The 461,373-nt window shown below is 64.0% G+C and carries 381 protein-coding genes, 2 rRNA genes, 16 pseudogenes, 3 riboswitches and 1 other annotated feature (2 of these 403 cut by a window edge); of the genes and pseudogenes, 232 read left to right on the forward strand and 167 right to left on the reverse strand.

From position 1 onward, the window contains the following. The 4 genes from LJ362_RS00745 to LJ362_RS00760 all read left to right on the forward strand — a co-directional run. A protein-coding gene (locus LJ362_RS00745) for a DctP family TRAP transporter solute-binding subunit (protein WP_264800277.1) crosses the window boundary here: on the forward strand, nt 1-565 show its 3' portion. It extends 476 nt beyond the left edge of the window; only the last 565 of its 1,041 coding nucleotides appear in the window; its start codon lies beyond the left edge, outside the window; it ends in the stop codon at nt 563-565. Nucleotide 566: 1 nt separating this feature from the next. Continuing rightward, entirely contained in the window at nt 567-1,121 is a 555-nt protein-coding gene (locus tag LJ362_RS00750; protein ID WP_264800278.1) for a TRAP transporter small permease, read from the forward strand. Further along, the gene (locus LJ362_RS00755) at nt 1,118-2,641 is read left to right on the forward strand and encodes a TRAP transporter large permease (protein ID WP_264800279.1); all 1,524 of its coding nucleotides are present in this window, start codon (nt 1,118-1,120) and stop codon (nt 2,639-2,641) included. The genes LJ362_RS00750 and LJ362_RS00755 overlap by 4 nt, the downstream gene beginning before the upstream one ends. Nucleotides 2,642-2,734: 93 nt before the next feature. Further along, the gene (locus LJ362_RS00760) at nt 2,735-3,502 is read left to right on the forward strand and encodes an SDR family NAD(P)-dependent oxidoreductase (RefSeq protein WP_264800280.1); all 768 of its coding nucleotides are present in this window, start codon (nt 2,735-2,737) and stop codon (nt 3,500-3,502) included. A gap of 121 nt (nt 3,503-3,623) precedes the next feature. On the opposite strand, the gene LJ362_RS00765 is transcribed toward LJ362_RS00760, so the two are convergent. Further along, the gene (locus LJ362_RS00765) at nt 3,624-4,580 is read right to left on the reverse strand and encodes a DNA-binding protein (protein ID WP_264800281.1); all 957 of its coding nucleotides are present in this window, start codon (nt 4,578-4,580) and stop codon (nt 3,624-3,626) included. Between the two features lie 63 nt (nt 4,581-4,643). Further along, nucleotides 4,644-5,345 carry a YoaK family protein gene (locus LJ362_RS00770; RefSeq protein WP_139467797.1) on the reverse strand — a complete coding sequence of 234 codons (702 nt, stop codon included), beginning with the start codon at nt 5,343-5,345 and terminating at the stop codon, nt 4,644-4,646. A 203-nt stretch (nt 5,346-5,548) separates the two neighbouring features. Here LJ362_RS00770 and LJ362_RS00775 point away from each other — a divergent pair, with 203 nt between their 5' ends. Together LJ362_RS00775 and LJ362_RS00780 are read left to right on the forward strand one after the other, a co-directional pair. Next, a complete protein-coding gene (locus LJ362_RS00775) occupies nt 5,549-7,354 on the forward strand; it encodes a gamma-glutamyltransferase family protein (protein ID WP_264800282.1) in 1,806 nt (601 codons plus the stop codon). Nucleotides 7,355-7,356: 2 nt separating this feature from the next. Next, on the forward strand, nt 7,357-8,037 hold the full coding sequence (locus LJ362_RS00780; RefSeq protein WP_264800283.1) for a GntR family transcriptional regulator: 681 nt from the start codon (nt 7,357-7,359) through the stop codon (nt 8,035-8,037). Between the two features lie 62 nt (nt 8,038-8,099). Here LJ362_RS00780 and LJ362_RS00785 read toward each other — a convergent pair whose 3' ends face one another. Together LJ362_RS00785 and LJ362_RS00790 are read right to left on the reverse strand one after the other, a co-directional pair. Next, entirely contained in the window at nt 8,100-8,597 is a 498-nt protein-coding gene (locus LJ362_RS00785) for an SRPBCC family protein (protein ID WP_264800284.1), read from the reverse strand. 1 nt (nt 8,598) lies between these two features. Then, on the reverse strand, nt 8,599-9,048 hold the full coding sequence (locus tag LJ362_RS00790) for an ArsR/SmtB family transcription factor (RefSeq protein WP_413774216.1): 450 nt from the start codon (nt 9,046-9,048) through the stop codon (nt 8,599-8,601). 326 nt (nt 9,049-9,374) lie between these two features. Between LJ362_RS00790 and LJ362_RS00795 the strand changes: the two genes are divergently transcribed. The 3 genes from LJ362_RS00795 (at nt 9,375) to LJ362_RS00805 (ending at nt 12,734) form a co-directional block, all read left to right on the forward strand. Then, entirely contained in the window at nt 9,375-10,835 is a 1,461-nt protein-coding gene (locus LJ362_RS00795; protein ID WP_264800285.1) for an APC family permease, read from the forward strand. After that, nucleotides 10,832-11,749, forward strand: a complete 918-nt coding sequence (locus LJ362_RS00800) for a universal stress protein (RefSeq protein ID WP_264800286.1) — start codon at nt 10,832-10,834, stop codon at nt 11,747-11,749. Before LJ362_RS00795 ends, LJ362_RS00800 begins: the two co-directional genes overlap by 4 nt. Nucleotides 11,750-11,882: 133 nt before the next feature. Continuing rightward, nucleotides 11,883-12,734, forward strand: coding sequence for a fumarylacetoacetate hydrolase family protein (locus LJ362_RS00805; RefSeq protein WP_264800287.1), 852 nt, complete (start codon nt 11,883-11,885; stop codon nt 12,732-12,734). Nucleotides 12,735-12,825: 91 nt separating this feature from the next. Here LJ362_RS00805 and LJ362_RS00810 read toward each other — a convergent pair whose 3' ends face one another. Next, nucleotides 12,826-13,305 carry a hypothetical protein gene (locus tag LJ362_RS00810; RefSeq protein WP_264800288.1) on the reverse strand — a complete coding sequence of 160 codons (480 nt, stop codon included), beginning with the start codon at nt 13,303-13,305 and terminating at the stop codon, nt 12,826-12,828. A gap of 280 nt (nt 13,306-13,585) precedes the next feature. Here LJ362_RS00810 and LJ362_RS00815 point away from each other — a divergent pair, with 280 nt between their 5' ends. The 12 genes from LJ362_RS00815 to LJ362_RS00870 all read left to right on the forward strand — a co-directional run bounded on the left by LJ362_RS00815 (nt 13,586) and on the right by LJ362_RS00870 (nt 25,769). Then, nucleotides 13,586-13,933: a hypothetical protein gene (locus LJ362_RS00815; protein WP_264800289.1), complete on the forward strand. Its 348-nt coding sequence runs from the start codon at nt 13,586-13,588 to the stop codon at nt 13,931-13,933. 1 nt (nt 13,934) lies between these two features. After that, nucleotides 13,935-15,383, forward strand: coding sequence for a sodium:solute symporter family protein (locus tag LJ362_RS00820; protein ID WP_180345551.1), 1,449 nt, complete (start codon nt 13,935-13,937; stop codon nt 15,381-15,383). A 136-nt stretch (nt 15,384-15,519) separates the two neighbouring features. Beyond that, nucleotides 15,520-16,800, forward strand: coding sequence for a CaiB/BaiF CoA transferase family protein (locus tag LJ362_RS00825; protein ID WP_264800290.1), 1,281 nt, complete (start codon nt 15,520-15,522; stop codon nt 16,798-16,800). 66 nt (nt 16,801-16,866) lie between these two features. Continuing rightward, nucleotides 16,867-17,427 (forward strand): dihydrofolate reductase family protein, encoded by a 561-nt coding sequence (locus LJ362_RS00830; RefSeq protein ID WP_264800291.1) that lies wholly within the window; start codon nt 16,867-16,869, stop codon nt 17,425-17,427. A 156-nt stretch (nt 17,428-17,583) separates the two neighbouring features. After that, on the forward strand, nt 17,584-18,531 hold the full coding sequence (locus LJ362_RS00835) for a hydroxymethylglutaryl-CoA lyase (protein WP_264800292.1): 948 nt from the start codon (nt 17,584-17,586) through the stop codon (nt 18,529-18,531). Nucleotides 18,532-18,544: 13 nt separating this feature from the next. After that, a complete protein-coding gene (locus LJ362_RS00840; RefSeq protein WP_264800293.1) occupies nt 18,545-19,759 on the forward strand; it encodes a CaiB/BaiF CoA transferase family protein in 1,215 nt (404 codons plus the stop codon). Nucleotides 19,760-19,842: 83 nt separating this feature from the next. Next, on the forward strand, nt 19,843-20,907 hold the full coding sequence (locus LJ362_RS00845; protein WP_264800294.1) for a Bug family tripartite tricarboxylate transporter substrate binding protein: 1,065 nt from the start codon (nt 19,843-19,845) through the stop codon (nt 20,905-20,907). After that, entirely contained in the window at nt 20,904-21,536 is a 633-nt protein-coding gene (locus LJ362_RS00850; protein ID WP_264800295.1) for a tripartite tricarboxylate transporter TctB family protein, read from the forward strand. Before LJ362_RS00845 ends, LJ362_RS00850 begins: the two co-directional genes overlap by 4 nt. A 10-nt stretch (nt 21,537-21,546) precedes the next feature. Next, nucleotides 21,547-23,061: a tripartite tricarboxylate transporter permease gene (locus LJ362_RS00855; RefSeq protein WP_264800296.1), complete on the forward strand. Its 1,515-nt coding sequence runs from the start codon at nt 21,547-21,549 to the stop codon at nt 23,059-23,061. A gap of 9 nt (nt 23,062-23,070) precedes the next feature. Further along, nucleotides 23,071-23,769, forward strand: coding sequence for a helix-turn-helix domain-containing protein (locus tag LJ362_RS00860; protein WP_264800297.1), 699 nt, complete (start codon nt 23,071-23,073; stop codon nt 23,767-23,769). 329 nt (nt 23,770-24,098) lie between these two features. Next, entirely contained in the window at nt 24,099-25,040 is a 942-nt protein-coding gene (locus LJ362_RS00865) for a hypothetical protein (RefSeq protein ID WP_264800298.1), read from the forward strand. 228 nt (nt 25,041-25,268) lie between these two features. Continuing rightward, nucleotides 25,269-25,769 (forward strand): NADPH-dependent FMN reductase, encoded by a 501-nt coding sequence (locus LJ362_RS00870; protein ID WP_264800299.1) that lies wholly within the window; start codon nt 25,269-25,271, stop codon nt 25,767-25,769. 183 nt (nt 25,770-25,952) lie between these two features. On the opposite strand, the gene LJ362_RS00875 is transcribed toward LJ362_RS00870, so the two are convergent. The 3 genes from LJ362_RS00875 to LJ362_RS00885 form a co-directional block, all read right to left on the reverse strand. Then, a complete protein-coding gene (locus tag LJ362_RS00875) occupies nt 25,953-26,282 on the reverse strand; it encodes a putative quinol monooxygenase (protein ID WP_264800300.1) in 330 nt (109 codons plus the stop codon). Between the two features lie 82 nt (nt 26,283-26,364). Beyond that, on the reverse strand, nt 26,365-27,150 hold the full coding sequence (locus tag LJ362_RS00880) for an SDR family oxidoreductase (RefSeq protein ID WP_264800302.1): 786 nt from the start codon (nt 27,148-27,150) through the stop codon (nt 26,365-26,367). Between the two features lie 154 nt (nt 27,151-27,304). Beyond that, nucleotides 27,305-28,132 carry an IclR family transcriptional regulator gene (locus LJ362_RS00885; protein WP_264800304.1) on the reverse strand — a complete coding sequence of 276 codons (828 nt, stop codon included), beginning with the start codon at nt 28,130-28,132 and terminating at the stop codon, nt 27,305-27,307. A gap of 112 nt (nt 28,133-28,244) precedes the next feature. Between LJ362_RS00885 and LJ362_RS00890 the strand changes: the two genes are divergently transcribed. The 15 genes from LJ362_RS00890 (at nt 28,245) to LJ362_RS00960 (ending at nt 44,109) form a co-directional block, all read left to right on the forward strand. Beyond that, the gene (locus tag LJ362_RS00890) at nt 28,245-28,820 is read left to right on the forward strand and encodes a hypothetical protein (RefSeq protein WP_264800305.1); all 576 of its coding nucleotides are present in this window, start codon (nt 28,245-28,247) and stop codon (nt 28,818-28,820) included. Then, nucleotides 28,820-30,439 (forward strand): GMC family oxidoreductase, encoded by a 1,620-nt coding sequence (locus LJ362_RS00895; RefSeq protein WP_264800306.1) that lies wholly within the window; start codon nt 28,820-28,822, stop codon nt 30,437-30,439. Before LJ362_RS00890 ends, LJ362_RS00895 begins: the two co-directional genes overlap by 1 nt. 264 nt (nt 30,440-30,703) lie before the next feature. Beyond that, entirely contained in the window at nt 30,704-31,264 is a 561-nt protein-coding gene (locus LJ362_RS00900) for a dihydrofolate reductase family protein (RefSeq protein WP_264800307.1), read from the forward strand. A 209-nt stretch (nt 31,265-31,473) separates the two neighbouring features. Further along, the gene (locus LJ362_RS00905; RefSeq protein WP_264800308.1) at nt 31,474-32,232 is read left to right on the forward strand and encodes an HpcH/HpaI aldolase family protein; all 759 of its coding nucleotides are present in this window, start codon (nt 31,474-31,476) and stop codon (nt 32,230-32,232) included. A 128-nt stretch (nt 32,233-32,360) separates the two neighbouring features. Beyond that, nucleotides 32,361-33,806 carry a dihydrolipoyl dehydrogenase family protein gene (locus tag LJ362_RS00910; protein ID WP_264800309.1) on the forward strand — a complete coding sequence of 482 codons (1,446 nt, stop codon included), beginning with the start codon at nt 32,361-32,363 and terminating at the stop codon, nt 33,804-33,806. Nucleotides 33,807-33,828: 22 nt separating this feature from the next. Next, on the forward strand, nt 33,829-34,770 hold the full coding sequence (locus tag LJ362_RS00915) for a phosphoglycerate dehydrogenase (protein ID WP_264800310.1): 942 nt from the start codon (nt 33,829-33,831) through the stop codon (nt 34,768-34,770). A 39-nt stretch (nt 34,771-34,809) separates the two neighbouring features. Next, a complete protein-coding gene (locus LJ362_RS00920; RefSeq protein ID WP_264800311.1) occupies nt 34,810-35,205 on the forward strand; it encodes an MmcQ/YjbR family DNA-binding protein in 396 nt (131 codons plus the stop codon). A 70-nt stretch (nt 35,206-35,275) separates the two neighbouring features. After that, nucleotides 35,276-36,142 carry an aldo/keto reductase gene (locus tag LJ362_RS00925; protein WP_264800312.1) on the forward strand — a complete coding sequence of 289 codons (867 nt, stop codon included), beginning with the start codon at nt 35,276-35,278 and terminating at the stop codon, nt 36,140-36,142. Between the two features lie 38 nt (nt 36,143-36,180). After that, on the forward strand, nt 36,181-36,711 hold the full coding sequence (locus tag LJ362_RS00930) for an acetyltransferase (protein ID WP_264800314.1): 531 nt from the start codon (nt 36,181-36,183) through the stop codon (nt 36,709-36,711). 43 nt (nt 36,712-36,754) lie between these two features. Beyond that, nucleotides 36,755-37,474, forward strand: a complete 720-nt coding sequence (locus LJ362_RS00935) for a hypothetical protein (RefSeq protein WP_264801882.1) — start codon at nt 36,755-36,757, stop codon at nt 37,472-37,474. Nucleotides 37,475-37,662: 188 nt separating this feature from the next. Further along, nucleotides 37,663-39,168 carry a PepSY-associated TM helix domain-containing protein gene (locus LJ362_RS00940; protein ID WP_264800315.1) on the forward strand — a complete coding sequence of 502 codons (1,506 nt, stop codon included), beginning with the start codon at nt 37,663-37,665 and terminating at the stop codon, nt 39,166-39,168. Nucleotides 39,169-39,479: 311 nt separating this feature from the next. Continuing rightward, nucleotides 39,480-41,813 carry an MMPL family transporter gene (locus LJ362_RS00945; protein ID WP_264800316.1) on the forward strand — a complete coding sequence of 778 codons (2,334 nt, stop codon included), beginning with the start codon at nt 39,480-39,482 and terminating at the stop codon, nt 41,811-41,813. 271 nt (nt 41,814-42,084) lie between these two features. Beyond that, nucleotides 42,085-42,546, forward strand: a complete 462-nt coding sequence (locus LJ362_RS00950; protein WP_264800318.1) for a MarR family winged helix-turn-helix transcriptional regulator — start codon at nt 42,085-42,087, stop codon at nt 42,544-42,546. A 73-nt stretch (nt 42,547-42,619) separates the two neighbouring features. Continuing rightward, the gene (locus LJ362_RS00955; protein ID WP_264800319.1) at nt 42,620-43,675 is read left to right on the forward strand and encodes a pirin family protein; all 1,056 of its coding nucleotides are present in this window, start codon (nt 42,620-42,622) and stop codon (nt 43,673-43,675) included. A gap of 59 nt (nt 43,676-43,734) precedes the next feature. Beyond that, nucleotides 43,735-44,109 (forward strand): GNAT family N-acetyltransferase, encoded by a 375-nt coding sequence (locus tag LJ362_RS00960; RefSeq protein WP_264800320.1) that lies wholly within the window; start codon nt 43,735-43,737, stop codon nt 44,107-44,109. Between the two features lie 70 nt (nt 44,110-44,179). On the opposite strand, the gene arr is transcribed toward LJ362_RS00960, so the two are convergent. Continuing rightward, entirely contained in the window at nt 44,180-44,593 is a 414-nt protein-coding gene (arr, locus tag LJ362_RS00965; RefSeq protein WP_264800321.1) for an NAD(+)--rifampin ADP-ribosyltransferase, read from the reverse strand. A gap of 236 nt (nt 44,594-44,829) precedes the next feature. Between arr and LJ362_RS00970 the strand changes: the two genes are divergently transcribed. The 4 genes and pseudogenes from LJ362_RS00970 to LJ362_RS00985 all read left to right on the forward strand — a co-directional run bounded on the left by LJ362_RS00970 (nt 44,830) and on the right by LJ362_RS00985 (nt 49,502). Then, nucleotides 44,830-46,137: an Nramp family divalent metal transporter gene (locus LJ362_RS00970; protein ID WP_264800322.1), complete on the forward strand. Its 1,308-nt coding sequence runs from the start codon at nt 44,830-44,832 to the stop codon at nt 46,135-46,137. 373 nt (nt 46,138-46,510) lie between these two features. Continuing rightward, a pseudogene (locus tag LJ362_RS00975) lies at nt 46,511-47,190 on the forward strand (alpha/beta hydrolase fold domain-containing protein). Nucleotides 47,191-47,200: 10 nt separating this feature from the next. Beyond that, complete coding sequence (locus tag LJ362_RS00980) at nt 47,201-48,382, forward strand: serine hydrolase domain-containing protein (RefSeq protein ID WP_264800323.1); 1,182 nt, start codon at nt 47,201-47,203, stop codon at nt 48,380-48,382. A gap of 85 nt (nt 48,383-48,467) precedes the next feature. Continuing rightward, nucleotides 48,468-49,502, forward strand: a complete 1,035-nt coding sequence (locus tag LJ362_RS00985) for a helix-turn-helix domain-containing protein (protein WP_264800324.1) — start codon at nt 48,468-48,470, stop codon at nt 49,500-49,502. A gap of 64 nt (nt 49,503-49,566) precedes the next feature. Here LJ362_RS00985 and LJ362_RS17025 read toward each other — a convergent pair. Then, a pseudogene (locus LJ362_RS17025) lies at nt 49,567-49,695 on the reverse strand (integrase core domain-containing protein); the annotation flags it as partial. A 180-nt stretch (nt 49,696-49,875) separates the two neighbouring features. Here LJ362_RS17025 and LJ362_RS00990 point away from each other — a divergent pair. After that, nucleotides 49,876-50,283, forward strand: coding sequence for a (deoxy)nucleoside triphosphate pyrophosphohydrolase (locus LJ362_RS00990; RefSeq protein WP_264800325.1), 408 nt, complete (start codon nt 49,876-49,878; stop codon nt 50,281-50,283). 2 nt (nt 50,284-50,285) lie between these two features. Continuing rightward, complete coding sequence (locus LJ362_RS00995; protein WP_264800326.1) at nt 50,286-53,285, forward strand: DUF3427 domain-containing protein; 3,000 nt, start codon at nt 50,286-50,288, stop codon at nt 53,283-53,285. Between the two features lie 30 nt (nt 53,286-53,315). On the opposite strand, the gene LJ362_RS01000 is transcribed toward LJ362_RS00995, so the two are convergent. Continuing rightward, nucleotides 53,316-54,326 (reverse strand): DUF2891 domain-containing protein, encoded by a 1,011-nt coding sequence (locus LJ362_RS01000; RefSeq protein ID WP_264800327.1) that lies wholly within the window; start codon nt 54,324-54,326, stop codon nt 53,316-53,318. 169 nt (nt 54,327-54,495) lie between these two features. Here LJ362_RS01000 and LJ362_RS01005 point away from each other — a divergent pair, with 169 nt between their 5' ends. Then, on the forward strand, nt 54,496-54,822 hold the full coding sequence (locus LJ362_RS01005) for a CHY zinc finger protein (RefSeq protein ID WP_264800328.1): 327 nt from the start codon (nt 54,496-54,498) through the stop codon (nt 54,820-54,822). A 25-nt stretch (nt 54,823-54,847) separates the two neighbouring features. On the opposite strand, the gene LJ362_RS01010 is transcribed toward LJ362_RS01005, so the two are convergent. From LJ362_RS01010 to LJ362_RS01025, 3 genes and pseudogenes are all read right to left on the reverse strand, one after another. Continuing rightward, on the reverse strand, nt 54,848-55,480 hold the full coding sequence (locus LJ362_RS01010) for a hypothetical protein (protein ID WP_264800329.1): 633 nt from the start codon (nt 55,478-55,480) through the stop codon (nt 54,848-54,850). Nucleotides 55,481-55,492: 12 nt separating this feature from the next. Further along, nucleotides 55,493-57,444, reverse strand: a pseudogene (locus LJ362_RS01020) (primary-amine oxidase). Between the two features lie 6 nt (nt 57,445-57,450). Further along, on the reverse strand, nt 57,451-59,007 hold the full coding sequence (locus LJ362_RS01025) for an APC family permease (protein WP_264800331.1): 1,557 nt from the start codon (nt 59,005-59,007) through the stop codon (nt 57,451-57,453). Nucleotides 59,008-59,144: 137 nt separating this feature from the next. Between LJ362_RS01025 and LJ362_RS01030 the strand changes: the two genes are divergently transcribed. Continuing rightward, complete coding sequence (locus LJ362_RS01030) at nt 59,145-59,762, forward strand: TetR/AcrR family transcriptional regulator (RefSeq protein ID WP_264800332.1); 618 nt, start codon at nt 59,145-59,147, stop codon at nt 59,760-59,762. Between the two features lie 90 nt (nt 59,763-59,852). Here the strand turns inward: LJ362_RS01030 and LJ362_RS01035 are convergent, their stop codons facing one another. From LJ362_RS01035 to LJ362_RS01055, 5 genes are read right to left on the reverse strand one after another with little or no spacing between them, the layout of a single operon-like run. After that, nucleotides 59,853-61,373: an aldehyde dehydrogenase family protein gene (locus LJ362_RS01035; RefSeq protein WP_264800333.1), complete on the reverse strand. Its 1,521-nt coding sequence runs from the start codon at nt 61,371-61,373 to the stop codon at nt 59,853-59,855. A 50-nt stretch (nt 61,374-61,423) separates the two neighbouring features. Then, nucleotides 61,424-62,827 carry an MFS transporter gene (locus LJ362_RS01040; protein WP_264800334.1) on the reverse strand — a complete coding sequence of 468 codons (1,404 nt, stop codon included), beginning with the start codon at nt 62,825-62,827 and terminating at the stop codon, nt 61,424-61,426. 59 nt (nt 62,828-62,886) lie between these two features. Further along, nucleotides 62,887-64,020: a M20 family metallopeptidase gene (locus LJ362_RS01045; protein WP_264800335.1), complete on the reverse strand. Its 1,134-nt coding sequence runs from the start codon at nt 64,018-64,020 to the stop codon at nt 62,887-62,889. Continuing rightward, nucleotides 64,017-64,700, reverse strand: a complete 684-nt coding sequence (locus LJ362_RS01050) for a DUF1028 domain-containing protein (protein WP_264800336.1) — start codon at nt 64,698-64,700, stop codon at nt 64,017-64,019. The genes LJ362_RS01045 and LJ362_RS01050 overlap by 4 nt, the downstream gene beginning before the upstream one ends. After that, nucleotides 64,697-65,149, reverse strand: a complete 453-nt coding sequence (locus LJ362_RS01055) for a RidA family protein (protein WP_262777508.1) — start codon at nt 65,147-65,149, stop codon at nt 64,697-64,699. The genes LJ362_RS01050 and LJ362_RS01055 overlap by 4 nt, the downstream gene beginning before the upstream one ends. Before the next feature lie 131 nt (nt 65,150-65,280). Here LJ362_RS01055 and LJ362_RS01060 point away from each other — a divergent pair, with 131 nt between their 5' ends. From LJ362_RS01060 to LJ362_RS01070, 3 genes are all read left to right on the forward strand, one after another. After that, nucleotides 65,281-66,207, forward strand: coding sequence for a LysR substrate-binding domain-containing protein (locus tag LJ362_RS01060; RefSeq protein WP_181271370.1), 927 nt, complete (start codon nt 65,281-65,283; stop codon nt 66,205-66,207). 199 nt (nt 66,208-66,406) lie between these two features. Continuing rightward, nucleotides 66,407-67,696, forward strand: coding sequence for a flavin-containing monooxygenase (locus tag LJ362_RS01065; RefSeq protein WP_264800337.1), 1,290 nt, complete (start codon nt 66,407-66,409; stop codon nt 67,694-67,696). A 155-nt stretch (nt 67,697-67,851) separates the two neighbouring features. Continuing rightward, the gene (locus LJ362_RS01070; protein ID WP_264800339.1) at nt 67,852-69,432 is read left to right on the forward strand and encodes an aspartate ammonia-lyase; all 1,581 of its coding nucleotides are present in this window, start codon (nt 67,852-67,854) and stop codon (nt 69,430-69,432) included. A 36-nt stretch (nt 69,433-69,468) separates the two neighbouring features. Here the strand turns inward: LJ362_RS01070 and LJ362_RS01075 are convergent. The 4 genes and pseudogenes from LJ362_RS01075 to istA all read right to left on the reverse strand — a co-directional run bounded on the left by LJ362_RS01075 (nt 69,469) and on the right by istA (nt 73,558). Then, nucleotides 69,469-70,862, reverse strand: a pseudogene (locus LJ362_RS01075) (MBL fold metallo-hydrolase). Nucleotides 70,863-70,908: 46 nt separating this feature from the next. Further along, nucleotides 70,909-71,094, reverse strand: coding sequence for a hypothetical protein (locus LJ362_RS01080; RefSeq protein ID WP_025777490.1), 186 nt, complete (start codon nt 71,092-71,094; stop codon nt 70,909-70,911). Nucleotides 71,095-71,261: 167 nt separating this feature from the next. Beyond that, the gene (locus LJ362_RS01085; protein WP_283255771.1) at nt 71,262-72,008 is read right to left on the reverse strand and encodes an ATP-binding protein; all 747 of its coding nucleotides are present in this window, start codon (nt 72,006-72,008) and stop codon (nt 71,262-71,264) included. Then, nucleotides 72,005-73,558: an IS21 family transposase gene (gene istA / locus LJ362_RS01090; RefSeq protein ID WP_264798992.1), complete on the reverse strand. Its 1,554-nt coding sequence runs from the start codon at nt 73,556-73,558 to the stop codon at nt 72,005-72,007. The genes LJ362_RS01085 and istA overlap by 4 nt, the downstream gene beginning before the upstream one ends. A gap of 304 nt (nt 73,559-73,862) precedes the next feature. Here istA and LJ362_RS01095 point away from each other — a divergent pair, with 304 nt between their 5' ends. Further along, the gene (locus tag LJ362_RS01095) at nt 73,863-74,120 is read left to right on the forward strand and encodes a metal-sensitive transcriptional regulator (protein ID WP_051505072.1); all 258 of its coding nucleotides are present in this window, start codon (nt 73,863-73,865) and stop codon (nt 74,118-74,120) included. Nucleotides 74,121-74,160: 40 nt separating this feature from the next. On the opposite strand, the gene LJ362_RS01100 is transcribed toward LJ362_RS01095, so the two are convergent. The 4 genes from LJ362_RS01100 to LJ362_RS01115 form a co-directional block, all read right to left on the reverse strand. Then, entirely contained in the window at nt 74,161-77,178 is a 3,018-nt protein-coding gene (locus LJ362_RS01100; protein ID WP_264800340.1) for a DEAD/DEAH box helicase, read from the reverse strand. 46 nt (nt 77,179-77,224) lie between these two features. Then, nucleotides 77,225-77,386 (reverse strand): hypothetical protein, encoded by a 162-nt coding sequence (locus LJ362_RS01105; protein WP_264800341.1) that lies wholly within the window; start codon nt 77,384-77,386, stop codon nt 77,225-77,227. Between the two features lie 48 nt (nt 77,387-77,434). Then, nucleotides 77,435-82,822, reverse strand: a complete 5,388-nt coding sequence (locus tag LJ362_RS01110) for an AAA domain-containing protein (protein WP_264800342.1) — start codon at nt 82,820-82,822, stop codon at nt 77,435-77,437. A gap of 248 nt (nt 82,823-83,070) precedes the next feature. Further along, on the reverse strand, nt 83,071-83,736 hold the full coding sequence (locus LJ362_RS01115; RefSeq protein WP_264800343.1) for a hypothetical protein: 666 nt from the start codon (nt 83,734-83,736) through the stop codon (nt 83,071-83,073). A gap of 71 nt (nt 83,737-83,807) precedes the next feature. On the opposite strand from LJ362_RS01115, the gene LJ362_RS01120 reads away from it, so the two are divergent. The 3 genes from LJ362_RS01120 to LJ362_RS01130 are packed head-to-tail and all read left to right on the forward strand — an operon-like array spanning nt 83,808 to nt 84,453. Further along, entirely contained in the window at nt 83,808-83,975 is a 168-nt protein-coding gene (locus LJ362_RS01120; protein WP_264800344.1) for a hypothetical protein, read from the forward strand. Further along, on the forward strand, nt 83,975-84,157 hold the full coding sequence (locus LJ362_RS01125) for a VOC family protein (protein ID WP_320109140.1): 183 nt from the start codon (nt 83,975-83,977) through the stop codon (nt 84,155-84,157). Before LJ362_RS01120 ends, LJ362_RS01125 begins: the two co-directional genes overlap by 1 nt. Next, on the forward strand, nt 84,154-84,453 hold the full coding sequence (locus LJ362_RS01130) for a biopolymer transporter Tol (RefSeq protein WP_264800345.1): 300 nt from the start codon (nt 84,154-84,156) through the stop codon (nt 84,451-84,453). The genes LJ362_RS01125 and LJ362_RS01130 overlap by 4 nt, the downstream gene beginning before the upstream one ends. Before the next feature lie 67 nt (nt 84,454-84,520). Here LJ362_RS01130 and LJ362_RS01135 read toward each other — a convergent pair whose 3' ends face one another. Then, entirely contained in the window at nt 84,521-84,985 is a 465-nt protein-coding gene (locus tag LJ362_RS01135; RefSeq protein WP_025777497.1) for an SRPBCC family protein, read from the reverse strand. A 254-nt stretch (nt 84,986-85,239) separates the two neighbouring features. Here LJ362_RS01135 and LJ362_RS01140 point away from each other — a divergent pair, with 254 nt between their 5' ends. The 5 genes from LJ362_RS01140 (at nt 85,240) to LJ362_RS01160 (ending at nt 89,892) form a co-directional block, all read left to right on the forward strand. Continuing rightward, nucleotides 85,240-86,967: a carbon starvation protein A gene (locus LJ362_RS01140; RefSeq protein ID WP_264800346.1), complete on the forward strand. Its 1,728-nt coding sequence runs from the start codon at nt 85,240-85,242 to the stop codon at nt 86,965-86,967. Between the two features lie 4 nt (nt 86,968-86,971). Then, a complete protein-coding gene (locus tag LJ362_RS01145) occupies nt 86,972-87,262 on the forward strand; it encodes a cory-CC-star protein (RefSeq protein WP_025777499.1) in 291 nt (96 codons plus the stop codon). Then, nucleotides 87,253-88,218 carry an ArsA family ATPase gene (locus LJ362_RS01150; RefSeq protein ID WP_264800347.1) on the forward strand — a complete coding sequence of 322 codons (966 nt, stop codon included), beginning with the start codon at nt 87,253-87,255 and terminating at the stop codon, nt 88,216-88,218. Before LJ362_RS01145 ends, LJ362_RS01150 begins: the two co-directional genes overlap by 10 nt. Before the next feature lie 142 nt (nt 88,219-88,360). Then, complete coding sequence (locus LJ362_RS01155; protein ID WP_264800348.1) at nt 88,361-89,146, forward strand: MerR family transcriptional regulator; 786 nt, start codon at nt 88,361-88,363, stop codon at nt 89,144-89,146. 125 nt (nt 89,147-89,271) lie between these two features. Continuing rightward, nucleotides 89,272-89,892: a small multidrug efflux protein gene (locus LJ362_RS01160; protein ID WP_264800349.1), complete on the forward strand. Its 621-nt coding sequence runs from the start codon at nt 89,272-89,274 to the stop codon at nt 89,890-89,892. A gap of 42 nt (nt 89,893-89,934) precedes the next feature. On the opposite strand, the gene LJ362_RS01165 is transcribed toward LJ362_RS01160, so the two are convergent. Next, the gene (locus tag LJ362_RS01165) at nt 89,935-90,195 is read right to left on the reverse strand and encodes a hypothetical protein (protein WP_264800350.1); all 261 of its coding nucleotides are present in this window, start codon (nt 90,193-90,195) and stop codon (nt 89,935-89,937) included. 151 nt (nt 90,196-90,346) lie between these two features. Between LJ362_RS01165 and LJ362_RS01170 the strand changes: the two are divergent. After that, nucleotides 90,347-90,742, forward strand: a pseudogene (locus LJ362_RS01170) (multidrug transporter); the annotation flags it as partial. Nucleotides 90,743-91,009: 267 nt separating this feature from the next. Here the strand turns inward: LJ362_RS01170 and LJ362_RS01175 are convergent. The 3 genes from LJ362_RS01175 to LJ362_RS01185 all read right to left on the reverse strand — a co-directional run bounded on the left by LJ362_RS01175 (nt 91,010) and on the right by LJ362_RS01185 (nt 93,855). Continuing rightward, nucleotides 91,010-91,459, reverse strand: a complete 450-nt coding sequence (locus LJ362_RS01175; RefSeq protein ID WP_264800351.1) for a pyridoxal phosphate-dependent aminotransferase — start codon at nt 91,457-91,459, stop codon at nt 91,010-91,012. 46 nt (nt 91,460-91,505) lie between these two features. Then, nucleotides 91,506-92,198, reverse strand: a complete 693-nt coding sequence (locus tag LJ362_RS01180) for a pyridoxal phosphate-dependent aminotransferase (RefSeq protein ID WP_264800352.1) — start codon at nt 92,196-92,198, stop codon at nt 91,506-91,508. A gap of 202 nt (nt 92,199-92,400) precedes the next feature. Next, nucleotides 92,401-93,855 (reverse strand): NAD(P)/FAD-dependent oxidoreductase, encoded by a 1,455-nt coding sequence (locus tag LJ362_RS01185; RefSeq protein WP_264800353.1) that lies wholly within the window; start codon nt 93,853-93,855, stop codon nt 92,401-92,403. 522 nt (nt 93,856-94,377) lie between these two features. Here LJ362_RS01185 and LJ362_RS01190 point away from each other — a divergent pair. Both LJ362_RS01190 and LJ362_RS01195 read left to right on the forward strand, forming a co-directional pair. Further along, on the forward strand, nt 94,378-94,935 hold the full coding sequence (locus tag LJ362_RS01190) for a hypothetical protein (protein WP_264800354.1): 558 nt from the start codon (nt 94,378-94,380) through the stop codon (nt 94,933-94,935). 169 nt (nt 94,936-95,104) lie between these two features. Continuing rightward, a complete protein-coding gene (locus tag LJ362_RS01195) occupies nt 95,105-96,304 on the forward strand; it encodes a pyridoxal phosphate-dependent aminotransferase (RefSeq protein ID WP_264800355.1) in 1,200 nt (399 codons plus the stop codon). A gap of 164 nt (nt 96,305-96,468) precedes the next feature. Here the strand turns inward: LJ362_RS01195 and LJ362_RS01200 are convergent, their stop codons facing one another. From LJ362_RS01200 to LJ362_RS01210, 3 genes are all read right to left on the reverse strand, one after another. After that, entirely contained in the window at nt 96,469-97,011 is a 543-nt protein-coding gene (locus tag LJ362_RS01200) for an acyl-CoA thioesterase (protein WP_264800356.1), read from the reverse strand. A gap of 169 nt (nt 97,012-97,180) precedes the next feature. Beyond that, nucleotides 97,181-98,101, reverse strand: a complete 921-nt coding sequence (gene lgt / locus LJ362_RS01205; protein WP_264800357.1) for a prolipoprotein diacylglyceryl transferase — start codon at nt 98,099-98,101, stop codon at nt 97,181-97,183. A 210-nt stretch (nt 98,102-98,311) separates the two neighbouring features. After that, on the reverse strand, nt 98,312-100,579 hold the full coding sequence (locus LJ362_RS01210; RefSeq protein WP_264800358.1) for an HNH endonuclease signature motif containing protein: 2,268 nt from the start codon (nt 100,577-100,579) through the stop codon (nt 98,312-98,314). 389 nt (nt 100,580-100,968) lie between these two features. Here LJ362_RS01210 and LJ362_RS01215 point away from each other — a divergent pair, with 389 nt between their 5' ends. The 6 genes from LJ362_RS01215 (at nt 100,969) to LJ362_RS01240 (ending at nt 109,191) form a co-directional block, all read left to right on the forward strand. Then, the gene (locus LJ362_RS01215) at nt 100,969-101,880 is read left to right on the forward strand and encodes a LysR family transcriptional regulator (protein ID WP_101545950.1); all 912 of its coding nucleotides are present in this window, start codon (nt 100,969-100,971) and stop codon (nt 101,878-101,880) included. A 234-nt stretch (nt 101,881-102,114) separates the two neighbouring features. Further along, on the forward strand, nt 102,115-103,419 hold the full coding sequence (locus tag LJ362_RS01220) for an MFS transporter (RefSeq protein WP_264800359.1): 1,305 nt from the start codon (nt 102,115-102,117) through the stop codon (nt 103,417-103,419). A gap of 190 nt (nt 103,420-103,609) precedes the next feature. Beyond that, nucleotides 103,610-104,917 carry a M20 family metallo-hydrolase gene (locus LJ362_RS01225; protein WP_264800360.1) on the forward strand — a complete coding sequence of 436 codons (1,308 nt, stop codon included), beginning with the start codon at nt 103,610-103,612 and terminating at the stop codon, nt 104,915-104,917. Further along, nucleotides 104,914-106,461, forward strand: coding sequence for an amidase (locus tag LJ362_RS01230; RefSeq protein WP_264800361.1), 1,548 nt, complete (start codon nt 104,914-104,916; stop codon nt 106,459-106,461). The genes LJ362_RS01225 and LJ362_RS01230 overlap by 4 nt, the downstream gene beginning before the upstream one ends. A 43-nt stretch (nt 106,462-106,504) precedes the next feature. Further along, a complete protein-coding gene (locus LJ362_RS01235) occupies nt 106,505-107,839 on the forward strand; it encodes an MFS transporter (protein ID WP_264800362.1) in 1,335 nt (444 codons plus the stop codon). Further along, nucleotides 107,836-109,191, forward strand: a complete 1,356-nt coding sequence (locus LJ362_RS01240) for an amidase (protein WP_264800363.1) — start codon at nt 107,836-107,838, stop codon at nt 109,189-109,191. The genes LJ362_RS01235 and LJ362_RS01240 overlap by 4 nt, the downstream gene beginning before the upstream one ends. Before the next feature lie 157 nt (nt 109,192-109,348). Here LJ362_RS01240 and LJ362_RS01245 read toward each other — a convergent pair whose 3' ends face one another. The 7 genes and pseudogenes from LJ362_RS01245 to LJ362_RS01275 all read right to left on the reverse strand — a co-directional run bounded on the left by LJ362_RS01245 (nt 109,349) and on the right by LJ362_RS01275 (nt 117,962). After that, entirely contained in the window at nt 109,349-110,806 is a 1,458-nt protein-coding gene (locus LJ362_RS01245) for a lipase family protein (RefSeq protein ID WP_264800364.1), read from the reverse strand. 358 nt (nt 110,807-111,164) lie between these two features. Beyond that, on the reverse strand, nt 111,165-112,595 hold the full coding sequence (locus LJ362_RS01250; protein WP_264800365.1) for a purine-cytosine permease family protein: 1,431 nt from the start codon (nt 112,593-112,595) through the stop codon (nt 111,165-111,167). A gap of 318 nt (nt 112,596-112,913) precedes the next feature. Then, the gene (locus LJ362_RS01255) at nt 112,914-114,053 is read right to left on the reverse strand and encodes an acyl-CoA dehydrogenase family protein (protein WP_264800366.1); all 1,140 of its coding nucleotides are present in this window, start codon (nt 114,051-114,053) and stop codon (nt 112,914-112,916) included. A gap of 93 nt (nt 114,054-114,146) precedes the next feature. Beyond that, complete coding sequence (locus LJ362_RS01260; protein ID WP_264800367.1) at nt 114,147-115,343, reverse strand: CaiB/BaiF CoA transferase family protein; 1,197 nt, start codon at nt 115,341-115,343, stop codon at nt 114,147-114,149. A 234-nt stretch (nt 115,344-115,577) separates the two neighbouring features. Further along, nucleotides 115,578-116,006, reverse strand: coding sequence for a hypothetical protein (locus tag LJ362_RS01265; protein WP_264800368.1), 429 nt, complete (start codon nt 116,004-116,006; stop codon nt 115,578-115,580). Nucleotides 116,007-116,032: 26 nt separating this feature from the next. Further along, nucleotides 116,033-116,800 (reverse strand): annotated as a pseudogene (locus tag LJ362_RS01270) (acetyl-CoA C-acyltransferase); the annotation flags it as partial. Nucleotides 116,801-117,068: 268 nt separating this feature from the next. Continuing rightward, nucleotides 117,069-117,962, reverse strand: coding sequence for a LysR family transcriptional regulator (locus tag LJ362_RS01275; RefSeq protein WP_264800369.1), 894 nt, complete (start codon nt 117,960-117,962; stop codon nt 117,069-117,071). Nucleotides 117,963-118,297: 335 nt separating this feature from the next. Between LJ362_RS01275 and hutU the strand changes: the two genes are divergently transcribed. Further along, complete coding sequence (gene hutU, locus LJ362_RS01280; RefSeq protein WP_264800370.1) at nt 118,298-120,019, forward strand: urocanate hydratase; 1,722 nt, start codon at nt 118,298-118,300, stop codon at nt 120,017-120,019. Nucleotides 120,020-120,269: 250 nt separating this feature from the next. Here hutU and LJ362_RS01285 read toward each other — a convergent pair whose 3' ends face one another. Continuing rightward, nucleotides 120,270-121,160: an SDR family oxidoreductase gene (locus tag LJ362_RS01285; protein ID WP_264800371.1), complete on the reverse strand. Its 891-nt coding sequence runs from the start codon at nt 121,158-121,160 to the stop codon at nt 120,270-120,272. A gap of 293 nt (nt 121,161-121,453) precedes the next feature. On the opposite strand from LJ362_RS01285, the gene hutI reads away from it, so the two are divergent. From hutI to LJ362_RS01310, 5 genes are all read left to right on the forward strand, one after another. Continuing rightward, nucleotides 121,454-122,725 carry an imidazolonepropionase gene (gene hutI, locus LJ362_RS01290; protein ID WP_264800372.1) on the forward strand — a complete coding sequence of 424 codons (1,272 nt, stop codon included), beginning with the start codon at nt 121,454-121,456 and terminating at the stop codon, nt 122,723-122,725. A gap of 35 nt (nt 122,726-122,760) precedes the next feature. Beyond that, a complete protein-coding gene (gene hutH / locus LJ362_RS01295) occupies nt 122,761-124,437 on the forward strand; it encodes a histidine ammonia-lyase (protein WP_264800373.1) in 1,677 nt (558 codons plus the stop codon). A gap of 120 nt (nt 124,438-124,557) precedes the next feature. After that, nucleotides 124,558-125,826, forward strand: a complete 1,269-nt coding sequence (locus tag LJ362_RS01300; protein WP_264800374.1) for an allantoate amidohydrolase — start codon at nt 124,558-124,560, stop codon at nt 125,824-125,826. Then, nucleotides 125,823-127,271, forward strand: coding sequence for a formimidoylglutamate deiminase (locus LJ362_RS01305; RefSeq protein WP_264800375.1), 1,449 nt, complete (start codon nt 125,823-125,825; stop codon nt 127,269-127,271). The genes LJ362_RS01300 and LJ362_RS01305 overlap by 4 nt, the downstream gene beginning before the upstream one ends. A 3-nt stretch (nt 127,272-127,274) precedes the next feature. Further along, the gene (locus LJ362_RS01310) at nt 127,275-128,081 is read left to right on the forward strand and encodes an IclR family transcriptional regulator (protein WP_264800376.1); all 807 of its coding nucleotides are present in this window, start codon (nt 127,275-127,277) and stop codon (nt 128,079-128,081) included. Between the two features lie 121 nt (nt 128,082-128,202). Here LJ362_RS01310 and LJ362_RS01315 read toward each other — a convergent pair whose 3' ends face one another. The 5 genes from LJ362_RS01315 to LJ362_RS01335 form a co-directional block, all read right to left on the reverse strand. Continuing rightward, nucleotides 128,203-129,435 (reverse strand): methyltransferase domain-containing protein, encoded by a 1,233-nt coding sequence (locus LJ362_RS01315; RefSeq protein WP_264800377.1) that lies wholly within the window; start codon nt 129,433-129,435, stop codon nt 128,203-128,205. A gap of 164 nt (nt 129,436-129,599) precedes the next feature. Beyond that, a complete protein-coding gene (locus LJ362_RS01320) occupies nt 129,600-130,112 on the reverse strand; it encodes a hypothetical protein (protein ID WP_264800378.1) in 513 nt (170 codons plus the stop codon). An 88-nt stretch (nt 130,113-130,200) separates the two neighbouring features. Next, nucleotides 130,201-131,016 carry a class I SAM-dependent methyltransferase gene (locus tag LJ362_RS01325; protein ID WP_264800379.1) on the reverse strand — a complete coding sequence of 272 codons (816 nt, stop codon included), beginning with the start codon at nt 131,014-131,016 and terminating at the stop codon, nt 130,201-130,203. A gap of 201 nt (nt 131,017-131,217) precedes the next feature. Then, nucleotides 131,218-131,577 carry a DoxX family protein gene (locus LJ362_RS01330; RefSeq protein ID WP_264800380.1) on the reverse strand — a complete coding sequence of 120 codons (360 nt, stop codon included), beginning with the start codon at nt 131,575-131,577 and terminating at the stop codon, nt 131,218-131,220. Next, nucleotides 131,574-132,227, reverse strand: coding sequence for a TetR/AcrR family transcriptional regulator (locus LJ362_RS01335; RefSeq protein ID WP_264800381.1), 654 nt, complete (start codon nt 132,225-132,227; stop codon nt 131,574-131,576). Before LJ362_RS01335 ends, LJ362_RS01330 begins: the two co-directional genes overlap by 4 nt. Before the next feature lie 85 nt (nt 132,228-132,312). Here LJ362_RS01335 and LJ362_RS01340 point away from each other — a divergent pair, with 85 nt between their 5' ends. Further along, a complete protein-coding gene (locus tag LJ362_RS01340; RefSeq protein WP_264800382.1) occupies nt 132,313-133,584 on the forward strand; it encodes an Nramp family divalent metal transporter in 1,272 nt (423 codons plus the stop codon). Here LJ362_RS01340 and LJ362_RS01345 read toward each other — a convergent pair. From LJ362_RS01345 to LJ362_RS01380, 8 genes and pseudogenes are all read right to left on the reverse strand, one after another. Then, nucleotides 133,553-134,496: pseudogene (locus LJ362_RS01345) on the reverse strand (metal ABC transporter permease). The gene LJ362_RS01340 and the pseudogene LJ362_RS01345 sit on opposite strands and share 32 nt — an antisense overlap. Then, a complete protein-coding gene (locus LJ362_RS01350; RefSeq protein ID WP_413774261.1) occupies nt 134,493-135,332 on the reverse strand; it encodes a metal ABC transporter ATP-binding protein in 840 nt (279 codons plus the stop codon). Before LJ362_RS01350 ends, LJ362_RS01345 begins: the two are co-directional and overlap by 4 nt. Before the next feature lie 20 nt (nt 135,333-135,352). After that, complete coding sequence (locus tag LJ362_RS01355; RefSeq protein ID WP_413774262.1) at nt 135,353-136,273, reverse strand: metal ABC transporter substrate-binding protein; 921 nt, start codon at nt 136,271-136,273, stop codon at nt 135,353-135,355. Nucleotides 136,274-136,519: 246 nt separating this feature from the next. Continuing rightward, nucleotides 136,520-138,052 (reverse strand): lipase maturation factor family protein, encoded by a 1,533-nt coding sequence (locus tag LJ362_RS01360; protein ID WP_264800383.1) that lies wholly within the window; start codon nt 138,050-138,052, stop codon nt 136,520-136,522. Nucleotides 138,053-138,102: 50 nt separating this feature from the next. Beyond that, nucleotides 138,103-138,996: a hypothetical protein gene (locus LJ362_RS01365; protein WP_264800384.1), complete on the reverse strand. Its 894-nt coding sequence runs from the start codon at nt 138,994-138,996 to the stop codon at nt 138,103-138,105. Between the two features lie 97 nt (nt 138,997-139,093). After that, nucleotides 139,094-140,215, reverse strand: a complete 1,122-nt coding sequence (locus tag LJ362_RS01370) for a hypothetical protein (protein ID WP_264800385.1) — start codon at nt 140,213-140,215, stop codon at nt 139,094-139,096. A gap of 207 nt (nt 140,216-140,422) precedes the next feature. Then, a complete protein-coding gene (gene betT, locus LJ362_RS01375) occupies nt 140,423-142,681 on the reverse strand; it encodes a choline BCCT transporter BetT (RefSeq protein WP_264800386.1) in 2,259 nt (752 codons plus the stop codon). 131 nt (nt 142,682-142,812) lie between these two features. After that, the gene (locus LJ362_RS01380; RefSeq protein ID WP_264800387.1) at nt 142,813-143,919 is read right to left on the reverse strand and encodes a hypothetical protein; all 1,107 of its coding nucleotides are present in this window, start codon (nt 143,917-143,919) and stop codon (nt 142,813-142,815) included. Nucleotides 143,920-144,050: 131 nt separating this feature from the next. Here LJ362_RS01380 and LJ362_RS01385 point away from each other — a divergent pair, with 131 nt between their 5' ends. Together LJ362_RS01385 and LJ362_RS01390 are read left to right on the forward strand one after the other, a co-directional pair. After that, a complete protein-coding gene (locus LJ362_RS01385) occupies nt 144,051-144,713 on the forward strand; it encodes a metal-dependent transcriptional regulator (protein WP_264800388.1) in 663 nt (220 codons plus the stop codon). Between the two features lie 161 nt (nt 144,714-144,874). Beyond that, on the forward strand, nt 144,875-147,283 hold the full coding sequence (locus LJ362_RS01390) for a PQQ-like beta-propeller repeat protein (RefSeq protein ID WP_264800389.1): 2,409 nt from the start codon (nt 144,875-144,877) through the stop codon (nt 147,281-147,283). Nucleotides 147,284-147,390: 107 nt separating this feature from the next. Here LJ362_RS01390 and LJ362_RS01395 read toward each other — a convergent pair whose 3' ends face one another. From LJ362_RS01395 to LJ362_RS01425, 7 genes and pseudogenes are all read right to left on the reverse strand, one after another. Next, nucleotides 147,391-147,885 carry a hypothetical protein gene (locus LJ362_RS01395; protein ID WP_264800390.1) on the reverse strand — a complete coding sequence of 165 codons (495 nt, stop codon included), beginning with the start codon at nt 147,883-147,885 and terminating at the stop codon, nt 147,391-147,393. Between the two features lie 32 nt (nt 147,886-147,917). Continuing rightward, a riboswitch (SAM riboswitch) is annotated at nt 147,918-148,028 on the reverse strand. Nucleotides 148,029-148,101: 73 nt separating this feature from the next. After that, on the reverse strand, nt 148,102-148,311 hold the full coding sequence (locus LJ362_RS01400; RefSeq protein WP_139469426.1) for a hypothetical protein: 210 nt from the start codon (nt 148,309-148,311) through the stop codon (nt 148,102-148,104). Between the two features lie 501 nt (nt 148,312-148,812). After that, nucleotides 148,813-149,544, reverse strand: a pseudogene (erm, locus tag LJ362_RS01405) (23S ribosomal RNA methyltransferase Erm); the annotation flags it as partial. Between the two features lie 540 nt (nt 149,545-150,084). Continuing rightward, complete coding sequence (locus LJ362_RS01410) at nt 150,085-151,587, reverse strand: inorganic phosphate transporter (RefSeq protein WP_264800391.1); 1,503 nt, start codon at nt 151,585-151,587, stop codon at nt 150,085-150,087. 427 nt (nt 151,588-152,014) lie between these two features. After that, nucleotides 152,015-152,539, reverse strand: coding sequence for a DUF308 domain-containing protein (locus LJ362_RS01415; RefSeq protein ID WP_264800392.1), 525 nt, complete (start codon nt 152,537-152,539; stop codon nt 152,015-152,017). Between the two features lie 252 nt (nt 152,540-152,791). Continuing rightward, nucleotides 152,792-153,574 (reverse strand): glutamate racemase, encoded by a 783-nt coding sequence (locus LJ362_RS01420; protein ID WP_264800393.1) that lies wholly within the window; start codon nt 153,572-153,574, stop codon nt 152,792-152,794. Next, nucleotides 153,571-154,218 carry an HAD domain-containing protein gene (locus tag LJ362_RS01425; protein WP_264800394.1) on the reverse strand — a complete coding sequence of 216 codons (648 nt, stop codon included), beginning with the start codon at nt 154,216-154,218 and terminating at the stop codon, nt 153,571-153,573. Before LJ362_RS01425 ends, LJ362_RS01420 begins: the two co-directional genes overlap by 4 nt. A gap of 134 nt (nt 154,219-154,352) precedes the next feature. Here LJ362_RS01425 and LJ362_RS01430 point away from each other — a divergent pair, with 134 nt between their 5' ends. Then, nucleotides 154,353-155,132, forward strand: coding sequence for a helix-turn-helix domain-containing protein (locus LJ362_RS01430; protein ID WP_264800395.1), 780 nt, complete (start codon nt 154,353-154,355; stop codon nt 155,130-155,132). 104 nt (nt 155,133-155,236) lie between these two features. Here LJ362_RS01430 and LJ362_RS01435 read toward each other — a convergent pair whose 3' ends face one another. Beyond that, the gene (locus LJ362_RS01435; RefSeq protein WP_264800396.1) at nt 155,237-155,644 is read right to left on the reverse strand and encodes a VOC family protein; all 408 of its coding nucleotides are present in this window, start codon (nt 155,642-155,644) and stop codon (nt 155,237-155,239) included. Nucleotides 155,645-155,722: 78 nt separating this feature from the next. Next, nucleotides 155,723-156,118 (reverse strand): acyl-CoA thioesterase, encoded by a 396-nt coding sequence (locus LJ362_RS01440; protein ID WP_264800397.1) that lies wholly within the window; start codon nt 156,116-156,118, stop codon nt 155,723-155,725. Between the two features lie 174 nt (nt 156,119-156,292). Between LJ362_RS01440 and LJ362_RS01445 the strand changes: the two genes are divergently transcribed. Beyond that, on the forward strand, nt 156,293-156,655 hold the full coding sequence (locus tag LJ362_RS01445; RefSeq protein ID WP_264800398.1) for a response regulator transcription factor: 363 nt from the start codon (nt 156,293-156,295) through the stop codon (nt 156,653-156,655). Nucleotides 156,656-156,716: 61 nt separating this feature from the next. On the opposite strand, the gene LJ362_RS01450 is transcribed toward LJ362_RS01445, so the two are convergent. The 6 genes from LJ362_RS01450 to LJ362_RS01475 form a co-directional block, all read right to left on the reverse strand. After that, nucleotides 156,717-158,573 (reverse strand): glycosyltransferase, encoded by a 1,857-nt coding sequence (locus LJ362_RS01450; protein ID WP_264800399.1) that lies wholly within the window; start codon nt 158,571-158,573, stop codon nt 156,717-156,719. 22 nt (nt 158,574-158,595) lie between these two features. Further along, nucleotides 158,596-160,362, reverse strand: coding sequence for an ATP-binding protein (locus LJ362_RS01455; protein WP_264800400.1), 1,767 nt, complete (start codon nt 160,360-160,362; stop codon nt 158,596-158,598). Nucleotides 160,363-160,475: 113 nt separating this feature from the next. Continuing rightward, nucleotides 160,476-161,480 carry an electron transfer flavoprotein subunit alpha/FixB family protein gene (locus tag LJ362_RS01460; protein WP_264800402.1) on the reverse strand — a complete coding sequence of 335 codons (1,005 nt, stop codon included), beginning with the start codon at nt 161,478-161,480 and terminating at the stop codon, nt 160,476-160,478. Next, complete coding sequence (locus LJ362_RS01465) at nt 161,477-162,289, reverse strand: electron transfer flavoprotein subunit beta/FixA family protein (RefSeq protein WP_264800403.1); 813 nt, start codon at nt 162,287-162,289, stop codon at nt 161,477-161,479. The genes LJ362_RS01460 and LJ362_RS01465 overlap by 4 nt, the downstream gene beginning before the upstream one ends. Before the next feature lies 1 nt (nt 162,290). Continuing rightward, nucleotides 162,291-164,804: a GcvT family protein gene (locus tag LJ362_RS01470; RefSeq protein WP_264800404.1), complete on the reverse strand. Its 2,514-nt coding sequence runs from the start codon at nt 164,802-164,804 to the stop codon at nt 162,291-162,293. 229 nt (nt 164,805-165,033) lie between these two features. After that, complete coding sequence (locus LJ362_RS01475; RefSeq protein WP_264800405.1) at nt 165,034-165,810, reverse strand: IclR family transcriptional regulator; 777 nt, start codon at nt 165,808-165,810, stop codon at nt 165,034-165,036. Between the two features lie 118 nt (nt 165,811-165,928). On the opposite strand from LJ362_RS01475, the gene LJ362_RS01480 reads away from it, so the two are divergent. Next, nucleotides 165,929-166,678, forward strand: coding sequence for an IclR family transcriptional regulator (locus tag LJ362_RS01480; RefSeq protein WP_264800406.1), 750 nt, complete (start codon nt 165,929-165,931; stop codon nt 166,676-166,678). 83 nt (nt 166,679-166,761) lie between these two features. Here LJ362_RS01480 and LJ362_RS01485 read toward each other — a convergent pair whose 3' ends face one another. Next, entirely contained in the window at nt 166,762-167,622 is an 861-nt protein-coding gene (locus LJ362_RS01485; RefSeq protein WP_264800407.1) for a methylenetetrahydrofolate reductase, read from the reverse strand. Between the two features lie 144 nt (nt 167,623-167,766). Here LJ362_RS01485 and LJ362_RS01490 point away from each other — a divergent pair, with 144 nt between their 5' ends. After that, nucleotides 167,767-169,071 (forward strand): glycine cleavage T C-terminal barrel domain-containing protein, encoded by a 1,305-nt coding sequence (locus tag LJ362_RS01490; protein WP_264800408.1) that lies wholly within the window; start codon nt 167,767-167,769, stop codon nt 169,069-169,071. Between the two features lie 208 nt (nt 169,072-169,279). Here LJ362_RS01490 and LJ362_RS01495 read toward each other — a convergent pair whose 3' ends face one another. Next, nucleotides 169,280-170,734, reverse strand: a complete 1,455-nt coding sequence (locus LJ362_RS01495) for an APC family permease (protein WP_264800410.1) — start codon at nt 170,732-170,734, stop codon at nt 169,280-169,282. A 170-nt stretch (nt 170,735-170,904) separates the two neighbouring features. On the opposite strand from LJ362_RS01495, the gene LJ362_RS01500 reads away from it, so the two are divergent. Both LJ362_RS01500 and LJ362_RS01505 read left to right on the forward strand, forming a co-directional pair. Continuing rightward, the gene (locus LJ362_RS01500; RefSeq protein ID WP_264800411.1) at nt 170,905-172,239 is read left to right on the forward strand and encodes a TrkH family potassium uptake protein; all 1,335 of its coding nucleotides are present in this window, start codon (nt 170,905-170,907) and stop codon (nt 172,237-172,239) included. Nucleotides 172,240-172,347: 108 nt separating this feature from the next. Next, the gene (locus LJ362_RS01505; RefSeq protein ID WP_139469405.1) at nt 172,348-173,085 is read left to right on the forward strand and encodes a potassium channel family protein; all 738 of its coding nucleotides are present in this window, start codon (nt 172,348-172,350) and stop codon (nt 173,083-173,085) included. 117 nt (nt 173,086-173,202) lie between these two features. Here LJ362_RS01505 and LJ362_RS01510 read toward each other — a convergent pair whose 3' ends face one another. Beyond that, nucleotides 173,203-173,499, reverse strand: coding sequence for an antibiotic biosynthesis monooxygenase family protein (locus LJ362_RS01510; RefSeq protein ID WP_264800412.1), 297 nt, complete (start codon nt 173,497-173,499; stop codon nt 173,203-173,205). 196 nt (nt 173,500-173,695) lie between these two features. Next, complete coding sequence (locus LJ362_RS01515; RefSeq protein WP_264800413.1) at nt 173,696-175,192, reverse strand: site-specific DNA-methyltransferase; 1,497 nt, start codon at nt 175,190-175,192, stop codon at nt 173,696-173,698. 37 nt (nt 175,193-175,229) lie between these two features. Between LJ362_RS01515 and LJ362_RS01520 the strand changes: the two genes are divergently transcribed. Then, nucleotides 175,230-176,873 carry an FAD-dependent oxidoreductase gene (locus tag LJ362_RS01520; RefSeq protein WP_264800414.1) on the forward strand — a complete coding sequence of 548 codons (1,644 nt, stop codon included), beginning with the start codon at nt 175,230-175,232 and terminating at the stop codon, nt 176,871-176,873. 35 nt (nt 176,874-176,908) lie between these two features. Further along, the gene (locus LJ362_RS01525) at nt 176,909-178,165 is read left to right on the forward strand and encodes an alpha/beta hydrolase-fold protein (protein ID WP_264800415.1); all 1,257 of its coding nucleotides are present in this window, start codon (nt 176,909-176,911) and stop codon (nt 178,163-178,165) included. A 78-nt stretch (nt 178,166-178,243) separates the two neighbouring features. Here LJ362_RS01525 and LJ362_RS01530 read toward each other — a convergent pair whose 3' ends face one another. After that, nucleotides 178,244-179,695, reverse strand: coding sequence for a helix-turn-helix transcriptional regulator (locus LJ362_RS01530; protein ID WP_264800417.1), 1,452 nt, complete (start codon nt 179,693-179,695; stop codon nt 178,244-178,246). Nucleotides 179,696-179,876: 181 nt separating this feature from the next. Between LJ362_RS01530 and aceA the strand changes: the two genes are divergently transcribed. Beyond that, nucleotides 179,877-181,187: an isocitrate lyase gene (aceA, locus tag LJ362_RS01535; RefSeq protein WP_264800418.1), complete on the forward strand. Its 1,311-nt coding sequence runs from the start codon at nt 179,877-179,879 to the stop codon at nt 181,185-181,187. 242 nt (nt 181,188-181,429) lie between these two features. Further along, nucleotides 181,430-183,037 (forward strand): malate synthase A, encoded by a 1,608-nt coding sequence (aceB, locus tag LJ362_RS01540; protein ID WP_264800419.1) that lies wholly within the window; start codon nt 181,430-181,432, stop codon nt 183,035-183,037. Between the two features lie 86 nt (nt 183,038-183,123). Here aceB and LJ362_RS01545 read toward each other — a convergent pair whose 3' ends face one another. Next, nucleotides 183,124-183,726 (reverse strand): DinB family protein, encoded by a 603-nt coding sequence (locus tag LJ362_RS01545; RefSeq protein ID WP_264800420.1) that lies wholly within the window; start codon nt 183,724-183,726, stop codon nt 183,124-183,126. A gap of 146 nt (nt 183,727-183,872) precedes the next feature. Between LJ362_RS01545 and LJ362_RS01550 the strand changes: the two genes are divergently transcribed. Next, nucleotides 183,873-184,895 (forward strand): helix-turn-helix transcriptional regulator, encoded by a 1,023-nt coding sequence (locus LJ362_RS01550; protein WP_264800421.1) that lies wholly within the window; start codon nt 183,873-183,875, stop codon nt 184,893-184,895. A gap of 135 nt (nt 184,896-185,030) precedes the next feature. Then, nucleotides 185,031-185,420, forward strand: coding sequence for a universal stress protein (locus tag LJ362_RS01555; protein WP_101546446.1), 390 nt, complete (start codon nt 185,031-185,033; stop codon nt 185,418-185,420). Between the two features lie 30 nt (nt 185,421-185,450). Here the strand turns inward: LJ362_RS01555 and LJ362_RS01560 are convergent, their stop codons facing one another. Beyond that, nucleotides 185,451-188,462: an FAD-binding and (Fe-S)-binding domain-containing protein gene (locus LJ362_RS01560; protein WP_264800422.1), complete on the reverse strand. Its 3,012-nt coding sequence runs from the start codon at nt 188,460-188,462 to the stop codon at nt 185,451-185,453. A gap of 349 nt (nt 188,463-188,811) precedes the next feature. On the opposite strand from LJ362_RS01560, the gene LJ362_RS01565 reads away from it, so the two are divergent. The 6 genes from LJ362_RS01565 (at nt 188,812) to LJ362_RS01590 (ending at nt 194,607) form a co-directional block, all read left to right on the forward strand. Then, the gene (locus tag LJ362_RS01565) at nt 188,812-188,964 is read left to right on the forward strand and encodes a hypothetical protein (RefSeq protein WP_164742748.1); all 153 of its coding nucleotides are present in this window, start codon (nt 188,812-188,814) and stop codon (nt 188,962-188,964) included. 502 nt (nt 188,965-189,466) lie between these two features. Further along, nucleotides 189,467-190,432 carry an inositol monophosphatase family protein gene (locus LJ362_RS01570; RefSeq protein ID WP_264800424.1) on the forward strand — a complete coding sequence of 322 codons (966 nt, stop codon included), beginning with the start codon at nt 189,467-189,469 and terminating at the stop codon, nt 190,430-190,432. A gap of 169 nt (nt 190,433-190,601) precedes the next feature. Then, on the forward strand, nt 190,602-191,591 hold the full coding sequence (locus LJ362_RS01575) for a siderophore ABC transporter substrate-binding protein (protein ID WP_264800425.1): 990 nt from the start codon (nt 190,602-190,604) through the stop codon (nt 191,589-191,591). Next, the gene (locus tag LJ362_RS01580) at nt 191,591-192,673 is read left to right on the forward strand and encodes an ABC transporter permease (RefSeq protein WP_264800426.1); all 1,083 of its coding nucleotides are present in this window, start codon (nt 191,591-191,593) and stop codon (nt 192,671-192,673) included. Before LJ362_RS01575 ends, LJ362_RS01580 begins: the two co-directional genes overlap by 1 nt. 6 nt (nt 192,674-192,679) lie before the next feature. Then, complete coding sequence (locus tag LJ362_RS01585) at nt 192,680-193,855, forward strand: iron chelate uptake ABC transporter family permease subunit (protein ID WP_264800427.1); 1,176 nt, start codon at nt 192,680-192,682, stop codon at nt 193,853-193,855. Beyond that, nucleotides 193,852-194,607 (forward strand): ABC transporter ATP-binding protein, encoded by a 756-nt coding sequence (locus LJ362_RS01590; protein WP_264800428.1) that lies wholly within the window; start codon nt 193,852-193,854, stop codon nt 194,605-194,607. The genes LJ362_RS01585 and LJ362_RS01590 overlap by 4 nt, the downstream gene beginning before the upstream one ends. A 121-nt stretch (nt 194,608-194,728) precedes the next feature. Here the strand turns inward: LJ362_RS01590 and LJ362_RS01595 are convergent, their stop codons facing one another. Continuing rightward, nucleotides 194,729-195,226, reverse strand: coding sequence for a hypothetical protein (locus LJ362_RS01595; protein WP_264800429.1), 498 nt, complete (start codon nt 195,224-195,226; stop codon nt 194,729-194,731). A 180-nt stretch (nt 195,227-195,406) separates the two neighbouring features. Between LJ362_RS01595 and LJ362_RS01600 the strand changes: the two genes are divergently transcribed. Beyond that, the gene (locus LJ362_RS01600) at nt 195,407-197,281 is read left to right on the forward strand and encodes an amidohydrolase (RefSeq protein WP_264800430.1); all 1,875 of its coding nucleotides are present in this window, start codon (nt 195,407-195,409) and stop codon (nt 197,279-197,281) included. 132 nt (nt 197,282-197,413) lie between these two features. Then, entirely contained in the window at nt 197,414-198,727 is a 1,314-nt protein-coding gene (locus LJ362_RS01605; protein WP_264800431.1) for an acyltransferase, read from the forward strand. A gap of 109 nt (nt 198,728-198,836) precedes the next feature. On the opposite strand, the gene fabG is transcribed toward LJ362_RS01605, so the two are convergent. The 4 genes from fabG to LJ362_RS01625 form a co-directional block, all read right to left on the reverse strand. Next, entirely contained in the window at nt 198,837-199,646 is an 810-nt protein-coding gene (gene fabG / locus LJ362_RS01610; protein WP_264800432.1) for a 3-oxoacyl-ACP reductase FabG, read from the reverse strand. A 30-nt stretch (nt 199,647-199,676) separates the two neighbouring features. Beyond that, on the reverse strand, nt 199,677-200,840 hold the full coding sequence (locus LJ362_RS01615; protein ID WP_264800433.1) for an acyl-CoA dehydrogenase family protein: 1,164 nt from the start codon (nt 200,838-200,840) through the stop codon (nt 199,677-199,679). A gap of 92 nt (nt 200,841-200,932) precedes the next feature. Beyond that, a complete protein-coding gene (locus LJ362_RS01620; RefSeq protein ID WP_264800434.1) occupies nt 200,933-202,180 on the reverse strand; it encodes a CaiB/BaiF CoA transferase family protein in 1,248 nt (415 codons plus the stop codon). A gap of 260 nt (nt 202,181-202,440) precedes the next feature. After that, nucleotides 202,441-203,739: a DUF1990 family protein gene (locus LJ362_RS01625; protein WP_264800435.1), complete on the reverse strand. Its 1,299-nt coding sequence runs from the start codon at nt 203,737-203,739 to the stop codon at nt 202,441-202,443. A gap of 166 nt (nt 203,740-203,905) precedes the next feature. Between LJ362_RS01625 and LJ362_RS01630 the strand changes: the two genes are divergently transcribed. Further along, nucleotides 203,906-204,724 carry an SDR family oxidoreductase gene (locus tag LJ362_RS01630; protein WP_264800436.1) on the forward strand — a complete coding sequence of 273 codons (819 nt, stop codon included), beginning with the start codon at nt 203,906-203,908 and terminating at the stop codon, nt 204,722-204,724. Between the two features lie 333 nt (nt 204,725-205,057). On the opposite strand, the gene LJ362_RS01635 is transcribed toward LJ362_RS01630, so the two are convergent. Beyond that, on the reverse strand, nt 205,058-205,672 hold the full coding sequence (locus LJ362_RS01635) for a TetR/AcrR family transcriptional regulator (protein ID WP_264800437.1): 615 nt from the start codon (nt 205,670-205,672) through the stop codon (nt 205,058-205,060). Between the two features lie 278 nt (nt 205,673-205,950). Here LJ362_RS01635 and LJ362_RS01640 point away from each other — a divergent pair, with 278 nt between their 5' ends. The 14 genes from LJ362_RS01640 (at nt 205,951) to thpD (ending at nt 224,313) form a co-directional block, all read left to right on the forward strand. Beyond that, on the forward strand, nt 205,951-207,696 hold the full coding sequence (locus tag LJ362_RS01640; protein WP_264800438.1) for a class I adenylate-forming enzyme family protein: 1,746 nt from the start codon (nt 205,951-205,953) through the stop codon (nt 207,694-207,696). A gap of 38 nt (nt 207,697-207,734) precedes the next feature. Continuing rightward, the gene (locus LJ362_RS01645; protein ID WP_264800439.1) at nt 207,735-208,514 is read left to right on the forward strand and encodes an SDR family oxidoreductase; all 780 of its coding nucleotides are present in this window, start codon (nt 207,735-207,737) and stop codon (nt 208,512-208,514) included. Then, a complete protein-coding gene (locus tag LJ362_RS01650) occupies nt 208,511-209,770 on the forward strand; it encodes an acyl-CoA dehydrogenase family protein (RefSeq protein WP_264800440.1) in 1,260 nt (419 codons plus the stop codon). The genes LJ362_RS01645 and LJ362_RS01650 overlap by 4 nt, the downstream gene beginning before the upstream one ends. Further along, nucleotides 209,767-210,849: a phosphotransferase family protein gene (locus LJ362_RS01655; RefSeq protein WP_264800441.1), complete on the forward strand. Its 1,083-nt coding sequence runs from the start codon at nt 209,767-209,769 to the stop codon at nt 210,847-210,849. The genes LJ362_RS01650 and LJ362_RS01655 overlap by 4 nt, the downstream gene beginning before the upstream one ends. A gap of 88 nt (nt 210,850-210,937) precedes the next feature. After that, the gene (locus tag LJ362_RS01660; RefSeq protein WP_264800442.1) at nt 210,938-212,227 is read left to right on the forward strand and encodes an MFS transporter; all 1,290 of its coding nucleotides are present in this window, start codon (nt 210,938-210,940) and stop codon (nt 212,225-212,227) included. Nucleotides 212,228-212,552: 325 nt separating this feature from the next. Further along, nucleotides 212,553-212,667: riboswitch (glycine riboswitch) on the forward strand. A 98-nt stretch (nt 212,668-212,765) separates the two neighbouring features. Further along, complete coding sequence (gcvP, locus tag LJ362_RS01665) at nt 212,766-215,699, forward strand: aminomethyl-transferring glycine dehydrogenase (protein ID WP_264800443.1); 2,934 nt, start codon at nt 212,766-212,768, stop codon at nt 215,697-215,699. Continuing rightward, the gene (locus LJ362_RS01670) at nt 215,699-216,961 is read left to right on the forward strand and encodes a glycine cleavage system aminomethyltransferase GcvT (RefSeq protein WP_264800444.1); all 1,263 of its coding nucleotides are present in this window, start codon (nt 215,699-215,701) and stop codon (nt 216,959-216,961) included. The genes gcvP and LJ362_RS01670 overlap by 1 nt, the downstream gene beginning before the upstream one ends. Nucleotides 216,962-217,073: 112 nt before the next feature. After that, the gene (gene gcvH / locus LJ362_RS01675; RefSeq protein ID WP_180954376.1) at nt 217,074-217,472 is read left to right on the forward strand and encodes a glycine cleavage system protein GcvH; all 399 of its coding nucleotides are present in this window, start codon (nt 217,074-217,076) and stop codon (nt 217,470-217,472) included. A 181-nt stretch (nt 217,473-217,653) separates the two neighbouring features. Next, nucleotides 217,654-219,123 (forward strand): L-serine ammonia-lyase, encoded by a 1,470-nt coding sequence (locus LJ362_RS01680; RefSeq protein WP_264800445.1) that lies wholly within the window; start codon nt 217,654-217,656, stop codon nt 219,121-219,123. Nucleotides 219,124-219,826: 703 nt separating this feature from the next. Further along, nucleotides 219,827-220,222, forward strand: coding sequence for a diaminobutyrate acetyltransferase (gene ectA / locus LJ362_RS01685; RefSeq protein ID WP_244195312.1), 396 nt, complete (start codon nt 219,827-219,829; stop codon nt 220,220-220,222). 161 nt (nt 220,223-220,383) lie between these two features. Beyond that, entirely contained in the window at nt 220,384-221,676 is a 1,293-nt protein-coding gene (gene ectB / locus LJ362_RS01690) for a diaminobutyrate--2-oxoglutarate transaminase (RefSeq protein ID WP_264800447.1), read from the forward strand. A gap of 170 nt (nt 221,677-221,846) precedes the next feature. Then, nucleotides 221,847-222,254: an ectoine synthase gene (locus LJ362_RS01695; protein ID WP_264800448.1), complete on the forward strand. Its 408-nt coding sequence runs from the start codon at nt 221,847-221,849 to the stop codon at nt 222,252-222,254. 249 nt (nt 222,255-222,503) lie between these two features. Then, complete coding sequence (locus tag LJ362_RS01700) at nt 222,504-223,202, forward strand: hypothetical protein (protein ID WP_264800450.1); 699 nt, start codon at nt 222,504-222,506, stop codon at nt 223,200-223,202. A 202-nt stretch (nt 223,203-223,404) separates the two neighbouring features. Continuing rightward, complete coding sequence (thpD, locus tag LJ362_RS01705) at nt 223,405-224,313, forward strand: ectoine hydroxylase (RefSeq protein ID WP_264800451.1); 909 nt, start codon at nt 223,405-223,407, stop codon at nt 224,311-224,313. 560 nt (nt 224,314-224,873) lie between these two features. On the opposite strand, the gene LJ362_RS01710 is transcribed toward thpD, so the two are convergent. Further along, nucleotides 224,874-226,367: an alanine/glycine:cation symporter family protein gene (locus LJ362_RS01710; protein ID WP_264800453.1), complete on the reverse strand. Its 1,494-nt coding sequence runs from the start codon at nt 226,365-226,367 to the stop codon at nt 224,874-224,876. 338 nt (nt 226,368-226,705) lie between these two features. Here LJ362_RS01710 and LJ362_RS01715 point away from each other — a divergent pair, with 338 nt between their 5' ends. Continuing rightward, nucleotides 226,706-227,566 (forward strand): glycerophosphodiester phosphodiesterase, encoded by an 861-nt coding sequence (locus tag LJ362_RS01715; RefSeq protein WP_264800454.1) that lies wholly within the window; start codon nt 226,706-226,708, stop codon nt 227,564-227,566. Between the two features lie 60 nt (nt 227,567-227,626). Here the strand turns inward: LJ362_RS01715 and LJ362_RS01720 are convergent, their stop codons facing one another. Beyond that, nucleotides 227,627-228,079: a pyridoxamine 5'-phosphate oxidase family protein gene (locus LJ362_RS01720; RefSeq protein ID WP_264800456.1), complete on the reverse strand. Its 453-nt coding sequence runs from the start codon at nt 228,077-228,079 to the stop codon at nt 227,627-227,629. A gap of 179 nt (nt 228,080-228,258) precedes the next feature. Then, on the reverse strand, nt 228,259-229,278 hold the full coding sequence (locus tag LJ362_RS01725; protein ID WP_264800457.1) for a hypothetical protein: 1,020 nt from the start codon (nt 229,276-229,278) through the stop codon (nt 228,259-228,261). Between the two features lie 110 nt (nt 229,279-229,388). Between LJ362_RS01725 and LJ362_RS01730 the strand changes: the two genes are divergently transcribed. Beyond that, complete coding sequence (locus tag LJ362_RS01730) at nt 229,389-231,821, forward strand: thioredoxin domain-containing protein (protein WP_264800458.1); 2,433 nt, start codon at nt 229,389-229,391, stop codon at nt 231,819-231,821. A 67-nt stretch (nt 231,822-231,888) separates the two neighbouring features. On the opposite strand, the gene LJ362_RS01735 is transcribed toward LJ362_RS01730, so the two are convergent. From LJ362_RS01735 to LJ362_RS01750, 4 genes are all read right to left on the reverse strand, one after another. Next, nucleotides 231,889-233,688, reverse strand: a complete 1,800-nt coding sequence (locus tag LJ362_RS01735; protein ID WP_264800460.1) for an ABC-ATPase domain-containing protein — start codon at nt 233,686-233,688, stop codon at nt 231,889-231,891. A 43-nt stretch (nt 233,689-233,731) separates the two neighbouring features. Next, entirely contained in the window at nt 233,732-234,511 is a 780-nt protein-coding gene (locus LJ362_RS01740; protein WP_264800461.1) for an amidohydrolase family protein, read from the reverse strand. Between the two features lie 98 nt (nt 234,512-234,609). Beyond that, a complete protein-coding gene (thiC, locus tag LJ362_RS01745) occupies nt 234,610-236,418 on the reverse strand; it encodes a phosphomethylpyrimidine synthase ThiC (protein WP_264800462.1) in 1,809 nt (602 codons plus the stop codon). After that, nucleotides 236,414-236,522: riboswitch (TPP riboswitch) on the reverse strand. It overlaps the preceding gene by 5 nt. A gap of 62 nt (nt 236,523-236,584) precedes the next feature. Then, complete coding sequence (locus tag LJ362_RS01750) at nt 236,585-237,889, reverse strand: M18 family aminopeptidase (protein WP_264800463.1); 1,305 nt, start codon at nt 237,887-237,889, stop codon at nt 236,585-236,587. 135 nt (nt 237,890-238,024) lie between these two features. On the opposite strand from LJ362_RS01750, the gene LJ362_RS01755 reads away from it, so the two are divergent. After that, nucleotides 238,025-239,677, forward strand: a complete 1,653-nt coding sequence (locus LJ362_RS01755) for a DUF1684 domain-containing protein (RefSeq protein WP_264800464.1) — start codon at nt 238,025-238,027, stop codon at nt 239,675-239,677. Nucleotides 239,678-239,780: 103 nt separating this feature from the next. On the opposite strand, the gene LJ362_RS01760 is transcribed toward LJ362_RS01755, so the two are convergent. Then, nucleotides 239,781-241,751 carry a M13 family metallopeptidase gene (locus LJ362_RS01760; RefSeq protein ID WP_264800465.1) on the reverse strand — a complete coding sequence of 657 codons (1,971 nt, stop codon included), beginning with the start codon at nt 241,749-241,751 and terminating at the stop codon, nt 239,781-239,783. 53 nt (nt 241,752-241,804) lie between these two features. Here LJ362_RS01760 and LJ362_RS01765 point away from each other — a divergent pair, with 53 nt between their 5' ends. Continuing rightward, on the forward strand, nt 241,805-242,320 hold the full coding sequence (locus LJ362_RS01765) for a low molecular weight protein-tyrosine-phosphatase (protein ID WP_264800466.1): 516 nt from the start codon (nt 241,805-241,807) through the stop codon (nt 242,318-242,320). Nucleotides 242,321-242,385: 65 nt separating this feature from the next. Next, nucleotides 242,386-243,033: a copper resistance protein CopC gene (locus LJ362_RS01770; protein ID WP_264800467.1), complete on the forward strand. Its 648-nt coding sequence runs from the start codon at nt 242,386-242,388 to the stop codon at nt 243,031-243,033. A gap of 235 nt (nt 243,034-243,268) precedes the next feature. On the opposite strand, the gene LJ362_RS01775 is transcribed toward LJ362_RS01770, so the two are convergent. Continuing rightward, nucleotides 243,269-244,450: a PQQ-dependent sugar dehydrogenase gene (locus LJ362_RS01775; RefSeq protein WP_264800468.1), complete on the reverse strand. Its 1,182-nt coding sequence runs from the start codon at nt 244,448-244,450 to the stop codon at nt 243,269-243,271. Nucleotides 244,451-244,643: 193 nt separating this feature from the next. Between LJ362_RS01775 and LJ362_RS01780 the strand changes: the two genes are divergently transcribed. Next, nucleotides 244,644-245,630 carry an LLM class flavin-dependent oxidoreductase gene (locus LJ362_RS01780; protein WP_264800469.1) on the forward strand — a complete coding sequence of 329 codons (987 nt, stop codon included), beginning with the start codon at nt 244,644-244,646 and terminating at the stop codon, nt 245,628-245,630. A 110-nt stretch (nt 245,631-245,740) separates the two neighbouring features. Further along, a complete protein-coding gene (locus tag LJ362_RS01785; RefSeq protein ID WP_264801751.1) occupies nt 245,741-246,310 on the forward strand; it encodes a GNAT family N-acetyltransferase in 570 nt (189 codons plus the stop codon). Between the two features lie 29 nt (nt 246,311-246,339). Here LJ362_RS01785 and LJ362_RS01790 read toward each other — a convergent pair whose 3' ends face one another. Further along, nucleotides 246,340-247,293: a LysR family transcriptional regulator gene (locus LJ362_RS01790; RefSeq protein WP_264800470.1), complete on the reverse strand. Its 954-nt coding sequence runs from the start codon at nt 247,291-247,293 to the stop codon at nt 246,340-246,342. A 103-nt stretch (nt 247,294-247,396) separates the two neighbouring features. Here LJ362_RS01790 and LJ362_RS01795 point away from each other — a divergent pair, with 103 nt between their 5' ends. From LJ362_RS01795 to dld, 7 genes are all read left to right on the forward strand, one after another. After that, nucleotides 247,397-249,154: an FAD-dependent oxidoreductase gene (locus LJ362_RS01795; RefSeq protein WP_264800471.1), complete on the forward strand. Its 1,758-nt coding sequence runs from the start codon at nt 247,397-247,399 to the stop codon at nt 249,152-249,154. 211 nt (nt 249,155-249,365) lie between these two features. Continuing rightward, nucleotides 249,366-250,232, forward strand: a complete 867-nt coding sequence (gene hchA, locus LJ362_RS01800) for a glyoxalase III HchA (RefSeq protein ID WP_264800472.1) — start codon at nt 249,366-249,368, stop codon at nt 250,230-250,232. A 289-nt stretch (nt 250,233-250,521) separates the two neighbouring features. After that, nucleotides 250,522-251,922 (forward strand): hemolysin family protein, encoded by a 1,401-nt coding sequence (locus tag LJ362_RS01805; protein ID WP_264800473.1) that lies wholly within the window; start codon nt 250,522-250,524, stop codon nt 251,920-251,922. A gap of 142 nt (nt 251,923-252,064) precedes the next feature. After that, on the forward strand, nt 252,065-252,940 hold the full coding sequence (locus LJ362_RS01810) for a CNNM domain-containing protein (RefSeq protein ID WP_320109142.1): 876 nt from the start codon (nt 252,065-252,067) through the stop codon (nt 252,938-252,940). Nucleotides 252,941-253,054: 114 nt separating this feature from the next. Continuing rightward, nucleotides 253,055-253,726 carry a GntR family transcriptional regulator gene (locus LJ362_RS01815; RefSeq protein ID WP_264800475.1) on the forward strand — a complete coding sequence of 224 codons (672 nt, stop codon included), beginning with the start codon at nt 253,055-253,057 and terminating at the stop codon, nt 253,724-253,726. Nucleotides 253,727-253,734: 8 nt separating this feature from the next. Continuing rightward, complete coding sequence (locus LJ362_RS01820; protein ID WP_264800476.1) at nt 253,735-255,126, forward strand: MFS transporter; 1,392 nt, start codon at nt 253,735-253,737, stop codon at nt 255,124-255,126. A 137-nt stretch (nt 255,127-255,263) separates the two neighbouring features. Continuing rightward, nucleotides 255,264-256,970 carry a D-lactate dehydrogenase gene (gene dld, locus LJ362_RS01825; RefSeq protein WP_264800477.1) on the forward strand — a complete coding sequence of 569 codons (1,707 nt, stop codon included), beginning with the start codon at nt 255,264-255,266 and terminating at the stop codon, nt 256,968-256,970. Nucleotides 256,971-257,220: 250 nt separating this feature from the next. Here dld and LJ362_RS01830 read toward each other — a convergent pair whose 3' ends face one another. From LJ362_RS01830 to LJ362_RS01840, 3 genes are all read right to left on the reverse strand, one after another. Beyond that, nucleotides 257,221-257,796, reverse strand: a complete 576-nt coding sequence (locus LJ362_RS01830; protein WP_264800478.1) for a hypothetical protein — start codon at nt 257,794-257,796, stop codon at nt 257,221-257,223. Then, nucleotides 257,793-258,005, reverse strand: coding sequence for a helix-turn-helix transcriptional regulator (locus tag LJ362_RS01835; RefSeq protein ID WP_264800479.1), 213 nt, complete (start codon nt 258,003-258,005; stop codon nt 257,793-257,795). The genes LJ362_RS01830 and LJ362_RS01835 overlap by 4 nt, the downstream gene beginning before the upstream one ends. 449 nt (nt 258,006-258,454) lie before the next feature. Then, nucleotides 258,455-259,696 (reverse strand): MFS transporter, encoded by a 1,242-nt coding sequence (locus tag LJ362_RS01840; RefSeq protein ID WP_264800480.1) that lies wholly within the window; start codon nt 259,694-259,696, stop codon nt 258,455-258,457. A gap of 323 nt (nt 259,697-260,019) precedes the next feature. Here LJ362_RS01840 and LJ362_RS01845 point away from each other — a divergent pair, with 323 nt between their 5' ends. Beyond that, the gene (locus tag LJ362_RS01845; RefSeq protein ID WP_264800481.1) at nt 260,020-261,060 is read left to right on the forward strand and encodes an LCP family protein; all 1,041 of its coding nucleotides are present in this window, start codon (nt 260,020-260,022) and stop codon (nt 261,058-261,060) included. A 377-nt stretch (nt 261,061-261,437) separates the two neighbouring features. On the opposite strand, the gene pgm is transcribed toward LJ362_RS01845, so the two are convergent. The 3 genes from pgm to LJ362_RS01860 form a co-directional block, all read right to left on the reverse strand. After that, nucleotides 261,438-263,078, reverse strand: coding sequence for a phosphoglucomutase (alpha-D-glucose-1,6-bisphosphate-dependent) (gene pgm / locus LJ362_RS01850; protein ID WP_264800482.1), 1,641 nt, complete (start codon nt 263,076-263,078; stop codon nt 261,438-261,440). 119 nt (nt 263,079-263,197) lie between these two features. Continuing rightward, a complete protein-coding gene (locus tag LJ362_RS01855) occupies nt 263,198-263,494 on the reverse strand; it encodes a hypothetical protein (protein ID WP_264800483.1) in 297 nt (98 codons plus the stop codon). 226 nt (nt 263,495-263,720) lie between these two features. Next, the gene (locus LJ362_RS01860; protein ID WP_062239468.1) at nt 263,721-264,050 is read right to left on the reverse strand and encodes a rhodanese-like domain-containing protein; all 330 of its coding nucleotides are present in this window, start codon (nt 264,048-264,050) and stop codon (nt 263,721-263,723) included. A gap of 300 nt (nt 264,051-264,350) precedes the next feature. Between LJ362_RS01860 and LJ362_RS01865 the strand changes: the two genes are divergently transcribed. The 4 genes from LJ362_RS01865 to LJ362_RS01880 all read left to right on the forward strand — a co-directional run bounded on the left by LJ362_RS01865 (nt 264,351) and on the right by LJ362_RS01880 (nt 268,474). After that, a complete protein-coding gene (locus LJ362_RS01865; protein WP_264800484.1) occupies nt 264,351-265,322 on the forward strand; it encodes a pyridoxamine 5'-phosphate oxidase family protein in 972 nt (323 codons plus the stop codon). 98 nt (nt 265,323-265,420) lie between these two features. Then, nucleotides 265,421-266,734: an FAD-dependent oxidoreductase gene (locus LJ362_RS01870; RefSeq protein ID WP_264800485.1), complete on the forward strand. Its 1,314-nt coding sequence runs from the start codon at nt 265,421-265,423 to the stop codon at nt 266,732-266,734. A gap of 77 nt (nt 266,735-266,811) precedes the next feature. After that, nucleotides 266,812-267,663 carry an ABC transporter permease gene (locus tag LJ362_RS01875; protein WP_264800486.1) on the forward strand — a complete coding sequence of 284 codons (852 nt, stop codon included), beginning with the start codon at nt 266,812-266,814 and terminating at the stop codon, nt 267,661-267,663. Next, nucleotides 267,656-268,474, forward strand: coding sequence for an ABC transporter ATP-binding protein (locus LJ362_RS01880; protein WP_264800487.1), 819 nt, complete (start codon nt 267,656-267,658; stop codon nt 268,472-268,474). Before LJ362_RS01875 ends, LJ362_RS01880 begins: the two co-directional genes overlap by 8 nt. 70 nt (nt 268,475-268,544) lie before the next feature. Here LJ362_RS01880 and LJ362_RS01885 read toward each other — a convergent pair whose 3' ends face one another. Next, on the reverse strand, nt 268,545-271,067 hold the full coding sequence (locus tag LJ362_RS01885; protein WP_264800488.1) for an excinuclease ABC subunit UvrA: 2,523 nt from the start codon (nt 271,065-271,067) through the stop codon (nt 268,545-268,547). 256 nt (nt 271,068-271,323) lie between these two features. Between LJ362_RS01885 and LJ362_RS01890 the strand changes: the two genes are divergently transcribed. After that, complete coding sequence (locus LJ362_RS01890; RefSeq protein ID WP_264800489.1) at nt 271,324-272,595, forward strand: MFS transporter; 1,272 nt, start codon at nt 271,324-271,326, stop codon at nt 272,593-272,595. Nucleotides 272,596-272,697: 102 nt separating this feature from the next. Here the strand turns inward: LJ362_RS01890 and LJ362_RS01895 are convergent, their stop codons facing one another. After that, nucleotides 272,698-273,615, reverse strand: coding sequence for a sulfite exporter TauE/SafE family protein (locus LJ362_RS01895; RefSeq protein ID WP_264800490.1), 918 nt, complete (start codon nt 273,613-273,615; stop codon nt 272,698-272,700). A gap of 399 nt (nt 273,616-274,014) precedes the next feature. Between LJ362_RS01895 and LJ362_RS01900 the strand changes: the two genes are divergently transcribed. The 9 genes from LJ362_RS01900 (at nt 274,015) to LJ362_RS01940 (ending at nt 283,712) form a co-directional block, all read left to right on the forward strand. Then, a complete protein-coding gene (locus LJ362_RS01900; protein ID WP_264800491.1) occupies nt 274,015-274,842 on the forward strand; it encodes a sirohydrochlorin chelatase in 828 nt (275 codons plus the stop codon). A gap of 176 nt (nt 274,843-275,018) precedes the next feature. Continuing rightward, the gene (locus tag LJ362_RS01905; RefSeq protein ID WP_264800492.1) at nt 275,019-276,746 is read left to right on the forward strand and encodes a nitrite/sulfite reductase; all 1,728 of its coding nucleotides are present in this window, start codon (nt 275,019-275,021) and stop codon (nt 276,744-276,746) included. Continuing rightward, nucleotides 276,743-277,549, forward strand: a complete 807-nt coding sequence (locus LJ362_RS01910; protein ID WP_264800493.1) for a phosphoadenylyl-sulfate reductase — start codon at nt 276,743-276,745, stop codon at nt 277,547-277,549. The genes LJ362_RS01905 and LJ362_RS01910 overlap by 4 nt, the downstream gene beginning before the upstream one ends. Further along, entirely contained in the window at nt 277,546-278,520 is a 975-nt protein-coding gene (cysD, locus tag LJ362_RS01915) for a sulfate adenylyltransferase subunit CysD (protein ID WP_264800494.1), read from the forward strand. Before LJ362_RS01910 ends, cysD begins: the two co-directional genes overlap by 4 nt. After that, a complete protein-coding gene (locus tag LJ362_RS01920; protein WP_264800495.1) occupies nt 278,520-279,908 on the forward strand; it encodes a sulfate adenylyltransferase subunit 1 in 1,389 nt (462 codons plus the stop codon). Before cysD ends, LJ362_RS01920 begins: the two co-directional genes overlap by 1 nt. Then, nucleotides 279,905-280,714 carry a uroporphyrinogen-III C-methyltransferase gene (gene cobA / locus LJ362_RS01925; protein ID WP_172172273.1) on the forward strand — a complete coding sequence of 270 codons (810 nt, stop codon included), beginning with the start codon at nt 279,905-279,907 and terminating at the stop codon, nt 280,712-280,714. Before LJ362_RS01920 ends, cobA begins: the two co-directional genes overlap by 4 nt. After that, complete coding sequence (gene fdxA / locus LJ362_RS01930; protein WP_172172271.1) at nt 280,711-281,037, forward strand: ferredoxin; 327 nt, start codon at nt 280,711-280,713, stop codon at nt 281,035-281,037. The genes cobA and fdxA overlap by 4 nt, the downstream gene beginning before the upstream one ends. A gap of 70 nt (nt 281,038-281,107) precedes the next feature. Then, nucleotides 281,108-282,517, forward strand: coding sequence for an FAD-dependent oxidoreductase (locus LJ362_RS01935; protein WP_264800496.1), 1,410 nt, complete (start codon nt 281,108-281,110; stop codon nt 282,515-282,517). A 442-nt stretch (nt 282,518-282,959) separates the two neighbouring features. Continuing rightward, complete coding sequence (locus LJ362_RS01940) at nt 282,960-283,712, forward strand: OBAP family protein (RefSeq protein WP_264800497.1); 753 nt, start codon at nt 282,960-282,962, stop codon at nt 283,710-283,712. Here the strand turns inward: LJ362_RS01940 and LJ362_RS01945 are convergent. Next, on the reverse strand, nt 283,702-284,097 hold the full coding sequence (locus tag LJ362_RS01945; protein WP_264800498.1) for a hypothetical protein: 396 nt from the start codon (nt 284,095-284,097) through the stop codon (nt 283,702-283,704). The genes LJ362_RS01940 and LJ362_RS01945 overlap by 11 nt on opposite strands. A gap of 164 nt (nt 284,098-284,261) precedes the next feature. On the opposite strand from LJ362_RS01945, the gene LJ362_RS01950 reads away from it, so the two are divergent. The 8 genes from LJ362_RS01950 to LJ362_RS01985 all read left to right on the forward strand — a co-directional run bounded on the left by LJ362_RS01950 (nt 284,262) and on the right by LJ362_RS01985 (nt 291,681). Further along, nucleotides 284,262-284,681, forward strand: a complete 420-nt coding sequence (locus LJ362_RS01950; RefSeq protein WP_264800499.1) for a hypothetical protein — start codon at nt 284,262-284,264, stop codon at nt 284,679-284,681. Nucleotides 284,682-284,821: 140 nt separating this feature from the next. Then, on the forward strand, nt 284,822-285,235 hold the full coding sequence (locus LJ362_RS01955) for a phage holin family protein (protein ID WP_264800500.1): 414 nt from the start codon (nt 284,822-284,824) through the stop codon (nt 285,233-285,235). Beyond that, on the forward strand, nt 285,219-285,632 hold the full coding sequence (locus tag LJ362_RS01960) for a DUF3618 domain-containing protein (RefSeq protein ID WP_264800501.1): 414 nt from the start codon (nt 285,219-285,221) through the stop codon (nt 285,630-285,632). The genes LJ362_RS01955 and LJ362_RS01960 overlap by 17 nt, the downstream gene beginning before the upstream one ends. Next, entirely contained in the window at nt 285,629-286,795 is a 1,167-nt protein-coding gene (locus LJ362_RS01965) for a YihY/virulence factor BrkB family protein (RefSeq protein ID WP_264801752.1), read from the forward strand. The genes LJ362_RS01960 and LJ362_RS01965 overlap by 4 nt, the downstream gene beginning before the upstream one ends. Before the next feature lie 30 nt (nt 286,796-286,825). Next, a complete protein-coding gene (locus tag LJ362_RS01970) occupies nt 286,826-287,128 on the forward strand; it encodes a DUF4235 domain-containing protein (RefSeq protein ID WP_264800502.1) in 303 nt (100 codons plus the stop codon). 484 nt (nt 287,129-287,612) lie between these two features. Next, nucleotides 287,613-288,623 carry a glycosyltransferase gene (locus tag LJ362_RS01975; RefSeq protein WP_413774238.1) on the forward strand — a complete coding sequence of 337 codons (1,011 nt, stop codon included), beginning with the start codon at nt 287,613-287,615 and terminating at the stop codon, nt 288,621-288,623. A gap of 725 nt (nt 288,624-289,348) precedes the next feature. After that, nucleotides 289,349-289,756: a glycosyltransferase gene (locus LJ362_RS01980; RefSeq protein ID WP_264800505.1), complete on the forward strand. Its 408-nt coding sequence runs from the start codon at nt 289,349-289,351 to the stop codon at nt 289,754-289,756. Nucleotides 289,757-289,887: 131 nt separating this feature from the next. Continuing rightward, entirely contained in the window at nt 289,888-291,681 is a 1,794-nt protein-coding gene (locus LJ362_RS01985; protein ID WP_264800506.1) for a glycosyltransferase, read from the forward strand. 391 nt (nt 291,682-292,072) lie between these two features. Here the strand turns inward: LJ362_RS01985 and LJ362_RS01990 are convergent, their stop codons facing one another. The 3 genes from LJ362_RS01990 to LJ362_RS02000 form a co-directional block, all read right to left on the reverse strand. After that, complete coding sequence (locus LJ362_RS01990; protein ID WP_320109168.1) at nt 292,073-292,675, reverse strand: hypothetical protein; 603 nt, start codon at nt 292,673-292,675, stop codon at nt 292,073-292,075. A 54-nt stretch (nt 292,676-292,729) separates the two neighbouring features. Then, the gene (locus LJ362_RS01995) at nt 292,730-294,718 is read right to left on the reverse strand and encodes an acetoacetate--CoA ligase (protein ID WP_264800507.1); all 1,989 of its coding nucleotides are present in this window, start codon (nt 294,716-294,718) and stop codon (nt 292,730-292,732) included. 158 nt (nt 294,719-294,876) lie between these two features. Next, nucleotides 294,877-297,288, reverse strand: coding sequence for a helix-turn-helix transcriptional regulator (locus LJ362_RS02000; protein ID WP_264800508.1), 2,412 nt, complete (start codon nt 297,286-297,288; stop codon nt 294,877-294,879). 273 nt (nt 297,289-297,561) lie between these two features. Here LJ362_RS02000 and LJ362_RS02005 point away from each other — a divergent pair, with 273 nt between their 5' ends. After that, complete coding sequence (locus tag LJ362_RS02005) at nt 297,562-302,115, forward strand: DUF5979 domain-containing protein (RefSeq protein ID WP_264800509.1); 4,554 nt, start codon at nt 297,562-297,564, stop codon at nt 302,113-302,115. A gap of 135 nt (nt 302,116-302,250) precedes the next feature. Here LJ362_RS02005 and galU read toward each other — a convergent pair whose 3' ends face one another. Further along, nucleotides 302,251-303,150, reverse strand: a complete 900-nt coding sequence (galU, locus tag LJ362_RS02010; RefSeq protein ID WP_264800510.1) for a UTP--glucose-1-phosphate uridylyltransferase GalU — start codon at nt 303,148-303,150, stop codon at nt 302,251-302,253. Nucleotides 303,151-303,305: 155 nt separating this feature from the next. After that, entirely contained in the window at nt 303,306-304,565 is a 1,260-nt protein-coding gene (wecC, locus tag LJ362_RS02015; RefSeq protein WP_264800511.1) for a UDP-N-acetyl-D-mannosamine dehydrogenase, read from the reverse strand. A 175-nt stretch (nt 304,566-304,740) separates the two neighbouring features. Here wecC and wecB point away from each other — a divergent pair, with 175 nt between their 5' ends. Further along, on the forward strand, nt 304,741-305,895 hold the full coding sequence (wecB, locus tag LJ362_RS02020) for a non-hydrolyzing UDP-N-acetylglucosamine 2-epimerase (protein ID WP_264800512.1): 1,155 nt from the start codon (nt 304,741-304,743) through the stop codon (nt 305,893-305,895). Between the two features lie 68 nt (nt 305,896-305,963). Here the strand turns inward: wecB and LJ362_RS02025 are convergent, their stop codons facing one another. Next, the gene (locus LJ362_RS02025; protein WP_264801755.1) at nt 305,964-307,130 is read right to left on the reverse strand and encodes a nucleotide sugar dehydrogenase; all 1,167 of its coding nucleotides are present in this window, start codon (nt 307,128-307,130) and stop codon (nt 305,964-305,966) included. Nucleotides 307,131-307,373: 243 nt separating this feature from the next. Between LJ362_RS02025 and LJ362_RS02030 the strand changes: the two genes are divergently transcribed. Beyond that, on the forward strand, nt 307,374-308,825 hold the full coding sequence (locus LJ362_RS02030) for a glycosyltransferase (RefSeq protein ID WP_264800513.1): 1,452 nt from the start codon (nt 307,374-307,376) through the stop codon (nt 308,823-308,825). A gap of 108 nt (nt 308,826-308,933) precedes the next feature. Here the strand turns inward: LJ362_RS02030 and LJ362_RS02035 are convergent. Both LJ362_RS02035 and LJ362_RS02040 read right to left on the reverse strand, forming a co-directional pair. Beyond that, nucleotides 308,934-309,810 (reverse strand): annotated as a pseudogene (locus LJ362_RS02035) (transposase); the annotation flags it as partial. Nucleotides 309,811-310,024: 214 nt separating this feature from the next. Next, complete coding sequence (locus LJ362_RS02040; RefSeq protein WP_264800514.1) at nt 310,025-311,608, reverse strand: hypothetical protein; 1,584 nt, start codon at nt 311,606-311,608, stop codon at nt 310,025-310,027. A 447-nt stretch (nt 311,609-312,055) separates the two neighbouring features. Between LJ362_RS02040 and LJ362_RS17030 the strand changes: the two are divergent. The 6 genes and pseudogenes from LJ362_RS17030 to LJ362_RS17040 all read left to right on the forward strand — a co-directional run. Then, nucleotides 312,056-312,271 (forward strand): annotated as a pseudogene (locus tag LJ362_RS17030) (transposase); the annotation flags it as partial. Between the two features lie 50 nt (nt 312,272-312,321). After that, nucleotides 312,322-312,452 (forward strand) — a sequence feature (AL1L pseudoknot). Further along, nucleotides 312,360-313,091 carry an IS3 family transposase gene (locus LJ362_RS02045; protein WP_264800515.1) on the forward strand — a complete coding sequence of 244 codons (732 nt, stop codon included), beginning with the start codon at nt 312,360-312,362 and terminating at the stop codon, nt 313,089-313,091. It overlaps the preceding feature by 93 nt. Then, nucleotides 313,076-313,282 carry an integrase core domain-containing protein gene (locus tag LJ362_RS17035; protein ID WP_413774217.1) on the forward strand — a complete coding sequence of 69 codons (207 nt, stop codon included), beginning with the start codon at nt 313,076-313,078 and terminating at the stop codon, nt 313,280-313,282. The genes LJ362_RS02045 and LJ362_RS17035 overlap by 16 nt, the downstream gene beginning before the upstream one ends. A 559-nt stretch (nt 313,283-313,841) precedes the next feature. Continuing rightward, nucleotides 313,842-316,358 carry a glycosyltransferase gene (locus LJ362_RS02050; RefSeq protein ID WP_264800516.1) on the forward strand — a complete coding sequence of 839 codons (2,517 nt, stop codon included), beginning with the start codon at nt 313,842-313,844 and terminating at the stop codon, nt 316,356-316,358. A 563-nt stretch (nt 316,359-316,921) separates the two neighbouring features. After that, nucleotides 316,922-317,116 (forward strand): annotated as a pseudogene (locus LJ362_RS02055) (ISL3 family transposase); the annotation flags it as partial. A 108-nt stretch (nt 317,117-317,224) separates the two neighbouring features. After that, nucleotides 317,225-318,809 (forward strand): annotated as a pseudogene (locus LJ362_RS17040) (IS1634 family transposase). A 223-nt stretch (nt 318,810-319,032) separates the two neighbouring features. On the opposite strand, the gene LJ362_RS02070 reads toward LJ362_RS17040, so the two are convergent. Continuing rightward, a complete protein-coding gene (locus tag LJ362_RS02070; protein ID WP_264800519.1) occupies nt 319,033-320,793 on the reverse strand; it encodes a glycosyltransferase in 1,761 nt (586 codons plus the stop codon). Nucleotides 320,794-321,261: 468 nt separating this feature from the next. Here LJ362_RS02070 and LJ362_RS02075 point away from each other — a divergent pair, with 468 nt between their 5' ends. Genes LJ362_RS02075 through LJ362_RS02105 form a run of 7 tightly spaced genes read left to right on the forward strand, consistent with a single transcriptional unit; the run spans nt 321,262 to nt 330,362 of the window. Then, nucleotides 321,262-323,178, forward strand: coding sequence for a polysaccharide biosynthesis protein (locus LJ362_RS02075; RefSeq protein WP_264800520.1), 1,917 nt, complete (start codon nt 321,262-321,264; stop codon nt 323,176-323,178). Further along, entirely contained in the window at nt 323,178-324,215 is a 1,038-nt protein-coding gene (locus tag LJ362_RS02080; RefSeq protein WP_264800521.1) for an MraY family glycosyltransferase, read from the forward strand. The genes LJ362_RS02075 and LJ362_RS02080 overlap by 1 nt, the downstream gene beginning before the upstream one ends. Next, entirely contained in the window at nt 324,212-325,573 is a 1,362-nt protein-coding gene (locus LJ362_RS02085; protein WP_264800522.1) for a glycosyltransferase family 4 protein, read from the forward strand. The genes LJ362_RS02080 and LJ362_RS02085 overlap by 4 nt, the downstream gene beginning before the upstream one ends. Continuing rightward, a complete protein-coding gene (locus tag LJ362_RS02090; RefSeq protein ID WP_264800523.1) occupies nt 325,570-327,303 on the forward strand; it encodes a glycosyltransferase family 4 protein in 1,734 nt (577 codons plus the stop codon). Before LJ362_RS02085 ends, LJ362_RS02090 begins: the two co-directional genes overlap by 4 nt. Further along, entirely contained in the window at nt 327,300-328,181 is an 882-nt protein-coding gene (locus LJ362_RS02095) for an ABC transporter permease (RefSeq protein WP_264800524.1), read from the forward strand. The genes LJ362_RS02090 and LJ362_RS02095 overlap by 4 nt, the downstream gene beginning before the upstream one ends. Then, nucleotides 328,168-329,475, forward strand: a complete 1,308-nt coding sequence (locus LJ362_RS02100) for an ABC transporter ATP-binding protein (RefSeq protein WP_264800525.1) — start codon at nt 328,168-328,170, stop codon at nt 329,473-329,475. Before LJ362_RS02095 ends, LJ362_RS02100 begins: the two co-directional genes overlap by 14 nt. Then, nucleotides 329,472-330,362, forward strand: coding sequence for a DUF6270 domain-containing protein (locus LJ362_RS02105; protein WP_264800526.1), 891 nt, complete (start codon nt 329,472-329,474; stop codon nt 330,360-330,362). Before LJ362_RS02100 ends, LJ362_RS02105 begins: the two co-directional genes overlap by 4 nt. 25 nt (nt 330,363-330,387) lie before the next feature. Here LJ362_RS02105 and LJ362_RS02110 read toward each other — a convergent pair whose 3' ends face one another. From LJ362_RS02110 to LJ362_RS17045, 6 genes are all read right to left on the reverse strand, one after another. Next, a complete protein-coding gene (locus tag LJ362_RS02110) occupies nt 330,388-331,311 on the reverse strand; it encodes an LCP family protein (RefSeq protein WP_264800527.1) in 924 nt (307 codons plus the stop codon). 113 nt (nt 331,312-331,424) lie between these two features. Further along, nucleotides 331,425-332,273 (reverse strand): hypothetical protein, encoded by an 849-nt coding sequence (locus LJ362_RS02115; RefSeq protein WP_264800528.1) that lies wholly within the window; start codon nt 332,271-332,273, stop codon nt 331,425-331,427. Between the two features lie 233 nt (nt 332,274-332,506). Further along, nucleotides 332,507-333,568 carry a YceI family protein gene (locus LJ362_RS16855; protein ID WP_320109143.1) on the reverse strand — a complete coding sequence of 354 codons (1,062 nt, stop codon included), beginning with the start codon at nt 333,566-333,568 and terminating at the stop codon, nt 332,507-332,509. A gap of 238 nt (nt 333,569-333,806) precedes the next feature. After that, complete coding sequence (locus tag LJ362_RS02125) at nt 333,807-334,565, reverse strand: BPL-N domain-containing protein (RefSeq protein ID WP_264800529.1); 759 nt, start codon at nt 334,563-334,565, stop codon at nt 333,807-333,809. Between the two features lie 64 nt (nt 334,566-334,629). Next, nucleotides 334,630-335,970: an NAD(P)/FAD-dependent oxidoreductase gene (locus LJ362_RS02130; RefSeq protein ID WP_320109144.1), complete on the reverse strand. Its 1,341-nt coding sequence runs from the start codon at nt 335,968-335,970 to the stop codon at nt 334,630-334,632. Nucleotides 335,971-336,055: 85 nt separating this feature from the next. Then, complete coding sequence (locus LJ362_RS17045) at nt 336,056-336,172, reverse strand: universal stress protein (protein ID WP_413774239.1); 117 nt, start codon at nt 336,170-336,172, stop codon at nt 336,056-336,058. Nucleotides 336,173-336,358: 186 nt separating this feature from the next. Here LJ362_RS17045 and LJ362_RS02140 point away from each other — a divergent pair, with 186 nt between their 5' ends. Both LJ362_RS02140 and LJ362_RS02145 read left to right on the forward strand, forming a co-directional pair. Continuing rightward, complete coding sequence (locus LJ362_RS02140) at nt 336,359-337,708, forward strand: NAD(P)/FAD-dependent oxidoreductase (RefSeq protein WP_264800531.1); 1,350 nt, start codon at nt 336,359-336,361, stop codon at nt 337,706-337,708. Nucleotides 337,709-337,921: 213 nt separating this feature from the next. Further along, nucleotides 337,922-338,254 (forward strand): hypothetical protein, encoded by a 333-nt coding sequence (locus LJ362_RS02145; protein ID WP_264800532.1) that lies wholly within the window; start codon nt 337,922-337,924, stop codon nt 338,252-338,254. A 98-nt stretch (nt 338,255-338,352) separates the two neighbouring features. Here LJ362_RS02145 and LJ362_RS02150 read toward each other — a convergent pair whose 3' ends face one another. From LJ362_RS02150 to LJ362_RS02170, 5 genes are all read right to left on the reverse strand, one after another. Next, nucleotides 338,353-338,844, reverse strand: coding sequence for a CinA family protein (locus LJ362_RS02150; protein ID WP_264800534.1), 492 nt, complete (start codon nt 338,842-338,844; stop codon nt 338,353-338,355). Nucleotides 338,845-338,854: 10 nt separating this feature from the next. Further along, nucleotides 338,855-339,163: a hypothetical protein gene (locus LJ362_RS02155; protein ID WP_264800535.1), complete on the reverse strand. Its 309-nt coding sequence runs from the start codon at nt 339,161-339,163 to the stop codon at nt 338,855-338,857. Nucleotides 339,164-339,247: 84 nt separating this feature from the next. Next, nucleotides 339,248-340,708, reverse strand: a complete 1,461-nt coding sequence (locus tag LJ362_RS02160) for an alpha,alpha-trehalose-phosphate synthase (UDP-forming) (protein ID WP_264800536.1) — start codon at nt 340,706-340,708, stop codon at nt 339,248-339,250. Between the two features lie 84 nt (nt 340,709-340,792). Next, complete coding sequence (locus LJ362_RS02165) at nt 340,793-340,990, reverse strand: CsbD family protein (protein ID WP_264800537.1); 198 nt, start codon at nt 340,988-340,990, stop codon at nt 340,793-340,795. A 96-nt stretch (nt 340,991-341,086) separates the two neighbouring features. Beyond that, nucleotides 341,087-341,398 carry a general stress protein gene (locus LJ362_RS02170; RefSeq protein WP_039209161.1) on the reverse strand — a complete coding sequence of 104 codons (312 nt, stop codon included), beginning with the start codon at nt 341,396-341,398 and terminating at the stop codon, nt 341,087-341,089. Between the two features lie 242 nt (nt 341,399-341,640). Between LJ362_RS02170 and LJ362_RS02175 the strand changes: the two genes are divergently transcribed. Genes LJ362_RS02175 through LJ362_RS02195 form a run of 5 tightly spaced genes read left to right on the forward strand, consistent with a single transcriptional unit; the run spans nt 341,641 to nt 346,639 of the window. Continuing rightward, nucleotides 341,641-342,303 (forward strand): TetR/AcrR family transcriptional regulator, encoded by a 663-nt coding sequence (locus LJ362_RS02175; protein ID WP_264800538.1) that lies wholly within the window; start codon nt 341,641-341,643, stop codon nt 342,301-342,303. Nucleotides 342,304-342,343: 40 nt separating this feature from the next. Beyond that, a complete protein-coding gene (locus tag LJ362_RS02180; protein WP_264800539.1) occupies nt 342,344-343,432 on the forward strand; it encodes a hypothetical protein in 1,089 nt (362 codons plus the stop codon). Between the two features lie 42 nt (nt 343,433-343,474). Continuing rightward, a complete protein-coding gene (locus LJ362_RS02185) occupies nt 343,475-344,530 on the forward strand; it encodes an acyl-CoA dehydrogenase family protein (protein ID WP_264800540.1) in 1,056 nt (351 codons plus the stop codon). Next, nucleotides 344,520-345,932: a bifunctional PIG-L family deacetylase/class I SAM-dependent methyltransferase gene (locus LJ362_RS02190; RefSeq protein WP_264800541.1), complete on the forward strand. Its 1,413-nt coding sequence runs from the start codon at nt 344,520-344,522 to the stop codon at nt 345,930-345,932. Before LJ362_RS02185 ends, LJ362_RS02190 begins: the two co-directional genes overlap by 11 nt. After that, a complete protein-coding gene (locus tag LJ362_RS02195) occupies nt 345,929-346,639 on the forward strand; it encodes a glycosyltransferase (protein WP_264800542.1) in 711 nt (236 codons plus the stop codon). Before LJ362_RS02190 ends, LJ362_RS02195 begins: the two co-directional genes overlap by 4 nt. 131 nt (nt 346,640-346,770) lie before the next feature. On the opposite strand, the gene LJ362_RS02200 is transcribed toward LJ362_RS02195, so the two are convergent. Beyond that, nucleotides 346,771-346,914 (reverse strand): GPGG-motif small membrane protein, encoded by a 144-nt coding sequence (locus tag LJ362_RS02200; protein ID WP_162835624.1) that lies wholly within the window; start codon nt 346,912-346,914, stop codon nt 346,771-346,773. Nucleotides 346,915-347,257: 343 nt separating this feature from the next. Between LJ362_RS02200 and LJ362_RS02205 the strand changes: the two genes are divergently transcribed. Continuing rightward, the gene (locus LJ362_RS02205) at nt 347,258-347,995 is read left to right on the forward strand and encodes an MBL fold metallo-hydrolase (protein ID WP_264800543.1); all 738 of its coding nucleotides are present in this window, start codon (nt 347,258-347,260) and stop codon (nt 347,993-347,995) included. A gap of 73 nt (nt 347,996-348,068) precedes the next feature. On the opposite strand, the gene LJ362_RS02210 is transcribed toward LJ362_RS02205, so the two are convergent. Continuing rightward, on the reverse strand, nt 348,069-349,259 hold the full coding sequence (locus tag LJ362_RS02210) for a YbfB/YjiJ family MFS transporter (protein ID WP_264800544.1): 1,191 nt from the start codon (nt 349,257-349,259) through the stop codon (nt 348,069-348,071). A gap of 240 nt (nt 349,260-349,499) precedes the next feature. On the opposite strand from LJ362_RS02210, the gene LJ362_RS02215 reads away from it, so the two are divergent. From LJ362_RS02215 to LJ362_RS02225, 3 genes are all read left to right on the forward strand, one after another. After that, nucleotides 349,500-351,116, forward strand: a complete 1,617-nt coding sequence (locus tag LJ362_RS02215) for a hypothetical protein (RefSeq protein WP_264800545.1) — start codon at nt 349,500-349,502, stop codon at nt 351,114-351,116. A 137-nt stretch (nt 351,117-351,253) separates the two neighbouring features. Next, entirely contained in the window at nt 351,254-351,562 is a 309-nt protein-coding gene (locus tag LJ362_RS02220; RefSeq protein WP_264800546.1) for an antitoxin Xre/MbcA/ParS toxin-binding domain-containing protein, read from the forward strand. A 13-nt stretch (nt 351,563-351,575) separates the two neighbouring features. After that, on the forward strand, nt 351,576-352,208 hold the full coding sequence (locus tag LJ362_RS02225; RefSeq protein ID WP_264800547.1) for an RES family NAD+ phosphorylase: 633 nt from the start codon (nt 351,576-351,578) through the stop codon (nt 352,206-352,208). A 35-nt stretch (nt 352,209-352,243) separates the two neighbouring features. On the opposite strand, the gene LJ362_RS02230 is transcribed toward LJ362_RS02225, so the two are convergent. From LJ362_RS02230 to LJ362_RS02245, 4 genes are read right to left on the reverse strand one after another with little or no spacing between them, the layout of a single operon-like run. Further along, nucleotides 352,244-353,026, reverse strand: a complete 783-nt coding sequence (locus LJ362_RS02230) for an enoyl-CoA hydratase-related protein (RefSeq protein ID WP_264800548.1) — start codon at nt 353,024-353,026, stop codon at nt 352,244-352,246. Continuing rightward, nucleotides 353,023-355,143, reverse strand: coding sequence for a biotin carboxylase N-terminal domain-containing protein (locus LJ362_RS02235; RefSeq protein ID WP_264800549.1), 2,121 nt, complete (start codon nt 355,141-355,143; stop codon nt 353,023-353,025). The genes LJ362_RS02230 and LJ362_RS02235 overlap by 4 nt, the downstream gene beginning before the upstream one ends. Before the next feature lie 8 nt (nt 355,144-355,151). Further along, on the reverse strand, nt 355,152-356,747 hold the full coding sequence (locus LJ362_RS02240; RefSeq protein WP_264800550.1) for an acyl-CoA carboxylase subunit beta: 1,596 nt from the start codon (nt 356,745-356,747) through the stop codon (nt 355,152-355,154). Next, nucleotides 356,747-358,585 (reverse strand): acyclic terpene utilization AtuA family protein, encoded by a 1,839-nt coding sequence (locus LJ362_RS02245; protein ID WP_264800551.1) that lies wholly within the window; start codon nt 358,583-358,585, stop codon nt 356,747-356,749. Before LJ362_RS02245 ends, LJ362_RS02240 begins: the two co-directional genes overlap by 1 nt. Nucleotides 358,586-358,769: 184 nt before the next feature. Here LJ362_RS02245 and LJ362_RS02250 point away from each other — a divergent pair, with 184 nt between their 5' ends. Together LJ362_RS02250 and LJ362_RS02255 are read left to right on the forward strand one after the other, a co-directional pair. Next, nucleotides 358,770-359,918, forward strand: a complete 1,149-nt coding sequence (locus LJ362_RS02250) for an acyl-CoA dehydrogenase family protein (protein ID WP_264800552.1) — start codon at nt 358,770-358,772, stop codon at nt 359,916-359,918. A 74-nt stretch (nt 359,919-359,992) separates the two neighbouring features. Beyond that, nucleotides 359,993-361,678, forward strand: a complete 1,686-nt coding sequence (locus LJ362_RS02255) for an AMP-binding protein (RefSeq protein WP_264800553.1) — start codon at nt 359,993-359,995, stop codon at nt 361,676-361,678. A 13-nt stretch (nt 361,679-361,691) separates the two neighbouring features. Here the strand turns inward: LJ362_RS02255 and LJ362_RS02260 are convergent, their stop codons facing one another. Then, complete coding sequence (locus LJ362_RS02260; protein ID WP_264800554.1) at nt 361,692-362,591, reverse strand: SDR family oxidoreductase; 900 nt, start codon at nt 362,589-362,591, stop codon at nt 361,692-361,694. A gap of 173 nt (nt 362,592-362,764) precedes the next feature. On the opposite strand from LJ362_RS02260, the gene LJ362_RS02265 reads away from it, so the two are divergent. From LJ362_RS02265 to LJ362_RS02275, 3 genes are read left to right on the forward strand one after another with little or no spacing between them, the layout of a single operon-like run. Further along, nucleotides 362,765-363,568, forward strand: a complete 804-nt coding sequence (locus LJ362_RS02265; protein ID WP_264800555.1) for a TIGR03084 family metal-binding protein — start codon at nt 362,765-362,767, stop codon at nt 363,566-363,568. A gap of 4 nt (nt 363,569-363,572) precedes the next feature. Further along, complete coding sequence (locus tag LJ362_RS02270) at nt 363,573-364,772, forward strand: acyl-CoA dehydrogenase family protein (protein WP_264800556.1); 1,200 nt, start codon at nt 363,573-363,575, stop codon at nt 364,770-364,772. A 35-nt stretch (nt 364,773-364,807) separates the two neighbouring features. Continuing rightward, on the forward strand, nt 364,808-365,446 hold the full coding sequence (locus tag LJ362_RS02275) for a TetR/AcrR family transcriptional regulator (protein ID WP_062860745.1): 639 nt from the start codon (nt 364,808-364,810) through the stop codon (nt 365,444-365,446). Between the two features lie 8 nt (nt 365,447-365,454). Here LJ362_RS02275 and LJ362_RS02280 read toward each other — a convergent pair whose 3' ends face one another. The 3 genes and pseudogenes from LJ362_RS02280 to LJ362_RS02290 all read right to left on the reverse strand — a co-directional run bounded on the left by LJ362_RS02280 (nt 365,455) and on the right by LJ362_RS02290 (nt 368,533). Further along, the gene (locus LJ362_RS02280; protein ID WP_264800558.1) at nt 365,455-366,030 is read right to left on the reverse strand and encodes a peroxidase-related enzyme; all 576 of its coding nucleotides are present in this window, start codon (nt 366,028-366,030) and stop codon (nt 365,455-365,457) included. Between the two features lie 701 nt (nt 366,031-366,731). After that, nucleotides 366,732-366,977: pseudogene (locus tag LJ362_RS02285) on the reverse strand (C4-dicarboxylate transporter DctA); the annotation flags it as partial. 8 nt (nt 366,978-366,985) lie between these two features. Further along, nucleotides 366,986-368,533 carry an AMP-binding protein gene (locus LJ362_RS02290; protein WP_264800559.1) on the reverse strand — a complete coding sequence of 516 codons (1,548 nt, stop codon included), beginning with the start codon at nt 368,531-368,533 and terminating at the stop codon, nt 366,986-366,988. Nucleotides 368,534-368,681: 148 nt separating this feature from the next. On the opposite strand from LJ362_RS02290, the gene LJ362_RS02295 reads away from it, so the two are divergent. Beyond that, the gene (locus LJ362_RS02295) at nt 368,682-369,488 is read left to right on the forward strand and encodes an SDR family oxidoreductase (RefSeq protein WP_264800560.1); all 807 of its coding nucleotides are present in this window, start codon (nt 368,682-368,684) and stop codon (nt 369,486-369,488) included. A gap of 23 nt (nt 369,489-369,511) precedes the next feature. On the opposite strand, the gene LJ362_RS02300 is transcribed toward LJ362_RS02295, so the two are convergent. After that, complete coding sequence (locus LJ362_RS02300; protein WP_264800561.1) at nt 369,512-369,838, reverse strand: hypothetical protein; 327 nt, start codon at nt 369,836-369,838, stop codon at nt 369,512-369,514. Between the two features lie 180 nt (nt 369,839-370,018). Here LJ362_RS02300 and LJ362_RS02305 point away from each other — a divergent pair, with 180 nt between their 5' ends. The 7 genes from LJ362_RS02305 to LJ362_RS02335 all read left to right on the forward strand — a co-directional run bounded on the left by LJ362_RS02305 (nt 370,019) and on the right by LJ362_RS02335 (nt 376,413). Beyond that, nucleotides 370,019-370,498 (forward strand): MaoC family dehydratase, encoded by a 480-nt coding sequence (locus tag LJ362_RS02305; RefSeq protein WP_264800562.1) that lies wholly within the window; start codon nt 370,019-370,021, stop codon nt 370,496-370,498. Between the two features lie 14 nt (nt 370,499-370,512). Further along, nucleotides 370,513-371,295, forward strand: coding sequence for an SDR family oxidoreductase (locus LJ362_RS02310; protein ID WP_264800563.1), 783 nt, complete (start codon nt 370,513-370,515; stop codon nt 371,293-371,295). 68 nt (nt 371,296-371,363) lie between these two features. Then, the gene (locus LJ362_RS02315) at nt 371,364-372,371 is read left to right on the forward strand and encodes an NADPH:quinone oxidoreductase family protein (protein WP_264800564.1); all 1,008 of its coding nucleotides are present in this window, start codon (nt 371,364-371,366) and stop codon (nt 372,369-372,371) included. Between the two features lie 36 nt (nt 372,372-372,407). Next, entirely contained in the window at nt 372,408-373,631 is a 1,224-nt protein-coding gene (locus LJ362_RS02320) for an acyl-CoA dehydrogenase family protein (RefSeq protein WP_101546198.1), read from the forward strand. Next, complete coding sequence (locus tag LJ362_RS02325; RefSeq protein ID WP_264800565.1) at nt 373,628-374,650, forward strand: phosphotransferase family protein; 1,023 nt, start codon at nt 373,628-373,630, stop codon at nt 374,648-374,650. Before LJ362_RS02320 ends, LJ362_RS02325 begins: the two co-directional genes overlap by 4 nt. Before the next feature lie 48 nt (nt 374,651-374,698). Further along, nucleotides 374,699-375,409, forward strand: coding sequence for a TetR/AcrR family transcriptional regulator (locus LJ362_RS02330; protein ID WP_264800566.1), 711 nt, complete (start codon nt 374,699-374,701; stop codon nt 375,407-375,409). A 53-nt stretch (nt 375,410-375,462) separates the two neighbouring features. Further along, nucleotides 375,463-376,413 carry an alpha/beta fold hydrolase gene (locus LJ362_RS02335; protein ID WP_264800567.1) on the forward strand — a complete coding sequence of 317 codons (951 nt, stop codon included), beginning with the start codon at nt 375,463-375,465 and terminating at the stop codon, nt 376,411-376,413. A 162-nt stretch (nt 376,414-376,575) separates the two neighbouring features. Here the strand turns inward: LJ362_RS02335 and LJ362_RS02340 are convergent, their stop codons facing one another. The 4 genes from LJ362_RS02340 to LJ362_RS02355 all read right to left on the reverse strand — a co-directional run bounded on the left by LJ362_RS02340 (nt 376,576) and on the right by LJ362_RS02355 (nt 380,293). Next, on the reverse strand, nt 376,576-377,973 hold the full coding sequence (locus LJ362_RS02340; RefSeq protein WP_413774240.1) for a cation:dicarboxylate symporter family transporter: 1,398 nt from the start codon (nt 377,971-377,973) through the stop codon (nt 376,576-376,578). 246 nt (nt 377,974-378,219) lie between these two features. After that, entirely contained in the window at nt 378,220-378,525 is a 306-nt protein-coding gene (locus LJ362_RS02345) for a hypothetical protein (RefSeq protein ID WP_101546193.1), read from the reverse strand. A 38-nt stretch (nt 378,526-378,563) separates the two neighbouring features. Beyond that, the gene (locus LJ362_RS02350) at nt 378,564-379,955 is read right to left on the reverse strand and encodes an alpha,alpha-trehalose-phosphate synthase (UDP-forming) (protein ID WP_264800568.1); all 1,392 of its coding nucleotides are present in this window, start codon (nt 379,953-379,955) and stop codon (nt 378,564-378,566) included. A 122-nt stretch (nt 379,956-380,077) separates the two neighbouring features. Continuing rightward, nucleotides 380,078-380,293 carry a CsbD family protein gene (locus LJ362_RS02355; protein ID WP_101546191.1) on the reverse strand — a complete coding sequence of 72 codons (216 nt, stop codon included), beginning with the start codon at nt 380,291-380,293 and terminating at the stop codon, nt 380,078-380,080. 272 nt (nt 380,294-380,565) lie between these two features. Here LJ362_RS02355 and LJ362_RS02360 point away from each other — a divergent pair, with 272 nt between their 5' ends. From LJ362_RS02360 to LJ362_RS02380, 5 genes are all read left to right on the forward strand, one after another. Continuing rightward, on the forward strand, nt 380,566-381,225 hold the full coding sequence (locus LJ362_RS02360) for a TetR/AcrR family transcriptional regulator C-terminal domain-containing protein (RefSeq protein WP_264800569.1): 660 nt from the start codon (nt 380,566-380,568) through the stop codon (nt 381,223-381,225). Between the two features lie 112 nt (nt 381,226-381,337). After that, nucleotides 381,338-381,766 carry a hypothetical protein gene (locus tag LJ362_RS02365; RefSeq protein WP_062860783.1) on the forward strand — a complete coding sequence of 143 codons (429 nt, stop codon included), beginning with the start codon at nt 381,338-381,340 and terminating at the stop codon, nt 381,764-381,766. After that, entirely contained in the window at nt 381,766-383,499 is a 1,734-nt protein-coding gene (locus LJ362_RS02370; RefSeq protein WP_264800570.1) for a sensor histidine kinase, read from the forward strand. The genes LJ362_RS02365 and LJ362_RS02370 overlap by 1 nt, the downstream gene beginning before the upstream one ends. Continuing rightward, a complete protein-coding gene (locus LJ362_RS02375) occupies nt 383,447-384,190 on the forward strand; it encodes a response regulator (RefSeq protein WP_264800571.1) in 744 nt (247 codons plus the stop codon). Before LJ362_RS02370 ends, LJ362_RS02375 begins: the two co-directional genes overlap by 53 nt. Nucleotides 384,191-384,360: 170 nt before the next feature. Beyond that, entirely contained in the window at nt 384,361-386,643 is a 2,283-nt protein-coding gene (locus LJ362_RS02380) for a helix-turn-helix transcriptional regulator (RefSeq protein WP_264800572.1), read from the forward strand. Nucleotides 386,644-386,686: 43 nt separating this feature from the next. Here LJ362_RS02380 and LJ362_RS02385 read toward each other — a convergent pair whose 3' ends face one another. After that, nucleotides 386,687-387,037 carry an ArsR/SmtB family transcription factor gene (locus LJ362_RS02385; RefSeq protein ID WP_264800573.1) on the reverse strand — a complete coding sequence of 117 codons (351 nt, stop codon included), beginning with the start codon at nt 387,035-387,037 and terminating at the stop codon, nt 386,687-386,689. Between the two features lie 120 nt (nt 387,038-387,157). Between LJ362_RS02385 and arsB the strand changes: the two genes are divergently transcribed. Genes arsB through LJ362_RS02400 form a run of 3 tightly spaced genes read left to right on the forward strand, consistent with a single transcriptional unit; the run spans nt 387,158 to nt 390,154 of the window. Further along, a complete protein-coding gene (arsB, locus tag LJ362_RS02390; RefSeq protein WP_264800574.1) occupies nt 387,158-388,255 on the forward strand; it encodes an ACR3 family arsenite efflux transporter in 1,098 nt (365 codons plus the stop codon). Beyond that, nucleotides 388,252-388,734 (forward strand): arsenate reductase ArsC, encoded by a 483-nt coding sequence (locus tag LJ362_RS02395; protein ID WP_264800575.1) that lies wholly within the window; start codon nt 388,252-388,254, stop codon nt 388,732-388,734. Before arsB ends, LJ362_RS02395 begins: the two co-directional genes overlap by 4 nt. Next, nucleotides 388,727-390,154 (forward strand): NAD(P)-binding domain-containing protein, encoded by a 1,428-nt coding sequence (locus tag LJ362_RS02400; protein WP_264800576.1) that lies wholly within the window; start codon nt 388,727-388,729, stop codon nt 390,152-390,154. Before LJ362_RS02395 ends, LJ362_RS02400 begins: the two co-directional genes overlap by 8 nt. Nucleotides 390,155-390,214: 60 nt before the next feature. Here the strand turns inward: LJ362_RS02400 and LJ362_RS02405 are convergent, their stop codons facing one another. Together LJ362_RS02405 and LJ362_RS02410 are read right to left on the reverse strand one after the other, a co-directional pair. Continuing rightward, nucleotides 390,215-390,868, reverse strand: coding sequence for a histidine phosphatase family protein (locus tag LJ362_RS02405; RefSeq protein ID WP_264800577.1), 654 nt, complete (start codon nt 390,866-390,868; stop codon nt 390,215-390,217). A gap of 63 nt (nt 390,869-390,931) precedes the next feature. Beyond that, nucleotides 390,932-391,831, reverse strand: coding sequence for a LysR substrate-binding domain-containing protein (locus tag LJ362_RS02410; protein ID WP_264800578.1), 900 nt, complete (start codon nt 391,829-391,831; stop codon nt 390,932-390,934). A 166-nt stretch (nt 391,832-391,997) separates the two neighbouring features. Between LJ362_RS02410 and LJ362_RS02415 the strand changes: the two genes are divergently transcribed. The 3 genes from LJ362_RS02415 to LJ362_RS02425 all read left to right on the forward strand — a co-directional run bounded on the left by LJ362_RS02415 (nt 391,998) and on the right by LJ362_RS02425 (nt 395,278). Continuing rightward, entirely contained in the window at nt 391,998-392,912 is a 915-nt protein-coding gene (locus LJ362_RS02415) for a CoA transferase subunit A (protein ID WP_264800579.1), read from the forward strand. Further along, complete coding sequence (locus LJ362_RS02420; protein ID WP_264800582.1) at nt 392,909-393,757, forward strand: CoA-transferase subunit beta; 849 nt, start codon at nt 392,909-392,911, stop codon at nt 393,755-393,757. The genes LJ362_RS02415 and LJ362_RS02420 overlap by 4 nt, the downstream gene beginning before the upstream one ends. Before the next feature lie 141 nt (nt 393,758-393,898). Further along, the gene (locus tag LJ362_RS02425) at nt 393,899-395,278 is read left to right on the forward strand and encodes an MFS transporter (protein WP_264800583.1); all 1,380 of its coding nucleotides are present in this window, start codon (nt 393,899-393,901) and stop codon (nt 395,276-395,278) included. Between the two features lie 279 nt (nt 395,279-395,557). Here LJ362_RS02425 and LJ362_RS02430 read toward each other — a convergent pair whose 3' ends face one another. Then, nucleotides 395,558-398,137 (reverse strand): HNH endonuclease signature motif containing protein, encoded by a 2,580-nt coding sequence (locus LJ362_RS02430; protein ID WP_264800584.1) that lies wholly within the window; start codon nt 398,135-398,137, stop codon nt 395,558-395,560. A gap of 799 nt (nt 398,138-398,936) precedes the next feature. On the opposite strand from LJ362_RS02430, the gene LJ362_RS02435 reads away from it, so the two are divergent. Continuing rightward, on the forward strand, nt 398,937-400,142 hold the full coding sequence (locus tag LJ362_RS02435; RefSeq protein ID WP_264800585.1) for an NADP-dependent malic enzyme: 1,206 nt from the start codon (nt 398,937-398,939) through the stop codon (nt 400,140-400,142). 177 nt (nt 400,143-400,319) lie between these two features. On the opposite strand, the gene LJ362_RS02440 is transcribed toward LJ362_RS02435, so the two are convergent. The 3 genes from LJ362_RS02440 to LJ362_RS02450 all read right to left on the reverse strand — a co-directional run bounded on the left by LJ362_RS02440 (nt 400,320) and on the right by LJ362_RS02450 (nt 402,882). After that, nucleotides 400,320-400,742, reverse strand: coding sequence for an organic hydroperoxide resistance protein (locus LJ362_RS02440; RefSeq protein ID WP_101546164.1), 423 nt, complete (start codon nt 400,740-400,742; stop codon nt 400,320-400,322). 71 nt (nt 400,743-400,813) lie between these two features. Then, nucleotides 400,814-401,332 carry a MarR family winged helix-turn-helix transcriptional regulator gene (locus tag LJ362_RS02445; RefSeq protein ID WP_264800586.1) on the reverse strand — a complete coding sequence of 173 codons (519 nt, stop codon included), beginning with the start codon at nt 401,330-401,332 and terminating at the stop codon, nt 400,814-400,816. Nucleotides 401,333-401,655: 323 nt separating this feature from the next. Continuing rightward, a complete protein-coding gene (locus tag LJ362_RS02450) occupies nt 401,656-402,882 on the reverse strand; it encodes an SPFH domain-containing protein (RefSeq protein WP_264800587.1) in 1,227 nt (408 codons plus the stop codon). A gap of 463 nt (nt 402,883-403,345) precedes the next feature. Between LJ362_RS02450 and nagB the strand changes: the two genes are divergently transcribed. Then, the gene (gene nagB, locus LJ362_RS02455) at nt 403,346-404,128 is read left to right on the forward strand and encodes a glucosamine-6-phosphate deaminase (protein ID WP_264800588.1); all 783 of its coding nucleotides are present in this window, start codon (nt 403,346-403,348) and stop codon (nt 404,126-404,128) included. A gap of 147 nt (nt 404,129-404,275) precedes the next feature. Here nagB and LJ362_RS02460 read toward each other — a convergent pair whose 3' ends face one another. Next, nucleotides 404,276-404,746 (reverse strand): TetR/AcrR family transcriptional regulator, encoded by a 471-nt coding sequence (locus tag LJ362_RS02460; RefSeq protein WP_413774218.1) that lies wholly within the window; start codon nt 404,744-404,746, stop codon nt 404,276-404,278. Beyond that, a pseudogene (locus tag LJ362_RS17050) lies at nt 404,747-404,827 on the reverse strand (TetR/AcrR family transcriptional regulator); the annotation flags it as partial. It lies immediately after the preceding gene. A gap of 276 nt (nt 404,828-405,103) precedes the next feature. Here LJ362_RS17050 and LJ362_RS02465 point away from each other — a divergent pair. From LJ362_RS02465 to LJ362_RS02495, 7 genes are all read left to right on the forward strand, one after another. Continuing rightward, nucleotides 405,104-405,976 carry a CoA transferase gene (locus LJ362_RS02465; RefSeq protein ID WP_264800589.1) on the forward strand — a complete coding sequence of 291 codons (873 nt, stop codon included), beginning with the start codon at nt 405,104-405,106 and terminating at the stop codon, nt 405,974-405,976. A gap of 156 nt (nt 405,977-406,132) precedes the next feature. Continuing rightward, the gene (locus LJ362_RS02470) at nt 406,133-407,287 is read left to right on the forward strand and encodes an acyl-CoA dehydrogenase family protein (protein WP_264800591.1); all 1,155 of its coding nucleotides are present in this window, start codon (nt 406,133-406,135) and stop codon (nt 407,285-407,287) included. 117 nt (nt 407,288-407,404) lie between these two features. After that, nucleotides 407,405-408,484: a glycosyltransferase family 2 protein gene (locus LJ362_RS02475; RefSeq protein WP_264800592.1), complete on the forward strand. Its 1,080-nt coding sequence runs from the start codon at nt 407,405-407,407 to the stop codon at nt 408,482-408,484. Then, nucleotides 408,481-409,398, forward strand: a complete 918-nt coding sequence (locus LJ362_RS02480) for a hypothetical protein (RefSeq protein WP_264800594.1) — start codon at nt 408,481-408,483, stop codon at nt 409,396-409,398. The genes LJ362_RS02475 and LJ362_RS02480 overlap by 4 nt, the downstream gene beginning before the upstream one ends. Before the next feature lie 22 nt (nt 409,399-409,420). Beyond that, a complete protein-coding gene (locus LJ362_RS02485) occupies nt 409,421-409,882 on the forward strand; it encodes a DUF3151 domain-containing protein (protein ID WP_264800595.1) in 462 nt (153 codons plus the stop codon). A gap of 261 nt (nt 409,883-410,143) precedes the next feature. Then, nucleotides 410,144-410,938 (forward strand): enoyl-CoA hydratase/isomerase family protein, encoded by a 795-nt coding sequence (locus LJ362_RS02490; RefSeq protein WP_264800596.1) that lies wholly within the window; start codon nt 410,144-410,146, stop codon nt 410,936-410,938. A gap of 42 nt (nt 410,939-410,980) precedes the next feature. After that, nucleotides 410,981-411,433: a MaoC/PaaZ C-terminal domain-containing protein gene (locus LJ362_RS02495; protein ID WP_264800597.1), complete on the forward strand. Its 453-nt coding sequence runs from the start codon at nt 410,981-410,983 to the stop codon at nt 411,431-411,433. Nucleotides 411,434-411,643: 210 nt separating this feature from the next. Here the strand turns inward: LJ362_RS02495 and LJ362_RS02500 are convergent, their stop codons facing one another. Further along, nucleotides 411,644-411,988 carry an ArsR/SmtB family transcription factor gene (locus LJ362_RS02500; protein WP_264800598.1) on the reverse strand — a complete coding sequence of 115 codons (345 nt, stop codon included), beginning with the start codon at nt 411,986-411,988 and terminating at the stop codon, nt 411,644-411,646. Between the two features lie 159 nt (nt 411,989-412,147). Between LJ362_RS02500 and LJ362_RS02505 the strand changes: the two genes are divergently transcribed. Beyond that, nucleotides 412,148-413,224 carry an NADH:flavin oxidoreductase/NADH oxidase gene (locus LJ362_RS02505; RefSeq protein WP_264800599.1) on the forward strand — a complete coding sequence of 359 codons (1,077 nt, stop codon included), beginning with the start codon at nt 412,148-412,150 and terminating at the stop codon, nt 413,222-413,224. 190 nt (nt 413,225-413,414) lie between these two features. On the opposite strand, the gene crcB is transcribed toward LJ362_RS02505, so the two are convergent. From crcB to LJ362_RS02530, 5 genes are all read right to left on the reverse strand, one after another. Then, on the reverse strand, nt 413,415-413,792 hold the full coding sequence (gene crcB, locus LJ362_RS02510; RefSeq protein ID WP_264800600.1) for a fluoride efflux transporter CrcB: 378 nt from the start codon (nt 413,790-413,792) through the stop codon (nt 413,415-413,417). Further along, on the reverse strand, nt 413,789-414,313 hold the full coding sequence (locus tag LJ362_RS02515; RefSeq protein WP_264800601.1) for a fluoride efflux transporter FluC: 525 nt from the start codon (nt 414,311-414,313) through the stop codon (nt 413,789-413,791). The genes crcB and LJ362_RS02515 overlap by 4 nt, the downstream gene beginning before the upstream one ends. 14 nt (nt 414,314-414,327) lie before the next feature. After that, complete coding sequence (locus LJ362_RS02520) at nt 414,328-414,936, reverse strand: universal stress protein (RefSeq protein WP_264800602.1); 609 nt, start codon at nt 414,934-414,936, stop codon at nt 414,328-414,330. A 234-nt stretch (nt 414,937-415,170) separates the two neighbouring features. Continuing rightward, nucleotides 415,171-415,500, reverse strand: a complete 330-nt coding sequence (locus tag LJ362_RS02525) for a nuclear transport factor 2 family protein (RefSeq protein ID WP_264800603.1) — start codon at nt 415,498-415,500, stop codon at nt 415,171-415,173. Nucleotides 415,501-415,570: 70 nt separating this feature from the next. Then, complete coding sequence (locus LJ362_RS02530) at nt 415,571-416,326, reverse strand: SDR family oxidoreductase (RefSeq protein ID WP_264800604.1); 756 nt, start codon at nt 416,324-416,326, stop codon at nt 415,571-415,573. 63 nt (nt 416,327-416,389) lie between these two features. Between LJ362_RS02530 and LJ362_RS02535 the strand changes: the two genes are divergently transcribed. Then, nucleotides 416,390-417,076, forward strand: a complete 687-nt coding sequence (locus tag LJ362_RS02535; protein ID WP_264800605.1) for a TetR/AcrR family transcriptional regulator — start codon at nt 416,390-416,392, stop codon at nt 417,074-417,076. A 122-nt stretch (nt 417,077-417,198) separates the two neighbouring features. Here the strand turns inward: LJ362_RS02535 and LJ362_RS16860 are convergent, their stop codons facing one another. Next, nucleotides 417,199-417,603 carry an aminotransferase class I/II-fold pyridoxal phosphate-dependent enzyme gene (locus LJ362_RS16860; RefSeq protein ID WP_413774219.1) on the reverse strand — a complete coding sequence of 135 codons (405 nt, stop codon included), beginning with the start codon at nt 417,601-417,603 and terminating at the stop codon, nt 417,199-417,201. A 113-nt stretch (nt 417,604-417,716) separates the two neighbouring features. Beyond that, nucleotides 417,717-418,283, reverse strand: a pseudogene (locus tag LJ362_RS16865) (aminotransferase class I/II-fold pyridoxal phosphate-dependent enzyme); the annotation flags it as partial. 398 nt (nt 418,284-418,681) lie between these two features. Here LJ362_RS16865 and LJ362_RS02545 point away from each other — a divergent pair. Beyond that, on the forward strand, nt 418,682-419,221 hold the full coding sequence (locus LJ362_RS02545; RefSeq protein WP_264800606.1) for a DinB family protein: 540 nt from the start codon (nt 418,682-418,684) through the stop codon (nt 419,219-419,221). A 128-nt stretch (nt 419,222-419,349) separates the two neighbouring features. Next, nucleotides 419,350-420,636, forward strand: a complete 1,287-nt coding sequence (locus tag LJ362_RS02550) for an adenylosuccinate synthase (protein ID WP_173156764.1) — start codon at nt 419,350-419,352, stop codon at nt 420,634-420,636. Nucleotides 420,637-420,723: 87 nt separating this feature from the next. On the opposite strand, the gene LJ362_RS02555 is transcribed toward LJ362_RS02550, so the two are convergent. After that, entirely contained in the window at nt 420,724-421,002 is a 279-nt protein-coding gene (locus tag LJ362_RS02555; protein ID WP_264800608.1) for a hypothetical protein, read from the reverse strand. Between the two features lie 238 nt (nt 421,003-421,240). Between LJ362_RS02555 and LJ362_RS02560 the strand changes: the two genes are divergently transcribed. After that, nucleotides 421,241-422,632, forward strand: coding sequence for a purine-cytosine permease family protein (locus tag LJ362_RS02560; protein WP_264800609.1), 1,392 nt, complete (start codon nt 421,241-421,243; stop codon nt 422,630-422,632). A gap of 72 nt (nt 422,633-422,704) precedes the next feature. Beyond that, on the forward strand, nt 422,705-423,361 hold the full coding sequence (locus LJ362_RS02565; protein WP_264800610.1) for a flavin reductase family protein: 657 nt from the start codon (nt 422,705-422,707) through the stop codon (nt 423,359-423,361). Nucleotides 423,362-423,430: 69 nt separating this feature from the next. On the opposite strand, the gene LJ362_RS02570 is transcribed toward LJ362_RS02565, so the two are convergent. Further along, nucleotides 423,431-424,090, reverse strand: a complete 660-nt coding sequence (locus LJ362_RS02570; RefSeq protein ID WP_320109145.1) for a GntR family transcriptional regulator — start codon at nt 424,088-424,090, stop codon at nt 423,431-423,433. A gap of 512 nt (nt 424,091-424,602) precedes the next feature. After that, entirely contained in the window at nt 424,603-425,763 is a 1,161-nt protein-coding gene (locus LJ362_RS02575) for a GAF domain-containing protein (RefSeq protein WP_264800612.1), read from the reverse strand. Between the two features lie 154 nt (nt 425,764-425,917). Between LJ362_RS02575 and LJ362_RS02580 the strand changes: the two genes are divergently transcribed. Beyond that, a complete protein-coding gene (locus LJ362_RS02580; protein ID WP_264800614.1) occupies nt 425,918-427,738 on the forward strand; it encodes a flavin-containing monooxygenase in 1,821 nt (606 codons plus the stop codon). 169 nt (nt 427,739-427,907) lie between these two features. Here LJ362_RS02580 and LJ362_RS02585 read toward each other — a convergent pair whose 3' ends face one another. Further along, nucleotides 427,908-428,855, reverse strand: a complete 948-nt coding sequence (locus LJ362_RS02585; protein WP_264800615.1) for an endonuclease domain-containing protein — start codon at nt 428,853-428,855, stop codon at nt 427,908-427,910. Nucleotides 428,856-429,063: 208 nt separating this feature from the next. Next, nucleotides 429,064-429,585 carry a TetR/AcrR family transcriptional regulator gene (locus LJ362_RS02590; RefSeq protein WP_264800616.1) on the reverse strand — a complete coding sequence of 174 codons (522 nt, stop codon included), beginning with the start codon at nt 429,583-429,585 and terminating at the stop codon, nt 429,064-429,066. Between the two features lie 248 nt (nt 429,586-429,833). On the opposite strand from LJ362_RS02590, the gene LJ362_RS02595 reads away from it, so the two are divergent. Continuing rightward, the gene (locus tag LJ362_RS02595; protein ID WP_264800617.1) at nt 429,834-431,372 is read left to right on the forward strand and encodes an MFS transporter; all 1,539 of its coding nucleotides are present in this window, start codon (nt 429,834-429,836) and stop codon (nt 431,370-431,372) included. Nucleotides 431,373-431,586: 214 nt separating this feature from the next. Here LJ362_RS02595 and LJ362_RS02600 read toward each other — a convergent pair whose 3' ends face one another. Genes LJ362_RS02600 through LJ362_RS02610 form a run of 3 tightly spaced genes read right to left on the reverse strand, consistent with a single transcriptional unit; the run spans nt 431,587 to nt 434,843 of the window. Beyond that, entirely contained in the window at nt 431,587-433,134 is a 1,548-nt protein-coding gene (locus tag LJ362_RS02600; RefSeq protein ID WP_264800618.1) for a tripartite tricarboxylate transporter permease, read from the reverse strand. Nucleotide 433,135: 1 nt separating this feature from the next. Beyond that, nucleotides 433,136-433,750 carry a tripartite tricarboxylate transporter TctB family protein gene (locus LJ362_RS02605; protein WP_413774220.1) on the reverse strand — a complete coding sequence of 205 codons (615 nt, stop codon included), beginning with the start codon at nt 433,748-433,750 and terminating at the stop codon, nt 433,136-433,138. A 55-nt stretch (nt 433,751-433,805) separates the two neighbouring features. Next, on the reverse strand, nt 433,806-434,843 hold the full coding sequence (locus LJ362_RS02610; protein ID WP_264800620.1) for a Bug family tripartite tricarboxylate transporter substrate binding protein: 1,038 nt from the start codon (nt 434,841-434,843) through the stop codon (nt 433,806-433,808). 190 nt (nt 434,844-435,033) lie between these two features. Between LJ362_RS02610 and LJ362_RS02615 the strand changes: the two genes are divergently transcribed. The 12 genes and pseudogenes from LJ362_RS02615 (at nt 435,034) to LJ362_RS02670 (ending at nt 447,619) form a co-directional block, all read left to right on the forward strand. Then, complete coding sequence (locus LJ362_RS02615; protein ID WP_264800622.1) at nt 435,034-437,268, forward strand: S9 family peptidase; 2,235 nt, start codon at nt 435,034-435,036, stop codon at nt 437,266-437,268. A gap of 264 nt (nt 437,269-437,532) precedes the next feature. Beyond that, nucleotides 437,533-438,510 carry an ABC transporter substrate-binding protein gene (locus LJ362_RS02620; RefSeq protein ID WP_264800623.1) on the forward strand — a complete coding sequence of 326 codons (978 nt, stop codon included), beginning with the start codon at nt 437,533-437,535 and terminating at the stop codon, nt 438,508-438,510. Nucleotides 438,511-438,655: 145 nt separating this feature from the next. Further along, a complete protein-coding gene (locus LJ362_RS02625) occupies nt 438,656-439,639 on the forward strand; it encodes an ABC transporter permease (protein ID WP_264800624.1) in 984 nt (327 codons plus the stop codon). Nucleotides 439,640-439,644: 5 nt separating this feature from the next. Continuing rightward, nucleotides 439,645-440,436, forward strand: coding sequence for an ABC transporter ATP-binding protein (locus LJ362_RS02630; RefSeq protein WP_264800625.1), 792 nt, complete (start codon nt 439,645-439,647; stop codon nt 440,434-440,436). Between the two features lie 167 nt (nt 440,437-440,603). Further along, nucleotides 440,604-440,714, forward strand: a pseudogene (locus tag LJ362_RS17055) (TetR/AcrR family transcriptional regulator); the annotation flags it as partial. 146 nt (nt 440,715-440,860) lie between these two features. Next, complete coding sequence (locus tag LJ362_RS02640; RefSeq protein WP_264800627.1) at nt 440,861-441,184, forward strand: hypothetical protein; 324 nt, start codon at nt 440,861-440,863, stop codon at nt 441,182-441,184. After that, nucleotides 441,181-441,540: a DMT family transporter gene (locus LJ362_RS02645; protein WP_264800629.1), complete on the forward strand. Its 360-nt coding sequence runs from the start codon at nt 441,181-441,183 to the stop codon at nt 441,538-441,540. The genes LJ362_RS02640 and LJ362_RS02645 overlap by 4 nt, the downstream gene beginning before the upstream one ends. Next, on the forward strand, nt 441,537-441,851 hold the full coding sequence (locus LJ362_RS02650; RefSeq protein ID WP_262777217.1) for a DMT family transporter: 315 nt from the start codon (nt 441,537-441,539) through the stop codon (nt 441,849-441,851). The genes LJ362_RS02645 and LJ362_RS02650 overlap by 4 nt, the downstream gene beginning before the upstream one ends. Nucleotides 441,852-441,942: 91 nt before the next feature. Beyond that, entirely contained in the window at nt 441,943-442,074 is a 132-nt protein-coding gene (locus LJ362_RS02655) for a hypothetical protein (RefSeq protein ID WP_264800630.1), read from the forward strand. Between the two features lie 183 nt (nt 442,075-442,257). Further along, nucleotides 442,258-444,453, forward strand: coding sequence for a BCCT family transporter (locus tag LJ362_RS02660; protein WP_413774221.1), 2,196 nt, complete (start codon nt 442,258-442,260; stop codon nt 444,451-444,453). Beyond that, nucleotides 444,450-446,054 carry a choline-sulfatase gene (gene betC / locus LJ362_RS02665; RefSeq protein ID WP_264800631.1) on the forward strand — a complete coding sequence of 535 codons (1,605 nt, stop codon included), beginning with the start codon at nt 444,450-444,452 and terminating at the stop codon, nt 446,052-446,054. Before LJ362_RS02660 ends, betC begins: the two co-directional genes overlap by 4 nt. 164 nt (nt 446,055-446,218) lie before the next feature. Further along, nucleotides 446,219-447,619 (forward strand): TIGR01777 family oxidoreductase, encoded by a 1,401-nt coding sequence (locus LJ362_RS02670; protein WP_264800632.1) that lies wholly within the window; start codon nt 446,219-446,221, stop codon nt 447,617-447,619. Nucleotides 447,620-447,648: 29 nt separating this feature from the next. Here LJ362_RS02670 and LJ362_RS02675 read toward each other — a convergent pair whose 3' ends face one another. Both LJ362_RS02675 and LJ362_RS02680 read right to left on the reverse strand, forming a co-directional pair. Further along, nucleotides 447,649-448,200, reverse strand: coding sequence for a DUF1648 domain-containing protein (locus LJ362_RS02675; protein WP_264800633.1), 552 nt, complete (start codon nt 448,198-448,200; stop codon nt 447,649-447,651). A gap of 100 nt (nt 448,201-448,300) precedes the next feature. Then, nucleotides 448,301-449,530: a cobalamin-independent methionine synthase II family protein gene (locus LJ362_RS02680; protein ID WP_264800634.1), complete on the reverse strand. Its 1,230-nt coding sequence runs from the start codon at nt 449,528-449,530 to the stop codon at nt 448,301-448,303. Between the two features lie 263 nt (nt 449,531-449,793). Between LJ362_RS02680 and LJ362_RS02685 the strand changes: the two genes are divergently transcribed. From LJ362_RS02685 to LJ362_RS02695, 3 genes are all read left to right on the forward strand, one after another. Beyond that, nucleotides 449,794-450,483, forward strand: a complete 690-nt coding sequence (locus tag LJ362_RS02685; protein ID WP_264800635.1) for a hypothetical protein — start codon at nt 449,794-449,796, stop codon at nt 450,481-450,483. A gap of 84 nt (nt 450,484-450,567) precedes the next feature. Beyond that, nucleotides 450,568-451,365 carry a hypothetical protein gene (locus tag LJ362_RS02690; RefSeq protein WP_264800636.1) on the forward strand — a complete coding sequence of 266 codons (798 nt, stop codon included), beginning with the start codon at nt 450,568-450,570 and terminating at the stop codon, nt 451,363-451,365. A gap of 48 nt (nt 451,366-451,413) precedes the next feature. Beyond that, on the forward strand, nt 451,414-451,959 hold the full coding sequence (locus LJ362_RS02695) for a hypothetical protein (protein WP_264800637.1): 546 nt from the start codon (nt 451,414-451,416) through the stop codon (nt 451,957-451,959). Between the two features lie 132 nt (nt 451,960-452,091). Here LJ362_RS02695 and purL read toward each other — a convergent pair whose 3' ends face one another. After that, nucleotides 452,092-454,476, reverse strand: coding sequence for a phosphoribosylformylglycinamidine synthase subunit PurL (gene purL / locus LJ362_RS02700; protein WP_264800638.1), 2,385 nt, complete (start codon nt 454,474-454,476; stop codon nt 452,092-452,094). A gap of 162 nt (nt 454,477-454,638) precedes the next feature. Here purL and LJ362_RS02705 point away from each other — a divergent pair, with 162 nt between their 5' ends. After that, nucleotides 454,639-455,550: a rhodanese-related sulfurtransferase gene (locus LJ362_RS02705; RefSeq protein ID WP_264800639.1), complete on the forward strand. Its 912-nt coding sequence runs from the start codon at nt 454,639-454,641 to the stop codon at nt 455,548-455,550. A 50-nt stretch (nt 455,551-455,600) separates the two neighbouring features. Here LJ362_RS02705 and LJ362_RS02710 read toward each other — a convergent pair whose 3' ends face one another. Continuing rightward, the gene (locus LJ362_RS02710) at nt 455,601-456,617 is read right to left on the reverse strand and encodes an epimerase (protein WP_264800641.1); all 1,017 of its coding nucleotides are present in this window, start codon (nt 456,615-456,617) and stop codon (nt 455,601-455,603) included. Nucleotides 456,618-457,153: 536 nt separating this feature from the next. Here LJ362_RS02710 and LJ362_RS02715 point away from each other — a divergent pair. Together LJ362_RS02715 and LJ362_RS02720 are read left to right on the forward strand one after the other, a co-directional pair. Beyond that, nucleotides 457,154-458,675: ribosomal RNA gene (locus tag LJ362_RS02715) — 16S ribosomal RNA — on the forward strand. Nucleotides 458,676-459,093: 418 nt separating this feature from the next. Continuing rightward, a 23S ribosomal RNA gene (locus LJ362_RS02720) occupies nt 459,094-461,373 on the forward strand; it runs 830 nt beyond the window's last position. The 16S and 23S rRNA genes sit together here, the layout of an rRNA operon.

The following is a 461,373-nucleotide window of genomic DNA, read 5'->3' on the forward strand; positions in this document are numbered from 1 at the left end:
CTTCGGCGAATCCGGCATGCGGCAGCTGACGAACACGCACCGGCCCATCCACACGCCCGACGACATGAAGGGCATGAAGTTCCGCATCCCCGGCTTCGGCATGTACACCGACCTCTACCGCGGACTCGGCGCGAACCCGACGACGATGCCCTTCGGTGAGGTCTTCACGGCCCTGCAGCAGGGAGCCATCGATGGTCAGGAGAACCCGATCGACGTCATCTACTCGGCGAACCTGCAGGAGGTCCAGCCGTACCTGACGCTGTGGAACTACTCGTACGATCCGCTCATCCTCGGCATCAACAAGGACCTCTTCGACTCCCTGACGCCTGAGGACCAGAAGCTCGTGACCCGCCTGGCAGGCGAGGCCAACGACTTCCAGATCAAGAAGAACCGCGACGGCGAAGAGAAGCTCATCGCCGAACTCGCCGACTCCGGCATGGAGGTCAACGAACTCAGCGACGAGGAGAAGGACGCCTTCCGCGCCAAGCTGGGGCCGATCTACAGCGAATACCGCAAGGTCTGGGGACCGGACATGTCCCAGGCGTTCATCCCGAAAGGACTGTGAGATGAGAGCCATCAGATTCTTCGAGGACTGGGTCGTCATCGCCTCATTCATGGTGATCGTCGTCGTCACCTTCGTCAACGTCCTCTCCCGCTACATCTTCAAGGCCTCATTGGCCTTCTCCGAGGAGATCACCATCAACCTCCTCGTCGTGCTCACGATGATGGGAGCCGTGGTCGGGATCCGCCTCGGCGCGCATCTCGGGTTCACCTATCTCGTGGAGAACGCAAAAGGCAGCGTGCGCCGCGTCCTCCTCATCACCGGCACCACGCTCATCGTCGTTTTCCTCGCCGTCCTCCTCATCTGGGGCGGCGAGATGACGATCGCGCAGGGACTGCGCGGCCGGGCGACACCATCGCTGGGTATCCCACAGTGGCTGTTCACCCTGTCCATTCCCTTGGCCGGGCTGCTCGGAATCATCCGCAGTCTTCAGGCCCTGCGGACGGCTCTGCATGAGGACACCTCCGCCGAGGCGGTCGTCGAGCGGCTCGCCAGCGAAGCCGCTCCGACCATCGACTCGTCCGAATTCTCCTCTGACCTCGAAGGAGGCCGGAAATGATCGCGCTTCTGCTCTTCGGCAGCTTCTTCCTCTTCCTCGGCCTCGGAATCCCCGTCGCCTTCGCCCTCGGTCTGTCCGCCGTCGTCACCCTCGTGACCACCGACGGTGTGCAGGTCCTCGACGTTGTGCCCTCGGTGATGTTCCCGTCGATGAGTTCGGGTACGCTGCTGGCGATCCCGTTCTTCATCCTCGCCGGCATCGTGATGCAGTACACGGGCATCTCGCAGCGGCTCGTCCACCTCGCGTTCCTCATCTTCGGGCGCCTGCGCCACGGTCTGGCCGCGGTGACGATCATCTCCGCGTTCTTCTTCTCCGCGATCTCCGGATCGGGTCCCGCGACCGTGGCTGCGATCGGTGCGATCCTCATCCCCGCGCTCGTGCGCAACGGCTATCAGAAGAAGCACGCGGTCTCCCTCGTCGCCGCGTCCGGTTCGATGGGCATCGTCGTGCCGCCGTCGATCGCGTTCATCATCTTCGCCGTCGTCGCCGCCGAGTTCGGCAAGATCTCGATCTCCCGTCTGTTCATCGCCGGCATTGTGCCCGGCATCATCATGGCCCTCGCGTTCTTCATCGCCGCCCTGTTCGTGCCTAGGGTGCGCGAGCTCGCCGGTCTGCCGGTGAGAACGAAACCCGGCGCCGAGGCGGCCGCAGGGTCCGCGTCGACCGGAACGTCGGCGTCGGGTTCCGCCGGTGCTGACTCCGCTGGGAACGGTGTTTCGGGTGACGGTGCGGCAGGGGGCAGGACTCAGCTGCTGACGACGAATGGGAAGGCCGCCTCGGCGAGTTCCGGATCAACTGGTGCGGGCGTCGGAACAGTCGATCCGACGGTCACGGTCAACTCCGAAGGCGGGTTCGGTGAGATCCTCACCGCGCTGGTCAAGGCCATCCCCGGACTGCTCATTCCGGTGATCATCCTCGGCGGGATCTACGGCGGAATCTTCACCCCCACCGAGGCGGGAGCCGTCGCATCCGTGTATGCGCTCATCGTCGGGGTGTTCGTCTACCGGGAGCTGACCTGGAAGGACATGCCGAAGGTGTTCCTCCAGTCCGGGGTCTCGACCGCGGTCATCATGTTCATCGTCGGTGTGGCCAGCCTCTTCTCCTACGTCATCACCGTCGAGGGCGTGGCCGACCGGATCTCGACGGCCGTGCTGGGCGTGACGGACAACAAGTACCTCATCCTCGCGGCGATCACGATCATCCTGCTCATCGTCGGCGCCTTCGTCGACGCGATCAGCGCGTTCTACCTGTTCATCCCGATCCTCGTGCCGATCCTCATCGGCGTGGGCGTGGACATGACGACGATCGGCGTGTTCATGACCGTCAACCTCGCGATCGGTCTGTTCACGCCGCCGGTCGGGCTCAACCTGTACGTGGGTGCGGGCATCGGGAAGGTGCGTTTGGAGGAAGTCGTGCGCGGGGTCGTGCCGTTCCTCGTCTGCGCGATCATCGCCCTGCTGCTCATCACCTACATACCGGCGATCTCGAACTGGCTGCCCGACCTGCTCGGGGTCGGATAGTTCGGGCTGCCTGCTGTCGGGGTCGGTGCCTACGGGCGTCGGCCTCGGCTGGCGGGTCCGGACTGCCGTTTTCACATCATCTCAAGGAGAACCATGGAACCGTATCTGCTCACGAACAAGACGGCCCTGGTCACCGGTGCCGCGCAGGGCATCGGCCTGGCCATCGCCACTGCACTTGCCAGGCGAGGTGCCTCGGTCGGCATCGTCGATCTCAAAGGTGCCGAGGAAGCTGCCGCGTCGTTGGCCTCGGAGTACCCGGACCAGCGGTTCGCCGCGTTCTCGCTCGATGTCCGCGACGCCGAGGAAGTGACTGCCGCGGTGAGGGCGTTCGTTTCGACCTTTGGGCAGCTCGATATCCTCGTCAACAATGCGGGCACGGCCGCACGCATCGGCATCGATGAGATCACCGCCGAGCAGTGGCAGCGTGACATCGAGACCAACCTCGGTGGGACGTTCAACTTCATCAAGGCCGCCGTCCACCCGCACATGTGGGAGGCCCGGAGCGGGTCGATCATCAACATCTCGTCGATCTCGGGCATCAACGGGGGAGCGGTCTCCGACGGGGAGGCCGGGGCACGGTCGGGTCCGGCATATGCGGCGAGCAAGGGCGGGATCATCGCCCTGACGAAATGGGTGGCCAAGGAGTACGGACGCCAGGGCATCCGCTGCAATTCGGTGGCGCCGGGGCCGGTCGAATCCGCGCTCACCGCCGGTCAGGATTACGACACCTCGGGGCAGGCGCTCGATCGGATGGGCCAGCCCGATGAGATCGCCGAGGCGGTCGCTTACCTCGCGACCGACGGCGCCGCGTTCACGACGGGACAGATCCTGCGCGTCGACGGCGGGGCCGTGATGTCGTGAGCGTTTGATTGTTCTGAGCTCGAGCAGGCGATCCCCGCATCATCCTCAGGATGGCGCGGGGATCGGTGTCTCTGCCGATCGGCCGGATCGGGCGGCTCTCCCGGTCGACTGGTCTGGTTGGTCAGTTGTCTCGCCCTGGTCCGTCGGTGCGGCGGACGAAGAGCTCGAAGGTCACGGCCACGGGGTTGGCCCCGGCCTTGAGGGTGCCGGCGCAGACCTCTCCGGCGACGTCGACGACTTCCCCGGAGAGGTTGGTCTGTGGAGATCTGCCCTGTGTCCCGATCACGGTGCCGCTCAGATGGGTGAACTCGACGGCCGGCCACGGGGCGGTGCCATCGGTGAACACGGCTCCGGTCGTACTGCCGAGACTCGCGAGAACCTCGGCGGAGTCGAAGCCTACGTTGCGGCAGACAGCAAGGACCGCCTCGTCGAGGATCTCACCGGGACGGATCCGGGAGATGACGGCATCGGGGGAGTCCGGAGACTCGGACGATTCTGACGTCTTCACTGTCCGGTCGGTGGGCGTCGGAGCGAAGGCCGAGAACCCGGTCTCGGGGTCGACCTCGCTGATCAGACGCGCATCGTGAAGGGTGAAGAGTCGGATCGTCAGCCCGGCCGGCCCCGCTAGAGTGCCCGGCAACAGGTGTCCGCCTTTGTTTTGGCCGTCCGCACCGGTCCATGAGGCGTGGACGTGGCAGAAAGGTGTGCCCTCACGAAAGCCGATCGTCGCAGATGCGTGGCGAAGTTCCGTGGGGTTGTCGACGCTGAATGCTTCGGTGAACGACATCGGGTGATCGGCGTCGGGACCAAAGGCGGGGTGGACATAGTCGATGCGACCGAATTGTCCGGAGACGAACTCGGCCATGATGCCGTCCACTGCGAAGTCGGTCAGGGATGCTTCGAGGGCGTTGAACAGGTCCGCGCCCTCCGGCAGTTCGAGGACGTGCTCGGTCCAGCGGGTCGGGACGGAGACGATGCGGGGGTTCTGCTGCGGACCCGCATGGACGACCGCAGTTCCAGGTGCCTTCAGCGGGAAGGTCGGCTGTTGCAGTGCTGTCGTCTCGGCTCCATTGCTCATGTCTCGATTATGGTCGGGGGCCTGGGGCGGTGTCGCCGAAGATCCAAGTGGTGGAACGTGAACTCAGGCGTTCGAGGCAACTGCGGCGGCCGCCTCGGCGCGGGTTCGTCTCTTCTTCTCACCGAGGTGGCCGATCACGGCTGCGGCGGCGATCATAACGGCGACGAGGGCGATGCCGATCCACTGGTTGAGCATGAGCGTGGCGGCACCGGCCAGCGCGCCGATGAGGATGAGAACGACGGCCAGTGCTCGGCGGATCCAGCGGACGTTGTCACCGCCGGCCAGGCTCGAATCGGCGGCGAGGCCGACGATCGTCGAGGTCACCACCACGGTGGTGACGTCGGCGATCTTCATCTTCCGTGCTGCCGCGGCCTGCGCACCCATGAGCGCGGACAGGGCCGAGGTGAAGATCGTACCGGCAAGCCCGATCTCGGGGTCGGGGACGACCGCGACGTAGACGGACAAGGCGGCACAGCCGACGGCGACGCCGGAGAAGATCGCGGTCGTCCGGTGGTGCCAGTTCTCGCCGATGTCGCCGAGGATGCGCCCGGACAGTGCCGCACCGACCATGAAGAACACGAGGGCGAGGGCGGGGCGGAGGACGGGAACGCCGTCGGCGCCGGCGAGGCCCATGCCGAGGATGACGACGTTGCCGGTCATATTGCCGGTGAAGACCTTGTCGAAGCCGAGGTAGCCGATGGCGTCGACCATACCGGTCGAGAAAGTCAACAGCAGGAGCATGGCCAGGTCGAGGCGGCGGGTCATGGTGTCCTTTCCGGGCGAGTGGAGCCGGCATCAGTGCCGGAATGTCGCCATAAGGTGTAATTGTATACAAAACTGTAATCGGGTGACAGTTGGCATGCAATCGATGGGCAACCGGAATTGTCCGGGTATCGTCGGTATCGACAGCTGGCCACGGCTTGAACGCCGAACCACGATCAGCTGACCACTGCCGAAGGACTTCGCCCATGACCATTACCCCGCCCCCAGCGTTCACCACGCGCCCCACCCTCGAAGGGCACTTCGGGATGGCGGCATCGACGCACTGGTTGGCCACTGCGACATCGCAGGCGGTGCTCGAACGCGGCGGGAACGCTTTCGATGCTGCCGTCGCCGGAGCCTTCGTCCTCCACGTCGTCGAACCCCACCTCAACGGACCCGGCGGTGACATGACCGGGATCTTCGCCACCGCCGCCGAGCCTTCCCGGCCACAGGTGATGATGGGCCAAGGGCCGGCTCCGGCTGCGGCGACGATCGAGCACTTCCGCGGCGAGGGCCTCGATATGGTTCCCGGCTCCGGGGCTCTCGCTGCCGCTGTTCCCGGAGCTGTCGATTCGTGGCTCAATCTGCTCGAACATCATGGGACGTGGGAGCTCGCCGACGTCCTCGACTTCGCCATCGACTATGCCGACAACGGGCATCCGATCCTCGCCCGAGCAGCCGGGACGATCGCGAAGGTCAGCGAACTCTTCACCGATCACTGGCCGACCTCGGTCGCACAGTGGATGCCCGAAGGCCGAGTTCCCGAAGCCGGCGAGTTGGTGTTCAACCACGCCTACGCCGATGTGCTGCGCAGACTCATCGCAGCCGGTGACGGCGCTGCGGCACGGGAAGAGCGGATCCGAGCGGCCCGACAGGAGTGGAAGTCCGGATTCGTCGCGCGGGCGATCGCCGACTTCGTCACCACCGCGCACAGACACTCGACGGGAGGCGACCATGCCGGAGTCTTGACGCTGGAGGACATTTCCGCCTTCGACGCCGGGTTCGAAGATCCCGTCACCATCGACTTCCGCGGATATCAGGTCGCGAAGATCGGTGCCTGGGGTCAAGGTCCGGTGCTGCTGCAGACTCTGAAGATCCTCGAAGGCTTCGACGATGACCGCCTCGATCCGTCGACCGAGGTCGGAGCGCACACGATCCTCGAGGCGCTCAAGCTGGCCATGGCCGACCGGGATACCTATTACGGCGATGCCGACGTCGACCTCGACTGGCTGCTCAGCGACTCCTATGCGGTTTCCCGACGCGAGCTCATCACCGAGCAGGCATCGGCGGAATTCCGTCCCGGGCTTGGCCGGGATGGGGCGGCGCCGGTCTTCACTACTCCGCTCATTCCCGAAGGAGCAGACAAAGAGGAGCTCATCAAGGCCGGTATCGGGGAGCCGACCGTGCAGAAGAACGGCACCAACCATGGCGACACCTGCCACCTCGACGTCGTCGACCGGTGGGGAAATATGATCTCGGCGACCCCGTCCGGAGGGTGGCTGCAATCCTCGCCGACCGTTCCCGGGCTCGGATTCTGCCTCGGCACTCGGCTGCAGATGATGTGGCTCGACGAGGCGGCTCCCTCGGCTCTGCGTCCGGGCAGGCGCCCGCGCACGACATTGACCCCGACGCTGATCTCCCGAGATGGGCAGCCGGTCATCGCTCTCGGCTCACCCGGCGGTGACCAGCAGGAACAGTGGCAGCTGCTGCTGATCCTGCGCATGCTCGTCGGCGGCTACCGTGCGCAGGAGGCCATCGATGCGCCTGCGCTGCAGACTACGTCTTTGGCGGGGTCGTTCTGGCCGCGCACCTGGGTCCCGGGTGGGGCGGTCGTCGAGGACCGCCTCGGCGAGGATGTCATCAACGGGCTCATCAACCGCGGTCACAACGTGACCAGAGCGGGGGAGTGGGAGCTCGGGAGGCTGTCGTGCGTGACCCGGGATCCGGCGACGGGGCGGCTGAGCGCCGGAGCGAATCCGCGTGGGGCGCAGGGTTATGCGGCGGGGAGATGACCATGGCTGATTCGCACGATGCGCAACTGGATGTCGCCGCGCAGATCCGCACCGACATCATCAAGGGCAAGCTCGAGCCCGGGGCCAAGCTGCGTGAGGTTGCGCTGGCCGAACGCTACGAGGTGTCGCGGATTCCGATCCGGGAGGCGTTGCGAACCCTCGAGGCCGATGGTCTCGTCGAGTCCCGGAAGTTCAGCGGTTCGGTTGTCGCACCCTCACCGGCCGAGGATGCCGAGGATCTGTTCGAGATCCGCATCGTGCTCGAATCGGCGACCGCGAAGCGCGCCGCCCGCCGGGCCGCTGAGCTCAGTGCCGGCGGCGACCACGATGCGAAGTGGTCGGAGATCCGCGCAGAGATCAACGAGATCCTCGAGGCCGGAGACGCAGTCATCGCTGAGGAGCGCTTTGAGGACCTCGCGATGCTGAATATGCGTTTTCACTTCGCGGTCGCCGAGCTCAGCGGGAGCCTGTCGTTCATCAGCCTGCTGCGTCAGATCTCGGGCAAGATCGAGTGGCTGTACTCGCTCAACCTCATGCGTCGAGGCCCGCAAGCGTGGCCGGAGCATCGCGAGATCATCGCCGCCATCGATGCCGGACAGGTCGATCGGGCCGCCGAGGCAATGGCCCGTCACGTGCGCCGCAGCCGCGATTCCTACTTCGCCACCATGTCCGAACGCCCCTAACTACTACCTGACGGCGGCTCAGCAACCTGGCGCCAGGTTGCTGAGCCGCCGTCAGGTAGCAATTAAGCTTCGGTGAGGAGGCGGTCGAGTTTGTTGTAGCCTTCGACGATGCCGTGCTCCATACCCGAGGCGACCATGCCGTCGCGGGATTCGAGTGAGTCGAAGATCGAGGTCGACATCAGCCGTGTCCGCCCGTCGCCGAGGTCAGTGAGCGTGAGGATCTCGAGGTTGACCGCGTCCGGGAATCCCTCAAAGGTGAAGGTCTGGACGATGCGCTCGTTCTCCCGCACCTCGTGGAACGAGCCGAAGAACGCGTACTCGCCGCGATCGTCGTTCGAAACATAGCTCCAGTTCCCGCCGGTCGTCGCATTCCATTCCCGGATCGTGTTCGTGATTGAGTCCGGTCCGCACCACTTGACGAACAGTTCGGGGTCGATATGGGCCCGGAACACCTTGTCCGGTGAGGCGGCGAAATCGCGGGTGATCGAGACAGTCTGCACCTCCTCGGGGACGTCGAGCTTGAGAGTCGAATAGTCGGCTGCGGTGTCTGCGGCGGTCATGTCATGCTCCTTTGCGTGATTTTCTGTGGGGTGATGTGTCCTCGGGCCCCTTCGCCGAGGCGGCGCTCGAGTCCGAGTCGTTCGCTACCTCGTCCGCGTTCATCGCTTCGAGGACCGCGTCGAGGCGCTGGTAACGTTCCTCTGCCTGCTGCTTGTATCTTTCGATCCATTTCGTCATCAGATCGAACACATTGTCTTCGAGGTGGACTGGTCTGCGCTGGGCGTCACGGGTGCGGGAGACCAGTCCGGAGTCCTCGAGCACCTTGAGATGTTTCGATACGGCCTGCAGGCTGACGTCATAGGGTTCGGCGAGTTCGTTCACCGTCGAGTCCGCGACGCTGAGTCTGGCCACCATGTCCCGCCTCGTCGGGTCGGCCAGAGCGGCGAAGACCTTGGACAGCTGATCGGCCACTGCGGCCTCCCGTGCATCGATATCGAAACTTCTGTTCAACCTTTCGGTTGATTGAAAGCGTAGTACTGACTCCTCGAAGCAGTCAACCCTCTGGTTGAATAAAGTCCAACTATTCTCGTCCGCCTCGCTCTAGAGCTACCCGACGGCGGCCTAGCAACCTTGCGCCAGGTATCTGAGCCGCCGTCGGGTAGTAATTGATCGGAGGGTGGCTGTGACCCGCAGGATCGGCACAAGCCGCAGAGTCGGCACGTCCCACCGCGCACCGGCCCGCGATTTCATCCCTTCGACACCGCCGGAGTCGCGAACCTCAAGTACAGTCGAAGCGACGAGGTATACCGAGCCGACAAAGATGTCAGGAGTTGATTATGCCCACACTGCGACAGCAGCTGTTCCGGATCAAACCGGTGCCACGGCAGAAGGAAGACGTCGAGACCGATCTCAAACGCACGATCGGGCTGTTCTCGCTGACGATGGTCGGCGTCGGTTCGACCATCGGCACCGGCATCTTCTTCATCCTCTCCGAGTCCGTTCCGGTGGCGGGACCCGCCGTGATCTGGTCATTCGTCATCGCCGGTGCTGTCGCCGGCCTCGCGGTCATCTGCTACGCCGAACTCGCCGGATCCGTCCCCGTCTCCGGTTCCTCCTACTCCTATGCGTACGCGACCCTCGGCGAACTGCCGGCGATGGGTGTGGCCGCGTGTCTCCTCCTCGAATACGGAGTCGCCGGTGCGGCCGTCGCGGTCGGCTGGTCGCAGTACGTCAACCAGCTGCTGTTCAACCTCTTCGGATTCCAGATCCCGCACGCCCTGGCCTATGCGCCGGAAGAGGGCGGAATCGTCAACCTTCCGGCCATCCTGCTGCTGGCGATGTGCTGCTTCCTGCTGGTGCGCGGCACCGGCGAATCCATCGTCGTCAACGCGATCATGGTCTGCCTCAAGGTCGGCGTGCTCATCTTCTTCATCTGCGTCGGCGTCACCGGTTGGAACACCGACAACTTCTCCGACTTCGCACCCTTCGGCATCTCCGGAGTCGTCGCTGGATCCGGTCTGATCTTCTTCAGCTATGTCGGCATGGATGCCGTCGCCACGGCCGGCGATGAGACGAAGAACCCGAAGAAGACGATGCCCCGAGCCCTCATCGCCGCACTCATCATCGTCACCTCCGTCTACGTCCTCGTCGCCGTCGCCGCCCTGTCCGCCCAGCCGTGGGAGGAGTTCGACGGACAGACCGCGGGTCTGTCGGCCATCCTCGAGAATATCGTCGGCTCACAATGGCCCGGCACGGTCGTGGCCGCCGGCGCGGTGATCTCGATCTTCTCCGTCACCCTGGTCTCGATCTACGGCCAGTCCCGGATCCTGTTCACGATGGCCGGCGACGGAATGATGCCCAAGCTCTTCCGCGAGGTCAATCCCCGCACCCTCACCCCGGTCAAGGGCACGATCGTCGTCTCCGCCGTCATCGCGATCCTCGCCGGCTTCATCCCGCTGAACTTCCTCGCCGAGATGACCTCGATCGGCACCCTCGTCGCCTTCGTCGTCGTGTCCCTGGCCGTGATCATCCTGCGCGTGCGCGAACCGAACCTCGAACGCGGCTTCAAGGTCCCGTTCTATCCCGTCCTGCCGGTGCTCTCGATCATCGGCTGCTTCTGGATCATCTCGAGCCTGCAGGTCATCACGATCGTCGTTTTCATCATCTGGACCGCCTTTATCCTGGGCCTGTACTTCATCTTCGGCCGCAAGTCCTCCGTCCTCGGCAAGCAGCTCGCCGAGGCGGGACCCACCAATCCCGAATCCCCCGGAACGGACTCCACAGGAGGAGCCAAATGAGCATCGTCGTCGGTCTTGCCCCAGGTCAGGACAACCGCGCAGCCGTCCAGCTGGGCATTGTCCTTGCCCGCACCTATCGGCGCCGGATCGTCGCAACCGCCGTGGACTCCGCCGCGTTCCCGATGGCGCCCGTGCACTTCGAGAGTCAGTACGAGAACAGGTTCCGCACTGTCGCCGAGGCGGCCCTCGACGAGGCGCGTGCGCTCATTCCCAGCGATATCGAGTCCGAATGCGTCCTCCACTCCGCGCGGTCGTCACGGCGCGGACTGCTCGAGATGTGCGAGAAGACCGATGCCTATCGCCTCGTCGTCGGACCGTCGTCGGAGGGGAAGTCGGGCAAGATCGCGCTCGGATCGGTGTCGAACGGTCTGCTGCACAGCGCGAGGCTGCCGGTGGCTCTGGCTCCGGCCGGATTCGAAGCGTCGGAGGGCGCGCGGCTGGAGCGGATCACGGCCGCGTATTCCGGGTCGTCCACCTCGGCGGATCTCATCCTCGGCGCTGCGATGGTCTCGGCGGAGTCGGACGTGCCGTTCCGCATCGCCTCGTTCGCCCCGCGTTCCCGAGTCGTCGCGTCCGCGAACGTCCCCTTCGATATGGAGTCGCGCGTCATCGACGAATGGACGAAGGCCGTCCAGCGCGACACGGACAAGATCCTGTGTTCGATCGAACAGCTGCACATCAAGCCTGGTGAGACGGACGTCGTTGTGGGAACCGGCGCCGATTGGGCCGCGGCGCTCGGGGCCGTCGAATGGAAGCACCCGGAAGTGATGATGCTCGGTTCCTCCGGGCTGGGTGCGCTCAAGCGCGTGTCGCTGGGCAGTCACGCGATGCGGATCCTGCAGAACTCTCCGGTGCCGATCGTCGTCGTGCCCCGCCGCGCGAAGGCCGATTACATCCGCCAGCAGACCGTGTGACGGTCGAACTCGGTGGGAGTTTCGACGCCTGCGGGTGTCCAATACTTGAACAGTTCCAAATTAGCGGAGGGAGTCTCGCTAGCCTGACGAAAGGTCACAACGACGTGGCCGAGAGTTAGTAGAGAGGAACCGCATGGAACTGCTGCGACTGGGACCGATCGGACACGAGATTCCGGCAGTCCGCCACGACGGAGCCTGCTTCGACCTCCGCCCGCTGTTCGATGACATCGACCCGGACTTCTTCGCCGCCGACGGCGTCGGACGCGTCCGAAGCGCGCTTGACGCTGGGGAACTCAAGCCGCTCGATGGTGCTGATGAGATGCGCATCGGCGCGCCGCTGACCCGACCTTCTGCCATCGTGTGCGTGGGTATGAACTATGCAGCGCACGCTCGTGAGGCCGGAGCCGAACCTCCCGAGCGACCCGTCATCTTCTTCAAGATGCCCTCGACCATCGCCGGGCCCAAAGATCCGATCGAACTGCCGCCGTATGCGACGAAAGCTGATTGGGAGGTCGAACTCGGAGTGGTCATCGGATTACGGACCTTCAGGGCCGCCTCGGCGGAGGAAGGACTCAATCACGTCGCCGGGTACGTGCTCGGCAACGATCTGTCCGAACGCCGACTGCAGATCGAGGAGTCCGGGGGCCAGTGGTCGAAAGGAAAGAATCTGCCCGGGTTCACCCCGATCGGGCCGTGGATCCGCCCCGCCGCCGAGGTGGACCCCGGCAACCTGCGCCTGCGCAGCTGGGTCAACGGCGAAGCCAGGCAGGATTCGTCGACGAGTGACCTCATCTTCTCCGTCGGCGAGATCATCTTCCAGCTCAGCCAGGCGATGGCCTTCGAACCGGGCGACGTCATCCTCACCGGCACACCGCAGGGCGTCGCGCTGTCGGGGCAGTACCCGTACCTGGTCGACGGCGACGTCGTCGAAATCGAGCTCGAGGGCCTCGGCCGACACCGACAGATCGTGACCGTCACGGAGTGAATGCACGAAGCGGCGCACCGATGACTGGTGCGCCGCTTGTGTTTGCGGATCGGCGTCTCAACGATGACGCCGGATCAGGTGAGGGCTGAGATCAGCGGTTCTCGTCGAAGCCGCCCTGCTCGCCACCGAAGCCACCCTGGCCCTGGTCCTGGCTGCCGAAGCCACCCTGCTCCTGCTGACCCGACTGACCCTGCTGGCCGCCCTGTTCGCGGTCGTTGGCTCCGCCGAAGCCGCCGGACTGCTGTCCTTCCTGGGACTGCTGGCCACGGTCGTCTCCGCCGAACCCGCCGTCGTTCTGACCGCCCTGAGCCTGCTGGCCGCGATCATCGCCGCCGGGTCCGTCCTGTTCCTGACCGCTGGGCTGGCCACCCTGCTCACGGTCATCTCCAGCGAATCCGCCGGACTGATCCTGGCCGCCGCTGAAGTCGCCCTGCTCTTGCTGGCCCGACTGGCCCTGCTGGCCACCCTGATCGCCGAAGCCACTCTGCTGTCCCTCGGGACCGCTCTGCTGCACATTGCCGAAGTCGTTCTGACCGCTGTCGTTGTTGCCTGCGAAATCGTTCGATTCCATGTCCAACTCCTCATTCGGTGACGAATCATCGCTGTCTGCGACTCGATTGCCAGTCTTCGGTACCCAGAGCCTGGCTGACAATAGAGTTCAAGGAATGTTGCACGAAGTTCACTCAAGCCGCAGCTGATGTTCAGCCAAGGCAGCTTTTCAATGCGACTTTGCTGTCAGCGGCATTTCGTCACCGTCCAGCACCGATTGTGGAGAGAAGATGGACGTGGTCGTGACCATGGTGGTCGGACCGCCGGCCGAGCAGACCGGCCGAACGAGTGCGGGAGGCACAATGAGTACACCCGATTCCGACACACGACGGGTGACGAAAGGTCGCGTCACGGTCTGGGCAGTTCTCTGTCTCATTCCGGTGATCGCCGCCTTCGTCCTCCAATGGCTGCCGATTCTCAACGGCCCACATCTGTTTCTCGGGCTGCCGACCATCTTGTGGTGGACCTGTGTGCCCGGCAGCCTCCTCGTCACCGGCATCCTCCTGATCATCGAGAAGACCCGCCCCGATCTCGAACGGCAGGGCCACCTCGACGACCTTGCCCTCGAAGAAGCCGAGAGGCTCGAATCGGCCAAAGTCGGAGACCGACCGGAAGTGCAGGCACACCGCGACAACGGTCGGGAGGGCTGAGATGAGCACTATCGAGATCGTCACCCTCGGCGGAATCGTCCTCGTCGCGATCCTCGGTTTCATCGGACGCAAGAAGCCCAATGCCGACCTCTCCGAGTGGACCGTCGGCGGCCGACGCTTCGGCGTGGCCACGACCTGGCTGCTTCAGGCCGGCGAAACCTTCACCACCTTCACCTTCCTCGGTACCGCCGGGCTCGTGGTCTCGGGAGGCGCCGCCGCCTTCTACTCGATGCCCTACGTGCCCCTCGGCTACCTGGTCCTCTACTTCATCGGCCCGAAGATCTGGCGCATGGCCAAAGCACGCGGACACCTGACACAGGCCGACTTCCTCGAACACAGCTACTCCTCGCGCACCCTCGGAGTCATCGCAGGCATCTGCGGAGTCATCTTTCTGCTGCCCTACCTGCAGCTGCAGATCACCGGACTCGGCCTCATCGTCCAACTCGTCACCGGCAACCGAACGACGGGCGTGTGGTCAATGGTCATCGCTTTCATCCTCGTCGTCGCCTTCGTCCTGTGGTCGGGTCTGCGAGGGGTGGCCACGACCGCGTACTTCAAAGACGCGCTCATGCTCGTCATGCTCTTCGTCGTATGCATCTCGATCCCCATCCATTTCACCGGCGGATTCACGAACGTCTTTGACACCGTCGCTGCCACCATGCCCGACCTCCTGAGCGTCCACGGCACAGAGGAATACGGCATCCCCTGGTACATCTCGAACATGGCGATCAGCGCCATCGGCGTGGCCTTCGTGACTCTTCCGCACATGTGGCCGCCGATCCTCGCAGCCCGCAGCTCCGCGGTGCTGCGTCAGAACTACCTGTGGCTGCCGATCTACAACACCTTCATCGTCCTGCCGCTCATCGTCGGCTACGTGGCCGTCGTCATCCTCGGTCGGAACACCGATGCCGACTCGGCTCTGCTCCACCTGTCCGGACAGATGTTCCCCGATTGGGTGATCGGAGTCCTCGCCGTCGCCGGAATCACCACGGCGATGGTGCCCTCGGCCGCGCTGCTCATCGGCATCTCGACCCTGGCTTCACGCAATGTCTTCCGGATCAGATCCGAACGGCATCAGTTCACTGCGACTCAGATCATCGTCGTCGTCGCCACTGCCCTGTCGCTGCTGCTGGCCATCGTCATGCCCGACCTGCTGGCGAACCTCCTGCTGCTGACTTTCTCCGGCCTCGACCAGCTCGCTCCGGCGATCGCCGCGGCTCTCTTCTTCCGCGGTCGTCTCAGTGTTCGCTCGATCATCGCCGGTCTCGCGGCGGGACTGATCGTCGTCATCGCCTACACGTTCTGGCTGCCGTTGCCGTGGGCGATCAGCGAAGGCATCATCGGCCTCGGCGTCAACATCCTCGTCGTTGCGGTCTGCGAAGCCGTGCGTGCCGGGGTCGGTCGGTCGAAGGCTGAGATTCCGACTGAATCCATCGGTCAACGCGCGTAGGTCACGCTGCGGAACAGCTGAGCACCGCCTCGGCGAGGTGGACCTTCCGAACTCCCGGACGGCGGATATCCGCGCCGAACGCACCGACACCTGGCACCATGGGAGAACCGAACCACGCACAACTAGGAGCATCGTCATGAGCACGCACCGACTTCCCCTTTCCGGTGTGCGAGTCCTCGAACTCGGCAATTACATCGCCGCACCCACCGCCGGGCGGATGCTCGCGGACTTCGGCGCCGAGGTGATCAAGGTCGAACGCCCCGGCACCGGCGACGAACTGCGCAACTGGCGGCTCAAAGCCGGCGACACCTCGATGCTCTACCGCACGATCAACCGCAACAAGAAGTCGGTCGTGCTCGACCTGCGCAGCGACGAGGGCCGTGAGGCCGTGCTCGAACTCGTCCGCCGCAGCGACATCCTGCTCGAGAACTTCCGCCCCGGCACCCTCGAGAAGTGGGGACTCGGCCCCGACGCGCTCGAAGAGGCCAACCCCGACCTCGTCTTCGTGCGCATCTCCGCCTTCGGCCAGACCGGACCGATGTCGTCGCGCCCCGGATTCGCCGCCGTGGCCGAAGGATACTCGGGCTTCCGCGAACTCGTCGGCGACCCCGACCGCCCACCCGTGCGCGTGGGCATCTCGATCGGCGATTCGATCGCCGGCATGCAGGCGGCGTTCGGTGCCGTGATGATGCTCTTCGACCGACAGCGGCAGAAGATCGCCGGAGCCGCCGAGGCGGTCGTCGGATCCGCGCACAGCTTCGAAGGCAAGGGTCCGCTGTCGGAGCGGACCGTCGACGTCGCGCTCAACGAGGCGATGTTCTCCGTCATGGAATCCCTCGTCCCCGACTACTCCGCATTCGGCGAGGTCCGCACCCGCACCGGCGGCCGGATGGAGGGCATCGCGCCCTCGAACGGCTACCTGTGCGCGGGAGGGAAATCCGTGGTCATCGCCGGCAACGGGGATGGAATCTTCCCGCGGCTGATGACGGCGATCGATCGTCCCGATCTCGCCGAGGATGCCGAACTGCAGACGAATGCCGGCCGTTGGCAGCGACGCGACGAACTCGACGAGGCGATCGGGGCGTGGTGCGCGCAGCGTTCGGTCGACGACGTCGTCGAGGCCCTGGAGGAAGCGGGCGTTCCGGCCGGACCCATCTACACGGCCGAGGATCTCGTCGCCGATGAGCAGCTGGCCGCTCGCGGGATGATCCAGAACCTCGACGTGTCCACCGGCGAAGAAGTCCTCGAAGACGTCGCCTTCCCCGGCATCACCCCTGTCATCGGCGGCGAATCGATCGCGATCGACCACCTCGGTCCCGATCTGGGCGAGAACACCGACGAAGTGCTGTCCTGGTTGGGACTGGCATCGGAGCAGAATGCATCTCCGGACGCGGACGACGACGGCGCCGAGGACTGAACGCCACGCCACGGCTGTCTCCGAAGACCTCTTCCGGCGGGGACCGCCCAAGTCTATCCTTATGCCATGGGCGAGCTGAGGTACTCGATCAACGTCACCGTCGACGGCTGCTGCGACCATCGCGTCGGCGTCATCAGCGACGACTTCCACCTTCACCATGCGAACAATCTCAAGCGTGCCGACGGGCTGATCTTCGGCCGCATCACCTACCAGATGATGGAAGACGCGTGGCGCCGACCCGAGGGTGACACGACCCCGGAAGCGGATCTCGACCCTTTCGTCGCGGCCATCGACCCGGCCCGCAAATTCGTCGTCTCGAGCACCCTGGACAGCGTCGACTGGAACTCCGAACTCATCCGCGGCGACCTCGCCACCGCCGTCCGCGAGCTCAAGGAACAGTCGGTGACGGGACTCGCGACAGGGGGAGTGACGCTGCCGCTGGCTCTGGCCGAACTCGGTCTCATCGATGAGTTCGAATTCGTCGTCCACCCCTGCATCGCCGGCCACGGACCCTACCTCTTCGCAGGACTGAGTGACGTCGTCGACCTGGAACTCGTCGACCGCAGCGAACTCGAAGCAGGGCATGCGATCCAGACATACCGCCCGAAGAAGCAGGCTTCCCGATAGACGGGACTGAACACAGGCAATTCTCCCCGACCTCTCATATGCCGAACAAAGCCTGTCCACTGGACTGAGCGCGTTATATAACGAGAGTGGAGTCGCGCATGGTCGCGCGACGACGAATCGTTTCCCGTTCACCGGGAGCCTGCTTGAAGGAGTCCCATGGTCCGGCCCACGTCCGTCGACATCCTCGACACCACTCTGCGCGACGGTCTGCAGATCGAAGAAGCCATCGTGCCCACCGATATCAAGGTCACCCTGGCCGAGAAGCTCATCGGCTCGGGGCTCAAACACATCGAGGTCGGCTCCTTCGTCAATCCGAAGAAGGTCCCGCAGATGGCCGACACCGACGAACTGCTGCGCCGTCTGGCACCACACGAGGCCGACGGGGTCGAGTTCTACACCCTCGTCTTCAACCTCAAGGGCGCCCAGCGGGCCGTCGACGCGGGCGCGAAGAACATCAAACTCGTGCTCTCGGCCTCCGAAGGACACTCGAAAGCGAACTCTGATGCCTCCATCGCCGAGGCCTCGGACCGCCTCATGGACGCCGCAGTCTTCGCCCGTGACCAGGGACTGCGCTTCGATATCACGACCGCCGTGAGCTTCATCTGCCCCTTCGACGGAATCACCGAGGCGGGCCACCTCGTCGAGGTCCTCCGTCCCTTTGTCGACGCCGGAGCCCACGGCGTCGGGGTGGCCGACACCATCGGCAACGCCAACCCATCGCTGGTCCGCCGCAACACCTCGGCGGTTCTCGACGCGTTCCCGGACAAACCGGTCAACCTCCACCTCCACGACACCTACAACTTCGGCATGGCCAACGTCATCGCCGCCCTCGATCTGGGGATCGCGAACTTCGACGCGGCCATGGGCGGACTCGGCGGCTGCCCCTTCGCCCCGGGGGCTGCCGGCAACATCGGCACCGACGACCTCGTCCACCTCTTCCACCGCGAAGGCGTGGCCACCGGCGTCGACGTCGAAGCGCTCACCGAGGTGCGCGAACCTCTCATCGCCGCCGTCGGACACGACCTGACTTCGAGCCTGTCGGACATCCCCGCGACCCCCGCGGTCTTCGACGACCGGTTCGCGGCCGCCTCGGCGAAGGTCTGAAATGACTTCCCATATGACCGCCGAACAGACCCAGGCAACGACTCCCGAACCGCTGCCGCTCGAAGGCATCCGCGTCATCGAGTTCTCCCACATGGTCATGGGTCCCAGCTGCGGGATGATCCTCGCCGACCTCGGCGCCGAGGTCATCAAGGTCGAACCCCGCGGGGCCGGCGACAAGACCCGCTACCTGCCCGGGTCCGGATCCGGGCTGTTCCCCGCGTTCAACCGCAACAAGCACAGCGTCCAACTCGATATCGCCGAGGCGGCCGACCGCGACCGCGTCCTCGACCTCATCGATTCCGCCGATGTCCTGCTCGAGAACTTCCGCGTCGGGAAGATGGACTCGATCGGCTTCGGATACGAAGAGCTCTCTGCCCGCAACCCCGGACTCATCTACTGCTCACTCAAGGGATTCCTCTCCGGCCCCTACGGGAACCGCGCCGCCCTCGACGAGGTCGTCCAGATGCTCGGGGGATTGGCGTATATGACCGGTCCACCCGGCCAGCCGCTGCGCGCCGGAGCCAGCGTCAACGACATCATGGGCGGAATGTTCGGCGTCATCGGCATCCAGTCGGCACTGCGCGTGCGCGAAACCACCGGCCGCGGAAAACTCATCAACTCCGCACTGTTCGAGAACAACGCCTTCCTCGTCGGCACACACATGGCACAGTCCCAGATCAGCGGCGAACCACCGCGGCCGATGCCGACCCGTCAGGCCACCTGGGCCGTCTACGACATCTTCCGCGACGCCGACGACAACCAGGTCTTCGTCGCGGCCGTCTCCGACGGGCAATGGCGCGACCTCTGCGACGAATTCGGATTGACGGGGCTCGCCGCCGACCCGGACATGCTGACCAACCAAGGCCGAGTCGACCAACGCGACCGCATCCACGCAGAACTCCAACAGGCGCTGTCCCAACTGGGCCTGGCCGAGATCGAAGAGAAATGCACCCGCCGCGGACTCCCTGTCGCTCCCGTCAACACACCCGCCGACCTCACGGCTGACCCGCACCTCGTCGCCTCCGGGGCGCTCGCCCACACCGGGCTGCCGACAGGAGCAAGCGTCGATGTGCCGCTGCTGCCGCTGACCTTCGACGGGAACCGGCTCGGGCTGCGCAGCGACGTGCCCGAACCCGGCCGTCACAACAGCCATTACCGAGACGGTCCGGCAGTGCCGACGGGCCCACCGGTCGATGGGCCCCAGCCCGACGAGAACCGCCTGGACTGACAACTCAGTCAGCGGCACCACCAGCACCATACCCACCAATACACCACCAAATATCGAGAACCGAACACACAAGGGGACAGCTCATGCGATCAACGACGATCACACGCACACGGACGGCCGCCTCGGCGAAGGAGGGGTCGACGAGCACTCGCAAGCGCGCGGCGAAGATCGGAGCCGTGCTCGCCACGGTCGCCCTCGTCGCCACCGCCTGCGGAAACAAGGCGCAGCCCCCGGGCGAGGGCGGGGACTATCCGAAGGGACCGGTCACGGTCACCGCCCCGGCCGAACCCGGATCCGGCTGGGACACCACGGCACGGGCGCTGGTCGAGGCGCTGCAGAAGGAAGACATCGTCTCCACGCCTCTGCCCGTGCAGAACAAACCCGGCGGCACCGGCTGTTCGTGGCTGACGTCGATGATGCAGCAGGAGAAGGGCAAGGACGATCAGATCGCCATCACCTCCCTGGCCAGCCAGACGATGAAGGCGCGCAACCTCTGCGAATTCGGTCCCGAAGACACGACGCTCATCGCCACCCTCTACGTCGAGGACTTCATGGTCGTGACGCCGAAGGACGGGGACTTCAAGGATCTCGACGCCCTGGTCAAGGCGCTCAAGGACGACCCGCAGAAGGTCACCGTCGCAGCCGCCGGAGACGACACCCTGCCGTTCGCCCTGTTTGCGAAGGAAGCCGGCGTCGACCCGGCCGACATCAACTTCGTCAACTACGACGGCGGCGGCGAGCAGACGACCGCCATGCTCAACGGGGACGCGAAAGTCGCCATTGCCGGCATGAGCGAATTCCGCTCCGTCATCGAAGCCGGTGACATCGAACCGCTCGTCACTTTCGCCCAGGAACCGCTGGCAGCACCCTTCGACAAGGTGCCCACCGCGAAGGACTCCGGCTACGACGTGACCCTGGGCAACTGGCGCGGAGTCTACGGACCCGCCGAGATGCCGCAGGAAGCCGTCGACTTCTGGGCCAAGGCGCTCGAAGACGTGAGCAAGTCCGACGCCTGGCAGGAGACCCTGAAGAACAACCAGTGGGCCACCGAATTCCACACCGGCGACGAAGCACAGGCCTACGTCGATGACGCTGCGAAGACAGTGGAAGAAGGCGTGAAGGAAACCGATCTGGGCAACAGCAAATGACCGCCAACCGCACCGACCTCATCACCGGCGGCGCCATCGCCGTCATCGGCGCGGTGTACTACATCGCGACGTTCTCCATCCAGGAGACCGCGAACATCGTCACCCCGCGCACCTTCCCCGCCATCGTCGGGATCGGACTCATCGTGCTCGGCCTCTTCCTGGCAGGTCAGGCCGTCCTCCGGCACCGGAAGGACACCCTCGCCGAGGCGGCTCCCGCGTCCGCAGGGTCCGCTGAGCCGGGCACGGGGTCCGTGCCCGGCTCCGGCGCGGGCGGCGGGACCGCCTCGGTGAGCGGAGACACGGACCGCAGCGCCGCCTCGGCGGGGGAATCGTCACTGGAGACGGCAGGCACGGTCGAAGCGGTCGGCGGGATCGTCCTCGAGGCCCCACCGGAGCCGCAGGTGCGCAAGGTCGTGTTCCAGTTCGCGCTCTTCTTCGTCTATCTGGCGATCCTCATCCCGGTCGGGTTCCTCCTCTCGACGGCGGCGTTCCTCATGGGGCTGACCAGCATCTACGCGCCGGAGAAGTGGATCCGTAACCTCATCTTCTCCGTGATCTTCGCGGTCGTGGTCTACGCGGCGTTCGTCTACGGACTCGCCGTGTACCTGCCCGTCGGGATCCTGGGTTAGGGGGGCGGACATGGACACTCTCATCGATCTGGGCGGCGGCTTCGCCTCGGCGCTCGAACCGGTCAGCCTCGCCTTCGCCCTCCTCGGCGTGCTGCTGGGCACCGTCGTCGGAGTGCTGCCGGGAATCGGACCGATCTCCGCGATCGCGATCCTCATCCCGGTCTCCTTCGGGATGGAGCCGGTGCACGGCCTCATCCTGCTGTGCGGAATCTACTACGGGTCGATGTACGGCGGCTCGATCACCGCCACGCTCATCAAGACCCCTGGTGAGGTCGCCAGCGCGGTGACCGCGATCGAAGGCTACGAAATGGCCCGCCGCGGTCGGGGCAAGGCGGCCCTGGCGACCGCGGCGATCGGATCATTCCTCGCCGGCACCCTGGCGATCATCGGACTGACGTTCCTCTCACCCGTCCTCGTCAAGCTCGCGAACGTCTTCGGCGCCACCGAATACTTCCTGCTCATGGCCACGGCCCTGCTGCTCGCGTCGACGATGTCGGCGGGTTCGCGGGCCAAGGCGCTCATCTCGATCTTCATCGGCCTGGCCGTCGGCCTCATCGGACTCGACTTCCAGACCGGACTGCCCCGGCAGACCTTCGGCATGGATCTGCTCTCCGACGGGATCGACTTCACGATCTTCGCGATGGCGCTCTTCGCCATCCCCGAGGCGATCCGCAATCTCGCGCTCGGACGTGGGGCCAAGGATGAGATCCAGAGCTTCGGAAACGACAAATGGATGACGAAGGAAGACTGGCAGCGGTCGGCCGGCCCGTGGGCCCGCGGTTCCGTGGTCGGCTTCATCATCGGCATCCTGCCAGGAGTCGGTCCGTCGCTGGCCTCGTTCATGTCCTACATCATGGAGAAGCGGATCTCGAAGCGGAAGGACGAATTCGGTCACGGAGCCATCGAGGGCGTGGCCGGTCCGGAAGCGGCGAACAATGCCGGTGTCGGTGGTGCGATGATTCCGCTGTTCAGCCTCGGCATCCCGGGTTCGGCGACGACGGCGCTGCTGCTCTTCGTGTTCACGATGTACGGCCTGCAGCCGGGACCGCTGATCTTCCGGGACGACACCGGTCTGATCTGGACGATCATCGCGAGTATGTACATCGGCAATATCGCGCTCATCATCCTCAACCTGCCGCTGGTCGGGGTGTTCGTGAAGCTGCTGAAGATGCCGAAGGAGATCCTCTTCTCCTCCATCCTCGTGCTCGTAGTCATCGGCGCCTATGCCATCGAATTCAGCCTGTTCGGGCTGATGATGCTCGGCATCTTCGGCGTCATCGGCTATCTCATGGAGAAGGGCGGCATCCCCTTGGCTCCGGCGATCCTGGCGCTCGTGCTCGTGCCGCTGCTCGAGGACAACTTCCGGCGCATGCTGCAGATCTCCGGCGGATCGTTCGCACCCCTGGTCACCAGGCCGGTGTCGCTGTCGATCATCATCCTCATGGTGCTCGGCATCATCGGACCGATCATCTTCCGGTGGTGGGTGTCCCGGCGAAAGCTGCTCGCCGATGTGACGGTGTCGTGAGGAGTGGGAATGAAGAGTTCTGACCAGGTGCCGGCGGAGATCGGAGTCATCGACCGCAGTGCGGCCATCCTCGAAGTCCTCCAGGACTCGCCGATGACAGCTGCGGAGGTGTGCCGCCGGCTCGGGTATTCGAAGTCGACGACCTACCGGCTGCTGACCGATCTGCGGGCGCACAAGTTCATCGTCCGGGATTCCTCGGGGCTGCTGCGGTTGGGTCCCTTCCCGGGCCGGCGCAGTATCGCCACGACGAACTCGGTGCTCGATCATCTGCGGACGATGACCGGGGAATCCGTGCAGCTGTGGGTCCGGGTGGGAGAGGATCGTGTGTGCGTTCGCAACGTCGAAGCCGATCATGAGCTGCGAGTCTCGCGCGGAGTCGGGGCGGTGCTCCCGCTCGTCGACGGCGGCTCGGCTGCCCTGGCGCTGTGCGGGCCGGGAAATCCGGCGGAGTTCTACGCAACGAAGCAGGCCCGGGTGGCCGGGACCGCCTCGGCGAGTGTGGCCTTCACCGTCGGTGCGATCGTATTCGCCCTCTGTGTGTCCTACCCACTGACCCGGGAACCGGACAACGTCGCCGGGGCCTATCGCGGCCTGCTCAGCCGGGCCGCCGTAGAGCTGCGGGCGCTGCTCGACGGCAGTGAGGAACTCGAGGTGCTGCGCGATATCGCCCGGTTGGCACTGGGCGCGCGGAAGCAGGCGGGGGAGTAGGGCTGTTCCCTCCTGCCGGAGGGTGCGAGTGCCCACTCAAGCGCTGATGCCTGTGGGTAGAGCAAGCATTTCCGGTGGAGGCCTGGGCATCGGCGGGAAAAGAATGTCGGTTTCAGCTCGGAATCTCTACATTCTTCTCCCGGGAAATCCCGGAGGGTCTGCCTGAAGGCCCGGTTCTGGCGGGAAGGGAAGGTGGCGTCACTCGCGCGTCGAAGAGCTGTGCACGGATCCGGACTCGCGTGTCGGCGTCCTGTGGAGACGTCAGCGGCGTCCACAGGGTGGAACTGGGTGCCTTGCGGTCAGGAGCGTATCCGACTCTCCTACTGGTCATGGACCTCCTCATCGAGCATCGCAGCTATCCGTCACTCTTCAGAACCGGAGAGGCCGAGGAACGGGGGATCAGCCGGCATCATCTGCGGTATGACCCGCGGTTCAGTGCCGTCACGGCGGGCATCCGCCGGGATGAGGTGAGATGTGTCGAGCATCCGACTCCGAGCTGGGCCGACGAGAAGTGGATGGAGGAGAGCCTTCGGCTCAGGGCGATGACCATGGTCGTTCCCAGGATCGTCGCAGGAGGCGCCACGGCAGCGCGACTGTTCGGTTTGCCACTGCCGCACAGACTCATCGATGAGCACCTGCACCTGGTCACTTTCGACCCGGGCAGAAAGGTGGCGCGGAAGGGGATGACCGTACGCCGCCACGCGCGTGAGGAAGCCGGGTACTGGCTTGAGCTGCCGATGCATTCGCCGGTCGGGGTCTTCCTCGATCTCAGCGCCGAGCTGACCCGTGACGAGCTCGTTGCCCTCGGTGATGCGATCGTCGGCGGGTGGCACGGGCCGCCGCTGTGCAGCCTCGAGTTCCTGAGGACGAAGAGCACACAGCGGAATTACCTGAGACAGCGAGCGCAGGTCGAATCAGCACTGTCACTGATCAGGGAAGACGTTGACTCGCCGCAGGAGACGAACCTTCGACTGTGGGCACTGAGCCGTGGACTGCCGGAACCTGTGGTCCATCCACGGGTCTACTGTCGTCTGCTCAACCGCACAGTCGAGCCGGATTTGGGCTATCCCCACGTGAAGTTGGCGCTCGAATACGAAGGTGAACACCACCTGCTGTCCAAATCACAATGGGCAAGTGACATCACCAGAGACGAGGCTCTGCGGCACGAGGGCTGGGAGGTGCTGAGGGTGACGAGCCAGATGAGCAGGGCGGAGCTTGAGCGGAAGATTCGGTATCACCTGGAGCAGAAAGCTGGCGGTGGCGGCAGGTAGCAGGTAGTTCGCCGGAGCAGGATCGGTCCGATTCTGCGGGAGCAGAATGTAGATTTTCGCGCCGTGAAACGACAATCTGTTCCCGCAGATTCGGGGAACCATGTGTGCGATCCCGAGCATCGCTGCGATGACGCCAGATGAACGACAGCGCTTTCGCAGCGGCTGACCGCTTCTAGTGTGGGTGTCTGGGCGCAATGACCCGGTGAACACTCGAGGAGAGGACCCCCTATGACCACACGCATCGCCGTCGTCGTCGGCAACCCGAGCCCCAACTCGCGCACCCGTCAGGTGGCCGAGGACCTCGCCGCCAAGATCGCCGAGGTGACCGGATCCGAGATCGATGAGACCATCGAACTCGCCGAGGTGACCGACCAGATCTTCGAGTGGAAGTCCGACCGCCTCAACACACTCACCGAGCGTCTGGCCACCGCCGACTTCGCCGTAATCGCCACCCCGACCTACAAGGCCAGCTACACCGGACTGCTCAAATCCTTCCTCGACCGGTACGACGCTGGCGGTCTGCATGGGCTTACCGCGATCCCGGTCTTCACGATCGGGTCCCCGGCGCACACGCTCGCGGTGGAGACGACCCTGCGTCCGCTGCTCGTCGAACTCGGCGCCAGTGTGCCCACGAAAGGTCTGGCGTTCCCGACCGCAGAATTCGATGACCGCGCGAGCGTGCTCGACGAATGGGTCGAGTCTCAAAAGGCATACCTGCCGCAGAGGTGAGCCTTCAGCTTGATGAACCTGCAGCGGCTCAGTGCAGGGGCCGAGCTATTGCAGGTTCACCAAGCTGGTGAGTTAGCCGGTGCCAGGAACGTGGCGCGGGCCCGCTGAACGCATCAGCGGACCCGTGCGGCTGTCTCGGCGAATGAGGTCGTCCCGATCGGGGACGGCCGCCTCGATGAGGGATCAGTCGATCTGCAACTCTCCCATGGCGTCCCAGTCATCGCCGTCGATCTGACGTGAGATGATCTTCGGAGTCGCGGTGAGCGCGCTGTGCATCGGACCGCCGTCAGCGGTCGCGGCCTGGAAATGGTCGGACTTCACATGAGCCTCGGCGGCGTCGTCATCGAAGGCCTCGACGAGGACGTACTCGTTCGGGTCATCGAGGCTGCGCGACCATTCGAACCATTTGTTGCCGGGTTCGGCCCGGGTCGCCTCGGTGAATTCGCGGGTGATCTCGGGCCACTGGTCAGCCAGTTCGGGCTTGACGGGGAACTTTACGACGATGAAGATCATGTCTTCTTCCTTCTCTCTGTGGTTGTTCTCTCGGGTAGAGTTGTGGGTGTGGCGGTGTCGGTTTCTGCTCTCAGCGACAACGTTACGAGAACTGCATTCCGCCGTCGACGAGCATGGTCTGTCCGGTGATGTAATCGGAGTCCTCGCTGGCGAGGAACGACACGAGGTTCGCGACGTCCTCGGGCACGGACACCCGGCCCATGAGGATGTCACCAGCATATTTCTTGATCGCCTCACCTTTCGCCAACCCCTCCTCGGCGGCGAGTTTCTCATCGATGAGATCCCACATCGCGGTGCCGACGATGCCGGGCCCGTAGGCGTTGACGGTGATGCCGTGCTTGGCCCACTCCATCGCGGCGCCCTGGGTCAGTCCGCGCACCGCCCATTTCGTCGCCGAATACGGTGACAGCAGCGCGAAGGGACGGAACGCGACGATCGAGGCGGCGCCGATGATCTTGCCGCCGTTGCCCTGCTCGATCATCTGCTTCGCCGCAGCCTGATACGACAGGAAGACGCCGGTGAGATTGACGTCGACGATCTTCTCGAAGTCGGCCTTCGAATAGTCGATGAGCGGCTCGACCTGAGCGATTCCGGCGTTCGCGACGAAGACGTCGAGTTTTCCTCCCGCATCGACGGCAACCTCGACGAGGCGGCTCAGTGAATCCTCGTCCGTGACGTTCACCTCGGCGCCGGTGGCCCTCCCACCTGCACTTTCGATCGTTTTGATGGTCTCCGCCACCCCATCCTGCATGCTCGGCAGGTCCGCGACGATGACATGATGGCCATCGGCACCGAGCCGCTGGGCGATGCCCTGACCGATTCCCTGTGCCGACCCCGTCACCACTGCGACGCTGTTGCTCGTGCCCATTTCTCCTCCTTGAGTTCTCAACTGTGAGCGAGCACGATCATTCTCAGCAGAGTCGGCAGCCGGAGGACACGGCTCTTCTCATGTGGCGATAAAGCTGGGGGTTCAACGTGTCCGGCTGCGGGGAATAATATGGCCTCCGTCGGGAGTCCGCGGCTCAAACGTGTCCGGCGACGGGGACGGTGACCGACCCGCCGCGCAGGTAGCTCGACGCCAGGCCCGCATGCTCGCGCAGGGTCGTTTCGACCTCCTTTGCCCGACCCGCCATCTTCGACGAGGGAGTGCTGATCGCCATCGCGCCGACCTGCATTCCCGTGCCATTGCGCACCGGTACGGCCGCGCAGGTCTGACGGGGCAGGAACTCCTCGTGCTCCCATGCGATTCCACGGGTGGCCACCTCGGCAAGGTGGGGGTCGAGGGCCTCCCGGCTGATCATCGTCTGCGGGGTGAGCACCTTCATTCCGCGCGCCTCGAGGTAGTCGGTGCGCTGGGGTTCGGGCATCGCGGCCAGGAGGATCTTGCCGAAAGCGGTGGCGTGCGCGGCCTCGTGGAAGCCGAAGCGCAGGGGCCGCAGGCGCGGATGCTTCTCACAGTCGGAGCAGTAGGTGAGGATGATGTCCGAGCCGCGGTAGATCGCGAAGTACGCGGCCGTCCCCGAAGCCCGGTGCAGCTGATCGGTGATCTGGCGAATCGGATGCGGGGCGACGAGACGCTGCTGGAACGACAGCCCGAGCTCGAAGCACTTCGGACCGAGCTCGAACTGTTTGGAGTCCTTGAGGTAGACGAGATACCCCGCCGAGGCGAGCTCGTTGAGGAGCCGGTAGACGGTCGGCAGCGGGATCTCGAGGCGGGAGGCCACGGTCTTCGCGGCAGCACTGCCCGAAGCGGCGACGGCCTCCAGGACGGAGAGGGTTCGTTGGATCACGGCACTGTTGGACACGCGGTCTCCTGACTGTGCGATCGCCTCGGCGATCGACTTTTTCATGTGGTGAGAATGAGGATAGTCCATGGTGTCGCAGGTCACATAGATTGCTCATGTCAGGACAGTGGCGGGCGTGCGTCGATGCGGCCTGCCGAGTGGAGCAAAGGAGCATCCGATGGCATTCCCTGCAAAATACCCATCGCTGAATGCGATGGAGATGACGGACGAGGCGAAGCAGACCCTCATCCGAGTGCTGCGCGTGGCATTCCCGCATGCAGACTTCCCTGATGGGCCGTATATGCGCACCGCGGAGAAGATCCTCATCGCCGCCGACGAAGAGACCTGGTTCCGGGTGGCCCTCATCCAAGGGCTGCTGTCGTTGGATCAGCTCTCCGACGGTGATTTCTGCGGACTCGATGACGACTCCGCGCTCAAGGTGCTGCGCCGGGTCGAGTCCACCGAGTTCTTCGGCTTCGTCCGCCGCACCGCCGTGCTCAACCTCTACGACGATGTCGAGGTGTGGGAGACGCTCGGCTACGAAGGACCCTCGTTCGACAAGGGCGGTTACATCAACCGCGGCTTCGACGACCTCGACTGGCTGCCCGAACCGCGGATCGTCTACCCCGACGACGAGCCGCTGCCCGAGCTCGGCGACGGGGTTATGGCGGTCCGCAGCGGCAGCGCTGCCGGTGACGAGTCGACCAATCAGCCCGCGCCGCAGAGCTCCGAGATGGGTGAGGTGAAGAAGTGATGACACAGGATCAGAATGCAGGGCAGGACCAGAACGCAGGTCGCAGCGTGACAGGTTTCAGCATCGACCCCGACGAGGAGGCCGTCGTCATCGTCGGCTCCGGCGCCGGCGGGGGAACGTTGGCGTACGAGCTCACGGCGAAGGGCATCCCCGTCGTCGTCCTCGAGGCCGGGCCGTATCTGCGCAATGAGGACTACGTCAACAACGAGTGGGAGGCCTTCAACCAGATGGCCTGGCTCGACCCCAGGACGACGACGGGATCGTGGCGGATCGCCCGCGACTTCCCGAACCTGCCGGCCTGGATCGTCAAGGCCGTGGGCGGAACGACGACCCACTGGTCGGGCGCGACCCCGCGGTTCAAGGCTCATGAGTTCAAGGCCCGCAGCGTCTACGGCCGCATCGACGGCGCCAACCTCCTCGACTGGCCGATCACGCTCGAGGAGCTGGCCCCGTACTACGACCGGGCCGAGAAGGCGATGGGCTCGACCCATGTCCACGGCCGGAAGCCGCTGCCGGCGAACAACAACTACAAGGTCTTCGCGGGAGGGGCGAAGGAGGTCGGCTACAAGTTCTACGCCACCGGCCCGTACGCCACGAACGCCGAAGAGTACGACGGCCGCCCCGCCTCCATCCAGGACGGCTTCAACTTCCAGGGCGATAAGAACAAATCCAAATGGTCGACCCTGGTCAGAGAGCTGCCGCGGGCTGCGGACACCGGGCTGCTCGATCTGCGGCCAGAGTCCCAGGCAGTGCAGATCACTCACGATGCCAATGGTCGGGCCGACGCAGTGCTCTACCTCGACAAGGATGGGAATCTCCACCGGCAGGCCGCGAAGATCGTGTGCGTGGCCGGCAACTCGATCGAGACGCCGAGGCTGCTTCTGCTCTCCGGGACACCGTCCTTCCCCGACGGGCTGGCTAACTCGTCCGGGCATGTGGGGCGGAACTACATGCGTCACCTGACCGGCACCGTGTGGGGCCACTTCGACAAACCCGTGCGGATGTACCGCGGGGAGACGATGGCCGGAGTCATCGCCGATGAGTCGATCCATGACCCCGACCGCGGATTCTCCGGCGGCTACTACATGGAGACGATCTCGCTGGGTCCGGCGTTCATGGCCTCCTTCGTCGAGCCCGGCGGCTGGGGACCGGACTTCGCGGCGCTGCTCGACCGGTATCTCAACACCGCGGGAATGTGGATCGTCGGCGAGGACATGCCGCAGGAGAGCAACCGGGTGACGCTGAATACGACGGTCAAGGACACGAACGGTCTGCCCGTGCCGAACGTCCACTACGATGATCACGCCAATGACCTGGCGATGCGCGAACACGCCTACGCCGCAGGTCAGAGAGTCTACGAGGCGGTCGGAGCGCAGACCTCCCACCACACGCCGCCCTATCCGTCGACGCACAACCTCGGCACCGCGCGAATGAGCGAACGTCCCGAAGACGGAGTCGTCGACAAATGGGGCCGGACCCACGACGTGAAGAACCTCTTCATCTCCGACGGATCGGTCTTCACCACCGGCGCCGCCGCGAACCCGACACTGACGATCGTGGCGCTCGCGATCCGGCAGGCCGAATACATCGCCGAGGCGCTGCGGACTGGGGAGGTGTGAGACCGGCTTCGGTCGTCACAGCCTGGCCGGCTTCGGCTCACACTTCAGCTTGGTGAACCTGCAACAGCTTGGTCCCTGCGCCGAGCTGCTGCAGTTTCACCAAGCTGGTAGTACTTGCGGCGGGGTAAGCGGGAACAGCAGTCGGCTCGAATCGCCGCGTGATCGGCGTCGGTTCCGTCAACGGATGGAACCGGCGCCGAACTGCTGCAAGAGCGCGTCGGACCAATAGGATGAAAGAGAGACGCATCAAGGAGGAGACTGCCTGTGGCACGTACCGTCTATTACACCGCGACCACGCTCGACGGGTTCATCGCGGACCCGAACGACTCGCTCGAATGGCTGCTGCGCCAGACCGAGGAGCCGCCGGATGACGGGTTCATCGACGGAGTCGGCGCAATCGTCATGGGCGCGACGACGTACGAATGGGTGCTGCGCAACCTCGACGGACCGTGGCCCTACGAGGTTCCCGCCTGGGTGATGACCCATCGGAAACTCTCCCTGCCCGAAGCCGAGACGGACGGGAAGACCCCCAATATCCGATTCGCCAAGGGATCGGTCTCTGACCACTATTTCGAAATGTGCACCGCCACCGGCGACCGTGACCTGTGGGTGATGGGCGGCGGCGACCTCGCCGGGCAGTTCGCCGACGAGGGACTCCTTGACGAGATCATCACCTGGACCGCGCCGGTGGTCCTCGGCAAGGGACGGCCGCTGCTGCCGCGCCGCCTCGACCTCGAACTCCTCGAAGTCGGGTCCAGCGCCCCGTTCGTTATCGCTCGCCACCGAGTCATCGGCCCCCTCCTCGAAGACAGTTCGGCAGAGTGATGCTTCTCGAGGACGGCTGAGGGCTCGCCCGCATCGTCCATTCGCCGAGGAAGGACGACGTTTCGTACGGGAGGATCCCAAGTACGGTCGGGTGGGCCGCCTCGGCGAATGGACGATGATTCATGCGTACCGGTGGACCGCCTCGGTGAGGTTCATCCGGATATCGGGCACCTCTGGTGGCCGGGCGGGTTCCGTGATTCGATGCAGTCATGACTGCTGCGATTGAGAATCATCGGGCCCGCCTGCGTGCGGGGGAGATCTACAACGGACTGTGGATGATGTCGACGAGTCCGGAGCTGGCGAAGGCCGGGTCGGCGGCCGGATTCGACTATGTCTGCCTCGACCTGCAGCACGGGCTGGTGCGGCCCACCGACGTGCTGCGACTGACCGACGCCGTGCGCGCCAGCGGGGATGCGCTCGTGACCGCGCGGGTTGCGGCGAACAGATTCACGGAGATCGGGGCGCTCGCCGACGCTGGAGTCGAGGCGATCATCGTTCCGCTCGTGTCCTCGGTCGAGGAGGCGCAGGCCGCGGTGGCCGCGCTCGACTATCCCTCGCGGGGCGGGGATCGTTCGTGGGGACCGACAGCCGAGATCATGCACGGCGCCGTGCAGGACACGCGGGATGAGCGGCCGCTGCTGTTCGTCATGATCGAGAACGAGGATGGCTTGGCCGCGGTCGAGGACATCTGCGCCGTGCCGGGAATCGACGGGGTGTACGTCGGTCCGTCCGATCTCGCGTTCGCCGTCGGTGCGCTGCCCGGGCAGCACAACGAGGCCCACGCCGAGGCGCTGGTGCGGATCCGCACGGCCGCCGATGCCGCCGGGGTGGTTCCGGGAATCCACTGCGGCGACGGTGAGGAGGCGAAGCTGCGCAAGGAACAGGGCTTCCGCTTCATCACGTCTGCCGGTGACTTGGGAGCCGCAGGCCGAGCCTTCCGAGAGGACCTGGCAAACGCCCGCTCCTAATTGCTACCTGACGGCGGCCCAGCAACCTCGCACGAGGTTGCTGGGCCGCCGTCAGGTAGCAATAGGGGTGGGGATGGTGGTGTGTGCCCGGGCGTAGAGTGACAGGCACCGACTCGAGAGGACAGAGCATGACCGCAGAGACAGTGACACAGCAGAGCACCTCGACCGAAACCACTCCCTCCTCCACATCCGCCGGCGCCGACCACACCGAACACGTCGACCTCCTCGTCATCGGCTGGGGCAAGGGCGGCAAGACGCTGGCCGGCACCATGGCCCGCGCCGGCAAGAAGGTCGCCGTCGTCGAACAGTCGGAGATGATGATCGGCGGCTCCTGCATCAACATCGCCTGCATCCCCACGAAGATCCTCGTCCACGACGCGGAGAACAAACGCGCCGATGACGACACCGACGAATACTTCGCCAAGGCCGTCAAACGCCGCGACACCCTGACCGGCGCGATGCGGAAGAAGAACCACTCGATGCTCGCCGACCTCGACTCGGTGCTGCTGGTGGGCGGCCGTGGCGAGTTCACCGGCGAACGCGAAGTCCGAGTCACCGGCGGCGCCGACACCATGACGATCACCGCCGACACCGTCATCGTCAACACCGGATCCGTCGCCAACATCCCACCCATCGACGGCGCGCAGCTCGGCGGCCGCATCCACGACTCCGAATCGCTGCAGCACGTCGACCCGTTCCCAGGTCGCCTCGTCATCGTCGGCGGCGGGTACATCGGACTCGAGTTCGGATCGATGTTCGCCCACTTCGGTTCGCAGGTCACCGTCCTCGACCGCGGGCCCCGCCCGCTCGCGAATGAAGACGACGACGTCGCCGAGGTGGTCGCCCAAGCCCTCGCCGACGACGGAGTCACCATCGTCAACGACGCCTCCGTCACTGCAGTCAATGACGGCGCTGACGCCGCGACCGTGACCTATGAGGTGGGCGGTGAGACCAAGACCATCGACGCCGAGGCGGTCCTCCTGGCCGTCGGACGCAAACCCGCGACCGCGGACCTCGGCCTCGAGAAGGCCGGCATCGACACCGACGACCGCGGGTTCATCGTCACCGATGAGCACCTGCGAAGCTCCGCCGAGGGCGTGTACGCGTTCGGCGACGTCAACGGCGGACCGATGTTCACCTACATCTCCCTCGATGACAACCGGATCCTCGCAGACCAACTCCTCGGCGAGGGCAAACGGTCGACGAAGGACCGCGGATCCGTGCCGCACACGATGTTCCTCACCCCGCCCGTCGCCCGCGTCGGCCTGACCGAGAAGGCCGCTCGCGACGAAGGCTATGAGATCAAGGTCGGAGCGAAGCTGCAGGCCGATATCGCCGCGGCACCGCGGGCGAAGATCGAAGGCGACCCGCGCGGAATCGTCAAGTTCGTCGTCGACGCGAAGACGGACCTCATTCTCGGCGCGGCGCTCGTCCATGTGCACTCGCAGGAGGTCATCAACACCGTGGCGCTCGCGATGCGCCACGACGTCACCGCGACCGAGCTGCGTGACACGATCTACACGCACCCCTCGGCCACCGAGGCGCTCAACGAGGTGCTCGGCGCACTCAAGTGAGGGCCGCGATAGGCTCACCATCATGAGCCGTCGCATCGTCATCACCACCGATTACCTGGAGCCCGGCGACAGCGTCGACCGGCTGCTCCGGGAGAACGGGCTCGATCCCGTCTACTCCCCGGCGGCCGGTCCCCGCACCGAGGATGAACGGCGCAACCTCTTCAACGGCGCGATCGGCGCCATCGTTGCGAGCGAACCGATCACCCGTGACATGCTCGCCGAGGCAGCCGACCTCCGGATCCTCGCCCGCAGCGGAGTCGGATACGACTCCGTCGACACCACCGCGGCCCAGGAGTTCGGCATTCGCGTGGCAAACACCCCCGGCGTCAACCATCACGCCGTCGCCGAACTCGCGCTCGCTCTCATGCTCAACTGCGCCAAGCACTTCAGTGACGTCATCAGCGGCGTCAACGCAGGTCAGTGGCCGCGCACCGCAGGCACGGAACTGCGCGGCAAGACGCTCGGCGTGATCGGCTACGGTCCCAGCGGAAAAGCGATCGCGCAGATCGGCGCGGCCCTGGGGATGCGCGTCATCGTGGGCACTTCCCACCCCGACACCGAGGCGGGCCCGAGCATCGAATTCGCCGACGTCGACACCGTCGTCACGGCCGCCGACTATCTCACCCTCCACGCCCGAGCGACCGGCACCCCGATCATCGGGGCCGAGCGATTCGCGGCGATGAAGGACACAGCGTTCCTCGTCAACACCGCTCGCGGGTCACTCATCGACGAGGCAGCCCTCATCAATGCTCTCGACCAAAGTCAGATCGCCGGAGCGGCCCTCGACGTGCTCGAGACCGAACCGATGACGAAGGACAACCCGCTGCGGAACTTCGACAACGTCTGGATCACCTCCCACTTGGCCGGGCAGACGGTCGAAGCCCGAGAACGCGCCGGGCAGGCCGCGGCCCAAGCCGTCATCGATGTAATCGACGGAAAGGAACCCGTCGGACTCATCGTCTGAAGAGTCCTATCCTCACCTGCCAACGCGTACCGTTGACTCATGGCGCATCCGCAGATGTTCGATGACGACGACCCGATGCTCGAGCGGGTCCGCGCGATCGCGCTCAGCCTGCCCGAAGCGGCCGAGAAGATCTCGCACGGCAGACCGGCCTTCTTCACGAAGAAGATCTTCGCCCACTACGGCGGCACCGAGAAGCTCGTGTCCGGGGAGATGGTGCAGCACCCGCAGGCACTGCTCGTCCTGCTCGACCACATGGACGCCGAGGTGGTGCTCGAACGTTCGGATTGCTTCGTCCCGATGTACCTGGGCCCCTCCGGCTGGGTCGGACTCGGACTCGACGATCTCGACGACGAGGAGCTGCGCGAACTGACCATCGATTCCTATCGGAACACCGCCTCGGCGAGGTTGATCTCAGCGCTCGACACTCAGGAATGAGCCTCAACCCCGCTCAACCCCACGGCGAGGCCCTGGCCAGCGCCGCCTCGGTGGTCATAGGCTTGAACCCATGACGACCCCAGCGAACACCCCCGCACAGAACTCACCGATCCCCACACTCGACCTCAACGACGGACGTGCGATCCCGCAGCTCGGGCTCGGCATCTACGCGATGAAGGGCGAAGAGGGGGTCGACGCCATCGTGGGTGCCGTCGACAATGTCGGCTACCGCCTGCTCGACACCGCGGTGAATTACGAGAACGAACACGAGGTCGGCCGGGCCATCGCCGACTGTTCCGTCGCTCGCGAGGACCTGTTCGTCACGAGCAAGATCCCCGGCCGCCACCACGGCTTCGACGAGGCCATCGCCAGCACCGAGGAATCGCTGGCCCGCCTCGGCCTCGACTACCTCGACCTCCACCTGATCCACTGGCCCAATCCCAGCGTCGGCAAGTACGTCGACACCTGGGAAGGACTCATCGAACTGCGCAGACGCGGGCTCGTGAAGTCCATCGGCGTCTCGAACTTCACCGAGAAGATGCTCACCGAGCTCATCGAGAAGACCGGCGTCACCCCGGCCGTCAACCAGGTCGAACTCCACCCGTATTTCCCGCAGACCGAACTCGTGGCTTTCCACCGCTCCATCGGTGTGCAGACCGAGAGCTGGTCCCCGCTCTACCGTGACCAGGGACTGTTCGATGAAGCCCCCATCGCCGAGGCGGCCGCCGCCCATGGCGTGAGCCCGGCCCAGGTCGTCCTGCGCTGGCATATCGAGATCGGCAGCATCCCGATCCCGAAATCGGCGAACCCCGAACGCCAGCGTCTCAACGCCGATGTCTTCGACTTCGAACTCACCCCCGCCGAGGTGGCTGCGATCTCCGCGCTCGAGCGCGGTCGGATGAAAGACCGGGATCCGCTCACCCACGAGGAGATGTGAGGCCGCACGGCAACTGTTGACGCCGATCGCGAGGAGACATGGAATTCCGACGGACGACCAGTGCCGACTTTCCGCTGCTCGCACGGTGGCTCGGCTTGCCCCATGTCGCCCGATTCTGGAACCACGAGACCACGCCGGAGGCGATCGAACGGGACTTCGGCGGAAGCATCGACGGCACGGAACCGTCATTCGACTTCATCGTCGAGGACGCCGGGGTACCGGTCGGGTTCATCCAGCGCAGCGTCATTTGGGACTACGCGGACGAGCATCGGGAACTCATCACTCTGGCCGCCGCCCCGCAGGATGCTTTGACGATCGACTACTTCATCGGCGAGATTGCGGCGACAGGCAAGGGCATCGGCGCACGGATGATCCGCGAGTTCACCGAACTCTGCTTCGCTGACTGCCCGACTGCCTCAACGATCATTGTGCCCGTGATCGCTGGAAACCCGGCATCGTGGAAGGCTCTCGAGGCTGCCGGATATCAGCGGGTTGCCGAGGGCCACATCCCGCCCGACAACCCGATCGACGACGGGTGGCACGTAGTCTATCGCCGGGATCGGCATTGAATGCTCGGGTGGGGCCCACCTGTGTGAGAATGTCACCGTGGAGATGGAAGCCAGGCACCGGCGCGCTCTGCGCGGCACCCTCGCCGCAGCATTCGCGACCTTTGTCGCACTGACGTCGCACATCCTCGGCGGGGGATCCTTCCCGACCGCGATGGGTGTCATCGTGCCTCTGGCGCTGTCGATCCTCGTCTGTGTCCTCCTGTCCGCGCGCCAACTGTCGCTGCCTCGGTTGACGTTCTCAGTCGGAATCAGCCAGACGCTCTTCCACCTCCTGTTCTCCCTCTTCACTCCGCACGGTTCCGCTTCGCCGAACGCGATGGCACGCTCCGACAACGGACTCGCCGCGCTCCTCGGCTCGCACTCTCATCACTCGCCGACGCATGGAGCGCACGACGCGTCGATCCACTCGGTGCCCGGCGGCGCGGTCCAGATGACTCATGATTCCGCGGTCATGCCTGCCATGGACGGTTCTGTGGGCGCAGCGGCCCAGATGCATTCGCACTCGTCACCGGGGATGCTGCTGGCCCACTGCGTTGCCGGGATCGTGACGATCGCGATGATCTATTGGGCCGAGCGACTGCCGGTCATGCTCGGCGAGTTCGCCCGTTTGACCATTCGGGCGGTCGTCCCGCGCCTCGTCGTCCTGCGGGCGCAGATCGAGAAGCCGCGGTCGCTGATCGGCTTCGAGCCCGAACTGCCGCGCAGCCTCGGTGTGTGCCGATCCCCGGTGCTGCGGCGAGGTCCACCGCAGCCTGCTTTCTGACACTCAACACATCCGCGCATCGGCCTCCGTGAGCCGGTGCGATCACTGCTGACCGCATTTGGTCGTCGACCGCGACTGCGTGTCGTGCGCGAACGCTGCCGACCGCAACTGCCCGTCGACCGCATCTGCTTGTCGAAGGCATCAGGCCGACCGGATCCTGCTCAGCGCACCTGAGAGAAAGCATCATCATGACCACACCTTCATCAACCGTGCCCGAAAGCTCGGGCCCGGAACCGACTCACCACCGTGACCACCCCGTCCACTCCGACCGGCCCTTTCCGTGGTTCGGCCCGCTCCTGCGCCGTCTCCACTTCTACGCGGGCATCCTCATCGGTCCGTTCATCCTCATCGCCGCGCTCACCGGGGCGGCCTACGCGATCAGTCCGACGCTCGAGAAGGTGGTCTATGCCGACCAGCTCAGCGTCCCCGCCACCGACGACCCGCTGCCACTGGCCGCCCAGATCGACGCCGCGAATTCCGTCATTGCAGGCAGCGATTCGACGCTGTCTGCCGTGCGGCCGGCTCCCGAGCCGGGCGATACCACGCGAGTGATGTATTCCGATCCCAGCCTCGGCGAGAGCGAATCCCGGGCGATCTTCGTCGATCCCGCCACCGCCGAGGTGGTCGGTGACCTCACCGTCTACGGAACCTCGGGTGCCCTGCCGCTGCGGACGTGGATCGATCAGATGCACCGGAGCCTCCACCTCGGCGATGTCGGGCGGATCTACAGCGAACTCGCCGCCTCATGGTTGGGAATCGTCGCCGCCGCGGGTCTCGTGCTCTGGATCCTCCGCGCTCGCAAAACGAAGAAGCCCGCCGCGATGATGCGACCGAACCGGAAGCACAAGGGGCTGAGACGCACGTTCTCCTGGCACGCTTCGGTCGGTGTCTGGGCGGCGATCGGCATGCTCTTCCTCTCGGCCACCGGGATCACGTGGTCGCAGTTCGGCGGGGAGAACGTGACGAAGCTGCGTGCGGCGCTGAGCTGGGAGACCCCGGCGGTGTCGACGGAACTTGGCAGCGCGGCCGCCGCGCATGCTGACGGCGGGTCCGGGCACGCTGGTCACGAAGGCCACGCCGGGCACGAGGGCCACTCGGGAACCGGCGCCTCGGCAGGGTCCGATTTCGATCCGGCCGATTTCGACATGATGCTGTCGATGGCGCGCGGAGTCGGCATCGACTCCGAGTCCGTCGAGATCCTGCCGCCCGAGGACGACGGATCTGCGTGGGTGGTGCAGGAGATCCAGCGCAGCTGGCCCACCCAGGTCGATGCGGTCGCCTTCGACCCCGAGACGATGGAGGCCACTGACCGTGTCGACTTCTCCGACTACGAGGCAGCGGCGAAGCTCGCCCGCTGGGGCATCGACCTGCATATGGGCACACTGTTCGGTTTGGCCAACCAGATTGTGCTCTTCGCCCTGGCCATCGGCATCGCAGCGATGGTCGTCTGGGGCTATGTCATGTGGTGGCGGAGGCGGCCGAAGCGGAATCCGGCGAAGAGGTTCGGGCGCGCACCCGCACGCGGTGTGCTGAATGGGGCTCCATGGTGGGGAGTGGCTGCGATCGTCGTTGTCGCAATCGCGATCGGTGTGTTCCTGCCGCTGGTGGGCATCAGCCTTATCGGGTTCGTGGTTATCGATGTGCTGCTCGGGCTGAGGGCGCGCCGTCGTGAGCGGCGGTCCATGACGATCTAATGCTCACCGCACCCATTCAGTACCGGGCTGGCGCCGACACACATCACATCAGGTGCACGTCGCAACCACCTTAGGCGCGGGCTGACATCACCTTTTGGACAGGTCATCAGGTTTCGAACCGATGATCTGTCCAAAAGGTGATGAGCCCGGATGCAACGGTCGCCAGTCGCGAAGCCGAGCGGCCCGAACCTGCCGGCGCGCATCCTCGCCAGTGCACATTACGTGTTTTTCGAAGCTCTTCACTCGATGGGAACTCCTGCTCTTACTGTCGAACGCGAGGTGGTAAACGTCAAAAGGCGTAGCCTGGGACCATGCCCCGTCACCTCCTGACCTCGACGCCGCCGAATCCCGACCCTCGCCGAGGGGGTCCCGCCGGTGACGACGTAGACGGCGCCGACACAGCTGCCGCGCCCAAACAGCACCCTAAGGGTCCCGTCCGCGGCCGTGGGGCACTGCTCGCCCTCTTCGCCGTCCTCCTCGTCGCCTGGGTCGGCATCTCCGGAGTCGGAGGCCCGTACTTCGGCAAGATCTCCGAGGTCGCCACCAACGACCGCTCATCGTTCCTCCCCGAATCCGCGGAATCCACGCGCGCTCAGGACCAGATCGAGAAGTTCAGCGACCTCGACTATGTTCCCGCTATCGTCGTGCTCGAGAACAGCGACGGAGTCACCGACGACGACCGGTCCCGACTCGATGAGCTGACGAAGACCCTCGAAGACGACGATCTGCTGGCCGCAGACCCCTCACCGGCCATCCCGTCAGACGACGGCGAGGCACTCCAACTCATCCTCCCGGTCTCCTCGACGACCACCTCCGATGACGTCGAATCCATCAGAGACGCGGTCGGGAAGGTCTTCCCGACCGCGGTCGCCGCCGATATGACCCCGGATCAGGCCGCCGAGGCCCCGACCACCGTGGCAGACGTCCACGTCACCGGTCCGGCGGGATTCTCCGCCGACCTCTCCGAAGCCTTCGCCGGCATCGACGGCATCCTCCTGCTCGTCGCACTCATCGCCGTCTTCGTCATCCTCATCATCGTCTACCGCTCTCCGCTGCTGCCGGTCATCGTCCTCTTCACCTCGGTCGCCGCGCTTTCCGCGTCGATCTTCGTCATCTGGCATCTCGCCGACGCCGGGATCCTGCTCATCAACGGCCAGGTCCAGGGCATCCTCTTCATCCTCGTCGTCGGCGCCACCACGGACTATTCCCTCCTCGTCGTGGCCCGGTTCCGCGATGCCCTGCAGGCCGAGCCGGATCGTGTTCGGGCCGGGCTCGCTGCGCTCAAGGGAGTGCTCGAACCGATCGCGGCCTCCGGAGGCACCGTCATCGCCGGCCTCCTGGTCCTCCTGCTCACCGACCTTGCGTCGACGCGCGCCCTCGGCCCGGTCGCCGCGATCGGCATCGTCGTGGCGATGTTCGCAGCACTGACCTTCCTGCCCGCCGCGCTCATCATCATCGGTCGTGCCGTGTTCTGGCCGTTCCGGCCCCAGGTGACGACCGCCGAGGTGGGGCTCCGTAAGAAGGGAATGTGGGCCCGGATCGCGGGTGGGATCGCCGCCCGACCGCGCCTGATCTGGATCGGACTCGTCATCCTGCTGGCTCTGCCGCTCATCGCGGTGCCGCAGTTCAAGGCCTCCGGGGTCGCGCAGAGCGAGTTCGTGCTCGGCGAATCCGAGGCTCGTGACGGCCAGGACGTCCTGGCCGAGCATTTCCCAGGTGGGTCCGGAACTCCGACCCAGGTCGTGCTCGACGCGAACGAACTGAGTACTGCCGCCGAGGCGGTCGGCCGCCTCGGCGGGGTCGGTTCGATGACCGTGGCCGCTGAGGATTCCCCGAGCGGAACCATCGGGATCGACGAGGACGGAAAGCTCCAGCCCCCGCAGGGTGGCCCGGCCAGCGTAGCACCGGATGCTGCCGGCGGCTCGGCGGCGATCGATCCCACCGAGGTCGACGGTCAGGTCCTCCTCGAAGTCACCCTCTCCGATGCGGCGGACTCCCTGGCTGCCGAGACGACGGTGACGGAGATCCGCGAGGCCGTCCACGACGTCGACCCCGATGCGCTGGTGGGCGGGCAGACCGCGGTCGACCTCGACACGAACAACACCGCCGAGGCGGACCGGACCCTGGCGATCCCGATCATCCTGGTTGTCATCACGGTCATCCTCATCCTGCTGTTGCGGTCCCTGTTCGCGCCGCTGCTGCTCGTGGTCCTGACCGTGCTGTCCTTCGGCACCGCGCTGGGAGTCTCGGCGCTCGTGTTCAACCACCTCATCGGATTCCCGGGTGCCGATCCCTCGGTGCCGCTCTACGCCTTCGTCTTCCTCGTCGCGCTCGGCATCGACTACAACATCTTCCTCATGTCCAGGGTGCGCGAGGAGTCGCTCAAGGTGGGCACAAGGGCAGGCGTGCTCAAGGGGCTCGTGGCGACGGGTGGGGTGATCACCTCGGCGGGCGTGGTGCTTGCGGCGACCTTCGCGGCACTCGGGGTCATCCCGATCATGTTCCTCGTCCAGCTCGCCTTCATCGTCACTTTCGGCGTGCTGCTCGACGCCATCCTCGTGCGCTCGCTCGTCGTCCCGGCGCTCGTCCACGACATCGGACGCGGAGTGTGGTGGCCGTGGCGGAAGCGGATCCCGCAAGACTGAGCCGGGCGGGGATCGGGCGAGCCGCCTCGGCGAGGTCGAACCGATGGTGAAGGGCCGGCGGCGGCAACACGATACCCCCGGAGTGAGACCGGAGTCCGGGCGACTCTGCTCAATCTCTCCAGCCGGGGGTACGTTGGGGATGTGGCGGGTACTGACGCCGAGGGGTGGTCGACGGGCCCCGAACCTGGGGCCAGTTATATCATTGAACTACTATTCTGTTGACTATGCAACAAAAGTGTGGCATGACACATCGACGAGCGGGGGCGGACCGATGGACAAGACGACTCCGGTGAGCAGCATGATCAGGCAGAACGGCCCAATCAAGATCGCGGCCTGGCGTCTGATGATGGAGAAGTATCAGGACTTCTATACGAGGTTCGTACACGAGTTCCGGACGCGGCACGGGCTGACCGTGAACGAGTTCGACGTGCTCATCAACGCCCGACCCGAGCCCCAGGTGCGCCATCGAGACCTGCTGCGCAGCCTCGTGATCAGCCGCAGCGCGCTCAGTCGACTGCTCGGCAAGCTCGAGGATCGTGGCTTGGTCACGCAAGAGCCCGACCCGGAGGATCAGCGCGGGGTGCTCGTCGCCCTGACCGAGGAGGGACTGCGGCTCTGCGACGAGGCGGCCGCGACGAATGCGGAGATCATCCTCGACGGTTTCGCCGGGCTCACGGATGCCGAGGCCGACGAGATCTTCGAGCTCGTCTCGAAGATCTGCCCGGTCGAGTAGGGGAGCGGGTGAGCGGCATTCTCGCGGAACTGTCCCCCTCCCCGCCGGCCGCGAAGAGGGCTACGATGTGGCCATGAGCAACGTCGAGACCCGCCCCGATCAAGTGGTCTGCAAGGCCGGGGGACTGCCCGGGCCGGCCTGTGACCAGCAGGGACGTTCCCCGGTTGAGATCATCACCTCCCGTGAGGTGCCGCTCGGCGGTCCACGGGCGATGATCGTGCGCCGCACCCTGCCGCAGCGGCAGCGCTCCCTCATCGGCCCCTGGTGCTTCGTCGACCACTACGGACCCGCCGATGTCTCGGTCACCGGCGGCATGGACGTCGCCCCGCACCCGCACACCGGACTGCAGACCGTGAGCTGGCTGTTCGAAGGCGCCATCCAGCACATCGACTCCGGCGGCAGCGCGGGCCTCGTCCTGCCCGGCGAGGTCAACCTCATGACCGCCGGCGCCGGCATCTGCCACTCCGAGGTCTCGACCGAGGAAACCACGACCCTCCACGGCGTCCAGCTGCGGCTGGCCCTGCCCGAGGCCACCCGCCACCAGCCCGAACGCGAATTCGAGCACTTCGAACCCGTCCCTGTCTCCTTCGCCGGCGGAGAGATGCTCGTCTTCCTCGGAAAACTCTGGGGAACGGAGTCTCCGGTGCAGACTCATTCGCCGCTGCTCGGCGCCGAAATCCGCCTCGACCCCGGTGCGAGCATCGACCTGCCCGTGAATCCGGGATTCGAGCACGGCGTCCTCGTCGACTCCGGCGATATCGCCCTGGAGAACGTCGACCTGCCCGTCGCGGCGGTCGGCTACACGGGCACCGGTGTTGAAGAGCTGCGCATCGCCAACCGCAGCGACGAACCCGCCCGACTCATCCTCCTCGGCGGCGAACCGTTCCCAGAAGAGATCGTCATGTGGTGGAACTTCGTCGGCCGCACCCATGAGGAGATCGCGGCCTACCGTGAGGAATGGCAGGCTGAAGGTGACCGCTTCGGCGTCGTCGACGGCTACGTCGGCAAGGGCGGGCCCGGCCGCAATGCCGACGGCATGGGAAGGCTTCCCGCGCCGAGGCTGCCCGACGTCACGATCAGACCGCGGAAGAATCCGCCGCCCCAGGTTCGAGGTGGACCCGCGGAATAGAGCGGTGCCGAATTCCGCTTCACCCAGTACCAGCAGAGCACGACGAAAGGGTTATAGCCATGGTGAAGACATTCGAGGACAAGACCGGCGCCGAGGTGACCGTCTCGATCAACGAGGCCACCCGGTCCTATGACATCGCCGTCGCCGACGGCACCGTCGCCGGCCACGCGTATTTCCTGCCAGGTCCCGAGGCAGAGACCGAACGCATCTTCCATCACACCGTCGTCGATGAACAGTTCGGCGGTCGTGGGTTATCGAAGATCCTCGTCGCCGAAGCGCTCGAGGACTCACGCGAACGCGGAATCACGGTGGTGCCCGTGTGCCCGCTCTTCGTCAAGAAGCTCCAGGAGGCCGGCGACGACTACACGGCACAGGGCGGGAAGTTTCGTAACGCCACTGGCGCCGACATGGACATCGTTGAGCGGCACAGTTGAGTTCGGGCACGCGTTCACTCGACCACGGGTGGGACGGTGTCGTCGTGACCGGTCAGCTGCCTCGGCGAAATCAGTTGATGATCTCTTTGTCGTCGTCTGCACGGATGGCGTCGAGGCGCTCGCGCCACATCTGCAGGTCCTGCTCGCTCAGGCGCTTCCAGTCGGTGACCTCGCGGACGATGCGCAGGGGTTCGCTGCTGCGGAAGGACCGTGTGGGGTTGCCGGGGAACTTCTTGTCCGTGACGTTCGGGTCGTCGACGAAGTCGCCGAGGGGTTCGACCTCGTAGACGTGCGGAGATCCGGAGTTGAGGGCGGCCACCTCGGCGGCGAGCCCTGCCCCGTCGACGAGCGAGGTGAAGTAGATATGGTTCATCGTCACTTCGGGCCGGTAGTTCGAGGCGAAGCCTGCGGTCAGCAGGTCTCCCGGTGAGAGTTCGGCACGGGTGCCGTGGAAGAAGGGTCCTTCATCGAGTGCTGCAGCCATGGCGTCGAATATACGCTCGCAGACTGCGAATCGGCCTGAGGATCGGCGACTAGAATGGGCCGTGAGCGGGTGGTGAACAGCCCTGCGGCATGGGTTGAACCTGCGGCGCTTCCCGGTTGTTGAGACTTCCGTTCCGGAATGTGACGACCTCGGCCATACTCTCCTGAGCGAACGATGCCCCGTGCGAACGTCTCCGGTGGCGTCGACGAACCCACGTGAAGGAGCCCACCCCGCCAATGTCCGCCGAAACGACATCGCAGACGAAGAACGCCGCCTCGGCGCCGACATCATGGACCGGACGCCTCCGCCTCATCGGTCCGGGCATCGTGCTCGCCCTGGCCAGCGTCGGGGCGTCGGACATGATCACGACGATGAACTCCGGAGCGGAATACGGGCTCGCGCTCATCTGGGTGTTCACGGTTGGCATCGCCCTCAAGTTCGTCCTCTCCGAGGCGGTCGCGCGGCTGCAGATGAGTGGCGACCGGTCACTGATCTCCCACCTCACCGGCTTCGGCGGGCGGACCTTCCCGGTGCTCTTCCTCATCGCCGAACTGCTCGTCGGGCTCTTCTTCGGCGCCGGCGTCGTTGCGGTGACGACGAACATCCTCCAGGCGATCTTCCCGGTGCTTCCGTTCTGGCCGACGGCCGTCGTCGTGCTGCTCTCGGCCTCGGTGCTGGTGGGCATCGGCCGCTACGGTCTCGTCGAAAAGGCGATGATGGGCTTCGGGATCATCATGTTCTTCGGCATCATCGCGCTCGCAATCTCCGTCTTCCAAGGTGACGGCGCCCAACAGGTCGCCGCCGAGACCGTGGTCCCGACGTTCCCGAACACGTCCATCATCACGGTCATGTCGCTCATCGGCGGCGTCGGCGGGGCGACCGGCATCCTCGCGTACTCGTTCTGGATCCGGGAGAAGTCCTGGCGGAGTCCGGACTGGAAACCCGTCGTCCGCCTCGACCTCGTCATCAGCTACGGCCTCGTCTTCGTCTTCGCCGTGGCGATGAGTGCGGTCGGGGCCTTCATCCTCTACGGCCAGGGCTTCACGATCGCGGACAACGACTCACTGTTCGCGATCGCCGACAGTCTAGTCAGCCGCATCGGTGACGTCGGACGAATGGTCTTCCTCATCAGCTTCCTCGCCGTGGTGTACACGAGCGTGCTCGGCGGATTCTCCGGCATCGCCTACGTCACCGCCGACTGCCTGCGAGTGCTCAGGCGTTACCCGCACCAGGACGAGGCCCGCTTCGACATGTCGGCGAAGTCGGTCGAGTTCCGCGGCGCGCTCGTCTACCTGTCGGTGGCGACGCTGGTGATCATGGGACTCGGCAAGCCCGTCACCCTCGTCCTCGTCTACGCTGCGATCAGCGCGTTCATCCTGCCGGTGCTCGCGCTCGCCCTGCTCGTCATCCTCAACCGCGAATCCGTGCCGACCGGTCTGCGCAACACGAAATGGTCGAACGTGCTGCTGGGCATCTGCCTGGCCCTGTTCGGATTCCTCGCGGCCCTGCAGGTGCGGGAGTCGGTGATGGGGTTCATCGGGTGAAGTGAGGCGCACCCGACAACTGTCGGGTGACTGCGCGAAAAGCACGATGGTCTGGCGGTAGTACCACGGTGCCGGGATCGGCATACTTGGTGACATGACACAACGACGGTCACGATTCGACGCGGAGCTCGCCGCGAGTCTGTCCGTCATCGGCGGGGTCTTTCCGCCGACCATCACTCCTTCGCTCATCGACTTCATGCGAGTCTCGTACGCCTCGGAGCCGCTGGCGGAGACTCTCAGCGGCCGGCGGGTCGAACATTCCGAATATCAGGTGCCGGGCCACCTCGGCGAGGCCATCACCGTCTCCGTCTTCAGACGATCCGGGGACACCGGACGACGACCGACGATCGTCTACGCCCACTCCGGCGGGCTGATGTTCGGCGATCGCTTCAGCGCGCTCGGCCTCAACCTCGACTGGGTCGAGAAGATCGGTGCGATCCTCATCTGCCCCGAATACCGCCTGGCGCCCGAGTTCCAAGACCCCTATGCGCGTGAGGACATGTACGCCGCGCTCCTGTGGACGGCAGAGAACGCCGACGACCTCGGCGTCGACCGCGCCCGACTCATCGTCGCCGGAGCCAGCTCCGGTGGGGGACTGGCCGCCGGAATGGCGCTGGCGGCCCGCGACCGGCACGGACCGAAGCTCAAGGGCCAACTGCTCATCTACCCGATGCTCGACGACCGAGGCATCACACCGTCAACCCATCAGTTCGACGGCATCGGCGTCTGGGATCGGGTGAGCAACGAAACCGGATGGCAGGCGATTCTCGGCGATGACTACCGCACCGAGGCGGTCTCGCCCTATATCGCACCATCGCGTGCCAACGACCTCACCGATCTGCGCCCGCGTACATCGACGTGGGCTCGGCCGAGATCTTCCGGGACGAAGCCGTCGCCTACGCCTCGGCCCTCTGGAACGACGGCAGCGAAGCGGAGCTGCACGTGTGGCCCGGAGGCTTCCACGCCTTCGACATCTTCGCCGCCCATACACACCTTGCGCAAGGAATGATCAGCACCCGAATGGCCTGGATCGAGAAGCTCCTGGCCGACTGAAAGGAACATCATGTCTGAGAACACAGCTGTCAACGACGCAGTTGTCCGCGTGGCCACGAAGACCGTCGACAGCGGCGGCGTCCCAGGCGTCGTCGCCGGAGTGACCACCGACAAGGAGACCATCAGTCTCACTGCTGCAGGAGTCCGCTCCCTCGACGATTCGCAGCCGATGACCACGGACTCCGTGTTCATGATCTTCTCCACGACGAAGGCCCTGACCGGCACCGTGGCACTGCAGCTGGTGGAGTCGGGAGAGCTCGACCTCGACGCCCCGGCGAAGGACTATGCCCCAGGACTGGCCGACGTGCAGGTCATCGACGGTTTCGACGACGGCGGAGAACCGATCCTCCGGGCACCCGCCAGCGAACCGACCACGAAACAGCTTCTGCTGCACACCGCCGGCTTCGGCTACGACTTCTTCAACGAGAAGTACGAACGACTCGCCCGCGAACACGGCCAGCCGAGCATCGTCACCGCCACCAGGAAGGCGTTGGAGACTCCGCTGCTGTTCGATCCCGGCACCCAGTGGGAGTACGGGTCGAACATGGATTGGGTCGGCCAGGTCATCGAAGGCATCACCGGAAAGACTCTGGGTGAGGCGATGCGTACCCGAGTCCTCGAACCGCTGGGCATGGACGACAGCACCTTCCGTCCGACCGCGTCGATGCAGGAGCGGCAGGCCACGATGCACCAGCGCACCGACGGCGAACTCGCGGCGACCGACTTCATGCTGCCCGAACCGGAGGTGGAGATGGGCGGCCACGGACTCTTCTCGACCGTCGATGACTACCTGAAGTTCATCAGGATGTGGCTCAACGACGGAGCAGCCGACGACGGAACAGTCGTCCTCCGCCCCGAAACGGTGGACCTGGCCACGCAGAACCACCTCGGCGATCTTCGGGTGAAACTGCTGCCCGGAGTCATCCCGAGCTTGTCCAACGATGCGGAGTTCTTCCCCGGCATGCCGAAGACCTGGGGATACACGTTCATGATCAACGAGGAGGACGCCCCGACCGGTCGCCCGGCCGGCGCCGCAGCATGGGCGGGTCTTGCCAACCTCTACTACTGGTTCGACCGACAGAACAAGATCGGCGGGTACTGGGCCACACAGATCTTCCCCTTCGCCGACCCCGAATCCGTCGGTGGGTATCTCGAGATGGAGACGGCAGTCTACGATGCTCTGAAAGGCTGATTCGCGACTGAGGCGAATCGCGACCGTCGGGCGACAGTCGTGGACTGCCAATCGTCGACCGACGGACGAACGAGGAGGTGGTGACGTGCAGGAGCTGCTCGGCAGGATTGCGAAGCTCGATCCCGAGGCGAGCCTGGGTCTGCGCGTCATCGCCTGCTTCGACGAACTCATGGCCGGCGAGGTCAATTCCCATGCCCTCGCCTCCGCGGCCGCGGCTCTGGCCGGTTGCCCGGCCGGCTTTCGCAGTGGGGACGGGAGCAGACAGCTGAGGGTCGATTCAGGCGGAGTCTCGATTCCGGGGGATCGACCCGCCGAGGTGGCCGCCCTGTCCCTGCCGAACGATTCCGAGGTCTGGCTCGAGCGGGAGGACGTTGTCTTGCCCAACGATGAACTCATCCTTGAGAGATTCGGCCTGGCCATCGGCGTGAGATTCGGTCTCGAACGGCAGCAGCTGGAGACCCCGCGGGACGTGGCGCTCGCCCTCGATCCTGCAGCGACGCCCGAAGACCGGAGTGCTGCCGCGGTTCGCCTCGGGTTGACGCCTGGTTCGGGATATCGAGTCCTCGCGGCCCCGCTGTTCGCCGTCTTCGAGAAACGACCCGCCGGCCCCACCGATGTCATCACCAGCGAACATGGCACGCTGCAGGTGGTCATCGTGACCGACGACACCGAGGGTATCGCCGTGACACCGGCCGGACTGGGGCCGTCCGGGTCGATCGGAGAATTGCCGCGGTCACTGCGGGCAGCCGTGGTGGCACTGCGGCTCAGCCGCCCGCCCGAGGAAGGGCTCGTGCGGGCTGAAAACTTCGGTGGGCTCGTCGAACTGCTCGCCGAATCATCTGACACAACCGATCCGGACGCTGCGCTGATCGACGAGATCATGGACTCGCCGTGGGCGGAGTCCACGGTGCGCGTGCTCCTCGAAGCACCGACGATCAGACAGGCGGCCCGCGACCTCGGTCTGCACCACAGCACGGTGCAGAGCCGGGCCGAGCAGATCGAACGCTGCCTCGGCTACGATCCGCTGTCGGGCTACAACCGCACCAGGTTGGGCATCAGCGTGCTCCGGTGGCGGCTTCGCAATTCCCGAGCGCTTGAACTTCCGGGGCCAGTGGGGTGAGGTGCGTCAAGTCCCGGGTTTGATGGAGAGTTTTCTACTTGGAATTCATCAACTGACACACGAGCTAGCCAACCTGTGGCAGCGTGTTGAAATACTCTGGTCGGAACGCGGTTGGAGTCGCCTCACCGAGTGCTCCGTGAGGCCGGTACGTGTTGAACCACTGCACCCACTTCGCCGTGCCGATCTCGATATCGTCAGTATTTTTTACGGATCCTAGTTCCGGATCAGCTCAACTTTATAGAGAGAGTTCAGCGCTCAGCGAGGGCGTTATCGTATGAGTCGCCCTTCGATTCGACAGACGCGACGGTGCACCTAGAAACACTTAGCGAGTCGGTAGGGTGGGAGCCATCTAGGGAGAAGGAAGCAGGGAACCATGAAGAAAGAAATCAACGTCGTGGGTGCCATCATAGTCGACGGTTCAAATGTCTTGGCAGCGCAAAGAAGCGCAACGATGTCTCTGCCCGGCATGTGGGAGTTTCCCGGTGGCAAGATCGAAGCCGGTGAAACTCCTCGCGCGGCTCTCGTCCGGGAGCTCCAAGAAGAGCTATTATGCACGGCTGAGATTGGAGATGAAGTCGCTTCGACTCGGCACGAGTACGATTTTGGCTTCGTCACCCTGACTACCTTCTACTCAAAGCTAGTCGAAGGCGAACCGAAACTAACTGAACATTCCGAAATTCGATGGATCAAAGCAACCGACCTCGATTCGGTGGAGTGGGCGCCAGCTGATATACCTGCAGTTGAGAAGGTGGTGCAAGATTTCTCAATGACCGAGGAGTAGGCGTGGCAACAGTTCCAGAGCATGTTCAGCGAGACACAGCGTTCGGATTTCTTGATCGTTCGTCACCCGCGGAACGCCTCTTCAACCCGATGTTGGTTTCAAATGTTGAAGCCAACACGATGCACAAAGCCATCCTTGAAGAACTGAGACGCTCGAAGAGCTTCACCTTTTCAGTTGCATTTGTCAGTTCAGATGCAATCGCTTCATTGAAGCAACCACTGATTGAGTTCCCGGGCCGGGGCCGAATCATCACTTCGACTTACTTAGGTTTCAATTCACCTGAGTCATTTAGGGAACTGAAGAATCTCCACGACCTTGGCATCGAAGTGTACGTGTTTGAAGATGACACAAGAGGTTTCCATCCCAAAGGCTTCATCTTTGAACAAGCAGCTACGACCACAGCGATCGTGGGTAGCTCCAATCTGACTTCTCGGGCGCTCAAGCGAAACCACGAGTGGAACCTGAGGTTCTCAGCACTTCCTGACGGCGATATTGTTCAGCAGCTTGCTGCTGCAATTGATATCCAGCTTGAGTCCGCCACGCTGCTAAGCGATGACTGGATCAATGCATACGAAGAGTTGTACGTCCCGCCTTCGGCACGTAGCGAAATTCCGGGGTCGAACCTTCAGCTGCCAGGGACTCGTACTCAGATTGTCGCCAACGCGATGCAGGCAGAGGCTCTCCTAGAAATTCAAAAAGTACGCGACTCGGGTGAAGATAAAGCTCTAGTCGTGTCGGCGACTGGCACAGGTAAGACCATTCTCGCGGCGCTAGACGTGAAGGCCGCGAATCCGGAACGAGTGCTCTTCGTCGTGCACCGAGAACAAATTCTCGATCGCGCGATTGAGGAATTCACCAAGGTGCTCGATCTTGAGGAACACGAGGTTGGGAAGTTCGTCGGGTCGCGTAGAGAACTTGATCGACGGTTCGTATTCGCAACCGTGCAGTCACTGGGATCGGCTGAAAAGCTGAACCAAATCGCACGCGACCACTTCGACTACATCCTCATCGATGAGGTTCATAGGGCTGGTGCGAGGTTGCACCAGAACATCATTCAGTACTTCACCCCGGACTTCATGCTTGGAATCACCGCTACTCCCGAGCGGTCAGACGATTTCAATGTCTATAGCCTGTTCGACTACAACGTGCCCTATGAGATTCGACTACAGAAGGCGCTCGAGGAGGACATGCTCGCCCCGTTCCACTATTACGGCGTCACCGACTTCGAGAAGGACGGCGAAGTTATCGGTGACACAAGCCAGCTGCGGAACCTCGTTGCCCCAGAGAGAGTAGCTCACCTGATTCAGGTAATTGAGCGTTATGGGCACGTAGGCGACCCGGTCAGAGGCCTCATGTTCTGCAGCCGAAAAGATGAAGCTCGAGAGCTATCGACGCTTCTCAACCAGAACGACGTACATGGCAAACGGCTTCGAACGCGAGCTCTAACTGGTGAAGACTCGGTAGAAACTCGTGAACGTGTCGTCGCCCAGCTTGAAAACGGAGAGCTCGACTACATCATCTCCGTCGATGTGTTTAACGAAGGCATTGATATCCGGACAGTCAACCAAGTGGTTATGCTTCGGCAAACTCAGTCGAGCATCATCTTTACTCAGCAGCTCGGCCGCGGACTGCGCAAGGCAGCTGGCAAGAGCCATCTCATCGTTATCGACTTCATCGGTAACTACACGAACAACTTCCTCGTGCCGATTGCGCTCTTCGGAGACAGCAGCCTGAACAAGGACTCTCTCCGGAAGAGGATGATTGAAGCGCAAGATGTCGGTGCGGTTTCTGGACTTTCAAGCATCAACTTTGATGCGGTCGCAAAGGAGCGAATCTTCAAGTCGATCGAGTCCACACGCCTGGATAGCCTGAAGAACCTCAAGCAGTCCTTTAGAGACCTGCATACCCGACTCGGTAGGCCGCCGATGCTGATGGACTATGCGCGCTTTGATGTTGTTGATCCAGTAGTAATCGCCAGTGCACGTGGCAACTATTGGAAACTGCTCAACGCATTCAAAGTTGTCGACGAGCAGCCCACAGACAGAGAAAGTCAGATCCTGTCGATGGTCAGTCAGGAGTTTCTGAACGGCAAACGGCCCCATGAACTTCTGGTGCTCGAGCAACTAGTGAGTGCAAGAACTCCTGTGACTGTGAGTGACCTTCGCTCGCTTTTTGATCAAAAGGGAGCGACTTCAGACCAGGCCACAATTGACTCCATTGAAAGAATTTTCAACTTTGAATTCTTCACTGAGGGTGATCAGAAAAAATACGGGACTCCGATCGTCGATTGGACAGACGGCAGGATCACTCCAACCTCAGAATTTCTGGACCTGCTTGAACACTCGCCCAGCTTCTTAGCCCATTTGAATGATGCAATTGAGACAGGACTCTTCTTATCCCGTCACAGGTACCGCTGGGATGAACGTCTAGAGGCAGGGAAGAAGTACTCGCGCAAAGACGTTTGCAGACTGCTCAATTGGCAAAGCGATCAAAAAGGGACGATGTACGGGTACAAAGTCGACGTCTACTCCAATTCGTGTCCAATCTTCGTGACTTATCACAAAGATGACGACGTGTCCGCGAGCACTTCGTACGAAGACTCTTTTGTCAGCGAGAACACGCTCCGCTGGTTCACACGCAGCAAGAGGACATTGCAGAGCAAGGAAGTCCGGTCGATTGTGAACAATGAGATCCCGCTGTATCTCTTTGCTAAGAAGGACGACGCTGAAGGCACGGACTTTTACTACTTGGGCCAGGCCACGTCCTCGGACCCAATGCAAACAAAGATGCCTGGGGAGAACGGGAAGAACTTGGACGTTGTCACGATGGACCTCAACCTGGAGTACCCCATTGATGCAGCGCTCTATGACTATTTGACGACAGGCCCGGCGATCGAAGAGGCAAAGAGCCGCAGCTCCAAAGCTCCGTCAATTGATCTAAGCCATGAAGAGACACCAATTCGGCTCGAATACAACGACGATCAGAAAGACAAGCTGTTCTAGCGATGAAGTTGCCGGGGCAGCTGGATTTCACTAGTGCTGATGGCCGACTCGCTGAATCAATGCTTCCCAAGCAAACGTCGCGAGCCAATGAGAGGACACGTACTCGTCTGAGACAGACGCTTCGAGTCCGGGTGCCATTAGCGAATCGACTTGGGTGAGTATGCCCTTGGCCTGCGCGATGAGTTCGTCATGGCCCGACTTCTCGGCGATCGCTTCTAGCTTTGGAGCCAGTCGCATCACTGACGCCGCGACCGAGAGGCCCAAACCGTAGAGGTGGCTCTGCTGGCCGTCGGTTGGGTCCAGGACCTTGACCGGTGTGAGCGCTGGTGACTCCGGCGAGAGTTCGGATAGAAACTCAGGTAGCCACGTCGCCAATTCGTCCTCGGTGAGCACTTCAGCCATGAGATCTGCCTCGCATAGGCCGGGGGAGAGGAAGTCGTGACCGCTGCGCTCCTGGCGTAAGTTCCAGGCGACATCCTCGGCGAAGAATCGACGAGCCGCATCCGCGATGGCATCGACGACGTCGTGCCGCTCTGCTGCCCGGGCCCCGAGGAGGACGCGGCGCAGCCCGAAGGCCGTATTCGAGTGCACTCCATGCCGAACCGGCGCGGCCACCTTCGGCAGCCATGCAACCACCAAGTCGAAAACCGTCTCGGCGAGCACTTGCGTGTGAGTACCAAGCGCGCGCAACTCCGGAACTTCGCTGGCATTCAGCACCCGATTGAGCTCGACCGCCCAGGCCCAGCCATACGGCCGCTCCCACGACGGATTCGCACGGAGGAAAGCCGCCTCGGTGAGCATATGTTCCTCGCTCAGGTGTGAGGACAGAACGTCGAGCGCACGTTTGCGCCAACCGGCACTCTGCGCCACCTCGGTCTCCAGCAAAGACGCCAGGAGATAGTGCATGTGCACGCTGGAATGCCAGTCATAGGAGTTCGCGAACGCGGGATTCTTCTCTGCTGCGGGCACGATGTCCGCAACACTTCGCGCCAGATGATGGGAGGCGTACGGATATTCGCGGGTGATGTTGCTCAGCGCCACCTCGGCGAAGGGGTGGACGTAATCTTCAATCTGCGGCATGGATCCTCATCGGCTCGGGGTCTTCCACTCTACTGGGATGATCACCAGACCAGGTGCCGAACCACTGCGGCTAAGCTTGAACGGACCAAGACCAGCCCTGGTCGTGATGTGCAGGAAGGACAGGCGAGCAATGACGCCATCTCCCGAAGTCTTCGGCCCGACGGTCGACGATCACACCAGGTGCGTCCACTACGCCACCGAACTCGACATCATCGCCATCCGTTTCGCCTGCTGCGACCGCTACTATCCCTGCCACCTGTGCCATTCCGAGACTGCGGATCACCCCGCTCAGCAATGGCTACGCGAGAAGTTCGACCAGCCCGCGATCCTGTGCGGGATCTGCTGGACCGAACTGACGATCACTGCCTATAAAGCAGCCGATGAATGCCCGGAATGCGCGGCGCAGTTCAATCCACGCTGCGCGGCGCATTCGGATCTCTATTTTGCCGGTCAGTGAAGAACCCTGGCGGTGACGATTCCGATTAGTGAAGGAACTGCATCACCACGATCATCGCGGCCATTCCCCAGCAGTCGAGTGAGATGAGCGGGCGTCCGCGGGCGATGTCGTGGACGGCGCAGATCACCAGGCACACCGCCAGGACGACGACGCCCACTGTGAGGAACGTGCTGATGAGCGACATGTCACCGGCATGATGACTATGGCCGCCGGCGTGCGTCGAACCGCTCATGTGCGCCCCATGGTTGAGGACCTGCCACGCCATCACCGGATAGGTGATGGCGGAGAGGACCGCGGCTGTCGGGCCTGAGTGGGAATCCGCCCGTGACGCGCAGCGGTCAGGCGCGGTCGCCGATTCCGCGCAGTCGTTGACCGCGACCTTCGCCAGCCCGCCAGGGCCACTCGCGACGAGGGCGGAGGACCGCCTCGGCGAGGGAGCCCTTGTCGATGATCGCAGGAATACGGCCAGGCCGAGCCCGACGATGAGCAGCGTCCCCGACAAGGCGACTGCCGGGACGAGGGCGGTATAGGCCAAGTCGACCATGGCAAGAACCATCACGGCTGCGGCGACGATGGCCGGTCGTCCCTTCGACGCAAGAGCGCCGGTCAGGCACAGGACCCCCGAGGTGACCATGAGGAAGGACGCGAGGCTGCTCATCGGCTGCGCCTGTCAGTCGCACTCGCAGGAGTGACCGGTCTCCGTGCCGCAGTGACTCGACTTCGGGCGTGGCACGTCGAGCGCGGGATTCCGGTCGAAGAAGCCATAGGGCTTCATTGTGAACCCGAGCTTGTCGACGGGCATGATCGGCCAATCCTCGGGACGCGGGAAGTGCGTCATCGCGAATGACGCCCACACGACGATGTCGTCACCGTCGACCGGTCGCTGCTGCTCGACCCACTGCGTGATGGTGCCCTGACCGGGGTTCTGGTTCGGTACGTGCCCGAGGGGAACCGTTCGTCGGCGTCGAAGTGCGTCAGCCACATGTGCTTCGACCCGAAGCCGGCGCGCTTCGAGATCGACGAATCCTCGGCCGCCATCATCGTCGGCTCATCGGGCACACGCAGCTCATAGCCGACGGGGAAACCGTGCCGGTTGGGCTTGTCCGGATTGACGATGTGCCAGACCCGTCCAGCCTCACCATCGGCGGTCCTGCCACCCTCGGCGGTGAGCCGAGTGAGCTTCCTGGTGAAGGCATTGCCGTAGGGATTGTCCTCACCGAAGGGAACGCGCACTGCTTCCTGCTCATCGACGGCGTTGGCGATGCCGTCGACCTGCATGTCGAGCCGGGCGCAGAACATGTGCTGGTGGAAGGGCATGCCCAGTCCCTCGTCGCCGAGAGGCGAGGACCAGCGCTGCCGCTGAGCCTCGTCACCGTACGCGGCTGTGTAGACGATGCCGGTGGCTTTGCACTCGAGCTCAAGCGTGCCGTCGAGGTAGAGATACCAGTAGAAGCCGTAATCGTAGTTGCCGACGGTGATGAAGAAGGAGATGACGAGGCGGCGATTGCGGCGCACGTCGACGGCGCCGGTGAACTCGTCTGTGTGCTTGAACAGGATCCCGACATCCTCTTCGTGGATGCAGATGGCATTCGTGATCGTGTGCGCATGCCCCCGATCGTCGGCGAGCACGGCGTCCGAGTAGTGGATCTCGCCGAGGCAGTCGCACCCGAGCTCGAGCGAATTCGTGTTCTTGCCCATCGAATACTCGCCGGCGTCGAAGTAGTTCTGCCAGAAGCGCACCGGGCTGGGATCGCCGTAGGGCACGACCATCTCCGCCACTGAGGCGCGGTAGACGATGGGGCGGCGCTCGCCTTCGTCATCGAAGCTGATCTGGTGGAGGACCAGCCCTTCGACCGGATCGAAGCCGAGTCGGACCTGCCACTTCTCCCAATCGAGGACATCCCCGTTGAGGGTGAAGCTCGCTCCCTCGGGCTGGGTGATCTCGATCGGCTTCTGCGTCGTCCGCGGTTCGGGCAGCCAGGAGTCGAGGTGGTAGTCGAAGCGCTCCTGGGGCACGGGCACGATGTCGGTGTCGACGACTTCGACAACCTCACCGGTGTTGAGGTCGAGATAGGCGACGAGCCCCTCAAGCGGATGTGCCCACGCATTGTCCTGCGGGTCCGACTGGATGAAGGAGGAACCGCGCACGAGGCGGCGGCCCGCTTCGCCTGGAATGTCGAAGCATCCGGCAGAGAGCGCGCAGATGCGCACGGTTTCGACGTCGGTGATGCCTCGCGCCGCGACGGCTGCCCGCCAGGTCATGTCGTTGCGGATCATCTGCTCGGCTTCTTCGTATTCGGTCATGGTGATCGGGGCTTGGCCTTCGGTCGCGACATCGAGCACTCGAGCGAAGAGCACCCTGCGCGCGGTCAGGGACACGAGGAGTTCCGTCTGCTCCCCGGTGCCGCGGTCGATGATGAGCGAGCGCACGCGACGGTCGATGTCGGTCGCGCCGGAGATCACGTCGCGCTTATCCGGTTCGACGAGGCTGACAAGGGCGAAGAGCGTCTGTTCGCTCACGTGGCCCGCGTCGACGATGATGGCCCGGTTGAGTTCGATCTCCTCGCCGGTCAGGCGATCGAGCGGATGTGTTGCAGTGGCAGTCGTTGTCGGTGCAGTCATGAGTCTTCACATGCCTTTCTGTGTATCGAGTTTGCTGTCGAGAGCGGGGTCGAGGTCGTCGAGCAGATCCTGAGGATCGGCCGGGGTGGGACGGAAGACGCGGACCCGGTGTCCACGGACGTATCCGATGAGAGCCAGCGCACCGAGAGCACCGAGGGTGCCGAGAGTGAGAGCCGTGAACGGTCCCTGATCGACGCCCCATTCGTCGAGGAAGTTGTATTCATGCCCGAAGAGCCGATCGAGCGTGCCGGGGAAGATCGCGACCCAGGACCCGAGCAGGATCCAGAGGAAGGCGATGCCGCCGAGGATGGTGAACCCCACATTGCCGACCGGCACCCGGAAGGGGCGTTCGATGCCGGGATGCTTCCAGCGCAGCTTGATGGCCGCGGGGATGATGAGCAGGTAGCTGAGCAGGAACGTCGAGATGGAGATCGAGAGAACGACGCCGAACAGTGCACCGGCATCACCGTTGAGCTGCATAGCCGCGATGAGGAAGATCGTGGCGACGGTGCCCGAGAGCAGATTGACGTTGACCGGGGTGCCCAGTGTGCGGGAGATCTTGCCGAAGAAGCCTCCGAAGAATGCGCCGTCGGCCGCAGTCAGTGCCTGCATCCGATCGCTCATGATCATCCAGGCCGCGCCTTGTGAGGCGAGGATGATGACGAACATCAGCGCCGCGAGCACGACCATGATGTCAGCAGCGGGCCCATAGACGGTGAACACCGTCTGCACGGCGTCGAGGAGTCCGCCGATGCCCGTGATCGTCTCGGTCGGCAACACGAGCAGCATGGCGAGGACCGGCAGGAGATAGCAGAGCGCGGAGATGACTCCAGAACGTGCGATCGCGACAGGGATGTCCTTCTTCGGATTCTTCATTTCGTCCGACGCGCTGTTCGACGCCTCGAACCCGAGGTAAGAGAAGAGCAGCAGCGGCACAAGCCCGAGGAAACCGCCGAGGCTCGGGCTGAAGTCCGAGAGGTGAAGCGGCTGAACTCCGTGCTGGGCAGCGTAGATGACCGTGGTGAAGAGGAAGAACGCGATGAAGATGACCTTGAGCACGCCGCCGAGCGTGGGCAGCCACTTCGCCTTCGCCAACGACAGAATTGCCGCGATCACCGTGATCCAGATGAAGACGATCTTGAAGATCCAGTCGCCGATCGACCCGGCCTCGAGCGGGCTGATGAACTGGTTCCAGGTGCCGGTGGCGAGGAACGCCATCGAACCGCCGACCCACACCGGCTGAGTGACCCAGCTCAGTATCGAGGCGATCGCACCTGCGGGCCGACCGAAGGCCTGGCGGACCCAGATATAGGCTCCACCCTCACCGACGAAGGTGCTGCCGGTCTCGGCGAAGACGAGCGCGTAGGGCACGAGGAAGAATATCGCGAGGACGAGTGTCCATGTGAAGGTCTCTGCACCGAAACCTGCGGTCTCGGCGAGGACTTCAATGCTCAATACTGCCGACATGACGATGAGCACGATGTCGAATCGGCCGAGCGTCTTCTTCAGATGCTGCTTCTGTTCGTCCGCGTATGCGGTCGTGCGTTCAAGGGAAGACACCATCCACCTCCTTGTGAGTGGGCGTCCGATAGAGTTCTTTGAGTTACACCGTAAAGAATTGCACGGGTGGTCGCCGATTGACAGAGGTACGGCCATACCGATCCGCGTTTGCCTGCATCACTTCAGGAGATAATGGGGCCATGGCACGACCGAAGAATCAGGCGGGACGCCGTGCACAGCTGGTGCAGGCGGCGAAGCAGGCGATCGCGCAGCGCGGACTCAACGGGCTGCGAACCATCGACGTGGCCGCGCACTCAGAGCTAGGTGCCGGGTCGGTGGCTTACTACTATCCCGACCTCGGAGACCTCGTGCGTGAGGTACACGAAGACGCGGTGTCACGGTTCTACTGGAACCGGCGCGAGCAGGGGATCGCAGGTGAGACTCCGGAGGCCAAGCTGGCCAGGATCATCCGCAGCGGCATCCCGCACTCCCGCGACGACGTCGACTTCCAAGCGCTCAATGAGCTGCATACACACGCGCACAGGGATACTTTCCATGCCGGTCTCATGGCCGAGCTCTACCGACTCGAGGTCTCGCTCTATGCCGCGGTCCTCAACGAGGGCGTCGATTCCGGAGCTTTCACGATGACGCTGCCCGTGGAGACGGCGGCGAGCAACCTTGTGGCTCTCGAAGACGCTTACGGGCTGCACTTCATGGGCGGAACACCGCTCGACGCGGACGACATCTTTCGGCTCATCGTCGCCAATGCCGAAGTGCTGACAGGGTGCAGACTGGTGGAGACGACAACGGCGCAGTGAACCGGTACTGCCCCGCGCTGGGGCAGATGCCGATTCACCGCGCCGAGAATGAACCTCAGTGCCGGTGTGCCGCGCAGCAGCGAGGATGCATCACCCCCACTGCAGCCAGGTCGTCTTGAAGTCCGAGTAGTTCTCCAGGGCGTGGACGGAGAGGTCACGGCCGAAGCCGGACTGCTTGAACCCGCCGAAGGGCGTGGTGAAGCCCAGGGCGTCGACGGTGTTGACCGAGACAGTGCCGGCGACCAGGCGCGCGGAGACTCGATGAGCCCGGGCCATGCTTCCCGTCCACAGGGCCGCGGCCAGACCGTAGGGCGTTTCATTGGCTTTCGCGATCGCCTCCTCCTCGGTGTCGAAGGGGGTGACGAGGGCGACCGGTCCGAAGATCTCGTGGCTGTGCAGACGATGATTGGCCGGCAGGTCGGTGACGATCGTCGGATCGATGAAGGTAGGGCGGCCGTTGATCGCCGGGCGGTTGCCGCCCTGGACGATGGTGCCGTCCCTGCGGGCCTGCTCGATGCAGTCCCACACCTCATCGGCGTGCTTCTCGGACACGAGGCAGCCGATCGCGCTCTCGGGATCGAGCGGATCCCCGGGCTGGAAGTCCTCTGCCGCGTCTTCGAGCAGATGCACGAACTCCTCATAGACGGAGCGTTCGACGAAGATCCGCGAGGTGGCCGAGCAGACCTCTCCCTGGTTGTAGAAGATGCCGAACGCCGCCTTCCGAGCCGCGGCAGCGAGGTCATCGGTGTCGGCGAAGATGATATTGGCGCTCTTGCCTCCGGCTTCGAGCGCCAGGCGCTTCAAGTTCGACTCCCCGGCGTAGACCTGCAGGGCCTTGGCCACTCCGGTGGACCCGGTGAAGCCGAGCATGTCGACATCCATGTGACGGCCCAATGCCTCACCGATGACCGAGCCTCGACCGGGTACGACGTTGAGGATGCCCGCGGGCAGCCCCGCCTCGGCGGCGATCTCGGCGAGCAGCAGGATCGAATGCGAGGCTTCGACCGGAGGCTTGACGACGAGGGCATTTCCGGCGGCCAGTGCGGGGGCGATCTTCCAGGTCGCGATCTCGAGCGGGTAGTTCCACGGCACGATGACCCCGACGACGCCGAGGGGTTCGCGGGTGACGAGCGCCGTGGACCCGGCCGGGGTCACCGGGATCTCGTCGCTGAGCTTTTCGATGGCCTCACCGTAGAAGCGGAAGAGGGCGGCGGCACCCGGGGCGTCGATCGTCGAGGACTCACCGATCGGCTTGCCCATGTCGAGGGTGTCGAGGAGCGCGAATTCGTCTGAGCGTGCTTCGATGAGCTCGGCCAGGCGCAGCAGCACCTCACGCCGATGGGTCGCCGAGGCGCGCGACCAGTCGCCGGCATCGAAAGCGGTGCGAGCGCTCGCCACCGCCGTGTCGACGTCGGAGACGTCGCCGAGGTGGAGCTGCGAGATCACCTCACCGGTGGCCGGGTTTGTCTTCGCATGGGTCTGGCCCGAGCGGGCGTCGACACGTCGTCCGTCGATGACGGGACGTCCGTCGATGGTCAGTGCCGCCGCGGCGGCGCGCCACTCGGCCACAGTGGTCGGCCGGGTCGTGGTGTCGGTCAGAGTCGCGGTCATGGAAGGTCTCCTTCGAATGTGATGCGGAAGCGAGTGGGCAGTGACAGCGGTCAGCGGTCGCTGGAGGGCTCGACAGGCGAGGGGTTGGGGCGCTCAACCGGGGCGGCCGCCTCGGGAGCCGAGGGTGCCGATGATTCCTCGAGGTCATCGGAGCGCAGCAGGTCGATGCCGCGTGTCTCCGGCAGGGAGGCGACGGTGACGATGCCGATGACGCCGACGACGGCGAGGAACCAGCCGGGGCTGAGCGTGCTGCCGGTGGAATCGATGAGCCAGGTGAGGATGTACGGCGCAGTGCCGGCGAAGAGTGCGGCAGTGAGGGCATAGGCGATGGACAGTCCGGTCTGCCTCGTGCGGGTCGGGAAGAGCTCGACGACGGTGGCGGCGTGGGTGCCGAGGATGATCGCAAGGATGAACGCCAGGCCGAAGGTCGAGACGAACGACGCCCACGGATAGTCGGCGCCCATGAGGACGAACAGCGGAACCGAGAGCACAGTGAGCGCGATCGCCGCGGTCATGAGCACAGGCTTGCGTCCGAACCTGTCCGAGGCGTGGCCCGCCAGGGGGACGATGACGAGCCCGAGCGCTGAAGCGAGGGTCGACAGCAGTGCGGCCCGACCGGGTTCGATGCCGACGGCCGTCTCCTGATACGTGAGCAGGTAGACGAGGACGACATAGAAGGTGACGTTCATGAACGTCTCCATGCCACAGGTCTGCAGGAACTGCTTGGGATTGCGTTTGAATACCTCACGCAGCGGCGCCTCGGCGACGGTCTCCATCTTCTGCAGTGCCGCGAAATCCGGGGTGTCCTCGATCTTCCGGCGGATGTAGAGGCCGATGAAGCCCAAAGGCACCGTGATGAGGAATGGGATTCTCCAGCCCCACGCACTCACCTGATCGGGCGTCAGTGCCTGGTTGAGGAGGAAGACGACGAAGGAGGCCAAGAGGAACCCGGCCAGCGAACCCACCTCGAGCCAGCTGCAGCCGAAGCCGCGGCGCTTCGGGGGAGAGAACTCACCGAGGAACGCTGCGGCGCTGCCGAACTCGCCGCCGGCGGCCAGCCCCTGCACGATGCGAGTGACGATGAGGAGGATCGGGGCGAGCACTCCGATGGTTCCGTAGGTCGGAAGCACTCCGAGCGCGAGCGTCGACAGGGCCATGGCGAGGATGACCAGCGACAGGGTGTGCTTGCGTCCGAGCTTGTCGCCGAGGCGGCCGAAGATGACCGCGCCGATCGGCCGGACGAGGAAGGAGACGGCGAAGACCGCGAAGGTGGCGAGCAAACCTGCGGTGCTGTCCTCCTCGGGGAAGAAGATCGCTGCGATCGTCGTGGCCATATAGGCATAGACGGCCCAGTCGAACCAGTGGACGAGGACGCCGATGGAGCCGGCGACCACGCTCTTGCGCAGACCTTTCTGATAGGCCAGCCCCTCGGCGGCCTGAGTGTCACCTGACATGTCCGAATCCTCCTTTGGAATCGTGGTTGCCAGCGCTGTGCTGGCGGTGCGGCCGTCCGTCAGCCGCGCTGGGCGCTCACATCCGCGGCGGTCCAGGCCAACGCGATTGCGCCGTCGATGAGTGTGCTCTCGGCCTTCTCGCCGACGCATGACTCGGCGAACGCCGCCTGATGGTTGCTCGCCTCGCCGCCGACCCCGATGTAGGGGTGGATGGCGTCGACGATCTGGGAGACGTTGCCCATATCCGTCGACGCGCGGTTCATCGTCGCTGCGACGGGGTCGACGTCGAAGTTCCGGCCGAGTGCGAGCGCATTGGCCCGGTAGGCTTCGAGCGCGACCTCATCGGTGCACATCTCCGAGTAGCGGCGGCTCTCCGGTGTGATAGTCAGTTCGGCCCCGGTGGCCAGGGCCCCGGCCTCGAAGCAGTTGATGACCTTCTGCTCGAGGGCGAGCAGCTCCTCCGTCGTCTCGGCACGCACGTACCAGCGGCCCTCGGTCTTGGACGGGATGGCGTTCGGCGCCTCACCGCCGTTCGTCATCACCCCGTGGACCCGTACGGTCTTCGGCAGCTGCTGGCGGAGCAGACCGAGGGCCACCTGGGCGATGAGGAACGCGTCGTTGGCATTGATGCCGCGTTCCGGGTATGCGGCGGCATGGGCGGCTCGCCCGGTGTATTCGACATGCCAGTGCGTGACTGCGAAGGGCTCGGCCTCGGCGACATCGACGGGAGCGGGATGGGCCATGAGCGCGAAGTCGAGTTCGGTGAAGGCACCGCGGTCGAGCAGTTCGATCTTGCCGCCTCCGCCCTCTTCGGCCGGTGTGCCGATGACCTCGACGGTGATGCCGAGGTCCCCGGCCGCCTCGGCGAGGCCGATCGCCCCACCGACGCTCATGGCGGCGATGAGGTTGTGGCCGCAGGCGTGACCGAGGCCGGGCAGGGCGTCGTACTCGGCGAGGAAGCCGATGGTGAACTCGCCCGTCCCGAACGTGGCGCGAAACGCGGTTTCGAGTCCGAGGTAGGGGCGTTCGACGGTGAAGCCGTGCTCGGCCAAGACCTCGGCAACGGCGGCCGAGGAGCGGAACTCCTGCCAAGCGAGCTCGGGATCGTCGTGGAGGGAGTTCGACAATTCGATGAGCTTCGGTGCCGTCTCGGCGACCCGGGCGGCGAGACGGTCCTTGAGTGCGCTGGTCATCGATCGTCACCGGGCACGCCGTAGGACGGAGAGGCGGCCGGATCGAGGCCGCGCGTGATGTAGTCGTCCCGCTGGGGCATCCAGATCTCGAGGAGGCGGCCGAGCTGCCCGATCGGATCCTCGTCGGCCCAATCGACGCGCAGATCGGTGACCCTCCAGCCGGAGCCGTTGACCACGGACAGGCCGGCGGAGTGGACGGGCCCGGCTTCGCCGCCGGCGGTCATCGCTGCCTCGAAGGCTGCGAAGAGGCGTTCTTCGAGACGACCGGTCGCAGACAGCGCGGTCTCGACGAAAGCGTCGAGGACTGTCAGGTCGGCGAGCATATTTCCTCCGGCCACGGCGTTGTTCTCGGTGCGGGCACCGAAGATGCCGAGCGCCTGCGCACCCGAGTGTGCGGCGGTTTTCCCGGCGGCGTCGATGACGAGCAGCTGCCGAAAGTCGATCGCGGTGGGATCGGCGGCGGCGACGACGGCGTCGAGCGCCGACTGCGCATTCTTGCCCGAAGCCATCTCAGAGATGATCGCCGGACCGAGCCGCGGGTCGGTGATGTTCTGGGAGTTCACCCCGCCGATCCCGTCGGCCAGGCTGATGCAGCGTGCGGCAACGGCCGGCGAGGATGAGGAGATCGCGGAGCCGAATTCCCCGGTTTCGGGATCGTGGAGGAGGAGCGAGAAGGTCACTGGGCCACCTCGGTCCGTCCCGCCTCGGCGGTGTTGCTGATGACGGCGGTGGCGTCGATCTCGACGAGCCACTCGGGGCGCGCCAGGGCCTGGACGACGATGCCGGTCGAGACGGGGAAGACGCCCTTGAGCCACTTGCCCATGGTCCGGTAGACGTCCTCGCGGTAACGGGGATCGATGATGTAGACGGTGACCTTGACGATGTCGGCGAGGCTGCTGCCGGCTTCTTCGAGGAGCATCGCGATGTTCGCCATCGCCTTCTCCGCCTGAGCGGTGACATCGCCGATGCCCACGGACTCCCGGGTCTCGAGGTCCTGGCCGATCTGTCCGCGCAGGTAGACGACGCCGCCGGCGACGACGGCCTGGCAGAGATCGTTGTCGAGATTCTGTTCCGGATAGGTGTCCTTGGTGTTGAACATTCTCAGTCGTGTGTGCGTCGGCTCTGCCATGGCGGCGTCTCCTCGTCGAGTGAAGCGGTCGTTGTCTGCCACCCATTCTCGAGACATTCCATTCATCTGTGAAATAGTTATAATTTAGTCAGAGCATCTACAAAACAGATTCTTCATCGCAGGGAGCCGCAATGGTGCAGAGATTCGCGATCACGCTCACCCAGCTGTCCTACTTCGCCGAATGCGCGAAGACGCTCAATATGACCGAGGCCAGCCAGGAGCTGCACATCGCCCAGTCGGCTGTGTCGACGGCGATCAACCAGCTGGAGAAGGCCCTCGGGGCTCCGCTGTTCGTCCGTCAGCACTCGAAGGGCCTCGTGCTGACCTCGGCCGGCGAGAGCCTGCTCCACGAGACCCGGGAGATCTTCGGGCGGATCACCGACGCCGTCGACTCGATCCAGGCCGGCCAGCGTGAGGTGCGCGGAACCATCGTCATCGCCTGCTTCCAGACGATCGCACCTTTTCTGCTTCCGCAGCTGCTCCAGCGATTGGGCGAACGTCATCCCGACCTGACCGTCGAGGTCGTCGAGGGGGACCACGAGGAGAGCATCGACGCCCTGCGCAGCGGTCGGGTCGAACTCGCGCTCAACTACGACCTCACCGAATCCGACGGCATCCGCGCCGAGATCGTCGGCGAGGCTAGGCCGCACGTCATCGTCGGAACCGATCACCGTCTCGCCCGTCGGAAGAAGGTCTCGCTGAGCGAGCTCGCCGAGGATGACTTCGTCGTCCTCGACCTGCCCGACAGCCGCGAGTACTTCCTCAACATGCTGCGCCTGGCCGGCATCACCCCGCATGTGCGCTACCGCAGCTCGAGCTACGAGACCGTGCGCTCGATGGTCGCCATGGGCCTCGGGTTCTCCATCCTCAATCAGCGGCCGCGTATTCGGCAGACCTACACGGGGGAGCGGACGACGATTCTCGAGATCTCCGATCCCGTCCCCACCCTGCACGTGGCCGTGTCCACCCTGGCTCGATCCGGGCAGACGGCGAAGGCCGCTGCCGTGGCCGACGTCGTCCGCGAGATCCTCGCCGAGGTGGCCCCCGAGTCAGGCTGAGAGCGTTTCCGTTAGATACCCCTAAGTGATCGACAAATGGGTACTGCATCTATTCATAAGATGCAGTGGACCGTGAAGAACTATTGGCATTGCCGCTTCCACCTGCGGTTTGCTGGAAGGCGTCAGGGCAACATCGAAGTTGTGCCCGCCAGCAACGAAGCACATGCCGCCGCAGCGCGGCACCGACGGAAGGGTGTCCATGTCGAACACAGCCGCAGAAACCACCGAGGTCGTCGTCATCGGCGGCGGCCAGGCCGGAATCGCGATGAGTGAGCATCTCAGCGAGCGGGGAGTGGCCCATGTCGTCCTCGAGAAGGATCGGGTCGCCGAAGCCTGGCGCTCCCGCCGATGGGACTCCCTCGTCGCCAACGGGCCCGCCTGGCACGATCGCTTCCCCACACAGGAATTCGAAGAGACCGATCCTGATGGATTCGCCACGAAGGCAGAGGTTGCCGATTACTTTCAGAAACTTGTCGATCGCAAAGACCTGCCAGTGCGAACCGGTGTGACAGTCACCTCGGTCGATGAGAACAGCGGCAGCCGAGGCTACCGGGTGACCACCGACTCAGGTGTCATCGATGCCGACTACGTGGTGTCGGCAACCGGTCCGTTCCAGACCCCGCGAATTCCCGGACTCATTCCGGAAGACGCAGGGTTCACCCAGATGCATTCGAGCTCGTACAAGAACCCTGACCAGCTCGAAGACGGCGGAGTCCTCGTGGTCGGAGCAGGGTCTTCGGGCGTTCAGATCGCCGCAGAGATTCAGAACTCGGGCCGTCCGGTTCATCTCGCCGTCGGTCCCCATGATCGTCCTCCCCGGTCCTACCGTGGCCGCGATTTCTGCTGGTGGCTGGGCGTGCTTGGACTGTGGGATCTCGTGACGCCGCCTGCCGGAGCGGAACACGTCACTATTGCTGTCAGTGGTGCCGGAGGCGGACATACCGTCGACTTCCGGGACCTGGCCGATTCCGGAATCACGCTCCTCGGGCGAGCCAACGGTTACTCGGATGGGAAGCTTGTTCTGGGGACGGATCTGCAGAAGAACATCGCCAATGGTGACGAGAACTATCTCTCGCTGCTCAACGCGGCCGACGAATACATCGAACGCAATGGCCTCGACCTGCCGCCTGAACCCGAGGCTCATGTGCTCGGAGCAGACCCGGAATGTGTCACGAATCCGATCCTGGAACTCGATCTTGCTGAGGCAGGCATTCGCACGGTGATCTGGGCGACCGGGTTCGGAGTCGACTATTCGTGGCTCAACGTTGAGGACGTGCTGGACGAGTCCGGTTACCCGGTTCATGCACGCGGAGTCTCGCCCGTCCCCGGAGTGTATTTCCTCGGTCTGCCGTGGCTGTCGCGGCGTGGATCGAGCTTCATCTGGGGAGTTTGGCACGATGCGAAATACATTGCCGACCAGATCGACATTCAGCGTATGTATCGCGACTACGCCCCTGCGCAGGCCAGGGTTGCAGCAATCGCAGTCTGATTGAGCCAGTAACTGACGGGCGGCGGACGTTTCGGCTCAAAAGATGGGCGAAATGATCTGTAGTCGATTGATCAGCCCCCGTATTTCCGCCGCCCGTCCGTTGCCTCCGAATCCGCCTTCGGTTGGCTCGGAAAGTATGAGATTGTGAAACCACTATGACTGAGTCGAACGCCTCCGCAGATCCCAACACCGCCTCTCTTCCCCTCAACTCGTCGACGTCGACGAGCCCGATTCCCACGAGCCAGAACCAGCCCACCCGCACCGAGACCGACTCCATCGGCAGCCTCGAGATCCCCGACACCGCCTACTGGGGAGTGCACACGGCCCGGGCGAACGAGAACTTCCCCATCGCCCGCCGCCCCATCTCCGTCTACCCCGACTTCGTCCGCGCCTTCGCCTGCGTCAAACAGGCCGCAGCCCGGGCCAACGCCGAGATCGGGGCGCTCGACGACCAGCGCGCGAACCTTATCGACGCCGCCTGCGAAGAGATCAAGTCCGGCAAACTCCACGACCAGTTCGCCGTCGGCGTCGTCCAGGGCGGAGCCGGCACCTCGACGAACATGAACGCCAACGAGGTCATCACCAACCGGGCGCTCGAGATCGCCGGCCGGTCGAAGGGCGACTACGCGTTCATCCACCCCAACGACCACACGAACCACAGCCAGTCGACGAACGACACCTACCCGACCGCGATCAAGATCGCGCTGGCGTTCTCACTGCAGAATCTCCTCGGCGAACTCACGCTCCTCGCCGATGCCTTCGCCGCGAAGGGCCGCGAGTTCGCCCATATCGTCAAGGTCGGGCGCACCCAGCTGCAGGACGCCGTGCCGATGACGCTCGGCCAGGAATTCAACGCCTTCGCCACCACCCTGCGCGAGGACGTGCAGCGCCTCGAGGAAGCCGTCGCCCTCCTCGGCGAGGTGAACATGGGTGCCACCGCGATCGGCACCTCGATCAACGCCCCGGCCGGGTACAAGGAAACGGTCATCAAACACCTGCGGCAGATCACCGGGCTCGACCTGAAAACGGCCGGAGACCTCGTCGAATCCACCTCCGACACCGGTGTCTTCATCACTTTCTCCGGTGCGCTCAAGCGCAGCGCGCTGAAGATGTCGAAGATCGCCAACGACCTGCGGCTGCTGTCGTCGGGGCCGCAGGCGGGCATCGGTGAGATCAACCTGCCCGCCCGTCAGGCCGGATCGTCGATCATGCCCGGCAAGGTCAATCCCGTCATCCCCGAGGCGGTGTCCCAGGTCGCGTACTCCGTGGCCGGTGCCGACGTCACCGTGTCCATGGCCGTCGAAGGCGGACAGCTGCAGCTCAACGCCTTCGAACCGATCATCGCCCACTCGCTGTTCCAGTCGATCACGTGGCTCGAACGAGCGGCCCAGACCTTCCGCATCAACTGCGTCAACGGCATCACCGCCAACGAGGCGCATATCGAAGACACCGTCGACCGCTCGGTCACCGTCATCACCGCGCTCGCCCCGGTCATCGGCTACGTCGCCGCAGCAAAACTGGCGAAGGAAGCATTGGCGAAGAACGAACCCATCGCCGATCTCGTCGTCGAGCACGGGCTGCTCGAGCGGAATGAGCTCGGCGAGATCCTCCACCCCGAACGGCTGACCGGCATGCCCGCCGACGATTCCGTGGACAACACTGCCACCAGCACCGAGGCGGTTCCCCGGGATGAGGTGACCACCGAGCTTCCGATCATCCCCGACCCGAAGGGGTAAGCGGCTCGCGCAGGGCCGGCAGCTCCCTGTTCCGGATCAGGACTCGAGCGACCGCCAGGCATCGTAGGAGCCGGCGAGCTCGGCGACCCGGTATCCGGCGCGGCGCAGGGCGCTGGCGGTGATGCTGCTGCGGGTGCCGCTCTGGCAGTAGGTGACGATCCGGCCGTCGCTGGGTAGGCGGTCGAGTTCCCACAGGGCGCGGCCGCCGCTGAGCTGGGTTGCACCGGGGATGTGGCCGCCGGCGTGCTCGTTCTTCGAACGGACATCGACGAGGCGGATGTCGGCTGCGTCTGCCAGGTTCGCCGGGTCGACCAGGTCGACCGGTTGCAGATCCATCCCGGCAAGCGAGGTCACGTAGCCGGTGACCGTGTCGATGCCGACCCTGATGAGATGATCCCGGAACTCCGCCGCCTGCTCGGCATCATCGGCGAGGACGACAATCGGCGTCGACTCCGCGGCCGGGTCGAAGACCCAGGCGCCGAAGCTCGCGGCCTTTCCGGGCCCCGGGATGTGCAGAGCCCGGCCGGGGTGCCGGCATGGACATCCGCGGTCGGACGGGTGTCGATGAAAACTGCCGAGCCGTCCTCGATCCTCTCCTGCACGCGACCGGCGTCGAATTCCTCGAGCTCGGCGAGCTCGCCGAGGAGAGACGGGCCCTCCCGGTTCTCGGTCTTCATCCTGGCGAAGTAGGCGTGGGCGTCGGGCTGCCCGGACAGCAGTTCGTCGACGAAGCCCTGCTCATCGCCGCTCTCGAGGAACGGCGACCACCAGGCGAAGGCGCGCTCGTAGCCGACGGTGGTCGTCGGAACGGCCCCCAGGGCTTTGCCGCAGGCGCTTCCGGCGCCGTGTGCGGGCAGGATCTGCACGTAGTCGGGGAGGGTGAGCAGGCGGTCGCGGAGGCTGGCGAAGAGGTCGCGGGCACCGGCGAAGCGGGTGTCGGAGCCGCCGGCCGCCTCGTCGAGGAGGTCCGGGCGTCCGGTGTCCCCGACGAAGACGAAGTCGCCGGTGAGCATGAACCCCGGCGCGTCGGCCTGGGCACCGTCGGTGACGAGGAACGACAGGTGCTCGGGAGTGTGGCCGGGGGTGTGCGAGGCGCGCAGGGTGATCTTGCCGAGGGCGATCTCCTCACCGTCGTGCAGGCGCACCGCGTCGTCGAAGCCCGCCCCGTAGGACCAGTCGGGTCCGCCTTCGTCGGAGACGTACATCGTCGCGCCGGTGGCGGCGGCGAGTTCGCGGGTGCCGGAGAGGTAGTCGGCGTGGATGTGGGTCTCGGTGACGGCAGTGATCGTCAGTCCGTGGTGGTCGGCGAGTTCGCGGTAGACCGCGATGTCCCGGCGGGGATCGACGACGATCGCCTCTGCACTGGCCTGGCAGGCGATGACGTAGCTGGCGTGGGCGAGGTCGGCGTCGAAGATGCGTTCGAGGAGCATGGGAGTCTTCTTTCCGTGGTCGAGGGGTGTTTGGTCTGCCGTGTGGTCAGCGGCCGAAGAGGCGGGAGAAGAAGCCGGGCTTGGCCGCTCGGGCCGCATCCTCTTCGGCCTGGGTGTGCTTGCCGTTGCACCACTGGCCGGCCGGGACCGTGCTCTTCACCGACTGGATGTGCTGCCCGCATCCTGCCCACGTGGTCTTTCCGCATACTCGGCACGTCGCTGCTCGACACATAGCTGTCTCCTTCTTCGGCCATCGCTGGCCTGTTCATCATTGGCTTCATATACTGAGTATTTGAAGCTTTGGGGACCAGTCGATCGTGCGTTTGGGAGCCACCGATATTGCCGGTGGGGGCCAGCAGCCGGGACTATCGGGTCCACCAGCCACCCACCGACGGTTTCTCACGAATTCAGAGCAGCATGTTCACGCATGTTATGACTGCCAGTCTCGACCCAGATCGTGTTGTGCACGATTCGGTCCATGATCGCATCCGCGTGGACTCCAGACCCCAGTCGTTGATGCCAGTCCTTCTTCGCATACTGGGTACAGAACACCGTCGATGCCGTGTCGTAGCGGCGCTCGAGCAGTTCCAGCAGCATACTGCGCATAGCCTCATCGGGAGGATCGAGTAACCATTCGTCGATGACGAGGACGGTGAACGCGGCGTATTTCTTCAATAACTTCGTCGTGCCCAGCGGTTTGTCCTTTGCTAGTGCCCAGGCCTCTTCCAGATCAGGCATGCGAATGTAGTGAGCTCGGATCCGGTGCTGACAGGCTCGTTTTGCTAGAGCACATCCCAGATAGGACTTTCCCGAACCGGTGAATCCTTGGAACACGACGTTCTGGCCGCGGTCGATGAAGCCGCAGGTTCCTAGCTGCGCGATCACGTTCTGATCCAGTCCTCTCTCATCGACGCGGGACAGTTGCCGCAGGTCCGCTGCCGGGTATCGTAGTCCGGCCCGGCGGATGAGTCCTTCAACTTTGGCATGGTTGAACCTCGAGTGGGCTTCGTCGACGATCAACTGCAGGCGTTCATCGAAGCTCATTCCCATAGTCAGGTCCTCGTCCTGGGACTCGAGTGCCTCCAGCAAAGGTGTCGCACCCATCTCGCGCAGCTTGCGCTTGGTTTCTGTATCGATCGCCGTCACTGTCGGCCTCCTGCATAGTAGGAGGCTCCACGAACGTAACCGCCGTGCTCGACAGGCTGAGCCTCGTCGGCTCTGGTGTGGTCTTGCCCTGTGACCAGGATCGGGTTCACATGCGCATAGCGTGGGGACCTCACCGGACCGGCCAAAGCGATCCGGCAGGCCGCCTCGACCCTTTCAGCAGAGTAACGGCGGGCCAGCCTCAACACCGCCAGGGCCGGGTTGAGTCCTTGCTCGTCGATGGGAACAGACTCGAAAATGCGATCGATGACAACCAGTGCCGATGGACCGATCCGCTCGGCCCACTGGCGGGCTCGCGGTTTGTCCCACAGCTGGTACTTCTCGCCGACCGGCAGGTCGGCCTCATTCGTCCGATACTCATTCGCTGCCGTTACCGGTAGCAGCAGGTGCGTCGTGATCCTCTCATGGCCGGAATAGACCTCAAGACTGCGATCGGTGATTCGCAGATCAACCTTGGCGCCGATATGGGCAAACGGCACTGAATAATAGTTCCGCGCCCAACTGACATGCCCATTCCTGGCCACCCGGCGCCCGTAGACCCACCGGCTGATCTCGTAGGCAACCTGCGGCAATCGCCTCAGCAGTGGCTGCTCATCGGTGGTGAAGACGCTGAGTCTGGAACCTGGCCGCTTCTGGAAGGGCTCGGCGTTATAGGCTGCGACTCGCTCCTCGATCGCCGATGCCAGTTCCGGCAGCGAAGCAAACCGTCGGTCCCGAAGTCCCGCGATCACCCACGTGGCCACATGCCCGACAGTGTTCTCCACACTCGCCTTGTCTTTCGGTGCTCTGATCCGGCCCGGAAGCACTGCCGCCGAATAGTGGGCAGCCATTTCCCGATAAGCATCGTTGAGCACGACCTCACCATCGCGGGGATGAGCGATCACTCCGGTTTTGAGGTTGTCCGGCACGATCCTCGGCGTCGATCCGTCGAAAGCGGTGAACATTGCCACATGCGCCCGCAACCAGGAATCCTGGCTCATATCCAGACTCGGATACACGAACGCGTACCGGCTGAATGGCAGACACGCGACGAACAGATACACGGTCACAGGCTGACTCGCCCCCGACGGATACAGTCGCATCGTCGGCCCCGACCAATCGACTTCGATCGTCTGCGCGGCCTTGTGACCGACTCGGGAAGCGGCGCCAGTGACCAGCACATGACGTTGATAGGTGCGGCAGAACCGGTCGTAGCTCATCGCCGCATCACCAGCAGCAGCGCATGCATCGACATACTCGCCATGGAGGAGCTTCAGCGTCACCCCGACCCGAGCCATCTCCTTATGGATTCGTTCCCAGTCGGGTTGGGCGAACACACTGTGATGGTCGCCGCGGCCCGGGAACAACAGACTGTACACCTCACCATCGGGGCAGTCTTTGACATCATCCCAACTCAGGCCGGCAGCATTCGCGGCATCGAGGACTTGGGTGACAGACTTACGGGACATCGCCTGAGACGATGCAATAGCTCTTCCCGAGAGCCCCTCGGCCCGAAGCTGTAGAACCAGCTTCGCTCTGATCTTGCGTACCATGAATATTCTCCTTCTGCCGCGTGCCCTATACACGCGGCGGAAGGAGCTTATACGTCAGTGGCCCCCATGCACGCCATAGCTGGCCCCGAACCACACGATTATCTGATCAGGCGTCCGGCCCCCGAACCCACGATTGACGGCCCCCAATAAAGCGGATATTCAATATACCCTCGGGGGTATGCATTCAATATACCCTTAGGGGTATAGTTGATGTCAACATCGAGAATGTGAAAGGACGACGATGAGCGAACGCGACACAGCTCTGACCGAGCCGACAGGGGCAGAGGGAGACCCGGGGGAGCGGATGCTGGCCGACCCCGCTGCGCAGAAGAAGATCCTCAACCGACTGCGCCGGGCACAGGGGCAGCTCGGTGCGGTGATCACCGCGGTCGAGGACGGAAGTCACTGCCGCGACGTCATCCATCAACTCTCAGCGGTGTCGAAGGCCCTCGACCGGGCCGGTTTCCTCATCATCTCGACGGCGCTGCGGGAATGCCTCGAGGACGACGAGGACGATGTGCGCACCGACGAGCTCGAGAAGCTCTTCCTCTCAATGGCCTGATGAGGACGGAGGGGTGTGACGGGGCATGTGCCTACGGCCCCTACCCCTCGAGCAGCCCCTTGATGTCCGCGGCGGTCACGGTCTGGCTGAACGCCTGGCCGTCCGGGCCGCGGCCCTGATACGTGCCGGAGTCGGACATGAGCTCGTCGAAGAGTTCGGCCTTGCGCTTCTGCAGAGCGAGCACCTTCTCCTCGATCGTGCCCTCGGCAACATAGCGGTAGACCATGACGTTCTTCGTCTGCCCGATCCGGTGCGCCCGGTCGATCGCCTGATTCTCCGAGGCGGGATTCCACCATGGATCCATGAGGAAGACGTAGTCCGCCTCGGTGAGGTTGAGCCCGAACCCACCGGCCTTGAGGCTGATGAGGAACACCGGGGCCTCACCGGATCGGAACGCGTCGACCACCGCCCCGCGATTGCGCGTCGACCCGTCGAGGACGACATAGGGAATCCCGCGAGCGTCGAGGTCCGCGGCGACATTGGCCAGGAACGACGTGAACTGGCTGAACACGATCGACCGGTGGCCCTCGGCGATGACATCGTCGAGCCGCTCCAGGAGCGCGGCCAACTTCGACGACGGCACCTCAGTATGTTCGGCATCGACGATCGACGGGTCGAGCGCGAGCATCCGCAGCAGCGTCAGCGACCGGAAGACGATGAACCGCTGCTTGTCGTATTCGCTGTCGATGAAGCCGAGGATCTTCTTCCGCTCCTTCTGCAGAATCCGATCGTAGAGTCTGCGGTGCGCGGCATTGAGCTCGACCGAGATGACCTGTTCCTGCTTCTCCGGCAGGTCTGCGGCGACGAGATCCTTCGTCCGCCGCATCATGAACGGTCGGATCCGCCGCTGCAGACGCTGCATCCGTCCCGGATTCTCACCCGACTCGATCGGACGCACGTACTCTTCCTCGAACCGGTGAGGACTCGGGAACAGTCCGGGCGCCGTGATCGAAAACAGCGACCACACGTCCTTGAGCGAGTTCTCCAGAGGAGTGCCCGTCAGCGCCAAGCGGAACGGTGCCCGCACCTCCTTCGCCGCCAGGTGGGTCTGTGCGGTGGAGTTCTTCACGAACTGCGCCTCGTCGAGGATGAGCCCCGCCCACTCCATCCGCGAGATCGGGGTCTCCTCCAACCTCAAGATCGCATACGACATGACGATGACATCTGCACCGTCGACCACCTCGGCGAGGTCGACCCCACGCGCCCGCGTCGACTCGGCGATGACACGAACGTCGAGGTCAGGGGTGAAGGAGGCTGCCTCCTTCACCCAATTCGGGACCACTGAGGTGGGAGCGATGACGAGGAAGGGTGTGTCCGCTTTCGCGTGCTTGATGAGCGCGAGCGTCTGCAGGGTTTTGCCCAAGCCCATGTCGTCGCCGAGGATCCCGCCGAGCCGGCACGAGTACAGCAGCGCCAACCACCGGAAGCCCTGCACCTGATATGGGCGCAGGGTCGCGCCGTTCAGGTCGGGCACTTCGGTGGCGGGCAGGTGCTCGAGGTCGGCCAGGGCGCGCACCGAGTCTCTCCAGGTCACGGCCGGTTCGGACTCGTCGGCGAGGTCCTCGAAATCCGACCACAGACCCACATGCATCCGGGAGATCTTCGGCGCTCCGGGCTCCCATTCGGGGATGAGGTCCGCCTCGGCGAGGAGGGCTTTGAGCTTGTCGAAGATCGGCTTGTTCAGCGACAGGAACGAATCGTCGGAGAGTTTGATCTTCTTCGTCCCCGCCGCCAGCGCCTTGTACAGCTTGACGAAGGGGACCGGGTGGCCGTCGATGCTGATCTGGAAGCCGAGGTCGAACCAGTCGTTCTTCTCCGACTCGACCGAGGTGATCTTCACGTTCGGTTCCCCGCCGAGCTCCCGGTACGGCTGCTTCTTCCCGCGCGTGATGACCTTGACGTGCTCGATCTCTTCGAGTCCGGGCAGGACGTTGACGACGAAATCCGCGGTGTCGGCGTCGTCGAGTTCGACGTCTCTGATGGTCGGCAGGGCGGAGCCGGTTTCGTGGGTGTCGGCGAGGAGTTTGTCGACCTCGGTGACGACGGCATCTTCGAAGTCGAGTTCGCGTTGCTCCGCGTATTCCCTCGCCGAGGCGGCGCTGAGCCTCAATCGATCGATGACGGGGAAGGTGCGGCGGGGGCCCTGGTATTCCCAGTACCAGCTTAAGGAGAGTTTGTCGCCGGCGCCGAAGGCGGCGAAGACGACGAGGCGGGGCCGGCCGTACTGCGGGAAGGCGACGGTGGCGTCGCTGCTGATGACCTCGGCGCTGGAGCGCAGCTGCGGGTAGTACTCCTCGAAGAACTCTTCGGCCTCGGCCGCGGGGATCGTGATCGGCCCGGGGGACTGGAGCACGGGCAGCGCGGATTCCTTCGTCGGGGTCTCCGCGGGGGCGAGGGTGACGGTGAAACCGCTGGTGACGTCGATGCCGAAGAAGCCGTGCGTCCAGATCGGTTTGATCAGCCCGGGGGCGTATTCGCGTTCGTCGATGGTCGCCCGTGTCTGCACGTTCAGGCGGTTCCGGCTGCGGCGGATGTCGATCGCGGCTTTCGCGTTGTGCCCGATGCGGACGGTCATATCCGGATTGATGCCGACGAATTCGATGCCGAGCTTCTTCCCCTGCGTGAAGTGATCCCACAGCAGGGGAGTGCGGAAATCGACGAGGTGGTACGGCGCCCCATCGGGTGTGAAGTCGGTCTTCCCGCGGGTGCGCAGTCCCGCGAGTTGGGTGAACCATTCCTGGTGGGCCGGGTCGATGTCGAACTGGCGGGCCATGCGGTCGATGGTGCGCCAGGACAGGGACTTCTTCACCCAGTTGCCGGACTCGCTGAGCATGAGCGGGCGGATCGCGAGGCTCGGGTTCGCACCCGGGGTGACGTCATCTTTGTCGAGGACGACGGAGTGCTGGGCTTCGAACCATGTGCGGGGGATGACCTGGACGAGCTCGAATCCCAGGGCCACGGGCGTGTGCGAGTGCGGAGCCGCCGCGGCGAGTGGGGCGAAGGCATCACGCCAATCGGCGGGGAGGGCGGAACCGGCTGCGGGCTGGGACTCGGGCACCCAGCCATCTTCTCATTGGACGGTGACGTGGGTGGAAAATCAGCAGCTAGCTGTCATTTTCAAACGACAGGTCATCAATCTTGCCGCGGATCTGGTCCACATCGTATTCGATGCTCCACGCCTTGCTATCGAGGCCGGAAAGATTCGAGTTCACTTCCTGTAGCTCGAGGAGAATCTCTTTGAGTAGAAACTCAATATCGTCAGTCATCTTGATTCCTCCTATTCAATTGTTCGAAGGGGTCGGCTTTAGCGGGGATCAACTCAGAAGCTCACTCTGCAGCTGCAGGATCGGAGCCAGAGTTTCTCGAACGGTCTGCGTGAGAGATTTTCGTCCATAGATCCACAATGTGTATCGCATGATGTCATCGTCGCTGGTGGCTCCATAATGTGACTGAGCAAGCTCCATTGCGGCAGCAAGCTCAGTCGGAGGAACTTCATCGAGATTCCTGGGACCGAGACTGCGCAACTTAATTTCTGGCTGACTGCTGATGCGGTAAGTTCTTGGCTTGACCCCCGCTTGGTTCAATGGATTCTCGGCAAGCAACCGATTGGATCTAATCGCTTGGGTGAGAGCCACGTTTAATTGTTTGGCGATCGCACGGCCGACTCTTTGACCGCCCGATGACAATACGTACGCCCGTTGTAGGCGAGAACCGGTAACAGGGCCTTCAATTTCGACGATATTCAACAGCCCATCGATGATCTCATCACTCGTTGCTGAACTTATTGGTCGGTTGGAACCTGAGTACTCAACGTATGGCTCAAGTAGATCGAGATCAGATTCGAGTTGTACCTCAGCTGGGGCAGATTGAAGGTCCAATTCCATCTCCGCGACAGCGCGATTCTCTCGAACGATGAGCTCAGAATTTGGTGCAGCAGGTGGTGGAGGCGGAATCGCTACGTGCGCACCTTCTGTGCCTCCACGACTTTCATCTTCTGAGAAAAGTCCCAATTGCTCGGAAGTCACTGATGGATAGGGCCCAGCCGCGACGAGGTTGTCGCTATCAAAATCTGATAACGCGCGCTTTTGAGGGAGCTGAGGATGTTCTTCGGCAGGCGATTGGGCGATCCTGAGGTCTGCTTCTTGCCCTTCTTGACTCGCCTCTTTGCTGAGACTCTGCTCTGGTCGTGCGAATGAATGAGTCAATCCCTGATCGCCCTCAACTGCTTCTGATTCGGCGCTCTCCGTCTGCTCGAAGATATCGAAAGGGCGAATTTCAAGGTCGGCAAGGAGCTCCCACAAAGGTGAAAGGGCTGCCGCCCGGTCTGCGTAGAACAAGGACTCGCGGACCCTGAAGAAGTTCCATCCGCAGCGTTCGAGATCCCTCTGCCGCGCCAGGTCGCGAGCATAGGCTTCCGGCCCATGCCACCGGTCGCCGTCGCATTCGACAGCAAGGCGCCCATTAGCACCTACGACGACCAAATCGATCCGATAACCCTGGGCCTCGTACTGCGGGACAACTGTAAAACCGCGATCGGCAATACGGTTGTAAACTCGTTGCTCGAACAGTGAGTCAAACCCTTCGATTCTGTGATCGTCGGGCACGAGAGGAGTTTGTTCTCCTTCAAGTTCTCGACCGCGCTTCTGGACTCCATATGCATATTCCAGGAGCTGATAGCGAAGATCTTGTTCGTTATTCAAGTCGTTGATTGTCAAAGTATGGAAGAGCCATACCTGATCCTTCGCGCGACTAACTGCAACGTTGTAGCGCTGCACATTCATTTCCTTCGTCAGCGGTGCAAGACGTCTGCCTGGTTCGACTGACGAGACCATGCTGAGGAATATGACATCTCGTTCTGCACCCTGGAAGTCCGGTGGGGAACCGACTTGGAGCTGGCGTTCCTCCCAGTCAGCGGAAGAGATTTCGTCGAGCAATAGTCCTTCGATGTAATTCGATTGGGCCGTACCTACAAGCGCGATGACACCGAACGTGCGGCCGTCGTATTGAGGGTCTTGCAGACAACTTTTGATCGTGTCGACGAGTTCCCGGGCCTCAGCTCGGTTGATCTTGCTGCCGCTAGCACCTTCTTCGAACCCGTGAGGTGTCCGCGTCACGACAAAAGGCTCAATTCGATCTGCACCAAACTGCCGGACGGGGACAAGGCGGATGCCATTGGGTTCATAGGCAATTCTATTTGAGAACTGAATGATCTCAGGTACGCAGCGACGATGTTCGGTCAGAGTTAATTGCCCGCCATATCTCATGAGAGCTTCATCGAATAGCGATCGCGCGGGATCCTGCCAGGACGCCTTGTACCTGTCATCGTGCAGATACTGGTCAGCGAGATCACGAAGCGCTTGTTGATCAACTCCTACTGCCGCCGGTGAAACTTGTTTGTCGTCTCCAATCACGACAATTTTTGGCGCCAGATACTGCAGGAACGAGGCTTCTAGCCCTGCTTGAGAAGCTTCGTCGATCAGTACAACGTCGAACATGTTCTCGCTGATTCGAAGCTGTTCAATGACGCGGTAGATAGGCATGATCCAGACCGGAACTGACGGCCGGCAACGGTCGAGAGCTTCTCGGATCTCAGCCCGTTGCTGTGCCGCGTATTTGCCCGTACCTTTGCCGAGTTTTCGAACGAGCTGCGAGTACTGGGTCAAATCGGCCCTAGCGCTTGGGCTCAGGCGTTCCTTGCTGACCGCCTGGTTCCACGCCCGCATTGCAGCCACCGCTTCAGCGATACTTTGTATCCGCTGCTCAATTTGAGCAATTTGTGCCTGCAGCTTATTGACGTCGAGACTGTCTTGGTTACGTAACCAATGGCCGGTTCGTGCCCAGGCGTTCGCCGAGTGCAGATTGGAAATCCGTCCCAACCAAATGGGGTTCATCCTGTCATTAAGAATGGCTTCTACAAGAGTGCGATGAGTGGCAGCCAGCTTGGCCTGAAGCTCGTTTGCGCGAATCGAATCACGGTGGATTTCGGAATGTCTTTTACCTTCGAGGTAGGCCGCGGAATAGCGGTCGTGCGACTGAGCCTCTACCGCCTCAAGTAACTTCGGAATCCATTGGACGGAATCTTTCCATTTGGCTACCTCTTCAATGGTGTCTTTTAGATCATTGAGAGGCCTCTGTGCGTTCTGAAGTTCCTCAAATGCTGTGGCGCCCTCGGCCACCAGTTGGTAAGCCTGAGCCTGGCCCAGGTCAGACCAGTTAATGGGCGGAACGGCTATCTCTCGCAGAAAGGCATCAACGCTGTTCAAGTGTTCTCGGAGGTACAGAACCTGACTCAGCATCTGAACCTGAGTTCTGTGCCAGGCGACTCGTTCGACGAGTGTGTCTTCTGGTGGGATATTGGTGCCAGTAGGCCAGCTCCTATCCAAGCGTTCCAGTGCCAGCAATGCCTCTTGGTATGCGATGAATTTGTCGATGAGCTGCAAAGTAGCGGGAGCTCGCCCGTTTATTCGGACGCTTTCCAGGAAGGGGCGCGCCTTTTTAACGATTCCGGGTGAGAAGACGCCAATCTTGACAGAACCGTCAATCTGGGTCTTTATTTCGCTGCCGTTAGCAACGTATTCGCGCAGTGCATGGGCGAACTGCAGATGGGTGTCTGGATCGCCGGAAACTTCAGCTCTGAAGTCTGCGCCGAGCACTCCAATACGTTCTTCTACGAAGCGAACTCGATTCTCAACGTCGGCTTTCCTGCTTGCCCATACATCGACTATTCCTGCCCGCATATCCTGAACTGCGGCGGATATCCAGGTCGCCTGAAGTTGGGAAGTCCGGTGATGAACTTCCGCGATCTTGCTGAGTCGATTTCGAAGATTATCTCGATCGGACATGGTGCAGGCTAGAAGTGGCTCCCAAGAAGCGTAAGTCCTTGTCTGCGCGTAGTGTTGAAAGCGTGCCTCGGCCTGTTGGATCGAACCGATGATTTCAAAAAATTGTTCTGGACTGGGAAGGGCAGCGATATCCAAAGATCGGAGGTGTCGGATCTGCGAGAATTCGGCAATATTTTGATCCTGGACGCAGTGTAGCCATTCTTTGGCTTCAGCGTCAGAGATTGTCAGCTGGCCAGCAGGTTCGGAACCATCAAGATACTCGGCGATCCATTCGAATTGATTCGCGTCTCTGGCGTGAGCTTGAGATATCTCCGCAAGAGTCCCCGAGTACCCGGAGACAGTATGTGGAGTGGTTTCGCTTTCTCTGGACTCTGTCAAAGTCCCATTTAGCGCCTGTCGTTGTTGACGGAGATCATCAACCTCGACTAGATACTTCTGTATCTTCACGTTGGCGCTAGTCGGATCATGCTCAGTCGAATTGCGTGAAATAGTGTCCACGGCGGTCCGAAGCTGAGCCATGTCGGATCGACTTGAGCCGACTACTGAAACGGCAAGAGGGCGAATTTCCCCTGGAAGTTTCTGCCCGACTTCGTGAAGGGCACGATCTGTATGAGCGGTAACGAGGATACGTTTTCCTTGGGCAAGAAGGTGTGACAAGAGCGCCGCAGCTGTGTGGGTCTTTCCAGTGCCGGGAGGGCCTTGCACCAAAGTCTGGGCGTTTTGATCGACTCGCTCAAGGATTTGCCTTTGCACTTTGTTGAGAGGCAATGGTGAGAACACCTCGTCGTCAACGTGGAGCAACGCTCCATCGCTTGGGTCTGAATGCGACTCAGGAGTCTCACCCGGATCGAGCAGAGGTTTCAGACCGGAGGGGACGGCACTATCGCTTTCAATGTCGAGCGCGATTTTTTCAAATGCCTGGGCCAGGCCGGTTTTCTGTCGCTTCCTGAGGATGAGCGCTGGTGACCAAGACAAGGCGGGATAGGGGCCCAGTGTGGTGGGTTCCAGCTGATCCAGGTATTTTCCTTCCGGATCAAGCGCGAAGATGGTTCTGGTTCCGAGCTCATCGAATGATTCTCTATTCAACGGATGAGCCGAAAAGCTGTGCGCGCGTTCTTCAGTCAGGGCTGGCAGATCTCTAGTCGGAAAGGCTGAAGGTTCCAGCATGTCGAGCTCGGCAGTCAGGCCAATGGCGTCACTGTCAGAAGAGAGACTTATCGAACCGTCTCTTGAGTCGATCTCGACTGAGACCTTGACTGAAAACATGTGCCGTCGCACTGGCTCATGGGGCTCTTTGTTCCATGCCAAGAGTCCTAGTGCCAAGACAAGTTCAAACTCCTCCGCGTTTTGAGAGGAAGTGACATGCGCACGGTGCATAGCCTTGTACGCTTTTCGTACCGGTGCGTTAGCTCGCTCTTGTTCTGCCCAGGCGTCCCAGCGAGAGATCCATTGGACGTACTCGTCTGCAACGTCATGGCGCTCGTCTAGTGACACCATCTTGTTGACGATTCTGTCTGCGTCTTCGTCGTAGACGGTGCCATCGACTATTTTAGTGCGCAAGGTGGGGCGTTTTTCAGGTGCAAGGCCCTCTCCGTCTACCCAATCCTTGATTAAGTTGGGAACTTCCGGGGGGTCAGCTTTTTCCAGCCGGTCTATTGTCAGAACCGGTTCTCCCAGGTCTGAGGCATCCTGTACCCACTGGACCGCCGAATGAGCTGGTAGCTCGTTTAACCAATAGACCATGCCATCGCGTTTATATTTTTCCACATCGCGAATGGGACGCTCTTTGAGCCGCTGCGCTTTTGCAAGAAAGTTGAACAGTCGTACCGCTTTGTCGACAAGCGGGTCTACATCATTCACTGTTCAAACCTCCGGTTCTGGCCGCCACGACACCGACTTGGTTGTCCTTATGGTTCTGCGATATGAGCTGGCCATTGCTCTACTGTATTTGTCTTAACTCTAGCGACGATTTTGCTAGTTGCGTCGAGTCAAAAGGCCACGGGCGTGTGTGAGTGCGGAGCCGCCGCGGCGAGTGGGGCGAAGGCATCACGCCAATCGGCGGGGAGGGCGGTGGGGGTCGGTCGATTTTCGGGCACGGAGACATCCTCTCACCGCTCACCGTCGTCAGTCGTCGTTCGGTCGTCCTCGTCTCGGGCATCTTCGTCTGGGGCGCCCGCGCGTGAGCTGCGGTCGAAGAGGACGATGAAGGTCGCGATCGCGAGCACGAGTCCGGAGGCGACGACGGCGATCGGTCCGAAGCGGAAGGGCAGCACCTCGTGGAGGAGGCCGCGCACCGTCGACGTCGGATCCGCCAGCGTCGCAGCGGTGAAGATCGCGACGAGGACGGAGACGCCGAGAGCCGCGAGGCGATTCCACCGGCCGTCGACGTGGTGGGACAGGAGCCGTCCGGCCTTGATGATCCGCCCGGTGCGCAGGATCCGCAGGGCACCGATGAGGCGGATGAGGCGGAAGAGCTGCACGGGCCCGAGGGCGAAGAGCACGCCGAGGATGATGAGGACGGTGAGGACGATGAGCCACAGGTGACGGCGCAGCCACGCGACACGGTCCTCGGAGACGGTGAAGAGGATGAGCGTCTCGCCCACGAGCACGAGCCCGGAGAGGAGATTGACGATGCGGCCGGCGGCGCTCCACGGCTCCGAGAGGAAGGAGAGGAACACGGCGGGAATCGACACGAGTGCGGCGATGAGCACCGGTATGGCCAAACGGCTGCGCCAGCGGTCTTCGCGGGACGCAGGCGTCGGCTGATCAGTCATGGCAGTCCCAGGATACGGCCCTCGGTCGGAGTCAGGGGCGTGGAGTAGCCTGTGCCCTATGGATGAGAACAATGAGGTCGACACCGCTGTCGAGGTGGCTGCATCGACCGCACACAGCATCTGGGCCGACGTCACTTGGACCTACCACGGAGGTGCCCCCCGACGAGCGGAACATGTACCAGCTCGTGCGGACCGACGAGGGCTGGAAGATCGCCGTGCTCACCCCGCTGGAGTACTGATGAACCCTGCGAGACGGGAGAGGGGGACACCGGTGTCGGACCGGGATGCCCTCGAGTGCCAGCGTGAGCGGGCGGCGGACTTGGGTGCCCGGCTGTTGCTCGACCGCACCGACGATGACGACGAGCCGCTGTACGTCTTCGCCGATCCCTCCGCCCACCCGTTCTGCGTCTTCCTCGGATGAGCGTGGACGACTACACCGATGACGAGAAGTGGCTGATCGTCACAGGGCGGAGGTGGCGACGAACCGATCCGGGCCTGGAACCGCGCGTGGTCGAGGAGCTCAAGAGCCATCTCGGTGCGGCACGAAACGCTGTCGGGAAAGCGAAGAAGGCGGGTGTGGAGGACGATCTGGCCGAAGCCCGGCGGCGGGTGAACGCCGCGAAGATCGGGCTCGGCGAACGTGGCGACTACTGGTGGGAGATGGCGATAGAGGATCGGCGTGCGCGCGCGGAAGCGGCCCTGAGCGAACTGCGGTGAGTTCGCTCAGGGCCGCCGGAAGCGAGCGGGCGCTCCGCAGGGTTGTCCAGCGGATGCCCGGCAGCGTTCAGTCCTGCGAGACCGCTGCGGCGAGATTGCCGAGTGAGGACTCAAGGTCCTGTTCGCTGACGACGGGGAAGCTGATCTTCTTGAGCAGCTCCTTGTCGGTCACCGCACTCCAGTCGTAGGTGACAGAGACCTCGGTCGAGTGCCGACCCAGCGGCGTGAGTTCCCAGACCCACTCCCAGCCCGGAGGTTCTTCGCCTGCCGGCGCGGTCTTCCAGGCCAGCAGCTTGTTCTCCTCATAGCCGATGACGTGGTTGTCGGTCTTGTAGTCGCCGCCCATCTGATCCCACTGCATGTTCATGGTGAACTTCTGACCGGTCCTGGTGATGCGATCGCTCGTGTCATCGGAGACAACCATGCCCGAACCGTCGAGCTGCGCGTGACGCTCCGGATTGTTGAGGACGTCGAAGATGTCCTCGGGTGCCGCATCGATCGTTCTCGAAGCGCTGATTTTCGTATCGGTCATTGACTTCGCCTTTCGTTGACGGTCATCAGATCTCAGGGCGCCGGCACAGGAAGCCGGTGCCCGGTCGCCACGCTATACCGTCTCCGGTGCGGCGGCTAGAGGGGTCGGCCGTGGCGGATGCGCAGCCGGCAGGTCTCAATCCGGTGACGCCGAGGCGGTATTGACGGAGAGCTTCGAGCGCGCTGATAAAATGCTGGGAAGAACTGCAGTGACGATGCGCAGAAGCATCGTTCGACTCCGAAGGGAGGGTCCTCATGGGCTCCCTGTTGATTATGATCATCGGGCTGGCGATGCTCATCGCCGGCTACCTCCTCTACTCGAAGTTCCTCGGACGCAAGATCTTCAAGCTCGACGACTCCTTCACCACTCCGTCGCACGAACTCCACGACGGGGTCGACTACGTGCCCACGAACAAGTACATCCTGTGGGGCCACCACTTCACCTCGGTGGCCGGAGCCGCGCCCATCGTCGGCCCGGCGATCGCCGTCATCTGGGGCTGGCTGCCGGCCCTGCTGTGGGTGACACTGGGCACCGTCTTCTTCGCAGGCATGCACGACTTCGGGACGCTCTGGGCCTCCGAACGCAATAAGGGGCGGTCGATCGGAGCCCTGTCGGCGCGCTATATCGGCAAGCGCGGGGCGAACCTCTTCCTCATCGTCATCTTCCTGCTGCTGCTCATGGTCATCGCGGCCTTCGCCGTGGTCATCAAGGACCTGCTCATCAGCACCCCGTCTGCCGTGATCCCGGCCTGGGGCGCGATCGGCGTGGCGCTCATCGTCGGTGTCTGCGTCTACCGTCTGCGGGTGCCGCTCATCCCCGTCACCATCGTCGGCGTCATCCTGCTCTACGGCCTCATCGTGCTCGGCAACTATGTTCCGGTCGCCTTGCCCGATGACTTCCTCGGCGTGGGACCGGCGACCTTCTGGATCGTCCTGCTCTTCGCCTACGGGGCGATCGCCTCGCTGCTTCCGGTGTGGGTCCTGCTGCAGCCGCGCGACTACATCAACGGCGTGCAGCTGTTCATCGGACTCATCCTCCTCTTCGGGTCCGTGCTCACGGCGACTCTGTTCTCGGCGACGAAGCCCGAGATCGTCGCCCCCGCCATCAACACCGCCGTGCCGGAGGGCACCCCGAGCATGGTGCCGCTGCTGTTCGTCACGATCGCCTGCGGTGCGATCTCCGGGTTCCACGGCATGGTCGCCTCGGGGACGAGTTCGAAGCAGCTGGACAAGGAGACCGACGCCCGTTTCGTCGGCTACTTCGGGGCTGTCGGCGAAGGGCTGCTCGCCCTCGGCACCGTGCTGGCCATCATCGGCGGCATCAAGTCCACCGCAGCGTGGCACGAGATCTACTCGGCCTTCGGCGAAGGCGGAGTCGGTGCCTTCGTCCAGGGCGGCGGCGCCCTCATGGAGCACGGCCTCGGTCTGCCGGCATCGCTGTCGGCGACGGTGCTCGCGACCATGGCGGTGCTCTTCGCCGCGACGACGATGGACACAGGCATGCGTCTGCTGCGCTTCGTCATCCAAGAGGTCGGCGATGCCGTGAAGATCAAGATCACGAACGTCCCGGCCACGCTCCTCGTCGTCGTCATCGGCCTCGGCCTCACCTTCTCCCAGGGGCTCGGCGGAGAAGGCGGACTGCGGATCTGGCCGCTGTTCGGCACGACGAACCAGCTCATGGCATCCCTGTCGCTGTCGATCATCGCCGTCATCCTCATCCGCAAGCGGCGCAACCCGGCACCGGCCCTCGTGCCGCTCGTGTTCGTGTTCGTCATGTCGTTCTGGGCGGCCATCGAGCAGCTCGTCAGCTTCACCACGCCGGGAAATCAGGACTGGCTGCTCTTCGCCATCGACGTCGTCATCATCATCGCCAGCATCTGGGTGGCGATCGAAGCGATCCAGGCGATGCGGCGAGCATGGGCGGAACCGCCCGAGGACCCGGACGCCGACGAGAAGCTCGTCGCGACCCGAGAAAACGTCTGAGCCGATGTCCCAGTCGCATTCCGGGAGCTCGGGTGGTCTCGGGCAGTGGTGGTCGTCGTTCCGGGACGGACTCGTCGAGTTCTACGTCGGCCCTTACCGGCAGACCCTCAAGCGCGAACAGCAGGCCGAGGACGACTTCTTCACCGTCGTCGTCCTCGGCGAGGCGCTCGGGGTACCCGACCCGGCGGCCTACTACACGGCCGAGCTCATGCCCGCCCTGTGGGAGAACTTCCATGCCTGGCATCGCCGCATGGGGCTGCCCCGTTCGCCCCTGGACCACATCGCATGCTGCTAGACATCGCGCGCGACCACCGGTGCCTGTTCGTCGGCGGCAAGGGCGGGACGGGGAAGACGACCGTCTCCTCGGGCCTGGCCATGGCCCGGGCCGACGACGGCGGACGCGTCCTGCTCGTGTCCACGGATCCGGCGCACAACCTCGGCGACATCTGGGGACAGGAGCTCGCGGACGAACCTCGGCGGGTCCATACGGGTGAGCGCGGATTCGTCGATGCCCTCGAGGTCGACCCCGAAGCGACGATCGACGCACACTTCGCCTCAGTCGAACGGATGATGACGCGGATGCTGCCCGAGAGCACTCACCGCGCGGCTCGGGTGCATCTGGCCTCGGCCAGGTCGGCTCCCGGCAGCCACGAGTCGGCGGTGCTCGAGCGGATCGCGACGATCCTCGCCGAGGCGGCCGACTACGACCTCGTCGTCGTCGACACGGCGCCGACCGGCCACACCCTGCACTTGCTGGCGCTGCCGGAGCGTCTGACAGATTGGGCGGAGACGCTGCTGTCCAACCGCGACCGGTCCGAGCGTTTCGCCGCCGCGGCCCGCCACCTGGTCAGCCCAAAGGAGGAGACGCCGACGCCGGATGCCGAACTCCGGCAGAGGCTGCAGGCTCGTCGCGATCGCTTCGCCGCGCTGAGGCGGTCCATCTCCGACTCACGGCAGACCGGGTTCCTCATCGTCACCATCGCCGAACAGCTGCCCGTCGCCGAGACGCTCGGTCTCGTCACCGACCTCGGCGGAATCGGCATCGAACTGTCCGGGATCGTCGTCAATCGACGCTCGCCGGCCGACGCCGGAGAGTTCCTCGCGGACAGACGACAACGGGAGGACGAACACGTGTCACGGCTGAGGTCCGCGGTGCCGACGGTTCCGCTGGCACAGCTGCCGCTGACCGCGACCGAACCGACCGGGGTCGGGGGGATCACCGGTCTCGCGGCTCTGCTCGCCGAGCGCTGAGCCCGGCGGGATCTGGACGCGGCGGTGGCCGTTCGCCCGTGTACCGAACGTGGCCGTTCCGATCCGGCTCCACCTGTGCGCCCGTTCCAATTAGACTGGTGCGCATCCGCGATCGACACGGCACCGGCGGAAGGACCTGACCGTGGGATGGAGCACGAGCGAATTGGCGCGGCTGACCGGCACCACGGTCAACACGATTCGGCATTATCACAAGCTCGGGCTGCTCACCGAGCCCGAACGGATGAGCAACGGATACAAACAGTACGGGGCTTCCCACCTGCTGCGACTCCATCAGATCCGGCGGATGCGCGAACTCGGGATCCCGTTGGCTGATATCGGTGCGGTCGAAGACGATCACGAACAGCAGCAGCTCGCCCTCAAACAGCTCGAGTCCGACCTCGGTGAGCAGATCGCGGCCCTGGAAAAGGCACGCACCGAGGTGTTCCAGCTCCTCGAACACGGAGCGCCGATCGATACTGCTTCAGGCTTCATCGACATCGCCGCCCGGATGTCGAGTGCCGATCGCGGACTGATGAACATCTATTCGACCCTGTACGAGGAATCGGCTCTCGCGGAGATGCGGTCCATCATGTCCGAGACCACACCGTATGACCAGGAGGTCGACGAACTCGCCGAGGACGCCGACGACGCCACCCGTGCGCGCTTGGCCGAGCAGATCGCTCCGAGCATGAAGCAGCATCTCGAAGCGAAACCCTGGCTCCTCGCGCCGACCGATCGGATGACCGGGGACGTGAAGATGGGGCAGGCCGCGATCATCGGCTCCATCAGCGAGCTCTACAACGACGCGCAGATCGACGTCATCCAGCGTGCCTTCATCTCCGTCTTCCCGACTCTCGAGATTCCCGATGCCGATCGTGAGCGGTTCATCGCCTTCATCAAGGACGTTGCCGCGGCGGAAGAGAGCTGAGGATTCGCTGGGTTCGCCGATGAGGGCTTGACCCTGTTCTGAGAACACAGTCTGTACTGAACGTATCAACCATCAGATCCGGTCCTTCCGGGCCGGGATCTGCCGATCACGTTCAGGAGGACACCATGAATCCCATCATCGAATTCGTCCAAGGTCTCGCCGCTCAGGTTCCCGACCTGCTTCAGCCGTTCATCATCGCCGCCGCCGGGGCGATCCCCTTCATCGAGGGTGAGATCTCCTCGATCATCGGCGTCTGGGCCGGGATGAACCCCGTGCTCGCCGGAGTCGCCGGAGCCATCGGCAACTTCATCTGCGTCACCGTCATCGTGGTCCTCGGCGCCCGCGCCCGCCGCGCCGTCGTGAATCGTCAGAGCGAAAAGCGTGAGCTCGCGGCCGTAGGGGCAGGCGGACATGCCGACCCGAGCACGGATGGAACACTCCCCGACGGACTGGAGCTGTCCGATGTCACTGCCGGTGACACGGCGACGGAGGGCCACCTCGGTGAAAGTGGGAAGCCCGAGTCCAAGGGCCGGGTCAAGTTCAAGAAGTTCCTCACTCGGTTCGGCGTCCCCGGTGCGAGCCTGCTCGGACCGCTGACGATTCCCACTCAGATCACCTCGACGATCCTCGTCGGCGCTGGTGTGAAGACCTCGTGGATCCTTCTGTGGCAGGGCATCGCGATCATCGCCTGGACGACCCTGACCACGCTCATCGCCACGGGATCGCTCGCGCTGCTGGCAGGCTGAGCAAATCCTCGACCGACGTACTGGAACAGCAGCCGACCTAGCTCAGACAATCCAGGTGACTACGCCCATGTATTTCTGACTTGGTCGAACCGTGACGCATTCCGCCTTGACGACCCGATATCCGAAGAGACGGTGGACAGAAGCCGCCGTGCGCACATATTTCTCGCACTGTGTCAGAGTCGGGTGATATGTGTGGCTGGCTTTCATCACACCGGCGTGAGCGGCGGTGCCGCCGAATACGCTCGCCGTAGCCAGAATCAGGGAGGCAGTTCCAATTCCAAGAACTCGTTTCATCTGCATCATCTTCTCCGCATCTCAGGGGCATCATTTTCTGTACGCGGCCACCATCTCTGGCCACGGGACCGACACTATTTGCAGTTGCGTGAGTCGGAGACGATTGCGTGTACCGAGGTTGAAACCGGATGTGCCCCATCTGAAACGTACAATGGAGTGAATGTCTGATACCGGGAGAACCCACACCTCGTCGCTGGCCGTGCTCGGTGCGCTGCTGTTCATCACCGCCCGCAGCCTCGATTCCACCGGAGCGCCGGGGATCCCCGCGAGTGCCGACCCGGCCAAGCTCAGCCCCACCGACCGAGAGACTCTCGCCGAGGTGGAGTCCGCGCTGACCGTCCAACTCGAGAACTCAGGGACGTCCGTGACGTCCACTCTCGCCGAGGTGGCTGCGGCGGTTGCGTACGTCCGTGGCCGGGCGGAGGTCCCAAGTCTGACCGCCAGCCGGTACGACAAACTGCGCAAGACGGTGCTCGACGGCCTCGGAGCGACCTCGGCGCAGGGGGCGACGATCTGGCCGCCGACCAGTCAGACCGCGGTGCAGAGGTTCGGGTCCTGGAACGAAGCGCTCAAGGCGGCGGGTCTGGCGACGAACAAGATCGGCCGAGCCAAGGGGCAGCTGCGCTTCGACGCGGATGCCTACGACAAGGCGATTGCCGAATTCCTCGCCGACTGCGAATCACGCGGGACCGCCGCGACCTACAAGGCTTACACCGAATACGCCGCCGAGCACAAGGGCGAGGTTCCCTCGCCGCGGCCGTCCGGAAGTTCTACGGAAGCTGGAATTCAGCGCTCGCCGCGGTGGAATGAGGTTGTTGCAGGCTCATCGAGCTGCGGCGAACGCCTCCAACCGGTCGCACGCCGTGTTGATGGTCTCGTCCGACACCGCGAAAGTCAGACGCAGGTAGCCTTCGCCGGCCGGGCCGAAGGCCGAACCGGGGATCGTCGCGAGATTGTGCTTCTCGAGCAGCTGAGTCGCCAACTCCCACGAGTCCAAACCCCACTCGGAGACATTCACCCAGGCATAGAACGTCGCCGCAGGGCGCAGCAGACTCAAGCCCTCGATGACGTTGATGCGTTCGACCATGAGCTCACGCCGCCTGGCATACGAGGCGACCATCTCCTCGACAGCGGTCTGCGGCCCCTCAATCGCGGCGACGGCGGCCTCCTGGACGAACCCGGGCAAACTCGAGGTCAGGCCCTCCTGCAACAGTGCCATCGGCGCGATGAAATCTTGCGAACCGATGACGAAACCGCACCTCCAGCCGGTCATGGCATAGGTCTTCGAGAAGCTGCCGATGGCCAGGAACCGATCGAACTCAGCCCCCCGCCTCGGCGGTGGATGGTTTCACCTCGGCGATGGAGGTGTATTCCGCCTCGAAGACCATCTCGTCATAGACCTCATCGGAGATGACGGTGAACCCATGCTCATCGGCCAGCGCAGCGATCTGCTCGAGGTCGGCCCGATCCATGACCGAACCCAAAGGGTTCGACGGACTGTTGATGATCACGGCGGCGGTCCTGGCTGTGATCACTGAGCGGACATCCTCGGCGCGGAGTTTGAAATCGTTGTCCTCGGTGACGGGAACGGACACCGCAACCCCGCCGAGGCGGTGCACCTGCCCCAGATAGTTCGGGAAGCTGGGGTCGGGGATGATGACCTCGTCACCGGGGGAGACGGTGACATCGAGGGCGAAGGTGAGTGCTTCCATCGCGCCGAAGGAGACCATGACGTTCGCGGGCTCGATGCTGCGATTCCACCGAGTCGAGTACTTCCGCGCGATTGCGGCCCGCAGCTCGGGGATGCCGGCGTTCGCGACGTAGCGGGTGTTGTCGTGCTCGATCGCGCGGATGCCCGCGGCCTTGATGTGCTCCGGGGTGGTGAAGTCCGGCTCGCCGACGGTCAGCTTCACGGCGTCGGGGAAGTCGAGCGCGAGATTGAACATCTTGCGGATGCTCGACGCCGGGTAGGAAGCGGCCATGGGGGAGATGCGAGGGTGCGTGTCCGTCATGCTGTCAGTGTCCTCCTGTCGTTCGGGTGCGGGATGAGCCGGTCACGAGACGAGACCGGGGCGGCCGTGCGTTCACCATGCGCTGCTCCACCTTGCTTCGATATCCAGCTTGGTGAAACTGCGCCGGCTTGGTCCCTGCACCGAGCTGATGCAGTTTCACCGAGCTGGTGGAGCTGGTAGGACTGGTGGAGCCCCGCCCTGTCTACTCGTGCAGGCCAGCCAGCCGAGAACCGAATCCGGCGAGCAAGCTTGTCTTCTTCGCCCCGGTCGCTGACTCCCACGCATCGGCGAGGCCGAAGATCTTGTACATCGACCGGATGCCCAACCACCGAATCGGTTCGGGCTCCCACTGTCCGGAGAAGTGGTCGTTCCACGGCAGCGCTGTAAGCGGACTCGATGTCCCGGCGGCCCGATCGAGCAGGGTCTTCGCCGCCAGATGAGTCGCCGTCACCCCGTGCCCGGCATAGCCGCGGGCCACTCCGATGCGCTGTGTCGGGTCGAAGAAGATGCCGGCGCACCAGTCTCTGGTCACCCCGAGCGCACCGCGCCAGGCATGCGCAACCTCGAACTCGAGGTCCGGGAAGAGCGAGGACAGGCGCCCGGCCAACAGGTCGACCACCTCGGCGGGGACCTCACCGTCACCGGGCAGACCCGACCGGAAAGCATAGGGTGCCCCACGGCCGCCGAGCGCGATCCGGCCATCGGCCGTGCGCTGGGCGTAGATGAACGTGTGCGCCGTATCGCCGAGGCATTCGCGCCCCTCCCAGCCGATCGACGCCCACGCGTCGTCCGGCAGCGGCTCGGTCGCGATCATCGACGAGAACACCGGGATGACCTGCCGTCCCTGCAGGCCCGGCAGGTCGCCGCCGACCGTGTCCGAATAACCCTCGAGACACACGAAGATCGTGTCCGCGCGCACCGGCCCGCGGTCCGTGGCGACCGAATTCTTTCGGATATGCCTCGCCGAGGTGGCCTCACAGATGGTCACGCCCTGTTCCCTGAGCACGTGGCCGAGTCCCCGGGTGAGCAGTGCAGGATCGATGGCGGCGGTACCGGGGAAGTAGAGGCTGCCGAGCGCCCCGTCGACGTTGATGCGGGCACGAGTCGCCTCGGCGTCGAGGAACTGCATATCCTCGGGCCCGTATCCGAACTGCTCATTGCCGGCCTCAAGATCGCGCAGCCGGGACAAGCCGGCCTCCGATTGAGCGATGTCGATATGACCGCCGCGGACTTGGTGGGCATCGATGCCCTCGGTCTCGCAGACGTCGAGGACCTCGTTGATGGAGTCGAAGAGTGCGGACTGGAATGCGCTGACGCTGGCCACGCCGTCGAGCCCTGCCGAGCCGACCGGCCCGGTGGGATCGTCCTTCCGGGCACGGTCGACCGCCTCGGCGAACTTGGTGCGATTGCCCGGCAGCAGGGTAGAGAGCCATCCGCCGTTGCGGCCGGAGGCGCCGTAGCCGATGTGGCGGGCCTCGATAATGGTGATCGCCCAATCGGGGTGGGCCTGCCTGGCGTAATAAGCCGACCACAGGCCGGTCAGTCCGCCGCCGACGATGACGAGATCTTGTTTCTCTCGTGGCAGCGGTGCGGGGTCGACGTCGTCGGCGGGGGAGGCCGCCAGCCAGTGTGAGGCTTCACCATTGAAGTAGGACACGGATCATCTCCTGAACTCGAGGCGGACCATGTGGTCGCCTACGAAAACAGTTCTATCTCACGCTCAAGGTGAAGTAAATAGTTGCGACGGTTTGTATTGAGTGCTGAACTAATCGCGACAGCCTACTGATTTCCTCGTCACGGCCGTACATGAGCGGACTGACTGACTGCACTGTTCGCATGAGCGCAATGGAGCCGATCAATACCCGCGAATTTCCACTCAGCCAAGAACCGATCGAGGACTGGCAGGCCATTCCGGCCACCTCGGCGGGAGGGCCTGACACGGTTGGGTCGGTGGGACAGGATGGGCCGGCGCCTCGGTGAGGGGCGCCAACATGGGCAGCTCGGTGGGGCAGGAAGAGGCGGCCGCCTCGGCGGTGGAGGCGAGTGTGACGACGGGACTCGCCGAACTCGGCACCATCGGCGGCGCTCAGAGCCGAGGGAGTCGGGAAAACGTCATAGGTCCGGATCCTCTTTGTTGAGTAGTGTCGAAGTCAGCCCGCACGGATGAAAGGGAACGACGATGATCGACGTGGCCCACCCGCGCGACCTTGTCATGATCGGCGCGATCTTCGGCCTCGCCGCGTTCATCTGGTCGGGTTGGGCACAGGAAGCGCCACCCAGAGCACTGGTCTGGCGACTCGTGCTCGCCGGACTCGGAGTCGCGGGCCTCGCACTCGCAGTGCCGAGCATTCTCGCCGCCATCGGCAACTGGTCGGAACCCAGCGCTTTCACCACCGGGACGTCCGCGTTCACGCTCTACCTCATCGTGTTCTGGGCGGAGGTCATCATCGGGGCGGTGGCGAGCTTCTTCCTCATCCGTACCGGCCAGACCGAGAACGTCGCCCCGCTCATCCTCGCGATCGTCGGTATCCACTTCTTCGCGCTCGCCGCCGTCTTCGGCCAGCCCGTCCTTCACGTGGCGGGGCTGCTGCTGACCATTGTCGCGGTGGTCGCGTTCATCCTGCCGCGCGAGACCGCGGCGCCGAGTTTCTGGTGCGGCATCCTCGGCGCTCCGGTGTTCCTCGGCATCGGCCTGTGGTGCCTGCTCGCTGGGCGGAGCGCGCTCGCCGTCGGATGAAACTCGGACATCGCTGACAATCCCTGGTCAGGTGCTCTATCGTGAGTGAACCGGTGCGCACCGTGGTCCGGGGACGGTTTCGTCCTGCGTTGCGCAGCACGCATGGATACCTCAGCACCGATACCTCAGCACTGCCCCGAAGAGATGGACCCCGAAGAAGGAGTCGACGATGAAGACCGCTCGCCGTTTGGACAACCTCGGCACCGAGACCGCTTTCCGCGTGGCCCAGGCCGCCGCCGATTGGAAGGCGAAGGGCAACGAGGTCTTCCCGTTCCACCTCGGCGATCTCAATTTCCCGCTCGCTCCTCACATCGTCGAGGCGATGGAGCAGGCGATCCGCGACGGCAAGACCGGCTACTGCCCTGGGCCGGGGATTCCCGAACTGCGGGAGGCGCTCGCCGATGACATCGGCTCGCGGCGCGGAATGACGATCGACCCCGCCGAGGTGGTCGTGACCACCGGTGGCAAGCCCGTGATCACGAAATTCCTCCAAGCCGTGATGAACCCAGGTGAAGGCGTGCTCTACCCGAATCCGGGCTTCCCGATCTACGAATCCCAGATCGAATATCTGGGCGGTACGGCCCTGCCCTACCGATATGTTCCGACCTCCGACGGCTTTGCCATCGACCTCGACCACCTGCGGGCATCGATCGATGAGAACACGACGGCCATCATCTACAACGACCTGCAGAACCCGATCTCGGCAGAGTCCACCCCGGGCGAGCGTGAGGCCATCGCCGCGATTGCGCAGGAATTCGACCTGTGGGTGCTCTCAGACGAGGCGTACTTCGAGATGCGCTATCGCGGGAAGTCCCAGTCGATCGCCGCGCTGCCGGGCATGCGGGAGCGCACCGTCATCCTCTACACCTTCTCGAAGAAGTACGCGATGACAGGGTCGCGGCTCGGCTGCGCGGTGGCGCCGAAGGAGGTCGCCGAGGCGATCTCGCTGATGAACACCAACGACGAATCGTGCACGAACCAGTACGTGCAGTGGGCAGGGATCGCTGCCCTGCGCGGACCGCAGGGGCCGGTGGGGCAGATGTTGGAGGTGCTGCGCAAACGGCGCGATGCCACCTGTCGACTCATCAATGAGATCCCCGGCATGAGTGTGGCGACACCGGGCTCGACGTTCTACGTCTTCCCCGATGTCACCGAGGCGATGGAGTCGAAGGGGATCGCGACTCTGGCGGACTTCTCCACCGAGGCGCTGCATGCCACGGGTGTCTCGTTCTGCACCCGCGAGCACTTCGGCTCACCGCAGCCCGGGGAGGACCGGTCCTATATCCGACTGGCCTATTCGGGTATTGATGAAACCGCGATCACTCGCGGCCTGGGCCGTCTTAAGGAGTGGATCGAAGCGGGGCGGTAGTCCGTTTTGCGGGGTTGGTCGCAGTGGTGTCGAGCTGCGGCGCCGTGCCGACCGCGGCGCCGTCGCGACCACGGCTCTGCCCGGGCCGCGGCGCCGTGCCGAGCGCAACTCAACGCGGACCACGGTGCAGTGCCGATTACAGCTCGGTCCAGACGACAGCTCTGTTATGTCCAGCTGCTCCAGGCGGGCCGGCGGGTGCTCGGCAGCGCGTTGTCACGGCGCCAATCGTGGATCCAGTCGGGCAGTTCGGGTTCGTTCTCCGGCATCCCGAAGGCCTCGATGAGGGCGTCCCTGGTGAGCGGCCGGTCATCGGAGATCAGGCGAGTGGCGACATAGGCTCGGGCGAAGATCTCGCCGTCGACGACCATGCGCTGTTCGAAGAACACGGTGCGCTCGTCGATTCCGCAGACCTTGGTCTCGAGGTTGTAGCGCTGCCAGAGTTTCAGCGATTTGCGGAAGCTGATGGTCTCGGCGCTGACGACGCCGGTCCATCCGCGCTCACGCATCGCCTGCCATGCTCCGCTGCGCACCATCATGTCGAGTCGTCCCAGGTCCATGATCGAGAGGTACTTGCCATTGTTGAGATGCATGAATATGTCGATCTCGCCCAGGTGGACGCGCATGGGGAGGGAGTAGGTGTCCCAGATGTCGCGCGCGGATCGTCGGTGGGACCTCAGCAGGTGCAGGATCATGCGGAAGAAGTGCATGCAATCCATGTTACTTGACAGTAGTTTGTTGGGTGAGCATAACCCTGCCAAGTGAATGGGACTCTGAATGACAAACGTGGAGACTGGCAAACGTGGACCCGAAGGCGGATGCGGTCCCGGAAGGGCGCGCATCCACGGATCGGGGGAGCCGCCTCGGTGAGGGTGTGTGTCAGTCTTTCGCGGGTTCGGGTTCGCGTCCGGGGATGAACGGTGATTCTTCGGGCTCGGGGTGGCGCTTCCACTGGATGAGCATGATCGCCACGCCGAGAGCGACGGCGCCGATCGCGCCCCACACGTTGGTGCGCAGGCCGAGGATGACGAAGCTCGGATCGAGGCGGATGGACTCCCAGACGATGCGGCCGGCGCCGTACCACATGAGGTAGACGGCGAAGAGGCGCCCCCACTGGAAGAAGACCTTGCGGCCGAGGTAGAGCAGGACGAGAGCGCCGAGGCTGTTCCAGATGACCTCGTAGAGGAACGTTGGATGGAAGAGGGTGCCAGGGGGAGTGCCCAGCGGGATTGCTGGGTTGCCGGGATCGATCTCGAGGCCCCAGGGCAGGGTGGTGGGCAGGCCGAAGAGCTCCTGGTTGAACCAGTTGCCGAATCGTCCGCAGGCCTGAGCGAGGATGAGACCCGGTGCCAGGGCGTCGAGCAGAGTGGTGAGTTTGAGGCCGAGGCGGCGGCACATGATCCATGCACCCAGCGTGCCGCCGATGAGGGAACCGAAGATCGCGATGCCGCCCTCCCAGATCGCCCAAACCGAGCCGGGTTCGAACGGGTTCCACGGGTTGCGGCCGGGGCCGAAGTAGTCGGTGTAGTGCGTGATGACGTGGTAGATGCGGGCGAAGACGATGGCCATCGGCACGGCCAGCGTTGCGATGTCGAGTACCTGCCAGTCCTCGACGCCGCGCTTGGTCAGTCGACGGTTCGTCAGCACGATGGCGATGATGATGCCGACGAGGATGCACAGCGCATAGAAGTGGATCGTCAGCGGTCCGAGTTGGAAGCTCGAGATGGATGGGCTGGGGATTGCCGCCGAGATGTCGTGCGGAATCGCGGACGCGCTGGAGGTGACTGGGCCGAGGTGCATGGGGCCAGTCTATTTGCACCCGTCTGAGAATCCCTTATGCAGCGGCTGGTCTGTGACCGGCGAGGACCGTTTTCGGACCGAACGCTGTACCGCCTGCGCTCTGACCAGCGCGTAAGCACGAGTCCGGTGGGGTGAAGGCAGCCGCGCCAAGGCCACTCGCGCTCACTTCAGAATGGAGGCACAGCGGCGCCATTGAATGGCCATGCGCCGCTACGTTCCGAAGAGGCCGTCGATGATGTCGTCTGTGATGAATCGTGAGTGTAGGATCGGGACGCGAGCAGGGTCGGTGCTTTCGGGCGGTCGCCATGCCGGCCGTCCGTCGCCGAGCATGAAGACTTCCCAGTCGGAGCGGTCCATCAAGTGGTGGTGGAAGGAGCACAGCAGGCACATGTTGTTGATGTCGGTCTTGCCGCCCAGGGCGTGCGGCACAACATGGTTCACGTCGCACCACCCCGCCGGTGCGTCGCAACCGGGGAACACGCATCCGCGATCCCTGGCGGTGACGATTGCGGTCTGCTTCTTGTTTGCGAAGCGCTGTTCCGTGCAGACTTCCACCGTGCGAGCCTTTTCGTCCATCAGGTGGAAGAAGACGGTGCCTTCGAGGCCGCGCCGAGCGACGTCGCCCATCGGGAAGCGGTCGCCGGAGCCTGTGGTGGCTTCGCCGATGCCGTTGGCAATGTCGGACGCTTTTGCTGTGACGACCAGGGCGTAAGGCGAACCTTTGGCGGCTTCCTTCATGCTGATGCGCGAAATGAGAGTGGCGAAACGTTCGTAGATCCAGGCCTTCGCACTGGGCTGCTCGCTCATGAGATCGACGGCCGAACCATTGGCGCGGACCCCGTGACCGGCAGGAACGGCACGGTTGGCAGCGGGATCCGCGGATTCGGCTTTGTTGTCTCCGGTGGCCTCGATGACAGCCCATGGAGGTGCATCGAAACGATCTCCGGTAAGGACGGCATCGAGAGGTTCGAACCGTTGCTCGTCGAAGGTCTGGCCGAGGCCGCCACTAGCGGGAGTCTGGTCTGGCCCGGCGTTTGGGGCGAGTGAGGGAGCGTCTTCGCGCTCGCCTTCGTCCGCCTCGGAGTCGGTGGGTTCTGCGATTGTCGATGTGGTGCCTTTCGCGGATTGGATCCGCGAGGTCAGCAGTCCGTGCAGTTCGGATCCCGCCACAGGATCGAGCACACCCTCCAGTCTCCAGTCTCCATTGCGCTTGGGCCGGGCAGTGATGAAGTAGGCGGAACGATCGCTGGGGTCGAGCGGCTCGGCACCATCGGGGTCGATGAGAGCGAGCATCCGACGGAAGATGTCGCGGAGCTCGCTCACAGTCACCGATTTCGCGTACTTCACGAGGTCGGTCTCCACACGGGACTTCGTCTCGTGGTCCACCCACGCGGGCAGTGCCTTGAGGCAGTCTTCGATGACGGTGAGGTGCTCCGCGGGTAGGGTGCCGAGGTGGAGCTGCTCGGCGACGAGCGGGTGTTCGGGCTCAAGGGGTTGTCCGTCGAGTGCGACTCGTCCGCCGAGATTCTCTGCGAGCCTTGCCCGGCGGTTCGCTTCTCGCCCTGAGAGGTTGAGGCGTTCCTGGATGAGCGCCTTGGTCGACTTGGCACCACTGTCCTTAGGCGTGCCGACGCGTTCGTAGACGGCCAGTGCCAGGGTGGACAGAGATTCACTGAGTCGACGCAGCGCCTCGGCCCCATCGATGACCTGCAGGGCCTCGTTCGGTCCCATCGGCCGGTCGAATGCACGAAGACCTCCGACCAGTCCGGTCAGGGAGGCGATCGAGTCGGTGATTTCGGGAGCGCTCGCAAGCAGGTCGTTCCAGGCGGCGTCGGTGAGGATCGGGTGCAGCGAGGTTGGTCGTTGAGGATCAGTTCCAGCCTCAGGCTCAGCGGCGACAGAGGCGCTTGTGTTGGCCGGGCTGGCAGGATCAGCGGAGGCGGGCTGCGTGGTTGAGCTGATCTGCTCGGTTGTTTCGAACAATGAGGTCGGGTCTGCATGTGCGGTCGAGTCAGTCTTGGCGTTCGGATCGAGCCCTGTGGATTTCGCCGGATCGACGGTATCTCTCGAATTATCTCTGCTGGAGGTCGTGACGGTTTTGCTTGGTTGTCCTGCATCGAGAGCCGACGTGTCTTCGTCCATTTGTTCGTCGTCGGCTATCGGCGCATTGTCAATGGCTGCGTCATCGTCGGTCGAAACTGGGTCAAGGGCCTCGAACACCTCGGCGAAGTGGTGGCCGCTGAGGTCGAGCCCGGCCGCCTTTAGCTGTTCGGCCAGTGTTGCGGGGTCCGATGTTTCTTCGGGTTGTGCTTGCGCGGTGTCCTCGGGTGCGTGGGCATTCTGAGAAGAGGTGCCCACGAGGTCTGCCGGTGTGATGTTCGTCGGCGGTCTTCTGCTCGCCCCACCGCGCGAGTCAGCGGCGGCGCGGCGGTCGCGCTTTCCTGACTTGCGTCGCTTGCGGTCGGGGGTGAAGGTCATCGCTGTTGAGTTCCGTTCGTCATTGAAGGTCTCTTAGCTCAATTATAGGCAGTCAGAGAATAGAAGACAATAGAATCTTCGAAAAAGATTCGACTGGAAATCACATGCTGAATTTGAAGGACGCTTTTGAGTGGTTTATTGGGAGTTCGATCAGTTTCAGGGCACTTTACTCGTCGGCATGGACTCGGGATCGGTGACGACTGAAGTGTCGGGAGAATTCTCGGAACTGGATCCGACCCGGTAGAAGTGGATGGTCTGTGCGATGCCTGCCGTCTGGGAAGGGTTGCAGCCTGCCGTCTGGGAACGGTCGGTCGGTAGTGCTCGAACAGAACCGCCTCGGCGCGGTTGGATCTGCACGCGGATGGCTGCGAGTGAGATGATGGTGAGCTATGGCCCTTGATTTCACCCTGGTGCAGCTGCGCTATTTCCAGGAGGTCGCCAGGCGGGAGAACATGACCGAGGCGGCGAAGCAGCTCAACGTCACCCAGTCGGCGATCTCGACGGCGATGGCGCAGCTTGAGCGGACCATCGGCCTCGACCTTTTCATCCGACAGCGCAATCGTTCGGTGGTGCTCTCGCCTGCCGGGAAGCGATTCCTCTCAGAGGTCACACCTTTCCTCGAAGCCTCCGACAACCTCGGCGAGACTGCGTTGGGCCTCTCACGTCGTCTCAGTGGAGACCTCACGGTCGGAGTCTTCTCGCCGATCGCGCCCACCCGCCTGCCGCTCATCCACAGCGAATTCGAGAAGCGCTACCCGGATGTTCGGATCAACTACCTCGAGGCGAACCTTCAGGAGCTGCAAGCCGCTGTCATCGCCGGCGACTGCGATCTCGCACTGACTTACACGCTGGGAATGACCGATCGCTTCGATCGCTTCCTCATCGACGTCGTGAAGCCGCACGTCCTCGTCTCACTCGATCACCACCTCGGCGGGGGTGGGAAACGGCCGCGACCAATCCACCTGCGAGAGCTCGCAGATGAAAACTACATCCAACTGGATCTGCCGTTCAGCACTCAATACTACGACGAGCTCTTCCGGATCGCCGGCGTCGAGCCGATCGTGCGGCACACCTTTGCTGGCTACGAAACCGTGCGGTCGTTCGTGGCGATGGGGCACGGGTACTCGCTGCTGAGCCAGAGCGTGTCCTCGGGGACGTACATCGGATCGAAGACGGTGGACGTTCCGCTGCTCGACGACTTCCCGAGCATCGACCTTGCCATCGTCTGGCCGAAAGAGCTGAGGCTGAGCAAGCGTGCGCGAGCCTTCTGCGAGCTGACCTTGGAGATCCTCGGGACCTAGGCGGCTGAAGCGGACAGAAGGACCCGAACCGCGGGCCGAGGACTGCGCTGGTGCTGGGGAAGGCGGTCGGTGGGGAAGCGGTCCGCCGCCGAGGTCAGGGGCTTACGCGGAGAGGTGCCACCTCGGCCTCTCATCGATTTTCCTCATGACCAGTTTCAAAAGTATCTGTTGGACTAATGTGTTGTGGATCGCAAAGATGGTGGAAATCATCCCCGCGCCCTAAGGAGATCCCGGATGTCCATCACAGCCCCGACCGAGCAGCGAACCACGTCGACGAAGATGCAGCGGAAGGTGCTCCTGGGCGGCAGCATCGGCCAGTTCGTCGAGTTCTACGACTTCACGTTGTACGGTCTATCGGCGGTGATCCTGTCCGAGTACTTCTTTCCCGACGGCGACCGGATCACAGGTCTGCTCGTCATCTTCGCGACTTTCGGAGTCGCCTTCGTCATGCGGCCCCTCGGCGGCTTGTTCTTCGGTGCTCTCGGTGACAAGGTCGGCCGCCGCAAGACTCTGACCATCACGATCTTCCTGGTCGGTGTGTGCACGGCACTCATCGGAATCCTGCCTGGCTACGCTCAGATCGGCTGGCTCGCCCCGACCCTGCTCATCCTCGCCCGCCTCGGGCAGGGATTCTCGGCCGGCGGCGAATCCGTGGGCGGACCGTCCTTCGTCTACGAACACGCTCCCGTGGCCAAACGCGGACTGTGGATCAACATCACCTTGGCTGCGACCGCACTCCCGTCGGTCTTCGCCGGAGGCCTCATTCTGCTGCTGTCGACCGTGATGAGCGACGCGTCCTTCGACTCTTGGGGCTGGCGTGTTCCGTTCCTTCTCGCCCTGCCGCTCTCAGCCGTCGGGCTGTGGATCCGAGCGAAGACCGACGAATCTGAGCTGTTCAAGAAGACCGCCGCCGAACGCCCCAAGGAATTCAGCCCGATTCGTGACTCGTTCCGCGAGAACTGGGTCGGCATGCTCCAGGTCTTCTTCGTCCTCGGCGTCACCGCGCTCGGCTTCTACATGCTCTCGGCGTACTTCGTCACCTACATCCAGACCACCGGCGACCTCAGCCGGGAGCAGTCCCTACTGACGAACGCGATCGCCATGGCCAGCTACACGATCTTCCTGCCCATTGCCGGCCACCTCGGTGATCGATTCGGTCGCCGTCCCATGCTCATCGCGGGATCGATTCTGCTCGCAGTCACCTCGGTGCCGGCATTCGGGCTCGTGACCAGTGGGCACATGGGGCTGGCATTCCTCGGGCAGACGATCTTCGTCCTCGCGCTGTGCTGCTACGGCGGCGGCTGCTACACCTTCTTCTGTGAACGCTTCTCGACGAAGACGCGCTTCACCTCGGCCGCCATCAGCTACAACATCTCCTACGCAGCACTCGGCGGCACTGCGCCGTTCGTCGGCACCTGGCTCGTCGACATCACTGGCGTCAACACCGCGCCCGGCTACTACATGGCGACTGTCGCGGCCGTGTGCCTCGTGCTCATCTTCGTCACCCGACTGCCCGAGACCCGCGGACGGCTGGGGTGAGCACGGGTGAGCCTGCATCGACATCGAGTTTCGTCCACTTTCACATCACATTCTGTACAGATCATCGGGATGAAAAGCGATGAACTGAACGAAAAGCGATGTGCGGGCCCGCCCGTGCCCTCAACCGCCCTCAACCGCGCCCCAGACCTTTGCAAACCACATCCCACCCTCATGAGAGAAGCGATCAGCAATGAACCAACAGGCACGCCCAACCTCCGACGCGGCCTTCCTCACCGATTTCCACTTCGTCGCCACCATCGGCGCGACCGTCAACAACGGCGTCGACCGGCAGGCGCTGACGCAGGAGGACAAGCAGACGCGTGACTGGATGCGCGGCTGGGCGACGGACAAGGGCTTCGACGTGCGTGTGGATGCGATCGGCAACATGTTCGCGTGCCTCGAGTTCGTTCCCGATGCCCCGTACGTCCTCATCGGCTCGCACCTCGATTCGCAGCCGCTCGGTGGTCGCTTCGACGGCGCCTACGGAGTCATCGCCGCGCTCTTCGCAGCCCTGCGGGTCAAAGAGGAACTCGCCGAATCCGGCCTGAAACCGAGCTACAACCTCGCCGTCGTCAACTGGTTCAACGAGGAAGGTGGCCGTTTCGCCCCATCGATCATGGGCAGTTCCGTCTACGCCGGACTCTTCGACCTCGACGAGATGCTCGCCGTCGCCGACCTCGAAGGCACGACCGTCGCCGAAGCGCTGGCCGCCATCGGCTATGCAGGCACCGACACACCGCCCGAGGCGATCACCTACGCCGAGATCCACATCGAGCAGGGCCGCATCCTCGAACGCGAAGCTACGGACATCGGCGTTGTCGAATCCAGCTGGTATACGCAGAAGCTCGACATCGACGTCCTCGGCGAACAGTCCCACACCGGTGCGACCGCCATGGCCGATCGCCACGATGCGCTGGTCGCCGCGGCCAAAGTCGTCCTCGCCGTCGCCGAGGTGGTCGACGAATTCGAAGAGGAAGCCCTCGTGTCCTCGGTCGGCCAGCACATCGTCGAACCGAATTCGCCGATCGTCGTTCCCCGCCGCGTCCACATGGTCGCCGACCTCCGCTCCTCCGATCCGGCCATCGTTCAGGCTGCCCGCGACTCGCTGAGGACGCAGATCGCCGAGATCGCCCGCGCCCACGACATCACCATCAACGTCGAGGATTTCGACATCCGCGACAAGCGCCACTTCCCGACCGAGGGCGTCGAACTCGCCGAGAAAGCCATTGCCAACGAAGGTCTGAGCATCCGCCGGCTGGAGACGATGGCCGGTCACGATTCCGTGGCGATGAATCACCGCGTGCCCGCCGTGATGATGTTCGTGCCCAGCGTCGACGGCGTCTCCCACTGCGAACGCGAATTCACCACCGACGACGACATGCTCCGCGGCGTCCGCGTCCTCACCTCGGTGGCCGGCGAGCTCGTCCGCGGTGAGCTCGCCGATGTCCGTGACGGTGCCGTCTGGGTCGGTTCCTCCGTCGCCGAGGTGCGCGCATGAGCCCTGCCACCCCGCACCCCAGCACAACGACCGCCACCACCGAACCCTGGACCCTGTCCGCCAGCGAGGCGCTCGCCGCCTTCCGGTCCAAGGACCTGTCCCCGGTCGATTACCTCAAGTCGTTCATCGGCCGCATCACGACCGAAGATGAGCGCATCAACGCGGTCACGGAGGTCGTCGAGGAGGCGGTCACCTCGGCGCGGGAGGCCGAGGATTTCTACGCGAACGCCACCGACGATGCCGTCGCCGAGGCGGCCGCCGCCCGCCCGCTGCTCGGACTTCCCGTGATCGCCAAGGAGAAGCACGCGCTCGCCGGCCGCGGCCTCACCCAAGGGCTGCTCCACGAACGCGACACCGTCGCCGACCATGACGCCGCGATCATCGCCCGCATCCGCGCCGCCGGCGGATTCGTCCACGCCCGGGTGACCTCTCCGGAGTTCAGCTGCGCGACGATCACGCACTCCCCGATGTGGGGCGTGACCCGCAACCCGTGGAACCCCGACCTCTCGCCGGGCGGATCCTCCGGCGGATCCGGTGCTGCGCTGGCCGCCGGTTTCGCACCCTTGGCCACGGCCTCGGACATCGCCGGATCCACGAGGCTGCCCGCCGCCTTCACCGGCACCGTCGGGTACAAGGCGCCCTACGGGCGGATCCCCGGAGCTCAGCCTCTGGCCGCGGACTGGTACCGCGGGGACGGGCCGATGGCCCGCACCGTCGCCGATGCCGCCCTGCTCGCGAAGGTCATGGTCGGCGTCGATCCGAGCGATCACGCGACCACCACCTCGCCCGGATTCCTCGACGATTTCAACCCCGCCGAGGCGACCGACCGACTCCGCGGACGCAGGGTTGCGCTGTGCGTGAGGTTGGGGGACTTCCCCGTCGGGAAGGACATCGAGGCGAATACCCGCACGGTCGCCTCGGCGCTGGAATCGGCCGGAGCACACGTCGAGGAGATCGAACTGCCGTGGACGGCCGAGCGAATCTTCGAGACCGCGTTCACCCACTTCGGGCACCTGTTGGCACCCGCCATGCGGAAGGCCACACGCGGCCACCAGGACACCTTGGCCCAGTACACGGTACGGTTTATGGCCGACGCCGAGACGGTCGCCGCTCGCCGTTCCTTCTTCGCGGGACTCGAAATGGAATCCCAAATTCAGGCCGAGCTGGCGTCGGCGATGGACGGTTTCGATGTGCTCTTGGCGCCCACCTCGGCGGTGGCGGGATTGGAGGCCGACGCCAGCTACCTCGATGGGATCACGATCGGCGTCGACGGCGTCGGACGTGAAGATGCCAGGTCAGGTGGTGAGAGCGGGAATGACGGCGGGGACGGCGTGCGCCTCGACCACTATTGGCAGGCGCACATGACGATGCCGTTCAACATCTGCAACCGGGTGCCGATAGTCAACGTTCCCTCCGGAATGGCCGACTGCGGCATCCCCACCGGCGTCCAGGTCATCGCTCGCCCGTACGATGACACCCGCGCCTTCGACATCGCCGCGGCGATCGAAGCGATGCGTCCGTGGTCCGGTCTCGCGCCACAGTGAGAACCCGACTTCGGAACCCCTGAAACAGCAAGAAGGACCCACAATGACGTCTGATCCACAATCGGTTCGCCCCGACGACCCCGTCGGAACCACCACACATTCAGCCGATCCGAGCAGCACCAACCCGGGCAAGGTCGCCTTCGCGAGCTTCATCGGGACAACCGTCGAATGGTACGACTACTTCCTCTTCGGCACCGCTGCAGTGCTCGTGCTCAACGAGCAGTTCTTCCCCTCTCTCGACCCCGTCGCTGGCCAGCTGGCCTCACTGTCGACCTTCGCAGTCGCCTTCGTCGCTCGCCCTCTGGGCGGCGTGATCTTCGGCCACTTCGGCGACCGGCTCAGCCGCAAATCGATGCTCGTGCTGTCCCTGCTCATGATGGGTATAGCAACCTTCCTCATCGGCCTTCTGCCCGGCTATGACACGATCGGCGTGGCTGCTCCAGTCCTCCTCGTGCTGCTGCGCGTGGTCCAAGGCTTCGGCGTCGGCGGTGAATGGGGCGGGGCTGTGCTGATGGCGGTCGAACACGCTCCACCGCACAAGAAAGCGTTCTACGGTGCGTGGCCACAGGCCGGAGTGCCTGCCGGCTCCGTGCTCTCGAGCCTCGTGTTCTTCCTCGTCCAGCTCATGCCCGACGAGAAGTTCATGTCGTGGGGCTGGCGGATCCCCTTCCTCATCTCCGCCGTCCTTGTCCTCATCGGACTGTTCATCCGCCTGCGCCTGACTGAATCCCCGGAACTCAATGAGGTCAAGGAAGAGAAGAAGGTCGCGAGCCTGCCCTTCTTCGAACTGTTCAAGACCTCGAAGAAGTCCCTGCTCATCGGCATCTTCTGCCTCGTCGGCTCGAACACCCTGTTCTATATCGCCAGCGTCTACCTCCTCTCCTATGCTCCAGAGGCGACTGCACTGACTCGCGGTGAGGTGCTGCTGGCCATCGCGATCGGTGCCTCCTTCGACGTCATTGCCATCCCGCTCGTGGCGATCTTCGCCGACCGTCATGGGAAACGCACGATGATGCTCGTCGGCAGCCTAGTCACGGCTGTCGCTGCGCTGCCGATCTTCTGGGCGATGAACACCGGAACCTTCCTCGGCGCAGTGTTGGCGATGATCATCGCCTTCCCGATTGCACATTCGATCGTCTACGCGACCTCCTCGGGCTTCATCTCCGGGCTCTTCGACCCTGAAGTCCGCTACACCGGTGCTTCGATCTCCTATCAGGTGGGCGGTCTGATCTCTTCCGCCCCAGCTCCGATGATTTCCGTTCTCCTCTTCACGACATTCGACTCGTGGGTGCCCGTCGCGCTCTATCTCGCTGCGGCTAACCTGTTGGCAGGGATCTTCGTCCTCTTCGATACGAGGAACAAGGCGCTGAGCCAGTGAGCAGGAGCAGACACACGATGGACGGGCAATCGCAGCCGACGACGGGACAGGCGCATCGGATGGACGAGCACACCCTTGCCGAGGTGGCGCGTGCCGGAACGCAGTTCAACGCGGTCACAGCGATGACCGATGAGCGCGCGAATGCCCTTACCGCCGAGTCGATGAAGCGCGCGGATTCCGGGCAGCCGCCTCGGCGACTGGAGGGGATTCCCTTCGCCATCAAGGACGTCATCGACGTCGCCGGATACCCGACGACGATGGGATCGAAAGCGTCCCTCGCCGAGGCGGCAGCCACCTCGGCGCCGACCGTGACCGTGCTGGAAGAGGCCGGGGCGATCCCGGTGGCGAAGACGAACTGCCAGGAGTACTCCTATGGAATCCTCGGCGACGAATCCGCCTTCGGCCGCGTGATCAACCCCGTCGATCCCGCACTGTGCACCGCCGGATCGAGCTCCGGATCGGCCGCGCTCGTCGCCGCCAACGCGGTGCCTTTGGCCTTGGGCACGGACACGGCCGGGTCCGTGCGCGTGCCCGCGGCCTGCCAGGGTGTGTTCGGGTTCAAACCGACCTTCGGCGTCGTGCCCGTCGACGGAGTCTTCCCGCTGTCGCCTGCCTTCGACACCGTCGGCCTGTTCGCCTCGGACCTCGGCGTGCTGACCACGGCCTTCGATGTGATCGCGGGCGACGAGTCCGGCGAGGTACCTGACCTGAATGCGGCGATCGGCCTCATCGGCAGCGGCGAACGGACGATCGATGTCAGCCTCTTCGGCGACGACGATAGCCGGGCGAGAGACCTGCTCATGACGGTCCCGGAGCTCACGATCACCTCGGCGAATGGCCCGACCCTGGGCGAACTCCTCGACGACCTTGCGCCGATCTACGACTTCATCCGTCTCTATGAGGCTTACGAAGTCCACAAGGACCTCTTCGCCGAGCACGCCGCGGACTACCAACCGGGCGTGGCCAAGAAGATCGAGGCCGGCCGGGACCTCAGCGAGGCCGAATACCGGAAGCAGTTGGACGCGCTCGCCGAACTGCGGGAGCGGTCGCTGTCGGTCTTCGGCGCCGCCGATTTCCTGCTCACTCCAGCCCTCGACGGGCCGGTGGTCCGCTGGGATGAAATCGACTCCGGATCGGCGGCGAAGTTCATGCGCTATTCGATGCCGTTCAACGTGCTCGGCTGGCCGGCGTTGACGATCCCGCTGCCCGGGGCCGGCGTCGGAAACGGAGCTGGCGTCGGAAACGGAAACGGCGTTGAAACTGGAGCCAGCTCAGGACCGCGGGCGGTGCAGCTGGTCGGTCGCCCGGGTGGTGACCGCGACCTGCTCGCCTTCGCCTCGCGGCTGGGGTGAACGCAATTCAGATACCGCCGAGGCGGCCCTCCCATTTCGGGAGGGCCGCCTCGTGTGCATGGGCTTCCCAACGGTGCGGGCCGCCGCGGCGAGGATGGGCCACGTCGTTCGGATGCGTGATCCGATCAGGGAGGGCTGTCTCGGTGAGGGTGGGAGGTCACAGCCTCCAGCAGCTGTCGAGCGGAGCCTTGCCCGCGAAGGTGCGACTGGTGAAGGTCTCGATGCGGGGCAGGGCTGCGACGTAGCCGCCTAAGTGAGTGGGCCCGAGATTGTCTTCGAAGGCCACCTTGTGACCGGCTCGGCACCAGGTCGACGCGAGCTCCTTGCCCTGATCGAACGAGATGACGTCGTCGAGGCGGCTGTGGTTGACCAGCAGCGGAATATCAGGCACTTCGGCCTTACCCAACCGCTGCCGGTCAACGATGTCCGTGAAGTGCTCGTCGATGACCTCAGGGAACGACTCGCCGTTCTTCGTCAGCGACTTCCCATCCGTGAAGGCAGTCGAGAGCAGGGCTTGGACGGTGCACTTGTCCGCTGTTTCGGCGACCACCTTCTGCCCCTTCTCGTTGAGGAATTCTGACAGATCGATGTCAGCCTGATCGGCGAACCCGACGACGCCGTAGAGTGCGAATGCCGTATAGACGCTCGAGAGACCGGAGACGGTCTTGTACAGGTCGGTCGGCACGGCACCGGCCGAGGTGGAGACGACGTTGAGCTCGGGAGCCCATTCCTTCTGTAGCTCCAGAGCTGCCGTCGTGGCGTGGCCGCCCTGTGAGTATCCGCGCAGCTGGAGCTGGGTGTCCGCGTCGATCTCGCTGCCGTCGAGCTGCTGAACGGCGCGTGCCGCGTCGAGGACGGAGCGCCCCTCTTCGACACGGTTGACGTAGTGGTGGGTGCCTTCGGTGCCGAGGCCCATGTAGTCGACGACGACAACCGGATGCTTTGCGGCGAGGGCCGATGCGACGGAGATGCCTTCGTATTCGGTGCCCATGCCCATCTGGCGGCTCGGAGCGCACTTGTCGGCGATGCCCTGGGTGCCCGGCGCGATGACGACGGCATCCTCAGCGTGGCCGCTCGCGCCGTTCGGGGTGAGCAGAGTGGCGGTCGCGGCTCGGGCCTGTCCCTTCTCATCGGTGGTCTTGTACATGAAGACCGTCGACTTCGCGTCATGCTTGATGAGCTTCACCGGATCGAGGTAGAACTCGGATTCGGCCTGCTTGACCACTGCGCCGTCCTCGCTCGGCAGTGAGTCCGGGGTCTGATAGAAGTTCCCGGGGACCCCCGATGCCGGAAGCTCCTCCTGCGCGGCGGCGTATTCGACATCGGCCGTGGTGATCTCATCGGACTCTTCGACGGCCTTCTGCGCCTGTTCGACGCTGACGCCTTCGGGGACGGAGCCGCGGTCGAGTGTGCTCGGACCCTCTGCCGCACGGTCGTCGAGGAACTGTTCGGCTTCGGCATCGGTCTGCGGAACGAGTTCGGTGGCCTTGGCCGGCGCGGTGGTCGTGCACAAAGTGAGTGCGAGGCCGACGACAGCTGCGGCGCTCAGGGCCTGCAGGCGACGACGGGAACCGTGTGAGGAGGTGGTCGGCAGTGCTGTGGTTGGCGTGCTCATAGGCGTGGTCCTGTTCTGCCATGTCTCTCGGCATTGAGAAGGTGCGGGACAGTGGTGTCGGTGCAGACCGCAGCGGTGTACACCGTGACGGTGAGAACAGTGTCACGACGGGGTGCAGTCGGCCAGAGTGTTCACCGTTGGACGCCCTGATTCTGACGGGCACCACACACATTACTTGATAGTAGAACTGAGTGGTAGTTAAGTGGCAGATTGGGTCTGTTGCCTGGTGGAGAGACACGACAACGGCCGCCGGTCGGCAGCGAAGCACGCTGCCGGCCGACGGCCGTTGACTAAACGAAGCCACCTCGCACAGGTCAGCTGCCAGGGAAGGGCGGTGCCGCCTCGGTGAGGGTGGGGCTCACTTGCGCTCGAGTTCCTCGAGGCTGGGGTAGATCGTCTCCTTCGGGGCGACTCCGTGGTTGCGGATGAGCACGAAGTAGAGGACGAAGGTGACGACGATGCCGACGAGCCACGAGATGTCCGCGCCGCCGAGCTTCGCGACCAGCGGGCCGGTGTAGAACGACTGCGCGAGGAACGGGATCTGGATGATCACGCCGACGCCGTAGGCGACGAGTGCCCGCCAATTCCATGCGCCGTAGCGGCCGGCCCGGTCGTAGAAGGCGGGGATGTCGAAGCGGTCCTTCGAGATCAGGTAGTAGTCGGTGAGGTTGATGACGCTCCATGGGGTGAAGACCATGAGCAGGGCGAGGACGAAGTTCTTGAAGTTCGCGAGGAAGTCCGCCGAGGCCAGCAGGGCCACGAGCACGGTGAGGGTGACGATGCCGATGACGAAGACCGCGCGCGTCCAGCGGCGGATGGTCGCCTTGTTGCCGAAGGAGGTGAGGATCGTCAGCGTGCACATGAACGCTCCGTAGGCGTTGAGCGTGTTGACGGTGAGCTTGCCCAGCAGGATGACGACGAAGATGAGGAGCGCGAAGACGCCGCCGCCGACGATGTCCCCGACATAGGCGACCTGGTTCTCGACGAATTCGTTGCCGGACTCCGTCATGGCGGCGGCTCCGATGAGTGCGCCGAGGGTCATCGACCACTGCGATCCGATGACCGATCCGCCGAAGGTGAACCAGAAGGTCTTCGATGACGGGGTCGATCGCGGTAGATACCGCGAATAGTCGGCGACGTAGGGGCCGTAGGTCAGCTGCCAGCCCACGGACAGGGCGATCGCGGAGAGGAAGGCGGGGAAGGCGAACGACGATCCCGAGATCAGTCCGGGAACGTCGACCTGCGTGATCACGCAGTAGGTGATGAAGAGGAATCCGAGCAGACCCGTCACCGAGGAGATCCGACCGAGCACATGGATGTACTTGTATCCCAGCAGGGCCACCAGGGCGGTGAGCGCGCCGAAGATGACGATGCCGATCCACGGAGTCTGCACGCCGATGATCAGATTGACTGCCTGGCCGGACAGGACCGCGCCGGTCGAGGCGAAGCCGATGTACATGAGCACGACGAGAACGAGCGGGATGATCGCACCGATGATGCCGAACTGAGCCCGCGAGGAGATCATCTGTGGCAGTCCCAGCTGCGGACCCTGCGCCGAGTGCAGCGCCATGACGATTCCGCCGATGATGTTGCCGATGAGCAGGCCGATGATCGCCCAGAGTGCGTCAGCGCCGAAGACGACGGCCAAGGCCCCGTCGACGATCGCGGTGATCTGAGTGTTGGCGCCGAACCACAGGGTGAACTGGGAACGTGGCGTTCCGTGACGCTCGGCGTCAGGCACCATCTCGATGGATCGCTTCTCGATCCCCGAATTGGTCGTACTCGCCATGTTTCTCTCCTTTGAACTGATGGATCTGGTTCAGTGTGGCACCGCCGGTTCGCATCCCACGAGATCCGAGTCACAGGTTTCGTCCGAGATATCGGAAAATCTCGCCGAGGCGGCCCTCGCCTCCCGTGGGATCGACGAGTTCCGGACGATGCGTGCGGGTTTTCGCCTCCAAGTTCCGCACAGATCGACCGGAACTTGGACGACGTGCACTCAAGCGACGTGCACTCAGGCGACGTGCCGATCGTAGACCTGGACAAGTTTCGGTGCTGTTTCGCGCTCGGCCTCTCGGACACCGGCGCCTGTGTTCCGTGCCGGCAGCTACTTCGCCAGGGAGCGGGCGATGATCGTGCGTTGGATCTCCGAGGAGCCTTCGTAGATGCGGTAGATCCGGGCATCGCGCACGTAGCGTTCCAGCGGGAAGTCCCGGGTGAAGCCGTAACCGCCGTGGATCTGCAGGGCTTCATCGGCGATGAAGGCGGCCGCCTCGGAGGCGGCGAGTTTCGCTGTGGCCGAGGAGCGGGTGAAATCGACCCCTGAATCGCGCTGTTCGGCGGCGTCCATCGTCAGCAGCCACGCTGATCGGTACTTCGTGTACATGTCCGCGAGCTTGAACGCGATGCCCTGCAAGCGGCCAAGCGGTTTCCCGCTGATCTTGCGCTCGCCCGCCCAATCCACGGCGGCGTCGAGGGCGGCCTTGCCGATTCCCAGGCTCATCGCCGCGACCTCGATGCGACCACGGTCGAGCACGCGCATTGCCGTCGTGAAGCCTTCGCCTGCGTTCCCGATGAGGGCGTCCTCGGGAACGACGGTGTCGATGACGAACTCGTAGACCGGACTTCCCCGCAGACCCATCGTCTTCTCCGGGGGATTGAAGTCCAACCCCGCCGAGGCGTCCGCGGTGTCGACGATGAATGCGCTGATTCCCTTGTGGCCGGCATCGACGTCGGTCTTCGCGTAGACGACGATGAAGTCCGCGAAGCCGGCGTTGGTGATGAAGCACTTCGTGCCCTTGAGATGCCAACCACCGTCGACCCGTGTGGCCTTCGTCGACATCTCCGCCGGGTTCGAACCGGCACCCGGCTCGGTGAGCCCGAAAGCGCCGATGACCTCGCCGGCAGCGGCACGTGGCAGCCACGCTTCGCGTTGGGCATCGGTGCCGCCGAGGAGGATCGAGTCGGTGGCGAGGAACTGCGCGGTGACGATCGACGCGGTCGATGCGCACGCCTCGGTGATGGCGGCGACCATCTGGCTCATCGCCACCGAACCGACGCCGGGCCCGCCGAATTCATCGGGCAGGTTGAGCCCCATGACCCCCACCTCGGCGAGGGTCTTCAAGGTTTCGTCGGAGACGCGTTCGTTCGCGTCGGCGGAGGCCGCCTGCGGGGCGAGGACGTCCTTGCTGATCTGGGCGACGGCGTCGACGAGTTCCTGTTCGTCGGCGGAGATTTCGAAGGCCATGAGTGCTCCTTGGAGGTAAGGTGATCGTGAGGTGAAGAGGATGTGCGTGGAGGGAGGCGTCCGCGGGAGGAGCCGAATCCTTCGGCCCGCGGCTCAGTTCGCCGACTCGGTCGGTTCGGCCGAGTCCGTCGAATCCGTTGGGTCCGATGGCTTCGTCCGCCCCGCCTCGGCGAAGTCTGCATTGTGCTCGCCGAGGCGGGGCGCCGGAAGCGCGGACGCCGGGCGGGTGCCGTCGACGAGGAGCGGGTGGCCGAGGAAGGCGTGTCCGGACCGGGGATCGGTGGCAGTGAGATCGCGATCGGAGCCGATGGGGCCGGTGACCGCCTCGGCGAAATCGAGGACGGGGGAGTTCGGGATTCCGGCGGCATCGAAGATCTCGCACAGCTCGGTCACGATGCGCCCGGTGGTGAATTCTTCGATCTCGATGCGCAGCGCGTCGTCGTTGTCCGACCGATGCGCGTCGGTGGCGAAGCGCGGATCGGTGGCCAGCTCCGGCTTGCCGAGGGTGGCGGCCAGGGTGGCGAAGAGTCGGTCGTTGGCCACGGCGATGACGAGGAGTCCGTCGGCGGCGCGATAGGTGTCGAACGGTGCCGAAACGGGGTGGCGGTTGCCGACCCGGGTGGGGGCGGATCCGGCGGAGTGGAGGGAAGCGTTCGTCGGCTGCATGGCGAGCATGACGTCGAGCATCGGAATGTCGATATGGGCGCCTTCGCCGGTCGTCTGGCGGTGGAAGAGCGCCGAGGAGATGCCGAAGGCGGCGAAGACTCCGGCGGAGACGTCGGCGATGGATTCGCCGACTCGGGTGGGGGACCCGTCGGGGAAGCCGGTCGAGGCCATGAGCCCGCTCAGGGCTTGAATGACGGTGTCGTAGGCGGGGCGTTTTGCTTGGGCGCCGTGCTGTCCGAAGCCGGAGATCGACGCGTAGACGATATCGGGCTTGACGGCCTTGAGGTCCTCATAGGACAGGCCGAGCTTCGCGGCGACTCCGGGGCGGAAGTTCTCGACGACGACATCGCAGCTCGTGATGAGATCGAGCAGGCGAGCGTGGTCTTCCGGGTCCTTGAGATCGGCCTCGATCGAGCGCTTTCCGCGGTTGAGTCCGGTGAAGTAAGTCGACCCGGATTCAGTGAAGGGTCCGAGATGTCGGGAATCGTCCCCGTGGCCGGGCATCTCGATCTTGATGACCTCGGCGCCCTGGTCGGCGAGCATCGCCGTGGCGTAGGGACCGGCGAGGACTCGGGAGAAATCGGCGACCCGAACCCCGGTCAGCAGCTGCTTCGTTGCGTTCATGATCCTCATCTTCGGCGCTGACCTGGGCTAAGACAACGGGGTCTCCGCGGATTTCGTCCGAGGTGTCGGACGGACGGGTACGCAGTCTGGGCTGGGCTGGAGTCGCGACGGTCTCGGTCGCCGGAGTCGAGGAGAGTTCCGGCCGTTCCGTGCGGGAAATGGGTGTTTGTTCCCGCACGGAACGTCCGGAACTCAGTTCTGCCTTGAAAAGATCAGGCTCAGGAGGGGTGAGTCTCAGGCGACGCGTTCGAAGACTGCGGCCATTCCCTGACCGCCGCCGATGCACATGGTCTCGACTCCGTAGCGCGATTCGCGGCGATCCATCTCCCGCAGCAAGGTGGCGAGGATGCGCCCACCGGTCGCGCCGACCGGGTGGCCCAGTGAGATGCCCGAGCCGTTGACGTTGAGACGCTCGGCGAAGTCGGATTCGGACAGTTTCCATTCGGTCGTGCAGGCGAGCACCTGCGCCGCGAATGCCTCGTTGAGTTCGATGAGGTCGATATCGCCGAGTTCGAGACCTGCGCGCTGCAGTGCCTTCGCGGTCGCGGGGACCGGACCGATGCCCATCGTCTTCGGCGGCACTCCGGCCACCGCCCAGCTGCGCATGCGGGCGAAGACCCGCAGCCCGAGCTCGGCGCCTTGGCCGCGGTGGTGACGATGCACAGAGCGGCGCCGTCGTTCTGGCCCGAGGCGTTGCCCGCGGTCACCGTGGCCTCATCGTCGGACTTCCCGAGCATCGGCTTGAGCTTCGCGAGCTTCTCGACCGTCGATCCGGAGCGGATGTGCTCGTCGGTCGTGATGACCTGTTCGGGGGTCTTCCTGGTGGCCGGCAGCGTGATCGGCACGATCTCCTCGGCGAACTTCCCCTCTTCCGTCGCAGAGGCGGCCCGACGATGCGATTCCACGGCGTAGGCGTCCTGGTCCTCCCGCGAGATCTTGTACTCCCGACGCAGGTTCTCCGCGGTTTCGATCATTCCGCCGGGCACCGGATAATCCTTGCCGCCGGCGGTGAGGCGGCCGCGGACGAGACCGTCCTTGAGTTCGATGTTGCCGCCCTTGACGCCCCACCGGATCTCCTCGTTGAAGAACGGTGCGCGGCTCATCGACTCGACACCGCCGGCAACGACGAGGTCGGCGAAGCCAGCTGAGATCATCGCGTGAGCGTCGGCGATCGCCTGCAGGCCGGAGCCGCAGCGACGGTCGACCTGTCGGCCGGGAACGGTGATCGGCAGTCCCGCATTGAGGGCGACGACGCGGCCGATCGCCGGAGTCTCCATGTGCGGATAGCAGTTGCCGAGGACGACATCCTCAATGGCCTCGCCCGGCAGGTTGGTCTTCTCCAGCAGAGCTGTGAGGACCTGTCGGCCGAGCTCCTCATGCGGAACGTTCTTGAACTGTCCGCCGAATCCGCCCACGGGGGAGCGGAGAGGTTCGCAGATGACGATGTCTTCGGACACAGAGTCTCCCTTTGGGTTGTGATCGAGCCGTCCTGCCGCGGCGGTGAGGCATCGATCCCTTCGGCATCACTGCCGATGCTGATATCAATACATTCTGATTTATGAACATATCCGAATAGATCTCGAGAGACAAGAGGTCGTCTCAATGAATGGGTATCCGGACACGCATCAGATGGTCGGCGGACGCGTGCGCGGCGAACGATGGTGGGCTCGGTCGCGTGGGCGACGGACGTGGAGGTTTTCCGAACGGCGGTGAAGCCGGCCGAGCTCAGCGGACTGTCGGCAGGACCGCCTCGGCGACATCGAGGACCGTGCTCAGGGCTGCGTCCTGTTGGTCGAGGCGGTATGCGAGGTGAAGCTGGGTAGCTTCGTTCGGGAGGTCGAGCGGCACCGCGGTGATCCGCGAGTCGTAGCCGGCGGCGACGGAGTCGAACGTGATCGTCACACCCATTCCGGCGGCCACGAGCGCAGAGATCGACTGCGAATCGGGGGCCTCCTGGACCGTGCGCGGGCTGAACCCGGCATCGAGGCATAGGCGCATGGCGGTCTCGCGCAGGTTCGAATTCGGGCGCGCGGGCAGAAGGACGAAAGGCTCGTCGGCGAGCTCTGCGACGTCGATCTTCTTCCGATTCGCCAGGTGATGTGAACTCGGCAGGGCGACACATGGGCGCTCGATCGCCACTGGGCGACCCGCGATGAGCGGAGGCCGCCGGCGCCAACGGACAAGGGCGAGATCGAGCGTGCCGTCCATGATCCGCTCGAGACCCTCGTCGGCATAGACGGTCGACTCGAGGTGGAAGGTGATTCCCGGACTGCGTTCGTGTGAGGCGGCCACGAGGGTGGCTGCCAAGTCGCGGGAAGACGGGTGCGAATACCCGAAGCGAACCCGGCCGACCTCGCCGCTGGAGGAGCGGTGGACGGATTCGATCGCGGCCTGCTGGGTCGCGAGCATGTGTTTGGCCGGTTCGAGCAGGGCCTCGCCTGCGGAGGAGAGGCTGACCGAGCGGGTTGTGCGCTGGAACAGTGAGGCGCCGAGTTCGGTCTCGAGGGAGCGGATGGTGCGGCTCAGCGGAGGCTGGGCCATGCCGAGGCGTTCGGCAGCGCGGCCGAAGTGGAGTTCCTCGGCGACGGCGACGAAGGCGCGGATCTGCTGCAGCTCCAACGTTTCTCCATTCGGTTCGCTCTGGTCGGTTCTCGGTGTGGGTGGATCATTATCATTGCACGATTCGGCAATAATGCCAGGTGTGTTTACCGAAGCGCGGGCTGCTCTTCGTGGGGTGGATTGGATCTGTTCCCGGGCTGCGAGTTTCTGCCGTCAATTTCAGTCCGTCCGAAATGTCGGACGGAACTTGATGCGGGCCACTTCCGCATTCTGCTCCAGTCGTCAGAATGGATGGTGTAGTCAGAGCCGACAGCGCAGGGGAGCCCACACCTCGGCGCGACCGCGAAGCGGCAGCCAAGCATCCGCCTCGTCGGACACAGCGACAAGGAGAACCCATGACCACCAAGCCGTCATTCACCCAGCACGACCCGTCCCGCGTCATCCGCGCCGATCGCGGGACCGAGATCACCGCGAAGTCGTGGCAGACCGAAGCCCCCAAGCGCATGCTCATGAACAACCTCGACCCCGAGGTTGCCGAGCGTCCCGAAGACCTCGTCGTCTACGGCGGCACCGGTCGCGCCGCCCGCTCATGGGAAGCATATGACGCAATCGTGCGCACCCTCGACGACCTCGAGGACGACGAGACCCTGCTCATCCAGTCGGGCAAGCCCGTCGGTGTCATGCGCACCCACGAATGGGCCCCGCGCGTGCTCATTGCCAACTCTAATCTCGTCGGAGACTGGGCCAACTGGGAGCACTTCCGCGAGCTCGAAGCCGAAGGCCTCATGATGTACGGTCAGATGACCGCCGGGTCCTGGATCTACATCGCCACCCAGGGCATCCTCCAGGGCACCTACGAGACCTTCGGCGCCATCGCCCGCAAGCGCTTCGACGGCACCCTCGCCGGAACCCTGACCATCACCGCCGGCTGCGGCGGAATGGGCGGAGCCCAGCCGCTGTCGGTGACCCTCAACGGCGGCGCCTGCCTCATCATCGACGTCGACAAGACCCGCCTCGATCGCCGCAAGGGCAAGCGCTACCTCGACGAGGTCGAAACCGACCTCGACACCGCACTGGCCAAGGTCATCGAAGCGAAGAAGAACAAGCAGGCCCTGTCCGTCGGACTCGTCGGCAACGCCGCCGAGATCCTCCCGCTCATCCTCGACCGCCCTGAGGCAGCCGAAGTCGACATCGTCACCGACCAGACCTCGGCCCACGACCCGCTGTCCTACCTGCCGGTGGGCGTGAGCGTCGACGACTGGCACGAAGAGGCCGAGCAGGATGCTGAGAAGTTCACCATCCGCGCCGAAGAATCCATGGCCAAGCACGTGAAGGCCATGGTCGAATTCCAGGACCGCGGCGCCGAGGTCTTCGACTACGGCAACTCGATTCGCGACGAAGCCCGCAAGGCCGGCTACGACCGTGCCTTCGAATTCCCCGGCTTCGTCCCCGCCTACATCCGCCCCCTCTTCTGCGAAGGCCTCGGGCCCTTCCGGTGGGTGGCTCTGTCCGGCGACCCGAAGGACATCGAGGTCACCGACCAGGCCCTCAAGGAACTCTTCCCTGAGAACGAGCACCTCCACACCTGGCTCGACGCCGCTAACGAATACGTCGAGTTCGAAGGACTGCCGGCACGCATCTGCTGGCTCGGCTACAAGGAACGCCACCAGGCCGGCCTGCTGTTCAACCAGCTCGTCGCCGAAGGCAAGATCTCGGCCCCGATCGTCATCGGCCGTGACCACCTCGACTCCGGTTCCGTCGCCAGCCCCTATCGCGAAACCGAATCGATGCTCGACGGCACGGACGCCGTGGCCGACTGGCCGCTGCTCAACGCTCTTGTGAACACCTCCTCGGGCGCGACTTGGGTATCGATCCACCACGGCGGCGGAGTCGGCATCGGCCGTTCCATCCATGCCGGGCAGGTCTCCGTAGCCGACGGCACAGAGCTGGCCGCTCAGAAACTGGCACGCTTGCTCACGAACGACCCGGGCATGGGCGTCATCCGCCACGTCGACGCCGGTTACGAGCGCGCCTCCGAGGTGGCCGAGGAGCGCGGTCAGCGCGTGCCGATGATCCCCGAGCTCGACAAGCGCGACGAGGAATCCGCCGCACAGTAAGCAGTCTGCGGCGCAGCTGCGTACACGGGCGCGGTCGCGGCTGAAGCGGGCACTTTGGTACACGCTGTTCTGAATTGCTCACGTTCCTCGGTGGGCATTTCAGAACAGGGTGTACCAAAAGAGCAAACTGCCGTGTGGCTGCTGAATAGCTCGAAAAAAGTCGAGCAGCACAGTTTTGAAACAGTGCTGCTCGACTTTTTGTGTGCCGCGGGGAATTGTCGACCGCGAGTAATCGGCTGCGCCGCGAACCCTACTCGTCGAGGAAGAGGTCGAGCTCGAGGTCGTTGGGCCCGTGACCGACGGAACCGGACTTCGACGCATCATGGGCGTAAGCCGAGAGGTCCGTGACACCTTGAGCCGCCAACACCTCGTCGTCGATGAAGAAATTGCCGGTGACCTCGCGGGGGCCGCTGGTAAGGATCACCCATGCCGCCCCGGCCATGATCTCGGGCTTGCGGCTGCGCGCCATGAGCTGTTCGCCGCCGAGGAGGTTGTTCACAGCGGCCGTCGCGATCGTCGTCCGTGGCCACAGGCTGTTCGCCGCGACTCCGGCCTCGCGCTGCTCCTCGGCCAGCCCGAGCGTGACCAGCGACATCCCGTACTTCGCCATCGTGTAACCCAGGTGCCTGCCCGCCCATGCCGGATTGAGATTGAGCGGCGGGGAGAGCGTGAGCACATGCGCGGCGTCCGAGGCTCGGAGGTGCGGCAGAGCCGTTTTGGCCAGAAGGTAGGAGCCACGTGCGTTGATCGAGTTCATGAGATCGAACTTCTTCATCGGCAGGTCCTCGACTGGGGAGAGGTCGATGGCGCTGGCATTGTTGACGACGATGTCGATGCCCCCGAAGGTCTCAACGGTCTTCGCGACCGCTTCGGCGACGGATTCGTCGCTGCGGACGTCACCGATGATCGGCAGGGCCTTGCCGCCGGCCGCCTCGATCTGCTCGGCCGCGGTGTAGACCGTGCCCTCGAGCTTCGGGTGCGGTTCCGCGGTCTTCGCCAGCAGCGCGACGTTCGCCCCGTCCTGGGCTGCGCGCAGAGCGATCGCCAGTCCGATTCCACGGCTGCCGCCGCTCATGATGATCGTCCGTCCGGCCAGCGATCGGGTGGAATCTCCCTCGCCGAGGTGGCTGTCAGTGGTCATCGTTCGTCTCCTTCATCCGTAGTCCGATGATCGTATCCGTGTGTTCGGTGCTCGGGTCCGTGTGTCCGCGATCCGTTGATCAGGATGGATATGAGCCAGGCTAGCCTTCGGGCGACGACTTTGCCCAGGTGTCAGGTGCTTCCGGTGCCCGACAGCGAGGGTGACCGTTCCGACAGGACGGCATGAATTCTTGTCCGAAATATCGGACGAATATCTTTCTTGGCCGTTCACTGCCGTTCGTCGACAGTCCATACTGGGACTGAACCACACTCGATCGGAAAGGGCCGACCGTCATGCAGCTATTCACCGGGATCAGCGAACTCGTCGTCAATGATCTCGACCGTCTCGGCGAACTCGACGTGATCGCTGACGCCGCTCTGCTCGTCGACGCCGGTCGGGTGATCTGGTCGGGACCGTCCGCACAGGCGGACACCGCGCTCGCTGCACACGAGGACCAGACCGGCACCACCGGCCTCAGCGACGATGACATCGCCAACGGGGAAGTCACCTCGGCGAATGACCTCGGCGGGCTCGAGACGATCGACCTCGGTGGGAAAGCCGTCATCCCCGGCTTCGTCGACAGCCACAATCACCTCATCTTCGCCGGTGACCGGTCCGAGGAGTTCGCGGCTCGGATGGCCGGTCAGAAGTACTCGGCCGGGGGGATCGCCACCACCGTGGCAGCCACCCGCGCCGCCACCGAGACCGAACTCGAGGCCAACCTCGTCCACCTGATGGGGCAGGCGCAGCGGCAGGGCACGACGACGTTCGAGGTCAAGACTGGGTACGGGCTGACCGTCCCCGACGAGATCCTCGCGCTCGACATCATCAACCGGCACACCGAGGAATCGACGCTCATCGCCGCCCACGTCGTCCCGCCGGAATTCAAGGACGATCCGGAACGCTATGTCGACCTCGTCATCGACGAGATCATCCCCGCAGCCGAGGGCAAGGCGAAGTGGATCGACGTGTTCTGCGAAACCGGTGCCTTCACCGAGGACCAGACCCGGCGGATCATCGAAGCCGGCAAAGCCGTCGGCATGAAACCGCGGCTGCACGCCAACCAGCTCACTGAGGGCGGGGCGCTCAAGCTCGGCGCGGAACTCGGCTGTGTGTCTGTCGACCACGCGACCTTCGCCTCCGTTGAGGACCTGGCTGTCCTCGCCGAGGCGGGCACCGTCGTCACCCTGCTGCCGAGCATCGAATTCTCCACCCGCCAGCCCTACCCCGACGCCCGCCGCTACGTCGACGCGGGGGTGTCACTGGCGATCGCCAGCGACTGCAATCCCGGCTCCGGGTTCTCCAACAGCATGCCCTTCGTCATCGCCATCGGCGTTCGCGACATGCACTTCACCGTCGAACAGGCAGTGTGGGCGGCGACCGCGGGAGGGGCGAATGCTCTGCAGCGCACCGATGTCGGCCACCTCGGGGTGGGTGCTCGAGCCGATCTGGCCATCCTCGACGCCCCCAGCTACCGCCACCTGGCCTACCGGCCCGGTGTGCAGCTGGTCGAGAGGGTCTATTCCGGCGGTGAGCTCATCGTCGACAACCGACCCCGAGACTGAACTTCATCCACGACGAACACAAGGAAAGGCTCTTCATGACCACATTCATCGATCTCGACCCCGATACGCTGACCTTCGCCGAGGTGGTCGACGTCGCCCGTCGCGGAGCGTTGGTCTCGCTGTCCGAAGCTACCCTGGCCCGGGTGAACAAATATCGCGAGGCCATCGACGCCCTCGCTCAGGCGGAGAAGCCCGTCTACGGAGTCTCGACCGGATTCGGTGCGCTCGCCCAGCGCCACATCCCCGCCGCACTGCGCACCCAGCTGCAGAAATCCCTCATCCGCTCCCACGCCGCCGGCGTCGGCGAACCCGTCGAACGCGAGGTCGTGCGCGCCCTCATGCTGCTGCGCGCCCGGACACTTGCCACCGGTCGGGCCGGCGTCCGCGCCGAAGTCCTCCAGACCTACGTCGACCTGCTCAACGCCGGAATCACCCCGGTCGTCCACGAATACGGATCACTCGGCTGCTCCGGTGACCTCGCACCACTGTCGGCATGCGCACTCGTCGTCATGGGCGAAGGCGTGGCCGAGGGACCCGACGGAGTGGCGGGGCCTGCCGATGAGATCCTCGCGAAGGCCGGAATCACCCCGGTCACCCTGGCCGAGAAGGAAGGCCTCGCGCTCGTCAACGGCACCGACGGCATGCTGGGCATGCTCATCATGGCCCTGACCGACCTGGAGAACCTGCTCACCGCCGTCGACGTGTCCGCGGCCATGAGCATCGAAGGACTCTTCGGCACCGACGCCGTCTTCGCCCCCGAACTCCACTACGCGCTGCGCCCGCACGACGGTCAGGCCGCCTCGGCCGCGAACATGCTCGCCTCGCTCAAGGACTCGGGCATCACCGCCAGCCACCGCGACTCCACCCACCTCGTCCAGGACGCGTACTCGATGCGCTGCGCCCCGCAGGTCAACGGCGCCGCGCGTGACGCCGTCGCCTTCGCCGCCCAGGTCGCCGAACGCGAGCTGCGCGCCGCCATCGACAACCCGGTCGTGCTCACCAACGGAATGGTGTCCTCGAACGGCAACTTCCACGGAGCGCCCTTGGCCCATGCCCTGGACTTCCTCGCCATCGTCGCCGCCGACGTCGCCTCGATGTCCGAGCGTCGCACCGACCGGATGATGGATGTCGCCCGCAATCAGAACCTCACCCCGTTCCTCGCCGATGACGCCGGTGTCGACTCCGGCCTGATGATCGCCCACTACACGCAGGCGGCCATGGTCTCCGAGGCCAAGCGCGGCGCGACCCCGGCTTCGGTCGACTCGATCCCGTCTTCGGCGATGCAGGAAGACCACGTGTCCATGGGGTGGTCGGCCGCACGCAAGCTGCGCAAGGTCGTCGACAACCTCGCTTCCGTCGTCGGCATCGAACTCTATGCCGCCTCCCGAGCCTGCGATATGCGCGACGCCGCACCGGCACCGGTGACCGGAGCCGTGATCGCGGCGATCCGTGAGACCGTGCCGGGGCCCGGACCCGACCGGTTCCTCTCGCCCGAACTCGCCGAGACCATCGCGAAGGTCAAGGACGGCTCGCTCGTCGCCGCCGCCGAGTCGGTCGCACCGCTGACCCACACCGTCACCGCTGCTGCCGGAACCTGGCAACCGGAAGACGGCGGACCGGCCGTCAACGATCCCGAGTTCACTGCGCTGGGCAACCTCGAAGCCGCCGCCGAGGCGTCGGGCACCTCAGCAGCCACCACCCACCAGGACTGACGCCGGGCCGGGGCCGGTCGCTGACCGGACCAGACCGCCGGGCCTCTGATGCCAGGGTCGGCCGACCACGGCACCGACACATCACCGGACCCGACCGATTTCGAACGGAGTGAACTGACAATGAGCGATGTCGTCTCGCTGCTGAGCCAGATCGAGGACACCGGCCGCGACACCCGCGGGCCGGGCTACCAGCGGCCCGGATTCTCGGACACCGAACGGGAACTGCGTGAGTGGTTTCTCGCCGAGGCGGCCCGCCGCGGTCTCGATACCGAGATCGACGCCAACGGAATCACGTGGGCCTGGGCCACCCCGCCTGGTGACAATGCCGTGGTCACCGGTTCCCACCTCGACTCGGTGCCCGGCGGCGGCGAGTTTGACGGTCCTCTCGGTGTCGCCTCGGCGCTGGCGGCCTTCGATGTGCTCAAGGCCTCCGGCGCACTCGAACAGTCCACCCGGCCCTTCGGGCTGGCTGTGTTCCCCGAGGAAGAAGGTTCACGCTTCGGCGTCGCCTGCCTCGGTTCGCGGCTGCTCACCGGTGCCATCGACGCCGACCGCGCACTCGGTCTCAAGGACGCCGCCGGTGACTCCTTCGCCGACGTCGCCCGTGGCTATGGCCTCGATCCGGATCGGATCGGGCGTGACCAGTCTCGACTGGCCGGAATCGGTTCCTTCATCGAACTCCATGTCGAACAGGGCATCGGTCTGATCAACACCGATCAGGCCGTCGCCATCGGCTCCTCGATCATCGGCCACGGGCGCTGGCACTTCGCCTTCTCCGGCCAGGGCAACCACGCCGGTACGACGCCGATGAGCCATCGCGCCGACCCGGTGGTCGCAGCTTCCCGCGTGATCGGGGATATCCCGACCCTAGCGGCCGCCACTGACGCGACTGCCGTGGCGACCGTGGGGCGCACTCTCATCCACCCGGGCGGGACGAACGTCATTGCCTCGTCGATGAGCTTCTGGCTCGACATCCGTCATCCCGACGATGCCGTCGTCGAACAAGTGCTTGAGGCGATCAGCCGACGTGCGAAGGACCTCGGCGCCGAGTCCGGTGTCGAGGTGACCATCTCGCAGGAGTCCTACTCGCCGACGACCCACTTCACCGCCGATCTCAATTCGCGCCTGACCTCCGTGCTGCCGGACGCTCCGCTGCTGCCCTCGGGGGCCGGACACGATGCCGGAATCCTCGCACCCCATGTGCCGTCGGCGATGCTCTACGTCCGCAATCCGACCGGCGTCTCTCACGCTCCCGAAGAGGCCTGCGAGGTCGACGACCAGAGGGCCGGGGTTGATGCGCTCGCCAAGGTGCTCGCCCGCGAACTCGGTATCGAAAACGCGTTCGCCGAGGCCAGCGCCGGAGGCCCGGCGACGGGGGGTGCACGATGAGCACCCGTTACTGGTGCGAATCCGCCTGGGTCGACGGAGCCGTCGCCCGCGGAGTCCTGCTGAGCGCCGACGACACCGGAACGCTCACCGCCGTCGAGACCGGGATCGACACCGCACCGTCCGACGCCGAAGCGGTGTCCGGGTTCATCCTGCCCGGCGGAGTCAACGCGCACTCGCATGCCTTCCACCGGATGCTGCGCGGCCGCACCCATGGCGACGGCGGCACCTTCTGGACCTGGCGCGAAGTCATGTACTCCGTCGCCGCGAAACTCGACCCCCAGTCCTACGAGACCGTGGCCCGCGCCGTTTTCGCCGAGATGCTCGCCGGCGGCTACACCTCGGTGGGGGAGTTCCACTACGTCCACCACGTTCAGGACGGAACGCCCTACGGCGCTGAACGTCCCGGTGGGGACGCGGCGGATCCGGTCTCCGACGCGGACGAACACACCGAGCGTCCCGGCGGGGACGCGAACGACGATGCCGGACACCGCGCCCACGCGATGGAACGGGCGCTGGCACGGGCGGCCGCCTCGGTGGGGATCCGCATTCGACTGCTCGACACCTGCTACCTCACCGGCGCCATCGATACCGAGCTCTCGGCTGAACAGGCCCGGTTCGGTGACGGCACGATCGACGGGTACATGGACCGGCACGCCGGATTGGTCGACTCCTTTGCCGACGAATTCCCCGTCAACGCCCCCGGTGAGAGCTTCGTGCACGTGGGTGCGGCGATCCATTCGATCCGCGCGGTCCCGGCCGCAAACCTGCCTCGCTTCACCGAACTGTCCGGCCCCGTGCACGTGCACCTGTCCGAGCAGCCGGCCGAGAACGACGCTTCACAATCGGCCTACGGGGCTAGCCCCACCGAGGTGCTCGCCCGCTCGGGCGTCGTCGACGACAGGCTCTCGGCCGTCCATGCCACGCACCTGAGCGAGAAGGACATCGCGCTCCTCGGCGGATCCCGGTCGACGATCGTCATGTGCCCGTGCACCGAGGCGGACCTCGCTGACGGCATCGGACCGGCCCGGGAACTCGCCGACGCCGGAGCTGTGATCTCGCTCGGCTCCGACCAGCACGTCGTCCTCGACGCCCTGCGCGAGACCCAAGGGCTCGAGGCGGGGGAGCGGCTGCGGTCGGGTCAGCGCGGACGATTCTCCCCGGCCGAACTCATCACGGCACTCACCGAAGGCGGGGCACGCAGCCTCGACCTGCCCGTCGGCGCGCTCGAGGTCGGGAAGGCATGCGATTTCGTCGCCCTGCGCACCGACAGCATGCGCACCATGGGATCACGGGACGAACAGATCATCCTCACGGCCACCTCGGCGGACGTGTCCTTGACCGTCAGCGGCGGTCGAGTGCGCGTGCGCGACGGCGTGCACGCCGAACTCGGGGACATCTCCGAGCTCTACGCGCAGGCGTTCGCGGCGCTGGAGATGGAAGGCTGAGTCGTGGCTGAGGTTCCGGCACTGCGGCGGGCGATCGCGATCCTGCGGCATATGGCCTCGTCGAATCGGTCGATTACGGCCGGCGCCCTGGTCCGGTCGCTCGAGATTCCGCGGTCGAGTGCGTATGGCATCCTCGCCGTGTTGGAGGAGCTCGGGCTCGTGGCGCGCACCGAATCCGGGTATGTGCTCGGAGCCGGTGTGCACGAGCTCGGGGCGTCCTACCTGCGGACGAACCCCTTGCAGCGGTTGGCGCACCCGATCGTGCGACAGCTGGCCGAAGATACAGCCGCCACGGCACAGCTCGCGATCATCCGCGGTTGGGAGACCGAGTACGTGCTCAAGGAGCAGTCGCTGAAGTCGGTTGCCGTCATCACCGCCACCGGGGTGCGCATGCCCAGCTACCTCACCGCGACGGGGCGGGCGATCCTCGCGCAGCTGCCGAAGTCCGAGGTGCTCGCGATGTTGCAGTCCGAGACCGGATTCGTCACCCGCACCGGTAAGGGCCCGACCTCGGTCAAGGCCCTCAACGCCGTGCTCGCCCAGGAGAGGCGAGTCGGCTGGGCGATCGAACATGGAGAGGTGACGCCGGGCATCTCGACGATCGCGGCACCGGTGTTCGATGTGCTGGGACGCCCGATCGCCGCCGTCGGACTGTCAGTGTCCGACAGTGTGAAGGCCACGGGAACGAGGGCGGATAAGGGCACGGGGAAGGACCTGGATCAGGGGCCTGGGGTGGACTCCGATCCATTGGCGTCGCTGGTTGAGAAGGTCATCGCCACCGCCGCCGAGGTGACCGCGAAGCTGCGGTGAGGCGCATCCTGTTCGCCGGCAACGAGCGGGCCAATGCCATCGCCGCGGCGACGCTTGCCGAGGTGCGCATGGCCGAGGGTATGGCACGGCGTGAGCTTCCAACGCTGTGAGTCCCCCGTTCTCACTGCCGGCGCAGCAGGGCCGCGACCTCGAGATGCTTCGTGTGCGGGAACATGTCGAAGATCCGCGCCCGCTCGACGGTATAGCTCGGCATCCGGGCGCGGTCCTTGGCCAGGGAGACGGGATTGCAGCTCGAATACACGATGTGCTCGACACCCGAATCCTCGAGCACAGACGACAGCTTGGCCCCGATCCCGCGCCGAGGGGGGTTGACGACCACGCAGTCCGGCCGTTCATCCGTGGCTAGGTGTTCCTCCGCGGACGAGGCGGAAACGTCGACCAGGGGCGAGGAACCAGCACCACCCAGGTGCTCCTCGGCGAACTCTGTGGCATCGCCGGCGAGGAATCGTGCGTCGATGCCGAGCTCGCTGGCACTGATCTTCGCGGATTCGATCGCCTGCTCGCTGATCTCGACACCGGTGACGTGGCGGGAGCCGTCTGCACAGTAGAGCGCGAATCCACCGACGCCGCAGTAGAGATCCCACAGGTTCTTGGCCTCCACTGAGTCCACCCATTCGGCGACCTGGTTGTACAGTCCGATGGCGACAGCGGTATTGGTCTGGAAGAAACTCTGCGGCCGCAGATGCAGATCGACCCGATCAAGATTCATCCGCAGCGATTCCCCGCGGAGCATTTCCTCGCGGCTGCCTTCGAGCACGGCCTTGTGCTCGGGCAGCAGATTCACCGACACCACGGACGCGGCGGGAATGAGCTCGAAGAGCGGCCCTTTCCGCGACCGCAGCACATCGAGACCGTGCTGAGTGCGGACGACGAACCGGATCATCAGCTCACCCGACGGCGCCGCCGTGACATGGACGAACTTCAGCTCCCCACGGCGAGCAGAGACATCGTAGGGCTCGAGCCCAGTGCCATCGAGGAAGTCCGCAAGCACCGGAATCACCGCACGGATCGCCGGGGCCTGAATTCCACAATCACGCAGATCGACCCCGTGGAACTCCTGATCGAGGATGCCCAAGGTGACGTGCCTGGCCGACCCGCCGACGGCGAGCTTCGCCCGATTTCTGAAATCCCGTGCCCCGCCGGCGAAGGTCGGCAGCCAAATCCGGGGCGCTGCCTCGGCGAGGGTCTCCCGGCACCAGGACTCCTTGTCCGTGATCTGCTGCCCATAAGGCGTCTCGATGAGCGCGCAGGAACGGCATTCCCCGCGCTCGAAATACCCGCAGTTCAGGCGCCCATGATCCGCCGAGGCGGGGGTCAGCGGCAAGGTCGTCATCCCCTCATTCTATTCCGCGATCGGCTCCGGAATATCGTTGACCCGGATCGTCTGGCACCGTAGAGGAATTCGGACAGATCGCCGAAAAACGGGGTGAGCGTCGAGAAACGCACGCGCACACCCGTGCGTCGCCGCTCAGCCCGTTTTTCGGCGGAGCCGGGAGATCAGGCGGCGATGAAGGCGAGGGCGACGAATGTGCCGAATGAGACGAACGGGGCGATCGCTGCAATCGCGATGGCGATGATGCCGGGTGTTCGGCCCCGCCCGGTGACCGCGGCCGTGATGCCGAGGATGATGCCTGTGAGACCTAAGCAGGTGCACAGGCCCTGGACTCCGACGAGAACGGTCGCCAGGGTCTGATGCCAATCCGTTGTGTCCGTGAAGTAGTAGCCGGACGCGGCCTCGGACGGCCCGACGGTCACGCCCAGGATCACCGAGGCGGCCAGGCTCAGGGCCATGGCGACGATCGAGAGCGCCACGGCCACCTTGCCCAGCGCCGGCGACTTCACCGAGGCGGCGCCATCCATTCGAGGGTTGACGCCGTTGTGCGCATCAGCCAGATCGTCGGGCCGCGGCGAGGCATAGACGGGATGGACGGGAGGGGCGGGGACTCGGGGCTGCTGTGCCGCGAGCTCATCGTCGGTGGGCTGGGGGTACGAGAAGTCCGTCGAAGTCATGCTTCGACGCTATCGACGCAGAAAGGCGGCGCCCCACCCTGCTATCCCAAGAGTGGGGTCGGGAAAACCACCCTGCAGGCAGCGCGAGTCAGGGCTTGTGGGCGACGATGAGGAATCTCTTCTGGGTGACGGTGATCGGCTCACTCGATTCGGCCAGGCGTCTGAGGACATCGAGGTTGGACCTGACGGCGAACCCGGGAACGTCCCACGGAATATAGGCGAGGTACTCGATGACCGCCTCGACGTCGGTGAAGCGCATCGTGCCCTGCCATTTGCGAGCCGCCTCGATCGACAGACCCTGACTCTCGGCGTCGCTGACGCACGGCTCGAGCTGCTGGTGCAGATCGCCTACCCCGCCGCCGAAGAGGTCGCGGAACTCCTGTGCCTCGGTGCCGTCGACCTGCTGGGTGACGAACACTCCGCCCGGGGAGAGGACACGGGCCACTTCGGCGAGGTCATAGCTTTCGTGTCGATTCATCACGAGGTCGAACTCACCGTCGCCCCACGGCATCTCCGGGTGATGATCACTGTCGTACCGGGTGACCTCGACGCCATAGTCCTGCAGCGTCGAGGCGGCCAGGGGGACGTTGGGTTCCCAGCCCTCGGTCGCGGAGATCGTCGGCGACGGTTCGCCGGGAGGCCTGGCCTCGTCGAGCCGAGCGATGAGTTCGCTGAGGCGCTCGCCGCCTCCCGTGCCCATGTCGAGGCATCTGCTCGACTCGGCCATCGCATCGAGGCAGATCTTATCGAAGTCCCACGGCGGATCATCGGCGACGAGGCGGCCGGCCAGTGGGGAGAAATCCCACCCGGTCATCGCCGCCGTCTCATGGATCCAGGCCCATCGCTCGTGGCGTTCATGGGGAGTCTCGTCGCGCGTGCGACTGCTGTCGGCATATTCGGGCATGTCCACACTCCTCTGCCGGGAGGCTCGGCACCATCGCCGAGCAGTTCAGCAATTCTGCCGGACGGCTCAGCGCCGAAGGAGGCGCCGGTGCCGTACTTCGACTCTAGGCCAAAACGGGATCGAGGTGCGGGATGTGGGAGAAGAATTCTCCGGACCGAGACCTGAGCGGGTCCGCCAGGGCGCCGCCGGGGAGGTGGGTGCCTACACGAGGAAGCAGAACACGAGCACCGCGATGCAGACGACGAGCATTCCCAGACAATTGAGCCAGAAATCCCGACTGACATACCTCGCTCGCAGGTGAGCGGCCGCGGCGCAGAGGAAGTAGACGACGAGGCCCGCCGCGGCTGCTGCGCCGAGCCCGGGAATCCAGATCCCCGTCACCAGTCCGGCCGCGGCGAGGAACTTCACGACGGCGAGTACCCACCACCACTCCCGCGGGAAGCCGACCCCGTCGAGACAGGCGGCGATCGCCCGCGGGGGACGGAAGGTGAGCAGGCCGTCGCCGAAGACGATGACCGCGAGGACGATGACCGGCCAGACCGGTTCGGGCAGGAGCGTCACAGCGAGCTCCTGACTCTCGTATGGAAGACGATGCTCGCGAGCATCGCCTCGACGGCGTCGTCGAGACCCATCGTCGTCGCCGCCCACCGGAAGAGGATGCCCAGGTAGGAATCGTAGAGAGCCGCGGCACTGGCCCGTGCGTGGTCCTCATTGATCCCGATCGAGACCAGTGACTCGCTCAGGCGGCTCTGCAGGTCCACTGCGAGAGCGTTGAACACCTCCGGCTCGCCCTTGACTCGCATCATCACCGCCGCATAGTCGCGGGACAGATCCTCGTGTTCGGCGAAGAATTCGAGGAAGGGCAGGAAGAGTTCGAGCAGATGACGCTGCACCGCCGAGGATGGTCGGGGCGGGCCCGTTGTTGCGCCGGCGTTCGGTTCCCGACGCGACAGGCTCGTGCGTCGCGCCGGTGGCCTGTACGTCCCGTTCTGCAGCTGCCCGATCCACTGATCGAAGCACCGGACGAGGATGACGTCCTTATCACCGACCGACATCACTCTGCCCACCGACACCTCGGCAGTTTTCGCGACTGCCCGAATGGTCGTGGCCTTGAAACCATGTTCGAGGAACAGCTCGGCGGCGGCACCGATGATCCGATCCTCGGTCTGCCGGCGCTTGCCGGACCTCAGCTGAACGTGTTCACTGACCATGCGCGAACCCTAAGCCCTTCCGTGTTCACTTTCCAGACCAAGTGTCGTGTTGCCCTCGGCGGGAAAGTTTATGTACCTTAACTTTATGAACGTCGATCCCTCTGCATCGGTGGGCACCCGCGAATGGGGGCGGAAGAAGCACGGCCGGAAGAAGATCTCCACCGCAGTGCTCCTCGGCCCGGCCTTCGTCGCCGCCATCGCGTATGTCGATCCGGGCAACGTCGCGGCCAATCTCACCGCCGGTGCGGAATACGGATACCTGCTCGTCTGGGTTCTCGTGGCCGCGAACCTCATCGCCGTTCTCGTCCAATATCTGTCCTCGAAGCTCGGACTCGTCTCCGGGCAGTCGCTGCCGAGTCTGCTCGGTGATCGCCTCCGCAATAGAAGCCGCCTCGCATATTGGGGGCAGGCCGAGATCGTCGCCATCGCCACCGACCTCGCCGAAGTCATCGGTGGGGCGATCGCGCTGAAGATCCTCTTCGACTTGCCGCTCCTCCTCGGCGGAGTCATCGTCGGGGTGGTGTCGCTGTTCCTGCTGTCGATCCAATCCACCCGCGGTCAGCGTCCCTTCGAGTTCGTCATCATCGGCTTCCTGGTCATCATCGCCATCGGCTTTCTAGCAGGCCTGTTCGTCGGGGACGTGAACTGGGGACAAGCCGCAGGTGGAATCGTGCCGCGGCTCGAGGGCACGAACTCCGTGGTACTGGCCGCGAGCATGCTCGGAGCCACCGTCATGCCCCATGCGATCTACCTCCACTCGGCGCTCTCGGTCGACCGTCACCGCGACAATGCGACCACCTCGACCGGGCAGCTGCTGCGCGCCAGCCGCTGGGACGTCGTGCTCTCCCTCGTCATCGCCGGGTCCGTGAATATCGCCATGCTGCTGCTGGCCGCCGCGGCGCTGCGCGGCCAGACCGGCACCGACACCATCGAAGGTGCCCACGCGGTCGTCACGGCCAACCTCGGCGAGGTCGTCGGCCTCTTCTTCGGCATCGGACTGCTGGCCTCGGGGCTGGCCTCCAGCGCCGTCGGCTCCTATGCGGGTGCATCGATCATGCAGGGTCTGCTGCGCGTGCACATCCCGATCGTGTGGCAGCGCGCGTTCACGATGATCCCCGCACTCATCGTCCTCGCCCTCGGCGTCGACCCGACCTGGGCGCTCGTGCTCAGCCAGGTCGTGCTCAGCCTCGGCATCCCATTTGCGATGATTCCCCTGGTCAAGCTCACGAGCAGCCGCCGGGTGATGGGCGAATTCGCGAACTCCCGGTGGATCACCCTCATCGCCGCGGCCGCCTCGGCGCTCATCATCGTCCTCAACGTCATCCTCATCGTTCTGCTCGCGCTCGGCGTGGACTGACCGTCGCCGAGCCGGGGCGCCTGGCTTCGGTCGACACCCGGCGGATCCGAGTATTCCCGCGCCGTCGGCGCATCGCTGCCAGGCGGCGACCGATGAGCCCGTGTCGAGGAGCGAAGAGGTAGACGAGGCCGAAGACAGTGCCTTGCGAAAGCACCACCATCCCGCCGGATGCGGTGTCGAGGTAGTAGCTCGAATAGAGACCGATCACTGCGCACAGAATCGAGATCACCGGGGCGATGAGCAGCATCCGCTGGAACCTGTCCGTGAGCAGGTATGCGGTCGCTCCGGGCACAATGAGCATTGCCACGACGAGCACGACCCCGACCGCCTGCAGTGCGACCACGGAGGTCAGGGCGAGCAGCCCGAGCAGCGCGGCGCCGAGGAGGCGCGGATTGATCCCCAGCGCATGCGCATGAGTCGGGTCGAAGGCGTAGAGCGTGAAATCGCGGTTCTTGGCGGCGAGCACAAGCAGGGTGATCACCCCGAGAAGGGCCACCTGGACCAGTTCGGAACTCGAGACTCCGAGGAGGTTGCCGAAGATGATGTGGTTGAGGTCGACGTGCGAAGGGGTGACAGAGATGAGGACGAGGCCCAGGGCGAAGAGCGAGGTGAAGACGATGCCGATCGCCGCGTCCTCCTTGATCCGGCTGGTATCGCGGACGGCTCCGATGAGCCCGACTGCGAGGAATCCGAAGACCACCGCACCGAGGGCGAACGCGCGCCGACGACATAGGCGAGAACGACTCCGGGCAGTACTGCATGCGAGACGGCATCGCCCATGAGTGACCAGCCGATGAGCACCAGCCAGCAGGAGAGAACGGCGCAAACGACCGAAGCGATGAGGGTCGTCGCCAAGGCGCGGAGCATGAAGTCGAAGCCGAAGGGCTCGAGCAGGAAGTCGATGAGCGTCATGCCGTCTCTCCTTCGATGCGGTCGGCTCGGTCGGAGTTGGGACTCTCACCGTCCCGGGGTGTCTCGCTCGCACCGGACGGGTCGAGGCCGAACGCCAGAGCGAGATTCTCCGGGCGGAGCACCTCGGCAGGAGAGGCGTGGAGAAGGACGCGGCGCATCAGGAGGATCGCCTCGTCGGCGAGTGCGGGCAGCGCATTGAGGTCGTGAGTGGACACGAGCACCGTCGCCCCCGCCTCGGCGAGTTCCTTCAGCAGGCCGGTGATCGTCGCCTCGCTGCGTTTGTCGACGCCGGCGAAAGGCTCATCGAGGAGCAGGATCGTCGCCCCCTGCGCGAGTCCGCGGGCGACGAAGGCCCGTTTCTTCTGCCCGCCCGAGAGCTGACCGATTTGCCGGTCGGCGAACTCGGTGAGTTCGACGCGATCCAGAGCGTTCTCGACGGACTCGCGGTCGGCTCGCCGGCTCAACCGGAGTGGGCCCATGCGGCCATACCGACCCGTCATCACCACATCGCGGACCGAGAGTGGGAAGTCCCAGTCGACGTCCTCGCTCTGAGGGACGTAGCCGAGTGCTCCGGCCCTGCGGGCCTGCCGTGTCGGGCCGCCGTCGATGCTCACCTGCCCGGAGTCGGGGTCGACGATGCCCATGATCGTTTTGAACAGGGTCGACTTGCCCGAGCCGTTCATCCCGATCAGCCCGCAGATGCGTCCCCGCTCGAGCGTCAGGGAGGCGCGATCGAGAGCGAGCGTGTCCCCGTAGTGGACGGTCACCTCGTCGACGGTGATCGCCGGTGGTGCATCGCCGGCCGGCCCGACCGTGGAGCACTTCTGTTCGGTCACGGAGGCGGCAGCTGCACCGCTCACGATTCGCTCCCGGTCAGTGCGCCGGCGATGACGTGCGCGTCGTGGCGGATGAGGTCGAGGTAAGTGGGCACGGGGCCGTCGGCCTCGGACAGCGAATCTACGTAGAGTGTGCCGCCGAATTCGGCCTCGGTGGCTTCGACGACCCGATCCATCGGCGCCTGGGAGACCGTGGATTCGCAGAAGACTGCGGGCACATCGTTGTTCTCGACGAAGTCGATCGCCGAGGTGATCTGGCCCGGTGTCGCCTGGGATTCGGCATTGACCGGCCAGATGTACTTCTCCCCCAGCCCGGCATCGCGGGCGAGGTAGGAGAACGCCCCTTCGCAGGTGACCAGTGCCCGCTGGGACTTCGGCAGCGTGGAGAGATCATCGACGAGGTCGTCCTGCACCGTCTGCAGCTGTTCGCTGTAGTCCTTCGCGTTGGCCGTGAAGTCCTCGGCATGGTCCGGGTCGAGGTCGGCGAAGGCGCGGGCGATGTTCTCGGCGTAGATCTGGACGTTGAGCGGGCTCATCCAGGCGTGCGGGTTGGGTTTTCCGGCGTAGGCGTCCTCGGTGATCGAGAGCTCGTCGATCCCCTCGCTGACGACGGCGTGAGGGACGTCGACCTCGTCGACGAACTGGGAGAACCACTGTTCGAGGTTGAGCCCGTTGTCGAGCACGAGATCGGCCTTCGCGGCTTTGCGGATGTCGCCGGGGGTGGGTTCGTAGCCGTGGATCTCGGCCCCGGCCCTCGTGATCGACTCGACCTCGAGGTGCTCGCCCGCGACATTGTCCGCAATGTCGGCGAGCACCGTGAAGGTCGTAAGCACGACCGGTTTGTCGCCGGCGTCCTCGGCTGTGGCGGTGCCGCAGGCGACCAGTCCGAGGGGCAGGGCCGCTGCCAGGGCAGCAGTGAGTGCGCGACGAGAGCGAGGGATCGGGTGCCCGGTGGTGTTTCCGGGTGCGGATGGGGCGTCGGTGGTCGTGGTGGAATTGCTGTGCTCGGACACGAGGGGCTCCTTGTTGTCGGGGGTCCCGAATAAAAGTTAAGGTACGTTAACTTTATGCCCTGAGCTGAGGAAAGCCAAGTCAATGGGTCCCGCCGAGGGGGCCCTTCAGTCGGAGTGGGATACCGAGCAGGCGAAGGCGTGGCATTGGGCTCGCCTGCGTGTTCGCATGGTCGGTCAACCCTGCCGCAGGTCGATCGGACGAATGAGGATGCGCGGGTCCGAGCGCACCCACCACGGCTTCGGTTCGCTTGCGGCCTTCGCCGCTGCGCGCTCGGCTCGGGTGGCGTAGCGGTAGGTGAAGACACGGACTCGGATGAGCTCGGGTGCGGCACCGTCGAAGGGGTCGGGGCCCATGAGGCGGCGGATCTGCGGATCCCCGGAGCCGATCGCGTGCAGCAGCTCGGTGAACCACGTCTGCCGATAGTCGCCGAGCGCGGCGAACCACATGAGCCAATCCAGCCTGAGGTGATAGGGCGCGACGACCGGCCCGCGACGAAGAAGGTCTCCCGGTTTGCCCTTGAACTCGTACTCCCGCCAGCGCTCGCCGTCCCACCCTTCGACGACGATCTCGTTGCGGGTCTCGGTCATCGACCCGAAAGCGCCGTAGGCATTGCCGAGCCCGAGCCGATTGAAGCTCGCGTTCATCAGCTGATTCGGTGAGAAGAAATTGCGCAGCGCTGGCACGTTCAACCAGGCCTGCCAAACGACGAATACGAGGACGATGATCAGCCACCAGACCGGCAGTGCTTCGACCGGGTGGGCGACGGCTGCGGGGTTGTCCACCTCGGTGCCGGTGGGATCAGCGAATTTCGAGGTGACTGAATTCCACCCCCAACCGGGGAACGGGCCGCCGACGATCCAGCGGAAGAACGTGTCGCTGATGCCGGAGCAGGCGAGCAGGATCGTCGCCCAGTTCAGCCACGCATAGTTGCCGCTGATGACGAGCGCGAGTTGGGTGATGATGATGGCGACAGCCGCGAAAGAGGCGATCGGCTGGGGCAGGAACAGTAGCCACGGGGCAGCGAGCTGGACGATATGGCTGCCCAAGGTCTCAGCCTTGTGCCACCAACCGGGCATGAGGTGTGCCCGCCGGGAGAGCGGGTTCGGCATCGGCTGGGTCTGATGGTGATAGTCCATCGCGGTGAGGTCCCGCCAAGAGCTGTCCCCGCGCATCTTGATCATTCCGGCACCGAACTCGATGCGGATGACGAACCAGCGCAGCAGCAGGATCATCGGCCACGTCGGAGCCACCTCGTGAGAGCCGAGGAAACCGATGAGGAACCCGGCTTCGAGGAGCAGCGATTCCCAACCGAAGCCGTAGAAGCGCTGCCCGATCGAGACGATCGAGAAGTACAGCGCCCACATCGCTGAGAACACCGGAATCGGCACCCACGCGGGGCCGGCTTGGGGAAGACCGATGATCGCCGAGGCGGCCAGGACCATTCCGACTACGCAGACGAGGCGCAGCCTTCGGTCCGAATAGGAAAACCGCTTCCAGCGGAAGATCGTCGGCGCCTGAAGGGCCGAGGTCAGAGCGATGAAGCGCGGAGCAGGGGTGAGTCCCCGTTCGCCGAGGAGAGCCGGGAACTGGTTGAACGCGGAGGCGAAGGCGATGAGGAAGAGCAGCGCGATACCGCGTTGGATGATCTCGCGGGAGATCGTGTAGTCGCCGGCGGTGAGCAGAGCGACCACCTGGCTGAGGTCCATGGCTTAAGTATCCTCCTCCTGCGGAGGACGTCCGGTCGTGGCCAGAGAGGTCAGTGCCTCGGCGAACTTGTCTGCCTCACTCGGGTCCCCGCCGACGAGTTCCATGTCCGGGCGGTCCCGGAAATGCACCGAGGTGGTGTGCCCGGTCGGGCGGAACTTGGTGCTGGCGCCGCGCAGCTGTCTGGGATGAGCCTGGTCGAGGATGCGGACCTGTCCGGCCGGGTGGGACTGGTTCCGATGCTGGTGGGTGCGGCCAGGAGGAGTCGCTGGTTCGTGGCGGCGAGGATCTGTCCGGCAGGGTTCTCCCTGTCGGCGAAGTGGAGCATGAGGTTCTCACCTGGGGCGAGCGTCGCCAGCAGCGACTGCAGCCGAGATTCGTGGGCGGCATCGATCCGGTTGGTGACGCGTGCACGGGTGACGGCGAACAGGCGAGCCGGGACGAGTGCCGCCGTGGTGATGATGAGGCAGACGGCGGTCACAGCCAGGGCCGCCAGGGGCGATATGGTGAGGATGTTCGAGGCGACGACGCCGATGGTGATGGCGAGAATCGCGATGAGCACAGAGACGATGAGGAAGACCGCCCAGAGCGTGCGGTGGAAGGCGTCGGCGATCGCTCCGAGGGCGAGGCTGAAGTTGACCGTGGCCCACAGTCCGAAGAGCAGGGCAAAGGCCGGCAGAGGCGATGCGGTGAGATCGCCCCAGACGGTTCCGGGAATGCCGGAGTCCTTAGCGAAGGCGTGCCAGACGAATGCGGCGATGGCCGAGAAGAAGAACAGGACCAGGATCCCGATGCTCGGCGCCTGGTCCGGGTTGATGCCTCTGAGCACATGCTTGCGGAGCGGATTGATACCGGCATTGGCAAGGAAGAACGGAATCGAGGCGAAGACGGCGAACCCGATCCCGAGCACGAGTGTGGTGCTGGTGGAGCGTCTGTCCCTATTCATACCTCCATCCTCGCAGGAACTCTGCGAACCCGGGGAGTGACGATGTTCCGGATCCGTTGCCTCGGAGTCACGGGAGAATGTGGAGTGGCGCGTCGGATCAGTGAGGAAGGCGCCCCGTCCGCGCGAGGATGGTGACCGCTTCCGCGAAGCGACCGGATGCCTCCGCGGTTCCACCCATGACGCTCATTGGCTGCCGACCGTTGAACAGGACCGTGGTGACCACTAGGTCGGTATGAAGTTCCGATGCGCCCCCATTCAACTGACCGGGTTCGGCCTGTTCGAGGACGAACGTGCGCCCCGGCGCGAGGACCGAGGCACGAAAGATCCGCCGGTCAGTCAGCACCAGCATCTGCGGGTCGGCGGTGCCGCCGTTTGCACGGGCATTCGGCGCCTCGCCGAGGTAGCTGGTGAGGACCCGCTCTCCCGGCTGCAGGGCGTCCTCGGGCGGTTGACGGGTTCGACCGAATCCCCGTCGGCTTCCAGCAGGCTGCCGTTCGCCGGAGTCGTAACGGTCGACTCGCCTGATCGCCCACCATCTGAGCAGGATGAGAAGGGCCGTCGAAAGGATCAGACAGATCAACCCGAGCAGAAACGCGATGACTGTTGGAAGTGCGGCGAGTCCGAAGAAGCCGAAGAGACCGGCCGTCAGACATCCCAGACCGAGCCCGCAGGTGAGAATCGTGAGAGAGACCCGGCGATGATCTTGGTAGAAGGCTTCGGCCAGAGACGACCAGGCGAAGGACATGTTCGCCGTCGCGCAGCAGAGGAACACGATGGACAGGGCGGACAGCGGGTTGCCGATGAGGTCTCCCCACACAGTTCCGGGCATGCCCGGGTCCGCGGCATACGTATGCCCGATGAACAGTGCCACCAAAGAGCAGACCGACCAGATCGGACCGACTAGGAGGACTCGCGGAAGCGGAGCGTGGACGAACCGGGTGATCGACTTCGGTTGCCGCGGAGTGTGCGGGTCCGCCTCGGCGCGGTCGGGATGATCGTCTCCGCTGGCGATGGCCATCGCCGCGATTGCGACCGCATTCAGGGCAAGGAGAAGTCCGAGAATTATGGACGGTGCCAAATACGGGTCGCCGCCGAAGTCGTCGGGGCTGTGCTTCGATGCGACTCCTGCATTTGTCGACGTGAAGGCGATGAGTGCGATGCCGGCAATGAGCAGACCGAAGACGACGATCTTGCCGATGGTCGGATTCTTCAACTCCATGATTCGATTGTGTCACCGACGAGGTCGGCACCGATGGTGTGACGGTAGTGGTCCTGACACATTCGAGCGGTCCCCGGTCAGATTCCCCGTCCCGACGCAGAAGGAGCGGTGACCGTATCGGTCACCGCTCCTTCGGTCGCTGTGCTCACCCCGTCACCGAGGCGGCTGTGCACGGGTGGGCACGGCCGCCTCGGCGAGGGGTTTCGCTCAGTGCTTCGGCTCTTCGAGCTCTTCGACGTCGTCGGGGTCCTTGGGCACCGCCGGAATCGAATCCGTGGTCGGCGGTGTGGGAGGGGTGACGACCGACTGGTAGGAGTGCTCGTGCGAATAGGCGAGGAACGACAGGTGGTTCTCGTACCGGTCGAGCACGTCATCGATGATCTGCTGCGAGCTCAGCCCCATGAGGTCGTAGCCTTCCGAACCGGTCTGCGTGAAGACCTCGATGCGCAGGTACTTGTCGTCGCCGCGCGGGGCATTGCGGGCACCGAACGACGGCACATTCGCTTCGACGGCCGCGGCCTCATAGTGGAAGTCGCGCTGCTCGCCCATGTCGACATTGATCGTATTCGTCGTGATGCCGGTGTCTTCGTCGAGGGCCTGGATGTGCTCGACGGTGTAGCCGAGTTCGCGGAACTCCTTGGCCACGGCGTCCAGGGACGGTCCGACCACCTCGGCGACGAAGCGTTCGACGGATTTCTTCGTCGGGTAGGACCGCAGGGTCGCCAGTCGCTGACGCCAGGTCTTCTCCGGAGCGCGCCCGCCGTGGGCGGCCGTGGTGCGGCGACGACGGATCCGGCCCTCGCGTTCGGCGCGCTCCATGCGCAGAACCTTCGAGAACGAGGCCATGACGAGATAGGCGATGATCGTCACCGGCAGGGCGAAGATCAACGTCGCGTACTCCATCGTGGTCACGCCGCCGGCGACGAGCATGGCGATCGTGAGCACCGCCGTGACCAAGGCCCAGAAGATGCGCAGCCACTTGGCTCCGTCCTCTTCCGGATTGGGAATCGAGGAGGAGAAGTTCGACATCACCATGGCGCCGGAGTTCGCGCTCGTGAGGTAGAAGAGCAGGCCGGACAGAGTGGCCAGGCCGATGAGGAACGTCGCTCCCGGGAACATCTCAAGCAGGTCGTACCAGCCCTGTTCCGGGGAGGCGATGGCTGTCTGCGCGAACTCGTCGTTGCCGTTGAACACCTCGGACAGGGCCGAGTTGCCGAAGATCGTGACGATGATGAAGTCACAGATGACGGGTGCGGTGATTGCGGCGATGACGAACTCACGCAGGGTGCGACCGCGGGAGATGCGGGCGAGGAAGAGTCCGACGAAAGGACCCCAGGCGAGCCAGAAGGCCCAGAAGAACAGGGTCCAGCCGCCCATCCATTCGGAGCCGCCGTCGACATAGGCGAACGTCGACAGCGTGCGTTCGGGCAGGGTGAAGATGAAGCGGCCGATGTTCTCGACCATGGCGTTGAGCAGGAAGGCGGTCTTGCCGGTGACGAGGATGTAGAGCATCATCGCCGCACACGACCAGAGGTTGAGCTCGGAGACGAGGCGGATGCCCTTGTCCACGCCCGAGGTGCAGGCGGCGACAGTCATGACCACGGCCACGATGACCAGCGCGATCTGCAGGGCCAGGCCCTGTTCGAGGCCGAAGAGAGTGGCGAATCCGACGTTGAGCAGGACGACGCCGATGCCCATCGAGGTGGCCACGCCGAAGACGGTGCCGACGAGGGCGAAGATGTCGATGACGTCACCGGTGGTTCCGCGCACACGCTTGCCCAGCAGCGGATAGAGGACCGCGCGGATCGACAGCGGCATGCCCCAGCGGTAGGCGAAGTACCCCATCGCCATGCCCAGCAGCGAGTACATCGACCAGCCGGCGATGCCGTAGTGGAACATCGTCCACACGACGGCGTCCTGAGCGGCTGCCGCCGATTCGGGGGAGGCGTTGACCGGGTGGAGGTACTGGGTGATCGGTCCGGTCACCGAGTAGAAGAGCATGTCGATGCCGACGCCTGCGGCGAAGAGCATCGCGACCCAAGTGAAGAGGTTGTACTGCGGGCGGGAGTGGTCCGGGCCGAGCCTGACGCTGCCCTCCTTGGACAGTGCCACCCAGAGGACGAAGCCGATGACGACGGTGACGGTGACGACATAGAACCAGCCGAGATTCTCCGCGATCCAGTCCACGACGGTCTTCATCGTCGACTGAGCCGAGTCGGGCATCATCATCGCCCACACGGAGAACGCGAGAATGATGAGGGAGGCGACGATGAAGACTCGCCAGTTGACCCGGGAGCCCCGTTCGTCGGAGAGCTCCTCCGGGCCCTTGCTCATCTCCGTGCTGTCGATCGGAGCGCGCTTCTCGGGGTCGACGTCCCTGCTGATTCTCGTTGCCCGGTCGGTACCGCCGAATCGTTCGCGTTCGACGACTGGGCGCTTCAACTTCTCTTCGTTCGGATCCTGCACGCATCGACCTCCGGTAGACAAAAAGGGACAGGGCCCGAAAATGGGCCCGATCCATTCTACGGGTGGAGGTTTCTCACAAATTCAGCACCCCCTCTTTTCAGGAAGTTGACTAAGCGGCAGGGCCGGTCGCGTCAGGCTCGGGAGTGGGCGGCCACCCCGTTGAGAGTGTCGACGAAACGCTGCGCCTCGGCGGGAGTGGTCTCCTCCAATCGCATCGACGATCCGACGTGCAGCTCCACGGTCACGGTTGCGCGTCCGCGGAATTCCTCTGCGCGGACTGCTGCGACCTGCCACGGCGTCGCCTGGGAGAGCTGGGCGACGGCACCGTCGGCATCGGTGCGCACTCGCATGATCCGCAGGTCGGTGAGGATGAGGAAGTCGGTGTCGAAGGGAGGCAGGCTGGACAGGCGAGCGAATTCGATCTCGCCGGGCGGGAACAGTCCAGTCAGGGCGGTCGCGTGGATAGGCAGGGCAGCGGTCCGTCGAGGTCCACCTCGCCGAGGCGACTGACCGCTTCGGTCAGAAGTGGGTCGCGGTGTGGTTCCCCCCGAAGACTGATGGCACGGTGCGGGTGCATCGTGTCTGTGGGAGTCCGCCCGCCGGCGAGAGGCGAAGAGCAGGAGAGCCGTCAGCGCACAGCCGAGCACGGATAGGAGCGCCGCCGGCCCGGTGGGAGTTGTTTCGAGGAGGGTGCCGAGGCCGAGCATGCCTGCAACGGCTGCGACAAAGAGTGCGAGGAGCCCAAGGGAGGCGAGAGTGCTCCGATGGTCCGCCGCGGTGGGGACGGTGATGGCGAATCCGAGGGCGGCCGCTGCACTGACGACCGCTGCGATGGTGAGAACGGCGAGTGCTGACGCGTCGAGAGCGGCCCATACAGTTCCGACAGATCCGAGTTGGCTGCTCGCCGCGGCGCAGATGACAGCGGTCACGGCTGCGAGCAGGCCGATGAGTACCGTGCCGGGAAAGATCACAGTGAAGCGCTGAGTGCGCAGACCGCTCGTGAACGGCAGGATCGGAGCAGCGCACGCCAGCCCGGCCAGCATGCCGATGAGGTAGGTCGGAGCCTCAGCGGGTAGGACATCGTCGTCGCTGCGCAGCCCGATCCCGTGGCTGGTCAGGGTGAACACAGTCACGGCGAGAGCGCAGATGATGAGTCCGCCGCCGAACGCACGACCGAGTCCGCGGACGAGGCCCGACGGCTGAGCAGCCGTGCCGTAAGGGAGGGAATGGGAGGTCATGAATGTGATTCTGGCAGGGCCGCCTCGGCGAGGGGAGGGGGCGCAGGTAATCGTTTGGGAACATCTTTGCCAGACCGCTCACTTCGGATGAAGTGCCGAGTGGGACGATGCGTCCATGGGATACTGGGGTCATGCGCGCAGGTGAAGTCTCCGAGGTCAGTCAGGACTACCTCAAAGCCATCTGGTCGGCCCAGGAATGGGGCGGTGACCCGATGACGGCCACCGAACTCGCGAACCGATTCGGCACGACGAAAGCCAATGTCACCGAGGTCCTCAAGCGTCTCGACGAGCTCGGCCTCATCACTCGAGTTCCATATAAGCCGCCGGTGCTCACCGAGCGGGGAAAGGCGATCGCATTGTCGATGGTGCGTCGGCACCGGCTGCTCGAGACGTTCCTCGTGAAGTCGCTCGGCTACGGCTGGGACGAGGTCCACGACGAGGCTGAGATCCTCGAGCATGCGGCCTCGGATCGGCTCATCGACCGCATCGATGCGTTCCTCGGCCACCCGACGTCCGACCCGCATGGCGATCCGATCCCGGGTGCCGACGGTGCCGTCGATTCCCATATTCCGACCCTTCTCGCCGAGGCGGCCGCCGGTCACTACGAGGTGCTGAGGGTCTCCGACGCCGATCCGCGGATCTTGGGCAAGCTTGCCGAGGCGGGTGTGCTTCCCGGTGTCGCGCTCGACGTCGTCGACCGCACCGATGAAGAGGTGACCGTGGACATCGGAGGGAAGCGGGAGACGATCGCTTCCGCGCTCGCCGCGGCCGTGTATCTGCGCGCGGCTTCCTAGGCGAGTTGACCGAGTCGGATTTCGGCCAGGGCTGCCAAATCGGGCCCCGCGGAAGAGGTCAATGGGTCCGTCTGTACATCGCGGGCAAAGCATTCTCGTGTTGATGAAGTATTGCGGCAAAGCAGGATCCCCCAATTGTTTCCATTGATAACATCTGTTGTATGGGAAAGAGTTTCGGTCCCGGGAAAGACCCCGACCTCGACATCGTTCGCTCCGCAGATGCCTCCGCCTCTGAACTCCAGAGGATCGCGGCGACCCGACCGGACCTGCTCGCTGACATCGCTGCCCATCCGAACGCCTATCCGGATCTGCTCGACTGGCTTGCCGCCAATCCGGATCCGGCCGTCCAGGAAGCGCTCGCGCGACGAGGCTGGACCTCGGGCTGGCGGCAGAACCCAGTGCATCACCCTGCCTACCACCATGGATCGGCTGGGCCCACGGGCGCCTCTCCCTCGCCGCAGGGCTCGACCTCACCGCAGAAGGGGAGCCACGACAATCGGAAATGGCTGCTGGGAATCGGTGCGGGACTCGTCCTCGTCCTCGCGGTGACCGGCGGATTCTTCGGCGCGCGATTCCTTTCCGGCTCCGACTTCGATCGGGCGCCTAGTCAGAAGGCAGCCGTCGATCTCGCCGATGTCGGCCGCAATGCGCAGCTGGCCCAGTTGCAGGCAGACGATGACGCAGATGATGACCAGCAGCTCGTCCGTGTCGTCGGCCCTCGACAGTCGGTGATCATGGCTCTCCACGAGGCGACTCTGCAGCCGGCGTGGATGGCACCGGTTCCGCACGCCGACGTGAAGGCGCCAGAAGCCGATGATGCCATCGACGACGGAGAACGGGCCGACGACGATTCTGCCGACGACGGCGCGAAGAGCTCCGACCCGAAGCTTGAGGGCACTCCCGTGGACTGCCAGTGGTCGGCAGACTCTGTGACCTGCGGGGACCGCTCGATCCGGCTGAAAGACGGAGAAGTCACTTTCAGCCCCGGCGACGGCGCGAATGGTTCGAAGTCAGACGGATCCTCAGCCGACTCGGAAGACGGCGACACGGATGTCGCCGAGGTGAAGGACCCGGCCACGGAGGCCGTGCCGATCACCGTCAACAACGACGGAAGCCTCAAGACACCGTCTGGTGGCACATATTCCGACGTCAGCGTCGATGCCGAGGCGACCGTGCGGATGGTCGGTGCCGGCGACGACGGACCTTGGGTGGTCTCGGACGGTCAGGCAGTCATCGCAGTCGATGCCGACTCGGTGCTGTGGAAATCCGAACTGAATGAGAAGGCGGCGACAGCATCCGGCCTCGGCGAGCCTCGCCTGCGACCGAACTGGACGATCGAGGACGATGTGCTCGTCATCGCCGACAATGCCGGTGTGCACGGTCTCGCCGTTGACTCGGGTCAGGAGCTGTGGCGAGTCGATGTTGAACTCGACAGCTTCACTGTCTCCGGTGGCCATCTGCTGGTCATGTCCGACGGCGTTCTCGAGGTCTTCGACTTCACCGATTCCAGCGACGTCGACACCGTCAAGGCCGACCCAGGCTACAACGGCGGCTCCGATGGCGGCGCAGTTGCACAGTTCCCGGGTGCGGACGCGTTCAAGAACGCGAAGCTGTCGACGCCGCCGGGTTGCGTGGAATTCGGTCTCGCCTACGACGACTACTATCTTGGTGACGGCCCGCTGGATCCGAAGCCCGAGCACGAGGTGGAGTTCTCCGACGGTGAGGCCAGCGGCGATGATGGACACTATTCCGGCATCACCATGGAAGGGTTCACGACGTCTCGTATGGGTGACAAGGCCCTGACCGCCGTCGAGTTCAGCTGCAACGGCGGCGGCACGTATATCTACCCGTCGATCGGGATCTACGATGAGGATCTCAACCTGCTCGACTCCGTCGAACTCTGGGATGACGTCGAGGATCGCGGCAACGCGGCCGATATCTCCGGATATGTGCCCAAACCGTACTTCAACTCGGTCAGCCCGATGGGGCAGTATCTGGGGATCGACGTCGGCGGCATCGGCGTCTTCGGTGACGAGGGATGCACAGCATGCGGAAAGTCCGCGAGTGCCGATATCCTCTACCGCTGGGACGGGAAGTCCTTCGCCCATCAGGACACCGTCTACCACATGCCCTCCGGTGACGTCCGTACCCCGGAGTTGGAGGAGGTGCAGAAATTCGCCGAGGCGGTCGCCGCCGGGGACGACACAGAGGCGGAACGTTCGGCGACTCCCGAAATGATGTCATCGCTCGATGACATCCTCGGTGACGGTCAGACGTCGAACCCGCCGACGGTCCGATCCGAGCATTTCCCCAAAGGCGTGAAGGTCGATACCTGCGAGCTCATTCAGCCGTATGACGATGCCGACTACGGTGGTGGAGAGTACTTCTTCGCGAACGGCAAGTCGATGTCGTACCTGTCTTCTCAGGACGAGATCCGGCCAGGCGACACTGTCTGCGGGGTGACGACGCCGCAGACCGGAGGCGGCGATCAGTATTACTTCTATCTGCTTCTCAGGGGGACCCCGGATGGCAGCGTCAAGGTCTACGAAGCGGGCCGGCAATTCGGCTGAAGGCTTGGACACGATAGGCATTCGGCAGGAAAAGAGCATTGCCGGGGTGGTTCGACTGATCCGACCGGTTCGGGTAGTTGGTTTCGGTGAGGTCAGAGAGCCCTTGCTCAGCTGTTGCTTCGCGGCCGTGGGAACTTCGGTTCGGCGCGCAGAAGTGTCAGGGTCGTCGCCGTTCGGGTGTCGAATCCGTCGGTGAGGAAGAGCTTCGGCCAGTCGCTCCACAGTTCCGATTCATATGGGGTGCCGGGCAGGTAGTTCTTGAATGTTGCCTGCCGGTGTCCCGGGTGGGATCGGAAAGCCGTCTTCGGAATGGTGCGCAGGCTTTCGAAGAGTGTCTGGTAGAGAACCGGATTGAAGCCATCGAGGCGTGCGGATTCGGCGGTGCGCACCCAATCGGGTCCGGCGATCGGGATGCCGCGGGAGATCGCCGAACTCATCTGAGCTTTGATGGCGGCACGTTGCGGGTCTGGGGAGTGGTGGAGGAGGACCTTCGACCAGCGCAGGGCCTCCTCGGGTTCGAAGCCCGGCCACTGTTCGGAAGCCCTGCGGCGTTTGGCGGAGTCGTTGTGGAAGTCGGCGGAGTCGTTGAAGTCTGCGGACATGGCAAACCGTCCTTCTCGGGCGCAGAGGCCCGGATCGAAGCTTGCCCGAGCGGTCGGCGCGGGCCCGTTCTTCCCCTGGGGCACCCGGTCGATGACGGGTTGCCGTGTGGCCGGCCAGGTACCGATGGCCACAGCTCGCGAACGTGATTTCAGTGTAGACGGAGGGTCTGACACGAGCTTTGCGCTGGTGATCTCCGTGGCCGGCCGAGGAAGGATCTAGACGAGTCCTTCTTCATCGGCGTCGGCGGCCGATGACCAGAATCGGGGATCGTGGTCCTCGACGGTTTCCCCGCAGTCGACACAGGTGCGGAATTCGATGGTTCCGTCGGAGTTGAGTCGACCCGGTGTCAGGCTGCTGCTCTCTTCGCAGCCAGGACACCACCCATTGATGAAGCGTCTGATGTGAGTGCCGTGTTCCTTGTCCATTCCGGCTGACCTCTCGACCGAATGCGCACTGCGTGGACCTGCTGTTTTCAGTCTACGAGCGCCGACAGTCGGCGAAGATGAACTTCCGGAGAAGACGGAGGAGCCGCGCCGGTGCCCGGGCCCGTCGGCGCATCGGCCTGGAGGCGCACGGGTCGGACAGCGCCCCGGTCCGACGGGGAAACGTCGGACCGGGGCACTGGAGACTCACCTGCGCGGCAGGTTCCACCTCGGCTGGGGCTGCTGCGGTTTCTGGTGCTGATTCATGAAACCGCGTTCGGCCTGCAGATGACCCTTGTCATGGCTCTTCGCCTTCGGGTCGGTGCCCGGGATGGAAGCCTGCAGCTTCTCGGCCGCCGGTTTGGCGCCGACGATGGGCATCTCCCCGGTGATCAACGGTGTCTGCGGGGCCGCCTCGGTGATGGGTTTCTTGTTTCCTTTGTTGTGTCGCATGGTCTTTCCCTTCTTCGCATTCGTCTGATCTGTTTCGGCGGACAGTTCGGTGAACAGTCCGGCCCACTGGTCGGGGGTGAGGTCTTTGGGCAAGGTGTCTCCTCTGATGTCGTTGCGGTCCATGGTCGATTGCAGAGTGCGATGATCGGTGATGCTCATCTTCGAGAGGATTCCTTTCATTCCTCGCCCGCGACCGGTGAAGACCGAACGGACGAACTGTTGATAATCGGATCGAGCATTGTCTGGAAGCGATCCGGTGGGACAGCGATCGATGGTGAGGATGCCGCCATCGACGCTGGGCTTCGGGGTGAACGCGTCGGCGGGAACGCGAGTGACGAGGCGGAAGTCGAACTATGGGGTCCACTGTGCGGTCATCATGGTCGATCCGCCGATTCCTGCGCGTTTGCGGGCCACTTCCCATTGCGTGAGCAGGATCGCCCGCTGCCAGCGCCCGGAATGCAGCAGTTTGCGGAGGATGGGAGTGGTGAGGTGGAACGGCAGATTGCCGACGATGACCGGCCGGTCGAGCCGAGTGGTCAGGATGTCGGCGTGCCGGACCTCAGCCCGCGGGTACGTGTCTTCAAGGTGATCCAACCTCGTTTCGTCGAGTTCGACGAGTGTGAGTTCCCGCCCGAGCCGGTAGAGCTCGGCGGTGACTGCTCCGTCACCGGGACCGATCTCCATGATCGGTCCGGAGGTGGAACGAGCCAGGCTCGCAATCGTGTCGATGGTGGTGGGCGAACGCAGAAAGTTCTGGCCGAGTTCATGCCGCCCGCCGTGAATAGACCTTGGGGCCGAGCGCGAATGGGACTGTCTGCGTGTCGAATGGTGTCGTGGTGTGTGGGATCGCAATGGGATGTGCTCCAAGAATCAGATGGAGGCACCCGAGGCAGCGCAATGATGGTGAGTCAGATCGATCCGCGATGACCTGGTCGATCAGTGATGATCGCAGTGGTCAGGGGATCGGGAAGGGATCAGCCGATTGCTGCATCGCCCGGATGCCGAGGGCTCTCCGGGAGGACAACGCGCTTGCAGAGGTGATCGGGGTGACCGTCCTCGGTCAGCCGATCGGAGAAGAATTCGTCAGGCGCGCTGTCAGGCGCTGCGGTGACGAATAAAGAAGCAAGGCGCAGTCATTGCGCCGCTGTTCAATGTTCCCATGCGGAACAAGATAGCACAGGGAGCTTTGCCGGCACCAGGGTTCGGACGAAAAACGCCCCGCCGACTTCGCGCGGAAGCCGGCGGGGCGGAGGGGCGGATCCGTTCAACACGATGACGCGCACGCGGTCCGGGGAACGCTCGTGGAGCGTTCGTGTCAGTGGGTCAGCCCATCATGGTGCGCAGGGTGATGACGCCGATCGAACCGATGGCCGCGGCGGCCGGAAGAGTGATGATCCATGCCAGCGCGATCGGCTTCATGAGCTTCCAGTTCGCCGAACGGTTGACCAGACCGACGCCGATGATCGCACCGATGAGGATATGCGTCGACGACACAGGCAGACCACTCACCGAGGCGGCCATGACGATTCCCGCGGCAGCGAGCTCCGCGGCGAATCCGGAAGCCGGGTGGATCTCGGTGAGTTTCGTGCCGACGGTGGCGATGACCTTGCGGCCGATGAACCAGAGACCGACGATGAGTGCGATGCCGCAGGTGAGCATGGCCGCAAACGGCACAGTCGTCTCGCCGCTGATGCTGTCGGTGCGGAGCACATCGAGGACGGCGGCGAAGGGGCCGACGGCGTTGGCGATGTCGTTCGACCCGTGGCTGAAGGCGAATGCGGAGGCGGTGAACACCTGCATCCAGGAGAACAGGATGTAGGTGGCACGGGGAACCGTCTGCTTGCGCAGGGTCTTGGCGAAGACGAACACGGCCAGCCACACGGCCGCGCCGATCATCGCCATGATGAGCAGGCCGCCGACCGTGGTCACGCTCATGTCGAGGTTCTTCAGGCCCTTGAACAGCAGCATCGCAGTGATGATGACCGCGCCGGCGGCAGCGATGAGGGGAACCCACCGCTGCAGAGCCGAATGGGTGCCGATCGATCCTTCGCCGGTGGGGGCATCCTCGGTGGCGGTGTCGATCTGTGCGTCGACGGATCCCTCGGCTGCGGAGACCGGGGCGAGCATATGCGGCTTGAGCGTGTGCGACAGTGACGTGCCGAGCACGTACTTCTTGATCAGCCCGTAGATGACGAACGCTGCGAGCCCACCGAGGGCGGGGGACAGCACCCAGGAGATCGCGATCTGACCGACCTCGGACCACTGCACCATGGCGAGTCCGCCGGTGCCGGTGACGAAGCCGATCGTCAGAGACGCGCCGATGATGCCGCCAATGATCGAGTGCGTCGTCGACACCGGCCAGCCCATCCGAGTCGCCACGAGCAGCCACACCGCGGCGCCGAGGAGGGCCGCCATCATGATGAAGGCGAAGTCCATCGGATTGATCGCCACCCCGCTGAGGTCGACGATGCCGCTCTTGACCGTGTCGGTGACATTCCCGCCGGCCAGCAGGGCGCCGCTGACCTCGAAAATCGCGGCCACGAGCAGTGCCTGCTTCATCGTCAGCGTGCCGGCGCCGACGGAGGTGCCGAAGGCGTTGGCGACATCGTTGCCGCCGATGTTGAACGCCATGAAGGCGCCGAAGATGACCGTGGTGACGAGCACCATGCGAGGAGCGTCCCGGCCCACGAAGTCGAAGGACCACAGGGTGAAGGCGATGAGAGTGATCGCCAGCAGCCCACCGAAGGCCAGATGCCAGAGGCGGTCGTTGCTGCGGCCGACGGCAGGCGGCGCAGTGTGGCGCTCCGGGGCCAGAACCTGGGTCATTCGTTCTCCTAGCGGGATTCAGTCGATGAGGCAGTGTCTGTCTGCCTCCATGATTCGCAGGTCGAATGACCGCCAGGTTACGGCGAAAGTGAATGGACGGTGAACACGGCGTCCGAGACTCACGAAATGCTCATGCACAGTCGGTAGGTTTTGCCGTGTGTTCACGTGATGTTCCAGGTCAGGTGCTATATCGGCGGGCCCTGCCGGAAGGTGGCACAGGGGTGTGCTGGGGACCAGGATTCGCTGTGTGACAATGACCACTGCAGCCCGAAACGTGGGCAAGACCGAGCCCGGATCCGCATCTGCGCGGAACCGGGCTCTGTCGAAAGGGGAGAAGCTCGCCGAGGCGGTCGGAATCAGTCGATGATCTCCCCGCGGATGACATCGCCGCCGTCGTCGTCGGGACGATTGCGGTGCGGGTCGGTTCTCATCTGTCGGTCGACCTGCGCAGGCGACGACCGAGGGCGATGAGGGCGATGCCGACGAGGATGATGAAGCCGGCGAGGGTGTAGATCAGCGCGGTCACTCCGGCGCCCGGGGCGAAGAGGAAGAAGCCGCCGAGGATGATGCCGAGGATGCCGATGACGGTGAGCGCCCACCAGGACCTGACACCCATCCGACGGATGAAGAAGGACATGGTGAGGGCAAGGAAGCTGAAGAAGATGATCGCGAACCCGGTCAGGACGGTGACCATGGACGCGAACAGCATCGGGGTGAGGAAGATGAGCACGCCGAGGAGGATAAGCAGAACCGCACGTGTGACCATGCTGCCGGTGCGGCCTCCTCGCGGTGCGAAGACGAGGGAGGAGACGGCGATGACGGCGAGCCAGCAGGCGAAGATCCGCACGACCACCTCGGCGGAGGTGCCTGGCCAGACCATCATCAGCGCACCCATCACGAGGGCGATGACGCCGTTGACGATGACTGTTCTTCCAGTGCGCTTGAGGTCCATGCACCCAGCCTAGTCCTTAGGGTTGGACAGACGCTGAAGACGTCAGGCGTGCCCGAGGTGCTCCTCCAGTTCGGTCGTGCCGGATCGGTCGGTCGACTCCGAGGTGGTCCGCTCTCCGAGTGCGACAAGTGCGGCGAGGATACTGAGCGCCAACATGTCGAATCGCCTTCTTTGACGATTGACTGTCTGGTCCATGCTACGCCAGTGCGGCGCGGAAAGACCGGACTCGGAGGGAACGCGGAGGAGACGGAGTCAGGCCTCTCGGGCGAGCAGTCGTTTGCCGGCCGGGTAGGCATCCAAGGCCTGGGGGAGGCTGACGCGTCGGCCGGACGCGTAGGTTGCGAGCACGCGTCCGGTGCCGGGCTGATCCTCGCCGACTCCGGCGGGTTCGAGGCCGATGCGGCGCAGCGTCTGTTTGGCCACCGGCATGGGGGAGTCGAAGACGGTGAGGGCTCCGGCTCGGGCGGCCATGATGCGGTCGGCGACGAGTCCGTAGTGGGTGCAGCCTAGCACCACGGTCTCCATTCCCGGTCCCATCCGGGTGAAGGCATCCTCGATGGCGGTGTCGATCTTGTTGAGATCGGCGGCGTTGATGGCCTCGGCCAGTCCGGGACAGGCGATCTTGGCCACGTGCAGGTCCGCGGCGAAGGAGTCGATGAGGTTCTGCTGATACTCACTGCCCGTGGTCGCCGGTGTCGCCCAGATCGCGAAGTCCTGGCCGGTGCCGGCGGCCATCTTCACCGCAGGCACGGTGCCGATGACGGGGATGGCCGGTTCGTAGCGGGCGCGGACGGCCTCGAGGGCCTGCACCGAGGCGGTGTTGCAGGCGATGACGATGGCGTCGGGTTCCCATTCGGCGAGCACTCCGGCCGAATGCAGGGCCCGCTGTTCGAGGGTCTCGGTGCTCAGGCTGCCGTACGGGGTGAAGTCCGGGTCCATGGCGAGGACGAGGTCAGCGTCGGGGGCGAGGTTGAACAGCGCGTCGGCGGTGCCGAGGAGTCCGAGTCCGGAATCGAGCAGGCCGATGCGCGTCATGAAGTCCCCTTCGGGTCGGATGTCGTCGATGCCTTGGTCTTTGGGCCGCCGGGCTTGGTGTCGATGGTCCTTGGAGCGTCGGTCTTGGGGTAGGCGAACTCCCGGATCTCCTTGAGATGGGCTTTCGTCAGGCCGTGGGCGAAGTCCGGGGCGATGAGCTTGAGGCGGTTGGGTGAGTAGTGCTTGAGGAAGTAATCGCGGGTGGCCGGCCAGGCCAGGTCATCGTCGATCCAGATCGCACGCCCGTGCTCGTGGGTGGCCAGCCAGTCCTCCATGGCACGGGCCTTCCACCACTGCTGCGGATCGTGAGCGAAGCGGTTGTGCGTCTCATCGGGCATTTCGATGACGTCGAAGGAGTTGCGCAGACCGAATTTCGGTTCGAGCTCGGACTTGCATCGCTGCGACCAGGTCGACAGCCAGACGACGTCGACCTCATGGGTCTCAACGATGCGGTCGAAGAATTCGACGACGGACGGCCGGTAGTGGAGTTCGTAGTGCCACGCGTGCAGCTTCTTTCGCCCCTCGGCCATGCCGCGCAGCTTGGGCACCGGGTAGGAGTTGAGGACGCCATCGACATCGAGGAAGACAGTGACATGGCGAGCCTGCCTGCGCGCCGATACCGGCGCCGAGGATGCTGCAGCCATCATTCCTTCCCATGAGCTCAGTCGTGCGGCCCTCTGTTGGGGACATTCGCGCGCTATTCTGGGGGCAGATCGCGCCGCCCGCACCAGATGAACACAGACGAGTTTACCGCCGAGAGCGTCAGGAGGCCGAGTCCGTGTATCGCGAAACCCGGATCCCGCGCCTGCGGGCGAGCCTGTGGGTCTCCGTTCCCGACAAGGCCGATTCCCTCGCCGAGGCGGCTTCCTCCGTCGAGGCGGCAGATCCTGATCGTGGGAACACTGCCGCCGGTCTGGCTTCCGGGCCGACTGTCGCACCTGCCGCGGCTCCATCGCTCATCGTTCCCGACGGGTGCATGGATCTCATCGTCATCGATTCGCAGATACTCATCGCCGGCGCCGATTCCACGGCACGGATGTTCCACGGTTCGGCTGCACCGACGGTGGGCCTGCGATTCGACTCCGGCGTGCTTGCGCAGCTGTTGACCATCTCGGCTGGGGAGCTGGCCGATCGGGTGACGCCCCTCGACGCTGTCATCGGCGGCCGGCATTCAGAGGTTCGCGCTGTCGGAGAGGGCGGTGCCGCCTCGGTGACGGGAGCTGCCCGGGTGCTGCTCGACACGGCCGGCGGTCTGACGGACCGAGCCATGCTGGATCCGCGTCCGATGGCCTTGGCGCGGGCCTTGGATGTGCGCTCGAATTCGCCGGCCCAGACCGTCACCGAGGCGGCCGCGGAGTTCACGTATTCACCGCGGCAGCTGCGCCGACTGAGCGCGGAATGGTTCGGCTACGGACCCAAGCACCTGGCGAAGATCCTGCGCTGGCAGGCCGCACGAGACCTCATCGATGCGGGGTGGTCGCGGACAGCGGCAGCGGCCGAGGTCGGGTATGCCGACGCCGCTCACCTGCGGCGGGACGAGCGCTCGCTCATCGGGTGAGGGTGCGCTCTAGGCGTTCGTCCCACCAGCCCGCCCACCCATTTACTACCCGACGGCGGCCCAGCAACCTCGCGCCAGGTTGCTGGGCCGCCGTCGGGTAGCAATTAGGAGGGGAGGGTGGCGAAGAGGTCGATCGTGTTGCCGTCGGGGTCGGAGACCACGGCGTAGCGCTGACCCCAGAACGCGTCCCAGGGTTCGTGGACGACTCCGGCCACGGGGTCACCTCCCGCATCGCCGGACCCGGTGAGCTGAGCGAATGTCGCATCGACCGCCTCGACGGTGGAGCAGTCGAAGGCCAAGGACATCTTGTTCCCACCCGTCGGGCGGGTCCATTCGGGATCCATGCCGAGAATGACCGCCTCGGTGTCGAGGAGGATCCGCAGGGACCCGGAGACGAATTCGGTGTGCGGGGCGTCCGGGCCGCCGTCGGCGAGTTCGAGGCCGAGCGCGGAGTAGAAGGTGATGGCGGCGGGCATATCTGAGGTGATGATGGAGATCGCGTCGAGTTTCATGACTTCAGGCTATGCGGGCGGTTAGGGTTGCGGCTTGAACGAATCGGCCATGCTCGCAGCTCGGGCCTCGGGAGGTTCTCAGTCCTGCAGGTAGGGTTCGAAGACTGCGCGCAGCTCGGGCGTCAGAGGGGCGGGCTTCTGCGAGTCCCGGTCGATGTGGACGAGCACGCAGTCGTGGTCGAAGACCTGACGTCCGTCCTGGTCGCCGCGGGTGTTGACCGTGAACGAGGAGTTGCCGAGCTTCTTCACTGTCACGGTCATCTTCAGCTCCGGGCCGTACATGACGGGCACGAGGTAGTCGATGGTCTGGCGGGCCACGAGCAGTCCGCCGCCGGTGATGTGTCCGGCCCGGATCTCGTGCATCCAGCGCACGCGGCATTCTTCGATGAGGGTGATCATCCGTGCGTTGTTGACGTGGCCGAGCAGGTCCTGATCCGACCAGCGCACTTCGGGTGAGAGTTCGAAAGTGGCCATGGCTGCCTCCAGGAGCGGTTTGGGGATGTTGACTTAACGAGCGTTCTACAGTTAACCAGGTGCTCGGTGGCAACGGAAATCTCGCGTCTGCCGTTGCCGGGAAGACTAAGCTATGGAGCGAACGCAGGAGTCCAGGTGCGGCAGTCTGAGCCGGCCGTGAGGGAATGGTTCGGTATGGAAACGAAGAATGCACTGGTCATCGAAGACGATGACGATATCCGCCGACTGCTCGAGGTCGTTCTGGAGCAGAGCGGATACGCCGTCGAATCTGCAGCGACGGGCAAGCTCGGACTCGAATGCTTCGACGAAGTCGAGCGCACACTCATCACCGTCGATCTCGGTCTGCCCGATATCGACGGTCTTGAACTCCTGCGGCAGATCCGACCCCGAACCGTGGCGACGATCGCGGTGATCAGCGCCCGGGCGACGCAACGTGACAGCGAGGCCAGCCTCGAAGCCGGAGCCGACGCGTTCCTCACCAAGCCGTTCAAACCACGCGAGATCCGCGAGTTCCTGCAGGCGATGGACGAGGAGTGAGCCGACCGCGCTGATCGCTCGGTTCAGTGGCTGACTGCCGGTGGGCGGCCCAGACCAGACCTCAGTGCTGGCCGCGGGTCGGCAGGTCGAGGAAACGGGAGCGGATCTCGACGAGCGTGTCGTCGCCGACGCGGGCCAGGCGCGGCAACGCAGCACGTGCGGCATCGAACTCGCGGGCTTCGACCAGCGTCGTGAAGTCTTCGGACGCCACCTGCAGTCGACGTGCTCCGACCATCGTCGACGACACCCGGATGCTGGCGATCGCGTCGCTGGTGGCCAGCACATCCTCGGCGGCCACGGCCCGCTGCAGATTCGCCAGACGGCGCGGCCAGATGAGGGCGAACCGAGACACGATCTCCTCGGCGTATTCGTCTCTGCCTTCGAGCTCCTCGGCGAGTTCGGTGAGGCTGTTCTGGTCGAGCAGCGGAACGACCTGCAGCGCTGCCGGGGTGAAGGTCGAGGTGACGAGCACGTCGTCGGCGTTGCGCTTCGTCTTCGCCCACGAATTCCGACCGGTGACCATGCGGGCAATCGCGCGGGGATAGTAGAAGTAAGTGAAGTAGACGTAGACGAGGTACCCCAATCCCAGCAACACCGAGGTGGCCCGACCGATGGGTTCGGGACCCCACCGTCGGTAGAGCGGGCCCCACAGGGCATAGGGGAGAACGACGAACACCAGCCCGGTGAGGACGATGATCCAGGTCGCGGCATCGGTGACGAATCCGAAGAATCCCTGAACGACGGCGACAGCGGTGACGATCGGGATGAGCAGGAGGTTGAGCATCATCAGCCATGGTTGGCTCATGAAGTAGTGGATCTCGACGAACCCGGGAAACCTCAGGACGCGGCTCCTGCGCAGAGCAGGCAGATTCGATGCGCACTCCATGATTCCCTGCCCCCACCGCGTGCGTTGCGTGAGCAGCCTGCGGAAATAGGGCAGCGCCTCCTGGGACACATGGGCCTGCGGGAAATAGCCGTTGCGGAAGCCGCGGGTGAGGATATTGAGCCCGAGTTCGTAGTCCTCGCTGAGCTTGTTTCCCCACGGTTCTCCGTGGTCTTCGGTGAGTGCGTCGAGGACGGTGAGGCGAGTGAACTGTCCGTTGCCGCCCATGCCGACGGTGCCCGTGGTCACCCGCAGCTGCTGCATCGCCGAGTTCGAGGTGCGGAACTCGATGTCCTGCATCCGGATGAGGAACCGGCCGAGGAGGTTGAGAAACCAGTTGCGTCCGGGACGCGGCCGCTTGTCACCGCGATTCTTCATCCACACCTCGAGCTGTGCCGCGCCGAGAGTGTCGTCACCGAAGCCCGCCGGGCCCGAGAGCACGGCCAGTGCGTTGTCGGAGAGGAACCCGTCGGCGTCGAGGACCCCGATGACCGCGCGAGCACGTTCGGCGAGATCTGCGCCGACGAATTCTGATACCGAGCGATAGGCCGCATTGAGCGCCTTGCCCTTTCCGGTCCGAGCCTCGGGCAGGACCCGGGAGATGAGGTGGGTGCGGTCGTCGACGTCCATGATGTCGGTGACGATGGCGGCGGTGGCGTCCTCGCTGGCGTCGTCGATGACCCAGATGTGAGCATCGGGGAATGAGGTCCTCGCGGCCGAGACCGTCTCGGCGATGACGGATTCTTCATCGCGGCAGGGGATGAGGAAATGCCAGGTGAAGTCGGTGGGGTCGCCGCTCTCGACGGCTTTCTGCCGGACGTAGGAGATGATCAGCAGGCTGACATAGGCCAACGAGAGCGACGCAGTGATCGTGATGGTGATGAGCGCGACGTCGAACCACCAGTACTCACCGAGGCGCCCGAAGGATCCGGAGAAGCAGAAGATGTAGGCCGCGAGAACTCCGTAGACGAGGGAGAGCAGCACTGCGATCGGGCCGATCTGTCTCGTCGAGGACTGGCCGTCGTCTCTGGTCACGGTCGGGCTCCTTCGTTTCGGTTCACGGTCGAGTTCCTTTATCTCGGGAGGGGATGCGGACGCTGAAGGTGCTGCCGGCGCCCTCAGTCGAGGACACCGTGATCGTTCCCCCGTGTGCGTCGACGATGCCTTTGACCAGGGAGAGTCCCAATCCGACGCCCCGCTGGCTGGAGGCCCGGGCGGCGTCGCCGCGGAAGAACGCAGTGAAGAGCTGATCGACCTCGCGGGCAGGTATTCCTGCTCCGTCGTCGACAACGTCGAATCCGATGCCGAGCGCATCAGCGCGGGTTCGGACGGTGACGCGATGTCCGGGGCCGGAGTATTTGATGCCGTTGACCACGAGGTTCGTCAGCACCTGCGTGATGCGCTTCGAATCGGCCGAAATCGTCGGGGAACCCGAGGACTCGACGGCGAGTTCGACTTCCTGGTCGGCGGCCGTCGAGCGAAGCTGTTCGACGACGTCGTCGATGAGCGGGGCGAGTTCGAACTCGGTGATGTTCAGTTCGAAGCTGTTCGACGGTGTCTGCTGGGCGCTGAGAATGTCCTCGACCATGGCGAGCAGCTGATCGGAGTTCCGTTGTACGACAGCCAGATATGAGGAGATCGCTGAGGCGGCTGCGCGGGAGTCGTTCTCGAGTTCGTCGAGAGCGAGCTCCGTATACCCCATGATCGAGGTCAGCGGCGTCCGCAGTTCGTGCGAGACCGAGGCGAGGATGCGCTCGCGCGCTCGGATGAGTTGTTGAGTGGCTGTCACGTCCTGGGTGGTCACGATCATGTGCGGGGCGATGCTCGGGTGCCCCTGCCAACTCACCGAGGAGATCGACAGCGCTAGCTGATCACCGTCTTGCGGGCCGACCCAGATGAGTTCATCGGCGAACCGCTCTCCGCGGCGGGCACGGGCCACCGGCGACTCCCTCGGGTCGATCCGGGTGTGCCCATCGGCGCCGAACATGTCCCCGTCGGCGATGGCGGAATCGTCGATGACGGTGCCCGTGGCAGTGGGACTGCCGATGGTGGTGTCTGCGTCCCCGGAACCATTCGATGTGAACCGAGCGCCGGCCAAGCGCTTGACCGTCGTGTCGAGGTGGGAGGCGAATGCCGGGTTCTTGAACGCGGTGTCCCCATTCTCGTCGAAGACGACCACTCCGACGTCGACGCTGGCTCCGGTGCCACGCAGAAGCGCGCTCGTCCTCTGCAGATCGCTGGTCAGACTCTGCTGCCTCTCGAGGGCCGCAGTCAGGCGCGCGTTCACCGAACTCAGACGCGTCTCGAGTCCGATGGTCAGCCCGGAGACGAGCACCACGGCCACCGGGAGGATGAGCGCCAGTACGATGCGGGCGGCGTCGACCGGGGCGTCTCCGCCGAACAGGCTCACCGGGGTGAGTGTGACGAGCACGGCCACGAGGGCGATGACGGCACCGCGGGTGCGGAAGCTCGTGACCAGCCAGACGACGGGGGTGAAGGCGAGGATCGACAGCCCCGCCCCGTCGGGATAGGTGCCCAACCTACACAGGCCCAGGGCGAGGAAGTCGAGGAGTGGGATCGCGAGATTCGGCACCCAGGACCGTGAGAACTTCTCCGAGTAGACGGCCCCGAGCGTGGCGATGATGAGCAGGACGGAACCCGATACGAGCCACTCGTGACCAACTGCTGAATCCGGTCGCAGGACGCTGAGCAGGGCTGCGCTCGCCCCGAGCAGGATCGCAAACGAAACCTGGTGGACGATCGTGAAGGGTTTGGTATCGCCGGCTATGAAGCCGAGGTAGGCGATGCGGGTAAGCCGGTTCACCGCCGATCCGCCGACCGTGTCGAACTCAAGTGGACAGAGCGCACGACAGCCGCCTTTCGCCGCTTCCTGGAGACCCCGATCTGCGGAGGTCTTTGAGGAAACTATAACTGCGCTCAGCCCCTGCGGCGGACGATCTCCTCGTTGACGGCGCCGACCACTTCGTGGAGGTCGCCGATGATTGCGTAGTCGGCTCGCTGGACCATCGTCGATTCTTCATCGGTGTTGATGGCCACGAGCGTCTTCGCCCCCTCGATTCCGGCCATGTGCTGGATGGCACCGGAGATCCCGCAGGCGATGTAGACGTCGGGAGAGATGCGGCTGCCGGTCTGGCCGACCTGTTCGGTGTGTGGGCGCCAACCCAAGCCCGTGACCACACGAGAGACGCCCAGGGCCCCGCCGAGGTGGTCGACGAGCTCGAGGACTTCGGCGAATCCGTCCTCCGAACCGACCCCGCGACCGGCCCCGACCACGGCCCTGGCCGAGGTCAGTCCGGACGCATCGTCGGCGGCTTCGACCTCGGTGCGCTGGACACGGGTGGCCAGGTCCGCCTCGGCGACGGTGAGGTCATAGGCGATGATCTCCGGGGTGATCGGGGTCGTCTCTTCGGGAGTGCACGCGTGGCCGGCGATCGTGAGCACCTGCAGATCCCCGTCGAGGCGGAGGCGTTCGAAGGCAGTGCCGCCGTGGACCTGACGCAGCAGCCCCTCCTCGTCGGCGGCGATGACGTTGGCAGCCATGCGGGCGCCGGTGCGAACAGCGGCATGGGCCATGAGCTCCATGCCGCGCGGGGTGCCCGAGGCCAGCAGCGTGCCGGATTCCGGAGTGACGTCGACGATCGCCTGCGCCCAGGCCGCCGCCGAATACTCCGCGAGATCCGGATGCTCGAGATGGTGGATGACACCGACCCCGAGGCGCCCCAACGCGTCAACGGCGGCATCACTGAGCGGGCCGATCACCACCCCCTCCGTGCTACCTGACGGCGGCCCAGATACCTCGCGCGAGGTTGCTGCGCCGCCGTCAGGTAGCAATTGGGGGTTTTTGCGGGCGAAGGTGATGGCTTCGGCGGAGGTGAGCGTGACCTCGCCTGCCGGGTCTGTTTCGACGAAGACGATTGTCATGGCCGGATCACTCCGATCTCCTCGAGCACATCGACCAGGGCGGGAGCAGCTTCCGGTCCCTCGCCGAGGATGGTCACCGAACTCGCCTTCACCTCAGGCAGTTCGAGCCGGATGCGGGGGCTGCCCGTGCCCGGGTCGGGAGCATCGTATTCGACGACCTGGGCCTTCTTCGCCTTCATCCGCCCGGTGATCGAGGGGTAGCGCGGATCGACCCCGCCCTCGTGGACAGCGATGACTGCGGGCAGATCGAGGGAGAAGATCTCCGTGCCCGCCGGTCCGATCCCCCGCGCCTCGATCCGCCCGGAGCCGCGCTCGCCGCCGGACCCGCCACCCCCATCCGCCCCGCCGACGCTGATCGTCTGGATATTCGTGAGCACCGGGTGCTCGAGGTCGTAGGCCAAGCGGATCCCGACCTGGAAATCGCCGGTGTCGGCGGCATCGTCACCGGTGAGGACGAGATCGAAGGTCTGCCCCGCCGCGGCGCGATCACGGATGACATCACCGATGACCTGCGCAATATCCTCGGGTGCGAACGCGGACGGGCCGGCCGCCTCGACGAGGATGCCGTCGTCCGCTCCCACGGCCACGGCCGCGCGCAGCTGTTCGACCGCCTCGGCGGGACCGAGAGTGAGCACGGTGACCGTCCCACCGGCCTGGGCCGCAGTCTGGATCGCGAGCTCGACGGCGCACTCCTCGTGGGAGGACATGGTGTGGCCGAGCCCGGATTCGTCGATCCCGGTGCCGGCGGCATCAAGGGTGACGGAGCCGGCGATATCGGGGACGCGTTTGATGCAGACGAGGATGTTCATCTCATCTCCTGATGCACTCATTGTCTGGGTCGAACAGCGGCGTCGAATCGATCGATGCCACCGTCACCGGATAGAACTCCTCCATGTATACGACCTGCAGACGGTTGCCCAGCACCGCCTCGGCGGGTGGGAGGAACGCCATGAGCACGTGTTTGCCCAGGCTGGGGGCCGATCCCGCCGAGGTGACATAAGAGTGGCGACCGTGCCCGTCGATCAGCGCATCGCCGTCCGCGGACACGATGGGCTCCCCGCCGAGCATGTACCGTTTCTCCCCGCTGGCACTCGTGTGATCGTCGACGGTGAGCGAGCACAGCACCGTCTTCGGCTCCTCCTCGCGGTGGCGCAGATGCGCGGCCCTGCCGACGAAGTCCTGGGACTTCACCTTCGGTCGGGCCATCCCGACCTCGACGACGCTGCGTTCGGAATCGAGCTCGGTGCCGAATGCGCGGTAGCCCTTCTCGATCCGGCCGGTCGTGCCGTAGACGCCGAGCCCGACGGGGAGCAGACCGTGCTCGTGGCCTGCGTCCATGAGCGCGTCCCAGAGCTTCAGCCCCGATTCCATCGTTACGTAGAGCTCCCAACCGAGGTCGCCGACATAGGAGATGCGGGAGGCGAGCACCTCGAGCGAACCGATCTCAATCGTCCGGGCAGTGCCGAACTTGAACCCCTCATGGGAGACATCAGCACTGGTGAGACCGCCGAGGATGTCGCGGGCTCGCGGTCCCCACAAACCGATCGTCGTCCACGAACTCGTGAGATCGGCGATCTGCGCCCCCGTATCCGGCAGTCGGTCGGCGAACCATTTCAGATCGACCATTCCGTGGGCGGCGCCCGTGACGACGCGGAACCGGTCGTGCGCCAGACGCATGATCGTCAGGTCGGAACGGAACCCGCCGTTCTCATCGAGGATCGGGGTGTAGACGACCCGACCGATGGCGACATCCATCTGAGCCAGGGCGATGTGCTGGACGGCGTCGAGGGCGGCGGGGCCGAAGACGTCGAAGATGACGAAGCTCGAGAGGTCGACGAGCCCGGCGCGCTGCCGCATGGCGAGGTGTTCGGCGTTGATGATCGGGGACCACCAGCGGGAATCCCATTCGGCGCTGCGGTCCATGACCGCGTCACCGAATTCTTCGAGCAGACCGGCATTCGACTGATACCACTGCGGCCGCTCCCAACCGCCGGCTTCGAAGAACACGGCCCCGAGATCGGCCTCGCGCTGCCACATCGGGGAGCGGCGGACGTCACGGTCGGAACTCCACTGCTCGCCGGGGTGGACGATGCCATAGGTCTTGTTGAATGCCTCCGAGGTGCGGGCGCGCACGTGTTCGCGGGTGCGCTGATGGGAATGGAAACGAGCGATGTCGGCACCCTGCACGTCGATCTCCGGCAGTCCGTGCGTCATCCACTCGGCCACCGCCCGACCGACCCCCGGGCCCTCCTTCACCCACACGGCCGCCGCCGACCACAATCCCTTCACCTGGGGTGATTCGCCGAGGATGGGCGCCCCGTCCGGAGTCAGGGAGAGCAGGCCGTTGATGGCATAGCGGATCTCGACGTCCGGATTCGACAGCACCTCGGGCATGAGCTCGACCGCCTGTTCGAGCTGCGGATCGAAGTCCTCGTCCGTGAACGGCATCTCCGTGGGGGAGAGCTTCGCCGCCTCGATCGAGGGGATCTCATCAGGGTCGTGGAGGATCGGCCGGTGGGCATAGGAGCCGATCTCCATGTCCGAACCGTGCTGACGTTCGTAGCAGAAGGTGTCCATGTCCCGCACGATCGGAAACGAGATCTCGCCGGGCCGTTCGGCCAACTGCGGGACGGGCCCGACGCTGATCATCTGGTGGACCGCAGGAGTCAGCGGGATGGCCGCACCGGCCATGGCGGCAATCCGCGGGGACCAGACACCGCAGGCGATGAGGATGCGATTGGTCGCGATCTCGCCCTTCGTCGTGTGCACGGCCGCGACCTGCCCGTCCTCGACATCGATGCCGGTCACCTCGGTGTTGGGTAAGACCGTGAGCGCCCCTTTCGCTTCCGCGGATTCGCGCATCATCGTGCCCGCCCGGACCGAATCGACGACCCCGACTGTCGGAGTCCAGAACGCGCCGAGGATGACCCCGGGATCGAGGAACGGCACCTTCTCGGCGACCTCGGCAGGGGTGACGAGGGAGGATGCAATGCCCCACGCGCGTGCCGAAGCCATCCGGCGACGCAGCTCCTCCATGCGCTCTTCGGTGCGGGCGACCTCGAAGCCGCCGGATTCGGTGAAGACGCCGAGTTCCTTGTACTGGCGCATGCTGTCGAGGGTGAGGTCGGTGATCTCCCGCGAGTGATCGACGGGGAAGATGAAGTTCGAGGCGTGCCCGGTCGAACCGCCCGGATTCGGCAGCGGACCCTTGTCTACCTGGACGATATCGGTCCAGCCGAGCTCGGCGAGGTGATGGACGAGACTGTTGCCGACGATGCCGGCTCCGACAACGACGACGCTGGCCTGGGCGGGGACGGAAGCCATGAGCAGGCTCCTCTCTGAAGGCATCTTCGCCTTCACCGGCATCGTTGCGAATTATGCAACGATGCGCGCTATGTGGAACTGCGTACGATGATCGTCCTCCGCCGAGGCGGGAGTGTCAAGAGGTTGGGCCGTGACCGATTCGAGGCAGAGCTGAGCAGTGAAACTGCGTCAGTGCGTCAGTGCGTCGGTGCGTCAGTGCCGATTTAGTGGGGTGCCGACTTGGCGCGGTTCAGTGTTCGCGCCACCCGAGGCGGGCCGAGACGTCGGCGGCGGCCTGAGTGAGCAGATCTCTCGCCGAGGCGACCTTGTCCTCGGTGAAGCGGAAGCTCGGTCCCGAGGCCGAGATCGACGCGATGACGTCCCCGTGGGCATTGCGCACGGGAGCGGACACTGCGGTCAGCCCGACCTCGAGCTCATCGACGACGAGCGAGAATCCGGTGGTGGCCACCTCGGCGATCTGGGTGAGCAGCTGCGCAACCGAGGTCACGGTGTGCGGAGTGTAGCGGGTCAGCTTCGCGCCCAGGGTCTCGCGGATGCCTGCCTCGCTCAGGCCCGAGAGCAAAACCTTGCCGTTGGAAGTCGCGTGCAGCGGAATGCGCTGACCGACCCAGTTGTGGCTCTGCACCGAAGCTTTCGACGAGGCCTGATCGAGGTAGAGCGCGGCACCGTCGGAGAGGACGGCGACGTTGATCGTCTCGCCGGTCGTCTCGGCGAGCATCTTGGTGATCGGGCGGGCCTCCTGGACGATGTCGAGGCGCGCGGTAGTCGCTCCGGCGAGGCGGAGGATGGACAGGCCCAGGCGATATCTGCCTCGGTGGTGGTCCTGTTCGACGAGTCCGCGGGCTTCGAGGGTGGAGACGATGCGTGAAGCCGTCGACTTGTGCACGCCGAGTTCACCGGCGATCTCGGTGATCCCGGCGAGCCCCGTGCGGGCGATGATCTCGAGGATCGTCACGGCTCGATCCACGGATTGGACGCCGCCCGAGCCCGCGTCTTTGTTGCTCATTTCGAAACTGTAACTCACGACGCGCAACCCGGCCAGAGTCTGAGGGCGTGGGGTAGGGTGAGTGCGGTCGGTGGGCCTCGATTCCGCCGACCCCCTTTCCCCGACGGAGCTGAGCACGATGAGCAATGGGACCCAGTCGATCGACCGGGCGGCAGAGATTCTGTCGTTGGTCGTGAGGTCCGACGACCCGATCTCCTACACCGAGGTGGTCGAAGAGACCGCATTGGCTCGGTCGACGGTCTCGCGCCTGCTCTCCGCCCTCGAACGCAACGGTCTGGTCGAACGCGACGGTGACGGCCTCTACCGCGGCGGATCGCTGTTCGCGACCTATGCATCCCGCTTCGACCGGGTGGAGAACCTCGTCGCTGCGGCCGATCCGACCCTGCAGCGCCTCAGCGAGGAGACCGGTGAGACGGTCAACCTCGCCATGCCGGGACCCAAAGGAGTCGTCCAGGTCGCCCAGGTCGATTCGACGTTCGTCCTCGGCGCCACGAACTGGGCCGATGTCGAGGTGCCGCCGCACTGCTCGGCTCTGGGCAAGGTCATGTTCGCCTACGACGTCATCCCGCTGCCGACTGGCAGGCTCGAGCGCCGCACCGAGAAGACCTTGGGCTCACGCAAGGAACTCACCGACGACCTCGATGTGGTGCGCGAGCGCGGATTCGCCATCGTCCACGAAGAGTTCGAGATCGGACTCGATGCCCTGGCGGCACCGGTGTTCGGCATCGACGGAGACGTCGTCGCAGCCGTGGGAATCTCCGGACCGACGATGCGCATCGCCGAACACCACGACCGCCTCGGTGCGCTGCTCGTCGACGAGGCGGGACTGCTCTCGCGCAGTCTCAAACGCAAGGTCACCCACCGGTAGGCGAGCCGAGAATAGGTCACGAACGGATACTTTCCAGCGTTGAGAATATCCGATTGCGACCTATTTTCGAGTGCGGTGGTTTCTCACCACGCAGTCGAGACCTCTTCGGCGCCGCCGAGGGCCGCGAGCTGCTTGCGGCGCCAGACCTCGGTGTCCTTGATCTGATTGAACGTATAGATGTGCAGACCGGCAACGCCCATGTCCGGGTCGTCGAGGACCGGGCCGACCTTGTCGAGAAACTTCCGTGGGTTGTATCCGCCGGGCTTGGCCATTCGCGTGAAGGTCGCCGTGTTCTTCCGCAGGAACCGCGTGGACTCACCCACTCCGATCTTCGTCGCGACTCGGGCGAGTTTGGTCAACTCCACCTTCCCGGCGATGCCGAGGACCAGCGGCAGCTCGATACCGCGTGATCGCACCCTGGCCACCCACGAGGCGACAAGTGCCGGGTCGAAGCACAGATTCGACACCAGGTGCGTGGCGTAGTCTCGTTTGTCCCACATGGCCTGGATCGTCACATCGTCAGGGATGATCGGGTGCGATTCCGGATAGGCGCTGACACCGATGTGCTGGAACGGTGCGGCCATGGAAGAGAGATCGACGAGGAGGTCGTGGGCACCGACGTACCCGCCGGCCGGGGGAGTGGCGTCCCCCGCGGGGACGAAGATCCGGTCCACAGCCGCCTCGGCGAGGCGATCGACGATCTCCGTGAGCTCCGGTCTGCCGTGGATCATCCGTGCGGCCAGGTGGGGCACGGCGCGGAAGCCCCGGGCCTGGAGCTGTTCGGCCGTGGACAGCGTCGCCTCGAGGGTCAGCCCCGTCGACGCGGTCACCGTGATCTCGCGGCCCGGTGCCACGTACTCCTCGGTGCGTTCGACGATCCCGGCCGTGGGCAGAACCTCGTAGCGAGCGGTGCTCAGCAGCCTGCGCAGCGTTGACTGTGACATCCTCGTCTCCTTCTCGGAGGTCGATTCATGAAACTCGCATGTGCGAGTTCCTTGCGTCCCGGTGTCTTCGATCCTACACTCATTGTACCCATGATATGGGAATTGAGTTCCATAATATAAAACTGTGCGAGCAGGGGGAACACCATGGACAAGAATGTCCCCACAGTGGATCAAAGTGACAGGCAAGTTCCGATCAACCTACGTCAGTCCGGCCCGACCCCGGTCGAGATGCTCATCGACACCCGTGTCCGCAAGTCCCCTTACTGGGAACTGTCCGTGCAGCAGGGTTGCTGGCGCGCGTCGATCTACAACCGGATGTACCACCCACGCGGCTACATCCCCCGTGACGAGGGCGGGATGATGGCCGAGTACCAGTCCCTCGTCAACGATGTGACCCTGTGGAACGTCGCCGTCGAACGGCAGATCCAGGTCAAGGGCCCCGACGCCGAGGCGTTCGTCAACTTCGTCATCACCCGTGACGCGACGAAGATCCCGGTGATGCGCGCCCGCTACGTCATCCTGTGCAACGAGGCAGGCGGCATCCTCAACGATCCGATCCTGCTGCGGGTCGGCATCGACGAATTCTGGTTCAGCCTCTCCGACACCGACCTCATGCTCTGGCTGCAGGGAGTCAATGTCGGCGGCCGATTCGACGTTACGATCTCTGAGATCGACGTCGCCCCCGTGCAGGTCCAGGGCCCGAAGTCCGTCGACGTCATCGCCGACCTCGTCGGGGAGGAAGGGCGCACGCTGCCCAGCTACGGACTCATGGAAGCCCAGGTCGGCGGGCGTGACGTCATCATCTCCCAGACCGGATTCACCGGTGAGAAGGGCTACGAGATCTATCTCAAGGATGCGACGAAGTACGCCGAGGATATGTGGAACGCCGTCCTGGAAGCCGGCGCGCCGTACAACCTCAAGGTCGTCGCTCCCAGCCACCACCGTAGGATCGCCGCGGGCATCCTCTCCTGGGGTCAGGACATGGACTTCGAGACGCTCCCGTTCCAGGTCAACCTGTCGTACCAGGTGCCGCGGAAGAAGGAGGCCGACTATATCGGCAAGGCCAGGCTCGAAGAGGTGCGTGGGCTCATCGAAGCCGGAACTCCGCCGTATCGCACACAGCTGGTGGGTCTGCTGGTCGGCGGGAAGCCGATCACCGACTATGCGCCGGACTTCTGGCTCGTCTCCGCTGCCGCTGATGGTGAGGCGGTCGGGTACGTGACCTCGCCGTGGTATTCGCCGGAACTCGAGGCGAACATCGCGATGGCCCATGTGCCGGTGTCGGCAACCGAGCTCGGCACCGAATACTGGGTGCATCTGCCGGAGCCGTTCGCCGATACTCCCGGAGTCCCGGTGCGCGCCGAGGTGGTCGAGATGCCGTTCCGCCCGAGCGTGAACCCCAACCAGCGTGAGCGTCTGAAGATGCGCGGCCTCGACGCCGCCGTCTGAGTCGGCTCCGATCCCTAAGACCGAGCGCGGTCGCCGTTGCGCAAAGCCGGCGGCCGCGTTCGCATGCCTGGCACCCCTCACCGGTCGCGGCTTCTCCTACATATAGCGAAGCACCCCTCGCTCTCAGTGGGTCACCACCCCGTTGCAAAGGGGTGATGTGTCGCTGAGAGTGAGGGGTGCTGCCGCTGGTGAAGGATAGCTCAGGCGATCACTTTCCGCGCAGCGCCTTGACCTTCGCAAGGAGTTCGTTCTCGGCATTGGGGCCGGCCTTGACGCCGCGCGGCAACCGGAACATGAACACTATGCCGATGGCAAGCCACAGTCCGAACATCGCCCACGACTGCCACGCCAACTGCGCAGAGACCGGGGTGATCGGCAGGTAGAGGACGAAGAGGACGAGCGTGAGCACGGCCGAGACGACACCGATTGCGAAACCGGAGCTGCCTTTGCCGCCGATGCGCAGCGGACGGTCCATCGCCGGTTCGCGCTTGCGCAGTACGAGGAAAGCGACGCTGACGAGGAAGTAGGCGATGACGATCGCCGGCGAACCCGCATCGACGATCCAGCCGAGTGCCGCCGAGCCCAGGAACGGTGCCAGAGCCGAGAGCGCCCCGATGAAGATTATCGAGTTGACGGGGGTGCGGTAGCGCGGGTGCAGCTTGCCGAACCAGGCCGGGATCATTCCGGCCACGGCCATCGCCCACATGAGGCGAGACGACCCCATGAGGAAGGCGTTCCACGAGGTGATGATCCCGGCCAGACCACCGGCGATGACGAGCTTGCCCCAGATGGCGGAGTTGAACATCGCCGTGAGCGCGTCCGCGGTGACGAGGTCGTGAGTGGCCAGTTCCGAGGCAGGCATGGCCAGCGAGGTCATCCAGATGATGATGACGTAGAAGGTGATCGCCATGAGTACCGAGATGACGACGAGCTTGCCGATCTTCGCCGGAGGCAGGTTGATCTCCTCCGCTGACTGCGGGATGACGTCGAAGCCGACGAAGAGGAACGGGACCACCGCGACGACGGCGATGAAACCGGACCCGCCTCCGGTGAACAGCGGCTCGGCATTGGCCGCCTCGCCGCCGGTGAGACCGCCGGCCAGGAGCATGAGGGCGACGATGATGAGGAAGGAGACGACGAAGGTCTGGACGAGGGACGCGACCTTGACACCGCGGATGTTGATCCAGGAGATGATGATCGCGGTGACCGTGCCGACGAGCGCCCAGGTGAGATACACATCGAAGTCGGCGATCGTCCACAGTTTCACAAACTCGAGGTTCGGGAAGAGGTAGAGCGCGGTCTTCGGCACAGCCACGGCTTCGAACATAACGACGCTGATGTAGCCGCCGGTGATCGCCCACGAACCGAAGAGGGACACCTGTGGGCCCATTGCCCGGATGAGGTAGTTGTGCTCACCTCCGGCATGCGGCATGGCGGCCACGAGCTCGGAGTACACGGTGCCGACGAAGCACATAATGATGCCGCCGACGACGAAGGCGAGGATGGCGCCCATGGTGCCGGCACCTGAGAGCCACTCACCGGTGAGCACCACCCAGCCGAAGCCGATCATGGCACCGAAGCCGATGAAGAGGGCATCGATCGAGCCGAGGGCTTTGACGAAGCCGTGGTTTCGATCTGTTGTTGCTGCCTGCGGTTGACTCATGAGGTTCCTCGACACTTCTCTGTGGATGGACGAACAGGTGCTGGGCGGTGCCGCGGGCATGAGCCGAATCACGGCAGTTCCGATAAGGCAGAGTAGCAGGATTCTGACCGTTACCGGTGAGTTGCCGGCGCGCGACGCCGAACCGTTGCGATGGTGCTACATTTCGTCTGGTGCACAGCTCACATCGCTCAGCGATCGTCCGCGTCATCGCGGGCTTCTCGGCCGCACTGGTCACGGGAACCACTCTGCTCATGACTCCGGCAGCCACAGTCGCTGACGGCGGCATCTCCTTGCTCAAAGCTCTCTTCACAGCCACCTCGGCGCTCAGCGTCACGGGGCTCGTCGTCCTCGACACCGGTCAGGACTTCACTCTCTTCGGACAGATCGTCATCGTCTGCCTCATCCAGGCCGGCGGACTCGGCGTGCTCCTGCTCACGGCGCTGCTTGCCCTGCTGCTGGCGGGAAAGGCCGGTCTCAGGCTCCGCCAATCCGTGGCCTCGGAGACGAAGAGCGACGCGATCGGCGGCGTCAAGCCGCTCGTCCTGCGCATCACGGCACTGACCTTCGGCATGGAACTCGTGGTCGCCTCGGCGCTGTTCTGCCGGTTCTTCCTCCATTACGACGAACCCGTCACGGCCGCGATCTGGGATGCGATCTTCCACGCGATCTCCGCGTTCAACAACGCCGGATTCGGGCTGCGTCAGGACAACCTCGTCGACTATGTGGCCGACCCGTTCATCTGCGGTCCGATCGGGCTGGCGGTCATCCTCGGCGGGCTCGGCTATCCCGTCCTCATCGAACTTGTCCGGCGGTACCGAACCCCGCTGAAGTGGAGTCTGACCACGCGGATCATGGTCGTCCTCACTCCGGTTCTGCTCATCGGCGGCACCGTCTTCATCGCCGTGATCGAGTGGAACAATGCCGCGACGATGGGCCACCTCGATGCGTGGGGGAAGATCCAGGCGGCGACGTTCCAATCGACGATCACACGCACGGCCGGGTTCAACTCGATCGACATCAGCCAGATGCACACGGCGACGTGGTTCGGGATGGACGTCCTCATGTTCATCGGCGGCGGACCGGCGGGCACGGCAGGCGGCGTGAAGATCACGACGATGGCCGTGCTCGCGGCGACGACGTGGACGGAGGTCAGCGGCGGCCGGTCTGTCACCCTGTTCCGTCGCCGGATCTCCCGATACGTGCACCGGCAAGCGACGACGGTCATCGTCCTCGCCCTGGGGTGGGTGCTGCTCGCGACGATGGTCATCCTGCTCTGCGACCCGAGATTCGGCCTCAGCCGGGTCCTCTTCGAAGTCATCTCCGGCTTCGGGACGGTCGGTCTGTCGACCGGAATCACCGCGGATCTGTCCGCTCCCAGCCAGATCGTCCTCGTCCTCACCATGGCGCTCGGCAGGCTGGGACCGGTGACCGTGGCATCCGGCCTGGCCCTGCGCGAGCGCCCCATCCGCTACGAACTGCCGAAGGAGCGTCCGCTGATCGGCTGATGGCCGGTCCACGGAGAGCCGAATCAACGACTGCCGACACCCTCGCCGAGGCGGCCCCGCACTCAGATGGGACGCCAAGTGAGGATGAGGCCCAGAAAGGACAAGACCATGAACGAGAAGAAGAATTGGATGGCGCGGTCCGCGTCGTTCTTCACCGGCGACCCCTCGCCGCTGGCAAAGGACGGGGCGGTGGCCGTGATCGGGCTCGGCCGCTTCGGCGGATCCCTGGCGCGCGAACTCGCTGAGCATGGGGTCGAGGTCATCGGCGTCGACCGTGACGAGTCCGTTGTGGCCGAGTTCGCCGACGTCCTCGCCCATGCCTCCCGCGCCGATGCCACCGACGAGGTGGTGCTGCGACAGCTGGGCATCGACGAGGTCTCCCGCGTCGTCATCGCCATCGGCAGCGACTTGGAAGCGAGCATCCTCGTGGCCTCGCGGATCCTCAAGCTCGGCAATCGCCACATCTGGGCGAAGGCGATCAGCGAAACCCACGCCGAGATCCTCCATCAGCTGGGCATCGGCAACGTCATCAGCCCCGAGAACGACATGGGCCGACGACTGGCCCACCTGATCAGGGGGCATATCTCGGACTTCCTGCCCATCGACGAGGACTTCGTCCTGGCGCGCACCACTCCGCCGGTGCGCACGACCGACGTGCCCTTGGCCTCACTGGGGCTGCGCACGAGGTACGACGTCACGATCGTCGCGTTCAAACGCCGCGGCGGCACCCACTGGGACATCGCCGATCGAGACGTCACCCTCTATGCCGACGACGAGATCCTCGTGGCCGGCAGCCCGAAGAAGGTCGAAGCATTCAGCGAATTGGACAAAGACGCCGACGCGTAGGTCGACGCCCTTGGACGATCGCTATTCCCTCGCCGAGGCGGCCCCTGAAGTCACAATGATCCCTCGCCGAGGCGGCGCCGTGATTGGGCGCGTAAGCTCGGGGCACTGCTGCGGGCGTCAGTCGCCGAGGTCGACGACCTCGAACTCGAGGAGGTTCGCCTGCTCGGAGACCGGCTTCTTGCCGCTGGACTCGTGGGCGGATGAGCGGTTGGCGAGCCAGTTCTCGAAGTCTTCGCGGGTCGCCCACTGGGTGTAGACGAAGTACTGGTCCCCGCCGGCCACCGGGCGCAGCAGCTGGAAACCTTCGAACCCGGGGGAGCCGTCGACGGAGTGCTTGCGCTGCGCGAAGCGCTTCTCGAGTTCAGCGCGAGCAGGCTCGGGGACGGTGAGGGAGTTGATGGCGACGACTGACATGGTTGCTCCTGTTCGGGTTGGCAGCTGAGTCACCTCGACCCTACGGCCTTGACCCGAGTGCTGTCTGAGGAGTCCGATTGTTCGCCCGCAGCGTCTCAGATCCGACGTCGTGCAGCGGTGCAGGAGCATGGAGGCGATTGTTGGGTCGATCCACGGTGTTCTGGAGGTCGAAAACACCGTGGATCGACCCAACAATTCAATCGGAAGGTGCGGCGGGGCGATATTCGGCTGTCACGTCGCCGCCGATGGTCTCGACGACCTCGAGCTGGGTGAACGTCAGTCCGGGGGAGTGGGCGTCGGCGGCGCGACGGATGCGCTCGGCGGTGAGCTCACTGATCGTCGGGAAATCGGCGTCGCCGGCAGTGCCCGCACCGTCTGTGCCGCCCGCACCGGCAGCGCCCGCACCGCCTGTGCCGCCCGCGCCTTCTGCTGCCTGACCGTTTGCTCCGGCCCCGCCGGTCCGCTCCACTCCGCCCCCGACGACGACAGCCTTCGCGTTCTTCGACCGCAGCGGCTCCGGGGTCTGCACCAGCACGAATGACCGGGACCCCTGATCCCGTTCGTTCGCGGCCATCACGGCCTGTGCGGTGGTCCCGGACCCGGCGAAGAAGTCGAGGACGATGGCATCGGGGTCGAAGAACGTCTGCGAGGCCACGAGCGCCTTGACCAGCTCGACCGGCTTCGGATAGCTGAACACCCCCGCCAGGCCCAGCGGCTCCAGATCGTTCTGCCCGCCGAGCGCCTTGATGATCGAGTACAGCTTCGAACTCGCCTTCTCCGCCGGGGTCACTCGCACCACCGCATGCTTGCCCTCTGCGCCCCAGGGACGCAGGATGTACTCGCCCGATGCCAGCTTCGCATCCACCTCGGCGAGTTTCCCCTCACCCTTGACGGCGACGATGTCCTCGTACATCAGCCGCCGCTCGGACCCGCGCGCATACCGGCCGAAGCCGGCGCGCAGCACATCGGTCTCCACGAGCATCCGCCTGCCGTCGATGATCTCGAGCTTCGCCGGCGACTTCTTCTCCGTGAGGAACGGCCCGACCTGGCTCGCATTGCGGGCCCACACGTGCACATAGTCGTGCCCGCGCACGAAAGAGCGGGCATTGCCGCCGCCCTTCGCGCGCTGATGGATGAGCGTGCCCAGCGAATTGTCCTCACCGAAGATCTCGTGCCCGAGCAGCTGAGCCCACGCGCTCTCCTTGTCGTCGAGGTGGAGGAACAGGACCCCGTCCTCACGCATGAGCTCACGTGCGAGCAGCAGCCGCGGGGTCATGAATGACAGCCAGCTGGCGTGATCGTGCCCGTGATCTTTGTAGGTGTGCGCGTTGCCCGTGTTGTACGGCGGATCGATGTAGACGACCTTGACCTTCCGGCGGTGCGTGGCCAGCAGGGCGGTGAGTGCGGGCAGATTGTCCCCGACGACGAGCAGATTCTCGTGTGGATCGGGAACGTGAGCGGTGCCGTCGGCGTCCCGCAGATGCGGACGACCATCGCCGAGGCGGCCATCTCCTTCAAGGGTTCCCTTACCCGCCCCGAGGCGGCCCTCCCGTCCGGAGTTACCGTCCCCGAGGCTGGGGCTGGGCTCCCGTCCGACTCCGCCGCGGCGGGGCTCGGCTTCGGCACCGTCCACGAGGCGGCGACCGAGGGCGAAGGCGGCGGCCTTGCCGGTCCACTCCAAGACGGTCGTCATCCTTCTCCTTCACCCCGAACGGTGCCAAGATTGCTGTATGAGTATTTCACGAGTGGCCGTCGTCGGTGCCGGTATCCTCGGCGTCGCCGCCGCCCGCGAAGTCACCACGAGGTTCCCCGACGCCGAGATCACCGTCTTCGACAAAGCCGAGAACGTCGCTGCACATCAGAGCGGCCACACCTCCGGAATCGTCGACTCCGGACTCGACCAGGAGCCCGGTTCAGCGGAGGCGAAGCTCACCCGGCGCGGCCTCCAACTGCTCATCCCCTACATGGCCGAGGCAGGCGTGCCCTACCGGGAATGCGGGCAGCTGCTCATCGCCCAGAACACCGACGAAGCCGAACGACTCGAAGAGATCTTCGCCCGTGCCGAAGACAATGAGGTCCCCGGCGTCAGACTGCTCGAGCGTCACGAGATCGGAGCCGTCGAGCCAGCTGTCAGGGGAGTGCTCGGGCTCTTCTCACCCCATGCGGCCATCACCGATTTCTCGGCGCTCACCGCAGCGCTCGCCTCCGATGTGCGGGCGGCTGGAGGGACATTCCGCTTCGGCTCCGAGGTCACCGGATTCGACACCATGAGCAACGAAGTCCGACTGCGCGGGCGCCCGGTTCCGGCAGACGACTCGCCGGCGGGGGATGGGGCCGCAGCCGGGGAGACAGGCGAGGATGACCGTGGTACGGACCAGGCCGGCGATCAGGCCGGCTCGAGCGAAGGCGCCGACGACCGCGACCGCCGCGACGACCAGGTCCACGACCGCGACCGTCGCGACGATCAGGTCAGAGACCGTCCGCGGACATATCGCGGTGAGGAGGGCCGCGAACCCGTCATCGGCATTGCAGATGAGCTGCGCGATCGCTTCGGTCAGCAGGACTGGTTCAAACAGGCCGAATCGACGCTCGGCGAGTGGACGCAGAAGGTCTCCGATGCGTGGGCGAACCGCGACGGCTCGCGCCCAGGAGACTCTGGCTCACGCACCGGTGGCGCAGGATCGCGCGCCGGAGACGCTCCCAGCGGCAGGTCGCGCAGCGAAGCGCCAGCCGAGGAAGTGCTCGGCACCTTCGACATCGTCATCGTCTGCGCCGGTCTCCAGGCCGATCGCCTCGCGGTCGCCGCGGGACTCGACGCCGAACCGAGGATCGTGCCCTTCACCAGCGACTTCTACCGAAGCTCGGCCACCGACACCGAGGTGGTCCGCGGCATCATCGGGTCCGTTCCCGACCCGCCGGCCCCGTTCACCGAAACCTCGATCGTCCGGGGACTCGACGACGGGCTCGTCCTCGGACCGAACACCTTCGTCGCCCTTGGCCGTGAAGCCTACGATCGGCACGGGTTCGACCTCGCCGACATCACCTCGACCGCCCGCTCCAAGGGGTTTTGGAAGTTCGCCGCGCAGACTGCGAAGACAGCGGCCCGCGGAGTCAAACCCCGGGTGAGCAAAACCGCCTTCGTCGACGGAATCCGCCGCTTCGTCCCGGAGCTCGACCCGAACGCCGTGGCGCCCGGGGCCCGCGGAGTCCGGGCTCAGGCGATGACGGCCGAAGGCGAACTCATCGACGAACTCACCATGACCAGGCGCGGCAGGCTGACCGTGGTCAGGTCCGTGCCGAAGTGGGCGGCCACCTCGGCGCTGGCGATTGCCGAAACGATCGTCGATCGGGCCTTCGAGAACGCGGCCCGCTGAGATCGCCCCGCCAACCTGTGAAAGGGACACCGCTTTTGAGCGCTGATCGACCGTTCCCAGCGCTGTGCACGTGGACAGACAACGGCCCGGACGAGAGCTGGACGTTGCAGGTGGGGCTTCCGGCCTCAGCCATCCCCGCCGAGGCGGTCCCCGGAGACGCGCAGGAGATCTTCGTCGATCTCAACGGAGTCACCGACCGGCGGAATGTGCCCGGCGGGCTCATGACCCGGCTCCCTGCCCGGGACGAAGGCGGCGACCGTGTCGACGGTGCCGGCGCGACGAGGTATTCGATCGAGCTGACGGTTCCGCGGGGATATCGCGGGGCGCTTCGCTTCCTGCCCGTGCCGCGTGGCCTCCAGGTCGCCGACCGTCCGACCTGGCTCTCTGTCCTCGAACGGGGATTCGTACCCGCCGGTGATCACGATCTGCTCACGGTCACGGACATGCGCAGGAAACAGATCCTCGAACTCGCCGCACCCGACGCCAGGCCCCTGATCTGGACCGGTGGAGACCGTCCGGCGACCGACCTCCGCAGCGGGGCGGGCGTTGGTCGGGCCGACGCCGACGAGCAGGTCGTCACCCTCGGTTCCGCGCCGAGGCGGATCTGGACCCACCGACCTCAGCGAGGTCCCGCCTCGGCGCCGGTGCTCGTCGTCTTCGACGGGGAGAGGTTCATCCGCGGGGGACTGCTCGCCGCGATCGACGAGCTGGTGTCTCCGCCGTCCGTCGTCATCGCCGTCGACCATGCCCCCGTCGGCGACGACGGTCCCGACGAGGACGCGGCCGTCGGCCAGCGCGCCGATGATCTCGTGATGAATCCGCGGTTCTGCGACGACGTCCTCGCGCTCGTTCGTCAGACGGCACCGGAGGCCTCGGCCCGCACGATCATCGCGGGCGCCTCATACGGCGGACTGGCCGCGGCGTTCTTCTCCCTGCGTCACCCTGAGGCGTTCCGCGGAATCTGCCTCTCTCCGTCCTTCTGGGAATCCGACGACCAGAGGCGCAGGATCTGGGATCTCACGCCGAGCAGCACCGACAGTGAGCCGGACGGACTCGCAGCGGAACCGGAGTCTCGGATGTCGGAGACCCGGACGGCGACCGCCGCCCGTCCGACGTTCTGCGTCGACCACGGGATTCTGGAGACGGTCATTGCGGATTCTGTCGCCGAGGCGACCGAAGAGTTCGCCGCTCGCGGCATCGACGTCGCACCTCGGCCGTTCGTGGGCGGACACGAATATCTGTGGTGGCGCGAACTCATGCTCGTCCGACTCGCCGAAGTCCTGGCGGAATGACCCGAACGCCAGTCAATGTCGGTCAGGGCGCACCCGGCGTGGGGGAGCCGCCTCGGCGAGGGTTTTCTGCACCGTCGATCAGTCGGAATGGCGTTCGAGGAACTCGTAGACCTCGGTGTCGTCGACTCCGGGCACCGCTCCGGGCGGAACTGCGGCGAGCAGGGAGGCGTGCATGCGGGCCGACGGCAGCGCCTGGTCCTCCCATTTCTCGGCCAGGTCATCCGGGGCCTGGCGGCAGCAGGACGGATCCGGGCATCCGGACTGCGAGCGGATCGGCGATTCGCGACCTTCGAACCAGCGGACATGGGAGAACGGAACGCCGACGCTGATGGCGAAGTCACCGCCCGGCAGCACACGGGCGGTGCACCAGAAGGATCCGTGAGGGGTATCGGTGTACTGGTAGTAGGGGCTGAAGCGGTCGGCGACGCGGAAGACGGTGCGCGATGTGAAGCGTTTGCACGCGAACTGTCCCTCGATCGCGCCGAGCGGATCGGTGGGGAACGGCAGCCCGTCGTTCGAGTACGCCTTGTGGATCGTGCCGGAATTGTGGACCTTCATGAAGTGCACGGGCAGTCCGAGGTGCTCGGTGGCGAGGTTCGTGAACCGGTGGGCGGCCATCTCGTAGCCGACGCCGAACATATCGCGCAGATGCTCGACGGAGAGCACCCGCTTCTTCTTCTCCTCTTCGAGCATCGGCACGGCCGCGGATTCGGGCAACAGGATCGCGGCAGCCAGATAGTTGGCCTCGACGCGCTGCTGGAGGAATTCGTGGAAGTCCTTCGGGGAGTCATAGCCGAGCACATGCGGAGCCAGGCTCATGAGCAGGTGAGACCGCGGATCGAAGGCAGCGTCGGCGTTGGGCAGATACAGCCGCTTGTTCGCGGTATCCGAGATCGACCGGGTCGATTCGGGCAGGTCGGAGACGTAATGGAGACTGAAGCCGAGCTTCTCGGCGATGAGCGCTGTCTGCCGCTGTGACACCGTTCCGGATTCGTAGCCGACGAGGTCGAGCAGCTCGGCAGCAGTGGCCTCGAGGTCGGCGAAGTAGTTGTTCTTCTCCCTCATCCGATCCCGCAGCTCCCGGTTGGCCCGCCGTGCCTCCTCCGGGGTAGCGGCCCGTCGCTCCAGAGCCTCGCCGAGCTGCCGCTGAAGACCCACGATCGCCTCGAGGGCATCGGCCGGCAGCGACTTGATCCGCACCTGCGGCAGGCCGAGGGAGGAGTACATAGGGGAGGCCTGATTGCGTTCGGCTTCGAGCTCGAGCGCCTGGCGCTCGTCGATCGGAGCGGGGTCGATGAGCTCGGAGACATCCGTCTTCAGCGCCTTCGCAATCGCGGCCAAGAGCGTGACAGAAGTTTCTCGCTTGCCGTTCTCGATCGTCGAGATCTGGGACGCCGCACGCCCCACTTCGTGCCCCAGCTCGTTGAGGGTCAAACCGCGCTTCTTGCGAAAAAATCGGATTCTTCTGCCGATGCTGAGCGGGTCGGTCTGCTGCTCTTCGCTCTCAACTTCCGCGCCAACGCTGGTCAAAGTGCCTCCCTCGGTTTCTGTGGGCTGGTTCACACGATTGAAAAACAGTATGACAGATCCGCGAAATTTCTGAAACCGGAAATATCGAGATTATTCATCCGAAAAAACAATGCGAGAGCCCTTGCGCCCCCCGCAGACTGGATACATCAACAACCCCGAGAGATCGAGAAAGAGAAGGACAATGACTGAGAACACCACGCAGAACAGCTTGCACGATGCTGAAGCCATCCGCCGCGACTGGGCCACCAACGCCCGTTGGTCGGGAATCGCTCGCGACTACGAGCCCGAGGATGTCGTCAAACTGCGCGGTTCGCTGATCGAGGAGCACACGCTGGCCCGTCACGGAGCCGAGCGCCTCTGGAACCAGATCACCGCCGGCGACATCCACTCCGGTGACTACGTCAACGCCCTCGGTGCGCTGACCGGCAACCAGGCAGTCGAGCAGGTCAAGGCCGGCCTCAACGCCATCTACCTCTCCGGTTGGCAGGTCGCCGCCGACGCGAACGCCGCCGGCCAGACCTACCCCGACCAGTCGATCTACCCGGCCAACTCGGTGCCGCAGGTCGTCCGCCGCATCAACAACGCTCTGATGCGCGCCGACCAGATCGAGACCTCGGAGGGCAACAAGCAGGTCGATGACTGGTTCGCTCCGATCGTCGCTGACGCGGAAGCAGGCTTCGGCGGCACGATCAACGTCTACGAGCTCATGCGCTCGATGATCGCCGCCGGCGCAGCCGGTGTGCACTTCGAGGATCAGCTCGGCTCCGAGAAGAAGTGCGGCCACCTCGGCGGCAAGGTCCTCGTTCCGACCTCGCAGCACATCCGCACCCTCAACGCCGCTCGCCTCGCGGCCGACGTCGAGAACGTGCCCAGCCTGGTCATCGCCCGCACCGACGCCGAGGCAGCCACGCTGATGACCTCGGACATCGACGAGCGCGACCAGCAGTTCGTCACCGGTGAGCGCACCGCCGAAGGCTTCTACAAGATCACGAACGGCCTCGAGGCCGGCATCGCCCGCGGCCTGTCCTACGCTCCCTACGCGGATCTGCTGTGGATGGAGACCTCGACTCCCGACCTCGAAGCTGCGAAGAAGTTCGCCGAGGCGATCCACGCCGAGTACCCGGATCAGATGCTGTCCTACAACTGCTCGCCGTCGTTCAACTGGCGCAAGCACCTCGACGATGCGACCATCGCGAAGTTCCAGCGCGAGCTCGGAGCCATGGGCTACAAGTTCCAGTTCATCACCCTGGCCGGCTTCCACGCGCTCAACTACTCGATGTTCGATCTGGCTCACGGCTACGCCCGCGAACAGATGAAGGCATACGTCGACCTGCAGGAACGCGAGTTCGCAGCCGAAGACCGCGGATACACCGCGACCCGCCACCAGCGCGAGGTCGGCACCGGATACTTCGACCTGGTTTCGACCGCGGTCAACCCGGAGTCCTCGACCACCGCACTGGCCGACTCCACCGAAACCGCTCAGTTCCACTGAGCCGCACGGGGTTCACACCTCGCTGACCAGCGGGGATGAACCCACCCAGAACCCGGGGCGGATCGGCAGTGTTTTCACGGGGTTTACATTGTCGATCCGCTCCGTCACACCACAGACGCATCGAAACCCCGCCACGGTCCCACGGGAACGCTCACGATCACGGGGCAGCCGCCTCGGCGAGGATCCCCCACAGAACCAGCCACACATTCCAGGCACACACTACGACGGGTGAGGAGAAGCCCATGTCTTACATCAAGATCAACGCGCCGCTCGAAACCGGCTTCGGCACCGTCCTTTCGGAGCCTGCTCTGACGTTCATCGCCAAGCTGCACGACGAGTTCGCCGGCACCATCTGCGACGTGCTGCGCACGCGCCGGGCCCGCGCGGCCGAGATGAACGGCGGAACCCTCCCCCGTTTCAAGCCCGAGACCGCACGCATCCGCGCCGACCGTTCCTGGTCGGTTGCCGGATCCGCCGGCGCCCCCGGCCTCGAAGACCGCCGCGTGGAGCTCACCGGCCCGGTCACCGAAGATGAGGTCGTGGCGGCGCTGAACTCGCAGGCGAAGGTGTGGCTGGCCGATCTCGAAGACGCTACGAGCCCCACCTGGGCCAACGTCATCGGCGGACAGGTCAACCTCTTCCGCGCCATCCGCGGACAGCTGCCCGGCGTCAACAACGACAACCAGCCGACCATCGGACTGCGCCCCCGCGGATGGCACCTGCCCGAGAAGCACCTGATCTACGTCGATGACAACGGCCAGGAATTCTCGACCTCCGGAGCGCTGGTCGACTTCGGTCTGTACTTCTTCCACAACGCCCGCTACCTCATCGACAACGGCTCCGGACCATACTTCTACCTGCCGAAGCTCGAGTCCTCGCAGGAAGCACGCCTGTGGAACAAGGTGTTCGTCCTGGCACAGAACATGCTGGGCATCCCGCACGGCACCATCCGGGCCACCGCTCACATCGAGACGATCACCGCGGTGTTCCAGATGGAAGAGATCCTCTTCGAGCTGCGCGAGCACTGCGCAGGCCTCGAGGCCGCCGGTTGGGACTACCTGTTCTCCGTGGTGAAGAACCTGCGCAACACCACCGACTACGTTCTGCCCGACCGCGAACGTCTGACGATGGACCTGCCGCTGATGAAGGCCTTCACCGACCGGCTCGTGGCCACCTGCCACCGTCGCGGAGCACACGCGATCGGCACGATGTCCAACCTCATGGCCGATCACCCGGATCAGGAGTTCGTGGCCGCCGAGTTCGAGCGCATGCGTGAGGACAAGGCCCGCGAGGCCTGGCAGGGCTTCGACGGCACCTGGGTGGCCGACCCGGCACTGGTTCCGGCAGCGCTGGCCGTGTTCGACGCCGCTCTGGGTTCGCAGCCGCACCAGCTGGAGAACAAGCGCCCCGATGTGCAGGTGACCAGTGAGAACATCCTCGACATCACCGGCCTCGAGCCGGTCGTGACCGAAGACGGTGTGCGCGTGAACATCCGTGTGGCCATCGGGTACATGAACGAATGGCTCGGCGGCAACGGGCACGTGGCTCTGGAGAACCAGCTCGAAGACGTGTCGACGGCCGAGATCTGCCGCTCGCAGATCTGGCAGTGGATCCGCCACGAGGTGACTCTGGACAACGGTCAGCAGCTGACCTCGCGTCTGGTGGAGCGCTACCTCGGCGAGGAGCTGGCTCTGATGCAGCGCACCGCCGATGATCACTTCGACGAGGCCGTGGAGATCTTCCGCGAGACGGCACTGGGCGAGGAGTTCGCCGAGTTCCTCACCATGCCGGCCTACACCGACCACCTGGTCGACCGGGTGTCCAAGCCCACCGAAGCCTTCGTCGCCTAACAACTGCTACCTGACGGCGGCCCAGCAACCTGGCGCGAGGTTGCTGGGCCGCCGTCAGGTAGTTCTGGGAGGGATCCTGTGGGGACTCAGCTCCAGTCCATGCCCTCGGGCGGCCGCGGCTCGCCGTCCGCCTGAGCGTTGAGCTGGTAGGCGATCGCGCCGTCGATCGACTCGCGGATGATGTCCGCGTGACCTGCGTGGCGGGCGATCTCGGTGGCCAGGTGCCACAGGATCCAGCGCACGGTCATAGTGAAATCGTTGGGCATCCACGGGTTGTACGGCATCGGAACTTCGGTGCCGAGGTCGGTCCCTGCGTCGTCGACTGCGGCCCTCGCTTCCTCGATCCCGTCGATAACCTTGTCGAAGATTGCGACCGCCTCGGTGATGTCGAGGTCGGGGAGAGCGGACCCGTCGAACATCGCCGTCAGCCCCAACTTCTCGTTGACCGTCCGGTAGTCGTCCTCGCCGACCTCTCGCGTCGGGTCCTTGACTTGGATGAGCCAGTTATTGACCACCTGGGCTCCGTGAACGATGAGGCCGGCGATACTCAAACCACTGGCCGTCGGCGTGCTGCGGGCCTGCTCATCGGTCAGGCCCTGCGCCGTGAGCTTGAGCTGGGTGCACTGCTGGGTGAGGTAGGTGAACGCGGCGTCGGCTTCGCTCGTGACGGAAGGGGTGAAGAACGGCATGATCTCTCCTTTGCGATGTCCGCCGCGGCCGGATGGCTGAAGCGGTGAACCTATCGTCAGGTGTGATGCGGACATATACTGTCCGCATCAATAAGGCCGGCGAAAGTTTCTCATTCGGAGGTGGAATGCAGTCGGAGACGCGGCTCTTGAGTCTGCTTGGTCTGTTCGCGTCCGGCAGGAGCTGCACTGCCGTCGAGCTCGCCGCCCGCTTCGCCGTCACCCCACGCACCATCCGTCGAGATATCGCCGCGTTGCGCGAACTCGGCTACATCATCTCCTCAGCACCGGGCCTGACCGGGGGCTATCGCGCCGAATCGCGGACGGTGCTGCCGCCGCTGCAGCTCGAGGCAGGCGAGGCGCTGGCCACGGCGGTCGGTCTGGCACTCCTGCGCGGGGCCGGCCTGGACACCGAACACGCAGACTCGGCGACGACGAAGCTGCAGACGATGCTCCCGGCGGCCATGCGCGCGACAGTCGCCGATATCTCGACGGCTGTGTCTGTGTCCGAAGGCCACGCACCCGGAGTCGACATCAGCGCGGTCATCACGCTCGCCTCGGCAATCAATGCGTCGACGATCGCGACCTTCGACTACCGGAAGATGCAACGCTCTGACGTCGAGGACCCTACCGTCACGGGCCCGACTGGCGACCCGACTGTCGACACAACCCGTACGGCGACTGCCGGCCCGACCGGCGACCAACCCTCGACACCCCGTCGCGTTGAACCGATCCGTCTCGTCGTCTTCGGTGCGCACTGGTACCTCTTCGCCTTCGACCTCGATCGCGACGACCATCGGGTCTTCCGCCTCGACCGCATGAACCGGGTTCACGCGACGACATTCAGCATCACCCCACGTGAGCACCCCGACGCCGAGGCGGCTGTGTCCGCAGCAGTGACCACCACCGCGTATCCGCACACCGTCGTTCTGCGCACGGCCGCCCCGGCGCGGGAAGCGAAGGAATGGTTCCCCACCCGCAGTGCCACCATCACCGAGGCGGCCGATGGTGTGCGCATCACCTGCGGATTCTGGGACCTCAGGTGGGTCGCGGCCACCCTTGCGTCCATCCCCGCCGAGATCGAAGTGCTCCACCCACCCGAGCTCATCGACGCCCTGCGCGACCACGCAGAGAGAGCGCAGGCGGTCGTCGAAGCATCAATTACTACCTGACGGCGGCCCAGCAACCTCGCGCGAGGTTGCTGGGCCGCCGTCAGGTAGTAATTGGGGCAATGGGGGTTGCGGGGTGCTGACCGCAGCGTGATCCCGAAGTGAACGAATCATGGATGAGTCCATATACTGGGGGCCATGACGATTCTCATTGGCTACCTACCCGCTCCCGAGGGTGAGGCTGCTCTGCGCGCGGGATTCGCAGAGGCCAAACTGCGGTCGAGCGCTGCCGTCGTGATCAACTCACAGCGACGAGGTGCCAGTGGAGCTCCGACCGAGATCGGGGAAGACGAGATCAAGCGGATCGTCGACCTCGGCAAGGAATCGGACGTCGACGTCGAGGTGCTCCAACCCGATCACGAAGACGATCTGCCCGGCACACTCAACGACCTCGCCGAGGAGTACGAAGCCCAGCTCATCGTCATCGGCCTGCGCAAACGCTCAGCGATCGGGAAGTTCATCCTCGGCTCGCAGGCGCAGCGCATCCTCCTCGAAGCCGAGGTCCCGGTGCTGACCGCCAAGGCCTGAAACCTCGCCGAGGCGGCCCTGACCTCGGCATCATCGCCGCGGTTGGAGCCCCCATCCCCAGGCGAGGAGCTCGGCCAACGACACGCCCTCGGCGTCGCTGAGATCCGTGATCTGCGTGCGGCACGAATACCCGTCGGCAAGAACGACCTGCAACCGGTCGTCCTCATCGGAACTCGTCGCGCGCTTCGGCGACGCAGCTGTACCGGACTCAGTCGCGCGCTTCGGCGTCGTATCTGTTCCGGAGCCGGTCCGAGGCTCCGCGCCGGCGGCCCGTCCCCGCTTGCGCAGAGCCGGCAGCAGGGCCACCTCGGCGACGGCCACTGAGGTCTCGAAATGGCCGTCTTCGACGCCGAAGTTTCCGGCCAGACCGCAGCACCCGCCGAGGAACTCCGTATTCGCTCCGGCCCTGGCCAGCAGCTCCTTGTCTGCCGCGTTGCCGAAGATCGCCGACTGGTGACAATGCGGCTGCACGAGCGCTTCGACCCCGGACAGGTCCGGCAGTTCGGCCCCGATGCTCAGCAGATACTGGGCGAGGGTCTGCACCCGGTCGGCCACCCGGTGGGAGGCTTCATCGGCGACGAGTTTGAGCGAATCGTCCTTGAGTGTCGCCAAGCACGACGGCTCGACCCCGATGATCGGCACATCCCCGGTGGCGTCGAGAGCCGTGATCGTCTCCGAGAGATTCGCCTTCGCAGCATCGAGCTGACCGGTGGAGATGAGCGGCAGCCCGCAGCATACGGTCTGATCGATCACCCGCACACGCACACCGGCCTGCTCGAGTACGGCGACCGCCGCGGCGAGGATGCGCGGAGCGAAATGATTCGACCAGGAATCGGCGAACAGCACGACTTCGGCATTCGCACGTGACCGCGGTGCCGCCTCGGCGGCGGTGGTGGTCCACCACTTTCTGAACGTCGTGGACGCGAACTGCGGTATCGAGCGACGGACGTCGATGCCGGCCATCTTCTTCGCCAGGGTCGTCAGCCCCGGCAGCCCCGAGACCCGGTTGACGACCGGCGCGAGCGGAGTGACCAGGCGGGCGAGCTGCGGAAGGAACCCGAGCGAATAGTGCTTCATCGGCCGCAGCTTGCCCTTATACGTTTGGTGCAGGACCTCCGCCTTGTACGTGGCCATGTCCGTGCCGGTCGGGCACTCGGTCCCGCAGGCTTTGCACGACAGGCACAGGTCGAGGGCTTCGTGCACTTCGGGGGAGTCCCAGCGCGGCTCGAGCAGATCCCCGGATACCATCTCCTGCAGCACGCGCGCCCGACCCCGCGTCGAATGTCGCTCATCCCGGGTGGCCTGATACGACGGGCACATGATGCCGCCGCCGGCCGCCGAATCCGCGCGGCACTTGCCGACCCCGGTGCACCGGTGCACCGCCGAGGCGAAACCGGCGGATTCGCCTTCATAGGCCATCGCCAGAGTGCCGGGCAGCTCCTGACGCAGCGGCAGCTGAGTCAGGCGAATCGATTCGTCGAGGGCGTCCGGGTCGACGATGACCCCCGGATTGAGCAGATACTGAGGATCGAAGAGACGCTTGACCTGGGCAAACAGGTCGAGTGCCGCCGGAGTGTACATGAGCCGCAGCAGTTCGGAGCGGGCCCGACCGTCCCCATGCTCCCCGGAGACCGACCCGCCGTAGCGGGCGACGAGCTTCGTGGCCGCGACCATGAAATCGCGCATCACCTGCTCGCCGTTCGGATCCTCGAGCGGGAAGTCCACGCGCATGTGCAGGCAGCCATCACCGAAGTGCCCATAGGGAATGGCCCACAGCCCGTGCTCCTCGAGCAGCTCCATGAGGTCGTGCAGATAGTCGCCGAGGTGGTCCACCGGAACCGCCGAATCCTCCCATCCCGCGTGGGCATCGCGTCCATCGGGGGTGCGTGAGACCAGTCCGGCGCCATCGGCGCGAATGGCCCACACCTCGGCGGCCGCCCGGGCGTTCAGGACCGCGGAGTCGAGTGACTTCGACTCGGAGATGAGGCGCTGAGTCTCGGTCTTGAGCTCGGACTCGTCCTCACCGGTGAGTTCGACGACGAGCCAGCCCGCGCCCTCCGGCAGGGCAGGGACCGCCTCGGCGCCCTTGGTGTCGATGACCCGGTCGAGCATGCGCGAATCGAGGCCCTCGCAGGCGGCGACGGGGAAGTCCTTCAGCAGCGGCGCATCGTGGGCGGCAGCGACCATGTCCGCATAGCCGAGAACGACGGCTGAGGTGAAGCTCGGATCCTTGACCAGGCGCATCTTCGCCGCAAGGATGACGCCCCAGGTGCCTTCGGTGCCGGCGAATGCCCGGCGGACGTCGAAGCCGTTCTCCGGGAGGAGGGATTCGAGCCCGTACCCGGAGACCTGGCGGGAGAATGTGCCGAAGTTCGTGCGGATGGTGCCGAGGTTCTGTGCCACGAGTTCATGCAGCCGCGGGAACGTCGTCGAGGCGTCCGAGTCATCGAGGGTGACGACGGTGCCGTCGATGAGCATGATCTTCAGCGCCAGGATGTTGTCGCCCGTGCGGCCGTAGCCGAGAGCTCGTGGCCCACAGGCATTGTTGCCGATCATCCCGCCGATCGTGCAGCGGGTGTGGGTGGACGGGTCCGGGCCGAAGCGCAGACCGTGTGGTTTGGCCTGCTTCTGCAGGTGGGCATGGACGCAGCCGGACTGCACCCAGGCCGACTGCTCCTCCGGATCGAGATCGAGGACTGCATTCATATGGAGCGAGAAGTCGAGGACGATGCCGCGGCCGATGGCATTGCCGGCGATCGATGTGCCGGCGCCACGGCTGGTGATCGGCACACCGAGGCGGCGGGCAACGGAGAGGACCCGCGCCACCTCGTCATCGTCGTGAGGGAAGACGATGGCGGCAGGGACGAGTCGGAAGAGCGAAGCGTCGGAGGAGTACGCGGCACGATCGGTGTCGTCGATGCTGAAATCGCGGATGCCCGCGGTGCGGAACTGTTCGGCGAGTGCGGTGGGAAGCGCTGTCCGGGACTCGTCTTCGTCGACGGTCGCCCGATTCGCTCCGGTGGGATGGGCCATAGTCGTCATGTCCGCATTGTGCCACTTGGGTTGCCGGAACATCGATACCTTCCATAGCGGGGGTGGCGAGCGAGAGCCATCGTCCAGACCCGGGGAAAGTTATGCTTTCGTTATCATACGTGCTCAGAACGGTGCTACTCAGTAGCCTGAGTTCCTATATCCGGGAATTCTTGGCGTCTTGACATATTCGTGGTATCTAATGGGACTACACCAATTCGTGGCAACGGGCCACTACATGAATGCAAGGGAAGAAACCATGTCTCGTCGAGCTCGTGAATTGACAGTTGATCAGACTGCATTAGTCGGCGTCGTCCGAAAGGTCGCACGGCAGCGTTCGAAAATCAACACCGACTATGTGATGGCGATTCTGCGCGCCCGCGAAGAAGGCGCGACCTTCGGTGCCATCGCCGAGGCGGCCGGCACCTCCTCGCAGGCCGTTCAGGAGATCGTGCGCAGGCACGGACCGGTCAAGCGCAGCGAGCCGAAGGCCGGAGTCGCAGACCCAGCCTGACCCCAGAGGACACAGGGGCAGAACGACATCTACCGGTCCCTTCTGTGCTCGCACTTCCCTCGCAGATACCAGGGCGGTGAACCATACTCGATATGGATCACCGCCCTTGTGCGATTCATGGACGTCTTCTGACGATTCCGTGACCGAATCTTCGCGGCACCGGAAGCAGGAATTCCTCGAACGGAGACAACTGGGCTGATGGGCTGAGAAAGCCTTCAGAAAGATTCTGCCCTGCGTTCGGAAATCGCATCACGATTCGACTCTTCGACTGTTTGTGAAATATCAGATGCTGAAGTTCCCTGCCGACAACCTCAGGTGCGATTCCAGTTCGGCGGAAAAGCCCTGCAATCGGAGTTCCCGACCCCCGTGGGCGGCTTAGATACAAGAAGTACATATTCGCCGGTGTATTGCAGTCTTGTTACACGCGTCGCGGATCTGAGTGGTTCCCGTCCGGCTGCGGACACTCGGGCGAGATGCGGAGAGGGTTGTCTAGAGTGGCCGTATGAACTCCGAGCTCGAATCGCTGCCCGCTGAGATCGCCGACCACTCTCTGATCCGCATCGCCTCCGACCTCTCACTCATCGCGTGGGAGCAGATGCTCGCCTGGAGGCCGCTGCTCGGCGCGAGCCTCGACGCCAGTGTCGTCGACACGAAGACGTCGCCGAATGACCTCGTCACTCGCGCCGACGCGCAGATCGAGGCGCTTGTGCGCGGCTACCTCAACCGAGTCAGGCCTCATGATCTCATGGTCGGCGAAGAGGGTTCGGAAGCCCTCGACCCGGTCGAGTTCTTCCCGGCGGACTTCCTGTTCAAGCTCAACGCCTTCGATCCGGAGGCCGGTGCACTCAACGAGGCCGCTGACGACGGCCCGCGTCTGGAATGGCATGTCGACCCGATCGACGGCACCGTCAACTATGTCCGCAACATCGAACACCATGCGTTCTCTGTCGGAGTCTGCGCAGTCGCAGATGGGGCTGACGCCGGCCTCGGTCTCGGCGACTGGCAGATCGGACTCGTCGCCTCGCCGGGATTGGATGCCACCTGGCTGGCGGCCGCCGGTCGGGGCGCCTTTCGGATCGACGGGCGCTTGGCTGACCACCGCGAAGCCGGCTCCGCCATTCCGGCGCGACGACTGCGCGGGACGCCGCCCGGGCTGTCAGGCAGGCTCCTGGCCACCGGATTCGCCTATGCACTGAGGAACCGCGGCGCCCAGCTGGCCAAGCTCGAAGACCTCATGACCGGCTACGACGACATCCGCCGCTGCGGATCGGCGGCACTGGACCTGTGCATGGTCGCCGAAGGGCGGGTCAACGGCTACGCCGAACGCGGACTGGGCATCTACGACTACGCCGGTGGGGCAGTCATCGTCGAAGAGGCCGGACTGGGTGTCAGCCGCGGAGGATCCGGCGGACCGACAGCCGCCGCCGATACTCAGGAAGAGGTCGACCGCCTCATCGCCGCCATCTGATCCGGGGGTCCACCACACGGGCGTCCACCACAGGCCAACCCGACCTCGCTTCAAATGTGATGCAGATAACGTAATATTTCTTTGACTTTATTTTCAAAGCATAGGCTAAGCTTACTTTCAGTGTGCGCACACGCTTCTCTTATACGTTCATTCCTGAAAGTGGGACCCCATGGTTTCGACTCGCCTTCAACTGAGCGCCCTGGCAGGCGTTGTCGCTCTCACTCTGGCCGGCTGCGGATCGGCGGACTCCGACTCGGCTCAGGCCGAAGACTCCGGATCCACGATCGAGGTCGAGGACAACAACGGCAAGCAGACCGTCGCCTCCCCGCCGAAGTCCGTTGTCGCCACCGATAACCGCACGTTCCAGACGCTCAGCGACTGGGGCATCGAACTCAGCGGCGGCGCCGTCTCCCTGATGAGCGACGACCTCGACTACACGCAGGATGATTCGATCCTCGACCTCGGCAGCCACCGCGAACCCGACCTCGAGAAGGTCGTCGAGGCGGGGCCCGATCTCATCGTCAATGGTCAGCGATTCGCCCAGTTCCATGACGACCTGGCCAAGCTCGCTCCCGACGCGACTGTGCTCGAACTCGATCCCCGCGATGGTGAGGACTTCGATGCCGAACTGCGCCGTCAGACCGAGGTCCTCGGCGACGTCTTCGGGAAGCAGGACGAAGCGAAGAAGCTCGTCGACGATTTCGACGCCTCCATCGAACGCGCGCAGAACGCCTACGACGACAGCGACAAGGCCATGGGGCTGATCACCTCGGCCGGCGACATCGGCTATGCCGCACCAACGGTCGGCCGCACAGTCGGACCGGTCTTCGACATCCTCGACCTCGACCCGGCCCTCGAGGTCGAAGAGGGCAGCGAAGACCACCAGGGCGACGACGTCTCGGTCGAAGCCATCGCGAAGTCGAACCCCGACCTCATGATCGTCCTCGACCGCGACGCCTCCTTCGCGCCTGAAGAACGCGACGAAGGTTCGGCCCCGGCCGCCGAAGTCCTCGAAGAGTCCGAAGCGCTCAAGGACGTTCCTGCGATCAAGGACGACAAGATCGTCTACTTCCCCGAGGACACCTACCTCAACGAAGGCATCCAGACGTACACCGAGTTCTTCAACGACTTCGCCGACACGCTCGAAGCGCAGAAGTGATGACCCTCGCCGAGGCGGCCCGACGTCGGAGTGAAGCCCGACGCGAACGGACGGCTGAGTCCCCACAGGGAACGGTCGATTCGTCCCCCAACGGGACGGCGGAACCGTCCTCACGGGGGACCGCCTCGGCGAAGGCACCTCTTTTCGGATGGCCCCTGCTGCTGGGAATCGTCGGGGTCGCCATCCTTCTGGCGCTGTCGCTGCTCACCGGCGTCTATGACATCTTCGGCGGTGACGGCGGGGCCGAGATGTTCCAGATCACGCGGATCCCCCGCACGGTCGCCCTTGTCCTGGCCGGCGCCGCCATGGCGATGTGCGGACTGGTCATGCAGCTGCTGACTCAGAACCGCTTCGTCGAGCCGACGACGACCGGCACCACCGAATGGGCGGGGCTCGGCCTCATGCTCACCGTCATCGTCTACCCCGACGCCTCGATCGTCGCGCGGATGGTCGGCGCGATCATCGCCGCCTTCATCGGCACCCTCGTCTTCTTCGTCTTCCTGCGCCGCGTCTCTCTGAAATCCTCGCTCATCGTGCCCATCGTCGGCATCATGCTCGGCGCCGTCGTCGGCGCCGTCTCGACATTCATCGCCGTGCAGACGGACATGCTGCAGTCCCTGGGCATCTGGTTCGCCGGCAGCTTCACATCGATCCTGCGCGGCCAGTATGAGACCCTGTGGATCGTCGCGGCCGTCGTCGTCGCCATCTTCATCCTCGCCGACCGCTTCACCGTGGCAGGGCTCGGCAAGGAGATCGCCACCAACGTCGGCCTCAACTACAACCAGATCCTGCTGCTGGGCACCGTGTTCGTGGCGATTGCGACCGGAGTGGTCACCGTCGTCGTCGGCAACCTGCCGTTCCTCGGCCTCATCGTGCCGAACATCGTCTCCCTCATCCGCGGCGACGACCTGCGCTCGAACCTGCCCTGGGTGTGTCTGCTCGGCATCGCGATCGTCACCATCTGCGACCTCATCGGCAGGATCATCGTCATGCCCTTCGAAGTGCCGGTCTCCCTCATCCTCGGTGTCGTGGGGGCAGCCGTGTTCGTCGCCCTGCTCCTGCGTCAGCGAAAGGTCGGGTGAGTTCCGGTGCGTGCGAAGGACGAATCCCCGGCCATCACCGGCACCGAGGCGGTCGACCCGACCGCGGTCACCGACGTTCCCGGTGGGGATCGTCTGAGCTCCGCGAACGAAGCCAGCGGAGATCGCTCCCGTGCAGGCGTATGGGACGGTCGGCCGCCTCGGCGCGGGTCTGCCACCGTCCGCAGGTCGTCGGGACCTCTTCCCACGGCGAAGTCGGCGCGTCGGTACTGGACGATGATCATCGTTCTCGCGGTCGCCTCGGCGGGGATCGCTCTGGGCATCCTGGCCTGGGACAATCCGATGCCGATCACGGACCCGGGGTTCTGGCTGATCGCGGAGCTGCGGCTGACGAACCTCGTCGTCATCGCCATGGTGGCGCTGTGCCAGTCGTTCGGCACGGTCGCCTTCCAGACGGTCACGAACAACCGGATCATCACCCCCTCGATCATGGGATTCGAATCCCTCTACGTGGCGATCCAGACCTCGGCGATGTACTTCTTCGGCGTCACGGCGATCGTCGAACTCAAGGGGCTCGTGCCCTTCGTCGTCCAGTTGGTGCTTATGGTCGGACTGTCCCTGGCGCTCTACGGATGGCTGCTGTCCGGACGGCATTCCTCGGTGGCGCTCATGCTGCTCATCGGCGTGGTCATCGGCGGCGGACTCGGATCGGTGGCGACATTCATGCAGCGGACGCTGACGCCGAGCGAGTTCGACGTCCTCTCCGCCCGACTGTTCGGGTCGATCTCGAATTCGGATTCGAGCTACCTGCCGGTGTCGATCCCGCTGTGCGTGTTGGCCTGCCTCGGGCTCTACCTCTGTTCCTCACGCCTGAATGTGATGGCGCTGGGCCGGGACATGACGAGCAACCTCGGGCTCAAATATAAGGGCGAGCTGCTCAAAGTCCTCTTCTTCGTCTCCATCCTCATGGCGGTGTCCGTATCGATGATCGGACCGATGGTCTTCCTCGGCTTCCTCGTCGCGATGCTCGCCTACCAGTTCGCCGACACCTATGACCACAAGCGTCTCTTCCCGATGGCGGCCCTCCTCGGTTTCGTCGTCCTGGGTGGGGCGTACTTCGTCATGAAGAACATCTTCTACGCCGAGGGGGTCGTGTCGATCATCATCGAGATCGTCGGCGGCGGCGCCTTCCTGCTCGTCATCCTGAGAAAGGGGCAACTGTGATCACGCTCGAATCGGTCCGCAAATCCTACGACGACGAAGTTTCGATCGGACCCGTCGATCTGCAGATCCCTGCCGGGGGAGTCACCGCCCTGGTCGGACCGAACGGCGCTGGGAAGTCGACGCTGCTGACGATGATCGGGCGGCTGCTCGGGATGGACTCCGGTACGATCTCGGTAGCCGGCTATGACATCAGCTCGACGAAGTCGAAGGACCTCGCGAAGATCGTGTCCATCCTGCGTCAGGAGAACCACTTCATCACTCGGCTGACGATCCGGCAGCTCGTCGGCTTCGGACGGTTCCCCCATTCGAAAGGTCGACTGACGACCGCCGATGAGGAGATCATCTCGCAGGCGATCGACTTTCTCGAGCTCGGTGAGCTGGAGAACCGGTTCATCGACGAGCTCTCCGGTGGGCAGCGGCAGCGCGCCTACGTGGCGATGGTGTTGGCGCAGGACACCGACTACGTGCTGCTCGACGAGCCGCTGAACAACCTCGACATGAAGCGATCGGTGCAGATGATGCAGCACCTGCGCCGGGCCGCCGCCGAGATGGGGAGGACCATCGTCATCGTCCTCCATGACATCAACTTCGCCGGTCACTACGCCGACCACATCTGCGCGGTCAAAGACGGCGCCGTCATCGAATTCGGAGCGCCCGAGGAGATCATGACCGGCGAGGTGCTCTCACGCGTCTTCGACACCCCCGTCGACGTCATCGACGGACCCCGAGGTCCCCTGGCGGTGTATTTCTGACTCGCGGGAGTGCGTAGGCACAGCCGAACGGCCAGTTCCGTGGCCGGCAGCCGGTCCGCCCTCGGCTGGGCTCGCGGCCGCTGCGGTGAACTCTCGGTCGGTCAGGCGGCACGTGTGTGCTTCACCCAGCCGAGGAACCGGTTCCGATTGCCGGGCGAATCGTCACCCAACGGCGCACTGCCATCACGAGTGCGGCAGCCAGCCCCACGATGAGCAGTCCGTCGGCAGCGATGTAGAGCAGATGCAGCGACGACCCACCCTCGTCGACACCGGCGAGCACGGCATCCGTGCGCTGATTGAGCAGCGGCCGAATGACGATGACCTTGATGATGAGCACTCCGATGAGCCCGCAGGCCACACTGCGGTAGACGCGATCGACCCCCGACTTCAGCAGCGCCCACAGCAGGATCACGGCGATGACGAGCTCGACCCAGTTCATCACGCCGAACACCAGCCGACCGATGCCCAGCCCCAGCGGGATCGTGATTCCGGGGGCGGTGAACTTCAGCGGTGCCTCGATGAGCGAGATGCCGATGATGAGTCCGAGCCAGATGGCGGGCAGGATGATCCGAGCGCTCGCAGCCAGCCGCGAGTCATCGGTGCTGAAGAAGTGAGTCATGTCTTCGATTCTACTCCTCGTAGAAATTCGTTTGCCGCGCCCTCACCTTCACCCACCAATTACTACCTGACGGCGGCCCAGATACCTCGCGCGAGGTATCTGGGCCGCCGTCAGGTAGCACGGAGGGGCGGTGATCGGCCCACTCAGCGACTTCGCCGGACCCGCTCTAGACTGGTGTCCATGCGTCTGTTCTCCAATGCCGTGGTGCGCACTTTCGCACCCCAAGCCGACTCGAGTGCCCCCGGCTCGAACACCCCTGCGTCGCTCGCATCCGACCCGATCGGATCGAACGCAGAAACGACCCCCGACACGGCCTCCGCGCCGACCTTCGACCTCACGCACGCGGCCCCGGATGCGATCCTCGTCGATGGGGAGACCATCGTGGCCATCGGCACCCGGGCCGAACTCCTCGACATCGCCGCCGCGGAATCGTCGACGACGGCGGCGCTCGCCTCGGCGGGTGGGGTCGGTGCCACCACGGTCATCCCCGGCCTCGAGATCGATGAGATCGACTGCAGCGGGCAGGTCATTCTGCCCGGATTCGTCGACGGACACATCCACTCGATCCTGTACGCCGACTCCCTGACCGACCTCGATCTGTCCCAGACGAAATCGCTCGCCGAGGCGGTCGCGGCCATCCGTGAACGCGCGAATTCCCTCCCGGTGGGCACCTGGGTGGTCGGCTCCGGGTGGGACCTCAACAAGTGGGAGGACCCGAGCTACCCTGACCGTGAGCTCCTCGACGCCGAGGTCCCCGACCATCCGGTGGCGATGTGGTCACTCGATCTGCACACCTTGTGGGTCAACGCACACGCTCTCGAGATCGCCGGCATCGACGAGGCGACCCCCGATTCTTCAGGCGGTAGCTTCGTCCGCGACGAGAACGGTCAGCTCACAGGTCTCGTACGCGAAGACGCCACCGATCTCGTCGCCCGCTTCATCCCCGAACCCAGCCGCGAGGACCAGGTCGAACGCCTCGCCACCACCCAGGATCTCTTCCTGTCACAGGGGCTGACCGGGATCCATGACTTCGACGGCATCGCCTCGACCTTGGGCTGGAACGACCTGCATGCGGCCGGTCGCCAGGACATGCGCGTGACCCTGTTCCTGCGTTCACCCGAAGTGCCGTGGGCGATCGAAACCGCCTGGCACACCGGTGACGGGGATGATTGGCTGCAGTGCGGCGGGCTGAAGCTGTTCTCGGACGGGGCTCTCGGCTCGCATACCTCGCACATGTCCTCAGCGTTTCCCGCGATCGACGGTGAGGACGAGAACTTCGGTGTCGTGCAGATGACCGAGGACGAACTCTTCGACCAGGCACATATCGCCACCGAGGCGGGAATCTCCGTGGCCATCCACGCCATCGGCGATCAGGCGAACCACCATGTGCTCGCTGTCTACGACCGCCTGCGGGAAACGACGAAGGCCGCGGAAGAGAAGTTCGGCCGACCCCTGCGTCACCGCGTCGAACACGCCCAGTTCATCCAGCCGGCCGACGTCGCCCGGTTCGCCGAGCTCGGGGTGCTCGCGTCGATGCAGCCGCGCCACTGCATCTCCGACCTGCACCTGCTCCACCTCATCGACGAGTCCGCGCAGCTAGCCGCCTATGCCTGGCCCGACCTGCTCGATGCCGGGGCGCACGTGGTCTTCGGCTCCGACGGTCCGGTCGAGCATGCGAACCCCTTCGCCGCGATCTATGCCGCGATGACCAGGGCGAACATCTCCGGTGACGCGTCGACGACCTTCCAGCCGCACCGTCGCCTGAGTGCCGTCGAGGCCATCCGCCTGCACACTCAGGGACCGGCCTTCGCCGCCGGGCTCGAGGACCGGCGCGGATATCTGGCGCCGGGGATGGACGCCGACTTCATCATCGTCGACATAGATCCGTGCGCGGCCGAAGGGCTCAACGTTGACCACTCGAGTGTCGGCGCGTCAGAGCGCGACGGCCTCCTCGGCTACGATTCCGAAGAAGCCCTCTTCGCCCACGCCGAGGCGATCCGCGACACCCGAGTCGCGCTCACCGTCGTCGGCGGCGAAGTGAAATACCGGGCCTGACCACGCCGAGGCGGTCGACCGCCTCGGCGATGGGCGGGGCCTGCACTGCCCGCTCCCTCGACCAACCGCTTCCTCGGCCAACCGCTCCCTCGATCAACCGCTCCCTCGACCAACCGACAAGGACGTCCCCGCATGCCCCGCTCGTTTCTGGCCCAGGCCCGCAAGGTCGATGAGGCGACCCCGGACTCTCGCAGCCGCGAGGTCGACTTCCTGCGCGCCGCGGCGATCACCGTGGTCGTGCTCGGTCATTGGACGATCATCGCCGTCAGCGCCGCCGGCGGCATCGAACCACACGGACTGCTCGACCAGGCGAGATGGACGCACCCTCTGACCTGGGTGTTCCAGGTGATGCCGATCTTCTTCCTCGTCGGCGGCTACTCCAACGCACTGTCCTGGCGTTCGGCCAGGCGGCGTCAGACCGGCTACGCCGAATGGCTGCGGGCGCGCCTGCGCCGCCTCGGCCTTCCGCTCATCCCGCTGCTGCTCGTCTGGCTGGCCACCTGCGTCATCGCCCTGTCTGCCGGTGCTGCACCCGCCTCCGTCCAGCTGGCCTCCCAGATGGCACTCGTGCCGACCTGGTTCCTCGCGGCCTATCTGCTCGTCGTCATCGTTGCCCCGCCGTGTCTGATCCTGTGGGAGAGGTGGGGCTGGTGGTCGATCATCGCAGGCATCGGCTTGGCCGGCATCATCGACCTCATCAGCATCGTCACCGAGAGCACGCTCGCCGGCTATCCGAACTACCTGCTCGTCTGGGCGAGCTTCCATCAGTTCGGCTATGCCTGGCTCGACGGCCGACTCTCCAGCATCAGTCGCTGCCTGCTGCTCTTCGTCATCGGCGCAGTCGGACTCGGGCTCCTCGTCGGCTTCGGCCCTTATCCGGTGTCGATGATCACCGCAGGCACCGATACGATCTCGAATTCCGCCCCGACCCGTGTGACCATGGCCTTCCTCGGCATGGCTCAGGCCGGAATCGTGCTCATGCTCCAGAAGCCGCTCGCGAAACTGCTGCGCAGCCCCGGACTGTGGTTCCTCACGGTGCTCGTCAACCAGCGCATCATGACCTGGTTCCTCTGGCACCTGACCGCGCTGACTGCCTTGGCCAACGTCCTCATCGGATTCGACGCCGATGCCCTGCTGCCGACTCCGCTGACCGGAATCTGGTGGCTCACGCGTCCGCTGTGGGCGCTGGTTCTGCTGGCGATCACCGGGGTGCTCGTGGCGATCTTCGGCCGGTTCGAAACTCCGTCCCCCGACGACCGTCCCGCGCCTCCCGTGTGGATGCCGATCGCCGCCTCAGTGGCCATCTGCGCGGGCCTGGCCATCCTGGCCGACACCGGAATGGTCGACGGCCACGGCGTCACCTGGATCTGGCCGCTGCTGCCGCTCATCGGCATGTTCGCCTTCGGAGTCGTCCGCTTGCCCGGCCGGCGATCGGCGAAGAGCTGACCGTCGCCGAGGCGGCCCATCCGCTGCACGAGGAATTCGGAGGGAGAGAAGTGTTGATTTCCTCGTCTGAAATCATCATTCTTCTCCCTCCGAATCGACATGCCCCGGATCAGATGTGGCGACCGCCGGAGATCTCGGTGACGGTGCCGGTGAGGTAGCTCGACAGTCCGGAGGCGAGGAACAGCACGACGGAGGCGACCTCTTCGGGGTCGCCGGCGCGACCGAGCGGGATGTCGGCGAGCTTCGAATCGATCGCGTGCTGCGGCATGGCCGCGGTCATGGCGGTGTTGATGAACCCGGGCTGGATGGCGTTGATGCGGATGTTCTTGAACGCGACCTCCTTGGCCACGGCCTTCGTCATGCCGACGATGCCCGCCTTCGCCGCGGAGTAGTTCGACTGTCCGGGGTTGCCGACCTTGCCGCTGATCGAGGACGCGTTGATGATCGAGCCGCCGCGGTCCTGCTCGCGCATGAGCGCGGTGGCGACCTTGAGCCCGTTCCATGTGCCGCGCAGGTGCACGGAGATGACGTCGTCGAACTGCTGCTCGGTCATCTTCCGGATCGTCGCATCGCGGGTGATGCCGGCGTTGTTGACCCAGATGTCGATACCGCCGAAAGCGGTCGTGGCCGCTGCGGCGAGTTTTTCGACGGCCCCGAGGTCGGACACATTGCACACCGCGCCCGTGGCGACTCCATCTCCGCCGAGTTCGGTCACAGCAGCCTGCAGACTCTCCTCATTCATATCGGCGAGAACGACCTTCGCGCCGGAGTCGACGAGGCTGCGCGCCATCGCCAGGCCGAGGCCCTGTCCGCCGCCGGTGACGACGGCGACCTTGCCGCTGAGGAGGCCGGGGACGGCGGTGACTCCGCCGGTTTCGGTGACGGTGATGCCGGAGTTCGCGGTTGTGGATTCAGTCATGGGATGCCTTTCGTGCGTGGTCGGTTGTTCTCAGAGGTTGAACTGCGGTTTGTGCGCGCCACCCAGCAGCTGCTTGGCGACGACGACGCGCTGGACCTCGGAGGTGCCTTCGTAGATGCGGAACAGGCGTGCGTGGCGGTAGAAGCGTTCGACCGCTGACTCGCGCATATAGCCCATGCCGCCCTGGATCTGCACGCCCTTGTCGGCGATGCGGGCGAGTGCTTCGGAGGCGAAGAGCTTCGCCGAGGAGGGGCCCAGCTTGCGATCGGTCTCGGCGTCCCAGCGCCCGGCGGCCGCGAGGACGAGAGCCTTGGCGGCGGCGACGTCGGTGTAGATATCGGCGAGCATCGCCTGGACGAGCTGGAACCGGGCGATCGGTTCCCCGCCCTGCTTCGCTTCGGCGGCGAAGCGGACGGATTCGTCGAGGATGCGGATCGACTGACCGACGCAGATCGCGGCGATGTGCAGGCGTCCCTTGTTGAGTGAGGCCATGGCCGCGTAGAAGCCCTTCTCCTCCTCACCGCCGATGAGGTTGGCGGCAGGCACGCGCACGTCGTCGAAGAAGATCTCCGAGGTCCAGGCGCCGGCCTGACCCATCTTGTGATCGTGTGGGCCGACGGTCACGCCTTCGGACTGCGTGGGCACGAGGAAGACCGAGATGCCCTTTGAGCCCGTGGCGTTCGGGTCGGTGCGGGCGAAGACCATGAGGACATCGGAGGCCTCCGCGTTGGTGATGAACCGCTTGGAGCCGTTGATGATGTAGTCATCGCCAACGCGTTCGGCCTTCGTCCGCAGGCCCGAGGGGTCGGAGCCGGCCTCGGATTCGGTGAGGGCGAAGGAAGCGACGACCTCTCCGGAGGTCAGACGGGGCAGCCATTCGGACTTCTGCTCATCGGTGCCGTAGTTGACGAGCACCTGTCCGGCGATGCCGTTGTTCGTGCCGAACAGGGACCGGAACGACGGGGTGGTGTAGCCGAGCTCCATGGCCAGGAGTGCGTCCTGTTCGGCATTGAGGCCGAGGCCGCCGTACTCCTCGGGCAGAGCCCAGCCGAAGAGTCCCATTTCGGCAGATTCCCTGATGATGGATTCGGGGAAGGCATCCTCGTCCTCGACTTGGGTCTCGAGGGGGACGACCTTCTCGCGGACGAATTCGCGGACGGCAGTGAGGATGTCGTCGAGTTCTGAGTTGTCCATTGTTGAATCTCCTTCAGATGGCTGCTGTGCAGAGGTCTGCGGTCAAGAGTTGAGATTGAGGGTCCGACTGGAAGGGTGCGAACCGGTACGGTCTAGAGGCTGTCGAGCCAGGCGCGGACCCGCTCGTCATCGGCACCGAGTTCTGGGGGAGCGAGGTCGTAGGCGACCTCGGACTTGGTCAGGCGGATCGGGTTGCGGATGGTCGGGATGACGCGGTCGCCGGTGCCGGTGTCCACGACCGGTTCCAAGCCGAGACTCTTCGCGTGTTCGACGCCTTCGGCGATCGAGTTGATCGGCGCGCAGGGCAGGCCGACGGCGGTGAGCTTGTCAAACCATTCCTGTGCCGTGTGGGCGGCCAGGGCGTCGAGGAGTTCGGGTTCGAGTTCGTCGCGGTGGGCGTTGCGGGCCTTGGCCTTCGCGAACCGGTCGTCATCACACCAATCGGGACGACCGACCACCTCGGCGAGGATCCTGAATTGGCCGTCGTTGGCGGCGGCGACGATGAGTTCGCCCTCCTTCGTGGCCATCGGCTGATACGGATAGAGGCTCGGGTGGGCATTGCCCATGCGCGTGGGCGTCACGCCGGCCGCGGCATACGCGCCGGACTGGTTGGCCAGGCCGGACATCGCCGAGGACATGAGGTTGGTCTCGACGAGCTGGCCCTCTCCGGTGAGCGTCTTGTGCTGGATAGCGGCGAGGACGCCGATCGTCGTGTGCAGTCCGGTCATGACGTCGAAGACGGCGACCCCGGCGCGGTACGGCGAGCCATCGGGGCTGCCGGTGACCGACATGAAACCGGACATCGCCTGGACGAGGAGGTCGTAGCCGGGCAGGGCGTTGTCGGCACCGAACCCGGTGACCGAGGCGAAGATGACCTCCGGGTTGGGTGTTGAGTTGGTCTGTGTGATCGAGGCGTAGTCGAGCCCGTACTTCTTCAGGCCTCCGGGTTTGAAGTTCTCGACGATGATGTCGGCGCGGGCCGCGAGCTTCTGGGCGACCTGGAGGTCGTCGGGGTCGGTGAAGTCGAGGACGATGTCGTACTTGTTGCGGTTGATCGACAGGTAGTAGGTGGCGTCGTCCTCGCGCACCGGCGGCGTCCAATGCCGGGTGTCATCGCCCTTGGGTCCTTCGACCTTGATGACGGTGGCGCCGAGGTCGGCGAGCATCATCGTCGAGTAGGGCCCGGCGAGGACACGGGAGAAGTCGACGACGATCTGTCCCGACAAGGGACCCGAGCCGGCGCGGGGGAGGAACTCCTCGAGACGGTCGTGGGCAGGTGACCGATGGTGCTCGTGCTCAGAGCCGCTGTCGTGGTGCTCAGAAGTGGTCGACTGCTTCATCGTCGAATGTCTTCCTCTCGTCAGGCCGGCGGCGCTGCTGTGTGCCGCCGGGCTCGAAACCCCGGTTCGCGCGGTGTGGTTCAAGCCTGCACGGCGCGTGTATGGTCCATCCCACTATATATCTGATCAGTCAATAATGTACATGCATTATTGACTATACGGGTATTGGATTGCGGGTGGTTGCCGGGCCGACCATAGCGGCATTCAGGAGGGGGCCGCCATTCAGATCGACTAGGGGAGCGGATGATTGCCAGACGTGTTCACAGCTGCGCGTTCCACGTGTCGAGGCGGTCGCGGAGATCTTCGGCGGTCATGTCAATGAGGCCGATCCCGTGGTAGTTGGGCAGCCAGGTTTCGACGCGATCATTCGCGCGTGCCGCGGCTTGGACATCCCATGCGCGAATGTCGTTAATTCGGCGGCCGAGAAGTCGTTCGTACTCGTCGAGAAAGACGGCGGCCGCCTCGGGGGAACCGAGCAGCACAAGATCCTGACGGCACCAGGCGAGGTCGACTCCGCGAGGTCCGCGGCTCGCGCCCGACCAGTCGACGACTCCGGTGAGGCGCCCCTGTTCCCACAGGGCATTTCCGGTCCAGAAATCCGTGTGCGTGAGGACCTCTTCGTCGCGGGCGAGGTTCGCCCACTCCCGCTGGGCGCGAATCGCGATGTCAGAGTCTCCTGGCGGCGGAGAGTTTGGAGTCAGAGGCAGACCGGTGCCGACGAGCTCGTGGATGCGCAGCAGCGCCGCGGCCATCTCGCGGGCGATGGTGGTCAGAGGTGTCGCCGGATCCGGTGGTGAGCCCGGCACACGGGTTGTGACGATGACCGGGTCGTTGGAGTCGGCGCTGTGGGCGATGAGACGGGGGACGAGATCGCCGAGCGGGCTCAGCCGATCGAGCACCGCGGCCTCTTTGATCGCCGCATCATGGCCCGTGGGAAATGCGCGGACGACGAGCTCCGCGTCTCCGTCGCGGGCCGCCAGGGTCAGCGCATGTTGACCGCCGGCAAGGGTCTCGACAGATCTCAGCTTCCGGCCGATCAGCGCCGAAGCTGTCGCGAGGGCGCGGGATCGGCGGCTTCGCTCGGCCGTCTTGAGCTGTCTCTTCAGCCCTTCGGCATAGCGCCTGGCCATCAACTCCTGGGCCGCCACTGTCACCGGAGCGCCCGGACGGAGGAGAGGATGTGCTGGGACGGAGTCGGCGCTGATGGCCACGCGGAGGCGGCCGTCAGTGCCGACGGACACGAGGAAGGTCTCCTCTCCGTTCTCGAGGTGGCCCGGCAGGGTGCGATAGGTGAATCCGGCGCGATCCCTCTCATCGATCACCCGTGTGACGACGCATGCACCCACGGGTACGAGCAGATCGCGACCGCGCAGCCGCCTCGGCGGGACCGGCCAAACGGGGTTGAGTCCCAGGCTGACGATCTGGCCTTCGGATACGCGACGGCTCGGACGGACCACCACGCCGGCGAGGTCCTGCATCATCCAGGAGAAGATCGCTTCCCGCGCGAGCGGGAACTGGTCGCCCGAGCCGAGGTCGAGATGGAACTCGAGATGATTCATGACTCCATTCTCGTTCAGTTCTCTCGTTCGATGGCCGTAGTCCTTGTCATCTTCGAACGGCTGTGCCTACGATGAGAACTGATGGCTGAACGAACGCTCGCTTCAGGGCAATTCGCCAGGTCAGCGCCGAATGACCATGTCACAGCACGAACACTGGAGTTCATCTATGTCAGACAGCACCTCATCCGCTCAGCCCGCAGCTGCCTCGGCGGCTCCGAAATCCGGTCGCCGCTTCGAAGGACAGGTCGCTGTCATCACCGGCGCCAGCCGTGGCATCGGTCTAGGAATCGCTCGGCGGCTGAACGCGGAGGGGGCCACCGTCGTCCTCACCGCGCGCAAGCCCGAAGCGCTGAATGAGGCGGTCGCCGAGTTCCCCGAAGGAACGGCGCTTGCCATCGCCGGCAAGGCCGACGACCCGGCTCACAGGGCAGAGGTGCTCGACACGATCGCTGAGAAGTTCGGTCGCCTCGATGTGCTCGTGGCCAACGCTGGAATCAACCCCGTCTACGGCCCGCTCGTCGACATGGAACTCGATGCCGCGCGAAAGATCTTCGACGTCAATGTGCTCGGCACGCTGGCCTGGGTGCAGGACGCGGTCCATCATAATGGCCTGAATTTCCGCGAGAACAGGGGACGGGTGGTGGCGATCTCCTCGGTGGCCGGGCAGGTGCCGAGCGAGGGCATCGGCTTCTACGGCATCTCGAAGGCGGCGGTCTCGCATCTGACGAAGACGCTCGCCGTGGAGCTCGGACCCGACATCCGCGTCAACGCCGTCGCCCCGGCAGTGGTCAAGACGAAGTTCGCCACCGCGCTCTACGAAGGCAGGGAAGAGGAGGTCGCCTCCGCGTACCCGGTCAAGCGCCTCGGCACTCCCGAGGACATTGCCGGAGCCGTCGCCTATCTGGCCTCAGAGGACGCCGACTGGATCACCGCTCAGGTGCTCACCGCCGATGGGGGTGTCGTCACCGCCGGTGGCAGCGCCTGAAACTGAGGCTGAGCCCGCGGCTGAACGTCGGTTGCCGGTAGCCGGCAGCCCGAATCTAGGTCGCCATCGGACATCTGCACCCGAATCTAGGTCGCCATCGGATACTTCTCTTGACGGAAAGTAACCGATGGCGACCTAAGTTCTTTGCGGCACCGTTTTGAGGCGCATTGTTGGGTCGATCCACGGTGTTTCAGGCGTGGAAACCACCGTGGATCGACCCAACAATCCAATGCGGGCAGGGTTCGTGGAACGTTTCGCGAGCAGCCTGCCGCTATTTCGCGAGCAGCTTGTGGCCGGGCGACCGTCACTTCATCGGGTCGACAGGCGCCACCCTTACTTCGCCGGAAGGCCGGCGGCGTGCGCGCAGATCTTGCCGTAGCGTTCGGCCACGCCAGCAGGATCAAGCTCACCGCCGGCCCGGTACCACTGCGAGACGCCCGTGCAGATAGTCGTGATCGCTCGTGAGGCATCCCGCGGGAACTCCGTGGTGAAGCTGCCGTCGGCAACGCACTCCTCGACCACCTCGTCGAGGAGTTTCTGTTGCCGGTCACGAGCGGCGATATGAGCATCCCGGTGCTGATCTTTCAGCGCTCGGATCTCGCTGAATGCGATGAAGGCGAGATCGGACTGGTGCGCGTGGAAGAGCAGCAGGCATTCGATGAGTCGGTCGAAGCGGGCGGTCCGCTCCTGCCCGCCGTCGGCGAGCGCCGCGACGCTGCGCTGCCACAGATCCTCCATCGCCAGGCGGTCGATCTCGGCGAGGATCGCATGCTTCGATGCGAAGTGGTGATAGAGGCCGGGCACTGACAGCCCGGCCGCGCCAGCCAGCTGGCGGATACTCGTGCCGTGGAATCCGCCCGTGACGAAGCTGTTGAGAGCGGACTGAAGGATCGGCGACAGCAGCGGGGCGTCGTATTCCCGCCAGTTCGTCATGGTTGCATTGCTCACGAGTTGTCCCTGCCTGCTCCGTCTCACTGTCTTCTCATCCCTAATCTACGGCCATTCGGACCCCGCGGTTCCATTCGCCCCCGGCGGTTCTATTCGACCCCGAAACGTCCCTCCATCTCTGAGCCCGATCGCTTTGCTGCTCGAACGGTCGACAGTCATGCCCGGCCGCCCTTGCGCCCGGTCATCGTGTGACCTACGATACAGAACTAACCGAGCGAGCGCTCGGTCGGCCGAAACGGAGATGTTCCGGTCACGGCACGATGAAGGGCGACAGTCAGATGGCAGCCGACAACACCTCCACCGCTACGCAGCACGTGTGGACGCGGCTTTACCCCGCCGGAGTAGGCGAGGCGCCGGAGATCCACGACGAGTCCACTGCCCATGCGTGGAATGCCCGCGTCGAAGCGGCCCCAGGTCAGATCGCCGTGACCTATCGCGGCCGCAGGTTCACCACCGCCGATATCGACCGTGAAGCCGAGGCGCTCGCCGCCGGGTTCCTCTCCCGCGGCCTGCAGAAGTCGGACATCGTCGGCGTCTACCTCCAGAACGTCCCGCAGTTCGCCGTGGCATTGCTCGCGGCTTGGAAGATCGGCGTCGTGCCCCTCGTCCTCAACCCCATGTACCGCGGCCGCGAACTGCGCGCGCTCATCGACGATTCGGCCGCCTCGGCGATCATCTGCGACGAAGCAGACCTCGGCCAGGTTTGCGAGACCCTCGCCGGCGGATCCCTGACCTGGGTGCTCACCACCGATCACGACGAATACGACCGCGACCCTGCCGACCTCGTGGTCGACGCCCGGACCACTGCCTCCCGTGGGATCGAAACCACCCCCGCCGAGGCGACCCCCGCCGAGTCCGGGATCGCCGTCGATTCGTGGGGTCCCTTTCTCGCCTCCCAGCGCACCAATGCGCCCGACCACCGCACCGAACTGCTGCCGGGCCTCGACGACGCCGCCCTGCTCACCTACACATCAGGCACGACCGGACCGGCCAAAGGCGCCGTCGGCACCCACCGCAATGTGCTCGCCGTGGCCCGGTCGTATGGAGAGTGGCTGAACCTCGGCGAAGGCGATGTCATGCTCGCCATCGCCCCGCTCTTCCACATCACCGGAGCCGTCGCCTGCGCGGCGACCTCGCTGATCTTCCCGATCACGCTCGACTTCATCGGCCGCGTGAACGCGGACAAGATCGTCACCGCCATCCGTGATGACAAGGTCACCGTGACCATCGGCTCGATCACCGTCTACAACGCCCTGCTCGAACACGAATCGGCCACAGCCGAGGACCTGCAGAGCATCCGCTACCTCTACTCCGGTGGAGCCCCCGTGCCGCCGGCCACGGTCGAGCGCTTCCGGAAGCGGTTCGGCCATTACATCCACAACATCTACGGAATGACTGAAACCGCCTCGGCGGTCATCGGCGTCCCGCCCGACACCGAGGCACCCGTCGACCCGGCCACCGACACCCTGGCCATCGGCGTGCCGTTCCCCGGACTCGAAGCCCGTATCGTCGACGTCGCCGACGGAACCGTCGTCACCGATTCCACCGCCGGTGAACTCGAGCTGCGCGGGCCTCAGATCACGCCCGGCTTCCTCGGCAAACCCGAAGCCAACGAGGCGGCCTTCGACGATGGCTGGCTGCGCACCGGCGATGTCGGTGTCATGGACGCAGCCGGCTGGATCTACCTCGTCGACCGGATCAAGGACCAGATCAACGCCTCCGGCTACAAGGTGTGGCCGCGCGAGGTCGAAGACGTCCTCTATGAACACCCGGCCGTGCTCGAAGCCGCCGTCGTCGGCCAGCCCGACGACTACCGCGGCGAGACCGTCGTCGCCTACGTCTCCCTGCGCACCGGCCAAGACGTCAGCGCCGAGGAACTCATCGCCTTCGCGAAAGAACGCCTCGCAGCGTACAAGTACCCGCGCACCGTCCACGTCATGTCAGACCTGCCGAAGACGCACACCGGAAAGATCCAACGCAGGCTGCTGCGAGACTCCGGAAAAGAAGCAGCGTCAGATAGATAGGCACCACTGACCGACAATCAAGCAAGACAGGAGAGACATTGAGCGAATCAACGATCGGACGCCGTTTCGAGGGGCAGGTCGCCCTCGTGACGGGATCGAGTCGCGGCATCGGCCTCGGCATCGCCCGTAGACTGCAGGCCGAAGGAGCGGCCGTCGTCCTCACCGCCCGCAAGCCCGAACCGCTTGCCGAGACCGTCGCCGAATTCCCCGAAGGCACCGTGATCGGCATCGCCGGCAAGGCCGATGATCCGGCCCACCGAACCGAGGTCTTCGACACTATCGCGGAGAAGTACGGCCGTCTCGACGTCCTCGTCACGAACGTCGGCATCAACCCGGTCTACGGTGACACTGTCGCCATCGAACTCGATGCGGCCCGGAAGATCCTCGAAGTGAACGTCCTCGGCACTCTGGCCTGGATCCAGGGGGCCGTCCATCACGAGGGACTGAAGTTCCGGGAGAACAAGGGTCGGATCCTGTCCATCTCCTCGGTCGCCGGCCAGAATCCGAGCAAGGGCATCGGCCTCTACGGCGTCTCGAAGGCCGCCGTGGCCCACCTCGTGAAGACCCTTGCCGTCGAACTCGGACCCGATATCCGCGTCAACGGAATCGCCCCTGCCGTCGTCAAGACCCGCTTCGCCACCGCGCTCTACGAAGGCAGAGAAGCCGAAGTCACCGCCGCCTATCCGGCCGGCCGGCTCGGCACACCCGAGGACATCGGCGCAGCTGCGGCCTACCTCACGTCGTCCGACTCCGACTGGATCACCGCCCAGGTCCTCACCGCCGACGGCGGACTCATCACAGCAGGAGGCACAGCATGAGCCACATTCCAGCAGACGTCGAAGAGCTGCGCCAGCGCACCCGCACCTTCATCCGCGACGTGGTCATGCCCGCCGAACCCCATCCCGGGGACTACCTCGACGAAGCGGTCCTGACCGACCTCAAGGCCAAAGCCAAGGAGGCAGGAGTCTTCGCCCCACACGTGCCCGCCGAGTGGGGCGGCCAGGGCGTGCCGATCGAATTCTGGTCCCCGGTGTTCCAGGAGGCAGGCTACTCGCCGATCGGGCCCGCCGTACTCAATTGCATGGCACCCGATGAGGGCAATATGCACATGCTCGCCCAAATCGCCACACAGGAGCAGAAGGAGCGGTTCCTCGCCCCGCTGGCCGCCGGCGACGTCCGCTCCTCCTTCGCCATGACCGAACCACATCCGGGCACCGGCTCCGACCCATCGGCGTTGTCCACCCGCGCCGTCAAGGACGGCGACGAGTGGGTCATCAACGGTGACAAGCGCTTCATCTCCGGGGCTGAGCTGTGCAGCTTCTTCATCGTCATGGCCGCCACCGACGCCGAGGAGTCGGCCGCTGCGACCGAGGGCTCCGGCTCCGCGCAGGCTCGCAAGGGCCAGGCCGCCACGATGTTCCTCGTACCCAAAGACACCCCCGGCGTCAGTGTCGGCCGGTCGATCCACACTGTCGATCGCACCATCGCCGGCGGCCACCCCTACGTCCACTTCGACGACGTTCGCGTCCCCGCCTCGGCGATCCTCGGCGAACCCGGCAAGGGCTTCGCCTACGCCCAGGTGCGCCTGGCACCCGCCCGCCTCACGCACTGCATGCGGTGGCTGGGACTGGCCCGCCGCGCGCTGGACACGGCACTCGACCGTGCCGACCACCGCGAGGCATTCGGCGACGTCCTCGCTCGCCAGGGCCTCGCGCAGGAGCTCATCGCGCAGTCGGTCATCGACATCGAAACCTCTGACGCGATGATCACGAAGACCTCCGAAGTGCTCGCCACCGATGCGAAGGAAGCGAACTCCAGATCTTCGATCGCGAAGGTCTACTGCTCCGAAGCCGTCTACCGTGTCATCGATCGGGCCATCCAGCTCACCGGCGGCGACGGCGTCTCCGACCAGCTGCCGCTGATCCAGTACCTCAACGACGTCCGTCCGTTCCGCATCTACGACGGTGCCACCGAGACGCACAAGTTCGCGATCTCCCGCCGCGCGTCATCGAAGCGCCGCAAGGAAGTCGCCGCAGGTGCACCTCATCTCGACGACGTAGAGGAGGCACGATGACCGAGAAGCTCGTAGACGTCGTCGACACTGCCGCCGAGGCGCAGGCACTGTCCGCTCCGCCCCTGCTCATCGTCGACGTCCTCACCGACTACCTCGACACGCATGGCTTCGGGTCCGGTCCCGTCCGCTGGGACCGCATCGGCGAGGGCCAGTCGAACGTGACGTTCCGGATCCGTCGCGGTGACCTCGACGTCGTGCTCCGACGCGGACCGCGCCCGCCGATCCCGAAATCGACTCACGACATGGTCCGGGAGGCGAAGATCCAGAAGGTCCTCGGCGCTCAGGGAGTGGCCGTGCCCACGATCCTCCACGTCTGCGAGGACGAATCGGTCCTCGGCGTTCCGTTCTACATCATGGATTTCGTGCCGGGCACCGTCGTCACCGACACCCTGCCCGATTTCCTCGCCGAGGCGGCCGACCGTCGAGCCCTGAGCGAAGCCCTCGTCGACCGCCTCGTCGACCTCCACTCGGTCGACGTCACCGTTCCCGAAGTCGCCGCGCTTGGTCGACCGGACGGATACCTGGTGCGCCAGGTGAAGCTGTTCGCCTCCCTCTGGGAGAAGAACACTCAGCGGTCGCTGCCCCAGGTCAGCCGCCTCGGTGAGTGGTTGGCCGCGAACATTCCGGCCACTCAGCGGCACGCGGTCGTCCATGGCGACTACCGTGCCGGAAACGCAATGATCGCGTCCTCGACGCCGGTCGAGGTCGCAGCGATCCTCGACTGGGAGATGTCGACCCTCGGCGATCCGCTCGCCGACCTCGGCTACTTCCTCGTCACCTACACCGACCGCGCGCATCCGCGCACGGTCATGGACCTCACCCCGGTCACGGCGGGGGAAGGGTTCCTCACCCGTTCCGAACTCGCCGATCGTTACCAGCAGAAGACGGGCCTCGATCTGTCCGGGTTGCCCTGGTACGAGGCCTTCGCGCTGTGGAAGGCCGCGATCTTCAGCGAAGCCATCTACACCAGATGGCTCAACGGAGAGGCACCGTCGGCCGGTGACTTCACCGGCAGCCTCGAAACCGGGGTCCCCGAACTCATCGCAGCCGCCGAAGCCATCGCCGCCACCGTCGTGTGACGGCGAGCGAGACAGGAGTATCTGCACCACCGAGCACCACCACAGATATATACAGCACCACCTCCAACGAAGCAGTGGAAAGGAAGCCATGACCGATACGATCGCAGAGACAAAGGTGCCTCTGCAGCTGAAACGGCGATCCGTCGTCGCGAGCACCATCGGCAATATCCTCGAATGGTACGAATGGAGCGCCTACGCGGTGTTCACGCCCTTCATCGCCGCCGCGATGTTCAACAGCGAGGACACAGTCTCCTCCGTCCTCGCGACCCTCGGCGTCTTCGCCGTCGGATTCCTCATGCGGCCGCTCGGCGGCATCGTGTTCGGCAAGATCGCCGATGTGAAGGGCCGGAAGTTCGTCCTCATCGTCACGATGCTCATCATGGCCGGCGGATCGTTCCTCATCGCCGTCCTGCCGACTTATGGACAGATCGGGGTCTTCGCCTCCCTCATTCTGCTCGTCATCCGGGTTGCCCAGGGCTTCGCTCACGGCGGAGAGTCGGCAACGGCGAACTCCTATATCGCCGAGATCGCCCCGGCCCACAAGCGCGGTTTCTGGGGCTCCATCGTCTTCGTCGCGATCTTCGGCGGCTCGGTCGTCGCCTACACCATCGGCGGATTGATCACGAACGTCTTCTCCGAGGCCGCGGTCAGTGATTGGGCGTGGAGGATTCCGTTCGCGCTCGGCGGTCTGCTGGCGCTCGTCGCACTGTGGATGCGCCGCGGAATGGTCGAAAGCGACGTCTTCGAAGCCGATGAAGCCGAAGAGACCGTCGCCCCGACTCCGCTGGATCGCGGGCGTGTGGTTCGCGCGATCATCCTCGTCGTGCTCATGACCTCGGGCATCACTGCGGCTCACTACACCTGGACCTCGTACGCCTCGACCCTGGCGATCACCGAGCGCGGTATGGATGCGCAGACCGCCTACTGGGCGACCGTCGGTGCGCAGATCATCGCTCTTGTGTCGCTGCCGTTCTGGGGATTCCTGTCCGACAGGATCGGTCGTCGGCCGGTGCTCATCGGTTTCGGCGTGCTCATGGCGATCCTGCAGTATCCGCTCATGGGCATGATCACGGACACCGGCTGGACGCTGTTCGTCGCATCGACGCTGGCACTGCTCGTGGTCTCGATGGCAGGAGCCCTGCTGTCGGCGGTCCTGTCCGAGGCGTTCCCGACGAAGGTCCGCACCCAGGGGATCGGCTTCGCCTACTCGGTCTCCGTGGCTGTGTTCGGCGGAACAGCACCGTATCTCAACGGACTGTTCAACTCGCTCGACCTCAGCTGGCTCTCCAGTGGCTGGGTGGTCCTGCTCTGCCTGGCAACGATCGTCGCCGTGGTCAAGCTGCCCGAGACCAAGGGCAAGGACCTCAACGCGATCTGAACATCGCGGCGCGACCGCAGCGCCGCCTCGGCGAATTTAGGTCGCTATCGGATTTCGGCCCCCGAATCCAGGTCGCTATCGGATACTTCTGAGCAAGGAAAGTATCCGATAGCGACCTATTTCTGCATGGGAGTCACAGGGGTGCTGCCGTGGGGAGCTGGTCCTCGCGGCGGTTGGAAGAGTGGTCATAGTGAGGGGGCCAGCCCGGGGTTTGTCGGGGGTGATTTCATTCACTAGAATCGGAGGCGCAGTCTCAGCCGGGGCCTCAGAGGTCCATCTGCTTCAGAGACCCATCTGGTTCTGCGCACAATTTCATACGCCGCTAAGACAAGACGTGGGAGAGCTGCCGCAGTCAGGCCGAATCGAGCCAGACACCGAGCAGCGCCGTAGGTGCAATTCCCTCCCCGGGAAACTCTCAGGCCCAGTACCACCGATTGCAGGCATATCTGAAGGACTCACGTCCGACAGATCGGGGAGGACACTCAGCGATCGCTGCGTCCTCCCATCGGTGGGCGCGACACCGACTCTAGGACGGCAATTGACCAGTTCACTCGCCCATACGACGCAGGCAACAGGGGACACTGCGCGCCCCTTCTCCGACCGCCACATCGGCCCCCGCGCCGATGACGTAACGGCCATGCTCGCCGAACTCGGCTATGACTCCCTGGAAGCGCTCTCGGCCGCTGCCGTCCCGGAATCCATCCAGAACGACGAGCTCAACCTGCCCGCCGGGCGCTCCGAATTCGACGTGCTGGGCGACCTGCGCGACCTCGCCGACCAGAACGTCATGCGCACCCAGCTCATCGGCCAGGGCTACTACGACACGATCACCCCGGCCGTCATCCGCCGCAATCTGGTCGAGAACCCCGCCTGGTACACCGCCTACACCCCGTACCAGCCCGAGATCTCCCAGGGCCGGCTCGAAGCGCTGCTGAACTTCCAGCAGGTCGTCCAGGACCTCACCGGTCTCGACATCGCCAATGCCTCCCTCCTCGATGAAGCCACTGCCGTCGCCGAGGCGGTCCTGCTCATGCGTCGAGCCGTGAAGAAGGGGACAACCGTCGTCCTCGACTCCGAACTCCACCCGCAGACCATCGCCGTCGTCCGCGCCCGCGCCAAGGCCATGGACTTCCGCGTCGCCGTCGCCGACCTCGCCGAAGGACTCGTCGGCGAAGACATCTTCGGCATCGTCTGCGCCCAGCCCGGCACCACCGGAGCCATCCGCGACTTCACCGAAGCCGTCGACGGTGCGCACGACCGCGGAGCGCTCGTCACCTTCGACGCCGACCTGCTGGCACTGACCCTGCTCAAGGACTGCGCCTCCCAGGGTGCGGACATCGCCGTCGGCTCGGCCCAGCGCTTCGGTGTGCCCCTGTTCTTCGGCGGCCCCCACGCCGGCTTCATGGCCGTGAAGTCCGGACTCCAGCGCCAGCTGCCAGGCCGCCTCGTCGGAGTGTCCAAGGACGCCCAGGGCAAGCCCGGCTACCGCCTGGCCCTGCAGACCCGCGAACAGCACATCCGCCGCCAGAAGGCGACATCGAACATCTGCACCGCGCAGGCACTGCTCGCCAACGTCGCCTCGATGTACGCCGTCTACCACGGCCCGGTCGGCCTGACCCGCATCGCCTCCCGCGTCCACCGCCTCGCCCACGCCTTCGCGAAGGCCGCGGACACCGCCCCCGGCGCCGAGGTTCTCACCTGGGAATTCTTCGACACCGTGGCCCTGCGCGTGGCCGACGCCGAAGCCGCCCGCTACGTCGCCGACCAGGCCGGATACAACATCCGCGTCATCGACGACACCACCGTCGGCGTCTCCTTCGGCGAGCCCCACACCGTCGCCGATGCCAACGGCCTGCTCGAAGCCCTCGGCATCTACGCCCGGGTCGACGCGGACGACTTCGAATCCGCCTCGGCGGGAACCTTCGGAGCCAACGCCGTTCCCGAACCTGCATTCGCGGCGTCGTTCCACCGAGATACCGAATTCCTCACCCACCCCGTCTTCAGCGCCCACGGCTCCGAGACCTCGATGATGCGCTACCTGCGCACCCTGGCCGACCGTGACCTCGCGCTGGACCGGACGATGATTCCGCTGGGCTCATGCACGATGAAGCTCAACGCCGCCGCCGAGATGGAACCCATCACCTGGCCGGAATTCGCCTCCATCCACCCCTTCGCCCCCGTCGAGCAGACCAAGGGTTGGCACGCACTCATCGGCCGCCTCGAGGACTCCCTCGTCGAGGTCACCGGCTACGACCGTGTGTCCCTGCAGCCCAATGCCGGCTCACAGGGTGAGCTGGCCGGACTGCTCGCCATCCGCGCTTACCACGTGGCCAATGGCGACGATGCCCGCACCGTCGTGCTCATCCCGCAGTCCGCGCACGGCACGAACGCCGCCTCCGCGGTGCTCGCCGGACTCCAGGTGCAGGTCGTCGCGACAGCCGATGACGGCTCCGTGGACATGGACGACCTCGATGCGAAGATCGCCAAGCACGAAGGCAAGATCGCCGGCATCATGATCACCTACCCGTCGACCCACGGTGTCTTCGAACCGCAGATCCGCGAGGTCTGCGACAAGGTCCACGCCGCCGGCGGTCAGGTCTACGTCGACGGTGCGAACCTCAACGCCATGGTCGGGCTCGCCAAGCCCGGCGAATTCGGCGGTGACGTCTCCCACCTCAACCTGCACAAGACCTTCTGCATCCCCCACGGAGGCGGCGGCCCCGGAGTCGGCCCGGTGGCGGTGCGCGAACACCTCGCTCCGTACCTGCCCGGCGATGCCACGCTGCCGGAGCTCGTCGCCGGTGACCCGGAGGCCAAGGAACTGCCGATCTCGGCCTCGATGTTCGGCTCCGCCGGCGTCCTGCCGATCAGCTTCGCCTACCTCGAACTCATGGGCTCCGAGGGGCTGCGCGAAGCCTCGCGCTCGGCTCTGCTCGGTGCGAACTACCTGGCGAAGAAGCTCGGCGACGTCTTTCCCGTCCTCTACTCGGGTGAGAATGGGCTTGTCGGACACGAAACGATCCTCGACCTCCGCGCGATCACCTCGGCAACGGGAGTCACCGCCGAGGATGTCTGCAAGCGCCTCGTCGACTTCGGCTTCCACGCCCCGACCCTGGCCTTCCCGGTGCCCGGCACCCTCATGGTCGAACCCACCGAGTCCGAGGACAAGGACGAGCTCGACCGCTTCATCGAGGCCATGCGCACTATCCGCGCCGAGATCGACGAGATCGGCAAGTCGTATACCTACGAAGAGTCGCCGCTGGCCCTCGCGCCGCACCCGGCGACCGCGGTGATGGACGACTGGGACGGCAAGTACAGCCGCGAGACCGCGGTGTTCCCCGTTCCCGGGCTGCGCCTCACGAAGTACTTCCCGCCGGTCAGCCGCATCGACGGAGCCTACGGCGACCGCAACCTGGTGTGCTCCTGCCCGCCGCCAGAGGCCTTCGAAGAGTTCGAGGAAGAGGACAAGTGATGACCGATACGACCGCGAACACACCCAAAGAGACACCGCTGCACAGCATCCACGCCGAGCTCGGTGCCTCGTTCACCGACTTCGGCGGCTGGGACATGCCGCTGAAGTACGGTTCGGAACTCGCCGAACACCGTGCCGTGCGTGAGGCCGCGGGCCTCTTCGACCTCTCCCACATGGGTGAGGTGCGCATCGCCGGAACCGACGCAGCCGCCTTCCTCGACTACGCGCTCGTCGCGAAGTACTCGAAGATGAAGATCGGCAAGGCCAAGTACGGAGTCATCGTCAACGAGTCAGGCGGCCTCCTCGACGACCTCATCACCTACCGCATCGGCGACGAAGAGTTCCTCATCGTCCCCAACGCCTCGAACACGCCCACCGTGGTCGCTGCGCTGAAGGACCGCGTGCACCAGTTCGTCCAGACCGTCGCACCCGGCTCCGATGTGCACCTGACCGACGAATCCGACGCCACCGCGCTCATCGCCGTGCAGGGACCGAACTCCGAGGCGATCATCCTGCGGGCCCTCGACGAGTCCGGCCACGGCGAATTCGGACCCCGCACCGGCGCCGGTGACCAGGCGAAGGCCCAGGTCACCGACGATGCCAACGGGGGAGCCACCTCGGCGGGGGATGCGAAGATCACCATCGGTCAGGCGGTGCGCGAACTGGGGTACTACGCGTGGATGCCGCTGACGATCGCGGGGATCGACCTCATGCTCGCCCGCACCGGATACACCGGTGAGGACGGGTTCGAGCTCTACGTCCCCAACATCGGCGCCACCCGCCTGTGGAACACGCTCGTGACCTCGGGCGCGGATTACGGACTCGTTCCCTGCGGTCTGGCCGCACGCGATTCGCTGCGCCTCGAAGCCGGAATGCCGCTCTACGGCAACGAACTCGATCAGAACACCACCCCGTACGATGCGGGACTGGGCCGAATGATCGGGTTCAAGACGAAGGACGACTTCTTCGCCCGCGAGGCGCTGGCGAAGCTCGGAGAGACCGAACCGCCGCGCGTGCTCGTCGGTCTGAGTTCGGAGGGACGCCGCGCCGCCCGCTCCGGAGCCGCCGTGTCGATCGACGGCACTGAGGTCGGCACCGTCACCTCCGGTCAGCCCTCGCCGACGCTCGGCCACCCGATCGCCCTGGCCTACATCGATCGGGACCGCGCCGAGGTGGGCACCGCCGTGACGGTGGACATCCGCGGCAAGGCGCACGACTTCGCCGTCACCCAGCTGCCGTTCTACAAGCGCCAGGCCGACTGAAGCTCTCACCCATAATCCATCCCGGTGGGACCGGTGACTCGTAGACTGGTCCCACCTGGCACAACAACGTCGTGACCGCCCTTTCCGGCGGCGGTCGCAGTAAGGAAGACATATGGCACAGCTGCCCCCGCTCCCGCAGAACTTCACCTACTCCGCCGAACACGAATGGGTCGACGGCGCTGCCGATGAACTCGTCGGCAAAACCGTCAAGGTCGGCATCACCGCCGTCGCCGCCGATGCCCTCGGCGAGGTCGTCTACGTCGACCTGCCCGCGGTCGGCGACACCATCACCGCAGGTGAGACCTGTGGTGAGGTCGAATCCACGAAGTCCGTGTCCGACCTCTACACCCCGGTCACCGGCGAGGTCGTCACCATCAACGAGGCGGCCGTGGACTCACCCGGACTGCTCAACTCCGACCCCTACGGTGAGGGCTGGCTGTTCGAGGTCGCCGTGACCGAGGTCGGCGAAGTCATGGACGCCGCCGCCTACGCCGAGGCGAACTCCCTCTGAGCCTCAGCGCGAGACTCACCGGAGTCTCGCTCCGCCCTGTTAGGGGCGGAGGCTGCAAACCCTGAAGCGGGGTCGGTCGAGGTCGGTGCCGACACATCGTCGGCATCGGCTCGCCATGCACGTGAGTGCACGGCTGTTCGGTCGGCCCCGCCGTCATCTCATCAGAAACGAAGTGATTGCCATGCCATTGAGTGTCTTCGACCTCTTCACGGTCGGCATCGGACCGTCGAGTTCCCACACCGTCGGACCGATGCGTGCCGGCGCGAGCTTCATCGACCTCCTTAGCGATTCGCTGAGATCCGTTGCGGATCTGCGCGTCGACGTGTACGGTTCCCTGGCCGCCACCGGTGCTGGCCACGGGACCTTCGACGCCATCCTCATCGGCCTCGAGGGCTGCCGCCCCGATCTCATTGAAGCCAACGAACTCACCGCCCGGCGGACACGGATGTCCGAGACCGGGACGATCATCCTCGGCGACTCGACCGGCAACGGAGTCGAACTCGAGTTCACCGAGGATGACATGGTCAAACGACCGCTGACCGTCCTCCCGCGCCATACGAACGCCATGACCGTGACCGCCTACGACGCTGCGGGGGAGACCCTCGCCGAGGAGACCTATTACTCCGTCGGCGGCGGATTCGTGACCTCGGAGACCGAATTCCTCGAGAAGGAGAAGACCGCCGAGGAAGGTGCGGGATACGGCGATGCCGAGTTCGCGGTCGCGGACTCTGTCGTCGATGCCGAACTCGAGTCCTACGACGAAGAACTGCCCTATCCTTTCCACTCCGGTGTCGAGCTGCTTCAGCGCTGCCGCGCGAACGACCTGTCGATCGCCGAGATCATGCACGCCAACGAACTGTCGATGCGCGACGAGGACGAGATCCGGCACGGACTGCTCCACATCTACTCGGTGATGGAGGAATGCGCCTCGGCGTCCCTCGACCGCTCCGGGTATCTGCCCGGAGGACTCAAGGTCCGCCGCCGCGCACACGACTGGTATCTCAAACTCAAGGCCGAGGACCCCGACCGGGATCCCGGCTACTACCTCGAATGGGTCAATCTCATCGCAATGGCCGTGAACGAGGAGAACGCCTCGGGAGGCCGCGTCGTCACCGCGCCGACGAATGGGGCGGCCGGCATCATCCCCGCCGTACTGCACTATGCGCTCAACTACGTTCCCGCGGTGATGGAAGGCGGCGAGTCCGCGAAGCATCGGGCGATCGTCGACTTCCTGCTCACCGCGGCGGCCATCGGAGTCCTCTATAAGGAACGTGCGTCGATCTCCGGCGCCGAGGTGGGCTGTCAGGGAGAGGTCGGATCCGCCTCGTCGATGGCGGCTGGGGGACTGGCTGCCGTGATGGGTGGGACGCCCGAGCAGGTGGAGAACGCCGCCGAGATCGCGATGGAGCACAACCTCGGCCTGACCTGCGATCCGATCTCCGGACTCGTGCAGGTGCCCTGCATCGAACGCAATGCGATCGCCGCAGGCAAAGCCATCAACGCCTCCCGCATGGCTCTGTGGGGCGATGGCCAGCACCGGGTCAGCCTCGACGAGGTGATCGAGACGATGCGCCAGACCGGCGCGGACATGTCCTCGAAGTACAAGGAGACGGCGATGGGCGGCCTCGCCGTCAACGTCGTCGAGTGCTGAGGTAGGCCGGGTCGTCGAGTGCTGAGGTCAGTGCGTCTGAGGTTCGGAGCCAGGCAAGCGGCGCTCACCTGAGTCGCGGCCTCTCGAGCCGGCTTTGCGCACTCATCTACTTCCGTACCTCTGCAGCGGCCTGAAGCAGCGGGGAGAAAGAGTTAAGTGTGCGAAGAATGCCGAAAATCGGCCACTCAGCGACATTCTTCGCACACTTAAATCGTGTCTGCGGTGGCAGGCGCGCAACATCCGGCTGATGACGGCGCTGCGCGGGCACCTTCGCGCCTGCGCGAACTACCTCGCAGCCGCCGCGAACCCGCTCGCAGAGGCTCAGATGGCAATATCGGGCAACAGGACTCCTTGCTGTCCCAATTCGATCGAAGTGACATGGAACACGTGGAACCTCTGTTCCAAATCCCGCCAAATGTAACGAAACGATAACGAACCGCTGGCGCGGTATGAGCGCGAAGGAGCGCCCCGACGCATCCCAGAGATGCCATAGGGAAAGTCCGGTCTGTTACATATCGGTAGGCCGGGGGCCGCGTTGTGAAAGTGGCCCGGAATCGAGGGTTTCGAGGTTGACGCTCGATCTCAGCCCGTTAGGTTTATTGACGTGATTAACGCACTCGCTGAACCGAAGACGCAAATCGACGTCCGAACTCCAGAACTGGAGGACGGACAACATCTATGGCGGCTCGCGAAAGACACAGCCGTGCTCGATCTGAACTCCTCGTACTCATACCTGCTGTGGTGCCGCGACTTCGCGGACACCTCGGTGATCGCACGAATCGACGGAGAGCCCGCCGGCTTCATCACCGGGTACACCCGTCCCGAGAATCCGGACACCCTGATGATCTGGCAGGTCGCCGTCAACGAGAACTTCCGTGGACACGGACTCGCATCGACCATGCTCCATGAGCTGGCCGACCGGACCGGCGCTCTCCGCATGGAGACGACGATCACCGACGACAATGCGGCGTCCAACCGCCTGTTCCAGGCGTTCGCGGAGAAGCGCGGCGCCGGATTCAACCGTCGCCCGCTGTTCACCCCGGACCTCTACCCAGACGGGCACGACACCGAGTACCTCTACGAGATCGCACCCCTGTAACGAGCCCCACCCCGGCACCCCGCAGCCCTCTGCTCCAAGGGAGCGAACGCGACGGGTGCCAGGAGGCGGAAGGAAGCGCCCGCAATGGGCGGCAGCGGCCACCGCCTCGGCGACTGCACACGATGCAGCCGCACAATCAAGAAGTCGAAAGGACTCCAAAGATGACCGAAACACCTTCTGACAAGCCCGACATCTTCGAAACTCGCGAATCAGCTGTTCGCAGCTACTGCCGTTCCTGGCCCGCCACCTTCGCCCGTTCGCAGGGCGCCAAGCAGTGGGACGAAGACGGCAACGAGTACCTCGACTTCTTCTCCGGCGCTGGCGCGCTCAATTACGGCCACAACAACCCGGCCGTGATGGGCCCGCTCATCGAATACCTGCAGTCGGGCGCCGTTCTGCACTCGATGGATATGAAGACCCCGGCCAAGCGTGAGTTCCTCCAGACCTTCCAGGACCTCATCCTCAAGCCTCGCGGACTCGACTACTCCGTCATGTTCCCCGGACCGACGGGAACCAACACCGTCGAGGCGGCTCTCAAGCTCGCTCGTAAGGTGACCGGCCGTCAGCACATGCTCTCGTTCACCAACGCGTTCCACGGTATGACGCTGGGATCGCTGTCGGTGACCGGCAACTCGATGAAGCGCGAGGGCGCAGGCATCCCGCTGACCAACAGCTCGAAGATCCCGTACGACGACTACTTCGACGGAGAGGTCCCGGACTTCCTGTGGCTGGAGAAGGTCCTCGAGGACTCCGGCTCGGGCGTCGATAAGCCCGCCGCTGTCATCGTCGAGACCGTGCAGGGCGAGGGCGGACTGCGTGCCGCTCGCGCCGAATGGCTGCGCGCACTGTCCGACCTGTGCAAGAAGCATGACATCCTCCTCATCGTCGATGACGTGCAGGCAGGCTGCGGCCGCACCGGTTCGTTCTTCAGCTTCGAAGAGGCAGGAATTGAGCCCGACATCGTCTGCCTGTCGAAGTCGATCTCCGGTTCGGGTCTGCCGCTGGCACTGACCTTGTTCCGTCCCGAGCTCGACGTCTGGGAGCCCGGCGAGCACAACGGCACCTTCCGCGGAAACAACCCCGCGTTCGTGACCGCGACTGCGGCGCTGAAGACCTTCTGGGCCGACAACGACTTCCAGAACCAACTTGCCGACACCATCGCCGCGCTGCACCAGCGCCTCGACGGAATCGTCGAGAAGGCCGAAGGCGCTTCGATTCGCGGACGCGGCCTGCTGGCCGGCGTCTGCTTCGAAGACCTCGAAGTGGCCGAGAAGGTCGCCGCCTACGCCTTCGAAAACGGTCTCCTGCTCGAGACCTCGGGCGCCGATGACGAAGTCATCAAGATCATGCCGCCGCTGACGATCGATTCGCGCGATCTGCAGGCGGGCCTGGACATCATCGAGGCCGGAGTGCTCAAGTTCGCTCCCGCTTCCGCGAAGGCCGCACTGGCCTGACCCACCTCTGCCGGGCCGGCGTCGCAGCTGTGGCGCCGGCCCGAGCTTTGGGCGGATTCGAGCTCACCTGTTCGATCGCCCACCCGGGCCGACTGGAGCCGTTGTAGTGAGACGGAAGTCCGCGGCCCACCCCTGAACACTTTCACCGACCTTTTGCGAAAGGACCACTAATGTACGTAGTCAACCGCGATGACCTCAACGACACCGACCGTGATGTGAAGTCCGAGACCTGGCGCTCACGCCGCATGGTGCTCGGCAAGGAGCGCGTCGGATTCTCGTTCCATGACACCGTGATCTATGCCGGAACCACCTCGACGTTCCACTACCAGAACCACGTCGAGGCCGTGTACTGCGTGCAGGGCAAGGGTACGCTGACGGATCTGGAGACCGGCAAGGAATACCCGCTCCACGACGGTGTTATGTACCTGCTCGACGGAAATGAGAAGCACACCGTGGTCGCCGAGGAAGAGCTGCGCATGGCCTGCGTGTTCAACCCGCCGGTCACCGGCCGTGAGGTCCACGACGAAAACGGCGTGTACCCGCTCATCCTCGAAGACGAAACAGCACCCGTGAGCTGAGAAGCTTCACCTCGCCGAGGTTGCCGACCGCTACGTCGGTGAGTTCGGTTCGCTGCGAGGGCGGTTCGAGTGTTTCGACACTCGGACCGCCCTTTCGCATGCCCGGCTGATTTCTGTCCGAAAGCGACTTCAGCTGTGATAATGTTCGGATTGACGAAACTTCAACTATCGTGACGCATCCTGCCGACGCCACTTTCAGTGACTCCCACTCTGGCATTCCTCTGTCTACTCATTCTCATTGGAGTCTCCGTGAAATTCATCAGACGTGCGCTCGTTTCCGCCGTTGCCGCTTTGGCGCTTGCCGTCGCACCCGCTGTGTCCGCTGAAGCGGCAACCGGGACGTTCGACGTGACTAAACTTTCTGCCAAGAGTTTGACTGTCTCAAACGATGCGTGCAGAAATATTGAGGTCGACATGCTTCATAAGAAATCCGGTGTGCGAGATTGGGATGTGAGAACAGAGGTATATCGTAGCGGCGAGTATATTGCTGACGCGGACTATGATTCAGATGGGGATAGCAGGCGAACCCGAGTTGAGATTTGTCCCGCTGACTATGGCCTTGGGAAGTACGGGTTGGGTCCATCTATCGTTTGGGCCAACAATTACGACGCCGATAAGTTTTTCAAGCGAACTGATTACACAAAGAGCAGCTTCTACGTCCGTGGCAAGACCTACGCCTCGCTGTCCTCGAAGCGCAAAGGCAGCACCGTCACCCTGACCTCATCGACGAAGCTCTATAACCCGGAAAAGTACGGCAAGGTCAACTACAACCCGAAGGTGAACTTCCAGGTCAAATCCGGCAGCAAGTGGAAGACCCTGAAGACAGTCTCCGCGAAGAAGGGCAAGGCCGTCTACAAGGTGAAGTCGAAGAGCAAGCGGTACTACCGCGTCACCTTCAGCCAGGTCAGTTGGGCGACCGGGGCCACCTCGAAATCGGTCAAACGCTGACCGTCAAATGAAAGACCGGCACTTTCGGAACGATCCATCGCTGGTGGATGCTCCGCGGTGCCGGTCTCTCTGTCTTGGCTCTGACCGGGGTACCGGGGACGATGTCCTCCTGTTACGGTGGTCGCACAGCCCGATCTGCGGAGGCGATGAGCAGTCTCGGCTCCGCCCCGGCAGACGGCACATAGCGAAGGAAGGAGAAATGATGACTGCAGTGTCAGCTGCGACCGCAACTACAGATCTCTATCCGACTCGCTCCGGTGAAACCACAGAGGTTCTCCCGCGCACGGGTCCGATCGTCTTCGGCTCTCCCGAAGACGGCCCCCTCGAGGCGGCTGATCTCAAGCACTTCGAGGACACGGGCTATCTGACGATCGATCAGCTCATCACAATCGAAGAGCTCACACTCTTCACCGAGGAGCTTCAGAGGCTTTCGCACGACCCGGAGGTGAAGGCCGATGAGCGTACCGTCGTCGAAGCCGAGTCCGACGAGGTCCGGTCGATATTCGACATCCATCGCACCAATGAGATCTTCAGGAAGATCGCGAACGATCCGCGCCTCGTCGACCGTGCACGTCAGATCCTCGGAACCGATGTCTATATCCATCAGAGCCGGATCAACTACAAGCCGGGATTCGTGGGCAAAGAGTTCTCCTGGCATTCGGACTTCGAGACCTGGCATGCTGAGGACGGAATGCCCACTCCGCGCGCGGTGAGTCTTTCGCTGTCGCTGACGGACAACTACTCATTCAACGGTCCGCTGATGATCATGCCCGGTTCGCACAAGCGCTACATCAGCTGCGTGGGAGGCACCCCCGAGGACAACTATCGGAAGTCACTCATCATGCAGGGTGCGGGCACCCCGGATCGTCAGACTCTCAGTGACTTCGCCGACGAATACGGCATCGACGTGCTCGAAGGAGCGGCCGGCGGAGCGATCATGTTCGACTCCAACTGCATGCATGCGTCGAACGGCAACGTCACTCCGTTCTCGCGCTCGAATATCTTCATCGTGTACAACTCGGTGGAGAACACGTGTGTGGAACCGTTCGCAGCGCCGAAACCGCGCCCGGAGTTCGTCGGCAGCACTGACTTCACTCCAGCCGGTAGGTGACTCCACATACGCAATTGGGCCGGCCGCTGATGCCTCGCCTATGCCTGGAACTCCCCGTGGAGTGAGCGCATCTGCACAGAAGGGGTCCGGTGCCGCAGTCGCGGCGCCGGACCCCTTTGCCTACCCACAGACCTCGACGAGTCGCGGCTACTCGATGATCCTCAGGTCAGTCCCACGAATCACCCCACGGGATCCCTCGAATGGGCCTAACGCTTCGTCGAGTGGGAGGCCCAAGGCACTGAGGTCGGCGCTCTGACGACCCCCGGCTTCCCGGGAAGGGAGATTTTGGTTGTATCGCATCTGACCGATCTCGGAATCGGTAACAGTCCAGATGACCACCTGCGGTGGATCATCATTCGTGAACGTCACTCGGTGGGGATCGGCCGTGACCGACCATCCGGTCGCCTCGGCGAGGGCATCTGCCAACTCAGCGCGGTCGACACTCATCGGGACCTCCTTAGAGTCAGAGGACTGCTTCTGGACTCGGGGGAATGAAAACACATCGGGCGCTCCTGCGAAGGGAGCGCCCGATGTGGGTTGTGGCTAGCTGCTCAACAGCATCACTCGTTGTCGGGGCGGACCTTCTTCCCGCGATCACGCCAGAACTTCGCGGTGGTCACCTCGTCGGTGCCGTCCCAGGCGTCGACCTCGGTATTGATGCGCTTGAACGTGGGCAGATCGCCGCGGCGGAAGATCGGTTCATAACCGGCTCTGCGCTGCTGCTGGTAGTTCTTCAGCAGCGAGAACACCAGCGGCGAGAGCATCAGCAGGGCGAAGAGGTTGATGAGCGCCATGATCGCCATGAAGATATCTGCGGCGGTCCACACCAGGTCGAGGGCCGCGATCGCACCGATGAACACCGAGACCATGACGATGACCTGATACACACGCAGCGCGACACGGTTCGTCGTCAGATGCTCGATGTTCGCCTCGCCGTAGTAGTAGTTGCCGAGGATCGACGAGAACGCGAAGAGGAAGATCGCCAGCGTGAGGAAGTGGATCGCCCACTGACCGAGCTGACCGCTCAGCGCCGTCTGCGTGAGCTGGATGCCCTCGGCGGAGGTGCCGTACTCCGGGTTCGACAGCAGGATGATGAACGCGGTGATCGAGCAGACGAGGATCGTGTCGAAGTACACGCCCAGCGCCTGTACGAAGCCCTGCTTGGCCGGGTGCGACGCCGAGGCGGTGGCCGCGGCATTCGGCACCGAACCGATGCCGGCCTCATTGGAGAACAGACCGCGCTGAACTCCGATGAGCATGATCGATCCCAGCGTTCCGCCGGCGATCGAATCCATGCTGAAAGCGTCGGTGACGATCGTGGCGATCATCGACGGCACGGCACCGATGTTCATCACCACGACGATGATGCCGACGATGAGGTAGAGGCCAGCCATGATCGGCACCAGATAAGCGGAGATGTTCGAGATGCGCTTGGCACCTCCGGCGAAGATGAGGAACGCGGCGACGGCGATGATCGCGCCAGCCACTGCAGCGAAGACGCCGTCCGAGCTCTCGACTCCGAAGGATGCGCCGACGGCGTCGACGATCGAGTTCGACTGCACCGAGTTGAACACGATGCCGTAGGTGATGGCGACGATGACGGCGAAGACCAGACCGAGCCACTTCATGTTCAGCCCGTGCCTGATGTAGTAGGCAGGACCGCCGCGGAAGTTCGGGCCGTCCTTGAGCTTGTACAGCTGGCCGAGTGCAGACTCGGCGAAGGCCGTGGCTCCGCCGACGATGGCCGTCAGCCACATCCAGAACATTGCGCCCGGACCACCGAGCGAGATCGCTAGGGCGACACCGGCGATGTTCGCCGTTCCCACACGCGAGGCCGCAGAGATCGAGAATGCGCGGAACGGCGAGATGTTCCTGTTGCCCTCGGAATCCCGTCCGCCCGGCTCGGTCAGGGTGCGGAACATCTCGGGCAGCAGGCGGACCTGCACCACTCCCGTGCGAATGGTGAAATACAGACCTGTGGGGATGAGAACAGCGACGAGGATGTATGACGACACTCCGCTGACACTGTCAAACACACTTTGGAGTAGCTCCATCGAACTGCGCCTCCTTCGGCAATCGTGCTGGAGAGGATCGGAGGTGCGGAACGCGAGAACTCCGTCCGTGGTTACTCCCAGTCTGCCACCCTTGCTCCCGGGGTTGTGGCAGTGGCCCCTGCCCGAAGGGCGACATTCCCTTTCGGCCGAGTCAGCGTCAGCCCAGGCGACGGCCAGTGCCGACACCGTCAGGATTCATGTTCCGTCCACTCGCGCATCATCCGGAACTTGCTCGGGCCGCGTAATCTGGGCGGCCTAGTACTCATCGTTCGGTCACCGCACAGCAGTTGGATCCGGCGTCCGAACGCCACCCGCAGTCTCCGTGGAGGAGTTCTGAAATGCCCATCACCCTCGCCACCCCCACCTCTGATCCCTCACCCCGCGACCTCAGCGCCGGCGCCGCCGGCACCGTGATCGACCCTGCCCGAGTTCGAGTCCCGCCCCTGGTCGTCGCACACCGAGGTGCGTCCGCCGATTGGCCGGAGAACACGATCCCTGCGTTCATCGCCGGCATCGACCAGGGCGCCGACATGATCGAAACCGACGTCCACATGAGTGCCGACGGTGAGCTCGTGATCATGCACGACACCACCGTCGATCGCACCACCGACGCCCGCACCCTGTACCCGAACCGCGAAGACCGCCGCATCGCCGGCATGAATGCCGCCCAGATCGCCACCCTCGATGCCGGAAGCTGGAAAGGTGAGGAATTCGCCGGGATCCGCGTGCCCCGTCTCGCCGAGGTGCTCACTCTCGCCCACGACACCCGCACCGGTCTGCTGCTCGAGGTCAAGCACCCCGAGATCTATCCCGGAATCGCCGAGGCGATCGTGACCGCCCTGCGCGCCGTGCCGAACTATCTCGACCGGGCTTTGGCCGCCGGCATGCTCGTCGTCCAGTCCGCGAACTGGGCATTCGTCGAAGAGTTCCACGGACTCACCCCGGAGATCCCGGTCGGAGTGCTCGGTCGCCCGTGCCCGGACGAACTCCAGGACTTCGCCGAATGGGTCGACCAGGTCAACCCCGAGTTCTGCGCCGCCGACGAGGAGTTCCTCACGGCCATCCACGAACTCGGAATGACGAGCCTGGTGTGGACGGTCGATGACCTCGGCGAGATGGAACGGGCCATCGACGTCGGCGCCGACGGCATCATCACCAACGCCCCTGACCGCCTCGTCGAGGTTGTCGAAGCTCTCTGATGACCGGGCGCCGCCCCAGCGTTCGAGTTCGAATCACACTGCCCGAACGCGCCGCATCGGTCACTCGTGCGGAGCGCGCGCCACGTCGCTGAGAGCTGACTTCCACGTCGTCGGATCGGCCACGGGGAAGCTGCGGCCGGTGACCTTCTCGGCGAGGATCCGGACGAAGTGATTCTTCGTGCCGGGCTGCAGCGGGGAGACGTCGAGCGAGACGGTGCTGCGCAGGTCGTCGGGAGCGGTGATCTCCTTCGCATCGCCTTTGACGACGACGCTGAATGCGGTCTCCTCATCGACGCCGTCGATCTCGAAGGCGACGCGGGGGTGACTGCGCATGGCGTCGATCTTCGTGCCGTCCCCGGTGCGGAGCACAAGAGCGGAATGCTCGACGGTGAAGTTGACCGGGAAGATCTCCGGGGCGTCATTGACGATGACCGCCAGTCGGCCGACTGTGGTCGACCGCAGGTGCTCCCAGCAGTCCTTGGCGTCGAGGGTCCGGGGTGATTCGGTGTTCATGGTCGTCCTCCTGTCCGACAGCGGTGGTCACCGTGTTCGGCTCCCTCCTCGCTGAGTTCTACATAGTGTAGAAGAAGCGGCGCTGAGGAGGAAGAGGTGTTTGCCCGTCGGATGATGTGGTCTCACCACGTGGGGCGGCTCAGCTGTGGGCGAGCAGTCTGCGGCAGTCGCGGGCCGGCTCAGTCGTGGGCGGGCCGGCGGATCGCGCGGTCGTGGGACTTGTCGCTCTCCTCGTCGCCGGATAGGGCAGACTCTTCGTTGCGGGTCTGGGCGTCGTCAGTCGGAGCGCAGTTGAGCGTGCGGACTGCGAGCACAAGGCTGCCGAGAACGAGGCCGAACATGCCGACGACCCAGCCCGGGTCTCCCAGGGTGAGGGCCGGTGGATATCCGATCGCCAATATGGTCGATTCCAGGCACAGATGCAGTCCGCAGGCGATGACGACGAACGCCAGAGTGCGAGCAGATCGCGGTGTATTGCCGACCGGAGACGCCCCGACTGCCGGTGCATCGGCCGGCAGTGACCGAGACTCGGCGATGACCCGCAGGGCGAAGATCGCCGAGAGGAACCCCAGTGCGGCGCCCAGCGCGTTGAAGACATCACCGTATTCGAGGAGGAACATGACGTCGACGAACATGGTGCGCAGCAGCCAGACGAGGACCACGGTCCCGGCTGCGACGAACAACCCGGTGGCGGCGGTACGCGAACGGCGGCGGATGGCGTTGGGGGCGGCCGCCTCGGCGATGGGGACGAGTCGAGCCGTGACCGCGGCCAGGGCGAGCGTCACGACGATCGGGAAGGCCACCGCCACGATGAGATTCAGGATGTCGAGGACCGAGAGGAGCATGGAAGCGTCGGCCAAGCCCTCGGTATCCGTGCCGAACGCGTCGACGGTGAAGATCGACTTCAGCAACGCGATTGCGCAGAGAACCACGGTCACGACGATGAACACGCTGCGGGGAACCGGGCGAAGGTCCCTGCCGACTGTGATCGCAGCTGAGCCGGAGACGGCGATGAGTGCCAGATGCAGGAGGCTCGGTCCCGGTGACGACACATAGGTATCCTGCGCCATGGTCTCGAGGAGCTCGGCGGCGATCCAAGTGACGAGGAAGACGACGGCGGCAACGGCGGTGATGGCCATCTTGCGGGCGTCGAGGCCGATTCTCGGGTGGTGGGAGTCGGTGTTCGATGCGGTGGTCATGGCCTCATGCTCCCATAAAAACCAGTTCCCTTGTCGGCTGAATGGGGAAGATCTCGCACTGTCTTGAGCGTGACCTCGCACGTGATCGCCCGAAGTGAGACGCTGGGGGCATGCCGAACGAACTCGCCGACTCGACCAGCCCCTACCTGCGCGCGCACGCCGACAATCCCGTGGACTGGCGGATGTGGACGAAGGACACCCTCGCCGAGGCGGCCCGCCGTGACGTCCCCCTCCTCATCTCGATCGGCTACTCCACCTGCCACTGGTGCCATGTCATGGCCCACGAATCCTTCGAGGACGAAGCGGTCGCGGCGATGGTGAACGACCGGTTCGTGCCCGTGAAGATCGACCGGGAGGAATTGCCGGACATCGACGCCTACTACATGAACGCCCTGCAGGCGATGACCGGCCAAGGCGGATGGCCGATGACGATCTTCGCAACACCTGCCGGCAGTCCCTTCTACGCCGGCACCTATTTCCCGCCCGCGCCTCGAGGAAACCTGCCCGCATTCACGCAGGTGCTCTCCGCCGTATCGGCGACCTGGACGGACCGCCGCGACGAAGTCCACCAGATGACGTCCCGGATGGACCGCGGGTTGGCCGAAATGGCCGATGCCGTGACGAGTGCTCTTCCCGCCGAGGCAGCCGCGCAGTCATTGACCCCCGATGAACTCGATTCCGCCGCCGCGGCGCTGCTCGATTCCTACGATCCGGCATGGGGCGGGTTCGGCGGTGCCCCGAAGTTCCCACCGATGATGAACGTCCTCCAGCTCCTCGCGGCGTTCGTGCGCTTGGGCGGGACCGCCTCGGCGGGTGAGGGAGCGGACGACGGCGCTTCGGCGCGACCGGGAACCGGCGGGACCGCCTCGGCGAACGGGGGAGGGACCGGGGAGCACCCGATGGATCGGGTCCGGGCCGAGGGACGGCTCGGCTGGCTCGGTGCCGATGGGCACCTGACCGGCGAACTCGTCCTCGACTGCCTCATCGCAGTGCGCTCGACTTTGGCGCGGATCGCCTCCGGAGGCATGCGCGACCAGGTGCGCGGCGGGATCGCTCGCTACAGCGTCGACCGGCAGTGGTTCGTGCCGCACTTCGAGAAGATGCTCTACGACAACGCCCTCTACCTGCGCGCCGCCGTCGCCTGGGCGAAAGTCGAACGCGCCCTTGACCCGGGGTCGAAATGGCTCGCCCTGGCCGAACGCGAGATAGCCGACACCGCGAACTTCCTCATCAGCGATCTGTCGGCCGTTGACGGATTCATCGCCGCTCTCGATGCGGATTCGCTCAACTCGGCTGGCGTGTCCGAAGAGGGCGCGGCCTACGTCTTCACCCCCGAGGAATTCGCGGAAGCCGGGCAGGCGGGTCTGCTCGGGCTCGTCGACTCGCCGGCAGGGGGTGAGCTCTCCGGGCAGGTCGTCGCGGCCGTGCGCATCATCGACTGGCTCGGCATGGAGGACGTGCCCTTCGACGTCGACCACCCCGCGCCGTGGGACATTGACGCGACGAGGCATCAGCGCGAGGTGCTCGAGCAGCTGCGCGCTCGCCGGTCCCAGCCGGCCCGCGATACGAAGATCATCACCGAATGGAATTCCCTGGCTGTCACCGCCCTCGCCGAGGCGGCCCTGTACTCCGGTGCGGGAGCTGAGCCTGTCGGTGGTGCCGATTCGACGGGGAGTGCGGACCCGGCTGGTGGTGCGATCACAGGGAACGCCGAATCTGCGGATCCTGCGCTGTGGGCAGAAACTGCCGTGCGATTCTGGACGGCGATGCATGACCGGTTCAAGCCGGGCGTTGCACCCGAATCGGTGGACGCAGCGGGTCCGACTGGCTTCGATGTGCGCCGGTCCTTCACCGATGGTGTGGCCGGCCCCGGGCAGGGCGGGCTCGCCGATTGGGCTCAACTCATCACCGCTGGGATCACGGTCCGACAGCTCCCGGACGGAGCCGCCTCGGTGAGGGTGGAGGACCTGGTCGATCTCGGTGCGAAGATGCTTGACCTCTTCACCTCCGAACGGGGCGACGGGGTCCTCGAAGCGGTCGATTCGCTCGGTGACGGGATCATCGACGTGAAGTCGGCCGACCCCGTCGACAACACCGTGCCGTCTGGACGATCCGCGGCTGCCGAGGCGGTGCTTCTGCTCGCCGAAATCGGCGTCGAGGCAGCGACGTCTGCCGGGTCGGAGTCATTGGGTGAGGCGGCATCCCCGGGTGAGGTCGCCGAACTGGATACGGGACGACTGTTGGAGGTTCGGGACCGGCTGCTCGGGGTCTATCGGGCGCTGGCAGGGCAGGCTCCGCGCGGGTGCGGACACGCGCTGTGGCAGGCGGAGCGAGCCCTGTCGCCCGTGCGGGTCGCCACCGTCGACGATGCGCTGCGGAACATCGCGGCCAGGCATCCGTCGCTCACTCTGCTCACGGCCTCGACGGGGGTTCCGGGGCCGGATGGTCGGGAAGTCGACGTCCCGCGGGGACGGCGATCGTGTGCCGGGGGACCTCGTGCTCGCTGCCGGTGGGCACGAGTGCTGAGCTGGTTGGGCTGCTGAACAGGTAGAGGCGAGGTTCAGTTCAACAATTGAGGGTCGAGGCTCGAGCCCACGTTCGAGGTTCTGCTCAGCGTTCGAGGCTCAGACCGCGGTAGCGGTTGAGTGCGGCGGCGATCTCCTGCCGGCGCGGCCGGGTCAGGTGGCCCGGATGGTCGCGGTGGCCGGTGATTCCGTCGAGGCCCTCAGCGTCGAGCATGTCCTCGACCTCGGCCAGCGCCTGGGTCAGGGAGGTGCGTCCGTCGAAGATCTCCGCGAGGTATTCGAGGGCTTCGGCCACTCCCGACGCCTGCTGCGTGTCGACGAGCTGAGCGATGGCGATTAGGTCGATGAAGTCGCGGCCGAATTGGATCCGGTCGGATCCCTTCGCACGAGCGGTCTTCGTCTTCGACGCAGGCCGCAGCGCCTTCGCCGTCGGCATGCGCGGTGCGGCAGTGAAAGCCGGGGAGTCTGAGTCTGTGGCCGGGTCGCGACCGGGTTCGGCCGCGGGGTCGAGGCGGGTTGATTCGTCGAGGCCGGTTGGAGCCGTTTCGAGGTCGGCTGCGGTGATGCCGACGAGCTCATGCGCTTGGTCCGTGACTTCCTTGGGCACATAGGCATCGAGCGCGATGACGTGGTCGGCGACTTCGAAGAATGCGCTCGATCCACCGGCGACGAGCACCGTGGACACGCCCTGCTCGGTCAGCAGAGGTCGGACGCGGTCGACGAACGGGGTGATCGGTTCCCGCTCGGCGGGGATGAGCGCACGCATGCGTTCGTCGCGGATCATGAAGTTCGTCGCCGAAGTGTCCTCGTCGATGAGCAGGGTGTTCGCGCCCGCCTCGATCGCTTCGACGAGATTGGCCGCCTGCGAGGTCGACCCGCTGGCATTCGTCGTGGAGAAGAATCTCGTGTCAGAGCCCGAGGGTAGGTTGTTGATGAACGCCGAGATGTCGTCGCCGGTGACGGCGCGACCGTCCTCGGCTCGAATGGAGGTGGCAGTCGGGTCGCTGATGACCCATTCGCGCCCGTCGCCGGCAATATGCGGGTAGACGCCGCGTTCGAGCGCGCGCAGAATCGTCGACTTCCCGTGATAGCCGCCGCCGACGATGACGGTGACCCCGCGAGGGATGCCCATGCCGGTGACGGTGCGGCCGCTGGAGAGTTCGACAGTGTGCTCGAGTTCGGGAGGGGAGGTGAAGGCAACCGCATCGGAGGACTTCATCGGCAGGTCCGAATCCCCGGATTTTCGCGGGAGAATCGCACCATTTCCGATGAGACCGATGAGTCCTGCTTCGCCGAGGTGGCTGCGCAGTTCCAACTGGTCTCGGTGCAGTTGGACGTGGTCGGCGAGCCCGCGGGCCGATGGGGCGTGGGTGTTCCCTCCTCTGCCTGCTGGGGCGTCTGACCAGCGGTCGAAGAGGAAGAGCCGTTCGGCGAATTCCGGCAGATCACGGGTGAGGATGTCCGCCGCCTGATGGCCGAGGACGCGGCGACCGCGCGCAGGCAGATTGACGAGCAGTCGTGCCTCGAACCCGGCGTCATCGATGAGGATGTTCGTCCGCTCGAGGATCTCCTGCCCCGGACGGCCGAGGATGAGTGCGCGCTGATCGAGCTTCGCAAGCACCTCGTTGCCGGCACGGAGCAGGTAGTCGGATGAAGCGATGCGGTCGGCGCGATCAGTGGTGAGGTCGAGCGGGAACTTCGCATCGGCACGGTCGACGCGCACCCGGACCTTCGACGGTGAGGCGAACGGATCGGCCTGGACTCGGTCGATGAACACGGTGACCGGTCCGAAGCTGTAGCGGCCGCGGATCTGCTTGAGATTGCCGTAGCTGCGACCGTCGAGATTGTGCAGAGTGGAAGCGAGATTCGACTGACGTGAACTCATTTCACTCATGCTACTGGTGGGAGATGAACACCTACTCAGCGGATCAAGGCTCGATGCCGTAGAACTCGGCCGCGTTGGACCAGAACACCGCGTCCGCCTCGGCCGGGGTGAGCACTTCACGGAGGAGCGTGAAATCCGCATCGGCGAAGGGGCGACGCGCCCGCGTCGACGGCAGGTCCGTCCCCACCATCAGAGCGGTCGGGTCGGTGTCGACGATGCGGCGGACCGCCTCGGCGGGATCGAGTTCCACACGGCCGAAACCAGTGGCCTTGACCCTCACCCCTCGTTCGACGAGGCGCAGCAGTGTGGGGAGCCCGTCCTCGTGCATGCCCAGGTGATCGATGCTCACTGCCGGCAGTGAGGCGATGCGACCGGCGAGGTCATCATCGATGGTGCGGACGTCGATATAGAGTTCGGCGTGCCATCCGACGAGGTCATGGACTCGTCGGGCCAGGCTGTCGAGGGCGTCGAGGGTGGCCGAACCGCCGCGGGCGATATTGAATCGCAGTGCCTTGATGCCGGCCTCGTCGAGGCGTCGGATCTGATCATCGGTGGTCTCATCCGGCAGTTGGGTGACGCCGACATAGCTGCCGCCGAGCTGGCGCAGGGCGTCGATGAGGTAGCCCTGGTCGAAGCCTTGGAACGAACCGGACACGACGGCTCCACCGGCAACCTCGACTCCCACATCGGGGAGGCTCTGCAGTCGCGTGCGATAGTCGGCGACCGTGAACGGATCGGGCAGATAACCGTTGTTCTCGATCAGCGGATGGCTCGGATCGATGATGTGCAGGTGCGCGTCGAAGGCACGCTGGAGTTCGCGCATACCGTCAACTTACATCGTCGTCGAACCGCTCGTTCAAAGCGTGGCGCGTAAGCCGACTCGTGCACAGTTCGATCGACGCGCCACGCCTTGAACGACGGTCAGTCTGCCTTGAGTCCGACCGTCGGATCGGGCAGGTAGACCTCTCCGCCCGAGGCGAGGAACTCGCGGCTCTTCCGCTGCATACCGGCCAGGGCCTCCTGCGCCTCGGCGCTGCCGTAGGTGTCACGGATGTCCTGGGAGATGCGCATCGAGCAGAACTTCGGACCGCACATCGAACAGAAGTGCGCGGTCTTCGCGGGTTCCGCTGGCAGCGTCTCGTCGTGGAACGCCTCGGCGGTCTCCGGATCGAGGCCGAGGGCGAACTGGTCCCGCCACCGGAATTCGAATCGAGCCTTCGACAGAGCATCATCGCGGGCCGTCGCACCGGGGTGGCCCTTCGCGATATCGGCGGCATGTGCGGCGATCTTGTACGTGATCACCCCGGTCTTGACGTCGTCACGGTCGGGCAGCCCGAGATGCTCCTTCGGGGTGACGTAGCAGAGCATCGCCGTGCCGTAGCGGGCGATCTCCGTCGCCCCGATCGCCGAGGTGATGTGGTCGTATCCGGGCGCGATGTCCGTGACCAGCGGACCCAAGGTGTAGAACGGCGCCCCGTGGCAGAGCTCCTGCTGACGTTCGACGTTCTCCCGCACGAGGTGGAGCGGAATGTGCCCGGGCCCTTCGACCATCACCTGGACGTCGTGGGCCCATGCTCGTTCGGTGAGCTCGGCGAGAGTGTCGAGTTCGGCGAACTGGGCGGCATCGTTGGCATCGGCGATAGAACCCGGACGCAGTCCGTCGCCGAGCGAGAAGGCGACATCATAGCGAGCGAAGATCTCACAGAGTTCATCGAAATGGGTATAGAGGAAGTTCTCCTCATGGTGGGCAAGGCACCAACCGGCCATGATGGACCCGCCGCGCGAGACCATCCCGGTGACCCGGTCGGCAGTGAGCGGAACGTAGCGCAGCAGCACACCGGCGTGCACGGTCATGTAGTCGACACCCTGCTCGCACTGCTCGATGACTGTGTCGCGATAGATTTCCCAGGTCAGCGCATTCGCATCGCCGTCGACTTTCTCCAGTGCCTGATAGATCGGGACGGTGCCGATGGGGATCGGCGAATTGCGGATGATCCACTCCCTGGTGGTGTGGATGTCATTGCCGGTCGACAGATCCATGAGGGTGTCGGCACCCCACTTCGCAGCCCACCGCAGCTTCTGCACCTCCTCGGCGATGGAGCTGGTGACCGCGGAATTGCCGATGTTCGCGTTGATTTTGACGAGGAACGCCTTGCCGATGATCATCGGTTCGGATTCGGGGTGATTGATGTTGTTCGGGATGATCGCGCGACCGGCGGCAAGCTCGGCACGGACGAGTTCGACATCGCACTGTTCGCGGAGCGCAACGAACCGCATCTCCGGGGTGATGATGCCCTGCCTTGCGTAGTGCATCTGGGTCACCGTGCGGCCGGACTTGGCCCGACGGGGGACAGGTTTGCGTCCCTTCCACTGCTGCGACGGGGCCCCTCGGCGGACGGCGGCACGACCGTCGTCGGCGATGCGGTGGCCGCGGGCGTCGTAGGTCTCAGTGTCGAGGCGGTTCTCGATCCACGGGAATCGCAGAGCGGGCAGTCCCTCTTCCGGGATGCTGCCCGGTCCGACGGTGCGGTAGACGTCGACGGGATCGTTGGACCGGCCGTTCGAGTCCTCGAGCTCGATGCGGGTCACGGGAACGCGGATGCCGTGTTCCTCGTCATCAACCCATGCCGGCGAATGCGTCGGATACTGCTCGAGGGTGAATTCGTCGTGCGAAGGTGCGGAGGCCGAAGTCGTGGCAGGGGCAGGTGTTTCTGGGGTGAATGCAGTCATCTGCAGTCCTCACTTCCTACGCCGGTATCAACCGGATCAGGTTCTACGGTCTCGGACGATCCAGTCCGATCTCAGCCCTTGCAGTGGGCTCCCGTGGGGTTGTGTCATTCATATCACGACTGTCGCAGTGAGGACAACTGCGCCGCCTTGAACGACAGGTTGGTGGTCAGCTGCCCTGGAAGAACGCCTTCGCAGCCGCGCCGAGGGCGACGACGTCGGAGACCGCGACCATCTCGCGTGCCGAGTGCATCGAGTACAGGGCAGGCCCCACATCGACGGTCGTCATGCCCAGACGAGTGGCGGTCAGCGGTCCGATCGTCGACCCGCAGGGCATCGCATTGTTCGACACGAAATCCTGGTACTCGACTCCTGCGGCCGCGCACGCCTGCGACCACACGGCGGTGCCCACCGCATCCGTGGCGTAGCGCTGCTGCGCGTTGAGTTTGAGCAGGGGACCGCCGCCGAGGCGGGGGCGGACATGCGGGTCGTGCCGTTCCGGGTAGTTCGGATGGGCAGCATGCCCGGCATCGGAGGAGACGCACACCGAGGTGGCCATCGACGCAAGATAATCGCTGCGCGTCGACTGCGGCAGCAATGAGGCGACGATGCGCTCGGTGACATCGGCGAGGAACGGACCGCACGCGCCCGAGCGCGAATTCGACCCGATCTCCTCATGATCGAACGCTGCGAACAGCGGGATGCCGTCGAGCCCGTCGGCATCGAGCTGGGTGAGAGCGGTGACGCCGGCGTGCACGGACAGAAGGTTGTCCAGCCTCGGCGAGGCGAAGAACTCCTCGGCGGCACCGAAGAGGGCCGGCTCCTGAACGGGAATGGTGTAGACATCGTGGCCGACGACGGACTCGGCATCGACCCCGGACGACTCTGCAAGCAGTTCGATGATGTCCGCCTCGGCGAGGTCGGCCAGGCCGATGACGGGAGTGGTGTGACGCTGCTTGTCCAAGGCCAGTCCCTCATTGACCTGCCGGTCGAGGTGGATCGCGAGCTGCGGGATGCGGGCGATCGGCCCGGTATGGGCGAGCACGATGCTGCCGTCGGCGAGGCTGAGTCGACCCGCGAAGGCGAGCTCACGATCGAGCCACGAATTCAGCAGCGGCCCGCCGTAGATCTCCACCCCGACCTGGCGGGTGCCTTCGGCGGTGAACTCACCGCCGGGTTTGAGTTTGAACGCCGGGGAGTCGGTGTGGGAACCGAACACGCGGAAGGGGGGAGCCGCCTCGGTGACGGTGGGATTCATCCACGCGATGAGCGCGCCGTCGCGGATGACGTAATGCCCGGTTCCGGGCGTCAGCGACCAGGGAACGGACTCGTCGAGGCGGGAGAAACCGGCCGCCTCCAGGCGTTTCGCCGCCGTGTCCACCGCGTGGTACGAGCTGGGAGATGCGCTGACGAAGTCGCCGAGGTCGGCCGCTGTCGTCGCGGCCACATCCGGTCTCGGGAGTGATTCATTCATTTCCCCAGCCTATCGTTTGCGGTAGTTTGGAGGTGAAGAAGATCAGGTCTCAGACGCCGGGCTGCCACCGGGTCCGAGAATCAGGCGGGGGCAGCGATCCTGCGACCGCACCAGCGACGGCAAGGAGTGTTCGACGTGAACCAGTTCGTGACGGAGTGGAACACCTGGCGCGACTCACGGAACTCAGCCCTTGCGAAACCGTTCGGCTGGCTCAGCGTCGTCGGACTCCACTGGCTCGACGCCGAATCGACCTGGACCGACGCCCCCGGCACGTTCACCGTCGACGACGGATGGGTGACCGTATCACTGAAGACCGGGATCAATGCCGGCCCCGCAGCCGAGACATTCGACCTGCTCAGCACGGTCGACAACGGTGGGACTGCCGTGGCTGCTGGCGGTTCCGGCGCGAGCGGCGGAGGACCGACCCGTGCGACCAGCCCGGCCGTGCCCAGCGACACCTCGACCCTGCCTCGGGTGATGGACCAGTCCGGTGCGGGCGCGGCTGCGGCAGACGCTGCGGGTTCCGACTCTTCTGCCGGAACGGACGACGGATCCGATGCGGGGTCCGATGGCGGACCCGACGGCCACGCCGCCATGCCCGCCAAGCCACAGGTCCGCGTGGAAGAGAACGGGTTCAGCGCGAAGCTTCCGAACGGCGGCTCGCTCAACTGGTTCACTGTCGGCAACGTCCTCTACGAACTCATCGATCGGGGCGGCCGCCTCGGCGTGCGTGTGCGCAATTCGAAGTCCCCGCTGCTCGGGAAGTTCTTCGAGGTTCCGGTCTTCGACCCGGACCCGGACTTCGTCTTCCTCGCCCGGTTCACGAGGTTCGACCCGTTCAAGACCTATACGATCGAAACCGCCCAAGAGGACCTGCAGCTGCAGACACAGGCGGCGGGAACCGTCACCTTCGAGACCTCGCACGGTGAGGTGAGCCTGCTTGCCACCGGGTGCCCGAAGACCGGGCTCCAATTGGACTTCCACGACTCGACGAATGGGAACGCCACCGCGGCGTGGCGGACCATCGACCTCGGAGTGCCGAATCAGGACGGGTCGCTCGTCATCGATTTCAACCGTGCGGTGAACTACCCGTTCGCGTTCACCTCGTTCGCCACCTGCCCGGCCCCGATCGAGGGAAACGTCGTTCCCTTCGACGTCACCGCAGGTGAGCGGCGTCCGCCGTTCTTCTACTCGGAGGCCGGGATCAACGTGCCGTTCCTCTTCTACGTGTGGTGGGACGAAGAGAGAGCCGAGGTGACTCGCCCCTGGTATTCGCGTTTCGGCCTCGACATCACCATCCTCAACCCCAACCACGACGACGGGCAGATCTCCCTCGTCGGCTTCGACGGGGTCGCGATGTCCGGCGGGGATCTGTCGCCGCTGGGGCGCAAGGCCCGGTCGCGGCTCATCGATGTCGCCACCGAAGCGCTGACCTCACGGATTCCGGTCATCGGCATCGGCGCCTACTCGGCGTTCGTCATCCAGGCCCAGCGGGAGCTGCGTTCGCAGCAGGGCTACGTCGACGGCATCGAAACCGAATACGAGGCGCCGGCGGACCGTCTGCTCATCGTGATGAACAACGAACTCGACCCGAAGCAGGCCGGTTTCGACATCGTCCACACCGACGCCAGCGGGCTGATCTACGTGGAGATGCCCTTCGACATTCCGCTCGAGTCCGACCGCACCGAGGTCGAGGACTTCCAGGCGGCGATGGAATCCGGCGCCTCGATCACGAGCTGGCAGGAATTCGACTACCGCATGGTCGCCCTCATCCGCCACCACCGCTGAGTCCAGGCTCCCCGCCTCAGTCCCAGCGCCCGTTTCCTCCCCGAACTACCTGACGGCGGCCCAGCAACCTCGCGCGAGTTGCTGGGCCGCCGTCAGGTAGCAATTACCAGATGGTGACTCGGGATTCGGGAGCGAGGTACATTCCGTCCGACTCCTCGACTCCGTACGTGTCGTGGAACGCGGTCATGTTCTTCACGACCTGGTTGCAGCGGAACTCCTCCGGCGAGTGCGGGTCGATCGAGAGCCTGCGCACACGCTCCTCGGTGCGCATCTTCGACCGCCATGCCTTCGCCCACGCTTCGAAGAACGCCTTCGCCTGCTCGGCCGACGGCGCCACCGGCACTCCCGGAGTGCCCGCCCGTTCGCCGAGTTCGAGCTCGAGAGCCTTCCACCCGATCGACAGACCACCGAGGTCACCGATGTTCTCACCGACCGTCAGCGCCCCGTTGACGTGCTGATTCGGTTCGAGACCTGCCGGGACCAGCTCTTCGTACTGGGCGATGAGCGCGTTCGTGCGCTCCTCGAACAGGGTCCGATCCGATTCGGTCCACCAGTCGACGAGGTTGCCGTCACCGTCATAACGCGATCCCTGATCGTCGAAGCCGTGACCGATCTCGTGGCCGATGACTGCGCCGATCGCTCCGAAGTTCGCGGCGACATCACCGGAGGCGTCGAAGAACGGCGGCTGGAGGATGGCTGCGGGGAAGACGATCTCGTTCATCACCGGGTGGTAGTAGGCGTTGACCGTCTGCGGGGTCATCAGCCATTCCGTGCGGTCGATGGGCCCGCCGATCCGCTTCACCTGCCGCACATGCTCGGCCTGCGAGCAGCGACGCACGTTGCCCACCAGGTCGGAGGAGTCGATCGCGGCCGGGTACTCCCGCCACACCTCCGGATAGCCGACCTTCGGAGTGAACTTCGAGAGCTTGACCAGGGCGCGTTCCTTCGTCTCCTCGCTCATCCAGTCGAGCTCGCGGATCGACTTGTCATAGGCCTTGATGAGCATGCCCACGAGGTGGTCGATCGCATCCTTGGACGAGGGTGGGAACTCGGAGGCGACGTAGAGTCTGCCCACGGCCTCACCGAGGTAGCCCTCGACGAGGCTGACCCCGCGCTTCCAGCGCTCCCGCAGGGCCGGAGTGCCCGAGAGAGTGCGGGAGTTGAAGTCGAAGTTCTCCTCGACGAATTCATCGGAGAGCAGCGAGGCGGTGTCGGAGACGACGACGAAGCGCAGCCAGGTCCTGATGGTCTCGATGTCGGTCTCCGCCCACACCTTCGCCATACCCGTGACGAACGAGGGCTGGGAGACCACGAGGTACTTCAGATCGGACGCATCGGCGGTGAGGATCCCCAGGTAGGAGTCGAAGTCGAACTCGGGTCCGAGGTCGCGCAGCTCGGAGATCGAATACTTGTTGTACGTCTTCTCCGCATCACGGCAGGCCACACGGTCCCAGTGGTGGCGGGCGAGTTCGGTCTCGAACGTCATCACCTTGGCGGCCACCTCGGCGTCGGAGATTCCGGACTTCTCACCGAGGCCGGCCAGGGCCGCGATCTTCTGCACGTGGGCGAGGAACTTCGCGCGCACCTCGGCGTGGTCGTCGTTGAAGTAGTAGTCCTCGTCGGGCAGGGAGATGCCGGCCTGGACGAGATAGAGGGCGTAGACGTCGGAGTCCTTCGCATCGGCGGTGACGTACCCGCCGAGCAGACCGCCGATGCCTTCGGTCTCCAACCGGGCGAGCAGGGCGGCGAGCTCAGATTTGTCCTCGGCGGCGTCGATGGCGGCGAATGTCGAGGTCAGCGGGGCGACACCGAGTTCGTTGATGCGATCGACATCCATGAACGAGGTGAACAGGTCGGCGACCTTCTGCCCTTCGGAGCCGGGCTCCTGCGGGCTGTCGGTCACGGAGGTGATGATGTCGCGGACCTTGGTCTCGGCGGCGTCGAAGAGCTCACGCATGGCTCCGTCGCCGGCCCGGTCGTCGGGGATCGTGAACGAGTCGATCCACTCGCCGTTGATGTGCTGGTACAGGTCGTCCTGAGGCCTGATCGAGGTCAGTGAGGTTTCAGAAGTCATGGCCCCACAGTATCGTGATCAGAGCCCCGCACGCCCTGCCCGAGGAGGAGAGTATGAGTCTGGCATCCGTCGTCTTCGTGTGCACCGGCAACATCTGCCGGTCCGTCACCGCCGAACGTGTGCTCTTACATCACCTGGCCGATACCGGCGCCGAGGCGGTCGTCGACTCCGCCGGGATCAGCGACGAGGAGGCCGGCAACCCTATCGACCCTCGTCAGGCACGTGTGCTCGCCGCCGCCGGCTACCGCACCGACGATCACGTCGCCCGGCAGATCACGCCCGAATGGTTGGCCGAGCGCGACCTGGCGGTGGCGATGACCGCCCGCCACTATCGTGCCCTGCAGCGGATGATCTCAGTTCTTCCCGCCGAGGCGGCCCCGGAGCTGCGGATGCTGCGCGAGTTCGATCCGCGGGTGGAGGGCATCGAGGGTGCCGGTGCTCCGGCACCGGATGTCGAGGACCCCTGGTACGGCGAATTCACGGATTTCGAAGAAACTCTTGAGACAATTGAAGTGTCCGTGCCGGGAATCACGGATCGTCTGCGCGCGCTGGCCGCGAAAACTCAGTGATACTAGTAGGCACAAGCTTACTGACACGACCGACATCGCAGGTACGCCTCGAAGGAGAAACTCTCATGACTCGTCTCATGACACGACAGAACTGGTCCGCTCTCAGGCTGGGCTTCGCCGCCCTGCTGGTGGCCGCGATGAGCGTGTTCGCTTTCGCCCCCGCCGCCAGTGCGCACGATCAGCTGGTGTCGTCGAATCCCGAGGACGGTGCCGAACTCGATCAGCAGCCCAAATGGCTCGAGATGAACTTCTCCGGCGACATCCAGGAAGTCGGCTCCGAGGTCAAGGTCGTCGTCGACGGCAAGGACGTCTCCGCAGGTGAGCTGACCGTTGAGGGCAAGAAACTCAGCGTCGCTCTGCCCGACGATCTCAAGCCCGGCGACTACAAGGTCACCTGGCGCGTGGTGTCGCAGGACGGGCACCCGATCTCCGGTGACTACTCGTTCGCGATCAAGGATGCCGAAGGTGCCGGCGGTGACGTCAAAGAATCGTCCGGAGAGTCGACGAAGGCCGGACTCGGCGGCGGAGTCGTCGACGAACCCGGCAAGGACACCGAGGATCGCGGAGAGATCGGCGAGTCCACCGGCAGCGATTCCGGAATGTCGACGCCGATGATCGTGCTCCTGTCCGTCGGCGGCCTGGCCGTCATCGTCATCGTCGTTCTGCTTATGCGTCGCAAGTCCCAGGGCCTGCCCGGCACCAAGGACAACTGAGCGAGAACTTCCACACAGCACGTCTGACACGAGGCCCTGAACGCGAACAGCGTTCGGGGCCTCGGTGTATTCGGTCCGTGGCGGGGGGCGGTGGCGATCTCGTTCAAGCGTCGGCGCGGTTATGGCGAGGTACACCGTTCGAAATGTGCGCTCACCCTTGAACGAGGGGCGAGTGGGGCGGGCGGGCCTGATCGAGACTTGGGTGCGTAGAGAGCGCTTGACCGAATCGCCGCCGTCAGGGTGTGAAACGCAGGAGACGGTCGTCGTCCGGGGCGGGTTCTCCGCGACCGTCGGTGTTGTTCGTCAGCACGAGCAGCGTACCGTCGGGCGCCTCGACCACATCGCGCAGCCGGCCATGCTCGCCGGTCCACAACTCCGACGACGACTTCAGGTCGTCGAGCGGAACCCGGTGCAGGCGCTCGCCGCGCAGCCCGGCGATCAGGATGCTGTCATCGCCGACGGCCAGTCCGCTGGGGCTCGCTTCGTCGGGGGACCACTGCTGCACTGGATCGATGAAATCGCCCGAGCCGTCACCGGAGCCGCCGTCACCCGCACCGTCACCCTGCGCGATGCCTTCGACCTCGGGCCATCCGTAGTTCCCGCCTGCTTCGATGACGTTGAGTTCGTCCCACGCGTCCTGCCCGAATTCCGAGGCGTACATCGCGCCTTCGTCGTCCCACCCGATGCCCTGCGGGTTCCTGTGCCCCATGCTGAAGACGAGCGAATCGGCGAACGGATTGTCCGCAGGTATGTCGCCGTCGGGCGTCATGCGCAGAATCTTTCCCGTCAGCGCACCCTCGTCCTGCGCACTGTCGCGATCACCCGTATCGCCGAGAGTGGCATAGAGCATTCCGTCGGGCCCGAACGCGAGCCGCCCGCCGTTGTGGAAGTTCGCGGTCGGCAGCCCGTCGAGGATCGTCTCCTCCTCACCCAGGGACAGATTCCCGGCCTCGCCGAGGAGGTGGAACCGCACGATCCGATTCTCCGTCCCGGCAGCGAAGAAGGCATAGAGACGATCATCGTCGACGGCGAGACCGTGGAGGCCCGCCTCACCCGAGGACGAGGCATCATCGATCCGGCCGACCTCACGAACGTCGCCACCCGCGGAGACTTCGAGGATGCGACCCGAATCGCGTTCGCTGACCAGCATGGTCTGCCCGTGGAAGGCGATCGACCACGGGGATTCGAGGCCGGTCGCGACGACCTCGGGAGAGTCCGCGCCCGGTGTTGACGATCCTGACCCGGCGTCGGATGATCCGGAACCACTGCTCGCCGAGGCGGTCCCCGACTCCTCCCCGCCCCGATCGTTGGTCTCGCCGGAGCCCGAATCGGAGGCACAGGCGCTGAGGACGACGGCCAGGGACATGGCGGCGCCGGTGAGGAGCCGTCCGGTGCGGGAGCTTGCTGGGGTGCTCATGATCTCTCCTCCGTCGGGGAGCCCGGTGGCACAAGACTATCCGTCGGCCGCTCAAGAACTGAACCTCTTGCCGTTGACTGGGATCATCTGCCCAGGAATAGAACCGTCTGCTCGGACTGTTGTCTCAAATGTCTGAAATTCTGCGACTGCATCCCGCAACCGCACCGTACGCCCACCGAAGGAGCCTTCCGCCTTGTCCGTTCCGTTGAACATTCTCGATCTCGTGTCCATTCGGGAAGGATCCACCGCTCGCGATGCCATCGCCGAATCGATGACCTCGGCGAAACTGGCTGACGAGCTGGGGTACAAGCGGTTGTGGTTCGCCGAACACCACAACACGATGGGCCTGGCCGCCAGCGCCACGGCCCTCCTCATCTCACAGGCCGCCTCGGTGACGGAGAAGATCCGGGTCGGATCCGGCGGTGTCATGCTGCCCAACCACGCGCCACTCATGGTGGCCGAACAGTATGGAACGCTCGCGAATATCCACGGTGATCGCATCGACTTGGGCCTCGGGCGCGCACCCGGCACGGACGGGATGACCGCGCAGGCGCTCGCCCGATCGTCGGCGGAACCACAGGACTTCGCACAGAACATCTATGACATGCAGGGCTGGTTCTCCGAGACGGGGCAGGCACACACCATGCCGATCAAGTCCGCGGTCTCGGCGGGGATGAACGTGCCCATCTGGGTGCTCGGATCGACGATGAACGGCGCCTCGATCGCCGGTCAGCTGGGCCTGCCGTTCTCTCTGGCCTCGCACTTCGCACCCGATCAGATCGACATCGCGGTCAAGACCTATCGCGATTCGTTCACCACCGATGCGCCGACCGCGCAGATCGACGAGCCCTACGTCATGGCGGGGATCAACGTCTTGGTTGCCGACACCGACGCCGAGGCGGCCCGCCAGTTCACCTCAGTCCAGCAGATGTTCAATGACATGCGCACCGGTCGCCGCCGCAATCTGCAGCCCCCGGTCGACCCGGCCGAGATCTCTGCTCAGGGCGGGACCAGCCCGATGCTGTCCATCAGCGCCGTCGGCTCGCCCGACACAGCGACCGCGCAGATGGCCGAGTTCGTTCAGCGCACCGGCGCCGACGAGCTCATCACAGTCACCTACGCCTACGATCCAGAGGTGCAGCGCCGGTCGTTGCGACTGCTCGCCGACGCCTGGTTCTGAGGCGACGACTGAGCGGACCCCCGGCAGGGGCACGAGCCGCCCTAGGATCATTGAATGTGGGCATCGACGGTGTCTGCGAACCCGTCGAACCGCGGTAGATTGGGATCGTGATGATTGCCGTGCGTGAGGCGACTGCCGCCGATGTTCCCGCCGCCGCAGAAGTGCTCTCCAGAGCCTTCGACGAATACCCCTGGACGCGGTGGACGGTGCCGGCCGACCGCTATCGTGCGCGGCTGGAGGAGCTGCAGGCGATCTATCTCGCCCACGCGGTCGAGTGCGGGCTGGTGATCGTTGAGAAGGAGAGCCGGGGCGTGGCGGCCTTCGTGCCCCCGGAAGCTCCCGGCCTTACCTCCGAGCGACAGAATCGCGTGATTGAGCTGCTCGGTGATCGCCTCGAGGTGCTGGCGGCCACACACCTGCCGTCGCGGCCCCACGCCGCGTGGGATCTCGCCACCATCGGTGTGGAACCCGACAGCTGGGGGTCGGGCATCGCGTCGGCGATCCTCGCCGAAGGTCTGCGCCGGATGGACACGATCGGCTCCCTGGTGTCGCTGGAGACGTCGGATCCGCGCAATGTCACTCTCTACGCTCGATTCGGTTTCAGTACCATCGCCGAGACGCAGGTGCCGAACGGTCCGAAGGTCTCGACCATGGTCCGCACGCTTTCGACTGAAGCATAGAGGCACTCCGTCCTCACCGAGGCTCCGCCTCACCCCACCAGGCGCACATGCGCCGCCAGTCCGGTTTCGGTGTCGGTGAGCGTGCGGGCTGTGGACAGGACCGTCGACTCCATCGCCGAGGCGGCCCTGGTCGCCCGCACGTCAGCGCGCGTCGCGAGGCTGACCGTGCGGGTCAGCTGCGGATCGGCCAGGGGCGCCGAGGTCAGCTGGGGGCGATCGACGAGTACCATGGCCGGAACAATGGCGACGCCGAGTCCGCGTTCGACGAAGCGCAGAGCGGCATCCATCTCCACCCCCTCGACGACGACCCGGGGAATCAGGCCGGCTGTCTCGAACGCCGCAGATGTCGCCTCTCTGAGGTCGTAGCCGTGATGGAACAGTACCTGGGGACGGTCGGCCACCTCGGCGAGGGTGATCCGATCGGACATCGCATGGCCAGAGGCGAGCAGATCGGAACCGGCGGCGGCGATGACGACGAGATCCTCGGCGAGGATCCCGCGCAGGCTCAGCCTGGGCATCTGCGGGGCGAGGTCGAAGGTGCGGGTGATGAGCGCGAGGTCGAGCTCGCCACCGGCTAAGGCCTCGATGAGCTCGCGGGAGCCCTTCTCCACCAGCTCGAGCTCGACGCCGGGATGGGCGGTGTGGAAACGGCTGATGGCCTCGGCCACGAGGCTCACGCACAGGGTCGGGGTCGCACCCAGCCGGACGCGGCCGCGCCGCAGTCCGGCCAGCTCATCCATGTCGCGGCGGACCGCCTCGGCGTCGGCGAGCATCCGTTTCGCGCTCGGCAGCAGCGTCGCACCGGCATCCGTGAGCGTGATGTGTCCGTGCGCGCGGTGGAAGAGCTCGGTCCCGAGCTCCTTCTCCAACGTCGAGATCTGCCGGGAGAGCGAGGGCTGGGCCAAGTGGAGCGCCGCGGCGGCTTTCGTGAAGTGTCCGGTGGCGGCCACCTCGGCGAAGCTTCTCAGCTGTTCGAGGTTCATTGTGGGTCTCCGTGCTGGTCAGGCATGGCAATAGTCTATCGCTATTGACTTCACTCGAACAATGCATTGGACGTATGAAAGGGGCGGTTCCATAGTGGAGAATATGAACACCACACAGGGCGGACCCCGCCGAAAAGAACACTCCATCTCCACCTCGGTGCTGGTCATCGGAACCGGCGGATCGGGTCTGCGGGCCGCGATCGAGGTCGCCGAAGCCGGCGCCGATGTCCTCGTTGTCGGCAAACGGCCGAAGGAGGACGCGCACACCTCGCTGGCCGCCGGCGGCATCAATGCGGCCCTGGCGACGATGGACCCGGACGACACCTGGCAGCAGCACGCGGCCGACACGATCAAGGAATCCTATGACCTCGCCAACCCCCGCACCGTCGAAATCGTCACCCAGGGAGCAGCCGAAGGCATCGCTGACCTGGAGCGATATGGAATGGACTTTGCGAAGGAGGACGACGGTCGGATCTCTCAGCGCTTCTTCGGCGCCCACACCTGGCGTCGCACCGCTTTCGCCGGCGACTACACGGGGTTGGAAATCCAGCGCACCCTCATTCGTCGCGCCGAAGCCTTAGATATTCCGATCCTCGACCGCGTCTACATCACGAAGCTGCTCGTCGCCGACGGCCGCATCTTCGGCGCCTTCGGTTTCGACGTCATCGACGGCACCGGCTACCGAATCTACGCCGACGCCGTCATCCTCGCCGCCGGCGGACACAACCGGATCTGGCGACGCACTTCCTCACGTCGGGACGAGAACACCGGTGACTCCTTCCGCCTGGCCGTCGAAGCAGGAGCTCGACTGCGCGATGCCGAGCTCGTCCAGTTCCACCCGTCGGGCATCATCGAACCCGAGAACGCGGCCGGCACTCTGGTCTCCGAGGCGGCCCGCGGCGAAGGCGGCATCCTGCGCAACGGGCTGGGGGAGCGATTCATGGAACGCTACGACCCGCAGCGCATGGAACTCTCCACCCGCGACCGGGTGGCGCTTGCCGCCTACACGGAGATTGCCGAGGGGCGCGGCACCGAGAACGGGGGAGTGTGGCTCGACGTGTCCCACCTGCCGCGCGAGACCATCATGAACCGGCTGCCCCGAGTGTTCCAGACGCTCATGGAGACCCAGATGCTCGACATCACGGCCTCGCCGATCGAGATCGCCCCGACCGCGCACTACTCGATGGGCGGAGTGTGGGTCGACCCGGTCGATCACAGCACCGACGTCGAAGGATTGTGGGCCATCGGTGAGGCGTCGTCCGGTCTGCACGGGGCGAACCGGTTGGGCGGGAACTCGCTCATCGAGCTCCTCGTCTTCGGCCGGATCGTCGGGCGGTCCGCCGTTGCGTACTCCGATTCTCTTGAGGCTCAGGTGCGATCGCATGCCGCGGTTGACGAAGCCCGGGCGGAGATCTCCGATCTGCTGGAGTCCGAGGGCACCCAGAACGTGCGCGCCCTGCAGCGTGAGGTCCGCAACCTCATGACCGAGCACGCCGGAGTCGTCCGAGACGAGGCCGGTCTGCTCGCCGGGCTGGAGAAGCTCGCCGGCATCGAGGCGCGGATGGCCGACGTAGGCATCCACCCGGACATCGCCGGATTCGCCGACCTCTCCCACGCCTTCGATCTGCGGTCCTCGGTGCTCGCGGCCCGGGCGACGCTCGAGTGTGCTTTGGAGCGGCGGGAGACCCGCGGCTGCCACAACCGCAGCGACTACCCGGAGCAGGACCCGGACCTGCAGGTCAATTTGGTCTGGTCCCCGTCCACCGGAGTCGGCCGCGAGTCGATCCCTGAAGTTTCGGCGGATGTCGCGGCACTCATGCACACCGGCGAAATAAGCCAAGAAGGCAAACTAGTCGAATAATTGCTACCTGACGGCGGCCCAGCAACTCGCGCGAGGTTGCTGGGCCGCCGTCAGGTAGCAATTAAGGGGAGGGGCAGCAGTCGGCTGATGGTCCTGCGTCTGGTGGGCCGAGTCGTTGGCGGCGTCTCTCCGTGTGTCGTATGCTGGCAAGTCAGTCGATGCACCGACGACACCGACATGCAAGTGAGCCACGCGAGCGAAAGGTGAAGACATGACTGACAGCGACAAATCTGAGGACCGGAGCCCGGTGCCCGATCAGGCGGAGGCCAACGCCTTCTTCCCGAGCGCCTACTCGCTCTCCCAGTACACGTCGAGCAGGACCGACTTCGACGGCCCCGTCACCGAGGAGACATACACGGGCGGGAAGTGGAAGATCCTCACGATCGCCACCGACGAGCGGTACATGCTCATGAGAAACGGCACGTTCTTCTCCACTGGCAACCATCCCGTCGAGACGCTGCTGCCACTCCACCACATGGCCGAGGCCGGCTATGAGATCGATGTGGCCACCGTCAGCGGCGGACCCGGAAAATTCGAGTGGTGGGCCTACCCCGGGCAGGACGAGGCCATCGCCTCGGCATGGTCGAGCACCGAGACGAAATTCAAGGCTCCGCTGAGGCTCTCCGACGTCATCGCGAACGGCCTCGACGACTACGCTGCTATTTTCATCCCGGGCGGTCACGGTGCCATGAACGTCATCCCCTTCGACCGGGATGTGCAGGCCGCCTTGGACTTCTTCCTGGACAACGACAGGCTGATCATCACCCTCTGTCATGGCCCGGCGGCGTTGCTGGCCGCAGGCCTCGATCGCTCTGAGAACCGCTTTGCCGGCTACCGTGTCACTGCGTTCCCGGACGCTCTCGACTTCGGGGCGAACCTCGACATCGGCTATCTGCCCGGTAAGATGCCTTGGGCGCTCGGCGAGACGCTGACGAAGGACGGTATCGAGATCATCAACGATGAGATGACCGGTGCCACCACACGCGACCGCAACCTCCTGACCGGGGACAGTCCGCTCGCAGCGAATCAGCTCGGAAAAGAGTCTGTGGTCGCGCTTCTGGAGAGTTTCGGCAGCTGAGTCCTTCGTCGTTCAGCGTCCCGCCAGACGACCTGCACGTCGCTGAATGCGCCCGGCACCACACATTCAGCGACGTCGCGGGGGTTCGGCGGCGGTGGTCGGTGTTGCCAGCATTCTGCCAGCCTGGGCCAGGATAATCGACACCAGCCGCCCACTTGATCACTTTCGGAAGGACCATGGACGACTATCGAAGTCCCGGCTGGGACATCTCTCTTCGCACCTCAGAACAATTCAATAACGCGCGCGCAGACGCTCTGCGAGCGCAGAGCGCGCAGGCAGGTGGTCGCCGTTGACCTGGCTGCTCTCGCTGCTCATAGGCCTCCTCGTCGTCCTCCTCATCACGGTGGCCACCGGCTACTTCGTGGCGCAGGAATTCGCGTATATGGCCGTCGATCGATCTCGTCTGGCCGCACGTTCGGCCTCCGGTGATCGCGCCGCGGACAGGGCCCTGTCCATCACCCGCCGCACCTCCTTCATGCTCTCCGGCGCGCAGCTGGGCATCACCGTCACCGGACTGCTCGTCGGCTACGTCGCCGAACCGCTCATCGGCACAGCCGTCGGCGAGGCCCTCGGCGGCACCCTGATCCCTGCCGGCACAGGTGTGCTCATCGGCACGGTCCTCGCCCTCCTCGTCTCAACGCTCATCCAGATGCTCTTCGGTGAGCTGTTCCCGAAGAACCTGGCCATCGCCCGCCCCGAGGCGCTCGCCACGTGGCTCGCCCGGTCGACCGCGATCTACCTCGCCGTGTTCGGCTGGCTCATCACGATCTTCGACAAAGCCTCGAACGCCCTGCTGCGCGTCCTCGGCATCGAACCGGTCCACGACGTCGACCACTCCGCCACCCGGCGCGACCTCAAACACATCGTCGCCGAATCCCGGGAGGGCGGCGAGATCGTCGACGACGATTCGCTCATCCTCGACCGCATCCTCGACTTCCCGCAGCAGAGCGTCGCCCACGCCACTGTGCCGCGCTCACGCGTCGACGCCATCGACATCGACACGCCCCTGGACGAGGTGCGCGACCTGATGAGCCGCGGCCACTCCCGCTACCCCGTGCTCGACGCCGATGATCAGGTGATCGGCACGATCGACCTCCTCGACGTCCTCGCCGAGGCGGGGTCGGGCACCACCGAAAACCTCGCCGAGGCGGCGCCGAGCGCTGCGGACACCGTCACCGCGACCGGGGTCCGTTCCCTCTTGCGCGACCCGGTCTTCGTCCCGGAATCCCTGCCGCTGCCGGACGCGGTGGCCACCCTCTTCGAACGGCGGGAGCAGATGGCCTGCGTCGTCGACGAATACGGCGGCTTCGCCGGAATCCTGACGATGGAGGACCTCGGTGAGGAACTCGTCGGTGACATCGCCGACGAACACGACCACATCGTCGAAGAACTCATCGAGACCGGCGACGGCACCTGGACAGCACCCGGGGTCATCCCCCTCGACGAGGTGGCCCGCGTCCTCCAACGCGAACTGCCGACCACCTCGGCGCAGACCTTGTCGGGCCTCGTCATCGAACACCTTCGCGGATTCCCCGAGGTGGGTGACCGGGTGTCGATCGAACTGCCGATCGATCCCGCCGACCTGAGCGGAAACGACACCCCGGAGACCGAGCATCTCAACATCGACGTCATCGAGGTGGCCACGCATGTGCCCGCGCGGCTGCGGATCGGAATCGAGGTGGCACGATGAGCAATCCCTGGGTCATCACAGCGATCACGATCGCCATCATCGGGCTGTCCGCGTTCTTCGTCGCCGTCGAATTCGCGCTCATCGCCGCCAAACGGCACCGTCTCGAAGACGCGGCCGCGGACAGCCGTTCGGCTCGAGCGCCTTGCGCAGCTCGACCGAGTTGTCGGTGCTGCTGGCCGGGTCGCAGCTGGGCATCACGGCCTGCACCCTGGCGCTCGGGGCGATCACGAAACCGGCCGTCCACCATTGGATCACCCCGGTCGCCGAGGCGCTCGGCCTGCCGCTGTGGATCGCCGACATCGTCGGCTTCGTGCTCGCCCTCGTCATCGTCACCTTCCTCCACCTCGTCGTCGGTGAGATGGCGCCGAAGTCGTGGGCGGTGGCGCATCCGGAACGCTCGGCGATCATGCTCGCATTGCCGATGCGGGCATTCATGCTCCTCACCCGCCCGCTGCTGCATGTGCTCAACAACGCTGCGAACGCGTGCCTGCGCCTGGTTCGGGTCGAACCCGTCGACGAGGTCGATCAGGCGCACACGCCCGAGGACCTGAGGCAGCTGCTGCAGCATTCGGCGCAGGCGGGAACCTTGGAGAAGGAGTCCTCGGAGGCTCTGCTCGGCGCCCTCGACCTCACCAGGCTCACACTTGACGAGCTCGTGGCTGGTCGCCCGGAGCCGACAGCCGTCGGTCCGGCAGCGACTGCGGGTGAGGTGCGCGAGGCGTCGCGACGTGACCGTCACCGTCGCATCCTCGTGCGCACCGAGGCTGACGGCCCGCTGAGTCATGTGGTGCATGTCAGGGATGTGCTCGGACTTACCGAGGATGCTCCCATCGCCGAGGCGGCCCGTCCCGTCGCCGTCGTGGACGGATCGATGACCGTGGTGCGGGCATTCAAAGCGATGCGGGAGGACAGCGTGCAGCTGGCTTTGGTGGAGAGGGCCGACGGCAGCCATGCGGTCGTCACCGTCACCGACGTGCTCACCCACCTGCTCACCACCGGTCAGGTGCCCTCCCGATAATTACTACCTGACGGCGGCCCAGCAACCTCGCGCGAGGTTGCTGGGCCGCCGTCAGGTATGTCTGAGCCAGGACATGATGCATGCATCAATGTATGCATCTGTTATCGTGGGCCTGTGAATGATTTGCTGACACTGCCCTGGCAGCGCATCGACGACTCCGCTCCGATCGCCGTTCGGATGGCCGCGGCGACCGCCCGGGAGATCATCGAGGGCCGACACGAACCCGGCGACCTCCTGATCGAGTCCGACCTCGCCGCCGCACACAACGCCAGCCGCACACCAGCGAGAGAGGCGATGCTCCAGCTCGAACGCTGGCGCCTCGTCCGCCTCGTCCCGAAGAAGGGCGCGCTCGTGACCACCGTGACGGGCAAGGAGCGCCGCGACCTGCTCGCCGTGCGCTCGATGTTCGAGATCGACGCCGTCGAGACACTGTCCGACAGCGGCGACCTCACCGCTCTGGCCGCCGATCTGCGCACCCTGCTCGGCGAGCAGAGGAAGGCCCTTGACGCGGGCGATCCACTCGGCTTCGCCAGCGCCGACTACGCCTTCCACGCCCGCCTGATCCGCAGCGGCGACAACGCCGTCGTCACCGAGATGCTCACCACCATGGGCCCGCGCCTGGCCCGCCTGACTTTCCAGGTCGCCATCGACGCGCCGCACACCCTCGACACGCTCCTGACCGAGCACGAAACTCTCACCGACCGCGCCGAGTCGGGCGACGCAGAAGGCTTCGCCCGACTCGTCCGCGCCCACATCGAAGGCTCCCACTTCCCGCAGTCCCGCTGAGGAGGACCATGACCGCTTACCCCTCGACCTCCACGACCGACGCCGCCGAGGCAGTCCCCACCGGGGACAGAAATACCTGCGCCGAGGCAGCGCTCACCGGGAACAGGAATACCCGCCCCGAGGCGGCCCCCGCCACGGACGTCGAAACGACGGTTCCGAACCATGCCCGGTCCCACCTCGGCGAGGTGGATCCCGATCGAGAGCCAGAACGGCCACGGCGGGCGCGGGCGTGGCTGATGGTGGCCCCGGCGATGTTCCTGCTCGCATGGGGCGGCAATCATTTCACCCCGCTCGTCCACATGTATGAGGAGGACGGCGGCTACGCCATCTGGCAGGCGAACCTGCTGCTGGGCATGTACGTGGGCGGACTCATTCCGGGACTGTTGGTCGCCTCGGCGCTGTCGGATCGGCATGGACGCAAACCGGTCCTCATCGCCGGATCTCTCGCCGCGATAGCCGGCAGTCTCGGGCTCGGGATCGGTTTCGATCAGTTCTGGCTGCTCTGCCTGGGCAGGGTGTTCGCGGGGATCGGCGTCGGGGTGGCGATGTCGGTGGGCACGAGCTGGATCAAGGAGCTCTCGGCCCCGCCGTTCGATCACCAGGCCGGAATCACCGCTGGTGCCCGGCGTCCTTCACTGACGCTGACTTTGGGGTTTGCCATGGGCGCGGCGGTCACCGGGTGCCTGGCCCAGTGGGGGCCGGTGCCCGAAGTCGTGCCCTACGCCGTGCACGGAGTGCTCAACCTCGCCGCACTGATCCTGGTGATCTTCGCGCCGGAATCGATGCCTCGCGACCAACGGGCAGCAGGCCATTGGTGGCACGGTCTGCGCGTTCCGCTCGTCGCGCATCGGACGTTCCTGCGACTGATCGTGCCGGCCGCGCCCTGGGTGTTCGGTGCCGCCGGGGTCGCCTATGCCGTGATGCCGGCGATCGTGCAGGGAGAGCTGGGGGAGTGGACGACGATGTATGCCACGGTGCTCACCGTCGTCACGCTCGGAGCCGGTGCGCTGGTGCAGAACATCGTGCCGTGGATCAATCGGCTGACCGGCGGGCGGGCGCTCGTCGTGGGACTGGCGCTGATGACCGTGGGGATGGGGCTCGGGGCGGTGGCCGCACTTCTGGCGGACCCGATCCTCGCGTTCATCGTGGCGATCGTGCTCGGTGTCGCCTACGGAATCTGTGTGGTCTCGGGGCTCATCATCGTCCAGGCCATCGCCTCACCGCAGGAGCTCGCCGGCATCACCGGGGTCTACTATTCGCTGGCGTACTCCGGGTTCCTGCTGCCCACGGTGCTCGCCGCCCTGCTGCCCGTGCTGTCGTACACGGTGTCCTTGGCGGCGGTGGCCATCATCTGCCTAGCCTGCCTCGCAGCAGTCGCCTTATCCACCAAACACCCCTAATTGCTACCTGACGGCGGCCCAGCAACCTGGCGCCAGGTATCTGGGCCGCCGTCGGGTAGTTCTGAGAGGGGATGCGGAGTGCGAACCCAGACACCTACCATGAGAACAACCGTCGCCTACCGATAGGGATCGACCATATGCCCGGCAAGACACGTCACCAGTCCCCAGCCGTCAACGCGTTCATCGACATCATGGGCCCGCGCCACGTCCTCACCTCTGCGCGGGCGACCGCACCGTACGCCAAGGGCAACCGCTTCGGCGGCGGCAATGTGCTGGCCGTGCTGCGACCGGGCAGCCTCGTCGACATGTGGCGGGCCCTTCAGGTCTGCGTCGACAATGACCTCATCGTCATTCCGCAGTCGGCCAACACCGGCCTGACCGGCGGCTCCGGCCCCGGTGCGCAGGACTACGACCGTCCGATCGTCATCATCTCCACCCTGCGGATCAACGAGATCCACCTCATCAACGACGCCCGCGAAGCGATCTGCCTGGCCGGATCCACTCTCTACGAACTCGACGAGGCGCTCGCCCCGTTCCACCGCGAACCGCACTCGGTCATCGGCTCATCCTCGATCGGCGCCTCCGTCATCGGCGGTATCGCCAACAACTCCGGCGGCTCCCAGATCCGCAAGGGTCCGGCGTTCACGAAGCACGCGATCTTCGCCCGCGTCAACGAGGAGGGGCGACTCGAGCTCGTCAACCACCTCGGCGTGGAGCTCGGCGACGACCCCGCCCACATCCTTGACAAACTCCAGCGCGGAGACTGGGACCCTGCCGAGGTCACGCCCGCCCCGGAGGACACGACGGAGACCGAGTATGGGGAGCAGGTCCGCAGGATCGTCGACTCCCCGGCCCGGTTCAACGCGAACTCCGACTACCTGTACGAGGCGTCCGGTTCGGCCGGGAAGCTCATGGTCTTCGCCGTGCGCACCCGCACCTTCCCGAAGGAAGAAGGAGCGACCACGTTCTACGTCGGCACGAATTCTCCGGCCGAACTCGAAGAGCTGCGACGGGCGATTCTCACCTCGGACATGCCGCTGCCGATCTCGGGCGAATACATGGGCCGACCCTCGTTCGACCTCGCCGAGAAGTACGGCAAAGACACGTTCGTCTCGATCAAGCACGCCGGCAGCCGCGAGCAGATCAGGCTGTTCGCGCTGAAGAACTGGGCCAACGGCGTGTTCGCGAAGCTGCCGTTCTTCGGCGAGACCGTCGCCGACACGATCGCGCAGAACGCGTTCGGTCTGCTCCCGCAGCAGCTGCCTAAGCGGATGCTCGAGTACCGCGACCGCTTCAAGCATCACCTGCTCCTCGTCGTCAGTGCCGAGGAGAAGAACCGGATGGGTGCGTTCCTTGACGACTTCTTCGCCGAGGCGGCCCACCAAGGTGACTATTTCGTGTGCAGCGCCGATGAAGCTCAGTCCGCGATGCTGCATCGTTTCGGTGCCGCGAGTGCTGCGACCCGGTACTTCAACCTCAACCGTGAGGACTCCTCGGACATGATCACCTTCGACGTGGCGCTGCGCCGCGACGATCAGGACTGGCTCGAGGTGCTGCCCGACGAGATCGCCGACCAGCTGCACATCAGCTCCTACTACGGGCACTTCTTCTGCCACGTCTTCCACCAGGACCACGTGGCGAAGAAGGGCGTCGACACGGTGGCGCTGAAGCAGCAGATGACCGAACTGCTCGAGGCCCGGGGTGCGGCCGTGCCTGCCGAGCACAACTACGGCCGGCTCTACCCCGTGCCGCCGGAGATGGAAGCGCACTTCAAGGACCTCGACCCGCACAACGTATTCAACGCCGGAGTCGGCGAGACGTCGGCGAAGAAAGACTGGGCGTGAGCCTGGAACCTCCGGGTGGGGCATCGCAGCACAGCAGAGCGTCGATCACTCACCCCGCAGTCCGCAGCGACCCGGGCCATACGCAACACCCCACACCGTTAGCAGCATTTCACCCCTCTGCAACGGGGTGAAATGCTGCTAACGGTGATGGATGCGCGACTCACGGTGAGCTGACGCGCCGCCGGTGACTGGTGTCGTCGGCCTCAGGCTGGTACCCGCAGCCGACCTGGCGACCTCTGACGCGGCGAAATCAGTCCTCGTCTTCGATCTCAGCGGCGGCGGCCGCCTCGGCGCGGGCCTGCTTTGATTTGCGGACCCGGGAGACCGTCATGATGGTCAGCGCGATGATGAAACCGATCGCTGCGCCGATCACGATGGAGTAGGTGCTGGATGGGGCACCGGGCATCGCACGATTGCCCATGCCGACGTCGATGAGCGGGTAGCCGTTGCTCATGTGGAAGACGACGGCGGCGAGCCAGGCGAGGGTGAATACGCCCCCGATGACGTTGGCGGCGATCAGCCGTTTCGGCGAAACGCGTGCCATGGCCAGCGAGAAGTCCACGTTCTCGCGCCTGCAGTACGCCGAGATGGCCACCCCGCTCACGCCGGAGGCCAGGACGATGAGTGCCGACCACAGGCCAGCTCCGAGAACGGCGAAGATGAGCGCGAGCGTGAAGAACGCATACGTGGAGAAGATCGAACCGAAAGTATAGGCCCTCAGAATGACGTCGCGTTCGCGTTCGTCTCCCATCGAGGGGTCGTCGAAGCCGGCGATTCTGTCGGCAAGAGCGTTAGAGCGGTTCTTGTTGTCACTGACGTTGTTCACGGCGATTCCTCCTTCAGTGAGAAGATCTCTTCGACTGTCGTGTCCAAGGCTCGGGCGATGCGCAGCGCCAGATAGACGCTGGGGGCGTAGTCGCCGCGCTCGGTCGCGATGATCGTCTGCCGCGACACCCCTGTGAGCTGGGCCAACTGTGCCTGCGTGAGCCCGGAAGCCTTGCGAACCTGCTTGAGGTCCGAGGTCTGAACTTCCATACCGTTCCTTGATGTCAACTTCCCTTTACATCAACAAGTAAAGCATGTTTGACATCGAGATGTCAATGATCTTTGACATCGCCGAGGCGGCCCTGCCGTTCCGTGGCCCCGCGGGGTCGCGTTTAGGCCGCCGAGGTCGGGCTGAGCCGGTGAGCCGTCGTCTCCTGCGCGCACAACATCCCGCAAACGCGAATACACCCCGCCGCAACGGGGTGTATTCTCGCTAACTGTGACGGATGCGGAGCCAGGCGTGCGAAGAGAGACTGACGCAGGGACGTGGCCCTAACGGTGATGGATGCGCAGCCAGTGGCGCGAAGAGAGATCAACGCGAGGGTGTCACACCAACGGTGACGGATGCTCGCCGAGGTCGACGGTGCAGCGTTCGCCGAGGCGACCGCCGGTCGCCGCATCGGCCTCACCGGCCGCAGCAACACTCGCCCACCGCCGACCTACGACTCGACAACCTTTTCGCGCCGACGGTCCTTCGCCAGTCGCGCTTCGTGACTCGACCTGGAAGGGTTGAGCAGCTTCAGCAGCGACAGAGCGATGATCGCTCCCAGCACGGCGCAGCCGGCGGGCAGCAGCATCGCGGTCTTCGCATCGAAGGCGTCGATGATGTTGCCGGCGACGGCCGAACCGAAGGCGACGCCGAAGCCCAGAGAGGTGCCCAACCAGGCGAATGCCTCGGTGAGCCTGCGCGGGGGAGCGAGCTGCTCGATGACGGAGTTCGCGCCGATGAGGCTCGGTGCGATCGCGGATCCGACGACGATGAGGATGATGCCGTAGGTGACCATCGAGTTCGCCAGCAGCATCAGGCACGCACCCACGGCCAGAGCGGACACGGCCACGCCGAAGCGGTGATGGACCGCGGCCTGCCAGTTGCGGGCCCCGTACAGCGCACCGGAGACCAGCGATCCCAGCGCCAGGCACGACAGCAGCACACCGGCAGAGGACTTCACGCCGAGTTCGTCGGCGAAGGCGACGGCGATGACGTCGATGGCACCGAAGTTCACGCCGAGGAAGATGTTGACGATGATGATCGCGAAGATGCCCGGGTTCGAGAACACGTGGCCCTTCGCCTCGGTGGTCCGCTCCACCGGTGGGGGTTCGGTCGACTTCTGGATGTAGAGCAGCAGCGAGCCGACACCGACGGTGATCATCGACAGGATGATGCCCGCCGGCGGCCACACGGCTGTCGCGAGCACCGTGGCCAGCACCGGCCCGGAGACGAACATCAGCTCATCGGCGACCGACTCCCATGAGAACGCGGTCTGCAGCTTCTTCGGGGTGTCGACGATATGCGACCAGCGCGACCTCACCAGAGAACCGACGGAGCCGACGGTGGCGCCGCCGATGCCGGCGAAGACGAAGACGAATCCCGTCCACCATTCCTCGTACACGGAGACGATGAGCAGCGCCAACGCGATGAGGTGGGTGATGACGATGGGCACCATGACCTTCGCCTGGCCGAGGCGGTCGACGAGGCGAGCGATCCCGGGGCCCGCAAGCGCCTGGACGATCATGTAGACGGCGGAGACGATGCCGGCCATGCCGTACGACCCGGTCACGCCCTGGATGAAGAGGACAATTCCCAGCCCCAGCACTGCGATGGGCATCCGGGCGACGAGACCGGCCAAGGAGAACTTGAGAGCACCGGGAAGCGACAGAATTTCCCGATAGTTATTGAACACCAGGAAAGTCTACCGAGCGCTCCGAATGACAGCCAGACGAATTCTGCGTTATTACTGGTGAATCCCCTCACCTCGGCGCCGGAGGTCATTGGTGGGTAACGAACCGGTATCAGTCCCGGTCCCCCCGGTCGAAACCGGGGATCACTGCGTCTGACAAGGCAGAACACCTCGCCGAGGCGGCTCTGTCCTCCCGTCCGTCCCCGCGGTGCCGGATGGGGTGCGTCGCGTGGCTGAGAAATGGGTCACCTCGGTCGCTATACAATGAGCGGGATTGCCCAATGACCCCGGCGCCCGGCGCCGACCGCTCAAACCCCGGAGTGCCGATGACGGACAACACCACCTTCGACGATCTCTTCGACCACCAGAACGAGGAACAGCAGCGCCCGCGCAAGAAGAAGCGCGTCTGGCGCAAGGTACTCGTCGCACTGCTGATCATCGTCATCCTCGGCGTGCTCGGCATCGGGCTCTACGTCTGGAGCGTCGGTCGGTCGTTCGACAAGAACGCGAACCAGCTCAGCGATGAGCAGGTCTTCGGCAAGTCCGGCGGCGGTAAGGACGGCGACGGCACGAACATCCTGCTCCTGGGCTCGGACGAGTCGATGAAAGATGTCGACGTCAACGATTCGCGCGGCCTGCGTTCGGACACGATCATGGTCATGCACCTGCCCGAGGATGGCGGCAACGTCCAGATCATGTCGATCCCGCGCGACACCTACGTCGACATCGAGGGCCACGGAAAGTCGAAGATCAACGCGGCACTGTCCTACGGCGGTCTGCCGCTGGCGGTGTCGACGGTCTCGGACTTCATCGGCACCGAACTGGATCACGTGGCGATCATCGACTTCGAGGGATTCAAGGCACTGACCGATAGCCTCGGCGGGGTGACCGTGAACTCCGAGCAGGCGTTCGAGAAGAACGGCTACTCGTTCACCAAGGGCGAGAACGTCCTCAACGGTGACGAGGCGCTGACCTTCGTGCGTGAGCGCAAGCAGTTCCAGGACGGCGACCTCCAGCGCGCACGTAACCAACAGGCGTTCATCCGCGGGCTGACGAATGAGATGATCTCGGCCGATACTCTGTCGAACCCGAAGAAGATCCAGGACATGGTCAAGAACTTCGCGCCGTACATGTACGTCGACTCGGGCATGGACGCGAAGTACATCTCCGCGACTGCGTTCAATATGCGCGACGTCCGTCCCGGCGACATCGAGTTCTTCACCGCGCCCGTCGCCGGCGTCGGCACCTCCCCGGACGGTCAGTCGATCGTCAACGTCGACGAGGATGAGCTGAAGAAGGTCCGCGACGCGTTCAAGAACGACACCGTGGCCGACTACGTGCAGAACGCCCCGGAGGCCCACCTCTAAAACCTCGCCGAGGCGGCTCGTCCCCGGGTGTTCCTCGCCGAGGCGGCTCACCGCAGCCGCAGACGTGGACTCCCAGCTCCGCTGAGTCATACATCGAGCCCCGCTCCAGGATCGTTCCGGAGCGGGGCTCTGGTCGTACGGCGAGTTTCGGCCGATATCAGCGGACGCATAATCGCCTTTAGTTCCAGTCATCGAGTTTTAGATCGATGACTGGAACTAAAGGCGATGAGGTCGTGTTGTCCTGGCTCCAGGCGATGACGAGTTCATCTGCATACTTGCCGGCTTCGATCGGATAGCAGATGGACTGCGCGTGAATCTGCGCTCAACGGCCGCACCCGCGCCTGCGGCCCGCACCTGAACGCGCACCAACCGTGGGCTTACTCCAGCACCCCGTCGACGAGAGCGCGGGCGTCATGCTGGACCTGGCGCAGGTGGTCCTCATCGCGGAGCGATTCCGCGTAGATCTTGTAGACGTCTTCCGTGCCCGACGGTCGTACCGCGAACCATGCATTGTCCGTGGTGACCTTGAGCCCGCCGATGGGCGCATTGTTGCCCGGCGCCGAGGTGAGCACAGAAGTGACAGCTTCTCCTCCGACGGTCGAGGCGCTCACCCGGGACGCGTCGAGAGCTCCCAGTCGGGCCTTCTGTTCTCGGGTGGCCGGTGCGTCCTGGCGGGCGTAGGCGCTCGTGCCGTGGTTGGCGGCCAGCCCGGCATAGCGCTGCGAGGGTGTTTGGCCGGTCTTCGCGGTCATCTCGGCGGCAAGCAGTGCGAGGATGATGCCGTCCTTGTCCGTCGACCACACCTTGCCGTCGCTGCGCAGGAACGATGCGCCGGCGGATTCCTCACCGCCGAAGGCCAGCGTGGAGTCGAGCAGCCCGGGAACGAACCACTTGAATCCGACGGGCACCTCGAAGAGGGTGCGATTATGCGCGGCGACGATGCGGTCGACGATCGACGAGGTGACCAGAGTCTTGCCGATCGCGGCGCCCTTCGGCCAGTCGGTGCGGGAGTCGAGTAGGTAGTCGATGGCGGCTGCCAGATAGTGATTCGGGTTCATCAGACCCGCATCGGGAGTGACGATGCCGTGACGATCGGCATCGGCGTCGTTGCCGGTGGCGATGTCGAAATCGTTGCGTGAGGCGATGAGGCCGGCCATCGCATAGGGGGAGGAGCAGTCCATGCGGATGTTCTCGTCCCAATCCAGGGTCATGAACGACCAGGTGGGGTCGACGTCCGGGTGGACGACGTCGAGGTTGAGGTCGTAGTCCTCTGCAATCGCCGCCCAGTAGTCGACGCTGGCTCCGCCGAGCGGATCGGCGCCGATCTTCAGCCCGGAGCTGCGAATGACATCGAGGTCGATGACCGACTCGAGGTCGTCGACGTAGTTCGAGACGTAGTCGAAGTTCTCGGTGTTCTCCAGATGGAATGCCCGCTGAAATGGGGTGCGCGGAATCTTCTCCCACCCCTCGGCCAGGTACCGGTTGGCGCGCTCGGCGATCCAGGTCGTCGTCTCGGTTCCGGCGGGCCCGCCGTGCGGCGGGTTGTACTTGATGCCGCCGTCGGCGGGCGGATTGTGGCTGGGAGTGACGATGATGCCGTCGGCCTGCGCATCCTCGCGCGACTTCCCGGCATTGAAGCCGAGGATCGCGTGGGAGACCGCGGGGGTCGGGGTGAAGCCGTCGCGCTCGTCGATGAGCGCCGGAACCTCAGCTGCGGCGAGCACTTCGAGGACGGTGAGGAAGGCGGGCTCGCTCAGTGCGTGAGTGTCACGGCCGAGGAAGACCGGCCCACGGATGCCTTTGTCTCGGCGGAAGTCGACGATCGCCGCGGTGATGGCCGCGATGTGGGCCTCGTTGAAGGAGCGATTGAAGCTCGAACCGCGGTGGCCGGAGGTCCCGAAGCTCACTGCTTGCGAAGGCACCGAGGGGTCGGGAACCAAGTCGTGATAGGAATCGAGAAGGGCAGGGATGTCAACGAGATCCTTGTCCTGGGCCAACTGGCCGGCGCGTGTTGTCATTCTTCTACCTAACCAAATGACAGCGGTTGCGCACAGTTGTGTCCACGGAGTTCTTGCATCGTGGACTTCGACGGCTCCTCGGCGCGAGAATCAGCGGCCTCGTATGCCGGGCCGCCTTCTCAGTCCGGCGGCTCCACGGAGTCGTCCTCCTCTTCCTTCGTGTCTCCACCGCTGACATCTCGGTCTTTGTCGGGGGAGGAGGACCCTTCCGCTTTGGCCTGGGCGTCTTCGGGATCCCGATCGATCGGAACATCGTGTTCGGCAGCGATGCGCTCGAGCCTCTCCTCGGGAGTTTGGGAACTGCCTTCGGCGTCGGTATCCGCGCCGACTCCGACAGCAGTGCTCTCGATGTTCTGCTCGTCTTCGGTCTGGTCTTCTGCTGAGTTCTCCGGGAGGTTTTTCTTCTCGTCACTCATGACTTCGGCTCCTTTCGGAGTTGAACACGCTCACCGCGTTCGACGGAGGAATGGGGATCACAAAAGGTATGGAAGTGATCTGTGGTCTCGACGGTAGACCCATCGTGGAAACGGGGCAAGGGGACTCGGTCTTGCGGCTCCTCCGGTCGACCTCGCGACGACGGGAGCGACTCTCGCGGACGGTGCGATCAAGCCGCTGGCTGGCCGACTGCAGGTGCCTTTCTGCTCACTTCACCCAGGGCTCTTCGCCGGTCTCGGAGACGATCGGCTTACCATTGTCGATGTTCCATGAGCCCATGCCGCCGACGACATCAAAGGCGTCGAAGCCATTCTGATTGAGCCAGGCTACGGCTCGGTTCGAGCGTCCGCCGGTGCGGCAGATGACGTACATATCGTCATCGAGAGGAAGATCGTCCAGGCGGGTGGGCAGCTCGCCCAGCGGTACGTGGATCGCGCCTTCGATATGGCCGGCCTCCCATTCGTCATCCTCGCGGACGTCGATGATGGCGGCCCCCTCGGGGATGTCGTTGACGGTGACGGTCGTTTCTTCATCCATGTCTTCAGTGTAGGCACGCAAACCACGTGTTCGCACCTGCCCGGAGATTCCGAATCTGCGCATGTCCGTCATCGTGTGCGCGCCCCTCTTTACAGCTGTGCGCGCAGCCAGTCCGCACTTCGAACGGCTCCGGATTTCGGTCATCTCAGTCCAGTTCCAAGGGGGCTGTTGCCGCCCGGAGAGACGTGTGAGAATGGCCGAGTAGTCGTTGATGCGCCAGTCGACCGCGGCCCGCCCGAACGAGCCACGGTCCGCGTCAGCGACTTTATCGCCAGGAACCGTCTGCGAAGGGAAATGGTCATGAACAACAGAGACAAGAGCGACGAGTCGCCGGCCGAGGAGAAGGCCCGTGATATTGCATCAGCACTGGACGAAGCGACGGAGCCGCTGGGCGGCACTTCGTCCATGGAATCTCACGCCGAAGTCGGATACACCGAAAACAACGTTGAGGAGCGTGCCCAGAACACGGCAGCGGAAGAAGGCGTGACGCTGCACCGCAATCCCGATGGTTCGCATACGGCGATCGACGAATCGAAGGCCGCCGAAGCGACTCCGAGCTCAGGAACCGAGAACTCCGGAGCCACTGACGCTTCCCTTGCCCCGGGTATGGGTGCCTCGGTCGGCACCACGTCCGAGCACGGCGATATCTACAGCGCGCCAGGGATGGGCAACGCGGTCGGCAGCACGGCGGGAGGCGGCGCCGCGAGCACGGAAGCGGCAGCCTCCGCCACTGACGACACCGAAGCTGGCCAGGTATCCGCCGCGGGTGGTGGGCAGAAGCCCGCAGGAGAGGCGGCGACAGACGAGCTCGACCGGGCCGACGTCGTCAAGATCCTGCGCGGCGGTGATTCTGTCATGCTCGCGACCGCGCTCGCCGACGGCAAGATCCTCGCTCACCCCATGGCACCCCAGCAGGTCACCGAGGAGGCCGACGTCTGGTTCTTCCTCGCCCTCGACGGCGACCAAGCGAAGGCGCTGCAGACGAACCCCGAGGTCAATATCAGCCTCGCGGAGGCGGGCAACTGGCTGTCGGTGGCCGGGCGCGTGAAGTTCGTCGACGACAAGGCCAAGGTCGATGAACTGTGGTCGGATTCCGCCAAGGCGTGGTTCGATGACCGCCGCGACCCGAACCTGGGACTCATCAAGGTCGTCACCCACTCCGCACAGCACTGGGGGCTGCCCGGTGGCAAGGCATCGGGCATGTTCCGCATGGTCCGGTCCAAGCTCACCGGAGACCGCCCGTCCGGCGGCACACAGACCACGGAACTCTGAGCCGTGAGAGGCCAGGGGGCTCGGCACGACTGCTCTGCTGCCCGTGCCGGGCGCCCCACCTCACCGCGAGCCGCCTCGGCGAGGCATAGCATGGAGGCATGAGCAAGCGGATCGTCATCATCGGTGCGGGACTGGCCGGTACGACTGCGGCGCGGGAGCTGAACGCGCGCGGTCAGGCCGTCACCGTCATCGACCCCCAAGCTGGCGAAACGTGTGAGCGGCCGCCGCTGTCCAAGCACCTCTTCGACGGCTCCCGCCACCACCTGCCCTACCATCTCGAATCGACCGATCACATCACCTTCGTCCGTGACCGGGCAGAAGAGATCACCCTCGCCGAGGCGGCCGCGGAGTCCCGCTACACCGCCGAGACCCAGCGACACCCCCATCGGCTGGCGAATGACCACGCCACCGCCGGCACCATCCACCTCGCCTCGGGGGAGTCCATCGACTTCACCCACTGCATCCTCGCCACCGGGATGGAGGCGAACCGCCCCGAAGTCCCCGCCTTCCCGGACGCCCTGCCGGTCTATGACCTCGGCGACGCCGAATGGATCCTTGAACGTGTGAACAACGCGACCGAGGCGCTCAACGTCGGGGTGCTGGGCTCCGGTTATCTCGGAATGGAAGTGGCCGCCTCGGCGGTGGCTGCCGGGCACCGCGCCACGGTCTACCTGCGCGGGAACGAACCCCTTCGCAAACAGCTCTCCGCTCCCGTGCGGCAGGCACTGTTCGAGAAGCACAAAGCCGCCGGGGTCGACTTCGTCACCCACACCGCGAGCCCGGACGACATCCCGGCCGATGTTCACGACCTGTTCATCACCAGCGTCGGAGCTCGACCTCGGCTGATCCCGATCGACGGCCACCGCCCCGCTCAGGCCTGGGGCGTGGATGAGAGTTTGGCAACATCTCATGCGGGTGTCTTCGCCGCCGGCGACTGCGCCATCATCACCGCCGGACCCTATGCACTCGACCACCCATGGGCCTGTGAACCGGTGGCCGAAAGCCACGGAAAATTCCTCGCTGAGCTCCTCGGCGAGGGCGCGGGAGAGCCGTCGAACAAAGGCGAGAACGACTCCGAATCCGCTTCAGGCAGTGGGCCGGAAGGGGGTCCGAAAGCCTGGTCCGACGTCCCCTGGCACTGGAGCTTCCAAGGCCCGGAGAAGGTATTCACGGCGGGCCTGACGAGCCCCGACGCCAACGACACGATCATCCGACACGACCCCAGCGGAGCCAAGTTCCAGGTCTTCCACTTCGACGGCCCCGAACCGGAGTCGAAGCTCGTCGGTGTCGAAACATTCAACTGGCCGCCGATGCAGGCGGCGGCGCGGCGTGTACTCGGCGGTAGCCACATTCCGACGCGGGCCCAAATCGCCGACCCAGACTTCGACTTCAAGGCTCACAGCCGACTGTGAGTCTGCGCTAGTCTCATCCCGTAGACTCTTTCTGTTCTATCCCCAGTCGCCGACGAGAGAATTTTCTGTTCATGGATATGGCCAGGCTTGCTGCCGAGCACGGACTCGAGAGAGTGGGTGGACGGCCGTCTCTGCCCCAGTACGTCAAACAGCTTCTCAACCGAAGCGACTTCACGTACACGCTTGCGAAGTACCGGATGCAGTCCGAGAACGAGCGCAACCGCCTCGGCATGGCCTGGGTGTTGCTGCGTCCGTCGTTCTCGGCACTGATCTACGGCACGGTCTTCGGCTTCATCATGCAGGGCGCGACTGCTCGCCCGCCGGACTTCGCTCCATTCGTCGTCATCGGAGTCTTCATCCTCGAGTTCTTCAACAGCTCGATGAATGGCGGTGCGAAGTCGATCATCTCGAACGCGTCGCTCGTGCAATCTCTGCCGTTCCCGCGCATAGTTCTGCCGATTGCCAAGGTGTTCCAGAACCTGCTCGACTTCATTCCCACGCTCATCTTCATGGCGCTCATCGTCATCATCTTCGGTGCCAGGCCTGATTGGGACTGGTTCCTCTTCATCCCGCTGGTGTTCCTGTTCTGGGTCTTCAACCAGGGTGTGGCGTTCATCTTCGCCCGCGCAACGGTCCACTTCCGGGACCTGTCGCAGGTCACCCCGTTCATCTCCCGCATGATCTTCTACACCTCGGGTGTCTTCTTCGACCTCAAGGTCATGGTCGACAAGATCAACCCGTCCCTCCAGCCCTTCGCCGATTGGCAGCCCATCAACAACGTGCTGTCCATCGCTCGCGGCATCCTCATGAAGGACGGGGTCGTTCCCTACGACTACTTCTGGCACCTGGCCATCTGGGCATTCGGCATCTTCATCATCGGCTTCGTGTTCTTCTGGCAGGCCGAGGAAAGGTTTGGTCGTGATGAGTGACGATAATTCGTTCGACACCGGCAGCCTCCCCGAGGTGACCAAGAACAATCCACCCGTCGTCGTCTGCGACAACGTCCACGTCCGCTACAAAACACTGGCCACGGGCAAGAAGCTCAAGATGGGCAGCAAAGACGTGATGACGAGAAAGCGGGAGCTGAGGGAAGTCCACGCCCTCAAAGGCATCAGCTTCGTCGCACACAAGAACGAATCCATCGGCATCATCGGCAGCAACGGCTCCGGCAAGTCGACGCTCATGCGGTCGATCACCGGACTGACCCCGACCTCCGAGGGCGCGATCTATGCGACGTCACGGCCGAACCTCCTCGGTGTCGGTGCCGCACTGATCCCGGATCTTTCCGGTGCTCGCAACATCGTTCTCGGGTCACTGGCTTTGGGACTCACTCGTGCAGAGATCGACGCGAAATTCGATGACATCGTCGAGTTCACCGGGCTCGAGGACTTCATCGATCTGCCGATGCGCACGTACTCCTCGGGTATGTCGCAGCGTCTGAAGTTCGCGATCGCGACCTCGGTGCAGCACGAGATCCTCATCGTCGATGAGGCGCTCAACGTCGGTGACAAGAAGTTCCGTGATCGTTCCGAGGGCCGAATCCGCGCCATCCGTGAGAACGCCGGTACCGTCTTTCTCGTCTCGCACTCGATGCGCACGATCAAGGACACGTGCAACCGCGCGCTGTGGATCGAAAAGGGCGAACTGATCGCCGACGGTCCGGCGCTTGAAGTCATCCGCAAGTACCAGGCCTTCACCAAGGCCGAGAAGGCGAAGGAAGTCGAGGAGGAGCCCGGCTGAGTTTCTTCTCTGCCCTTTCGGCTCTCCCCGAATCCGGCCCCGTCCTCCGTTGAGGATGGGGCCGTTTCCGTTACCTCGCCTCGGCCAGATGACCCTTGAGGTACTCGCCGGTCACGCTGCCTGAGGCATTCGCGACTTGCTGCGGAGTTCCCGTTGCCGAGATCTGACCGCCATCCTGGCCTCCGCCGGGGCCGAGGTCGATGATCCAGTCCGCGTTCGCGATCATGTCGAGGTCATGCTCGATGACGAGCACCGTCCCACCTTGGTCGAGCAGCTGCTGGAAGACGCGCACGAGCACACGCACATCCTCGGGGTGCAGGCCCACCGTCGGTTCGTCGAAGACGAAGAGGGTGTGCTGCTGCGACTTCCCGAGTTCGGTGGCGAGCTTGAGCCGCTGTGCCTCTCCGCCGGACAGTGCAGGGGTCGCCTCGTGGAGGGTGAGATAGCCGAGTCCCACATCGGCCAGCGTTCTCAGCCGGGCGTGGACCTTGCGCATCTCGGCGAGGTGGGGGAGCGCCTCGGCGACGGTCATCGCCAAGAGATCCGGCAGCGACTGCGGCTGACCATCGGCATCCGAGGCACGGCGGTACTCATCCGCGTCCGGACTGTACCGGCGGCCTTCGCAGTCGGGACAGGGGATGTCGACATCGGGCAGGAACTGCACATCGAGGGTGATCTCGCCGGTGCCTTCGCATTTCGGGCAGCGCAGGGATCCCGTGTTGTACGAGAAATCCCCGGCCGTGAGTCCGGCCTCCTTCGCCGAATCAAGGCTGGCGTACGCACGTCGCAGGTCGTCGAGGACCCCGGAATAGGTGGCGACGGTCGAGCGGACGTTGATGCCGATCGGGGTGGCGTCGACGACGTTGACCCGGTCGATCCCCTCGGCGTCGATGTCACGCACATGACCGGGCCGCGAACGTTCATCGGCGGCTTTGAGCGCGGGGACGAGGCTGTCGAGGACGAGGGTGGTCTTGCCCGATCCGGACACGCCCGTGACGACGGTCAGCCGCTGCCGCGGGATCTCCGCGTCGAGGGCGTGGACCGTGTGGATCGGTTCGGTGCGCAATCGGACCCGTCCGTGATCGAAGGTCGCCGAGGCGGCCGCGGGCTCGCGCACAAGTGTTTCGGCGCGGCCGGTGAGGTAGGGGCCGATGCGGGAATCGGGATGATTGTCGAGGTCCGCGACAGTGCCGGTGGCCACGACCGTGCCGCCGTCGCGTCCGGACCCGGGGCCGATCTCGATGAGATGGTCGGCTTCGCGGAGGACCAGCGGGTCGTGGTCGACCATGACGACGGAGTTGCCCTCGTCGAGGAGATCGGTGATGACACCCTGTAGGCCCGCGATGTTGGAGGGGTGGAGGCCGATCGAGGGTTCGTCGAGGACATAGAGGACGCCGGTGGTCTCATTGCGCACGGCGCGAGCGAGTTGGACACGTTGGCGTTCACCCGTCGACAGGGACGAACCAGCCCGGTCGAGGGCGAGGTAGCCGAGCCCCAGGTCGAGCAGCCGGCGTGCCATGCCGAGCAGAGTGTCCACCAACGATCTGGCCATAGATTGCATCGATGAGGGAAGGCCGGCCGGAACATCCGCGGCCCAGTCGACGAGTTCGTCGAGGGTCATGGCGGTCGCCTCGGCGAGGCCGATCTCACCGATGCGCGGTGCACGGGCGGCGGGGGACAGGCGGGTGCCCTCGCAGTCGGGGCAGACCTGCTCGGAGAGGAACCGGCTGACCCTGGCGAAGCGCTTCTCGTTGTCCGCACGTTTGAGTTCTTCGGTCACCGTCAGGCGGGCGTTGCGGAAGGTGAAGTCGAGGTCGTGGAGCCCCTTCTTCGAGGTGACCGTGATGTGCTTCTTCTCTTCGGGGCCGGCGAAGACGATCTCGCGTTCCCAGTCTTCGAGGTCGCGCCAGGGCACATCGGTGCGGACGCCGAACTCGCGGGCGATCTGCGGTTGGACGTTGAAACCGAACATCTGCCAGGGGACGACTGTGCCGTCGTCGATCGACAGGTCGGGGTCGCGGATGAGGGAGGCATCGTCGACTTCTCTGATGGTGCCGATGCCCTCGCAGCGGGGGCATGCTCCACCGGAATTGAAGGCGAGCTCCTCGGCGCCGGGAGCATAGACGGTTTCACCGCATTCGGGGCAGTCGAACGGCTCCTCGGCAGCGACATCGAGAGTCGGTTTCTGCCGGTGCCCGTTCGGGCAGAGGTGGGAGGCCAGGCGGGAGAAGATCAGGCGAACGACGTTGAGCAGCTCGGTCGAGGTGCCGAACGTCGAGCGGACCCCGGGGACTCCGGGCCGTTGCCGCAGAGCAAGGGCGGCGGGGATGTGGCGGACGGTGTCGACGTCGGCGCGGGCGGCTTGACCCATGCGTCGACGGGTGTACGTCGACAGAGCTTCGATATAGCGCCGAGAGCCTTCGGCGTAGAGGACTCCCATGGCCAGGGAGGACTTGCCCGAACCGGAGACGCCGGCGATGGCGACGAGGGTATTCAGAGGCACGTCGACGTCGATATTCTGCAGGTTGTGCACGCGTGCACCGCGGACCTCGACCGCTGTGGCGGGGGCAGCATTTCGGGCTTCGGTCGACATACCGCGATCGTAACAACTGACACTGACGTGACTCGTCACCTGCTGAGACTGCCTTTGCGGCCGGATACTACGGGACTACAATCGTCTCGCTGACGAGAACAGGGGCATACTTGTCAGAGCAGAGACTCCGACCAGGTCTGTGAATAAGCAACATCCGCCCCGGGTGATGAGCAACGGTGCCTGCATCCCGTAAGCCCACGATCCACCACCGGCTCCGCCACCCAGGCGCCCGGGCACCTACAAGAAGAGGCACACGATGACTGAGACACCCGTCGAGTCCCGCGAAGACAAGTCGCGGGCCCGCAAGGCCGTAGTTGCGGCCGGACTGGGCAACGCCCTCGAGTGGTATGACATCATCCTATTCGGGTTCATGGCCACCTCGATCACCGCGGTCTTCTACCCGGGCGAGGGCCTGTCCGCGCAGCTGATGACCTGGGCGACCTTCGCCATCACCTTCGTCGTCCGTCCCCTCGGCGCCATCCTCATCGGCCGCTACTCGGACAAGCACGGCCGCAAGTCCGCCCTGTCGCTGACGATCGGTCTGATGACCCTCGGCGTGTTCATCATCGTCATCCTGCCTGGCGAAGCGACCATCGGCATCTGGGGCGCGATCGGCCTCATCATCGCCCGCATCATCCAGGGAATCTCCGCCGGCGGCGAATTCGGATCGGCCACAGCCTTCCTTACCGAGAACGCCAAGCGCGGCAAGGCCTACTACGCCTCCTTCCAGACCGCGACTCAGGGCATCTCGATGTTCCTGGCCGCCGGAATCTCGTGGATTCTCAGCTCGGCACTGAGCGAAGAGGCCCTGCACTCCTGGGGCTGGCGCGTGGCCTTCGCCCTCGGCCTGCTCATCGGGCCCGTCGGCTGGTACATCCGCTCGAAGATGGATGACACCCCTGAGTTCAAGGCCGCCGAGAAGACCGACAGTCCGCTCCGCGTCCTCCTCTCCGAGAACTTCGGCCGCCTGTTCTCCGCGTTCCTCATCATCGCGATGGCCACGATCTCGGTCTACCTCATCACCTTCCTGCCGCAGTTCGCCGTGACCAACCTCGGCCTCGACGCCTGGGCATCATTCCCCGGCGCCGTCGTCGCCGGTGTCATCACCCTCGTCGGTGCCCCGTTCGCCGGTCGCCTGGCCGACCGAGTGGGCCCGACGACCGTGATGATCCCGACGACCATCGTCGGCATCATCGTCGCGTGGCCGATGTTCATCCTCCTGACCGCGAACCCGTCGATCAGCGTCCTCACCTTGTGCGAGGCGATCGTCGGCCTGTTCATGGTCTTCTACTTCGGCCCGATGCCTGCCCTGCTCTCCGAACTGTTCCCCGTCAAGGTGCGCAGCTCCGGCATGACCATCGCCTACAGCTTCGGTGTCACGATCTTCGGCGGCTTCGCCCCGCTCATCCTCACCGCGCTGCTCGGCGCGACCGGTCTGCTGACCGTGCCCGGCTTCTACTACGCCGCATTGTCGCTGCTCTCGCTCATCGGCGTGATCATGGCCCGGAAGCTCTACAGCCAGCGCTGACCGCACGCCGATCCTCGTCGATCAACGCCAAACTCGAAAAGCACGTCGTCCGCGACGTGCTTTTCGAGTTTCGCGTTGATTGAGAAGGGTAGGCGGCGGTGATCAGCTGCCGATGGTCGCTTCGGCCTCAGCTTTCGCGGCTTCTTCAGCCTTCCGCGCCTTCGAGGCTGCCCGCTCGACGCGGACGACGTGGGCGATGAGGGCAAACCAGACGAGGGCCAAGCCGCCGAGCGTCAGCCACACGGTCGACGCGCCCAGCCCGAAGGTGAGCAGGATGGTGCGGATGTTCGTGAGAATGATGATTCCGCCCGCGGCGACTGCAAGCACCTTCGCCGGCAGCAGCTTCACCAGCCATGCGGCGAACGGTGCGGCGATGACGCCGCCGATGAGCAGCGCCGCCACGATCTGCCACTCGATGCCCTGCGAGCCGAGTGCGATGAGGAACCCGAGCGAACCGCCGACGGCGACGACGAACTCACTCGTATCGATCGACCCGATGACCTTCCGGGGCTCCAAACGTCCTGATGAGAGCAGCGTCGTCGTCCCGACCGGACCCCAGCCGCCACCGCCGATGGCATCGAGCGCTCCACCGACGAACCCGACCGGCACGAGCATCCCCGCGCTCGGCCGCGACTTGAACTCCGGACGCTTCCCGCCCAATGCGAGGAACCGCCAGATCACGTAGACCCCGAGCGCGAGCAGGATTCCCGAGATCCACGGGGTCGCGGCCTCCCCATCGAGGCTGGCGAGGAACGTCGACCCGAGGACCGCGCCGATGAAGCCGGGACCGGCGAGGATGCCCACCGTCCGCCAGTCGACATTGCCGAACCGGTGATGGGAGATCCCTGATACCAAGCTTGTGCCCAGTTCAGAGAAGTGCACCGCCGCCGAGGCAGCCGCCGGTGCCGTACCCGCCGCGAGCAGCAGTGTGGTTGAGGTGACCCCATAGGCCATCCCCAACGATCCATCGATGAGCTGAGCGATGAGGCCGACGATCCCGAGGACGATGAGCTGACGCATGTGCTTGCCTTTCGTGGATGACGCGAAGGTGGTGATGACGCAGAAGACGTCGAAGATGCGGTCGGTGTCAGGAACGCAAAGACGCTTTGACTAGACACACTAGCGAAACTGTTGAGCAGAATGGCGAATCATCCGCAATCCTACGAACTCGGTCGCTGCATGTCGAAAGATGACGCCACATGGCGGTATTTCCCTGATGACGAGCCTGTATGCGACGTTGACACTGATGGGTTACGCTGTGCGAATGCAATCAAGAGTGACGAGAGCTGCTCACCCGGGCCGTGTAGTCGTTGAGCAATTGCTTTGCGCGATGACCGTGACACCCCCGGTTCCTGCGCGGGGTCGGGCGCCGCAGCCAGTGAGATTCCGGGCGCAGAGGCCTGTCCAGGAGTGGGCGCTGTGACGGGGCTGCCGTCGGTGGGGCTGATCTCCCACGGGACCTCATCGCCGACCGGCCAAGTCCTCATCGAGGTGCTCGCGGCAGAGATCGCCACAGACCTGCGCATTCGCGGGATTGCCGACGAGGTCATGCTCGGCCATGTGGACGTCCAGCAACCCGACGTCGACGAGGTGATCAACCGCCTGCCCGCCGACCGCCCGGTGATCCTCGTGCCGCTTCTGCTCTCCCCGGGCTATCACGTCCATGTCGACCTCGCTGAGGTGGTCAACCGAGCCATCGAGTCCGGCCGTGACGTTCGGCGGACGCCGACGCTTGGGCCGGATGCGAGGCTTGCGGAGATCCTTGCCGATCGCCTTCCGGCTTTGAGCGACAACGACGAGGTCATCCTCGCCGCTGCCGGATCGAGCGACGAGCGGGCGAACGAGTCATGTCGTGAAATGGGCAGGCTGTTGGCCGCAGAGCTCGAGCGTCCAGTCGAGGTCGGCTTCCTCGCCGGCGGGGGAGTGGCCCTGAAGGACCTCGTCGCGGAGAGTCGGAGTCGCGGAACCCGCCCCGTGCTTGCGAACTATCTGCTGGCGCCGGGGTTCTTCGACGACCTCGCCCGAAAGCACGTCGAGGGCGGCACTGACTCGACCGGCGTCCTCGCCCCGCCGCTTCTCACCGGAGGCGGCATCGCGTCCGCCGTTCCGCCGAAGCTCGTTGACATCGTCCGCGACCGAGTCCGCGGGGGAATCCGCGGCCAAGTTCGTGACGGTGTTCTCGCGGCCGGCCGCAACAGTGGCCCCGGCGGCGCCCGTGCCGACGGCGGCTGTCCTGCCTACGTCTAACCTCACACCCAACCACGCAACCTCACCCCGCGGATGCTCAACGCCTGACCGCATACACGGCAGGCCGTGACGCCAGATGTCGCTCCGTGACACAAACCATTCGGTAATTTGTTGAGCAATCCGGCATTCATGTAGCGTGGCTCATCACTGGTTCCCCTCAGCGTTTGGAGACAGCAATGTCCACTCAGGTGGAAGAGAACAAGGAAACAGCAGGTAAACGGACCGCAAAGCGGCCCGCCCGCCCGAAGAAGTCCAATGGGCAGTGGAAGATCGACGGCCATGAACCGTTGAACAAAAACGAGATCGACAAAGCCGAAGACAACGGCCTCAACGTTCGCGCCCGGATCGAAACCATCTACGCCAAGCGCGGATTCTCTTCGATCGACTCCGACGACCTGCACGGCCGCTTCCGCTGGTGGGGTCTGTACACCCAGCGCAAACCGGGAATCGACGGCGGTCGCACCGCGAAGCTCGAGCCGCATGAGCTCGAAGACGAATACTTCATGCTCCGCATCCGCATCGACGGCGGCAAGCTCACCACCGAGCAGCTGCGCACGATCGCGGACATCTCCACCGAATTCGCCCGCGACAGCGCCGACCTCACCGACCGCCAGAACATCCAGCTGCACTGGATCGAGATCGAGAACGTCCCCGAGATCTGGCGCCGCCTCGAGGCCGTCGGTCTGCAGACGACCGAAGCCTGCGGCGACGTTCCCCGCGTCATCCTCGGCTCACCCGTCGCCGGCATCGCCGCCGATGAACTCATCGATCCGACCCCGGCGATCGAAGAGATCTCACGCCGCTACATCGGTGACCAGAGCCTGTCGAACCTGCCGCGGAAATACAAGACCGCGATCACCGGCCACCCCAGCCAGGACGTCGTCCACGAGATCAACGACTGCTCCTTCGTCGCCGTCGAACACCCCGAACACGGCATCGGCTACGACCTGTGGGTCGGCGGCGCCCTGTCCGTCGTCCCCCGCTTCGCCGAACGCCTCGGCGCTTGGGTCGCCCCCGACCAAGTCGTCGAGACTTGGCTGGGCGTGACCTCGATCTTCCGCGACTACGGCTACCGCCGCCTGCGCAACAAGGCCCGCCTGAAGTTCCTGCTCGCCGATTGGGGTCCGGAGAAGTTCCGCGAAGTCCTCGAAACCGAATACCTCGGATACCAGCTCGCCGACGGGCCGGCGCCGGCCAAGCCGAGCACCGCCGGTGACCACGTCGGCGTCCACAAGCAGACCGACGGCCGCTACTACATCGGCGTCAGCCCTGTCGTCGGCCGCGTCTCGGGCACCCTGCTCGGACAGCTCGTCGACCTCGCTGAGAAGTACGGATCCACTCGCCTGCGCACGACCCCGCACCAGAAGGTGCTGCTGCTCGACATCGACGAAGCCGACGTCGAAGCCGTCGTCGCCGAGCTCGATGCGCTTGGCCTCTCCAGCCGGAAGGACCTCTTCCGCCGCTCGACGATCGCGTGCACCGGCATCGAATACTGCAAACTCGCCATCGTCGAGACCAAGCAGACCGCAGCCGACACCATCACCAAGCTCGAAGAGCGCCTCGCCGACATCGAAGAGCTGCCCCACCCGATCAGCTTCCACCTCAACGGCTGCCCGAACTCCTGCGCCCGCATCCAGACCGCCGACATCGGCCTCAAAGGCCAGATCGTCACCACCGACGACGGCGAACAGGTCCCCGGATTCCAGGTCCACGTCGGCGGGGGATTGGCTTCGAAAGACCGCGACGAAGCCGGACTCGGCCGCACCGTCCGCGGACTCAAGGTCACCGCGGACAACCTCAGCGACTACGTCGAGAAACTCGTCCGTCGCTTTCTCGCCGGGCGTGGGAAGACCGAAACATTCTCCGAATGGGCCCACCGCGTTGACGAGGAGGAGCTGAAATGACCCACACGAACACGACCGCAGCCCCCACCGAGGCGGCCAACACCGCGACCGCAGTCCCGACCGAGACGCAGTCCCGCCCCGAACCGCGTCCCGTCGAAGAACTCAAAGCCCTCGCCGAGGCGGGTGCCCGTGAGCTCGCCGGTGACCCGGAGAACGGTGTTCCCGAGGCCAACCCCGCCGACGTCATCCGCTGGGTGTCCCGGAACTTCGACACCGCGGCCTGCGCCGTGGCCTGCTCGATGGCCGACGCCGCCCTGCCGCATTACGTCGCCCAGTACCAGCCCGGCGTCGACGTCCTCTTCCTCGACACCGGCTATCACTTCCGGGAGACCTATGACACCCGCAACGAGGTGGCCCGCCGTGTCGATGTCCACATCGTCGACGTCCTCCCGGAGCAGACCGTGGAAGAGCAGGACGCCGAATTCGGCAAGGATCTCTTCGCCCGCGACCCGGGCCTGTGCTGCGCCCGCCGCAAGGTCGCACCGCTGAAGAAGTCACTGAACGGCTACGAACTCTGGTTCACCGGAGTCCGCCGCGACGAGGCTCCGACCCGGACGAACACGCCGCTGATCGCCTTCGATGAGAAGAACGGACTGGTCAAGGTCAACCCTCTGGCCGCGTGGTCGTTCGACGACCTCCTCGACTACTCACGCGCCTTCGACGTCCCGGTCAACCCGCTGCTGTCGCAGGGGTACCCGTCGATCGGCTGCCAGCCCTGCACTCGCCCCGTCGCCGAAGGGGAAGACCCCCGCGCCGGCCGTTGGGCCGGATCGACCAAAACAGAATGCGGACTCCACACATGAGCATCGACACCCAGTCCAACCACGACACCAAGCCGACCCGCACCACCGCCGAGGCGGCGCCCGCCCACAACCCGGGTGCGAGCCTGTCCACCCTCGACGTCCTCGAATCCGAAGCGATCCACATCATCCGTGAGGTCGCCGCCGAGTTCGAACGCCCCGTGCTGCTGTTCTCCGGCGGCAAGGACTCCGTGACAGTCCTCCACCTCGCGGCGAAGGCGTTCTGGCCGGCGAAGATCCCGTTCGGACTCCTCCACGTCGACACCGGACACAACTTCGACGAGATCATCCGCTTCCGCGACGAGACGGCAGAGAAGTACGGCCTCGACCTCACGGTGGCGAAGGTCCAGGACTACATCGACGACGGTCGCCTGCGCGAACGCCCCGACGGCACCCGGAACACCCTGCAGACCCAGCCGCTGCTCGACGCCATCACCGGCGGGAGGTTCGACGCCGTCTTCGGCGGTGCCCGCCGCGACGAGGACAAGGCCCGGGCCAAGGAGCGCATCCTGTCCCTGCGTGACGAATTCGGCGGCTGGAACCCCAGCAGCCAACGCCCCGAACTGTGGAACCTCTTCAACGGCCGCCACCTGCCCGGCGAACACGTGCGCGTGTTCCCGATCTCGAACTTCACCGAACTCGACGTGTGGAGCTACATCGCCCGCGAAGGCATCGAACTGCCCGAGCTCTACTTCGCCCACGACCGCGAAGTCTTCGCCCGCGACGGCATGTGGTGGGCCACGGGCGAATTCTCCACCCCACGCGACGGCGAGACCGTCACGACCAAGAAGGTCCGCTACCGCACCGTCGGAGATATGAGCTGCACCGGAGCCGTCGAATCGAGCGCCGATGACCTCGAGTCCATCCTCGCCGAGGTGGCCGCCACCACTGTGACCGAGCGCGGAGCCACTCGCGCCGACGACCGCATCTCGGCCGCGGCGATGGAAGACCGCAAGAAGGACGGGTACTTCTGATGACGACCACAACCACTGACGCAAACGCCACGACAACCACCACCGAGGCGACCGCCTCGTTGGACACGACGACGAAGACGCTGCTGCGCTTCGCCACCGCCGGATCCGTTGACGACGGGAAGTCCACGCTCGTCGGCCGGCTCCTCCACGATGCGAAGGCGATCCTCGCCGACCAGCTCGCCGCCGTGAGCGCGACCAGCCGGGAACGCGGATTCCTCGGCGGAGAGTTCGATTTCGCTCTGCTCACCGACGGACTGCGGGCCGAACGCGAACAGGGCATCACCATCGACGTCGCCTACCGGTACTTCGCCACCGACCGGCGCTCGTTCATCCTCGCCGACTGCCCCGGACACGTCCAGTACACGCGGAACATGGTCACGGGAGCCTCGACCGCCGATGCCGTCGTCGTCCTCATCGACGCCCGCACGGGTGCGACCGAGCAGACCCGCCGGCACCTCACCGTCGTCTCCCGGCTCGGCATCCGCCACGTCATCATCGCCGTCAACAAGATCGACCTCATCGACTACGACCAGACGCGGATCGAGGCGGTCGAAAACGACATCAAGGCCCTCGCGGACGAGATCGGCCTGGAGACCCCGCACCTCATTCCGATCTCCGCCCTGGCCGGGGACAATGTCGCCACCACCTCGGACAACACACCCTGGTACACGGGTCCGGCGCTGCTCGAACTCCTTGAGACCCTGCCGAGTGCGGACGAGGACACCGCCGATCTCGAGGCCTTCCGCGTCGACGTGCAGACCGTGCTGCGTCCGCAAGGGGGACTGGCACCGGGTCTCGACCCCGAGGAATTCCGGGACTACCGGGCGGTGGCCGGACAGATCACGGCCGGGCGAGTCAGCCTCGGCGATGAGATCGAGATCCACCCCGCCGGGCTGACAACGACGGTGACGGGCATCGATACCGCCAGTGGTCCCCTTGAGACCGCGAGTGCGCCGCTGTCGGTGGCGCTGCGGTTGGCCGATGACGTCGATACCGCTCGTGGCAGCGTCATCGCCGCGGCCGGCACCCTGCCCACCCCGCGCCGGGAACTGCGAGCCGAGGTCTTCCCGTTCACGGCCGAGGGCCTGCGCACGGGGGACCGGGTGCTCATCAAGACGGGGACGACGACCGTGAAGGGGATCGTCAGCATCGAGGCCAAACGCAACCTCGAGACCTCCGAGACCGAACCCGCCGAGGTGCTCGCCGGCAACGACATCGGCCTGGCCCGGGTGAAGCTGTCGGCCGAGCTGCCGGTCCCGGACTTCCGCGACCACGGCACGGCCGGAGCCTTCGTCGTCATCGACCCGCAGACAGGCAACACCCTCGCTGCGGGAATCCACACCCCCGAGGCGGCTCACACCCCCGAATCCACCGAGGACAAGTCATGACGCTCTTCCTCCCACAACAGCCGGGCACCGTGCTGCTCGTCGGTGCCGGACCGGGCGATCTCGGACTGCTCACCGTCACCGGTCTGCGCGCATTGGAACGCGCCGATGTCATAGTGGCTGACCGCCTCGGCGCCCGATCGGTCATCGATCAGCTCGAAACCGAACGCGGTGCGCCCTTGGATGCGCAGATCATCGACGTCGGAAAGCTGCCGGGGCACCATCCGGTGCCGCAGAGCGGGATCAACGACATCCTCATCACACAGGCGAAGCTCGGCCACCGGGTCGTCCGGCTCAAGGGCGGGGATCCGTTCGTCCTCGGACGTGGGGGAGAGGAGGTCATCGCCTGCCGGGCCGCCGGAGTCGATGTCCGCGTCGTCCCCGGGGTGACCAGCGCGAACTCCGTTCCGGCGGTCGCCGGAATCCCGCTCACCCACCGAGGGGTGGCCACCTCGTACACGGTCGTGACCGGTCACGACCAACTCAGCGAGATCGGCGGGGGACGCGACCACACCGTCGTCGTGCTCATGGGAGTGGGCACACTCATCAATTCGGCGATGGTGCTTGCACGATCCGGGCGCGGTGACGACTGCCCGGTCGCGATCGTCGAAGACGGTTTCGGTGAGAACCAACGAGTGACCATCGGAACCCTCGGCGACATCGCCTTCCGCGCGGCTCGCCGAGGCGTCCGGTCACCGGCCGTGATCGTCGCCGGTGATGTCGTGACCTTGAGCCCCTACGCCGATGGTGCGTTCACCCAGGCGACCGAGCCTGCCGCATCGGCATCCGAACTCGTGAGGAACCCATGACCTACATCATCGCCCAACCGTGCGTGGACCTGAAGGACCGAGCCTGCATCGAGGAATGCCCGGTCGACTGCATCTACGAAGGCACCCGTTCCCTCTACATCCACCCCGACGAATGCGTCGACTGCGGGGCTTGCGAACCCGTGTGCCCCGTCGAGGCGATCTTCTACGAAGACGATGTGCCTGATGAGTGGGAGGCCTACTACAAGGCGAACGTCGAATTCTTCGACGACATCGGCTCCCCGGGCGGAGCAGCCGCCCACGGAGTCGTCGACAAAGACCATCCCTTCATCGCAGCTCTGCCGCCGCAGAACGCCGACGACTGAACACCCCGCGACTGACTTCTCAATGACGACGAGCGACGCTTCGCTCACCTCCGACTGATCAAGGAAACCTATGCCCGCTATTCCCTTCAGAGTGGCCATCATCGGTGCCGGCCCCGCCGGCATCTACGCCGCCGACCTGCTGACCAAAGCCGAACATGACCTGGAACTGAGCATCGACCTGTTCGAACGCCTGCCTTCACCCTTCGGGCTCGTCCGCTATGGGGTCGCCCCCGACCATCCGCGGATCAAGGGCATCATCAATGCGCTCATCAAGGTCCTCGACCGCGGTGACATCCGCCTGTTCGGCAACGTCGAATACGGGGCCGACATCAACCTCGGCGAGCTCACCGACCGCTACGATGCGGTGATCTTCTCCACCGGCTGCTTCGTCGACGCACCGCTGTCGCTGCCCGGGATCGATCTGCCCGGTTCCTATGGGGCAGCCGACTTCGTCAACTGGTACGACTCCCATCCGGATGTCGCCCAGACCTGGCCGCTGGATGCGGAGAAGGTCGCCGTGCTCGGCAACGGCAATGTCGCCCTCGACGTGGCCCGGGTGCTCGCGAAGCAGGCCGATGACCTGCACACCACGGAGATCCCCGACCACGTGTACGAGGGTCTGAAGTCCTCGAAGGTGACCGATGTCCACGTGTTCGGCCGCCGAGGCCCCGCGCAGGCGAAGTTCACGCCGCTCGAGCTGCGCGAGCTCGGGCAGGTCGACGACGTCGACATCATCGTCTATCCCGAGGACTACGAGTTCGATCAGGGGTCGCTCGAGGCCATCGAGTCGAGCAACCAGGTCAAGCAGGTGACGAAGACGCTCACGGACTTTGCGATGCGGGAGGAGACCGGGGCGAAGCGGCGACTGCACCTGCACTTCCTCCACGCACCGGTGGCCATCCTCGGCGAGGATGGGGTGACCGGTCTGCGCACGGAACGTCAGGAGCTCGACGGGACCGGTGGCGTCAACGGCACCGGGGACTTCCACGACTGGGACATCGATGCCGTGTACCGGGCCGTCGGCTATGCGGGAACGCAGCTGCCGCAGCTGCCCTTCGACGAGGCCAAGAAGGTGATTCCGAATCACGAAGGACGCGTCGTCGACGCCGAAGATCAGGGCCAGGCCGCCGAGGCGGACGTCATCCCCGGCGTGTACACGACCGGATGGATCAAGCGCGGGCCCGTCGGGCTCATCGGTCATACGAAGGGCGATGCGCTCGAGACGATCGGGCACATCCTCGATGATCAGGCCGCCGGGGCGCTCACCGAACCCGTGTACCCGGAGGAGTCCTCGATCGTCGAGCTGCTCGAGTCCAAGGGCGTCGAGTTCACGGACTGGGAGGGCTATCACCGGCTCGAGGCTGCGGAGAAGGCCCTCGGTGAGACCGAGGGGCGTGAGCGCGTGAAGATTGCGACCCGTGAGGCCATGCTCGCCGAGGCGCGCGCTCACCTGACCGCGGAGGCGAACGCTGGGAGCTGATCGGACGGAGGTTCTCACCTGAAGGCCTGTTCCCACATCGTGCGGGGCAGGCCTTCGGCTTTGTCCGGATCGCGGCATGGAGGAGGAGAGTTCCTTGCCCGGCGCGTGTTTGAGTCACGTCGAAGGCTTCAGCCGGTTTTCGTGGCTCGGTGGCATGCGCCAGTTGAGACCGGAGAGGTTTTATTTCGGAGAATGATTCGAGGAGGTCGATGATGAGGAAGAAAAAGAAGCAGTTCCGGACACCGTGGAGCATCCTGACGATCGGAATACGCGGGAAGACAAGGAAAAGACGGAAGCCGGGGAAGCTGTCACTGACCAGGCGGAGGACGAGCAGTTCGAAGAGTGTTCCACGACGGGGTCGTTCGACGAACTGGCTCACGCGATAGTCCGCAGCCGTTCTGCAGGGGGTTCAATCGCGTCATCATCCGCTTTACGATGAATTATGGAACTGACACATCTGAAGAGCTTCGCTACCGGACTGACTCTCGGCATCGGCGGCGTCGCAGCGGCTCTTGCCGGGCGCAGGGCCGTCAGCAATCTCAAGACCAGCAAGGGCCATCCTTGGAAGCACCGCGTGTTGGACCTGGGCTCCGCGTTCCTCCAGCGGAAGTATCCGCTGGAGGCGATGAGCACTTACCTCGACGGCCTGCACATCTATGCCGATGACACCGGACGCCAAGTCCATGCCGCTCACTTCTGCATCCACTTGGAACACGACCTGCACCAGTGCGTCATCTTCGATCGCAACGCCCATGACGCCCGTCTGATCGGCATCGAGTACATCATCAGCGAAGACCGGTTCCGCTCCCTGCCCGAAGAGGAGAAGAAGCTCTGGCACAGCCATCATTATGAGGTCAAGTCCGGAATCCTCACCGCCCCTGGCGTTCCGGAGATAGCCGAACACGCCTACTTCGAGGACTTGGTGAAGACCTACGGCAAGACGTTCCACACCTGGCAGTACGACGTTCACGACTTCCCCTACGGTGCCCCGCAGCTGATGATGGGCTTCACCGAGGATGGGCAAGTCCGCGAAGAGCTGGTCCGAGAGCGCGACCGCGAAGTCGGGGTCTCGACGCAGCGCAACCGCGAACGCCGTGAAGACATCCCGATGCCGGAGGTGGCCCCGGGCGCGAACTCGTGGGAGACCGGGACCACGGTGCAGCCGACTCTGCAGGAAACACCCGTCAAACGGTAGAAAGCTGTGTCGAACAGCTGTGCGGCTGTTGTCGATCACCTCGCCAATCGAGCAAAAGCGAGGGTGGCGAGCGCTGCGGCCGAATGAGCGGGCGATGAAGCTGACCGGGTTCAAAGGTTATGTCACGAACATCCTCGCCGATGTCATGTCGGCTGCTGAGGTAATCGGCAGTTATCACGACCTGTGGCATGTCGAGCAGTGCGATCGATGCACACTTGACGGTCGTGATCACTGCGCTGGCCGTGTCGAGGTCCATGCAGGACGCGACTGGGGAGTCGTTGAAGAAGATCATCACCACTTTGCCGCCGTTGCGGGAATTCTCCGGCCGCGTGAGCGGCCAGGAAATCACGTTCACGCCGGAAGTGCCCAAAGTCGTCGAGGACAAAATAACGTTTAGAATGTAAACTACGTCACATGACCAGCTAGCGAATGTCGGATTACGACAAGGGCCGGCTCCCGTCCTGACTGCGATCGCAGGTTGCGGGTGTCAGCACTGTCATCGCGCCGTTGAGGGAAGCGCCGACTGTGCCACGAAGGAGACAGATTTTCATGAAGAAGAAGCTGATATTGGCAGTCGGTGTCGGGGCCGGTTTTGTGCTCGGGTCGCGTGCGGGCCGAAAACAGTACAACGCCCTCGTCGCCAAGGCCCGCGAACTGTGGAAGAGCCCCCAGGCCCGCCGAGTGGTCGATGCAACTACTCATGCAGTGAAAGACCACGCCCTCGATCTCGCTGGCCAGGCGGGGGCGAAAGTGAAGCAATTCGGCCTCAAAGCTGCGAATCAAGCTCGAGCCCAAGGGCGAACCGGACTGGCCGAGAATCTCGACAAGGCTGGTGATCTCGCGCAGGATGCAGCCGAGCACGTTGGTCAGGCAGCAGCGAATGCGGCTGCCCAAGGTGGCCGTGACTTCAACGACAACCCCGACGCTGAGGTCACGCCACAACCAGCGCCCCAAGCAAAGGATGCTTAAGCAACTCCTTGGGGTGAGCTATCGAGCGCCCTGCAAGCCTCCTTCAACTGAACTCGCGCTACCGTTCCGCCTCACATAGCCCCATCCCTATGCCAAAACAGCGAGGCCAGTCTGGTCTCATCGTCGAAAGCGGGCCCCTGATGAATGACCGTTCCTCTCTACCGCCATTATCGACCGGTGAGCTCGTATCGCAGTTATCGGAGCAGGCTAGCCGGTTGATCCGTGACGAAATTCAACTCGCCCAGATCGAGATGAGCACGAAAGCCAAGAAGGCCGGCCTCGGTGCGGGTCTGCTTGGCGCAAGCGGCGTCATCGCCCTCTATGGTCTCGGTGCAGGGATTGCGACTGCCATCATCGCCCTAGCCCTCATCATGCCGGCGTGGTTAGCGGGTCTGATCGTGACTGTGTTGCTCCTGACTATCGCCGGTGTCGGGGCCTTGATCGGTAAACGGAAGGTCTCCGAGACCACGCCGGTGCCTGAGCGCACGGTTGAGGCTGCGAAGGAGACTGTGGACACGCTGAAGAAAGGGGCTCGTGATGGCCGACACAAATGACACAGGCCCCAGCGCCTCACCGTCCGAGATTCAAGCTGACATTGCCCGTACTCGTGAAGAACTTGGACAGACTTTGGCTCAACTCGTCGAGAGATTCGACGTCAAAGCCCAAGCGGAACACACTTTAGACGATGTCAAAGACCGTGCCGCCGGTGCCATAGGCGACGTACGCGACAAGACGGAAAACGTAGTCGCCGGAGCCAAAGGAGCGGTTAAATCTGTGTTCTCCCATGACGATGTCGCCGTCGATGCGGACGGCGTTACAGAACCAGCCGCGGCTATAGGGGGCGGCTTGCCGTTGAGGTCCCGAGCTGGCTGGACTGACCTTGCGCCGTTGGTGGTTGCCTCAGGCCTTGCGTTGGCTGCCGTCATCGTTGCGGTGGGGTGGCGGCGATGATTGGCCGAAGAAGGATTGACCAGAGCGACCAGACATACCCGGGCGAGCGTTCGAGTCTCGAAGAGCGCGCGGAAAGGGACGATACGGGTCCAGCCTCCTATGTCGAGGCAAAGGACTCGAGACAGGGCGTCGCAGCCGAGGACCCGGCCAAGCCCGATGCTCCACAGAAACTAACTGGCCCAACGTGGAAGTACGTGGCGGGCAAGACACTGCGGGAGTTCCTCGGTGATGACTGCCTGCAACTGGCCGCTGGTCTGACCTACTATTTAGTTCTCGCGTTGTTCCCCGCTCTTCTAGCGGTCCTGTCGATCCTGGGTCTAGTCGGCCAGAGTCAGCAGACAGTCGAAACAGTCACCGGAATCATCACCGACTTCGGCGGAGGAACAATCGCGCAGACGTTGACACCCACCCTGACCGAATTGGCACAGAACTCGACAGCGGGGCTGGCATTCGTCATTGGCCTTCTCGTCGCTCTGTGGTCGGCATCGGGTTATGTTGTTGCATTCGGCAAGGCAATGAATCGCATCTACGAGAAGGATGAAGGCCGCCCTGCTTGGAAACTTCGTCCCGTCATGCTCCTTGTCACCCTCGGTGCGGTGATCCTCGTCGTGCTCGCTGCGTTGATCCTGGTGGTCTCGGGACCGGTGGCGCAGGCGATTGGTGATGCAATAGGGATTGGGTCGGCGGCGCTTTTGGTGTGGCAGATCGCGAAATGGCCCGTTTTGCTCGTTGTCGCGATCGTCTTAATAGCCTTGCTTTATCACGCGACACCAAATGTCCGTCAGCCAAAGATGAAGTGGATCAGTCTCGGGTCTGTGTTCGCGATCGTTGTGTGGGTCCTGGCGTCGGCGGCTTTCGCTTTCTACATTGCGAATTTCTCGAACTACGCGAAGACTTATGGGTCATTGGCCGGAGTGATTATCTTCTTGCTGTGGCTGTGGATCACGAATATCGCTCTGCTGCTGGGAGCAGAGCTCAATGCCGAGATCGAACGTGGGCGCCAACTCCAGGGTGGAATACGAGCTGAAGAAGACATTCAGCTGCCTCCACGAGATACGACGACACTGGATAAGGCCGAGAAGAAGAACGCGAAAGATACCCGCAGAGCACGGGCCCTGCGAAAATCTCGAGGCAAGAACGCCCAGCCGACTCGCAATGTTTAGAACCAGATGATTACCGGGGGAGAAGGACAAATGGTCAAGACCCATGAACGAAACGGCAGTAGAGCGGCCAAATTGCTGTATAGGCCGTTCGGGCTAGCAGGCAGCGTCGTTGGCGGCGCCCTGGCCGGTCTCGTATTCAAACAGATATGGAAGCGGGCAACGCCTGGTGAGAATGCCGATGCGCCCGGTGCGTTGGAGTCTGAACATGGTCTGCGCGAGATCCTCGTCGCAGCCGCTCTCCAGGGTGCGCTCTTCGCCTTGGTGAAGGCCCTCGTTGATCGCGGAATGGCGAATGTGTTTGCAAAGTTCATTGGTGAGTGGCCCGGTGATTGACGACAACACCGCCACCATATCGTGCGGATGAACTGGCAGCAGCGCGCGTTTTAAGCGGCGCCGTGCTTCCGCCGTCCAAACCCTCTGCCGAACGATCGGGATACGAAGGCAGATTCGGTGGAGGGACTCCCGCCGAGTTCCGATCAGACTATTTCAGCACAATGCCACGAGCTGCGTAGCTCGCACATGAGCTGATGAATTCCAAGTACAAAACACTCCATCAAACCCGGGGCTTGACATCTGTCTGCGCGGCAACCTGTTACAGTGATTACGATGTAAACACCTTGGGCGTGCAAGTCTTGAATCGACAGGCCGGAACTCAAACGCTGTCTAGGTTCAATTGCGAAGAGGTCCATCAGGCATCATCGTTTGAGCCGACAATGGTCGGTGAACGCATATCCGGGTCGAGCGGAGGCACAGAGTTTTGCGAATCTGTCTGATAGCGTCCAGCCGTTTTCCCATCAACGAGCCCTTCGCGGGTGGTTTGGAGTCCTTTACGCACGCTGTGGTGAAGGAACTCGTCTCTCGCGGACACTCGGTCACGCTGTTCGCCGCTCCCGGCAGCGACCCCGACCTTGATGTCGAGATGATCGTTCCGGAGGTCTTACGTCTCTCCGAAGCGGCCCGGCACGACGTGTCGGCGATGCCCGCGGAATGGATGAGGCAGCATCACGCCTACTTGAACCTGATGCTCGGGCTGGCCGGGCAGACAGAGTTCGATGTCATCCATAACAACTCGCTTCACCATCTGCCGTTGGCCCTCTCGTCAATGGTGCGCACCCCGATCGTAACGACCCTGCACACGCCGCCCACGCCTTGGTTGGAATCGGCCGTGGTCTTTCGCGCGCCGACGACTTTCTTCGCTGCCGTGTCGAGCGCGACATCGCAAGCCTGGTCGCACGCAGTGGAGAGCACTGTGATCTCGAATGGAGTCAATACGAAACTGTGGGATGCGGGTCCTGGTGGGCCGGACTGCGTCTGGACTGGGCGCATGGTCCCGGAGAAGGCCCCCCATGTCGCCATCGACGCCGCCCGCGCAGCGGGATTCCAGATCGCTTTGGCAGGTCCGGTCATGGACGAGAAGTACTTCGCTGCCGAAGTGGCCCCGCGGCTGGGAGACGATGCCCGTTACTGCGGGCATTTGGACCAGCAGCGGCTGCGCAGCCTGGTGGGATCGTCGGCCGTGGCTGTCGTCAGCTCTCAATGGGAGGAGCCTTACGGTTTGGTCGCCGCAGAAGCCTTGGCCTGTGGGACACCTGTGGCGGCTTTTCCGCGGGGCGGACTCGTTGAGGTCGTTCGTGGCGATGTGGGAGCCTTGGCGGACGAACTCACCGTCGAGGCCTTGGCCCGAGCGATCTGCAGTGCTGCCGGCCGGAGCCGTAAGGCGGCCCGTGAGTATGCGGTCGAGCACCATTCTCTGGACAGCACCGTCAGCGGATACGAAGCATTGTATCGTCATGCAGCCAACGCTGCGGCAGGAAGCTTCGCGGGATGAACGTCGATCACGGCCCTGGCCATCCGGTGATCGGCTGGTACATCCACCATCAAGGTTCGGGACACTTGCACCGCGCCACGTCGATGGCGCGTGCGCTGGCTCGTGCCGGATGGCACGTCACCGGACTGTCCTCCTTGTCTCGGCCCGCGCAGTGGCCGGGTGAATGGGTGAGATTGGAACGCGATGACAGCAGGTCTGAATTCTGCGAAGCGGCGACGCCGGCGGAAACGGCAGCCGAGGCCTCAGACGGATGCCGACTGGATCGAGATGACGTCACGGCGGGTGGCAGCCTCCATTACGTTCCGGTCGGGCACTCCGGATTGAGACGGCGCTCGGCTCAGATCTCTGCATGGATCGATTCCGCTAGGCCCCGGCTGATGGTCGTGGATGTCTCGGTGGAAGTCACGATTCTCGCTCGATTGCACGGGATACCTGTGCTGACGGCGGTTCTGCCGGGAAGCCGCGGCGATTACGCTCATCAGCTCGGCTTTCGCCTCAGTTCAGCGATTCTCGGATTCTGGCCGCAGTCTGCGGTAGGGATCGTCTCCGGGATCCCAGAAGACAGCGAGCACAAGTTCCATGCCCTCGGCGGATTGTCCCGATTCCCCGCTCTCGAGGTGTCGTCAGACGCGCCTGGGAATAAGCGAGGGCCAGCGGGTGGTGCCTTTTCTATCGTTGTGCTCAATGGTGCAGGTGGAGGTGCACTGAGTGACGACCTCCCACATGTGCTCACGCAAGAATTCCCTGCAGCTGAAGTCACGGTCCTGGGCGGCCCGAACGGCACATGGGTGGAGGACCCCTGGCCGATCGTGCGTGACGCCGCGGTCGTAGTCACAGCGGCAGGTCAGAACTCGATTGCGGAAGTCGCCGCCAGCCGTACCCCGGCAGTTGTCATCGCCCACCCCCGTCCCTATGACGAGCAGAACTGGATGCTCGAAGCCCTCGTCCGAGGTCCGTGGCCGGTTATTGCAGGACCAGACGACAGCAACGCCGCGGACTGGGCTCAGGCGATCGCCGAGGCGCTGCGACTCGATGGGAGCCGTTGGTCTACCTGGTGCGACGGCAAGACTCTCGAACGCTTCAGCAACCTCGTGCTCAGATACGCCGCCGACGTCTGTAAGGGAGAACGATGAGCATTTCTGTGACCGGCCCCCCGGGCACCTTTGTCATCACTACAGTCCATGGTCGCCATGATCACCTGCGTCGACAGCGGGAATGCCTGGGCTTCAGCACCGTGCAACCGACAGACCATATCGTCGTTGCGATGAACGATGAAGACGTCAAGGGACGTGCCGGGTCCCCCACCGTTCCTGTGTCGATCGTTTCGATCCACAGGCCCGGGCCGGGCCTACCTCTTGCCGCGGCTCGCAACCTCGGTGTGGCCCATACCGCTGGACACCCGGACGATCTTCTGATTTTTCTCGATGTGGATTGTCTTCCGACGCCCGATCTGATCGCGGCCTATCAGAGTGCCGCACTGGCCCACCCAGAGGACCTGCTCTGTGGACCCGTCAGCTATCTGCCTGATGTCGAACTCGATCCGATCTCCCCGGACTCCGTCGAACGTCTGGCACTTCTGAGCGAACCGCACCCCGCTCGGCCCGTCCCCGCCTCCGGGGAGATGATCACCTCGGGTGATCACGACCTGTTCTGGTCACTGTCGTTCGCCGTCCGCCGCGGGGTGTGGGACCAGATCGGAGGCTTCGACGAGAACTTCGAAGGCTATGGAGGGGAAGACACCGACTTTGCGTGGCAGGCCCGCAGCACCGGGACAGGGCTGACCTGGGTGGGCAGCGCTTCCGCTTTCCACCAGTACCATCCGGTGTCCTCACCCCCGGTGGAGCATCTTGACGATATCCTCAGCAATGGTCGACTGTTCGCGAAGAAGTGGGGCCAGTGGCCAATGCAAGGGTGGCTGGATCGCTTCGAGACGCTCGGCCTCGTGCGGCGGGGATCAGCGGGATACGAGCAGGTGCCCCTTACGGTGGCATCGGTCCCAGGATCGCACGTCTACGTCCGGCACCTTTCCTCTCCGGACGAGGACGCGCCTGCGATCATCCGTCTGCCCGACCCTCCGCCGACCCGCGCTGACGCCCCTACGGGTGCGCCGTGGTGGCCGCCGGCCATGCTCGATCCCGATTGGATCCGCAACTGCGAGGCGGATGTCTTCCACATCCATTTCGGCTTCGACGCCCACTCCCCGGCTCAGCTGCACGCCGTCATCGACGCGCTGGAGGCACGCGAGATCCCACTCGTATACACGGTCCACGACCTGCAGAACCCTCACCACGAGGACGCGGCGCTGCATTCTTCCCAGCTCGACGTGCTGATTCCCCGAGCAACTGAGGTCATCACGTTGACCCGAAAGGCGGCAGAGGAGATACGGCAGCGATGGAACATCGACGCGCATGTCATTGCACACCCACATGTGGCTGAGTTGGAGACGATCTCTGAACTCGGAAGCTCCTCCTTGCGGCGTCAGGAAGAGTTCCGTCTCGGAATCCATCTCAAGAGTCTGCGGGCGAATATGGTGGGAATACCACTTCTGCAGGTTGCTGCTGCCGCTGTCGCGAAGATTCCAGGCGGCATCTTGCAGGTCAATCTTCATCACGACGTGTTCGACGAAGACGGTCCGCGTCACGACCCGGAACTCGTTCGCTACCTGCTCACCAGCGATGTCGAGCTGCACGTGCACGACTATTTCTCCGACCGTGAGCTCTTCGAATACCTCGCCGGACTTGACGTTTCCCTGCTTCCATACCGTTTCGGGACTCATTCGGGTTGGATGGAGGCCTGCCACGATTTCGGCACGCGAGTCATTGCTCCGAACGTCGGCTGTTATGTCAGTCAAGGTGCTGATGCGAGCTATTCCTGGACCCGTGAAAACGGGGTGTGGACCCCGGATGCAGACTCGTTGTACTCAGCAGTGCTGAGCGTATCTTCCGGTCAGAGAGAGCAGGTTGAAGAACTCGTCAACCGCCGCCGAAGCGAACGGAATGAGATCGGCGCGGCGCACGCAGCGATCTACCGCAGCGCCCTGGCGAAAACGCGGTCCTGACGTCGAGAGCGGAGCACTGGCTGCACCCGGTGCTCACATGGGCCGAGTTCGGCAGGTCGGAGAGCCGACCGAGGCTCCGGACGAAGCCGTGACGAAGCGCAATCACCGGGGCGCTCCAGGCGCCGGTGGCCCGGATCGAGCAGCTGTGCGGCTGTTGTCGATCACCTCGCCAATCGAGCAAAAGCGAGGTGGGCGAGCGCTGCGGCGAAGTCTCCGAACCATTTGTCATCGAATTCCAAGCGTGGCGAAGGATCTCGGCGGCGTCGGCACGGAAATCGGGAATCATCGGGCATACTCGCTTTCGTCGTGTGTTTGGCATCGTAGGTCGTCGAAGGTCAGGAGACGAAGGGCTGTCGGGTTCCTGCTGCTGCGGTGAACATCCGCTGTTCGTTCAGGCTGTCCAGATGAACACGTGAACGATGAAGGCGTAGACCCCGCCCAGAACGTAGAAGATGATCATCAGCGGCCAGAGGAAGCGGACCCATTTGAACCAGGAGACACCGGCGATCGCGAGACCGGCCATCATCGCACCGTTCGTCGGGGTGAAACCGTTGGAGATGCCGTCACCGAACTGATAGGCCAGCACCGCGGTCTGTCGACTGACATCGACGAGGTCGGCCAGCGGAGCCATGATCGGCATGGTCAGTGCGGCTTGGCCGCTGCCCGAGGTGACGATGTGGTTGATGGCGCTCTGTGCGCCCACCATTCCGACTGCCGTCCAGTTGCTCGAGAGCTGCCCGACCGCCGTGGACAGCCCATAGATGATCGTGTCGGTGACATGGGCGTTTTCGAGCAGAATGATTCCGCTGTAGACCAGGCCCACTGAAAACGCGGCAACGAGCAGGTCCTGGCAGCCCTTAGTGAACGAATCGGCGATGTCGTTGTAGTTCATCTGCGCGATGGTGCCGACGACCAGTGCCATGATGACGAACAGCGCCGACATCTCCGTGACGACCAGTCGAAGGCGATGATCCCGATCGGCACGGCAGGCCAGCTGCCCATTCGCTACAGGACTGCGAAGATAGTGTCCGAAGTATCGGACGTCCTATCACGCAGGCTCTCCTGTGGCCCCCGCAAACCGCGCAAAGTATTCCAACGCCTCGAACGAATCCACAGCATCCGGATTCGCGACCTTCGCCAAATCGTGCCCCTGAATCAGTCTCTTCACCGGAACCTCGAGTTTCTTCCCGGTTTTCGTGTGCGGAATGGCCGGCACTGCGATGACGTCATCGGGCACATGCCGCGGCGAGGCCTTGGACCGCAATTCCGAAGCAATCCGTGACCGCAACTCATCACCCAACGAAACCCCCTCTGCCAACACCACGAACAGCGGCATCCAGTACCCGCCGTCGGGCTGCTCGGCTCCGATGACCAGGGATTCGGCCACCTCGGGGATGCCGGCGACGACGTCGTAGATGTCGGCGCTGCCCAGGCGCACGCCCTGCCGATTGAGGGTGGCGTCCGAGCGGCCGGAGATGATGACGCTGCCGTGGTCGGTGATGGTGATCCAGTCGCCGTGGCGCCAGACTCCGGGGAACATCGAGAAGTACGTGTCGCGGTAGCGCTCACCGTCCGTATCGTTCCAGAACTTCACCGGCATCGACGGCATCGGCTCAGTGATGACCATCTCCCCGACCTCGCCAACCAAAGGCTGCCCCGAGTCGTCCCAGGACTCCAACGCCACACCGAGGACCGGTCGCGAGAGCTCCCCGGCCCAGATCGGACAGTTCGGCGCGGATCCGGCGAAGCCGCTGACGACGTCCGTGCCGCCGCTCGTCGAGGCCAGCTGTACGCGCTCGCCGACGCCATCGCGCACCCAGGGGAAGCAGTGGGCGGGCACCGGGGCACCGGTGGCCCCGATCGTCCGCAGCGCGGAGAGGTCGAACTCCTTTCCGGGTTCGATCCCGGCCTTCATCCCGGCCAGGAAGATCCCGGGGCTGACCCCGAGCACATTCGCCTTCGTATCCGCGGCAATCTCCCACAGCCGGCCCGGCCCCGGATAGAGGGGGCTGCCGTCGAAGCACACCGTGGTCGCACCGCCCACCAGCGCCGAGGCGACGAGGTTCCACATCATCCAGTTCGTATTCGTGTACCAGAAGAACCGGTCACCGGGGCGAATGTCGAGGTGGAGACCCAGCAGACGCAGATGATCGATGACGACCCCGCCGTGGCTGTGCACGATCCCCTTGGGGATCCCCGTCGTGCCCGAGGAATACAGCACCCACAGCGGGGTATCGAAGTCGACGCGCGCGAACTCGGGTTCGACATCCCCGGAGGCGATATCGTCCCAGGTGGTGAGGTTCGTGATCTGCCCGTGTTCATCGATGAATTCCTCGCCGAGGTTGCCCACCCCGACCACGGCCCGCAGGCTCGGCATCCGGTTGGCCAGATCCGCGACCTGGTCGCGGCGGTCGAAGGACGTGCCGTTCCACAGGTAGCCGTCGGCGGCGAAGAGCACTTTCGGTTCGAGCTGGCCGAGTTTCGTCACGGCACCTTCGGCCGCGTAGTCCTGTGCGCAGGCGGACCAGATGGCACCGACCGAGGCGGAGGCGAGGAACGCGATGAGGGTGTGGTGGGTGTTCGGGAGGTAGCCGACGACGCGGTCGCCTTGTTCGACTCCTTGCTCACGAAGCCAGGCGGCGACGGATCCGACTTGGCGACGCAGCTCGCGCCAGGTGGTCTCGGTGCGCTGGCCGGATTCTTTGATCGTAATAATGGCCGGTTCGTCGGCGAGCTTGTCGTCGAGGCCGGCGCGCAGTGCGTGTTCGGCGTAGTTGAGCCGAGTGCCGGGGAACCAGGTGGCACCGGGCATGGATCGGTCGGCGAGGACTTCGGTGTAAGGCTCATCGGCGATGACGTCGAAGAAGTCCCAGACCGCACCCCAGAATCCGTCGAGGTCATCCACCGACCATCTCCACAGATCGTCGTAGGTGACCATGTTCTGGCCGGTGCGCTGGTTGGCGAAGTCGGTGAAATCGAGGATCTGCGGTCGCGGGGTCTGGTCGGGGTTCGGGCGCCAGATTGGTTCAGCGGTCAATTCTTCTCCTCAGCACATCGGTGGGCGGTAGCTATAGCGGTCTCCACCAGCCGAAACGAGGTGGACTCGTTCTGCAGTGGGGTCGTTGAGTCCCACCTTACGCCGCCATCCCAGCGGCTTTTGCAGGCTGTCCGATATCGCGCGGCGAAGGCGCCAGCTCACAGTCCCCAGCGACGGGCCGCTTCCAGAGCTTCTTCCAGAGTGGCAGCGTCGAGCTTCTGGTAGAGGCTCCTCACCTGTGATCTCACCGTGTTCTCCGACCGGAACTGCTTCTCTGCGATCTGGCGACGGGTCAGTCCCTCACGCAGCCCATCGAGGACTTCGGTCTCACGTGGGGTGAGAGTCGGACGTATTCTCTCGTCAGTGTGGGTCTTCGGAATTTTCGCGATCCGCACGCGTGTCTCTTCGGGCAGACGCTGCAGGTGGGAGTCGGACAGAATCCCATGCCGTCGCAGCACCAGCAGATCGACCGCGAACCCGTGACCAGAATCGATGTCATCGATGAGGTGTTCGATCATAACCTCGTTGTCCTGATCGCTCATGATGATGTCCAGCTGTGTCGCGAAGTTCAGCCATCGATCGCCGTCGACTCCATTCCGAGCTCGACTGAGAAGGAGGGAAGCCCGGCCGAGGTCGCCGGTCAACAGTGCCTGATAAGAGTCGAGAAGGAATAGTTCGGGAACAGGAGGCGGCGTGCCGGCAAGCTCGGGTGAGGTGAGTCCGGGCGCCCCTGTGATGTAGGCGGCACGATCGGTGACCGCGAAGAGAGCCCGAGCCAATGGCGTGTTCGACGGGTGGGGACGTTGGTAGCGCATTCTGTTCGTGACTTCGAGGGCTCTCTGTGGCCGACCGGCGAGGATGCTGCGCATCGCAAGCAGACAAGTATGGACCTGCCAGGTTTCGTTCTGATCCGGAGTCACCGGCAGAACGCTGAGGGCCTCGTCTACCGCTGCGAGGTCGAGATCTGCCAGTCCCACAAACACACGGGCAAGCTGCGCGTTGCGTGTGACCATCGAGCGTCCCCAGCCGACCTTCCCGACCCACTTTTCGTGCTCCGTGAGCCACGTGCGGGCTTCGTGGGTATCGCCGCGCCGGGCGGTGAGAAGCGCGAGCTTTGAGGTGCTGTCGGCCAGCAGGAAGGCATGGTCGGTTCCCTCGACGTGGTAGAACGCTGCATAGTAGCTCGAGGAGGCTCTGACCGGATCTCCGCCGATTTCAAGTGCCACACCGGCGTGCAGATTGACGACACTGGCCAGCGCGGGGCGCAGCCGACGCTGGGACTCAGCGGTATGCAGCGCTGTGAGCAGTCGGCGGGCCGCGGCTGCGGCCTGCTCGTCGTAGCCGGCCAAACGCAGATAGCCGACTTCGATGAGACCGAATGCAAGCGCTTGCGGCCCCGGGTTCCGATAGAGGCGAGTTGTGCTCGCCAGCATTCGTGAGGCAACGCTGTCCCGCTCGTACTCCAGTCTGCCATCGGGGAGCACGAACGACATTCCGTCCGTTCGTGCTCCCTCGAGAAGTCGAAGGGCCGCGCCGGTGAAGTCGCCCAGCCACTGATCCACAAACTTTTCGGGCATGACAGTCAGCAGCTGCCGGATGATGCGCGCATCCGTGGTGAACAGCTCCAAACCGCGTTCGATGAGGACCGTTCCCAGTGCCCGCCAGTGTCGATGAGCGACGGCCTGCTGGACGGCTGAGATGAGGTCGGAGGATTCGGCGACCGCGTCGATCGCGACGGCAACCAGATCATCGGCGAGCGCAGGATCGTTCTGCCGGACAAGAGTCTTCAGAGCCTGTCGGATCAGCTCCGGCATGAACGTCGTGCCGTCTTCAGCCGTGACGAGGAATCCCGCAGCCACGAGGTCCTCGAGAAGCGGTGGGTCTCCGTGGATCTCACTGAAGAAGGCGGACAGGGTCTGTGTGGTGATCGGGTCGAGGAACGCTGATTTCGCTATCTCCCAACCGTTGTGCTGGGAGTCGATCCAATGCGACAGGAACGGGAGTATCGATACCTGCGCACGATCCAAGGCTGATGGCTCACGCAGGAGGAGAAGAGTCGGTTCGAGCCAACCTCCGGTGAGCCTGTGGAGCTCTTGAGGAGCTGCACGATCGCCGTGGTTGTTGCCAGAACCCAGAGGCACCGTACTGAAGCCCTCGCTGAGCGCGGCTATCTCGTCGACGGTCAGCAGTAGATCGGGAACGCGCGCCAGGCAATAATCATAGGCGGCCAGGGCGGTCCAGTCGATGGTGGGGGAGTCGAGGATGATCGCCGCCCGGCAGTGATCTCCATACTTGCTCGGTGCCGGTGAGATATGTGATTCGAAGGCCTCGGCCAGGGAACTCGCGGTCTTCGGCTCGCCGGGGTTTGAGAAATTCGGCTCCTTGCCGACGTGGACGGTGAAGACATCGTCATCTCCAGGCCACGACTGCGCGAACCACGCCCGGCCCAGTCCGGCCGGCGCCGAGACGACGAGGACGGATTCTGTGCCGGTGAGGCCGGTAAAGAACCGGTTCCAAGCGGGATGGCTGGTGGTCGCGAGGAGTTCAGCAGCGGCGTGACGAACGAACAAAACGGGGTGGTTCCTTCCGTTGACCGGCCAGACCGCAAAGCCCCCATCGCAACCTGCTGTCGCTGTCTCCGATTGAAAAACAAGCATCGGGGCATCGCAGGGGGTGAATTCGAGGGTGAATTCGCTTCAAAATTCTCAGTTTTCACACAGTCTACTGTCACTTTTTCATAGGGTCGACACGTTTGCTGCGGCGCGCGGTCTCGCGCGCGCTCGCGACTGTTCGCAAGCCTCGGAAGAGCCGCGCGGACAACTGACCCTAATAGCAGAAGGACAATGATGCTTGACACCCTCAAAGCACCGCCGGGGCGATTGCTGCGCTTCACCATCTATCTGGTGACGCTCATCCTGGCACTCAGCTCGGCGCTGATGCTGCCGACCACGGCGAGCGCGAACACCCAGGCTCCCGCTGACGGCAGCCCGATCGTCTTCACCGACATCAGTTTTGAGAAAGACGAGTTCCCCAGCGGCACCAACCAGCGTCTGAGCGTGTCATGGAAGATCGAAGGCGAGGCCCAGAACCCGGTGACGGTGTCGCTCGACCTGCCCGAAGGACTCAATGCTTCGAACGACCGGTTCGCGCTCACAGGTCCGGACGGCGAATCCGCCGGCGAATGCCTCGTGCAGAACAGCAACATCACGTGCACGGCGGACGAAGACTTCATCGAGAACAACCCCTACGACGTTTCCGGTTCGTTCTACCTCACTGTGCAGTCGACGTTCACGAACACTGAGACGATCGAACACACCTATGACATCGGTGGTTTCGAAAACAAAGTCACCATCCTCAAGAACGCGAACTGGTGCGACATCGACTGTGAGCACGGTTCGCAGGGCCAAGGCAAATGGGGTTGGTACGACAACATCAACGACCAGATCATCTGGACGGTCAGCGTCCCCGCAGGAGAGCAGGGAATGGGCATCGGCCAGAAGGTCTCTGTCACCGATGTCATGGACACCGGTGACTACACCCTGGTCAAGGACGGTAGCTACCCTCGCGTCCTGCAAGCCAAATCGATCAGCTATAACAGCTGGGGCCGAGAAGGACTGGATTACAGGACCGTCCCGACCGACAAAGTGAAGTGGAGCAACGCCGACCTCACGGCTTCCTTCACCACCGAGGCGGGACTGGGCTCGGGGTACTCGGCGGGAGAATGCACGACCAACCAGGGCAAGAACGTTCCCTGCACCCGCGGCACCGACGGATCGTTCTACCAGGTCCAGTGGAAGGTCGACGTCAACACTCCCGGCAAGCTCGATGCGAACGGCAACCGTGTCTTCTACAACGGCGCCGAGTGGACCATCGACGGTGAAACCAAGAAGATCGAGCGTGCGAGCACTACGCGCTACTCCGGCGGCGGCAACGTCGTCGGACGCAACTTCGGCAAGTTCCAGATCGAGAAGGAGCTCACGGGTGACACGACTCTGCACCCCGAGTTCGAGATCAAGTACTCCTACCACGAGGAGGGGCAGGAGCCGCAGGAGCGGACCGGCAAGTTCCATGCCGGTGGTTCACACACCAGTCCGGAGATCTGGCGTGGCACCACTGTCACGATCAATGAGATCAAGCCGACCGACCCGGCAAACGTCACTTGGGATGACCCGGTGATCGTCGACGCCGACGGCAACGAGGTCACAGAACTGACCTTCAGCGCTGAGAACAAGAACCTCGGGAAGGTCACGAAGCTGACCCTCAAGAACCGTGCGGTTCTCAACAAAGACACTTTCCAAGCGAAGAAGTCCATCAACAACCCCGATGACGTTCCGCTGCCGAACGACGCCGAATACACCCTTGCCTACAGCTACCCGGCAGACGACGCGAAGGGCATCCCCGCCGGCTCCGGAGAGCTGAAGCTGCCGGGCAACGGTGACACTGTCGAAAGCGGTGACCTCCCGATCGGTGCAGTGTTGACGCTCAAGGAGATCGGCCTGCCGAACGTGCCCGGTGCGACATGGGGTGACCCGAAACTGTCGCATGACACTCTCACCATCGGTGAGGACAAGACCGTGACAGTCGACGTGAGGAACACGATCACGCAGGATGTCGGACAGTTCCAGGTGAAGAAGTCGACCTCGGGCGATGGACAGGAGCTCATCCCGGAGGGCACCGAATTCATCGTGAAGTACAGCTATGAGGCAATCAACGGCTTCGATGGCGGCTCCGGTGAGCTCATTGTTGCAGCCGGTGAGACCTCTGAGGCCAGCCCGGAGCTTCCGGCCGGCGCCACCGTCACCCTCGAAGAGGTCACTCCTGTCGATCCTGAGGGCGGAAGCTGGGGCGTGCCCGAGTTCAGCCAGTCCGAGTTCACCGTGACCAAGGATCAGGTTGTCACCATTGATCTGGACAACCCGATCACGTGGAACAACGGAGACTTCTCCGTGCAGAAGGTCGTCAAGGGCGATGCTTCGCACCTCGTCGGTGACGATGTCGCCTTCACTGTCGACTACACCTACGAGCTGCCCGAAGCACTCGGTGCTGAGAACGGCAAGGGAACCGGCAGCCTCACCGTCCTCAACGACGGAAAGGCTGTCACCAGCGATCCGCTGCCGTACGACACGCAGGTGACGCTCGCGGAGGTCCAGCCCGGACCGATCGCGGCAGCAACCTGGACCGGCTCGAGCTTCGATCACTCGACATTCAAGATCGGTGACAAGACCACGTTCGGTGTCACGCTGACGAACACGATCGAACTCGACCTCGGTGCTTTCAGCCTCGAGAAGAAGGTCAGCGGCGACGGCAAGCACCTGGTGGCCGACGACACCGAGTTCACCGTGAAGTACTCCTACCCTGAAGGCCCGAACTTCGACGCCGGCAAGGGTGAGATCACGGTGACTCCCGGCGGTGAGCCGGTGGTCGTTAAGGATCTGCCTGCCGGTGCGCAGGTGACTCTCGAAGAGGTCGCCCCGAAGAACCCTGAGGGCGGCACCTGGACGGATGTCTCCTGGAGCGAGGGCAACGTCGTGACGATCGGCAAGGATGAGACCACCTCGGTCGTCCTGGACAACGCCATCGAGCTCAATACCGGCAACTTCTCCGTGGCCAAGGAGCTCGACGGTGCCGGCTCCGGACTGCTGCCGGACGATGCCAGCTTCCTCGTTCACTACGAGTACGAGGCAGGCAAGGGCTTCGAGGCTGGTAAGGGCCAGTTCGAGGTGTCCGCAGACGGCACGGCCGTCACCAGCGAACAGCTGCCGTATGGTGCCAAGGTGCACCTGACGGAGGCGGAGCCGATCAACATCGAAGGCGCGACGTGGGAAGGCTACGAGTTCAGCCCATCGACCGTGACCATCGGTGACGGCACCACCGTCGAGGTGAAGCTGACGAACACCTACGGCCTTAACGAGGGTTACTTCTCCGTGACGAAGGCTGTGGAGGGATCCGGTAAGGGTCTCGTGCCCGAAGACACCGAGTTCACCGTCGAGTACTCCTACCCGGCTGGCAACGGTTTCGACGCCGGTAAGGGTGAGCTCAAGGTGAAGGCCGACGGCAAGACCGTGAAGAGCGATCCTCTGCCCTATGGCGCCGAGGTGACTCTGGCCGAGGTCGAACCAGTGAAGGTCGAAGGCGGTACGTGGGTGGACTTCGAGTTCAGCACGGACACGTTCACGATCGGTGACGGTACGACGGTCGATATCCTCCTGACGAACGAGCACGACCTCAACTCGGGTCACTTCTCCGTCGTCAAGGCGCTCGAGGGATCAGGCGCCGGATTGGTGTCTGATGGCACCGAGTTCACCGTTGAGTATTCGTACCCGGCTGGCAATGGTTTCGATGCCGGTAGGGGTGAGCTTGTGGTGAAGGCCGATGGAACGGTCGCCACCAGTGAAGCGCTGCCGTACGGTGCGAAGGTCACGCTGTCCGAGGTTGCCCCGGAGGCGCCCGAAGGCGGCGAGTGGATCAGTCACGAGTTCAGCCCGGAGACTGTCACCATCGGGGACGGCACGACGGCTGAGGTCACGCTGACGAACACGATCGGACTCAACGACGGATACTTCTCCGTGACGAAGGCCGTCGAGGGAACCGGTGCGGGCCTCGTGCCCGCAGACACGGAGTTCACCGTTGAGTACTCCTACCCCGCCGGCAACGGTTTCGAAGCCGGTAAGGGTGAGCTCAAGGTGAAGGCCGACGGTGAGACCGTCAAGAGCGATCCTCTGCCCTACGGCGCCGAGGTGGCCCTGACCGAGGTCGAACCCGTGAAGATCGAGGGCGGTGAGTGGGTGAACTTCGAGTTCAGCACGGATACGCTCGCGATCGGTGACGGGACGACGGTGGACGTCCTGCTCACGAATGAGAATGAGCGGGGTGCGGGTCACTTCTCCGTGGTCAAGGCTCTTGACGGCACGGGAGCAGACCTGGTGAACCCGACCACGGAGTTCGTCGTCGAGTACTCCTACCCGGCCGGTGACGGATTCGACGCCGGCAAGGGTGAGCTCGTCGTGAAGGCCGATGGCACGATCGCGACCAGCGATGCTCTGCCGTACGGTGCGGAACTCACCCTCAAGGAGGCGGCTCCGGTCGCGATCGAAGGTGGTGAGTGGACCGATCACAAGTTCAGTGAGGACACTGTGACGATCGGTGAGAACACCACCGTTGAGGTGACCTTGACGAACTCGATCAAGGCCGACGAGAAGCCGGACGAGCCAAGTAAACCTGGCGATCCAGGTGATCCGGGCAAGCCCGGTGACCCGGGCGATCCAGGAAAGCCGGGTGACGGTGGACCTCTGCCGCGGACCGGCATGTCCCCGTGGGGTGCACTGGCAGCGGGCCTTGCGCTGATCGCAGTGGGTGCCGGAGTGTACTTCTACACCACACGTAGGAGGCGCGCCTGACAGTCGGTCTCCGGCCTCCGTTCTCAACGGCGGCCGGAGAACCGGAGGCATGAACCGCTGAAGGAAACTCAAAAGCCGTGGGCCGCCTGCAGATTGCAGGCCGGCCCACGGCATTTGTATGTGGAGCGTCCGAGCTCAGTCCAGCGTCGGCACGTAGTCGCGCAGCCACGACTTGAGCTCCGCACCGAGGTCCTCACGGTCGCAGGCGATCTGCACAACCGCCTTGAGATAGTCGAGCTTGTCACCCGTGTCGTAGCGGGCGCCCTTGAACACGACTCCGTACACCCCGTGGCCGTCGTCTCCGGCGAGTTCCTGCAGGGCGTCGGTGAGCTGGATTTCGTTGCCGCGTCCCGGCTCGGTGGTCTCGAGAACGTCGAAGATCTCCGGAGCCAGCACATAGCGGCCGATGATCGCGAGATTCGAGGGAGCATCCTCGGTGGCGGGCTTTTCGACGAGGTCGGTGACCTTGACGACCTCGTCATCAGTCGTGGTCTCGACGGCCGCGCAGCCGTAGAGGTGGATCGCCTCGGGCGGGACCTCCATGAGCGCAACGACGCTGCCGCCGGTGTTCTCAGCAACCTCGATCATTTTCGGCAGGATCGGGCTGCGCTCATCGATGAGGTCATCGCCGAGGAGCACGGCGAACGGTTCATCGCCCACATGCTGACGTCCCTTGAGCACGGCATGGCCGAGGCCCTTCGGGTCCCCTTGGCGCACGTAGTGGATATCAGCGAGGTCCGTCGAATGTTGAACGGCGGCGAGCTTCTTTTCGTCACCCTTTTTCGCCAGCGCCATTTCAAGTCCGTCAACCCGGTCGAAGTGATCCTCCAGCGGCCGCTTGTTGCGCCCAGTGATCATAACGACGTCTCGAAGACCCGCTTCTGTTGCTTCTTCGACGACGTACTGGATCGCTGGTTTGTCGACGACGGGAAGCATCTCTTTGGGCGTGGCCTTGGTGGCGGGGAGGAACCGAGTTCCCAGGCCGGCGACGGGGATCACGGCCTTGCGCACTCTATTGTTTTGTTCAACAGTCATGCAATGAATTCTATCGAACGCCTAGAGTAGTTATTTCCAAATCAACCAGATGTTCCTAGTGATCAATAAGCTGTTGCGGAAAAGTTATTGTGCTATTAACGGGACATGATCGCGATTCAGATACGTCGAACAAAAGCGGGTAGCCGCGTAGCTTTTCAGTTCCACACTCCTCGAGTGTCGTGAACGATCTTCTGGTCGAGTGATGACCGATCAAGTCGGCTGAACTCATTGTGGTCGACAAGCAACAGAACAATATCTGCAGCGTCTACTGCCTCGCTGAGTGAGGTCAGAGTAACGTTGCTGCGCTTTTCAAGCTCGGCCGGAAGCCCATCGATATTCGGTTCGACAGCCAAGATGTTTGCTTCGGGGAGTTCTTCGGCGAGCTTTCCGACGATTTGTCGCGCCGGGCTCTCACGCAGGTCGTCAATGTTCGGTTTGAACGCCAGGCCGAGGGCTGCGATCTGCACATCCTGGATGCGGCGCGCCTTGGGGAGGAGCTTGTCGAGCACCCACTGAGGCTTTGAATCGTTGACTTCGCGGGCAGTGCGGATCAGCGAGGACTGTTCAGGCGCGGTCGAGACGATGAACCATGGGTCGACGGCAATGCAGTGGCCGCCGACACCGGGGCCTGGCTGCAGAATGTTGACTCGAGGGTGGTGGTTGGCGAGCTTGATGAGCTCCCAGACGTTGATGTCGAGTCCGTCGGAGATCACCGACAGTTCGTTGGCGAAGGCGATGTTGACGTCGCGGTAGGCGTTCTCGGTCAGCTTCGCCATCTCGGCCGTGCGAGCATCGGTCATGAGGAACTCGCCCTCACAGAACAATTCGTACAGGTCGCGAGCACGCTCACCGGCATCACCGTTGAGGGTACCGACGATGCGATCATTCGTCCGCAGCTCGATCATGATCCGGCCGGGCAGCACACGCTCAGGGCAGTGCGCGAAGTAGACGGTCTGCGCATTGCCTGGCTTGAGGGTGAGATCAGGGCGAGCCTTGATGATCGTCTCTGCCAGGAACTCCGTTGCTCCGGGAGGCGAGGTCGATTCGAGGATGATGAGCTCATTGCCTTCGAGGAGAGGCGCGATCTGCTTGCCAGCGGTTTCGATGTAGGACAGATCCGGTTCGTGCCCGTCCTTGAACGGCGTCGGAACAGCGACGATGTAATTGTCCGCGTGCGGGGTCTCGGTCGTAGCCCGGAGGTACCCCTGCGAGACGACGCCGGCCACCGTGGTCGCCATATCCGGTTCGACGAACGGGACCTTGCCCTCGTTGATCGTCGCCACAGCATCGACGTTGATGTCGACCCCGACGACCTCTGCGCCCGAACTGGCCAAAACAGCTGCGGTCGGAAGGCCGATATAACCGAGGCCGATGACGGCGACCGAGGGGCGTTGAGAGATGGCGATGGGCGGCATGTGGGCGATGCTCCAAACTCGAGATGAACGACTTCTGATGTTACCTGAGCGCAGGAATAGGCAACGTTACCGGGACACTATGTGGTCACACCTATCATTGTGGAAGCGCCGTAAGAAGGGCGAGAGACCTGCCGACTGAGCTGGCAACGAGATTTTCCTAATTAGGAGCGTGAAAGTGACCCCTACTGTTCTCACAGTATTCGGTACCAGGCCTGAAGCCATCAAGGTGGCTCCTCTCGTTCGAGCTATCGAAACGAGTACCACGTTGCGTTCTCGTACCATCGTCACCGCGCAACATCGCGAGATGCTCGACCAGGTCAACGAGCTCTTCGGCATCGTGCCCGACCACGACCTCAATATTATGGCCTCAGGCCAGACGCTCAATGGCATCGCCTCTCGCGTCATAGGGGAGCTCGATTCCGTTCTCCAAGCAGAGCGTCCGGACGCGGTCCTCGTCCAAGGCGATACCACCACGGTGATGGGTGCCGCTATCGCGGCCTTCAATCGGAGCGTCCCTGTCGTTCACCTCGAAGCGGGCTTACGCTCGGGCAATATCCTCAGTCCATTTCCCGAAGAGGCCAACCGCAAGCTGACGAGCCAGATATCAGCGCTTCATCTTGCGCCGACACCTCGCTCACGCGACAATCTGCTGGCCGAGGGTGTCAATCCGTCTGATGTAGTCGTAACAGGCAACACTGTTATCGACGCTTTGCATATTGCGGTCGATATGAATATCGCCCCTGCAGATACCGAAGTCGCTGGCTTTGTCGCGGCGGATCGACCGAAGCTGCTGGTCACCACCCACCGTCGTGAGAACCTAGGGTCGGCGATGGAGAACATCGGCAAGGCCCTTGCGCACTTGGCTGAGGCGCTTCCCGAACTTCTCGTCCTCCTTCCGGCTCACCGCAATCCACTCGTTCGCGAGGCTGTCCTTCCCCGCGTAAAGCGATTCGACAATGTACTCGTCACCGAGCCCCTTTCGTACGGGGAGTTCACCACGGTCATGGCCGCCTCGGACGTGGTTCTTACGGATTCCGGCGGCATCCAGGAAGAAGCCCCGAGCCTCGGAAAACCCGTTCTCGTCATGCGTGAAAATACTGAACGCCCCGAGGCGGTTGATGCCGGATCTGTGGCCCTCATCGGAACGGACACAGATCGAATCGTCGCCGAAACCTCGCGTCTATTCAACGATGCTGGAGCCTACGAGTCCATGGCCAAGGCAGTCAATCCCTACGGCGACGGTCGGGCCTCAGATCGGTCGGTCGCCGCTATTGCGGAGTTGCTCGGAGTCGGGAACCGGGTCGGGGAGTTCACAGTTTCCGAAGAATGACAAAGACGAACTTCCACTGGTGATTGGACTACGGAACCGACCGCCCCGGCTGAGCCTAGCTCTGGGCATCAGTCACGTTCGTAGATATCGCGGGTGTAGACCTTGTCCGCGACATCGGCGAGTACTGTAGCCTTGCGGTTTGCCAGGATCACATCTGATCGACTCTTGAAGTCGTCAAGGTCACGGACTACTTCGGAATGGAAGAACTCGTCATCCGGAAGCTCGGGTTCGTAGACGATGACTTCGATTCCTTTGGCCTTAATGCGTTTCATGATTCCCTGGATCGCGGATTCCCGGAAATTGTCCGACCCAGTCTTCATGACGAGGCGGTAGACCCCGACGACCGAGGGTTGGCGTGAGAGAACGTCGGAGGCGACGAAGTCTTTGCGCGTGGTATTCGACGCTACAACCGCCTGAATGAGATTTTGGGGGACTTCTTGGTAGTTGGCCAGGAGCTGTTTGGTGTCCTTCGGCAGGCAGTAGCCTCCGTAGCCGAAAGACGGATTGTTGTAGTGGCTGCCGATTCTCGGATCAAGCCCGACCCCTTCGATGATCTGTCGGGTGTTCAACCCGTGAGTTGAAGCATAGGTGTCCAACTCATTGAAGTAGGCAACGCGTACTGCGAGGAAGGTGTTGGCGAATAGTTTGATGGCTTCAGCTTCGGTGGCATGGGTGAGGAGGACTGGTATCTCCTTGTCGAGTGCGCCCTCGACAAGGAGGTCGGCGAAGAGCTGGCCGTCGGGGCCTGTGTCTCCTACAACAATTCGTGAGGGGTGGAGGTTGTCGTAAAGTGCTTTACCTTCACGTAGGAACTCGGGGGAGAACAGGATGCGCGCGTGCGGTCGCTCCTCCCGCACACGTTGTGTGAAGCCGACTGGAACAGTCGACTTCACCACGACCAGCGCATTGGAGTTCACTGCGAGCACCTGATCGAGAACTGATTCGACGGTTGAAGTGTCGAAGAAGTTGGACTTCTCATCATAGTTGGTGGGAGTGGCAATGATTACTACCTCTGCGGAAGCATAGGCGGAATCGCCCGCGGTGGTCGCAGTGAGCGTGAGATCTTTGCTGGCCAGAAACTCAGAGATCTCCGGATCGATGATCGGGGAGATGCCGCGATTGATGAGGTCGACCTTCTCGGCGGACAGATCCACAGCCGTGACGTCGTGATGCCGTGCGAGGATGACAGCGTTGGACAGTCCGACGTACCCGGTTCCGGCGATGACGATTTTCATTTGGTATCTCTTTCTGCAGCGAGGGTGCCGAGGGATGAGCAATGGCACTGCGACTCCAATACCTCACACTTCAGTAGAAATAGTACGCGAATCGACTAGTGTGTTCGGCGAGGTTCAATCTTGTTGCGTTTGGCGCGGCAATCTGTACAGCGGAAGTGGAGCAGTATCGTGGGGAAGCGGTTCAAATCGGCTTTGATAATTGCGGCATGTGCCACGGTACTTCTGGCAGCAGCCGGCCCACTGATGGCTCTGCTCCTCGAACCGCAACTTCGTCTCCAGACCTTGAGCGTATGGGTGGCGGCCTTCGGCATCTGGACCATAGTGGTCCTCGGTTCGGTGATTGTGTATTCCGACCGTCGGACAACGCGATTGCTGGCAGCTCTCCGTCGCGAACTCGCTGCGAAGAACAACATGGACGTTATTGCGGAAGTGCGCGATACTCGCGCTAAGCAGTCCCGTCATGAATTCAAACAGGAACTTCTGCTCGATCGAATCGACGCGAGCGCTGCTACCCTGCTTGGGGACATCGATTCTCTGCGGGCCGAAGAAGTAGTTCCGAAGCTCACACCAATCCCGTGGCACGGCGGGGAAGCCAACGGACCGAAGGTTCTCTTCATCACGAGTAACGGTTCGGGGATGGGGCACCTCTCGAGGTGCCTCGCAGTCGCCTCAGAAGCAGAGAAGGTAGGCTGCCGAACCGCTGTGCTCACCCTTTCGACAGCTTACGAAGTGGTGAGGGAATCTGGCTATCCGGTCATGCACCACCCCAGTTCAGCAGCCTCACCATGGAGTCTTCCTGTATGGAACCGTTCCTTTGCTCGGTTTCTTCACCAGCGCTTAATAAATGACCGTCCGGATGTTGTTGTATTCGACGGCACCGCTGTCTATCGGGGTGTCACTCAGACCTGTCGGCGCTTGGAGATTCCGCTTGTATGGTTGCGTCGTGGAATGTGGAAAGAAGGCGTATCGCGGGTTCAATATGACCGTCCGTTCGAAGTTGCTGACTTCGTAATCGTTCCAGGTGAGGTGACTGGCGAGACCGTCCGCGATCAAGACCACGTGAGTTACGTCTCGCCAGTTTCGCTGGCGAATAGGTCTGAAGTACTCAGCGCCGATCTGGCTAAGCAGCTTCTTGGGCTAAGCAGGGAAGGCAAATACGCCCTCGTGCAAATCGGGAGCGCTGTTCTTGACGGAGGTCCAGCTGTTGAAGGTGTAATTGATTGCCTCAACAGCATTGCACCTGAGATCACTCCGGTTGTACTCGTATCGCCTGTGGCAAAGCGACAAGCGAAAGTTTCGGGTGCGGTTGTAATCCATGGCCGATATCCGCTAGCCCCCTTTCTGCGCGCCTTCGACTTCGCGGTTTCGTCCGCGGGCTACAATTCGGTACATGAAAATCTGGCCGTGGGATTACCTGCCGTGTACATTCCGAACACTTCTACCGTAACCGACGATCAAACGGCGAGAGCGGACCTTGTTGCTCAATCTGGGCTGGGTATCGTAACAAAATCTTATCAAGAATTATACACCGGCCTCCGGAAAATGGTTCAAGAGGGTACCCAGGAAACAATTAGAGAGAATCTTTCGAACCTTGATGTCGTTGACGGGAGCACAGCCATAGTCAATGAGCTTCTAGATATCATTGGCGACATAAGGGAAGGCGTGAACCACGCCGATAGACACAATTACAAATAGATTCTGATGTCTATATTTAGTGAGATTATGGACTCTTTATAAATGGGGCTATAAGAGAGCGTTAGGGCCGCTGGCGTGGAGCAAGAAAAGGATGAGGTAGTTGACTCAGTTCCGGAAGCTGAAGGACTGCCGCGTGACTCCTCAAGCCTGCCGTTGATGGCTTCCTTGGGTCCGTCCAAGGGTGCAGGGTGATCGAAGCAGGCCAGGATATGGCCCCTGCGACGCTGGAGCGTCGTCCGCAGACTCCGTACCTGTTTCAACCAATTGGGAATCGTCCCGGCCAAGGTATAGATGAGTTTGCGGATGATTGCCTCGCCCAAGTGCGGGCAGGCAAGATAGGAGGCGATCGGGTCTTGGTCGAACTGCCAACACACAAACAGGACGGCGTGCTTCTCGGGAAGACCATATTGAGGCGGTGACTCTGGGTCTCGGTTTGCTACTCGATTCGGGTGCGTCTGATTATGCAGATCCCGTACAGGTCATAACCGGATCTGCCCGGACGGCCTGTCAATTCTGTCCGCCATCGTCTCCTCGCTTCGTCGAGCTTCGTGCCGACCGGAGCGACGACGTGGAGGCGGCACGACCGTGGTGGCATGCTTGTAGCCGGCGAGGGAATCTATAGCGACGTGATCGGTGCCGGCCAGGAAGGCTATAGGGCTGATCATTGAACCAGTCGGCGAATACTTCGGCCACTCGACCGGGCGAGCGGGCACGCTAGTCACTAGGTGAGGTCAACGAACACGGTCGCTCACGAGATGATTCCTCGGTGGGACCTGCAGTGTTCATCGACGCCGATCGTGGATTCGCCGTCTAGTCGAGAGGCATCGGCGATTCACACTGGCTGAGGTCTAGCACGGCAGTACAGCCAGTGTTCCAGGAAGTAGCTGGGTTCCACGCTATGACGTAGATGCTCGATCTTATCGAGGACGACGAACGTTAGCGCCCACTGGCGTGCGGTAGTTGAGAGTTTTTGCCGTCCGACGCAGGTTCCTCGACGTCTATCCGGGCAGTGACTCGCCGTGTCCTGGAATCACCGGCCTACACTCTCATTTACGAAGAGCCAGTAATCCAAGCTGCCTCTGAACAATCTTGGTCGCTACTGAGTGACCCTCCTGTGGTCAATGGATCTATCGGAAAACGTCATGCCAAGCTCAGTAAAGCCCAGTAAAGAAAATAGGGCTAACTGTTAAAATAGATAATTAACTTCGCCCGTGCAGTATTTCGATTGTAAAATATAGACTCCAAAGGCGATAGATTATTGTACTGTTTTGATCAGCAATACTTGGGTCGACTCTTTCGATTATATCAGCATAAGATCGATCGTAACGCTTAATCGAATTCAGCATAGATTCCACGTTTTTCTGCTCAAATACGAAACTCTCAACAAGCGGGCTTCCACTGTATCTAGCCAAACGCGTTGGGCGCGGTTCCCGAATGTCGGGCACCTTAACGCTTAAACCAATGGGTGAGTTCAAGCAACGGTCAATTTCAGGCGATTCGGCGAACGCGCGCAATGAAGCGTTATGAAAACGTACCTTGGCGAGAACCGGATTCAGAGCAATAAGCAGATCAAAAACTGTGCGGAGGACGTCATCGTCAGGGTGACTTAGTTGATAGTAGATAGCTGCTTCGAGGGCGTTCTTCGAAGCCAGTGGACTAAGGATATTTTCGAACGCCCGAGAAGTCATATATCGATTGCGATAGTTGATGTAGCTGGTGCCAGCGCGGGGCTTCTTGGAATCGGCTGACCTGTAACACTCTCCCACAAATCCTGAAACTCGGGGTACGTTGAGGCAGTATTGTGCCGCGTGCTTCGGCGTGATGTGATTGAAGTTCTTGTGCATGCCAAAATTGCGTGAAATCTTATTGATAGTTATAGAGCCTTCAGCTTCATCACTATCCAGATCAAGCCAGCGGCGTTGCGGGATGCTGTTGTCAAGCAGTGGGTATCCCAAAATAGAGTTGAGCTCCAAAGCAACTTCCAGATCACCTCCATGTCGAGCTGATGGGCTAGGTGAGTATTGACAGTTGATTTGGATTTTTTGCCGCACCAGGGCTTGTGGCGCTTGGGTGCATGCCGCATAAAGTAGACGGGAGTCCATTCCGCCTGATAGGTCTACAACTACCGCGTCAAATTGAGGGCACCGGAACACCATTTCAACGTTCTTAACTATTTCGTCTCGCGCTCGAGCTATTAGGTTAGCGTAATAGTTGGGAGAATATTCTCGTCGTTTATATAGTATGTCGTGTAGAGCCGTTCTTTGGATCTGGGGCCCGTCGGCGTCAAAGTTCAGATTTTCGTATATAGCCAGAACCGAACAGTACTGTGCCTCGATTGCTACTCGCGAGTGGAATACGTCTGGTTCGTCCAAGATGCGTCGGCTTCGATGATAGTCGATGCCAACTGGAAGATCTAGGTAGCGTGCGATTTTTAGGAGTAGATGGTAAGAGGTGGCTGCGATAAAGGCGGAGTTATTGTCGAATACAAAAAGTTGCTGCACACCAAAATAATCTGCCGACAACCGAAGTCTGTCACGATGCATTTCGGTTAGGTGGAATTCCCCTGTTGTTTCGAACAGTTGATCCGACGAATCGATGCGTCCGATGTCTTCGATGCCATCGCTTCCCCTAATTACAAGATCACCAGAATGTGCGAATGATCGGCCACCGAAGACCCACGAGGGACCTCCATCGACTGACTCAACGCTGGCGGAAGTCAATAGGTATAAGCCTGTAGACACATGCGAAACATCGACTGCTTGTAATGACAATTTGTCGGCCATCGTCCTCAGGCTTGACATCTCCAGGTCTCCTCGGCGGTCGTGAACGATGACAGTCTCGCCAAAAGGAGATAAGGACAGATTTAGTGCCGGTATTGGCGTGGTGCGGCTCAATGATGCTGGCGTAGACATGTCGACCCTTCGAACGGCTCAGTGCATTCGGATACCCAAGTTCACAGCGTACAGCGTGCGCGTCGTACTTTGCGCAGGCACAGGCTGCTGCCATCTGCGAGAGGGCGGACGACCAATCGCGTGTTTGTCCCCGTAGGGGTTCTCGTTTGCTCAGCAACTTTTGACGAGCCTGCACTGACAAGTGAGCAATCGGTGAGCGCGACGGCGCCGTCTAAAAGTGGTGGCTAAGAACGCCTGACGCTCACGTTCCTGTTGGAGTGAATCGCCCCGGGGATAATTGAGGCAGAGAGATTGGAAGAAGGAGATTCTCTCTTGCCAGTGAAATACACCGACGAACTCAAGGCTCGCGCCGTCGAACTCGTCATTCATGCTCAGGCCGATCCGGAGACGGCGAACGGGGCAATCACCCGTGTCGCCGGCGAGCTCGGTCTGAGCAAAGAGACCCTGCGAGTCTGGGTACGAAAGCACAAGGACTCCGGCAAAGCCACACCGACTAAGTCAGTCGATTTGGAAGCGGAGAACCGTCGGCTACGGGCTGAGCTGGCCGAAGCGAAGCGGGCCAACGAGATCTTGAAGAGAGCGTCGGCTTGTCTCCCGCGGCGGAGCTCGACCGCCCATCGAAGTGATTGTCGTCTTCATCGACGACAATCGTCACGAGTTCGGAGTCGAGCCAATCGTACGCGCCCTGTCCGGGACTGCGGCACGGATTGCTGTGAGCTCGTATTACGCGTTCAAGAAACGCGAACCATCGGCCAGGGCCTGCCGAGACCAGGCGCTGATGGTCGTCATCCAGGATGTCTATGAGGCGAACTATTCCTGCTATCGAGTGCGGAAGATGTGGAAGGCGATCAACCGCGAGTACGCCGATCAGTTCGGTCCAGTGGCCCGCTGCACTGTGGAGCGGTTGATGCGTCAGTTAGGCATCGACGGTATTCGACGCAGGAGGAAGCGCCAGAAGACGGCTTCGGCTAGGGCTGAGGAGTGTCCGGATGATCTTGTCGAGCGTGAGTTCGCAGCACCGGCACCCAATTGTCTATGGGTCGCGGACATCACCTATGTTCCGACTTCTGCTGGGTGGGTGTACACGACGTTCATCCTTGATGTATTCCACCGGGAGATCGTCGGCTGGCAGGTGACGAACCTTATGCGGGAGTCCCTGGCCAGGGACGCTCTGACGATGGCTCTCGCTGCGAAGTGTCGGGCCGGTGAAGACGTTTCCGGGCTGGTGCATCACTCGGATCGCGGGGTGCAATTCCAGTCGATTCGCTATGGCGAGACCCTGGCGGAATCCGAGGTCGTGGCGTCGGTGGGGTCGCGTGGGATTCGTATGACAACGCGATGGCGGAGGCGCTGAACTCGGTCTACAAGGCCGAGCTTATCGGCCGGAAAGTGTGGTCGGGGTTGATTGAGGTGATGGCGGAGACGTCGAAGTGGGTGGCTTGGTACAACCAGGAACGGTTGCATTCAGCGATCGGGTACCGACCACCGTTCGAGGTCCTTAACGAATGGATCAACCAGCCCGGGGTGGAGTCCGCGGCTGCTTAGGAAACCAAGAATAGGAGCCTCTACGAAACCCGGGGCCTGACAAGACGAGCATGATGCGCTAAAGGGCTTTGCGTTGTTGACCGTTCATAGACCTCCGCCTAGGAGAGCCTGTTTGCAACGGCGGCGTGGACAGTGCCACGAAGCTTGGCAATTTGTATGAGCATGAAGCTCTCAGTCCGTTGAAACAGGAACTGGAGGTCGCTCGATTAGGATCTAACCGCGGTGGAAACATCTTCAACTCATCCGGGCTTCCAGATGAACTTGACCACCTCAAGAATGCCAGCCACTGCGGCTGAATAGGATAACGGTTTGAGTAGCCACGACCGTAGTAGCGACAGAGAGCTGGTTGGCTGCTAGCAATTACACTGATGGAATAATGAGACTGCTGTCGGGCTGGTGACGATATGAGGTTCGGGCTCTGGGCTAGTGCTCGAAGAATCACTGTAAGTGCACTGCGAGAAGGTCTTCGGAATCAGGCTAGACTAGAGTCATCATCCAGTTTACCGCAGGGTAAGTGCGCACGCTCACCTTGTGACAGTCGCCACGGAAGGTACCGCGTATGGCCGACGATCAGCCGACAGAGATTCCTGAAGTCTCTATTATCGTACCAGTTTACAATGACGAGCTTTGGGTTGGGCGAGCAATTCAAAGTTGTCTCTCCCAAACGTTGGGTAACATAGAGGTTATTGTCGTAGACGATTCTTCAACTGATCAGACGTCGGTGATTGCTCGCAACTTTCAGGCGCAGGATGGGCGCGTTTCGGTGGTTCGCCAGCCCCGCAATCTTTCAGCTTTTCAGGCCCGGCGCGTAGGGATAGAACGAGCTTCTGCAGAGTTCGTTATGTTTTTGGATGGCGATGACGAGCTAGTAGCTAGTGCATGCCAGAAGGCTTTGACGCTGGCGCGTACTTCCCGGGCTGATGTTGTCGGTTTCGGAAGCACCGTGATTACCCCCGATGGTCAGACGGGTGGTAGATATGAAAAAACTATCCAGCCAGCTCACCGTGAGCTGTTCGGTAGCGATATTATTGCGAGTTTGTTCCCGGTCGGGAAAATTGCGCAAGGCCAACTATGGAGATATCTGTTCTCTCGCGAACTTCTACTTAGCGCTTACGACTGTCTACCGAAATCACTTATAGTTCCTCGTGTGAATGATCTTCCTATTGCGTTCCTGGCATTAATGAATGCAACGCATTACGTATCGACAAAGGAGCGTCTCTATAATTACTATTTCAAGCGCGGAGCTAGCGGACATGCCGTAACCACGTGGGAGGACTATGTATTCAATGCTAGCGCGATAGACTCGATTGAGTATATAAAGTCGACCGTTGATGACTACTCGCAGGAAGCCGACGGAGATTGTGTAATTAAAGAAGTTTACGCGTCTACACGTTCGAGTATTATTGCGCGGGTTTTAGCTTATGTGGACGGTATAGTAGATCGCGATCTGCAACGTCGCGCAATTGCGGATCTTGAACAACGAGTAGGGTTTGTCGCCTTGACTGTTGCCTGCGTTGACTTCTTTACCGGAGCCCTTCCACTGCTCGCTCGGTCGATCACTACTCCGGTCATGCCCTCTAGTGTTCCGTCCCACGTCGTATTACGGACCGGGAATCTCCGAACTGGAGGTGTTCAGGGTGTCCTGGTTGCTCAGGCTGGCTATCTAGCCCGTTTGGGGATTCGCGTAACAATCGCCTTGGACTCCGAAATTGTGACTGATTTTGATCTTCCAGCTGGAGTTGCGCTCATTCGACTCGAAGGCGCAACGATCGGTCAGAGAATTCAATTCTTGGACGAGTTTTGCCGTCTAGAATCCGTCGGCGCCGTCATTGATCACCATGTGTTTTACAATAAGCGGTGGCCCTACTTCGCCTTGGGGGCATCGGCTGGCGGTGTTCCGACTATCGGCTGGATCCACAATTTTGCGTTGCGCCCGCTAGTTGACGGTGTGACTCAGTTATCGTTTCTCGAACGCTACTTCCACTGCCTTGCTCAAGTTGTCGTATTGTCGGAAGCTGACGTAGCCTATTGGAAGCTCCGCGGGGTGGAGCATGTTGCCTATTTGCCAAATCCTGCCTCACCATTGTTGCAGCAGATACCAATTAGATCCGCACCCAAGACCTCTCCAACTGAGAGCCTCAGAATTATTTGGTGGGGTCGTCTGCAGCAAGCGACGAAACAAGTTCTTGATCTGATCGAGGTCGGCTCTATACTGTCCAATTCTGGTGTCGAATTCCACATCACGATTGTGGGTCCGGACGGGCCGGACCTTGGCGCGCGTAGAGTTAGGGAGCAGGCTCGTCGGCTCGGAATTTCGAGCCGGGTGTCTCTACCAGGCCCTCTTCACGGTGAACATCTAATCGCTGAGATCTCTAAAGCTGATGTGTTTGTCAATACGAGTACTATTGAAGGGTATCTGCTTACCCTCGTGGAAGCTCAAGCGCTCGGATTACCTGTTCTTATGTACGATCTTCCGTGGCTCGACGTTGTACGTGAGAATGACGGTCTAATTACTGTGCCCCAGGGGGATCGCGTTGGTCTCGCTCGAGCATTGGAAGAGCTCCTTAGTGCACCGGATCGCTTCGCGCGCTTGAGCAGCAATTCGCTTGAAGCGGCGGACCGTGTTCGCTCATACGACTTCGAGGGGTTGTACAGATGTCTGCTTGAGGGACGTCTTGACCCCAAGTTCTCGCCAGAACCCACGATCTCGTTGGCCCGGCTGATTCTGGACCAGAATGTGCGATACGTCGAACGTCAGAAGAGGACGCTATCTCGTGAGGTTCGTCGGCTCAAAGTTAAGGTAGAGGAACAGGCGAAAACGCTTCGTCAGGTGAGTAGTAGACCCACAGAATCCTTGGTGGGTGTTTCGGCTCGGGACCGGAAGGCGCCCGATGTTCCGCGTGTTAAGAGATTGTTGCAACGGTTTCTTCCACCAAATATGAGACAGGTTGCTTATTACGCAAAACATGAGTTCAATGATTCGTCGGTACGGCATGATCAGCTCGTTGAGAACCAGCGCATCTTGAGTGCTCAGATTGCTCAGCTTGAAGCTCAACTCTCGAAGCGCAGGCGTTGAGTGGGAGGTTGGTTAATTGTTTAGAATTAAAGATCGCGGTTGTGTTTGTATTTGGGATTTATTCTGGACGGCTGATTTAGGCGAGGTTTCTTCCTCATGGTGATCCGGTTCTCAAGTGGAAGGTAAAGTTAGTTGTGCCCGTCGTTGCGCAACAGGGAGCTTGGATCGAAATGATAAGAGTAGAACTGTTAGCGACTATTTCTAGTAGTCGGCGTACAACCAAGATCTGTTTTTTTGGGAACGTGCGTTGCCCCTCTCGCTTTGCCGATGTCTTCGGCTTGTATGGAAGCAGCATTTGGTAGCGCACGTGTAACAACCTGGTAGCGGGCCCGCGAGCAGAGCTTGTTGTATGATGCTCTGGTACTTCACGCCTTACCGCCGACTGATGGCTTGCAGTTCGCTTAACGACACCTACTCGGGCCCTCCTGGCTGGCACATATCCGGCTCTTCGTAATTGAGAGTGTAGATCGGTGATTTTAGGACACGGCGAGTCGCTGCGCGGATAGACGTCGAGGTCTTCCGATGATGGAAGTTCTCACACGATCCATCCGAAAGACCTCGACGTGGCCAAGCCTACTTTCTCGACCCCTGACCTCACGACGTTCTGCCGACTCGACACCCTCGATCTGACCTGCACCGGCCAAAACATCACCGGGCACAAGGCGATTCGGGAATGCCGGCCCAACACTGCTGATGACTGGTGCCGTCGGTGCGGTGGCCACGGGATCGTTCGCGATACCGTCGTCCGCCGTCTGGCCTGACTTCCACAACTCGGCGCTGATTTCTCAATTCAGTCCGTATTTGTGCTGGTCACAAGGTTGGGGATCGTGTTGGTGGGGCACTAATCGGCTGTCTACGATGGGGTTATGTCGCCTCGTCTACGGAAAGTCACCACTGGCTCTGGGGCCACGGCCGTGCAGATCGTGCGCAAACGCCGTGGCAAAGTCACCATCCTTGAACACATTGGATCTGCACATTCAGAAGCCGAACTCGCGGCCCTGCTCACTGCCGGCGAAGAGAAGCTCGCCGACTATGGGGCGGTCGAACAACCCGAGCTCGAATTGGGTTTACCCGCCGATACTGCTCACCGCCACGGGCGCGAACGGTTGTGGGCTCACGGTCATCTATCCTCATCGACGCCATCACCCAGTCATGGAAGAGGCTCGGTTTCGGCGAGGTAGTCAGCGACAACGCCTTCTTCTAACTCGTGCTGGCACGATTGGTCGAACCCACGTCGAAAGCCGACAGCTTCCGTGTCCTTTCCGAACTCGGTATCGAGCCGCCGCACCACAACACGTTCGTCAACTGCCTAGTGCGGCCCAACGAACGCGACTACCGCGGGAACATCGCAGAGAAGTGCTACGCCCACAGTGTCGCCACCGCCGGCATCAGTTTGCTCCTCTACGACGTCACGACATTATATTTTGAGGCTGAGAAGGAAGACGCTCTGCGCCAGGTCGGGTACTCGAAAGAACGTCGCGTCGACCCGCAGATCGCCGTGGGACTGCTCGTCGATCGGACCGGGTTCCCGCTCGAGATCGGCTGTTTCGAAGGTGCGAAGGCCGAGACTCACACGATCATTCCGGTGATCAAAGCCTTCCAAGACCGCCACGGTGTGACAGACATGGTCGTCGCCGCCGACGCGGGCATGTTGTCGGCGAAGAACCTCAAGGAACTCGATGATGCCGGATTGCGCTTCATTGTAGGGTCTCGGCAGACGAAAGCCCCACACGATCTGGCAACTTATTTTCGGTGGAACGGTGAGTACACCGAGGACGGGCAGATCATCGACACGATCACCCCGAAGGGTGTGAAGCGACTTGATCCGGATCGGGTGAAGAAGAAGCGCGAACCCGCCTGGTCAGCAGAAGAGCATCAGGATGCGCGGCGGGTGGTGTGGCAGTACCGGCGTAAGCGTGCGATGCGTGATGAGCAGACTCTGAACCTGCAGCGTAATCGGGCATTAGCGATCATCGACGGGGAGAAGCCGGCGAAGAAGGCTCGGTTTGTGAAGGTCACGGATGAGGAGAAGGCCTTCGGTGAGAAGGCTTACGAGCGGGCGATGAAACTGACCGGGTTCAAGGGATACGTGACGAACATTCCCGTCGACGTCATGTCGGCTGCTGAGGTGATCGGCATTCATCACGATCTGTGGCATGTCGAGCAGTCTTTTCGAATGTCAAGACCGACTTGAGGGCCAGGCCGATCTTTCACCGCACCAGGGATGCGATCGAGGCACACTTGACGGTCGTGTTCACCGCGCTGGCTGTATCGAGGTTCATGCAGGACGCGACTGCGGCGTCGTTGAAGAAGATCATCACGAGTCTGCGGCCGTTGCGGGAGTTCACCGGCCGAGTGGGTGGGCAGGACATCACCTTCGATCCCGAGGCCACTGGTGAAGCGAGAGAAATCGCGGCTGAGCTACTGCCGGGCCGATTCCCGGGGCACTAAAATTGTGGAACTCAGGTGTTAGTGTCCACGATGTACCGAGGTTGCACACTGTTTCAGTCTGCAGGTGCTACCGAATGCACCTTCCCTTCACGTAGCCTCGCTCTTTCGTATATGTCGGAACCCCGCCATTTCAAAGATAGCTGGTCGCAGGACTTTGTAACTTTGTTGCGCGGGCGCTACCGCAAGGTATGTGTATGCGCTGCAGAGTCGGTGACGTCTTGCTTTAGAAAAGGTAATGGTGTTTGCTGTATCCAAACGCGTGGACTGTTGAGTTTGCCAGCAGCTCATTGTCATGAATTGACCAGGTATGTTTATGGTCGCCACGGACCTGGACGAAGTTGAAACGGTCTGCTGAATAAATGCGAGCGCCAGCGGCTACGAACCGTTGCTGAAGTTCAGTATCTTCCCCCTGTGTTCGGTCTGCAAACGGGTGCTTTATGAAAAGGTCCTTTCGCCCCATGAGCGTCGGGCCCATAACCAGATCGGTGTAGCGGTGCTCACGCTCCGGGAACCGGCACATGAGGATATTCCGGGACGTGAGGTAAAGGTAGTGTGCTTGTTTTCCGACGAGGTCAGCGCCTGAGTAGCGAAGAGCAGCCAGCTGATCGGATAAGTAGTGCGCGCCGTAGATGTCGTCATCGTCCATTTTGGCGACGACATCGCCTCCCGCCGCCGAAATGCCACGGTTGAGGCACTCGCCTAATGACTCGGATGAGTCGACCTCAAGGATCTGCAAGTTCTCGATTCCGGCGTCGGCTGACCTTCGTGCGAATTCGGGCGGGACTCTGAAGCCGTGGGCGACAAGGACGAGTTCCCGGTCGGCATGAGTCTGGTGAGCGTGCGCGGAGATGACCTTCTCGAGGTGCTCAGGACGGTTGGTCGAAACGACCGCCGATACCGAGGCACTTATAGGATGTGCGTGGTCGATGGCAAGTGCGTCCATGACAGACATAGCTCGATGGGTATAAGTGTGCTCTGCCCAGATGCGCCGTTGGGCTTTGTGCACGGTGCGGTCCCGCAGCTCTTTGCTGCGCACGAGAGACCGGAGTACGAATTCTGCCTCTTCCTCGGTCTCTGGCTGAGCAATCTCATCTATTGGGAAAAATGCCTTTGTCGCTGCGCTCGGAGTTGTCACTACCGGAGTTCCTGCTGCCGTGATCTCGAATATGCGTCGGGCGCACATACTAGGCGAGTCGACCACGGAGTTGACGTTGAGGAACACTTTGAAGTGTTTGTACGCGGTCAGGAGGTTGCGATATGGCAAGGATCCGATTACGCGATCAGCCAGCGAGCCTGGGAACTGATAGCGCTCATCCTCGCCCAGGAAACGGGAGAATATTTCGAGTCCGTGCTGCATTCTGCTCGACACGGTTGCTGCGGCCCCAAGCAGAAGTTCCATTTGTTGACGGCGTTCGGGGAACTTGTGTGCGAAGTACATCCCCGCAAATGCAATGTCGCGGGCGGCAAAGTTGTGCGCTGGGCGGGAGGGATTATGGATTGCCGGCTGAGCCGCAAACGGCAGTACCGCGACTCGATCATGGCCCAGTCTGGCTTGATATTTGGGGATGAGGCGGGTATCGCTGGTGAAGACGACATCGCAGTTTTTGGCCAAGGGTAGGAAGTCCTCGAAGTGCGGTGGATCTTCCTTGTTCCAAAAAACTGTTGGGATTTTGCGATGACGACACTCCGCCAGCAGTTCGACAACCTCGGGGCTTGGCCCGGTGGTGCCGGTGAGCTTGAACTTCCAGTCCCCACCATTGCCATTCCACGCTGATTCGATGAAGACGAAGTCGACCGAGCCCAACTGCAATGTCCATCCATCGCGTTTCAGGGGGACAATCGTCCATTCGTAACCGAAGCTCTCCGCTGAGAACTCGTCGAGGATGGTGCCAACTCTGAGATCGTCGAACACAGGCCGACGATCGGAATTCGGAGCTACAGGAAACGTCTCCAGCAGATTGTCCGCAGTGAGCTGATCGGTCATCCGTCCGTCGGCAACTCCTTGGTGAAGATTTCGACGGCGCCTCCACTTTGAGAATTGAGCTGGGCCGCCGTGGCGCAGATGCCAGAGACCGGTCCGCAATGTGCGAAGAGGAGTTTGAGACACAGTCGGATCCTTTCGACCTGATCAGAATCGCGCAAAGTCCTGTTTCGCAGAAACCCGGTTCAAGTAAGCGCGAGCGAAACGGGATGTATCACACTCTACTTGCAGTGGGGCAACCGAAATGGAACCATTTCTTAACGCTTTCAACAGTATTCCTGTGCGGAAGCTGACAAGCCCAATAGTACAATCAAGAGGTTGCAAGAAGCTCGGTCTCCTGTCGCGAGATTTACACGGCGCAATCGTAGACCGGGTTGAACCAAGCCATGTAAGACGAGGGAAAAGAGGACAGTGGGAAGCACTTCAGAGCCCATTCCCTCACGGACGCCAATGAAGCGGCACGGTAGAGCCATGGCTCTGTCACTCATTGACGGTCTCGTCTTCGCGTTCCTCGTCGTAGTGATGACGCTGGTGCGATACGACTTCCATACTCAGCTCGTCAACGCACCAGGCATGTTCGTGTGTTCGGCGATCGCCATGGTGGTCTTCCTTATCGGAGGACCTGCGGCGATCTACCGCGGCCGCTACCTGCGCGGCTCAACCGATCAGTTCGCCGCAATCGTGGGAACGGTTGCTCTGGGTGTCGGAATTATGTGGGTGGCCGAATTCGCCCTCGCCAGTCAGCTGCTCATTCCGACCAGTGTCCCCATCACGGCGGGAGCGCTCATGGTCGTCGTCAAGAGTCTCGAAAACTGGCTCCGTCGCAACATGAGACAGCGCAGTCTCACCACGTCTGGCGTGTCAAGGCCAACAATCGTCGTCGGCGCGGGCAACCAGGGCATGCTCGCTCTCGACATGATCGCGCAGGATACGCACAGCGAATTCGTCGCCGTCGGCATCCTCGACGATGACCCTGCCAAACGGCATCTGCGCTACAACGGAATTCGCGTGCTCGGACCGATCGCCGATATCGCCTCACACGTCGACCGCACCGGTGCCGGGGTCGTCATCATCGCCATCGCGGATCTGCCGCCTGAAGATCTTTCCCGCATCGCATCGAATCTCGAGTCCCGGCCGGTCGAGATCAAGATCATGCCGAAGCTTTCGGACTCCGCGCTGGCCCGTCCCGAGCCGGATGCCCATGACGTCGCCGACCTGCGTCATCGCAGTTTCCGCGACGTCAGCCTCGAAGACCTCATCGGGCGCAAACCGATCTCGACGAATATCGACGACATCGCCTCGGAGATCACCGGCAAGGTTGTCCTCGTCACCGGGGCAGGCGGCTCAATCGGCTCACAGCTGTGCCGTCAGGTCGCCCGGTTCGACCCGGCCCGACTCATCATGACCGACCGGGACGAGTCCGGCCTGCACGCCACCGAGCTCGGCCTCGAAGGTTCGGCCCTTCTGACCAGTGATGACCTCGTCCTCGGAGATCTGCGGGATTCGGCATTTATCGATGCTCTCGTCGCCGAGGCGAAGCCGGACATCATCTTCCACGCCGCTGCTCTCAAACATCTGACTTTCCTCGAGCGCTTCCCTGAGCAGGCAGTGCGCACGAACGTCGGTGCCAGCCTCGACCTGCTCAACGCGGCGGTGGCTCACGACGTCGATTCCTTCGTTCACATCTCCACAGACAAGGCCGCCGGGGCGACCTCGGTGCTGGGGCGGACGAAGTTCTCCATCGAGCGCGCGATCGCCTCAGTGGCTGGAGCAACCGGGCGGCGTTATATGTCTGTGCGATTCGGCAATGTGCTCGGTTCCCGAGGGTCCGTGCTCGAAACCTTTGTGGCTCAGGTGGCGGCCGGCGATCCCGTCACTGTCACCGACCCCGAGGTCACTCGGTACTTCATGACTGCCGATGAGGCATGTGAGCTCGTTCTGCAGGCGGCGGCGATCGGCAGCCCCGGAGAGACCTTGGTCCTCGACATGGGCGAACCGATCCGCATCGCTGACCTCGCCAAGCGCGTGATCGCACTGTCGGGCCGCAGCGATGCGCAGATCGTGTACACCGGTCTGCGCCCGGGGGAGAAGCTCACTGAAGCGCTGCTTTCGCCGGGTGAGGTCGACAGCCGACCCAATCACCCGCTGATCACTCAGGTTCCGATCGCTCCGATCGATCTAGAGAAGCTCGGTGCTCTCGTCGCCGAATCTCGTGACCCGCAGGTTTTCACTCACCGATCGGTCCTCGAGGAACGCTTGACGAGCCTGCTCGACTCCGAGTCAGTCCCGGTCACCGATGACGCGACGGCGGCCATCGAACCGGCAGCGACGTCATCAAAAGCCTCCGAGCCGGGAGCAGATCCTCATGACACCGGAGTCGGCCTCTGATGGCTCTGCAGTCGCTGGTGATCCTGGTTGTGGCCGCGGTGGTCACGGCTCTCAGCGCCCTCATCGCCTTCCCCTTGCTGCGGCGAGCCGGCGTCGTCGATGTCCCCTCTCATCGCTCCTCGCATACTCTGTCGACCGTACGCGGCGGGGGAATCGCCATCGGCTGCGGCATCACCGTGGCCACGATTCTCGCCATGGTCTGGACCGTCAGCGAAGACGGGGTCTTCGGCCTCGGCGGAATCCTCCTGCCGATCGGCTTCCTGGTCCTGACCTGGTGCTATTCGGCCATCGGGATGAGTGATGATCTCGACTCCCTGCGCCCCGCCGGGCGGCTGATCGGACAGGTCATCCTGGCTCTGCTGTTCAGCGCGATCATCGCAATGTTCTCAACACAGGGGGTCGCACACGTCATCGCCTTCGCGGTCATCGGCGTGACTACTGTCAACGCCGTGAACTTCGTCGACGGACTCAACGGGTATGTCACCGAGTGGACCATCGTCACCGCTGGATGGTTCGCCTTCGTCGGTTTCTGGATGGGAGAGAACGACATTGCGCTGCTTGCTCTGGCGCTGGCCGGCGCCGCTGTCGGGTTCCTCCCGTTCAACCTCGGTCGGGCCAAGGCGTTCCTCGGAGACACGGGCAGCTACGGTATCGGAGCGGCCGTATTCGCTCTTGCGGTATGGCTTTTCGTTCAGGGAGTACCGATCGTCGTCATCATCGCCCCGATGATCTTCGTCTTCTTCGACGTCGGACTCACTCTGGTTATGCGACTCTTCCGGGGAGAGAACATTCTCTTGCCTCACCGGGAACACATCTACCAGCGGATTCAGCAGGCAGGGTGGCCGCACAGCTCCGTTGCGCTTTTCCATGCTGCACTGAGCGTCCTTGCCTGCATTATGGCCGTCCCGACCCTCATCAGCGGAAATACGGCGACGACATACCCTTCCCACGTGTTCTGGGTCGGATTGCTCGCTCTCTATGCGCTGCTGCCCATGTGGTTGAACCGTCGAGCCCGTACGGAGGCGGTCACCGCATGAGAATCGTTCTGCTCAGCCATTACTACTATCCCGAGGTCGGTGCACCGCAGCGACGATGGCGGATCCTCGTCGACCACCTGCGCGCCAACGGGCACGAGGTCGTCACCGTCGCTCCGCACCCCCACTACCCGTACCCCGACCGAGCGGGCTTCTTCGGGTCCAAGGTCGGCAGGGGACGCCGTCGCGTCGATGTGCGCCTCGGCGGTACCTGGGACACCGGTATCGACGGAGAACGGATCCTGCGAGTGCCCTATCTGCACAGCGGTTCCTCGATGGCCCGACAGCTGCTCGACCAGACGGTATCGGCCACCGGCGCCATGTCAGCCGTCATCGACCGGCTGCGCGGCAAGATGAAACCGGACGTCATCATCTCCACGACCCCGGCCCTGCCGTTCCTGCTCGCCGGAGACACTCTGTCGCGACTGCTGCGCGTGCCCCATGTCGCGGAGGTCCGCGATGCTTGGCCGGACCTCATCTCCGAGATGAATCTTGTGACTGGTGCCCTCGGGAGGTATCTGCCGGAGCCATTCACACAGTCCCTCGAACGCCGGTTCCTGCCCGGTCTGCTCACCCGGGCCCAGCGGCGTGCCTCGGTCGTCGTCGTCACGACCGAGGGATTCAAGCATCGCCTGGAACAGCGCGGGGTGACCGCCGAGGTGGTGCGCAGCGGTGTCTCACCCGCAGAGCTCGAGGGAGCATCCGGGTTGACCGCCACGGGGGCGCTTCCCGTGATTCGTCCGGCCGACGATGTTGAGTCCGTCGCCCACGGTATGGATGACAGCACCGCCGCAGGACAGAGCGGGCTCAACCTGCTCTACGTCGGCACCGTCGGGCGCTCTCAGGACCTGAGAACCTCGATCCGTGCACTGGCCCGCGTCGAAGGCGTCCGACTGCGCATCGTCGGCGGAGGTGTCGACGCGGAAGCCCTCAAAGACGATGCCGCGATCCACGGAGTTCCGGTCGAGTTCTTCCCACAGCATGCAGGAGCGGAACTCGCAGCTCACTGGGAGTGGGCCGATGCCGGACTCGTCAGTCTCAGTCCGCTCGACTCGTACGAATGCACTGTGCCCTCGAAGCTCTATTCGCTCATGGCCCGCAGGATTCCCGTCCTCGGCGTCGTTGCCGGAGAGGCCGCAGACATCATCACCGGAACAGCCGCCGGCGAGATCGCAACCCCGGGAGACGCGGACTCCGTGGCCGCAGCGATGACGAGGATGCGCGACCGGATCGAAGCCGGAGAGGAATTCGGTATCAACCCGCCGGACGGGCAGGACCCGCGCGAATGGGTGATCCGGCACGCCTCGGCGGCGGCGATGGGACACGGATACGAACGCATTCTCAATCAGGTGGTCGCGTGAATCTGCTCTTCCTCGCCCGCCAGGTCGCCAACGCGGTCGCCACGACAGCCGGTCATGTCAACGACGACCGGGTCTTCTTCAGCATGCAGTTGGCCCGTCGCCTTCCCGGACCGGCCTCGCGGCTCGTCGGGTACGCAATCGCCCGAGTCCCCGGTGACGCCGGACGTGCGGCCTCGGCATGGCTGCTCGGGGAGGAGTCGAAGGCGAAGAGACTCGTCATCGACTCGAGTTCGCCCTCGCGGCTGCTCGGCGAGATTGCGCTCAACCTCGGGCTCCTCGACGAGGCCGAGGCCATCGCGAGGGCCGTGCCCGAGGCGACTGCACTGCGGTCGCGTATCCAGTGGACCAAGGGCAGTATCGATGACGCCATCGACGTGCTGCCCGACTGTGCTCGCCGAACACGACTGGTCGAGGAGCGCCGGTGCCTGCAACAGGGATGGTGGCCCGAAGTGTCGAGCCACATCACGGCCCGTCCGGCACGCAGCCAGGCGGATCAACCGGCCACGGCACTGCATGTGCTGACGAACTCGCTGCCGCACACACGTTCCGGATACGCCTACCGCTCGCATGCCATACTCTCGACTCTGCAGGATGCGGGGCACCGGGTGGCCGCAGCAACGCGCCCTTCTTACCCGGTGACGATCGGACGGGTGAGCTCGGGGCCTGTCGAGACTGTCGATGGTATCGACTACCTGCGTCACGTGCCTCTGCGGCCGCGCTCCACCCCTTCGGAACGACTCGGTGACCAGGCGAGTTGGATCGCTGAACAGGCGCAGGTTCGCGATGTTCAGATCCTTCACACAACCACGCATTACGTCAACGGTCTGGCCACGGGAGCAGCTGCGGCCGCAGCGGGCCTGCCCTGGGTCTATGAGGTTCGCGGCGTCCTTGAAGAGACGTGGGCGGCTGCTGGTGCCAACCCGGCCGAACGCTCCGCACGTCGAGCAAGCCAACGCTTCGCCCTCATGCGTTCAAAGGAAATCGAGGTCGCTACCGCCGCCGATGTCGTCATCACCTTGGGCGAGACGATGCGTGAGCACCTGATCGCCGGGGGAGTTCCGGCGTACAAGATCACACTCATCCCGAATTCGGTCTCCGAAGCCGTCGTCGACACCGATGTCACCCGCACTCCGGCCGATGTGCGAAAAGGCCTCGGCCTGCCCGGGCAAGGAATCTGGGTCGGAACGGCGGCCTCGATCGTCGGCTATGAGGGCCTCGACGACCTCGTCGACGCGGTCATCCGGGCCCGGAGCCAGGGCACGGACCTGCGTCTCCTCATCGCCGGTGACGGTGTCGCCCTGCCGGAACTGAGAGAACGAGCCGCAGGTCTGGGAGAGAACGCAGTCTTCACCGGCCGGGTCTCACAAGCTCGGGCAATTGAGTACCAACTTGCGCTCGATGCCATCGTCGTACCACGCAAGGACGAACCGGTCTGTCGTCTGGTCACTCCGATCAAACCGATCGAAGCGATGGGTCTTGCGCGACCCGTGGTCATCTCCGACCTGCCGGCACTGCGTGAACTGGTTCCGGACAACGCTGGCTTGGTGACACCGCCGGAGAACCCGCAGGAACTCGCGGGACTGCTGTCCGAGCTCGCCTCCGATGACACCGCGAGAGCCAGATTCGGAGACAATGGACGAGCACACGTTCTTGCAACTCGCAGGTGGAAGGAAATCGGACGACGATATGGGCAGGTCTATTCTCAACTCGTGGGGAGTGATGCGCGATGAGTGAGACAACGAACCCCCTTGGGCTGAGTTCGATCCCGTCCGTTTCGAGCGAAGGCCTCGTACCCGTCGGTCGGCGGACGAGTCTGAGCAGCTACCTCGCCGCGCTGTGGAACCGTCGGCACTTCATCATCGCCGAGTCCCGAGCCAAGATGTCGAGTTCGACGCGGAAGAACATCCTCGGATACGGCTGGCTGTTCCTCAATCCACTGCTGTCGGTGCTCGCATTCTGGTTCATCTTCGGATTCATTCTGCAGACTTCTCGAGGAGTTCCGAACTTCCTCGGCTTCCTCGTCGTCGGAGTGTTCTTCTTCGGGTTCACCGGCAAGTGCATGACCGGCGGAACCGGAGCGATCCGCTCGGGGGCGTCGATGATCAAGGGATTCCAGTTCCCCCGTGCTGCGCTTCCGATCTCTACTGTGGTCCGCAATTTCCTCGACTTCATGCCGACACTGCTCGTCATGGTCATCGTGCTGGCGGTCGTGCCCCCGCTCGAAGTCATCACCTGGCGTGTCATCCTCGTCATCCCCGTCATAATTCTGCAGACGATCTTCAACGTCGGTCTCGCCTGCTTCCTAGCTCGTCTTGGACACAAGATCCCGGACCTCACGAACTTCATGTCGATTGTCAGCCGATTCTGGCTCTACGGATCGGGAGTGTTCTTCTCCATCGAAGACCGTTTGGGAAATCACCCGGCACTTTTGGAGGCAATGCAGTACAACCCGATGCATGCCTATCTGACGCTGGTGCGCAACTCACTGCTCTACGGAGTCGATTCGGATCCGAAGATGTGGATCGTCGGCACAGTCTGGGCCTTCGGTCTTCTCATGGTCGGATTCCTGTTCTTCTGGAGAGGGGAGGAGAACTATGGCCGACTCTGAGGTCCAGGACCCCACCATCATCGCGGAGAACGTCCAGGTCCGGTACACCGTCAACACCAATGATCCGGGCAACAAGGCAACTGGTGTCCGAGGCCTGACGAACAAGATCGTCGGACGGCAAGGTCAGACGACTGTGCGAGCGCTGCGTGGGGTCAACTTCGTTGCCCGCGAAGGAGAGATGGTGGGAATCGTCGGGGCCAACGGTTCCGGAAAGTCCACCTTCCTGCGCAACGTCGCCGGGGTCGAGCAACCGGATCGTGGCCGCATCCTCGTCCGTTACCAGCCGCTTCTGCTCGGTGTAAGCGCTGCCTTGCAACCCGCGCTGTCGGGAAGTGAGAACGTGCGCCTCGGATGTCTGGCGATGGGTTTGTCCCCCGAAGAGGCGGCCGAAGCCTTCGACTATGTCGTTGAGCTTTCGGCGTTGGGCTCGGCAATCCATCGGCCGATGGGAACATACTCTTCCGGTATGGGCGCCCGGCTCAGATTTGCCATCGCTTTGGCTGCGCGACCGAAGATCCTGCTCATCGACGAGGCTCTGTCGACCGGCGACGCGACGTTCGCTGAGCGCAGCGAACGTGCGATGGATGAGCTTCTTGCCGAAGCAGGAACGGTTCTGCTCGTCAACCATGCCGCAAAAGTGATTCAGGAGCTGTGTACCCGCGCAGTCTGGATGCACCGAGGCGAGATCCTCATGAACGGCCCTGCCGAGGCTGTCGCAGAGAAATACCGCTGGTGGGCGTGGAATGTTGCCAAGGGCAAGGAAGACATTGCAGACAAGCTCCTTGCCGATGTGGTGAGCAACGCGGTCAAAGAGGAGATCAACATCCTCGAGCCCGAACTCATCAAGAATCCCATCCCGCGGCACGCAGCGCGCCCGTCAAAGACGAAGGCCGCTCCGGCACGTCATGTGAAGCGACAGGACACGATCGACGAAGTCGAAGAGACGCCGACTCCGATGTTGGCCGCTGCCGAGGAGCAGGTCTGGCCCAAATCCTTCGACGCCGAGATGCCGAAGGCCAAATTTCCGGCTCTGCCCAAACCGGCCTCTCAGGCAGTGAGTGCACCACGGATCACCGATGCCCCGCCTCTGCGGCTCAATCCCAGTAAGAAACGCGTCGTTCTGCGAGCAGCGAACCCGAATGACCGTGCGTCATCGGTTGCCGCTGCGGATGACTTCACCGGCCGCAGGCTCGCTTCTCGCGCCCGAAAGATCGCCGATGAACGGTATGAGGAGAGGCAGCGTTTGCGGCAGGAAGACGAGACCCCTGTCGTTCACCAGGACTCGGGCCGATGAAGATCGCAATCTTCGGTTCCTGCGTGAGCCGCGATACGGCGGAGTTCATGCCTGAAGCTGAGGTCGTGGCTTACGTGGCCAGGCACTCGGTGACGAGCTTGGAATCTCCGCATGGGAAAGCTGAAATTGATCTGAGTGACCTGACCTCGGCTTTTCAAGAGCGAATGGTCACTAATGACCTTCATGGTTCAGGTCTCGAACGAATCGTTAATAATGCGAGCGATCTCGATGTCGTACTTCTCGATTTAGTCGACGAAAGACGAGGTTTTTGGCAGTTTCCTGACGGTACGACCATGACGAATTCGATCGAAGTTGAGTCCTGTGGCGCCGCTCGCGAAGCACGCCGGAGTGGTGCTCGGCTCATTGAATTTGGAAGTGAAGAACACTTCGTCCGATGGAAGTCTGGCTTTGTCCAGCTCGTCGATGGGCTTAGGGACGCTGGGTTGTGGGAGAAGACTATTTTGCTCGACATTGAGTGGGCTGGAGCTGTTGACGGTGCCCAGCACCCGCAAAGCGACAGTCTGGCGAAATTGGGTCGCAGCTGGCGACGGCTGCAACGTGGCAGCCGCGAAGCTAGCCGCAGACTAACCCGCGGGCAAGGGATTGCCGAAGCATTGACTAGCCTGCGAAACGTGAGACCTACTGAAGCAGAAGAGTATGCGGACAGGGCCGTCGCTGCCAATGCAGACTTTGTCCGGTACCGCAGATTCGCTCAGTCCATGGTGAAGTCAACAGTCACAAGGGCCAGTAGCCAAGTCCGGATCAACCGAGACCACAAATGGGGGCCTCAGCCGTTCCACTACCGGGACGAGGACTACAGGTCGATCGTGCAAAGCGTCCGCGACCTGGTGGAAAAGTGGGGCACGTCGTCGACTCACGCCGAGTGAAACGGCGAATGCGAGACTGCACGTCTCAGTACCCCAGCGACACGAGGTAGCGGAAGAAGTCGGCTAGCTCGTTGCCGGCCAAAGCGTTCTTGAGAGCCGGTACTGCCTCGGGATCGAAGTCGATGATGACCGTGCCGTCGTCCTCGCGACGGGAGTTCGTGGGCACGGTGACCACGGCGACGTCGTCCGCCTGCAGGGTGCGGAGGCCATTGGCGATCTTGACGAGCTCACTCGTGGTCAGCTCGGCATTGTGTTGAATCCCTGAAGCGAAATGTGCGAGCACGGCCGCGCCCTTGTTCGGGTCCTTGACCAACCCGCCTGACTTCAGCCCCTGGACGAGCGCACGCACGACCGCACGCTGATTGCGGGTCCGCGTCTGACCGGCATCATCGACCGGATCCGCCGCAGTGAAGATCGACGATGTCGCGCCATCGAGATTGTTCGTCCCCTCAACGAAGTCGGTGCCGCCGGCGTTGAACGCAGCTCGGCTGTAAACCTGCAGACCGCCGAGCTCACCGATGACTCGACCCAGCGCGTCTGATTCGAGCTGTGCAATGTGATCGATGCGGATGCCGAGGAACTCCTCAACCATGGCGACGACAACCGGCCACCCGCCTTCGTCGGCAATGGTCGCGAAAGTCTGACCGGCCTCGATCTGAGTGGAGGGATTGAGAACGAGACCTGCTGCGAAGTCGCCGGAGGCCGGAACGTGGATGACAGCGAAAGTGTCACCCTGACTCGATGTTTTCGGGTCCGCCTCGGCGAGGTTCCCTGGATTCGTCACCCGAAGCATGAGGGTGCGGGACTCGTCCGCGGTTGGGCGGATGTCTGCGGGTGGGAAGGCCGCCTCGGCGGGGATGGTCTTCGACGTGTCATCGAACTCGGCGCGGGCGGAGTTGAGGTCCTTGAGAGAACCGATGGCGGAAACCATCTTCGTCAGCTTGGCCATGGCAGTCCCACTTCCTCTGTCAGGTCATATGGTGATGGCCCCAATAATAGCCGCGGGTGAGATCGGCTCGTGTACCGATCTCACCCGCGGGATACGTACGTCGGGAGGAACTTTCAGCGCTCTCCTCCGTGCCAACTGCAGGTCCCCTGGCCGGACGAATTGGAAACGGTGCCGTCGTTGCACTGGGTTGGTCCGCCAGCGTTCCCTCCATACTCGTTATACGGACCCGGGTATGGGTAGTCGGGGTCGGAACTGCCGTAACCGGGTGCTTCGTCCTCGACCGGGTCTGAGCTTTCATACGGGTCGGGAACGTCCGGCATCGTTGGACCTGACATGTCGGACTCCGGAGGTGTGTCGAACTCATATCGAATTATGAACAGTTGGTTGTCGTAGTAGTCCGAGAAGTCCTCAACCGACGCGTAGACAGGACCGATGGCATTGGCCGTTTCCAAGAAAGCCAAAGAGATCAGCTCAGCTTCAGACCCGTACCTTTTGAAACTCTCGCCGTAATCGTCGATGCCGCACCAGAACGAACCGTTCACCATGAAGACGAAGGTTTCGAGCAGAAGACCAGAGCGAGGATCGTCGGCGAGGGTGTCGGCAGACCTCGGGCCATAGACACGAGTGCTGCGAGCCTCAGAATACGAGTCGCATTCCTTGTCTGCGACCGACAGCCATTCATCCGGTTCTACGTCGATTCCGTAGCGGTAGGCGAGCACTTCACCGTAGTAAACGAGTTCTTCTTCCTTCGCCGAGTACGGGTCCAGATCCTCGGCCACAGGCTCAGGTGCTGGTTCGTCAACGGCTGCCGGGTTGACTTCCTCGATAGGGTCAGCGGAGGATCCGGTCGAATCACCTGTCTGCGGTGGCTTCTCGACTGTAGAGCAACCCGAAAGAGCGACGAGGGCAAAAACTAAAACCAGCGCGACAAAGGCGCGTCTTATATTCACTTGCCACAGCAAGGACCTCAATAGAGGTGAGCGATGCTTCACGGGACCCCGATTCGATTCTGACCGAAGCAGACGACTTATCGTAACTCGTTACTCGTGAGCGAGAATGCCTCTGGCCGGGGTGGAGGGCAACGGTGATCTATTCGTTGGAATGTGAGTGACTGTGTTGCCGGTAATGCGCTCATTCAACACATAAAACAACTTGACCGAGCAGCTCATAGCTACTCGGTCGAGTTCAGTTGGTTTCAGCGGAGGCCGAAGATCTTTCCGAATGCGCTTCCGGACGACTGACCGTCCGACTTCTTGGTCTCGGGAGCCTTGTCCGCTGGCTTGTCAGCGGAAGGTTCGGCGGGCTTGACCGGCGGTGGGGGAGGGAACTCCGAGCCGGCGGACTCTGCCTTCGGGGCCACTGATGCTGCGCTCTCCGGGGCCTTCGGCGCGGGAGGAGCCGTCTCGGTCTCGACGGCTGCCGGGGTCGGGGTCACCGACTCCGGAGCTTCGGGGACCGGCTGAGGGGCTTCCGGTGCGGGAGCCGACTCGGCGGCTTCTGGCTTCGGAGCGTCCGGCGCCTCAGGTGCTTCCGGTGTCTCCTGGACCAGGGCGTCAGCGGAGTTCTCCGAGGCATTGGTCACGGGCGCTGTGGTCTGCGGGGCTGCGGAGCCGGCTTCGGGGGCGGAGGTCGCCTCGGTGGAACGTGCCGGTGCCTCGGTGGAGGCCTCGTCCGGGACTGCGGTCTCGGACGAATCGGCGGGGGCCGCCTCGGCGAGGTTCTTGATGAGGGAGAGCTCGAACTCGAGCGTGATCTTGTCGCTGACGAGGACACCACCGGAATCGAGCTTCGTATTCCAGGTCACGCCCCAGTCCTTGCGGTCGATGCGGCGCGAGCGCTCGAGGCCGGCGCGCAGGTTGCCGAACGGGTCGGTGTCCACCCCGATGAGCTCGAGAGGAACGGAGACGGTCTTCGTCGTATCACGGATCGTCAGCTCACCGGTGACGATATAGGAGCCTTCGTCGACCTCGTCGATGGCCGAGGAGACGAAACGGATCTCTGGGTAGGTCTCCACGTCGAAGAAGTCCGCCGAGCGTAGGTGCTCGTCGCGGTCCGCGCTGCGGGTGTCGACGCTCGCGGTCTGGATGATGACCTCGGCGGTCGAATCGGCGAGGTCCTCGGCGATGTCGGCGAAGCCGGAGACATCATTGAACGCTCCGCGCACCCGCGAGACCATGGCGTGGCGTGTGGAGAATCCCAGTCGAGAATGTGAGGGATCGATGTCCCAATGACCTATGATCCCAGGATTTTCTGTCATGGGGGCAGCTCCTTCGGTTCCTCCGCGCTCCTGTAGAGGAGGCTGTCGTAGTCGGTGTGCCAATTCGCAGATCGAGCGATCATTGAAAAAGCAATCGCCTACGTAGTCTTACATGGGCGGTCGGGTGCGTGCCACCTCGGTGCGGGCTGGTGAGGCGATTGCGGCGTTGACGTCGACCGCCGACCGTCCGGTTCAGAGATCACCCGCCGCAGACTCGATTTTCGCCCTCGTATCGAAGTCAATCCAACAGTGCTGCGACGAAGGGGACGGCGTAATTCCAGTCGTCTCCGTCCGGATCGGCGATTCCCGCCTTGTCCAGCCAGGTCTGGTCAGCCTCGGGGTGAGGGCCGACCAGACCTGCCATACCGTCACCGTGGTCGTAGCGTGCTGCGGCGATGTCGCCGTTGCCATAGCGCGCGAACACGTCGGCGCGATCCTCGGGTGGAGGAAGGACTGCGCCCTTTTGGAAGAATGTCTGGCGATGATGACCGTCCCAGGCGACGTCGACCACGGTCTCTCTGCTGTCGGTGACTGGGAATTCGGGACGGCCGACCTCGCCGTCGAGGTCCGATTCGACGAGGCCGAGGGCGACCGGGCCCGCCAGGTAGGCGCCCATACACAGACCGAGGTAACGACCGCCGTCTGCAACATACTGTTCAAGGCCCCCGACGAATCGCGGGGGCAGCGCTTCGGCGGCAGCGTCGATGTCATCCCCGCCACCGGGTTGGACGTAGAGGTCCACGTCTGCAAGGGAATCGGCCTGCAACGGCAGACGTTCACCGCGTCCGATGAAGACCACCTCGGCGTCGGTGAACGAGGCTCTCAGCCGTTGTGCGACCGTCTCGGGGCACCCGTCGCACGCGGCCTCACCGCGGTACACGGCCACGAGCGGAGAATCCGGACTTGAAGTGTCTGCGGCGGCACAGCCCACGGAGGCAGCTGCGGTGAAGAGACCGACCAAGAGAGCGGCAACGGCTCGTCGGATGGGGGCGGTCATGATACTCGGCCCGAGGCATACCCGGACTCCTCGGACACAGACGGGGGAGTTCCGTAGGTTGCGATCACCGTTTCGCACTAGGTTCGTTGTTGGAACTGCGGGAGGCAGATGAGAGGATTCCTGCGATTCCCTGCCCGGCTCGATCGCCGGAGACCAAAGCGCCTTGGATCGAGCCGGTGTCACGGTGGTCGCCGCAGACGAATATTCTCTCGGAGATCCGCTGCACCGATCGGTCGATCAGAGGGGGAGCCGAGGCCGGCAGTGCATGCGGAAGCCGATGATTGATCAGAACCTGCCACCGGCGCGTCGACGTGCCGTAGATACGTTCGAGGTGCTGTCGGATCTCCCGTTCGTCGGCCAGACCGTCGGGCCGATCGAGCAGAGTCGTCGCCTCGATGAGCGCCGATCCCGCAGGTGCGTAGCTCGGTGCTGCATTTGAGACCACTGCCGTGTGCCAGACGGGCCCATCGGGGCCTCCTTGGGGAGCCGAAGCATCCAGCACCAACAGCGGATCCTCGAGAGGAGGTTCCGGAGCTTGGAACCACCAGGTAGTCAGTCCGCGTGTAGGAGGAGTCTTCTCGCCGGTCAGCTCCTCGAGATCCTCAGCACCGACTGCGGTGACAGCGACACGCGCCCGTATCCGTCCCCGGTCGGTGTCGACTTCCACACCATTGTCGGTCTCGCGAAGGTCTCGCACGGCGGTGTTCACGCGCACGGGCGCTCCGAGAGAAGCCGCCATCTGCTCGGGCAGAGCCGCCATGCCTTTACTGGGCAGACCGGGGATCGCGCGCACGAACGATCTCATCAGCAGGCGGGCATAGTTCGCCGAGCTTGCGCCAGTACTGTCGGCCAGCACACCGGCTAGGAACGTGTCGATGACGTCACGACGCAATGCTCCCGTGGCTCCCACAGCATCCAAAGAGTCTGCCAGAGTTGAGTCCCGCGTCGCCCGCGAGGCTGACGATGGCCGCAGCAGAGTCGGACCCAGCCACCTCAGAAGTCCGCGGATCTCCTTCGGTTTGATCAGTCCAGAGTTCAACACCGATGACTCGCTGCCAGGTCGACCCAAGGATGCGCGCAGCGTGGTCAGACGCTGTCCCTTCCGGACCATCACTCCTGCCCCGAATTTTTGCAGGTCCAGTGAAGCGACGTCGATGAAGGCGCGCACTGCAGGGTACGCGGGGTTGAGCAACTGAAACCCACGGTCACAGAGGAAGCCGTCGATTCTGTCGGTGCGCACGCGGCCGCCGACACCATCACCCGATTCGCAGACCTGCACTGTCAAGCCGTTGCGTTGCAACCGTCGGGCACACTGCAAGCCTGCGAGACCAGCTCCCACGACTACGACGTCAGCGTCCACGATTCTCCTCTTCTCGATTAGACACCAGCTTACGCGTCGCACCACCGTGGAACATCGAGTCATGGGAATGCTGTGGGCTTCGAGACCGAGAACGCCAGCTCAGGCCATAGCGGGGGTTCCGAATCGCTGCTCATTGTGCGCGGACGGTCACGACTGGTGGATGAGCGTGAGCGATGCACTCGAGGCTGACGGAGCCGAGGATGAGGCTGGCGAACTCCCCGTGGCCGCGGGTTCCCAGGACCAGCAGTTGGGCATTCTCGCTGAGTAGATGGGTCTATCGCGATCACGTCATCGCTGACAGACTTGGTCAAGAGCTTCAACTATCTTCCCCGGTTGCGGGCGCATCTGTTCACAGAAAGCGAGACGACACCAGCCCCAGCGATTGCGTCTGCGACACGGTTGCTCGACAGCATGTCATAGGAGGACAGACAGCATGAACGAAACTTCTACCGATCAGCGGACCGCGGGCGAAGACTCCGCGGCACAAAGCTACGAAGTCGTGATCGTCGGCGCCGGCTTCGCTGGCCTTGAGACAGCCAAGCGCCTCGGGCGGGCCGGAGTCGACGTGCTCTTGCTCGATCAGAACAACTATCACCAGTTCCAGCCCCTGTTGTACCAAGTGGCAACCGCCCAGATCGCCCTGTCAACGGTGGCTCGCCCCCTGCGCTCCATCCTCCACAGGGAGCGGAAGCATGTCACGATTCGCACGGCCCAAGTAGCTGCGATCGATGCAGCGAAGAAAACGGTCACCACCGCAGACGGTGAGCGCTACCGAGCGGAGATCTTGGTGATCTCCTCGGGTGCTGAGCCGAACTTCTTCGATACTCCCGGAGCAGAAGAACACGCCTACCCCCTGTATTCGGTCGACGACGCCGCCCGATTGTCATCAGCACTGCTCGGAGCTTTGGAACGAGCATCGGCGAGCCGCGACCACTCCACAAACCAGAAGTTCACGGTTGCCGTCGTGGGCGCGGGTCCCAATGGTGTGGAAACTGCCGGGGCCATCGCTGAGAACATCAGGGACGTAGTCGGCAAGTACTACTCGCACAGTTTCGCTTCGTCGTGCGCGGTTCACCTGGTGGACATGGTCGACACTGTGCTGCCGCCCTTCTCGCAGACGTCCCAGCAATACACCAGGAACCGGTTGGAGAAACTCGGCGTCAAGGTGCATTTGGGAAGTGCTGTCTCGGAAGTCTCCGATACAGATATCTCCCTTGCTGATGGGACGAAGATCGATGCGGAAATCGTCGTCTGGGCCGCCGGATTGAAAGCCTCGCACCTACTGGAGCCTGCCGGACTCACGACCGGTCGTGGGGGACGGATCGATGTGACCAAAGACCTCACGGCACCGGATTGCCAGGGAGTCTATGTGTTGGGCGATGCCGCCAATATCGTTGATGCCAAGGATCGGAAGCTGCCGCAGTTGGGATCGGTGGCCAAACAGTCGGGCCGATGGGCGGCAGAGAATATTCGAGCCGACCTGACTGGACGGCCCCGCCGCGAATTCAAGTTCGTCGATATGGGGTATATGGCGATGATCGGTCGAGGGCAGTCGGTGGCCGAGCTGACTCCGCGCCGATACCAAGTGCAGGGAATGCCGGCGTTCCTTGGCTGGCTGGCAGTCCACGCAGTTCTTCTCTCAGGCTGGCAGCAACGTGCCGCAGCGGTGGTGTCCTGGGCTCGTGACTATCTGACGACGAGTCGGCCTCACGCCGTGGTCTATCGACCGGAGGCCTATGAGATCGCCAGGTACGCCCGAACAGACCATTCATCCACGGTCTGAGGGCGATTTGAGATTGTTCACCGGGCGCACTCTACGGTGCGCCCGGTTCAATACGCGCTGGTTGAGTATCTCCACGGCCGGCCTGGACTGTGACTCCTTTCTTGGACTCCGTCAGTTTTGGGAGCATCGAGCATCGCGTGGCCTGGTTGCTCTTATCTAACTGGTCGGATGTGAGGGGCAGTCGCGGAACCGTTGGACTGCTAGATTGTGACCATGAGCACAGAAAAGATAACGACGCGACCCGACTTTCCCCGACCTGGGCGGGCACAGGCTCTCACAGGTGACGAGGTCGAAAAGGTCTTTGAGCGTTTCTCTCCCACTTACGAGCAGCAGGCAGCGGATGTCTGGGATGCGCTGGAAGAGCAGGATCTGAAAGTTTGGATCACCGACGGTGGTGAGCACGATGGCGAGATGATCTGCGCCGGTCGAGCATACGATGACGCGGCGTTGGTGATCCATCTCGAAGACCCCAACGAGGCACTGGCTGTCGCAGCGGCCCGGGACGCGGGGAAGCTTGACGACTACATCGCCTCCGGGCTGGCCTGAAAGTCGAAGCAGTCGTCACCGTCTGCGGTTCCTTGATACCCGGGTGAAGAGGACGATTCCCCTGTTGCTTCAAACCGCGCCGCCACACCCCTGATGAGTCAGATCGCTTCGCGCAGGACGTCCCGTAACAGTGTCAGCGCCCGTTCCTGAGTCTGAGCGAGGATCTCGATGGGTTCGCCGGAGAAGATCTGTCGTTCGGAGTGCACTTCCGAGCCGACAGCGACAGCAAGCCATGTCGTGCCTGGCTCCTGCCCCTCCTGGCCCGAAGGGCCCCCGGCGCCGGAAGCGGCCACGGCGGCATCGGAGCCCAGAAGGGTGCACGCAGAACTTGCCATACTCTCGGCAGCCGTCTGCGAGATGACTGGCCCCCGCGGGACTCTGAGCAGCTGATGTTTGACATCGCTGAAATAGGCGACGACAGCACCCGCGAACCAATTGCCAGAACCCGGCACAGCGGCGAGCTGGCTGGCGATCTTGCCGCCTGTCAGTGACTCGGCAACACCAACGACTATCTGGTGGGTCTCGCACAGTTCGCCCAGCTCGGAAGCGATACGGGCGGCGCGATCTTCGTATTCTTCGGCGTTGCTCATGGCCTGAGTTTCACCGTTCGGCGGGGACGAGATCATCGGTGCTCGTGACCTCTGCCAAAGCCTCTTGGAGGCCTCTGCGCGCGATGGGGCAGGGGATGGTGAGTTCGAGACGGCGGTTCCTGGTGTGCTCAGTCGCCTGTCGCATCAGCTCCCGGCAGTGTCTGTTCGCCTCTGTCTTCTCAATCGCTTCGCAGTAGACGAACATCATCGTGTGTTCGGCAGGGTCGAGATAGTAGTGGAGAGCCGCCACGAGTCTGCCCGGGAGGTAGAGATCGTATTTGGAGGCTTCGCGGTTGTTGAGCAGGATGTAGGAATTCATGTCTCTCTCAGTGAAGTATTCGGATATGAGGTGGGCGCCGCGGGGTGAGCTCGTGAGCGAGCCGCCGATTGAGTCATTGCGTCGTCAAACAGAAGATGTAACCTTCTGAGCGGCTCGGTCATGATGGGCAGTCGCTGATTTCCCCATTGCGGAACCGAGCGGCGAGACTGGTTGCAAAGCTGCGAGGAACCTTTGGGCCCAGTGATGCACATCATTGTCCTCGACCGTTGCCGCCATCGATGCGATGCGTTCTCGTGCCTGGGTGGTGTCCAGGCTTGCAGCCTGGTGCATTCCGGTCTTCAGTCCTGAGATGTCATGGGGGTTGACGATGATGGCCTGCTCGAGCTCATCGGCGGCGCCTGCGAACTCTGACAGCACAAGCGCTCCGCCTCGATTTCTGCGGGCAGTGACGAATTCCTTGGCAACGAGATTCATCCCATCGCGAAGGGAAGACACTACGAGCACATCGGCGGCGAGGTACAGGGCAACAGTGTCCTCGAACGAATACGAATGGTGTGAGTATTGGACGATGCCTCGACCCAGCGTCGCGAAACGACCATTGATCCGTCCCACCAGTCGCTCCACCTCGTCGCGGAGGTCCTGGTAGGCTGCGATGCCCTCGCGAGAGGGCACAGCCACCTGCAGGAAGTTCGTGGTCTTCGGTGAGAGCAGATCGTCATCGAGGAGTTCATCGAACGCCCGGAGGCGGTGCGGGATGCCTTTGGTGTAGTCGAGACGATCGATGCCCAGCATCAGAATGTCCGGATCGCCGAGATCGCGGCGAATCTGGGTCGCCGTTCGAGCCACCGCCTCCGAGTCAGCGGCCTGACGGATCGCCTCGGTATCGACCGAAATGGGAAAAGCCTCGATCAGGGGAGTCGGGGCATCGGCATCGGCGGCAAATTTACGCACCGCCGCCCGGAAGTTCTCCGCGTCCGAGTTGCGCTGGAAGCCGATGACGTCGGCCCCGAGCAGACCTTCGACGACTTCTCTGCGCCAGGGCAGCTGCCCGAACAGCTCGACGGGGGGAAAGGGAATGTGGTTGAAGAAGCCGATCCGCACGTCGGGGCGGAGCAGCCTGATCATGTGCGGAACCAGTTGCAGATGATAGTCGTGGACCCAGATGGTGGCTCCGAAGGCGGCCGATCGGACGGCCGCCTGCGCGAACCGGGAATTGATCGCCTCGTATGCGCGCCACCACGTGCGATGGTACTGAGGAGTGACGATGAGGTCGTGGTAGAGCGGCCACAGCACGCCATTGGAGAACCCCTCGTAATAGGCTCGATGCTCTGCCTCAGTCAATGGGACAGGAACGAGTGACATCTGGTTGAATTCGAATGGTGGGATCGTTTCGTCGAAGCCTCCAGTCCAGCCGAGCCACGCCCCACGTTCGGCTCTGACCATCGGCGCCAGTGCGGAGACGAGGCCTCCCGGCGCGGCTTGCCAGGTGTCTTCGCACCGGTCGACGGGTAAGCGGTTCGCCAGGACGATGAACGAATGTTCAGGGTTGGTCTCTGCCATGTTCTTCTCGCTCTTCTGACTCATCTGCCGCTGAGACTCGGTGGGTTCTTCTCCTGCCGGGGCAGCGGAAGGGCGAGAACCTGGTCCTCGCCCTTCCTCCGGGCAGCGTCAGTGCTTCGGACCGTTCCTCAGAGATTCGGCGGTTCCGCGAGCCGTGTCCTTGATCTCTTCTGCGGCTTGTCTGCCCTCGGCCTGGATCTTGTCGGTCTTGCCTTCGGCCTCCAGCCCTTTGTCACCGCTGGCTTTGCCTGCGGCAGATTTCGCGGAGCCCTTGAGCTTGTCGACTTCGGGGGAGCTGTCGTTCATCTTTCTTCCTTTCGCGTGCATGACGGATCTCGCGCGAGCAGGCGATATCCGTTGCGATGGGAGATTCTGTGTGAGAAGTGTCCGGCTGCCTGTGCCTCAGCTGTTGATCAGCAGCAGGATCTTGCCGTGGTCGAGCTTCTCTTCGAGGTCGTCGGACTCGTTCGACGTGAAGCCGAACTCCTCGAAGATCGCACGCAGCTCGTCGCCCTTCTTGTCGTAACGGGTACCCACGAGATTGCTGAGATCGTCGGGTTCGTTGGCGTTCACGCTGCCTGCGACGCGGTCGGTGCGGTCATCGTCATGGGAGATGACGAAGAGGTCATCCTTGGCGATGCCCGCTGCCGCCTGGCGTTTCACTTCATCCATCAGTGCGGTATCGTCCTGGAATTCTTTGACTGCGGGTTTCATGTCGACTCCTTTTGTGTTTACGACGTAATCACGCTAACAGACACTGTGGGTCTGTGCGAAGAGCTTACGGCGAATTTTGCAGGGGGTTCTCGTCGCCGCGGACCCGATGTAGCCTGGACGGCATAGCGTAAAAGTGTTTACGTGCTAATCGCGCCTCAGGAGTGAAAGGAGGTCCTGGACTGTGTGACATGTGACGCGAGTGAGCAGGTTCAACGTTTGTCAATTCGGGCAGGGAGGATCCCATGGCCCAGAACCGTCTGACCAGAAACGACATCGTGCGAGCGGCGATCACCTTCGTCGACGTACACGGACTCGATGCGCTGACAATGCGACGCCTCGGGCAGTCCCTCGGGGTCGAAGCCATGGCCTTGTATAGGCATGTCTCCGGACGCGAAGACCTTCTCGAAGCGATGGTCGAAGCTCTCATCGACAGTCTGTTCGACAACCGGCTGATGAGGCAGACACCGGCATCGTGGGAGGACTACCTCCAACGGGTGGCCAATACGACGAAAGAACTGGCGCTCGATCATCCCGGGATCTTTCCCCTGATCGCCACGCAGCCGTCCCAAGCCCCGTGGCTGCGTCCTCCATTGCGCAGCCTGCGCTGGGTCGAAGAATTCCTCTCCACACTGCAGCAATTCGAGTTCTCCGATGCGGCCGCGGTCGGAGCATACAAATCGTTCACCAGCTTCCTCATCGGGGATCTGCTCCTGCAAGTCCATTCCACGAATTTCGCCATCACCGACGAAGACGATCACGACAGGCCCGATGACGACTCCGACTTATCGGAGTACCCCACCGTGAACGCGCTGAGTGACCTGCTCAGCGAAGATCATCGCCAACGCCAGTTCGACGATGCTCTCGACGAGCTCATCGAACGCATCCGCCTCTCACCGACCAATTAGCCATACCCTCAGACAGCTCACTCAGCTGAGAAGGATCAATATGCTCGACACCTCTTCAGAGGCCCTCCAGGTCCTTCTCGTGGCCGACCCGGGCCTGCCCAGCCGCCGGGCGGCTGCTATCCATCAACGTCTCGAAAGGCTTCTGCAAGACGCGTATGGGGTCACGACGACCTTGCACACGGCGACTGACACCATCCGTTTGACACCGGAAAGCGAACTCGACCTCAGCGCTGTCGAAGACCTTCGGGCTGACTACCCGGACGTGAACATCGTCCTGATCCTCACCGAGATCCCCCGGCATACTCAGGGCGACCCGCTGATCGCCGAGGTGCATTCCGACAGCAATCTGGCGATCGTGTCCTGTCCCACTCTGGGCGCATGGTCGACCAAGCGCCGCATCATCAAAGTGCTGATGAGCTCGGTCAACAAATTGGTGCCGTGGGATCCCGAAGATACGACCCGTCGGTTTCTGCTCCGCTGGTCCGACTGGTCCGACAACGAAGACGCCCAGCACCAGTCGCTGCATGCCCACACCATCACAGGAGGCCCACGTCTGGTGCTGGGAATGACGATGGCCAACGACCCGTGGCGCACTGTCCCGAAGCTTTCAGGCGCCCTCGCCGCGGCATCGGCCACAGGAGCTTTCGGCATCTTCTACAGTTCCATCTGGCAGATGTCGACCTACCTGTCCGCCGCGCGGCTGCTCTCGATCGGCGCGGCCGCCATCGTGGTCATGGTCACTTGGCTGATCGTCAACCACAAACTCTGGGACGAACCGCGCAAAGACAACCTGGCGACGGTGGTGATGTACTACAACTTGTCGACCGTCCTGACCCTGCTGATCACCGTGCTCGCGCTTTACGCTGGACTGGTGGGCTTCATTCTGCTGGGCGGCCTCGTCGTCATCGACCCCGAGTTCATGTCAGCCCAGATCCAGCAGGAGGCGACGGTCGCCAACTATCTCGATATCGCCTGGCTCAGCGCAGCGATGGGCGTCGTCGCCGGTGGCATCGGCGCGAGCTTCGACTCTGACTTAGATGTGAAACGACTGACTCACGGACAGCGCATGCGCCAACGGGTCTACACCGACAACGACCCTGAAACCGATGACGTCAGTCAGAACTCCTGATGGCTGATAAGGACCTGCCCAGCGATTTCAGAAAGAAATGACATGAACACACAGCATCGGTTAGACGTCACTGGGATGATTTCAGCGCCTCTGGGCTCCTGGCGCGACGAACCCGCCTGCCAGGATGATCTGCGAAAGCTGGTCACCAGCAATGCGCAGACCGCTGCCAAGGTTCGCGCCCTGAGTCGATTTCTCGGACTCACCGGAACGACGTCTCACGTGCGGCAGTGGGAGTCGCTGCTCGAGGTGGCGGCCATCGATGTCGCTGTCGCTCGAATGCTCGAACCCCACGTGGATGCGCGGGGCATCCTTGCCGAAGCCGGACACGACGCACCCGATGGCTCGACCTGGGGCGTCTACGCCGCCGAGTCTCCAGCCCACGTCCTCACCGTGGGCGCAGAGGGCGAACAGACCGTGATCGATGGAGAAAAAGCCTGGTGTTCCTTGGCCGCCGAACTCTCGCACGCCATCGTCATCGCCGGCAGCGACGGGGGATCGTACGCCTGTGCCGTGGACCTCAGGGACCCCCGAGCGCAGGTCCAGCCGACTGCCTGGCCGAGCGTGGGGCTGCAGGAGATCCCGAGCGGAAGTGTCGCATTCACGAAAACGCCCGTCACTGTCCTCGGTCCGCCGAACTGGTACCTGGATCGAACTGCATTCGCTTGGGGAGGCGTCCGAGTGGCAGCATGTTGGTTCGGCGCCGCCGTGGGACTGGCAAGAAATGCCGTGCGACGGCACAGCAAGCGCTCCAACCCATCCACAGTCGGTGAGATGCTGATCGGTCAGCTCGAGGCTGAGATCTTCTCGATTCGCAGCGTCTTCGCGCAGGCAGCGGCCGCAGCCGACGGGAGTGACGAGTACTCCCGTGCACGTGCCTGGACCGTGGCACTGACAGTGCGCAATATCGTCTACTCAGGAGTTCGCCGGATCCAGCACCTGAGTCGCGAAATCGCGGGACCGGCGGCGCTGACAGGCGATGTCGGCTTCGCCAAAGCCGACGCTGACCTCACCGTCTACATCAGTCAGCACCACGGTCCACGCGATGAAGCCGCTCTCGGCACGGAACTTCGCACGAAGGTCGACCACAATGGGTTTTGACCATCGTGACACCGGCACGCCCGAAGCCTGTTGGAGGGAAGCCGGTGTGCAGGATCTTCCCGCGCTCGGGGTCGAGGCCATGCCTGCCGGGGCCACGTTCATCATCCTTGCCGCACATCCGGACGATGAGGCCCTTGGAGCCGCCGGCCTGCTGGCCCGCCTGCGCCGGTCCGCTCATCGAGTCGTCGTCCTGCTCTTCACCGCAGGGGAACGATCCCATCCGGCGTCTCCCACCCACTCGACGAAGGAACTCAGAGAGATGCGTCTGCGCGAGTTCGATGCGGCACTGGATCTGTTTGATCACGAGCCTCTGTCCCGCCGTTTCGTGGGGTTGCCTGATGGACAGCTGGACGCATTCAGCCAGAGGATCGACGACGAGATCGCGGTCGAAGTGGACCAGCACCAGGGGCACGTCGTGCTCGTCTCACCCTACAGCCGGGACGGACATGGCGATCATGAGGCGATCGGAGCAGCAGCCCTGCAGCTGGGGCGTGACCGCCACACGACGGTGCTCGAGTACCCGATCTGGTACTGGCATTGGGCAGACCCCGCCGACGAGGCGTGGCGCAGCTGGTCGTTTCTGCCCGATCCAGCGAACTTCGACAGGCAGGCAGTGTTCGATTGCTATCCCTCGCAGGTCTCAGCTCTATCCGATCAGCCCGGAGACGAAGCAATCGTCGGCCCCGCTCATCTCGACCATTTCCGTCGTGGCGGAGACACCTTCGCGGTCTCGGACTTCCGCGCCGCCGCGACTCCGGTTTCCTGCGGCGGCGGCAGCTCACAGACGCTCCACGACGCCAGTGCGGCCTCTGCGGTCTTCGACGAAGTCCACGTTCAACGGTGTGACCCCTGGCAGGTGTGGAGTTCCGAATATGAGATCGCCAAACGCCGGAATCTCCTCACCCATCTGCCTGCGGTTCCGTACGCTCATATCCTTGAGATCGGCTGCTCGGTCGGCGCTCTGACCCATGAGCTCGCTGGTGTCGGGGCGCAGGTGACGGCAGTCGATGCGAGTTCGCAGGCTCTGCGAATCGCCAGACGCCGAGGGGCTGCGCCTTCATCGGCAATCAACTTCGTCCATGCCACCATTCCCTTCGAGTGGCCCCAGGGCACTTTCGACTGCGTCGTGCTGTCGGAGACCGGTTTCTACCTCAGTCGTTCCCAGCTCTTCGACACTTTGGAGAAGATCGATGGCTCGACAACGGTTCGTTTCGTCCTCGTGCTCTGCCACTGGAGGGGAGAGATCGACGATTGGCCACTGGATGCCGATGAAGTGCATCGCATCTGCTTAGGCGCCTGGCCTCGTCATCGGATCGAACACCGGTATGAAGGGGATTATCGTCTGGACATCATCACGGTCGACAAGGATTTCCGCCCATCCCCGGCCGAGGGGCACGTATGATCACGCGTTTGGGTGTGATCATCCCGGCTCATAATGAGGAGGAAGACATCCTCGGGTGCCTCGAGTCGGTGCAGCGATCGCGCTCATTCGCTGTCGAGAGAGGCATCGACTGTCGGTTTCGAGTCCTTGTCGTGGCAGATGCCTGCACCGATGCCACGGAGGGCATCGTCGAGGATTTCGCCGCCCGACATCACGACGTCTTCGTCCTCGCGACCTCTTTTCAGTCCGTGGGTCGAGCCCGCGACTTCGGATGGAGGCACTTCATGCGAACAGAGAAATCGACGACAGAGCAAGACTCCGACTCGGCGTGGATCGCATTCACAGACGCCGACAGCAGAGTGCCCGAACATTGGATCACTACACATCTTGAACTCGCCGCTACAGGTGTCGATTGCCTGGTGGGCACTGTGGCCCCACGCCCGGAGACAGCATCGACCGAACTGATCGCAGCTTGGCATGCCAACCACGAACTGCTCGAGAACCACCCGTACATATTCGGAGCGAACATGGGTCTGCGCGCCGGCGTGCTCGAAGCCATGGGCGGCGTACCGCCGCTGGTGTGCGGTGAGGACGAGGCAATCGTCGACGCGGTGCTGCGGGAGGGCGGAGATATCCGCAGAACCGACGACTGCAGAGTGCTCACGTCTGCTCGTCTGTCCGGTCGCACGTGCGGCGGATTCAGCAGCTATCTGCGGCAGCTGAGCTGAAGCGGTGGTGCCTTCCGGACCCGAAGATCGGGGCGCTTACGGGGCGGTGGCACTCTGGTCCTGACTCGTTCTCCACCTGCACGTGAGGCGCCCCTCCCGAGAGAGACGCCTCACGTGACGGTGCGAGCAGATCAGGCGAAGATGCTCACCCCTCCTGGCCCCACGAGGCAGCCGACGACGATGAGGACGACGCCCCAGAGAATCTGCTTACGCAAGATCGCGAAGACGCCCGAGACGACGAGCAGCGCTGCGAGGATCCATAGGACAATAGCCATAATTTCTCTTCCTTATCGGTTTCGCTGTGAGCGTGGCACCACCGGATCGATAGCCGGTGCGGAACCTGATCAACGCCGAGGCTGAGCGCAGCGACGTCGGAGAGCTGCCTTTCACTTGGCCGGCCGAAGTGTGCGATTCCATGTGCCTTTGCATCCTCCGAGTCTGCCGACCTCAAACAGCACTCGCCGAGAAGATTACAGCGTAAACACCGCGAGCGATACCTCCTCCTTCACAGCGGGGTCGTATTCGGAGCCACAGCGGAGTGAGAGGGGCGATCGGTCCCGCCCCCCCCGTATGACGAAGAATGTGGACGGTACTAGGCAGGCGTGACAGGCTGATGTGATGCGTACACTCACGGTCCTCGGAGCCTCGGCCGCCCACCCTGTCCCAGGGGAGGCTTGCAGCGGCTATTTCCTTGACTGGGATGGGTTCCGACTTGTGCTCGATCTCGGCTATGGCACGTTCCCACGCCTGCTGAGTCATGTGCCGGACGCTGATATCGATGCGGTTGTCATCACCCACGAACACCCTGACCACTGCATCGATCTTCACGCGCTGTTCCGTTTCCGTCAGTATGCCGAGACACCGACGAAGAAGCTCCCGCTGTACTGCCCCGCCGGAGTCATCGACCGCCTCGGCGCTGTGGAACCTGGCCTCGACATGACCTGGGCATTCGACATCCATCTGCTGCCTGGGCACTTCGAAGTCGGGCCTTTGAGGCTGCGCACCGTGTCTTTGCCGCATTTCGTGCCCAATTACGGAGTTCGCCTCGAGACCGCGACGGCAGCGGTCGCCTTCACCGGAGACACCGGACCGCATCCGGGACTCGCTGATCTCGGTCGCGCAGCCGATCTCTACATCGTTGATGCCACCGACCGGCCCGGCGAATACGAAAACAACGGCCGCAACCTATTGACTGCTTCCGAATCCGGTGAGTGGGCTCAGAGAGCCGGTGCCAAGCGGCTGCTTCTCACCCATTTCTGGCCAGGCAATGACCGTTCAGCGTCCGCTGAAGATGCAGGTGAGCACTTCAATGGAGAGGTTCTCACCGCCGAACCCGACTTGCGCATAGCTTTCTGACCGCTCACACCGGCAACCGCGGCGGAGGGCCTTTGGCAGCTGACCGCCTAGACACAGAGATGGCCGGCACGCCTCACCGCCCGACGTTGCCGGCGAGGACGCCGACCAAGGTCAGGGCCATAGCAATAGCCAGAGCAATCGCCGAGGCGATGAACGCGGCGGCGATGTGCTCGCTCAAGGCTGCTGCGACGATGGCCGGTCCGACGATCTGACCGATGCTGTACCAGGACGTCAGCTTCGCCGAGGCGTTCGCGACACCCAGCTGCGTGCCGACGCCGATCGTCATCATCACCACCCCGATGAAGGTGAAGCCGAAGAGGGCCGCGGCGATGATCAGCACGACTGGGGAGGAGCCGAAGACGGCGAGCAGAGCGCCGAAGACCTGGAGGCAGTAGCAGAGCGTCAGCGCCTTGACCGTGCCGATGCGGGCAGCGACGGCTGACCACGTCAGGGGAGAGGCTGCCGTGGCGATCCCGGCGATGAGCCACGTCGAGGCGGCCGCGGTTGCGCCGAAGACGGGACCGGCCAGGACGACGAGATAGGTGCCGATGATGATGTAGCCGCCGCCTTGGAAGAAGTAGCCGGTGGAGAGGATGGCCATGGCTCGGCGGCGGTTGTCGTCGAAGCGGGTGGCTGCCTCGGCGGGATCGTCGGTGGTGGTCTCGGTCGGGGCGGCCGCCTCGGTGGGGGTGGGGTTCTGCGGGATCCGGGCGGGGATCGGCCAGGTCCAGGCGATGATGGAGAAGATCGCGGACACGACCGCGCAGATGAGCCACAGCTGCCGCCAGTCGGCGAAGCTGCCGGCAGCGAGCACGATGGCTCCGGAGACGAGGATGCCGAAGCCGACTCCGCCGTAGGAGATGCCACCGTCGCGGGGCTTAAGGGAGTTCGCGGGAATGCGTTGGGTCACGCACACGAAGATCAGCCCCGAGGCGATGCCGGCGATCGTGCGGATGCCGCCCTGCCAGATGAGATTCGGAGTCAGGGCGACCGCGGCGAGGCCGAGTGTGGAGACGATGAGGCTGAGGCGGTAGACGAAGCGGTTGGGTTCGACCCAACCTTGGGCGATGACGAGGGTGCCGATGAAGTAGCCGACGTAGTTCAGCGTCGCGATCCATGCCCCGGGCGCCGAGCTCCAGTGGAGGGCCGCGACCATGAGCGGCAGAGCCGGAGTGTAGAAGAACCGGCCCATGCCCATCGCCACCGAGAGGCCGAGCGCCCCGCGGACGGGGGTGAGGGAGGGTCTGGCAATGCTGTCGGGCATGGCGATTCCTCTTCTCGGGTGGGCTCAGGTGGCGTGATCTCCAGCACTACGATGCCATGGCCGCGGGTCGGGTGCCTCGGCGGGAGGGGATTCGGACACTAAGCTCCGACGTGGTGGGGTGGGGTAGCCTCGCGGGTTGGTGCGGCGGGGGTGTCTCGAAAGGGAGTGTGGAAGTTGTTGATTCCGCGGGGACAGGGCAGAGTTATCGGAGTGAACCTCAGAAGGAGTGTCCAGGGCGGCGTGGTGGCGCTCGCCCTCGTGCTGTCGGGATGTTCGTGGTTCGATTCGGACGGTTCGTCGTCCTCGAGCCAGTCCCCGGAGCCGAGCCCTACGCCGACCGAATTCGAGCAGGCGAATGTTGACAGCGCCTCGGGCGATGCCGCATCGATCACCGCGACCGCTGAACGGACGGGACCGAGCTTCAGATCCGACAACATCGGAGTCTCCTTCGAAGCCACCGACCTTGCCGACCCGCGGCTCGACCCGGCGAAGTCCAACCTCGACGAGCAGCTGAAAGCGCTCGGGTCTCCGGCGCTGCGGTTCGCCGGCAATGCCCTCGACCGGAGGACGTTCTGGACGTCGAAGGGGGAGAAGCCGAAGCACGGCGAGAAGACCACGATCACTCCTGATGACCTCAAGAGACTGAAGACGCTCGTCGATGCCACCGGGTCGACGGTTACCCTCGGCGTTCCTCTCGGCACTTACGATCCGGAGCGGGGAGCCGACATGGCCGCGCACGCGGTCGACATCCTCGGCGATTCTCTCATCGGTCTGGGGATCGGGAATGAACCAAATGGGTATACCGTCGACGATGTTCCCGACGGGGCTGTCCGAGAGGACGGCTGGAACGAAGACAAGTACGTGGGCCAGCTCGAGGCGTATGCCAAGGCGATCCATGCGAAACGGCCCGATGCGCCGATCATCGGTCCCGATGTCTACGACGGGGCGTGGATGACGGCCTTCTTGGGTTCTGGAGTCAAGAACAAGACCGCGCTTGCGCAGCATTGGTACCAGCTCTACGAATGCGACTCCACCAAGGTGCCCGGTCGGGGCCCGCAGGCCGCGAACCTCATCGTTCCCCTGGCGAAAGAGGCGGCGAAGAAGAACCTCGGCATCGGAAGATCGAAGGCTGACGCTGCGGATTTGCCGCTGTGGCTCGAGGAGACCGGGCCGACGAGCTGCCCGGGGACGAATGACACGTCACTGACGAACGCCTCGGCACTGTGGGCCGCCGATTACACGCTCTATGCGGCGACCCTCGGGGTCGAACGCATGGCGATGCACTCGATGCTCGGCGCCTGCGAAGGCGGAGCACCGATGTCGCTCATCTGCGATCCGGCCGATCGCGGGGATCAATCGAACGAGTTCCAGGTGCGACCGAACATGCTCGGGCTGCGGCTGCTCGTACCCAGCGTCGGTGGGGAGTTCACTTCGACCGACGTTACGGGTGGCGGGAACATGAGCGCCTACACCGTGGTCAAGAACGACGGTCGCACGTTGGTCACGACGGTGATCAATGCGAACGATGCGGCTTCGGTCGGAGGAAACCCCGTGACTCTGGCGATGCCTTCCGGGTTCACGGTTGTGTCTGCTTCGCAGGTGTACGGGGAGTCGAACGACGTGAAGAGCGCTACTCAGGTGGTACCGGCGAATCCGCTGCCGGCTGATGTGCCGTTCAGCGGGGATTCTGGGTCGGGGTCTGCTTCGGGTGGGACTTCTTCTGGGGCCTCGGCGTCGAGTTCACCGGATGCGTCAGGCTCGCCGGCCGCTTCGAGCGGCGGCATGGGCGACGACGGAAAGCTGCGCATCGACCTGGCCGGGAGCTCGGTGACGGTCTTTGTGATGCGCAAAGGGTGACGAGCCCGGAGACCAACTAGAGCGGAGCCAGGCGAGAACCGAAACAGCAGCGCGCGCCGATGATCGCCATGGTGCCGCGGAGCACGGGCGGTCCACTGGGCAGAATCATCGGCCCCGTATACTCAACTCGGTCCCTGATGGCAATGTGGGATATCACCCGTGCTGCCGTGAGCAAGAAAGTGGCCGAAGCGAATCTCTTCGCGTTGAAAGTGCAGGGGCAGAATCTGTTTCCTGCTTTTCAGTTCGACGGCAATCTGGTTCGTCGGGACGTGCTGCACCTCGTCAATCTGTTGCGCGGTTCTGCCGATGCGTTCGCAATCGCTCAGTGGCTTCGCACACCATTGAACGAAGCAGCGGACCGAACGCCACTCGAACTCCTCGACTCCGGCGAGGGCGACCTGGCTGAAGAAATGGCCAAGCGAAGCGCATCCCGTTGGTCTGCCTGACCCCTGCCAAAGAATGAATAGAGAAACCGTTGCACCGCGTCCACCACATCCCAGCCAAGATCTGAGCGCTTTCCCTGCGCGCCTGGTTCAGGCCGGCACACGGTGGAGGAGGGGGCATCGGAAAAAGCACGAGCCGTGGTTCTTCGCCTCGGATGGGCACGGCCGGTTCAACCTCTCCGAGCCGATGGGAACGTGCTATCTGGCCAGCAGCGACGACTTCGCTGCGCGCGAGAGCATCGGCCCCGATTCAGCCCGGTCTGGCGTTGTCGCAGCCACGTTCCTCAGTGGCAGAGTCGTCTCGAGTCTGACCCTGCCAGAGACCATCGTGGCAGCACATGTCTCGAGCAACGAAGCTTTCCCGCTCGCGGGCGCAGTTGGGCTGTGCTCGATGGATACATATGAGGTTTCCCGCCAGTGGGCCCAAGAGCTGCACGAATCCGGATTCGAAGGCATCTGGTATCACCCTCGATTCTCGCCGGGCGCCGATGCGCGAGCCCCTGCCGTATTCGGCCCGGCGGGAGCTGCCACGGGAGAAGTCCATGAACAGAAGACTCTCCGTGCGGTCGTCGAAGACATGGCGATCGACATCGTCGACCCTGGCAACCTGGATGAGTTCGAGATCATCGACGAACCGCCCGAAGACTGACCGCTGAAGCCGGCACCAGCTACGTCAGTGGATTGTCACCGCTCGACAACCCACGGGGGAGTCTGCTTGCCCAGGAACGCCTTCATCCCCGCCTGAGCGTCGGCGCCGGCGAAGAACTTCGCCGAGAGCTCGATCATCTCCGCCTCATGGTCATCCATGCTCTCCAGCACCCGCCGGTTCGCGATCTCCTTCGACGCCGCCAACGCCGCCGGTGCCGCCTTGCGCAGGTCGGACAAGATCTCCTCGACGGCCGCATCGACACTGTCGTCCGCCTCGGTGACGGCCTGAGTGACGAAACCTGCCGCAGCGGCCTCAGCCGGACTGATCGTCCGTGCCCGCAGCAGCCAGTCCGCCGCGGTCCGGTCATCGATTCGAGCGAGCACCGCCGGAGCGATCATCGCAGCCACCACGCCGATGCGCACCTCGGTGAGACCGAACGAAGCCTTGGGCCCGGCGACGACGAAGTCACACCCTGCGACGAACCCCATCCCGCCGGCCCGCACATGGCCGTGGACCGCCGCGATCACCGGCTTCGGGCAGGTCAGCAGCCCACGGATGACCGAATTCGCCACCGCCGCATTCGCCGGCCGATCCTTACCCTGAACCGTCGTTGACTGCTCCTTGAGATCAGCTCCAGCGCAGAAGACCGTGCCCGTATGCGTGAGCACGATGCTGCGCACCGCCTCATCGGCACTCGCCCGCTCGAGCCCATCGGCGATGCCGTCGATGAGAGCCTGATTGATGGCATTGCGGTTATCCGGATTGTCCAGCGTCAACGTCGCCGTCGACCCCTCGACCTCATACTTCACAGAACTCATGCTTGCGCAGCCTCCGCCTCTTTCGCATCCGCCGCATCCTCGTCGGCGATGACCGCGAGCAGCGCACCGACGTCAACCTGGTCGCCCTCGCTCACCCGCAGTTCCTCGACAATACCCGCAGCATCGCTCGTGATCGAGTGCTCCATCTTCATCGCTTCGAGCCAGATGATCTTCTGCCCCGGGTTCACGGTGTCGCCGACCTGCGCGCCCACGCGAATGACCGTGCCGGGCATCGGAGCGAGCAGACTGCCAGGAGCGACGACCGCCTGCGGATCGGTGAACCGCTCCGCCTCGACCAAGGTCAGCGACCGCTCTGAGCCGGCGACAACGACGCGCCGTCCCGACCGTGAGACGCTGAAACGACGCTCCACCCCGTCGACGCGCACTCGCACCAGCTCTGCCGTTGCGGACACGATGGTGACGTCCTCGTTCTCCGGCGCCGAGGTGGCGCTGACCTCCCAGCGCTCTCGACGCTGCCGGTATTCGACGGTGAATTCGTCCTCACCGATGACGTAGGTGCGGCTGCGCCAATCCGGGTGGAACAGCCGCCACCCGCCGATGCGGGGACGCGGAACCTGTTCCGCGATCGACTGGGCCAAGGCCTGCTCCGCGGTTTCCGGCTCACCGGTGACAACGACGGCATCGGGTCCCGAAGGAGAACCGGCAGCCACGGCTGCGGCTGCAGACGCGGCCGCGACGATCGCAGCGATCTTCTTCTCGGATTCATCGGCAAGAGGTTTGAACACCTCGGGGTGTTCGGGCAGATAGGACGTCGCGGTGTCCCCGGCGAGGAAGTCATCCTCACGCAGCACCCGGACGAGCAGATCCGCGTTCGTCACCGGCCCGTCCCAGATCATCCGCTCCAACGCGGAGGCGAGGACGAGAGCCGCGGCCTGCCTGGTGGGGGCGGAGCCGATGATCTTCGCGACCATCGGGTCATAGTGCGTGGAGATGACGTCCCCGGACTCGATGCCGGCGTCAAGACGCACCGCGGGCGTCCCCTGCTCCGGGTTCGTGAACTGGGTGCTGACACCGGGAACCGAGAACTCGCGGACCGCTCCTGCCTGCGGAGCCCAGTCCGCGGCCGGATCCTCCGCATAGAGGCGCACCTCGATGGCATGACCAATGGCTGTCGGCTCCTCACCGTTCAGTTCACCGCCGGAGGCGATGTCGAGCTGCAGACCGACAAGATCAAGGCCGGTCGTGCACTCAGTCACCGGGTGCTCGACCTGCAGGCGGGTGTTCATCTCGAGGAAGAAGAACGAACCGTCGGCATCGGCGAGGAACTCCACGGTGCCCGCACCGACGTAGCCGATGCGAGTGACTGCGTCCCGAGCCGCCTTGAACAGACGCTCACGCATGTCCGCACCGTGGCGTTCGACGAGAGGAGACGGCGCCTCCTCGATGATCTTCTGATGCCGACGCTGGATCGAACATTCGCGCTCGCCCACGGCCCACGCATTGCCGGCCCGATCGCCGAAGACCTGCACCTCGATGTGATGGCCGGTCGGAATATAGCGTTCGCAGAACACGGTCGGATCACCGAAGGCACTCGCGGCCTCCCGCGAGGCCGAGGCCACGGTTTCGGCCAGGTCCTCGAGCTTCTCAACGACGCGCATTCCGCGTCCACCGCCGCCGGCCGAGGCCTTGACGAGGACGGGCAGCTCATCGTCGGTGATGGAATCCGGGTCGAGCTCTTTGAGGATCGGCACCCCGGCCTCGTCCATGAGCCGCTTCGATTCGACCTTCGAGCCCATCTGCACGATGGAATCGGGGTCCGGGCCGATCCATGTCAGCCCCGCGTCCATGACGGCGCGGGCGAAGTCCGCGTTCTCGGACAGGAACCCATAGCCGGGATGGATGGCATCGGCACCGGTCTTCCGGGCGGCATCGAGGACGAGATCGGACCGCAGGTACGTGTCCGTCGGGGTCAGGCCGGGCAGACGCACAGCGACGTCCGCCTCGGCGACGAAGGGAGCATCGGCATCCGCGTCGGAGAACACGGCGGCGGTGCCGATCCCTCGGGCACGGCAGGCGGCGAAGACACGGCGGGCGATCTCGCCGCGGTTGGCCACGAGGACCCGGGTGATCGGTCGAGTGGTGGTCTGAGCATTCATTCGGGCACTCACATCCTGAAGATTCCGTAGGAGCGGTCGGACTCGATCGGCCCGTTGGCAATGGCCGACAGCGACAGTCCGAGGACCGTGCGGGAGTCGCGGGGGTCGATGATCCCGTCGTCGTAGACGAGACCGGAGAGGAAGAGCGGCAGCGATTCGTCTTCGATCTGCTTCTCCGTTGCGGCCCTCCGGTGTTCCAGCGCGTCGAGGTCGACGGGTTTGCCGCGGGCTTCGGCCGAGGCCTTGGCCACCGAGGTGACGACATCGGCCAGCTGCGCCCCACCCATGACCGCGGACTTCGCCGAGGGCCAGGTGAAGAGGAACCGCGGATCGAAGGCCCGACCGCACATACCGTAGTGGCCGGCCCCGTAGGAGGAGCCGATGAGCAGGGAGATGTGCGGGACAGTCGAAGTGGACACGGCGTTGACCATCATCGACCCGTGTTTGATGATGCCGCCTTCCTCGTATCTGGCGCCGACCATGTATCCGGTCGTGTTGTGGAGGAAGAGCAGGGGAGTGGCCTGTCGGTTGGCGATCTGGATGAACTGAGTGACCTTCTGTGCCTCTTCGCTGAAGATCACGCCCTTGGCGTTGGCGATGATGCCCACCGGATAGCCGTGGATGCGGGCCCAGCCGGTGACCATCCCGGAGCCGTAGAGCGGTTTGAACTCGTCGAAGTCCGATCCGTCGACGATGCGGGCGATGACGTCGCGCGGGTCGAAGGGGATCTTGAGGTCGGCGGGGACGATGCCCAGCAGCTCTTCCTCATCGTGGATCGGCGGCACCGAGGGGGCCGGTGCGGGTCCTTCCTTCGTGTGGTTGAGGCGGGCGACGACGCGGCGGCCGATGCGCAGAGCATCCTGCTCATCGCGGGCGAAGTGATCGGCCAGACCAGACTTGCGGGCATGCATGTCCGCACCGCCCAGGGACTCGTCGTCGCTGACCTCACCGGTTGCGGCTTTGACCAGTGGCGGACCGCCGAGGAACACCTTCGACTGGCCTTCGATCATGATGATGTGATCGCTCAGACCCGGCAGGTAGGCACCGCCTGCCGTCGAGTTGCCGAAGACGATAGAGACGGTCGGGATGCCTTCCTTCGACATTTCGGCCAGGCGACGGAACGAGTCGCCGCCGGGGATGAAGATCTCACTCTGCGTCGGCAGGTTCGCCCCACCGGTTTCGACGAGCGAGATGAAGGGGATGCGGTTCTTCAGCGCGATGTCCATGATCCGCAGCTGCTTCTTCAGCGTGAACGGGTTCGAGGTGCCGCCGGCGATCGTCGGATCGTTGGCGATGATGACGCATTCGACCCCCGAGACCGTACCGATTCCGCCGATGACGCTCGCCCCGACGGGAAAGTCCGACCCCCAAGCCGCGAAGGCGCAGAGTTCGAGGAACGCGGTGTCCCGGTCGAGGAGCAGTTCGATGCGCTCACGGGCCGTGAGCTTGCCGCGCTTGCGGTGCCGCTCCACGGCACGTTCCCCACCGGCAGCGGCGAGCTGTTCGAAGACCGTGTCGATCTCCGCAAGCTTGTCGTTCATGGCGCTGACACCGTCCTGGTACTCAGGAGAGTCGGTGTCGATCGTGTTCTTCAACAGAGTCATCAGTGAGCTCCAAAGTCGTGGGTGAAATGAACGTCGAGGCCGTTGGCGGCAGTGACCTCGGAGGGCAGTGAGACATAGCGGCTGCGCAGCCATTCGGCCACGCCCTTGGCCTGGGCATCGAAGCGGGCACCGAAGGCCACCCCTTCGCCGAGCGCCCCATGGACGACGAAATTGAGCGCGCGCAGGTTGGCCAGCTCAACGCGGTCGATGTCGTACTGTGCGAATTCGGGCAGCAGCTGACGCAGTCGGGCGCTGGTGAGCTCTTGGCGCAGCCAGTCCCAGCCGGCCTGTGAGCGCGCCCAGATGCCGACGTTGATCGTTCCGCCCTTGTCGCCGCTGCGGGCACCGAAATGATGGCCCAGTGGGACCGCCTCGGTGGAGGTGCCCGGGGCGGATTCGGTCGGGGAGGGGTTGGCCGGGGAAGGCTCAGCTGGGGTGGCTGCCTCCGGGTCGGCAGGGGAGTGCTCGTCGAGGTCAGTGGGCACCAGCGCCGAGGTGGCCGCCGGCGGGGTGATGACCTCGGTCGATCCGTCGGCATGATGGACCTGGTGGGTCGGCGTGGACTGGGGGACGAATTCGGGGCGGTAGCGTCCGTAGACCGAGGCCTCCGCGGGCGGGGCGGTGAAGAAGATCCCGGGAATGCTGCCGAGGGCGATCTCGACGAAGACGTTCGCGAACTTCCGGCCCACGACCTTCGGATCGGTGTCGCGGGCGACGATGGTCAGCCGGGCTGTCGCCTCCTCCTGCACGGCGGCGTCCGTGTGATCGGTGCGCGCCAGCGTCCATTCGACCTGCTCGGGTTCGGGCAGGCCTGCGGTGGCCAGAGCATGATCGAACTGGGCACGGATGACTTCGGCCTTCGCCTCGATGTCGAGGCCGGTGAGCAGCGCGGTGAGTTCCTGCCGGAACCCGCCGATCTCCGTGGCCGAGACCTTGAGATCCGGCGGCGGGGCCTCACCGCGGATTCCCGTCAGAGCCACCCGATCCTCGCCGAGGTCGCTCACCGTGATCGTGTCGAGGCGCAGTGTCGCATCGGGGCCGGGATACCTGGCCCCGGCCACCTCGTAGAGCAGCTGGGAGAGGACGGTCTCCGCGGTGACGGCACCACCGGTTCCCTCTGCTTTCGTGATCACGGTGCTGCCGTCGGCGGCGACCTCGGCGATGGGGAAGCCCGGCCGGGTCATGTCGGCGATCTCGGTGAAGAAGGAGAAGTTTCCACCGGTGGCCTGCATTCCGCATTCGATGACGTGACCGGCGGCCATGGCCCCGGCCAGAGCATCGAAGTCCTCCCGACCCCAACCGTGATACCAGGCGGCAGCACCCGTGGTCAGGGCCGCATCGGTGACACGACCGGTGACGACGACGCGGGCACCGGAGTTCAGCGCTGCGGTGATGCCGAACCCGCCGAGGTAGGCGTTGGCCGCCAGCGGCTGCCCGAGCCCGAGTTCGGTGCTGCGATCTGTGATGTCATCACCGTCGACATGGGCGACCGACAGGTCGACTCCGGCGTTCGACGCGACCTGACGGACCGCCTCGGCGAGTCCTTGCGGGTTCATTCCGCCGGCATTGACGACGATGCGAGCACCGGTGGCGGCGAAGGCCTCAAGAGACTTCGTCAGCTGGGACAGGAAGGTGCGGGCATAGCCGGATTCCGGGTCCTTGGCCTTCTGTCGGGCGAGGATGAGCATCGTCAGCTCGGCCAGATAGTCGCCGGTGATGACATCGACGCCGGCACGGACCATTTCGTCGAAGGCGGCGAACCGGTCGCCGTAGAAGCCGGAGGCATTGCCGATTCTCAAGGTCGGGCCGCCGCGTGCGGCCGTATCCCGGGTGGTCACGGACTCCATCATCAACTGCCTTCCCACAGGTTTGGATAGGAGGGGTGTGGACCTCATGCTGGCACACAAATCAAGAACAATCAATCACGCTTGCTTGTTTTGTTTTGAGCGATTAATGTGACCTGTATCTCCAAGCGGTCGGGGCCTGCCCGACGCGAACGACGACGACGTGAGAGGGACATCGATGGCCGAAAACACCGACGAGCTCCAACAGTTCCGTGCAAGCGTGCGAGCCTTCTGCGACAGGGAGATCGTGCCATATATGGACGAATGGGAACGGGCGGGCGCCTTCGACGCCCACGAACTGTTCCCGAAGGTCGCGGCCCAGGGCTACCTCGGGCTCGGCCATTCCGTCGAGAACGGCGGCGAGGATGCGCCGATGGAGTACCAGATGATCTTCGGTGAGGAGCTCGGGCGGGCGAACACCGCGGGCATCTCGATGGCGATCAACGTGCAGATGCACATGGCCACCCCGTCATTGGGCCGCTTCGGCTCCGCCGAGCTCAAGGAGAAGTACCTGCGTCCGGCGATCAACGGTGAGATGGTGGCCGCGATCGCGGTGACCGAACCGGGAGCCGGCTCTGATGTCGCAACTCTGGGCACGAAGGCCTACCGCGACGGGGACGACTGGGTGATCTCCGGATCGAAGATCTTCATCACCAACGGCGTGCAGGCCGACTGGTTCTGCATGCTCGTGCGCACCTCCGACGAGGGCGGCTACCGGGGGATGTCGCAGATCATCGTGCCCGCCGGCCTGCCCGGCTTCGAGGTAGCGCGCAAGCTCGACAAGCTCGGCAACCGGTCGTCGGACACCGTCGAACTCCGGCTGGAGAATGTGCGGGTCCCGGTGTCGAATACGATCGGTGAGATCGGGCGCGGATTCCAGCAGCAGATGCAGCAGTTCGTCATCGAACGCCTCTCCGCCTGCTTCACCGCCGTCGGCGCCAGCGAATGGGCGCTGGAGAAGACGCGCGAATACATGAAGACGCGTGAGGCCTTCGGCGCACCGCTGGCCTCCAGGCAGTACCCAGTGTTCAAACTCACCGAGCTCTCCGCCGATGTCGAGATGATGCGCGCGCTCAACGAACGCATGTGCCGTCTCTACAACGCAGGTGAGGACATCACCCGCGAGGCCACCGTCGGCAAGCTCTTCGCCGGTCGACTCATCCGCAATGTTGCGGACACCGCCCTGCAGTTCCACGGCGGACTGGGCTATATGGAGGAGAACTGGACCGCCCGCTTCCTCCGCGACGCACGACTGTCCTCGATCGGCGGAGGCGCCGACGAGGTCATGCTCCAGGTCCTCGCCCGCCTCGACGGCTTCAAAATTTGAAGTCTGAAGCACCGCAGCACTCATAACCAGCAGCCGCCCGGCTGCGCACCGATCTCCCCAAAGAAGAGGATGTCATGAGACCAGAAACAGCTGCCATCGATCCCATTGATCTCAATCTTGCCCGAAGGAACACCGTCGGCGATGCGCTGACCCGATCCGCCGAGAAACACCCGAACAAAATCGCCGTCGTCGACGGTGACCGCCGGTTCACCTATGCCCAGCTCGAGCACGACGCCGAGGCGGTCGCCCGCGGTCTCATCGACCAGCCCGATGCGCCCGCCCAGGGTGAGCCGATCGCCGTCATCGTCGCCAACGCCTACGAATTCCTGCCTGTGTACTTCGGCATCGCGAAGTCCGGACGAGTGGTGCTGCCGATCAACTATGCGCTGACGCCGGACGACATCGCCTGGATCCTCAACGACGCCGAGGCGCGGACCGTCGTCGTCGACGACGCCATGCTGCCGCTGCTCGATGCGGCCATCGCCGCAGGAGCGAAGGTCTCCACGGTTGTTGTCCGGGATACCGGCGCCACCGCCTCGGCGGGGGAGGACGAAAAGCCCAGTGCCGCCTCGGCGAGGGGATCAGACGGGGGATATCGGACGCTGGTCCTCACCGATCTGCTGGCCACACCGGTCGAGGCCGAACTGCGGCTCATCATCTCCAGCGACGATGTCGTGCAGTGCCTCTACACGTCGGGGACTACGGCCCGGCCGAAGGGCGCGCTGGCCACGCACAGCGCGATCGTCACCGGGGTGATGTCGAACGCGATCCTCATCGGTGCAGGTTGGGGTGAGAACCCCGGGACCATGCTCGTGTGCCTGCCCCTGTTCCACGTCACCGGACTCAACACTCTGGCCAAGCCCGTGCTCTTCATGGGCGGCACCCTCGTCGTTCAGCACGGTTTCGACCCGGTCAGAGTGCTCGACGCGATGGAGCAGGAGAAGGTCACGGTCTTCACGGGTCTGCCGATGATGTGGGCGGCCCTCGTTGCCGAACAGCAACGCAGCGCCAGGGACCTGTCCTCGATCGAGACGGCGATGTATGCGATGGCGCAGATGCCCGAACGCGTGCTCGCGGGCATGGACGAGATGATGCCGAATGCACGGAAGGTCCTCGGCTCGGGGCAGACCGAGGTCGTTCCAGCCACGACGTTCCAGCGGGCGGAGCACCGGCACGGGAAGAACGCGTCGTGGGGAGTGCCGTCGCCGACGGTGCGCACCCGCATCATGGACCTCGACGGCAATCTGCTGCCACCCGGCGAGATCGGCGAGATCGTCTACCGCGGGCCGCATGTCACAGCAGGCTATTGGAATCGTCCCGATGCCAACACCGACGCGTTCCGTCACGGATGGTTCCACTCCGGAGACATCGGCTACATGGACGACGAGGGCGTCGTATGGTTCACCGACCGGACGAAGGACATCATCAAGACCGGAGGGGAGAACGTGTCCTCGATGAAGGTCGAACGCATCGTCGCCGATGCCCCTGGTGTTGTCGAATGCAGCGTCATCGGCACGCAGCATGCGCACTGGGGCGAGGCCGTGACCGCGGTCGTCCTCAGCGACAAGGTGCCCTCTGCCGACGAATCCACACCGGAGGAGCGGCAGGCCATCGCCGCCGAGGTGGAAGCGGGGATTCTCGCCTTTGCCCGGGAGCGACTCTCCAGGCTGGAGGCCCCGAAGCGGGTCGAGTTCGTCGACGCCCTGCCGAAGACCTCGACGGGCAAGATCCGCAAGAACATCCTGCGCGATCAGTTCTGAGGTTTGTGACGGCTCAGGCTCTGCGTTCGGCTTTCGACGGCGCAGTCGCTTTCTTCGCGGCAGCCTGAGCCTGCGCCCAGTCGTCCTCGGACATCGCCGTCAGTGACGCGAAGGTGGCCGGCTCCGCGTACATCTGTGCTCCGTCGATGGAGATGGTCTGGCCGGTCAGGTAGTCGGCGGCATCGGAGATGAGGAAGAGGACGAGGTTCGTCAGTTCGCTCATCTTTCCCGGTCTGCCCATCGGCATCCCGGCTTCGCTGCTGAGCGCATCGGCGGGGCTGTCTGCTCCGAGGACCTGCCAGGTGAAGTCGGTTGGGAACGGGCCGGGCGCCACGGCGTTGAGACGGATGTTGTGCTTGGCCCATTGGACGGACAGTGACTTCGTCATCGCATCCACTGCGGCCTTCGACATCGCCGAGGGCACCACATAGGCCGAACCTGTCCACACCCAGGACGCCAGTGTCGAGAGCACCGTGCCGGGCAGTCCGGATGCGATCCAGCGGCGATCGGCGGCGTGGGTGGTGAAGTAGCTGCCGTCCATCACTGTCGATGCGATTGCCTCGTAGCCGTCGGGGCTGATCGACTCTGCTGGGGCGATGAAGTTTGCGGCCGTGTTGTTGATCAGCCCGGTGAGTGGGCCATGGTCGTTCCACAGATGCTCCATAGCAGAGTCGACCGAGTCGGCCTCGCGGATGTTGACCGTCTGATAGTGGACACGGTCGGGTGCTGTCGCGTGGATCCGTTCCTGGGTCTCGGCGAGCGCTGATTCGCGGCGGCCCCACAGGTGCACCTCGGCGCCGTGTTCGGCGAGGTGGAGTGCCATTTCGGCGCCGAGTCCGGACCCGCCGCCGGTGATGAGGATGCGTTTGCCCTCAAGGGTGTCCTCACGGAAAGGGGAGTGGTACGTGGTCATCTGTGGTCTCCGATCGGCTGTGCCCGTTCGTCCGGTTGTCACCAGCCTAGGATCGCCTCCAGAGAAAAGCATTCACGATTGATTGTTTAGTTGGGCTGTGACACTCTTGACCCCATACGCCCGGCAGAACCGGCCTGAACTGGTTCGCTTAATTCTCGATCCGGAGGTACGCAATGGAGATATCGTCCGCATTGGCCATGCTCGAACAGGAATCGGGGGAGCTCGACGCTGTCCTTGCCGATCTCGACCCCGAGAAGTGGAGTCTTCAGACGCCGTCACCGGGCTGGTCGATCGCCGATCAGGTCGCTCATCTGCACTGGACCGACCTCGTCTCCGTGCAGACCGCGACGAAGGATCCCGCCTTCGACGCACTGGTCAAAGAGGTCGCCGCGGGTGACAGTTCAGATTTCATCGACACCGAGGCGCGGAAGATCGCCGCCCAGCCGGCCGAGGTCCTCCTCGCGGAGTGGCGGGACGGGCGGACGCGTCTCAGCGATGCGCTCGCCGCAGCCGATCCGGCGGAGAAGATCGCGTGGTTCGGTCCGCCGATGCGGCCGATGACGATGATCACCGCGCGCATCATGGAGACCTGGGCGCATGGCCTCGACGTCTTCGACACTCTCGGTCTCGCGAAGCCGGCCGGTCCTGCCCTGGCCGCGGTCGCTCGGATCGGCGATCGTACCCGCGGATTCTCCTTCGTCAGCAATGGTCTCGACGCCCCGAGGGAGGAGGTTCGGGTGGAGCTGAGCCTGCCCGACGGGCAGATTGAATTCGGTCCCGCCGAGGCGGCCAACCGGGTCACAGGCTCCGCGTGGGGATTCGCCGCCGTCGTCACCCAGCGCCGCCATCTCGACGATGTCGATCTCACTGCGGTCGGTCCCGTCTCCGAGCAGTGGATGAGCATCGCTCAGGCCTTCGCCGGGCCGCCGACGAAGGGGCCTTCGGCAGGAGAGCGCGCGACCGGAACGGAGAATTGAGACCGTGAACCGCTACGACCAACGCGTCGCCGACGACGAGGAACTCGGAGCACTGCGCGAGACGACGAAGCGCTTCGTCGACCGCGACGTCCTGCCCACTCAAGACGAATGGGAAGAAGCTGGTGAGCTGCCGCGTTCGCTGCACCGCACGGCTGCCGAACTCGGCCTGTTGGGTGCCCCCTTCCCCGAGGAAGTCGGAGGCGGCAGCGGCGGGCAACGGGCCAATGTCGCCATCACCGAGGCGGCCCATGAAGCCGGGATGTCGGGAGGCGTCTTTGCCTCGCTGTTCACGTGTGGGATCGCTCTGCCGCATCTCATCCACGCCGGGTCGCAGAAACTCATCGACACATATGTGCGCCCGACTATCGACGGAGAGCTCATCGGGTCATTGGGCATCACAGAGCCCAGTGGCGGTTCAGATGTCGGGGGTTTGCGGACCACAGCCGAACGTGACGGTGAGAACTTCGTCATCAATGGGGCGAAGACGTTCATCACGTCGGGCGCACGGGCAGATTTCGTTGTCACTGCGGTGCGCACGGGAGGACGCGGGGCGAAGGGAATCTCGCTCATCGTCGTCCCGACCGAGACCCCGGGGTTCAGCGTGAGCCGCAAGCTGTCGAAGATGGGCTGGAATGCCTCGGATACCGCTGAGCTGCATTATGACGACGTGCGAGTGCCTGCCGAGAACCTCATCGGGGAGGTCGATGCCGGCTTCGCGTACATCTCTCACGCCTTCGTCGCCGAGCGACTCGTCCTGGCCGCACAAGCCTATTCCGGAGCGCAGCGGGCCCTTGATCTCTCCGCGCAGTGGTGCCGGGACCGGGAGACATTCGGCGAGCCGCTCATCTCGCGACTGACTGTGCAGGCCACGCTGACGGACATGGCACGTCGCATCGACGTCGCCCGGGAGTACACGAGGCGGACCGCGCTGCGATGGGACGAAGCCCAGGCGGGACAGTCATCTTCCAGCTGCGGAGACACGGGGTTGGATCTCGTGGCCACAGCATGCTTTGCGAAGAACACCTCCGTCGAGACCGCCGAATGGGCGGTCAGCCAGGCCGTGCAGCTCTTCGGCGGGATGGGGTACATCTCCGAGTCGGAGGTCGAGCGGATCTATCGGGATACGAGGATCCTCGGCATCGGCGGAGGGACTTCTGAGATATTGACGACCCTGGCCGGAAAACTGCTCGGCTATACCTCCTGAATCACTGATTCGGGATATGCCTAGGATGGATGACTATGACCACATCGCTTTCGTCAGCAGAGCAACGGACTGCCAATATGCCCAAACAGGATCGGAGTCGGGCGACACGCGACCGGATCCTGCGCTCGACGATCAGCTGTCTGGCTGAGTTCGGGTGGCATGGCACGACGACGACGCTGGTCGCCGAGCGGACCGGGATCAGCCGGGGCGCTCTGCAGCATCATTTCCCCAAGCGGGAAGATCTCTTCCTCACGGCCATCGACTTCATCTTCGATGAGCAGAAGCAGGAGGGGGTTCTCGGGGTCGATGCGGCTCCGACGAAGGGCGATGATTTCGACTTCATCGTCGAGAAGGTTCTTGAGTACTACGCGTCCGACGTGTTCAAGGCGGCTCTGCAGATCTGGTCGGTGGGCGCTTCCGAGCCGACTCTCAAGGAGCGGATCCGGCCGTTGGAGAACAAGTTCGCACGCGGGATCTACGATCAGACGGTGACGTTCCTCAATGCAGATGTCTCCGATGAGCGGACTCACCGTTTCATCCAGACGACGCTCGACCTCGCACGCGGTCTGGGACTTGCGGATCTGCTCAGCGACGACTCGGCTCGGCGGAAGAGGATTGCGAAGTTCTGGGCCGGAGAGATGCGCTCGATCAAGCAGCTCGACTCAGACGAGTAGACGAGCGCTCACTTCCGAGCTTGTGAGTGGTACTCCGTGTTGGGGACGAAGCCGAGCGCGCTGGAGATCCGGTTGGTCATGTTGAACATGCCGATGACCTGGACGGCTTCCATGATCTCGTGATCGTCCAGGCCGGCATCGCGCATCGGCTGGAGGTCGTCTTCTTCGACTGTTTCCGGAGCCTTCGTCAGCAGATCGGCGTATTCGGCGATGGCACGCTGACGTTCGCTGAGGTCGGCTTGGCGCCAGTTGATCGCGACGAGGTTCGCGGTGACCGGGTCTTGGGAGAATTCGCGGAGGACTGCTCCGTGGGAGACGGCGCAGTAGGTGCATCCGTTGATGCCGCTGACGACGACGCCGATCATCTCGCGTTCGGCATTGCTGAGGTAGCCGTCCTTGTTGACCAACAGGTTGAAGTACTTCCACCAGGCGAGGAACTGGTCGCTGTTGAGTGCCTGGGTGCGGAAGACGTTGGGAACGAAGCCCATCGCTTCTTCTGATTTGTCCCACAGCTTCGTGACGGCTTCGGGGACGTCATCACGGTCAGGGACGGGCAGGAACGAGATCTTCTGTTCTTCACTCATATTCGCAGGCTAACGCACCTTGACCCGAACACGAGCCCTGAATCACAGTGAGGGATTGATCTTCACGAAAGGGCCGCCTCGGCGAGGGAAGACGAAGCTGTGCGGGTGCTGTTCAGGCTGAACGTCTGAACAGCACCCGTCGGCAATGCGTCACGCCGCCTGGGAGCGCATCTTTCGTCACCTGGTGTATTCGATCAGGCTGTACCAGTACGCGGGGTTCTTTCCGATTTTGTGATAATTACAATGCTCCTTGATCTTAACTTTGTATCCTTTGGCGACGTAATTCCCAAAGGACGCCGCGGTACCGCCCATGCAGTGTGCTTGACTCGGATAAGTCATTCCATAGCTGGCGGCCTGCGCCGGCGACGCCGCTAGGACTGTCCCTGAGGCGAGCCCGATCGCCAGGGCAGCGGATACGACTGCTTTCTTAATCCTCATGTGTTTCCTCCTGAACCGTGATGTGTCATCTGACGGAACTACGCTATTGGGAGACAATCCTTGATATGTTGCGGGCATGTGCCGACATTGCTTCTTGCCGTGACTGCAGACGAGATCTCGGTGTGCGATTCGAAGAAATGGCGAGACGCCTGAGGGGCCGCTCGTCTGAGTCCGCCTCGGCGAGGAGAGACAAAACACCACGGGTGCCGACGTCCTCACGGTGAGGATATCGGCACCCGTGGTGGCTGTGGGGCGGGCGCAGGTCAGCTCACGCCGACCTTTTCGCCTTCAGCGGGGCGAACCGCCTCGGCGCTGGTCGACGCACCATGCGCAACCGGTTCGAGCGAGAGCTCATCGAACGGGTTGTCACCCGACAGGGTGGCGCGGGCCTGGTCCATGTCGATCTCGTTCGTCCACTTGCCGATGAGCAGGGTAGCCACTGCATTGCCGGTGAAGTTCGTCAGCGCACGGCACTCGGACATGAACTTGTCGATGCCGACGATGACGCCCGCCTGTCTCAGCGTGCCTCGGTGCTCGGGGTGAACATGCGCACGATCTCGCGTTTGAGGATCTTGCCGCTGGGCCCTTTGGGAAGTTCGTCGAGGAACTCGATGATCCGCGGGATCTTATAGGCGGCGAGATTCTCCCGGCAGAACCGCTCGACCTCATCGGCGTCGAGGTCGGAACCTGGAGTGCGGGCGATGACAGCGGTGACCTGCTGACCATACTTCTCATCCGGAGTGCCTACGACGCTGACCTGATCGACCTCGGGGATCTCATAGATGACCTCCTCGACCTCGCGCGGGTAGACGTTGTATCCGCCGTGGATGATGAGGTCCTTGATACGGTCGACGATGAAGAGATACCCGTCCTCATCCACCCGGCCGAGGTCGCCCGTGCGGAACCAGCCCTCGGCATCGAGGACCTCGGCGGTGGCCTCGGGTTTCTTCCAATAGCCGGCCATGACCGCGGGCCCACGCAGCAGCACCTCACCCACCTCATCGGCAGGCAGCTCATCGCCGCTGGTGGGGTCGACGGTCTTGACCTCGAACCCGGGCACCGGCGGACCGACACTCGTGGGCTTCCTTGTCCCATGCAGCGGATTGAACGTACCCAGCCCGGACGTCTCCGTGAGCCCGTAGCCCTCCGCCAGCGGCGCCGTGAAGCGATCCTCGACTCGACGGACCACCTCCGCGGCGATCGAGGCGCCACCCGAGCTGATGATGCGCAGGTCCGGTGCGTCGCCCTCGGGGGCCTTCGCCAGCACCGACATCCACATCGTCGGAACGCCGGAGACGATGGTCGTCTCATCCTCGGAGAGCGAATCGATGAAGGCCTGCGGATCCCAACGGGGGAAAAGGGTCACCGGCGCACCGGCACTCATCGCCGGCAGGGTGACGGCCGCCAGACCGAACACGTGGAAGAGCGGCAGGCCGGTCGCGGACCGGTCGGAGGGCGTGGCCTCGATCATCTCCCGGACGATATCGCTCGCCGAAATGAGATTGCCCAAGGTCAGCATCGTCCCCTTCGGCTTGCCCGTCGTGCCCGAGGTGTAGAGGAGCGCGACGACGTCGTCCCACGCGAAATCGGCACGATCGACGGTGACATCGGACTCAGCACCCACCTCGGCGCGGGGGCCCTCATCGCCGACGACGGGCAGGGTGCGGAACTCGACGTCATGCTGTGCGGCCGCAGCCTTCCCCGCCTCGGCCGAGGCTGGATGAGCCACGAGTACGCGGGCTTCGGAATCGGTGAGGATGTAGTCGAGCTCCCTGACCGTCGAGAGCGGATTGACGGCGACGACCACCAACCCGGCAGCGTGCGCACCGAAGAACTCGATGAGGAACTCCGGGCAGCTGGGCGCAATGAGCACGATCCGATCGCCGGTGCGGACATCCGCAGTGAGGTAGCGGTCACGCGCAGCACCGATTTCGCCGAGGAGGCGCACCTTCGACAGCGTCACCCGATCTGGTCCCGGCGGCGTGGCCGCTGCGACGGACTCCGGGTCCTTCTCCGCCCAAGGGGTGAGCAGATCGATGATCGATGTGCGCGAATTCGTGGTCATGAAACTCCTTCGGATCACGACGTGGACGGGCCCGCGCGGGGCTCGACAGCAATATGTGGATGCTGAAATACTTGAAACTGAGTACAGGTTCAACTATAGGTCGGCCGCGTTTCGGACACAACGGGGTGCGCCGGAGAGGAAGAGGACTATGGAGATCGAGGGACGCACTGCCGTCGTCACCGGGGCCGCATCAGGAATCGGGGCGGCACTGGCCAGGGCACTGCATGAGCGTGGAGCCCGGGTGCTGCTTGCCGACCTCGCCGAGGCGGTCACGGACAGTGCGGCGCAACTGGGTCAGCCGCACTGGATCGGGGACGCCTCCACGGCGGCCGGGGTCGACGATCTGCTGGCCGCTGCGAGCCGGGAACTCGGCGACGTCGATCTCTACTTCGCCAATGCCGGGATTGCCGGAGCCCCCGGAATCGGCGGCGAACACGACTGGGACCGCATCCTCGATGTCAACCTGCGGGCGCACATCCGCGCCGCCGAACGGCTCGTACCCCGGTGGCAGACCCGCGGGGAAGGATATTTCGTGGCCAGCGCCTCGGCGGCGGGACTGCTCACACAGATCGGCCAGGCCGGCTACTCGGTGACCAAGCACGCCGCGCTCGCCTTCGCCGAATGGCTGTCGGTGACCTACGGCGACGAGGGAGTGGGCGTATCCGTGCTCGCCCCGATGGGAGTGAACACCAAGATCCTATGGGGAGAAGACCCCAGTTCCATGACCGCAGAGCAACTCGCCGCCCAACGTGCCGTATCCGAGGCCGGCACCGTTCTCGAGCCGGCGGACGTCGCCAAGGCTGTCATGGCCGCCGTCGAAGCCGAGACCTTCCTCATTCTGCCCCATCCTGAGGTCCTCGACATGCACCGAATGAAGGGCTCGGACTACGATCGGTGGATCCGCGGGATGCGCCGCTACCAGGCAAAGCTGCGTGACAGCGGCGCTGCGAGCTGAGCTGACTGCGCGGGTTGGGCCGACTATGCAGGATGGACCTCGACGGCCTCCGCGCGAAGATGCTCACCTGGTACTGCCGTCGGAGACTGCCTGACGGACTTCGGGTTCGTCTCCTTCAGTGCCAGCGTTGACACGACGGTGATCAGGGCCATCGCACACACGAACAGCGTGATCCCCAGCGTCGATCCGTCCATCTTCGCGATCAGCCACGTCATGACGATGGGCGTCGAGCCCGACACGACGATCGCGCTGAGCTGATAGGCCAGAGAGACCGCGGAGAAGCGGATCTGCGGGGCGAACAATTCGCCGAAGTACGCGGCGATCGGGGCGTAGATGAGTGACTGGAACACGCTGGCCACGCTGATCGAGACCGCGAAGAGCGCCGTGAGGCTTGGTTCTGTTCCGCCTTGAAGTGACCCATCACACACGGCTAGTCTCGGAATAGTGAATCTGAACTCAATTTCAAATACGATGATGATTCGGGTTTCACGGACCGCGCGTGACCCGTCTCACCCACCGAAAGGCAGACAATGACGACTCCCATCAGGCCCACGACCATCGCCGACCTTGAATCGCTCGTCGGTGAGGAACTCGGTCCGACCAGCTGGCACACGCTGATCCAGGACGACATCAACTCATTCGCCGACCTGACGAACGACCACCAGTGGATCCACGTCGATGAGGAACGTGCTGCCGCTGGTCCCTTCCGCGGCACGATCGGTCATGGACTGTTCACCCTGTCGCTGGGGCCGGGGTTCATGGAGGAGCTCATGGCGTTCGACGGATTCGCGCACAGTCTCAACTACGGCTACGGCAAGGTGCGATTCCCGCAGCCTCGACCAGTGGGTTCAAAGGTGCGCATGCGGGCGACGGTCTCAGCTGTCGATGCACGCGGCACCGGGTCCGCACAGGTGACCACCACTCAGATCTTCGAAGCCGAGGGGATCGAGAAGCCGATCTGCGTCGCCGAATCGATCGGCTACTTCACCGAACACGACGCAGACATCTGAACAAGGGAGTTTCCATGGACATGTCGACACTGTTTGCGCTGAGAGGGCGCAGTGCGCTGATCACCGGCGGCTCGCGCGGAATCGGCCGGATGATCGCCGAGGGATTCGTGCAGTCGGGCGTGCGCGTCTACATCACCGCCCGCAAGTCCGAGGCCTGTGACGCGACCGCCGCCGAACTGTCCGAACAGGGGGCCTGCGTGTCCCTGCCCGGAGACATTTCGACGAAAGAGGGACTCGCCTCGGTGGTGGCCCGGCTCCGTGAGCACGAGACGAGTCTGGACATCCTCGTCAACAACGCCGGTGCCGCCTGGGGTGCGCCGTTCGACGAGTTCCCGGAGGACGGGTGGGACAAGGTCATGGACCTCAACCTCAAGGCGATGTTCTTCCTCACGCAGGCACTCGCGCCCGACCTGCGGGCCGCCGCGACCTCCGGGAGCCACCTCGCCAAGGTCATCAACGTCGCCTCCATCGACGGTATCCGACCCAATCCGCTTGAGACCTACAGCTACCACGCGTCCAAGGCCGGGGTGATCCACCTGACCAAACGCTTGGCCTCCCGGCTGGCCCCGGACGGAGTGATCGTCAGCGGCATCGCTCCCGGGGCCTTCGGCACGAAGATGAACAAGGACGCTCGCGACCACGGCGACGAGGTGAAGACGAAGATCCCGGCAGGACGAATCGGCACCAGTGAGGACATGGCCGGAGTCGCGGCCTACCTCGCCTCTCGGGCCGGCGACTACGTCGTGGGAGAGACGATCGCCGTCGACGGCGGTGTCGTCGCCTCGTCTCGTCTCTGACGTCCCCGACGACCGCCCTGACAGCATCACCCACGTGGCGAACCCAAACGAAAGGACCCCCGACCATCATGAGAGCAATGCAGCTGAGAGCCACCGACGGCCCCGGCTCCCTCGAACTGCGCGACGTCGAGACTCCGACACCCGGGCCTGGCGAGGTCCTCATCGACGTCGCCTATGCCGGCGTGACCTTCCCCGAACTGCTCCAATCTCGCGGGCAGTACCAGATGCAGCCGCCGCTGCCCTACACAGTGGGGTCGGAAATCGCCGGAGCCGTGCGTGAGCTGGGCGAAGGCGTCACCGGTCTCAGCGTCGGCGACCGCGTCGTCGGGGTGGCGAATACGGGGGCCTACGCGGAGTCCATCGTCGTCCCGGCCGCCAGCGTCCTCCCGCTTCCGGAGTCCGTATCGCTGACCGCAGGAGCAGGAATGCCGATGAACCTCCTGACCGCGGACTTCGCGCTGCGCGTGCGCGGGAGACTCGAACCGGGTCAGACGGTCCTCGTCCACGGCGCCGCAGGCGGACTCGGCAGCGCCCTCGTCCAGGTCGCCCGCGCCTACGGCGGAGAAGTCGTGGGCGTGGTCTCGACGGAGGAGAAGGCGGAGACGGTGCGCAGCCTCGGCGCTTCTCATGTGGTCTTGGCCGAAAGGTTCAAAGACACGGTCAAGGACCTGCTCCCTGGCGGTGTCGACCTCGTCGCCGACCCGGTCGGCGGTGACCGGTTCACCGATTCCCTGCGCACACTGAAGACCTTCGGCACTCTTCTGGTCCTCGGATTCACCGCAGGATCCATCCCCGAAGTCAAGGTCAACCGTCTGCTGTTGAACAACATCTCCGTGGCCGGAGTGGGGTGGGGCGCGGCACTGGCCGGACGACCGGGGATGGTCGCCACCCAGTGGGACACGCTGTGGCCGCATCTGAGTTCAGGGGCACTCGATCCCGTCATTCACAGCGTGCTCCCGTTGGAAAGGGCGCAGGAGGCCCTCGAGCTCATCGACTCCCGATCCGTGCGCGGCAAGGTCGTCCTCGAAGTCAGAGGAGAGACCGGCGGCGCCGGTGCCCATGATCACCAGAGCTGACACCGCATACACCCCCTCACCGAGAAAGCAGGAACTATGGACTTCGCACCAGATGAGACGACCCGCGACTACCAATCCAGACTCAACGCCTTCATGGACGACTTCGTCTACCCCGCGGAACCGGTCTACCACCGGCAACGGGCCGAGGCTGGGGACCCGAACTTCCACCCGCCCGTCCTCGAAGACCTCAAGCGTGAGGCTCGATCCCAAGGACTGTGGAACCTGTTTCTGCCGTACGACGAATGGGGAGCAGGACTGACGAACCTTCAGTACGCGCATCTTGCCGAAATCACAGGACGCAGTGCGGAGATCGCCCCCGAGGCCATCAACTGCAACGCACCCGATACCGGGAATATGGAGGTCCTTGCGCTCTTCGGGACCGACGAACACAAGGAGAAGTGGCTCAAACCGCTGCTCAACGGTGAGATCGCCTCAGCGTTCTGCATGACCGAACCGGCGGTGGCGAGCTCCGATGCGACGAACATCGAGATGAGTATTGCCTCGGACGGAGACGACTATGTGCTCAACGGGCGGAAATGGTTCGCCTCGAACGCTCTGCACGCCAACTGTCAGGTCTTCATCGTCATGGGCAAGACCGACCCGAACGCCGAGGCCCACCGACAGCAGTCGATGCTCGTCGTCCCCAAAGACACTCCCGGCATCACCGTGGTCCGGGGACTGCCGGTGTTCGGCTACCTCGACCGGGAAGGCCACGCAGAGATCATCTTCGACGATGTGCGAGTGCCGAAGACTGCGCTGCTGTCGGGCGAGGGCGACGGATTCGCCATCAGCCAAGCCCGGCTGGGTCCGGGCCGCATCCACCACTGCATGCGCTCGATCGGGATGGCCGAACGGGCCCTCGACCTGCTCATCGATCGTGCCCAGGAACGAGTCACCTTCGGTCAGCCGCTGGCAGATCGGGCGAACATCCAGGATTGGATCGCCGAGGCACGCGTCGAGATCGAAGCCACCCGCCTCCTCGTGCTCAAGGCCGCGTGGATGATGGACACCGTCGGCAACAAGGAAGCGGCCACGGAGATCGCGGCCATCAAGGTCAAGGCCCCGAACATGGCGCTGACGATCATCGACCGGGCGATCCAGGTCCACGGCGGCGGCGGAGTCACCGACGATTTTCCGTTGGCCAGCTTCTACGCCCATCAGCGCACACTACGATTGGCCGATGGTCCCGACGAGGTGCACAAACGGTCGATCGCGCGGCGTGAACTGCGACGGAGGAAGAACGCACGGGAGTCCCGATGAGCGTCGAACTCGACCTGCCGAGCCTGGCGAGATGGATACGGGACGCTGGCGAGCCGGTGACCGGTTCGCTCCGCGCAGCCCGTGTGGGGCAGGGGCAGTCGAACCTCACCTACCGCATCGACGACGAGGCGGGGCGGTCGTGGATCGCCCGTCGTCCCCCGCTGGGGCACCTCCTCGCGTCGGCCCATGACGTGGCCCGGGAGCATCGGATCATCTCCGCACTCCAGGCAACCGGAGTGCCGGTCCCAGCCACCCTCGGTGTCTGCGAGGATTCCGCAGTCGCTGATGTCCCCGTGGTCATCATGGAACACGTCGAGGGAACCGTCATCGACGACGAGGAGGCCGCCCGAAAGCTCAGCACCGAGGCGCGCAGACGTCTCGGCCTCGAACTCGCTCGGACCCTGGCGAAGATCCACGCCGTCGACATCGACGCTGTCGGCTTGGGCGACCTGGCGTCTCGGAAGCCCTATGCGCTGAGGCAGCTGAAGAGGTGGAGCCGCCAACTCGAGGAGAGCCGGACCCAAGACCGCCCCGATCTCGACGCTCTCACGACGGTGCTGACCGAGCACCTGCCTGAGCCTGGCGAGATCACTCTGGTCCATGGTGACTTCCACATCCGTAACGTCATCATCGACAGCGCCACCGGTGACATCCGAGCAGTGCTCGATTGGGAACTGGCGACACTGGGTGACCCGCTGGCCGATGTGGGCAGCTCCTTGGCGTATTGGACGCAGGCCGGCGAGGTGCCCGACGGCGCCCCGACTGCAGTGGACGGATTCCCGACCCGCGACGAGATCTCTGCCGAATACCTGGCTGTCTCGGGTCGCAACAAGCGAACGCTCGGCTTCTGGCACACACTGGGGCTGTGGAAGATCGCGATCATCGCCGAAGGCGTCCGTCGCCGCGTCGCGGACAACCCTGCGAACGCCGCTGCCCACGGCGTGCCCACGGCCCGCGACGTCCAGGCGATCATCGATCAGGGATGGGCTGTTGCGCAGGAGAGCGGGCTGACCTCATGAGCTTGCACTCTGCCCGTGCCCGAGAAATGGATTGTAGGATTGGCTGTCATGTCGACGACCGAAGGCTCAGCTGAGGATCTCCCCACGCTCGTGGATACCGCGCTCCTGCGCGATCTCCCGACGACCACGAGGGGAACCCGCACCCGAGCGGCCTTGGTCGCGGCCGCTCGAGTCGTGTTCGAACGTGATGGCTTCATCGATTCTCGGCTGACCGACATCACCAAAGAGGCCAAGTGCTCCACAGGCACGTTCTACACCTACTTCGACAGCAAGGAGCAGGCTTTCGCTGCTGTGCTCAGCGAAGCCCAGGAAGACATGCTCCACCCGGGCCCGCCGCACAGCGGCGACGAAGAGCGCACCGTCATCGAGCAGCTGCGAGCCGGACACCGTGCATACATCGAGTCGTATAAGCGCAACGCGAAGCTGATGCTCCTGCTCGAACAGGTCGCCGCGATTGACGCGAACTTCCGTCGACTGCGCCTCGACCGGGCGCGGGCCTTCTCCAGACGGAACTGCCGGTGGATCCGAAAGCTTCAGGACGAAGGGTATGTCGACCCGAGTCTCGACCCCCTCATGTCCGCCCGGGCGCTGTCAGCGATGGTCGGGCGGATGGCGTACTTCAAATATGCGGTCGAGGAACCGGACTGGGGCAGCGACGAACTGCTCGTGGAGACCGCGACGAAACTGTGGGTCAACGCGCTGGGCATCCCCACCGACGGTTCACGTCGCAATCCCCAGGCACCTAGCGCCCAGCAATGACCGCTGAGCAGAGCCGATAATCGAGGGACCTTGATCAGCGAGGAGGCCGATCCATGACAACTGCGACGTCTCAGCCCTTCAGCGGTGCCCCGTTCGACAACGCCTCGGTGGCCGCGCGCTTGGCAGAGCTGCCGGCGACCGCCGACGCCGAGGCGCTGACGGTGTCCACCGACCAAGGGGAGTTCGCCGCTTTCCGGGCGACGCCGACGCACCCGGAACCCGACCTCGGTGAGGCGATCCTTCTGCACGGGTGGCCGGAATACGCTTCCTGCTGGGAGAGGACTGCTGGCCTGCTCCTCGCACAGGGGATGGGGGTGTTCGCCTATGACCAACGAGGATATTCGCCAGGAGTGCGCCCCGAATCGGTGGGGGAGTACGCAATTGCGCACCTGGTCGCCGACCTTGACGACGTCTCCCGCGCGGCGGGGCTCGAACGATTCCACCTCGTCGGTCATGATTGGGGCGGACTGGTCGCTTGGCCCTTTGCCGCGAACCACCCGCAGCGCCTGCACACCTGCACCATCGTGTCGACTCCACACCCCAGAGCACTGGGCAGACAGCTGAAGACGGACGACGACCAGTACGAACGCATGGGCTATATGCGCTCGATCCAAGACCACCCGGAAGGAGTGGCCCGAACGTTGCTGCGCGATGACGGGAAGAGACTGGTCGATCTCTACGGCGGAGCCGTCCCCGACGACCTCGCAGCCTCCTATGTTGCTCGATTCAGTGAGCCAGGGGCTTTTCTGTCCGTGCTCAAGTACTACCAAGCGATGGACGGCAGTGATCGGACGCCGAGCACTCCCATCACGGTGCCCACGAGCTTCATCTGGGGCAGCGAGGATATTGCCTTTTCCCGCGCAACCGCAGAGTTCAGCGCTCGCTACGTCGAGGGTCCTTATCGTTTTGTCCCGCTTGAAGGGGCCTCCCACTGGCTGCCGGAATCGCATCCGGAGGACATTGCGGCCACGGTGATCGAAATGGCTCGAGAATCTGCCGATTGACTGCGTTTCGTGGCCGAAGTGGACCTGGAGATGGCGTCCCGACTGCACAGCTGTCCCGACGACACAGGCGCCTCGGCGAGGGGAGACGAAACACCACGGGTGCCGGCATCCTCACGATGAGGACGACGGCACCCGTGGTGGTGTTTCGGAGCTGTCCGAAGGTCAGCTGACGGCGACCTTCTCCTTTTCGCCTTCGTCGCGAGCAGCCGGGGCTGACGACTCGGTCGACGCACCGTGCACGTCAGGCTCGAGCGAGAGCTCGTCGAACGGGTCCTGACCGGACAGGGTGGCGCGGGCCTGGTCCATGTCGATCTCGCCGGTCCACTTGCCGATGAGCAGCGTGGCCACGGCGTTGCCGGTGAAGTTCGTCAGGGCACGGCACTCGGACATGAACTTGTCGATGCCGACGATGACGCCCATTCCGTCGAGCAGCTCGGGGCGGTGCGACTGCAGACCGGCGGCCAGGGTGGCCAGGCCCGCACCGGTGACGCCGGCGGCGCCCTTCGAGGCGATGATCATGAACACGAGCAGCGAGATCTGCTCGGGGATCGACATCGGCATGCCCATGGCCGAGGACACGAACAGCGACGCCATGGTCAGGTAGATGGCGGTGCCGTCGAGGTTGAACGAGTAGCCGGTGGGCACGGTGATGCCGACTACGGGCTTCGAGACTCCGGCGTGCTCCATCTTCGCGATGAGGCGCGGCAGGGCCGACTCGGACGACGAGGTGGAGAAGATGAGCAGGAACTCACGGGCCAGGTACTTCAGCAGCAGGAAGATGTTCAGACCGGTGACGATCTTGAGCAGACCGCCGAGGACGATGACGATGAAGAGCGCACAGGTGAGGTAGAAGGCGCCCATGAGGGTCGCCATCGCTCCGATCGCGGCCCAGCCGGTCTTGCCGACGACCGCAGCGATCGCACCGAAGGCGCCGATGGGAGCGGCCCACATGATCATCATCATGAGCTTGAAGACGACGGCCTGGATGTGCTTGATGCCGTTGAGGACGGGCTCGCCGGCCTTGCCCATCGACTGCAGGGCGAAGCCGACGAGGAGCGCGAGCACGAGGGTCGGCAGAACCGGGATGTCACCGGGGATGAGGCTCATGAGGAAGCCGACCATTCCGCCTTCCTCGCCGCCGGCGGCCTCTTCATAGGGCTGGAGGTGGAGTCCGTCGCCGGGGTGGATGAAGTTGCCGACGACGAGGCCGATGACCAGGGCGAAGGTCGCCATGATCAGGAAGTAGACGAGTGCCAGACCGCCGACCTTGCCGACGGTGGCCGCCTTCGCCACGGAACCGACGCCGAGGACGATGGTGCAGAAGATGACCGGGGCGATGATCATCTTGATGAGTGCGACGAATGCCTTGCCCAGGGGTTCGAGTGCGATTCCCGCCTCCGGGGCGATGAGCCCGATGGCGGCGCCGGCGAACACGGCCACGATGACCATGATGTAGAGCCAGTGAGTGCGATCCTTCTTCCGCTGCGGGGCGCCCTGATCGGTGGCCGCTGCGGTGGCGTTGCCCGTACTCGCGGGCCCGCCTACTTGCTGTGGCGACATTGCCATGATTCCTCCAAATGATGTCCGCGAACTCACCCGTCGGTGGGTGCGAACGCGCGCGACGACTGGCCGCGGTGGTGATGTACCCGACAACTGTGTCAGCCGGTGTGACGGGTGTCTCGGTTGCGTTCATAGTGTTCACAGGAGGAACGAGGCGCCCGCCGAGGCGGGGGCTCGGCCGGAGAAGATCGGCCCGGGAGGATCAGGCCAGGGAGGACGGGCCGGCGAAGGTCGGGCCGGCGAGAGTCAGGCCTGCGGCTCCTCCGCGTGCTGGTGATCGGCATCGGCACGCGGTGCCCGCTGCTCGAGGGCCTTGAGGCCGATGGGGCAGGTGATGGTGAGCTTGAGGCGTCGGCTCTTCGCGTCTTCGACAGCGCGGCGCATGAGCTCTCGGCGGTGCTGATCCGCCTGCATCGGCTCGATAGCTTCGCAGTAGATGAACATGACCTCATTGGCATCAGGCTCGAGTTTGTAATGGAGCGCGGCCACGAGTCTGCCGGGAAGGTAGAGGTCGTACTTCGAGGATTCCTGGTTGTTGAGCATCGTGTACAAAGTGATCTCCTGGGGTAGGTCGGTCAGAATGGTCGGTGTCACCAGTCGCTGGGCGACAGAGCCGCCGCAGATGCTGGGTCTCGGAGGTCCTGGAGGAAAGCTTGCGCCCAGCGGCGGACGTCGAAGGCGGCGACAGTGTCGGCCATCGCATCCATGCGCCTCCGGGCCTCGTCTTCGCTGAGCGTGGCCGCGTGATGGATGGCCGCCTTCAGGCCGGCCCGATCATAGGGATTGACGATGATGGCTTGGTCGAGTTCTTCGGCGGCTCCTGCGAATTCGGAGAGGACGAGTGCACCGCCCCTGCCTCGGCGGGCAGTGGCGAATTCCTTGGCCACGAGGTTCATCCCGTCCCGCAGGGAGGTGACGAGCAGGATGTCGGCGGCCAGGTACAGGGCGACGGCTTCCTCTGTCGAATGTGAGTGGTGGGAGTAGCGGATGACATCGCCGCCGAGAGTGGAGAACCTCCCATTGATGCGCCCGACCGTATGTTCGACCTCGTCGCGCAGGTCCTGGTAGGCGCGCACGCCTTCGCGAGAGGGGACCGCGATCTGCGCGAGACAGGTTCCCTGCGCATCGAGCAGTCCGTCGTCGATCAGCTCCTCGAAAGCCCACAGCCGGTGCAGGATTCCCTTCGAATAGTCGAGGCGATCCACCCCGATCATGAGAGTGGCGGGATCGCCCAGGTCACGGCGAAAGCATCGGGCCATCTCCTGTACCGCCGGGGAGTCGGTCGCGGCCCGGATCTCCTCGACGTCGATTGAGATCGGGTACGAGCCGACTCGGCCGCGAAGTTCCTCGGGATCCATGCCCAGCAGCTTCTGCATAGCCTGGCGGGCCTTAGCGGCATCGGCCTCTCGCTGGAGACCGATGACATCGGCCCCGAGCAGGCCGCGGAGGATCTCGTCACGCCAGGGCAGCTGGGCCATCTGCTCGACGGGAGGGAACGGAATATGGCAGAAGTATCCGATCCGGATGTCCGGTCGTTGAGCGCGGATCATCGCCGGTACGAGCTGGAGGTGGTAATCGTGTACCCAGACTGTCGCCCCAGTCTCGGCGGCCTCGACCGCGGCCTGTGCGAATCGGGCGTTGACTTCCCGATAGGCCCGCCACCATGAGCGGTGGTACTGCGGCGCGACGATGAGGTCGTGGTGCAGCGGCCATAGAGTAGCGTTGCAGAATCCCTCATAGTACTGCTGATGTTCGTCTTGGCTGAGCGAGACGGGGACGAGGCTCATCCCGTCGAAGTCGAAGGGCTCGAGGCTGTCGTCATGTGTGTTCGCCCAGCCGACCCAGGCTCCGGCTTGCTCGCGCACCACGGGAGCCACGGCTGAGACCAGCCCGCCGGGCGAGGCTTCCCACGCCCCGTCGATGCGGTCGACGGGGAGGCGATTGGCCACCACGACGAAAGCATGGCGGTCAGTTCCCATCATCTTCTCTTCTTCTCGTGCCGCCGGGACGGATCGTACCGGCACGCCGACTTCTGGGGCATGAGATCTGAAAGCATGGCCGAAGGGCGGAGGCGGACAGTGCCTCCGCCCTCCAGCCGCGTCCCTCAGTCCTCCGGTGAGTCCTTGAGCGAGTCCTTGACGCCCTTCAGCGAGTCCTTGGTGTCGTCGCCGACCTGCTTGATCTTGCCCTTGGCCGCGTCCGTCCTGCCTTCGGCTTCGAGGCCTTTGTCGTCGGTGACCTTGCCTGCAGCGGTCTTCGCTTTGCCCTTGAGCTCTTCAGCCTTGTCAGAGACCTTGTCGGTCTTGTCATGAGAATCCATGATTCGTCCTTTCGCAGAGATCGGGGTGGACGTACTGCTCTGTCGAGCGCTATTCATGTTTACGGCGTAATCAACCTAGCAGACCGGGCTTTCGCTCCGCAATAGATCTGGCGAGTCGGGTGGTCGATGGGGGTGATAGCTTAGTCATCCATGAAGAGTTTACAGTGTAATCGCGGTATCAGGGGATCTCTCGACGCGTCGGATCAAGCGGGTAGACTGACGGTGAAATCCGCCCGGTCTGAGACATCTCCGACGAGGAAAGGGAGGCGCGCGTGGTGCAGCAGCGACTTGATCGTGCACAGGTCGTCGAGTCGGCGATCGCCTTCGTCGACGCCTGCGGTCTCAGCGAGCTCACGATGCGTCGCCTCGGAACGGCCTTGGACGTAGAGGCGATGGCACTGTATCGGCATGTTTCGGGGCGGGGGGATCTTCTCGAAGCCATGGTCGACGAGCTCATCGACGGTCTCTTCGACGACGAACTCATGACCGAGGACGCTCACTCTTGGGAAGAGTACCTGCAGCGAGTGGCCAATGCCACGCGCAAGCTCGCCATCGGCCACCCGCGGATCTTCCCGCTCATCGCCACTCAACCGCCCGCGGCTCCCTGGCTTCGACCGCCGCTGCGCAGCGTGCGCTGGGTCGAGGAATTCCTGTCGTCGCTGCAGCGCTTCGGCTTCTCTGACAGGGACGCCGTGGCTGCGTACAAGTCATTCACGAGCTTCCTCGTCGGAGCGCTCCTCCTCCATGCCGCCTCTCTGACCCCGGAAGCCATCGGGGACGAAGACGGTGAAGCGTCAGCGGAGACGGATCTGGGGCAGTACCCGACGGTCCAGCGTCTCCAGGATCTTCTGAGGGAAGACCATACGCAGCGCGAATTCGACGATGCGCTCGATGACCTCATCGAGCGCATCCGCACGAGCAGAGACAAGTAGATCTTCCCCTCTGGCTGTTCCCGATCCACGCTGCGGGGCGTGAGCTGTGGCGTGCCTGCGCCCTCACGGATAGTCTTGGCTCAGTGACGATCCGTTTACAAAGGAGCAGGATATGAAACTCAGCACCGCACTTCTGCGCGCAGTTCCCGGCGCATTCATCCTCAACTCGGGCATCGGCAAGCTCGGTCTCGACGAGGAATCCGCGGCCGGACTCCAGCAGATGGCCGCCAACGGTGTGCCCATGGTCGAGAACATGACCCCCGCCCAGTTCGGGAAGTTCCTGTCCTATGGTGAGATCGCTGTCGGCTCCGCCCTGCTGCTGCCGTTCGTGCCTACCCGCATCGCCGGTGCCGCGCTGACGACATTCGCCGCCGGCCTCGTCGCGAACTACTTCTCCATCGATTCGATGACCAAGGACGACGGCATCCGCCCGTCCGAGGACGGCACCGCAGTGGCCAAGGACACTTGGCTGGCCGCAATCGGCCTGGCCCTCCTCCTCTCCGGCGGCAGCAAGAAGAAGAAGAAGAGCGTTAAGAAGTAATGGCGTCTCTCCCGGCCCCTCCATGGCGGGGCCGGGAGCGATTCCGGGCTCGCCGAGGCGGAACCCTGGCGAGGCGCCTCTTCCTCGTCCAGCTCGTCCTCATCGTCATCGTCTGCACCGCTCTGTCTGTGACGAGCTACGTGACGACGCTGAAGAACATCCGGCACGCTGCCGGCGAACGGGTGCTGTCCATCGCGGAGACGCTGGCCCATGACCCCTTCGTCACCGAGGCTGTGACCGGGGACGATCCCTCCGCTCGGTTGCATCCATTTGCACTGACCGTCATCGATTTCGCCGAGGTGGATTTCGTGACGATCATGGACCGCGACGGTACCCGCTACACCCACCCGGACACAGATCAGCTGGGCAAGACCTACCTCGGCAGCACTGCAAAAGCCCGGGCAGGGCAGACCCAGACCGAAGAGTACGTGGGCACGCTCGGGCCTTCGGTGCGCGCGATCGTGCCGATCACGGACGCCGATGGCGAGGTCACTGCCATGGTCGCCGTCGGCGTGACTCTCGAGACCCTGTCGGTCGCGCAGGCGGCCTCCCTGCCGCAGATCATCCTCGTCGGCCTGGCCGCGCTCGCCCTCGGCGGACTCGGCTCCTGGCTGCTCGCCCGCTACCTGCGCCGAGTCACCCTCGGCTATGGTCCCGAGGAGCTGCGTCGGCTGTTCGCGTTCTACGATTCGGCTCTGCATTCCCTGCGCGAAGGTCTCATCCTCGCCGACGATTCCGGTCGGCTCGTCCTCTACAACGATGAGGCTGCGTCCCTGCTCGGTCTGCCCAAGGTGGAGGAATCGACGCCGATCTCCCTCGCCGAGGTGGCTCTGCCCGAATCCGTCCGTGACCTTCTGACAACCGGTCGGGTCGCTGTCGACGAGATCCACTTCACCGAGGACCGTGTCCTCGTCATCAGCCAGAAGCAGGCCCGGCAGCCGCGCGGCGGGCGCGATGAAGGCGGAACGGTCGCGACCCTGCGCGATCGCACGGACATCCAGGAGCTCACCGGTGAGCTGGCAACGATGACTACTCTGTCCGAGGCCCTGCGTGCGCAGACTCATGAACATGCCAACCGTTTGCACACGGTCTCCACTCTCATCGAGCTCGGCCGGGTGCAGGAGGCGCTGGACTTCGCGGTCAAGGACGAGCAGGAATCGCAGCGGCTGACAGATTCCTTCGTCGCCTCCCTCGACGAGCCATTCATCACCGCGCTCATGATCGGCAAGGCCGCGGAGGCCAATGAGCGCGGCATCGAACTGACCGTCACCGCCACCGGCGAACTCCCTCCCGAACGACTCGACGCTCGCGACCTCGTCACCGTTGCCGGCAATCTTCTCGACAATGCTTTCGACGCGGTCGCGGACTCGGATGAGAAGCACGTGTGGGCGGACTTCGTCACCGCTGACGGGGAGCTCATCATCACCATCGCCGATTCCGGTGCCGGAGTTGCGGGGGAAGACATCGATGCGCTCTTCCATCTCGGCGCCTCGGCGAAACCCGAGACCGGGGGAGTGGGACGGCACGGTTTCGGGCTCGTTTTGGTTCGGCAGGCGGTGAGCCGCCTCGGCGGGCATATCGATGTCGATTCCGATCGCGGTGCGATCTTCACGGTGACGCTTCCTCTGGGGGACATCGACACGGCCGGCGACTACGATTCTTCGGAGAATCACACCACTGATGGTGAGGATTCGAGTCAGGGTGGGGCGGAAGGAGACTCACGTGAGCGATGATGCCGCGCTGCGGGTGCTCATCGTCGAAGACGATCCGATGACGGCGCAGGCGCATGCGGATTTCGTAGCCCGGGTGCCCGGGTTCGAGGTCGTCGGAACGTGCCTGGGTGGGCATGAGGCGATCGAGCGCTTCGACGAACTCGCTGCGGCCGGCACCCCGGTCGACATCGTCCTCCTCGATATGAACCTCACGGATTCTCACGGTCTCGAAGTTGCCGGGCGCCTGAACTCGCGCGGTCAGGATGTTGACATCATCGCGATCACCGCGGTGCGGCACCTGCAGGTGATCCGATCGGCGATCTCGTCGGGTATCACGCAGTACCTCATCAAACCATTCACCTTCGCGGCCTTCCGGGAGAAGTTGGAGAACCAGCGCGAGTTCCGGCGCGGGCTCACCGGCTCGGGGTCATTGGCGACTCAGGCCTCGGTGGACAATGCGCTGTCCGCCTTGCGGTCGGTCTCGTCGACGACCCTGCCGAAGGGGCTGATCGCCGAGACCTTGGAAGCCGTGTCCGCATTCGTTCGCGATTCTGCCGTCCCGGTCTCCGCCACCGAGGTGGGGCGTCGGCTTGATCTGTCCCGGGTCACCGTCCGTCGGTACCTGGAGCACCTCGTCTCGACGAAGCAGGCGATCAAGCAGCCTCGACATGGGACTCCGGGAAGGCCCGAGTACGAGTATCGGTGGGTGTGAGGGGCCGGGTCAGTCCAGCTGAGGTGGCGCCTGTAAGGAAACAGCCAGGTTCGACGATGCGGTCGGCCCGACCAGATCTGTCATACTCAGTTACGCACATCCCCAGCCCACCTGCGCAGCTCCCCGGCTGCCACCTCGGCGCGCGCGAGACGACAGAGAAGATCCCGACAGTGACAGACGACCATACGAACCGAGCCGTAAACCCACACGAGACGGCGACCCCACCGCCCTCGACATTCGACGCACAATGGGGGCCACGAGCCTACTCGGAGACTGAATTCGCCGCAGCGATCGAACACAGCGATGTCCTCTCCGAGTCCGAACTCACCCAGTTCTTCACCTGCGCCGGTGGTCGCACCCGCATCGCCGACATCCTCCTGCGGGCACGCCTGAACGCAGGTGTGCCGGTTGCCGACACCGACCCCGACCGTATCGATGCACAGCTCCCGCCCGCACTCACACCCGGCGTCGACGGTGTCTCCCGGGAATCCGCGGCACTCTTCCTGCTGACTCTCTTCTCGTGGACTTCCCGAATCACCTCGGCGGCGGTCGATCTCGTCCACGCCGCATACGTCGCCGCCGACGTGACCGATACGGCCAACGCGACTGCCGAGGACCTCACTTCCTTCCTCATCGATGAGGGCCTGTTGACGATCTCGACCGGCCCCGACGAGGTCTTCGCTGTCCCCGCCCTCATCCGGATGCTCGTCCGCCGCACCACCGCGATCGACCCGAGACTCGCCGGCAAGAACCCGCGCGAAGCGCTCGGTGCGGCCGCCGCCGACACCTTCGGTCGGATGCGTGCGGATGAGCGATCCGGGCTTGTTGAAGTCGTCGACGTCGCCGTCGAGACCCGGAACTGGCATGTCCTCGAACGAGCCTGGGCTCGCCGCTCGGTCAACGTCTTTTTCGACGCTTCCACCGCCGTCGAGGCCTATCTCAGCGTCCCCGAGGATGTCATCGCGACGAACCCGATCCTCACCCTGGCCCGCAGTGCGGCCCGCCGGATCGACTCGACCCGGTTGCGGCTTCGCACAGACGATGGACCGACGCTGCTGGCCGCCACCGACTTCGACAGCATCATCGTGCCCGAACTCCACGGTCTGCTCCGGGCAGAGCCTGCATTGCCGCTCTCAGCCGACGAGGTGGCTGTGCTCACCACGCTGGAAGCGCGGACGCACCGGTTGAACCGGGAGAACCGACTTGCGCTGGACATCCTCAAAGCGGGACGTGATCGACTGCGCCACCTCGGCGAAGGTCACCCCGGGCCTACGCTCATGCTGCAGTCCGAACTCAATCTCGAACACGGGCGCAACCTCATTGTGGCCGGTCGCTTTCCCGAGGCGATGTCGATGCTGCAGCGGACCGTCCAGTTCGCCGAGATCTACACCCCGAACTCTCCCCACCCGCTGCTGTCCGGACTGGTTGAGGCCGCCTTGGCCGGGATGGGCCATGGGCACGGATCGGAGATAGACCGCAGCCTGGACCGGGCGCGAGGGGCCGCGTCCCGGTTTGGGATGGAGCTGCCGGACGAGCGGACAGCGTTGAGCATTGAGCTGATGCGCAGCCTCGACCGGCTCGACCTCGCTGCCGCCGAGCAGATCGTCTCCGCGCTCGACACCGCACGGCCGACCGAACACCTCGGGCCTCTTCCCGACGTCGTGCGCAGCCTGCACTATGTCTTCCAGGGCCGCGCGTCGATAGCGGCGAAGCTGCTGACGGAGAGCACACAAGTAGGTTTCCTGCCGATGGCCGACGCACAGAGTACGCGGTTCTCGGGCATCCTGAACATCGCCAGCTCCGTGTTGGCTGCCGCGGGGGAGACGAAGGCGCTGCAGAATCTGGGTGACCGCATGAACCCGCAGAACCCTGGATATTCCATCGTCAAGGCACGGCAGGCTCTGGTGTTCGGCCAGCACGATGAACTGTGGAGCGCGACTGGGCAGGCGCTGTCCGGTGACCAGGGGCCCAGGCTGAAGAGTTCGGCCATGGCGCTGCGCGCTGACATCCTCCACCATGAGGGCCGTGCAGACGAAGCGCTCGAGACGTTCGTCCATGTGCTCGACTACTGTTCGATCACGTCGTCCGTGCTGGCGATCACACAGCTTACCCGAGAGGCGAGGCATGCGCTCGTGCACGAGTCGGCTGAGCATCCGATGTGGGAGGCGGTGGCCAGGTCATTCGGCCCGGGCGGGGTGAGGGCGGCCGAGCTGCGCAGGCGACTGCTCGAGCTGCCGGAGACCTCGCCTGTGGCCCCGGACTTCCAGACCGATCTCACCCCGGCCGAGCAGTCGCTGCTGTTCGCGATCGACTCGTCGAAGTCGATCGCGCAGATCGCCCGCGAGTTCGGAGTGGTGTCCGGGACGCTGAAGAATCGGCTGTCCGCGCTCTATCGCAAGCTCGGCGTGCGCAGTCGCGCCGAAGCCGTGGCGCACGTCCACCGGCAGCGGTAGGGAGTGAGTCGCCTCGGCGAAAGAGTCCTACCCGTGCGCCGCCTCAGCCGGGGGAGAGGAATTCCGACAGGCGGTTCAACGTGGTGGCATCGAGCGAATAGTACGACCAGACGCCGCGCTTCTCACGGTGCAGGACCCCGGCATCGACGAGGATCTTCAGATGGTGGGAGACGGTCGGCTGGCCGAGACCGACGGGTTCGGTGAGGTCGCAGACGCACGCTTCCTGCTGCTCGTGCGCGGCGATGAGGGAGACCAGACGCAACCGGGTCGGGTCGGCCACTGCTTTGAGGATGCGCGCGAAGTCCTGGGCGTCGTCGAGACTCAACGGCGAGACGGTCAGCGACGGGCAGCAGACGTCCGCCTCGGTCGGAGAGAACGCGGGCTGTGTGGTCATTCCTCCATTATGCCCATACATTGACATTTGTCGATGCCTTGTGGTCCCATCGTATCGATGAACTTCAATGCGCCGGCATGTCAGCGCGGCGCAGAACCGACTCGGACCTCAAGGGAGACCATGCATTCCACGGAGACTGCCAACGCTGAATCACCGGTGGCGGCGAAGATGTCGACGCTGGACCGATTCCTGCCGCTGTGGATCATCGGTGCCATGGCCCTGGGCCTGGTGTTGGGCAGGCTCGTGCCCGGTCTCGCCGAGGCTCTGGACTCGGTCAAGGTCGCCGACGTCTCCCTGCCGATCGCCATCGGCCTCCTGGTGATGATGTTTCCGGTGCTCGCCAAGGTCCGGTACAACGAGACCGGGCACGTGCTGGCCGACAAGAAGCTCATGGTCACCTCCTTGGTCATCAACTGGTTGGCAGCTCCGGCGTTCATGTTCGCGCTCGCCTGGCTCTTCCTTCCCGACCTGCCCGAATACCGCACCGGACTGATCATCGTCGGGCTGGCCAGGTGCATCGCTATGGTCCTCATCTGGAATGACCTGGCGTGTGGCGACCGCGAGGCCGCCGTCGTGCTCGTGGCCATCAACTCCGTGTTCCAGGTTCTCGCGTTCGGTCTCCTCGGCTGGTTCTATCTGCAGTGGCTGCCGAATCTGCTGGGGCTGCCGACGACCAGCAGCGAGTTCTCCTTCTGGGCGATCACCGCGAGCGTCTTCGTCTTCCTCGGAATCCCGCTTCTCGCCGGCTTCCTCACACGCACGGTGGGGGAGAAGGCGAAGGGGCGTCAGTGGTATGAAGATCGCTTCCTCCCGAAGGTCGGGCCGTGGGCGCTGTACGGACTGCTGTTCACCATCGTCGTGCTCTTCGCCTTCCAAGGTGACGAGATCACGTCGCACCCGGGCAATGTCGCCCGCATCGCCCTGCCTCTGCTCGTCTACTTCGTCGTCGTCTTCGCTGTCGGGATGGTCATCGGCAAAGCCCTGAATCTGGGCTACGAGAAGACGACGACCCTGGCATTCACCGCTGCCGGCAACAACTTCGAACTCGCCATCGCAGTGGCGATCGGGACGTACGGCGTCGCCTCGGGGCAGGCGCTCGCCGGAGTCGTCGGCCCGCTCATCGAGGTGCCCATCCTCGTCGCCCTCGTCTATGTCGCGCTCTGGGCGCGTCCCCGTTTCTTCCCCTCACCCTCTGTTCAAGGAGCGAATCGAGCATGAGTCCCACACCAACGCCAAAGCCGAGTGTCCTCTTCGTCTGTGTGCACAATGCCGGCAGGTCCCAGATGGCGGCCGGATTCCTCCGCGAACTGGCCGGGGGATCAATCGAAGTGCGGTCCGCCGGCAGCGCACCGGCCGAGACGATCAACCCCGTCGTCATCGACGCCATGCGGGAGCTCGGCATCGACATCACCCGCAACAGCCCCACTCTGCTCGACGCAGATACCGTGCGCACCTCGGACGTCGTGATCACGATGGGCTGCGGCGATGCGTGTCCGATCTTCCCCGGCAAACGATACGAAGACTGGGTTCTCGACGATCCCGCAGGTCAGGGCCTGGAATCGGTGCGCCGAATCCGTGATGAGATCCGGACCCGAGTCGAAGCCCTCATCGTCGATCTCGCCCCCGACTCGGGGACGAGATCCACACAGCCGACGACCACGTCGAACCCCATCGCCGAGGCGGCTCCCAATGAGTGATATCGCGCTCGCAGATCTGCCGGTCGCCGTGATCGGTTCCGGTCCCGTCGGCCTCGCGGCCGCGGCCCAGCTGGTCCGACGTGGAATCCGACCGCTCGTCCTCGAAGCGGGATCGTCCGTCGCGGCGGCAGTGGCCGAATGGGGTCATATCGGGTTGTTCTCACCGTGGAAATACAACATCGACGTCGCGGCCCGCAGCCTGCTGGCACCCACCGGTTGGCAGGAACCCGACGGCGAGCACCTGCCCACAGGTGACGAACTCATCCAGGGCTATCTCATTCCGCTGGCCGAGACAGTTGAACTCCGGAATGCCATCCTCACCGATACCCGGGTTGTGGCAGTGAGCCGGGTCGGACTGGACCGGACGGGCACCGCGCAGCGTGAATCGACTCCCTTTCTTGTTCGCACTCAGAACTCCGATGGAGCTACGGCGGACTTCCAGGTCAGGGCGGTCATCGACGCTTCGGGGACATGGGAGAGCCCGAATCCGATCGGGCAGTCCGGGCTCGCGGCGCCCGGCGAAGTCGAGGCTCGTCGCAGCGGGTTCGTCACCTCGCCTCTGCCCGATGTGACCGGCCGTGACCGTGAGCATTTCGCCGGGAGGTGGACTCTTGTCGTCGGTGGAGGGCATTCGGCGGCGAACACGCTCTTGGCACTGGCGGAGCTGCGTGCTGAAGTGCCGGGCACGCGAATCGGCTGGGTGCTCAGGCGCGCAGACCCGGCACCCGCCTACGGTGGGGAGGACCAGGACGGTCTGCCGGCTCGCGGAGCCCTGGGCGCGCGGCTCCGCCGTCTTGTCGAAGACGGAGCAATCGACGTTCATGCCTCTACGACGATCACCGGGTTCGCAGCCGACGGTGGTGGCACCGTGGCTGCCGAGACCGGCGGTGAGTCGGTGACGCTCCACGCCGATCGGGTCGTCCCCGCCGCCGGCTTCCGTCCCGACCTGGGATTCCTGCGCGAGATCCGGTTGGACCTCGACCCGGTTGTCGAAGCTCCGCAGCAGTTGGGGCCGCTCATCGATCCCGAGTATCACAGCTGCGGAACGGTCCCTCCGCATGGTGCCCGGGTGTTGGGGCATCCGGAGCCGAATTTCTACATCGTGGGCATGAAGTCCTACGGGCGGGCCCCGACGTTCCTCATGTACACCGGTTACGAGCAGGTCCGTTCCGTCGTCGCAGCGATCGCGGGGGACCTGGAAGCTGCGGACCGAGTCGAGCTCGTCCTGCCGGAGACCGGCGTGTGTTCGACTGACATTGGATCTTCGTGTGACGCGCCGACCGGCAAGCCTGGTTCTGGCGACTTGCCCGCGGCAGGCGCACCGGACGCAGGCGGATGCTGCGGACCTGCGGAACCGGTAGTGAACGGGATCCCCACGGGGACAGAACACGGGCGATCGGCAGAGAGCAGGAACGACTGACTCGCGGGCTCAGCCTACGTCGCCACGGCGGGCTGACTCGCCGGTTCGGCCCTCGCCGCCTCAGCGGTAGGTGGCGTTCTTCGGATCCTGGTGGCCGTGCTCGTTGAACGAGATGAGGCTGGTTCCGCCTCGGCCGGTGATGATCTTAGTGATGCCGGTGTTGATGGTCACTCGGTTGAAGGCCATCCACTGATCGAAGCCGCCGCCGATCAGTCGGGCCGCGGTCCACGCGATGGCGCCGGCGCTCGAGACGACGATCGTCGACTGTCCCGAGCTCATCGCACCGGTCGCCTCGTCGAGGGCTCGATCAACGCGTGACGTGAACTGGTTGTAGGTCTCCGTGTAGTCCTCATCGTGCTCACCCGAGGCCCACCGGGCGGCACCGCGCTCGAGTTCGCCCTGGAAGATCTTCGAATCGTGCTGAGCGCGCGGATCGAGATCCGTGAGCACGCCGGTGAGCTCCCATGCGGCGTATTCGTTCCAGCCATCGTCGACGTGGGCGTCCATATCGAGGCCGAGTCCTGCGAGGAGGCCTTCTGCGGTCTGGCGCTGCCGCAGCATCTCACCGTGGATGATGCGATAGGGTTCGAGTCCTTGTGAGGCGAGGAAGCGACCGGTGATGCGGCTCTGCTCCTTACCGAGGTCGGACAGTCGGTCATAATCATCGGTGCCGAACGAAGCCTGTCCGTGCCTGACCAGATAGAGCACACTCATGAATCACCACATCCTCGTCGTGGAGCCCACGCTGCATTTCGAGCGATCGTTTTCTGATGCAGTCTACGGGACAGCGGTGGGGAACAGCTGCTGTGCCAGTCGAAGAACCTCGGCGAGGGCGGGGCTGACGCCGTCTCTGCGCCATGCCATGAGCAGCGGAAAAGATCCCTGCGGGTCCTCGAGGGGGACGAAGGCGATGTTGGGGAACGAGGCATTCTGCGGCACTGACGATACGGTGACCGAACAGCCGATCTCAGCGCCGACAAGTGAGAGTATCGTCCACGTGTCCGGAGCCGTCTGGATGACGGTGGGATTGAACCCGGCCGCCTGCGACAGTCCATAGAGTCGCTCGATCGTCGTCGACCCCGGGTTCGGCGGCAGTGTGATGAATTCCTCTCCCTCGAGTTGACTCATCGACACCGAAGTTCGGTCTGCCAGGGGATGATCACGGTGCATGGCGACGACGAGTGACTCCTGCGCAACGACTCTTGTGTCGACTGCGTGCGGGATGAACGGCCAGTACCCGAAGGCGAGATCCACAGAACCGTCGGCGACGCTGTCGATGGCAGGCAGGGCAAAGGAGGCACTCTGCAGGCTGATGTGGATCCCGGGGTGGGTGCCGCGGACGAGCTTGAGCAGACTTCCCATGAGTTTGTGGGTTGCGATGCCGGTGAAAGCTACACGCAAGTGCCCGACCTCTCCCTTCCCCGCGGCCTGCACCGCCGAGTCGGCCAGGCGGTGGCTCATGAGGATGTCGCGCGCAGGTTCGATAAGCGCTTGCCCGGCAGGAGTCAGGCGCACCGACCGGGTGCTGCGTTCGAACAGTTGGGCTGACATATCGGACTCCAGGGTTCGGATGAGGCGGCTGAGGGGCGGCTGGGTCATGTGCAGTCGTTCCGCGGCGCGGCCGAAATGAAGCTCTTCGGCGAGGACGAGAAACGCGCGGATGTGCTTGGTGTCCATATCTGTGCCTCGTTCGTGAGTTCGGTGCGTCCCCGGGGTGTGAGGAGCCGGTTGTTATTCGTGCAGACTATGCATCAATAGTCCTCAGTATAAGTATTGGACGGGTATCAATGATTTTGAAAGGATGACTCAGGTCACAGCCATTCGAAGTTCGAGGAGGAACGCGATGGATAAGACGATGAGTCTGTCCCAGGCGATCAGCACCTATCTGAACGATGGGGACACTGTCGCGCTAGAGGGATTCGGTCACATCGTGCCGGTCGCCGCCGCGCACGAGATCATCCGGCAGGGCTTCACGGATCTGATCCTCGCCCGCATGTCCTGCGACGTCATCGTCGACCAGCTGCTCGGAGCGAACTGCCTGAAAGGTCTCATCTCCTCGTTCATCGCCAACAGTTCGGCCGGTTCCCTTCACGAACTGCGGCGGCGCATTGAGATGTCGGACCCGGAGCCGCTGTGGTTCGACGAATACAGTCACGGCGGAATGGTCGCTCGCTACCAGGCCGGCGCTTCGAAGCTGCCGTTCCAGCCCATCGCCTCCTACCGGGGCAGTGACTTGGCGGCGAAGAATCCGCGGATCAGGTCCGTTCCCGATCCCTACGGTGGATCGGACATCTACGTCGTCCCCGCGCTCAATCCCGACCTCACGATCATCCATGCCCAACGCGCGGACATACACGGAAACGTGCAGGCCTGGGGGATGCTCGGAATCCAAACCGAGGCCGCATTCGCCGGTCGCCGACTCATCGTCACCGTCGAGGAGATCGTCGACGAGGCTGTCGTCCGCTCCGATCCGAACCGCACGATCGTTCCCGCGCACGTCGTCGATGCCGTCGTCGCGGTTCCTCGAGGCTCGCATCCCCATTCGGTCCAGGGCTATTACGACCGTGACGATGAGTTCTCGAGACAGTGGACGGCGCTCGCCCGCGACGCGGGTGCGGTTCAGAACTGGATCGAAACGCACATCCGCGGCACGCACGACCACGATGAGTTCCTTGCCGCTCTCGGTTCGGACCATTTTGAGCGGATGGCCATCCACGACGCCTATTCGACACCTGTAAACTACGGAGGCCGAGCATGACGCTGAGCGCTCGCGACATCGCTGAGACCCGATCCCGCGACGAGCTTAGCGAGACCACAAGCAGCGAGGCCGCTGGCGACGTGGTCACGAGCAGCGAACTTCTCACCGTCCATTCGGCGCGGGCGCTGGCCGGACGCACCGTGGTCTTCGCCGGGCACGGCCTGCCCACGCTTGCCGTCTCTCTGGCTCAGAACACCGTCGCACCGGACATTGAGATCGTCTACGAGTCGGGAGTCACCGGAGCCAGGCCGCCGGTGATGCCGCGCAGCATCTCGGATTCGATCCTCGTCCCGGGAGCCGCCTCGGTGATGCCGATGACGCACCTGTTCAACTATGTTCTGCAAGGTCAGCGCATCGACGTCGGATTCCTCGGCGCCGCGCAGGTCGACAAGTACGGGAACCTCAATTCCACCCTCATCGGTGAGAACTGGGAGCACCCCGACAGCCGACTTCCGGGCTCAGGCGGAGCCATCGAGGCCATGGCGGGCGCGGCCGAGATCTTCCTCGTCATGCGCCGACATACCCCGCGTACCTTCGTCGAGTCCTTGGACTTCGTCACCTCCCCGGGGCCGAAGAAGGCCGCCGAGGCTGCGGTCGGGTCCATGCCGGCGGGCGCTGGCGTAACCCATGTGATCACTGACATGGGACTCATGACGCGTTTCGCCCAGGACGAAGAACTCACACTCACGGCCGTTCACCCCGGTGTCGACCCCGCCGACGTGGTGCGCCAGACCGGGTGGAGCCTGGAGATCTCGCCCGACCTGGAGACGACGCCGCCGCCGACTCCGGGTGAGCTGGCTCTGCTGCGAGAGACGCTCGATCCCACCCGCATCTACCTGCGCTGAACCGGAAGCCTCACCCGCCGACCCATATCTACGGGCAGTTGTCGGCGACAGCCGTCCAATGCGGCTCCCCTCCCACTGAGGCCCGCCCACTGAGGCTCACTGCCGAACACGCGAGAATTCGAATCGAAGAAAGTTGAAATCATGTCAATGAAGACAAATGCACAGGTCACCTCCCCTCCTGATCCGAATGTGACTCGTCCTGAACTGCGCCGTGCCGCGTGGTCATCGTGGCTCGGCAGTTCGCTCGAGTACATGGACTTCACCCTCTACACACTCGCTTCAGCCTTGGTCTTCGGGCCGCTCTTCTTCCCCAACGAGACTCCTGCGGTAGCGCTGATCTCCAGTCTCGGCGTCTACGGGTCCGGTTTCGTCGTCCGGCCGATCGGCGGATACGTCTTCGGCCGAGTCGGTGACAAGCACGGACGTCGGATCGTACTCATCGTGACCCTCTCGATGATGGGCATCGCGACCATGGGCATCGGGCTTCTGCCGACTTATGCGCAGATAGGCATCTGGGCGCCTATGCTGCTCGTCGTACTCAGGCTTGTGCAGGGGTTCGGAGCCGGAGCCGAATTGGCCGGAGCTTCGGTGCTCTTGGTCGAATCGTCGCCAGTGCGTCGCCGTGGGCTCTTCGGGGCGATCGTGGCGATGGGGACCAACAGCGGAATCTTCCTGGCCACAGTTATGTGGACGCTGCTCACCCTATTGCCGGACGAGGCTTTCCTCAGCTGGGGCTGGCGCGTGCCTTTCCTGCTCAGCATCGTCACCACGTTCGTGGCTCTGGCGATTCGTACGAAGGTCAGGGAGTCCCCGGTATTCGAGGAAGCCAAGGAACGCCGTGCGGAGGTCGCAGCGCACAAGGTGGAGCAGCCGAGCATCCTCGTCGAGGCGCGCCGGTCGACGAAGTCGTTCCTGCTCGCCTTGGGCATCCGAATGGGCGAGAACTCTGCGGTCTACCTGGTCAAAGGCTTCATGGTCGGATGGGTCGTGACTACGACCGGCCTTGATTCCGCAGTGGTCACGACCGGCATCATGATCGGAACCGTCATCGGCTTCGCGACCGTGCCTTACTTCGGCAAGCTCAGCGACAAGGTGGGCCGTCGGCCGGTGTTCCTGGGATTCACGCTCTTCCAGATCCTCTTCGCGATTCCGGCCATGCTGCTCATCGAGACCGGCAACCCGATTGTCATCGCCGCTGTCTTCGCGGTCTTCGTAGGCGGCCCCCTGCCGAACCTGTACGGAGTTGAGTCGAGCTGGTTGGTCGAACTGTTCGGATCGAAGCACCGGTATACGTTCATGACCACGATCAAGGAAGTCGGTTCGGTCGTCTCCGGCGGTCTGGCACCGGTGGTCGCCGCCTCGCTCGTCGCGGTGATCACCGACACTTGGTGGCCCGTCGCGATCGTTCTCATCCTCTTCGCAGGTTGCGGTCTGCTCGGTGCACTCTTCGCACCCGAAACCCGTGGTCGCGACCTCACGACCGAAGCCGATGCAGTGGACGAACGGCTCCCGCTGCAGTAGATGGGGGCCGGGCCCGTGCGTAGGCGATGGTCGGGTCTGTGAGATGGACGGAGGCTGCGTCTGTGGGGTGGATGGCCCTGTGAGATGGACGGAGGCTGCTCCTGTGGGGTGGACGGCGACCGGCTCACTGCGGTCGGCGATGGCGCTTCCGCCGAATCGGGGTCTGCGGTTACGGTGGGGAGGCGCACGGCCGCCAATGCTGTGGACCTCGCTGCCCGGCTTCGGTACGGTGTGGGCTCTGTGTTCGGACAGACCGGTGCAACCGAGCGGTGCGAGAGCTCAGAACGGTGGCGGATCGACCTCGAGGTCGTGGTTCCAGTTCACCTTCCGGGAGGCGAATCGGTGGCTCCAGGGGTCGTCGGTTCGGTCGCCCTCGGGCCGCCCATGGCCTGGCGAACGTGTGCCGCCCGAGTCAGCGGAGCTATCAGGTGCGGTGTTGGATTCAGAGGAGCCGCGGGGACTGGATCCCTCGGCGGTGCTCGGGCGGGTTTCCTCGGGAGCACTCGGGTCGACGGTGATGTCGTCGATGGCGAGACCCGCGAGACGCGACCATTTGACTGCCTTTGCATACTTGGCGTTCCCAGTCAGCTGCTTCATTGCAGCTGGGTCGGTGCCGGCGGGAAGACTGAGCTGGTGGGCAGACTTCTCCCAATTGAGGCAGCGTTCAAGCCGCAGCCGCCTGTGTTCTGCCTGCTGCTCCCGATACGCCTCCGACAGTCGCCGCTGTCGGGCTTCGCGTTCCTCTCGCTGACGCCGCTCCTCGTCGCGCCGGCGCTTCTCTTCGTCGCGCCGGCGGATCGTCGACTCACCGGGCATGAGTTCGAGCACCCTTGGCGCTGGCGGGACCATCGACCAGGGCAGTTTCCACCGTTTGAGACCCAGTCGTCCCAATGCATCGAATTCGAGCGCTTGGGCCACATTGATCGGCTGGCCGGGCGCCGACACAGTAGTCGTGATCCCGTGCTTGAACTCGTAGTCGAGCTCACCGGATTTCGGCATAGTGACCCGAAGGCGACCGGCGGTCTTCAACGCATGGTGTTTCTTGCACAGAGGATGCAGGTTTCCGAACCGAGTGAGACCGCCCTTGAGCGGATTCAGGTGGAAGAACGGAACGACGTGGTCGATCTCCGACTTCTCGGCCCGACGCGAGCAGCCGGGAACGGTGCACACCGTCCACTGCTCGACCAGGGTCTTCCGAAGATCCCTGGGGACTTGGTAAGTCGTCGCTTTGGCGTCGACAGGAGTGCCGGTGCCGGGGTCGGTGAGGATCCGTTGGATGCTCTTCGAGCGGCCGGCGATAGTGCGGGCCACCTCGGCGGGTACAGGCGAGCCATCGGCAAAGGTGCCGGGCAGGTCCGAATCTTCGGTGAGGGTGAGGAAGGGAACGGTCACCACGGTGGCGGCCTGATGCGACAGCCACCACGAATTGGTGGGCATGCGCAGCTTGACGAAATACTCAACGGGTCCATCAGCGTCCTCGCCGTCGGGAGAGAACGCCGAACCGAATGACTGGTCGGCAGCAGAGCAGGCGTCGGACGACTCCCCGGCGCCGCCTGCTGAACTTCCGTCGGACGACTCCCCGGCGCCGCCTGCTGAACTTCCGTCGGACGACTCCATTGCATCGTCGGCTGAGCCCGAAGCAACATGCTTCGCAAAGTCGGCGACGGCGTCGTCGGAGTTCATATCCGGAATGAGCTCGCCGTCGGCGTCGAGCAGCGATGTGTCTTTGGCTGTTTGGATTCCCGTGATCGGATCGACCGACACGACCTTGACCTTGATCTCCGGGACAGGCCTGATGAACAGATCGTACTCGAGCTGGGAGATGGAGCGGTCATCGCTGATCTCAACGCCCACGGGCAGGTTGAATGCGGACTTGTTCTTGCCATGCACGGCAAGAGCCATGCCTTGGATCCGGTTGTAGCAGGCGAAGATCTCCGCCGAGGGTCCGCTGACGGTCAGGCGGGCCGAGCCGTCCTTGTAGCCGTCGACATCGATGCGACGACGCTTGGTGGCGAGCTCGGTGTTGTCGACCGGCGGAATGAGCAGGGCGATCATTTTGGCCAGATCACGGCGCAGAGTCTCGCAGGTGATGTCGGTGCGCCGGGCTGCCAGGAAGATATCGAGTTTCGGAAGGAAGGCGAAAGCGACGTCGGCACACTGGCGGGCAACCACGTCGACATGGGCTTGGGTGAACTCTCCGGCGCGAACCCGGTTGGCGAAGCGGGGAAGACCATAGAAGATCGTCATCGCGCCGGTCAGCTGACGGTAGGTGCGTGCAGTATTGGTCCCCAGCACCGTCGAGATCTCGACGAGATCCTCCGCGTCGACATAGTCATAGACCCATTTCGAGAAGCATATGCCCTCATCGAGCTCGGGGAACTCGGGCAGCACCTTCGCCTCGGACCGAGTCACCTTACGCAACTGTTCGCGGGCGAAGTCAGCGTCATAGAGCACAACTGTCGCGGAAGGGGAGCCGCGGGTGACGGGAGTGTCGTCAGTGGGCGACGACACGATGTCGGGCGAAGACGCGCCCTTGGGTGAGGGTTCCGACATATCCGCAGCGCCGAAGACGGTGTCTTCGGACTCTTCGGCTCGACGTTCGAAGGTTGCAGCAATCGTCTCGCAGCGGAAAGGCTCGGCCCCCTCTGGCATGGGCAGTTCGAATTCGATGAAAACCTGTTCGAGCACGACCGAAGAGACCGACTCGAGGAGCGAGAAATGCGCACGGTCGGAAGCGACGGCATTCTCGGCGAAGCGAGACATGCTGGATTCGAAGCGGACGGCGAATCGCGGTGACGTCTGTGTTGCGCCCGGCGCTTCGGCCTGACCGGGGGTCGAACGGTTGGTGGTGCCCTTCATTGCGTTTTCACCTGCCTCGGACTTCGTTGTCGGGAGTGGTGCTGATTGGAAAAGCTGTTAACTCTATGGTAAGCGTTCAAGCGGACATTAACAATAGAAAACAAAAAAGATATTCGAATATTTGTCGATGAGAGACCGAAGGGGTTCTGGTTACCCCATCATCTTTGCATCCGGCACTGACATGAGAGTGTTGGATGTCATCCATGCAGGTCAGGCGCGGTTTCTGGATGAGTGCGGTTCCTCGTTGGGGATTGCGGGGAAGGTCTGCCGCGATTTCGGGGGAGAATACGCCTCCTCGGTACTGACCCGTCGCGGCTGAAGAATGAGTCGGCCATCGGGGGCGTGCCTCCTCGGCGACGACAATGACGACGTTCCCGATTGGTCCAAAGGTCTGGAGAACATGCCACCGGAACGGCGGGACAGCCTCGGTGGGGCCGGATTCTCGAGTGAAACGGGTCACAGTATCGGTTATGATGATCGAGTTGTCGGATGCGACCCATGAGGTCGGTACTCGCCTCATGCGAGCCGTATCCGCACTGCGCGCAACCGCGTAGCCCTTCACCTAGGGTCATGTCGCGGGCCGCGTCGACGTCACCGCGCCATCCTTCACTGGTGACCAGTTCTTCGCCCAGACCATCGCCTGCGCTCACGGTCGACCGTGTCCGCGCCGGCCGACGGCCAGACGATCACTGTCGGCTGCACCGATGATCCGATCATCGAACGGAGTGCTCGCTCGACCGAGAACTCACGAGCCCAGCAGGCTCACCAACCGCCGCCGCATCAACCACGAGGATCAACCATGACGACCACCGCTCACAACTCAACCGCCTCCGACCAGGGCTCGAAGGGCCCGATCACCGACGCCGAGATCTTCGAGGCACACGAAGGCGGCAAGCTCTCCGCAGAGCTCACCTCACCGCTACAGACCCAGCGCGACCTCTCGATCGCGTACACCCCCGGCGTGGCCAAGGTCTGCACCGCGATCAAGGACGAACCGCAGCTGGCGCGCACGCACACGTGGACCGGCCGACTCGTCGCGGTCATCTCTGACGGGTCGGCTGTGCTCGGCCTCGGTGACATCGGTCCGGCCGCCTCGCTGCCGGTGATGGAGGGCAAGTGCGCCCTGTTCAAGTCCTTCTCCGGGCTGAATGCGATTCCGATCGTACTCGACACCAATGACACGGACGAGATCGTCGAAACCATCCTCCGCATGGCCCCGACCTTCGGAGCGATCAACCTCGAGGACATCTCCGCTCCGCGCTGCTTCGAGATCGAAGACCGGGTGAAGGAGGCCCTCGACATTCCCGTCATGCACGATGACCAGCACGGCACCGCCGTCGTCGTCCTCGCCGCGCTGACGAATGCTCTGCGCGTGGTGAAGAAGTCCTTCGAATCCGTCCGCGTCGTCGTCTCCGGTGCCGGAGCTGCCGGTGTGGCCGTGGTGAAGATCCTCGCCGACGCTGGTGTCAACGACATCGTCGTCCTCGATTCCAAGGGCGTCGTCGAGTCCGGCCGCTCAGATCTGACCGAGACGAAGCAGTTCCTCGCCGAGTCGACGAACCCGCGCGGAATCGCTGGTGGGATCGGCGAGGCCCTCGACGGTGCCGATGCCTTCATCGGCGTCTCCGGCGGCACCATCGACGAGGCTCACCTGGCCAACATGGCCGACGACGCGATTATCTTCGCCCTGTCGAACCCCAACCCCGAGGTGGCCCCCGACGTCGCCGCCAAGTACGCCACCGTGGTGGCTACCGGGCGCAGCGACTTCCCGAACCAGATCAACAACGTCCTCGCGTTCCCCGGAATCTTCCGCGGCGCGCTCGACGCCGATGCCAACGAGATCACCGACGATATGAAGCTCGTCGCCGCTCGTGCGATCGCCGATCTCGTCGGCGATGACCTCGAGCCCGGTTATATCGTGCCCGGTGCGCTCGATTCGCGTGTCGCTCCGGCCGTCGCCGAGGCGGTCGAGAAGTCAGCGCTCGAGGCCATGGCCAAGCGCTGACGCTTCGTCGGTGAAGCATCACCGACTCGAATTTGTCGCCGAGGCGGCCGAATACGGCTGTGGGGCGGGTGAAGACAGAACTTCACCCGCCCCACAGCCATTGTGTGCGGTCCGAGGGCGGACGCATGTCTCGAAGATCGACGTGCGGTGCGTTGCCGGTCGATCCGCCGGCTCGGATCAGTCGTCGGTGACGGTGATGGTGACGTCGATGTTGCCGCGGGTGGCGTTGGAGTACGGGCACACCTTGTGGGCCTTGTCGGCCAGCGCCTGGGCCTCAGCCTTCTCGAGGTGCGGGAGCGTGACCTCGAGTTCGACGGCGAGCTGGAACCCGCCCTCATTGTCCTTGCCGATGCTCACGCGTGAGCCGACCGTGGAATCGTCGACGTTCGCCTTGGCCTGACCGGCCACGAGGCGCAGCGCTGAGTGATAGCACGCCGCGTAGCCGACGGCGAAGAGCTGTTCGGGATTCGTGCCGTTGCCGCTGCCGCCCATCTCGGTCGGAGTCGCGAGATCGACATCGACCTTTCCGTCGCTCGTGCGTCCGTGGCCGTCGCGGCCTTCGCCTGTGGCCAGTGCCTCTGCTGTGTAGAGAGCCCTCATGATGTTTCCTTCCGTTGTTGGTGCATTGTCGGATCAGTGGTGATCGGTGGGGTCGGTGGTGCGGTACGGGTTCAGTGGCGCACTGTCAATGCAGAGGCGCGGTGCGAGTTCAAAGGTGCGGCAGGGGGGTCGGGGGACTCGACGGGCGCGGGTTCCGCGCGCAGGTTCCTCGTCAGCGCCCGCAGAGTCTCCAGCAGCTCGGGCATCGACGAGGGGTCGAGATTCGTGCGCTCGCCGATCCGGGCCGGTACGCATTCGGCGCGTTCTTTGGCCGCTGCGCCCTCGGCGGTGGCGCGGACGAGAACTCTGCGCGAATCCTCGGCGGAACGATGGCGAGTGACGAAGCTGAGCGATTCGAGTCGTGACAACAGAGGGGAGAGCGTGCCCGAGTCGAGCTGCAGACGCTCGCCGAGGCGCTTGACCGTCACACCCTCGTCGTTGGAGCCCTCTTCCCACAGCACGAGCATCACCAGATACTGCGGATAGGTGATGCCGAGTTCGGCAAGCAGGTCCTTGTACGACGCGGTCATCGCTCGTGACGCCGAATAGAGAGCGAAGCAGAGCTGCCGGTCGAGGTCGAGCGCGGTCATATGAAAATGATTGCACACAATTCAATTGCGCACAACCAATAATCCCGAGAGGCGCAGAGTTCCCAGGAGTCAGCCAGTTCACGGGCGGCGTCAAGCTCCCAGGTGGCTGCGAGTTTCTAAGAAGAGAAGTTTCCAGGGGGCGGCGAGTTCCTATAGGGAGGGGCTCCTTTGGGGGAGGAGTTCCCAAGTGGAGCACCGGGGGTGCCCATACGGATGAGGGGCGGGCGAAGATCTCTCTTCACCCGCCCCTCGGCGGTGTGTGCTGAGCGATGACTGCCGGTTCAGCTCTGCCGGCCCAGCGATGCCGGCTCAGCGTTGCCGGTTCAGCCCTGGTTGCCGCCGCGGCGGTTGCGCCACTGCTCGGCGGCGGCGCGAACGGCCGACTGGGCCGCGGAGCGCGGATCCGAGTGCCCCTGCCCACCGTGCTGACCTTGGCCCTGCCCCGGCTGGACCTGCCCGCCCGCTCCCTGTCCAGAGCCGCCCTGGCCCTGTCCGCCGACATACTGCCCGGACCGATCTGCCGGGGGAGTCGTCGGCTGCGGCGGGACGTTCGTGCCGTCGGCACCGCTGCCGGAGCTGCCCCTGGAATCGCCGCCCGCATCGTCGCGGCCCTGCGGTGCGGGCAGATGCGAGCCTTCGTCGGCGGCATTGGCAGCGAACAGGGCGTTGCGGATCTCCTGGCCCATCTCGCCCAGGCCGCCAGGGTTCGACGGCATGAACAGCACGTTCGACCGGCCCTCCTGCGCGACGTTCTGCATCGTGTCGAAGTACTGGGTCATCATCAGCAGCTGCTCGGCAGTCTTGTGGATGCCCACCTCCTGGAGCAATGCGTACTGTTCGGCGATGCCGTTGGCGATCGCCTTCCTCTGAGCGGCCACGCCTTCACCGTGCAGGCGCATCGCCTCCGATTCGGCCTGCGCTTGAGTCACGCGCTTGATCTTGTCGGCCTCGGCCAGCGACTGCGCGGCGACCTTGTCACGCTGCGCGGCGTTGATCGAGTTCATCGAATCCCGCACGCGCGGGTCAGGGGTGATGTCCGTGACCAGAGTGCTCACGATCTTGAAGCCGTAGCGCTTCATCGACTCCGACAGTCGGCGCTCGACGTTTTCGGCGATGTCGTCTTTCGACTCGAACGCGGTGTCGAGCGTCAGTCCCGACAGTGCCGAACGGACGGTGTCGAAGACATAGGAGCGGATCTGCTCCTCCGAATTCGCCAGACGGTAATAGGCATCGGCGACGTTGTCCTCTTCGACGACGTACTGGACCGCAACCGGCACCGTGACGAAGACGTTGTCCTTCGTCTTCGACTCGATGTTGACCTCGAGCTGCTGGACGCGCAGCGAGATCGGCCTGCTCGTCGTCTCGATGAACGGCACCTTCGTGTTCAGCCCCGGCCGCGCGACCTTCTTGAACTTGCCGAATCGTTCGACGATGACGTTCTCCTGCGTCTTCACCGTGAAGAACACGCTCGTGCGCAGCTTCCCGAACAGCAGGACGGCGACGACGAGGATGATGATGACAACGGCGATGATGACCGCCACTCCACTCATGACTCCTCCAATGGGTCGTGGTTGTCGGCCGTGCGACGACCGCTGACGCCTATCACTCTAGTAGTCATCGAGTGCCGCGTATATGACAAGCCCGCTGGTTCTCGTCTCGAGGGGGAGCTCATCACCGATACATCTGATGTCAGACGTAGACTGGAGGCTCAGCGTGGAACGACCACCGGCAGGTGATCATGGCGGATCCGACAGAGACCGGACGGGAAGTGACGACCTCCGACAGAATCAAGGATCTCATTCTCTCCGATGGTCAGTGCACACTGCCGGCCTGCCCGAACTCAATGTGGCCGTGGCCGCCGACCTGGAGCAGACCGCACGTGCCCACGGCCTCATGCTCGAAGCGGCGGAATCCGGCGTGTCGAGGCTTTCCGCGCCGCGATCACCGCCCACTATGAGCCGATCATGCGCGTTCTCGAACAGAAATGATTGACTGAACGCAGAAGGAGACAACATGGAAGTCGTCATCGCCGACGAATACACGCTGGCGGAGCTCGCCGCCGACGCGATCGAGCGGTTGCTGCGCACCGAAGCCTCACCCGTCCTCGGCCTGGCCACCGGGTCGAGCCCGCTGCGCATCTACGATGAGTTGACCACTCGCCACAAGAACGAGGGTCTGTCCTTCGCCCGCGCGCAGGCGTTCATGCTCGACGAATACGTCGGAATCGCCGACGAGCATCCGCAGCGCTATCGCAACGTCATCGACGCTGAGATCGCCACTCGCGTCGATTTCGCCGAGGGGGCCGTCCACGGTCCCGAGGGATCCGCCGATGATTTGGCGGCCGCCTCGGCGGACTATGAGCGAAAGATCGCCGAGGCGGGCGGGATCGACCTGCAGATCCTCGGGATCGGCAGCGACGGTCACATCGCGTTCAACGAACCCGGATCATCCCTGGCCTCGCGGACACGGGTGAAATCCCTGACGCATCAGACGCGGCTCGACAATGCGCGGTTCTTCGACGGCGACGTCGAGCAGGTGCCGAAACTGTGCCTGACCCAAGGGTTGGGCACGATCATGGAGGCGAAGCATCTCGTGCTCGTCGCGACCGGAGGCAATAAGGCCGAGGCGGTGCATCAGTTGGTCGAGGGACCGATCTCCGCGATGTGGCCGGCGACCGTGCTCCAGATGCACCCGCATGTCACGGTCATGATCGATGATGCGGCGGCGTCGAGGCTGCAGCTCGGCGACTACTACCGCCACGCGTACGAGAACAAGCCGGAGTGGCAGAGTCTCTGAGGGCCTCGCCTGCAGGGAGCTCACAGCCCTCGACCGTCTGGCCAGGCTCGGTCCGTCCGGTCGTTCACGCCGTGTTCCGTCGAGGGTGACGATGTGGGATCCGGCCAGAGCTGCCGCGCAGGCGAGGGCGGGTGCAGTTGAGCTGGATCAATTCTGCGGTGTGCGCACGGTGATCGTCAGCTCCGGCTTCGCCGCCGGGCGTTCATCAGCGGAAAACGAGTCGACGACCTGATCGACGAGCGGCTGGAGGAACAGCTTGCCCAGCTGCCGGATCATGACTGTGACGACCTGATCGACGCGACTCCTGTCCGTCGAGGCGACGCCTCCCGAGCGCATGGAATCCACGCTCTGCAGTGAGAGCCGGGCCAGGCGTGTGATGAGAGTGCGACCGGCAGAGCCTTCGAGGAGTTCGCGGCGCAGGTAGCCGACTATGAGCGGGTTCGCCTTGAGCATCTGAGCCACCGCGGCATCGCGCCCGGCGGTATCCGCGACGGAGTCCGGAGCTGCGGCATCGGCTTCGGTGATCGCTGCGGCGAATTGGTCGACGATCCAACTCTCGACAGCCGCCCGCAGTCCGTCCTTCGAGCCGAAGTGGTGTGAGATCAGGCCGATGGCCACTCCCGCCTCGGAGGCGATCGCGCGCAGGGGAGTGCCGGCGAATCCGGTCGTGGCGAACTGATGGAGACCGGCATTGCGAATCCGGGCCGGCTCGTGAGATCTATCGCCGAGGACTCGCCGGTGTCGGCGTTCCTGCTCTTGCGCTCCTCATTCATCGGCACATCCATGTCCTCACTTCTGTCGTCCGGGGCCATTCTCTCAGACCGATGCTGTTGCCCTTTCTCCTGCCGATGCTCGTGCTCGTGTCGGTGTTCGTACCTGGAAGCCGGGAACTTCTCGTCATAGTATTGAACGTTCTTTCAATATCCTATACATTCATTCAGGAAAGTTGATTCGACTCGACCGGGGGATCCGCGAATGACCGCCTCTCAACCGCTCAGCGGAGTCACGGTGATCTCTCTTGCCGTCAATCTGCCAGGACCGCTGGCGGCAGCGCGCCTGCATGCTCTCGGTGCTCGGGTCATCAAGGTCGAACCGCCTATCGGCGATCCCCTGAACCTGATGTTCCCCGCCTACTACCAGGAGCTCACCGACGGCCAGGAGATCCGCACCATCGACCTCAAAGATGATGAGGGAATCGAACAGCTCCGGACGCTCTTGGCCGGGGCCGACCTGCTGCTCACCTCGATGCGTCCCCGCGCAGCCGCCGCTCTCAGCCTGCCGGAACTCGTCGACGAACACGGGCTGGTCCACGTCGAGATCGTCGGCTTTGCCGGCGACCGCGCCGACGTCCCCGGCCACGACCTCACCTATCAGGCGGCGCACTCCACCCTCCTCCCCGGAACCATGCCCACAGTGCCCGTCGCCGATGTCCTCGGCGGCGAGCACGCGGCATTCCAGGCTCTGGCAGGGCTGCACGAACTCGAGACCCGACGCGCTGCTGCCCAGGGTGCCGGTGATCAGGACGCGAACGGTCAGCACAGCGGCGGAATCGTCCGTCGCGTCGTCCTCGACGAGGCGGCCGAATGGGCGGCGGGACCGGCACGGCACAGAATGAGCACACCGGGAGGTCCCCTCGGCGGGGGAACGCCTTTCTATCGGACCTACTCGACCGCTGACGGTCATATCGCCGTCGCCTGCCTCGAGCCCCATTTCGCGAAGGCGCTGGCCTCCCTCGTCGGGTCCGAACACGAGGAACTCGAGAAGGCCTTCGCCGCCGAGCCGACGGCGTACTGGATCGACTTCGCAGCCGAGCATGATCTGCCCATTGAGCGAGTCGCTCTCGGCTGAACATTGGACACACGAATACCCCCACATGATCACCCGGAGCGCATCCCCGCACCAGCACCCCGCATCCCTCTCATCAGCACCTCCCACCACTGACCTCTCTGGGGCCCGCACGGCCTTTCGGAACCAACACGACGAGCAGATTCAGGAGACCTCACAATGATTCTCGACGGATACCGCGGCGCCTGGGAGACCCAGGAGACGGATGACCTGCGCGATCTGGCACGCGGATTCTTCGCCAAGGAGATCGTGCCGCACGAAGCCCGCTTCGCCGAGCAGAAGCAGGTCGATCGTGACACGTGGACCCGGGCCGGCGACGCCGGTCTGCTGTGCATCTCGATCCCCGAAGAGTACGGCGGCGGTGGCGGCACCTTCGCCCACGAGGCGGTGCTCCTGCAGGAACAGGGGTTCGTCGGCGACACCTCCTGGGGCAACAGCGTTCACTCGACGATCAACGCCCACTACATCAACGCCTTCGGCACCGAAGAGCAGAAGCACAGGTGGCTGCCCCGCATGGCCACCGGCGAGCTCGTGTCGGCGATCGCCATGACCGAACCGGGCACCGGATCGGACCTGCAGAACATCACGACCCGGGCGGTGCGTGACGGCGACGAATATGTCATCAACGGCGCCAAGACGTTCATCACCAACGGGTCCCATGCCGACCTCGTCATCATCGTGGCTCGCACCAGCGACGAGCCCGGCGCGAAGGGTGTCTCGCTCATCGTGGCCGAGGTGAATGATCTGTCGGGGTTCTCGCGCGGACGTGTGCTGGAGAAGGTCGGACTGCACGGGCAGGACACGCGGGAGCTGTTCTTCGAGGACATGCGCGTCCCGGCCGAGAACGTCCTCGGCGGAGCCGAAGGCCGCGGATTCATCCAGCTCATGCAGCAGCTGCCTCAGGAACGACTGGCGATCGCCGTCGGCGGTGCCGCGACCGCGGAATTCGCCGTCCGGGAGACCGTCGCCTATGCGAAGGAGCGGGAGGCCTTCGGCAGGCCCATCCTCGGTTTCCAGAACACGAAATTCGTCCTCGCCGAATGTGCCACCGAGACATTGTCCGTCCGCACCTTCATCGACCACCTCACCAGCGAACACATCAAGGGAACGCTGACGACAGAGCAGGCGTCGGCCGGGAAGTACTGGGCGACGGATGCTCAGAACCGGGTCGTTGACCGCTGCCTGCAGGTATTCGGCGGCTACGGGTACATGATCGAATACCCGATTGCTCGCCTCTACGCCGATGCCCGGGTGCAGAAGATCTACGGCGGTACGAACGAGATCATGAAGGAGCTCATCGCTCGGGGCCTGTGAAGCCGGGCTCCGGCGCCGACGAGGCGTCTGGTGCCGACGGGGCGTCCGGCACGTGTCGGGCTCCACCTGTACGCCCCCTCAAGACCGAGTGCGCGCGGGTATGGGAAGATTGACAGCGTGTCGAAAGTACTTGAGATCTTGACCCCGGAGGGCCTCCCGCCGCTTAACGAGAAGCCCGGTGTCTCCTTCATCATGCCGGTGCTCAACGAGGCCGAACACATCGAGCAGGCGATCACCACGATCCTCGGTCAGGAGTATGACGGGGACAAAGAAGTCGTCCTCGCCCTGGGCCCCTCGACCGACGATACGAACGCCATCATCGAAACGATGGCCGCCCGCGATCCGCGGATCCAGACTGTCGACAATCCGCAGGCCGCGACCCCGATCGGACTCAACCTCGCGATCGCCGCAACCCGGCACCCGGTGATCATCCGAGTCGACGCGCACTCCGGTCTCGGCACCGACTACACCAGGCAGGCCATCGACACCCTGCGTGAGACGAAGGCCGCGAACTGCGGCGGACTCATGCTCGCCCGCGGCAAGACCTCCTTCCAGAAGGCCGTGGCGCGGGCCTATATGTCCCCGGTCGGCCTCGGCGGTCCCGCCTACCACTCCGGCGACGAGGCGCAGGAAGCCGAATCGGCCTACCTCGGCGTCTACCGTCGGGAAGTGTTCGACCACCTCGGCGGATTCGACGAAGGAATCAAACGCGGACAGGACTGGGAACTCAACCTGCGCATCCGCTCCGCGGGCGGCCGCATCTGGTTCAACCCGGACATGGAAGTCACCTACTGGCCGCGCGGCACCTGGTCGAAGATCGCGCAGCAGTTCTGGGCCACCGGAATCTGGCGTGCCGAACTCATCCGCCGCTACGGATCGCAGAACTCCATCCGCTACTTCGCCCCGCCGCTGCTCGTGCTCGGCATGAGTGCGGCCGTGATCGAGACCCTGCTCCAGCTGTCCGGATCGACGAAGCGGTGGCCGAAGTTCCTCCGCCGCTTCACCTCCCTCATCCACGTGCCCAGCTTCGGCTACATCGCCGGAATCCTGGCCACCGCCTCGGCGGCGAAGGACTGCGGACGACGCGAGCGATTCTGGTTCGGCATCGTCCTGCCGACCATGCACCTGTGCTGGGGCGCCGGGTTCCTCCGGGGACTCGTCACCGGAGCCGGAACGACGAAGGACAGCAGCCGATGAGCAAGAAGAAGCCGAGCCAGCCCCACCAGGATCGCTATGGCCGCGGCATGAACGATCCGCTGCCGACTCCCGATCCCGAGTCGAACGAACGCATTCCCGTGCCCGACCGCCCCGCGCCGAAGAAGTTCAACGCACCGCTGTGGGCCGGTGCCATCGTGGTCCTCCTCGTCGCGGGCGTGCTCGTATTCAATTTCGTGAAGTCAGATGATCAGCTGACCGTGGATTCGCTCAATCCGCCGGCCGTCGGCGCCCTCGACGGCGGATCGTCGGTGTACCCGGCGAACTCGCAGCTCGCCTTCACCGAGAACGTGAAGTTCGGCTACCTACCGGCACCTACCCTCACCGCGCTGGGCGACGGCACGATCGTCGCCGCGAACCCGCAGACGGCGGCGAAGGACATGGGCCTGAAGCAGGGCCTCGATGAGCTCGACGCCGAGGAATTCCTCGACCAGACCATCAAACCGGCCCGCAAGGACACGAGCCCCGGCGAACCGATGACCTGGGATCAGATCGTCGACGAGTTCGGCGGGGACACCGTTTTCATGCCCGCCATCGACTCCGCCGAGGTGGCAACCCCGGCACTGAAGACCATCACCGAGGCGGGGCTCGAGGACTCGACGCTCGTGCGCACCGATGACCCCGAGGTGGCCCGTGCCGCCGCCGATGCCGGAGTCGGCGCCATGTTCACCGGGGACGTGACGGCGTCCGGGAACGAATCGCTGTCCGGCGCCGGATACACGGCCCTGGCCGTCGAGGCCGAGGCCGCCGAGAAATGGACCGGAGTCGACCTCGACGTCTGGGCCATCGACGTCAAAGACAAGAAGCAGCTCGATAAGCTCGCCGATGCTGGAGTCACCGGCGCGCTGAGTGCGAACCCGTACACGGTCCTGCCGTCCGAAGTGAAGACCGACTGAACTCGACAACCAAGGAGACGCAATGACTCAGCCCATCGGCAACCCGTCGCATATCGGAAATCTGGATGCCAGCCAGCTCGGCCCGCAGCCGACCTACCTGCCGGACGACCACCCGGACGTCGACGCTCGCAATCGCATCGACGCAGGTGAAGAGCCCATCGATGTCGCTGCCGCACTGCCGGCCTCGTCCCTGGCCTGGGCGGAACTCGCCGATGAAGCGCACAAGGAAGGCCGCCTCGTCGACGCCTATGCCTACGCGCGCGTCGGCTACCACCGCGGCCTCGATGCCCTGCGCGCGGCCGGTTGGCGCGGCGCGGGACCGATCCCGTATTCGCATGAGGTCAACCGCGGATTCCTCCGTGCGCTCTACGCCCTCGGCCGGGCCGCCGGAGCGATCGGCGAAGGCGAAGAGGCCGCCCGCATCGAAGAGTTCCTGCACTCGTCCGACCCGACGGCCGTGGAGGCCATCGGCCGCGGGGAGTGAGACGACTCGCTCGGTGAGGTTCGGGCCGTAGTCTCGGCTCTGAATCGGTGGCAGCCCAGTTGCCGACGAATAGCACCGGTTTGAACATGTGCTTTTCGTCGTCAACTGGGCTTTTCTGCTTGTCGGGCCGCTGCGGTGCCGGCGCTGCGTCTCGCATAGGGGAAGCGCGCGGCCGGGCGCGGTCGCTGGGCCTAGAGTGCGGGTAACCGACCACTCGCCGCCGTGTGCCGATCGCCGCGCACGCCCGGAGACAGGATCCAGATGAACGCCCTCACCGTCGAGGCCCGCGGACCCGTTCTGCTCGCCACGATCAACCGGACCGACGCCCACAACGCGCTCAATGCCGAGGTCCTCGACGGCCTTGCCGAGGCGGTCGACCGTGCCGAATCCGACCCGAACGTCCGTTCCCTGGTGATCACCGGAGCCGGCGAGAAGGCATTCTGCGCCGGTGCCGACCTCAAGGAGGACTCCACCCTCGACGCCGACGCCGCGCAGGTGAAGATGCGTCGCGGGCAGTCGATCATGGCCGCCATCGAGAACGTCGAGGTGCCGATCATCGCCGCGGTCAACGGCCTTGCCCTCGGTGGCGGCTTCGAACTCGCCCTGGCCTGCCACTTCACCGTGCTGTCGGAGAAGGCCGCGCTCGGGCTGCCCGAGGTCGGACTCGGACTCATTCCCGGCTACGGCGGAACCCAGCGTCTGCCGCGCGCAGTCGGCGATGCCACCGCACTGCACCTCATCCTCACGGGCGAGACGCTCAAGGCGCAGCGTGCCTATGAACTCGGCATCACCCCGGTCCCGCCGACCGCACCTGACGAAGTCGTCGACACCGCTCTGGCGATCGCCGAGCGCATTGCCGCCCAAGGCCCGAACGCGGTGCGATCGGTGCTGCGAGCCGTTCGCGCGGACCGGGCGATCTCGCCGGCGGCATTGGCCACCGAGACCGGTCTCATCTCCCTCGCGATCGCCGGCGAGGAATCGAGCGAAGGGATCGCCGCATTCCTCGAGAAGCGGGCGCCGAACTTCGGAGCCGCCGCGGCGAAATCTGACGACTGAGCTTTCCACTGAACTCAACGGATAAGCGCAAGGAGGCGCGGCATGACCCTCTTCTATGAGGACCTGACCATCGGGCACGGGTGGACGAGCCCGGCGAGGACGATCACCGAATCCGACGTCGTCTCCTTCGCCCAGCTCACCGGGGACTTCCACCCGCTGCACACGAACGAACGCGTCGCGGCGAAGAGCCGGTTCGGCCAGCGCATCGCCCACGGGATGGTCGGGCTGACCTACGCGATCGGGCTCATGCTCACCCGCAGCGGCGAGTTCGACGAGTCGATCACCGCGTTCCTCGGCGTCAAGGACTGGCGCTTCAGCGCTCCCGTGTTCTTCGGCGAGACGATCCACATGCGCTACGAGATCACCGACCGGCGACTGTCGAAGTCTGCCCCGTCCGACGGCATCGTCGACTTCCGCGTCGAGGTGCTCAATCAGAACGACGAGGTCGTCCAGGCGGGCACCCTCACGATGCTGGTGTCAGTGCGGCCTGGCTGAGGCCGGTTTCAAACGGCAGCCTCCGCGCCCCGGGGCCGACTGCCGTGCAGAGTGCGAGTTAAGTGTGCGCAGATTGCACGTCTACTCACCAGCAGCGTGCAATCTGAGCACACTTAATTTTCGATCGTGGGTGAGGGACGCGGCTCACGCGGGGGAGAGGAGCCTGTTCGCGCGTCTCGGCCGCGTCGGGGCGGAGGCGTTCCGGTCGGGTCAGGCTCGAGAATCGGGGGCGGTCGCCTCGGCGCGTTCGATGTCCTGGGCGGCGAACACGGCGTCGAGGAGGCCGGGGAAACGGGCGTCGAGATCGTCCTTGCGCAGGGTATTCATGATCTTCGTGCCCTCGTACTCCTGGCGGATGACTCCCGCCTCGCGCAGAGTGCGGAAGTGGTAGGTCGCCGTGGACTTCGACACCGGCAGCTCGAAGGTCGCACACGCATGATCGCCGAAAGCGTCGTTGAGTTTGCAGGCGACGGTCCGGCGGACCGGGTCGGCGAGGGCGGCCAGGACGGTGTCGAGTCTCATCTCGTCCCTGCGGGGGTGGTCGAGTGTGCGCACCTGGATCCTCCCTTCTCGCCATCGCATCGATCTGATGTCGTACCCCACCATTGTACGAAACATTTGGTAGTACGAAATTCATCGTAGTAGAGTGCGAACCCGAAGTACGAAGAATCTCATACTTCCGATCGACTACTCTCGACGAGATCACGAGGTGTCATGTCTCATCTGCTGTTCGAACCGCTCACCCTACGCGGACTCACGTTCCGCAACCGCATCTGGGTCCCGCCCATGTGCCAGTACTCCGTTGAGACTCTTGACGGGGTCCCCGCGCCTTGGCACACCGTCCACTACGGCGCCATGGCCAGGGGAGGAGCGGGAGCCGTCATCGTCGAAGCCGCCGGAGTCACTCCGGAGGGGCGGATCTCGGCGAAGGACCTGGGGCTGTGGAATGACGCGCAGCGCGACGCCTTCGCCCCCATCGTCGACTTCCTTCACTCGCAGGGAGCGGCCGCCGGCATCCAGCTCGGCCACGCGGGCCGCAAGGCCTCGACATATCCCGAGTGGGGGACCGACGGCGATGGCAGCGTCCCGGTCGAGCAGGGCGGTTGGCAGACCGTGGCTCCGTCTGCGTTGGCCTTCGAGGGTCTTGCCGAACCCCGGGCTCTGACTGAGACGGAGATCGCCGAGGTGGTCGCGGCCTTCCGGTCCTCGGCCCGTCGGGCGATCGAGGCCGGGTTCGACTTCGTCGAGATCCATGGTGCACACGGGTACCTCCTTCATGAGTTCCTGTCGCCCCTGAGCAATACGCGCACCGACTCCTACGGCGGAACTTTGGAGAACCGGGCCCGACTGCTGCTCGAGATCGTCGATGCCACCCGCGCCGAGGTGGGCGACGACGTTCCCGTGTTCGTGCGCCTCTCCGCGACGGACTGGACCGACGGTGGGCTCACACTCGACGACACCGTCCACGTCGCCGGATGGCTCAAGGAACACGGCGTCGACCTCATCGACGTCTCCTCCGGCGGCAATGTGATGGCGTCGATTCCCGTCGGTCCCGGCTACCAGACGACCCTGGCCGCCGGCGTGCGTCAAGGGTCGGGGCTGCCGACCGCCGCAGTGGGACTGATCAGCGAACCGTTCCAGGGCGAGCACATTCTGGCCACCGGTCAGGCCGATGCGATCCTCGTGGGCCGCGAACACCTGCGTGACCCGAACTTCGCGCTCCGGGCCGCCGACGCCCTGCGCTTCGATATCGACTACCGCCCGGCTCAGTACCACCGCGCGTATAAGTGAGCTGAGCTCAATTCGCTGGAGCGGCTCGGCGCTCATACGCTGACGGCCCAGATGAAGTCGCACAGCACATGTTCAAATGTGTGCTGTGCGACTTCAACTGGGCCGTTCGGCGTCTGTCATCTGCGCGTACAGCGCCTCGCCGAGGGTGAGCGTGTGGAGATGTGGCTGAGTCCAGAACGGTCGGTCGCAGCTAAGCCAGGCCGCCGAGCCACATTCCGATCGCCGCGGCCGCCGTGGCGAAGGCGAGGGTGCCGAACCCATTGACCAGGCCCGCCGCCCAGCGACGTTCCTGGAGAAGTCGGACCGTTTCGAAACTCGCCGTAGAAAACGTCGTATAGCCGCCGAGGAATCCCGTGCCGAGCACCAGGTGCCAGGCTTCCGGCAGCAGATTCGCACCGGCCAGTCCGGTCAGCAGTCCGAGCACGAGTGATCCCGAAACATTGATGATGATCGTCCCCCAGGGTAGGGCCGTGCTCACGCGGGACTTGATGAGTCCGTCGAGCAGCATTCGTGATGAGGCGCCGAGCCCGCCGGCGGCGGCAAGGGCGATGAAGACCAGCGGCGTCATCGGGCACTTCCCGGGTGACGGTCGGCAGAGGCATCGGGACCGGCATCCGCGGTGTCCTCGTCCCAGGCATCGGGTTCGATCGGCAGATCGTCGGCCACCTCGTCGACCTCAGCGCCGCCTCGACGCAACGTCGTCGCCGTGGCGATGCCGGCGAAAGTGGCGAGACCGCCGATGAGTACCGTTCCCACCGCGTAGGCAAGGCCGATGCCGGGGCTGCTCGCACCGCCCGGATCCGCGCCGAGGAGGCCCGCCGTATCCGCGGCCAGCGCGCTGTACGTGGTGAACCCGCCCATGAAGCCGGTGCCGACCAGGATCCGCGCTCGGCGACGCCACCCTTCATCGGGACCGCTGCGCGCCAGAGCGTCCAACAGCAGGCCGAGCAGGAACGCCCCGAGGATGTTCACCGTGAAGATCGCCCACGGCACGTCGCTGACGGCCGGCAGGCCAAGGCTGACTGCCTCGCGAGCAGCCGTGCCGAATGTGCCGCCGAGGAATGCAAGGCCCAGATTGGACAGGCGCATGTGGACCGGCCGGGTCACTGCTTGCCCTCGCCGGTTTGAGGCTCAGCAGTGGGAGAGACGTCTGGGGTCGGCGGTGTCGCAGGAGCTTCGGGGTCGTTCATGTCGTCGGTGCCTGTCGCCGATGGAACGACGACGAGGGGGCGATGCTGGCGCCTGGACAGCTGGATTGCGACCGAACCGTTGAAGAACTCATGTAATGAGCCGCGAACACCTGCGCGGCGGGCGCCGAGGATGATCATGCGGGCATCGAGCGCCGTGGCGAGCCGGTCGAGTTCCTGTGCCGGCGATCCGGCCAGCGCGCGAGTCGACCAGGCGACATTCGTGCGTTCCAGGGCGGCAGCGATGCGGTCCTGGAGTTCGGGGTCGAATTCGGTGGCCGCCTCGTCGGTGGTATCCGGATCGATGGGCGTCGAGAGCACGGAACCGTCGGGACGGGTCTCAACGGTATAGCGGGATTTGTAGCCGTGGGCGCAGACGAGCTCGGCGTCGAAATGGGCGGCGTAGTCCGCGGCGGCGGAGATCACCTCGGCGGGCTGATCGGGGGCGACGCCGAGGATGATGCGGGCGCGCGCTGGACCGTCATGTTTCGGATCGCGATGTCTCGGATCGGGGCTGGCGGTCATGGTCTCTCCTACCTTTCGGGCATGCTGAAGCCGGTCGAGGTAGGGACTGTTGTCGAAGACGAACACCGAAGTTTCGTTTCCGAGGTTGGGTACGGCGAGCCCCACCGCCGTGCCGCGCAGGCGCGACACCAATATTGTGCCACAGGACCATAGCGAAAGGGCCGTCGGATGGCCGGCCTCCGAAGATGGCCGGCCATCCGACGGCCCCGCTGGGGTGTCAGCGCTCGCTGAGCCTCAGCCTTCGCGGATCGTCATCCGGCTCAGTTTGTCGCCGTCGATGGCGAAGGCGAACGAAGACCGACCGTTGGCATGCGTGGAGCGCCAATCGCCGACGACGATGACGTCGTCTCCGTCGACGGTGACCTCCTCGGGCGTGAGGATGCCGGTTGCGCCGATGAACTCCTTGTCGCTCCACGCCTTGATGGCTTCTCGGCCCCGGAACTCGCGGCCCCAGTCATCCACGACTCCGTCAGAGGTGAATGCGTTGAGGAAGCCCTGGTCATCGTGAGCGTTGACGGTGTCGATGAAGCCGGCGACCGGTTCGGGAATCTGCAGATCTGACATTTGTGCTCCTGTGGTTTCGGGAGGTGATTGTCGGATGGGTGCTGAGGGGGACGGAAGTGTCGTGTCCGCCTCAGCGAGTGGTGTAACCGCCGTTGGCGAAGATCGTCTGCCCGGTGATCCAGCTGCCCTCCGTGGCGAGGAATCGCACGATCGGTGCGATGTCCTCGATGTGAGTCAGTCGATTGCCCATGCCCTGCGACTTGTGGAACTCGACTCGTTCCGGGGTCTCCTGACCGTAGAAGAAGGGAGTGTCCATGGGCCCGGGCGCGACGGCGGTGACGGAGATGCCGCGGTCGGCATACTCCTTCGCCGCGGCCCGGGTGAAGTGCTCGACCGGACTCTTGCCGCCGGCATAGGTCGAGTAGCCGTCGGTGAACGCGGCGAGCAGGGCAGTGACGATGGTGACGATCTTCCCATTGTCGGCAAGGTGTCTGCCTGCTTCCTTGATGAAGAAGTAAGCGGCCTTCGCGTTGATGTCGAACATCGAGTCGTACTCGTCCTCGGTGGTCTCCGCAATGGGCTTGCGCAGAACCTTGCCAGTGGTGTTCACCGCGATATCGATGGACCCCAGCGCGGAGACGGCATCGTCGAAGAGCCTCTCGACGTTGGCGGGCTTGGTGAGATCTCCGGTGAGCAGAACGCCCTTCGATCCGCTGGATTCGACGGCCGCGAGTGTCTCTTCAGCTTCCGGGCGCGTTGACTCCGAGTTGTAGTGGATGGCGACATCGGCTCCGGCTGCTGCGGTCTGCCTGGCGATGAGTCCGCCGAGGTTCTTCCCGCCTCCTGCGATGAGGATGGTCTTGCCTTGCAGAGTCTGTTCGGTCATGGTTTCAACCTCCGTATCGTTGTTACATCGGGCTATATCGACGATACACTATAATATAGCGATATGACAGAAGTTGAGGAAACGGATACACGGACCCGTCTGCTCGAAGCGGCCGCCGACCTCATTGCCGCGGCGCCCGGAGAGGACTTCTCTCTGCGCGCGGTCTGCGACGCGGCGGGGGTCAAGATGCCCACTCTGTACCATTTCTTCGGCAATAAGCAGGGGCTGATCGAGGCCGTCGTCGAGCGTGGCTTCGACATGTATCTGTCGGCCAAATCCTCGACCGAATCCAGCGGCGACCCGATTCAGGATCTGCGTCTGGGCTGGGATGCTCACGTCGCCTTCGGACTGGAGAATCCGGGTTTCTACACCCTCATGTACGGCAAGGTCAGGCCCGGCTATTCACCCGAGGCACAGTCGAAGCCGAGCGAGATTCTGCGCGGTCTGACGCTCAAAGCAGAACAGGACGGACGGCTCGTCGTCGGCCACGAGCAGGCGGCCGCTCATGTGCTCGCCACGAATATCGGCGTCACCCTGCGGCTGATCATTCAAGGCAGGAACGATCCCGAACTTTCAGCAGGCGTCCGTGAAGGCGTCCTCGCCGCCATCACCGGAACCGGACAGACGGAACCGGGCGATGGTCGTCTGGGTCACGCCGTCATCGAACATGCTGCGGCGAACCCGGACATCCTGGGCGAAACGGAGACTCAGCTCCTCATCCAATGGATCGGCCGCCTCGGCGAGGTCTGAGAACGGTCGCCGAACAGGCGGCCGCTCCCGATTCGCTCGGGCGAGGCGGACGTCGGTGCGGGAGCGCTCCGACGTCCGACCCGGGCAAGGTCGGAGCCGCCTCGGCGAAGGTGTCGTCGGAATCAGCGCTCCGCGCGGTACCGGTCGACAGCGCGGCGGAGACGCTGCAGACCGTCGTCGATGCGGTCGGGCGCGGCCGAGGCGAAGCACAGGCGCAGCGCATTCGAGAAGTTCCCGGCCGGGGAGAACGCGGGGCCGGGGATGTAGGCCACACCTTCCTCGAGCGCGGTGTTCATGAGGTCTTCGGTGTTGATGGATTCATCCTCGAAGGTCACCCACAGGAAGAATCCGCCGTCGGGATCGGTAGCTCGGATCTCTCCGGGGAAGAGTCTCTCCAGCCCTTCCGACATCGCGATCTTCCGCTCGCGGTACGCCTTGCGCAGGACCTCGACGTGCGAGTCCGCGCCGCCTTCGGCCAGCCAGCGGGCGATGAGGTGCTGGTTGGGAACGGGGGCGCAGGAGTCCATCGTCTGCTTGGCGTTGACGGCGAGCTCACGGACCTCAGGATCGACGTCGATCCAACCGACCCGCAGCCCGGGGCGACGAATTTCGAGAACGTGCGCACCCCGAAGATGAGGGGATCGTTCGGGCTCAGATCGCTCAGCGCCGGCAGGGACTTGCCCTCGAAGCGCAGCATTCCGTACGGATTGTCCTCGATGATGACCGACCGGTGGCGGTGGGCGAACTCGAGCAGGCGCTCGCGACGCGGCAGCGACATCGTCACTCCGGCCGGGTTCTGGAAGGTCGGGACGGTGTAGATGACCTTCGGCGCGCGCCCGGTGCGGTTCGTGTGCTCCTCCAGGACGTCGATCTGCATGCCGTCTTCGTCGACGGGGATCTCGAGGATCTCCGCCTCATAGCTCATGGCCGTCGCCGAACCGTTCGTATAGGTCGGCGACTCACAGGCGACGAGGTCACCGGGGGTGACGAAGAGTTTGAACCCGAGGTCGAGACCCTGCATGCCTCCGGAGGTGATGAGGAGGCGGTCGCGGTTCCCCTGCTGTTCGCGCGGGATCTGCTCGGTGGCGGCGAGATAGTCGTGGAGGGCTTCGATGAGGATGGGTTCGCCCTTCGTCTCACCGTATGTGAAGTTCTCCGGTGAGAAGACTTGCGCGGCGATGCGGGCGAAGTCCGCGGCCGGCAGCATGTCCGGCGCGGGCGCCCCATGCCGAACTTGACTATGTCGTGGTGATATTGGGCGAGCACCGTGGTGGAGGCGTCGATGACGGAGCCGACGAGCTGATCGCGGCGGCGGGCGTAGGGCAGCGCGGGGGACTGAGACTGGTTCTCGGGCTGGTTCTGCGAAGCACTCGTGGCCGGATGCATTGACGTGGTGGACATGAGCGACCTCCTCTGAGCGGTGATGCCCTGAAGTCGACGGCTCCGGCGACAATGCCAAGGCTCCTGCCCGAACGACGGTGTACGTGGGTCACTTCAGCATAGGGGTGGGGGACGTGGCGGACAAGGATGCTGATCGCCTGCGATTTCGGGCGAGTCGTCGTTCGGTTCGGTCCACCCCCGCCGAGGCGGCTCTAAGCTGGGTCCATGACGGACAACGGAGTCGACGCCAACAGCACCTTCGCCATGCGAGAGGCCGATCTGGCCGCACAATTCACAACGTTCATCGACGAACACCGGCAGCACTTGCTCGGGAGTCTCGACGACCTGAGCGAAGACGATGCGAGGCGGTCCCTGGTGCCGAGCAGAACCCGCCTGCTGTCTCTGCTCAAACATGCAGTGTTCGTCGAAACAGACTGGTTCGGTGAGGCGGTCACCGGTCGGAGTCGGGTCGACTACGGGCTGCCGCACGACTCCAAGGACTCCTTCCTCCTCGACTCGTCGGACACGATCGCCAGCGTTTCGGCTGACTATCGGGCCGCGGTCGAACGCTCGCACTCGGCGATCGAGGGGATGGACCTCGACACCGTGCTCACCGGCCATCGGGCCGGACCGATGCCGCTGCGGTGGATCCTTCTCCACGTTCTGCGGGAACTCGCCCAGCACTGCGGCCACTCGGACATCCTCCGCGAGCAGATCCTCGCCGAACGGGGGAGACGCGGCGGCTGGTCCGGGGTCGCTCTGTGAGGATGGTGTGGTTCTGTGACGGGGCGCCGCCTCGGGGAGGGAATGCTCCGGATGGCGGCTGCGTCAGTGTGACCCAGTAGACTTGAGGAGTAATGACATCCCCTTTCACTTCGAGGTGAAGTACTCTCATGCCAGCAATCGTTGTCGTCGGCGCTCAGTGGGGCGACGAAGGTAAAGGTAAGACCACCGACATCCTCGGCACCAGCGTGGACTACGTGGTCAAGCCGAATGGTGGGAACAACGCCGGCCACACGGTTGTCGTCGGAGGAGAGAAGTACGAACTCAAGCTTCTGCCGGCGGGCATCCTCTCACCGAATGTCACCCCTGTCATCGGCAACGGCGTCGTCGTTAACCTCGAAGCACTCTTCGAAGAGATCGACGCACTCGAATCCCGCGGCGCGGACACGTCGAAGCTGCGGATCTCGGCGAACGCCCACCTCGTGGCGCCTTACCACCAGACCCTGGACAAGGTGACCGAACGGTTCCTCGGCAAGCGGGCCATCGGCACCACCGGCCGCGGCATCGGACCGGCCTACATGGACAAGATCGGACGCTTGGGCATCCGCGTCCAGGACGTCTTCGACGAATCCATCCTGCGCCAGAAGATCGAAGGATCGCTGCGGCAGAAGAACGAACTGCTCGTCAAGGTCTACAACCGTCGGGCCGTTTCGGTCGAGGAGATCGTCGAATACTTCGAGCCCTTCATCGAGCGACTGCGCCCCTATGTCGCCGAGACTGAGCTCATGCTCAACGAGGCGCTCGACCGCGGTGAGGTCGTCGTCATGGAGGGTGGTCAGGCGACCATGCTCGACGTCGATCACGGCACGTACCCGTTCGTCACCTCGTCGAACCCGACCGCCGGCGGATCCTGTGTGGGCACTGGCATCGGCCCGACCCGGATCAACCGCGTCGTCGGCATTGTCAAGGCGTACACCACTCGTGTGGGCGCCGGCCCGTTCCCCACCGAACTCTTCGACGAGATGGGCGAATACCTGCAGAAGGCCGGTGGAGAATTCGGTGTCAACACTGGTCGTCCGCGCCGCTGCGGCTGGTACGACGCTGTCATCGCCCGCTATGCCGCGCGCACCAATGGCTTCACCGACTATGTGCTGACCAAGCTCGACGTGCTCACGGGCATTGAGCGGATCCCTGTGTGCGTGGCCTACGAAGTCGACGGCGAGCGTCATGACGAGATGCCGGTGTCGCAGACCGAGTTCCACCATGCGAAGCCGATCTTCGAGTACTTCGACGGCTGGACCGAGGACATCACGAAGGCTCGGACCTTCGACGATCTGCCGGAGAACGCGCAGAAGTACGTGCTCGCACTCGAAGAGCTCTCGAGCTGCCGGATGTCGGTCATCGGCGTCGGCCCCGATCGCGAACAGTCGATCGTGCGTCACGACCTGCTGGACTGAGGTCGCACTAGAACTGAATAGATGAGGGCGGGGCCGGACATGATCTGTCGGCTCCGTCCTTCACTGTCTGCACAGTGCCGCGGGATGCTATCCCTTCAGTTTGCTGATGGACTTGATGGCGCCGTCGTAGGCGGCTGCGATGTCGACGAGGTCGATCCGGTCCGGCAAGTCCCCGGAGGGCTGATGGCTGAGGAGGAATTCCACGGCCGCGCGGACAGTCGCCTCGTCGTTGCCCAAGAGCCCGTCGGAGACGTCCTCGGCATCGTCGAACATCAGAACGATCTCGTCGGTTCCCGTCGCCGTGTGGATTCGGGCCAGTAACTCGCCCGTGTCCTGCATCTCGACGTCGATCTTCTCGTCAGCCATTCTGACCTCCCAATGCTGGTACACGTGAGGGCTCTCTCTTCGGCACAGACCCGGTCGGCAAGCACAGTTTCGGCGCTGTTCCGAGCGGGCGATTACCTGTCTCGACGACGCGCGGAACTTCGCGGATCGTTGCGCGTCGCGGCCGAATGAAGTGGGTCCGACGGTATTGTGACCAAAGATATATTGGTGATATATTTCACGACACTGCACTTAACGCAGCCGTGCAATGGAGGTCATGATGACTGCTACACCCGAGCTTCAGCCTAAATTCGTCGAGAAGCGAACCATCGACTACATCCCGCCGTCCGAACGTCACGGACGCCCGATCTCTCTGCTCTTCGTGTGGTTCGCCGCGAACAGCTCCATCACCGCTCTCGTCACGGGTGCGCTCATGACGATTCTCGGGAACTCGGCGCTGTGGTCGATCCCGGCGATCCTGCTCGGCAACATCCTCGGCGGGTACATCACCGCTCTGCACTCGGCGCAGGGACCGCAGCTCGGGGTGCCGCAGATGATCCAGAGCCGGGCACAGTTCGGTTTCTATGGTGCGATCCTGCCGCTGGTCCTCGCACTCTTCATCTACATCGGCTTCTATGCCACGGGGCTCGTCCTTGGAGGTCAGGCGCTCGGGCTGCTGTTCCACGTCTCGCCGCAGATCGGTGCTATCCTCTTCGCGGTCTTCTGTGCGCTCTCGGCCATCGTCGGCTATCGCTGGATCCACCGGTTCTCGCACCTGCCGGCGTTCCTCAGCGCCATCGTCTTCGTCTGGCTCATCGTCGTCATGGTCACGGGCGATATGGGAGAGTCCATCACGGCGAGCAACGGATTCGCGATGGCTCCGTTCGTCCTCGGCGTCTCGCTCTCCGCCTCGTGGCAGCTGACCTTCGGCCCGTACATCGCCGATTACAGCCGCTACCTGCCCGAGACCACCTCGCAGAACGCCACCGTCGGGTGGACGTTCCTCGGCAGCGTCCTCGGTGCGAGCCTCGCGATGACCGTCGGCGCCTTCGCCGCGTTCCTCGGCGGTGACGCATTCAGTGGCAGCGAGGTCGGCTACATCACCGACCTGGCAGGAAAGATCGGCGTCATCGTCCTCCTCGCGGTCATCCTCGGCAAGCTTGCCGGGAACACGCTCAGCGCCTACGGCGGGTTCATGTCGATCACAACGATCGTCTCGGCCTTCACCAAGCAGAACCATCTGAAGTCGTACACGCGCACGCTGTTCATCCTCGGAGTCACCGTGATCGCCCTGGCTATCGCCCTGGCCGCCAGCGAAGACTTCCTCACCGTCTTCCAGAACTTCCTGCTCTTCCTCCTCTACTTCATGACACCGTGGTCGGCGGTCAACCTCGTCGACTTCTACCTGGTGCGCAACAAGAAGTACGACATCAAGGGCCTGTTCGATCCGAACGGGATGTACGGGAAGTTCAACTGGATCGCCTACGTCGCCTACCTCGCGGGCGTCATCGTCCAGATCCCGTTCATGAACAGCGCGATCTACGTCGGACCGATCGCCTACCTGCTCAATGGCGCGGAGATCGCCTGGATCCTCGGCGTCGTCGTCTCCGCCGTCCTCTACTACCTCATGACCGGAAACTTGCGCCGCCGGGTCAAGGCCGGCGCAGCCTGAGCCTGGCTGGCGCCCCGGCCTTCGGTGGCGGCACCATCTCTTCCACTTCGAACCCAACAAAGGAAAATCCAGATGAAATACGATCCTTCGTCGAAGAACCGTCCCCTCGAACATTCGCCGTTCAAGGCGCTGACGGTGCCGCGTCCCATCGGCTGGCTCTCTAGCGTGAGCGCCGATGGAGTCGAGAACATCGCTCCCTACAGCCAGTGGCAGAACCTCACGTTCGATCCGCCGATGGTGATGTTCGCGGCCAACCAGTACCCTGATGGTCGTCGCAAGGACACCGTGCTCAACGCCGAGGAGACCGGCTGGTTCGTGTGGAACATGGCCACCTGGGATCTGCGCGAGCAGGTCAACATCAGCGCCCAGGTGATGGACGCGCACGAATCCGAGTTCGACCAGATGAACGTGACCCGCCGCTACGCCGACCTGTCCGCGACGCCGATGATCGCAGAGAGCCCGTTCCAGTACGAGTGCAAGTACATCTCCACTCACCGTTTGCCCGGCAACTCGAAGGTGGGCTCGATCGACATCGTCTATGCCTCGGTCGAGCGCATCCACCTCAACGATGACTATGTCTCGGAGGATGGCAAGATCGACATCCTCAAGGCCAAGCCGATTGCGCGCATGGGCTACTTCGACTACACGGTCGTGACCGAGACCTTCGAGATGCGCGTGCCGGGTGCCGATGGGGACGCACAAGCGGGATTGTCGGGAAACCCGACCTGACCGGGACGGCTCCGGCTGGGTCAGCGGACTGAGCCGGCAGGCGAACCCGTTGCGGCGCAGATAGCTGAGTCAGGCCATCTGCGCCGCTCTCGTTGCATAGTCGACCAGATAGTCGTTGAGATCGTAGGCGGCTTTCTCTGCCGCGTCGACGTCCATGTCCGCCGCGCCTTTGAGCATGCGCAGATGGCAGCCGGAACTGGCTGCGATCTCCTTCTCGACATCGACGATGTTGGAGATCCAGTAGCGTCGAGAGAGATTCTGCAGCGGAAGCAGAGATTCGACGAGGTAGGTGTTCTTGGTGGCGGCCGCCAGCAGTTGATGAGTTTCGCGGATGGTCTCCGCGTAAGTCGGAAAGTCGGATCCGATCTGCTCGAGTTGGGCGGCAAGAGCTCGCATCTTGCTGCGCTGGTCAACTGAGGCCCGTCTGGCGGCGAGGCGGACGGCGACGACGTCGAGCTCCCTGCGGACTTCGAGGATGCGCAGTTCGGTCTCATACTCCAGAGAGGGAACGTAGATGCCTCGGCGGGGGCGGATGGTCACCATGTGCTCGCGCGCGAGGCGCTGCAGCGCCTCGCGGATGGGCGTCCTGCCCAAGCCGGTCTTCTCCACGAGTTCGGGCTCGGTGATGTAGCTGCCGGCAGGAATCGACCCACTGATGATCATGTCTTCGATGACACTGTAAGCCTGTTGGGAAAGAGTCAACTCTGGTGAACCGTTCTTCGGAGTCAATGGGTGTGCCTCAGATATTACTTCACCGAATCTTCACGGGTTGCAGACAAAAGCGTCTGCAGTGCCCGAATTCCAGGCCTAGAATGGCGCCGGGCCCGCGGTGCGACTCGATAACCTCATTAGTGCCCCGCATCCACGTCTGCGATCTTATGTCGACTACGTTATCTTCGGCGTGACCGCGAGTTCGCATCTGAGCCTGCTGTCGGGAGCGTCGACCTTCATCGCAATATCGAGCTCGCAGCAAGCAATTTCGGGTTGAAACACTGTCATGTCGTCGCACGTGACGGGACCGAGGACCAGCTGCAGCCCGACGCCCGATCCACAGCAGGCCGCCGGGCACTGCCTGATAAGCATCGGCGTCGTGACAGCGTTGGCGAGTACCGAAAGAACGTTGCGAATGCGCTGTCCCTGGTGGCTCTGCGCGGTGGGAAACTAGCCGTCGCTCAGGAGTGCCTCTTTCGTGCTTCTCGGTCTCTCAGCCGATTCTGTTCCCCGGCGGCGTCGTGACCGGCCTAGTCCACCCGCGCGTCGACGCCTTCGGCCCACCGGTAGGGCCGGGTGGCGAGCAGGGCCCCGACCGACCGGCGCAGGCGCGAGACCTCTGCGCGGACGGTGACCACATGGTCGCCGTCCCCGTAGAGGCGCTGGCTGAGCTCGGCGGCACTGATCCCCGCCGACCCCGCCGAGGTGACCGCCGCCAGAATCTGCGCCCGCCGTGGCGTGAGCGGAACGACCAGGGGTTCGGTGCCGGAATGGATATCGAGAACAGGTGGATCCTGCCTCATCCGCAGGGTCACCGAGGCACGACGCTCGCCGGTGGGCCGCAGCAGCCACCCGCCCGTGATCTTCTCCGGCAGACATAGGCCTGCACCGGGAACGAGGATCGACCGGTCGGCAGCAGGGACCTCGATGCGGTCGCGGCTGCGCACTCCCTGCTGGTAGGCCACCCATCCGGCCTCGTCGACGACGAGGGCCGGGCCGGACGTGCCGGCGAGCATGGCCGACATCCGATCGCGCAGAGTGTTGAGTGCCTCCTGCTGAGCGATCATCAGCCGGGCTTCGGCCAGGCGCACCGCCGTCGTCACCAAGGACTGCACCGCCGGGTGAAGCGTCATCGCCGGACCGCTGATATCGACGACTCCCAACAGGGTCCCGTCATGCGGGTCGTGCACGGGCACGGCACTGCAGTACCAGGGATGCTGAGAAGCCTCAAAATGTTCGGCGGAGAAGAGCTGGACAGGTGCCTCCTCAGCCAGCGCCGTGCCGATGGCATTCGTGCCGACCTTGGCTTCGGACCAATGCGCTCCTTCGACGAATCCGAGCTCATCGGCTTGGCGCCTCGCGGACGCCGCACCATCTCTCCACAGAATGACTCCATCGGCATCCGTGACGACGAGGATGAACGGAGCCGCATCCGGAGCCCGCAGCAGCACCGACCGCATCTCATCGACGACGAGCCGCAGCCGCGAATTCCTTCGCCGAGTCTCCAGCTCGGCCCCATCGGCGACGATCCGCGCATTCGCACCATCCGGGTCCAGCCCCAAGCGCAGCATTCGATCCCACGAGCGCCTGACCAGCGCGCGCGGTTGCACCGGGGGAGACGCCCCGGTGATCACAGCATCGTGAATGCGTGTCAGATCTCTGGCGAGATGCGCCAGATCCGGCTGAAGCATGCCTTGAGTATAAGACGGGAACGCACCCCTGACCATGGGGTCGAAGCGTCTGTGAGAATCCCGCCTCGGTGCGAGTCATGCAATCCGATGCAACTCTTCCGAGCCGTGAGCGTCCGTCCTAGTTTGGAGTCACTGAACTCAACGAGGAGGAAAGATGACAACGACGCTCGACCGTCCCCAGCTGACTGCCGATGACATCGCAATGAGGTGGCTGCAGGACTTCGAATCGGCGCTCAGCCGCCGGGACATCCCGGCCGCAGCCGGACTGTTCGCCACCGACAGCTACTGGAGAGACCTTGTGTCCTTCACTTGGAATCTCAAGACGGTGGAGAATCCCGATGGGGTCACCGACCTGCTCACCCATAACCTCGACCGCGTCTCACCGGAGGACTTCGAACTCAGCGAGCCGGCGGCAACTGCCGACGGAGTGACCGAAGCCTGGTTCACATTCGCCACCTCGGTGGGGCGCGGAAAAGGGCTCGTCCGCCTCATCGACGAAGACGGCACCAAGGCCTGGACCATGCTCACCTCGCTGCAGGAGATCACCGGACACGAAGAGCCGCGCGGCACCCGCCGGGTCAAAGGCGCCGAACACGGCGTCGATCCCGAACGGAAGAGCTGGTCGGAGAAGCTCGCCGAGGAAGACGACGCCTGGGGCAAGACCGCCGACCCCTACATCCTCGTCGTCGGCGGCGGGCAGGGTGGGATCGCCCTCGGCGCTCGTCTCCGCCAACTCGGGGTGCCCTCGCTGGTCATCGACCGGTGGGAGCGGCCGGGTGATCAGTGGCGGTCGCGGTACAAGTCGCTGTGCCTCCACGACCCTGTCTGGTACGACCACCTGCCGTATCTGAAGTTCCCCGACAACTGGCCGGTGTTCGCACCGAAGGACAAGATCGCGGACTGGTTGGAGTCGTATACGAAGATCATGGAGATTCCGTACTGGTCATCGACCACAGCCGCCTCGGCGAAATATGACGAAGCGGAAGGCCGGTGGACGGTCGAGGTCGACCGGAACGGGGAGAAGGTCACTCTGCGGCCGACCCATCTGGTGATGGCCACGGGCATGTCGGGCAAGCCGAACATCCCCACGTTCCCCGGCTCGGACATCTTCAAGGGCGAGCAGCAGCACTCCTCGCAGCACCCGGGCCCCGACGCCTACGCTGGCAAGAAGGTCGTCGTCATCGGCAGCAACAACTCGGCGTTCGACATCTGCGGCGCCCTGTATGAGAACGGCGCCGACGTCACGATGGTGCAGCGCTCAAGCACGCACATCGTCAAGAGCGACTCGCTCGTGGAGATCGCGATGGGCGACCTGTACTCCGAACGCGCTCTGGAGAACGGCGTGACGACGGAGAAGGCAGATCTCATCTTCGCGTCACTGCCGTACCGGATCATGCACGAGTTCCAGATCCCGCTCTACGACCAGATCAAGGAAGCGGACAAGGACTTCTACCAGCGCATGGAAGATGCCGGGTTCGACCTCGACTTCGGCGACGACGAGTCCGGGCTGTTCCTCAAGTACCTGCGTCGAGGCTCGGGCTACTACATCGACGTCGGATCTGCCGAGCTCGTCGCCGACGGGAAGGTAAAACTGTCCAAGGGACAGGTCGACCACCTCACCGAGGATGCCGTCGTCCTTTCCGACGGAACCGAACTGCCGGCCGACCTCGTCGTCTACGCGACCGGCTACGGTTCGATGAACGGCTGGGTCGCCGACCTCGTCGACCAGGAGACCGCGGACAAGGTCGGCAAGTGCTGGGGCCTGGGGTCGGAGACGACGAAGGACCCGGGCCCGTGGGAGGGCGAGCAGCGCAATATGTGGAAACCGACCCAGCAGGAGAACCTGTGGTTCATGGGCGGCAACCTCCATCAGGCTCGTCACTACTCGCTCTACCTGGCATTGCAGCTCAAGGCCCGCCACGAAGGTATCGAGACTCCGGTGTACGGGCTGCAGGAGGTCCACCACCTGAGCTGAATCCCGCCCGAACCGGTCATCTTCGCTGCGTGCGGAAGCGTGTATTGCGGAGTTCCGGACGATCTGTGCTGATTTGGGCCCCAGTTTTCCGCACAGATCGACCGGAACTTCCCGTCTTTTGGCTCAAGCCCGCCTGAGACGAACGACATTCCAGTCAGTCGCCGCATGGTCAACAGCCGCCACCCCTGCCCCGACCCGGCCGAACGCGAAGCTCGAGACCCAGATGGTCACGAATCTGTGCCTCCAACAGGATGTAGTCGGCGTTGCTGGTCACATGGAGAACTGTCCAGCCTTCTGCACGGAGCGCTTCGTCGCGTCTGAGGTCGCTTTCTCTCTGCCGCTTCGATTCGAAATGGTGACCGCCTTCATACTCCAGAGCGAGCTGCGCGTCGGGATAGCCGAGGTCAGGTTCGACTATGCGCCCAAGGAGGCGGCTGCGAACATGAGGATGCACGACAGGTTCGGGCAGACCGACTTCGACGGCCCACAGCCGCAGGTCTGTCTCGGGTGGCGAATCGACAGTCGGGCGGGCGAGGCTGGCCGCCTCGACGAGGTGCTGTCGTCCGCGGAGGAATGGACGTGTGCGAATGCAGTCACGCAGTTCGTCGAGCCCGATCTGTGGTGGCCCGTGCCAGTTGCCGACGGCCGCGTCGCAGATTTTCACGAGGTCGCGTTGCATCAGGTCGCCTGCGATTCCGATGATGACCTCTTCCGGAGCGAGAATGGGCAAGCTGAACCATTGCCTGACCGTCATGGTCGTCATTCGGCGCAGAGTGATCCCAGGGATCCTGATCCGACAATTGGGCTCTGTGGCTGAGACATGGAGTTGCGACGTCAGCCAGTTGGAGGGAAGCGGCCAGCCGTAGAGCCGCGCGGCAAGGGCGTGGCTGGCAGCAATGTCCGGGTAGTGGAGGAGCGCGGCTCTGAGCCTCTGCGCATCAAACAGCCAGTCAGTACTGGCCCACGCCGGTACCGGGCGACGGTCGAACCGTTCGAGGTCCATCCGTACGCCGGGCAGTACGTGCTGAAAGCGCTTCGAATGATAGAGACTGTGCCGTGTGATGCCTCGTTCGATGTAGTCACGGGTTCGGAATACCTCCGGAAAATCGTGCATCACCCAGCGAGAGTCAGCGTACATAGGAGCCAGCTTCGCCTGCCGGTCACTGAAAAGAAATGGCGCGAAACCAGCCTGTGGATAAAGAATCGCTATCCACAGTCACCTACGTGCGAGTGGAACTGCGGCGGCGCGCCGACTTCCGGACGATCTGTGCGGAAAGTCGAGGCAATATACCGCACGAGACGTCCGGAACTTCGTGGTGGGTGCTTCAGAGCCCCAGGCGCGTGAGCACTCGCTTCACGTGGTCGAGGGCTTCATCCTGTGACAGCCCGAAGTTCTGATTGAAGTACATGCCGTCGCCGATGAGCTGGATCGTCATCGCCAGATCAGCATCGCCGAGGTGGTCGTTGAGTAAGTTGAACCACGCTTCCCTGGTCCTGCGCAGAGCCGCCTTGGCCTCCTCGTTCTCGAGTGCGAGGCAGCCGGCGGCGATGAGGCTGCGGTCCAGGGGAGTGCCGACCTCGGCCGAGGTCTCGAGGTAGTAGTAGTGGAGGCGCTCGCCGGCGGCTTTCATCGCTTCGATATCTTCGTCGACCAGCTGGTCGAGCCGTTCCAGGCTGCCGTCGATGAGTGCCGCCTTCGACCCGAAATGGTAGAGCAGACCGCCTTTGGAGACTCCTGCCTTCGCGGCTACTGCGTCCAGAGTCGCACCGGCTGTGCCGTGTTCGTCGAGGAGCTCATCGAACGCGTCGAGCAGCTTCTCCTTGGTTGCGGTCGGATTGCGTGCCATGACCCTGAGCCTAGTCGACGGCGGGGTCCATGAGACGGACGGTGCGCCCGGGACCGGGCCGTGGCGGTGAGGGGACGAACCGACGGTGCCAAGCGGCTATGCCGATGGGGACACGGCATCGCCGAGGCTGTCGAGCACTCCGTGCATCTCCTGAGGATGCGCTACTGCGATCTGTATTCCGCGGCAGGATGATCTAGATATCGCAGCCCGCTTTTCAACTGTACCGTCCAGACGGTACAGTAGTGGGCATGGCGACGACACTGACTCCACAGCTGCGTGCCGGCCGGCGCGAATGGGCCGGACTCGCGGTGCTCATGATCCCCGTGCTGCTGATCTCGATCGACAACACGGTCCTCGGATTCGCGATCCCTGCCATCAGCACCGGCCTGCATCCGACGGGCACGCAGCTGCTGTGGATCGTCGACATCTACGCGCTCATGCTTGCCGGTCTGCTGGTGGCCATGGGCAGCCTCGGTGATCGGGTCGGACGTCGCAAGCTGCTGATCATCGGGTCCGTCGGCTTCGGCGCGGCCTCACTGCTCGCGGCGTTCTCCACCTCAGCCGAGATGCTCATCCTCGCCCGCGCACTGCTGGGCCTCTTCGGCGCCACCCTCATGCCCTCGACGCTGTCACTCATCCGCAACATCTTCGACCACGACAAGGACCGCCGCATCGCGATCGCCACCTGGGCCGCGATGTTCTCCGGCGGTGCCGCTCTGGGTCCGATCGTCGGCGGCTTTCTGCTCGAGCACTTCCACTGGAGCTCGGTCTTCTTCATCAACCTGCCGCTCATCGCGCTCTTCATCCCCGCGGCCGCCATCCTGCTGCCCGAATCGCGCGATCCGAACCCCGGCCGCTTCGACCCGCTCTCCATCATCCTGTCGATGCTCGCCCTGGCCCCGCTCGTCTTCGCCATCAAACACAGCATGGCCTCTGGCGCCGACCTCCTCTTCTGGTTCACCCTGTCCGTGGCGATCGTCGCCGGCGCCAGCTTCGTCCTCCGCCAGCTCGCCACACCGAACCCGATGCTCGACGTCCGTCTGTTCGCGAACTCCGTGTTCACCTCGGCGGTGGTGTCGAACCTGCTGAGCGTCATGGGGCTGGCCGGGTTCCTCTACTTCGGCACCCAGCTGCTCCAGCTCGTGCTCGGACTCTCTCCGATCGACGCCGCCCTCGTGCTCATCCCGGGCCTGATCACCTCGGTCGCGGCAGGCTACCTCGCGGTGCCGCTCATCGCCCGCTTCGAACCGCGCGTCGTCGTGCCCTGTGCGCTCGCGCTCAACGCCATCGGCATGGGCATCATCGCCTTCACCTCCGAACACTCCGTGATGGGAATGCTGCTGGCCTTCCTCATCCTCGGAATCGGACTCGGCACCGCCGAGGTCATCACGAACGACCTCATCCTCGCTGCGGTCCCCGCACACAAGGCCGGAGCCGCCTCGGCGATATCGGAAACCGCGTACGAATTCGGTTCCGTCATGGGCACGACCGTGCTCGGCGGACTCTCGACCTTCATGTACGGATCCGCGCTGCAGTCCGCGATCGGGGACACAGCCGACAAAGCCGAGTTCGATACGCTCGGCTCCGCCCTCGAATACGCGTCCGGACTGAGTTCCGCAGCAGGTGAGAAGATCACCGAGGCGGCTGTGTCGGCCTTCGACTTCGGCGTGCAGTGGGCCGCCGGTGCGGCCGTGGTCCTCGTCCTCGTCGCCGCTGTGCTCACGAGCTTCGGCCTCAAGGGCGCCGGGCAACTCCTGCCGGGAGCTGTCGCCAACGCCGACCGCTGACTGGGCTGCTCAGCGAGCCCTCGGGCGGCGGGTGGCTGGCCCGACAACCCTCGATCAAGCAGAAGCGCGGATATCGGGACGTAGACGTCTCGATATCCGCGCTTGGGCTTGAACGACGGCTCGGTGGCTGGCGAACCGCGCTTGGGCTTGAACGACGGCTCGGTGGCTGGCGAACCGCGCTTGGGCTTGAGCGACGGCTGGGCGCCGCGCTAGTTCAGAGGTTGACCGACTCCGCGGAGTTCGATGCCTTCGACGTCGTCTGCTTCTGCCGCCTGCGGGCCAGCACTCGGCCGATGCCGGTGTAGACGAGAGCGGCGATGAGCACGACGTAGATGATGATCGTGATCGGCGAGGACACGAGAGTCGACGCATCACCGCCGGAGGCCAGCAGAGCATCACGCAGGTTCGACTCGGCCAGGGGGCCGAGCACCATGCCGATCATCAGCGGAGCCAATGGCACCCCGTAGCGTTTGAGCACGAAGCTCAGCACTCCGATGCCCAGTAGGATGAGCAGCTCGAACGTCGATGCGGACGTCGCATAGATGCCCAGGCCGCAGAAGACCGCGATGCCGCCGTAGAGGTACGGATCCGGGATCTTCAGCAGCTTCGCCCACAGGGGAGCGAACGGCAGGTTGATGATGAGCAGAACGATCATCGCAACGAAGAAGCTCGCCAGCAGACCCCACACGAGTTCGGGTGAGCGGTCGAAGAGCAGCGGACCGGGCTGGATGCCGTACTGACGGAAGGCCGCGAGCATGATCGCCGCCGTCGCCGAGATCGGCAGCCCCAGAGCCAGCAGGGCTCCCATGGCAATGCCCGTCGTCGCCGATCCGGCCGCCTCGGGGGCGGCGAGACCGCGGATCGCGCCCTTGCCGAACTGCGGATCCTTCCGGCGGGAATCGAGCTTGCGCTCCAGACCGTAGGCCATGAACGTCGGCACATCGGCACCGCCGACGGGGATGACACCGAAGGGCAGACCGATCGCCGTTCCGCGCAGCCATGCCGGCAGGGCTTCGCCGACCTCCTTGCGGGAGAGGAAGGGACGACCCGAGGAGTTGATCGTGTTGTCCTTGGTCTGGCGGCGGATGCGGGAGGCGATGAAGAACACCTCGCCCAGCGCCAGCACACCAACGGTCACCGTGACCAGTGAGACTCCGTCGAAGAGCTCGGGCACGCCGAGGGTGAACCGCTCCGTACCCGAGACCGAGTCGATGCCGATGACGGTGAAGCCGATGCCCAGCACCAGAGCCGTGAGCCCCTTGAGCACCGAATCGGCGACCACCGAGGAGGTGGCGACGAAGGCGAAGAGCGCGAGGGCGAAGAACTCGGCCGGGCCGAAGCTCGTCGACAGCTCCGCCAACGCGGGAGCGACGAAGACGACGAGGAAGCAGGAGATGAACCCGCCGATGAACGCGCCGATCGCGGCCGTCGCCAGAGCCTGCGGGGCCCGCCCGGCCTTGGCCATCTTGTGGCCTTCGAACGTCGAGGCGATCGCCGAGGCCTGACCAGGGGTGTTCATGAGGATGGCCATCGTCGAGTCGCCGAAGAGACCACCGAAGTAGACGCCGGCGAACATGATGAATGCACCCGTGGGATCCAGCGCAAAGGTCATCGGCAGCAGCAGAGCCACGGCCATCGATGACCCCAGGCCCGGCAGCACGCCGACAGCGGTGCCGAGGAAGCAGCCGACGAGCACCCACAGCAGGTTCATCGGCGTCAGAGCGTGTGTGAACCCTTCGAAGAGGGACATGAGAGCGTCCATATCAGAAGCCACCTCCCAGAATTCCCGAAGGAAGGTTGAGTCCCAGCATCACCGAGAAGGCGATGTAGACCAGGGACGAGAACGTCAGTGCCAGAGTGAGATCGAACAGCGGCTTCTTCGACCCCATCGACCGAGCCACGCACCAGAACAGAAGCGCGGCGGCGATGATCCACCCGGCGAATTCGAGGATGAGCGCGAAAGCCGCAAAACCGCCCGCACCCCAGGCCAGCGACACGAAGTCGCTGTGGGTGCGGTGCTTCGCGTCGGCTTTGCGAGCAGCGGCGATCGCCTGACGATCGCGTTCCGGCTCATCTTCCTCATGAGGGAGAGACGAGAGGCCGCGACAGCCGAGGTCACCGGAGTCGAGAACGCCTTGTCCTCCTCGGTTGCGGCGGGCAGCTCGTCGTCGACATCGACGGGTTCGGGATTGCGGATATAGGCAATGATCAGCAGGACCGTCAGCGCGTACCCGACGATCATGATGATCGTCGGGAAGAACTGCGGACCCGGTTTGTCCGCGTCCGGGGCGACGTCCATGGTGAGGATGCCGATGAGCAGATAGGTCGAGAATGCCCCCATGATGAGCGGGACGATGAGGCCCGACCGTCCCTGCCACCAGGTGCCCGCGCCGAGGTGGCCCGTCCTGTCCGTGTGCGTTGTCGTCTGTGCGGTCACAGTCCCAACTCCTTCAGCAGCTTCTCCACCCTTGACGAGTCCTCCTTGATGAACTCGGCGAACTCGTCGCCGGTCAGCCACACGTCGGTCCACTTGTTCCGGTCGAGAGCGTCCTTCCAGGCCGCACTGTTGCGGGTCTTCTGCAGGATCTCGAGCAGCTGCGCAGAGTCGTCGCCGGTGATGTCCGGCGCTCCGAGCCAGCCGCGCCAGTTCGTCAGCGTCACCTCGTAGCCCTGTTCGGACATGGTCGGCACCTCGTCGAAGCCCTCGATCCGCTTCGGGGCGGCCACGCCGATTGCTTTGACGCGTCCGGCCTCGATCTGGTCGGAGACCTCGTTGAAGCCGCAGGAGGCGAAGTCGGTGGTGCCCGAGAGCAGAGTTTGGATGGCTTCACCGCCGCCGGACTTCGGGATGTAGGTGATGTCAGAGGCGGAGATCTTGCCGAGCAGCGCTAACTGAGCGATGGTCAGATGGTCGACCGAGCCGGCTGACCCGCCCGTCCACACGAACCCTTTCGGATCCTTCTTCCACGCGCCGACGACATCGTCGATCGTGTTGTGCGGTGAATCGGCTGCGGCGATGAGCACGTCATAGTCCTCGGCCACGCGGGCGAGCAGAGTCGTATTGTCGAATCCGACCGGCGATTTGTTCAGCGCGATTCCGCCGACCATGGCGGTGCCGGTGGCCAGGATCGTGTCCGCCTGACCGTGCATGGTCGAGAATTTGCCGAGGCCGATGGTGCCGCCGGCACCCGGAATGTTGACGACCTGGGCATTGTTGGCGAGCCGGTCGACACGCATGGCCTGCTGGGTCTCGCGGGCGAATCCGTCCCAGCCGCCGCCGGCGCCGGCCGGAGCGATGAGGGTGAGATTCGATGACAGGTCGCCCTTCGCCGAGGCGGCCTTGACCGAGTAGGTCGTCGCCGTTCCGATCGCCGCCAAGGCGATCGCCCCGTAGGCGATGCGACCGAAGGTTCGTCGCGAGGGATGGGAGGATTCGGGCACGGAATCCTCGGGAGGTGGCGCCTTTGGCACGGACTTCTCCTTTGAAGGCAGGTGTGATGTGAGACTCACCTTAGAGGTTCCTGATTGTCGACTGCGAGGTTGTGCTCACTCTGCGCGTTCTGCTCATTGAGCGCGTTGAGTGCATTCTGCTCAGCGTGGAGTCGGCGGGGACGCCACGGTCGAGTGCGGTCGATCCTGAGCCTGCCATTAGGCTGGCGCCATGAGCGAAACTTCCGGCACAGACCCTGCAGCCTCGACGACCGCACCGACTTCGGCACCGGTGGCGAAGAAGGTCCCGGTCGAGCGCACGCATCACGGCCATACCTTCGTCGATGACTACGAATGGATGCGTGAGAAGGAGTCTCCCGAGGTCATTGCCCACCTCGAAGCGGAGAACGCTTGGACGAGCGCACAGACCGCCCACCTCGAAGGGCTGCAGAACTCGATCTTCACCGAGATCAAGACGCGCATCAAAGAGACCGATATGTCCGTGCCCAACCGGCGCGGAAACTACTGGTACTTCTCCCGCACGAAGGCCGGACTCGACTACGGCATCAGTGTCCGCATCCCCATCTCGGACCCCGACGACTGGACCCCGCCGGAGGTCGGCGAAGAACCTCTGCCCGGAGAGCAAGTCGTCTTCGACTCGAACATTGCCGCAGTGGGTCAGGAGTTCTTCTCCCTCGGTTCCTTCTCACTCTCCGACGACGGCAGTCGGCTTCTCTACGGCGTCGACACCACCGGCGACGAACGCTATACCCTCCGACTTCGCGACCTGGCGACGGGAGACGACCTCGCCGACACGATCGACGGCACCTTCGCCGGAGCCGCCCTCGATCCGAGTGGCCGCTTCGTCTTCTACACCACCGTCGACGACGCCTGGCGACCGGAGAAAGTATGGCGCCACGTCGTCGGCACCGACAGCAGCGACGACGTCTGCATCTTCCACGAACCCGATGAGCGCTTCTTCGTCGGATCGGGCTTCTCACGTTCGGGTCGAATGATGTTCGTCGTCACCGGATCGAAGACGACCACCGGATACTGGAGCATCGGCGTCGACGACCTCGAAGCCGAACCGCAGGCGATCTGGCCCCGAGTCGACGGTGTCGAATACAACGTCGAGCACGCCGTCATCGGCGGTGAGGATCGCTTCCTCATCACCCACAACCGCAATCGCGCCGACTTCGAACTCGTCGATGTCCCGGCCGCCGAACCGACCGCGACGGGTCGTCCGGTGCTTGATGACATCGACGATCTGCGCATCGAAGACGTCGACGCCTTCGCCGACTTCATCGTGCTCAGCTACCGTCGCGGCGGCTTCGCGCGAGTCGGCATCATCCGCTTGGGCGATTCCTCCTCTCCGTTCGACCCGCTGCAAGAGCTGCCCTTCGGGCGGGAGACCGGGTCACTCTACGTGGGCAACAACCCCGAGTTCGCGCAGACGAGCATCCGACTCCATTTCACCTCCATGTCGACGCCCGCCGTGATCTATTCGCACAGAGTCGCAGACGGCACTGACACGGTTCTCAAGCGTCAGCCCGTTCTCGGCTCCGTCGAGCTGGACGCCTACGCCGAAACCCTGCTGTGGGCGAAGGCCGAAGACGGCACCGATATCCCGATCTCGGTCGTCTTCCGGAAGGACCTGGACCGATCCGATGACCACGGTGGTCCCGCCTCGGCGAATGCGGGCACAGCCGGCGGTGGGAACACGACGAACGGCAGCGACGCCTCGGCGAATCCGCTGCTCCTCTACGGATACGGGTCCTACGAAGCGAGCATGGACCCGTACTTCTCGGTCTCCCGGCTGTCCCTGCTCGACCGCGGCGTCGTCTTCGCCATCGCCCACGTGCGCGGCGGCGGCGAAATGGGCCGACACTGGTACGACCAGGGCAAGACGACGGCGAAGAAGAACACGTTCACCGACTTCATCGACGTCGCCCGCCACCTCATCGACACCGGGTGGACGAGTCCGGACCGGCTCGTCGCCAGCGGCGGATCGGCCGGCGGCCTGCTCATGGGCGCGATCGCGAACATGGCGCCAGAGCTGTTCGCTGGAATCAGCGCAGAGGTGCCGTTCGTCGACGCACTGACCTCGATCCTCATGCCCGAGCTGCCGCTGACCGTCATCGAATGGGAGGAGTGGGGCGACCCGCTCCACGATCCGCAAGTATACGAATACATGCGCTCGTATTCTCCCTACGAAAACGTCACCGACGCGGCCTACCCGCAGATCTTGGCCATGACCTCGCTCAACGACACCCGAGTCCTCTACGTCGAACCCGCGAAATGGGTTGCCCGACTTCGCGAAGTCGGTGCGAACGCCCTGCTCAAGACCGAAATGGTCGCCGGGCACGGCGGAGCATCGGGGCGGTACGACGCATGGAAGGAGATCGCCTTCGAGTACGCGTGGATCCTCAATGTGCTGGGACGATCGGACGCCGAAATAGAGCCCTGAGGGGACGACTGTCGCCGCAGATAACGATACTGGGACGATTGTCTCCAAAACCCGGATTCGGCACCCGGTGTCAGTGCCGGGCCATACAGTGGATATCATCACATTCGACGTGATGCGCGTCATGATCTCAGAACGGTCTGAGCGAAGGTTGCGCATCATTCATCTGCAATGCCGTCACCTCCTCGCGCGCGAGGAGCGACGGTGTCGAATGCAGAATTCGTGACGGATCCGCACCGGCGGACCGAAATTCCGAAAGGGAGAAGAATGCGTCTCAGGAAAGTGGCCACAGCGATGGTGGCAGTCGGTTCGATTCTTGCGGTTTCGGCCTGCGGAGGCGGCGAAGGCGGTGGCGGCGAGGGCGATTCGTACTCCATCGGCGTCTCTCAGCTCGTGCAGCACCCGGCACTCGACGCCTCGACCGAAGGTTTCAAGAAGTCGTTCGAGGATGCCGGCGTCGACGTCGAATGGGACGTCCAGAACGCCCAGGGCGAACAGGCCAACGCGACATCGATCGCCCAGCAGTTCGCCAACGACGACCTCGACCTCGTGCTCGCCGTCGCCACTCCGGCCGCTCAGGCCGCAGCCCAGGCGATCACCGACAAGCCCGTGCTCTTCACTGCCGTCACCGACGCCGAAGAAGCCGGACTCGTCGACGCCAATGACAAGCCTGGCGGAAACGTCACCGGCACCTCCGATCTCAACCCGGTCGAAGAGCAGCTGAAGCTGGTCAAGGACGTCAAGCCCGATGCGAAGACCGTCGGCATCGTCTACAGCTCCGGTGAGGTCAACTCGCAGGTGCAGGTCGATCTTGCGAAGAAGGCCGCCAAGGACCTCGACGTGAAGATCAAGGAAGCGACGATCGCGAACTCGGGCGAGCTCGCTCAGGCCGTGGACTCGCTCGGCAAGGTCGACGCCTACTATGTGCCCACCGACAACAACGTCGTCTCGGCAGTGTCGACCATGGTCCAGGCGGCAGAGAAGAACAAGGCTCTGCTCGTTGGGTCGGAGGCCGGACAGGTCGAATCCGGTGCGGCGATCACCCGTGGCATCGACTACACGAAGCTCGGCGAACAGACCGGCGAAATGGCTCTGAAGATCCTCCAGGACGGAACGAAGCCGGCCGAGATGCCCGTCGAGACCAGCTCGAACCTCGAACTCGTCGTCAACCCGAAGGCTGCCAAGGCCCAAGGCGCCGAGATTCCGAAGAAGCTCGTCGACGAGGCCGACAAAGTCATCGAGTGATCGGAACCTGCTTCACCCTGTGACCCGGTGCCCGGAGCCATCGACTCTCAGGCGGCACCGACGTCACCGGCCCCGAGGTCGTCGGCACTGAAACCGACAGCCTCGGGGCCACCGCGAACCACACACCAGAAATGAACGGAAACCCATGTTCGGAGCATTGGAGCTCGGGCTCATCTACGGCGCGATGGCGCTCGGGGTCTATCTGACCTTCAAGGTCCTCAACTTCCCCGACCTCACCGTCGACGGAAGCTTCACCACGGGCGGCGCCACCGCAGCCTCCCTCATCATCGCCGGGGTCAACCCTTTCCTGGCCACCGCCGCGGCGATCGGCGCCGGTCTTATCGCCGGCTATATCACCGGTCTGCTCCACACGAAGGGCGGCATCGACGGGCTGCTGGCCGGAATCCTCACCATGATCGGCCTGTGGTCGATCAACCTGCGGATCATGGGGAAGGCGAACCTGCCGCTCCTGCGAGAAGACACCGTGTTCACCCCGCTGCGGGAGAACATGCTCATGGGCAGCTGGGCATCGATCGCGATCCTGCTCGTCGTCGCCCTCATCCTCAAGTTCGCCATCGACTGGTTCCTCACCACCGATCTCGGACTGGCCATCCAGGCCACCGGCAACAACAAGGAGATGATCCGCAGCCTCGGCGTCAACACCGACAATTCGACGATGCTCACCCTGGCGCTGTCGAACGGCTTCGTCGCACTCTGCGGTGCACTCGTCGCCCAGTACCAGGGATTCTCCGACATCAGCATGGGCATCGGCCTCATCCTCGTCGGACTCGCCTCGGTGATCCTCGGCCAGGCCGTCTTCGGCAGCCGCAACATCTTCATGGCCAGCCTCGGCGCGCTTCTCGGATCGGTCGTCTACCGACTCATCATCTTCCTCGCCCTGCGTGCGGGCCTGGATACGAACGATATGAAGCTGACGACCGCGCTGCTCGTCGTCATCGCCCTGCTGCTGCCCAGATGGGGGTTCCTCAAACGGATCCCCTCACTGCGCGGACGAGGAAACCGCGCGCCCGCCTCGGTGCCGGCCGGAACGACCGATATGAAGGACCCCGCTGAAGTCGCCGACATCCCCGCCGGAGCGACCGGCGCCCGAACCGGGAAGGAGAACTGAGACCCATGCTCAAGATCGACAACATCTCCAAGACCTTCTTCCCGGGCACCGTCAACGAACGCAAAGCGCTGCAATGGCTCTCGCTCGAACTCGACGAATCCGACTTCGTCACCGTCATCGGCTCCAACGGCGCCGGAAAATCGACGCTGCTCAACACGATCTCCGGCCGCCTGCCCATCGACTCCGGCTCGATCACCATCGACGGCGCCGAGGTGTCGCGGATGCCCGAATACAAACGGGCGAGATACCTGGGCCGCGTCTTCCAGGATCCGATGGCCGGCACCGCCCCGGACCTCACGATCGAACAGAACCTCTCGCTTGCGCTCAAGCGGGGAAAGCCGCGTGGGCTGGGACGAGGGACGACCTCGGAGCGACGCGAGCACTTCAAGGAGGAGCTCGCCACTCTCGAACTCGGCTTGGAGAACCGGCTGAAGACGAAGGTCGGGCTGCTCTCCGGCGGTCAGCGGCAGGCACTGAGCCTCCTCATGGCCGGATTCACCCAGCCGCGGATCCTGCTGCTCGACGAGCACACCGCCGCCCTCGACCCGCAGCGCGCAGCCCTGGTGTCCGCTCTGACGAAGAAGATCGTCGAAGCCGACGGGCTGACCACGCTCATGGTCACCCACAATATGGAACAGGCGATCGCGCTCGGCAACCGGCTGATCATGATGCACGAGGGCCGGATCATCTACCAGGCCTCGGCCGAAGAGAAGAAGGACCTGACCGTCGAGACCCTGCTCGGCGAATTTTCGAAACTCAAGGGAGCGACCCTGGGCGACCGGGCACTGCTGAACTGAATCGCGACTTCGCCGGAAGCCAGGCGAACGCCCGCAGGCAGGCCGACGGTCTGCAGGCAGGGCTGAGAGGGCGGTTCGCACCGACAGGGTGCGGACCGCCCTCTCATCCGCACTGGCGTACTTTACCAACCGGTTGGTAAAGTGAAGGCATGGCGAATGACGGACGGATGCGGATTCTCAAGGCGGCGAAGGCTCTGGCCGAATCGCATGATTCGGTGCAGGGCGTGACGATCTCGCTGGAGTCGGTCGCGCAGCAGGCGGGTCTGACGAAGCCGGGCCTGATGTATCACTTCCCGTCCAAGGAAGCGCTCATGCTCGGGCTCGTCGACCATGCCGCAGAAGACTGGGCACGGCGACTGCGCGAGCACACCGGCGCCCGAGTCAGGAGCTGTCGAGCTTCGAGCGGCACCGTGCCTATGTCACAGTGGCCACCACTGCCGAGGTCTCCCGCGCCGACTATTGGATCTTCTCCGATGCGCTCTACCACCCGAAGCTGTCGCGGGCATGGAGCGAGCACCTCGGTCCGTGGTTCGGCACCACCGGACTCGACGATCGTGCGGTATCTCTGCTGACCGCGGCTCGATTCTGCGCCGACGGTGCGTGGATGTCAGAGGCGACAGGAGTCTTCCCCTCCGAGGACCTCGCCGCCGTGCGCGAGCACGCCCTCGCTCTCATCGAAGCCGCTGAGACCTCAACCGATACCGCCGAGGGAGCATCCGACAACACCGAACCGGAGGTGAGCGAATGAATGCGAAACGTCTGCTGCTGCTCGTCACGGCCATCCTCGCCGAGGTGGCCGCCACTCTGATGCTGCGCGCCTCGGTCGCCGATCCCAGGTGGATCCCCGGTGTCGTCGTCCTCTACGCCACAGCCTTCTTCATCCTCGGGCTCACCCAGCGGCTGGGCATGCCGCTCGGTGCCGTCTACGCCACCTGGTCGGCCAGCGGGGTCGCCCTCGTCGCCGTGCTCGGCGTCGTGTTCTTCGGTGAGCTTCTGAGCATCGGCGCCATCATCGGCATCGCTCTCATCATCATCGGCGTCATCCTCGTCGAATCCGGCACTCCCGAGGAATCCGAGACCGTCGACGCGGAGGTGACTCAATGAGTTGGATGTGGTTGGCCCTTTCGATCCTCAGCGAAGTCGCCGGCACCCTGTGCCTGCGCGCAAGCGCCGGACTGCAGCGCAAGATCTGGTTCATCCCCGTGGCGATCAGCTACACAGCGGCCTTCTTCTTTCTCAGCCGCACCTTGGCCGAGGGCATGCCGCTCGGCGTCGCCTACGGTCTGTGGGCGGCCTGCGGAGTCGCACTGGTCTGCCTGCTCTCCCGAGTGATCTGGAAGGACCCGCTGACGCGGAAGGCGCTCCTCGGGATCGGCTTCATCACCGTCGGCGTCATGCTCGTCGAAATCGGCTGACTCAGCCCGGTCCATCCTCGGCGATCCAAGTGTCCGGTCTTTGCTGAGAATTTATTGTGAAGCCGCAATGAAGCTGTTATCGTCCGAAGTTATGGCCCTTCTTCGATTCGACGACCTCCACCGCTGGGGATGGTCGACCCCGAATCGAGAGCGCCCGAGCTGCGGCTTCGCCAATGATTCCTGGGAACCCGTGGCTGTCGGCTGGTGGGGCGGAGAGCCCTAGTCACTGTTCGCCGATCCGCAGACCCTCTGCCGATCGACGACCGCCGGCCGGTCGCATCCACTGATGTCCGACTCCTACCCGATGTGCGTTCATGCCATCGGGCCATGATGCGTTCGTCTCCGTGCACGGCACCGATCGATTTCGGCAGTCTTCCGCAACTATCGAGAGAGTGTGAACCGACACATGACAGATGACTCCACCCGTTCCGACGAACACGATCCGGGCCTGGATCGGCAGTCCGATGCCCCCGCCGAGGCGACCCGGCGTGATCCGCGCGAAAGAATCAAGGCCGACGCCCGCCGAATGAGAGACGACGCCAAACGCGTCGGACGTGAGACCGGGCGCAACCTCGGACAGTTCGACTACCGCCGGCCTCGCGGACCAGTGAAGGCCGATCTCGAAGATACGCACGGCCATTACCCGCACGACACCCACCCTATCCTCGTGCCCGGAATCGCCATCGACGAACAGCGGCGGAAGTACTCGCTGGACAAGATCATCTTCGCCATCGCCGGCGGCCTCACTGTCGCGTTCGTCATCTGGGGCATCACCAGCCCCTCCAGCGTTGCCAGCGTCGCTCAGACAGCCTACGACTGGGCCACGCTCAACGTCGGATGGCTGTTCAACCTCGTCGCGATCATCATCCTCGTCTCCCTGCTCATCCTCGCGTTCTCTCCCTACGGCAAGATTCCCTTGGGCAAGGATGGGGAGAAGGCAGAATTCAGCACCTTCGCCTGGGTCGCTATGCTCTTCGCGGCGGGCATCGGCATCGGCGTCCTCTTCTTTGGGCCCTCCGAGCCCCTGACCTACTTCATCTCGCCGCCTCCGCTGACGAATGATCCGGAGACGACCGAGGCGCTCCACGGGTCGATGGCGCAGACCTATTTCCACTGGGGCTTCCACGCCTGGGCGATGTACGCGCTCGTCGGCGGTGCCATCGCCTATGCCGCCTATCGTCGCGGCCGTTCGCTGCTGCTGTCTTCGATCTTCCAGACTCTGTTCGGCAAACGCCAGACCGAGGGATTCGCCGGAAAGGTCGTCGACATCTTCGCGATCGTCGCCACTCTCTTCGGCACGGCCGCGGCCCTGGGCATCGCGGCCATGCAGATCGGCACCGGTGTCAGCATCGTCGCCGGTGCAGGACCGATGACGAACAATATGCTCGTGGTCATCATCCTCGTCCTCACCCTCGGCTTCATCATCTCCGCGGTCTCCGGCGTATCGCGCGGAATCCGCTACCTGTCGTCGATCAACATCGTGCTGACCGTCGGCATCGTCGCGCTCGTGCTGTTCCTCGGACCCACCCTCTACCTGCTCAACCTGCTGCCTTCGGCGTTCATGGAATATCTCGGTTCGATGTTCGACATGATGGGCCGGTCCCTGTCCTGGGGCGCCGAGACCCAGGAATTCCAGTCCCTGTGGACCGTCTACTACTGGGCGTGGTGGATCTCCTGGTCGCCGTTCGTCGGCACCTTCATCGCTCGCATCTCCCGCGGCCGTTCGATCCGCCAGTTCATCCTCGGCACGATCTTCATCCCCTCGACTCTGCTCTTCGTCGCCTACGGAATCATGGGCGGAACCTCGATCTGGATGTACAGGTCCGGAGCATCGGGCTTCACCGACAGCATGGAGGCCCCCGAGGTGTTCTTCACCCTCATCGACAATCTGCCCTATGTCGAATGGCTGCCGTTCGTCGTCATCATCGTCCTGGCGATCTTCTTCATCACCTCCGCGGACTCCGCCTCGGTGGTCATGGGCATGCTCACCAGCCGCGGCGATCAGGAGCCGAAGAAGTGGGTCGTCGTGTTCTGGGGTCTGGTGATGTCCGGAATCGCCGTGGTGATGCTCCTCCTCGGCGACGCCAGCGCCCTCGAGGGACTCCAACAGCTCGTCATCGTCACCGCGGTGCCGTTTGCTCTCGTCATGCTCTTCATCATCGTCGCCTGGTTCAAGGAGCTGCGCACGGATCCGCTGGCCCTGCGCCGTCAGTACGCGCTCAACGCGGTCGACAACGCCGTGGTCGCTGGTGCCGATGCCTTCGGTGACGACTTCGCCCTGCAGGTCGTGCCCACCGACCCCGGTGACGGTGCGAACGGCGGAATCGACTCCGAGCACGGGGACTACACCGACTGGTACCAGCGCACGGACGAGAACGGCGAACCCGTCGGGTTCGACTACGAAACCGGCGAATGGGCCGACGGCTGGACCCCGGACGAGGATTCCACCGCCGAGGCTGACGCCGCCTCCGCGACCGACGCGGACGCAGCCGCAACGACCGACGCGGACTCCGGGACCGCCTCGGCGAGTGAATCCGACCCGGATTCGGTAACCGACTCCGAAACCGACGCCGGTTCCGACCGCAGAGAGGACCACTCATGACCACGCCGAACATCGTTGTCATCCAAGCCGATCAGATGGCCGCCCAGGCTCTGGGTGCCTATGGCGATGCGGCCGCGCTGACACCGAATATGGATGCCCTGGCTGCCGATGGAGCCGTCTTCGACCGTGCGTACTGCAATACTCCGCTGTGCTCGCCGTCGCGGGCGTCGATGATGACCGGGCGGATGCCCTCGGAGATCGACTGCCTGGACAATGGGGACGACTTCGCGGCCTCGGTGCCGACATTCGCCCATAGACTGCGCAAGCTCGGCTACCACACGGCGCTGATCGGGCGGATGCACTTCATCGGCCCTGATCAGCACCACGGGTTCGAAGAGCGCCTGACCACGGACGTGTACCCGGCCGACCTCGATATGGTGCCCGACTGGAACCATCCCCTGGAGCAGAAGCTGCAGTGGTACCACGAGGCAGACCCCGTGTTCACGGCCGGCGCGGCGACCGCGAACGTCCAGCAGGACTTCGACGACGAGGTGATCTTCAGAACCCTGCGCCACCTCAACGACCGCAAGCGCGCGAACCAGGCTGCCGGGTGCGATCAGCCGTTCCTCATGGTCACCTCGTTCATCCACCCCCACGACCCGTACGAACCGCCGAAGGCCAACTGGGACCGATTCGCCGAGGTGGCCATCCCGGACCCAGCCCACCCCGAGGTTCCCGACCCGGCCGTCGACCCGCACAGCCACCGTCTGCGCACGATGTGCGGCCTCGACGAACGCGAACCGGGAATCGAGGACGTGCGGCGGGCCCGCCGTGCCTACTATGCGGCGGTGAACTACATCGACGACCATGTCGGGGCGATCCGGCGCAAGCTCGAAGAGCTCGACCTGGCGGACAACACCGTCATCGTCGTCACCAGCGACCACGGTGACATGCTGGGGGAGAAGGGGCTGTGGTTCAAGATGTCGCCCTACGAGCAGTCCTCCCGAGTTCCGCTCATCATCAACGGACCCGCAGAGGTGATCGCCCCGGGCCGGTATGCGGCCCCGGTCAGCCTCGTCGACCTCGCCCCGACACTGGTGGAGATCGCCCAGGGCCCGAAGCCGGAGGACACGAAATCCGGCTTGGCGAAGCTTCTGCCTATACGCCGTGCGGATCCTGAGCCCGCCTCGGCGATCGAGGAAGGTCTGGTCGGGACGTCCCTGCTGGACACGGCTCGGCGAGAAGCCGCCGGCGAACTCGGAACCGAGAACCGCGATGTCGTCATCGAATACTTCGCAGAAGGCACGTACAAGCCGCAGGTCACTTTGGTCCGTGGGGATCTCAAGCTCACGCTGTGCCCTGGGGATCCGGAGCTCCTGTTCGACCTTGCCAACGACCCGGATGAGCTGAACAACCGGGCCGAGGACCCGGCCTTCTCCAGGAGGCTGGAGAAGATGCGTGCCGAGCTCGAATCCCGCTACGATCTCGAGCACCTCGAGGACCATGTGCTCACCTCTCAGCGCAGCCGCCAGCTCGTCGCCGACGCGCTCAAGGTCGGTCGAGTCCGCCACTGGGACTTCGACCCGGAACCGTCGCACGGATATGTGCGCGGTGACTTCTGGTCTGCGTTCCGCTTCGGCAAGATCCCTGCCGCAGGCTGAGTCGCCGGCAGGGAGTTGAAGCGGGGTTCGGACCCCGCCGGACGGCTTCGGCGGGTCAGCTGTGAGGGTGAGTCGCCTCGGCGAGAACAATTCACTTGGACTTAGGTGAGTTGCGGGTCACATTCTCAGAAACCGGTGGCATCATTCGAGGTAGGAGGGATTCCATGACCATCTTTGAGTCGACATCTGAAGTTCCGCTCGGTGCGGAGACCACATTCGACTGGCATGCTCGGCCAGGAGCGCTGACCCGCCTCTCGCCTCACTGGGCGCAGGAGATCGTCGAAGAGAGCTATCCTCCGATCGCGCCGGGCTCGGTGGCGCAGGTGAAGACGAGCGTTCCCGGTACCTACGGACTTGTGCGTCGGCCGTTCAGCTCGGTGCATTCGGAGGGGCCGTCGCGGTTCTCCTTCGTCGATGAGCTGAAGAAGGGGCCGCTGAGCCAGTGGAAGCACACGCACGAGTTCACCTCGGTCGCCGGCGGGACGAAGATCGACGACCACATCGAATTCTCCATGGCTCCGCAGGGCTTCGACGTCATCGATCGGGGCCTCACCCACTACCTTGAAGCCACTTTCGACGCCCGCCGCAAGCGGATGCTCATGGACATCGATTTCCTCGAATCCACGAACGCGCCGCTGCTGGCGCGGAAGAAGGGCAAACACATCCTCATCGCCGGCGGCAGCGGAATGATCGGACGCCAGGTCGCCGCCCTGTTCTCCACTGCGGGTCATTTCGTCCGACTGCTGGTGCGCGAAACCCCGAAATTCCCCTACGAGGTGCACTGGAATCCGGACCTGGGAATCCTCAATCCACGCGACCTCGCGTGGGCGGATGCGGTGGTCCACCTCGGTGGACGATCCATCGCCACTCGGTTCACCAAGCATGCCAAGGATGAGATCTGGTCGTCTCGAATCGACTCGACGAGGCTGCTCGTCGAAACGATGGGCGGCCTGCCCGAAGCGAAGCGCCCGTCGGTCTTCGTCTGTGCCTCCGCGGTCGGCTACTACGGGGCGAAGGCGGACGAACCCGTCGATGAGACCGGACCGGCCGGAGACGGATTCCTGGCCGAGGTATGCCAGAAGTGGGAAGAGACGGCGGCTGGTGTCGAGGATGCCGGGATCCGGCGTGTGTCGATTCGAACCGGAGTCGTGCTCAGTTCCTTGGGCGGTCTGCTCAAACTGCAGGCGCCGCTGTTCCTTGCCGGTGCCGGCGGTCGATTGGGCAGCGGGGAGCAGGCCCTCGCGTGGATCTCCCTTGACGATGTTGCGCGGTCATATGTGCACGCGGTCCTCTATGACTATGTGCGCGGGCCGGTCAACGCTGTTGCGCCGGAGCTTGTCACGCAGGCGGAATTCGCCGAGGCGCTCGCCGCTCACCTGCGCAGACCCGCGTGGATCCCGACACCCGGTTTCATCACGGAGATCATGCTCGGCCGTGATGGGGCGAAGGAGCTCGCTCTGGCGGACCAGCGAGTGGTGCCGGAGAAGCTGCAGGAAACCGGATACCAGTTCGCCCACCCGACATTGAGCGACTGCTTCGACGAGGAGCTCGGCGGCGGGGCGTAAGAGAGCTCTGTGACCGCCTTTTGGTCGCGTTATTCCGATTCTGCTGGCTCATCGGGGGACCACTCCGACGGGCGAAGCCTGAGATAGTGGCGGACAGTCGCCGTTGCCAGTAGAGCCGCCAATGACGCGAAGACGATCGGCGGAATCGGTGACGGCAGGGTCCGCCCGGTGGATTCGAGCCAGGACATCCACAGAGTGGAGCTGAAGAAGGCGCTGCTGAGTCCGGACAGAATCTGCAGGTACTCCATCAACTGCTTCCGAAGGAAGTCTGATCTTCCCTCGGCGATCCAGAACGCGCCGTTGAAGACGAACGGTGCAGGCCATGCGCGCAGGGGAATTGCTTCGTGCAGCGGGGTGAGGAGGAGCCCGCCGGAGATCAGCAGGGCGAGGGGAACGACGATGAAGAGCACGCTGCTCTTCGAGGATCTGCCGTCGACTGTGCCATCGATTCCGATGTGGCTCGGAACGGTTTCCGGAGCATAGACCGTGAACCACAGGATCGTGACCGCCATAATCGCCAGCAGGGCTCCTGCCGTGGTCGCGGCCCATCGGTTTGAACGAGGGGAAGGCGTCGAAGCCATCGAATCACTCTATCAAGATGCATTGCAACAAAGTCCCCTCCGCTCGGCATGTGAGCCGACCGGAGGGGACCGGTGTATCTGCTGTTTCCGCAGTACTGGGTCAGAAGCGCTTCGAGGCGATCTCCGCACCTTCGGTCAGGGACTGCAGCTTCGCGACGGCGATGTCCGGGTGGACTCGGCCACCCAGCCCGCAGTCGGTGGAGGCGACGACGTTCTCGGGTCCGACGAGCTTGGCGAACCGGCCGATGCGTTCGGCGACGAGCCCGGGATGCTCGATGACGTTGGTCGAGTGGGAGACGATGCCGGGGATGATGTACTTGCCCTCGGGCAGCTTCTTCTCCTCCCAGATTCGCCATTCGTGCTCGTGGCGGACGTTCGCGGCTTCGAACGTGATGCCGGCGGCATTGATCGAGAGCACCTGGTCGACGATCTCGATGAATGGCAGGTCGGTGACGTGAGGTCCGTGCCAGGAACCCCAGCAGGTGTGCACGCGCACCTGCGCCGGGTCGATTCCGCGCAGAGCATGGTTGAGTGCATCGATGCGGACCTGGATGAACGCGCGGTAGTCATCGAACGACGGTTCCGGGTTGATCTGGTCGAAGTTCTCTGCCAGGGACGGATCGTCGATCTGGACGGTCAGCCCCGCCTCGGTGATGGCGAGGTATTCCTCCCGGAGCACATCGGCCCATGCCCAGATGAACTCCTCATCGCTCGAGTAGTACTCATTGGCGATGCGGGAGGCCGAGCCGGGGGAGAGGGCGTTGATGTACCCGGTACGCTCGTCGTAGCCTGCGGCGGCCAGACCTGTTTTGAGGTTCGCGATGTCACGGTTGACCTGGTCCTGACCGATGTAGCTGATCGGGCCGGTGGCCTTCGGGAACTGCGGTTGCTGGCCGGTGTCGGTGCCGGCCTTCGGGTCCGTGTAGACGTTCGGGAAGAGGTTGCGGTCGCGACGGTCAGGCATGCTCGTGAGCACGATATTGCCCGGCGTCGAACGGTTTGCCGGAATCTCCCAGAGGTCGATGTCGTGGAGCTCGAGCCCACCGGTGCGTGCGAACGAGTAGTGCCACCACGCGCCGTAGTCGAAGTCGGCGGCCATGGCGTGACCGTACTCACCGTCGTTGGGCAGTGAGATGCCCAGGTTCTTCTGGCGCTTGACGAGGTCAGTGACGCTGGCGGCGAGGAGCTCGTCGAATTCCTGCTCCTGTTCCTGCGACACGGACTCACCGGCCAGGCGGGCGGTGTTCTGCGCCTGCTTGACCTTGTTGGCTTCGATGAGTTCGGGAGTGCGGGGTAAGGATCCCGCGTGGGATGTGCGAATCGTTGCCATGACTGGCTCCTCTTCCTTGAATGTGGTGTCGTTCTGCCTCGCTGCTGAGTCCCTGGCCGTGGAACGGCTGAGGCTCATCGTTCTCCTTAAGGCAATCACATTCGCAGTCGTGCATGTGCGGTCGGCGTCATCTTCGGTCACGTCGCGGATGGGCCGTTCCGATACCGGACCGGAAGCGGTGTCGGATACGACAGCACTGCGGGTTCCAGGTCTGTCACACCTTCGACACAGTCACGCCCAGCCGCGGTCCTAGTCTGGGGGACATGATGGAACCGGCAGGAGGACGAACTGAAAGCATCGGCGATACCGCCTCGTCGTCATTCTTGCCTGCACCGGAGTGGGCTTCCCGATCGATGTTCGGCGCCGCACTTTTCGTCGCTGTTCTGCCGGGCACTGCAATGTTGCTCCTGGCCGTTCTGCCTTCGGCCGAAACTGAAGTCTACGTAGCGGCCTTCGTCTTCATCAGTGTCCTGCTCGCTCAATTCTTTCGCTGTGTTGTGGGCATGGCAGGTCTTCTGCTCGCCTCGAACACTAGTTGGCCGCGGAGAGTTGCGGCTGCTGGGGTGTTCTTGTTCGCCTGCCTGCTGGCGCTCGTCAAAGCACCAATCGTTCCTGACGCCATGCGCCCGGTCACCGGGCTCGCCAGCGAATCGCCGTCCCCGATGACAGCAGGAGTTTCTGGCGCCCTGGTCATGTTCTGGGCGCTGGCATACATCTCATGGAATTTAGTCCGAAATCGAGGATGGAGAGCACATATTGCAGCGCCGCTGATTGCCGTGGGTGTCTGTGCCGCCGCACAGCTGACGTCGTGGGGCCTCACTGATGTCGGTGATCGCGCAGTCGTCGTCAATTTGGCTGTTCACCTGCAGTCGGTGGGTCTGATCGCCTGCGGTTTTTGGCTTTTTCATCGTTTCGCCCAGTCGTGGCGCTTCCCAAAGCCCTCGAACTTCTGACATCAGCATGTGGCAGCCTCAGCTGTTCCCGAGATTCTTCATCGTTGACTTCGAACAAGTGCAATTGAAGCTTAGGCTGAGAGCATGAGCATCGGTCATAACACACAGTGGCAGGATTCTCCTGAATTGAAGAGACAGGTGTCCCACCACCCCGGGTGGCTCGCACGGTCGATGTTCATGGCAGCACTTATCGTCGGGGCACTCCCGGCATTGGTGCTGGCTCCGATCAGCTTCAGCGGTGGACGGGACACCATGGTCCTCTTCACCTTCGGAACGATCGTGGCTGGAGGCGTGCGTCTGGTTCTCGGCGCGATCGCCATCGTGCTCGTGAAGAACACGACGTGGGTGCGCAGGGCAATAGGTGCCGCAATCTTCGTGCTCGGCTGCCTCGCCCTGCTGGTCCTCAGTCCGATCATGTCGATCGTGATGGGCGTGAGCGGAATCGGACCAGCAGATTCGGTGGTGCCCGAGACGGTCATTCAAAGTGTCGTGAGCGGGATCTATCTGTCTGCAGTCTTCTGTGGGTGGAACATCGCCCGCAACCGTCGATGGTGGATCCTCGTCACCGCCGTTGCCATCACTGTGGTGCTATACAGCGGCAAAGCGGTCTTCGACCTTATGCTGGCCGCACAATTGACCGGGGGAGCCATGGTCACAGTGGTCGTGCAAGCAGTGTGGCTGGTTGTTGTTTTCGGTGTTCTCGGGCTGTGCCATCTGCTCGGTCGAGTGCCCGGGGGAACGGTTCGATTGCCGAACCAGCCGGCTCGAATCCCACAGCCGGACTACGCATCGCAGCCCAATCCGCAAACGGCCCACTTGTCCCAGACCTACCCGAACCAATGGCCCCCGGGACCAGGCCAGCAGTCATACCCGCACCACTAGCCTCAACCGAGAGACACGAATAGCCCGAGCAATCGAGCGAGGAACCTGATGCTGTTGTTCATCATCGCCGGTGAAGTGCTGTTCTGGGTCTTTCTGCTCGCCGGAGTCTGCGCGAGGTATCTGCTGCACTGGCGAACGGTTTCGACGGTTCTCCTTGTCGCCACGCCCCTCGTCGACATCGTCATCATCGTCCTGACTTACATCGATCTGCACCGGGGAGCGACATCGGACTTCAGCCACGGAATGGCCGCGTTCTATGTCGGCTTCTCCGTCGTCTTCGGTCCGGAGGCCATCGCCCGCGTCGACCGCCGATTCGCCCGTCGCCATACGGATCTCAACGAAGCGGAACTGCCTGCTGTACCGACCCGCACCAGTCTCGGTTACTGGCTGCGCTGCCTGACCGCCTCGGCGATAACCATCGCGCTGCTGGCCGTGGGAATCGCGATTGCGGGCTTGGCTGATTCCTTCTGGCTGATCTATTGGACGATCGTCGCCGTCTGCACTGCTCTCGCCTGGGGCGTGGTCGGACCGCTGCGTGACCGTCGGCGCCGCGGCAAGCGCGAAGGTGAGAAGTCTGCCGACCCACCTTCGTGACCGTCACACCCAACTGTGCGATTCGGACACAGCGCGACAGCGAAACGGCCCCTCAGCCTCGAGAGAACCAACCGCAGCTGGTCGTGTCGGGGCCGGGAGGCCGTCTCGGCGTCAGTCTTCGCCAGTCGTGGCTCAGACCGCGGTTTCGGTCACCGCCGCGACGCTGCCGCCGAAGCGATCAGCCAGCGTACCCTCGTGGGCCTGACCGAGTTCGTCGAGGCCGATCGAGAAATGGTCGACGACCTCGAGCGCAGGAGCTCCGTCCCCGGCATCGGTCATGCCGATGCGCACGAACGGGAACCGGCGTGCCGTGCACATGTCCTTGAAGCGGACCTCTTCCGAGCGCGGCACGGCGACGATCGCGCGCGCCGTCGATTCGGAGAACAGTGCGGTGAACACGTCGATGCCGTCACGCTCGCAGACCTCATCGAGCCAGATCCGGGCGCCGGTGCCATAGCGCAGCGACGATTCGACGAGGGCCTGCGACAGCCCGCCCTCGGACAGATCATGCGCGGCATCGATCATGCCGTCGCGCGAGCAGTTGATGAGGATCTCGCCGAGTTCCTTCTCCGCCGCCGGCTTGTACTGCGGAGGAACTCCGCCGAGGTGGTCGGCCGTGACGTCGGCCCACGCCGAACCGTCGAGCTCCGCCTCGGTGGTGCCGAGCAGATAGATGGTCTGGCCCGGCTCCTGCCAGCCGCTCGGGGTGGCGCGGGTGACATCATCGAAGACACCGAGTACACCGACGACCGGAGTCGGGTGGATGGCCACTCCGCCGGTCTGGTTGTACAGGGACACGTTGCCGCCGGTGACCGGGATTCCCATGTCCTGGCAGGCGCCTGCGAGCCCTTCGACGGCCTGCGCGAACTGCCACATGATCTCCGGATCTTCGGGGGATCCGAAGTTCAGGCAGTCGGTGACCGCACGCGGAATGGCACCGGAGGTCGAGACATTGCGGTAGGCCTCGGCCAGTGCCAGCTGGGCACCGCGCGCCGGGTCGAGGAAGCTGTAGCGGCCGTTGGCGTCGGTGGCGATGGCCACGCCGAGACCGGACTCCTCGTCGACGCGGACGACACCGGCATCATCCGGGTAGGCCAGTGCGGTATTGCCCTGGACGTACTTGTCGTACTGCGAGGTGATCCACGACTTCGAGGCGAGGTTCGGCGACCCCGCGAGCTCGAGCATCGTCGACCGCAGCTCATCATCGGACTGGGGCTTCGCCAAACCAGCGGCCGCAACGGTGTTCGCAGCCACCTCGGCGGTCCATGACGGTTCGGTGAACGGACGGTTGTACACGGGGCCGTCGTGGGCGACCGAGCGCGGGGGCACATCGACGATGACGTCGCCGTGCCATTCGATGACGAGACGATCGGAATCAGTGACCTCGCCGAGCACGGAGGTCTCGACCTCCCATTTGCCGACGATTTCGAGGAACTCCTCGAGGCGGTCGGGACGGACGACGGCCATCATCCGCTCCTGCGACTCCGACATGAGGATCTCCTCAGGGGTGAGGGTCTCATCGCGCAGCAGCACATCGTCGAGCGCGATGTGCATTCCGCCGTCACCGTTGGACGCCAGCTCCGAGGTCGCACAGGAGATGCCTGCAGCGCCGAGGTCCTGAATGCCTTCGACGACACCGGCGTGGAAGAGCTCGAGGCAGCATTCGATGAGCACCTTCTCGGCGAACGGGTCGCCGACCTGCACGGCGGGGCGCTTCGAGGGCTTCGAATCGTCGAAGGACTCGGAAGCGAGGATCGAAGCACCGCCGATGCCGTCGCCACCGGTGCGCGCACCGAAGAGCACGACCTTGTTGCCCAGTCCCGATGCGTTGGCCAAACGGATGTCCTCATGCCGCATGACACCCACAGCCAGGGCGTTGACCAGCGGATTTCCCTGATAGACGGAATCGAAGACGGTCTCGCCCCCGATGTTCGGCAGGCCGAGGGAGTTGCCGTAGTTGCTGATGCCGGCGACCACGCCGTGGACGACGCGAGCGGTGTCCGGATGGTCGATGGCACCGAAGCGCAGCTGATCCATCACGGCGACCGGACGCGCACCCATGGAGATGATGTCGCGGACGATGCCGCCGACTCCGGTGGCAGCGCCCTGGTGGGGTTCGACGTAGCTGGGGTGGTTGTGCGATTCGACCTTGAAGGTCACGGCCCAGCCGTTCCCGATGTCGACGACGCCGGCGTTCTCGCCGATGCCCACGAGCAGGTGCTTCTTCATGTCCTCGGTGACCTTGTCACCGAACTTGGACAGGTGGACCTTCGAAGACTTGTACGAGCAGTGCTCGGACCACATCACCGAATACATGGCCAATTCCGCCGAGGTGGGGCGACGTCCGAGGATCGCCTTGATCTTCTCGTATTCGTCGGCCGTGAGACCGAGATCGGCGAAAGGCTGTTCGACGTCGGGGTTCGCCGCTGCGAACTCGACCGTCTCCTTGACCTTCTTCGATGCATTCTGCGGGGAATCGACCTGCGTGGAATCCGCAGAGCTGAGGTTAGACGTCATGTCCTCTTCGGGGCCCTTTCATACGACACGGCACTCACGGCCAATCTTAGCCGTGTCCTCACCGAGGGGCCGAAGCGTGTCCACGGGCGGACCGCCTCGGCGCGGGTGGCGACCGTTCCCCGCTGGGAATCGGACGGTCGCACCCCACCTAGAATGGGAGCCATGGCAACTCCCAAGATCGTCTTGTTCTACGTCTTCACCCCGCTGCCCGACCCCGAAGCGGTCAAGCTGTGGCAGCACACCCTGGCCGAGAACCTCGGGCTCAAGGGGCGGATCATCGTGTCGAAGGACGGAATCAACGCCACGGTCGGCGGGGACATCTTCGAAGTGAAGCAGTATGTGCGGGCAACGAAGTCGTATGCGCCTTTCAGAGGTGCGGACATCAAATGGTCGAACGGTCAGGGCGATGACTTCCCGCGGCTGAGCGTGAAGGTTCGCGACGAACTCGTCACCTTCGGCACTCCTGATGAGATCACGGTGACCGAAGACGGAGTCCAAGGCGGCGGTCAGCACCTCAAACCGGGAGCCCTGCACAAACTCCTCGACGAACGCGGCGAAGAGGTCGTCTTCTTCGACGGCCGCAATGCGATGGAGGCGCAGATCGGGAAGTTCCGGGACGCGATCGTTCCCGACACCGAGACCACGCGTGACTTCATCGCCGAGATCGAATCCGGCAAATACGACGACCTCAAAGACAAACCAGTCGTCACCTACTGCACCGGCGGAATCCGCTGCGAGGTCCTGTCCGTGCTCATGAAGAACCGTGGGTTCGAAGAGGTCTATCAGCTCGACGGCGGCATCGTCCGCTACGGCGAGACCTTCGGCAGCTCCGGCTACTGGGACGGTTCGCTCTACGTCTTCGACAAGCGCATGCACGTCGAGTTCGGTGACAATGCCGAATCCATCGGGCATTGCGTGCCGTGCGACAGGAAGACGCCGGAGTTCGTCAACTGTGCGAACCTCGAGTGCCGCAGACAGTACCTGCGGTGCGCCGATTGCACGGACAAGGGTCTGCAGCCCTATTGCGCCGACTGCGTCGAGCAGGGAATCCCCGCCGAGGCTGCCGTCGGCTGAGCGTGCGATCCTGCCGTTCCCCGGAGGTGGGGGAGTGCCGTACCGACACTTCAGCGCAGCAGGTGCTTCGTCGCCGCCTCGACGTTGGTCCATCTGAAGTCGAACCCGGCCGCTTCGAGTCGTGCCGGCAGCACCCACCGACTCTTGAGCACGAGTTCCGACTCCTGACGCAGGACGACCATCCCGATCTCGAGCAGCCACCTGGGAGCAGGAATGCCCACTGGCATACGCACTGCCTTGCGCAGCGCTTTCATCATTGAGCGATTGTCCGCGACCTGTGGGTTCGAGACATTGATCGGGCCACTGAGCTCCTCATGTTCGTCGATGAACCGGATTGCCCGGAGCACGTCGTCGATATGGACCCAGCTGAACCGCTGTCGCCCGTGAGTCGGCGGGTGCCCTCGCCAGACCGTCGGCCCGGAAGCCGCCGGGCCGATCCCGCGATAGCGCCGGTGCGGGAACCAGCGCCCTTCATGCTGAGCTCCGCCCGCGCCGAATCTGGCCGCGGTGGCCAACATGTTCAACGCCGCTCCATCACCGAGCACGATCGCCATCCGCAGCGCGACTCGTCTGGTCGCGGCCAGATCTCCGGCGAAGAATTCCTTCTCCCAAGCCTTGGCGATGTCGACCGAGAACCCTTCGCCGATGTCGCCGTCGTCCTCGGTCTGCGGTCGGTCCATCGCGTGACGGTAGATGGTGGCCGTGCTCGAGTTGATCCACAGACGCGGCGGCGCCGAGGCGGCTGCCACCGCCGTATTGAGAGCGCGGGTCGTATCGACGCGGGAATCCCAGATGACCTGCCGGTTGGCGTCCGTGTACCGACATCCGACGCTGCGACCGGCGAGGTTGATAAGCAGGTCGGCACCGTCGATGAGTTCGGCGATTCGGTCGGGACGGTCCCAGGTGGCATCGGCGGAGGCAGGGGAGCGGCCGATAGTCCGCGTCGTGTACCCCCAGGTGCTGAGCGCATCGAGCAGCGCTCCGCCGATGAACCCCGATGCACCGGCGACGACGGCGAGCGGAGCCTGGGTGCTTGTCCGCGATGTGTCTGTGGGTTCCGTGCTCATACTCAGGACGCTAACACCCCTCGATGGTGGGGGCTGTCGATGCGGCAACGAGGCTGTGTGGTGGGTGTCACGTGGAGAAAGTCGGTTTTGGATTTGCACGTCGCCTCTGGAGTGGTCTAGAGTTATATCTCGTTGCCCCGCCGGAAACGAGGTTCTCGGAACACCGTTTCCACCGGGTCTGACCAGGACAAACACGGTTTGATCCACGGGTTCAGACGATCGGGTGGGTGACACAAAATGAAACTGATACCCCCAGTGAACACACTGTCTTTTTGTGTGGTGTGGTGATGGGTGTGTGTTTGTGGTTTGAGAATCCAATAGCGTGTTTGTTTGAACAAGTTGTGATGCCAGAACATTTTATTTTCTGGTAAGACAATCATCTGATCGAACATGGTGTCGCCTCGTGTGGGTGGTTCTTCGCCGAACCTCCCGCATCACATGGGTGGCCTTCGTGTTTGGTCAGTGTTTTTTTGGTCAACCTTCTCACCCCGTGAGGGGTTGGCTGTCTTGCTGGGATTCATTCGTAACATAATTTTTTTATGGAGAGTTTGATCCTGGCTCAGGACGAACGCTGGCTGCGTGCTTAACACATGCAAGTCGAACGCTGAAGCCAGAAGCTTGCTTCTGGTGGATGAGTGGCGAACGGGTGAGTAACACGTGAGTAACCTGCCCCTGATTTCGGGATAAGCCTGGGAAACCGGGTCTAATACCGGATACGACCAACCCTCGCATGAGGGTTGGTGGAAAGTTTTTCGATCAGGGATGGGCTCGCGGCCTATCAGCTTGTTGGTGGGGTAATGGCCCACCAAGGCGACGACGGGTAGCCGGCCTGAGAGGGCGACCGGCCACACTGGGACTGAGACACGGCCCAGACTCCTACGGGAGGCAGCAGTGGGGAATATTGCACAATGGGGGAACCCTGATGCAGCGACGCAGCGTGCGGGATGACGGCCTTCGGGTTGTAAACCGCTTTCAGCAGGGAAGAAGCGAAAGTGACGGTACCTGCAGAAGAAGTACCGGCTAACTACGTGCCAGCAGCCGCGGTAATACGTAGGGTACGAGCGTTGTCCGGAATTATTGGGCGTAAAGAGCTCGTAGGTGGTTGGTCACGTCTGCTGTGGAAACGCAACGCTTAACGTTGCGCGTGCAGTGGGTACGGGCTGACTAGAGTGCAGTAGGGGAGTCTGGAATTCCTGGTGTAGCGGTGAAATGCGCAGATATCAGGAGGAACACCGGTGGCGAAGGCGGGACTCTGGGCTGTAACTGACACTGAGGAGCGAAAGCATGGGGAGCGAACAGGATTAGATACCCTGGTAGTCCATGCCGTAAACGTTGGGCACTAGGTGTGGGGGACATTCCACGTTCTCCGCGCCGTAGCTAACGCATTAAGTGCCCCGCCTGGGGAGTACGGTCGCAAGGCTAAAACTCAAAGGAATTGACGGGGCCCGCACAAGCGGCGGAGCATGCGGATTAATTCGATGCAACGCGAAGAACCTTACCAAGGCTTGACATACACTGGACCGTTCTGGAAACAGTTCTTCTCTTTGGAGCTGGTGTACAGGTGGTGCATGGTTGTCGTCAGCTCGTGTCGTGAGATGTTGGGTTAAGTCCCGCAACGAGCGCAACCCTCGTTCTATGTTGCCAGCACGTGATGGTGGGAACTCATAGGAGACTGCCGGGGTCAACTCGGAGGAAGGTGGGGATGACGTCAAATCATCATGCCCTTTATGTCTTGGGCTTCACGCATGCTACAATGGCTGGTACAGAGAGAGGCGAACCCGTGAGGGTAAGCGAATCCCTTAAAGCCAGTCTCAGTTCGGATCGTAGTCTGCAATTCGACTACGTGAAGTCGGAGTCGCTAGTAATCGCAGATCAGCAACGCTGCGGTGAATACGTTCCCGGCCTTGTACACACCGCCCGTCAAGTCACGAAAGTCGGTAACACCCGAAGCCGGTGTCCCAACCCTTGTGGAGGGGGCCGTCTAAGGTGGGACTGGTGATTGGGACTAAGTCGTAACAAGGTAGCCGTACCGGAAGGTGCGGCTGGATCACCTCCTTTCTAAGGAGCACACATAAGAACCCCAACGCAGTGATCGAATGCGTCATCTGGTTGGGAGCTCAAGGGTGGAACATCACAACACTCGCTCGCTCACACAGCCTGGCTGGGGTCAATGCCCCGGGTGCGGATGTGGTTTTTGGGTGGGCTAGGACGAACACGTTATTGGGTCCTGGAATCACAAACCCCAACGGTTGTTGGGTGTGGTTTCAACTAACAGGACCAACCCGGCCACCAAGCAGCAGAGATTTCTGGTGTGTGGTGGTGGGTGTTTGGTAGTGGTTTGAGAATCGTATAGTGGACGCGAGCATCAAACACCGCGAGTAAGTGGTGTTTATGTAATGTGATTTTTCTTGTCATCATCTAGTTAAGGTGAATGAAACAATTTTTCGCACACACGAAGCCGGTCCCTTTGGGGGTTGGGTGAGTGTGTAAGAGCGCATGGTGGATGCCTTGGCATCAGGAGCCGATGAAGGACGTGGAAATCTGCGATAAGCCTCGGGGAGCCGATAAACAGGCGTTGATCCGAGGGTCTCCGAATGGGGAAACCCCGCCACTCGTGAGGGTGGTGACCCGTGTCTGAATATATAGGGCATGTGGAGGGAACGCGGGGAAGTGAAACATCTCAGTACCCGCAGGAAGAGAAAATAACAATGATTCCGGGAGTAGTGGCGAGCGAAACTGGATGAGCCTAAACCTGTGCAGTGTCAAGCGTGCTGGTGTTGCTGCAGGGGTGTTGTGGGGTGTACGTGGTCCGGTCCAGCATGGCCGGTCTGTGATGTTGTTGGTGTAGTCGAACCTGGTGGGAAACAGGACCGGAGTGGGTGAGAGTCCCGTAGACGAAACATTGACTGTTCGCAGTGTGTGCATGCCCGAGTAGCACGGAACTCGTGGAATTTCGTGTGAATCTGCCAGGACCACCTGGTAAGGCTAAATACTTCCTGATGACCGATAGCGGATAAGTACCGTGAGGGAATGGTGAAAAGTACCCCGGGAGGGGAGTGAAAGAGTACCTGAAACCATGTGCTTACAATCCGTCAGAGCAGTATCTTGATGACTGTGATGGCGTGCCTTTTGAAGAATGAGCCTGCGAGTTAGCGGTGCGTGGCGAGGTTAACCCGTGTGGGGTAGCCGTAGCGAAAGCGAGTCCGAATAGGGCGAGTCAGTCGCGTGTCCTAGACCCGAAGCGGAGTGATCTAGCCATGGGCAGGGTGAAGCGTGTGTAAGAGCGCGTGGAGGCCCGCACCCACTTCAGTTGAAAATGGAGGGGATGACCTGTGGTTAGGGGTGAAAGGCCAATCAAACTCTGTGATAGCTGGTTCTCCCCGAAATGCATTTAGGTGCAGCGTTGCGTGGTTCTTGCTGGAGGTAGAGCTACTGGATGGCTGATGGGCCCTACCGGGTTACTGACGTCAACTAAACTCCGAATGCCAGTCAAGGTTCAGCGTGGCAGTGAGACAGTGGGGGATAAGCTTCATTGTCGAGAGGGAAACAGCCCAGACCATCAACTAAGGCCCCTAAGCGTGTGCTCAGTGGGAAAGGATGTTCAGTTGCGAAGACAACCAGGAGGTTGGCTTAGAAGCAGCCACCCTTGAAAGAGTGCGTAATAGCTCACTGGTCAAGTGATTGAGCGCCGATAATGTAGCGGGGCTAAGTACACCGCCGAAGTTGTGGCAGCACCACAGTTAAGCCGCATGGTGTGGTGTTGGGTAGGGGAGCGTCGAGTTGCCGGAGAAGCTGCCGTGTGAACGAGTGGTGGAGGCGATTCGAGTGAGAATGCAGGCATGAGTAGCGAAAGACGGGTGAGAAACCCGTCCACCGGATGACCAAGGGTTCCAGGGCTAGGCTAATCCGCCCTGGGTAAGTCGGGACCTAAGGCGAGGCCGACAGGCGTAGTCGATGGACAACCAGTTGATATTCTGGTACCGACACACAACCGACAGTACCAAAACACACGATACTAACCCCGTGATGATCCCGTCAGGCCTTCGGGCCTGTGGTTGGGTTTGAGTGGGGACCTGAGTGTGGAGTCGGTAAGCGTGAGGTGTGACGCAGAAAGGTAGCCAGGCCGTGCGATGGTAGTCACGGTCTAAGGTTGTAGCACGTGGGGTAGGTAAATCCGTCCCCGCATAGAGTGTGAGAGCTGATGGGCGCCCACATTGGTGGGGTGATCTGGTGATCCTCTGCTGCCGAGAAAAGCATCGACGTGAGGGTGTGTGTTGCCCGTACCCTATAACCGACACAGGTGGTCGAGTAGAGAATACTAAGGTGATCGAGAGAATCGTGGTTAAGGAACTCGGCAAAATGCCCCGTAACTTCGGGAGAAGGGGACCATCCCGGTGAACCACACTTGCTGTGGGATGTGCTGGTGGTGGTCGCAGAGGCCAGAGAGAAGCGACTGTTTATTAAAAACACAGGTCCGTGCGAAGATGTAAGTCGATGTATACGGACTGACGCCTGCCCGGTGCTGGAAGGTTAAGAGGACCTGTTAACCCGTAAGGGTGAAGCGGAGAATTTAAGCCCCAGTAAACGGCGGTGGTAACTATAACCATCCTAAGGTAGCGAAATTCCTTGTCGGGTAAGTTCCGACCTGCACGAATGGCGTAACGACTTCTCTGCTGTCTCAACCACGAACTCGGCGAAATTGCATTACGAGTAAAGATGCTCGTTACGCGCAGCAGGACGGAAAGACCCCGAGACC

The sequence above is a fragment of the Brevibacterium sp. JSBI002 genome (assembly GCF_026013965.1).
Taxonomy (GTDB): domain Bacteria; phylum Actinomycetota; class Actinomycetes; order Actinomycetales; family Brevibacteriaceae; genus Brevibacterium.

What these genes read in the sequence shown, in the direction of transcription:
- LJ362_RS00750 (WP_264800278.1), top strand. Translation starts at nt 567, where the DNA reads ATGAGAGCCATCAGATTCTTCGAGGACTGGGTCGTCATCGCCTCATTC.
- LJ362_RS00755 (WP_264800279.1), top strand. Translation starts at nt 1,118, where the DNA reads ATGATCGCGCTTCTGCTCTTCGGCAGCTTCTTCCTCTTCCTCGGCCTC.
- LJ362_RS00760 (WP_264800280.1), top strand. Translation starts at nt 2,735, where the DNA reads ATGGAACCGTATCTGCTCACGAACAAGACGGCCCTGGTCACCGGTGCC.
- LJ362_RS00765 (WP_264800281.1), bottom strand. Translation starts at nt 4,580, where the DNA reads ATGAGCAATGGAGCCGAGACGACAGCACTGCAACAGCCGACCTTCCCG.
- LJ362_RS00770 (WP_139467797.1), bottom strand. Translation starts at nt 5,345, where the DNA reads ATGACCCGCCGCCTCGACCTGGCCATGCTCCTGCTGTTGACTTTCTCG.
- LJ362_RS00775 (WP_264800282.1), top strand. Translation starts at nt 5,549, where the DNA reads ATGACCATTACCCCGCCCCCAGCGTTCACCACGCGCCCCACCCTCGAA.
- LJ362_RS00780 (WP_264800283.1), top strand. Translation starts at nt 7,357, where the DNA reads ATGGCTGATTCGCACGATGCGCAACTGGATGTCGCCGCGCAGATCCGC.
- LJ362_RS00785 (WP_264800284.1), bottom strand. Translation starts at nt 8,597, where the DNA reads ATGACCGCCGCAGACACCGCAGCCGACTATTCGACTCTCAAGCTCGAC.
- LJ362_RS00795 (WP_264800285.1), top strand. Translation starts at nt 9,375, where the DNA reads ATGCCCACACTGCGACAGCAGCTGTTCCGGATCAAACCGGTGCCACGG.
- LJ362_RS00800 (WP_264800286.1), top strand. Translation starts at nt 10,832, where the DNA reads ATGAGCATCGTCGTCGGTCTTGCCCCAGGTCAGGACAACCGCGCAGCC.
- LJ362_RS00805 (WP_264800287.1), top strand. Translation starts at nt 11,883, where the DNA reads ATGGAACTGCTGCGACTGGGACCGATCGGACACGAGATTCCGGCAGTC.
- LJ362_RS00810 (WP_264800288.1), bottom strand. Translation starts at nt 13,305, where the DNA reads ATGGAATCGAACGATTTCGCAGGCAACAACGACAGCGGTCAGAACGAC.
- LJ362_RS00815 (WP_264800289.1), top strand. Translation starts at nt 13,586, where the DNA reads ATGAGTACACCCGATTCCGACACACGACGGGTGACGAAAGGTCGCGTC.
- LJ362_RS00820 (WP_180345551.1), top strand. Translation starts at nt 13,935, where the DNA reads ATGAGCACTATCGAGATCGTCACCCTCGGCGGAATCGTCCTCGTCGCG.
- LJ362_RS00825 (WP_264800290.1), top strand. Translation starts at nt 15,520, where the DNA reads ATGAGCACGCACCGACTTCCCCTTTCCGGTGTGCGAGTCCTCGAACTC.
- LJ362_RS00830 (WP_264800291.1), top strand. Translation starts at nt 16,867, where the DNA reads ATGGGCGAGCTGAGGTACTCGATCAACGTCACCGTCGACGGCTGCTGC.
- LJ362_RS00835 (WP_264800292.1), top strand. Translation starts at nt 17,584, where the DNA reads ATGGTCCGGCCCACGTCCGTCGACATCCTCGACACCACTCTGCGCGAC.
- LJ362_RS00840 (WP_264800293.1), top strand. Translation starts at nt 18,545, where the DNA reads ATGACCGCCGAACAGACCCAGGCAACGACTCCCGAACCGCTGCCGCTC.
- LJ362_RS00845 (WP_264800294.1), top strand. Translation starts at nt 19,843, where the DNA reads ATGCGATCAACGACGATCACACGCACACGGACGGCCGCCTCGGCGAAG.
- LJ362_RS00850 (WP_264800295.1), top strand. Translation starts at nt 20,904, where the DNA reads ATGACCGCCAACCGCACCGACCTCATCACCGGCGGCGCCATCGCCGTC.
- LJ362_RS00855 (WP_264800296.1), top strand. Translation starts at nt 21,547, where the DNA reads ATGGACACTCTCATCGATCTGGGCGGCGGCTTCGCCTCGGCGCTCGAA.
- LJ362_RS00860 (WP_264800297.1), top strand. Translation starts at nt 23,071, where the DNA reads ATGAAGAGTTCTGACCAGGTGCCGGCGGAGATCGGAGTCATCGACCGC.
- LJ362_RS00865 (WP_264800298.1), top strand. Translation starts at nt 24,099, where the DNA reads ATGGACCTCCTCATCGAGCATCGCAGCTATCCGTCACTCTTCAGAACC.
- LJ362_RS00870 (WP_264800299.1), top strand. Translation starts at nt 25,269, where the DNA reads ATGACCACACGCATCGCCGTCGTCGTCGGCAACCCGAGCCCCAACTCG.
- LJ362_RS00875 (WP_264800300.1), bottom strand. Translation starts at nt 26,282, where the DNA reads ATGATCTTCATCGTCGTAAAGTTCCCCGTCAAGCCCGAACTGGCTGAC.
- LJ362_RS00880 (WP_264800302.1), bottom strand. Translation starts at nt 27,150, where the DNA reads ATGGGCACGAGCAACAGCGTCGCAGTGGTGACGGGGTCGGCACAGGGA.
- LJ362_RS00885 (WP_264800304.1), bottom strand. Translation starts at nt 28,132, where the DNA reads ATGAAAAAGTCGATCGCCGAGGCGATCGCACAGTCAGGAGACCGCGTG.
- LJ362_RS00890 (WP_264800305.1), top strand. Translation starts at nt 28,245, where the DNA reads ATGGCATTCCCTGCAAAATACCCATCGCTGAATGCGATGGAGATGACG.
- LJ362_RS00895 (WP_264800306.1), top strand. Translation starts at nt 28,820, where the DNA reads ATGACACAGGATCAGAATGCAGGGCAGGACCAGAACGCAGGTCGCAGC.
- LJ362_RS00905 (WP_264800308.1), top strand. Translation starts at nt 31,474, where the DNA reads ATGACTGCTGCGATTGAGAATCATCGGGCCCGCCTGCGTGCGGGGGAG.
- LJ362_RS00910 (WP_264800309.1), top strand. Translation starts at nt 32,361, where the DNA reads ATGACCGCAGAGACAGTGACACAGCAGAGCACCTCGACCGAAACCACT.
- LJ362_RS00915 (WP_264800310.1), top strand. Translation starts at nt 33,829, where the DNA reads ATGAGCCGTCGCATCGTCATCACCACCGATTACCTGGAGCCCGGCGAC.
- LJ362_RS00920 (WP_264800311.1), top strand. Translation starts at nt 34,810, where the DNA reads ATGGCGCATCCGCAGATGTTCGATGACGACGACCCGATGCTCGAGCGG.
- LJ362_RS00925 (WP_264800312.1), top strand. Translation starts at nt 35,276, where the DNA reads ATGACGACCCCAGCGAACACCCCCGCACAGAACTCACCGATCCCCACA.
- LJ362_RS00930 (WP_264800314.1), top strand. Translation starts at nt 36,181, where the DNA reads ATGGAATTCCGACGGACGACCAGTGCCGACTTTCCGCTGCTCGCACGG.
- LJ362_RS00935 (WP_264801882.1), top strand. Translation starts at nt 36,755, where the DNA reads ATGGAAGCCAGGCACCGGCGCGCTCTGCGCGGCACCCTCGCCGCAGCA.
- LJ362_RS00940 (WP_264800315.1), top strand. Translation starts at nt 37,663, where the DNA reads ATGACCACACCTTCATCAACCGTGCCCGAAAGCTCGGGCCCGGAACCG.
- LJ362_RS00945 (WP_264800316.1), top strand. Translation starts at nt 39,480, where the DNA reads ATGCCCCGTCACCTCCTGACCTCGACGCCGCCGAATCCCGACCCTCGC.
- LJ362_RS00950 (WP_264800318.1), top strand. Translation starts at nt 42,085, where the DNA reads ATGGACAAGACGACTCCGGTGAGCAGCATGATCAGGCAGAACGGCCCA.
- LJ362_RS00955 (WP_264800319.1), top strand. Translation starts at nt 42,620, where the DNA reads ATGAGCAACGTCGAGACCCGCCCCGATCAAGTGGTCTGCAAGGCCGGG.
- LJ362_RS00960 (WP_264800320.1), top strand. Translation starts at nt 43,735, where the DNA reads ATGGTGAAGACATTCGAGGACAAGACCGGCGCCGAGGTGACCGTCTCG.
- arr (WP_264800321.1), bottom strand. Translation starts at nt 44,593, where the DNA reads ATGGCTGCAGCACTCGATGAAGGACCCTTCTTCCACGGCACCCGTGCC.
- LJ362_RS00970 (WP_264800322.1), top strand. Translation starts at nt 44,830, where the DNA reads ATGTCCGCCGAAACGACATCGCAGACGAAGAACGCCGCCTCGGCGCCG.
- LJ362_RS00980 (WP_264800323.1), top strand. Translation starts at nt 47,201, where the DNA reads ATGTCTGAGAACACAGCTGTCAACGACGCAGTTGTCCGCGTGGCCACG.
- LJ362_RS00990 (WP_264800325.1), top strand. Translation starts at nt 49,876, where the DNA reads ATGAAGAAAGAAATCAACGTCGTGGGTGCCATCATAGTCGACGGTTCA.
- LJ362_RS01005 (WP_264800328.1), top strand. Translation starts at nt 54,496, where the DNA reads ATGACGCCATCTCCCGAAGTCTTCGGCCCGACGGTCGACGATCACACC.
- LJ362_RS01010 (WP_264800329.1), bottom strand. Translation starts at nt 55,480, where the DNA reads ATGAGCAGCCTCGCGTCCTTCCTCATGGTCACCTCGGGGGTCCTGTGC.
- LJ362_RS01025 (WP_264800331.1), bottom strand. Translation starts at nt 59,007, where the DNA reads ATGGTGTCTTCCCTTGAACGCACGACCGCATACGCGGACGAACAGAAG.
- LJ362_RS01030 (WP_264800332.1), top strand. Translation starts at nt 59,145, where the DNA reads ATGGCACGACCGAAGAATCAGGCGGGACGCCGTGCACAGCTGGTGCAG.
- LJ362_RS01035 (WP_264800333.1), bottom strand. Translation starts at nt 61,373, where the DNA reads ATGACCGCGACTCTGACCGACACCACGACCCGGCCGACCACTGTGGCC.
- LJ362_RS01040 (WP_264800334.1), bottom strand. Translation starts at nt 62,827, where the DNA reads ATGTCAGGTGACACTCAGGCCGCCGAGGGGCTGGCCTATCAGAAAGGT.
- LJ362_RS01045 (WP_264800335.1), bottom strand. Translation starts at nt 64,020, where the DNA reads ATGACCAGCGCACTCAAGGACCGTCTCGCCGCCCGGGTCGCCGAGACG.
- LJ362_RS01055 (WP_262777508.1), bottom strand. Translation starts at nt 65,149, where the DNA reads ATGGCAGAGCCGACGCACACACGACTGAGAATGTTCAACACCAAGGAC.
- LJ362_RS01060 (WP_181271370.1), top strand. Translation starts at nt 65,281, where the DNA reads ATGGTGCAGAGATTCGCGATCACGCTCACCCAGCTGTCCTACTTCGCC.
- LJ362_RS01065 (WP_264800337.1), top strand. Translation starts at nt 66,407, where the DNA reads ATGTCGAACACAGCCGCAGAAACCACCGAGGTCGTCGTCATCGGCGGC.
- LJ362_RS01070 (WP_264800339.1), top strand. Translation starts at nt 67,852, where the DNA reads ATGACTGAGTCGAACGCCTCCGCAGATCCCAACACCGCCTCTCTTCCC.
- LJ362_RS01080 (WP_025777490.1), bottom strand. Translation starts at nt 71,094, where the DNA reads ATGTGTCGAGCAGCGACGTGCCGAGTATGCGGAAAGACCACGTGGGCA.
- istA (WP_264798992.1), bottom strand. Translation starts at nt 73,558, where the DNA reads ATGGTACGCAAGATCAGAGCGAAGCTGGTTCTACAGCTTCGGGCCGAG.
- LJ362_RS01095 (WP_051505072.1), top strand. Translation starts at nt 73,863, where the DNA reads ATGCTGGCCGACCCCGCTGCGCAGAAGAAGATCCTCAACCGACTGCGC.
- LJ362_RS01105 (WP_264800341.1), bottom strand. Translation starts at nt 77,386, where the DNA reads ATGACTGACGATATTGAGTTTCTACTCAAAGAGATTCTCCTCGAGCTA.
- LJ362_RS01115 (WP_264800343.1), bottom strand. Translation starts at nt 83,736, where the DNA reads ATGACTGATCAGCCGACGCCTGCGTCCCGCGAAGACCGCTGGCGCAGC.
- LJ362_RS01120 (WP_264800344.1), top strand. Translation starts at nt 83,808, where the DNA reads ATGAGGTCGACACCGCTGTCGAGGTGGCTGCATCGACCGCACACAGCA.
- LJ362_RS01125 (WP_320109140.1), top strand. Translation starts at nt 83,975, where the DNA reads ATGAACCCTGCGAGACGGGAGAGGGGGACACCGGTGTCGGACCGGGAT.
- LJ362_RS01130 (WP_264800345.1), top strand. Translation starts at nt 84,154, where the DNA reads ATGAGCGTGGACGACTACACCGATGACGAGAAGTGGCTGATCGTCACA.
- LJ362_RS01135 (WP_025777497.1), bottom strand. Translation starts at nt 84,985, where the DNA reads ATGACCGATACGAAAATCAGCGCTTCGAGAACGATCGATGCGGCACCC.
- LJ362_RS01140 (WP_264800346.1), top strand. Translation starts at nt 85,240, where the DNA reads ATGGGCTCCCTGTTGATTATGATCATCGGGCTGGCGATGCTCATCGCC.
- LJ362_RS01145 (WP_025777499.1), top strand. Translation starts at nt 86,972, where the DNA reads ATGTCCCAGTCGCATTCCGGGAGCTCGGGTGGTCTCGGGCAGTGGTGG.
- LJ362_RS01150 (WP_264800347.1), top strand. Translation starts at nt 87,253, where the DNA reads ATGCTGCTAGACATCGCGCGCGACCACCGGTGCCTGTTCGTCGGCGGC.
- LJ362_RS01160 (WP_264800349.1), top strand. Translation starts at nt 89,272, where the DNA reads ATGAATCCCATCATCGAATTCGTCCAAGGTCTCGCCGCTCAGGTTCCC.
- LJ362_RS01165 (WP_264800350.1), bottom strand. Translation starts at nt 90,195, where the DNA reads ATGATGCAGATGAAACGAGTTCTTGGAATTGGAACTGCCTCCCTGATT.
- LJ362_RS01175 (WP_264800351.1), bottom strand. Translation starts at nt 91,459, where the DNA reads ATGACCGGCTGGAGGTGCGGTTTCGTCATCGGTTCGCAAGATTTCATC.
- LJ362_RS01180 (WP_264800352.1), bottom strand. Translation starts at nt 92,198, where the DNA reads ATGACGGACACGCACCCTCGCATCTCCCCCATGGCCGCTTCCTACCCG.
- LJ362_RS01190 (WP_264800354.1), top strand. Translation starts at nt 94,378, where the DNA reads ATGATCGACGTGGCCCACCCGCGCGACCTTGTCATGATCGGCGCGATC.
- LJ362_RS01195 (WP_264800355.1), top strand. Translation starts at nt 95,105, where the DNA reads ATGAAGACCGCTCGCCGTTTGGACAACCTCGGCACCGAGACCGCTTTC.
- LJ362_RS01200 (WP_264800356.1), bottom strand. Translation starts at nt 97,011, where the DNA reads ATGCACTTCTTCCGCATGATCCTGCACCTGCTGAGGTCCCACCGACGA.
- lgt (WP_264800357.1), bottom strand. Translation starts at nt 98,101, where the DNA reads ATGCACCTCGGCCCAGTCACCTCCAGCGCGTCCGCGATTCCGCACGAC.
- LJ362_RS01210 (WP_264800358.1), bottom strand. Translation starts at nt 100,579, where the DNA reads ATGACCTTCACCCCCGACCGCAAGCGACGCAAGTCAGGAAAGCGCGAC.
- LJ362_RS01215 (WP_101545950.1), top strand. Translation starts at nt 100,969, where the DNA reads ATGGCCCTTGATTTCACCCTGGTGCAGCTGCGCTATTTCCAGGAGGTC.
- LJ362_RS01220 (WP_264800359.1), top strand. Translation starts at nt 102,115, where the DNA reads ATGTCCATCACAGCCCCGACCGAGCAGCGAACCACGTCGACGAAGATG.
- LJ362_RS01225 (WP_264800360.1), top strand. Translation starts at nt 103,610, where the DNA reads ATGAACCAACAGGCACGCCCAACCTCCGACGCGGCCTTCCTCACCGAT.
- LJ362_RS01230 (WP_264800361.1), top strand. Translation starts at nt 104,914, where the DNA reads ATGAGCCCTGCCACCCCGCACCCCAGCACAACGACCGCCACCACCGAA.
- LJ362_RS01235 (WP_264800362.1), top strand. Translation starts at nt 106,505, where the DNA reads ATGACGTCTGATCCACAATCGGTTCGCCCCGACGACCCCGTCGGAACC.
- LJ362_RS01245 (WP_264800364.1), bottom strand. Translation starts at nt 110,806, where the DNA reads ATGAGCACGCCAACCACAGCACTGCCGACCACCTCCTCACACGGTTCC.
- LJ362_RS01250 (WP_264800365.1), bottom strand. Translation starts at nt 112,595, where the DNA reads ATGGCGAGTACGACCAATTCGGGGATCGAGAAGCGATCCATCGAGATG.
- LJ362_RS01255 (WP_264800366.1), bottom strand. Translation starts at nt 114,053, where the DNA reads ATGGCCTTCGAAATCTCCGCCGACGAACAGGAACTCGTCGACGCCGTC.
- LJ362_RS01260 (WP_264800367.1), bottom strand. Translation starts at nt 115,343, where the DNA reads ATGAACGCAACGAAGCAGCTGCTGACCGGGGTTCGGGTCGCCGATTTC.
- hutU (WP_264800370.1), top strand. Translation starts at nt 118,298, where the DNA reads ATGACCACCAAGCCGTCATTCACCCAGCACGACCCGTCCCGCGTCATC.
- LJ362_RS01285 (WP_264800371.1), bottom strand. Translation starts at nt 121,160, where the DNA reads ATGACCACTGACAGCCACCTCGGCGAGGGAGATTCCACCCGATCGCTG.
- hutI (WP_264800372.1), top strand. Translation starts at nt 121,454, where the DNA reads ATGCAGCTATTCACCGGGATCAGCGAACTCGTCGTCAATGATCTCGAC.
- hutH (WP_264800373.1), top strand. Translation starts at nt 122,761, where the DNA reads ATGACCACATTCATCGATCTCGACCCCGATACGCTGACCTTCGCCGAG.
- LJ362_RS01300 (WP_264800374.1), top strand. Translation starts at nt 124,558, where the DNA reads ATGAGCGATGTCGTCTCGCTGCTGAGCCAGATCGAGGACACCGGCCGC.
- LJ362_RS01305 (WP_264800375.1), top strand. Translation starts at nt 125,823, where the DNA reads ATGAGCACCCGTTACTGGTGCGAATCCGCCTGGGTCGACGGAGCCGTC.
- LJ362_RS01315 (WP_264800377.1), bottom strand. Translation starts at nt 129,435, where the DNA reads ATGACGACCTTGCCGCTGACCCCCGCCTCGGCGGATCATGGGCGCCTG.
- LJ362_RS01320 (WP_264800378.1), bottom strand. Translation starts at nt 130,112, where the DNA reads ATGACTTCGACGGACTTCTCGTACCCCCAGCCCACCGACGATGAGCTC.
- LJ362_RS01325 (WP_264800379.1), bottom strand. Translation starts at nt 131,016, where the DNA reads ATGCCCGAATATGCCGACAGCAGTCGCACGCGCGACGAGACTCCCCAT.
- LJ362_RS01335 (WP_264800381.1), bottom strand. Translation starts at nt 132,227, where the DNA reads ATGGTCAGTGAACACGTTCAGCTGAGGTCCGGCAAGCGCCGGCAGACC.
- LJ362_RS01340 (WP_264800382.1), top strand. Translation starts at nt 132,313, where the DNA reads ATGAACGTCGATCCCTCTGCATCGGTGGGCACCCGCGAATGGGGGCGG.
- LJ362_RS01360 (WP_264800383.1), bottom strand. Translation starts at nt 138,052, where the DNA reads ATGGACCTCAGCCAGGTGGTCGCTCTGCTCACCGCCGGCGACTACACG.
- LJ362_RS01365 (WP_264800384.1), bottom strand. Translation starts at nt 138,996, where the DNA reads ATGAATAGGGACAGACGCTCCACCAGCACCACACTCGTGCTCGGGATC.
- LJ362_RS01370 (WP_264800385.1), bottom strand. Translation starts at nt 140,215, where the DNA reads ATGGAGTTGAAGAATCCGACCATCGGCAAGATCGTCGTCTTCGGTCTG.
- LJ362_RS01380 (WP_264800387.1), bottom strand. Translation starts at nt 143,919, where the DNA reads ATGACCTCCCATTCCCTCCCTTACGGCACGGCTGCTCAGCCGTCGGGC.
- LJ362_RS01385 (WP_264800388.1), top strand. Translation starts at nt 144,051, where the DNA reads ATGCGCGCAGGTGAAGTCTCCGAGGTCAGTCAGGACTACCTCAAAGCC.
- LJ362_RS01390 (WP_264800389.1), top strand. Translation starts at nt 144,875, where the DNA reads ATGGGAAAGAGTTTCGGTCCCGGGAAAGACCCCGACCTCGACATCGTT.
- LJ362_RS01395 (WP_264800390.1), bottom strand. Translation starts at nt 147,885, where the DNA reads ATGTCCGCAGACTTCAACGACTCCGCCGACTTCCACAACGACTCCGCC.
- LJ362_RS01400 (WP_139469426.1), bottom strand. Translation starts at nt 148,311, where the DNA reads ATGGACAAGGAACACGGCACTCACATCAGACGCTTCATCAATGGGTGG.
- LJ362_RS01410 (WP_264800391.1), bottom strand. Translation starts at nt 151,587, where the DNA reads ATGACCCAGGTTCTGGCCCCGGAGCGCCACACTGCGCCGCCTGCCGTC.
- LJ362_RS01415 (WP_264800392.1), bottom strand. Translation starts at nt 152,539, where the DNA reads ATGGACCTCAAGCGCACTGGAAGAACAGTCATCGTCAACGGCGTCATC.
- LJ362_RS01420 (WP_264800393.1), bottom strand. Translation starts at nt 153,574, where the DNA reads ATGACGCGCATCGGCCTGCTCGATTCCGGACTCGGACTCCTCGGCACC.
- LJ362_RS01425 (WP_264800394.1), bottom strand. Translation starts at nt 154,218, where the DNA reads ATGGCTGCAGCATCCTCGGCGCCGGTATCGGCGCGCAGGCAGGCTCGC.
- LJ362_RS01435 (WP_264800396.1), bottom strand. Translation starts at nt 155,644, where the DNA reads ATGAAACTCGACGCGATCTCCATCATCACCTCAGATATGCCCGCCGCC.
- LJ362_RS01440 (WP_264800397.1), bottom strand. Translation starts at nt 156,118, where the DNA reads ATGGCCACTTTCGAACTCTCACCCGAAGTGCGCTGGTCGGATCAGGAC.
- LJ362_RS01445 (WP_264800398.1), top strand. Translation starts at nt 156,293, where the DNA reads ATGGAAACGAAGAATGCACTGGTCATCGAAGACGATGACGATATCCGC.
- LJ362_RS01460 (WP_264800402.1), bottom strand. Translation starts at nt 161,480, where the DNA reads ATGACAATCGTCTTCGTCGAAACAGACCCGGCAGGCGAGGTCACGCTC.
- LJ362_RS01465 (WP_264800403.1), bottom strand. Translation starts at nt 162,289, where the DNA reads ATGAACATCCTCGTCTGCATCAAACGCGTCCCCGATATCGCCGGCTCC.
- LJ362_RS01470 (WP_264800404.1), bottom strand. Translation starts at nt 164,804, where the DNA reads ATGGCTTCCGTCCCCGCCCAGGCCAGCGTCGTCGTTGTCGGAGCCGGC.
- LJ362_RS01475 (WP_264800405.1), bottom strand. Translation starts at nt 165,810, where the DNA reads ATGAGCAACAAAGACGCGGGCTCGGGCGGCGTCCAATCCGTGGATCGA.
- LJ362_RS01480 (WP_264800406.1), top strand. Translation starts at nt 165,929, where the DNA reads ATGAGCAATGGGACCCAGTCGATCGACCGGGCGGCAGAGATTCTGTCG.
- LJ362_RS01485 (WP_264800407.1), bottom strand. Translation starts at nt 167,622, where the DNA reads ATGTCACAGTCAACGCTGCGCAGGCTGCTGAGCACCGCTCGCTACGAG.
- LJ362_RS01490 (WP_264800408.1), top strand. Translation starts at nt 167,767, where the DNA reads ATGGACAAGAATGTCCCCACAGTGGATCAAAGTGACAGGCAAGTTCCG.
- LJ362_RS01495 (WP_264800410.1), bottom strand. Translation starts at nt 170,734, where the DNA reads ATGAGTCAACCGCAGGCAGCAACAACAGATCGAAACCACGGCTTCGTC.
- LJ362_RS01505 (WP_139469405.1), top strand. Translation starts at nt 172,348, where the DNA reads ATGAACGAGAAGAAGAATTGGATGGCGCGGTCCGCGTCGTTCTTCACC.
- LJ362_RS01510 (WP_264800412.1), bottom strand. Translation starts at nt 173,499, where the DNA reads ATGTCAGTCGTCGCCATCAACTCCCTCACCGTCCCCGAGCCTGCTCGC.
- LJ362_RS01515 (WP_264800413.1), bottom strand. Translation starts at nt 175,192, where the DNA reads ATGACGACCGTCTTGGAGTGGACCGGCAAGGCCGCCGCCTTCGCCCTC.
- LJ362_RS01520 (WP_264800414.1), top strand. Translation starts at nt 175,230, where the DNA reads ATGAGTATTTCACGAGTGGCCGTCGTCGGTGCCGGTATCCTCGGCGTC.
- aceA (WP_264800418.1), top strand. Translation starts at nt 179,877, where the DNA reads ATGACTGAGAACACCACGCAGAACAGCTTGCACGATGCTGAAGCCATC.
- aceB (WP_264800419.1), top strand. Translation starts at nt 181,430, where the DNA reads ATGTCTTACATCAAGATCAACGCGCCGCTCGAAACCGGCTTCGGCACC.
- LJ362_RS01545 (WP_264800420.1), bottom strand. Translation starts at nt 183,726, where the DNA reads ATGCCGTTCTTCACCCCTTCCGTCACGAGCGAAGCCGACGCCGCGTTC.
- LJ362_RS01555 (WP_101546446.1), top strand. Translation starts at nt 185,031, where the DNA reads ATGACGATTCTCATTGGCTACCTACCCGCTCCCGAGGGTGAGGCTGCT.
- LJ362_RS01560 (WP_264800422.1), bottom strand. Translation starts at nt 188,462, where the DNA reads ATGACGACTATGGCCCATCCCACCGGAGCGAATCGGGCGACCGTCGAC.
- LJ362_RS01565 (WP_164742748.1), top strand. Translation starts at nt 188,812, where the DNA reads ATGGCGATTCTGCGCGCCCGCGAAGAAGGCGCGACCTTCGGTGCCATC.
- LJ362_RS01570 (WP_264800424.1), top strand. Translation starts at nt 189,467, where the DNA reads ATGAACTCCGAGCTCGAATCGCTGCCCGCTGAGATCGCCGACCACTCT.
- LJ362_RS01575 (WP_264800425.1), top strand. Translation starts at nt 190,602, where the DNA reads ATGGTTTCGACTCGCCTTCAACTGAGCGCCCTGGCAGGCGTTGTCGCT.
- LJ362_RS01580 (WP_264800426.1), top strand. Translation starts at nt 191,591, where the DNA reads ATGACCCTCGCCGAGGCGGCCCGACGTCGGAGTGAAGCCCGACGCGAA.
- LJ362_RS01595 (WP_264800429.1), bottom strand. Translation starts at nt 195,226, where the DNA reads ATGACTCACTTCTTCAGCACCGATGACTCGCGGCTGGCTGCGAGCGCT.
- LJ362_RS01600 (WP_264800430.1), top strand. Translation starts at nt 195,407, where the DNA reads ATGCGTCTGTTCTCCAATGCCGTGGTGCGCACTTTCGCACCCCAAGCC.
- LJ362_RS01605 (WP_264800431.1), top strand. Translation starts at nt 197,414, where the DNA reads ATGCCCCGCTCGTTTCTGGCCCAGGCCCGCAAGGTCGATGAGGCGACC.
- fabG (WP_264800432.1), bottom strand. Translation starts at nt 199,646, where the DNA reads ATGACTGAATCCACAACCGCGAACTCCGGCATCACCGTCACCGAAACC.
- LJ362_RS01615 (WP_264800433.1), bottom strand. Translation starts at nt 200,840, where the DNA reads ATGGACAACTCAGAACTCGACGACATCCTCACTGCCGTCCGCGAATTC.
- LJ362_RS01620 (WP_264800434.1), bottom strand. Translation starts at nt 202,180, where the DNA reads ATGAAGCAGTCGACCACTTCTGAGCACCACGACAGCGGCTCTGAGCAC.
- LJ362_RS01625 (WP_264800435.1), bottom strand. Translation starts at nt 203,739, where the DNA reads ATGAATCATCTCGAGTTCCATCTCGACCTCGGCTCGGGCGACCAGTTC.
- LJ362_RS01630 (WP_264800436.1), top strand. Translation starts at nt 203,906, where the DNA reads ATGTCAGACAGCACCTCATCCGCTCAGCCCGCAGCTGCCTCGGCGGCT.
- LJ362_RS01640 (WP_264800438.1), top strand. Translation starts at nt 205,951, where the DNA reads ATGGCAGCCGACAACACCTCCACCGCTACGCAGCACGTGTGGACGCGG.
- LJ362_RS01650 (WP_264800440.1), top strand. Translation starts at nt 208,511, where the DNA reads ATGAGCCACATTCCAGCAGACGTCGAAGAGCTGCGCCAGCGCACCCGC.
- LJ362_RS01655 (WP_264800441.1), top strand. Translation starts at nt 209,767, where the DNA reads ATGACCGAGAAGCTCGTAGACGTCGTCGACACTGCCGCCGAGGCGCAG.
- LJ362_RS01660 (WP_264800442.1), top strand. Translation starts at nt 210,938, where the DNA reads ATGACCGATACGATCGCAGAGACAAAGGTGCCTCTGCAGCTGAAACGG.
- LJ362_RS01670 (WP_264800444.1), top strand. Translation starts at nt 215,699, where the DNA reads ATGACCGATACGACCGCGAACACACCCAAAGAGACACCGCTGCACAGC.
- gcvH (WP_180954376.1), top strand. Translation starts at nt 217,074, where the DNA reads ATGGCACAGCTGCCCCCGCTCCCGCAGAACTTCACCTACTCCGCCGAA.
- LJ362_RS01680 (WP_264800445.1), top strand. Translation starts at nt 217,654, where the DNA reads ATGCCATTGAGTGTCTTCGACCTCTTCACGGTCGGCATCGGACCGTCG.
- ectB (WP_264800447.1), top strand. Translation starts at nt 220,384, where the DNA reads ATGACCGAAACACCTTCTGACAAGCCCGACATCTTCGAAACTCGCGAA.
- LJ362_RS01695 (WP_264800448.1), top strand. Translation starts at nt 221,847, where the DNA reads ATGTACGTAGTCAACCGCGATGACCTCAACGACACCGACCGTGATGTG.
- thpD (WP_264800451.1), top strand. Translation starts at nt 223,405, where the DNA reads ATGACTGCAGTGTCAGCTGCGACCGCAACTACAGATCTCTATCCGACT.
- LJ362_RS01710 (WP_264800453.1), bottom strand. Translation starts at nt 226,367, where the DNA reads ATGGAGCTACTCCAAAGTGTGTTTGACAGTGTCAGCGGAGTGTCGTCA.
- LJ362_RS01715 (WP_264800454.1), top strand. Translation starts at nt 226,706, where the DNA reads ATGCCCATCACCCTCGCCACCCCCACCTCTGATCCCTCACCCCGCGAC.
- LJ362_RS01720 (WP_264800456.1), bottom strand. Translation starts at nt 228,079, where the DNA reads ATGAACACCGAATCACCCCGGACCCTCGACGCCAAGGACTGCTGGGAG.
- LJ362_RS01725 (WP_264800457.1), bottom strand. Translation starts at nt 229,278, where the DNA reads ATGACCACCGCATCGAACACCGACTCCCACCACCCGAGAATCGGCCTC.
- LJ362_RS01730 (WP_264800458.1), top strand. Translation starts at nt 229,389, where the DNA reads ATGCCGAACGAACTCGCCGACTCGACCAGCCCCTACCTGCGCGCGCAC.
- LJ362_RS01735 (WP_264800460.1), bottom strand. Translation starts at nt 233,688, where the DNA reads ATGAGTTCACGTCAGTCGAATCTCGCTTCCACTCTGCACAATCTCGAC.
- LJ362_RS01740 (WP_264800461.1), bottom strand. Translation starts at nt 234,511, where the DNA reads ATGCGCGAACTCCAGCGTGCCTTCGACGCGCACCTGCACATCATCGAT.
- thiC (WP_264800462.1), bottom strand. Translation starts at nt 236,418, where the DNA reads ATGACTGCATTCACCCCAGAAACACCTGCCCCTGCCACGACTTCGGCC.
- LJ362_RS01750 (WP_264800463.1), bottom strand. Translation starts at nt 237,889, where the DNA reads ATGAATGAATCACTCCCGAGACCGGATGTGGCCGCGACGACAGCGGCC.
- LJ362_RS01760 (WP_264800465.1), bottom strand. Translation starts at nt 241,751, where the DNA reads ATGACTTCTGAAACCTCACTGACCTCGATCAGGCCTCAGGACGACCTG.
- LJ362_RS01765 (WP_264800466.1), top strand. Translation starts at nt 241,805, where the DNA reads ATGAGTCTGGCATCCGTCGTCTTCGTGTGCACCGGCAACATCTGCCGG.
- LJ362_RS01770 (WP_264800467.1), top strand. Translation starts at nt 242,386, where the DNA reads ATGACTCGTCTCATGACACGACAGAACTGGTCCGCTCTCAGGCTGGGC.
- LJ362_RS01775 (WP_264800468.1), bottom strand. Translation starts at nt 244,450, where the DNA reads ATGAGCACCCCAGCAAGCTCCCGCACCGGACGGCTCCTCACCGGCGCC.
- LJ362_RS01785 (WP_264801751.1), top strand. Translation starts at nt 245,741, where the DNA reads ATGATTGCCGTGCGTGAGGCGACTGCCGCCGATGTTCCCGCCGCCGCA.
- LJ362_RS01790 (WP_264800470.1), bottom strand. Translation starts at nt 247,293, where the DNA reads ATGAACCTCGAACAGCTGAGAAGCTTCGCCGAGGTGGCCGCCACCGGA.
- LJ362_RS01795 (WP_264800471.1), top strand. Translation starts at nt 247,397, where the DNA reads ATGAACACCACACAGGGCGGACCCCGCCGAAAAGAACACTCCATCTCC.
- hchA (WP_264800472.1), top strand. Translation starts at nt 249,366, where the DNA reads ATGACTGACAGCGACAAATCTGAGGACCGGAGCCCGGTGCCCGATCAG.
- LJ362_RS01820 (WP_264800476.1), top strand. Translation starts at nt 253,735, where the DNA reads ATGACCGCTTACCCCTCGACCTCCACGACCGACGCCGCCGAGGCAGTC.
- dld (WP_264800477.1), top strand. Translation starts at nt 255,264, where the DNA reads ATGCCCGGCAAGACACGTCACCAGTCCCCAGCCGTCAACGCGTTCATC.
- LJ362_RS01835 (WP_264800479.1), bottom strand. Translation starts at nt 258,005, where the DNA reads ATGGAAGTTCAGACCTCGGACCTCAAGCAGGTTCGCAAGGCTTCCGGG.
- LJ362_RS01845 (WP_264800481.1), top strand. Translation starts at nt 260,020, where the DNA reads ATGACGGACAACACCACCTTCGACGATCTCTTCGACCACCAGAACGAG.
- pgm (WP_264800482.1), bottom strand. Translation starts at nt 263,078, where the DNA reads ATGACAACACGCGCCGGCCAGTTGGCCCAGGACAAGGATCTCGTTGAC.
- LJ362_RS01855 (WP_264800483.1), bottom strand. Translation starts at nt 263,494, where the DNA reads ATGAGTGACGAGAAGAAAAACCTCCCGGAGAACTCAGCAGAAGACCAG.
- LJ362_RS01860 (WP_062239468.1), bottom strand. Translation starts at nt 264,050, where the DNA reads ATGGATGAAGAAACGACCGTCACCGTCAACGACATCCCCGAGGGGGCC.
- LJ362_RS01865 (WP_264800484.1), top strand. Translation starts at nt 264,351, where the DNA reads ATGAACAACAGAGACAAGAGCGACGAGTCGCCGGCCGAGGAGAAGGCC.
- LJ362_RS01870 (WP_264800485.1), top strand. Translation starts at nt 265,421, where the DNA reads ATGAGCAAGCGGATCGTCATCATCGGTGCGGGACTGGCCGGTACGACT.
- LJ362_RS01875 (WP_264800486.1), top strand. Translation starts at nt 266,812, where the DNA reads ATGGCCAGGCTTGCTGCCGAGCACGGACTCGAGAGAGTGGGTGGACGG.
- LJ362_RS01880 (WP_264800487.1), top strand. Translation starts at nt 267,656, where the DNA reads ATGAGTGACGATAATTCGTTCGACACCGGCAGCCTCCCCGAGGTGACC.
- LJ362_RS01885 (WP_264800488.1), bottom strand. Translation starts at nt 271,067, where the DNA reads ATGTCGACCGAAGCCCGAAATGCTGCCCCCGCCACAGCGGTCGAGGTC.
- LJ362_RS01890 (WP_264800489.1), top strand. Translation starts at nt 271,324, where the DNA reads ATGACTGAGACACCCGTCGAGTCCCGCGAAGACAAGTCGCGGGCCCGC.
- LJ362_RS01895 (WP_264800490.1), bottom strand. Translation starts at nt 273,615, where the DNA reads ATGCGTCAGCTCATCGTCCTCGGGATCGTCGGCCTCATCGCTCAGCTC.
- LJ362_RS01905 (WP_264800492.1), top strand. Translation starts at nt 275,019, where the DNA reads ATGTCCACTCAGGTGGAAGAGAACAAGGAAACAGCAGGTAAACGGACC.
- LJ362_RS01910 (WP_264800493.1), top strand. Translation starts at nt 276,743, where the DNA reads ATGACCCACACGAACACGACCGCAGCCCCCACCGAGGCGGCCAACACC.
- cysD (WP_264800494.1), top strand. Translation starts at nt 277,546, where the DNA reads ATGAGCATCGACACCCAGTCCAACCACGACACCAAGCCGACCCGCACC.
- LJ362_RS01920 (WP_264800495.1), top strand. Translation starts at nt 278,520, where the DNA reads ATGACGACCACAACCACTGACGCAAACGCCACGACAACCACCACCGAG.
- cobA (WP_172172273.1), top strand. Translation starts at nt 279,905, where the DNA reads ATGACGCTCTTCCTCCCACAACAGCCGGGCACCGTGCTGCTCGTCGGT.
- fdxA (WP_172172271.1), top strand. Translation starts at nt 280,711, where the DNA reads ATGACCTACATCATCGCCCAACCGTGCGTGGACCTGAAGGACCGAGCC.
- LJ362_RS01935 (WP_264800496.1), top strand. Translation starts at nt 281,108, where the DNA reads ATGCCCGCTATTCCCTTCAGAGTGGCCATCATCGGTGCCGGCCCCGCC.
- LJ362_RS01940 (WP_264800497.1), top strand. Translation starts at nt 282,960, where the DNA reads ATGGAACTGACACATCTGAAGAGCTTCGCTACCGGACTGACTCTCGGC.
- LJ362_RS01950 (WP_264800499.1), top strand. Translation starts at nt 284,262, where the DNA reads ATGAAGAAGAAGCTGATATTGGCAGTCGGTGTCGGGGCCGGTTTTGTG.
- LJ362_RS01955 (WP_264800500.1), top strand. Translation starts at nt 284,822, where the DNA reads ATGAATGACCGTTCCTCTCTACCGCCATTATCGACCGGTGAGCTCGTA.
- LJ362_RS01960 (WP_264800501.1), top strand. Translation starts at nt 285,219, where the DNA reads ATGGCCGACACAAATGACACAGGCCCCAGCGCCTCACCGTCCGAGATT.
- LJ362_RS01965 (WP_264801752.1), top strand. Translation starts at nt 285,629, where the DNA reads ATGATTGGCCGAAGAAGGATTGACCAGAGCGACCAGACATACCCGGGC.
- LJ362_RS01970 (WP_264800502.1), top strand. Translation starts at nt 286,826, where the DNA reads ATGGTCAAGACCCATGAACGAAACGGCAGTAGAGCGGCCAAATTGCTG.
- LJ362_RS01985 (WP_264800506.1), top strand. Translation starts at nt 289,888, where the DNA reads ATGAACGATGAAGACGTCAAGGGACGTGCCGGGTCCCCCACCGTTCCT.
- LJ362_RS02005 (WP_264800509.1), top strand. Translation starts at nt 297,562, where the DNA reads ATGATGCTTGACACCCTCAAAGCACCGCCGGGGCGATTGCTGCGCTTC.
- galU (WP_264800510.1), bottom strand. Translation starts at nt 303,150, where the DNA reads ATGACTGTTGAACAAAACAATAGAGTGCGCAAGGCCGTGATCCCCGTC.
- wecC (WP_264800511.1), bottom strand. Translation starts at nt 304,565, where the DNA reads ATGCCGCCCATCGCCATCTCTCAACGCCCCTCGGTCGCCGTCATCGGC.
- LJ362_RS02025 (WP_264801755.1), bottom strand. Translation starts at nt 307,130, where the DNA reads ATGAAAATCGTCATCGCCGGAACCGGGTACGTCGGACTGTCCAACGCT.
- LJ362_RS02030 (WP_264800513.1), top strand. Translation starts at nt 307,374, where the DNA reads ATGGCTCTGCTCCTCGAACCGCAACTTCGTCTCCAGACCTTGAGCGTA.
- LJ362_RS02040 (WP_264800514.1), bottom strand. Translation starts at nt 311,608, where the DNA reads ATGGCCGACAAATTGTCATTACAAGCAGTCGATGTTTCGCATGTGTCT.
- LJ362_RS17035 (WP_413774217.1), top strand. Translation starts at nt 313,076, where the DNA reads ATGGCGGAGGCGCTGAACTCGGTCTACAAGGCCGAGCTTATCGGCCGG.
- LJ362_RS02050 (WP_264800516.1), top strand. Translation starts at nt 313,842, where the DNA reads ATGGCCGACGATCAGCCGACAGAGATTCCTGAAGTCTCTATTATCGTA.
- LJ362_RS02070 (WP_264800519.1), bottom strand. Translation starts at nt 320,793, where the DNA reads ATGACCGATCAGCTCACTGCGGACAATCTGCTGGAGACGTTTCCTGTA.
- LJ362_RS02075 (WP_264800520.1), top strand. Translation starts at nt 321,262, where the DNA reads ATGGCTCTGTCACTCATTGACGGTCTCGTCTTCGCGTTCCTCGTCGTA.
- LJ362_RS02080 (WP_264800521.1), top strand. Translation starts at nt 323,178, where the DNA reads ATGGCTCTGCAGTCGCTGGTGATCCTGGTTGTGGCCGCGGTGGTCACG.
- LJ362_RS02085 (WP_264800522.1), top strand. Translation starts at nt 324,212, where the DNA reads ATGAGAATCGTTCTGCTCAGCCATTACTACTATCCCGAGGTCGGTGCA.
- LJ362_RS02095 (WP_264800524.1), top strand. Translation starts at nt 327,300, where the DNA reads ATGAGTGAGACAACGAACCCCCTTGGGCTGAGTTCGATCCCGTCCGTT.
- LJ362_RS02100 (WP_264800525.1), top strand. Translation starts at nt 328,168, where the DNA reads ATGGCCGACTCTGAGGTCCAGGACCCCACCATCATCGCGGAGAACGTC.
- LJ362_RS02105 (WP_264800526.1), top strand. Translation starts at nt 329,472, where the DNA reads ATGAAGATCGCAATCTTCGGTTCCTGCGTGAGCCGCGATACGGCGGAG.
- LJ362_RS02110 (WP_264800527.1), bottom strand. Translation starts at nt 331,311, where the DNA reads ATGGCCAAGCTGACGAAGATGGTTTCCGCCATCGGTTCTCTCAAGGAC.
- LJ362_RS16855 (WP_320109143.1), bottom strand. Translation starts at nt 333,568, where the DNA reads ATGACAGAAAATCCTGGGATCATAGGTCATTGGGACATCGATCCCTCA.
- LJ362_RS02125 (WP_264800529.1), bottom strand. Translation starts at nt 334,565, where the DNA reads ATGACCGCCCCCATCCGACGAGCCGTTGCCGCTCTCTTGGTCGGTCTC.
- LJ362_RS02140 (WP_264800531.1), top strand. Translation starts at nt 336,359, where the DNA reads ATGAACGAAACTTCTACCGATCAGCGGACCGCGGGCGAAGACTCCGCG.
- LJ362_RS02145 (WP_264800532.1), top strand. Translation starts at nt 337,922, where the DNA reads ATGAGCACAGAAAAGATAACGACGCGACCCGACTTTCCCCGACCTGGG.
- LJ362_RS02150 (WP_264800534.1), bottom strand. Translation starts at nt 338,844, where the DNA reads ATGAGCAACGCCGAAGAATACGAAGATCGCGCCGCCCGTATCGCTTCC.
- LJ362_RS02155 (WP_264800535.1), bottom strand. Translation starts at nt 339,163, where the DNA reads ATGAATTCCTACATCCTGCTCAACAACCGCGAAGCCTCCAAATACGAT.
- LJ362_RS02160 (WP_264800536.1), bottom strand. Translation starts at nt 340,708, where the DNA reads ATGAGTCAGAAGAGCGAGAAGAACATGGCAGAGACCAACCCTGAACAT.
- LJ362_RS02165 (WP_264800537.1), bottom strand. Translation starts at nt 340,990, where the DNA reads ATGAACGACAGCTCCCCCGAAGTCGACAAGCTCAAGGGCTCCGCGAAA.
- LJ362_RS02170 (WP_039209161.1), bottom strand. Translation starts at nt 341,398, where the DNA reads ATGAAACCCGCAGTCAAAGAATTCCAGGACGATACCGCACTGATGGAT.
- LJ362_RS02175 (WP_264800538.1), top strand. Translation starts at nt 341,641, where the DNA reads ATGGCCCAGAACCGTCTGACCAGAAACGACATCGTGCGAGCGGCGATC.
- LJ362_RS02180 (WP_264800539.1), top strand. Translation starts at nt 342,344, where the DNA reads ATGCTCGACACCTCTTCAGAGGCCCTCCAGGTCCTTCTCGTGGCCGAC.
- LJ362_RS02185 (WP_264800540.1), top strand. Translation starts at nt 343,475, where the DNA reads ATGAACACACAGCATCGGTTAGACGTCACTGGGATGATTTCAGCGCCT.
- LJ362_RS02190 (WP_264800541.1), top strand. Translation starts at nt 344,520, where the DNA reads ATGGGTTTTGACCATCGTGACACCGGCACGCCCGAAGCCTGTTGGAGG.
- LJ362_RS02195 (WP_264800542.1), top strand. Translation starts at nt 345,929, where the DNA reads ATGATCACGCGTTTGGGTGTGATCATCCCGGCTCATAATGAGGAGGAA.
- LJ362_RS02200 (WP_162835624.1), bottom strand. Translation starts at nt 346,914, where the DNA reads ATGGCTATTGTCCTATGGATCCTCGCAGCGCTGCTCGTCGTCTCGGGC.
- LJ362_RS02205 (WP_264800543.1), top strand. Translation starts at nt 347,258, where the DNA reads ATGCGTACACTCACGGTCCTCGGAGCCTCGGCCGCCCACCCTGTCCCA.
- LJ362_RS02210 (WP_264800544.1), bottom strand. Translation starts at nt 349,259, where the DNA reads ATGCCCGACAGCATTGCCAGACCCTCCCTCACCCCCGTCCGCGGGGCG.
- LJ362_RS02220 (WP_264800546.1), top strand. Translation starts at nt 351,254, where the DNA reads ATGGCAATGTGGGATATCACCCGTGCTGCCGTGAGCAAGAAAGTGGCC.
- LJ362_RS02225 (WP_264800547.1), top strand. Translation starts at nt 351,576, where the DNA reads ATGAATAGAGAAACCGTTGCACCGCGTCCACCACATCCCAGCCAAGAT.
- LJ362_RS02230 (WP_264800548.1), bottom strand. Translation starts at nt 353,026, where the DNA reads ATGAGTTCTGTGAAGTATGAGGTCGAGGGGTCGACGGCGACGTTGACG.
- LJ362_RS02235 (WP_264800549.1), bottom strand. Translation starts at nt 355,143, where the DNA reads ATGAATGCTCAGACCACCACTCGACCGATCACCCGGGTCCTCGTGGCC.
- LJ362_RS02240 (WP_264800550.1), bottom strand. Translation starts at nt 356,747, where the DNA reads ATGACTCTGTTGAAGAACACGATCGACACCGACTCTCCTGAGTACCAG.
- LJ362_RS02250 (WP_264800552.1), top strand. Translation starts at nt 358,770, where the DNA reads ATGGCCGAAAACACCGACGAGCTCCAACAGTTCCGTGCAAGCGTGCGA.
- LJ362_RS02255 (WP_264800553.1), top strand. Translation starts at nt 359,993, where the DNA reads ATGAGACCAGAAACAGCTGCCATCGATCCCATTGATCTCAATCTTGCC.
- LJ362_RS02260 (WP_264800554.1), bottom strand. Translation starts at nt 362,591, where the DNA reads ATGACCACGTACCACTCCCCTTTCCGTGAGGACACCCTTGAGGGCAAA.
- LJ362_RS02265 (WP_264800555.1), top strand. Translation starts at nt 362,765, where the DNA reads ATGGAGATATCGTCCGCATTGGCCATGCTCGAACAGGAATCGGGGGAG.
- LJ362_RS02275 (WP_062860745.1), top strand. Translation starts at nt 364,808, where the DNA reads ATGACCACATCGCTTTCGTCAGCAGAGCAACGGACTGCCAATATGCCC.
- LJ362_RS02280 (WP_264800558.1), bottom strand. Translation starts at nt 366,030, where the DNA reads ATGAGTGAAGAACAGAAGATCTCGTTCCTGCCCGTCCCTGACCGTGAT.
- LJ362_RS02290 (WP_264800559.1), bottom strand. Translation starts at nt 368,533, where the DNA reads ATGACCACGAATTCGCGCACATCGATCATCGATCTGCTCACCCCTTGG.
- LJ362_RS02295 (WP_264800560.1), top strand. Translation starts at nt 368,682, where the DNA reads ATGGAGATCGAGGGACGCACTGCCGTCGTCACCGGGGCCGCATCAGGA.
- LJ362_RS02305 (WP_264800562.1), top strand. Translation starts at nt 370,019, where the DNA reads ATGACGACTCCCATCAGGCCCACGACCATCGCCGACCTTGAATCGCTC.
- LJ362_RS02310 (WP_264800563.1), top strand. Translation starts at nt 370,513, where the DNA reads ATGGACATGTCGACACTGTTTGCGCTGAGAGGGCGCAGTGCGCTGATC.
- LJ362_RS02315 (WP_264800564.1), top strand. Translation starts at nt 371,364, where the DNA reads ATGAGAGCAATGCAGCTGAGAGCCACCGACGGCCCCGGCTCCCTCGAA.
- LJ362_RS02320 (WP_101546198.1), top strand. Translation starts at nt 372,408, where the DNA reads ATGGACTTCGCACCAGATGAGACGACCCGCGACTACCAATCCAGACTC.
- LJ362_RS02325 (WP_264800565.1), top strand. Translation starts at nt 373,628, where the DNA reads ATGAGCGTCGAACTCGACCTGCCGAGCCTGGCGAGATGGATACGGGAC.
- LJ362_RS02330 (WP_264800566.1), top strand. Translation starts at nt 374,699, where the DNA reads ATGTCGACGACCGAAGGCTCAGCTGAGGATCTCCCCACGCTCGTGGAT.
- LJ362_RS02335 (WP_264800567.1), top strand. Translation starts at nt 375,463, where the DNA reads ATGACAACTGCGACGTCTCAGCCCTTCAGCGGTGCCCCGTTCGACAAC.
- LJ362_RS02340 (WP_413774240.1), bottom strand. Translation starts at nt 377,973, where the DNA reads ATGTCGCCACAGCAAGTAGGCGGGCCCGCGAGTACGGGCAACGCCACC.
- LJ362_RS02350 (WP_264800568.1), bottom strand. Translation starts at nt 379,955, where the DNA reads ATGATGGGAACTGACCGCCATGCTTTCGTCGTGGTGGCCAATCGCCTC.
- LJ362_RS02355 (WP_101546191.1), bottom strand. Translation starts at nt 380,293, where the DNA reads ATGGATTCTCATGACAAGACCGACAAGGTCTCTGACAAGGCTGAAGAG.
- LJ362_RS02365 (WP_062860783.1), top strand. Translation starts at nt 381,338, where the DNA reads ATGAAACTCAGCACCGCACTTCTGCGCGCAGTTCCCGGCGCATTCATC.
- LJ362_RS02370 (WP_264800570.1), top strand. Translation starts at nt 381,766, where the DNA reads ATGGCGTCTCTCCCGGCCCCTCCATGGCGGGGCCGGGAGCGATTCCGG.
- LJ362_RS02375 (WP_264800571.1), top strand. Translation starts at nt 383,447, where the DNA reads ATGGTGAGGATTCGAGTCAGGGTGGGGCGGAAGGAGACTCACGTGAGC.
- LJ362_RS02385 (WP_264800573.1), bottom strand. Translation starts at nt 387,037, where the DNA reads ATGACCACACAGCCCGCGTTCTCTCCGACCGAGGCGGACGTCTGCTGC.
- arsB (WP_264800574.1), top strand. Translation starts at nt 387,158, where the DNA reads ATGCATTCCACGGAGACTGCCAACGCTGAATCACCGGTGGCGGCGAAG.
- LJ362_RS02395 (WP_264800575.1), top strand. Translation starts at nt 388,252, where the DNA reads ATGAGTCCCACACCAACGCCAAAGCCGAGTGTCCTCTTCGTCTGTGTG.
- LJ362_RS02400 (WP_264800576.1), top strand. Translation starts at nt 388,727, where the DNA reads ATGAGTGATATCGCGCTCGCAGATCTGCCGGTCGCCGTGATCGGTTCC.
- LJ362_RS02405 (WP_264800577.1), bottom strand. Translation starts at nt 390,868, where the DNA reads ATGAGTGTGCTCTATCTGGTCAGGCACGGACAGGCTTCGTTCGGCACC.
- LJ362_RS02410 (WP_264800578.1), bottom strand. Translation starts at nt 391,831, where the DNA reads ATGGACACCAAGCACATCCGCGCGTTTCTCGTCCTCGCCGAAGAGCTT.
- LJ362_RS02415 (WP_264800579.1), top strand. Translation starts at nt 391,998, where the DNA reads ATGGATAAGACGATGAGTCTGTCCCAGGCGATCAGCACCTATCTGAAC.
- LJ362_RS02420 (WP_264800582.1), top strand. Translation starts at nt 392,909, where the DNA reads ATGACGCTGAGCGCTCGCGACATCGCTGAGACCCGATCCCGCGACGAG.
- LJ362_RS02425 (WP_264800583.1), top strand. Translation starts at nt 393,899, where the DNA reads ATGTCAATGAAGACAAATGCACAGGTCACCTCCCCTCCTGATCCGAAT.
- LJ362_RS02430 (WP_264800584.1), bottom strand. Translation starts at nt 398,137, where the DNA reads ATGAAGGGCACCACCAACCGTTCGACCCCCGGTCAGGCCGAAGCGCCG.
- LJ362_RS02435 (WP_264800585.1), top strand. Translation starts at nt 398,937, where the DNA reads ATGACGACCACCGCTCACAACTCAACCGCCTCCGACCAGGGCTCGAAG.
- LJ362_RS02440 (WP_101546164.1), bottom strand. Translation starts at nt 400,742, where the DNA reads ATGAGGGCTCTCTACACAGCAGAGGCACTGGCCACAGGCGAAGGCCGC.
- LJ362_RS02445 (WP_264800586.1), bottom strand. Translation starts at nt 401,332, where the DNA reads ATGACCGCGCTCGACCTCGACCGGCAGCTCTGCTTCGCTCTCTATTCG.
- LJ362_RS02450 (WP_264800587.1), bottom strand. Translation starts at nt 402,882, where the DNA reads ATGAGTGGAGTGGCGGTCATCATCGCCGTTGTCATCATCATCCTCGTC.
- nagB (WP_264800588.1), top strand. Translation starts at nt 403,346, where the DNA reads ATGGAAGTCGTCATCGCCGACGAATACACGCTGGCGGAGCTCGCCGCC.
- LJ362_RS02465 (WP_264800589.1), top strand. Translation starts at nt 405,104, where the DNA reads ATGACCGCCTCTCAACCGCTCAGCGGAGTCACGGTGATCTCTCTTGCC.
- LJ362_RS02470 (WP_264800591.1), top strand. Translation starts at nt 406,133, where the DNA reads ATGATTCTCGACGGATACCGCGGCGCCTGGGAGACCCAGGAGACGGAT.
- LJ362_RS02480 (WP_264800594.1), top strand. Translation starts at nt 408,481, where the DNA reads ATGAGCAAGAAGAAGCCGAGCCAGCCCCACCAGGATCGCTATGGCCGC.
- LJ362_RS02485 (WP_264800595.1), top strand. Translation starts at nt 409,421, where the DNA reads ATGACTCAGCCCATCGGCAACCCGTCGCATATCGGAAATCTGGATGCC.
- LJ362_RS02490 (WP_264800596.1), top strand. Translation starts at nt 410,144, where the DNA reads ATGAACGCCCTCACCGTCGAGGCCCGCGGACCCGTTCTGCTCGCCACG.
- LJ362_RS02495 (WP_264800597.1), top strand. Translation starts at nt 410,981, where the DNA reads ATGACCCTCTTCTATGAGGACCTGACCATCGGGCACGGGTGGACGAGC.
- LJ362_RS02505 (WP_264800599.1), top strand. Translation starts at nt 412,148, where the DNA reads ATGTCTCATCTGCTGTTCGAACCGCTCACCCTACGCGGACTCACGTTC.
- crcB (WP_264800600.1), bottom strand. Translation starts at nt 413,792, where the DNA reads ATGACGCCGCTGGTCTTCATCGCCCTTGCCGCCGCCGGCGGGCTCGGC.
- LJ362_RS02515 (WP_264800601.1), bottom strand. Translation starts at nt 414,313, where the DNA reads ATGCGCCTGTCCAATCTGGGCCTTGCATTCCTCGGCGGCACATTCGGC.
- LJ362_RS02520 (WP_264800602.1), bottom strand. Translation starts at nt 414,936, where the DNA reads ATGACCGCCAGCCCCGATCCGAGACATCGCGATCCGAAACATGACGGT.
- LJ362_RS02525 (WP_264800603.1), bottom strand. Translation starts at nt 415,500, where the DNA reads ATGTCAGATCTGCAGATTCCCGAACCGGTCGCCGGCTTCATCGACACC.
- LJ362_RS02530 (WP_264800604.1), bottom strand. Translation starts at nt 416,326, where the DNA reads ATGACCGAACAGACTCTGCAAGGCAAGACCATCCTCATCGCAGGAGGC.
- LJ362_RS02535 (WP_264800605.1), top strand. Translation starts at nt 416,390, where the DNA reads ATGACAGAAGTTGAGGAAACGGATACACGGACCCGTCTGCTCGAAGCG.
- LJ362_RS16860 (WP_413774219.1), bottom strand. Translation starts at nt 417,603, where the DNA reads ATGGACTCCTGCGCCCCCGTTCCCAACCAGCACCTCATCGCCCGCTGG.
- LJ362_RS02545 (WP_264800606.1), top strand. Translation starts at nt 418,682, where the DNA reads ATGACGGACAACGGAGTCGACGCCAACAGCACCTTCGCCATGCGAGAG.
- LJ362_RS02550 (WP_173156764.1), top strand. Translation starts at nt 419,350, where the DNA reads ATGCCAGCAATCGTTGTCGTCGGCGCTCAGTGGGGCGACGAAGGTAAA.
- LJ362_RS02555 (WP_264800608.1), bottom strand. Translation starts at nt 421,002, where the DNA reads ATGGCTGACGAGAAGATCGACGTCGAGATGCAGGACACGGGCGAGTTA.
- LJ362_RS02560 (WP_264800609.1), top strand. Translation starts at nt 421,241, where the DNA reads ATGACTGCTACACCCGAGCTTCAGCCTAAATTCGTCGAGAAGCGAACC.
- LJ362_RS02565 (WP_264800610.1), top strand. Translation starts at nt 422,705, where the DNA reads ATGAAATACGATCCTTCGTCGAAGAACCGTCCCCTCGAACATTCGCCG.
- LJ362_RS02575 (WP_264800612.1), bottom strand. Translation starts at nt 425,763, where the DNA reads ATGCTTCAGCCGGATCTGGCGCATCTCGCCAGAGATCTGACACGCATT.
- LJ362_RS02580 (WP_264800614.1), top strand. Translation starts at nt 425,918, where the DNA reads ATGACAACGACGCTCGACCGTCCCCAGCTGACTGCCGATGACATCGCA.
- LJ362_RS02590 (WP_264800616.1), bottom strand. Translation starts at nt 429,585, where the DNA reads ATGGCACGCAATCCGACCGCAACCAAGGAGAAGCTGCTCGACGCGTTC.
- LJ362_RS02595 (WP_264800617.1), top strand. Translation starts at nt 429,834, where the DNA reads ATGGCGACGACACTGACTCCACAGCTGCGTGCCGGCCGGCGCGAATGG.
- LJ362_RS02600 (WP_264800618.1), bottom strand. Translation starts at nt 433,134, where the DNA reads ATGGACGCTCTCATGTCCCTCTTCGAAGGGTTCACACACGCTCTGACG.
- LJ362_RS02615 (WP_264800622.1), top strand. Translation starts at nt 435,034, where the DNA reads ATGAGCGAAACTTCCGGCACAGACCCTGCAGCCTCGACGACCGCACCG.
- LJ362_RS02620 (WP_264800623.1), top strand. Translation starts at nt 437,533, where the DNA reads ATGCGTCTCAGGAAAGTGGCCACAGCGATGGTGGCAGTCGGTTCGATT.
- LJ362_RS02625 (WP_264800624.1), top strand. Translation starts at nt 438,656, where the DNA reads ATGTTCGGAGCATTGGAGCTCGGGCTCATCTACGGCGCGATGGCGCTC.
- LJ362_RS02630 (WP_264800625.1), top strand. Translation starts at nt 439,645, where the DNA reads ATGCTCAAGATCGACAACATCTCCAAGACCTTCTTCCCGGGCACCGTC.
- LJ362_RS02645 (WP_264800629.1), top strand. Translation starts at nt 441,181, where the DNA reads ATGAATGCGAAACGTCTGCTGCTGCTCGTCACGGCCATCCTCGCCGAG.
- LJ362_RS02650 (WP_262777217.1), top strand. Translation starts at nt 441,537, where the DNA reads ATGAGTTGGATGTGGTTGGCCCTTTCGATCCTCAGCGAAGTCGCCGGC.
- LJ362_RS02655 (WP_264800630.1), top strand. Translation starts at nt 441,943, where the DNA reads ATGGCCCTTCTTCGATTCGACGACCTCCACCGCTGGGGATGGTCGACC.
- LJ362_RS02660 (WP_413774221.1), top strand. Translation starts at nt 442,258, where the DNA reads ATGACAGATGACTCCACCCGTTCCGACGAACACGATCCGGGCCTGGAT.
- betC (WP_264800631.1), top strand. Translation starts at nt 444,450, where the DNA reads ATGACCACGCCGAACATCGTTGTCATCCAAGCCGATCAGATGGCCGCC.
- LJ362_RS02670 (WP_264800632.1), top strand. Translation starts at nt 446,219, where the DNA reads ATGACCATCTTTGAGTCGACATCTGAAGTTCCGCTCGGTGCGGAGACC.
- LJ362_RS02675 (WP_264800633.1), bottom strand. Translation starts at nt 448,200, where the DNA reads ATGGCTTCGACGCCTTCCCCTCGTTCAAACCGATGGGCCGCGACCACG.
- LJ362_RS02680 (WP_264800634.1), bottom strand. Translation starts at nt 449,530, where the DNA reads ATGGCAACGATTCGCACATCCCACGCGGGATCCTTACCCCGCACTCCC.
- LJ362_RS02685 (WP_264800635.1), top strand. Translation starts at nt 449,794, where the DNA reads ATGATGGAACCGGCAGGAGGACGAACTGAAAGCATCGGCGATACCGCC.
- LJ362_RS02690 (WP_264800636.1), top strand. Translation starts at nt 450,568, where the DNA reads ATGAGCATCGGTCATAACACACAGTGGCAGGATTCTCCTGAATTGAAG.
- LJ362_RS02695 (WP_264800637.1), top strand. Translation starts at nt 451,414, where the DNA reads ATGCTGTTGTTCATCATCGCCGGTGAAGTGCTGTTCTGGGTCTTTCTG.
- purL (WP_264800638.1), bottom strand. Translation starts at nt 454,476, where the DNA reads ATGACGTCTAACCTCAGCTCTGCGGATTCCACGCAGGTCGATTCCCCG.
- LJ362_RS02705 (WP_264800639.1), top strand. Translation starts at nt 454,639, where the DNA reads ATGGCAACTCCCAAGATCGTCTTGTTCTACGTCTTCACCCCGCTGCCC.
- LJ362_RS02710 (WP_264800641.1), bottom strand. Translation starts at nt 456,617, where the DNA reads ATGAGCACGGAACCCACAGACACATCGCGGACAAGCACCCAGGCTCCG.